This is a genomic window from Orlajensenia leifsoniae, assembly GCF_004570845.1.
Taxonomy (GTDB): domain Bacteria; phylum Actinomycetota; class Actinomycetes; order Actinomycetales; family Microbacteriaceae; genus Orlajensenia; species Orlajensenia leifsoniae.
In genome coordinates, this window is sequence record NZ_SPQZ01000003.1 from 1 (window position 1) to 455,509 (window position 455,509).

Here is a 455,509-nt window from a genome sequence, read left to right on the forward strand (position 1 = left end):
CGCGACGGCGGCTGCGCCTTCTGCGGCACGACCGGCAGCTACGCCGAAGCCCACCACCTCGCCTGGTGGGACCGCGACACCGGCCCCACCAACCTGAACAACGGGGTCCTGCTCTGCCGCACCGACCACCAACGCGTCCACCACGACGGCTGGACCATCACCACCCACGCCGGACAAGTGTGGTTCACCCCACCACCCCACATCGACCCCACGCGCACACCCCGCCTCGGCGGACGCGCCCGCTTCGACTACACGCCGGAACACGACAACGACCCGTAGCTCGGGTAGCGCCTGACCCTCGGCACTCAGCTGCGGGGGCGGAGACGCTGGACGAGCAGCTACCCCAGCACCCGCCCGATGAACCCGTTCGTGCGCTCCACCAGCCCCGAGATGCGCGCCTCCGGGTGCCCGGCCGGCACGACCTCGTGCGGCGTCAGCGGCGCCCCGAGCCGCACGTTCTCGGTGCACGACAGGTCGGCGCAGATGTACGTGCCCACGGAGTCGCCACGCTCCCCCGCCTCTCCCGACCGCCGTGCCGTGAACATCGACACCTGGTCGGCGGGCTGCAGCGTGTGGCAGAGGTTGCAGTACGCGGGACGCTGATGCGACATCGTCGACTCCGACGCACGCAGCACCACGCCGACGGGCTCGCCGTCCTGCTCCACCACGATGTAGCCGCGGCGCGGCGCCTTCGGATCACGCCAGCCCAGGAAGTCGATGTGATCCCACTCGATCAGCAGGTAGTCGATGGGGAGACTCAACGTCTCGACCTCATCGACCGATCCGTTCACCAGTGAAGCGCGGATCTCGTCGTCCGTCAGCGGGCGCATGGGCCTCCCCCGGGAGTGTTCGTTCGTTCCCATCCAGTCTAGGCAGAGCCTCGCGTGCGATCTCGGGCCGGACATGGTGCGAACGGTGCCGCCGGCGTAGGCTCACCGCATGGTCGCCGATGACCCGGTCGTGACGAATCCCGATCACTACAGCATCCTGTTCGAGAACGAGTTCGTGCGCGTGCTCGAGTACCTCGACGCCCCGGGTGATGCCTCGAGGCCACACGAGCATCCGAACAGCGTCATGATCACGCTCACAGCCTTCCACCGCCTCCTGCAGTCCGGAGATGCCGAGCGGGAGGTGGCTCTGCCCGCCGGCGTCGCGACCTGGCTCCCGGCCCAACGGCACTCGGGCACGAACACCGGCGAGACCCCGACGCACACCATCTTCGTCGAGCTCAAGGGCGCGTCAGCCGGGACCCCCGGGGTGTCGGTGCTCGGCCCGAACTGAACCCGCACCTGACGTTTCGCTGCTCATCCTCCCCGAAACCTCGTCGCGCTCGAGCGGCGGACTTACGCTTGAGGCGTGTCGACAGCCGCTGATCCCGTGACGGATGCCCGCGCGCCCGGCTCCGGCGACCGCGCGGCGGGGGCGACGTCGTCGGGTCCATCAGCCCGCGGCACCTTCTGGCTCTCGGCCCTCGTCGGCGTGATCGCGGCCGGCGTGACGCTCGGCGTCGCCGAACTGGTCGCCGTCTTCGTCGGAGCGGCGAGCAGCCCCATCTTCGCCGTGGGTGCCTGGGTCATCGACCTGGTGCCCGGCTGGTTCAAGACGGTGGTCATCGACCTCTTCGGCACCGCCGACAAGGCCGTGCTCCTCCTCAGCCTCGCCCTGCTCATCCTCGTGCTCGCCGGCGTCGCCGGGGTGCTCGAGTACCGCCGACCTCCGTGGGGCATGGTCGTGCTCATCGTCGTCGCCGGCGTCGCCGCCCTCGCCGTCGTGACGCGCCCCGAGGCCAGCGGCATCCTGGCCCTCTCGACAGTGATCGGCATGGTCGCCGGCGTCGTCGTGCTGCGCGCGCTCACCGCCCGCCTGCACCGCTGGCGCGATCGCACCCGCCCGATCTCGGCGGCAGTCTCGGGCACGGCAGCCCTCGACCGGCGATCCTTCGTCGTCTACGGCTCGATCGCGGCCGTCGGTGCTGCCGTCGTGGGCTTCGGCGCCCGGATGGCGAACGCCGGATCGACTGCCGTCTCCACAGTGCGCACGGCCCTGAAGCTCCCGGCCCCGGCGACCCCGGCCGAAGCCATCCCGTCCGGCGCCGAGCTCGACATCCCCGACCTCAGCAGCTACGTCACTCCGAATACCGAGTTCTATCGCATCGACACGGCGCTGCAGGTTCCCTCGGTCGACCCGTCGTCGTGGCGGCTGCGCATCGTCGGAATGGTCGAGAACGAGACCGAGATCACCTGGGACCAGCTGCTGGCGCTCCCGCTCACCGAGCATCTCGCCACCCTCAGTTGCGTCTCGAACGAGGTCGGAGGCGGCCTCATCGGCAACGCCCTCTGGCTGGGCTACCCCATCCGCGAGCTCCTCGCCCTGGCCAAGCCGAAGGCCCGTGCCGACATGGTGCTCTCGCGCAGTGCCGACGGCTGGACCGCAGGCACCCCGCTCGACGTGCTGCAGGATGCCGGCACCGAGGCCCTGCTCGCCGTCGGCATGAACGGCGAACCGCTGCCGATCGAGCACGGATTCCCCGTGCGCATGGTCGTGCCCGGGCTCTACGGCTACGTCTCCGCCACCAAGTGGGTCACCGAGCTCAAGGTCACCACCTTCGCCGACGACTTCGGCTACTGGAGCGACAAGGGCTGGTCGGAGAAGGGCCCGATCAAGACGGAGTCGCGCATCGACACCCCGCGCGGCGGCACTGTGAAGGCCGGAACCGTCGCCGTCGCGGGCGTCGCGTGGTCGCCGCACACGGGTATCGACGCCGTCGAGGTGCGCATCGACGACGGCGCGTGGCAGAAGGCGCGGCTGGCCGACACCGCCTCAGCCGACACCTGGCGCCAGTGGGTCTACGAGTGGGAGGCGTCCGCCGGCTCCCACACCATCGAGGTGCGGGCAACGGATGCCACGGGCTACACGCAGACGTCGAAGCAGGCGCCGCCAGCACCCGACGGGGCGACCGGCTGGCACCGGGTGAGCGTCAGCGTCTCCTAGCGGTGACAGCGCGCTGAGGCCCGACGAAGGCCACAGCCGAAGCGCTGCTCGAGCGTTACAGCATCCGTTCACCCCTGTCCATCGGTGGGCAGGAACCCGCGACGGGCGTAGCGTGGCCGACGACCGAACCATCCGCGAGCAGCAGGAGGAACGATGTCGACCGATCAGTACCACGAGCCGCCCGGCGAGCTCTCCCAGCCCACCAGAACCTTCGCCCGCATGTGCGCGAGCCTGTCGGAGGAGGCTGAGGCGATCGGCTGGTACGAGCAGCGCATCGCCGTCGAACAGGACGACGTCGCTCGGGCCATCATGCTCGACTCCCTCGGCGAGGAGTACAAGCACTTCTGCATGGAGCTCGAGTTCCTGATGCGCCAGAAGCCGCTCTGGCGGGAGACGGCACGGGGCATCCTGTTCCAGGAAGGCGACATCGTGGAGAACGGCGAGGCGGCCGAAGCCGCAGCCGGCGACTAGGGCGCTGGATCTCTGCGGTCTCGGTCTCCGACACGCGCGAGCGGGGACAGGAACTCGAGCTGCGAGCCGTCCTCGACGATGAGCGGCGCCAGCGCCGTGTTGAACGTCGCGCCGTAATCCGCCGCGATGTGGGCCTCGAAAGCCGCCCGATCGCTGTAGACCTCGTAGACGGTGAAGCGGTCGTGATCGTCGACCCCCCGTGCCGGATCGAATGCCAGGTTGCCCGGTTCCTCACGGACACGGGCCGTGAGCGACAGGAGCAGTTCCTCGACGGATGCCGCCTGCCCCGGCCGTGCGGTGAAGGTGGCGATGAGCGCCACCCTCACCGCCGCCGAGGCGGAGGCCGCTGCCGCATTCAGGCCCGCCACGGCAGGACCGCCCGCATCGAGGACGCTCACGCCGTTCGTGCGCCGGTCATGATGGCGACGGCATCCGTCATCGAGTGCGACTGCGGGGTGATGGTCGCCGCACGCTTGCCCAGGCGCTGGATGTGGATGCGGTCGGCCACCTCGAAGACCTGCGGCATGTTGTGGCTGATGAGGATGACCGGGATGCCCTTGTCGCGGAGGTTCTTCACGAGCTGGAGCACCTGGCCCGACTCGCGCACGCCGAGGGCCGCGGTCGGTTCGTCGAGCACGACCACCTTCGATCCGAACGCGGCGGCCCGCGCCACGGCGACAGCCTGGCGCTGCCCGCCCGAGAGGTTCTCGACCGGCACCGTCACGTCCTGCAGGGTGCTGATGCCGAGCTCGGTGAGTTCGTCGCGGGCCATCTTGCGCATGCCCTTCGAATCGACCACCCGGAACAGCGACCCGAGGATGCCCTTCTTGCGCACCTCGCGCCCGAGGAACAGGTTGGAGGCCACGTCGAGGGCGGGCGAGACGGCGAGGTTCTGGTACACGGTCTCGATGCCTGCCGCTCTGGCGTCCTGCGGTCGCTTGAACGAGATCGGTTCTCCATCGAGGAACAGCTGGCCCTCGTCGGGGATCTCGGCGCCCGTCAGGCACTTGACCAGGGTCGACTTTCCGGCGCCGTTGTCGCCGATGATGGCGAGCACCTCTCCCGGGTAGAGCTGCAGGCTCACGCCGTCGAGGCCGACGACCCGACCGAAGGTCTTCACGAGGCGCTTGGCCTCGAGGATGGGCTTGCGCGTCTCCGCCGGCGTCGGAGCTGCCGCGGTGTCTTCTGCGATGGTCATTTGCGTACCTTTCGGATCCACTGGTCGACGGCGACGGCCACGATGATGAGCACGCCCACGGCGAAGGTCTGCCAGAGCACGTCGAGTCCGGCGAGCGAGAGCCCGTTGCGGAAGACGCCGACGATGAGGGCACCGAGGAGCGTTCCCCACACCGTGCCGCGGCCACCGAAGAGGCTGGTACCGCCGATCACGACGGCGGTGATGGAGTCGAGGTTGAGGTCGACGCCGGCGTTCGGCGACGCGGCGTTGGTGCGTCCGATCTGGATCCACGCGCCGACCGCCAGGATGGCGCCGGCGGCGAGGTACACGCTCATGAGCACTCGGTTGACCCGGATGCCGGCGAGTCGGGCCGACTCCTTGTCGTCACCGACCGCGTACACATGCCGACCCCACGCCGTTTTGCTCAGGATGAACGAGATGGCGACGTAGAGCACCAGCATCATGACGACGCCCACCGTGAAGTTGACGCCGCCGATGTTGAACGTCTCGCCGGTCCAGGTGAGCAGGGCAGGCATGTCGTTGCCTCGCACCGTCGCACCGCTCGAGTAGAGCAGGGTGAGGGCGACGAACACGTTGAGCGTTCCCAACGTGACGATGAACGGGGGCAGCTTGAACCTGGTGACGAGCCAGCCGTTGAAGGCACCGGCCGCGAGACCCACGATGAGGCCGAGCAGGAGCCCGATGACGGCCGGGACGCCGGCCTGCACGGTGGACTGCGCGATCACCATCGACGACAGCACCATGACGGCACCGATCGAGAGGTCGATGCCCGCGGTCAGGATGATGAGGGTCTGCGCGATGGCGAGGGTTCCGACCACGGCCACCTGCTGGGTGATGAGCGACAGGTTCGCCGGGTTGAGGAAGCGGTCGTTGAGGAAGCCGAACACGATCACGGAGAGCACCAGCACGATCGCCGGGCTCAGGGCCGGATAGCGGTGCAGGGCCCCGCGGATGCGGGTGAGCGGCGTCGTCCTGTCGAGGAACTCCTCGGCCAGGTCGAGGGCGCCCGTCGCGGGTGCCGGCTCGGTCTTGGGGTGACTCACGGTGAACTCCATTGATCGGTGGTGCGGAAGTGCTGGGTGGTGCTGTCGCGCTCAGTGCTCGGTGCGTTGTCGGCGGCGGCGACCTGCGTGGCCGCAACTACCTGGCCGGTAGCCCGGACGGCCGCCAGGGTTACTGCCCAGCGGCCGTCCGGCAGCGGTCTCGAGGGACGAGACCGTCGTCAGGAGATCAGCCCCAGCAGATGTCTGCGGCTGCGGCGGTGTCGATCGACTCGACGCCGTCCTGGGGGTCGTCCGTCACGAGGGCGACGCCGGTGTTGTAGAAGTCGAGGCCCTCGGTGACCTCGGGCTTCTTGTCCGTCTTCACGAGGTCGTAGATGGCCTGCACACCGAGGTCGGCCATCTTCACGGGGTACTGCTGGCTGGTGGCGCCCAGGGTGCCGTCGACGATCTGCTGCACTCCGGCGCATCCGCCGTCGACCGAGACCATGATGAGTCCCTTCTCGGTGCCCGCGGCCTTGAAGGCCTCGTAGGCGCCGGAAGCGGCGGGCTCGTTGATCGTGTACACGACGTTGATGTCGGGGTTCTTGCTCAGCAGCGTCTCGGCCGCGGTGCGCCCGCCGTCCTCGGCGCCCTGCGAGGCCTCGTTGCCGACGATCTCGTAGTCGCCACCGCTGTACGTGCCGGTCTTGGCCTCGTCGCCGTTCTTCTCCTTGTCGGCGGTGTCGATGCCCATGCCGTCGAGGAAGCCCTGGTCGCGGTTGTAGTCGACGGAGACGACCTTGTCGTCGAACAGGTCGATGAGGGCGATGGTGGCCTTCTCGCCACCCAGTTTGGCCGCGGTCCACTTGCCGATGTCCTGGCCCGCGAGGTAGTTGTCCGTGGCGAAGGTGATGTCGACGGAGTCGGGATCCGACGGCGGGGTGTCGAGCGCGATGACGTACAGGCCGGCGTCGCGCGCCTTGACTAGGGCGTCCTCGACGCCCGGGCCGTTCGGGGTGATGAGGATTCCGGCATCGCCCTTGGAGATGGCGTTCTCGATGGCCTGGATCTGGGTGTCCTCGTCGCCGTCCTCCTTGCCCGCAGCGAGGGTGAGCTTCACCCCGAGCTTGTCGGCCGCGGCTTTGGCGCCGTCCTCCATGGCGACGAAGAAGGGGTTGGTGGTCGTCTTCACGATGAGCGAGACGCCGATCTCATCGCCGGAGGCCGATGAGCCTCCCCCGGATCCGGAGGAGCATGCGGTGAAAGAGAGGGCAGCGAGAGCTGCGATCGAGCCCGCTGCGACGAGGCGCCGAGCGAGCGGACGGGGAGCTGTGCGATTCATCGGTGAATCTCCTTGAGTGGGGAACGCTGTCCGTTGACAACGATGTCAATGACTGTTGTAGCCGGGATTTGGGTTATAGTCAACTCAATCCACACATTGGAGCGAGAATCGTGACATCGTTGTCAAACGCCGGGGCCGAGGCGCCCGCCACGACGTCGCGTCCGACCATGAAGCAGGTCGCTGCTCTGGCCGGCGTCGGCATCAAGACGGTCTCGCGTGTGATCAACGGGGAGCCGAACGTCTCGGCCGCGACCATCGCCAGGGTGACGGATGCCGCCCGCGCCCTCGACTACCAACCCGATCTGCACGCCGGGAACCTCCGTCGCGCCGACGGACGCAGCCGCACCCTGGGGCTCCTCGTGGGCAGCGTGAGCAACCCCTTCTCGGGCGCCGTGCACCGCGCCGTCGAGGAGGCCGCGATCGAACGCGGTGTCGCAGTCTTCGCCTCGAGCCTCGATGACGATCCGAGCCGTGAGGAGCAGAGCGTCTCCGCGTTCCTCCGACGCCGCGTCGACGGGCTCATCCTCACCACCATCTCGCCGAGCCAGGGGTACCTCGCCGCCGAGATCCGACGAGGTACGCCCGTCGTCTTCGTCGACCGAGAGCCCTCGGGGGTCACCGCCGACACCGTCGTCAGCGACAACGCCGCCGGCGCCGCACTCGCGGTGCGGCACATGCTCGCCCACGGACACCGGCGCATCGCCTACCTCGGCGACCGCGGCGACATCCAGACGGCGCGCGAACGACGCCGCGGCTTCCTCGAGGAACTCGGCCGCGCCGGAGTCGCGACCTCGAGCGTTCCCGTGATCGAGAACCTGCACGACGAGGCCGTCACCTTCGACGCCCTGCTGGGCCTGCTGTCGTCGGAGGACCCGCCCACGGCCGTCTTCAGCGCCCAGAACCTCGTCACCATCGGCGCCATCAGGGCCCTCCGCGCCCGCGACCTGCACCACAGCGTCGCTCTCGTCGGCTTCGACGATGTGCCGCTGGCCGACCTCCTCGAACCCGGTGTCACCGTGGTGGCTCAGAATCCGCAGCGCATCGGCCAGCTCGCCGCCGAACGGGTCTTCGCACGACTCGACGGCGATGACACCCCCGGAGCCAGGCACATCGTGCCCACGCGGCTCATCGTGCGCGGAAGTGGAGAGATCAATGCCATCGGCTGATGCGGCATCCGTGCCCGAGACCGTCCGAGTGACCGAACCGCGCGTCGTCGTGATCGGCGACGCCCTCATCGACGAGATGCGCGACGCCGCAGGCTCGCGCGACTACGTGGGCGGCGCCGCCCTCAACGTCGCCGTCGGACTGTCGGTGCTCGGAGTCCCCACGACGCTGCTCGCCATGGTGGGCGACGACGAGTCGGGCGACCTCATCCGTGGTCACCTCGCCGCGTACGGGGTCGAGCTCATCGCGAGCGACGCGCCTCTCGGCTCGGCACGGGCGGTCTCCGACCGCACCAACGGCGAACCGCGCTACGCGTTCAACGACTCGGCGAAGTCGCGGCGCTTCCCGCTCGACGGCGACGCCCGCACCGCCATCGACGCCGCGCCGCTGGTGGTCGTCAGCTGCTTCCCGTTCGACGACACCGCGCAGACGGATGCGCTGCTCGAGGCCCTGTCCACCGGCGAGCGCCGCCTGATCGTCGACCCGAACCCGCGCTCCGGCATGCTCGCCGACCGCGACGCGTTCCTGGCGAACTTCGTGCGCGTCGCCGCCGACAGCCTGCTGTCGAAGGTCGGCGACGAGGACGCGGAGCTGCTGCTGGGCGACTCGGTGGACGAGTTCGCGAGCCGCCTGCTCGACGCCGGGGCCGCATCCGTTCTGGCCACCGCCGGCTCGAAGGGAGCTGCGGTGCGTCTGCCCGACGGTCGCACGGTGACCGCGGGCATCGCGCAGCTGCCTGGCGCCGTCATCGACACCATGGGCGCCGGTGACGCGACGCTCTCGGCGACGGTGCGCGACATCGCGCAGTCGGGGCTCCCGGAGTCCGACGAGGAGTGGGCGGACCTGCTCGCCGACGCCATGCTCATCGCCGCCGCCACCTGCCGCGCAGAGGGTGCCCTGCTGCGGGTTCCGAGCGTCTGAGGCCTGTTCTCCAGCGCACGACTCAGGCTAGATTCGCAACACGCGGCTGGATTCGGCCCGATACGCCGCCGCCGAGCAGTTCCAGCCTGAATCACGCGCGAGATGCGCCGACCGAGGGAGACTCCATGGCAGACAAGAACGTCACGGTCGAGGAGTACATGGCGCGCTACCCCGACGACATCCAGGAGATTCTGCGCCGCGTGCGCCAGACCATCCTCGATGCCGTTCCGGGCGACGAGGAGAAGGTGCGCTACGACATCCCCGCCGTCATGCTCGGAGGGCGTTACGCCCTGCACTACGCGGCCTGGAAGAAGCACCTCGGCATCTACCCCGTGGCCACGGCCGGCCCTGAGCTCGAGGCAGCCATCGCGCCGTATCGCTCGGGCAAGGACTCGCTCAACTTCCCCTATACGAAGCCGATCCCTTACGAGCTCATCGGGCGGGTGGCGCGGCGTTCGTCTCCGAGCGCAGCACCTCCCTCTGAACCGGCCCTGACGCCGACTGCGAGCGGGCTCGCCGCGCTCGGCGCACCTTGGCCGAAGCATCCGTTCATGACAACCCCTGTTGTGTCGCATGCCGCGAAGAGAATAATGAGGGGTTCTCGCTGATTGGAGTGCAATGGCTGCACCGGATGCAACACCCAAGCCCGCGCTGGTCGCGATCCTCGCGATCGTCATCCTCGCCGTCGTCGCCGTCTCCGGCGTCTACCTGCTGATGGGACCCCTCCCAGACGGCTTCGAGAGGCCCGCCCTCACCGACGTGCTCGCCATCACGGCGTCGGTCATCGCGCCGATCGTCTCGATCGCCGCGGCCTACTACGGCATCACCATCGCGCTCAAGGCGACGACGGAGAGCGCCGATCTCACGCGGCGCGCCACTGAGACCTCACTGCAGGCCGCCGAGAACTTCACCACGGCGATCACCAACATCACCATCGACCTGCACAACCAGAACGTGCAGCTCATCGAGACCCTGCAGCGCGGTGGGACCTTCGCCGACGGCGTCTCGGCGACGGATGCCGCTCCCCCGACACCAGGCCACGCGCGCTCCGTCCCCACCGCCACGGGAGCGATCCACGTCGTTCCGTCGACCGGTCCGAACCCGACCGTCGACACCCCGCAGCCCACTCCGGCGGGCCAGCACGCCAACGCCGACGACATCGGTCTCGGTCAGGACCGCTCGCAGGCCGGCTCGGAGAACCAGCCGGCGTCCTCCTCCTCCTCGACGACGTCGTAGCCCGCCGATCGTGCCTTCCGGGGCGCACGGGCGTACGCTCGTCGCAGGAGGAACGATGCCGGACAGGCTGCTGAAGGCACTCGTGCTGATGCGCGCGTCGACGCTGCTCGGTGCCGCGTTCCTCGTGCTCGCCCTCGCGCAGCCCGGGGCACCGACCACGCTCGTCGCCGGGGCCGCCATCCTCGCGACGGCCGGCCTGCTCGCCACCGTCTACGTCGCGCTGCAGGCTGCAGCACCCGAGCTCACCGTGGGCTCCCGTTCGCACCAGCACCGCGAGGTGCTCTCGAGCATGGCCGCCCCGCGGCATCCGAACACGGCGGGCCGCCCCCGCACCCGCGCGCCGTCTCTCCCCGAGACGGCCGCGTAGTCCTTCGTCGAACGAGGGTCTCGCGACCACCCATCGCGACCACCCTCTCCCCTTCGACAAAGGACTCCCTTCGTGAACCTCTATGCCTTCGGGCCCATCGCGGCCATCCTCGACTCCGCCTATCGACTGCTCCTCGGCTTCGCCTCGTTCATCGAGCCGTTCGCCGGCGAGCTGAGCGCCGCCCTCGCCATCGTCACGCTCACTCTCGTCATCCGTTCCGTGCTCATCCCCGTCGGCCGCTCGCAGGTGCGGGCGGAGTTCACTCGGCGTCGCCTCGCCCCTCAGCTGAGCGAGCTCCAACGCCGGTACAAGGGCAAGCCCGAGGTGCTGCAACGCAAGATGATGGAGCTCTACGCCACCGAGAAGACCTCCCCGTTCGCCGGCATCCTGCCTGCGCTGGCCCAGGCGCCGGTGCTGTCCCTGCTCTACGGGCTCTTCGTGCTCGCCGTGATCAACGGACACACCAATGCGCTGCTCGGCATGCACCTGTTCGGTGTGCCCCTGGGCACATCGCTCGTCGCCTTCCTCGGGGCCGGGATGCCGCCCCTCGGCCTGGCCGTGTTCGCAGCGCTGCTGCTCGCGATCGCGGCGACCGCCTGGATGGCGCGGCGCCACGCCCTGAAGGTCGCGGCCGAGAACCCGCCGATTCCGTCGGTAGGGGGCACAGCGGGGCGGGCCGGGGGCGGAGCCGCGGCATCCGCCCCGATGCCGACTCCGCCGGCGTGGCTGCCGTCGGCCCTCAGCTGGCTGCCGTTCATCACGGTGGTGTTCGCCGTCTTCGTGCCGCTCGCCGCCACGCTCTATCTCGCGGTCACGACCGCCTGGACGCTGATCGAGCGCGCGTGGTTGCGGCGGGCGCTGGCGCCGCGCTGACGCCACCACCCCGTTCGCTGAGGCCCCGGCGAAGCCGGCGGTCGAAGCGCGCCTCCGCTGGCAGAGGCACAGACGGGCAGAGGCACAGACGCGCAGCGGCTGCGCCGAAGCCGAGGAACCACGGGCGGGTTGCCTCGACTTCGGCGGCGACTCCGTCGCTGCCTCCGCCAGCGGGCGAGCTAACGCGCCGACCAGCCGCCGTCCATCGTGTAGCTCGCACCCGTCACCATCGCCGAGTGGGGCGAGGCGAGCCAGGTCACCAGCGCACCCACCTCCTCGGGCTCGACGAGGCGCTTGATGGCGCTCTCGGCCAGCATCACGGTGGCGAGCACCTCATCCTCCGGGATGCCGTGCGCCTCGGCCTGGGCGGCGATCTGCTTCTCGACGAGCGGGGTGCGCACGTAGCCGGGGTTCACGCAGTTGCTGGTGACCCCGTGCGGTCCGCCCTCGAGGGCGGCCACCTTCGACAGCCCCTCGAGGCCGTGCTTCGCCGCGACGTACGCCCCCTTGAACGGCGACGCCCGCAGCCCGTGCACCGACGACACGTTGATGATGCGTCCGAAGCCCTGCTCGTACATGTGCGGGAGAGCGGCCCGCACGAGTAGGAAGGGTGCCTCCAGCATCAGCGCCAGGATGCGGCGGAACGCAGCCGGCTCGAACTCCTCCAGCGGGCTCACCCGCTGGATGCCGGCGTTATTCACCAGGATGTCGACGTCGAGCTCCAGCGTCTCGAGCGCGGTGACGTCGAGCAGGTCGACGGTCCAGCTGGAGCCGCCCACCTCCTCGGCGAGCGCAGCTGCGCCGGCCTCGTCCACATCCGCCACCACCACGTGGGCTCCGGATGCCGCCAAGGCACGCACGCACGCGGCGCCGATGCCGCTCGCGCCCCCCGTGACGAGGGCGCGGCGCCCGTCGAGCTCAGGCATGCCGCGCCGTCGCGGCGGGGGCCGCCCCGAACCGCTCCTCGTCGGCCGCATCCACCTGGCGGAGCGAGGCGCCGCGCGTCTCGCGCAGCGTCAGCACGGTCACGGCGGTGATGGCGGAGGCGATGAGCACGTAGATGGCCACCGGCACCCAGGAGTCGTACGCCTGCAGCAGGGCCACGGCGATGATGGGCGCCAGCGAGCCGGCGATGATCGAGGTCACCTGGTAGCCGAGGGAGACACCCGAGTAGCGCATCCGTGTGGGGAACATCTCGCTCATGACGGCGGGCTGGCCGGCGTACATGAACGCATGGAAGACGAGTCCGATCGTGATGGCGAGCACGATGAGCCACGGGCTCGCCGTGTCGAACATCGGGAAGGCGAAGAACGCCCAGGTCGACCCGAGCACGGCGCCGATGAAGTAGATCGGCTTGCGCCCGAAGCGGTCCGACAGCCGCCCCACCTGCGGGATCGCGAGGAAGTGCACGACGTGGGCGATGAGCAGCGCCAGCAGGAGTTCGCTGGTGTTGTAGCCCACGACGGTCGACAGGTAGACGATCGAGAAGCTGACGATGATGTAGTACAGGATGTTCTCCGCGAAACGCAGTCCCATGGCCTGCAGGATCTTGACCGGGTAGCGCTTGATGACGGCGCCGACGCCGTAGCTGGCCGCCTTCTGCTTCTCCTGCTCGGCCTTGGCCTCGAGGAAGATCGGGGCATCCGTCACGTGCGTGCGGATGTAGTAGCCGATGATGACGATCACTGCCGAGAGCCAGAAGGCCACCCGCCAGCCCCAGCTGAGGAACTGGTCGGCCGGGAGGATCCACGACATCGTCAGCAGCACGAGGGTGGCGAGGAGGTTTCCGACGGGGACAGCGGCCTGCGGCCAGCTCGACCAGAATCCGCGCGACTTGTCGGGGCTGTGCTCGGCCACGAGCAGCACGGCGCCGCCCCACTCGCCGCCGACGGCGAAGCCCTGGATGAAGCGGAGAGCCACCAGCAGCGCCGGTGCCCAGTAGCCGATGGTGTCGAAGCCCGGCAGGCAGCCCATGAGGAACGTCGCGACGCCCACGAGGATGATCGTGGCCTGCAGTGTGTGCTTGCGACCGAACTTGTCGCCGATCTGGCCGAAGACGATGCCGCCGAGGGGGCGGGCGACGAAGCCGACGGCGTAGGTGAGGAACGCGGCGATGATGCCGTCGAGCTGGGTGCCTGCAGCCGGGAAGAAGAAGGTGCCGAACACCAGCGACGCGGCCGTGGCGTAGAGGAAGAACTCGTACCACTCGACCACGGTGCCGACCATGGACGCGGAGACGATCCGCTTGAGTCCCGAGAGCGGCGTGCCCTCGCCTGTTCCGGATGCGGGGGTCTGAGCCCCGGCCTGCTGATGTTGAACGCTCATGGGCGTCTCCTTCGGTGTCGTCATTGACCCTGCTCGCGTGAACGGTGATGCCCGCGCGCGTTCCCGCTGTGCATGGAACGGCGGACTCGTCGAGTGTGACTGACGACGGATGCTGCATCAATGACCAATCGCGCGACCAGCGTGTGCATAATTGCAGATATGGCAGCGCAGCCGACCTCCAGGCCGGGCTCTTCGGAGTCGCAGGCCGATGACCTCCTCATCCTCCTCGCCGTGGCCCGGACTGGACGCTTCACGACGGCCGGCGAGAGCCTGGGCGTCAACCACACGACGGTGTCGCGCCGCATCGCCGCTCTCGAGCAGGCGCTCGGCGGTCGCCTGCTGGCGAAGGCCGTCGGCGGCTGGGAGCTCACCGAGCTCGGGCGTCGAGCGGCACGGGCAGGCGAGGGCATCGAGTTCGCCATCGCCGGGCTCTCGTCCGAGACCGACTCCCCCGAGCACGAGCTCTCCGGCGTCGTGCGCATGTCGGCGACGGACGGCTTCAGCGCCTACATCGCCTCCCCGGCCGTCGCGGGACTGCAGCGGCGGCATCCGCGACTCGCCGTCGAGATCGAGACCGTCACGCGGCGCGTGCGGCAGTACCGTTCCGGGCTCGACATCGAGGTCGTCGTCGGCGAGCCGCAGGTGCACCGCGCATCGGCCTTCCTCCTCGGCGAATACGTGCTCGGTATGTACGCGTCGCGGGACTACCTCGCCGAGCGCGGGATTCCGGCCTCCGTCGAGGAGCTGACGCGGCATCCGCTCGTCTACTTCGTCGATTCGATGCTCCTCGTCGACGACCTCGACGCGCCGCGCCGGCTGGTGCCGACCATGCGCGACTCGATCAGCTCGACGAACGTCTTCGTGCACGTGGAGGCCACGCGCGCCGGCGCGGGGATCGGGTTCCTGCCGTGCTTCATGGCCGATCGACACGACGACCTGGTGCGGCTGCTGCCCGAGCGATTCGCCGAGAGGCTGCCGTACTGGATGGTGCTGCGGCCGGACTCGCTGCGGCTGCCCGCTGTGGCCGCTGTCGCCGATGCGCTGCGAGCGCAGACGGCAGGCTACGAGCGGGAGCTGTTGGGCCGCTCCGCGGTATGAGGCTTCCGACGCCGCAGCACCAGCCCGAGACCGCCGAGCACGATCAGCCCGAGAGCGAGGACGAGGGCCGACGCGGCATTCACGCCGGTGCTCACGAGCCCTGAGCTGTCGACGCCCGACGGACCGGCTGCCGGCGGGCTTCCCGGGTCGCCGGGCCCTGGCGTGCCCGAGGTCGGAGGCACCGTCGTCGGGGGCTCAGTGGTGGGCGGCTCGGTGGTCGGGGGATCCGTGGTCGGGGGCGGCGGCTCCTCGTCGATGAGCAGGGTCACCGCGGCCGTCGCCTGGTTGTCCGGCGTGTTCGGGTCGAGTGCACCCGAGCCGATGAAGCCTGTGTTCGAGAACGACGTCGTCGTGAGCTCCGAGGTGTCGACGGTGAGGATGACCGTCGACGTCCCACCGACGGGGAGAGAACCGACCGGGCAGTTCACGACGATGTTCCCCTCCTGCTCGACCGTGGTGCAGACGGCGGTCGACCCCTCGACCACGGCGGAGATCAGCGTGGTCCCACCCGGGAGGGTGTCGGTGAAGACTGTGGCCGGCGCTGTGGCCGGGCCGTTGTTCACGGCGTTCAGCCGGAACGTGACCGGGTTGCCGATCGTCGGCCGCGGAGTGACGACGGTCTTGGTGATGGCGGTGTCGGCGACGACCTGCAGGTCGACCAGCGCCGAAGACGCATTGTTCGAGGCATCGGCATCACTCGTGTCGGATGCGGCGGTCGCGATGTTCTCGATGGCGCCCGGCAGCGAGCCGTCGGGGAGGAGCACGGTGATCGCGACACCCTGAGTGCGTCCGGCCTCGAGCCCGGCCGCCGTGCACGTCACCACCACGGGTGCCGGCGAGGCGGAGCAGTCCATCGAGAACGCGGTGAGACTCACGAATTCGACGCCCGCAGGCAGCGGATCGACGACCGTGGTGTTCACGGCGTTCGACGGCCCGTCGTTGTTGAGTGCGATGGAGTAGGTCACCGTCGACCCGGACGACGGCGTCGCGCTGTCGGCCGTCTTGCTCAACCGCAGGTTCGCGTTCTGGACCACCGGCGTGGTGATCGTCGTCGTCTCACCGCCGGGCGCGGGATCGGGGGTGTCGGACGACACCGATGCGGTGTTCGACAGTTCGGTGACGGTGCTGGCCGGATCGAGCCGGCCGGAGATGCGCACTGTCAGGGTCTGGCCCGCACCGATGGTGTCGAGCTCGCACGTCACCTGGCCTGCGACCGGGCTGCAGGCGGGATCGCTCGCATCCGCGTCGAAGACGATCGCTCCGTCGAGCACGTCGGTCAGCACCACGTTGGTGGCGTTCGACGGTCCGGAGTTCGTGACCGTCACCGTGTACGACGCGGTTCCTCCGGCCACGAGCGGATCGGTGTCGGCCGTCTTCGTGACGGAGAGGTCGGCCTGCAGCTCGACCGGTGACGTGACGAGCACCTCGTTGTTGGTGTCGTCGGGGTCTGGTGTCGAGCTCTCGACGAGGGCGTAGTTGCCGACGGAGCCGCTCACGCCCGGCGAGACCGTGCCGCTGATCGTCACCGTCACGGGGGGCGGAGGCTCGGCGGCCACCTGACCCGGGACCACGCCTAGCTCGCAGCTCACCTGGGTCGCAGACACCGTGCAGCTTCCCTGGCTGGGCGAGGCGCTGGTGGCCGTGAGACCTGGCGGGAGGTCATCGGTGACCACGACGTCGGAGGCGTCGGAGGCAGCTGTCGCCGAGCGGATGTTGCTGACCTCGAGCTGGTAGCTGAAGACGCCGCCTGCGATCAGGGGGTCGGTCAGCAGCGTCTTGGCGACAGCCAGGTCGGCCACGGGATCGGTGATGGTCTCGGTGAAGGTCGCGACATTGTTGGAGGCATCGGATTCGGGGGTCGATGTGGACGCGCGCACAGTGTTCAGGTAAGTGCCCGGCTGAGCCGACGACGGCGTGATGATGCCGATGTACACCTGGGTGCTCGTGCCGGGGGCGAGGTTCAGCCCGTCGATGGTGCAGGAGAGGTCGCCGCTGGTGATCTCGCAGGTTCCGCCCTGCAGCACGACCGCCCCGGCGCTCAACTCGAAGGTGTCGGTGAACGAGACGGCCCGCGCTGTCGACGGCCCGCTGTTCCTGAGGGTGATGATGAACACGTCCTGGCCGCCCGGAGCCGTCGATCCGAAGAAGGCCTCCTTGGTGACAGACAGGTCGACGATGGCGGTGGTCTCCGTCACCGCGGTCGCGCTGTTGTTCGCCAGGCTGGGATCCGGCGTCGAGGATGCCACCGTCGCTGTATTGCTGAGCAGGGTGCGGATGTTGACGTTGCCGCCGACCTGCACGGTGACCGTCAGGTCGGGTTCCTCCCCGGGGTCGAGCGTGCCGAGGTCGCAGGTGACGACGCCGGCTGCGGCGGTGCACGGAGCAGTCGCCGACACGAACGACACGTCGGCGGGCAGCGGATCCGTGATGATCGTGGCGGCCGAGCTCGACGGACCGAGGTTGCGCGGGCTGATCGTGTAGGAGAACTGGGATCCGGAGGCCGCCGTGGCCGGCGCCTGCTTCGAGATGCTCAGATCGGCGCTCACCTGGGTGGTTGCCGTCCACGATGCCGTGTTGTTGGTCTCGTCGGGATCGCTCGTGCCGCTCGTGGCGGTGACGGTCTCGACGGCATCCGGAGTTCCCGTGTAGTCGGCCGGGATGTCCATGACGACCTCGAGAGTGGCTGCCGCGCCGTTGACGATGTCGCCGATGTCACAGGCGAGAGCGGAGTCGACCGGCGCATCGCACGTTCCCTGGCTGGGCGTTGCGGAGGCGAAGTCGAACGCGGGTGGCAGCAGGTCGTCGAGCACGATGCCGCGTGACGTCGACGGCCCGCTGTTGGCCACGGTGATCGTGTAAATGATCGGGCTGCCCGCGACGGCCGGGTTCGGCGTGGCAGTCTTCGTGACGACGAGGTCGGCGTCGCCCGTCACCTCTGTCGAGGCGCTCGCCTCGTTGTTCGAGAGGTCGGTGTCGGTCGTGGACGAGCTGACGGTGGCGGTGTTGGTCGCCGTTCCGATGGGCGCGTCGCCGTCGGCGACGGCCTGGACGGTGATGACGGCCGTGGCGCCCGGCGACCCGCCGATGCCGGCCAGCAGGGTCGGAATGCTGCATTCGACGGCGATTCCGACGGTGCAGGTGCCGCGCGTCGTGGCCACGGCCGACGCGACGATTCCGGCCGGCAGGAGGTCTGACACCTGCACGTCAGCGGCATCTGACAACCCGTCGTTGCCCACGGTGATGGAGTAGGTCAGGGTGCGCCCGGCGACCACTGTGGCGGGCCCGGTCTTGGTGATCGAGACGTCGGTCTCGGGCGTCCCGGCGGTCACGGCTGCAGTCGCCTGGTTGTTGCCGACGACGGGATCAGGGGTGATCGAGCTCACGATCGCCTGGTTCGTGACAGTCGCGCCCGCAGGTGTTCCCGGTGTCAGCAGTCCGTTGAGGGTCAGCGTGACCGACGCCCCGGGTGCGAGTTCGGCGATGGAGCACTGGGCGGCCGGCGCGGGTTGCGAGCAGGTCGCGCCCGTGCCGGCGGCGTCGAGCAGCGCGAGGGCAGCGGTGTCGTCGACGGCATCGTTCACCGTCACGGCGTGGGCGGTCGAGGGGCCGTTGTTGGTCACGGTGACCGTGAACGCCGTGGTGCCGCCCGGGACGACCGTCGTCGGAGCAGCTGTCTTCGTCACGACGAGGTCGGCGGCCTGGGCGAGCTGCGCCGTCGCACCGGCGGTGTTGTCGCTCAGGTCGGGATCGGAGGTGCTCGAGGTGACCGTGGCGATGTCGGTGACGGATGCATCCGTCGAACCGGGATCGGTGGTGCCGGTGACCACGACGGTGGCGCTCGCACCGGATGCAAGGGTGCCGAGCGCACAGCTCACCGGGCTCGCGTCGGAGGCGCAGGAGCCCTGTGTCGACGTCGTGCCCGTGACGGTGATGCCCGCAGGGATGGGGTCGGTGAGCACCACGCCACGGGCCGGGTTCGGCCCGTTGTTGACCACGAGCATCGTGAAGGAGACCGGGCCGCCGGCCTCGGACGGATCGGGCGTGACAGTCTTCGTGATGGCGAGGTTCGCGACCTCCTCGACGGGGGTCGACACCGGTCGCACGCGGTAGGTGAAGGGGCTGCCCACGGTCTGGGCGACGTAGTCGAGCTGGGCCTCGTTGGTGACCGACGTGCCGGCTGCGGCATCCGTCACCGTCGCATCGAACCGCACAGTGGTCGACACTCCGGGGGCGAGCACTCCGCCGCTCGTCGCGTTCGCTCCGGCCCCGACACGGAATCGCACGGTGCGACTGGCCGCGTCGTAGTTCCCCTGATCGTCTCCGGCGGCGTCCGTCTTGGCTCCGGCACCGGCGCCGGCCACGATCTGCAGCGATCCCGGCACGTACTCGGTCCCCGGCGGAAGCGGATCGGAGGCGACGGACTGGGCGGCCGGATCGCCGCCGACGTTGGTGAGGTTCACCGTGTACTGCAGTGTGTCGCCCGGACGGGCGGGAGAGTTGCCGTTGAGGTTGACGACGGACTTCGACGACGGCGTGAAGTCGGGCGCGAACAGGTTGATGGCCGTCGTGAGCACGCCCGGGAAGTAGCGGTCGCCGCTGCTGGTGAAGCGGAAGTCGGCCGAGGTCGCCCCGTTCGGGATGACGCCTGATGCGCCCAGTTGCTTCACGTCGAAGCCGAGCATGTTGCGGTCGGCCGTCGAGCGCGCCGTGACCGAGGTGCCATTGCGGTCATTGGAGCCGTTGAAGAAGTTGGTGCCCGGCGAGACCGTGGTGCCGAGCTGGGTGGAGTTGAGGGTGACCGTGTCGCCCGAGGTGGAGAAATCGCCCTCGTAGCCGACGATGCCGAGCTGGGTGTCGACGGGGCCCGTGAGCGGCGCGAGGAAGCCGCTCACGGTGACGGTCTGGGGTTCGTTCTGGCCCACGTCCGCGAAGCCGTCGAAGACCGTGAGGTTGCGGAGCGGCAGCTCGGGCGAGCGGAACACCACGGCGAGCGACCAGCCGGCGTAGCGGTCCTCGCCGGTACCGCCGCGCACGTTCGCGCCCCAGTAGTCGCCAGGGCCGGCCGCCCGCACGAGCGCTGTGACGTCGGCGAACTCCTGGTAGGCGCGGTCGGCTGACGTCGTCGGTCCGAAGCTCGTCTGCGACGCGACCTGCTGGTAGTCGGAGGCTCCGGGAACCTTGAACGACATCGTGCGCCTGTCACCGGTGGCGGCCGTGCCGCCGGGGCCGGCCGCGAGCCGAGCGCCCCAGTAGAGTCCGGCCCAGAGCACCTCTCCGTCAGCCGGAGCCTCGAGCGCGGCGCTCGAGGAGTTGATCGTCGATGGGTCGGAGTCGACGTCGAGGTTGACCATCGCGAAGGAGTTGTTGTTGTAGCGCGCGGTGCCGGCGCGGGCCCCCACGCAGTTGGCGGCCGAGGTCTGGCAGGTCTGCAACTGGTTGCCGACGACGGCGATGGCACCGTTGTCGTTCGTCTGGAAGCGCACGCCGAACGGAGCGACGGTCGCACCCATGGCCGAAGTGGTGAGTCCGACGAGGGCGAGGGCTGAAGCCGCGACGAGGAGGGCGGCCACCCACGAGCGGAACCGTCGCTTCACAGTCACTCCCTGCTTCGGAATTCGACGCGTTCGTCAAACGTACGGTGCAGGAGTGAAGAAGTGAATACTTCTCAGGATCGAATGTCGGAGATCACGCTCTCACGCTCGGCTCGCTGAGGCCCGGACGAAGTCCGCGGCCGAAGCGCGCCGTCACCGGGTGGGACTCGGCGGCCCCGCAGCCACCCGCGCCCGCGCATAGTCCGCCACCTCGTCGGCCGGCACCTGCCAGTTCGAGTCGAGCCACCACGTGGCGCCGGCCTCGGCCCACGGTCGCACGAGCGCGGCGTCGGCTGCGGCATCCGTTCCCGTCGTCGTGCCCTCCTGCACCACATCGAACGGTCTATCGGCCAGCCCGGCAGCCGAGCGCTCGGCGTGGAGCCACGCGATGGCCTCGGCGGCGACCTCGGGCGTGTAGTGCACCTGCTGCGCCTCGGGGCCGGCCACGCCTGTCGCACCTGGCGGCGCGTAGTTGGGGATCCACCCGTCGTAGCGCACGACCCGGCGCATCGACCGCAGCCGAGGCCAGACGCCGACGACCCAGGTGGGGATGCGCGGCTGCTGGATGATGGGCGGCGGCAGCATCTCCTCGGTGCGCGCGGCTCGGAAGTGCGCGCCGCTGTGCTCGAACGGCTCCCCCTGCCACAGCTCCTGCATCAGCTCGAGGCTCTCGTCGAGCTGCTCTGCGCGCACCCTGCGCCCCGGATCTGTCTCGAAGATCCAGAACCGCGCCTCCACGTCTTCGGGAACGCCGAGGCCGGCAGACAGGATGACCCGGCCGCCCGACAGCCTGTCGACGGTCATGGTCTGGCCGGCGAGCTCCCACGGCCGGCGCCGCGGAACCGGCGTGAGCATGGTGCCCAGCCTGATGCGCTCCGTCACCACGGCGGCGGCAGCGAGAGTCGACCACGGGTCGACGGCCCAGATGCCCTCCCAGACGAAGAAGCCGTCCCAGCCGCTCTGCTCGGCCAGGACCGCCAGCTCGACGGCGAGTGTCGGATCACTGCCGGTGAAGATGAACCCGTACTTCATGCGCCCGACGCTACTGCTCCCCTCCGACACGTCAACCCCTGCTGCGAGAGCCATAGGCCTCCTACTCTCGAATGACCCGAGTAGTTCCAGAGAAAGGCGTCCCATGCCGTCCGAGATCACCGTGCTCGCCCTCAACTGCAGCCTGAAGCCGTCGCCGGCCCCATCCAGCACCGACCTCATCGTTCGGCAGGTGCTCGACCTGTTCGCGGCCGACGGCATCGCCGGCGAGGTCGTGCGCGTCGTCGACCATGACGTGCGCCCCGGCGTCGAGACCGACATGGGCGACGGCGACGAGTGGCCGGCGATCCGCGAGAAGATCCTCGCCGCCGACATCCTGCTGTTCGCGACGCCCACCTGGGTGGGCCACCTCTCGAGCGTCGCGCAGCGTGTCATCGAGCGACTCGACGCCGAGATCTCCGAGACGGATGCCGAAGGCCGAGCTCTCCTCGCCGGCAAGGTCGCCGCCGTCGCCGTGGTCGGCAACGAGGACGGCGCTCACGCCATCGTCGCCGACGTCTATCAGGGCCTCGTCGACGTCGGCTTCAGCGTCGCATCGCAGGCTGCGACGTACTGGAACGGCGAGGCGATGAACACCGTCGACTACAACGACCTCTCATCCACTCCGGATGCCGTCGCCACCGCCAACGCCCTCCTCGCCCGGAACACGGCCCACCTGGCCCGCATCCTCAAGGCAGACCCGTTCCCGGCTCCGGCGTGACGCTCACCGGAACCGGGATTCGTCAGGTCAGCCGGCGGTCTCCCGGCTCCACGACCCGCAGCCAGCGGTAGCCGTAGCCGTCGAGCTGCACCTCGGCCCGGCCCCGCTCGTCGAGCGGGATGCGCGTGACGGCGAACAGATCCGACAGCTCCCAACCGGGACCGTCCACGTCGAGCTGCAGAGGCACGACGACGGGGGCGCTGGCGAAGTTGTGCAGGGCGACCAGCCTGCCGACGTCGGCCGAGACCTGGTGGGCCAGCACGGAGCTGTGCGGCTGGTCGAGCACGGCGAGCTCGCCCCATCCGATCTCCGGCGATGCCCGGTAGCGGGCCGTCAGGCGGCGGATGAAGAGGAGGATCGACTCCTCGTCGTGCATCTGCGCCTCGACGTTGACGTGCTCGGGGGCGTAGCCGTCGCCGGGTGGCTGGGCCACGAGGCGTGACGGGACGGCGCGCGAGAAGCCGCCGTTGCGCTCGCTCGTCCACTGCATGGGTGAGCGCACGGTCAGCCGACCGCCGAGTTCCTCGTTCTCCCCCATCCCGAGTTCCTCGCCGTAGAACAGCACGGGTGTTCCCGGCAGGGAGAACAGCAGGCTGTAGACCAGCTTCACCCTGCGCGGGTCGCCGCCCAGCATCGGTGGGAGGCGGCGAGCGATGCCGCGCCCGTAGACCCGCATCCATTCTTCGGGTGCGAAGGCGGCGAACACCTCCTCCCGCTCGGCATCGCTGAGCTTGTCGAGAGTGAGCTCATCGTGATTGCGCACGAAGTTCGCCCACTGCATCTCCGGTTCGAGCACCGGACGACGCGCGAGCGTCTCGGCCAACGGCGTCGCATCGGAGCGGGCGAGGGAGAGGTACATGCGCTGCATGGCCTCGAAGTCGAACTGCATCGTGAGCTCGGCCGAGTGGCTCGCGCCGAAGTAGTCGACCTGCTGCTCGTAGGGCAGGTTCACCTCGCCCAGGAGGATCGCCTCGGGCGATCGTCGCTCGAGGAAGCGACGGATGTCGCGCAGGAACTCGTGCGGGTCGCCGATGTCGGTGCCGGCAGGCGGCTCGATGAGGAACGGGACGGCGTCGACCCTGAACCCGGACACGCCGAGCGCGAGCCAGAAGCCGACCGTCTTCGCGATCTCGTCGCGCACCTTCGGGTTGGCGATGTTGAGGTCGGGCTGGTGCCTGTAGAAGGAGTGCAGGTAGTACTGGCCGGCCTTCTCGTCCCAGTCCCACACGCCGTCCTCCTCGCCGGGGAAAACGGTCTCTGGCTGCTTCGCCGGGGGTTCGTCACGCCAGACGTAGTAGTCGCGATAGGGCGAGGTGGGGCTCCGGCGAGCGGATCTGAACCACGGATGCCGATTCGAGGTGTGGTTCATGACGAGGTCGATGATGACCCGGATGCCGCGGTCCGACGCCGTGCGGATCATCTCCGCCACGTCGCCGTGGCTTCCGAAACGCGGATCGACGCCGTAGAAGTCGGTGATGTCGTAACCGTCGTCGCGGTCGGGCGTCGGCTGGAACGGCATCAGCCACAGGCAGGTGACCTCGAGTTCGGCGAGGTAGTCGATGCGATGCTCGAGACCCTCGAAGTCGCCGCATCCGTCGTCGTTCCAGTCCATGTAGGTCTCGATGTCGAGGCAGTAGACGACGGCGGTCTTCCACCACAGGTCGCTCGTGTCGCTGATCTTCATGCGCGCACCCCCGCCAACTGCGGCAGCACCGTGCTGCCGAAGGCGTCGATGAAGCGCTCCTGCTCCTGGCCGACGTGGTGCAGGTAGAGCCTGTCGAAGCCGATCGATGCCAGCGACTCGAGGTGGGCGAGGTGGGCGCCGGGATCCGCTGAGACGAACACGGGGCCGCGGATCGCGTCGGGAGATGCATCCGCCGTCTCCGCGACGAAGTCGGATGGGTCGTCGAGGTCCCAGGAGCGCAGTGGGGGCACGAGGCCGTTGCGCCACTGCGCGTTCGCGATGGCGAGCGCCTCGTCGTCGGTGGTGGCGTAGCTCAGGTGCACCTGCAGGCAGACCGGACCGGACCCTCCTGCCTCGCGGTAGGCGTCGACGACGGATCGCAGCTGCTCGGGGGGCTGCGCCACGGTGATGAGCCCGTCGGCCCACGCGGCGGCGGAGGTCGCCTTCTCCACGCTGACGGCTGCGGCGAAGATCGCCGGCGGCTCCTCGGGAAGACTCCAGATCCGGGCCCGGTCGACGGTGACCAGCCCGTCCGTCGACACGTCCTCACCGGCGAGCAGACGACGGATCACGTCGACGCACTCGACGAGCCTGGCGTCGCGCACGGGCTTCTCCGGCCAGGCGTCGCCGGTGATGTGCTCGTTCATGGCCTCGCCGCTGCCGAGGGCCGCCCAGAATCGTCCGGGATACATCGCGGCGAGCGTCGCCATGGCCTGGGCGATGATCGCCGGGTGGTAGCGCTGACCGGGAGCCGTCACGACTCCGAACTCGAGCTCCGTCGTCTCGAGCGCCGCGGCCAACCAGCTCCACGCGAAGCCGGAGTGACCCTGTTCCGGCAGCCAGGGCGCGAAGTGGTCCGAGCACATGGCGGCCTGGAATCCGGCCTCTTCGGCTCGCTGAACAGCGGTGAGCAGGGCGCGGGGGTGGATCTGTTCGTGTGACGCATGGAATCCGACGAGCGGCATGGAGGTCCTCTCCGAACGGCAGTCTGCCGCCTCGCTTTCCACCCTTGCGGAGAGCATCCGGGGCCCACAACCCCTTGCGAACCTCCAGCGTCAGCGAGCGAGCGACTCCGCGAGGGCACTCGGCCCGCCGTCGATCCGGTGTCCATCCCGGCTGTCATTCCGGCGGTCTCGCCTCGTGGTGCCTGCGGCCGTGGGTGCGCCGCTCCTCCTTCATCTCGGCCTCGAAGAGGTGCCGGCGACCGGCGACGAGCTCGTCGCGCGCGCTCCGTTCGAGTTCGACGAATGCCGCGTGGTACCCGTCGTCGTAGTCCTCGACGAGCTGGAACGTCCACCGCCCCTCGACGACGTTGCGGCCGACGAGTTCGGTCTCGATCCTGTCGGCGAGATCGCGATGCCCGGCATCGCGCAACTGGTCGACAGCGTCGCCGAGGGCGAGGTCGGCCTGGCCGGTGAGCCGGTGGAAGGCGTACAGGTGGCCGCGGGCGTCTTCGGCGACCTCGAGCGCCTCGGACAGCTTGCCGAGCGCCGCGACCGTCTCGTCGGAGACACCGGCCGGGCGGAGGTGCTCGTCATCCGGTCGGTCGTCGGCGCGGTCGTCTGTGCTGTCGCTGCTGGCGGTCATGCAGAGACTCTCCGCCGCCTGCGTGGAGGAGTCAACGGGTTGCGAGTATGGCGGTGTCTGCTGTCAAGCACTGTCGGTGCACGCCGACGGCACCGTACTGTCGAAGGCAGGTCGCGCTGCGCGATCGTGCGTTGACGTGCGCCGCATCGGCGCCGGAAGGAGAGCCACCGTGTCTCGCAACGTGAAGCGGATGTCGTGCCAGCCGTCTGCGGTCTTCGAGGTGCTCGCCGACGGATGGCTCTACCCGGTCTGGGTGGTCGGCGCCTCCCGCATGCGCGACGTCGACGACGCCTGGCCCGCCCCCGAGAGCACCCTCCAGCACTCCGTCGGTGTCTGGCCGGCGGTGATCGACGACGAGACCGTGAGCGAGGAGTGGGCGCCGCCTCACCGCGCGGTCATGCGGGCCAAGGGGTGGCCGATCGGCGAGGCCCGCGTCACCATCGACGTCAAGCCATGGGGAAGCGGATGCCTCGTGCGCATCCAGGAGCATCCTGTGGCCGGCCCCGGCGACTGGGTCCCCCGCATCATCACCGAGCCGATGCTCTACCTGCGCAACCGCGAGACGCTGCGCCGACTCGCCTACATCGCCGAGGGCCGCCAGCCCTCGACCTTCCACGGCGCCCACGCGGAGACGGCGCCCTCGGCATGACCGAGTTCGACGCCGTCGTCGTCGGTGCGGGGCCCAACGGGCTGGCCGCCGCCGTCACACTCGCCCGCGCCGGACTGCGCGTGGTGGTCTACGAACGCAACTCGACTCCGGGTGGCGGTGCGCGAACGGCAGAGCTGACGCTGCCCGGATTCCACCACGACGTCTGCTCCGCGGTGCATCCGCTGGCCCTCGCGTCGCCGTTCTTCCGCGAGTTCCAGCTCGATCGCCGCATCGACCTACAGTTGCCCGGGGCGTCGTTCGCGCATCCGCTCGACGACGGTCGAGCCGGGATCGCCTACCGCGACCTCGACCGCACCGCCGCCGAACTCGGCCCGGACGGCGGCGCTTATGCCGCCCTCATGAGGCCGCTCGTCGATCAGGCGGACCGGGTCGCACGCCTCACCGGAGACACCCTGCTGCGCGTTCCCGAACACCCCGTGCTCGCCGCCCGCTTCGGCCTGCGCGTGCTCGAACAGGGCACGCCGCTGTGGAACCTGCGCTTCAGCGACGACCTCGCCCCCGCGATGCTCAGCGGCGTCGCGGCCCACGCCATCCGCTCGATGCCGAGTCCCACCACGGCCGGAGCAGGGCTCGCCCTCACCGCCCACGCCCACGCGCGCGGTTGGCCGATCCCCGTCGGCGGCACCCAGGCGATCATCGACGCCATGATCGACGACCTCGTGGCTCACGGCGGTTCCGTGGTGACGGATGCCGAGGTCACCGATCTGCGCGCCCTCCCGTCGAGCCGCGCCATCATCCTCGATACGACCCCGCGGGCGCTGCTCGACCTCGCCGGAGACCGGCTTCCCGCCGTGTATTCCCGCGAGCTGGAGTCGTTCGAATACGGCAATGCTGCCGCGAAGGTGGACTTCGCTCTCGACGCCCCCATCCCGTGGGCGAACGCAGGCGTTCGACAGGCGGGAACGGTGCACCTCGGCGGCACGCGCGCCCAGATCGCTGCCGCCGAGCGGACAGTCGCGGCGGGCCGGCACAGCGACGCCCCCTATGTGCTGATCTCGCAGCCGACGGTCGTGGACGGGTCGCGGGCCCCGGCAGGCAAGCACACGGCGTGGGCGTACACGCATGTCCCGGCCGGGTCGGACATCGATCAGACCGAGGCCGTCACCGCGCAGATCGAGCGATTCGCCCCGGGTTTTCGCGACACGATCCTGGCGTCGTCGAGCCGCACGGCGATCGACCTTCAGGAGTACAACCCGAACTACATCGGTGGCGACATCGCCTCCGGGGCGGCCAGCATCCTCCAACTGCTCAAGCGACCCGTGCTCTCGCCGGACCCCTGGCGCACACCGCTCGACGGCGTGTACCTGTGCTCCTCCTCGACGTCGCCCGGCCCCGGTGTGCACGGCCTGAACGGCTGGCACGCCGCGCGTTCGGCCTTGCGCCGCACCTTCGGGATCGAGGCGCTGCCCGACCTCTCGATCGGAGCGTAGAAGCGGTTCCCACGGATTTGTCAAGCGGTCTTGCCCGCGGCGAAAGCCGACGTATCCTTATCTCAGAGACCAGCCAACGCTGGCATCTGTCGAGACGCGATCCGGGTCGAGCACAAAGACGTGCGGGCTTGATGCTCCCGTCCGACGCCGTGGCCCCTCAGCGCGCAGTGCGCCGAGGGGCTGCGCCCCCTCATCGTCTGCTCAGATCGACTCGCCCGCGCCGTACTCCTCGTCGGTCACGTGGTCGCCCCACGTGGCGTCGTCGTCCTCCCACATGGCGAGATGGCTCATGAAGGAATCCGCGGATGCCCCATGCCAGTGCCACTCCCCCGGCGGGGTGTACACGCTGTCTCCGGGCCGCATGGAGATGACCTCGCCGCCGCGCGACTGGATGAGACCGACGCCGTCGGTCACATGCACGGTCTGCCCGAGCGAGTGCATGTGCCACGCGGTTCGGGCGGAGGGTGCGAATCGCACCAGGTTCACGCGCAGGCGCGACGGCGCCTCGCCGCGGGCGATGACGTCGAAGTAGACGTCGCCCGTGAACATCTGGGCGGGCCCCTTGGTCGTGGGAGTCTTGGGGACGAGGTTCATGTTCTTTCCTTTCGTTCACCGTTGATCGAGTAGTGCCGGACGAAGTCCGACACGTATCGAGATCACAGCAGTCGCCTCGCTACTCGACCAGCGAAGCGTCCTGCGTCATGGCCCAGCTCGCGAGCATCTTCAGCGCGTCGGCCGTCGGCGACCCCACCGGCGCCGTGTAGACGAGCAGGGTGAGGTCGGCGTCGCTCGAGAGCTCCATCGCCTCGAAGTTGAGCTCGAGTGCGCCGACGATGGGATGGTGCAGCCTCTTGAAGCCCGTGCGGTGGAAGCGGACGTTGTGCTTCGCCCAGCGCTGCCTGAACACCTCGCTGCGGGTGGAGAGCTCGCCGATGAGGTCGGATAGGGCCCGGTCGTGCGGATGCTGCCCGGCCTCGAGGCGCAGCATCGCGGCGATGTCGTCGGCTGCGCGCTCCCAGTCGGTGAAGAACGCCCGCGACGCGGGATCGAGGTACACGAAGCGGGCGGAGTTCGGCGGCTGGTGCGCATCCGTCAGCATCGGAGAGTAGAGGGCGCGTGCCAGGCGATTCGATGCGAGCATGTCGTGGCGGGCGTTGCGCACCCAGGCCGGGGCGTCGGTGATCGCGTCGAGCAACTGCTGCACAGGCTCGCGCACCCCCTTCGCGGCCGGTCGACGGCGGGGCGATGAGGTGGCGAGCGTCGGCACCGAGGCGCGAGCGAGGTCGAAGAGGTGTGCTCTCTCGGCATCATCGAGCTGCAGCGCGCGACCGAGCGCCTCGAGCACGCTGTCGGAGACGCCGGCCAGGTTGCCGCGCTCCATCCGCACGTAGTAGTCGACGCTCACCCCGGCGAGCATGGCGACCTCTTCACGACGCAGCCCGGTGACACGTCGGTTGCCGCCGTAAGCGGGCAGCCCGGCCTGCTCGGGGGTGATCCGAGCCCGGCGCGTGCTCAGGAACTCTCGGATCTGCGCGGTCTGGTCCATGCCTTCGACAGTACGCCGGGCCCTCTCGGGAAGGGAGGCACTGCTGTTACCCGGAACAGCCCTCCGGCTCGGTACAGTGGCGAACACGGCCGACTCCGGCTGGCGACCACGAAGGAGAGACCCATGCCGCAGACCACGACGGGCGTCACGTCCACGCGAGCGGCGTCGCTCGACGGTCGGCAGTTCCGCTTCGAGGGCTCGCTCGACGCGCCCTTCGAACCCGGCGACTTCGTCACGCTGCACGGGACGGATGGGCAGGCCTACGTCGCGCAGGTCGACGACGTCGACTTCACCATGGGCGGAACGCTGAGCGGCAGCGGCCGCATCTTCGGGCCGATCGGCGACGACGGGCGAGCCGATACCGATGGATCGATCCAGTTCGCTTCCGGCCAGCTGCGGCGAGCGGATGCCGCCGTCGTCGACGGCCTCTTCGGCGACGCAGGCGCCACTCTCGAGATGGGCGACCTCAGCGCGACCGATGGCGTCACGGCCCGGCTCCTCCCCCGCCGCTTCAACCGCCACACCTTCTGGTGCGGCCAGAGCGGGTCGGGCAAGACGTACGCGCTCGGCGTGCTGCTCGAGCAGCTCCTCCTGCACACGGCCCTCCCCATGGTGGTCTTCGACCCGAACGCCGATTTCGTGCGCATGCGGGAGCACAATCCCCGCAACGCTGCAGCAGGAGATTCCGCCGACAGCGACATCCTCGCCGGCCGCGACATCCGAGTCCTGCGCCCGCACGGTGCGGGGTCCGACGGTCTGCGTGTGCGCTTCACCGACATGCTGATGCAGTCGAGGGCTGCAGTGCTCAGACTGAATCCGCTGGTCCAGCGGGAGGAGTACAACGAACTGCTCCACCTCGAGGAGAGACTCGGGGCGGTCGATGCATCCCGAATCGTCCCGACGCTCGAGGATCGCCACCTGCCCGCAGCGACGGCACTGAAGGCACGCATCGAGAACCTGCGCATCGTCGACTGGGCGATCTGGGCCGGAGACCACGAGGCGGCGACCGAGGTGCTCGACGAACGACCGGATGCGACGGTGCTCGACCTCGGCGGCTTCACCTACCCCGAGGAGCACCTGGTCGTCGCCCTCGCCGTGCTCGACGACCTCTGGGCGAAGCGCGAGTCTCGGCGCCCCATCCTCATCGTGATCGACGAGGCGCACAACCTGTGCTCCCCCGACGGCGAGAGTCCCCTGCACATCGCCGTGCGGGAGCGCATCATCCAGATCGCCGCCGAGGGCCGCAAATTCGGGCTCTGGCTGCTGCTCTCCACTCAACGGCCGTCGAAGATCCACCCCGGGATCATCTCCCAGTGCGACAATCTGGTACTCATGAAGTTGAACTCACCCCTCGACCTGGCCGAGCTCGGCGAGACCTTCGGGTTCGCTCCGCGCGGGATGCTGGCGCGCTCCCCGCAGTTCCGCCAGGGCGAGGGTCTCTTCGCAGGCGGATTCGCACCGGCGCCGGCCATCGTGTCGGTGCGGCCACGCCTCACCCGCGAGGGCGGCATCGACGTCGACGTGCCGGCCCGGGCGCGCACCGATTCGAACACCGGCGGCGGCGTATGAGTCGCGGCGTGATCGGGCCGCTCGTGCAGCGCACGGGCTTCGTCACCGAGGAGTCGGTGTACGGCATCGTGCTGGTCAGCGGCATGATCACAGCCAGCGGTGGGCACGGGCTGAATCCGTGGCAGGTGTTCATCACGGTCTTCTCCACGGTCATCGTGTTCTGGGCCGCCCACGTCTATGCCGGAACCATCGCGGGTCCGCGCGGAGCGTCACAGGAGACACGCGGATCTCTCGCGGTGGACTTCCGCCACTCGCTCCGCCGGTCCTTGGGATTCCTGACCGCTGCCCTCATCCCGTCGGCGATCCTGCTGCTCGGCGCCCTCCGGGTCGTCGACGACCAGACCGCCATCTGGATCGCCCTGTGGGCGGGCGTCGTCATCCTCGCCGCGCTCGGCTACGTGGCCTTCACCCGCTACGGACACGGCTGGCCCATGCGCCTCCTCGGAGCTTTCCTGACGGCGCTCTTCGGCCTGGCGATGATCATCCTCAAGGCCCTCATCCACTGACCTGCCGTGGCGAGCGCACACCACACGAGAGGGGTACTCGCAACCCCTCCCAGCGGTCGGGCGCACGCACGTAGGCTGGACGAGTCGTCGTGATGTCGCGAGCAGCCCCGGCGCGAATCCGCCGCCGCTCGCCCACGGTCGGCCGTTCCCCCTCGAGTACCCCAGGAGATCCATGCTCACCGTCGACGCCTACGCAGCGCCTTCAGCCACCGAACCCCTCGTCAAGACCACCATCGAGCGTCGCGACGTCGGCGCGAACGATGTCCTCATCGAGATCGCCTACTCGGGCATCTGCCACTCCGACATCCACACCGTGCGCGGCGAGTGGGGACAGATCGCCTACCCGCAGGTCGTCGGCCACGAGATCGTCGGCACCGTCACCGAGGTCGGCTCCGCCGTCACCAAGCACAAGGTCGGCGACCGCGTCGGCGTCGGCTGCATGGTCAACTCGTGCGGCGAGTGCGAGAACTGCCTGGCCGGCGAGGAGCAGTACTGCCTCGCGGGCAACACCGGCACCTACGCCGCCGTCGACCGTGACGGCACCATCACCCAGGGCGGCTACTCCACCCACGTGGTCGTGGTCGAGGACTTCGTGCTGAAGGTTCCCGAGTCCATCCCGTTCGAGAAGGCCGCACCGCTCCTCTGCGCCGGCATCACCACGTACTCGCCGCTGGCGCACTGGAACGCCGGCCCCGGCAAGCGCGTCGCCGTCGTCGGCATGGGCGGACTCGGCCACATGGCCGTCAAGATCGCCCACGCCATGGGCGCAGAGGTCACCGTGCTGTCGCAGTCTCTGAGCAAGCAGGAGGACGGCCTGCGTCTCGGCGCCGACCACTACTACGCGACGAGCGACGAGGCGACCTTCAGCGAGCTGAAGAACCACTTCGACCTCATCATCAACACCGTGAGCGCGTCGATCGACATCAACGCCTACCTGTCGCTGCTGCGCCTCGACGGCACGCTCGTCAGCGTCGGCGCCCCGGCCGAACCGCTGCCCGTGGGCGTCTTCACGCTGTTCGGCAACCGTCGCACCTTCGCCGGTTCCAGCATCGGCGGCATCCGCGAGACCCAGGAGATGCTCGACTTCTGCGCCGAGCACGACATCGCTCCCGAGACCGAGCTCATCTCGGCCGATTACATCAACGAGGCCTACGAGCGCGTGCTCTCCTCGGACGTGCGCTACCGCTTCGTCATCGACGCCGCCACCATCTCCGCCTGACGCGAAGCCGAGGACCCAGTGCGGGTCCTCGGCTTCGACGGCGACTGCGTCGCTGTCTCTGCCAGCGGGTCGGCGACCGTCAGGAGACCGGAACGAGAACGCGGTCGATCGTGTGGATGACGCCGTTCGACGCCTGGATGTTGATGGCCTTCAGCACGAGCTTCGGGTCCTTGAGCGACGGGGACTCGTCGCGCAGTGTGACGAGCCGCGGCTTCACGATCCCGCCGTTCGCCATCGTGAGCTTGCCCGCGAAGATGACCTTGAGCGGGCTCAGGGCCTTAACCGCGACCACGTGGTACAGCAGGATGTTCTTGATCTGATCGACCGTGAACGCTCCGGTGATGGTCGTGAGCGCTGCGGCCTCGCTCGCCGGCGCAGTGCCGGTGAGATCGGTGACGAGGCGGGCGAAGGCACGGTCGTTCGGAGCGAACACCGTGAACTTCGTGCTGGTGTCGGCGAGCACGGGCACGAGGCCCGTCACCGTGAGCGCCTGGATCAGGATGTCGTAGTCGTTCGGGTTGGCGTCCGGTGCTCCGCCGCCCGACGCGGCGACGGCGACGTCGACGATCGACCCGGACGTCGTGTGCGCGGCAGTGCCGGCGTTGGCGGGGGCCACGGCTGTGAGCACCAGGGCTCCGGCTGCGACGAAGGCGGCGGTGACCGCTACGAGCTTCTTCATGGGGGCATTCCTCTTCTCTGAGGGCACGAACGTGCCAATTGGTGGATGCCTCCGTCGGGGAGTCTATGCCCCTGTTCGGGGGTGAGGGCAAGGGTTCGGGATAAGTCGTTCCCGCTGCATCCGATCTGCCCGTTCGGTCGGAAGTACTGAGTGAAGAGCACCGCGCGAACCTCCTCGCGCACCGGGAAGGAACCCATGCTCCACGACTCGGCAGGGCTGCCGACGGATGCCTCCATGGCGGCCCTGCCGGACCACTCCCACGACGCGCTCGTGACTATGCTGGGGCACAGCATCGCGACCAGAGACCGACCACCGTCGTCGCCGGAAGCGACGCGACGCGTCGAGCGGACGCGATCCCACCACGGAGGACGACTCGCCACTGTGCTCGACATCGATGACGACGCGGCCATCGCGCTGGCATTCCGTGCCGGTGACGAACAGGCCTTCGCCGCTGCCTACACGCGCTGGTCGTCGCTCGTCTACACGCTCGCCGTGCGCGCGCTGGGAATCGCGGCCGACGCCGAGGACGTGACCCAGCAGGTGTTCGTCTCGGCGTGGCAGGGGCGCGCCAACTTCGACCCGGAACGCGGCCCCCTGCCTGCCTGGATCGTCGGGATCACCCGCCACCGCATCGCCGACGCGCTCGCCGCGCGCACGCGAAACCTGCGGATCGTCGAGTCCAGCGAATCCGTGGCGCGCGTTCAGGAACAATCCGTGGAGGTCGACGTCGCCGAACGCCTCATGATCGCCGATGAGCTCGCACGACTCGACCCCGTGCCGCGCGAGGTCATGGCCCTGGCGTTCTACGGCGACATGACCCACACCGAGATCGCCGACAGCACGGGGCTGCCACTCGGAACCGTCAAGAGTCACATCCGCCGAAGCCTCGGGCGTCTGCGCACACGAATGGAGGTGGATGACAGTGCATCTCGATGACGACACCCTCGCACTGCTCGCCCTCGGCGACGCCGAGCCCGACGCGGCGCAGCGCTCCCACCTCGCCACCTGCGATCGCTGTTCGAGGGAACTCGACGATCTCCGCCGCACGGTGAGCATCGGCCGCTCGTCGCGCGACGTCGAACTGCTGGCGCCGCCGCCGCGGGTGTGGCAGAGCATCAGCGCCGAACTCGGCCTCGGGCTGTCGAGTCAGGCAGCGGCCAGGGACGCGGCTCCGGAGGCTGCTGCGGGCCCGGCTCCGGATGCTGCGCCCCCGGCTCCGGCATCCGTCGCCGACCGTCGCTCCCGATCGACCGGCTTCGCCCGCTGGTGGCCCGTCGCCGCAGCGGCGCTCGTGGTCGGAATCCTGGCCGGCGTGGCCGGAGCGATCCTCTGGCCGACGCCCTCGGCCGACGTCATCGCGGAGGCGGCGCTCGATCCTCTTCCCACCTGGGACGCCTCGGGCACCGCGCGCCTCGAGCAGAGCGGCTCCGGAAGCACTCGCGACCTCGTCGTCGACCTCGATGCGCCGACCGGCACCGACCTGCGCGAGGTCTGGCTCATCGACCCTGCGACCAATGGGCTCGTCAGCCTCGGCCAGCTCGCCGGGGCGAGCGGTCGCTTCACTGTTCCGAACGGCATCGACCTGGAGCAGTTCTCCGTCGTCGATGTCTCCGACGAGCCCGCCGACGGCAACCCGGCGCACTCGGGCGACTCCATCGTGCGAGGCGAACTGCGCCTGCTCTGACGGCGCCGGCGCGACTGAGGCGGCATCGCCCCAGCGGCCTCAGGCGTCGCGCACGTCGTCTTCGCCCAGCTGCAGTCCGAGCGCCTGCTCGATCACGGCGCGTTCCTCCGGTGCGAACGCACCCAGAAGGCCACTCGCCGCACGCACGACGGCCTCGCCCTCGCGCCGCGCGCGCTCGCGCCCGGCACTGGTGAGGAAGAGGTCGACGGTCTCGCTGCCGCGGCCGCTGATGCGGCACAGCACCAGCCCGCCGCGCACCAGCTCGCGCACCACGGTCATGGCGGCATCCGGTGCCGACTCGAGCAGATGAGCGAGCTCGCCCACCGAGACCGACCCGTGGCGGGCGGTGTACTGCAGCGCGAGCATCAGCTCGAGCCTGTCATCCACCTCTGCGCGCATCGCTTCTGCAGTACTCACAACGAGCCTCTCGTCCGCCGAACGGGGAGGAGTCACTCCCTCTCATCTCCACTTCTGCCCGACACGTCCGATCGGATGCAGTCGCGCCACCGCGATTTCCTCCCTCGGTGACGCTCCACTCAGACTCGACGCTCCGTGTCCAGCCCCGAGGTGGCGGCGGTCGCGACGGGTACCGTTGGCCCATGAGCGACAACGAGCCCGCCTCCGTGCCCGACCCCGGTGCACCGACCCCCGCGACACCGGCATCCCAGCCCGGGCCAGACCTGGTGGCACCGGATGCCGCCCCCGGCGCACCCGTCGCCGCAGCGCCGGTCGCCTCGGCACACCGCCGCCGTCCGCGGCCCACGCTGCGCTCCCTCCTCACCGACGGGCTCGGCGAGGTCGGCATCCGCAGCGGGCAGATCCTCCTCGGCCTGACCCTCGCGGCCGTCGTGGTGTGGGGGCTCGTGCAGCTGAAGCTCGTGGTCATCCCGGTGCTCATCGCGCTGATCCTGGCTGCCGCACTCTCCCCCGTCATCGGCTGGATGCGGCGCCGTGGCCTGCCCGCCATCGTCGCGACCTGGATCGCCCTCATCGGCGGCATCGTCATCTTCGGCGGCATCATCACGCTCATCGTGTTCGCCGTCCGCGGCCAGTGGGAAGAGCTCTCGAAGTCCGCGACCAAGGGCATCGACGCCGTCGGCGACTTCCTGCAGAGCGGTTCGCTGCCCATCGACCAGGACCAGCTCGACAGCCTCAAGGGAACTGTCACCGACTTCTTCACCAGCAGCCAGTTCGGAACCGGCGCCATCGCCGGCGTCTCGGTCGCCGCCGAGCTCGTCACGGGCGCCCTGCTCGCCGTGGTCGTTCTGTTCTTCTTCCTGAAGGACGGCGACCGCATCTGGGCGTTCTTCCTGCGTCCGTTCAGCGGGCGCAGCCTCGAGCGCGGCCAGCGCATCGGCGCCACCTCGGTCAGGACCCTCGGCGGCTACGTGCGCGGAACGGCCATCATCGCCTTCGTCGACGCCGCCGGCGTCGGCATCGGCCTCGCCATCCTCGGGGTGCCGCTCGCACTCCCGCTCGCCGTCATCGTCTTCATCGGTGCGTTCATCCCGATCGTCGGTGCGACGGTCGCCGGCATCCTCGCGGCCCTCGTCGCCCTCGTCGCGAACGGCCCCGTCGTCGCGCTGATCGTGGTGGGAATCGTCATCGCCGTCAACCAGATCGAGGGCAACTTCCTCCAGCCGGTGGTGCAGGCGCGTTCGCTCAAGCTGCATCCGCTGGTCATCCTCGTCGCCCTGACGGCCGGAACCATCCTCGGCGGCATCGTCGGCGCCGTCCTCTCGGTGCCGATCGCGGCTGTGGCCTGGGCCATCGTCAAGGCCTGGAACCCCGACGACGAGCCCGCTCCCCCGTTCGCAGAGCCCTCTCTCGCCGAGAAGACGGGAACGGTGTGAGCATGAGCGAGGTCGGAGACTTCATCGCGGCCGTCCCCTCCGCCCGGAGGCGAGCCGATGCCGAGACCCTGCTCGGCCTCTACACGAGGGTCACCGGCGAGCCGGCCGTGCTGTCCGGCACCATCATCGGCTTCGGCAGTTACCACTACACGTACGACAGCGGCCGAGAGGGCGACGTCGCCGCAGCGGGCTTCGCGCCCCGCAAGGCTGCCATGTCGATCTACCTGACCGACGGCATCGGCCGGTACACCGAGCAGTTGGCGCAACTGGGACCGCACACCTCGGGCGTCGGATGCCTCTACATCCGCGACCTCTCGGCCATCGACATCGGCGTGCTCGAGCAGATCATCACCGAGTCGTACACGACGCTCACGAGCGACACGTACAAGCTCCGCGCGCGCGACGGGCAGCCGGCGCCCGAGTGATCCGACGCCGGGCGGCTGACTCCGCTCGCTGAGGGCCGAGCGAAGCGACCGCTCGAAGCGCCGACCGAGCTGACCCGCACTCCACATGTGGCCCGTTCTGGGGCGGCATCCGGGCGAGCCTGAGTGGGCGGCAAGTGCGAGGCTCGATCCCATGCTCCGACGACCGTCCGCCCTGGCAGCCACGACCCTCAGCCGATTCGCCCGGCTCCCGAAGGCGGCCAGGGTCGCCGCCATCACCGTCGTCGCGATGCTCGTGCTCTGCGGGGCCACGGTCCCCGCCGTCGCCTTCGCCGTCGATCAGCACGATCGACAGGTCGCCCTCGAGCTCTCGGCGGGGGAGGTCGCCGCCGAGAGGAAGGCCTCGACTGAGGCGGCAGAGGCGCTCGCGGTCGCCAAGGACACGGCGGGCGAGTACAACGTCGGGTTCGTGGGGTTCAGCGTCTCGCTCGCGGCAGCGGTCAGTCCTGATGCGGTGGCCGCGTTCGAAGCCGCCCGCGTGAGACTCGCCGTGGCGATCGCGAACGGCGACGCCGAGGAGGTGGCCGCGGCCATGGACGCCGTCGCCGCCGCGCTCGACGACCTCGTAGCCAGTGCCCGCACCCAGGCCGACGCTCTCATCTCCGCCAGCCCGCTCGCCGAGCAGGCGTCGACTGACGCACTCGGGAAGGCACTCGCCGACCTCGCGAACGCCACAGACATCAAGGCGGCGCTCGTCCTGGTGAAGACGGCCGCGGACGCCGTCACCGCATCCCAGGCGACGGGCCAGGCTGCGGCCGACGCCCAAGCTGCCGCTGACGCACAGGCCGCGGCAGATGCCCAGGCCGCGGCTGACGCCACGGAGCACGAGGCACCCGGTTCCCCGATCGCCGGAGATCCACCCCCAGTATCCGGCGCCGACGCCTACGACCCCGGAATCATCGGGATGGATCCGGTGTACACCGGGGAGGACTGCGGGCAGCCGTCGGCCAGCCAGGTCATCGCGCTCGACTTCGGCTGGGAGGCGCGAGAGGGCAACACGGTCGACATCTACTACGCGTACACGGACGTCTCCGCGCAAGCGACCGACGGCTTCGTCCTGCTCGCCTCTGGGCAGGGATCATCGGGATCAGTGGGAATCCCGCGCACGTGCCCGGCAGACGGTTCATGGCTCTACGTGACGGTGATGCTGGTGGCGAGCAACTCGAGAGGGTCGGCGTCCACCTGGTACTGGGGCCTCTGACGACGACACTGACCCAGCCCGCGGAAGACGTGCCAAAGCGCCGTGCGAGCGGAAGCTCGAGCATCCGCTCGCCGAGGACCAAGCAGAGCGACCGCTCGAAGCGCCGACCGAGCGGCATCCGAAGGAGGGAACGGGCTCGTCGAACGAGCCTCTTGTTGTAGCGGGAGCGGGACTTGAACCCGCGACACCACGATTATGAGCCGTGTGCTCTAACCACCTGAGCTACCCCGCCGCGGACCTTCGACGCACACTTCACGTCGAGAGTCTGAGCCCCCTGTGGGAATCGGACCCACTACCTCTTCCTTACCAAGGAAGTGCTCTACCAATGAGCTAAGGGGGCCAAAGTGTGGGGCGCTCGGGAGCGCGCCACGTTTTTGGCACCAGTAGAGAATAGCATCCGCAGAGCGCCTCTCTGACCGCGAGGCACCCCGCGGAGGGCTACACCTCCGACACCGCCGACACAGCCGCAGTCACTCCCGGCAGCACCCACGCCGAGAACGACGGGCCGCTCCCCTGCAGGCTGATGCCGTCGACGGATGCCGCCAGCCGGCCGTCGCCGAACGCCGGCGTTGCGGCATCCGCCCCCGCAAGCGCCGTCGTGGGCAGGGCGACGTCGTAGTCGGCGCGCGCAGCGACGCAGAGCACGGTCTCCGACGCGGACTCCCGCGCGTAGACGAGCACGTCCTCGCCCACGTGCAGCCAGCGCATGCTGCCCGTCGAGAGGGCGAGGTGCGCGCGCCGCAGGCCGATGAGCGACGCGTAGAGGTCGATGCGCGACGCCACCTCGGCTTCACCCGTCGTGCTCCACGGCATGGGCGTGCGCGACGCCTCGCCGTCTTCGCCCGTGAGTCCGAACTCGTCGCCCGCGAAGACGACGGGTATGCCGGGCAGCGTCACCGAGAGGCCGAGCGCCACCGGAGTCACGCCGGGCCGTGCCGAGGTGGCGAAGCGCGGGGTGTCGTGGGTGTCGAGCGCGTTCATGGCTCCGAGCCGGGTGCGCCACGGGAAGCCGGCCGCGAACTGCGTGTGAGCCTCGACGAACTGCTGCCCGGTGAAGTCGGGCACCATGCCCAGAGCGAAGCCCAGGCCGCCGAAGGCCGTGTTGCCCGGGACCAGCAGCCACGACCACAACGGACGCGTGAAGTTCGCGTAGGTCATGGCGCCGTGCCACGCGTCGCCCTGGAAGTCGCCGGCGGCGTCGTTGGTCGACTCCCCGAGCAGGATGGTGTCCGGGTTCACCTCGGTCATGGTGCGGCGGATGATGCGGCGCACCTCGGCATTGTGGTCCTCGTCGAGGTACCGGCCCGTCATGTTCGCGACGTCGATGCGCCAGCCGTCGAGGTTGAACGGAGGCTGCAGCCAGCGCGCGACGACGGACTCCTCGCCCTCGATGAATCGGCGGCGCAGCACCTCGGAGTTCCAGTTGAACTTCGGCAGGCTGGGCACTCCCAACCACGAGACGTACGACCGTCGAGGCGCCGCGGCGGGGGCGGCATCCGTCACCGCGTAGCTGGCATCGACGGCATCCGCCGCCGACGCCGACTCATCGGGGGCGAGCTCGGCCTGCACACTGTCGAGCCAGTAGTAGAACGCCGCCTCATCGGAATCGGCGTCGGCGAGGGCCGAGGCGAACCACTCGTGACCGTCGCCGGAGTGGTTCGAGGTGAGATCGCCGATCACCCGGATGCCGCGAGCGTGCGCGGCCTCCACCAGACGTACCAGCGCCGCGTCTCCGCCGAGCAGGTCGTCGACCTCGGCGAAGCTGGTGGCGTCGTAGCGGTGGTTCGAGCGTCCGGGGAAGACCGGGGTCAGGTAGAGCAGGTTGACGCCGAGGCCAACCAGGTGGTCCAGCTTGCTGCGGACTCCGTCGAGGTCGCCGCCGTAGAACTGCTTCGAGCGTCCGGGCGGCCTGGTGTCGACGGGGTCGCCCCACGCTGCGGCGATGGCCCAGTCCGGCGTCTCGCGCGAGTCTGCGGCATCCGACCGCGCGAAGCGATCGGGGAACACCTGGTAGAGCACGCTCTCGGCGGCCCAGTCGGGGGCGTCCGCGCCTGCCGCGATGCGGAAGTCCTCGCTGTCGAGGGTCTCGACCTGCGAGAGGCCGCGGGCGTTGAGCCAGTGCTGACGGCCATCGTCCGTGACGATCAGCCAGCGGTAGTGGTGCACCGGATTCTCGACCTCGACGGTGGCCTGCCACCAGTCCCAGCCGTCGGCACTCGCCACCAGGGCGGCCTCGGCGAAGCGCGGCTCGCGGTTGGGGTTCGACCTCACGTGCACGCTTGCGACGGCCCCGAAGGTGTGGGGCACGCGCATCCGCATCACCAGATCCTGTCCGAGCGACGGATGCTGCTCCTCTATATACAGCGGAGATCCGTCGTGGTGCGGCAGGTGGGTGAGAGGCACGGCGTCATCCATTCGTCGACGGTATCGCCCGGATGTTACGGGCAGGTGTGCAGGATGAGAGAGGTTTCACGTCCCCTACGGGGAGCGAAACCTCTCTCATCCTGCACATGGCTCGTTACTTGACGGCGCCGGCGGTCAGCCCGCCCACGATGTAGCGCTGCAGCAGCAGGAACAGCACCACGACGGGCACGGCGGCCATGATCGCCCCGGCCGAGAAGGCGCTCCAGTCCGCGTAGCGCGGGTTGGAGACCAGCTTCACGAGCCCGACGGCGAGGGTCTGCTTGTCGGGGTCGATGAGCACCACGCTCGCGATCACGTAGTCGCCGAAGGTGGCGATGAACGACAGCAACGCGACCACCGCGAGGATCGGCGCGACCAGCCGCAGGATGATCGTGAAGAAGATGCGCGCGTGGCCGGCTCCGTCGATCTTCGCCGCCTCATCGATCGAGGCGGGAATGGTGTTGAAGAACCCGTACATGAGGAAGGTGTTCACGCCGAGGGCGCCGCCCAGGTAGACCATGATGAGGCCGATGTGGGTGTTGAGGCCGATCGCCGGGAAGAGATCGCCGATCGCGTTCAGCAGCAGGAAGATCGCGACGACGGCCAGCATCTGCGGGAACATCTGCACGACGACGATGGTCACGAGCCCGAAGCGGCGGCCCGTGAACCGCATCCGCGAGAACGAGTAGGCGGCGAGGGCTCCGAGGAACACCGTCGCGATGGCGGTGATGCTCGCGATGATGATGGTGTTCCAGTACCAGGGCAGGTACGGGACCTGCGGGTCGGTGAGGATGCGCGCGTAGCTGTCGAGCCCGAACTTCGAGAACAGGGCGTTCGAGCCGGTCAGAGTGCCCTTCGGGTTCAGCGAGGCCGACAGCACGAAGACGAGCGGGAACAACGCGAAGACGCTCACGATCACGCCGACCAGGTGGCGCCAGCCCGTCGCACCGAACCAGCGGCCGAAGTTGAACGGGCGACGCCTGTCGGCGGGTCCACGCAGGTGCGGGGGCGGCGTCGGGTTCTGGGCCGCGGCATCGGCCTCGAGGATCAGGGCCTCGGTGAGGCCGACATTGGTGCCGGGCACCGGCTTCTGCGCGTTCATCAGTTGAGATCCTCCAGCGCCTTGGTCTTGCGGAAACTGACGATGGCGATGACCGCCACGATGATGAAGATGATGATCGCGAAGGCGCTGGCCAGGCCGTAGTCACGCGTCTGGCCGGTGAAGGCGACCTTGTAGACCATCGAGATGAGGATGTCGGTGAATCCGACGGGGATCGGCGCGTTGGCGTCTCGCGGACCACCGTTGGTGAGCAGGTAGATCAGGTTGAAGTTGTTGAAGTTGAACGCGAACGACGCGATGAGCAGGGGCGTCAACGTCACGAGCAGCAGCGGCAGCTTGATGAGCCTGAAGATCGCCCAGGGTCTGGCGCCGTCGACCGTCGCGGCCTCGGTGATGTCTTCGGGAATGGCCTGCAGTGCACCCGTGCACACGAGGAACATGTACGGGAAGCCGAGCCAGAGGTTCACGATCAGGATCGACACCTTCGCCAGGGTCGGATCGGTGAGCCACGGTATCTCGGCCCCGCCGAAGATCACCTGGTTGATGAAGCCGAAGCTCTCGTTCATCATGCCCGACCAGACGAGAGCGGTGAGGAACGCCGGGAAGGCGTAGGGCAGGATCATGATGACCCTGTAGTACTTGCGTCCCTTCATCCGCGGGTCGTTGAAGACGATCGCGAGGAACAGGCCGAGGAAGAATGTCGTGGCCACCGACAGGATCGCGAAGACGAACGTCCAGATGGTGACGTAGATGAGCGGACCACGGATGCTGGAGTCGGTGAAGGCGCGCACGAAGTTGTCGAAGCCCACGTTCACCTGCCAGCCGGGCAGCAGTTCGGAGCCGTCCTCGGCGGTGAACGCTCCGGTACCGGTGTTCGAGTAGACGATGCCGGTCTCGGTATCGGTCATGGTGTCAGCGGCCTCGTCGTACTCGAGCGACGAGGTGTAGAGGTAGGCCGAGCGGCCGTCCTGGGTGCGCAGCGCCCCGTCGTTCGGATCCTCGGAGAACGGCACGGAGAGCTCGGTGATCTCATCGGTGCGCTCGATCACCTGGGCGAAGTCCAGACTCGTGGCGTTGGGGATGGCCACGGCGAGTCCCCCCTCGACCGTCGCATCCGACACCTCGTGCAGCGGGGTCTCGTTGTTGCCGACGCTGACGGTGCCGTCGGGGGCTGTGACGAGCAGGCCGAGCTGTCCGGCCTCGTCGATGACGGTGACGTCGTAGGTGGCCGAGTCGGGAACGCGCACCAGGGCAGAGCTCATGAGCGAGTCGATGGCCTGTTCCTGCGTACCGTTGTGGCCGGTGCCGTAGTTCGTGAACGCCACGTAGCCGGTGTAGACCAGCGTGAAGATCTGGAAGACGACGAGGAACAGCACGCCCGGTGCCAGGTACTTGGCCGGCAGCTTGCGCGGCGAGAAGTAGATCCAGTTGAACAGGGCGGTGACGACGACGACGATCGCCGCCACGAGCCACTGCTCATGCCCGACCAGCACGAAGAGGGCGTACAGCGCGATCGCATCGACCACACCGAGCAGCACGATCTTCAGCAGAAGCATCTTCGTGCCGACGGATGCCGCCTCGGCGACGCGAGCGGCTCGCTTCTGGTTCCTCGTCGGCGGCGGGGTGGAGCCGGCCTCGACGTCATCGGTGATGGTGCTCATGTACATCCTCGTTCTCGTCGCCCGGGGTTCGCATCGTCGGCTCTACGCCTCGTCAACGTCGCCCGACGAACACCGAAACCCGGTGCGGATGCCGTCGGCATCCGCACCGGGTCGATGGGTCGTGTTACTTGATGGCGGCCTGCACGTCGCTGGCCAGCTTCTGCCAGGTCGTGACGGGGTCTGCGCCGTTGATGATCGCAGCCTCGGCGATGCCCCAGTACTGCCAGACCGAACCCATGGCCGGGATGGCCGGCATCGGAACGGCGTCAGCGCCGACGGTCTCGAAGCCCTTGATGATCGGGTCCTCGGATGCAGCCTCGGCTGCGGCCGTGAGGGCGGGCAGCACGTTGCCGGCCTTGAACAGCTCGAGCTGCACGGCCTCGGTGCCGATGTAGTTGACGAGGAAGTCGGTCGCGGCGACCTTGTTCTTCGACTCGGCGCTCATGAAGAAGCCCTTCACACCGGCGAACGGCTGTGCGGCCTGGTCGGTGGGGCTCGGGATCGGGTCGATGGCGACGTTGATGCCGGCATCCGTCGCCGCGCCCACGTTCCACGGGCCGGTCAGCCAGAAGGCGGCCGTGCCGTCGAGGAAGGCCTGCTTGGCGATGTCACCGTCGATGTCGGTGTTGAAGGCGCCGGTGCCGTTCTTGCCCTGGCTGCCGAGCCAGGTGGCGAACTGCTCGCCGCCGGCGTTGCCGAGCTGGAGGTCGGTGGGGTCGTAGCCCTCGGCTCCGGAGCCGAAGACGGGAGCACCGAACGCGGTCTGGAACGGGTAGAGGTGGTACGGGTCGCCCTCGGCGCCCTGCTGCACGACGAACGGCTGGGTGAGGCCGGCGGCCTTGCCCTTGGCGATCATGTCGTCGAAGCTCGTGGCCGGCTCGGCGACGAGGTCGGCGTTGCGCAGCATCGCGATGTTCTCGACGGCGTAGGGCAGGAGGTAGGTCGTGCCCTCGTAAGTCGAGGCGTCGATGGCGACGGGGAGGTAGTCGGCTGCGGCGTCGCCGAGCTCGAGCGGAGCGACGACACCGTTGGTCGAGAGCTCACCGAGCCAGTCGTGGGCGCCCATGACGATGTCGGGGCCCTTGCCGGTCGGAACCTGCTGGATGAAGTCGTCCTTGATGGTCGACGTGTCCTTGCCGACGAGCTTCACGTCGATGCCGGTCTTCTCGCTGTACTCAGCGGCTGCACCCTTCAGCGCGTCAACGCGCTCGGAGTCCACCCACACGGTCAGGGAGCTGGTGCTGCCGCTGGCCTTCGTGTCGTCGGAACCGCCGGTGCTGGCCGAGCAACCCGACAGAACCACGGCGGCCGTGAGCGCTACGGCTCCGAGCCCCACAAGACCCTTCTTCTTCACCATCATTGGTGTCGCCTCTCGTTATGAACGCTGATGTGGAGAGAAATCCTTCACCCGCGGGAGGCGCGAAAGGTCGTTCTCTCGACTCGCCTGCAGAAATGCAAGCGATTACATGTATACCCGCTCGGACGGGTAACGCCAAACTGCGCAAGGAGAACCGATACGGGGTTGTGACCTCTGATACCTGCCCGAAACATGCAATCGCTTGCATTTCGCCGATTTCGCGTATGGTGTCGCCATGAGCACTGAGAAGACCGTGGCCGCCGAGGCGAGCCCCGCGGCCGCCGTCGGCGACGCGTCCGAGGCCGCATCCGCTTCCACGAATCCGGCCTCGGAATGGTGGAGAACCGCCGTCATCTACCAGATCTACCCGCGTTCCTTCGCCGACGCGAACGGTGACGGCATGGGCGATCTGGCCGGCATCACCCACCGACTCCCGGCGCTCGCCGACCTCGGTGTCGACGCGATCTGGCTCTCGCCGTTCTACACCTCGCCTCAGCGCGACGCCGGCTACGACGTCGCCGATTACTGCGACATCGACCCGCTCTTCGGAACCCTGACCGACTTCGACGTGATGAAGGACGCCGCGCACGCCCTCGGCATCCGTGTGATCGTCGACCTCGTCCCCAACCACTCGTCGAGCGACCACGTCTGGTTCCAGGCCGCCCTCGCGTCTCCGGCCGGCAGCGTGGAGCGCGAGCACTACATGTTCCGCGATGGCCTGGGCGAGAACGGCGAGCTGCCGCCCAACAACTGGGAGTCCGTGTTCGGCGGGGCCGCCTGGACCCGCGTGACCGAGCCCGACGGAACCCCCGGCCAGTGGTACCTGCACCTCTTCGACTCCTCGCAGCCCGACCTCAACTGGGACGACCCCTGGGTGCGCGAGCAGTTCCGCGACATCCTGCGGTTCTGGCTCGACCGCGGAGTCGACGGCTTCCGGGTCGACGTGGCCCACGGCATGGTGAAGAAGACCGGCCTGCCCGACTACACGCCCGCCGAGGGTACCGGCAGCATGGGCGGCGGCACAGCCACGCTCGAGCCGGCCATCAGCACCGAGCTGCCCGACCTGCCGCCGTACTGGGGCCAGGACGGCGTGCACGACATCTACCGCGACTGGCGCGAGCTCCTCGACACCTACCCCGGCGAGCGCATCCTCGCGGCCGAGGCCTGGGTCGATCCGCTGTCGCGCATGGCCGATTGGGTGCGTCCGGATGAGATGCACCAGGCCTTCAACTTCGCCTACCTCGAGACACCGTGGGATGCCGCGGCCCTCCGCTCGGTCATCGACGAGTCGCTCGAGGCCTTCGCGGCCGTCGGCGCCCCGTCGACGTGGGTGCTCTCCAACCACGACGTGGTGCGCCACGCCTCGCGCCTCGCGCTCACCGCCGAGAACCTGCAGGGCCACGGAATCGGCCCGAAGACCGTCGGTCTCCCCGATCCCGAGGTCGGCCTGCGCCGGGCGCGCGCCGCGACGGCGCTCATGCTCGCGCTCCCGGGTTCCGCCTACCTGTACCAGGGCGAGGAGCTCGGCCTCCCGGAGGTCATCGACCTGCCCGACGACGCCCGCGAGGACCCCACCTGGTTCCGCACGAACGGCGAACGCTACGGACGAGACGGATGCCGCGTGCCCATCCCGTGGGAGACCGGCGGTCCGTCCTACGGCTTCGGCCCGACGACAGCGTCCTGGCTCCCGCAGCCGGCCGCGTGGGCGCAGTTCGCCCGCGACCAGCAGGCCGGCGTCGAGGGATCGACGCTCGAGCTCTACAAGCGCGCCCTGCGGTTGCGTCGCACGTACGCGCTCGCCTCGGGCTCGCTCGTGTGGGGTGAGTCCGGCGCTGCTTCCGGCGCGGCTGGCGCTGGCGCCGGTGCTGCGGCTGGTGCTGATGCCGCGGCTGATGCTGATGCTGCGGACGCCGACGTGCTGGTCGTGCGCAACGGGTCGGTCACCGTCGTCGCCAACACCGGCACCGCTCCAGTGGAGCTGCCCGCCGGCGAGGTGCTGCTGAGCAGCGCGCCCCTCACCGGCCGCACCCTCCCGGCCGACACGACGGTCTGGCTCGCCGCCTGACCCTGCACCTTCCTGCTCCATATGCAGGATGAGCTCGGTTTCAGGCCTCCTGGGCCCTCGAAACCGAGCTCATCCTGCATATGAGTAGGCGATCGGCCCTCGGGGACGGACGCTGCCCCATCGATGCTCATCCCGGCGCACCAACTCGAGGATCGCTCCTGCGATCTCGTCCCAGCGCGTCATGATCATCTTGTAGCTGAGCCTCAAGACGAGGTAGCCCCGCATCATCAGCGCGAAGTCGCGGCGTCGATCCTCCTCGAAGGCCTCGCCGGTGTGGAACTGCTCACCATCGAGCTCCAAGACGAGCCTGTCGCCGATGAGGATGTCGACTCGACCAGCGCCGGGAATGTACACCTGCGTGCGATGTCGAACCGCATTGCTGCGAAGGAGGAGCCTCACCAGAGTCTCGAGTCCGGAGTCCGCCGATGGGTCGGCCTGGTCGAACGCCCACCGCTTGGAGATCGGTACGTGTTGGCGCATCTCCGCGAGGTCCGCGCGTGTGATCAGCCGCCTGTTGAGTGCCGAGTCCAGCGCCACCAGAGCAGACCGGACGTCTCCGCAACGAAACATCTCGACCAAGGCGACCTGCAGAGAGTCCCTGCAGAGGTCGAGGCCGGCACGAGTGCTGTAGTGCACGCAGACCCGGTGCGCTTCTGCATCAAGCCGTTGTCTCCGGTCCAGAGGTGAGGCCAGCCGGCTCGCGGTTCGCTTCACTCTGACGTGCAGCCTGTCGTCGCGAAGAGTCCAGAGGCCGAACGACTGGGCGACGGATGCGCCCGTCAAGGTGCCTCCCACGCGCACCGCGCACGTGATCTCCTCCGCAGTGCCCGGGAGCGAGAACCATCCATCCCGGACGCGCGTCAGAGCACCTTGTCTGACAGCGGTGAGAACGACGGAGCGTGGAACTCCGAAGCTGTCGAGCGTGCGGTGGCTGGCGGCTCCCCCGACGCGGGCGACGAGTCCGAGTAGGTCATCCATGCCGCCAGCGTCGCGGCTGCGGCATCCGTGCGGGTCCGGATTCGAAGATCTGTGGATCGATCAGATGCAGGACCACAGCCGTTTCGAGGCTGTGGAGAGAGTGGAACCCAGCTCATCCTGCATATGAGTCAGCTGCGGGAGGAGGCGCGTCAGTTGACGTTCGCGTAGAGCCACTCGAGCGGGTCGGTCCACGGACCGGTCTTGCCGCCGAGACGGATCTCGAAGTGCAGGTGCGGGCCGGTCGACATGCCCGTGTCGCCGGTCTTGCCGATGACGTCGCCCACCTTCACGGTGTCGCCCTCCTTGAAGAGCATCGAACCGTGGATCATGTGCGCGTAGACGCTGGTGACGACCTGGCCGTTGATGACGTGGTCGATCATCATGTGCACGCCGAGGTCTCCGTCGCCGTCTTCGGCGTAGCTGACGACGCCGTCGGCGATGGCCTGGATGGGTGCGCCGAGGCCGGGGTTGAAGTCCTGGCCGTGGTGGTCGCTCGAGCAGCCGGCGCAGTCGCGGGCACCGAACTGGTCGCCGATGTGCACTCCGACGCGGAACGGCCACTGCACGGTTCCGTTGGGGTCGTTGGTGAACGATGCCTCGAGGCGGATGCCGCTCTCCGCGGCGACCTGGGCCACGGTCGAGGTGTCGTAGCCGTCGCGCTGCACGGCATAGGCCGACACGTCATCGCCCACGGTGACGGTCTGCGCGACTCCGCTGTCGGTGCCCGTGGCGGCGGCGATGGCCGCTGCCTGCTGCACGTCGGCAGCCGAGAGCAGCGCGTTGGCCGGAGTCGAGGTGGCGACGGCGAGGAGGGCGACGACGACGATCGCGAGGCCGGCCATCCCCTTCGCGGCGAGGTGACGCGAGACGCGACGGGTGACGGATGTCTGAGCCGGGACGGGGATCGGAGCCGTGGGAACTCCCGCACGCTCGGGCAGCGAGCGCACCGGAGCGGCTCGTCGGCCCCGCGAAGGTGCGGTGACGTCGTCGGCGACGGTGCTGCGCGCCTCCCGCCGTGACGACGGCTGGGCGGGAGCAGGCGGGAGATCTGCCGCGGGAAGTTCGACACGGAGTGCAGCACGATCACGGCCGGGAACCGACGTGGCGGGAACGATGGCGGGGAGGACTGCAGTCGACGGGGTGGCCGATGCGTCGTCGAAGGGCGCGTCGTCCGCAGCGGGAGCAGAAGCGCCAGCGAGAGCGACAGCAGGATCTGAAGCGGTGGCAGCGGCAGCCTCGGGAGCGGCATCCGGAGCAGTGACGCCCTCGGGATTCAGCAGTGCGAGGAAGGCGTCGTCAGCGGCGCGGGAAACGGAGGGGACGTCGGCCGGCACCGGAATCTCGAAGACGTCCGACTCGACCTCGGCGGCAGGGCTCTCCGCGGCAGGGCTCTCGGCGGCCGGGCTCTCGGCCACGACGGGCTGCGAGGCGGCGGAGGACTCGGGTGCGGACAGTGCCGCAGCGAGCTCGAGGGCACGCTCGCGTTCACGGATCTCGCGCCGGGTGAGGCCTGCATCCGGGGACCCTCCAACGCCAGACGAGGCTGGAGTCAGGGGGTCATGACGCAAAACGGTTACCTTCGGCACAGGATGGAACGGGGCGCCACCGGTCAGGGGATACCGGTAACGGATTGGTAAAGGCTAACGAAGCCCACCTGAAAACTCTATGTATATGAGTGGAATCACCCCCACAAGAGTCACAAACGATCATAACCGCCGCCACCTGTGCGCCCGTACAGGTACACCCGGTGTTCACACTGGTTCCGTCGTCGTGGGTGGGGAGGAACAGCGCCGATCAGGCCGTGTATCCGGCCTCGATCAGCAGGCCCTCGAAAGCGTCGAAAAGAGCCGGTTCAGCCGCGATGGTCATGGCCGTGCTCTCGGCTGCGCCGCCGACTCCGCCCACTTTCGCCCCGGCTTCGCGCGCGATCAGGCCGCCGGCGGCGTGGTCCCAGGGATTGAGCCCGCGCTCGAAGTGGACGTCGAGTCGACCAGCCGCGAGGTAGCTCAGATCGAGCGCCGCCGAGCCGATGCGTCGGATGTCGCGCACTCTCGGCAGGATCGTGCGCAGGATCTCGGCCTGCGCCGCGCGCGTCTCCGACGAATAGGAGAAGCCCGTGGCCACAAGTGCGTAGGGCAGCTCCACGCCCTGGTTGACCGCGAGGCGGGTGTCGCCGAGCCACGCTCCTCCCCCGGCGCTCGCGCGGTAGGTCTCGCCCGCCGCAGGGCCGACGACGACCCCGGCGAGCGCGTTCCAGGTCGCCGGGTCGGGGTCGCCCTCCACGACGGCGACGCTCACAGCCCAGGCCGGCAGCCCGTAGAGGAAGTTGACGGTGCCGTCGATGGGGTCGACGACCCAGGTGAGGCCGCTCGACCCGCCCGAGGCATCCGATTCCTCGCCGAAGAAGCCGTCGTTCGGCCGGGCGTCGGCAATGAGCGAGCGGATGAGCGCCTCGGTCTCGCGATCGGCCTGGGTCACGATGTCGGTCGGCCCCGACTTCGTGGCGGCGACGTCGACTCCCTCGCGACGGCGCTGCAGGGCGAGGGCGCCTGCCTGCGTCGCGATGTCGTGGGCGAGGGTGAGCAGGTCGGAGTTCGCGGCAGCGGTCATGACGGCAACGCTACTCCGGGCGACGGATGCCGCTCCGGGAGACGGACGGTGACGGATGCCGCCCCGAGCCGAGCGGCATCCGTCACCCGCACCGGGATCAGACGATCGCGGTGCGCAGCCCGTCGACGAGCGGCGTCGTCGGCCGACCGATGAGACGCGCGAGGTCGCCGCTCGTCTCCGCGAGCAGTCCGTCGCGGATGTTGCCGTCGAGCGCCACGACGAATCCGGCAGTGCCCTCGTCGAGCCCGGCGGCGGCCAGCGCCGCGAGGTGCTCCTCGGGGCTCAGCGACCGGAAGGTCACCGGAGTGCCGAGAACCTCGGAAGCCGCCTCCGCGAGTTCGGCGAAGCTCCAGGCGACGTCGCCGCTCAACTCGTAGACCACGCCCTCGTGGCCGTCGGTCGTGAGCACGACGGCCGCAGCCTCGGCGTAGTCGGCGCGGCTGGCGCTCGAGACGCGGCCGTCGCCCACGGAGGCTGCGATGACGCCACTGGGGCCGGCATCCGTCACGGTCCCGACGTAGTTCTCGGTGTACCAGCCGTTGCGGAGGATCGTGACGGGGAGGCCGGATGCCTGCAGCAGGTCCTCGGTCGCCTTGTGCTCCGGCGCGAGGACGAGAGGGGAGGTCGTGGCCTTCGGTGCGCTCGTGTAGACGATGCGCCCGACGCCGGCTGCGACCGCCGCGTCGATGGCGTTTCGGTGCTGCTCGACGCGCTGGCCGACCTCGCTGCCCGAGACGAGGAGCACGGCGTCGGCGCCGTCGAAGGCGGCGGTGAGGGACGCGGCATCCGTGTAGTCGATGCGCGCGGTGCGCACTCCGCGCTCGGCGAGGTCGGCGAGCTTCTCGACCGAGCGACCTCCGGCGACGATGGTGGCGGGTGCGACGCCGCGTGCGAGGAGGGATTCGACGGCGAGGCGTCCGAGGTGGCCGGTGGCTCCGGTGACGACGATGGTCATGATGAGGTCCTTTCCCGAGGGAGGAAGTCAGAGGTTGCGAACTGCGTACGGGGGTGCCAACGGAAGGCCGACGGGATTACTTCCCACCGTGCAGTACCCACTTTTTGGTAAGGTACCCACATGACGGTAAGTGACCCCCGGCTCGACGACCTGCCCGGCTACAGCGGCGGACGATTTCCGGCGGCGTGCAACAGCCGCACTGTTCTCGACCATGTGACGAGCAAGTGGGGCGTCCTCGTGCTGCTCACCCTCTCGGCCGGCAGCCTGCGCTGGGGCGAGCTCCGGCGCACCATCGAGGGCATCAGCGAGAAGATGCTGGCGCAGACCCTGCGCACGCTGGAGGCCGACGGCTTCGTGCTGCGCGAGGCCCAGGCCGTCATCCCGCCGCGCGTCGACTACAGCCTCACGGAGCGCGGACGCGAACTGGCCGACCGCCTCATTCCCCTGATGGGCTGGATCGCCGACAACGCCGACGAGATCGTGGACGGCGGGATGCGGCAACGCGCCTGAGCGGCATCCGGAAACAGAAAAGGCCCCGATTCACGGGGCCTTCATGTTGGTGGCGAGTGAGGGATTCGAACCCCCGAATGCTGAGCAGTCTGATTTACAGTCAGATCCCTTTGGCCGCTTGGGTAACTCGCCGAAGCGCACCCGACCACATGCAACCACATGACCGAAGACGCGTCATAAGGATACTCGGCAGATCGCCAGTCGTGAAATCGACGGATGCGGCGGGCCAGGCACCCACCAGACAGGGTCGACGCGCAGCTCGGCGGCCCGCACGGCGACTGCACGGCGACCGGCCCACCGACCGGCGCACCTACGGCGCGACGCCCCGCGCACGCCGGGCGCGTCGCGCGCCGATAGGATTCACGGGCAGACGAATCGAAGGGCACGTTCATGGCCGGCATCGAAGAGGTCGCCCGGCTGGCCGGGGTCTCCACAGCCACCGTCTCGCGCGCCCTCAGCGGCAACGCCCACGTCTCCCCTGCCACCCGCCTCAAGGTGGAGGCAGCGGCCCTGGAACTCGACTACGTGGTCTCCTCCAATGCCTCGAGCCTCGCATCCGGTCGCACCCGCAACATCGGCGTCGTCGTGCCGTTCCTCAACCGCTGGTTCTTCTCCTCGGTGCTCGAAGGAGCCCAGCAGTCCCTGCTGCGGCACGGCTACGACCTCACCCTCTACAACCTCTCGGGCGACGGCGACGAGCGCCACAGCGTGTTCGAGCACTTCCTGCTGCGCCAGCGGGTGGACGCCGTGATCGCCATCTCCCTCGAGCTCACCGAGAGCGAGGTCACGCGCCTGCACGCTCTGCGGAAGCCCCTCGTGGGCGTCGGCGGGCCCATCCCGGGCGTGCGCACCCTCACCGTCGACGACACCGCCGTCGCACGCCTGGCCACCGAGCACCTCATCGGACTCGGCCACACCCGCATCGCCCACATCGGCGGCACCCTCGAGTTCGACCTCGACTTCCACCTCCCCACGAACCGACGACTCGGCTACGAGCATGCGCTGACGGATGCCGGAGTCGAGATCGACCCGTCATTGTTCGCGCCGGCCGACTTCACCATCAAGGGCGGGTACCACGCGGCCAAGCAGCTGCTCGGGGTGCCGCACAACCGACCGACGGCCATCTTCGCCGCGTCGGACGAGATGGCCATGGGCTCGCTCCTCGCGGCCCGCGACCTCGGCCTGGTCGTGCCGCGCGACGTCTCGATCGTCGGCATCGACGACCACGACCTCTCGGACTTCTTCGGCCTCACCACGGTGGCGCAGTTCCCCCGGGGTCAGGGCGAGAAGGCCGCCGAGATGCTCATGGAGGAGCTGGCGCCGTCGCCGCTCGCCGAACTGCCGGCCACGACGCCGCTGCCGTTCGAGCTGAAGGTGCGCTCGAGCACGGCGCGTCCGCCGGCCTAGCGTTGATCGAGGAGCGCCGCCGCAGGCGACGCGTATCGAGATCACAGTCGGCCTGATCTCGATACGTGGCCGACTTCGTCGGGCACTACTCGATCAGCGGGAGTTTCGTCGGCACCACTCGATCAGCGGAAGGGACGGCTGGATCGGTAGGCTGGGAGCATGGCTGATTCCACGTTTGACATCGTTTCCAAGGTCGACAAGATGGAGGCGGAGAACGCCGTCAACCAGGCGCGTAAAGAGGTCGAGCAGCGCTACGACTTCAAGAACGTCGGCGCCTCGGTCGAATGGAGCGGCGAGAAGATCCTGCTGAAGGCCGCCACCGACGAGCGCGTCAAGGCCGTGCTCGAGGTCGTCGAGTCGAAGTTCATCAAGCGAGGCATCACGCTGCGCTCGCTCGACACCGGTGAGCCGTACCCCTCGGGCAAGGAGTTCCGCATCGAGATCGAGCTGAAGAACGGCATCGACAGCGAGAACGCCAAGAAGGTGTCCAAGATCATCCGCGACGAGGCGCCGAAGAGCGTCAAGAGCCAGATCCAGGGCGACGAGCTGCGCGTCTCCTCGAAGAGCCGCGACGACCTGCAGGCCACCATGGCCCTGCTCAAGGGCAAGGACCTCGACGTCGCCCTGCAGTTCGTCAACTTCCGCTGAGTCCGATGACGAATGCCGCAGCCGGCGCCAGCGCGCCCGGCGGCCGCCAGCCGGACGCAGGCCAGCCCGGCGCCGGCCAGCCGGGCGTCGACGTTCCCGACCGGCGCGGACGCACCGGGCTCGACAGGGCCGGCCTCGACCTCACCGGCAACCCGCGCGTGCGGGTGCGCGACGTGCGCCTGCTCACCTCGAACTGGTACGTGACCCGGGTCACCACCTTCGACTTCCAGCGCGGCGACGGCACCTGGTCGACCCAGGAGCGCGAGACCTACGACCGCGGCGACGGCGCCTGCATCCTGCTCTACGACCTGGAGACGCGCAGCGTCCTCCTCACCAGCCAGTTCCGCTATCCGGCCTACGTGAACGGACACCCCGACGGTGACCTCATCGAGGTCGTCGGCGGACTGCTCGACGACGATGACGCCGAGACCGCCATCCGCCGCGAGGCCGAGGAGGAGAGCGGGGTGCGCGTCGGCGCCGTCGAGCACGTCTTCGACGTCTACATGAGCCCGGGCTCCGTCACCGAGAAGCTGCACTTCTACGCGGCCCCCTACGACGCCGATCGCACTGCCGGCGGCGGGCTCGCCGATGAGGGCGAGGACATCACCGTGCTCGAGGTGCCCTTCGACGAGGCACTGGCGCGCATCGGCGACGACATCATCGACGCGAAGACCATCATGCTGCTGCAGTGGGCTGCGCTGCGCGGTCCGTTCGCCCGCTGAGCGGCGGCATCCGGCTGATCCCGCGGCATCCGTCAGCGCACCTGCCCGCGCGTAACCCCTCGCCCACCTATCCCCGCGCCATCTCGCGGGGATCTGCGCCAGTTGATGTGGCGCACAACCCCCGGAAACGGCGTGCGGGCCGGGGAAAGCCGCCGACGCCCGTTGACGCTCAGTTCGGCGCGTAGCCGCTCAGCCAGCGCGTGATCGCGGCCATCGCCGCTTCCCTCGCCGGCGGCGCCGACAGCATCACGTCATGCAGGGCGCCGGCGATGCGCGCGACGGTGACGGTGGAGCCCAGCCTGAGCGACCGGGCCGCGATGTCGTCGACGACCAGCACAGAGTCGCTCGAGCGCATGGCCGCCGACCAGCGGGGGGCGATGGTGGAGCGATCCGACATCATCGAGAGCACCGGCGCCTGGATGTCGAGCCCGGCCGCGACCCGCGCCTGCCCGGAGAAGATGGCGCTCAGCCACGCGGGGTGCACCGGGAAGCCGCGCACGGGGCGCCAGGCGTCGTCGTACTCCCACTCGCCGTCGCCGGCGGCCTTGGAGACGGCACGCGTGTAGAAGCCGAGGTCGACGTTGGGCATCGGCGCGAGCGGATTCAGCCGAGCCTCGGCTCGAGTGAGCGGCGCGATGGCCTGCCGGCCGAGGGCGCTGGCCTGGAACTCGAGCCAGGCGCTGTTGAGCACCACCCCTCGGGTGCGATGCGGATGCCGCGCCGCCCAGAGGCTCAGGGTCAGGCCTCCGGTCGAGTGGCCCATGAGCACGAGCGACCGCCCGCCGAGGTCGTCGTGCACGGAGTGGCCCATCGCGGCGAGCGCCGCCTCGATGTCCTCGTCGTACGTATTGAGGTCGGTCACGAAACCCGGCGTCTGGTGGGGACGCAGGCTGCGGCCGTACTTGCGCAGGTCGAGGGCGAAGAAGCGCGCGCCCTTCTCATGCCAGTAGTCCGCCACGTGGGTCTGGAAGAAGTAGTCCGACCAGCCGTGCACGTAGAGCACGTCGATGCCGTGAGCCGGCCCGTGCCCGGGCAGTTCCAGGGGCAGGCCGCGTCGGCGCACCAGGGTGGCGACGACCTCGCCCTCGGAGTCGTCGGCGAGCGGCAGAGTGAGCTGCTCGTATCCGCGACCCAGCACATCCGGCTGCCATCCGTGCGATCTGACCACCCCTTCACTCTAGGAGGGCAGGAACTCCAGGAGGGGCGCCTCCCCGTCGTGCCGCGCCCCGACAGTAGAGTTCCCTCACGAGCGAAGGAGCACGCATGATCGACCGCGCCCGACTGGCGACCCTCACCGAGCGCGAGGCGTCGGTGTTCGCCGAGCGCAACCCGAAGTCGGCTGCCGCCTACGCCGAGGCCGGGCATCTGTTCGGTCGCGTGCCCATGACGTGGATGAACAAGAAGGCGGGCGCGTTCCCGCTCTACGTCGAGAGCGCACGCGGCAACCGCGTGGTCGACCTCGACGGCAACGAGTACCTCGACTTCGCCCTCGGCGACACGGGCGCCATGGCGGGCCACTCCCCTGCTCCTGTCGTCGACGCCGTCGGCCGCCGCATCTACGAGCAGGGCGGCATGACCATGATGATGCCGACGACGGATGCCGAGTGGGTCGGCGCCGAGCTCTCCCGCCGGTTCGGCATGGACGCCTGGAGCTTCGCTCTGACGGCGACGGATGCCAACCGCTGGGCCATCCGCCTCGTGCGGGCCATCACCGGCCGCAGCAAGATCCTGTTCCACTCCTACTGCTACCACGGCAGCGTCGACGAGTCGCTGATCGTCGTCGGTCCCGACGGCAAGGGCATGGACCGGCCGGGCAACGTCGGAGCTCCGGTCAAGGTCACGAAGACCAGCCGCGTCGCCGAGTTCAACGACATCGAGGGCCTCGAGAGGCAGTTGGCCCACGGCGACGTCGCCGCCGTGCTCATCGAACCGGCGCTCACCAACATCGGCATCGTACTTCCCGAGCCCGGCTACCACGACGCCGTTCGGCGCCTCACCCGAGAGCACGGCGCGCTGCTCATCATCGACGAGACGCACACCTTCTCGGCCGGGCCCGGCGGGGCCACCCAGGCGTGGGCCCTCGAGCCCGACGTCGTCGTCATCGGCAAGGCCATCGGCGGCGGCATCCCGAGCGGCGCCTACGGTCTCTCAGCCGAGCTCGCCGAGCGCATCCTGAACCGCACCGACCTCGACATCGTCGACATGGGCGGGGTCGGCGGCACCCTGGCCGGATCCCCGCTCTCGGTCGCAGCGATGCGCGCCACTCTCGAGGAGGTGCTGACGGATGCCGCCTTCGAGACCATGATCGCGACCGCGACGGCCTTCACCGACGGCGTACGCGAGATCATCGCTGAGTTCGAGCTGCCGTGGTCGATCAACCAGCTGGGGGCGCGGGCCGAGTACCGCTTCGCGACGCCGTATCCGACGAACGGAACGGATGCAGCAGCCGCCGCCGACCCCGAGCTGGAGGACTACCTCCACCTGGCCCTGGCGAACCGCGGCATCCTGCTCACGCCGTTCCACAACATGGCCCTCATGTGCCCGACGACGTCGCTCGACGACGTGGCAGCGCACCACGCGGCTCTGCGCGAGGTCGTGGCGGAGCTGGTCGCCTGAGCCCGCTCGCAGACGCAGCGACGACGTCGCCGCCGAAGCGGAGGGACCGGGGCGGAATCGCGCTTCGGCGCGCTCGCTTCGCTCCCGTGCCTCTGCGAGCGGGTCAGCGCAGCGTCAGCCGCGCGAGATCTGCACCATCTCGTCGCGCGGAACGACCTTGATGCGCACGCGACCCTCGGCCTCGCCGAGCGCCTTCTCGTGCTCGTCGAGGTTGTGCCAGCCGTCGAGGTCCGTGTAGGCGATGCCACGCTCGTCGAGCAGTGCGACGATCGACTCCTCCGACGGCGACTCGGGGCTCCACCAGTTGCCCAGGTCGTTGATCAGGTGCTTGATCGTCTCCATCGCGTCCGACTTGGTGTGGCCGATGAGGCCGACGGGGCCGCGCTTGATCCAGCCCGTGGCGTAGACGCCGTACATCTGGCGCGACTGGCCCGACTCGGCGTCCTTCACGAGCACCTGGCCCTCGTGGTTGGGGATCACCCCGCGCTTCTTGTCGAACGGAACGCCGGGCAACGGCGAGCCGAAGTAGCCGACGGCGCGGTAGAGCGCCTGGATCGGCAACTCCCGCACCTCACCGGTTCCGACCACGCCACCCTCTCCATCCGGCGCCGTGCGCTCGAAACGGATGGCGCCCACCCGGCCCGTGCCGTCGTCGACGAGTTCGAGCGGCTTGGCGAAGAAGTGCAGGTGCAGTCGGCGGGACGCCTGGCCGACCTCGCGCTGGCGCCACTGCTGCAGGGTCTTGTCGATCACGAAGACCTGCTTGTTGCCGCTCACGGCGGCGCGGGCCGCGTCGTCGTAGTCGAAGTCCTCGTCGTGCACGATCATGTCGACATCGCGCAGTTCGCCGAGCTCGCGCAGTTCGAGCGGGGTGAACTTGACGGATGTCGGGCCGCGACGGCCGAACACGTGAACGTCGGTGACCGGAGAAGCGGCGAGGCCGGCCCGCACGTTCTCGGGGATCTCGGTGGGCATCAGGTCCTCGACGTGCTTCGCGAGCATGCGAGCGACGTCGAGCGCGACGTTGCCGTTGCCGATCACGGCGACGGACTCCGCATCGAGCGGCCACTCGCGCGGGTAGTCGGGGTGGCCGTCGAACCAGCTGACGAACTCGGCTGCACCATAGGAGCCCTCGAGCTCGACGCCGGGAACCGCCAGATCGGCGTCGCGCACGGCACCCGTGGCGAAGATGACGGCGTTGTAGTGCTTCTTGAGGTCGTCGAGGGTGATGTCCTCGCCGAACCGCACATTGCCGAAGATGCGGATGTCACCGCGGTCGAGCACCTCGCGCAGTGCGTTGATGATGCCCTTGATGCGCGGGTGGTCGGGAGCGACGCCGTAGCGCACGAGCCCGTAGGGCGCGGGCAGGTGATCGAACAGGTCGATCGAGACGTCGAAGTTCCGTTCAGCTTTCAGCAGGATGTCGGCTGCGTAGATTCCGGCAGGGCCGGCGCCGACGATGGCGAGGCGGAGCTTGGTCATCGTGAGGGGACGTTCCTAACTGCTGCGTTCGACGATCGTGTCGGCGAAACGGATGAGCGCTTTCTTGACGGGGCCGTTGGGCAGGGTGTCGAGGCCGGCGACGGCCTCGCGTGCCCAGCGGTGGGCTTCGGCGAGGGTCGCCGCCGTTGCGGGGTGTTCGCGGAGCTCGGCGACGAGGGCGTCGGCTGCGGCCTCGTCGACATCGAGCAGGCCGATGACGCCGGCCTCGAGACGGAGGAGGAGGTCTGCGGATGCCGCATCCGTCACCGCTGCCTCGCGCAGACGGAGCAACGGGAGGGTGACGACGCCGGCGCGCAGGTCGGTTCCCGGGACCTTGCCCGTCTCCTCGGGCTGCGGCGACAGGTCGATGACGTCGTCGATGAGCTGGAAGGCGATGCCGATGCGCTCGCCGTACTCGATGATGGGCTGCTCGTACTCGCTCGCGGCGTTCGAGAATATGACGCCGGACTGGGCGGCGAGGGCGATGAGCGAGCCGGTCTTGTCGGCGAGCACGCGGATGTAGTGGTCGACCGGATCCTCGCCGTCGGCCGGGCCGACGGTCTCGTGCAGTTGACCGAGCACGAGCCGCTCGAAGGTCGTGGCCTGCAGACGGATGGCGCCCTCGCCGAGGCCGGCCATCAGCTGGCTGGCACGGGCGAACAGCAGGTCTCCGGCGAGGATGGCGACGGAGTTGCCCCACACCGTCTGCGCGCTCGGAACACCGCGGCGCTTGTCGGAGTCGTCCATCACGTCGTCGTGGTAGAGCGAGGCGAGATGGGTGATCTCGATGGCCGTTGCCGCCGTGATCACGTCGCGGTTGATGCCGTCGCCGAGGTGGGCCGTGAGCAGGGTGAGCATGGGTCTCACGCGCTTGCCGCCGGCGTTCAGCAGGTAGCGCGTCGTGACGTCGGCGATCTCGTCGGCGAATGCGACCTGCTCGCGCAGGCGCTCCTCGATCTCGTCGAGTCCGGCCTCGAGGGACCGGAAGAAGTCGCGGTCTGCTGGGGTGGCGCGCAGTCTGTCGCTCAGGCCCAACTGTGAGGCAAGCGCACTGCCGCGGCGCACGCTACGGGAAATCACACCCTCAGCCTACCGAGTGCGGCTGAGGGTTCGCGCCGAGCCTGCGGTCGACCTCCACCGTTCGATCAGAGGGCGAGGGGCTTGGTACCGCGGTGCAGCGCGACGACGCCGGCCGTGAGGTTGCGGTGCGCGACGTCGGTGTACCCGGCGGCGCGCAGCCAGCCACTCAGGGTGGGCTGGTCGGGCCAGTCGTTGATCGACTCGTTGAGGTAGTCGTAGGCGGAGTCGTTCGAGCTCGACAGCTTCACCAGCGGCGGCATCACGTAGCGCTGGTAGACGCCGTAGCCGAACCGCACGAAGCCGAGTGGAGGGGTAGAGAACTCGCAGATAACGAGGCGGCCGCCCGGCTTGGTCACCCTGAAGAACTCGGCGAGCGCCTTCTGCGGCTCGACGACGTTGCGCAGTCCGAAGGAGATGGTGACGGCGTCGAAGGAGGCGTCGTCGAACGGCAGCTTCGTGGCATCCGCCTCGACGAAGACGATGTTGGTCGCTCCGGCCTGGCGGCGGCGTCCGACCTCGATCATGCCCGGGGAGAAATCGGCTGCGGTCACCCAGGCGCCGCTCGCGGCGAGGGAGGCGCTGGAGGTTCCCGTACCGGCGGCGACGTCGAGCACCGATTCGCCGCGAACCGGTGCGACCGCACGGGTCGTGGCCCGGCGCCAGAGTGCGGCGTTGCCCATCGACAGCACCGTGTTGGTGCGGTCGTAGCTCGCGGCGACGTCGTCGAACATGGCGGAGACCTGCTCGGGCTGCTTGCGAAGATCGGCGCGCGTCATGTCTCGAGTTTAGGCGGCAGGCGATCCGTTCCGTCCCGCGCTGCGAACACCCTGACAGCGGGAACAGGATGCGTCTGCATGCGGTTACCGCTGACGACCCCAGTACGACGACGAAAGGCAACTCATGAAGAAGGCCATCTGGAACGGTGCGGTTCTCGCGGAGTCCGACGAGACCATCGAGGTCGAAGGGAACCAGTACTTCCCGGCTGCCGCCCTCGACCCGCAGTACTTCAGCGCCAGCGAGCGCCACACCGTGTGCTCCTGGAAGGGAACCGCCAGCTACTTCCACGTGACCGTCGACGGCACGCAGAACGCCGATGCCGCCTGGACCTACCCCGCGCCGCTTCCCGCCGCCGAGAACATCACCGACTACGTGGCCTTCTGGCGCGGGGTCGAGGTCGTCGACGCGTGACTTTCGCAACCGCTCGCCGAGAGCCGAGCGAAGCGACCGCTCGAAGCGCGCGCAGCTGGCGCTTCGGCCGCGGACTTCGTCCGGGCCTCAGCGAGCGGTGAGCGACGCGTAGGCTGAGATGGTGACGGCGACGGAGTCCCGGGTGCGGGCATTGCGAATCGAGACGACCCCCGTCGACGGCATCCGCTCGCTCCTCTTCTTCGCGGAGCAGCGCTCCCCGTTGCTCTGGATGCGCCGCGGCGAGGGCTTCGCCGGTGCCGGAGAGGCCCTGCGCCTCGAGTTCAGCGGCCCGACTCGGTTCACGGATGCCGCTGCCGCCTGGGCCGAGGTCGCCGGCCTCGCGCAGGTGCACGACTCCGTCGGCCTGCCGGGAACCGGTCTCGTCGCCTTCGGCACCTTCGGTTTCGCCGACGACTCGAGCGCCACCAGCGTGCTCATCGTGCCGGAGATCATCGTGGGCCGGCGCGGCTCCCACTCGTGGGTGACGCGGGTGTCCGCGGTGGACGCTGCAGACGGATCAGACGCATCAGCCCGCGCCGACGATCCCGTTGCCACGGCCTTCGGCGACGACTACAGGGTGACCTTCCGACCCGGCGAGCTGCCGCCGGCCGCCTTCATGGAGGCCGTCGCATCCGCTGTTCGGCATATCTCGGCATCCGACGCCCGCAAGGTGGTGCTCGCCCGCGATCTGGTCGGCACGGTGCCTTCGGGCAGCGACCTGCGCCGGGTTCTGGCCGAGCTCGCGCTCGGCTACCCGGACTGCTGGACGTTCTCGGTCGACGGCATGCTGGGATCGAGCCCGGAGACCCTGGTGCGCTCGGAGGCCGGCACGGTCTCGGCCCGCGTGCTCGCGGGCACGGCTCCGCGTGGTCGCGACGCCGTGACCGACGAGAACGTCGCGGCCAGCCTGTCGCGATCGCAGAAGGACCTCGCAGAGCACGGCTTCGCGGTGCAGAGCGTGCTCGCCACCCTCGGACCGCACACCACGCGCCTGCAGAACTCGCAGCCGTTCACCCTGCAGCTGCCCAACCTCTGGCACTTGGCGACGGACGTCGAGGGGGTGCTGCACGACGGCTCGACATCACTCGACCTGGTCGCCGCGATGCATCCGACAGCGGCTGTCGCGGGCACGCCGACGGATGCCGCCCTGACGATCATCCGCGAGCTCGAGCCCTTCGACCGCGGTCGCTACGCCGGGCCCGTGGGCTGGATCGACGCCCACGGCGACGGCGAGTGGGCCATCGCCCTGCGCTGCGCCCAGGTGGACGCCGATGACAGCGTTCGGGCATATGCCGGATGCGGCATAGTCGCCGACAGCGTGCCGGCCGAGGAGCTGGCGGAGTCGCGCATCAAGTTCCGGCCGATCGTCGAAGTGTTCGCCTGACCCGCTCGCTGAGGGCCGAACTCAGCGGGCACTCCCCTCAGCTGGCCGCCAGCCGCGCCTTCTCGTGCTCGACGTCGTACTCGGGCTTCGGCCACTGCGGGTCGATCGACTGCAGCGCGTCGATGAGCAGGTGCTGCACCGCCAGGCGGGCGTACCACTTGCGGTTGGCCGGAACGACGTACCAGGGAGCATCCGTCGTCGACGTCTCGTCGAACACGCGCTGGTATGCGGCCTGGTAGTCGTTCCAGAGCAGCCTCTCCGTCACGTCGCCGGGGTTGTACTTCCAGTGCTTGTCGGGACGCTCGAGGCGGGCTGCTAGCCGTTCCTTCTGCTCGTCCGAGCTGATGTGCAGCATCACCTTCACGATGACGGTGCCGTTCGCGACCAGCTCCTCCTCGAACGCGACGATGTCGTGGAAGCGCTGGGCGATCACGTCGTCGGGGGCGAGCTTGCGCACGGAGCCGATGAGCACGTCCTCGTAGTGCGAGCGGTCGAAGACTCCGATCTGTCCGGCGCGCGGCACCTCCCGGTGCACCCTCCAGAGGAAGTCGTGCGCCAGCTCCTCCTCGGTCGGCGCCTTGAAGGCATGCAGGTGCACACCGCCCGGGTCGACGGCGCCCACGACGTGCTTCACAATGCCGCCCTTGCCCGCGGTGTCCATCGCCTGCAGCACCAGCAGAACCGATCGCGTGCCGCCGACAGTGCTGTCGGCGAAGAACTTCTCCTGCAGGGTGGCGAGCACCTCTGCGCCCTCGGCGAGCGCTCCGACGGCGTCGCGCTTGCGCCCGGCGTAGCCCGGGGTGGCGTCAGGATCGGCGTCGGCGAGCAGGAACCCCGGCTCGACACGCAGCAGCGGCGCGGGATCCTCGCGCCAGAAGGTCTCGAATTCGGCCAACGGATGCCTCCCTGCGTCGCGGATTCCCCCATCCTGCCCTACGGGCGAGGGACTTCCCAGTGGTTCGACCGCGGACTCCGCCCGGGCCGCAGCGAGCGTGAAGGGCGTCAGCGCGGCAGCGGGACCTCGAGGATGGTGGGACCCGTGACGGGCGCTGTGAGCGCATCCGTCAGTCGCCCCTGGTTCTCGGCGCGCCGGTACTCCCAGCCGTACGCTGCCGCCAGGGCCGAGAGGTCGGCGGACTGGGGGGTGTAGAGCACGCGGTCGAAGGCATCGCGAGGAGCGCTGGCGGCGACCTCCAGGGTGTCGAAGATGGTGCCGCCGCCGTCGTTGCCGACCACGAGCAGCACTCGAGGGCGCACCTCTCCGGTCCCGATGAGCAGCGAACCGGCATCGTGCAGCAGCGTGAGATCGCCGAGCAGCACTCTGGTGACCCCGGGCGCTCCGCCGGCCTGACTGGCGACGGCGATGCCGAGAGCTGTGGAGACGGTGCCGTCGATTCCGGCGAGACCGCGGTTGGAGTGCACCCTGATGCGCTTTCCGGGCACGGCGCGGTCTGCGTCGCGGATGAGGCGCGACGCGCCGAACATCAACCTGTCGTGCGGCCAGGTGGCGCTCCACAGCGCCTCCACGAGCATCCGCCTGTCGATGGCCTTCTTCACGGCCGCGAGCTCCACCTTGAGGAACTCGCGCCGGGCGTCCACTCCCGAACCGAGCGGCACGAGCGAGTCGGTGCCGGCCTCGATCGCCGCGTCGCGCAGCGCCCGGCTCGTGGCCACCCAGCGTCCGATCCAGCGGCGCTCGTCGGTGGTCTGCTCGTGGGCCTCGACGCGCACGGCCGGGGCGAAGACCGCACTGTGGCCGGGGTCGTAGCCCTCGGCAGCGGTCGGGTTGACGACGATGGTCGCGACGCCCTCCCTCCTGAGCAGGGCGGGCACCTCCCGACTGAGCGTCGGATGCCCGAACACGACGGCGCGCTCGACGCGACCTCCGAAGTCCTCGTCGGCGAGCAACTCGCGGTACGACACGACGAGTTGAGGCCCGAAGCGCGCGCCGCTCGACAGCTCGGCGAGCAGCGGCCAGCCGCCGGCCCGCGCCACGGCCTCGGCCTGCTCCCCCGCTCCGTGCCCGGCGATGATGACGGTGCGCGGTCCCTGACTCAGGACGAGGGCGTCGGATGCGGCATCCGGGACGACGGCGGCATCCGGCGCGGGCGCGGGCGCGGGTGCATCCACCGCGGGCGCGTGGGTCGTTGCGCCTTCGGAACGCGGCGCGCCCGACGACAGCGGCTCGCGGTACTGCAGGTTGAGGTGGACGGGGCCCGGATTCGATGCATCCGTCGCCGCAGCGATCGCCCGGGCGGCGAGCGACGAGACGGCGGCAACGTCACCGGCACCGACCGGTGCGTCGACGTCGGCCTCGAGCCGAACCGCTCCCCCGAACATCCCGGGCTGCACCGTCGTCTGGTTCGCCCTGATCCCGCGCAGTTCGACGGGCCGATCGGCGCTCAGCACGACGAGCGGAACCCGGGAGTGATGAGCCTCGAGAACGGCAGGGTGCAGGTTGGCGACGGCCGTGCCCGACGTGGTCACGACCAGGGCCGGCACACCCGTCTCGATGCCCAGGCCGAGCGCGAGGAAGCCGGCGCCACGCTCGTCGAGGCGCACGTGCAACCGCAACACCCCGGCATCGGCCAGCGCCGCTGCGGCGAGCGCCAGGGCCTGGGAGCGTGATCCGGGGCAGACGACGACGTCGAGCACGCCGAGGCGCGCGAACGATTCGAGCAGCGCGAACGCCGCATCAGACGCTGGGCTCTCGCTGACGGGTGCTGGAGCCTCAGGCATCCGCGCGGCCGGGCTTGTCGCCGTCGGTGCGGTGGTCGGGGTCGACGTCGGTCTCGGGATCTTCAGCCTCGGCGCGAGCGTCGAGGTCGGCGAGCTCCTGCTCCATCCGGCGGATGCGCTCCTCCTGAGCGGCGTCGCGCTTCAGGCGACCGAGGAATTCGGGGTCGTCGTCGGGGGCGACGGTGCGAGCACCACCGCGCGCGCTCTTGGCACGACGACCACGGCCGACGAGGAACCAGAGCGCTCCACCGACGAGCGGCACGAGGATGATGACGAGCAGCCACACGCCCTTGGGCAGCCCTCGAACGCGGCGGCGGTCGAACAGTGCGCAGTCGATGATCGAATAGATCATGAACACGACGGCCGCCACAACGAGGCCGACGAGCAAACGAGTCATGGGGCAAGTCTAGGCATCATTCCTGCACGATCCCGGGGACTGCAGAACTCCGTCGCGACAGGGGGCACCCAGCCGCCGATCGTAGACTTGAGAGGTGAAGGCTTCCTCCTGGGTGACGTACACCGTTCTGCGACTGCTCGCGTTCTTCGTGCCGTTCGCGGTGCTGATGCTCGTGAACGTGCCGTGGTACGTCTCCGCCATCGTCGCCGCCCTGTTCGGGCTGGCGTTCTCCTACATCTTCCTGCGCCGTCCGCGCGAGAAGGTGGCCACGTCGATCTACGAATCCCGCCACCGTGACAAGCCGCTGGTGAACGCCGACGACGAGAGCGAAGACGCCGCCATCGATGACGCCTCGACGACGGATGCCGCCCCTGGAGCCCCAGCTGCAGGTTACGGCTCGGCATCCGTCAGCTCGCAGAAGGCCACGAGTGACGCCGGCGGCTCAGAGGGCGAACGCCAGTCCTAGTCCGATGCCCATCAGCAGCCCGGTGAAGCTGGTCAGCTGCAGGGCGAGGATGAGCTCGGGCGCGGTCTTCGCCGTGATGGTGATGAGGCAGGCCGGCAGCGCCAGGAGCAGGGCGAACAGCACCAGCCACGCGAGCGGGTAGAGCAGCGCCAGGAACGCCACGATCACGAACGGCGCCAGCAGGAAGACGCAGAACAGCGCCTTCGCCCAGCGTGCGCCGATCAGGACGGCGAGGGTGCGCTTGCCCGCGACCTTGTCCTGGGCGATGTCGCGGATGTTGTTGACCATGAGCACGGCGCAGGCGACCAGCCCGAGGGCGACGCCGGCGAGCCAGCTCTCGAGGTTCACGTCGAGCACCTGAACGAAGGTGCTGCCGGCCGTGGCCACGAGTCCGAAGAAGATGAAGACGACGAGCTCGCCCAGCCCGAAGTACCCGTACGGACGCTTGCCGCCGGTGTAGAACCAGGCCGCGACGATGGCCACGGCCCCCACGGCGAGCAACCACCACTGCTGGCTGGCGATCACGAGCAGCAGGCCGGCGACGGCCGCCAGCCCGAAGAACACCAGCGCGACGGTGAGCACGCGCTTCGGGGCGACGGCGCCCGACGCGGTGAGGCGGGCGGGTCCGACGCGATGCGCATCCGTTCCCCTGATGCCGTCGGAGTAGTCGTTGGCGTAGTTCACGCCGATCTGGAGGCAGAGGGCCACCACGAGGCAGAGGAGCGCCCGCACCCAGTGCACGACCTCCGGGTCCGTGAGCACCACGGCGGCACCGGTGCCGGCCGCGACGGGGCCGACGGCCAGCGTCAGCGTGCGCAGGCGCGCTCCGGACACCCAGTCGCCGAAGGTGACCCGGCCGAGCGGATGCTCCACCCCGGCGGCGCGCTTGGCCGGGTTGCCGCTGCGGGCCGGGTTCGTGCGGGCTGCGCCGCTGTTCTGCTGGGTCTGTCGTGATGTCTGGGCCACGAGGTGCATCCTAAAGGCTGGAGCTATGCGCGGTACTGCGCCGTGAGTAGCGCGGCGATGGTGCGGCGATCGGGCTTGCCCGAGGCGAGAAGGGGCAGCACGTCGAACTCCCGCAGCACTGCAGGGCGTGCAGCGACGCCGAGAATTCCTCCGACGTGCGCGCGGATGTCGTCGAGCTGCGGATGCCGCTGCCCGTCCCGCGCGCCCGGCAGGGCGATCGCCGGAACCTCTCCCCACTGCGGATGCCGCACGCCGACCACGACGGCGTCCTCGAGTCCGGGCAGCGCACGCACGGCACGCTCCACGGCGTCGAGCGACACCTTCACGCCGCCCGAGATGATGACGTTGTCGGCGCGGCCGAGCACGCGGAGCCTGCCGTCCGGGGCCAGCTCGCCGAGGTCGCCGGTGCGATACCACCGGCATCCGTCGCGCTCGACGAAGGCAGCGGCGGTGCGCTCCTCGGCATCGAGGTAGCCCCACGCGAGGGTGGGACCGGCGAGCTCGACGAGGCCGTCGCGCACGGCGATCTGCGTCGACCCGATCGGCACGCCGTCGTAGACGCAGCCTCCAGCGGTCTCGCTCGATCCATAGGTGCGGGTCACGGCCAGGCCGAGCGCGGCGGCGCGATCGAGCAGGGCCGGGGGCGACGCCTGTCCGCCGAGCAGGATGCGGGTGAAGCGGCGGGCCGCCGAGAGCACGGCATCGTCGTGCTCGGCGGCATCGACGATGCGCGCCAGCTGCGCCGGCACCAGGGACGTGAAGTGCAGGTCGGCGGTGAGGCGTGACGCGGCATCCGTGAACGCCCCGGCATCGAAGTGCGCGGCGTCGAGCAGCACCGGCGTGGTGCCCGCGGCGATCGAGCGCACGAGCACGTTGGCGCCGGCGATGTAGTGCGCGGGCAGGGCGAGCAGCCACTGGCCCGATCCCCCGATGGCGGCGGCGGATGCCGCGGCCGAGGCGAGCAGGGCTTCGGCGCCCAGCGCCACACGCTTGGGGCGACCGGTCGAGCCGCTGGTCTGCACCACGAGCGCGACCTCGTCGGGCACGTTCGGCGCCTGCCCGAGGTCCGCCGCGACGAGCGCGTCGTCGGCGGGTGCGACCGGGAACACGGCAGGACCCGAGCCGTCGAGGGCTGCGCGCAGACGCTGGAGAACGGCATCCGCGTTCCCGCCATCGACGAGGGCGAGCGGCCTGGTCACCTCAGAACTGCCAGGGGAACGGCGACCAGTCCGGCTCGCGCTTCTCGAGGAAGGAGTCGCGCCCCTCGACGGCCTCGTCGGTTCCGTAGGCGAGGCGGGTGGCCTCGCCGGCGAACACCTGCTGGCCCACGAGCCCGTCGTCGACGGCGTTGAAGGCGAACTTGAGCATGCGGATGGCCGTCGGGGACTTCGTGAGGATCTCGCGGGCCCACTCGATGGCCGTCGACTCGAGCTCGGCGTGCGGTACGACGGCGTTCACGGCGCCCATCTCGTAGGCGCGGTCAGCCGAGTACTCGCGGGCGAGGAAGAACACCTCACGGGCGTTCTTCTGGCCGATCTGTCGCGCGAAGTAGGCGCTGCCGTAGCCGGCGTCGAACGACCCGACGTCGGCGTCCGTCTGCTTGAAGCGCGCCTGCTCGCGGCTGGCGATGGTGAGATCGCAGACCACGTGCAGCGAGTGCCCGCCGCCGGCCGCCCAGCCGGGAACGACCGCGATGACCACCTTCGGCATGAAGCGGATGAGGCGCTGCACCTCGAGGATGTGCAGGCGGCCGGAGCGCGCGGCGTCGATGCCCGTTGCAGACTCTCCGTCTGCGTACTTGTACCCGTCACGGCCCCGGATGCGCTGGTCGCCGCCCGAGCAGAACGCCCAGCCCCCATCCTTGGGGCTGGGTCCGTTGCCCGTGAGCAGCACGACGCCGATGCGCGGATTGGTGCGGGCGTCCTCGAGGGCCGCGTAGAGCTCGTCGACGGTGTGCGGCCTGAAGGCGTTCCGCACCTCGGGCCGGTTGAACGCGACGCGGGCGATGCGACCGTCGGTGCTGTGGTGGTACGTGATGTCGGTGAGGCCGTCGTAGCCGGGAACATCCGTCCACTGGCTCGAATCGAAGATCTCGGACACCGCTGCCGGCTGCTGGCTCATGCCTCCAGCCTATTCGGCGGTGCCGGAGGAGGGCGCGGAGCGTCGTGAGGTGCAACGATGGGGAGGTGCCACTGCCGCCGCTCGTCGAACTGCTGTCCTCCGCTCGTGTCGTCGCGCTTCCGCTGCGCACCAGGTTCCGTGGGATCGAGGTGCGCGAGGCCATGTTGTTCGAGGGCCCGGCGGGTTGGACCGAGTTCTCCCCCTTCGTCGAGTACGACGATGCCGAGGCCGCGAGCTGGCTGAGCGCCGCCATCGACTTCGGCTGGCGCGAGCTTCCGGTGCCGCTGCGCACCCGCATCCCCGTGAACGCGACGATTCCCGGGGTGGCCGCAGACGAGGTGGCCGGCATTCTCGCCCGCTACCCCGGATGCCGCACCGCCAAGGTCAAGGTCGCCGGCGGCGACGTGTCGCTCACCGACGATGTCGCCCGTGTCGCCGCCGTGCGCGAGGCGCTCGGACCCGAGGGCCGCATCCGTGTCGACGCGAACGGCAACTGGAACGTCGACGAGGCCGAGCACGCGGCTCACGCTCTCGAGCCCTTCGACCTGGAGTACATCGAGCAGCCCTGCGCCACGGTCGAGGAGCTCGTCGAGCTGCGTCGCCGTGTGCGCTACATGAGCATCCCCGTGGCCGCTGATGAGAGCGTGCGCCGCGCCGAGGACCCGCTGGCCGTGGCCGAGGCCGGAGCGGCCGACCTGCTCGTGATCAAGGCCCAACCCCTCGGCGGGATCAAGACCGCGCTCCAGATCGTGGGGCGCGCGGGGCTGCCCGTGGTGGTCTCGAGCGCCATCGACACCAGCGTGGGTCTGTCGATGGGCGCCTTCCTCGCCGCGAGCATTCCCGAATTGGAATACGACTGCGGTCTGGGCACGGCCGAGCTGTTGGCCGCCGACGTCACGACCGAGCCGTTGTCGGTGACGGATGGCGCCATCGATGTGCGGCGGGTGGTCCCGGATGCCGCCCTCCTCGACCAGCACGCGGCTTCACCCGAGCGCCGCGACTGGTGGCTGGCGCGGCTGAAGGCCGTGTACGCGTACCTGTAGCGGCCCTTCGCCCGCAGAGGCACGGGAGCGCAGCGAGCGCGCCGAAGCGCACCACCCGGTTCCCCTCCCGCTGGTCGAGTAGTGCCCGAGCGCAGCGAGGACACGTATCGAGACCACCCTTCGGGTACGGGTGATCTCGATACGCCGGCTCGCTCCGCTCGCGGGCTACTCGATCATCGAAGACGCTTCGACCGCGGACTCCGTCCGGGCCTCAGCGAGCGGTTCCGTCACCTACCAGAGCAGCACCGGCAGCGGGATCGACCGCGAGCTCTCGTACGGCGCCACACCTGCGAACGTGGTGCGGATGAGGTGCAGCCCCTTGCCGAGCTTCGGCAGCTTCACGTCGATGCGGCCCTTGTCGCCGGCCTTCAGCGTCTCGGTCGCGATCACCTTGCCGTTGTCGGTCACGGTGATCGTGCCCACCGGGTTGCTCCGATCGGCGGCGATCACCTTGCCGACCACCTTCACGGCGCTCCCCGCCTTCGCGAGCAGCTTGTTGGGCGCCGCGAGCACCGTCGTCTTGACCGGAGCCGGAGCCTGGTCGTCGAGCAGCACGGCCACCGAGCGGCCCGGAATCGTCACCGACCCTGCCGCCTTGTTCCACGTCGTCTGCTTGACCACGGCGTCGGCTCCGGATGCCTGCACCGAGGACAGCGCGTAGTTCCGGCCCTTCAGCGAGGGCAGCGCCTGGGTCGCGGCATCCGGAGACGCGTTGAACACCACGAGGGCGCCGTCGAGCTCGGGGTCGGCATCCGGACCCACCAGGTCGTCGATGCTCATCGCGATGACGCCGGGCACGGCCGCCGGACCGCTGCCCGGGAACGACACCTTCTGGTCGATGAGCTCAGCGGAGCCCAGTCGCAGCAGGTCGACGTCGGAGCGCAACCGCAGCAGATCGAGCGCCTGCGCCTCGGCGGCGGCGATGTCGGCCGCGGCCGGCTTCAGCGCCGGGTCGGCGAGCAGCGGCGCCATGATCGGCCACTTGTCCTCGTTGTCGGCGGCCGGCGGGAGGCCGGAGCCGAACGTCGACGTCTGTCCGGTCCAGTCGATGCGGTTGAACCAGTCGCCGGAGTTGAAGCTGTTGCGGTCGAGGGACTTCGAGCGCAGCAGTTCGGTGCCCGCGTGCCAGAACGAGGGCGCCTGCGACAGAGTGGCCGTGGCCAGCGACAGCGTGTTCATGCGGATGCGGTCGGCCATCGGGGTGTCCGTCGGCAGCTTCAAGACGCCGAGGTCGTAGAGCGTCTCGTTGTCGTGGGCGTCGAGGTAGTTGATCGTCTCGGCCGGCTCATCGGAGTAGCCGGCGGGCTGCCCGTTGTAGTCGAGCGCGTCGCCGCGCTTGACCGTGCCGTCGGCGGTCTCGAACTCGTAGCCGCGCAGGTTGCCGGCGAGCCCGAGCTTCACCAGGTCGGTCTGGCGGGCGAGCGCCGCTGCAGCCTCCTCGGGCGTGCCGTTGATGACGTTGCCGTTGGAGTCTGTCGACAGCCCCGTGCCGTAGCCCTGCGCGTAGGTCGTGCTGGCGTCGACGGGGCTGCCGCCGTGCACGGCATCGCGCAGCCTGTCGTTGAAGGTGCCGATGCCCGTGCCGCCGAGCTGACCCTGAGTGGCCTGCTCGAACAGAGCGTTGTCGGCCACCTCGCCGAAGTTCCACCCCTCGCCGTACAGGTAGACGGCCTGGCCGTCCACTCCGTCCGCGGCCAGCGTCAGCTCATCGAGGGCCGCTCGCACGGCCAGCATGTTGGCCTTGGAGTGGTGTCCCATCAGGTCGAACCTGAAGCCGTCGACCTTGTACTCCTTCGCCCAGAGGACGACCGAGTCGACCATGAGCTTCTCGGCTGCCGCGTGCTCGGTGGCCACGTTCTGGCAGCAGGTGGAGGTCTCGACATTGCCGACGGCGTTCAGCCGCTGGTAGTAGCCGGGCACGACGCGGTCGAGCACGCTGCGCTGACCCTGACCGCTCTCGGCCGTGTGGTTGTACACCTCGTCGAGCACGACCTGCAGGCCGGTGGCGTGCAGGGCACCGACCATCTCGCGGAACTCCTCCACCCGTGCCCCGCCGTTCGGGTCGACGGCGTAGGAGCCCTCCGGCGCCTGGAAGTGGAACGGGTCGTAGCCCCAGTTGTAGCCGTCGGTGTCGGCGACTGCTGCGACGCAGGCCTGCTGCTCGGCGGATGCCGGTCCGAAGCTCGCGAGGTCGCAGGCCGGCTGCTGCTGGGCTGCGCGGTCCTCCTCGATGGTCGCGAGGTCGAAGGTGGGCAGCAGGTGCACCGTGTTGATGCCGGCGTCGGCGAGCTGGCGCAGCTGATCCGTTCCCGCGCTCTCCCGGGTGAACGCACGATACGTTCCGCGCTCGGCCTCGGGCACGGTGGTGTCTCCGATGGAGAAGTCGCGCACGTGCAGCTCGTAGATGGCACGGTCGACGGGCTTGTCGATCACCGGCGCCTCGGTGTTCGCCCACTGCTCGGGCGCCCATTCGTCGTCGGCGAGGTCGACGACCACGCTCCGCTCGGAGTTCGTGGTGAGCGCCACCGAGTACGGGTCGGTCACCGAGTTGGACTCGATGCTGCCCGTCGTGGGCGCGTAGACGTCGACGGACCAGCGGTACTCGGTTCCCGCGGTGACGGATGCGTCACTCACGGCCCAGGTTCCATCGGCGTCGTTCCACTCGGCGGGCACCGACACCGGGTCGCCGGCCACGCCGGTCGGGTAGACCAGCAGCTCGGCACTCTGCGCGGTGGGGGCCCACAGTCGCAGGGTGGGGGTCGCTCCCGACCAGCTCACGCCGAGAGTGCTCGAGCCGAGTTCGGCGGCGTAGAGGTCGTCGAGCACGCCGGGGAGCTGCACGCCGGTGAGGGCGCTGAGCGTGTCGTCGGTCTGCTGCGAGACGAGCAGCTGCTCGGTGAGGAGTCCCGCGACGTCGGAGCGGGAGAGGTCGACCGGATGCAGCGCCACATAGCTGGCGAGCGCCGGGAAGGCTGCCTTCTCGGCATCCGAGAGTCCGGCGGAGTCGTACTCGAGCTCCACTGCCCCGTCGTCGCCGGTCACGGCCCCGTCGGTCGCGGCGAGCGCGGCGTCGGCCGAGTGATGCAGGGCGAAGGTCGCGTCTGCGGCATCCGTGTCTCCCAGCAGGGACTGCGGCCAGGCCAGAGTGTTCTCGCTCACCCAGTGGGCGCGCAGCTCTCCGGTGCCGGCGAGGGGCGGGTCGGCCAGCACGATTTCGAGCACGTGGGTCGCGATCGTGTAGCGCAGGGTGACGAGCTTGCCCTCTGTGGCGGTGAAGGCGAGGTTGCCTCCGCCGGGGGCGCCGCCGACACCGTAGTTCTCGTCCCACGACAGGCCGTGTGTCACCTTCAGCTCGTAGGAGCCGGACGGGATCTTGTCGCTCGACCACTCGTAGACGCCGTCGCCGTCACCGTCGGTCAGCCAGGTGGCGAGGCACTCCGGCTGCCAGTCTCCGGGGCAGCCGACCTCGCTCTGGTAGCTGCCGGGCGCCGTGACCATCGGGCCCTGCGCCGTGTTCTGCACCTGGTGGGTGCGCGGGTCGAAGTAGAAGGTGATCGGTCCGCCGGGTGCCGTGTAGGCGATGTTGGCGCCGTCCTTCACTCCGTTCGCTCCGTAGTTGACGTCCCAGGAGCCGTTGAGCGCCACCTTGAACTCGTAGTCGCCCTTGGGGATGTCGAAGGTTCCGGCGTAGATGCCGTCGGCGCGCTTGGTGAGCTTGGCGGTCTCGCAGGCCGGGGTCCAGTCGCCGGCGCAGCCCATCTCGCTGTTGTGGCTGCCGGGGATGGTCACGAGGGAGATCTCCTCCTCGGGCTCCTCGGTCACCACTGTCGTCACAGCGTTGCCGACGGAGGCGTACGTGCTCGCCGCGGCATGGTTGCCTGCGGCATCCGTCGTCACCGCCCGATACTCGACGAGGGTTCCGGCCGCGAGGCCATTCACGTCGTGGAAGACGCGCGGCGCGGTGGTCTCGGCCGTGCCGAGCTCGGTCCACGCCGTGTCTCCGACGGTGCGCCAGGCGAAGCTGGTCTGCTGCCACGTGTCATCGGACACATCGGCCGAGACCGCGCTCACTCCCGAGAGGCCGGCACCGGCGGTCGGGGCCGCGAGGGTGATGGCCTCAGGAGCAGTCGGCGCGCTGACCGGCGATCCGGCCTTCCAGACCACGGCGCCGAGTGCGGGCACTGTGACGGATGCGAGCCCGTCGGCATCCGACGCCAGCGCACCGGTGGTGCCGTACAGCGGGGCGAACGCGCCGCTCTTCGTGAGCGTCGGAACCGACACCGTCTTCTCGGCGGCGGAGTTGTTCACGGCCACGAGGTACTCGGTCTTCTCGCTCGCGTCGACGCGGGAGAAGGCGTAGACGCCGGGCCCGTTGTCCACATAGCGCTCGATCTGCGCTCCGCTCGAGAGGGCGGGGTGCGCCTGACGCAGGGCGGAGAGTTCGGCGATGTGCGTGTAGAGCTCGCCATCCGTCGCGAAATGCTCCCCCGTCCCTACGGGCTCACCCGTGATGAGGTTCTGGCCGGTGTACTCGGACACCTGGCTGGGGAACAGGGTCTGGCGCGCGCTCTGGTCGTTGCCCTGACCGGCGCCGGCGAAGCCCTGCTCGTCGCCGTAGTAGACGACGGGCTGGCCGCGGGTGAGGAACATCAGGTCGTGGGCGAGCGAGTCGCGCTGCACGGCGGAATCGGTGTTCTGCAGGAAGTAGCCGACCCGGCCCATGTCGTGGTTGCCGAGGAAGGTGGGCAGCGCCGTCGCGGAGCTGTGCGGCGTCGTGTAGTAGTCGTCGCCGGCGAACAGGCTCTGCAGGCTCTTCGCCGAGTTGCCGGATGCGTACCCCACAGCCTGCGACTGGAAGGTGAAGTCGAGCACCGAGTTCATGTCGCTGTTGCGCACGTAGGGCGAGAGCTTCGTCGGGTCGGCGTCGTACACCTCGCCGAACATGAAGAAGTCGTCGTTGCCGATGGAGGCGGCGTGAGCCTTGACCGCCGTCGACCACTTCTGCCAGAACTCGAAGTTCACGTGCTTGGCGGTGTCGATGCGGAATCCGTCGATGCCGAGGTCTACCCAGTCGTTGTACACGTCGACGAAGCCGTCGACGACCTTCGGGTCCTCGGTCATGAGGTCGTCGAGGCCCGAGAAGTCGCCGAACGTCACCGACTCCCCCTCCCACGTCGAGTCGCCGCGGTTGTGGTAGATCGTGGGGTCGTTGAGCCAGGCCGGAACCTTCACGTCGGCCTCGGCCGGGTCGATGGTGGGCACGTACGGGAAGCTCGTGGCCGGGTCGAGCGTCGGGAAGTCCTCGGTTCCGGCGTACTCGGCCGGGTTGAAGGCGACGCCGTCGGCGTCCTTGTACGGACTCGTCGCCTGGTCGATGTACGAGGTCTGGCCGCCCTCGTAGGCGATCACGTCGGCCGTGTGGTTCGTGATTATGTCGAAGTAGACCTTGATGTCCTTCGCGTGGGCCTCGTCGATGAGGGCCTCGAGCTCGGCGTTCGTGCCGAGGTGCGGGTCGATCTGGGTGAAGTCGGTGATCCAGTAGCCGTGGTATCCGGCCGAGGCGTTGGCGCCGGTTCCCTGCACGGGCTTGTTCTTGAAGCTCGGCGTGAGCCAGATGGCCGTGGTGCCGAGCTGGTCGATGTAGTCCAGGCGCGAGCGGAGGCCAGCGATGTCGCCGCCGTTGTAGAAGCCCTTAGCTGTGGGGTCGTAGCCGGTGGCCAGGCTGTCACCGGCCAGGCCGCCGGTGTCGTTGGAGGCGTCGCCGTTCTCGAAGCGGTCGGTCATGACGAAGTAGAAGACGTTGTCTGCGCCGGGCTGGCGCACCGGGTCGGCGACGAGGTCGGCATCCGCATCGCTGTAGGCGCCATCGAGCTCGAGGGGTGCGAGGCCGACTCTGTGGGTGGTGTCGTCGAAGGTGAAACGGATGCCGGTCTCCCCGGCGATCGTGAGCGGGATGTTGTCTCCTCCGCCGTTCAGACCGTAGGCCTCGTCCCACGAGTCGTCGACGGCGACCTTGTACTCGTAGCTGCCGGCCGGGAGGGTGAAGTCTGCGGCGTAGACGCCGGGAACATCGGTCGGAGCCAGCTCGGTGTCGGCGCAGTCGGGCGCCCAGTCACCGGGGCAGCCCAGCTCGGACTGCAGCGAACCCACCAGGGCGAAGGTGCGCGGATCGTCGGCCAGGGCAGGCTGCACCCCGACCATGACCAGGGCGGATGCGGCCAGCGCAGCGATCGTTCCCGCAGCGAACCAGCGCCGTGTCTGTACCCGAACCGTCATCGTCGACTCCCGCTCTCGTCGGCACACCCCTGTGCCGCGCGTCGAGTGTGACGGTAGCAGCGCGCTCACCGCGCGTGCAAGCGTTTACACGTTAAATGTGCGAGGTCTCATACGGGAGGCTGCCCGATGGGCGGCGCGAGCGAGAGGAGGCGTGCAGCTTTCATGCAAGCGCTGTCGACCCCGAAGGAGGGGTGGGAGGCACGCTCCGGACGGTCGCTTCGCTCGGTCCTCAGCGAACCAAGGAGCGGGCCATCCCTACAGACCCGAGTATGCGTGCAGTCCCTTGAAGAACAGGTTCACGACGGTGAAGTTGAACAAGACGGCCGAGAAGCCGATGATCGCCAGCCACGCGGAGCGCGAGCCGCGCCATCCGCGGGTCGCCCGAGCGTGGATGTAACCGGCGTAGATGACCCAGATGATGAAGGTCCAGACTTCCTTGGTGTCCCAGCCCCAATAGCGCCCCCAGGCCTTCTCGGCCCAGATCGCACCCGCCATGAGAGTGAAGGTCCAGAGGATGAACCCGATGATGTTGATGCGGTAGGCCAGAGCCTCGAGCTTGTCCGACGACGGCAGAGTGGCGAGCAGGCGCAGGCCCGTCGCCTTCGCGCCGACCGCGATGCTCTCGCGCCGGAACTGCAGCAGCTGCACGACCGAGAGGCCGAACCCGAGCGCGAAGAGGCCGACGGAGGTCGCCGCGACGAACACGTGGATCACGAGCCAGATCGACTGCAGCGCCGGCGGCAGCGGCGAGACGGCCACGTAGAAGTTGACTGATGCGAGCCCCAACAGGATGAGCACGAGCCCGGTCACGAAGGTGCCGAGGAAGCGCACGTCGACGAACAGGTTCGTCACCAGGAACACGGCGACGATGATGAGCGTGCCCGTCATGGCGAATTCGTACATGTTGGCCCACGGAACGCGGCCGGCCGCGAGCCCGCGCAGGATGTCGGCCGCCAGGTGCAGCAGCCACGCGACGACGGTGAGGGCGACGCCGACGCGCAGAGCGGCCGAGCGTCCATACCCGCGAGGGGCACCCGTCACCGGAGCACTGGACGTGATCGTGGCCGTCGAACCGTAGCCACCAGCCGCCGTGACATTCAGGCCCGCGGATGCCGCAGCAGTGCTGCTCGCACCCTCAGCGACCTCGTCGATCGACGACGAGCGCTTCGCCAGGTCGATCGCATAGGCGATGAAGGCGATCGCGTACACGGCCATCGCCGAGTACAGCGCTATGACGGACATCTCATCGAAGTTCACGGCTCAACCCTACGCTTCACGGTATCGATCTCTGACGGCATTCTCATGCCCTGGCGTCCGGGGATTCCGGGGGTGCCACGGCCTCGTCTCCCTCGGCGACGGCTGCGGCATCCGGAGTGAATCCGGCGGAGTGCCTGTCTGCCACGGCAGCGACGGCCGCATCGAGCCCGGGGTCATCGCCACGGGCGAGCCCGGCGTACTCCATGCGCAGGGCTCCGCCACCGACGTCGTGCACCTTCACCCACACCCGGCGGCGAGGAATGAACAGGCTGGTCACGAGGCCGGCGAGCACGAGCAGCGCGAAGACCAGCACCCAGCCCTGCGTCGGGTCGTGGTGGATGTCGAGGGAGGCGAAGCGCAGCACGGACTTCGAGTAGTCGGTACCGGCGGTTCCGGCGGCGTCGCTCTCCTCGGTGACGGGTGGGGCCGCGTCTCCACTCGGGTTCGCCGCGTCTTCGAAGGTGACCGTGCCGAGGCCGTTCGGAAGCTCCTGCGTCTGACCAGGCATGAGCTCGAGAGCCTTCGCGTCGGCCTTGCCTCCGGCGATCTCGGTCATCGAGTCGGTGTCGAGGGTGAAGACGGATGTCGGAGTGCCTGCGTCGATGCCCAGGTCGCCCTCGAACACCTGGAGCGTGAGCACCGGGTACTCGAGGTCGGGGTAGCTCGAGAAGTACGGCGGCTGTTGAGCACCCTGCGTCGGGTAGAACAGGCCGATCATGCCGAGCTGCTCTGCGAGGCCGTCGGGGATCTTGACGACGCCGATGGAGGTGAGCTGGGCGTCCTGCGGGAGGAACGGGATGGCATCCGTGAAGACGACGGTGCCATCGGGATCGCGCACGGTGATCTGCGGGGCGTAGCCGTTGCCGAGCAGGTAGATGTTGGTGCCCCCGGTGTTCAGCGGCTCGTTCACCTTGATGGTCTGCTCCGAGGAGGCGCCGTCCTGCTCGGTGACCTGAACGGTCGCCGTGTAGTCGATGGGCTGCCCGAACGCCTTCTGGTTCTGCTGCTCGTAGGTGACGGCCATGTCGGTGAGCGTCAGCGAGTACGGGTCGAGGGTGTCGGGGTCGAAGAAGCGGCCGGGATTGAAGGAGTCGAAGGCCCCGAGGGTGTTGACGAAGGTCTGGCCCTCGACGAGCACCCGCTGGCCCGCGAAACCGAAGCCTCCGCCGAAGCCGACGGTCACGAGGATGCCGACCAGGGCGCTGTGGAAGACCAGGTTGCCCGTCTCGCGCAGGTATCCGCGCTCGGCGGAGACGCTCTTCTCGCCGGGCTTCTCGAAGACGGCGACCCGATAGCCGGCTGACCGCAGCTGAGCGCGGGCGGCCTCGGCGGCGTCATCGAGCGACCCGACGCCGTCACGCTCGGTGTAGCCGGCGAGGCGGCCGAGGCGAACCGGCGTGCGCGGGGGCTTCGCGCGCAGGGCGTCGAAGTGGTGCTTGGTGCGCGGGATCACGCAGCCGATGAGCGAGATGAACAGAAGGATGTAGATCGACGAGAACCACGCCGAGGTGTAGACGTCGAACGCCTGCAGCTTGTCGAGGAACGGCGCCAGGTCGGGGTTGTCGCGGAAGTACTGCGTGACGCCGTTGGGGTCGCTCGAGCGCTGCGGCACCAGCGATCCGGGAACGGCGGCCACGGCGAGCAGGAGCAGCAGGAACAGGGCCGTGCGCATGCTCGTGAGCTGCCGCCAGAACCAGCGCAGCCAGCCGACGAACCCCAGCTTGGGCTGCGTGATCTCGCCGCCGGAGCCGGAGCCTCCGCCGGATCCTGTGTCGCCGGACGACGGGTCGACGGATGCCGCAGCGTCGATGTGGTCGTCGGGGCGGCGCAGCCGCTCCTCGGCGCCGCCGCGTCCGTCTTCGTGCGGCCCGTCGTTCGCGGGGCGCTCGGTGTCATCAGAGGAAGAGGTCAAAGCCCGCCATCACCGCCTGCAGCTCGCTCATCCACGCCGTCCAGACTCCGGTCACCATGAGAACGCCCACGGCGATGAGCAGCACGCCTCCGATGATGTTGATCGTACGAATATGCCGTTTGAAGAATGTCACAGCACCGGTGACCCAGCTGAGCCCGAGGGCCACCAGCAGGAAGGGCAGGCCGAGGCCGATGCAGTACGCGACGCCGAGGATGGCGCCGCGCCAGGCCGAGCCGGAGTCGAGGCTGAGGCTGAGCACCGCCGCGAGCGTCGGGCCGATGCAGGGCGTCCAGCCGATGCCGAACACGATGCCGAGCAGCGGAGCACCGGCGAGGCCCGTGGCCGGGCGCCAGACGGGCTTCAGCTGGCGCTGCAGGAAGGTGAACTGGCCGATGAAGACCAGGCCCATGATGATGACGACGACGCCCAGGATGCGGATGATGAGGTCGGAGTAGACCTTGAGCCACACGCCGAGTGCGCCGATCGTCACCGTGTAGGCGACGAAGACCAGCGTGAAGCCGAGCACGAAGAGGGCGACGCCGAGTAGCAGCCTGCGACGGTACCGCCGTTCCTCGCCGGCGTCGGCCGAGGCATCCGTGAACCCTCCGATGTAGCCGAGGTAGCCCGGGACGAGCGGCAGAACGCACGGCGACAGGAAGGAGATGAGGCCGGCCGCGAGGGCGATGGGGATGGCCGCGACGAGCTGGCCGCTCATCACGATGTCGCCGACGCCGCCCACCTCAGTCGCTCTCGGCGAGAGTGTCGCGCACGAGGGTCTCGAGGATGGATTTGCTCTGCAGCTGGCCGAGGATGCGCGCGGCCACGCGTCCCTGCTTGTCGAGCACGAGCGTGGTGGGCACCGCGTTGGCGGGAACCTTCCCCGCGAAGGCGAGCTGCACGGCACCGGACTCGAGATCCATGATCGACGGATACGTCACGCCGTACTTCTCGTCGAAGGCCTGGGCCTGCGCTGGCTGGTCGCGCACGTTCACGCCGACGAAGGTCGCGCCGTCGTCGCCGAACTCCTGGTTGATCGACTCGAGGTCGGCGGCCTCGGCACGGCAGGGAGCGCATCCGGCGTACCAGAAGTTGACCACGAGCACATCGCCGGCGTGCTCGGTGGAGTCGAACTCGTCGCCGCTCTCCGTCGTTCCGGAGAAGTCGATCGCCCCACCGCGGTCCTCGACGTCGATCTCGGTGACGGTGCCGTCGCCGGCCACGTAGCCCTTGCCGCTGCCCGCGCGGTACTGGTCGGCGAGGGGATCATTCGTGCAGGCACCGAGCGAGACGACGGCCGCCAGGGCGATGCCGATGGCGACGGAGGCGCGCAGACGCGCTGAGGGACGCCGGCGCATCACACGGCTCCCACATCGGTCGCCTCGGCGTGCAGGGGACCCGCCGGGTCGGAGTACGCGACCTCGACGTAGACGCCGTCGCGCTTCTCGAGGCTCGTGATGGAGGACAGCTCGCAGCGACGCCTGCGGGGGTCGTGTGCGAGCCGCTGGCCGGCGACGGTGCGCGCGACCATCCAGATGGGCAACTGGTGGCTCACGATGACGACGTCGCCGCCGTCGACGGAGGCATCCGCGTCGGCGATGCCGGCCATCATGCGGGCGGCGATGGACGCGAACGGCTCTCCCCAGCTGGGCCTCAGCGGGTTGCGCAGCTTCACCCAGTTGCGGGGGCGGCGGAGCGCGCCGTCGGGGCCGGTCATGCGCATGCCCTCGAAGTCGTTCGCCGGCTCGATGAACCGCTCGTCGAGCCGGGGGGTCAGGTCGAGGGCGAGAGCGATGGGCGCCGCAGATTCCTGCGTGCGCTGCAGCGGAGAGGCGAACAGGGCACTGACGGGGCGACCGGATGCGACGATCTCATCAGCCGCGGCCTGCGCCATGCGCTGCCCGAGCACCGAGAGTCCGTAGCCCTCGAGCCGTCCATAGAGGACGCGCTCGGGGTTCTCCACCTCTCCATGACGGACGAGGTGGATTCGGGATGCTGCCACGCCCTCCAGTCTACGGATGCCGAAACCGCGAGTTCGCCGTGAGCGGGCGCCATCCCGCGCCCAGCGGGCACCACGACCCGCGGGTAGACTTTCCCCTTGTGACTCGAGTACTCGTGAAGAACCTCTCCGCCCTCCCCGACGGCCCCGTGACGGTGTCGGGCTGGGTCGACACCGTGCGCGACCAGAAGAAGGTGCAGTTCGTCATCCTCCGCGACGAGTCCGGCGCCGTCCAGATCGTGAACCCCGCGCTGCGCGAACTGCCCGAGGAGGCCGCAGAGGGCGACGCCGCCCGTCTCGCCACCACCGAGGCGATCTCGGCCCTGTCGCACGGCTCCTTCATCACCGTCACCGGTGAGCTCAAGAAGGACGAGCGCGTCAAGCTCGGCGGACTCGAGGTCAAGCTCGCGACCCTCGACGTCGTCTCCGCCGCCAACCCCGAGGCCCCCATCGCCGCGGACTCCAGCCTCGACAAGCGCATGGACTGGCGCTTCCTCGACCTGCGCCAGCCCAAGCAGGCGCTGATCTTCCGCATCCAGACCACCTTCCTGCACGCCCTCCGCAGCTACTGGGTCGAGAACGACTTCGTGGAGATCCACACTCCCAAGCTCATGGCCAGCGCCTCCGAGTCCCGCGCCGAACTGTTCGAGGTCGAGTACTTCGACGGCAAGGCCTACCTCTCGCAGAGCCCGCAGTTCTTCAAGCAGATGGCGCAGCCCGCCGGCTTCGGCAAGGTCTTCGAGGTCGGCCCCGCGTTCCGTGCCGACCCGTCCTTCACGAGCCGCCACGCTACGGAGTTCACCAGCGTCGACGCCGAGGTGAGCTGGATCGAGTCGCACGACGACGTCATGAAGCTGCACGAGGAGCTCATGGTCGCCGGCTTCACCGCGGTCAAGGCCAAGCACGGCGCCGAGATCCAGGAGCTGTTCGGCATCGAGATCGAGGTGCCGGCCGTTCCGTTCCCGCGCATCCCGCTCGCCGAGGCGAAGCAGATCGTAGCCGACCGTGGTTACGTCATCCCCCGCGCCGACGACGACATGGACCCGGAGGGCGAGCGCCAGATCGCCGCCTACGTCAAGGAGACGTACGGGCACGACTTCGTGTTCCTCACCGACTACGCCTCGAGCATCCGGCCGTTCTACCACATGCGCCGTGAGGACGACGAGACCATCACCAACTCGTACGACCTCATCTACAACGGCACCGAGATCTCGACCGGCGCCCAGCGCGAGCACCGCATCGACGTTCTCGTGGAGCAGGCCAAGGACAAGGGACTCGACCCGGAGGAGCTCGGCTTCTACCTCGACTTCTTCCGCTACGGCGTTCCTCCGCACGGCGGATTCGGCATGGGCCTCGCGCGCGTGCTGATGCTCATGCTGGGCGAGTCGTCGATCCGCGAGACCACGTACCTGTTCCGCGGTCCGACGCGCCTGCTGCCCTAGCTCGCGCACGCCTCCCTCATCGTGGTGCTCGAGTTGCCCACTTCCGCCAGTCAGAGGTGCTTGCCACTGGCGGAAGTGGGCAATTCGGCGTTTAGGCTCGGATCGTGAGCCGCCCCACCGTCGAACCCACCGAGATGGTGCCGCTTCAGGGCGGCACCTTCACCATGGGCTCGACCTTCTATCCCGACGAGTCCCCGGTGCACGAGCGCACAGTCGCGCCGTTCGAGATCGACCGGCATCCGGTGACCAACGCGCAGTTCGCAGCGTTCGTCGATGCGACCGGCTACGTCACCGTGGCTGAGCGCCCGCTCGACCCGGCCGACTTTCCGGGCGTCGACCCGGCCGATCTCGTAGCCGGCGGCCTGGTCTTCCAGCCGACGCCCGGTCCCGTCGACCTCCGCGACTGGCGACAGTGGTGGACGTGGGGAGCCGGCGCCAGCTGGCGGCATCCGTTCGGCCCGGAATCGTCGATCGACGACAGACTCGACCACCCCGTCGTGCAGGTGAGCTTCGAGGACGCCTCGACCTACGCGACCTGGGCCGGCAAGCGGCTGCCCACGGAAGCGGAGTGGGAGTTCGCCGCGCGGGGAGGGCTCGACGGCGCGCTCTACACCTGGGGTAACGCTCCGGATGCCGCCGGCGACCTGGGCGGCAACCACTGGCAGGGGTCCTTCCCCTATCGCAACATCGGGGCGAACGGATGGGTCGGAACGTCGCCGGTCGGCACCTTCCCGCCCAACGGCTACGGCCTGTTCGATTGCGCGGGCAACGTGTGGGAGTGGACGAGCGACTTCTACACCGAGCGCCACATCGTACCGGGCTCGGAGTTCGCCGAGGCCGGCGCTCGTCCCAACCTGCTCGCCGCCGCCAGCGCCGAGCCGGGATCCCTCATTCCGCGTCGGGCCCTCAAGGGCGGCTCGCACCTCTGCGCCCCCGAGTACTGCCTGCGCTACCGTCCGGCCGCGCGCTCCCCGCAGGCCGACGACTCGGCGACGACGCACATCGGCTTCCGCTGCGCGCGCTGACGCCCGCCCGCCCCGCGCGGTGCGCCTCGCCGAAGTGACACACATCGACGCTCGTGGCGGTGGACGAGCACCCATCCCCAGCCGTCGCCGTCAAGAGCCGGGCGGCGGCGGCAGCTGCGGGCCCGCGACCGCCTCCTCGACGGTCGCGAAGGAGCGCCCCGACGCGAGCACCCCGCGATACCACTCGGTGCGCCCGGCGATCTCGGCGGCCGACGCCGGCACCCCGGCCAGCCTCAGCTGCACGCCGGTCTCGGCGAGTTCGCGGTCGAGGTCCTCGAGCGCGTCGAGCACTGTCACCGAGGTCTCCCGCATCCGTGTCACATCGAGCACGACGGATGCGACCGGCCTGGCCGCATCGACGGCATCGAGCACTGCCAGCTCGGTCTCGAGGACGTTGGCCGTGTACATCGGGTTGCCCACGGTGATGACGAGCACGTCGCCGACACGATCGGCCGCGGCGACCCGCACCTTGTTGAGTGCGTGCAGCACTTCAGCCAGGGTCACGACGACGCCGACGGCTACAGCCGCGAGCAGTCCGGCGACGAGGCCGACGACAGCCGTCGAGAGCGCGATCCAGAAGTCCCGCGGGTTGATGTGCGCCAGCCGGACGAGCGCCCGGACGTCGATCAGGCCGATGACGGCGACGATCACCATGGACGCCAGGGTGGCCTGAGGAAGCAGACTGAGGACCGGACCGAGGAACAACGCCACGACCACGGCGAGCACCACCGTCACGAGCGCCGACACCTGCGAGCGTGCCCCTGCGCCCTGGTTCACAGCGCTCTGCGAGAAGCCGCCGGCCGCGGGCATCGACTGGAAGAACGACCCGGCGACGCTCGCAACGGCTGTGGCGAGGAGCTCCTGGTTGCTCTGGATCTGCGTCTCTCCGGCCCGGCGGATGCCGCGGGCCACCGCCGCGGACTCGAGGAACGCCATCACGGCGATGGCGAGCGCCCCGGGGAGCAGGGCGCCGACGTTCTCGAACGACGGCAGTACGAGCGCCGGGAGACCGGCGGGGACTTCGGCGATGAGTTCGACGCCGGCATCGGTCACGCTCGTGAAGGCGACCAGGAGGATGCCTCCGATCACCACGATGAGCGGCCCGGGGACGCGCGGCGCGAAGCGCTTGAGGACCAGCAGCACCGCGATCGAGACGGCCGACAGCGCGATGGTCGGCGCATTCGCCCCGGGCAGGGCCTCGGCCACACCGATCAGCGAGCGGATGAATCCGTGACCCGAGTAGTTCGACGTCTCCCCCAGGAGCTTCGGCAGCTGCCCGACGGCCACTGTCGCACCCACTCCCACCTGGATGCCGATGATCGTCGGCTTGTTGATCGCCTCCACGAGGGAACCCAGCTTGAACAGGCGCGCGAGAAGCAGCAGCACTCCCACCATCAACGTGAGCGTCATGAGGTCGCGTGACGGCTCGTCCGAGGCGACGGCGACGCCGGAGGCCACCAGCGTCGTGGCTGTGAGCGTCGCGATGGTCGAGGTCGTCGACACGCTCATCGCCCGCGATCCGCCGAGCATCGCGTAGACGAGCATCGGCACCATGCAGGTGTACAGGCCCACCTGCACCGGCAGGTTCGCGATGGTCGCGTACGCCATGGCCTGCGGAACGACGACGGCACCGGCACTGAGCCCGGCGATCACATCGTTCAGCAGGAACGACCCCTTGTAGCCGACGAGGGTCGGCAGCCACCACCGACGCAGCGACGAGGTGGGGGCTGTCGTCACGCGCCAGCCCCGGGCTCTGCGGCATCCGGGAACACGACCGACCAGTCGTCCTTCACACTGACGACGGTGATTCCGGATGCTGCGCTGGACGCCGCGTCCAATGCGGACTCGGCGCCCTTGTCGTATGGCGTGTCGCCACGGCCGGTGTCGTCGTCGTGGTGCACGAGCAGCGAGAGGCTGTTGGCACTGCCGGTGGCGTAGCGCAGCATCGGCAGGTCGCCGTTCGAGTTGCCCGCGGCGAAGATGGGCCTCCGCCCGATGCGGGTCCAGATGCGCACGGGCTTCACCGGCCCGTCGGCGAGGAAGTCGAAGCTCGCGCCGTAGTGCACGTCGTTCGTCTCCGCGTCGTAAACCAGACCGACGGCCGATCCGATCACGCGCTCCGGCGGGATGCCGTAGTTGTCGACGGTCATCGGCCGCATGAAGTCACGATCGCCGCCCGAGACGATATAGCAGGTGAAGCCGTTCGCCTCGAGGTAGGCGAGCAGCTCCACCATCGGCTGGTAGACGACTCCGGAGTAGGTCCGTTCCAGGACCGGGTGCAGGGCGTCACGGTAGAACTCGGCGACGGATGCCGCATAGTCCTCGACGCTCTCGTTCTCCGTCGCGGCGATGACCGCACCGACGACGGCGTGGAGGTCGGAGTCGTCGCCGGCGTAGTGCTTGTCGACCGCCGCGCCGAGCCACGAGAGGTCGCCCGTGGCGACGGCCGTGTACGGCTGCTTCTCCGCGAGCGACGGGTCCGCCTTCGCCGCGGCCGCCCACCGCTGAACGAGGTAGTGCAGCTGCGTGGGCATCGGCTTCTCGGTCCAGAGCGTGCCGTCGTTGTCGAAGACGGCGATGCGCTCCTCAGCGGGAACGGCCCCCGGACCGTCACCCGCCACCCGCTCCACGAAGTCGAGAATCGTCGAGCGGGTGGCGGTGTGACGCCACGAGGGCAGAATCCCTGTCATGTCAGTCGCGCGACATCGCGGCGGCCATGTGGGCCTCGGCGTCGATATAGGCGTCATCGGCGATGTCGAAGACGACCTTGGCGATCTCGCCGCCGGTGAACTCGAATCGCGATCCCGCGTACATGCTCGAGACGGCATCCGCCGAGTCGTAGCCGATGCACAGACCCTCGCCGCAGAGCGAGAAGTGCCCCAATACGGTGCGGATCTCCTGCTCGCCCACCTGCTGGTCGTCGATGAAGAGCTTCAGCGGACCGACTCCCTCGCGGTACTCGCCGATCTTCTCCTTCGTGAACTCGACCCCGATGATGTGCTTCCCCGACGTGGGCGCCGGCGCCGAGATGCGGTCCTCGGGCGGGATGCCGAGGAAGTTGTACGCGTACGTGATCGTGCCGTCCTTGATGAACAGCGCGTGGCCTCCGAAGCGAGAGCCGTGGGCGAAGATGATGCCCTCGGTCTCACCTGTGAGCTCCACCTCGGCGAGGATCTTGTACGAGACGTTGTGCACGTTCGCCGCCGAGCGCTCCGGCACCTCCGACGTGCCGGGATAGTACGTGTACTGCCCGCTCGGGGGTGCAGGCTGGTGGAACTCCATCGTGATGAAGGTCTCGAAGTCCTTCGCATTTCCGATGATCTGCAGGTCGTTGAGCGGCAGCACGTCGTTCGCCTTCGCCTCCTCGAGCCAGAGAGCCTTGAGCTCCTCAAGCTTCTCGGGGTGCTCCGCAGCGAGGTCATGCGCCTCGGCCCGATCGACGTCGGTGTGGAACAGCTGCCAGGTGTCGTTCTCGAATCCGCTCATGCCGGCCATCGGGCCGTGCTCGGCGACGGCCTTCCAGCCCTCGTGCCAGATGCCGCGACTGCCGAGCATCTCGTAGTACTGGGTCTTCTTCCTGGTGGGGGCATCAGGCTCGGCGTCGAACGTGTACGCCATCGAAACGCCGGCCAACGGGGTCTGCTCGACGCCGTTGTAGGTCTCGGGCATCTCGACGCCGCAGAGCTCGAGGATCGTCGGGACGATGTCGGTCGAGTGGTGGTACTGGCCGCGCACCTCGCCCTTCGCGGCGATGCCGGCCGGGTAGTGGATGACGAGAGGGTCGCAGACCCCGCCCTGATAGGAGTAGCGCTTGAACATGCGGTACGGCGTGGAGAAGGCCATCGCCCACCCCGTCGGGTAGTGGTTGTAGGTGTCCGGGCTTCCGAGCTTGTCGACCATCGTGAGGTTCTGGGCCTCGTCATCGGGATAGCCGCCGAAGATCTTGCCTTCGTTGACCGAGCCATTCGGGCTTCCCTCTCCGGATGCCCCGTTGTCGGCGCAGTACATGATGATCGTGTTCTCGAGCTGACCGGACTCCTCGAGGTAGTCCACGATGCGGCCGACCTGGGCGTCCGTGTACTCCGAGAAGCCGGCGAAGACCTCGGCCATCCGGCAGAACATGGCCCGCTCCTCGGCACTCAACTCGGCCCAGGGGCGGACGAGGTCAGTCTGCGTGAACGTTCCATCCGGCATCGGGTTCATCTGGGTGATGTCGGTTCCCTCCGGCAGGATCCCGCGCTCGATCATGCGCGGAAGAACCCACTCGCGGTAGGCCTCGTAGCCGTCATCGAACGCACCCTTGTACTTGGCGATGTACTCCTCGGGAGCGTGGTGCGGAGCGTGGTTGGCTCCGGGGCAGAACCACAGGTACCACGGCTTGTCCGGCTCGGTCTGCTTGACGTCGCGGATCATCTTGAGGGCTTGATCGGCGAGGTCCTTCGACAGGTGGTAGCCGTCCTCGGGGAGGTAGGGCTGGTCGATGTAGTGGTTGTCCTCGGCGAGCGACGGGTACCAGTTGTTGGTCTCACCGCCGATGAAGCCGTAGAACCGGTCGTATCCCTGGGCGAGCGGCCAGTTCTTCTTCGAGGCACCGGCCGTCCACTCGTCGATCGGCACATTGTGGTTCTTGCCCACCCAGAAGGTCGACCAACCGGCATCGCGCAGCACGTTGGCCATGGTGGCGTTCGACGGCGGGATGTGGGAGTTGTAGCCCGGAAAGCCGGTCGACGACTCCGAGATCGTAGCGAAGCCGTTCTGGTGGTGATTGCGGCCCGTCAGGAACGTCGATCGGGTCGGCGAGCACAGCGCCGTGGTGTGCCACTGGCTGTAGGTGAGTCCGTTGCCGGCGAGCCGGTCCATCGTCGGCATGTTGATCCGGCCGCCGTAGGGCGACCAGGCTGCGGTTCCGGTGTCGTCGTAGAGCACGACGAGCACGTTCGGGGCGCCGGCGGGTGCCTTGTCGGGGAGGAAGGCCTCCCAGTCGGCGGTGGAGTCCCGCACATCGAGCTTGATCTCACCCTTGAATTCCCGAGCCATGTCGCCTCTCCCCTGCCCGCCACCGGAAGGCGAGCCTTCTTCGACACTATTGCGCAGTCGCTGGGTTGAACAGAGAAACACGGGTGAACCGCGTGGGAACGTCGTGGCGGGCCCGGGCAGCCCCCTGGCCGCCACGCAGGCACAGTGAATGCTGAACTCTTTTCACTTGCGCTACATTGATGGCGACTACTGGCACCGGGATGGTCGCCGGTAACACCTGAACACTTACGGGAAAGGTCTCCTCATGTGGGGTAACTTCTGGGACATCATCTGGATATTCTTCTGGAGCTTCGCGTTCATCGCGTACCTGATGGCGCTCTTCGCGATCATCGGCGACCTGTTCCGCGACCACAAGCTCAGCGGCTGGTGGAAGGCCGTCTGGATCATCTTCCTGCTGTTCGTGCCGTTCCTCACGGCCCTCGTCTACTTGATCGCTCGCGGTCAGGGCATGGCCGAGCGCCAGCTCAAGGACGTCAAGGCAGCGCAGGCGGCGAGCGACGCCTACATCAAGCAGGTCGCCGGCTCCAGCGCCGCCGACGAGATCGCCAAGGCGAAGGCCCTGCACACTGCGGGCAGCATCACCGACGCCGAGTACGAGGCCCTCAAGGCCAAGGCGCTCGCGTAAGCGACAGCAGCACCTGAGAGGGCGATCGGCGCGCGGGCGCCGGTCGCCCTTTCTGCGCTTCGGCCGCGGACTCCGGCGGCCGGGCCTCAGTGAGCGGGCCGGTCCCCCCAGCGAACGGACCTGGCCTCAGCGGGCAGGCGTCGTGAGCGCAGCCCGAAGCCTCTCCGCATCCACGCGCCAATAGGTGTGTACCGCCCCATCGATGAGCAGCACCGGGATCTCCTCGGCGTAGCGGTCGCGCAGGGCCTCGTCATCCAGGATCGAGAGCTCGTCGAGGGCGGCATCCGGAAACTCGGTCAACACCGTGGTGACGATGGCACGGGCGTCGTCGCAGAGGTGGCAGCCGGGCTTGCCGATGAGGGTGAGAGTGGACACCCATCCAGCCTAGACAGCTGACGGATGCCGCCGGCCGGCGCCGCCGTGAATGCAGAAAGCGCCCGACCATGACGGTCGAGCGCTCGTGCAAGTAGAAGTCGGAAAGACTCTACTTCTTGTTGCGACGCTGGTGGCGAGTCTTGCGAAGCAGCTTGCGGTGCTTCTTCTTCGCCATGCGCTTGCGACGCTTCTTGATTACAGAACCCACGCGAACCTCACACGAATCGGGGGCGACCGGCGGATGCTCGGCCACACGAAGTGCCCAGTCTACCGGATGGAACGGCTCCGTGGAGCCACGGGATGCCGTCGGGCACCCCGAGACAGTCAGGCCGTGTCGGCGACGTGATTCTCGACGGCGGCTGCGACGGCCGATTCCGGCACCCGGAAGGAGCGACCGAAGCGGATGGCGGGCAGCTCACCGGCATGGACGAGGCGGTACACGGTCATCTTCGAGACGCGCATCATCTCGGCCACCTCGGCGACGGTGAGGAAACGCACGTCTGAGAGATCGCTCGTCATGATGGTGGACCTTCGCTCGGGACCGTCCTGGTCGCTATCACACTCGAGTGAACCGTTGTGACTGGAGTGTTTAACGAGACTCTAGAACTCCGGGCGCGCGGCGTCCAGTGCTGATCCGCCACCACTTCGCGGGTGACGACGTCGAGGGCGTCAGCGCGACAGGGAGAGCTACTTGCGCCAGGACTTCGGCCGGACGTCCTTCACAGCGCTGCTGACCTGGTGCGACGCGTCGGCGACCGCCTTGCCGATGGCGGCGGCGAAGGCCTTCTGCTCCTCCTTGAGGCCCTCGGCGATGGCGGCCTCCTCGGCGACGGCTGCCTCGAAGTCGACGCTGAGGAACGGGATGAGCCAGTCCTCGATCTCCTCGAGAGGCGCGTAGACCAGGTGGTAGTAGCGGTGCTGCCCCTCTTCGCGCACGCCCACGAGCCCGGCCTCGCGCAGCACCTTGAGGTGCTTGGAAACCGTCGGCTGGCTGAGACCCAGCTCGGCGACGATGGCCGAGACGCTGATCTCACTCGGACGCGTCGAACCCTCGGTGTGGTGCGCGAGCAGGGTGCCGAGGATGTCACGTCTGGTGGCATCCGCCACAACGTCGAAGATGTCCGCCATGGTGCAAGGTTAGTCAGTCCGACCGGGGAGTACCATGACATTTCGAACCGCCGTCGGAACAATCGGCTTCGCAGGGAATGAGGGGTCGTGATGCAGCGCAGTCTGGCGGCTCGCGGCTTCGTCACCCCGTCGAGATCGTGGGGCGGGCGCGTTCGCGACGGCGTCGACTTCCTCGCCAGGCACTCCCCAGCCAGGTTCGCGATCCTCATCTTCACGGCGCTCATCCTGCTGTGGACCTTCATGCTCTCGCTGCCCATAGCGAGCCAGAGCAGGTCGATGACACCCCTGGCCGATGCCCTGTTCACGGCCGTGTCCGTCATCTGCGTGACCGGACTGTCGACGGTCGACATGGCCACGCACTGGTCGGGCTTCGGCAACGCCATCATCTTCATCGGCGTCAACATCGGAGGCGTCGGCGTGCTGACGCTCGCCTCCATCCTCGGCCTCGTGGTGTCCCGACGCATCAGCCTGCGCACCCGCCTCATGGCGGCGAGTGACAGCAACCCGTCGCGCATCCACGTCGGCCCGGTGAACGAGGGCCAGGCGGTGCGTCTCGGCGAGGTGGGAAGCCTGCTCGCCACCGTGGCTATCAGCGCCCTGGCCATCGAGGCCATCACAGCGCTCGTCCTGTTCCCACGGGTCCTCGCCGCCGGCTACGACCTCGGGCACTCGATCTGGTACAGCGTCTACTACGCCGCCATGGCCTTCACGAACACGGGGTTCATCCCGAATCCCGAGGGCATCGCCCCCTTCGAACACGACTACATCTTCCTGGCCGGGCTGATGTTCGGAGTCGTGCTGGGCGCCATCGGCTTCCCCGTCATCTACGCGCTCGTGCGCCTCTGGCGCTCACCGCGCAAGTGGACCGTGCACGTGAAGCTCACCCTCTTCACCTTCGCCGTGCTGCTCGTCGCCGGCACCGCGCTCTTCATCTGGCTGGAGTTCGACAACCCGAAGACCTTCGGCGGCCTGAACGCCTTCGACACTGTGTTCCAGTCCTTCTTCATGTCGGTCATGACCCGATCCGGCGGGTTCTCGACCATCGACATCGCCGACCTGCACGGGTCGAGCCTGCTCGTGGCCGACATGCTCATGTTCATCGGCGGCGGCTCGGCGTCGACCGCCGGCGGCATCAAGGTCACGACTCTCGCCGTGCTCTTCCTGGCCGCCTTCGCCGAGGCCCGCGGACGCGACGCGATGGAGGCCTTCGGTCGCCGCATCCCGCGCGACATCCTGCGCCTCGCCGTGAGCGTCGTGCTCTGGGGAGCGACGACCGTGGCGGTGTCGAGCATCCTGCTGCTGCACATCACCAAGGCGTCGCTCGACATCGTGCTGTTCGACGTCATTTCGGCGTTCGCCACCTGCGGACTGTCGACGGGCCTCACGCAGGACCTGCCGACGGCCGGAGTCTACGTGCTGTCGGCGACCATGTTCATGGGTCGCGTTGGTACAGTGACTCTCGCTGCAGCCCTGGCCGCCAGCCAGTCGCGACAGCTGTTCAAGCGCCCTGAAGAGAGGCCCATCGTTGGTTGATCGCATCAAGCACGACGCTCCAGTCCTCGTGATCGGCCTCGGCCGGTTCGGAGCGGCGACGGCCGGTCAGCTCGACCGCCTCGGCCGCGAGGTGCTCGCCGTCGACGACAACGAACTGCTCGTCCAGAAGTGGTCGGAGCGGGTGACCCACGCCGTGCAGGCCGACGCGAAGTCCATAGACGCGCTGCGCCAGATCGGCGCCCAGGACTTCTCCATCGCCGTGTGCGCCGTCGGTTCCAGCGTCGAGGCCTCGGTGCTCATCACAGCGAACCTCGTGGACCTCAAGATCCCGCAGATCTGGGCGAAGGCCATCTCGACCTCGCACGGCAAGATCCTCGAGCGCATCGGCGCGAACCACGTGATCTACCCCGAGCGCGAGGCCGGCGAGCGCACGGCCCACCTCGTGAGCGGACGGATGCTGGACTTCATCGAGTTCGACGACGATTTCGCCCTCGTGAAGATGTATCCGCCGAAGCCCATCCGCGGCCTGTCCCTGCAGGACTCCGGCGTGCGCTCGAAGTACCGGATCACCGTCGTGGGCGTGAAGAGCCCCGGCAAGCCGTTCACCTATGCGACCGAGCAGACCGTCGTCTCCGATCACGACCTCATCATCGTCTCGGGCACCGAGGCCGACATCGAGCGCTTCGCGGCGCTCGGGGGCTAGCCCGCCGCGAGCTCCCTCGCCCGGGCGAGGGCGGCATCCGTCGCCTCGTCGAAGGTCTCCTTGAGCCCGGCGCCCTCGAGCACGGCGACCGCCCGCTCGGTGGTCCCCTTCGGGCTCGTCACCCGGCGACGCAGCTCGGTGGGGTCGACGTCCGACGAGGCGAGCAGCTCGCTCGCACCGCGGAACGTCCCCTCCACCAGGGTGCGCGCCTGCTCGATCGTGAAGCCCTTGTCGACGGCCGCCGCTGTGAGCTGCTCGATGAGGTAGAAGACGTATGCGGGTCCGGAGCCCGAGATGGTCGAGAGAGCGTCGATCTGCTCCTCGGGAACCACCAGCACCTCGCCGACGGTCTCGAAGAGCGACACCGCCAGCGCGAGGTCCTCGTCGCTCGAGCGGGTACCGGCTGCGACGCCGGTCACGGCCCGACCGACGACGGCCGGGGTGTTGGGCATCGAGCGGATCACAGAGACGGATGCCGGCAGCAGCGACTCGAAGGTCGCGATCGTCACGCCGGCAGCGACGCTCACGACGACGGTTCCGGGGTTGAGCGCGTCGGCGATCTCGCGCAGCAGATCGGGCACCATCGCGGGCTTCACCGCCACGACGACGAGGGCGGCCCCGCGTACGGCCGCGCGGTTGGCGTCGGCATCGGTCTCGGTGGCCGTCGCGGTGACCCCGTCGAGGGCGTCGAGCTCTGCGGCCTTCTCCGCCGAACGGTTGGTGGCACGGATGCCGCCGGCCACGCTCACCTCCGGCTGCAGCAGTCCGCTGATGATGGCCCGGGCCATGGAACCGGCGCCGAGGAACGCGATCGAGGGGAGTTCTGTGCTCACCCGACCATCCTAGGATTGCGGTATGAGCGCATCCGGCGGCAACAAGGCGATCCTCGCGGCACTGCTCGCGAATCTGGGGATCGCGATCACCAAGTTCATCGCCTGGTTCTTCTCGGGATCGTCGTCGATGCTCGCCGAGGGCGTGCACTCGCTCGCCGACACGGGCAACCAGATTCTGCTGCTGCTCGGCGGTCGCAAGGCCCGCAAGCGCGCCGACCTCTCGCACCCCTTCGGCTACGGCCGCGAGCGGTACGTCTACGCCTTCGTCGTGTCGATCATCCTGTTCTCGGTCGGTGGCGTCTTCAGCGTCTACGAGGGCTACGAGAAGCTGCAGAATCCGCACCCCCTCGACAACTGGTGGCTGCCGATCCTCGTGCTCGTCATCGCGATGATCCTGGAGTCGTTCTCCCTGCGCACCGCCGTGCGCGAATCCCGCCCGCACAAGGGCAAGGAGAGCTGGGTCGCGTTCGTCAGGCACGCGAAGGCCCCCGAGCTCCCCGTCGTCCTGCTCGAGGACGTCGCAGCCCTCACCGGACTGTTCTTCGCCTTCATCGGCGTCGGCCTCACGGCTCTCACGGGCAACGGAGTCTGGGACGCCATCGGCACCCTCGCGATCGGCGCGCTCCTCATCCTCGTGGCCGTCATCCTGGGCATGGAGACCAAGAGCCTGCTCGTGGGCGAGGGCGCCAACCTGGCCGACTCCGCCGCCATCGAGGACGCCATCCTGGCCGGCGACGAGACCGACCGCATCATCCACATGAAGACGCTGTACCTCGGCCCCGACGAGATCCTCGTGGGGGCGAAGATCGCCATCGACGCCGACGTGCGCTTCGCCGAGGTCGCCGCAGGCATCGACGCCATCGAGAAGCGCATCCGCGAGGCCGTGCCCGCTGCACGCACGGTCTACCTCGAGCCCGACGTCTACCACGCCAGCTCCGACCCGGCTCCCCCCACCGACGCCATCGTCTTCAAGGGCCTGGAGTGACCGGCCTCGTACAGGGCTCGGCTCTCACGACCCGCACGGCCCTCGTCCTCCGGCACGACGCCGGCATCGGGCTCGGCAACCTCGGTCCCGTGCTCGTCGAGCACGGCTACGAGGTGCAGATCGTCGACACCCCGGCCGCCGACCTCAGCGCCATCGACCCTTCGGCCGCGGACCTCGTGGTCGTGCTCGGCGGAGACGAGGGCGCCTACGAGGGCGCGGTGCATCCGTTCATCGATGCCGAGATCGCCCTGCTGCGCGAGCGCATCGCGGCCGAGCGCCCCATCTTCGGCGTCTGCCTCGGCGCCCAGCTGCTGGCCGAATCCCTCGGCGGCTCGGCCTACAAGGGGCCGACCACCGAGGTCGGCTATCTCGAGATCGTGCCGACGGATGCCGGAGACTCATCCCCTGTTCGCCACTTCCGCGGTGTTCCCGTCGTGCAGTGGCACGGCGACACCTACGACCTGCCCGAGGGCATCACGACCCTCGCCACGTCGGGGCAGTACGCCCACCAGGCCTTCGCGATCGACGAGTGGCTGCTCGCCGTGCAGTTCCACCCCGAGGTGACGGCCGAGATGCACGAGGACTGGGTGCAGCGCTGGGGCGGGGAGCTGCCCGAGCACGGACTCACGGCCGACGGGCTGCGGGCCGATCGAGCGCGCTACTCCGACGACATGCAGCGGGCGTCGCGGGCACTGCTGGGCGAGTACCTGGATGGGCTGACTGTCGCTGAGGCAAGCTCACGGTCCGAGCACGTCTCCGCTCTCTGACGACTCCGCTCGCTGAGGGCCGAGCGAAGCGACCGCCCGAGGCGTGGCCTCACGCGTGCCGACGGCGCTTCGACCGCGGATTTCGTCCGGGCCTCAGCGAACGGCGGGCCTCAGCGAGCAGGTAGTGCCAGCGGAGTGCCGGTCCCTACCGCCTCTTCCCCTCGAAGAAGTCGAGCAGGATGCGCGAGCACTCGGCCTCCTCCACACCGGCGAAGACCTCGACGCGGTGGTTGAGCCTGCGGTCGCGCAGCACGTCGTAGAGCGAGCCCGCGGCGCCGGCCTTCTCGTCCCACGCGCCGAACACGACGACGGGCAGCCGTGCCGCCAGGATCGCCCCCGCGCACATGACGCAGGGTTCGAGCGTCACCGTGAGGGTGCAGCCCTCCAGGTGCCAGTCGCCGAGGGCCGCCGCGGCCTCGCGAATCGCCACGATCTCGGCGTGAGCGGTCGGGTCGTGGGTGAGTTCGCGTTCGTTGCGGCCTCGGCCGATCACCCGGCCAGAGGCATCCGTCACCACCGCACCGACGGGAACGTCACCGCCGGCCAACGCCACCCGGGCCTCGTCGAGTGCGAGCAGCATCTGCGCGCTGTGCGCGTCGGAAGACCCCATGGGCCGCCACCTCCTGCTCGAACTAGGATGAGCCTATGCGAGTCCACGTTGCCGACCACCCGCTCATCACCCACAAGCTGACGGTTCTCCGCGACAAGGACACCCCTTCGCCGGTGTTCCGTTCGCTCGTCGATGAGCTCATGACCCTGCTGGCATACGAGGCCACCCGCGACGTGCGTGTTGAGCCGCACACCATCCAGACGCCCGTGGCCGAGACCACCGGAGTGCGCATCAGCGAGCCCCGTCCGCTCGTCGTGCCCATCCTGCGCGCCGGCCTCGGCATGCTGGAGGGCATGGTGAAGCTGCTCCCCACCGCCGAGGTCGGCTTCCTCGGCATGGCGCGCAACGAGGTCACCCTCGAGCCCACCACCTATGCCGAGCGCCTGCCCGACGACCTCTCCGCGCGTCAGTGCTTCGTGCTCGACCCGATGCTCGCCACCGGCGGCTCGCTCGCCGCGGCGATCCAGTTCCTGTTCGACCGCGGGGCCCAGGACGTCACGGCGATCTGCATCCTGGCCGCTCCAGAGGGCCTCGCCGCCGTCGAGAAGGCCTTCGAGGGTCACGACGTCACGATCGTCCTCGGCGCCGTCGACGACCACCTCAACGAGCACGGCTACATCGTCCCCGGACTGGGCGACGCGGGCGACCGACTCTACGGACTCGTGTAGGCGCGAATATTCTTCGGCCGACGACACGCCGTCGCGGTATGCGATCAAGAAAATCCGATGAAACTTGTTTTCATCGGTTTTTCTTTGCCCGAAAGTCTGTCGATGACGGATGCTGCCGCGCCGCCCACCCTTCGATGCACCTGATGCGGCCGCGATCCGGTCACACGACGACACTGAATTGACACAACTCGTCACACTGGTTTTACTGACCACCATGACGAACAACGCACACCCCCTGACCTCGCTCGAGGCCCAGAGGCATGCCGGCATGATGATGCCCGGCCGTGCGCGCATGTGTTGTCGAATGTGCAGCTGACGTCAGCTCCGACCGCCGAGTCCCCGTAGCGGACTCCCGAGGCCTTCCGGCCGCCATTCACCGAACCCTCTCGTCGCCCCTCTTCCGCGACGGGTTCATCGCAGCACCATCTTTCTCTGAAGGACTTCTCATGTCGATCGCCCAGTACACCTCTCCCGACTCGCTCACCGATCTCGCCGCCGAGGCCCCGACGCTGCCGCCGCGCGTCCGCGCCGTGCCAGACGGAACCGAGGCCCGCGGCTTCGTGCTCTACGTCGGTTTCGACGAAGCCAAGGCAGCCGCATCCGGAACCACCCTCCACCGCGTCGTGGAGGCGCTGAAGGCTCTGGCCGCGGAGGTCGCCCCCGGCTCCGAGACCTACGCCGCCGTCGCCCTCGCCCCGCAGGGTGCTGGCGGACGCGACGTCGACGTCGTGCGCCTCGCCCTGCAGGACCCGTCGGCCCTCGCCAAGCACCGTCAGACTCCGGATGCCGCCGACCGCCACCCCGCCGGCGTGATCGTCGACATCTCACGCAAGCGCGTGCTGCTCGACGGCGAATCGGCCGGACTCACCTACAAGGAGTTCGAACTGCTGCAGTACTTGGTGCTGCGCGAGGGCCGCACCATCGAGCGCGCCGAGCTCATCTCCTCGCTGTGGGACGCCGCGGGCGACGACGAGGTGCCGAACGAGCGCACCATCGACGTGCACGTGCGGCGTCTGCGCGCCAAGCTCGGCGCCTACGAGGACATCGTGCGCACGGTGCGCGGAGTCGGGTACCGCTTTGACCGCCACGCGGATGTCTCCATCCGTCAGGCGTCGACCCCGAGCCCCGACCTGTACTGAGCTCGTCACGCTTCGACCGCGGACTTCGTCCGGGCCTCAGCGAGCGGTGCTCATGGACCCGCTCGCTGAAGGCCGAGCGAAGCGACCGCCCGAAGCGGAGCGGGAACGGCTCAGTGCTCGTGAGCTCCCGAGAGCTTGAACGCCAGCCGACCGTGGGTGTAGCCGCCGCCGGCCCTGATCGCCGTGGCGACCCAGGCGGCCTCGGCCAGCTCGGCCTCATCGGCTCCGGCCTTCACGGCGTTCTTGCTGTGACCGTCGATGCAGTACACGCACTGGGTGGTGATCGAGACGGCGAGGGCGATCAGCTCGCGGTACTTCAGCGGGATCGCTCGACCCTCCCGAGCGAACACGGCCTCGTCGAACGTCGCGAAGGCCGCGAGGATGTCGGGCGTGTGCTCCTTGTAGACCTGGGTGTACTGGCGGTCGGTGCTCTCGAAATACTCGCTCATGCCCTCAGTCAAGCCGACGGCCGTCGCGCATCCACGCCAGCGTGACGCCCTGTGACCGGAGCGTTCGCCGTGTTACGACGGCGCTTGGCATCGTCGGCCGCCGCTCTCAGGCTGGGGCGACGCGATACGAAGCGGGTACGCGCGAACGAAACGGCACGTCGACAAGGGAGCACCGAGAGCCATGACCAGAACCATCGCCGTCGCCCTCGATGGAGCCGGCTGGCATCCGGCTGCCTGGCGCGAATCCGATGCCCGGCCTCGCGAGCTGTTCACGGCCCGGTACTGGCTCGACCTCGTGCGCACAGCCGAGAAGGGAGGGGTCGACTTCGTCACCATCGAGGACTCGCTCGGTCTGCAGTCGGCGGCATTCGCCCGCCCCGACGATCGCATCGACCAGGTGCGCGGCCGTCTCGACGCCCTGCTCATCGCCTCCTTCGTCGCTCCGCTGACCAGCCGCATCGGGCTCATCCCCACTGTCACGACGACCCACACCGAGCCGTTCCACGTGGCGACGGCCCTGCAGACCCTCGACTTCGCCAGCCTCGGCCGGGCCGGGTGGCGGCCGCAGGTCTCGGGCAGCGCCACGGATGCGTCCCTCATCGGCCGGCGGTCCTTCCCGCCGCTCACCATCGACCAGCTGAGCACGGCCGAGGGCATCGCCCTACAGGAGAGCCTGTTCGGTGAGGCCCGCGAGGCCATCGAGGTGGTGCGCCGCCTCTGGGACAGCTGGGAGGACGACGCCATCATCCGCGACGCATCCACCGGCCGCTTCATCGACCGCGACAAGCTGCACTACGCCGACTTCGAGGGCGAGTACTTCAGTGTGAAGGGCACCTCGATCACGCCGCGTTCCCCGCAGGGCCAGCCCCTCGTGACGGTGCTCGCGCATCAGCGCATCCCGTACGAGCTGGCCGCGACCAGCGCCGACATCGTCTACGTCACCCCGCGCACCGACGCCGCAGCCACATTCATCCGCGACGAGGTGCGCGACGCCGAAGCGCGTGTGGGCCGCGCCGGCCGCCCCCTGTCGCTCTACGCCGACCTCGTCGTGCTGCTCGAGGACTCGCCCGCCGCCGCCCGGTCGGCCCTCGACAGGCTCGACGAGCAGAACGGCACACCGCTCGCATCCGACGCCCTGATCTTCGCCGGAACGCCCGACGGGCTCATCGATCAGCTCGACGCCTGGACGGCGCTCGGCTACGACGGCTTCAGGCTGCGCCCGGCCCGCCTGCCGCACGACCTCGTCGCCATCACCGAGAAGGTGCTCCCTCGGCTCGGGCGCGAGGACGCAGCGGCATCCGACGGCCGGACCCTGCGCGAACGCCTCGGCTTCGGCCGAGCCGAGAACCGCCACGCCAGCACGCCCGCCAGCAGCACGTCCGCCACCAGCACCCGGGAGACCGCAGCATGACCACGACGCCTCGGCAGGTGCACCTGGCCGCCCACTTCCCGGGGGTGAACAACACCACCATCTGGAGCGACCCGAGCTCGCTCAGCCAGGTCGACTTCTCCTCGTTCGAGCACTTCGCCCGCAACGCCGAGCGCGGCCGCTTCGACTACCTCTTCCTCGCCGAGGGCCTGAGACTGCGCGAGCACCGCGGGCTCATCCACGATCTCGACGTCGTGGGGCGGCCGAACACCCTCGCCATCCTCGCGGCCGTGGCCGCGGTCACCGAGCACATCGGGCTCGTGGGCACGCTCAGCGCCACCTTCAACGAGCCCTACGAACTCGCCCGCCAGCTCGCCACCCTCGACCACCTCTCGAACGGTCGCGCGGGGTGGAACGTGGTGACGTCATCCGACGCCTTCCACGGGGCGAACTTCCGCCGGGGCGGCTTCCTCGATCACAACGACCGCTACACCCGCGCCGCCGAGTTCGTGAGCCTGGCCAAGGAGTTCTGGGACAGCTGGAGCGAGGACGCCGTGGTGGCGGATGCAGCCACCGGACGTTTCCTCGCCGACGATGCCATCGACACCGTCAGCCACCAGGGAGCGCAGTTCGACGTGACGGGTCGGTTCAGCGTTCCCCGCAGCCCGCAGGGCTACCCGGTGATCGTGCAGGCAGGCGACTCCCCCGACGGCCGCGACTTCGCCGCCCGGCACGCCGAGGTCATCTTCTCCCTGCACAGCGCCTTCGAGGCCGGCCGCACCTTCTACTCCGACGTCAAGGGACGCCTGGCCGGATGGGGCCGCACCGAGGACTCGCTGAAGATCCTGCCCGGGGCCACCTTCGTCATCGGCGATTCGGCCGCGGATGCCGCTGAGAAGGCCCGCGAGACCACCCTCGCCCAGGTCAGTCACCAGACCGCGATCTCCACGCTCGAGCAGGTCTGGGGCCGTGACCTCAGCTCCTACGACGCCGACGGGCCGCTGCCCGACGCCGAGCCCGACCTCGACGGGCCGGGCATCTCGCGCGGGCGGGCCCGTCACACCCGCGACGTCGGCGCGCTCGTCGCCTCGTGGCGCGAGTTGGCGGAGGCCGAGGATCTCAGCATCCGCGAGCTGGTCATCCGCACGACGGGTCGGCAGAGCTTCGTCGGCACGCCCGACCACATCGCCTCCGAGATCGACCGCTTCGTGCAGAATCGGGCCAGCGACGGCTTCGTCATCGTGCCGACGACGAATCCCTACGGCCTCGACGAGTTCGTCGATCGCGTCATCCCGCTGCTGCAGGAGCGCGGCGTGTACCGCACCGAGTACGCCGAGGAGGCGACGCTCCGCGAGAACCTCGGGCTGCCCGATCCGCAGCCGGCACGCGCCGAGGTCCGCGACGTGGGCTGAGCAGCCCCTCTCGCCCTCGCTCAGGCCGGCTCGAGTGCCCGCTCGTCGCGCACTCGAGCCGCCTGTGCCAGGAGCGCCAGCGCCAGCGCGTCGTTCTGGCGGAACGGCAGTGCGTTGATCCCGGGCCGTGTGAACGCGCCGGATTCCGGGGCCGCTGTGAAGCTGCCGACGGCGAAGACCGACGGATGCTCCCGGCCGAGGTCGTCGACGAGCCTCGCGTGCTCGGGGTGGACCGTGATGCGCTCTGCTCCTGCACCGCGGGCCACCAGTTCGCGGAGCACGGGGTTGACGCTCGCCGCCGCGTGCGACTCGGGCAGCCAGGCGTCGACGAGGGCGGCGGCAGTCACCGATCCGGGCGCGCTCGGGCTGTCGGCGACGAAGCCGATGCCCTCCTCTGCCCGCACCCGCACGTCGGGTCCGAGGAAGCGCACGAGGCCGGCCTCGGCGAGCGCGAGCAGCTCCTCGAGCCGATGCCCGGGCGGGCCGCTGGCCACATAGGAGAAGTAGTGGTGCCAGTCGCGCGGCAGGGTCTCGGTGCGCGACCGCTCGTTCCAGGCATCGCGCGGGATCTCGGCGACGGCCATGAAGGCGTAGAGCGTGGCGAGGAAGAGTCCCTGGGTCGCGCTGTGCCGCTGCTCGGTGCGCGAGGCGAGGTCGCCGGCGATGTGCGCACGCAGGCGCGCCTGCAGCTCGGCCGACGAGGCGAAGCTCTCGGTGGCGAGCGGCCGGTCGAAGCTCACGAGATCGAAGCGGTCTGCGGCATCCGGAACCGCCTGCGCGATGACGTCGAGCAGCTCGGCCGAATTCCACGGCAGGTTCCGGATGCTGCCGCTGAGCTCGGGCCAGTCGGCACCGACCCGATCGGGATGCCCGGTGGACAGCTCGCGGTAGTAGCCGAGCAGCTGCTCGGTCGCGACGAGCGGCCAGACGTCGTGGTCGAAGTCGAGGCTGCCGGATGCCGCCCCCAGCGCGGCGATGCGCTCGGGCGTCAGCACCTCCAGGCGTGGCGCATCGCCCTGCAGCGTCGACGTGATCTTCGAGCGATACGGCACGCCGCGACGGGAGCCGAGGTGCGCGATCGGCTCCAGGCCCGACGGCCGGTAGACGAGGCGCCCGTCGGCGCCGCGCGAGAACGAGCCGCCCCGCCCCTCGAACAGCAGCACCACGAGGTCTGTGGCTGCCAGCCCCATGCCGCGCACGATCACGTCCTGGCCAGCGCGGATGCCGCTGAGGTCGGCGTCGGCGGTGAAGTCGGGGGCGACGTAGGTGAACCCGTTGCGACCGGCGAAGTCCAGCAACCGCCGCTCTCGCTCGCCGTGCTCTCGGGCGTTGTGGCCGACGGCGTAGACCACGATGTCGGCGTCGAGGGTCTCGCCGGTGTCGAGCTCGACGCGGTGAGTGTGGGCATGGGCATGGCTGGCGGCATCCGTCACCGACAGCACTGCAGCCGTGAGCACTGTGATGGCCAGGGAGTCCGGGGCATCGCGCACGATCGACTCGTGGAACCAGCCCAGGTAGGCGCTGTTGAGACGCCGGGTCGGGAAGCTCCCACCCTGCAGCGAGTCGATCTCGGCCTGCACCGCGGCATCCGTCACCGTGACCTCCGGTCGGAGTCCCGAACGCACCTCCTCGGCCCACTCGATCAGCGACGGCCCTGGAGACACCCGCCCGGCGATGCGACAGGACTCGTCGGTGAAGACCGTCACGTCCTTCGCCATCGAGTTGAGCTTGAGCAGGGGTGACTGGTCATGGCGCCAGATGCGACCCGCTCCCGGCGGATGCGGGTCGACCAGGGTGACCTGCAGCGGCGGCGCGTCGCCGTCGCCGTCACCGGCCGAGCCCCCGCCCTGGTTCGCGGCCAGTCGCTCGAGGAGCATGACGGCGCGCGGGCCGGCCCCCACGATGACGATGCGCACGGGATCATCCACGGCAGCACGGCTCCCTTCTCGCCGGCTGGTCCGGCTCGGCATCGTGCGAAGCTAACGGAGCGACGGATGCAGCAGCAACGCTCTGCGTCACGGTCGCGTCATGCGTCGACACCGCGGGTAATACAGCTCGCTCTCACCGTCGAGTCAGCACAATCGAAGGTAGAGAGAGAGGATCGCCCGCGAGTGACCAGCCCCATCGAGATCCGCCCCGCCCGTCCCGACGAGTACGACGAGGTCGGGAGGGTGACCGAGCGCGCCTTCGCCGACGGACCGTACGGGCACCTTCCGGTCTCCTCCGAGCGGCGGGAGCTCGTGAACGACGTTGCAGCGCGGGCCGCATCTGGAGCCGTTCTCGTGGCCGTGGCGTCCGACGGCGCCATCATCGGAACCGCCACCCTCCTGCGCGCAGGAACACCGCAGTCGCGTCTGGCCGTCGGAGATGAGGCCGAACTGCGCCTGCTCGGCGTCACGGCCGCAGCGCGCGGGCTCGGCCTCGGTCGCGCGCTCGCCCTCGCAGCTGAGGAGGTCGCCCTCGGCTGGGGTGCGGCATCCGTGGTTCTCGACACCGGAACCCGCAATGTCGTGTCGCAGGCCCTGTATCGATCACTCGGCTACGAGCTGATCCCGAACCGGTCGTCCGAGCCGGACGGATCGCCCATCCAGCACGTCGAGTTCGTCAAGCCGCTGCGCGATCGCGACGACGTGCTGGTGAGGCTGGTGCGCCCCGACGAGTACGAGGCCGCCGCCGACCTGTCCGAGCGCGCGTACACGAGCGAGTACGACATCACCGAGAGCTACCGCGCCTCGATCCGGCAGATCGCCGAGCGGGCCGCGGAGCACCAGGTGTGGGTGGCCGTCGACACGACGACCGGCACGCTGCTCGGAGCCGTCGCGACGCCGCGACCCGGCCGCAGCATCTCTCCGCTCGCCCGCGACGGCGAACTCGACTTCAGGCTCCTCGCCGTCGACCCACCGGCACGCGGCCGCGGCATCGGCGCCCTGCTGACGCGGCACGTCATCGAGCTCGCGCGCCTCAGAGGCCTCGACCACGTCGTGATGAACAGCGGCCAGCAGATGGTGGGCGCCCACAGGCTCTACGAGAAACTCGGATTCGGCCGGCTGCCGGAGCGGGAGGGCTCCATCACCGAGGGTGGTCGCACCATCCAGCTGCTGGCGTTCACCATCCCCGTCGGAGCCGCCTCGTGACGGCATCCGGAACCGACACCGACGTCGTCGTCATCGGCGGCGGGGCGATGGGCTCCGCGACGGCCTGGCAGCTCGCCCGTCGCGGCACGCGGGTCACGCTCCTCGAGCGCTTCTCCCCGGGGCACCGCAACGGCGCATCGCACGGGGCCTCGCGCAACTTCAACGTGAGCTACGGCGATCCGGTGCACCTGTCGCTCCTGGTCGAGTCGCTGCGTCTCTGGCGCGAACTCGAGGACGAGACGGATGCCGCCCTCCTCGCGCAGGTCGGAATCGTCAACCACGGCGACTACCCCGACATCGACCTCATCCAGCTCGCACTCGAGACCGTCGGCATCCCGAGCGAGTTCCTGCCGGCGTCGGAGGCCTCATCCCGCTGGCCGGGCCTGCGCTTCGAGACCCGTGTGCTGCACACGCCGACGGCAGGTCGGCTGAACGCCGATGCCTCGGTCGCCGCGTTGCAGCAGGCCGCACGCGCCCGCGGAGCCGAGGTGCGCCACGACACCCGCGTGCTCTCCGTCGAGGTGCTCGGCGAGCACAGGGTGCGTGTCACGACGGAGACCGGCACGATCACCGCCCGTCACGCCGTCGTCACCGCCGGTGCGTGGACGCAGAAGCTCGTGGGCGGCATCGTCGACCTGCCGCCGCTCGTGGTCACGCAGGAGCAGCCGGCGCACTTCGCCGTGCTCGACACCTCCTTCGAGTGGCCGGGCTTCAACCATCGGCCCGGCCCGGAGGACTCCTGGTGGTACTCGGGCGTCTATGGCATGCACACGCCGGGCGAGGGCATCAAGGCCGGCTGGCACTGCGTCGGTCCCGTCGTCGACCCCGATGCGCGCGACTTCACCTCCGAGCCCGTCCAGCTGGCGGCCCTGCGCCGATACGCGCGGGAGTGGCTGCCGGGGGCTGACGCGGATGCCGCCGTCGAGATCAGCTGCACCTATACGACCACGCCCGACTCGACCTTCATTCTCGACTCCGTCGGCCCGATCACCGTCGGCGCCGGATTCTCGGGTCATGGCTTCAAGTTCACGCCGTCGATCGGCCGGGTGCTCGCCGACCTCACCATCGGACGGGCCGCCCCGGGAGTATTCTCGCTGGGGCGATTCTCGCCCGGCGGAGCGTGACCGCCGCCCACCCGCATGCACGCCCCGCGCCATCTCGCGGGGCTCTGCGCCACCCGAAGAGGCGCAGAACCACGCGAACTGGCGCACAACCAGGACCACCGAAGGAGAACACCATGGCGGAGACCCCCTCGCTCACGATCGAGTCCGTGGTCTGGGACGACCCGCGCGCCGTGGCGCTCCGCACCGCCATGGACGAGGAGATGGGCGCGCGCTACGCCTCGGCGTGGGACGACTGGGATCAGGCTGCCGCCGAGGAGGCGCGGAAGGCGCTGACACTGAACCCGGCCGACATCCGTGCGACCTACCTGGCCGTCGTCGACGGCGAGGCCGTCGGCCACGCAGCCCTGCGCCGTCTCGGCCAGGAGTGGGAGCTGAAGCGCGTCGTCACCCTGCGCAGCCACCGCGGACACGGCATCTCGAAGTCGCTGATCGAGGCCGTGGAAGCGGCAGCCGTGGCGGAGGACGCGACGCGGCTCATCCTGCAGACCGGCGACCGCCAGCCCGAGGCCGTGCGCCTCTACGAGTGGCTCGGCTACACGCCGATCCCCGTCTATGCGCCGTATGACGCCCTGCCGATGTCGCTCTGCTTCGCGCGCGAACTCACCCGCTGACCACACCGCTGATCGAGTAGCGACCGAGCGCAGCGAGGACGCGTATCGAGATCGCACCCGCGTCGGCGCGACGTTGAGAGTGGTCTCGATACGGCTGCTCGCTGTGCTCACGGCCTACTCGACCAGCGGGGACCGACGGCTGCTCGCTGCGCTCACGGCCTACTCGACCAGCGGGGCGGCGGCGCGGGAGAGTAGCCTCCTGTCACCGACCAGAACGGAGTTCTCATGACGGACAAGACGCCTGAGGAAGAGCGCATCCAGAAGGAGCAGGAGCGACGCGACGCCGAGAAGGCCCGCCTCGAGGCCGAGGAAGAGCGACGCCTGGAGTGACGCGTCCACGAACACGAATGGCCCCTCTCCCACGGAGAGGGGCCGTTCGCCGTTCAGGTCCGACAGCTCACCCGCGCGGAAGGCCGGCCGGGTTGACCTCGCTCTTCTCGATGCCCTCGGACTCGAGGCCCCAGCGCTTGAGGATCTCGTCGTACTGGCCGTTCTCGATCGCGTAGTTCAGCACGATGTTGACGGCTTCGATGAGGCCGTTGCCCTTGGCGGTGCCCGCGGCGATCTGCGCGTTGGCGGGGTAGCCGCCGTTCACGAGGCCGACGAGCTTCGTCTTGCCGTCGACAGCCGCCTTGTACGCGGCCGTCGCGTTCGGACCGAAGGTCGCGTCGACGCGACCTGACTGCAGCGCAAGGGTGCCGGCTGCGTCGTCGTCGAAGTACTGGAAGTCGACGGGGTCGAGCCCGGCGGCCTTGTTCTCCTCGTCCCAGGCGAGCAGGATCTTCTCCTGGTTGGTGCCGGAGCCGACGATGATCGACAGGCCGGCGACATCCTCGGCATCCTTGATCGAGGTGATGTCGCTGTCACTGCGCACGTAGAAGCCGAGCTCGTCGTTGCGGTAGGACGCGAAGTCGAACAGGTCCTTGCGCTCCTCGGTCACGGTGACGTTCGAGGTGATGAGGTCGTACTTGCCCGACTGGATGCCGAGAGGCCAGTCGGCCCACGCCGCGACCTCGCTCTTGAGCTTCAGTCCCAGGCCGTCGGCGATGAGCTGGCCGAAGTCGGGCTCGCTGCCGAGGAGGGTCGCATTGTCGTCCTCGGCGAGGAAGCCGAGCGGCGGGATGTAGGCGCTGCCGACGACGGTGAGCGAGCCGGCCGTGACGGGCTCGAAGCCGCTGGCCTTCAGCGCGGCGACGGCCTCGGGAACGGGATCGATTCGCGGGCGTCCGTCGACGTTCTTGCTCGTGAGGTCGAACTCGAGCTCGGTCGAGGTGGGCGTCGGTGCCGGAGCCGCCTCGGCCGAACCGCCGCCCGCCCCGTTGACCGCGACGGCTGCGATGATGCCGCCGACGATCGCGACGACGGCGACGCCACCGACGATCACGCCGACCTTCTTCTTGTTGGCTGCCATGATGTGCCTCTTCTCCTGATGTGGGATCCGCGGAGCCCGAGTGGGCGCGCGGGGTCTGCCCTCCCGGCGGATGGGTGCCGAGAGGAACGTGGGGTGGGCCTGCGGGGCCTCGGTCAGAGCACCTTCCGCAGGAAGTCCTGGGTGCGCGGATGCTGTGGATGCAGGAGCACGCGCGCGGGCGTCCCCTGCTCGAGCACGCGCCCGCCGTCGAGGAAGACCACGCGATCAGCCACCTCCCGGGCGAACCCGATCTCGTGGGTCACGATGACCAGCGTCGTGCCGAGCTTCGTGAGCTCACCGATCACGGCGAGCACCTCGCCGACGAGTTCGGGGTCGAGGGCGCTGGTGGGCTCGTCGAAGAGCAGAACCTTGGGCTTCAGCGCGAGCGCCCGGGCGATGGCGACCCGCTGCTGCTGTCCGCCCGAGAGTTGGCGCGGGTAGTGGTCGGCCTTGTCGGAGAGTCCGACCCGCGCCAGCAGTCCGAGCGCGAGCTCCCGGGCATCCGTCTTGCTGAGGCGTCCGAGGGCGATGGGAGCCTCGACGATGTTCTCGATGGCCGTGAGGTGCGGGAACAGGTTGAAGTTCTGGAACACCATCCCCACCTGCGTGCGGCGCTTCAGCACCTCCTTCTCGTGCAGCTCGTAGAGCTTGTCGCCGCGACGCTCGTAGCCGATGTACTGGCCGTCGATGGTGACGGAGCCGCGATCGACGCTCTCGAGGTGGTTGATCGCGCGCAGCAGGGTCGACTTGCCGGACCCCGACGGACCGAGCAGGGCCACGACCTCGCCGGGCTCGATGGTCAGGTCGATGTCGTGCAGCACCTCGTGCGGCCCATAGGACTTGCTGACTCCGCTGATCTCGACGAGTCCGTCGGTGCTGCGGCGGGACGGCGCCGCGGTGATGTTCTCGTCGAACGATGGCGCGAGGCGGGTGGTCGTAGTCATCGGGCAGCTACTGTCGGGGTGTCGATCGCGGGTTCGTCGGCGACGGATGGCGTGTCGTCGAGCCGCGCCCACTGCGTGCGCACCCAGCCGGTCGCGCGCTGGATCGGCGTGGGCGGGAGCACGCGCAGCGCTCCTCGCGAGAAGCGGCGCTCGATGTAGAACTGCGCGATCGAGAGGACTGTCGTGATGATCGCGTACCAGACCACGGCGACGAGCAGCAGCGGGATGACCAGCTGATTGCGGTTGTAGACCACCTGCACCGTGTAGAACAGCTCGGGCAGCGCGACGACGAACACCACCGAGGTGCCCTTCACGAGACCGATCACCTCGTTGAAGGCGTTGGGCACGATGGCCCGGGCGGCCTGCGGCAGGATGATGCGGAAGAACCGCACCCGCCTCGGCAGGCCGAGTGCCGCCGCCGCCTCGAGCTGGCCCTGGTCGACCGAGAGGATGCCGGCGCGGATGATCTCCGCCGAGTAGGCGGCCTGATGCAGTGACAGACCGAGCACGGCCGCTGCGAACGAGGAGATGAGTGTCACCGTTTCGAACGATGCGAACCAGAAGTCCGTGGTGAACGGCCAGCCGAGTCCCAGCTGCGGATAGAGGTAGCCGAGGTTGTACCAGACCACCAACTGCACCACGAGGGGCACCGATCGGAAGAACCAGATGAAGCTCCACGCCAGCGAATTGAGCAACGGCGACTTCGACAGTCTGGCGACGGCGAGCAGGCCGCCGAGGGCGAATCCGACGGCCCCGGCGATCACGGTGAGCCAGAGAGTCAGGCCGAGGCCCTTCACAACGGCGTCGCTGAAGAAGAACTCCGCGAAGACATCCCAGCGGTACTGGCCGTTCGTCACGAGCGACCAGAGGAACTGGGCCACGAAGAACACGGCGACGGCGCTCAGGATCCAGCGGGTCCAGTGCTTCGGATGCACCACCTCGAGCTGGGCACGGGCACCGGCGTCCGGCGCCTGAGGTGCGGCCGGCTCGCTGTTCACGACGATCGGCGCCGGGGTCGGGGCTGCGGCATCCGTCGTCACCGATGTGCGGTACTGCACCGGTGCTCCGGTCTCAGGCGGCGTCATGACGCACCTCGTCGCGGGAGGACGCAGCTGACGAGGCGACGGCGGCCGACGAGGCGGCATCGCGGGCCGCCACCTCGGCTCGCACCAGCGGGATCACGTAGCGACCGAAGTCGATCGTGTCGTCGATGAAGTCGTAGCCGCGGGCCGAGATGATGTCGACGCCCAGGTCGATGTAATCGAGCAGCGCTGCGGTGACCGTCTCGGGGCTGCCGACGAGCGCGTTCGAGTTGCCGCGGCCACCCGTGAGCCGGGCCGGCTTGGTCCACAGCGCTCGATCGTGGCGGTCGCCGCGGTCGGCGATCTCGAGCAGGCGCTGGGTTCCGGCATTCTCGGCCGGAGCGGAGAAGAAGGCCGGCGCGCTCTCACGGAGGGCTCCTGCGCGCTGCTCGATCTGCCCGAGGATGCGCTCCGCCTTCTCCCAGGCGAGGGCGTCCGTCGCGGCGATGATCGGTCGGAACGCGACCTGGATGCGCGGCGGCGTGCTGCGCCCGGCGGCTCGGGAAGCGGCGCGGATGGTCTCGATCTGCGCCGCGGTGTCGCTGAGGGGTTCACCCCAGAGGGCGAAGATGTCGGCCTCGGCCGCACCGACGGCGTACGCGGCCGGTGAGGACCCGCCGAAGGAGATCGGCACCCGGGGCTGCTGCACCGGGAAGATGTCGCTCACGAAGTTCTCGAAGCGGTAGTGCTCGCCCTCGTGGCTGAACGGCGTGCGGCTGGTCAGCGCCTGCTTGACGATGCGGATGTACTCGCCGGTGCGGGCGTATCGCTCGTCCTTCGTGAGGAAGTCGCCCTCGGCTGCCTGGTCGGCCGTGCTGCCACCGGTGATGAAGTGCACGCTCAGGCGACCGTCGCTGATCTGGTCGAGGGTGGCGAAGACCTTCGCCGCGTAAGTCGGGTACGACACGTTGGGGCGGTGAGCGAGGAGGATCTGCAGGTGATCGAGCTTGCCCGCGATGTAGGCCGCGGCCGCTGCGGGGTCCGGCGAGCCGGAGTGGTACGCGAACAGGATGCGATCCCAGCCGTTGTCCTCGTGGGCCCGGGCGAACCGGAGGGTGTAGTCCTTGTCGAAACTGGCGCCGCTCCGGGCGCGGGTCTCGCCGCCGTCGTTCAGACCGGCGATTCCGAGGAATTCGATGGGCATGGCTGGCTTCCTTCCTGTGAGCGGGTGGTGCCCAGAAGGTATGTCGAGGCCGGAGGGCCTGACCAGCGCCATGTTTCACAGTTCGTCACTATCGTCACGAACTGTCACAGCGGTGACGGATGCTGGCACCGCGGTCGCCCGCGTGCAATGGCGCCCCGCTCGTCTCCCGTTCGCTGAGGCCCGGGCGAAGCCCGCGGTCGAAGCGCGGGCTCATCGAGCCACGACCCATTGATGCGCTTCGGGCGGTCGCTGCGCTCGGCCCTCAGCGAGCGGAAAGTGGCGGTCGCTCCGCTCGGCCCTCAGCGGGCGAGACCTGGCGAGCCGCTCGCTGAGAACCGGACGCAGTCCGCGTTCGAAGCGCAGTCAGCCGTCGCCGCTACTCCCCGGCGTCGGGCGCGTGCAGCTCGATGCTGATCTGGTCGGCGTCGAGCGACTGGAGCGCCCAGGTGAGGGCGGCCGATGAATAGGTGCCCGCCTTCTGCAGCTCGAGGAGGCGCACCCGCTGCGCGTCGATCATCTCCACGCGCACGGCACGAACCCGATCGAAGTCCGGCTTCGGATCCGGCACGTCGGATGCCGTCTCATCGGTGCCGCGGCGCATCATCTCGCGCGGATCGATGCCCCTGTCGGCGAGCACCTTCATGGACACCTCCCTGAGTTCGGTCGAGAGGCGCTCGCGCTCCTCGATGTTCACGCCGATGCCGGTGAGCCCGAGACGGCGGGCCAGCCAGCCGAGGGTTCCGCCCTGGATGAGCAGCGACAGCGCCGCCACGACGAAGGCGATGAGCACGAGCAGCGAGCGCGATTCCGTGTCCTGCGGCAGGGTCTGCGCCGCCGCGAGGGTGACCACGCCGCGCATGCCGGCCCAGACCACGACGGCGCCCTGCTTCACTCCGAGGGGCTCGGCCTGCATGTAGTCGACGTCGGCGACGTAGCGCACCACGCGGTCACGGAACCTGTCGGCGTCTCCCGGCCGCAGCTTCGGGATCGGGCGATCCTCCATACGCGTCGGGTCCCCCGGCGGCATGCCACGACTGCGCCGGGGATCGCCGCCGGTCTGCCCGTCGCCGAGCGCCGGTGTTCCAGCCTCCATCTGGTCGATGCGCTCCTGGATCGCACCGAACTGCTCGGTGCGCGCCGCCTTGCGCCTGGCCGAGCGAGCCAGCCCCTGCAGCAGCGGAACCACGTAGGCGGTTCGCACCAGGACTGTGGCCACGAGGGCCACTGCGCCGATCCACAGCGCTGTCCAGAGCCCGTTGTCCGCCGTGCCGACATCGTCGAGCAGCGTCCAGAGCTCGAGGCCCATCACCAGGAAGACAGCACCCTCGAGCAGCAGCTCGATGGTGCGCCAGTTCTGGGCATCCGAGAACCGATGGGCCGGAGTGAGCCAGCGCGGCGCGCCGATTCCGGTGACGAGCCCGGCCGCCACAGCCGCCACGAGGCCGGAGGCGCCGAGCACCTCGGCGGGCACCGAGGCGATGAACGGGATCGTGAACGAGATGGCGGTGTTGACCGCGGCGTCCTTCACGCGGTGCCGCAGCCGCAGGTTGAGCCAGCCGACGGCGACGCCGATGACGACGGCCACAGCGACGGCGTAGGCGAAGTCGCCCAGAACGCCCCAGAACGAGACCGTGGCGGCCGTCGCGGCGATGGCCGAGCGCAGCAGCACCAGCGCCGTCGCGTCGTTCAACAGGCTCTCGCCCTCGAGCACGGCGACGATGCGGGGCGAGACGCCGAGCTTCTTCACGATGGAGGTGGCCACGGCATCCGTCGGGCTGACGATGGCACCGAGGGCGATCGCGGCCGCCAGCCCGAGCCCCGGGATGAGCCAGGCGAACAGGAGGCCGAGGAGCACCGAGCTCAGGACGACGAGGATGACGGAGAGGCCGGCGATGGCCCGGAAGTCGCGGCGGAACTCCATCGTGGGCATCGACACCGCAGCGGAGTAGAGCAGCGGCGGCAGCACACCGGCGAGGATCCACTCGGGCTCGATCTCGATGTCCCCGACGAACGGCAGCAGACTCACGCCGATGCCGAGCACGACGAGCAGGAGCGGTGCCGCGACACCGAGCTTGCCCGACGCCTGTGCCGCGAGCACGATGGCGAGCACACCCAGTACTCCGATGACCAGCACGTCCATGCGTTCCCCCTCGAGCACCCGCGGTGCGGAGTCAGTTGTCGCCGGGCTCCTGCAGAGCACGAGCGTGGGCGGCCATCCCGTCGGCGGCCGCTTCGAGATATCCGGTGATGAGCTCGCGCTCCTGGGGCGTGTAGCGGGCCAGGAGGTCTGACGAGATCTTCCCGAGCGGGCCGAAGAACTGCTCGGCCACCTTCATGCTCGCGTCGGCGTAGTAGAGGTGCACGCGACGGCGGTCCTCGTCGTCACGGCGGCGCACGAGGTGACCCGCCCGCTCCAGCCTGTCGACGAGGCCCGTGGTCGCCGCTGAGCTCAACCGCACGGCGGCTCCGAGCTGACCCGGGGTCAGCGGCGATCCGGCTCGCTCCGCGTTCATCACGGCGAGGAGCGCCTCGAGGTCGATCTGATGGAGGCCCTGCAGCGAAGCGAAGGCGCTGGACACCTGCTCCGTCGCCGAGTGCAGTCGCTGGTGGGCTCGCGTGATCCGTCGCAGGCTGCCCGCCTCGACACCCGTCTCCTCGACGCCCGTTTCGTCCACAGTCTCATTGTGGCCGAAGCCGGACGGGGAATAAACTCTCGGTGACAGAGACTTACGATTGCAGAGACAGAATTCCGGTGAACGGAGGAATCATGGAACCGAGACAGGACGAGACTCTGCGCGAGCAGCGTCTGCGGGCCGAACGGGTCGTGCGCGATACCCTCGCGGACTTCACCCCCGAGGAGCAGGCCGTCATCACGGCATTCCTCGACGATGTCACCGAACCGGAAGCACCCACGACATGAGCGAGCAGCATCCGTCGGTCACCGGCGATCGTCGCCGCTGGCTCGGCCTCGTCGTCATCAGCCTCGCCGTCGCCCTGATCATCGTCGACTCCACGATCGTCAACGTGGCGATCCCGTCGATCATCGACGACCTCGACATCAGCTCCACGCAGGTGCAGTGGGTACAGGAGAGCTACACCCTCGTGTTCGCCGCGCTGCTGCTGGTCTTCGGCACCCTCGCCGACCAGTGGGGACGACGACGGATGCTGATCATCGGCATCTCGATCTTCGCCCTGGCGAGCATCATGGCCGCCCTCGCGCCGACGGGCGAGTTCCTGATCTTCTCGCGCGTCATCCAGGGCATCGGCGGCGCCATGATCCTGCCGACGACCCTCTCCCTCATCAATGCGACCTTCCGGGGCAGGGAACGCGGTATCGCCTTCGCAGTCTGGGGATCGACGATCGGGGGCATGGCTGCCGTAGGACCACTCCTCGGCGGATGGCTCACCACCGAGTACTCCTGGCGCTGGGCGTTCGGCATCAACGTGCCGCTCGGCATCCTCATCGTCGTCGGAGCCCTCTTCGCCGTCACCGAGTCGAAGGCGGCGCATCCGTCTCGCGTCGATGTCGTCGGCGCCGTGCTCTCGGTGATCACCTCGGCCAGCCTCGTCTTCGGCCTCATCGAGGGTCGCACCTACGGCTGGTGGCTCACCGCGGACGACCTGACCATCGGCGACTGGACCTGGCCGCTCACCATCTCGCCCATCCCCATCGTCTTCGCCGTCACCCTGGTGGCCGGCGCCGCGTTCATCTGGTGGGGCCTCCGGCGGCAACGGCGGGGCCAGAGCACGATGATCGCGTTCTCCCTGTTCAGGCTGACGTCGTTCCGCAACGGCAACATCGCAGCCCTCATCGTCTCGCTCGGCGAGTTCGGCATCATCCTGTCGCTACCGCTCTGGATGCAGAACGTACTCGGCTACGACGCCCTGCAGACCGGGTACGTGCTGCTCGCCCTGGCGATCGGCTCCTTCGGGGCGAGCGGGGCAGCCGGCGCGTTCGGCCACCGCTTCGCTCCCGTGTGGATCGTGCGGGCAGGCATCCTGTTCGAGATCATCGGCCTGGTGCTCGTCGCTCTCGTGATCTCGAGCGACACCCCGTGGTGGCAGATCGTGATCGGCCTGTTCGTCTACGGCTTCGGCGTCGGACTCGCGACGGCGCAGCTGACCGGGGTGGTGCTCGTCGATGTCCCGGTGGAGCAGAGCGGGCAGGCATCCGGAACCCAGAGCACGGCTCGCCAGTTCGGATCGGCGCTCGGAATCGCCGTGCTCGGCACGGTGCTGTTCACATCGCTCGGCAGCACTCTCGATACCACCCTCGAGTCGACGATTCCGGATGCCGCCGCCCGCGAGCAGGTCGTCGATCTCGTGGTCGACAGTTCCGGCTCCGCGATTCCCGCACTGGAGGAGAAGTCGCCCGAGGCGGCGGATGCCGCCCGCGACGCCTTCAGCGACGCGACCCGCTACGCCGCCTTCACCGCCGCCGGATTCCTCGCCCTCGGCCTGCTCACCACGATCTCGCTGGGCTCGGGTCGCCCGCGCGAGGACGAGGAGACCGGCACGCCGGAGCCCGACACAACCGCCGCTCCCGCAGTGTGAGCTGAGCGATTCTTATGGGACTCATGTGAATTCTGAGAATTCATCCACGGGGTACTAGCGGCCGTTACCTCTTCGTTATATATTCGATTCAGCGTCAGTTGTTTGCTGTGGCGGCTGACGCGGAATGTGATTGCAGGACACTCTTGGTGCAAGGGAGAGGGCCGGTCGTTAGCCTCAACGACCGGCCCTCAATCACGTCCGGGGGGAGTTCACCCTCACTCGCCGGGCGCAGCAGAACCAGCTCGGCACAGCGCCCGGGTCGGCTCGCGACGTGGAGAGAAGCCCTGTCCAGAGCGCTCATCCGCCCCGCATGACTCCGCCTGCGCACGCCTGAGGTCGCCGCCCCCTATTCTTGTACCTCGAAGGGGAGGACAGGCATGTCGAACAAAGCAACGGCCGTCGTAGCGTGGGAGTCGCTGTTCCGCGCCCAGGTCGCTGTGATGCGAACCCTCACCCACGAGTTCCCCGCTCACGACATCTCGTTCAACGAGTACGACGTGATGTTCAACATCTCGCGTCAACCCGGACGAAGCCTGCGCCTGCGCGACCTCAACAAGCACGTGCTGCTCACTCAGCCCAGCGTGAGCCGCCTCGTCGACCGCCTCGTGTCGCGCGGCTTCCTCGACAAGATCACCGACCCGAGCGATGGCCGGGGTGCCATCGTCACGCTGACGGATGCCGGCTACGACGCCTACCGTCGAGTCGCCGTCGAGCACGCCGAGTCGATCCGCCAGCGTGTCGGCACCAAGCTCGACACCGCCGAGCTGACCGAGCTCGCCCGTCTCTGCGACAAGCTGCGCGACGGCGAGAGCTGAGCTCCCGCCCGCAGAGGGCCCAGCGAAGCGTACGGGCGGTGGGGTTAAAAGAACGATGGGACGGAGACCCTACTCCCCGCCCCATCGCGGCAGTCCCTCGCAGGATTGCCATCTCGGCCGGGCTACCCGAACATGGCCCGTCGAGAGCACACCGATGGCGCGCCACACAGGCTCCCTGATACCGCGCGAAGCGCAGTCGGGGCATGACCGAGCACAGCCGGAGCGGGGTGCTCCAGTGTGGGCAAACGGAGTTCGGGCTCCATGTCCACGTGCCTTTCGGGTCGGCTGACGTGTGTGCCGTCACAGGAGGGCGCTAGGGGCGGCGCTCGGTAGTGACGCGTAATCGGGTTTGGGGCATCCGCGTGGCAGACACCTTGAGGTGAGCCTAGTGTCCCGGCTCCCCACCACAAAGTACCCCGAGTGGGGGGTGCCGGATGCGCCGGACCAGGTTCTGCGGCCGAAATCCCCGGTGAGATGGGCGGAAAACGTCGGGGTACAACGGACGGCATAAAGGGGGACCGGGGGTCGGAAATGGGGCCATTGCGGTACATCATCGAGTTCGCGTGTCCCCCGGGTCGACCGTCGATGTCGTGCATCGGACCCGGCCAGAGTGCCGTTTCGAGTGTGTTGCGAGCATGTTCCGTGCGTCGCGCGGCCAGACCCGTGCATCAGGGCCGGGAAATACGGCGATCCACGCCCGTTCGCCCCTGCTCGTGTGACACCAGTACTGGGTGCACCGATTCCGGGGTACATCGCTAGGTCGGTCGTTATGCCGACATATACAGTCGGCCGAGGTACACGTCAAGTTGACGAGTACTCAGCACGAGCCCTACATCAGTGTTCCGCCTCGCGTGAGGCGCGACTTCGGGCCGACACGGCCGCGCCATTCGTGGTGAGCCCGTGCGTCGGCACGCTCATCCGGAAGGAACCGCACCACATGAACAAGATCATCAAGGGGTCGATCGCAGGCGCAGCCGGCATCGCCCTTCTCCTCGGCGGCGCTGGCACGTTCGCGCTGTGGAACGACAGCGTCGGCGTGAACGCGGGAACGATCACCGCAGGAACGCTCACCACGGCGACCTCGGGAACCTGGACCGACACGACGACCGCCACCGCGACCGCCATCACCAACCCGCAGGCCGTGGTCTTCGCTCCCGGCACCAAGGTCACCTACACGGGAACCGTGACCGTGACGGCGACGGGCACCCACCTGGCCGGCAACGTGACGTTCAACGCGACGTCGATCACCGCCAAGACGCCGGTCACGGCAGCCAACACGGCCCTCGCCACCGCCCTCGCCTCCGGCACCACGCTGGTCGTCAAGAAGGCCGGCACGACTGTCACCGGCACGACCCCGTTCGCCGAGGGCACGACCACCCTCGACGTGGTGCTCACCATCACCCTGCCCGCTGGCTCGACCGTCGACAACACGGCCAAGCTCGGCGCGGCCGACCTGAGCGCGATCACCTTCACGGCGCTGCAGGTCGCTCCGTAACGAGCAGCGATTCACCCGAAGTCACGCACCTGACATCACGCACCTGAAGGGAGGAGGAGTTCATGCGCAATCAGAGACAGCTGTCGCGGGCAGCGGCCCCGATGCGCCGTGAGCGCGGCTCCTCCTCCCTCCACGGGCGGATGTCGATCCTCATCGGCGCGATCCTGGCCGTCTGCGCCGTCACCGTCGCCACCTCCGGCGGAACGTTCGCACTGTGGAACAGTCAGGCTGCGGTCTCGCCCGCGACCATCTCGGCCGGCTCACTCAGCCTGTCGATCAGCAACCAGAACCTCGGCGGCCTGTCGACGAAGCTCCTGCCCGGTACCTCGGTGCTCGGCTCGTACGAGGTCGGTTACACGGGCGGGTCGAGCGCGGATCTGGTCGCGACAGTCGCTGTCAACACGTCGACCCCAGCAGGCATGGCGAGCGCAGTGACGCTCACGATCACCCCGTCGGCGGCGACCTGCACCGCGGGAATGACGGGCGGCGTGAGCGGCAAGCTCAACGCCTTCGGCCCGACGGCTCCTGTCGTCCTGCCCGTCGCGGCCACCGAGGCCAAGACCCGCTACTGCATGGAGCTCAAGCTCGACTCGACCGCAGGCAATGAACTCCAGAACGCCACCACGACCTTCACCGTGACCTACACGGCCACGCAAAGGACCTCATGAACCGACCCCGCATCCGGCGCTCGTCCCGCGCGGGACGCCTGCTCGGTGTGGCGGTGATCGGCATGCTGGGTTGCGGTGTTCTGGTCGGCGCGGCCGCCGCTCCTCACGCATCTGCTTCTCCGGCATCCTCCCCTGCATCCGCGTCTCCGATGGACGCAGCCTCCTTCAGCCGCGACGGAGTCCACTTCGCGGCCGATCCGCGCGGCGCCCTCTTCGCCGGTCTCGGGGCCATCGTTCCCGGCCAGCGGGAGACCGCACGTCTGTGGGTGCGCAACGACGGCCCGTCCCCTCTCGTGATCCGCGTGAACGCGACCCAGGTGAACGTCGACGACGACGACTACGCCGAAGCCCTGTCGCTGCGCGCGACGACGACGCTCCAACCGACCGGCGACCTGATGACCTTCGCGACCACGGAGAGCTGCTTCATGCTGCTGGGCGAGCAGTACATCCAGCCGGGAGCGGCCATCCCCATCACCTTCCGACTCACGATGGCCGACGTCGACGGGTCCGTCGCGCAGAGCTCCACCGCCGGGGCGACGGTCGCCGTCGGACTCCGCGACGCCACGTCCCCGTGGCTCGACGACGCCGAGTGCGACGGAGACGGCGCCCACCTGCCGGTGCTCGGCGATCCCGACCCGGAGCCGACGCCCACGACGACTCCCACTCCCCCGGCGACGCCGGAGCCCGAACCGACGGCATCCGTCGGCCCGACAGCACTGCCGGCCCCCGCTGGTGCATCCGGCCCGACCGCCCCGTCGGGCGATTCCCTCTCCTCGACCGGAACCGACGCGATCACCTGGCTGTCGGCATCCGTCGCCCTCATCGCTGGAGGCGTGCTCGCTCTCCTCCTGCCCTACCGCTCCCGCCGACGGAGGACACCGTGACCACCACAGCACCCACACCCGTGCAGACGACGACCACCACCGACGCCACACCGGCGCCTCGCGAGCGCGGCGTTCTGCATTACATCGGGATGGGGCTGAGCATCGGTCTGCTCGGCCTCGTCGTGGCGCTCGCGGCCCTGCTCATCGTCGTGCCGAAGGTGGGCGGCGCCACTCCGCTCACCGTGCTCACGCAGTCGATGGAGCCGACGCTGCCGCCCGGCACCCTCGTGGTCGTCGGGCCCGTGAAGCCGGCCGAGATCCGGGTCGGTGACGTGGTGACGTACCAGATCCGCTCGGGCGAGCCCGACGTCATCACCCACCGGGTGATCGATGTGACCTCGGCGAGCGATGGCAGCTACTCCTTCACCCTGAAGGGCGACAACAACGCCGCCGAGGACCCGCCGGTCGTTGCCGAGCAGATCAAGGGCCGGCTCTGGTACAGCGTGCCGTTCGTCGGCTACGTGAGCACCGCGGTCACCGGCGACACGCGCTCGTGGATCGTGCCCGGCCTCGCCGTCGCCCTGTTCGGCTACGCCGCCTTTATGATCGTCTCGGGGGTGATCGTCTCGATGCGGCGTCGCCGGGAGATGGATGCCGCCGAGCCTGCGGCATCCGTCGACGACTAGGCGTCCTCCGACGACCGGCCCGGACCACGGGCTCGCGCCAGACGCGCCCGTCATTCGACGTGCGTGAGCGCGACGGTCAAGGTCGCTTCTCGAGCACGCTGACGAAGGCGTCGGGCAGCACCACGTTCTGCGTCGCGTCGCCGAAGTACGGCGCGATCTGCTCGGGCCTGTAGCCCGCGATGCCGCAACCGATCTCCGTGACGAGGAAGCGGAGTTCCGGATGCTGCACCGCGAACTCGAGGAAGGTGTCCACCTGCTTCTCGATCGTCGGCAGCCCGCTCATGGTGTCGATTCCGTAGCTGCGGCCCTGCAGCCCCTCCGCCTGCCCCCACACCGCGCCGAAGTGGTCGGCGGCGAACCTGGCGGCTCCGCCCCCGTGGGCACCGCTCGCATTCGAGCCGAACACGAAGATCTCGTCAGGACCGAGGCTGGTGATCATGCCACCACGATGCTCCGAGGCGGGCGGATGCGCAATGCCTGCACGACCGGATGGCATGCGCAAGCCGTTGCCGGAGCGGATGCACGAGCCTAGCGTCGCAGCATGACCTCGCTCCTGACCTCGCCCGGGACCTCGTCCAGAACCTCGCTCTGGACCGCTCGATCACCCGGTATCGAGACCGACCGCCACGGACTCGGCCTCGAGGCCGCCGCGCGCGATGTCGACGAGATCGTCGTGGGCGCGGGCATCACCGGGCTCATCACCGCCCTGCTCCTCGCCCGCGCCGGTCGTCGCGTCACCGTGCTCGAGGCCCGCGGCGTCGGCGCAGTGGCGACGGGCAACAGCACGGCCAAGCTCAGCGTGCTCCAGGGCGCCCACCTGCAGCAGGTGGCGAGCCGGAACACCCGCGGCGTGACGCAGGCGTACGTCGACGCCAACGAGGCCGGCCAGCGGTGGGTGCTCGACTTCGCCGCGGAGCACCGCGTCCCCGTCGAACGCCGTGCGGCCCTCAGCTACGCTGCGAGTCCCGATGGCATCGCCACCGTGGAGAAGGAGTACGAGCTGGCCCAGTCCGCTGGGCTGCCCGTGACGCTTCTCTCCGATGCCGGGCTGCCGTTCGCGACGCACCGGGCCGTGAGGCTGGCGAACCAGGCGCAGTTCGATCCGATGCTGCTGCTGTCCGCCCTCGCGGCTGAGCTCCGGGCCATGGGAGGCGTCATCCACGATGCGACGACGGTGCTCGGCGTGCGCGCCGGGCGGCCCGTCCGCGTGCGGACGACCCGTGGAGAGTACAGCTGCGAGCGCCTCGTCCTCGCGACCGGGTCGCCCATCCTCGATCGCGGCCTGTACTTCGCGAAGCTCGACGCCGAACGTTCGTACGCGGCGAGCTATCGGGTTCCCGGCGCGGCCCTGCCTCCGGACATGTACCTGAGCGTCGACGGTCCGACGCGGTCGATCCGAACGGCCCCGGATGCGGCGGCAGCGCCGGGCGCGGAGGCGGGGTCGGGATCGGAGGCGGGCGAGCTCCTGCTCGTCGGCGGCAACGGACACGGGGTGGGGCGGCATCCGTCACCGGCGTCGCTCGTCGCCGACCTCGAGCAGTGGACGACGACGCACTGGGCCGGAGCTCAGCGCACGCACGCCTGGAGCGCCCAGGACTACGCGACCCCGCACGGGGTTCCGTTCGTGGGCTGGCTGCCTCGAGGGCGCGGGCGCATCTTCCTGGCGACGGGCTACAGCAAGTGGGGCATGACGAACGCGGCGCAGTGCGCGCTCACCCTCGCGGGCGACCTGCTCGGCGAGCTGCCCGGCTGGGCCGTGCCGATGCGACACCGCATGACGCTTCCGGCTGCCATCGGCACGGGCATCGGCATGAACGCCGCGGTGGGCAAGCACTACGCGGTGGGCTGGGCCAGGGCGATGACCCGCCGCCTCCCGGGCGACGTCCCCGTGGAAGGCTCCGGTGTCGTCGGCCGGGTCGGCCTCTCGCCCGTCGGCGAGTCCACCGTCGCCGGCGCCACCTGCCGGGTGTCGGGCGTGTGCCCGCACCTCGGGGCCGTGCTCGCCTGGAACGACGCCGAGGCGAGCTGGGACTGCCCGGCCCACGGATCGCGCTTCTCCGCTACAGGCCGACGTCTCGAGGGCCCGGCGAAGGTCGGGCTGGCACGCCGCTGACCTGCTGCCCAGGCCTCGGCGGATCCAGGAACACCCGCCGGGTCACGTGAACCCCGCCGAGTGAGGCGGCGCGAGTCGAATGCGGGGGTTCCACGCACGAGCAAGCGCCGGGAAACAGAAAAGGCCCCGTCCGAAGACGGGGCCTGCTGTGCGCCCGGAGGGATTCGAACCCCCAACCTTCTGATCCGTAGTCAGATGCTCTATCCGTTGAGCTACGGGCGCATGTTCTCCCCCGGCCAACCGGCCGGAAGCAACCTACAGACTATATCCCAGGGTGGGGCGTCTCACCAATTCGAGGGGCGGATGCCGCTTCGAGGCTGGCCGGGCGCACCCTCCTCCCGCTCGGCGTCGACGCACTTCGACGCGCTCGCTGCGCGCTCCCGTGTCTCTGCGGGCGGGGGGGGTGGGTGTGTCTCTGCAGGCGGATGACGACCGGTGGGCGGACGGACGGCGCCCCGCATCCGTCACCCCTTCACTGCACCACCCAGTCCGGCGCTCCGCAGGAAGAGCCGCTGGAAGATGAGGAAGAGCGCCACCGGGATGATCGTCGAGATGGCGAGCGCCGCGAGGAACACGTCGAGCTCGGTCTGCGACTGCACCGCGGGCAGGCGCACCGACAGCGGCTGCACCGCCGGGTCGGGGAGGACGAGCAGCGGCCAGAGGAAGTCCTTCCAGGCCGCGATGATCGCGAACACCGAGACGACGCCGAGGATCGGCCGCGACATCGGCAACACGATCGACCAGAACACGCGGAACGGTCCGGCTCCGTCGGTCTTCGCCGCCTCGAACACCTCACGCGGGAGGTTGTCGAAGAAGCGCTTGACCAGCAGGATGTTGAAGGCGTTCGCCGCGGCAGGCAGCCATACCGCCCAGTAGGTGTTGAGCAGCGAGGTTCCGATGACCGGCGGATGCAGGATCGTCAGGTACAGCGGCACCAGAAGCACCACCGCCGGAATGAACATCGTCGCGAGCACAGCCATGTTGAGGATCGGCGCGTACTTCGGCTTCAGCACCGAGAGGGCGTAGCCGGCCGTCGTGGCGACGAGCACCTGGAACAGCCAGGAACCCGCGGCGATCACCAGGGTGTTCACGAAGTACTGGTCGATGTGCACGTCGTTCCACGCCGTCGACAGGTTCGCCCAGTCGATGCCGTTCGGCCAGAGCTCGAACGGATGCTGCAGGGTGTCCTGCGTGGGGGTGACGGCGGCCTTCGCCAACCACAGGATCGGCCCGAGCCCCGCGACGACGAGTCCCACGAAGAGCACGACGTGCACGCCGGTCATCGAGGCGCGCACTCCCCCGCGCCGGCGCTCGTGCTCCGAGAGCACGCCGCGGTCGGCCTCGTCGTCGAGCGACTTCCGCACCTTCTTGCGGCGGGGCTTCGTGTCCCCGATCAGCGCACGGCGGCCGGCGGCATCCGAACTCACACTGGTGGTCAATTGGTGCTCCATCGTTCGGTCAGCTTGAAGTACGCCCAGCTCATGAGGCCGAGGAAGATCGCGAGCATGAGGCTCAGCGCCGTGGCCTCTCCGTAGTCGCCCCCGAGGGAGTTCTGGAAGGCGTAGCGATAGATGAGCAGCAGGATGGTCAGGGTCGCGTTGTTCGGCCCGCCGCCGGTGAAGAGGTAGGGCTCGAGGAACACCTGCGATGTCGCGATGATCTGCAGGATGAGCATGATGAACAGCACCCCGCGCAGCTGCGGCAGCGTCACGTGCCACACCTTGCGCCAGATGCCGGCTCCGTCGACCTCGGCGGCGTCGTAGAGCTCGGGCGGCACGCTGATGAGGGCCGCGAGGTAGATGATGATCGATCCGCCGGCAGCGGCCCAGGTCGCCTCGATCACGAGCGACGGCATGGCCGTGGCAGCGCTCTGCAGCCAGGGCTGCGGCGGGATGCCGACCCAACCGAGCATGGTGTTGAACACGCCGTTCGGACTGGCGTCGTAGAAGACCTTCCAGAGCAGCACGGCGACCACGGGCGGGATGACGACGGGCATGTACGCGAGGGCGCTGTAGAGGCCCTTGCCGCGCTTCACCTCGCTCATGAGCACGGCGAGGAACAGCGGGATCGGGAATCCGAAGAGCAGCGCCAGGAACGCGAAGTACAGCGTGTTGACGATGGCGGTGCCGAGGTTGGGATCGCTGAGCACCCGCTCGAAGTTGTCGAGCCCGACCCAGGTGGCCGGCTGCACGAGGTTGGTCTTCTGGAAGCTCATGATGACCGACTGCACGATCGGCGACCAGCTGAACACGGTGAACACGATGAGCATCGGGGCGAGGAAGATCAGGTTCGACAGCCCGCCTCCGCGCACCCACGTGGCCGGGTTGCGCTTGCGGCGTCGCCTCGGGGCGACGGATGCCGGAGGCTCGGGCGGTAGTGCGTCTCTGACCACGGGCGGATGATCCGTGACTGTCATGGTGCGGGTTCCTTCGTGTGGGGCTGCGATGACCCTGGTGACTCTCGGGGTGAGGTGACCGGTGATGAGTGGGGGTGCGGATGCCGGCTCCCGGCGCGAGCGCTGGGAACCGGCATCCGTCACCGAAGCGGCTTACTGCCCGTCGAGCAGGGCCTGGGCGTCGGAGTCGGCCTTCGTGAGGAGGGCGTCGACGTCGGCGTTCTCGTCGGTCAGCACGGCCTGGATGACGTTGTCGAGCAGGCCGTAGATGGGCTGGGTCTGACCCTTGAACTCGCCGACGGGCTTCTGGTCGAAGATGCCGTTGAAGAATCCGGCCATCTGGTCGGTCGGAACGTTGACGTAGGGCTTGATCCATTCCTGCTGCTGGTCGTAGGTCGCCTTGTCGAGCACAGGCAGAACCGGGGTACCGACGGCCTGGTCGCTGTCGGCCAGGGCCTTCGCGTCAGCCTGCGCGGCATCCTTGTTCAGCAGTTTCTGCATGTAGTACCAGTCGATCCACTTCACACCGGCGGCCTTGTGGGCGTCGTCGATCTTCGGGCTCATCACGGCGATGTCGCCGCCTCCGAGCACGCCGGCGTCAGCACCCTCGGTCGGGATGACGGTGAGGCCGTACTGCTCGGGCTTCATGGAGAAGTCCCGGACGAGGGCCGTGTAGACGTCGGAGCCACTGGTGTACATGCCGAGGTTGCCCGCGGCGAACTCCTGGTTGATGCTTCCCCAGTCGAGCAGGAAGTTGTCGCCCATCGAGTCGTCCTCCCAGCGCAGGTCGTGGAAGTACTCGAGCGTGGCCTTCGTGCCGTCGTTGTTCAGCGTCGACGTGTAGCTGCCGTCGCCGTTGTCCTTCTGCATCTCGGCGCCGCGCGAGATCGACTGCGCGGTGAGCTGCCAGCCACCGGTGTTGCCCATGGTCATCGTGGCGTAGCCGGCCTTGCCGGTCTTCTCGGCGATGGCCTTCGCGTCTGCGCGCACTTCCTCCCACGTGGTCGGAGGCTGGTCGGGGTCGAGGCCGGCCGCGGTGAACAGGTCGCGGTTGTAGTGCAGGCCCATGGCGTAGGCCTGGCGCGGGAAGCCGAAGATGTTGCCGTCGTCGTCCTGCACCTCCCCGATGATGATCGGGTTGAACTTGTCGGCGTACCCGAGGTCCTTGACCTCCTTCGTCACGTCCATGAGCTGGCCGTTCTCGAGCAGGGTCTTGGTGTCGGTGAACGGCACCGTGAAGACGTCGGGGAGGCTGCCGCCGGCGAGCTGGGCGGCGAAGGTGGGAGCCTTCCACTCGTACTCGACGCCGATGACGTCGATGTCGGGGTTGAGCTTCTCGAACTGCTTCTCCTGAACGGCGAAGGCGTCGTAGGCGGCCTGATCGGCTCCGGGCGGGAAGGTGGCGACGCGGAGTTCGAGCTTTCCGCTTTCGTCGCCCGATCCGGTACCGCAGCCGGCGAGTGTGCCGGCCAGGGCGAGCGCGGCGAATGACGCGATCGCGACCTTGGCTGCTGACTTCATTGTCGTGGTCCTTTCGATGCTGTGTTGCTGGTGTGGTGGTGGGTTGTCGGTGCTGGGTGGTGGTGCTTCTCGCGGCCGGATGCTCCGAGCCGCCTCTGCGGTCAACTGGGCGTGATGCGCAGCCAGGCCGTGGAGTCAGTGGGCAGCAGTCCGCCGTCGAGCGGGGTGCTGGCGAGCAGGATGCTGTCGTGCTCGGGGAGCTCGACCGCGGTGGCCGAGAGGTTGGTGACGCAGAGGAAGCGCTCGCCGCGGGTGAAGGCGAGCACGTCGGAGCCGCCGTCGGCAGCGTCGTCGAGCCAGGTGAGGGTCCCGTCGCCGAGTTCCTCCTCCCGTCGACGGATGCGGAGGGCCTCGCGGTAGAGCCTGAGCATGGAGGCCGGGTCGGCCTCCTGCGCCTCGACGGTGAGCGCCGACCAGTCGTCGGGCTGCGGCAGCCAGGGCGCGCTCGACGCCTGTGCGGGGCTGAAGCCGAAGGGCGCAGCGGTGCCGCGCCAGGGCAGGGGCACGCGGCATCCGTCCCGCCCGGGGTCGACGCCGCCCGAGCGGTAGTGCATCGGATCCTGCAGCAGGGTCGTCGGCAGCTCCACCTCGGGCAGGCCGAGCTCGTCGCCCTGGTAGATGTAGAGCGATCCGGGCAGGGCGGCCGTGAGGAGCGCCGCAGCGCGGGCACGGCGGGTGCCGAGATCGAGGTCGGTCGGGGTGCCGAAGCGCTTCTTGACGAAGGCGAACGACGAGTCCTCACGGCCGTAGCGGGTCACCGGACGGGTCACGTCGTGGTTCGACAGCACCCAGGTGCTCGGAGCTCCGACGGGGGCATGGGCAGCGAGCATCAGGTCGATCGAGGCCCGGAACTCCTCGGCACCCCACGGGCGCGACATGAAGTCGAAGTTGAAGGCGGTGTGCATCTCGTCGGGCCGCAGGTAGTCGGCGAAGCGCTTCGCATCCGGAACCCAGACCTCTCCGACGAGCACACGGGTGCCCTCGTAGGAGTCGGCGATGCGGCGCCACGCGCGGTAGACGTCGTGCACCTCGTCGCGGTCCTCGGTGGGGTGCTCCCCCGGACCCGGGTTCTCGGGCACCTCGGCCAGGGTCGGGTCCTTGATGAGCAGGCCGGCCGAGTCGATGCGCACGCCGGCGACCCCGCGGTCGAACCAGAAGCGCAGGATGTCCTCGTGCTCGGCGACGACGTCGGGGTGGTTCCAGTTGAGGTCGGGCTGCTCGGGGGTGAACAGGTGCAGGTACCACTCGCCCGCGGTGCCGTCGGGGTCGGTCGTGCGGGTCCAGGTGTCGCCAGCGAAGTTCGAGACCCAGTGGTTGGGCATCTCGTCGCCGTTCTCGCCGAGGCCGGGGTGGAACCAGAAGCGCTCGCGCTCCGGCGATCCGGGGCCGGCCGCGAGAGCCTGCTGGAACCACGGATGCTGATCGCTCACGTGGTTCGGGACGATGTCGATGATCGTGCGGATGCCGAGGGCCAGCGCCTCGCTGATGAGGAGCTCGGCCTCGTCGAGGGTGCCGAACGCGGGGTGGATGTCGCGGTAGTCGCTGACGTCGTAGCCGCCGTCGGCGAGCGGCGACGGGTACCACGGGTTGAACCAGATGGCGTCGACGCCGAGGTCCTTCAGGTACTGGAGGTGCTGACGCACGCCGCGGAGGTCGCCGGTTCCATCGCCGTCGCTGTCCGCGAAGCTGCGCACGTACACCTGGTAGATGACGGCACTGCGCCACCACAGCGCATCGGCCGACGCCTGCTCCGGTGTTCCGGCATCGAGTACTGACATGGTCACTCGGATGGCTCCTCATCGCGTCTGGCACGGGTGTCGTGCGCACCGCTGAGGGCTGTTCTACGAGCGACTCCATCGGCGTGAGGACGAACGTAGTGTTTGTAACAGATTGACGCAACAATTCAACAATCCGCAAGCAGCTTGCTCAAATCTGCGTAAAGTTTCGTGCAGGCGGGCCGCAAGTCCACACCACTCGCTCTCCCGCTCGCCCCCTCCGGCTCGCAGAGATCCGGCCGCAGGCCGCGACCGATGCGCATCGAGCTCGGCGGGACCCGCTGATGCGCTTCGACCGCGGACTCCGTCCGGGCATCAGCCAGCGGGATGCCAGCGGGATGTCAGCGGGTTGCTGCCACCGCGGCAGGCCCCGTCGAGGCCCGCACCACGAGTTCCGGCGCGAACAGAAGCTCGTCGGTGACCGGGGCGCCGCTGGTCATCTGCCGCATCAGCAGCTCCACGATCATGCGACCCATCGACTCGATCGGCTGCCTGACCGTGGTGAGCGGCGGCTCGGTGCAGTTCATCAGCGCCGAGTCGTCGTAGCCGATCACCGAGATGTCCTCGGGCACGCGGAGCCCTGCCCGACGGACGGCCCGCACGGCGCCGAGCGCCATCGGATCGCTCGCGCACACCATGGCCGTCACGCCCTCCTTGAGCAGCCGAGTCGCAGCAGCCTGCCCGGCCTCGAGCGAGTAGAGCGAGTGCACGATCCGGCGTGCGGGCAGCTCGAGACCCGTCGCTCCCGCGATCCGCTCGGCCGCCTCCAGCTTGCGCCGCGACGGCATGTGGTCTGTCGGGCCGAGCAGGATGCCGATCTCGCTGTGCCCGAGCTGCATGAGATGACTGAACGCCTGCTCCATCGACACCCGGTCGTCGCACGACACCGTGGCGAAGTCGAGGTCGGGTACCGGCGCATTGACGAGAACCGTCGGCAGGTTGAGCTCCCGCAGCCGCTCGTAGTGGTCGTGGGAGGTGTCGGCCTGGGCGTAGGCGCCGCCGACGAAGATGACACCGGAGACCTGCTGATGCAGCAGCAGTTCGACGTAGTCGGACTCCGAGATGCCGCCGGCCGTCTGCGTGCAGAGCACCGGGGTGTAGCCGTTCTGGGCGAGACCGCCCGAGATCACCTCGGCGAACGCGGGGAAGATGGGGTTCTGGAGCTCGGGCATGACGAGGCCCACCAACCGGGCGCGCTCTCCGCGGAGCTTCGTGGGGCGCTCGTAGCCGAGCACGTCGAGGGCGGTGAGCACAGTGCGCCGCGTGGCCTCCGAGACGCCGGGCTTGTTGTTGAGCACGCGGCTGACCGTGGCCTCACTGACTCCGACCTTGCGTGCGACATCCGCCAACCGTCTCGACATGCCCGCAAGTGTACGACTGAATCACGCAAACAGACGCGCCCTCGACCTCCCGCGATGACGGGAGGTCGAGGGCGCGAGACTGCGTCAGCTACTTCTTGGCGCTGCAGGCGTCGTTGACGGCGGCGGCAGCGTCGGAGATGTCGGTCATCGCCTTGGTCTGCGCATCGGCGTCGAGCTGCTCGGGGTCCGTCGGCACGGTCTCGATGTAGTCCTCGCCGGCGTCGAGCGCGTCGCCGAAGCTCTCGAGGGCCTGCTCGACGTCCTTGTTGTCGTCCCACTCGTCGGACAGGGTGTCGACGCGGTCGCCGAGTCCGTCGAAGTAGGTCTTGGCGTCAGCCTGACCGGCCGAGAGGTCGCCGGCGAGGGTGTTCTGCGCGCCGTTGTTGATGTCGCGCACCTCGGACTGGAGGGTGTCGCAGTTCTGGGCGGAGGCGGTGGAGTCACTCGAGGAGCCGCTGGCGCAGCCCGTGAACAGCAGAGCCGCGGAGACGGCGAGGGCGGCGACGATGGCCGGGCGGGTTGTCTTCATGGATTTGATCCCCTTGTGTTGCGGATGGAACGGATGTTGCAAAGCAACAAGCCTACGCTCCACCCTCCGACACCGTCATGACCGGCCATCGCCGCAGGAGCGGCTCAGTACCAGTTGACCGACTGGCTGTGGCTCCAGGCCGCGCACGGCGAGCCGTAGCTGCCGGCGATGTAGCCGAGGCCCCAGGTGATCTGGGTCGCGGCGCTCGTGGCCCAGTCGGCACCGGCCGTCGCCATCTTCGAGCCAGGCAGGGACTGCGGGATGCCCGTCGCTCCCGAGCTGCTGTTGCTGGCGTTCACGTCCCAGCCGGACTCCTTGGTCCACAGGCTATCGAGGCACTGGAACTGGTCGTCGCCCCACCCGTACTGGCTGGCGGCGAGCTGGCGTGCCGTGGCTCGCGCGCCGTCGGGGGTGTTCGCGACGCGCGCTGCTTCGGCGGCTGCAGCGGCGGCGGCATCGGCAGCGGAGACGGCTGCTGCGGTCTGCGCGGCTGCCGCCTGGGCGGCATCCGTCAGCGCGACGGTGCGACCGACGCTCAACAGTTTGTAGTCGGCGAGCTGCGAGACCGTCGTCTCGAGCTCGGTCGCGTCGACCTTCGAGGCGGCCGAGGCGATGACGGCGTTCGCGCTCGTGATGGTGGCCCGCGCTGCACTCTGCGCCTTGTACGCGGCGATGTCCTCGTAGAACGAGAGGTGGTCGCTGTCGAGAGCGCCCTGCTGGGAGAGGGCGGCGGTCTCGCGCTGGGCGGCGGCCTGGTCGGTGCTGGCGTTGGCGATGAAGGGGGCCGAGAGAAGACTTCCGGCTGCGACGAGGGCGATGGCTGTCGTCGCGATGACACGGTTGCGGCGGGTACGGGGGGTGATCGTGGTGATGTGGCGGTGCACGGGGGTCCAATGATGGTGCTTCCCTGCTGCGGGCGATGCACTGCACTCCGGCAGGCATGGGCGCAGTGCTGCACGTCGGGTCGGCGCAGCACGCAGGCTGGATCTGGCACGGAAGGATCGGGGCTTCCGGCCGGCGCGGAGAGCCGCGCGCGACTCTGCCACTGCCGCGCAGGCGCGGTCAGTGGCAGAGCGGTCATGCCGATGGGGGGATCGGCACGCGAACATCACGATAGGCAGTCGCCCTGAACGAGTTCTGTGCTGCCGCTGCAACAGCGCTGTGAGCGTGCACACGTCAACGATCCGACAGCTGAGGTCCGACTCCGCTCGCTCATCGAGGCCCGCCGAAGTCACGGTCGAAGCGCAGCCGGCCCGACGCTTCGACCGCGGGCTGCGGCGGGCATCAGCACACGGTCATGCTCGAAGTTGCGGCATCCGAGTTTCGAAACTATGTTCGAGGTATGGGACAGAACCGGCGCTACGGCAGTGACATCACCGACGAGGCCGTGCACGAGACGGCCACTCGACCGCAGCCCATCTCGCTCGGCAAGGCCGAGCTGGGCGACGAGCCTGTTAAGGAAGCGGACCGTCCCATCGCCGTCTCGGCCTGGGTGCGCTTCCCCGAGTCGCCCATCCGTGTGCGTTGCACGGCCATCGCCTGGACCAGCAAGGCCGTGCGCGTCGAGTTCACCATGAAGGACGGCGCCGTTCGCCGGGCCTGGGTGTGGGCGTCGGCGGTGGAGCGGGTGTAGCCGGTCAGCTGGCCTCGGCTGCGGCGCTGGCCGACGCTGCGGCATCCGCGTAGCTCGACGTCACCAGGATCGGCAGGTGATCCGACGATCCACGGGGCAGCGTGATGACGCTCTCGATCGTGAGTCCGACGGAGGTCGCCAGGTCGAAGTGCCCGCGGAACACCTTGTAGCGCGTGTAGGTGCGGCTGTCGCTGAGCGTCAGGTCGTAGCCGGATGCCGTGATCTTGTCGCTGAGCCCGGCCTTGAACACCGGGTAGTTGTAGTCGCCGACCATGAGCACCGGAAGCCCGGGACCCATGAGCTGCATCTCGGCGAGCGCCGCGTGGATCTGCTTGCGGCGCAGCGAGTTGAGTGCGGTGAGCGGCGCGGCGTGGAACGAGGCGACGACCAGCTCGCGGTCGTGCTCCTCGTCTCGGAGCCGCACGGCGATGAGGCGCTCGTGAGCCGGCTTCGCGACCCTGTCGTAGAGGGAGCGCTTGAGCTCGAAGGCCCTCGTCGCCTGAACGGTGAACTGCCTGTTGCGGTGGTAGACGGCGAGGCCCAGCCTGTTGCGAGCCGTCGCATCCGACAAGTGCAGGTCGCCGATGAACTCGGGGAGAGCCCGATCGTCGCACTCCTGCAGGCACAGCACGTCGGGAGAGTGACGCTGCACGATCTCCGTCAACTCGCCGATAGCGCGGTGCTTCCGGAGGTTGTAGCTGATGACCTTCACGATGTCTTCTCTTCGTATCTCGGCGGACCCGACAAGCCTACGGCGATGAGCGCCGCGCATCTGAACGTGGACTGTGCAGCGGCTGAAAAGTATGATGCGCGATGCTGGTTGGGCGACGGATGCCGGACCCGTCAGCCCAGCGGTTCGATCAGGGTCGGGTCGGCAGGGTCCACCGTGCGGGTGTTGTTCACCTTGGGGTCGACCTCGAACGTGGTGATGGTGGCGGCCACCTTCTCGGACTCCGCGTCGAGCAGGGCGAGAAGGTGCTCCTTGCCCCCGTCGTCGAGCTTCACGGGCGCGAGGTACTCGTCCCAGACGTCGCGCTCGAGGAAGACCGGCATCCGATCGTGGATCTCGCCGGAGGCATCCCGAGCCGCCCGGGTGATGATGGCCGTCGACACCACCCACTCGTCGTCGACCTTGCGGGCCGTCGCGAGGCCGGCCGCCGCGAGCAGGTTCCCCGGACCCTGGATGAAGTGCGCCCGCTTGTGTCCCGGCTCGCCCTCCCATTCGTAGTAGCCGCGCATCGGCACGATGCATCGCGAGCCGGTGAAGGCGCCCTTCCACATGCCGTTCGTGGCCACGGTCTCGATGCGGGCGTTGAAGTTGGGGCGCTTCGAGTCCTTGATGAACGAGGGATGGAAGTCCCACACGGCCGGCTCGATGCTGCGCGTGATCTCCCCGGTGTCGTGATGCTGGCGCTCGCGCACGATGGGCACGACGTCGGTCGGCGCGATCGAGTACGTCGGACGCCAGTCCCTGTAGTCGTTGCCCTGAGCCACGAATTCCTGGATGAGTTCATCGACTTTCGCGTCGTTGGCGAATCTTCCGCACATGCCGCCAGTCTGTACGACATCCGGATGCCGGCACCAGTGCCCGCCCGCCACGTGTGGCGAACGGATGCCCACGCCGGGGCGGAGAGCGCGCTACGCGACCCTGGAGCGCGCCACGTAGACCGTGTTCGACGACGTGCCGCCGGTGATCGGGTTCGCGAAGTCGACGATGTGCGCCACGGGATCGACGAAGACGCGCTCCATCGTCGCCAGGAACTCCTCGTCGGGCGGATCATCCGACCACAGCGCGAAGACGCCGCCGTCGACGAGGTGCCGGGCGAGGGCCTGCAGGCCGGGCACCGTGTAGAGGTCGGCATGACTCGGGTCGAGCTGATGCCGCGGCGAGTGGTCGACATCGAGCAGGATGGCGTCCCAGCGGGCGTCGTCGTCGCCGGGCGGACGGCGCATCAGCGCGAAGAAGTCGTCGAGCACGAGGCTGGTGCGGGCATCCGTCGTCAGCGAGGTCGAGACAGGCAGCAGACCGGCCTCGTGCCAGGCGATGACGGCGGGCATGGTGTCGATGACTGTCAGCGCGCGCACCCGCGGATCGCGCAAAGCCGCGATGGCCGTGTAGCCCAACCCCAGCCCGCCCACGAGCACGTCGAGCGATGCCGCCTCCTCGCCGACGGATGCCGCGAGCCCGAGAGCAGCCAACTCCTCCTCCGCGACGGTGAACAGGCTCGACATCAGGTACTCGTCGCCGAGCTTCACCTCGAAGACCTCCACCCCGAGCGACGGCTCGACGCGACGCCGCAGGCTCAGGTCTCCCATCGCGGTCTGCTGCCAGTCGATCTCCTCGAAGCGTGCGCTCATCGTGCTCATCATCCTCCACTCCCCTCCGGCGCGCTGGCACCGCCCCTTAGGCTCGACACATGGTCCCGGCATCCGTACGGCTCATCATCGGCGCACTGGCCGCCATCCTGGCGATCGCGGCGAGCGGATGCAGCCCTGAGCCCGCGCCTCGGTCGCAGTCGGCGGACGCCGCACTCGCACCCGCAACCTCACCGGCGGTCGACCCGCACGAGGAAGCCGTTCCGGTCGCGGGCACCCTCACCGCATCGGGGTGCATCACCTTCGACGAGTCCGGCAGCCAGACCTGGTCGGGGACGGCGGGTTCTGCCATCGGACCTCTCGGCGATGCTCTGCAGACGCTGGCCGACGCCCACCAGGACCAGGTCGCGGGGGTCGCGTACTGCTCCGACTACTCCGGGGTGGCCATCTTCGTGGCCTCACCCGATGCTGCCCTGCTCGCGGCGATCGACGGGATCGCAGCCGACAATGGCGATCTCGCAGTCGAGGTGCAGGAGGTGGCGGCGCCGCTGTCGGAGCTCCTGCCTCTGGTCACCGTCGTGATGGGCAGCTCCGCGCTGGAGGGCAGCGTCACCGGCGGCGGACCCGACGTGTACACCGGAGGGCTGCGGATCTTCGTCGACGACGAACACTGGCCGCTCGATGAAGACCTGCGCGAGCGCGTCGAGACGGTGGTGCGCACCGCGCACGGATCGGATCTGCCGCTCCGATACGAGGAAGCCGGAGAGGCAGGAGATCTGCCAGCACCCGCACCACGGTGACCGAGTGACGAGGAGGACATCGCGCGGCGCGAGACACGAAATCCCCGCCTCAGAAACGCATTCTGATCGGGGATTCTGCGGAGACGGAGGGATTTGAACCCTCGGTACCCTTTCGGGTACTCCACCTTAGCAGGGTGGTGCACTAGGCCGAACTATGCGACGTCTCCTGAGTGCTCGCGAGCGAACACACCTCAGCAATCATAACCGCACATCGGCCCACGCCAGAATCGCAGGCGCCAGCCGTCGCGTGAAGGTCCGGCTAGGGCGAGATCGACAGGAAGATGAAGGCGGCGAAGATCACCAGGTGCACCCCGCCCTGGAGTCGGGTGGCGCGCCCCGGCACGAGGGTGAGGATGCTCACCAGCAGCGTGAGCACGAGCAGCACGATCTGTGTGGAGCCGAGGCCGAGAGCCAGCGGGCCCGCGATGAAGAACGAGGCGACGGCCATGGCCGGGATGGTGAGCCCGATGCTCGCCATCGCCGAACCGAGCGCCAGGTTGAAGCTGGTCTGCATCTTGTTCTGGCGCGCCGACCGCACGGCGGCGATGCCCTCGGGCAGCAGCACGAGGAGCGCGATGACCACGCCGACGAAGGAGGGCGGGAAGCCGACGGCGGCGACCCCCGCCTCGATGGAGGGCGACTCGAGCTTCGCGAGCCCGACGACGGCGACGAGCGACACGAGGAGGAGGGCGAGGCTGATGAGTGCCTCGCGCCGCGACGGCGTGCTGTCGTGCTCGTGCGCATCCGCCGCCCGGCGCTTCTCGCCCTCGGTCGCGACGGGCACGAACATCTCGCGGTAGCCGACGGTCTGGGCAGCGACGAACATGCCGTAGAGCACGACGGAGGCTATGGCGACGAAGATCAGTTGCGGCGGGCTGAAGACGGGACCCTGCGTCGAGGTGAAGGTCGGCAGTACGAGGCAGAGCGTCGCGAGGGCGACGACCGTCGCCAGGGCGCCGCCGGTGCCCTCGGCGTTGAACTTCACCGGACCGTGCTTGAACGCGCCCAGGAGGAGCGAGATGCCCACGATGCCGTTCAGGGTGATCATGATGGCCGCGAACACCGTGTCCCTGGCCAGGGTCTCGGACCCCTCGCCGCCGGCGGTGACCAGCGTGATGATGAGCGACACCTCGATGACGGTCACCGACACCGCGAGGATGAGCGACCCGAACGGCTCCCCCACTGCATGAGCGAGCACCTCGGCGTGGTGCACGGCGGCGAGCACCACGGCCGCCAGCACGACGGCGATCAGGGCGACCACGATGCCGTTGAGGTCGCGACCCCATCCGGCGACCAGCAGCACGACGCCGAGGATGGGAACGACGATCGGGAGCCAGCGCTGCAGGCGTCCGGGCTCAGCGGCTCCGGTCGATGGCGTGTCGGGGGTCTCGGTGTCGGGAGCCGGGGATGTCATCGGTCGGTGCCGCCTTCGGATCGAACTACTGGTCGTCGAGTGTGCGACCGCTCGAGCAGGTGTACTGCCCGGCCGTCTGGCCCTTCGCATCGAGCTCGGTCTTGGTCGTGGGGGTCTTCGTCGGTGCCGGGGCCTCGGTCGACGGCTCCGGATCCGCCGCGGGTTCCTCGGTCGCCTCCGGCTCCTCGGTCGCTGCGGGCTCCTCGGTCGCCGGGGCGTTCGGGTCGGCGACGGATCCGCCGGTGTCACCTGTGAGCGCGATCGGCTGGTCGGCCAGCAGCGCCGCGTTGAGGGCGGCCGCCGGCTCCTCGAGCGGCTCGACGCCACCCTCGGTGCTTCCCGTCGGGTACTGCACGAACACCACGTTGTTCAGGTCGATGTCCTTGAGCGCCATGGCGATGGAGACCATCGTGTCCATGTTCTGCAGGCTGTTCGACAGCTTCATGTTGCTGAGGGCGGCCTTCGCGAGCGAGTAGAGCTTCACCGGGTTGGTGAGGGTGTCGGCGCTCTTGATGGTGCGCACCAGAGACGACAGGAAGACCTGCTGGTTCGAGATGCGGGTCAGGTCGCTGCCGTCGCCGACGCCGTGGCGGGTACGCAGGAACTGCAGGGCCGCGAGGCCGGAGAGAGTGTGCTCACCGGGGTCGAGGTAGGTGTCGGTGTGGTCGTCCTCGATGCGCTCGGCGACGCAGACGGGGACTCCGCCGACGGCATCCGACATCGCGATGACGCCGTTGAACTGCACCTCGGCCGCGAACGGGATGGAGAGGCCGGTGAGCTGCTCGACCGTGAGCACTGTGCAGGCCAGTCCGCCGTAGCCGAGAGTGGTGTTGATCTTCTGGCTGCTCATCGCGTCGAAGGTGCCGCCGTTGGGGTCGGGGCACTCGGGGATGGGAACGAACATGTCACGGGGGAAGCTGATGACGGAGGCGCTGGAGTGGTCCTGCGCGATGTGGAGCAGCATGGTGACGTCGTTCAGGTCACCGCTCTCCTCCCCGTAGCCGTCGCCCTGGCCCTCGCGGCTGTCGCTGCCGACGAGGAGCACGTTCGCTCCGCCGTCGATGGCGCCGATCTGCGGGATGGCGCCGAGGGTCTTCTCGTTCTCGAGCGTGACGCCGGGGCTCACCGCCGAGGCGAGGCTCAGGCCGGCGATCCCCACGACGGAGAGTCCCGCGACGAACACGACCGCCATCGCGGCGGCGAGCGCCTTGAACGCCGTCGCCGTGGCGCTGGACCGCTTGAGTCGTCCATGCCGAGCCACGCCCGGAGTCTTCGCGGACCGGCGGGAGTGATGGCGAAGATCGTCGCTCACACAGTTCCTCTCGGTAGTCGGTTGCCTCGTCGTTGTCGTGCGGAGGGCGTGGGATTCGAACCCACGAGACATCTCTGCCCACCAGTTTTCAAGACTGGCTCCATCGGCCGCTCGGACAGCCCTCCATGTTCATCCCGGGCGCATTCGCCTGGGCGGATGCGGGTGGCTCGAAACGAACAGGGCTTGATTCTAGCCGATGGCAGTGTTCGACAGACTCCCAGACCTACCTGCGAAGGCTCTGCATGAGTGCCGTGGAAACGCCCGTTGATCAGCATCCGCAGATGACGGATGCCGCCGAGGGCACGCATCCGTCACCCGAAAGGGGTCAGCCCTCGAATGTCTCCAGTGCCCGCGCGAGGCCGTCTTCGTGGACAGAACCGGTGATCTCGGTGGCCACGTCCTTCACCTCGTCCGGCGCCTGTCCCATGGCCACGGCGCGTCCTTCGACGCCGGCCCAGCGGAACATGTCGATGTCGTTGCGCCCGTCCCCGGCCGCGAACACCCGCGACCGCGGGATGCCGAGTCGCTCGCGCACGCGCTCGAGGCCCGTGGCCTTGTTCACGCCGTCAGGGGCGATGTCGAGCCAGGCCGTCCAGCCGATGGCGTAGGTCACCTGGTGCAGGCCCATGCCCTCGACGATGGAGAGGAACTCCTCGAGATCGTGGTCGGGCGAGACCACGACGACGCGGGTGGCGGGCTGCTCGGAGAGCTGCTCGAAGGTCGCCAGCCGCGCGTTCTCGAGGTTCCACTCGGTCATGCCGTTGGTATAGAGCCGGAACCCGAGGGGGTCCTCGACCATGAACCGTCCGGTCGGCAGGTGCGTGCGGATGCGCTCGAGCACGGGGCCGGGATCGAAGGTCTCCACGTGGGCGCGTCGGTAGCCGTCGGGCTCGGCCTCATCGCGCTCCATGACGAGAGCGCCGTTGGAGCACACCACGAACTCCGGGGCCAGCCCGAGGTCGTCGAGCACGGTCTTGGACGCCGACCAGCTGCGCCCCGTGGCGAGGGTGACCTCGTGACCGAGCTGCTGCACGCGCACGATCTCGTCGCGCACCGCAGCGCTCAGGGTCTCGTCCTCGTGCAGGACCGTGCCATCGACGTCGAGGGCGATGAGCCATCGTTCGGATGCTGCCACGGGGGTGATGTCGTCGTCGCTCGCGGCGCTCATCGGCGCGTGGCCGGCTCGAGGATCTCGAGGCCGCCGAGATAGGGCCGCAGCGCCTCCGGCACCCGCACGGAGCCATCCTCCAACTGGTGCGTCTCGAGGATGGCGACGATCCAGCGCGTGGTCGCGAGGGTGCCGTTGAGCGTGGCGACGGGTGCGGTCTTGCCGCTCTCGGTGCGGTAGCGGGTGTCGAGGCGACGGGCCTGGAACGTGGTGCAGTTGCTCGTGGACGTGAGCTCGCGGTAGGCGTTCTGCGTGGGCACCCAGGCCTCCACGTCGAACTTGCGGGCGGCGCTGGAGCCCAGGTCGCCGGCAGCGGTGTCGATCACGCGGTAGCTGAGGCCGAGCGACTGCAGCATCTCCTCCTGCAGCGAGAGCAGGCGGGCGTGCTCCGCCTCGGCTGCGTCGGGCCTGATGTAGCAGAACATCTCGAGCTTGTTGAACTGGTGCACGCGGATGATGCCGCGGGTGTCCTTGCCGTGGCTGCCGGCCTCGCTGCGGTAGCAGGTGCTCCAACCGGCGTAGCGCAGCGGCCCCTTCTCCACGTCGATGATCTCGTCGGAGTGGTAGCCGGCGAGCGCCACCTCGCTGGTGCCGGTGAGGTAGAGGTCCTCCTTGGGGAGGTGGTAGACCTCGTCGGAGTGGGCGCCGAGGAAGCCGGTGCCCTGCATGATCTCGGGCTTGACCAACGTGGGCGTGATGAGCGGGATGAAACCGGCGGCCATCGCCCGGTCGAGCGCCATGTTCATGAGGGCGATCTCGAGGCGGGCGCCGATGCCCTTCAGGTAGTAGAAGCGGGCGCCGCTCACCTTGGCGCCGCGACCCATGTCGATGGCGTCGAGGATCTCGCCGATCTCGAGGTGATCGCGCGCCGGGAAGTCGAACGTGGGGATCTCGCCGACCTCGCGCAGGGTGACGAAGTCGTCCTCGCCACCGGCCGGGACGCCGTCGATGATGACGTTGCCGATGCCCCTCACGATCTCGTCGAAGCGGGCAGCGGCATCCGTCGCCGTCTGGTTCGCCTCCTTGACCCGGGCGGCGAGCTGCTGCACCTCGGCGACGAGCGCCTTCTTCTCGTCGGGGGCCGCCTGGGCGACGCGCTTGCCGAACGCGTTCTGCTCGGCGCGCAGCCGCTCGAATTCGGAGATCGCCGCGCGACGGATGCCGTCGGCCTCGAGGGCGGCGTCGACGAGGGCCGGGGAATCGCCGCGGGCCTCCTGCGAGGCCTTGATGACGGCAGGGTGGTCGCGGAGGAGTACGGGATCGATCACGGTCGTCAGTCTACAATCGCGCACCTTCGCACCGGTTTCGCGCGGGGCTGCAGCGAAGGAGACCGAGCCCGCTCACCCGACGCATCCCCGACACCATGCAATACGGTGGGACGCATGTCATCGCCCGAACCCCGGACCCCCCGGGCGGCCGTGATCGTGAACCCGACCAAGGTCGATCCGGCGGTCCTCCGGGCAGTCGTCGCGCGGCATTCGGACTGGCACGGCTGGGCGGATCCGCTCTGGCTGGAGACCACGGTCGAGGACCCGGGCGGCGTGGTCGCTGCCCAGGCCGTCGAGGCCGGGGTGACTGTCGTTCTCGCTGCCGGCGGCGACGGGACCGTACGCGCCGTCGCAGCCGCCCTGCGAGGAACCGGCATCCCGCTCACCCTCGTGCCCTCGGGTACCGGCAACCTCCTCGCCCGCAATCTCGAGCTGCCTCTGGGCGACCTCGAGTACTCGGTGCGCCTCGCCTTCGAGGGCACGGAACGACCCATGGACGTGGGCATAACCTCCGTCGTCACGGTGGATGGTGCATCCGAGGACCACGCCTTCGTCGTGATGGCCGGCCTCGGCCTCGATGCCGACATGATCGCCACCGCCAACCCGGCGCTCAAGAAGAAGGTGGGCTGGCTCGCCTACGTCGACTCGGGCATGCGGGCGCTGCCGAAGGCCAAGCGCTTCCGCCTGCGGTATGCGATGGGCGACGAGGAGCACCGCCATCACGCCCACATCAGCACCGTGCTCATCGGCAACTGCGGAACGCTGCCCGGCAACATCCTGCTGTTCCCGGAGGCTCGGATCGACGACGGCATCCTCGACATCGCGATGATGCAGCCCCGCACGCTGTTCGGCTGGCTCGACGTATGGCGCCGGGTCGCCTGGGAGAACCGTGTCATGCGCCCGTTCGCCTTCGGTCGGCGCATCATCAAGCTGACGGATGCCGCCGCCCCCGCCACGATGACCACGATGCGCGGCCCGCGCATCGCCATGCAGCTCGAGGAGCCGCGCTTCTTCGAGCTCGACGGTGACGAGATCGCTGTGATCAGGTCGATGACGGCCTGGGTCGAGGACGACGCACTCATCGTGATGGTGCCGCCGCTGGTGTAGCGCCGCTCGCTCCGCTCGGCCCTCAGCGAGCAGAGAAGCGTGCCGCCGCATAGGCCAGCAGGGCCAGCCCGCTCGCGACGAGCAACACGACGGATGCCGGCAGCACGAGCGTCTGCACGATGCTGATCGCCGCCCAGTCCACCCCCGCGTAGGCCTCCTGAGTGCGCTGCCCGGGCAGCAGGGCCACGAGCCCGGCAACCCCGACGGCGCAGCCGACGACGCCGACGACGAGACCGGCCCAGAGGGCGCTCAGCCACGGATTCACGGCACGTCGTCCGCGTCGTAGAGGGCGGCATCCGCGCCCGGGTCACCGCGATCGGGGTGGTCGGCCAGCCAGCCGAGCGCCCGCGACAGGGTGAGCGCGACGAGTCCGATCAGCCCGACCGTCACCGCAGGAGGCGCGATCACCCACACGGCCACGACGAAGGGGTCACCGAACGCCGAGACGCCGAACCCGCCCCCCGAGGTGGTGGTCGCGGTCTGGACGATGACCACGACGCCCACCACGACGAGGGCGGCGCAGGAGATCCAGAGAGCCAGGAGGTAGGTATTGCGACCGACGGATGCCGCCGACCCGGCCCCGGATGCGTCCGACGTCCGGTCGTCGACGGAGACGTCGGGCTCGGCCACGGACGCGGCTGCCGGGCCGGTGGACCCCTGCGCCGTCGACGTCGCACTGACCGCCGCACCCGACGCTGACGCCGCGGCGGGCCGCACCGGGGTCCGCGCGGCCGGACGGGAGACGGGGGTGTCGAGGGGGCGCGGGATCCCCGCCTTGACCGTCGACGCGAAGGCAGGGCGATCGTCGACCTCGTCGGCCGCGATCGGCCGGCGAAGCTGCTGGTGCCGCTCGGGGTCGTAGCCGCGCTGGAATCGCGGGTCGAAACGCGGGTCGATGCCGGCTGGACGCTTCTCCTCAGCTCGCGGCTCACCAGCCGCTGCACCTCCGACGGGTGCCGGCGCACTGTAGCCGCGCTGGAACCGGGGATCGAACCGCGGGTCGAGCCCCTCACCGGTCACGGCGTCGCCCTCGTCGCCGTGCACTTCGTTGTCAGCCGCCATGGATCACATTCCCGTTGCGGCATCCGTCACGGACGAGGTCTCGGCAGTCTGCGGCTCCCCGCTCACCAGTCCGCGCAGCCAGTCGCGCGCCTCGATGAACACCTCGTCGTCGTAGCGCGACGTGAACTCGATCTGCTGCTTGTCGGCGCGGGGATACGAGCCCAGGAAGATGACCTGCGGGCTGAAGCGGCGCAAGCCGAGCAGCGCATCCGCCACCCGCTCGTCGAGGATGTGGCCGTCGGCGTCGATGACGAAGCGGTAGCGTCCGAGGGCGTCGCCGATGGGGCGGGACTCGAGCAGGCTGAGGTTGACGCCGCGAGTGGAGAACTGCTCGAGCATCTCGAGGAGGGAACCGGCCCGGTCGTCGGGGAGCTCGACGATGAGGCTGGTCTTGTCGGCACCGGTCGGCGCGGGAATCGACAGCTCGCGCCCGACGAGCACGAACCGGGTCACCGCGTTCGGGTTGTCGCCGATGTCCTCGGCGAGCACCTCGACGTCGTAGTGGTTGACGATGCCCGGAGGAGCGACGGCGGCATCGGCCTGCGAGCTGAGGAACAGTTCGGAAGCCGCGGCCACGTTGCTCGTCGCGGGGATGTGCCCATGGGTGGGCAGCGCGGTCTCGAGCCAGCCGCGGGTCTGGGCGTAGGCCACCGGATGCGCGTTGATCACCTTCACGCCGTCGAGGGTGGTTCCACGGCGTGCCACCAGCACGAAGTTCACCGGAACGAGGTACTCGCCGATGATGCGGAGGCCCGGGACGTTGGCCAGCGCATCCTGGGTGGCCGAGACGCCGCCCTCGATCGAGTTCTCGATGGCGATCATCGCTGCGATGCTGCGGCCGCTGACGACGTCGGCGAAGGCCTCCCCCACGTTGTTGACGGGGCGCCAGGTCTTGCCGGCCGCGGCCTCGACCTGGGCGAGGGCGGCCTCGGTGAAGGTTCCGGCCGGGCCGAGGTAGCTGTACGTCTCGTGGGCGGCGTCGGCGGAGGGCTGGTCGGGCATGGGCATAGCCTAGCCACGAGGTGTGGCGCTACGCCCTCGAAATGCGACGCCCTCGATGCCAGACTGGGCACTATGACGGATCGCGCAGGAACGCCGGCCAAGAAGTCCGACCTCATCGATGTCGAGGCTCTCATCCACGCCTACTACGAATTGAAGCCCGACCCCTCGATACCCGAGCAGCGGGTGGTGTTCGGCACCTCCGGCCACCGCGGCAGCTCCCTCACCACGTCGTTCAACGACTGGCACATCGCCGCGACCACCCAGGCCATCGTCGAGTACCGCACTGCTCAGGGCATCACGGGTCCGCTCTTCATCGGCGCAGACACCCACGCCCTCAGCGCTCCCGCCATGACGACGGCGCTCAGCGTGCTCGTCGGCAACGGCGTCGAGGCCATGGTCGACGAGTACGACGACTGGGTGCCGACCCCGGCCGTGTCCCTCGCCATCATCACGTGGAACAACGATGCGGCCCACCGCTCGGCCGGCGAGACGGCCGACGGCATCGTCGTGACCCCGAGCCACAACCCGCCGACCGACGGCGGGTTCAAGTACAACCCGCCGCACGGCGGACCGGCGGACTCCGATGCCACGAGCTGGATCGCCACGCGGGCCAACGAGATCATCGTCGACGGCCTGCGCGATGTGAAGATGGCCGAGCCCAGCGCCGTCCAGACATATGACTACCGCGGCATGTACGTGGCAGACCTCGCCAACATCATCGACTTCGACGCCATCAAGCGCAGCGGCATCCGCATCGGCGCCGATCCTCTCGGCGGGGCATCCGTCAACTACTGGGGTGCCATCCGCGATTACTACGGCATCGATCTCACCGTCGTCAACGAGACCGTCGACCCGACCTGGGAGTTCATGACGCTCGACTGGGACGGCAAGATCCGCATGGACCCGTCGAGCCCGTCCGCCATGGCCAGCGTGCTGAAGCACCAGAGCGAGTACGACATCCTCACGGGCAACGATGCCGACGCCGACAGGCACGGCATCGTCACGCCGGACGGCGGTCTCATGAACCCCAACCACTACCTCGCCGTGGCGATCGAGTACCTCTACGGTCATCGCGGTGAGTGGCGAGCGGATGCCGCCATCGGGAAGACGCTCGTGTCGTCGAGCATGATCGACAGGGTCGCGGAGCACCTCGGCCGCCGGCTCTGGGAGGTGCCCGTCGGCTTCAAGTGGTTCGTGCCCGGCCTCATCGACGGCTCCGTCGGCTTCGGGGGCGAGGAGAGCGCCGGTGCCAGCTTCCTGCGCTTCGACGGCACGGCGTGGACGACGGACAAGGACGGCATCCTGCTCGCCCTGCTGGCCTCCGAGATCCGAGCCGTGACGGGCCGCAGTCCCTCGCAGCTCTACGCGAAGCTCGTGGAGAAGTTCGGCGACCCGGCCTACGAACGCATCGATGCCGAGGCGACCCCGGCCCAGAAGGCGGCGCTCGGGAAGCTCGACGGCGACGCGATCACGGCGACGGAACTCGCGGGCGAGCCGATCACGGCGAAGCTCTCGAAGGCACCGGGCAACGACGCAGCCGTCGGCGGACTCAAGGTCGTGAGTGAGAACGCCTGGTTCGCCGCGCGGCCCAGCGGCACCGAGGACGTCTACAAGATCTACGCCGAGTCGTTCCTCGGCGAGGACCACCTGCGCCAGGTGCAGGCCGAGGCCCGCGACATCGTGGACGGTGCGATCAGCTGACGATGGCTCGAACCGTCACACCTGGTTCTTGATGCCCCAGAACTGCACGGTGCCCCCGCCGGTGGCGAGCGCCTCGTCGACGTCCCAGTAGTCGGAATCCTTGGTGTGGCCGGCCACGTAGACCTTCACGCCGTCGGCGGTGTGGTCGACGCGGGTCACGGTGGTGGTGTGGTCGAGGTCGCCCGAGTCGTCCCAGTCGAACTGGGCGATGTCGCCGACCTTCACGTTCGTGCGGTCGCCGCCGAGGTAGGTCGCGCGCTCCGGGTGGGCGCCCAGGTAGCCGTAGAGCGCCGTGGAGCTGATCCACGACGGGCTGGTCTGGCCGTCGTCGGCGTACCACCAGTCCGCGTCCATGGTCCAGCCGCGGGCGATGAGTCCCTGGCTGGCGAAGTTGGCGCAGTCCGCGCCGTCGATCGACATGAAGTACTGAGAGTTGTAGCTCGACCAGTAGGTGAGCATGTAGTTCGTCTGCGCTGTGATGTGCTCGTCCGGCGTGTAGCTGAACGTGAGGGCGGGCGCGGCGGCCCCCTTCACGTTGAGGTCGGCGAGGGTGGTCGCCGGCGTGACGTCGAGGGGCACGGCTGTCCCGGTGGTGTCGAGGACCGTGATCGGAACCGTGCCCTCCGAGTAGCGCGGGGCTGCCGGCGCGGCGACCGTCACGGTCTCGTCGGTCGCCGAGAGCACCGGGGCGGCCTGGCCGCCGATGGTGACCGTCGCGACGTCTGTGAGGTTCGCACCCGACAGGGTCACCGTCGTGCCGCCGGTCACGGGGCCCGAGGTGACGACGGGCAGCGCGTCGATGACGGGCTTGTCGTCGTCGACCGGAGTCGGAGTCTTGACGGGGGTGATCGTCGCGCCGTGCTTCGTACCCGTCGCGGAGCCGGCGGATGCGGCGGCCCGGGAGGGCGCATCCGTCGCCGAAGCACCCGCTGTCGCCCCGATCGTCAGGGCACCGGCCGTGATGCTCAGCGCGAGGCCGCAGCCGACCAGCGCCGTGCCCGCCGTGAACGGCGAGTGCGAGGCGTGCTGGCCACGGCGGTGCCGACGGGAGGCGACGAGACGGAGGGTGGAGAAGAGGGTGGGGTGGGTGGAGGTACTGGTGGAGCGGTGGAGCATGAATCAATTTCGAGTAGCCGAGCAGAAGACCCGTAACCTCATCACACGGTTATGGCAGGGTTCTGGACGAATCCTCAACATTTCATGGGAACGCATATATCCGTTCCACAGTCCAGCGGGCTGAAACGCCGGCGAAGCGACCGTCAGCCGTAGTTCGGGGCGGCCGGAAGGCCGAAGAACTCCTCGAGCGTCGTGATGCCGACGCGGTGCATCTCGGTGGCGAGATCGACGCCGATGTAGCGGTAGTGCCACGGCTCGAACTCGAAGCCCGTGACGGGCACCTTGTCGGCCGGGTAGCGCAGCAGGTAGCCGAACCTGTAGGCGTTGGCGGCCAGCCACTGGCCCTCGGCAGTGTCGGCGAAGCACTGGTTCAGGGAGCAGTCCCCGGATGCCGCCCCGATGTCGATGGCGAGTCCGGTCTGGTGCTCGCTGAAGCCCGGCCGGGCGGTGCTCAGGTCGGCACCCTCCTGCCCGAGCGATGCGACGTCATTGTCGTAAACGCTCTGCTGCGTCGAGTAGCTGCGATACGCACTGTTCGACGCGAGGGCCAGGCCGGCCTCGTCGGAGGCGGTCTGGAACATCGCGACGACGGCATCCGACGCCTCCTGCCGCAGCACGGGATCCCAGGTGTGCGCGACGGGCACATCGACGAGGTCGACGGGTTCGTAGTCCACGGGATTCAGCGGGCGCAACTTGTCGCTGACCACCCAGATGCTCGCGGGGTCGTCGATCGAGCGGGCGGCCTTGTCGAAGCCGGGCACCGCCGTCGGCGTCGGCGTCTGGGCGGGCGCGGGACGGGTGGGCGTCGGCGTCGGGCTCGCGGATGCCGACGGCTTCGGCGACTTCGACGGGGGTGTGGTCGTGGCTCCGTCGTCGCCCTGCGCGCCCGAGATCACTCCGGCGGCGGTGGCGCCGGCGACGAGCACCAGCACCGTCGCCGCGACGGCGATGGTGCGGTTGCGTCGCACGCGGCGGGAGGCGCGGCGGGATCGGGACTCGGACATTGTTCCAATGTATCCGGGCGGCGCGTCCAGCCGGTGTCAGCGCGGGCGCGCGGCGCGCAGGAGGCGCCTGCCCTGGAGGCGAGCGGAGGCGCTGGGCTGAGGAGGCTCTGGGCCTAGGAGACGATGTGCCAGTAGTAGACGGCGCCGCCGGGGTGGTCCTCGGTGATGGCGGTGTCGACGCTGCGGTAGTCGGAGTCGAGGGTGTGACCGGCGAAGAACACCTGGGTGGAGCCGTTCTCATGGGTCACTCGGGTCACGACGCCCGTGTGGTCGCGGTCGCCCGACTGGTCCCAGTCGAACTGGACGATGTCGCCGACGCTCACCTGGTCGCGCTGGGAGTCGTCGAGCGCTGTCGCGAGGTCGGGTCTGGTCTCGAGCCAGTCGCGGAACGAGGTGGAACTGCGCCAGGTGTCGCTCGACGAGTAGACGTCGTCGGCGTGGAACCACTGGTCGTCCTGCACCCATCCCCGGGCGAGGAGGGTCTGGCTCGCGAAGTTGACGCAGTCGTTCTCGCCGAGTACCCCGAATTCGGCCTCGTTGTAGTTCTGCCAGTACGTGAGCGCATAGTCGATCTGCGCCTGCACCGGGGCGCTGAGCGCGGCCGAGGCGGGTGCTGCTTCCGCTTTCGACGCCTCCTGCACCGGGGCCGGGATCTCGGCCGAGGTGCTCGCCTTCGGCGCGGCCTCGGTCTTCTCGGCTGTCGCCACGGGGCCGGAACATGCGGCGAGGACGGCGACGGATGCCGCTGTCATGGCGATCGTCGCGAGGGCGCGCGAGTAGGACGGGGAGGAGCGGGGCATCCACGGACGGTAACAACCCAACATCGGAGGAACCTCTGAGAACGGCATCCGGAAGCCCAGGGATGCGACGGATCCGTCACTCCAGCCCGTTGTCCCCCACGATGCCTCGGGTCTACGTTGAGGGCTGTGACCAACACCGCGTCGTCTCCAGCGTCCACGCCGCTCATGTCGCACCGGCAGATCCTGTTCGTGATCTTCGGCCTGATGGCGGGCATGTTCCTCTCCGCCCTCGACCAGACCGTGGTGGGCACCGCGATCCGAACGATCGGCGACGACCTGCACGGGCTGAGCCAGCAGGCCTGGGTCACGACGGCGTACCTCATCACCTCCACGATCTCCACACCGCTCTACGGGAAGCTCTCCGACATCTTCGGACGGCGACCGCTGTTCATCATCGCCATCGTGATCTTCATCATCGGCTCGATCCTCGCCACCTTCTCGACCTCGATGATCGAACTGGCGTTGTTCCGGGCCGTCCAGGGGCTGGGAGCCGGCGGCCTCATGTCGATGCCCCTGGCGATCATGGGCGACATGCTGGCTCCGCGCGAACGCGCGAAGTACCAGGGCTACTTCCTCGCGGTGTTCGGGATCTCGAGCCTCATCGGCCCCCTCGTCGGCGGGCTGTTCGCCGGAGCCGAGGAGATCCTCGGAATCGCCGGCTGGCGCTGGGTCTTCCTCATCAACGTGCCGATCGGCATCATCGCCCTCGCGATCGTGCTGCGCTTCCTCCACCTCCCGAAGACCGAGCGGTACTCGGTGCGCATCGACTGGTGGGGAGCCGCGACGGTGATCATCGCACTCGTCCCCCTGCTGCTCGTCGCCGAGGAGGGCCGTGAATGGGGCTGGAGCAGCCCGGGCGCCATCGCCTGCTATGTGGTCGGCGTGCTGGGCATCATCTCCTTCATCCTCATCGAGGCGGCCATGAAGGACGACGCGCTGATCCCGCTCAAGCTCTTCCGTTCGTCGACCTTCTCGATGGCGACGATCATCGGCGTCTTCGTCGGCTTCGGCATGTTCGGCGCCATGCTCACGCTGCCGCTGTACCTGCAGCTCGTACTCGGGTCCACCCCGACGGAGAGCGGCCTCCAGATGCTGCCGATGATCCTGGGCCTCATGATCTCCTCCATCGCCAGCGGACAGATCATCGCCCGCACCGGCCGATACAGGATCTTCCCGACCATCGGCACGGCCCTGCTCTCGGGCGGATTCTTCTACCTCACGTTCCTCGAGTACGACTCGTCCTACTGGTTCATCGCCGGCGCCATGCTCCTCATCGGCCTCGGTCTCGGTCAGCTCATGCAGACCCTCACGATCGCGAGCCAGAATTCCGTGGGCCTGCGCGACATGGGCGTCGCCACCAGTTCGTCCACCTTCTTCCGTCAGATCGGCGGAACCCTCGGCACTGCCGTGCTGCTGTCGCTGCTGTTCACCGTAATGCCCACGAACATCGTCGGCTCGCTGTCGGATCAGGACACCCTGGCGGACGCGCTCGACGCCGCCCTCGACCCGTCCGTCGCCTCGGCGCCCGAGAACTCGGCGATCATGGAGACGATCTACACCCCCATCGTCACTCCGATCGAGGCGCAGCTGCCGGCCGGGGTCGACCTGAGCGATGACGCCCAGCGCGCGCAGGTGGTGAGCCAGGTGACCCCGACGGTCCTCGAGCAGCTCGACAGCGGCACGGGCGGATCGTTCGGGAGCAGCACGCTGGATGACACGTCATTCCTGAACGGAGCCGATCCCCGCCTGACGAAGCCGTTCCTGGCGGGCTTCAACGCCTCGGCCGTGCAGGTGTACTGGGTCGCCCTCCTCGTCGTTCTGATCGCCTTCGTGCTCACCCTGTTCTTCCGGGCTCCGCCGCTCCGGGCGAAGTCAGCGCTGCAGGAGGCGGCGGACAACCGGGCTGACGCCGAGGCCGCTGACGCCGAGGCCGCTGCTTCTGCCGCTGAGGCCAGGGCCGACGACGAACTGCAGACGGATCTGCAGGCGCAGCGGGCAGCCGACATCACCGGATCGCTGCTCGACCCCGGTCCGCGCACCGGATCGGTGCCGGTGCAGCGGCCCTGACCGAAGCCTGCGGATCGCTGTGGCCGCGCGCCCGTCGCGCGTCATTCTCCCGACCTCATCCCGTCATCGGCGTGTAACGGATTCATAACGTATCGGTGCCGTGAGAGCGCTCTCTTGACAGTCGGCATCCGCAGTGCTTATTCTCGGAACGCAATCGTGAGAGCGCTCTCACAGGGTAGTGAGAGAGCGCTCTCAGCGCACGCACCAACAATTGTCCACGCACACAAGGGAGTGAACCGTGAAGCTTTCACGACGCACCACAGCTGTTGCCGCCGTCGCCGGTGTCGCAGCAATCGCCCTCCTCGCCACCGGATGTTCATCCTCCGGCGATTCGGGATCGGGATCATCCGACGAGAAGGTCGAACTGACCGTCACGACGTTCGGAACCATGGGACTCGACGACCTCTACAAGCAGTACGAGGAAGAGAACCCGAACGTCACCATCAAGGCCACCAACATCGACACCGGCGGAAACGCACTCACCGACTGGAAGACCAAGCAGGCAGCAGGCGCCGGTCTCCCCGACGTGCAGGCCGTCGAAGAGGGCTGGCTCGGCCAGGTGCAGGCGGTCTCCGACAGCTTCACCGACCTCACCGAGTACGGCGCGAACGACATCAAGGACCGCTGGGTCGACTGGAAGCTCAAGCAGGGCACCGACAAGGACGGCCGCATCATCGGATACGGCACCGACATCGGCCCCGAGGGCCTCTGCTACAACAGCAAGCTGTTCGAGGCTGCCGGCCTGCCCGGCGACCGCGAGGCCGTGGCCGAGCTCTTCGGCGGCGACGACGCGACCTGGGACGACTTCTTCAAGGTCGGCGAGCAGTACAAGGCAGCCACCGGCAAGGCCTTCTACGACCAGAGCGGCTTCGTCTGGAACGCCATGGTCAACCAGCTCCCCGAGGGCTACTACACCTCCGACGGCGAGCTCAACGTCGAAGACAACGCCGACCTCAAGGCCCAGTGGGACAAGCTCGCCGGCGGCGCAGCTGCAGGCCTCTCCAGCGGCCAGGCTCAGTGGGACTGGGGTAAGGGCAAGGCCTTCACCGACGGTTCCTTCGCGACCTTCATGTGCCCGGGCTGGATGCTCGGTGTCGTGAAGGGCCAGGTCGAGTCCGCTGGTGGCGACGCCACCTCCGGCTGGGACTTCGCGGATGTCTTCCCCGGCGGCCCCGCCAACTGGGGTGGAACCTTCCTGACCGTTCCCACCACGTCGAAGCACCCGAAGGAGGCTGCCGCACTGGCCGCCTACCTGACTGATGCCAAGTCGGCCGTCGCCGCCTTCCAGGCTGCAGGCACCTTCCCCTCGGTCATCGAGGCGCAGACCGACCCGGGTGTCACCGGCGAGAGCGATCTGACCAAGTTCTTCAACAACGCTCCCATCGGCGAGATCCTCGGATCGCGTGCCGAGGGCGTCGTGGCCCAGTACAAGGGCCCGAACGACTCGGTCATCCAGGAGCAGGTCTTCGGACCGGCCACGCAGTCGCTCGACAAGGGCGCCTCAGGCGATGACGCGTGGAACGAGGCACTCACCACGCTGCAGAGCCTGGACCTCAAGTAAGTCACACCAGCTCCACGGTGGCCCCCCGGAGACCCGTTTCCGGGGGGCCACATTCCTTGAGAGAGAACAGCATGACCACCACAGTCAGTCCCCCGGAGACGAGCAGCACCCCGGCAGCGGCACGGCCAGCGAAGACCTCGACCGCGAAGGTGCCGTTCAAGCACCGCGTGAGCCGCTTCGACTCCAAGGCGTCGCCGTACCTCTACATCGCACCGTTCTTCGTGCTGTTCGGCCTCATCGGCCTGTTCCCGCTCGTCTACACCTTCGTGGTGTCGCTGAACGACTGGGACCTGCTCACCGGCCCCGGCGAGTGGGTCGGCTTCCAGAACTACACGGACGAGCTCACCGATCCGTACTTCTGGAACTCGCTGTTCAACACCGTGAGCATCTTCCTGCTCTCGTGCATCCCCCAGCTTCTCGCCGCCGTCTTCATCGCGGCCGTGCTCGACCAGAACATCCGCGCCAAGACCTTCTGGCGCATGAGCGTCCTCATCCCCTACGTGGTCACCCCCGTGGCCGTCGCCATCATCTTCTCGAGCGCGTTCTCCGAGAAGTACGGCCTCATCAACAACATCCTCGAAGCGCTCAACGTCGACCCCGTGATGTGGAAGACCGAGACCTTCCCCTCGCACGTGGCGATCGCCACCATGGTGAACTGGCGCTGGACCGGCTACAACGCCCTGATCCTCCTCGCCGCCATGCAGTCCGTGCCGCGCGACATCCACGAATCGGCCGCCCTCGACGGCGCCGGAGCGTTCCGTCGCTTCTTCTCGATCACGCTGCCGAGCATCCGTCCCACCATGATCTTCGTGATCATCACCGCGACCATCGGCGGCCTGCAGATCTTCACGGAGCCGAAGCTGTTCAACCCGTCGAGCTCGGTGCTCGGCGGCCCGCACCGCGAGTACCAGACCACCGTGCTCTACCTGTGGGACATGGCCTTCAACCGCAGCGACTTCGGCAAGGCCTCGGCCATCGCCTGGCTGCTGTTCATCATCATCGTCGCCTTCGGCCTGATGAACTTCCTGATCTCCCGCCGCATCGCGTCGGTCGAGACCCGCACGTCGAAGAAGCGCACCGGGCGCAAGCTCACGGAACACAACGCAGAGAAGGCTGAAGGCGCGCGCGCCGTCGTCGCCGCAGCAGGGGAGAAGCGCTCATGAGCAACGTCACCGACCTCAAGAAGCCCACCACTCCGACGACGGATGCCGGCACTCCCGGCATCCCCGTGAAGCCGGTCAAGCCCGCCAAGCCCGGCCGCGCCCGCGACGTCGGCATCGACCGCCGCCCCGGGTTCCTCACCTACGGCCTGCTCATCGCCCTGTTCCTCGGTGGCGCCTACCCGCTGTGGTGGTCGTTCGTCGCCGGATCCAGCGACAGCTCCGTGCTGGCAGACACCTGGCCTCCGCTCCTGCCGGGCGGACGGTTCTGGGACAACGTCGCCTCGGTGCTCGACACCGTGCCGTTCTGGCAGGCGCTGGCGAACAGCATCATCGTGTCGGGCGTCATCACGATCTCGGTGGTGTTCTTCTCCACCCTCGCCGGCTACTCGTTCGCCAAGCTGCGCTTCAAGGGCCGCGAGGGCCTGATGGTCTTCGTGATCGCCACCCTCGCCGTGCCCACCCAGCTCGGCATCATCCCGCTCTTCATGCTCATGAAGGAGTTCGGCTGGACCGGCACCCTTGGCGCGATCATCGTTCCGACGCTCGTCACGGCCTTCGGCGTGTTCTTCATGCGCCAGTACCTGGTCGACGTCATCCCCGATGAGCTCATCGAGGCCGCCCGTGTCGATGGAGCCTCCATGTTCGGCACCTTCTGGCACGTCGGCCTTCCGGCTGCGCGCCCGGCCATGGCGATCCTCGGCCTGTTCACCTTCATGACGGCCTGGACCGACTACCTCTGGCCACTGCTGGTGTCGCCGCAGAACCCGACCCTGCAGGTGGCCCTCAGCCAGTTGCAGAGCGCGAAGTACGTCGACTACACGATCGTCCTCGCGGGCGCCGTCATGGCGACCATCCCGCTCCTCATCCTGTTCGTGCTCGCCGGCAAGCAGCTCGTCTCGGGAATCATGGCGGGAGCAGTGAAGGGCTGATGACGATTCCACTCACCGAACGCACCTGGCCGACCGGCTTCCTCTGGGGATCGGCCACGGCCGCAGCCCAGATCGAGGGAGCAGCCCACGAGGGCGGCAAGGAGGACTCCATCTGGGACGCGTACTCGCGCGTCCCCGGCGCCGTCGCCAACGGCGACACCCCGGAGCAGGCCGTCGACCACTATCACCGGGTGCCGTCGGACGTCGCCATGATGAAGGACCTCGGCCTCGACTCCTACCGCTTCTCCACCAGCTGGGCCCGGGTGGTTCCCGGTGGACGCAGCGTGAACCAGGAGGGGCTCGACTTCTACAGCTCGCTCGTCGATGAACTGCTCGGCCAGGGCATCCTGCCGTGGCTCACGCTCTATCACTGGGACCTGCCGCAGGCTCTCCAGGAGAAGGGCGGCTGGGCCAATCGCGAGACGGCCTACCGTTTCGTCGAGTACGCCGAGGCGGTCTACGGGGCTCTCGGCGACCGCGTCACGCACTGGACCACCTTCAACGAGCCGCTCTGCTCCTCCCTCATCGGCTACGTCGCCGGTGAGCACGCGCCGGGCCTGACGGATCCGGATGCCGGGCTCGCCGCCCTGCACCACCAGCATCTCGCCCACGGTCTGGCCGCGGCCCGCCTGCGCGAACTGGCCGCCCGCGACGGCCGTGAGCTGCAGATCGGCATCACGCTCAACCTCACGAACGCCGTGCCGAACGACCCGACCGACCCCGTCGACCTCGAGGCCGCCCGCCGCATCGACGGGCTGTGGAACCGCATGTACATCGAGCCGCTGCTGCTCGGCGAGTACCCGGTCGACGTGATCGGCGACCTGGAGGAGTACGACTTCCTCCAGTACGTGCAGGGCGGCGACCTCGCCGTCATCAGCACGCCGATCGACTTCCTCGGGGTGAACCACTATCACGACGACAACGTCTCGGGTCATCCGGCGGCCCCGGATGCCGAGCCCGGCCTGGTCCCGACCGAGAAGCCCGGCCGCTCGCCGTTCGTCGGCAGCGAGTACGTGACGTTCCCGACGCGCCACCTGCCGCGCACCGCGATGGGCTGGGAGGTGAACCCCGACGGACTCCGCACGCTGCTGGTGCGGCTCGGTCGGGAGTACCCGACGCTGCCGCCGCTGTACATCACCGAGAACGGGGCGTCCTACGACGACGAGATCATCGACGGCGCCGTGAACGACACCGAGCGCTGGGCGTACATCGACGCCCACATCTCCGCGGTGGGCGAGGCCATCGCGGCCGGCGCCGACGTGCGCGGGTACTTCGTGTGGTCGCTGCTCGACAACTACGAGTGGGCGTGGGGCTACAACAAGCGCTTCGGGATCGTGCACGTCGACTACGACACCCTCGTGCGCACCCCGAAGTTCTCGGCCACCCAGTACGCCTCCGTCATCGCGGCGTCGAAGGCGACAGCCTGATCGGCACTATCGTGGGAGCCAGTTCGAACATGGGGAGCGATGGAGTGGCAGAGAAGCTTCGGGCCGGCGCCGTACCGACGCTCGAGATGGTCGCGGCACATGCCGGCGTCTCGCGCGCCACGGTGTCACGAGTCGTCAACGGCTCGCCGAAGGTCACTCCAGACGTCACCGAGGTCGTGCAGCGCGCCATCGAGGCGCTGAACTACGTGCCGAACCGGGCCGCGCGCTCACTCGCCAGCCGCAAGACCCAGGCGATCGCGTTGATCGTCCCGGAGTCGGCCGCCCGAGTGTTCGCCGACCCCTTCTTCGCCTCGGTGGTGCAGGGCATCGCCCTGCACCTGGCCGACACCGACTACACGCTGAACATGATCATCGAGTCGGAGTCGCAGTCGGGAAAGACCCGTCGCTACCTCCTCGGCGGCAACGTCGACGGAGCACTCGTGGTCTCGCACCACACGGGCGACCACTCCTACGCGCAGTTGAGCCGCACCCTGCCCGTCGTCTTCGGTGGTCGGCCGCTGAGCGACACCGAGAGCGACAACTACTTCATCGACGTCGACAACCAGCACGGTGCCGAGACGGCTGTCGCCCACCTCGTGGCATCCGGTCGCACGAAGATCGCCACGATCGCCGGGCCCCAGGACATGCCGCCCGGCCTCGATCGCCTGGCCGGTTGGCGCGAGGTGCTCGCCCAGCACGGCATGGACACCGAGCTGTTCGAGGTCGGGGACTTCTCGCCGGCATCGGGCGTCACCGCGATGAAGCGCCTGCTGGCGCGGGAGCCGAAGATCGACGGGGTGTTCGCGGCGAACGACCAGATGGCGATCGGAGCGTACTCCGCCATCCGGGAGGCCGGGCTGCGCATCCCCGAGGACATCGCGGTGATCGGCTTCGACGACGACATCTACGGCGCGACGGCGACCCCGGCGCTCACCACGGTGCACCAGCCGTCGGTCGAGATGGGCCGCGAGATGGCCCGCGTGCTCGTGAAGCTCATCGAGGGCGAGCCCGTCGACACCCTCACGAAGCTGAAGACCTCGCTGGTGGTGCGCGCGTCGGCCTAGGCTCGCTTCGCACTGTGCCCACTCACCCAGCGTGAGGTCTACTGGGGCGCGAACTGGCTCAGCGTGAACGTCGCACCGTGCGGATCGCGGATGAGGGCGGACCTCGTCCAGTCATCCTCGGCACTCGAGAGCACGGTTCCGCCGGCGGTCTCGGCGAGAGCGGCCGCGGCATCCCGGTCCTCCACCGCGAATCGCACCTCCCAGCGCGCCGGGGCGTCGCCCTGCTCGATGCCCGCGACCACGTCGGCGAAGCCCGGCGGGGCGAACGCCTGACGCTCCCTGATGTCGGGGTCGACCGTCCCCGCCAGGTGGTCGCCGTAGCCCGGCAACCTGGCCATGCCGGCACCGAGGGCAGGGTCGACCTCCCAGCCGAAGACATCCGAGTAGAAACGGATGCCGCTCTCGGGGGTCGGCGTGATGAGCACGCTGAAGTTCCAGGTGCCCGGCTCGTTGACGAGCTGGGCTCCCAGGCGTCGGCGCGCCTGCCACACCCGGAAGACGGCGCCGTCGGGGTCGAGGAACTCGGCCCAGCGACCACCCGGACCGGCGTCGACGGGGCCCGTGCGCACGCTGCCGCCGGCGGCGACGACGGTCTCGACGGCGGAATCGGCGCTGCGGGTGGCGACGTAGCTGTTCCAGGTCGCCGGGACGTCGTCGACCGAGGGCGAGATGGCCGCGACGTCGTGACCGTCGATGGTCGCGACGAGGTACGAGCCCGGCGCTCCCGGTGGCACGGCATCGTGGAAGCGCCAGCCGAACAGGGTTCCGTAGAACTCCATCGCGTCATACGGACGCGGCGTCTCCACGTCGATCCAGCTGGGAACCCCGGCCGGATACTCCCGGGCGTCGTTGACGGTCACCATCGTCGTCTCCCTCTCTCATCACCGTGATCGAGAACAGGCCGGAACGAGCGATCTCGCCGACTGCAGGCCTGACCGGCCTGTTCTCGCCGTTCCGGCCTGTTCTGGCTTCGCGCTACTCGATCGCCTTCTGCGACTCCCCGCCCTTGAGCGCGGCGAGACGCGCCTCGACCTCGGTGAGCTCGCCGAGGTCCTCCAGGTCTTCGAACTGGGCGTCGAGGCTGGAGGCCGCGAGCTCCTGCTGGCCGCGCACCTTCGCCTCCTCGCGCCGGATCTTGTCCTCGAAGCGGCTGATCTCGCTCGTGGGGTCGAGGATGTCGACGCTCTTGATGGCGTCGTTCACCTGCGACTGCGCCTCGACGGTCTTCGACCGGGCGATGAGCTCGTCGCGCTTCGAGGAGAGCTGGTTCAGCTTCTCCCGCATCTTGCCGAGGCCGTCCTTGAGCTGGTCGACGACGGCGGTCTGCGAGGCGATCATCGGCTCGGCGCCCTTCGCCTCGTTCTCCGACTGCAGCTGGCGGCCGAGGGCGACGCGGGCGAGGGCGTCGAACTTGTCGGCATCCGTCGCGTTCCCCGCTCCCCGCAGCTCGTCGGCCTTGCGGCTCGCGGCGAGGGCCTTGCGGCCCCAGTCGTCTGCTGCCGCGACGTCTTCGCGGTGGTCCTCCTCGAGCATCCGCAGGTTGCCGATGGTCTGCGCCACGGCGCTCTCGGCCTCGCCGATGCTCGACGTGTAGTCGCGCACCATCTGGTCGAGCATCTTCTGCGGGTCCTCTGCCTGGTCGAGCAGCGCGTTGATGTTCGCCTTCGCGAGCTGGGTGATGCGGCCGATGATGGACTGCTTTGCCATGATGTTCCCTCTCTCGTACTGCTGGTTGATGCTGTTGCGTCGTTGCCTGTTACATCGTGCGACTTCGTGTCCGGATGCCGTTGCGGATGTGCGCCGCTAGAACCTGCCGCCGGATCCGCCGCCGCCGAAGCCGCCTCCACCGCCGAACCCTCCGCCGAAGCCGCCTCCGCCGAACCCGCCGCCGCCGCCACCCCCGCCGAAGATGCTGCCGGAGTCGCCGCCCCGACCTCCGCCGCCGGTGAGCAGTCCCCCGAGGATGCCGCCGATGATGGCGCCGGTCAAGGCGTCGCCGCCGCCCGAGCGTCCGCGCCCGCCGCCTCCGCCGTAGCCTCCGCCGCCCCACGAGTCGTCGTCGTAGCCCGATACGTCGGTCTGCGCGATCTGGATGGCGCTGGCGGCGAGGGCCTGCGAGCGCTGGGCCTGGTCGAGGGCCTGCACGGGGTCGCCGGGGCCGATCGCACGCGAGGAGTCGAACAGCCGCTGCGCCTCCGACAGGCGCTGGCGAGCATCGGAACCCACGGCTCCACGTCGGGTGGCGATGAAGTCGGATGCCGCCTGGATCTGCGCCTGCGCGGTGCTCTGCGCACGACCGAGCAGGGCGACGGCGCGCTCCTGCTGCACCCTCTGCTCCCGCGACGGGGCGAGGGCGGCATCGAGTGCCGCCTCGGCCTCCTGCAGGCGTCGCACCATGGCGAGCGGGTCGGTGCGGGAACCTGAGGCCTGGCGCGCGGCGGCGAGCACCTGCTCGGCCGCAGCGATCGGGGCGGCCAGGGCGGCCTCTCCGAGGCGGGTGGTGACGGCGGTCTGCCTGGCCTCGGCCAGGTCGCGCTCGACGTCGTCGATCTCCTTCGCGACGGTGGCCGTCGCAGCCTCGAGGCTCTGGGCGACGCCGTCGACGGCGTCCAGCAGCTGGCCCGCCTGCCCGATGCTCTGCTGCGCCGCGCGCACGGGGATGGCGACGCTCGGCCGATGACCGCTGTCGGGCGCCGGTGCCGACAGCGTCGCGGCAGCAGCAGCGGCCGTCTCGGTCGCGAACGCGAGCAGCTGGCGTGCCTGCGCCGCGTTTCCCGTGAGGGTCGACATGGTCTCGCCCTCGAAGCGGGTGTGCAGCTCGGCTATGCGCGCCTCGGTCGCGGAGAGGCGCCCGCCCAGCTTCTCGGCATCCGTCGTCACCGTCTTCAGCACGGGGAGGGCGTTGTCGTCGAGTGCCCGCAGTGCGTCGAACTCGTCGGAGCGCGCGTCGAGACCGGCGATGGCCTGCTCGGCGAGGCTGGTGACCTCGGCCGTCATGGCCGCACGCTCGGCTTCGCTCTCGGGGAAGGCGTCGTCGAGCTTCTGCTTCACGGCGAAGGCCTGCCGGGCCGAGGCGCTGGCCGCGGCGAGCGCGTCGGTGAACGGCTTCACAGCCTCGTCGCCGAACTCGGCCGCAGCGAAGCCGACCTCCTGCTCGCTGGTCTTGAGCGCGTCGTCGAGCTGCACCAGCAGGCTCCCGGCGCGCTGCTCGAGCGCGGCACGGTCCTGGGCGGCCTGGGCACGTGCGAGGCCGGCACGGCGACGCTTGCGGATGACGGAGACGAGCACGATGACGAGGGCGATGACGCCCACGACGAGGAAGCCCCAGAGCAGCACGGCGCCGCTGCCGCCGGAGCCTGACTCGGAGCCACTGCCGGAACCCGTTCCGCCGTCGGATCCACCGCCGCTCAGCTCGCCGTTCGATGCGGCACGGATGCCTTCGGTCGCACCGATGGCGGCTCCGGCCCAGTCATCCTGCGACAGGCTGGGCACGACGTAGTCGGAGGCGATCTGCTCGGAGTCTGCCTGCAACGGCGATTCGTCGGAGAACGACAGCTGGTAGATCCTGTCGTCGACCGCCACGGCCAGCACCACGTTCGACGCGCCGAGCTGGTTCGCGTCGCGAACCTCCTGCACCCACTGCTCGCGATCACTCGGGTTCTCGAAGCTGTTCACGTAGGCCACGAGCAGGGTCTGGCCGGTGTCGGCCTGCAACTGGTCGATCGCGTCCTGAACGGCCTGGGTGTCTCCGCCGAGAACACCGGCGGTGTCGACGATGTCGCTCGAGCCGAAGTCGACGGGATCATCGGCCAGCGCGGGTGATGCGGCGCCCACGGCGAGAGCGAGACCGATGGCCCCGGCTGCGAGTGCTGCGAACACGCGGCGAACGGCGTTCCTGCCTGTCGTCACGCGGGTCGCCTCCTCGTCGGGCCATCCGTCGTCGGATGCGCTCTGGTCGTTCCCGTCTACGCTATCGGCCACGACCACGCGGTGACGAGGCATGCAGCGACCTCTCGGCCAGTGCACAGAACCGGGACCACCGACTACTCGAAGACGACGCCGTCTACGGGCGCGAAGCGTGCGCGCATGATGGCGATGGCGTCGGGGGACTCGTCGATCAGCGTGAACCGGCGCCCGAGCGCCGCGGCCACGGCACCCGTCGTGCCCGAGCCCGCGAAGAAGTCGAGCACGGCGTCGCCGGGGCGGCTCGAGGCCTGGATGATGCGGCGCAGGATGCCCTCGGGCTTCTGGGTCGGGTAGCCGGTCTTCTCCCTGCCCGTCGGCGAGACGATGGTGTGCCACCACACGTCGGTCGGCAGCTTGCCGAGCTCGGCCTTCTCGGGGGTGACGAGGCCGGGAGCCATGTAGGGCTCGCGGTCGACGGCCGTGGAGTCGAACCAGTAGGCCTTCGGGTTCTTCACGTAGACGAGGATCGTGTCGTGCTTGGTCGGCCAGCGCTTCTTCGACTTGGCTCCGTAGTCGTAGGCCCAGATGAGCTCGTTCAGGAAGCACTCGCGACCGAACAGGGCGTCGAGCATGACCTTCGCGTAGTGCGCCTCGCGGTAGTCGAGGTGCAGGTAGAGGGTTCCGTCGTCGGCGAGCAGTCGCCAGGCCTCGATGAGGCGCGGCTCGAGGAAGCCCCAGTAGTCCTCGAAGTGGTCGTCGTAGCTGTAGAGGTCGCCGCGGATGCGCTGGTACTGCCGCCCCTTGAACCCCGAGATGACGCCCGCGGCGCGCTGGGGGGCGGGGTCGGTGCTCGCATCGGGGTCGCCCTGCTCCGTGCGTACGTGCGTCGTACTCTGGCGGGCCTGCGGTCGCCCGGTGTTGAACGGCGGGTCGAGGTAGATCAGCGTGAAGGAGCTGTCTGGCAGCATCGGAAGAACCGTGAGGTTGTCGGCGTGGATGATGCGGCCGACGGATGCCGCGGACTCGGGCGTAGCGGCATCCGTGTCGGGCATTCCCTCATTGTGTCAGGCCGCCGGTGCCCTCCACTTCGCGGCGCTCGCTTCGCTCCCCGTCGCTCTGCGAGCGGGTCGAAGCTAGAGGTCGAGGCGGATGCGTCCGTCGAATCGGGTGGTCGGGTCGTCGGCGTCGTTCAGCTCGAGGATTCCCTTGTCATCGTCATCCGCGACGGGAGACGGGGCGGGGAGCACGCTCTCCCTCTCGCGCTGCACCTCGATCTCGTGCCGGTGCGGGGCGAACACCTCGTCGACCACTCCGAGCGCACCGCCGCCCGCTGTGCCCCGGCCGACCTTGTTGCTGAAGTCGACCCAGCCCTTGTGCGAGGCGAACACGATGAACGCGACGAGCACCACGAGGGCGACGGGGATCCACCAGGTCATGCGACCAGCCTACGAGAAGGCGCCGGTGCTTCGCCCGCGGCGCATCCATCCTGATCTGCGCGCGCCGATGGGCGGCGCCGCTCACGGCACGCGGTTGAGCCACTCCGACGTCGCGAACTTCGACTCGACGAGAGCCTCGGCCTGCGCGTACTCGTCGTCGGTGATGTCGCCGGGAGCGGCATCCGTCAGCGCGGTGAAGGTCTTCTCGAGCTGCTCGATGATGACAGCGCGCTCCACTCCGGCCTGGCGCTTCAGAGGGTCGACCCGCTTGGCGGCGCTGGCGATGCCCTTGTCGCTGATCTTCTCCCGGCCGATGCGCAGCACCTGCGTCATGATCTCGCCGTCCATGTCGTAACTCATCGTGACGTGGTGCAGGATGCCGCCGTTGCCGAGGCGCTTCTGAGCGGCCCCGCCGATCTTGCCCGTCGGGCTCGTGATGTCGTTGAGCGGCTGGTAGCTCGCCTCGACGCCGAGGGCGCGCAGCGCGTCGATGACCCACGCGTCGAGGAAGGCGTAGGAGTCCGCGAAGGTCATGCCCTGCACGAGATCGGCGGGAACGTAGAGCGAGTAGGTGACGACAGAGCCCTTCTCCATCATCATCGCGCCGCCGCCCGAGATGCGACGCACGACGTCGTAGCCGAACTTCGCCGCGCCGTCGGGATCGACCTCGTTCTTGAGCGACTGGAAGCTGCCGATGACGACGGCGGACTCGTCCCACTCCCAGATGCGCAGGGTGGGCTGGCGGCGTCCCGCGCCGACCTCGATGGCCAGCACCTCGTCGAGAGCGAGGTGCATGGCCGGGCTCACGGCTTTGGCGTGGATGATCTGCCACTGGTAGTCGCGCCAGCTGGTGGCCTTCTTGAGGGCACGACGGATGGCCACGGCCACGCCCTCGGCAGAGAAGCCGAGCATGACGGTTCCGTCGGGGAGGGCCTCGGTGATGGCGCGCGCGATCGCGGTGGCGTCGGACTCCGCCGAGAGTCCGTTGACAGCGGCATCGATGGCGCCGAGGGCCTCGTCGGGCTCGAGGAAGAAGTCGCCGGCGAGCCGGAACCCCGAGATGAGATCGTCGACGACCTCGAAGTCGACGACCACGAGCTTGCCCTGGGGAACCTTGTACTCACCGTGCATGCGTCCAGCCTAGGACTGGCACCGCATGAATGGCCTCGCTCGCTGAGGGCCGGACGAAGTCCGCGCCCGAAGCGCACCACGGCAGGTGAAGCCGCATCGGCGCGCTTCGGGCGGTCGCTTCGCTCGGCCCTCTGCGAGCGAGTCGAGTGGACTGGTGCCCTGTCGCGCTCAGTCCGAGGCGCAGGCCTTCCCGTTCAGCGTGAACAGCCAGGGCTCGACCCGCTGCTTCGCATGCGAGCCCACGAAGGCGACGGGCACCCAGGCGCCCGGCTTGATCTTCGCCGTGAGCGAGGAGTTCTTCACCGTGACGGCATCCGCCGCCTGCGTGACCTTGCCACCGACCAGCTTCACCACCCGCTCGGAGCCGGCGAAGTTCCACTTCAGGGTCCAGCCGTTGATCGGGGTCGTGCTCGCGTTGCGGATGCGCAGCTCGGCTGCGAACACCCCGAACAGCGACTTCGTGGCCGAGTACGACACCTGGCAGCTCGGGGCCGGGAAGGCCGGCACGGCGTGGGCGATCAGCTCCCGCGCCTGCTCGACGAACCACTGGCCAGCGGCCGGATCCTCGATGCCGCGCACGGGGTCGAGCGGTCCGGCGGTGCCGCGGTAGCACTGGCCGTCGGACTCCCCCGGAACCTTGATCCACAGGTAGGCGTCGATGAGAGCGTCACCGGTGTCCGTCGTCGGGCGTGCTCCGGCTCCGCGATCCGGCGGGTTGCACCAGACCTCGGCGTCGCCCTCCCAGCCGGCCGGCGCAGTCCAGGGGCCGACGCCGTTGCGGCTCGTGTCGATGACGAAGTGCGCCTGCGCTGCCGGGTCGGGGGTGAGGCCGGTGTCGGCGTAGGCCTGGGCGTAGGCGGCATCCGTCAGCCCCCAGGTCGAGAAGTCGTCGGGGCTGGCCGGGTAGTACTGGCTGCCGCAGTAGCTCGGCTCGTACCAACTGTTGACGCTCAGGTTGATGCAGTCCGAGATCCAGGTGCCGTACTTCGCGAGGCGCTCGGTCTGCACGTAGTTGGAGGCGTTGAGGAAGAAGCCGTCGGCCTTCTCGACGCCGCCCGCGATGAGGCGCTGCGAGATGTCGCCGACCCCGAGCCAGCCGCTGTGCGTTCCGTCGAGGTAGACGGCCGTGTTGGGCAGGGCCGTGAGCACGTCGACGGCGTGGTTGACCTGCTCGAACCTGTCGGCTGCAGCGGTGGCCGGGTCGAGGTCGGCCGGTTGGCACCACTCGAGGTTGCCGTTGATGTCGGTGTTCCACGGAATGATGCCGAGTCCGTCGGGCTCGAGGATGATGGCCGCCTTCGCGTCGCCGATGCCCGCTGCGACCCCGTCGACCCAGGCCTCGTAGGCGGCGGTGTCGAGCGCGCCGCCCGCCGAGTACTGGGCGCAGTCGCGGTAGGGCAGGTTGTAGACCACGACGGTGGGGACTGCGCCGGATGCCGCAGCAGCCGTGGTCACCTCGGCTGCGGCCGCCTGCGCCTCGGCCGGGGTTCCCTTGGTGAGCCAGGTGGCCGAGGGGAAGCTGCCGAGGAGTTGCGCATCGGTGCGCGCCTGGCCGGACAGACCGGCTGCAGCCTCGAGTGTCGTCGAGTGCGGATCGACGTACAGCGCGCTTCCGGGGCCGAGCACGTCATTGGCGGCTGCTGCGGGAGGTGCGGTGAGGCCCAGGGTCGCCAGGGCGGCGATCGCCGTGACGGATGCGACCCGCAGCGAGCGGCGGGTGAGGGGCTTCGTCGTGCGTGTGGTGCGTGTCGTGCTGTTCGTCATGCTGAGGACTCCCAGGGGGTCATCGTCGACCTCGGTCGACATCCTTGTGGACCGTGCAGGGTGGTGCGTCATGCGTGCGGCGCGGGCCCGAGCCCTGCGTGAGAGCGCTCTCACGGGTGCCGCGTCTCCCAGAGTGCCGCAATCCGTGTCCCCCGTCAAGGGGTCGTTCACGCGGCAGCGGCGGCGCCTCACACGGCGGCGGGACTAGCCGAGGTGCGCGTCGAGCCAGGCGGTGGTGTCGGCGAGCACGTCGACGCGATTGGTCTCGTTGAAGATCTCGTGACGGGCTTCGGGGTACACGATGAGCGTGACATCGGTGAGACCGGAGCGTCGGCGGTAGGCGTCGACGAGGCGGAGTGCACTCTTTTCGCCTCCAACGCTGTCGTCGCTGCCGACCTGGATGAGCAGTGGGATGTCGGGCAGGTCGCGCGCCGGGCGCCCGTACAGGCGTACGCCATCCACCAGTCCGAAGAGCTTCGCGATGGGGACGGATGTGGTGAGCGGGTCGTCGAGGAAGGCCTGCTGCACGTCCACATCGCGGCTGAGCCACTCCATGCCCGTCGTGCCGAGATTCCTGTGGCGCCGGTTGAGGTCGCCGCTGTTGACAGATCCCGGCATCCGGTACCCCGTGCCCGTGAGAATGGCGGCGGCGTAGTCGACGGCCGATGAATTCAGGATGATCTGGGCCATGAGCGAGCCCCACGAGTGGCCGAGCAGCACGATCGGCACGCCGGCGTTCTCGTCACGGATGAGTTCGGTGAACTGGTGGACCGCGGCGATGGCCGCCCGAAGACCGCCGGAGCCGAGATGGCCGAGCTTCGTGACGTCGCCGCCGTGCTGCTCCATGCCGGTGCGCCCGTGGCCCCGGTGATCGTCGGCGTAGACGGTGTAGCCGGCAGCGTTCAACGCGTCGGCCACGTGCACGTACCGCCCTGCGTGCTCGCCGACACCGTGCACCAGCTGCACGATCCCCTTCGGCTGCTGCACCTCGTAGACATCGAAGTGGATGCGGATGCCGTGCCGGTCGGTGAAGGTGCGGGCTGCGCTGCTCATGGGCTCAGGCTAGGGCACCCGCGACCGCGAAGGATGCCTACGCCTCGCGGGTGATCTCGACGCGCACGAACAGCTTCGAGGCGCTCGGGCCGGCGTAGACGCCGCGCAGAGGAGAGACATCCGAGTACGAACGACCGCGCCCGACGAGCACGTGCCTGTCACCGATCTCGAGCTGGTTCGTGGGGTCGTACCCCACCCAGTCGCCACTGAACCACTCGACCCAGGCGTGCGATTCGCCGATGACGGTCTCGCCGATGGCGGCTTCGCGCTTCGGATGCAGGTAACCCGAGACGTAGCGCGCCGGGATGCCGACGGAGCGGAGCGCGCCGAGGGCGATGTGGGCGATGTCCTGGCAGACGCCCTTGCCCTGCTCCCACGACTCGCGCGCCGTGGAGCTCACCCGCGTCGAACCCGGCACGTACTGGATGCCGTCTCCGATGGCGCGGCAGATCTCGAGGGCCGCGTCGTGAGGGTCGAGTCCGCGCGAGACGATCTCGGCGGCGAGCGCCGCCACGTCCTCCGGAGGCTGGGTGGCCTCGGTCTGGCGCAGCTGTTCGACGTAGACGCTGGCGGTCTCGCGCAGTCCGGCGAGCTCCTCCCAGCCGAGTCGCGTGCCGGTGAGGGCGACGGGAGCGACATCGACCAGGCTCGTGGCCGTGACCGAGAGCTCCGTGTGGGGGGTGAGCACGTCGAAGGTGCTCACGCGCGTGCCCCAGTAGTCGATGTACGAGTGCTGGTGGGCGACGGGATCGATGTGCAATTCGCTCGAGAGCACGAACTGGCCGCTGCCGTGCCAGGGCAGCATCCGTGCCTCGTTGTATGAGGCCGTCGCTGCGCGGGAGTACGAGAACCCGGTGCGGTGGACGATGCGCAGGCGGCTCATGAGTTCTCTCCGATCCAGACGGGAACGGCGCTCGTCGGGAAGTATCGCTGTCTGATCGCCTCGCTCGCCGAGGCCGTCGCCACCTGGAACTCTTCCATATGGCCCGGGAGGTCGGAGATGATCTCGCTGATCGGTCTGAACTCCAGCTCCGCGCGGATCTGCCCGAGCACGCGCTGCGCCTCCTCGCGCACGCCCAGTCGACTGCTGGTGGGATCGAGGGCCACGAGGTACTCCTCGGCGCGGCTGAGCGAGAACATCACCGACCGCGGGAAGAGCCTGTCGAGCAGCAGGAACTCGGCGGCGTTGCGGGCCGACGGCATGCCGCGGTAGCTGCGCAGGTAGGCCTCGAAGGCGCCGCAGCTGCGCAGGATCGTGGTCCAGCTCGGCCCGCTCGCCTCGGTGAGCGACCTGGTGGCCAGCAGGCGGGCCGTCATGTCGGCGCGCTCGATGGCGCGGCCCAGGGAGAAGAACAGCCAGGCATCGTCGTGGCTGGTCGACGTCTCCGTCACGCCGATGGCCAGCGCCGTGCGCTCGCGCACCCAGCGGAAGAACTCGTGCGCCTTGTCCCCGGCCACGCGTCGCGGCATCCGGGCGTGGGTGGTGTTGAGGCACTCCCACAGCTCGGTCGAGATGATCTCGCGGGCCCGCCGGGCGTTCTCCCGGGCCGAGCTCAACGAGTAGGCGATCGACGCCGAGTTGTCGCGGTCGACGGCCAGCAGCGCCAGGACGTCCTTACGCGTCAGCTGCACGTCGGGGTTCGCCTCTCCGCCCATGAGCGAGATGAGCGAACGGCAGGCCGTGTCCTCGTCGATCCAGGGATCCTCGAGCAGCAGTTGGAGGTGCACATCGAGGATGCGTGCCGTGCCGTCGGCCCGCTCGAGGTAACGGCCGATCCAGAACAGCGATTCGGCGATGCGACTCAGCATGTCGGGGCCTCCTGCGCTTTGGCCGCGGACTTCGTCCGGGCCTCAGCGAGCGGAGGGCCGGCCTCCGCGAGCGCGAGTTGCTGTTGCTGCTGCTCCTGCTGCTGGCGCACCTCGCCGTTGTCCTGCGGCGACGTGGCGGCCGCCGGCATGGAGTCGTAGATCACCGGGGCGCTCGGCAGGGCGGCCTGATCGGACACCAGGCTCGCGGCATCCGTGCCCGGAGGAGCCCCGATGCGACCGGTGACCCAGGTGTCCTTCGAGCCGCCGCCCTGCGAGGAGTTCACCACCAGCTGACCCTCGGGGAGCGCCACGCGGGTCAGGCCACCCGGGAGGACCCAGACGTTCTCGCCATCGTTGACGGCGAACGGCCGGAGGTCCGCGTGACGTGGGCGCATGCCGTCGTCGACGAGGGTGGGGATGGTGGAGAGCTGCACGACGGGCTGCGCGATCCAACCACGCGGATCGGCGATCAACTGCGAGCGCAGGGTGTCGAGTTCGGCGCGGCTCGCATCCGGTCCCACGACGAGACCCTTGCCGCCCGAGCCGTCGACCGGCTTGACCACGAGTTCGTCGAGGCGGTCGAGGACCTCCTCGAGCGCCCCCGGATCCTCGAGACGCCAGGTGTCGACGTTCGGGAGCACGGGCTCCTCCGACAGGTAGTACCGGATGAGGTCGGGCACGTAGGTGTAGACCAGCTTGTCGTCGGCGACGCCGTTGCCCACGGCGTTGGCGATGGTGACGTTGCCGAGGCGGGCGGCCAGCAGGATGCCCGGGGAGCCGAGCACGGAGTCCGGGTAGAACTGCTGCGGGTCGATGAACTCGTCGTCGACCCTGCGGTAGATGACGTCGACGCGGGTGGGGCCCGATGTCGTGCGCATCCAGACGCGGCCGCCGGAGCAGAACAGGTCGCGGCCCTCGACGAGCTCGACGCCCATGAGGCGGGCGAGCAGGGTGTGCTCGAAGTAGGCCGAGTTGTAGACGCCGGGGGTGAGCACCACGATCACGGGATCGTCGACTCCCTCCGGTGCGCTGGCCCGGAGCGCCGAGAGCAGGCGGTTGGGGTAGTCGCCGACGGGGCGCACGTGCATCGAACTGAACAGCTCGGGCAGGGTCTGCGCCATGACGCGGCGGTTGGAGATGACGTAGCTCACGCCGCTGGGCACGCGCACGTTGTCCTCGAGCACGCGCCAGGCGCCGTTCTCGTCGCGGATGAGATCGATGCCCGAGACCTGGATGCGCACGCCGTTGGCGGAGACGATGCCCGCGGCCTGGCGGTGGAAGTGGGTGGAGCTCGAGATGAGGGCTGCCGGGATGACGCCGTCGCGCACGGCGGCCTGGGCTCCGTAGGCATCGGAGAGGAAGGCCTCGAGCGCCCGGACGCGCTGCTGCACGCCCTTCTCGACGACGGTCCAGTCGGCACCGTCGATGACCCGCGGAACCGCATCCAGGGGGAACGGGCGCTCCTCGCCGGCGAAGTCGAAGGTGACGCCCTGGGCGAGGTACGAACTGGCCAGCGACTCGGTGCGTCCGCGCAGTTCCTCCTGCGTCATGCGGGCCAGGGCGGAGTGGATGTCGGTGTAGGCCTCGCGCACCGATGTGCCGTCTCCGATGGCGGGGAACATCTCATCCCACGGGGACGCACCCCGCCGCTTGATCGTCGCGGATCCGTAACCTTCGAACAGGTTCACCATGGGCCGAGCATTCCAGCGCGGGGTTACGGGCGTGTTTCCGACACGCGTCCCGGCTGCTTTCGGCAGGGAATCGACGGGAACGGATGCCGGTGGCGGGAGTGGTCAGCCCGCGTTGAACCCGCCGTTGCTGAAGAGGACCTGCCCGTTCATCCAGGAGCCCTCGTTCGAGAACAGGAAACGCACGAGATCAGCGGTGTCGCTCGGTGTCCCCAGTCGGCCGGCCGGCGTCGCGGCGATCCCCGACGCGCGGATCGCGTCGTCCATCCAGCCCGTGTCGATCGGGCCCGGATTGATGACGTTCGCCCGCACTCCCCGGTCGGCCAGCTCGACCGCCGCCGCTGTCACGATGCGATCGAGCGCGCCCTTGCTGGCGCCGTACGGCAGGTTGTGCACGGTGTGGTCGCTCGTGAGCGCGACGATGCGGCCCCCGACCCGTCCCGGCTCGACGGAGGGCGGAAGCTGTTCGGCGAACGCCTTGATGAGCAGCCACGTCGCTCGCGCGTTGACGGCGAAGTGCCGGTCCCAGCTCTCGAGGTCGGTGGTGAGGATCGAACTGTCTACGGATTCGCAGTGCGACAGCACCAGACCTGTCACCGGACCGAGCCGCCGGGCCCCCTCGACGAGCCTGCCCGGCGTGGCCGGGTCGCTGAGATCTCCGGGGACCAGCACGACCTCGACCCCCAGCGCCCGGCACTCGTCCGCGATCACCTCAGGGTCGTCGGGCGTGCGCTCGAGGCCGATGCGGTCGTCGTAGGGCGTCCAGTGGTTGAGGGCGAGGTCCCAGCCGTCGCGTGCCAGGCCGACCGCGAGGCCGGCGCCGATCGAACGCCGCCGCCCGACTCCGGTGACGAGGGCGACGCCGGGTCTCTGCTGCTTGCTCATACTCGTACACGGTACAAGCCCCTCCATCGGCGCTCCGGCGGTGTGAGGATGGGGACATGGCCTCCACGCTCGCGTCCCGCTTCGTCACCTCGCTCACGGCGAAGCCGCATCCGTCGACCACGCCGCAGCTCATCGGCCGCATCGCGCTCGGCGCCGCGCTGCTGTTCGCCGGCATCAGCCACCTCACCTTCGCGCGCCAGGACTTCCAGGCGCAGGTGCCCGACTGGGTTCCGGCCGACAAGGACTTCGTCGTGATCGCCAGCGGCATCGTCGAGATCACCCTCGGCGGCGCGCTCATCGTGCTGGGCCGCCGGCGCATTCCCGTCGGCTGGATCGTCGCCGCGTTCTTCGTCGCCGTCTTCCCGGGCAACATCTCGCAGTACGTCACCAGAACGGATGCCTTCGGTCTCGACACCGACTCGGCTCGCGGCATCCGTCTCATCTTCCAGCCCCTGCTGGTGCTGTGGGCGCTCTGGTCGACGGGGGCGCTCCGGGCGCTGCGCAAGAAGTAGCCGAGCCACCTCGGAACGGTCGCTGAGGCCTCTACCCGCTGGCTGAGGCCCGGACGCAGTCCGCGGTCGAAGCGCTCCAGGGTCATCGATGCGCTTCGGGCGGTCGCTGCGCTCGGCCCTCAGCGAACGACAATCACTTAGCCAGACTAATGAGCTAAGCTAAGTAATCTCATGACGATTCCCCAGCAGAGCTCCCTCCTGCGGATGTCGACGTTCCGCCTGGCCCGGCGACTCCGCGCCCAGAAGAGCGACGACTCCGTGTCCGACGCGCAGTTCGCCGTGCTCGCGACCCTGTCGATCCACGGAGCGCACACGCTGTCGGCCCTGGCCGAGCGCGAGCGCGTGTCGGCCCCGTCGATGAATCGCACGGTCAACTGCCTCGAGGAAGCGGGCTTCCTCGCCCGCACCGAGGATGCCGTCGACCGGCGGAAGACGAACATCAGCCTCACGGCATCCGGGATCGAGCTCGTCGAGGCGACAGTCTCCAAGCGCGACGCCTGGCTCACCGAGCGCATGCGCGACCTCACCGCCGACGAGCGCGACCTGCTCGCCCGTGCCGCCGAGCTCATGGGGAGGCTCGCCACCCAGTGAGTGCCATGTTCCGCTCCCTCTCGGGCTACAACTACAGAATCTGGTTCGTCGGCGCCCTCGTCTCCAACATCGGCGGCTGGATGCAGTCGACCACGCAGGACTGGGTGGTGCTCACCCAGCTCACCCAGAACAGCGCCGTCGCCGTCGGATTCACGATGGCACTGCAGTTCGGACCCCAGCTCGTGCTCGTGCCGTTCACCGGTCTCGTCGCCGACCGCTTCGACCGCAGGCGCATCCTGCTCGTGACGCAGTCGGTGCTCATGCTGTTGGCCGTCGGCCTCGGGGTGCTGCTGCTCGCCGGCCACGCCGAGCTCTGGCACCTCTACGCCTTCGCGCTGGCGCTCGGCATCACGAACGCCTTCGATGCACCGGCTCGCCAGAGCTTCGTGAGCGACCTGGTCTCGGGGCAGAACACCTCGAACGCCGTCGCCCTGAACGCGGCGTCCTTCAACACGGCCCGCCTCATCGGCCCGGCCGTCGCCGGCCTCCTCATCGTCGTGATCGGGTCGGGCTGGGTGTTCATCGTGAACGCCTTCACCTTCATCGCCATGCTCGCCGCGCTCGTGATGCTGCGACGCGACGAGCTGCGGCTGCACCCGAAGATGAAGCGCGCCCGCGGCCAGTTCGTGCAGGGCTTCAGGTACGTGGCGACGCGCCCCGACCTCAAGGTCGTGTTCGTGATCGTGTTCCTGGTGAGCGCGTTCGGCATGAACTTCCCCATCTTCGCCTCGACCATGGCCGTCGAGTTCGGTGAGGGCGCCGGCGAGTACGGCCTGCTCTCATCGATCCTCGCGATCGGATCCCTGACGGCGGCGCTGCTCTCGGCCCGTCGATCGCGCGCCCGCCTGCGCGTGGTGATCGCCGCGACCGGCTTCTTCGGACTCGCCGCCCTCGCCGCCTCGCTCATGCCCAGCTACGCGACCTTCGCCGTGTCGCTCATCTTCATCGGCTTCGGCACGGTCACCCTGCTCACCACGGCGAACGGCTACGTGCAGACCACGGTGCCCGGCGAATTGCGCGGCCGCGTACTGGCCCTCTACATGGCACTGCTCATGGGAGGCACGCTCTTCGGCGCCCCCATCATCGGCTGGGTGGCTGACGCGTTCGGTCCCCGGTGGGGGCTCGGTGTGGCCGCCATCGCCGCCACCACCGGATTCGTGATCGGCGCGTGCTGGATGTTCTTCTCCCGCGGGGTGCGCCTGGTGCGCGTTCCGCAGACTCGGTGGCGCTTCGCCGTCGCCTCGGTCGAGGCCTCCGACGCCATCGCGGTGGGCGACCGCGTGACGCTGCCCGGTGCGACACGGTCCGGAGTGACGGTGACGGATGCCGCCCCCACGGCGTCGCGGCATCCGCTGCCCGAGGACTTCTCGGACGAGCTGGCGCTCACCTCGCCGATCCCACTGCCGAAGTTGCCGCCGCGCGATGCCCACGGGCACGGGCACGCCCACGGGCACACGCGCACCGGGCCGCTGCCGCGCACGAACTGACGGCGCGGGCGGGTGTGCGGGCGGCGCAGGGCGCTTCTCAGGCTCCGCTCGTCGACTGCCGCACGACGAGTTCGGGCTGGAACACCACGTGCTCGCGCTCGAACCCTGCGCCGGCTGCAGCCTCGCGCAGCATGAGGTCGACCGCGGTGTAGCCGATGAGGGCTGCGGGCTGACGGATCGACGACAGCGGCACGACGGCGGCCGACGCGAAGCCGATGTCGTCGTAGCCGATCAGGGCGATGTCGTCGGGGATGCGGATGTCGCCCAGCATGTGCAGCGCCTGGAGCACGCCCATGGCGAGGAGGTCGTTGGCTGCGAACACCCCGTCGGGCCGGTGCACGGCCTCCCGAGACTGCAGCGCCTCCCCCGCGGCTCGACCCTGCAGAACCGACAGCGAGTCGGTGTCGATGAGCTCGAGCTGCACGCCGGGCGCCTCGGCCACGGCCTTGCGTGCCCCGGCGAGGCGATCCTGCACCTGCCGCAGGCCGTGAGGACCACCCACGAAGGCGATGCGCCGCTTGCCCTGCTCGATGAGGTGCCGAACGGCGAGATAGCCGCCGGCCACGTCGTCGACCGACACCGACGAGAACTGGGCGCGATCGGCCTCGCGGTCGACGAGCACCGCCGGCGTTCCGTTGGCCTGCACTCGTCCGAGCCGCGTCAGGTCCTCCCCGACCGGGGTGATGAGGATGCCGTGCACGCGCTGCTCCTCGAACAGGTCGAGGTACGACCCCTCGCGCGCCAGCTTCTCGTCGCTGTTGCCGAGCAGCAGGGTGAAGCCGTCTTCGGCCGCGCGATCCTCTGCTCCCCGGGCGACATCGGTGAAGAACGGGTTGCCGACGTCGAGCACCACCATGCCGATGCTGCGGCTCTTGCCGGCTCGCAACTGCCTGGCGGCGTCGTTGCGCACGAAGCCGAGCTTCTCGATCGCGGCCTGCACCCTGGCCACGGTCTCGGGAGCGACCTTGCCGGGATGGTTGAGCACGTTCGAGACCGTTCCCACGGAGACGGATGCCGCGGCCGCGACGTCGCGCACACTGACCGACATGCCTTCCCCCTCCTCATCCCCACGACCACTCCAGCAGCCGAGATCCCTCGGGGCGCCTCATCGCAGTGAAACGAATCAAAGCGCGACTGCCCGTCAAAGTCAATATTGAACGACTATCGGCGTGAAGCGCTTGACTCTCGGGTATCTGTCGTCATACAGTTTCGCTTGTTCAATTCTTGAAACGATTCATTCTCGACGGGGAGATCTGGTCAACCAATGACGCTCGACCAAGCACCAGCCACCGACGCACGGGGGCCCTTCGCACTCTCGCTGCAGGGAGCGGCCAAGACCTTCGGTCCGGTGATCGCCCTCGCCGACGGAACCGTCCAGCTCGCCGCCGGTGAGATCCACGCCCTCGTCGGAGAGAACGGCGCTGGCAAGTCGACGCTCGTCAAGATCCTCGCCGGGCTGTACCACCCCGATGCAGGCGAGTTCCTCGTCGACGGCGAGGCCGTGGCGTTCCGCTCGGTCGCCGACAGCAAGGCGGCCGGCATCTCGGTCATCTACCAGGAGCCGACACTGTTCCCCGACCTGACCGTCGCCGAGAACATCTTCATCGGCCGCCAGCCGAAGGGCCGGGCAGGGCTGATCAGCCGCACGGCCATGCGCCGTCAGGCGCGCGAACTCTTCGCAACCCTCGGAGTTCCCATCGACCCTGATCGCGTCGCCGAGGGCCTCTCGATCGCCGATCAGCAGATCATCGAGATCGCGAAGGCCATCTCCCTCGATGCCCGTGTGCTCATCATGGACGAACCGACGGCGGCGCTGTCGGGCATCGAGGTCGAACGGCTCTTCGCCGTCGCGCGGAGCCTGCGCGACAGGGGCGCTGCCATCCTGTTCATCTCGCACCGCTTCGACGAGGTGTTCGCCCTGTGCGACCGCATCACCGTCATGCGCGACGGACGCTACATCGCCACCCATGAGACATCCGGTGCGACTGTCGAACAGATCGTTCGAGAGATGGTCGGCCGGGACATCGCCACCCTCTTCCCCAAGGAGGATGCCGACATCGGCGACGTCGTACTCTCGGTCGTCGGCCTGGGCAGAGCAGGCGTGTTCAGCGACATCGACTTCGACGTGCGATCTGGAGAGATCGTCGCTCTCTCGGGTCTCGTCGGCGCCGGTCGAACCGAGGTCGCCCGCGCGGTCTTCGGCATCGACGCCTACGACCGGGGAACCGTGACCCTTCTCGGATCCCGGCTCAAGCCGCGCGATCCGCAAGCCGCCATCAACGCCGGCATCGGCTTCGTGCCCGAGGATCGACGCAAGCAGGGGCTCGTCATGGACCTGACGGTCGCCCGCAACACGGCGCTTACTTTGCGCAACTCACTCGCGCGATTCGGCATCATCAGCGGCGCGCGGGAGCGCGAGGCCTCCGAGAAGTGGTCGAACCTCCTGCAGGTGAAGGCCGGATACCAGGACCTGCCGGTCTCGACGCTCTCAGGCGGCAACCAGCAGAAGGTGGTGCTGGCCAAGTGGCTGGCCACCGAGCCGAAGCTGCTCATCGTCGACGAGCCCACCCGCGGAATCGACGTGGGCACCAAGTCCGCCGTGCACAAGCTGCTCTCCGACCTCGCCGGCCGCGGAATCGCAATCCTCATGATCTCCTCCGAACTGCCGGAGGTACTCGGCATGGCCGACCGCGTCCTCGTCATGCACGAGGGACGGATCACGGCACGGCTCGATCGAGCGGATGCCACGCCCGAGGCCGTCATGCACGCCGCAACAGCATCGATGGAGGGTGCCCTGTGACAACGACAGTCCAGCCGACCGGGAGTGGGACGCCCACTCCCGCTGCATCGGAGAAGCGCAACATCATCGGATCCGTGATGCACCTGCGCGAACTGCCCGTCATCCTCGCGCTCGTCGCCCTGGTACTCGTGACCTGGGCGATCAACCCGCTGTTCCTCAGCCCCCAGGGCGTGAAGGACATGCTGCTGAACGCCACCATCGTGATGATCCTGGCGGTCGGTCAGGCCATCGTGATCATCACGCGCAACGTCGACCTGTCGGTCGGCTCCATCCTCGGGCTCGTGGCGTTCGGCACCGGAACCCTGTTCGTGAGCTTCCCCGGCATCCCGATCGTCGCCGTCTTCATCCTCGGCATGGTGTTCGGGGCGCTGCTGGGAGCGGTCAACGGTCTCCTCGTCACCCTCGCGAAGGTGCCGGCACTCGTCATCACCCTCGGAACGCTCTACATCTACCGGGGCCTCAACAACGCCTGGGCGGGCGGAACGCAGTACTTCGCCGACGACCGCCCCGAGGCCTTCGGCAACCTCTCGGTCGACACTGTGCTCGGCTTCCCGCTCATCACGCTCATGGCGGTGTTCGTCGTGGTGATCGTGGCGATCTTCATGGCCGGAGCACGATCGGGACGCGACCTCTACGCCATCGGCTCCGATCCGGATGCCGCGCGGGTGTTCGGCATCCCCGTGACCAAGCGGGTGCTGCTCGCCTTCGTTGCCAACGGCGTCCTCGCCGGCCTGGCGGGAGTGCTCTACACCTCGCGCTTCAACTCGGTCGGGGCCACGACGGGCACCGGCCTCGAGCTCGACGTGGTCGCCGCGGCCGTGGTCGGCGGTGTCGCGATCTTCGGCGGCAGCGGCTCGGTCGTCGGCGCCGCGTTCGGTGCCCTCCTGCTCACGACCATCACGGGCGCACTGACCGCGGTGCGCGTCGACAAGTTCTGGCAGCAGGCGATCGTCGGCGTGCTGATCCTGGCGTCGATCGTCATCGATCGCATCGCATCCGTCCGAACAGCAAGGAGACTGCGAGTGAGCGAGGCCCGGGATGTCTGAGACAGTGACTGCACCCCCGCCCACGGGCACGATCAGCGCCCTCGCCCCGAAGAAGCGGTCGCGAGCTGCGCGGCTGCTGCTCGGGCGCGACGCCATCATGATCTACGCGCTGCTCGTGTTCGTGCTCTACGCGTGCATCTCGATCCCGCGGTTCGCCTCACCCGTCACTGTCGGCTTCCTGCTGCTCGATGTCATTCCCGTGCTGCTGATCGCCATGCCGATGACCCTCGTCATCATCACGGGGGAGATCGACCTCTCGGTCGCGAGCATCGCCGGCCTCACCAGTGCGCTCATGGGAGTGCTCTGGCAGGCGGGCCTCGACATGCCACTCGTGCTCGCCATCTCGGTAGCGGCCGGCGTCGTCGCCGGAGCGTTCAACGGCTTCCTCATCGCGGTCGTCGGCCTCCCGAGCCTGGCCGTGACGATCGGTACCCTCGCGCTGTTCCGCGGGCTCGCCCTCGTGGTCATCGGCGACAACGCCGTGGCGAACTTCCCCCCTGACCTGACGGCGTTCTTCACCTCGAAGATCGGCGGCACCGGGATTCCGACCGTGATGATCGGCGTGCTCATCGTCATGGTGTTCTTCGGCGTCCTCCTGCACTTCACCCCCTTCGGCCGCGGACTCTACGCTCTCGGCTACAGCAAGGAGGCTGCACGGTTCGTCGGCATCAAGGTGGCCCGAAGCAAGTTCTGGCTGTACGTCGCCACAGGCTCGGTGTCCGCCCTCGCCGGCGTGTACTGGACGCTCCGGTACTCGAGCGCCCGCAGCGACAACGCGAGCGGCCTCGAACTCGCGGTGATCGCCGCCGTGCTCCTGGGCGGAGTATCGATCTTCGGTGGCAAGGGATCGATTCCCGGGGTCATCGCCGGCGTGCTCCTGATCGGCACGATCAACTACGCCCTGCGCCTCGGTCGCGTCTCCGACGTCGTCCTCATCATCGTCACCGGAACGCTGCTCATCCTCAGCGTCGTGACGCCGAGCATCTTCGCCTCCGTGCGCCGCTGGCAACACGATCGACAGGTTCGAAACAGTCTTCCCCAGGTCACAACCTCGGGATCAACCCGCGCCGAGCACCCGGCGCACTGAGAAAGGAAAGAACGATGGAGTTGTTTCACAATCACGGCACCAGGAGCATGCGCACCCGCCGCATTCTCGGTGTCGCGGCACTGACAGCCAGCATCGCCCTCGTGGCGACGGGATGCGCCGGCGGCGGATCCGACAGCGGTAGCACGAGTGGCTCGGGCGGTGGCGGCGACCAGACGATCACGTTCATCCCGAAGCAGCTCAACAACCCGTACACCGACGTCGTCCTCGGCGGCGGAGAGGAAGGAGCCAAGGCCGCTGGATTCGCGTCGAGCCAGGTCGTCGGACCCCTCGATGCGAGTGCCTCCAGCCAGGTCTCCTTCATCAACGCCGAGACCCAGGCCGGCACCAACGTCATCGTGATCGCCGCGAACGACCCCGACGCCGTCTGCTCCTCCCTTGAGGAGGCGCGTACCGGCGGCGCCAAGATCGTCGCTTTCGACTCGGACACCAACCCCGACTGCCGCGACGTCTTCATCAGCCAGGTCGTCGCCAAGGACGTCGCGTTGATCCAGACGAAGCTCATCTCGGAGCAGATCGGCGGATCTGGGGAGATCGCGATCCTCTCGGCCACCGCGAACGCCACCAACCAGAACGAGTGGATCAAGTTCATGGAGGAGGACCTGAAGGCCAACTACCCGGACATCAAGCTCGTCGCGACCGTCTACGGCGACGACGACGACACGAAGTCCTTCCAGGAGGCCCAGGGGCTCCTGCAGGCACACCCGAACCTCAAGGGCATCATCTCGCCCACGACGGTCGGCATCGCCGCCACGGCCCGCTACCTCTCCACCTCGGACTACAAGGGCAAGGTCGCGCTGACCGGTCTGGGTCTGCCGAACGAGATGCGTCCTTTCGTCAAGGACGACACCGTCAAGGCATTCGCCCTCTGGGACCCGGCTCAGCTCGGCTACGTCGCGGCCTTCGCCGGCAAGGCGCTCGCTGACGGCACGATCACCGGAGAGGTCGGCGACAAGTTCGACGCCGGCGACCTCGGTGAGAAGGAGGTGACCGACGGCGGCATCGTCATCGTCGGCCCGCCCACCACCTTCACGAAGGACAACATCGACGACTACGACTTCTAGTCGTCACGCGGGGCCGGCCACCCGGTCGGCCCCGCATCCCTCGCCTCGCGCGATCCTTCTCGTTCCGGACCCAATCGGGAGACCAGCACCATGACCACGACATCCGTCGCCGATCTTCTGCCGCGCATCACGCGCCGGAAGACCCGCATCGGCCTCATCGCAGGCGGACTCGGCGCCTATTGGCCCCAGTTCCCCACACTGCTGCCGCAACTGCAGGAGTCGTCGCGTTATGTGAGCGAGCGGTTCCAGGCCCTCGATGCCGACGTGACCGATGTCGGGTTCATCTCGGATGCGCAGGAGGCTGCAGCAGCCGCCGAACGACTCCGCGCGGCCGATCCCGACCTCATCGTGATCTTCCTCACGACCTACCTGACCTCGTCGATGGTTCTCCCCATCGCGCAGCGCTCCGGCGCGCCGATCCTGATCATCGACCTCCAGCCCACCGAGGCCATGGACCACGCGACTTTCGGCACCGGGGAGTGGCTCGCCTACTGCGGGCAGTGCTCGGTTCCCGAGGTCGGCAATCTCTTCCGCCGTGCCGGCATCGACTTCCGGTCGGTCAGCGGTCACCTGCGCGACGAGAACGCGTGGCGGCGCATCAACAACTGGATCCAGGCCGCCCATGTGCGCGCCCGCCTCCGGCATGCGCGCCACGGACTCATGGGCCACCTGTACCCGGGGATGCTCGACGTCTCCACCGACCTCACCAGCGTGTCGACTCAGCTCGGCGGACATGTGGAGGTTCTGGAGTTCGACGACCTGCGCGTACGCGTCGACGAGGTGACGGATGCGCAGGCCCGCGACCGCATCGACCTCGCCAGACAGGTCTTCGAGATCGATGAGGCGTCGGTCGCCGAGGAGGACTTCCTCTGGGGCGCCCGCGTCTCCGTCGGACTCGACAGGCTCATCGAGGACTTCGACCTCGACAGCATGGCCTACTACCACCGCGGGCTCGGCGGAGAACTGCACGAACGTCTCGGTGCCGGCATGATCCTCGGCTCGTCGCTCCTCACGGCGCGGGGTGTTCCGATCGCCGGGGAGTACGAGCTGCGCAACTCGATCGCCATGCTCATCGGCGACACCCTCGGCGCCGGAGGATCCTTCACCGAGATCCAGGCCCTCAACTTCTTCGACGGCGTCGTCGAGATGGGGCACGACGGCCCGGCGCACCTCGCGATCGGGGCTCGCCAGCCCATTCTCCGCGGGCTCGGCATCTATCACGGCAAGCGCGGCTACGGCGTGAGCGTCGAATTCGACGTCAAGCCCGGCGCCGTCACCACGATCGGCCTTGGCCAGAATCGCAACGGCAGCTACGTGCTGGTGACCAGCGAGGGAACCGTCGTTCCGGGGCCGCTCCTCGCCATCGGGAACACGACCTCCCGCGTCGACTTCGGTTGCGACCCCGGCGAATGGGTCGACTCGTGGAGCGCGTCCGGGGTGGACCACCATTGGGCTCTCGCCACCGGACACCGGGCTGCCGAGGTGAAGGCCGCCGCCAGCCTCATCGGCCTCGAACACCGCCACGTCGACGTGGCCGCCGAGACGGGAATCCGGCTGTGAGCGGCGAGGTCCCCGCGGGCGGGTCGGCTGACGAGGCCGGCATGCAACGCGTCTGCTTCCAGCTCCAGGTGAAGCCGGAGCGTCTCGCCGAATACCGCGAGAGGCACGCAGCGGTGTGGCCCGATATGCTCCGCGCCCTCAAGGACACCGGCTGGAACAACTACTCGCTCTTCGTGCGTGACGACGGCCTGCTCATCGGCTACTTCGAGACTCCCTCGCTCGAGGCAGCCCAGGCCGGCATGGCCGCGACCGAGGTCAACGCGCGCTGGCAGGCCGAGATGGGCGACTTCTTCGAAGACCTCGACGTCGCGCCCGACGAGGGCTTCCTCCGCCTGACCGAGATCTTCAACCTCGACACCCAACTCTCAGCGGCATCCGATGCCGACAGCTCGCTCGAAAGGAACCACTCGTGAGCCTCTCCCCAGACACCCTCGCCCTGCTGGAGCAGCAGGCGATCGAACTGCCCTCGTGGGCGTTCGGCAACTCCGGTACCCGCTTCAAGGTGTTCACGACGCCGGGAACCCCGCGCACGCCCGAGGAGAAGATCGCGGACGCCGCGACGGTCAACCGCTTCACGGCGCTCGCCCCGAAGGTGGCGCTGCACATCCCGTGGGACAAGGTCGACGATTACGCCGCCCTGCGCGCCTTCGCCGAGGACCAGGGCGTGGCGCTCGGAACGGTGAACTCCAACACCTTCCAGGACAACGACTACAAGTTCGGCTCGCTCACCCACGTCGACCCGGTCATCCGCCAGAAGGCCATCGACCACCACTTCGACTGCATCGACATCATGCACGCGACGGGCTCGCAGGACCTCAAGATCTGGCTCGCCGACGGCACGAACTACCCGGGCCAGGGCGATCTGCGCGGCCGTCAGGACCGCCTGAACGACTCGCTGCGCCAGATCTACGCCCGCCTCGGCGACGATCACCGCCTGGTGCTGGAGTACAAGTTCTTCGAGCCGGCTTTCTACCACACGGATGTTCCCGACTGGGGTACCAGCTACGCCCAGGTCGCGACCCTCGGCGACAAGGCGATGGTGTGCCTCGACACCGGCCACCACGCGCCGGGCACCAACATCGAGTTCATCGTCATGCAGCTGCTGCGCCTCGGCAAGCTCGGCTCCTTCGACTTCAACTCGCGCTTCTACGCCGACGACGACCTCATCGTGGGCGCTGCCGACCCGTTCCAGCTGTTCCGCATCATCTACGAGGTCGTGCGCGGCGGCGGCTACGGCCCCGACTCCCCCGTGGCCTTCATGCTCGACCAGTGCCACAACGTCGAGGACAAGATCCCCGGCCAGATCCGCTCGGTGCTGAACGTGCAGGAGATGACGGCCCGCGCGCTTCTCGTCGACAGCGCCGCCCTCACGGCAGCCCAGGAGGCGCACGACGTTCTCGGCGCCAACGGCATCCTGATGGACGCCTTCTACACGGATGTGCGTCCCGACCTCGCCGCCTGGCGTGAGAGCCGCGGACTCGCCGGCGACCCGATGGCCGCCTACGCGGCATCCGGCTACCAGCAGCGGATCGCCGAGGACCGCGCCGGCGGAACCCAGCTCAGCTGGGGCGCCTGACCCGCCTCCGCCCCGCGCCTCCAGCCCGACGCCCCCGCCGACCCCCGACCAGACACCGAGTCGCCCATGTTCGTCGTCATCCCATCCGGTTCCGCCTCCGGATGCGACGAAATCGGGCGGCTCGGCGAATGAAGAGAGAAGACTCACCATGACGAACGAGACCGCTGCCGCGTTGATCGCGCGCTCCAACCGCCTCGGGTCAGACCCGAAGAACACCAACTACGCCGGGGGCAACACCTCGGCGAAGGGAACCGACGTCGACCCCGTCACCGGCGAACCCGTCGAGCTGCTCTGGGTCAAGGGCTCGGGCGGCGACCTCGGCACTCTCACCGAGTCGGGCCTGGCCGTCCTGCGCCTGGACCGCATGCGCGCCCTCGTCGACGTCTACCCCGGTCTCGACCGGGAGGACGAGATGGTGGCGGCCTTCGACTACGCCCTGCACGGCAAGGGCGGAGCAGCCCCGTCGATCGACACCGCCATGCACGGCCTCGTGGACGCCGCCCACGTCGACCACCTGCATCCCGACTCCGGCATCGCCATCGCCACGGCGGCCGACGGCGAGGAGCTCACGCGGAAGATCTTCGGCGACACCGTGGTGTGGGTGCCCTGGCGCCGCCCCGGGTTCCAGCTGGGGCTCGACATCGCGGCCATCAAGGACGCCAACCCGCAGGCCATCGGATGCATCCTCGGAGGCCACGGCATCACGGCCTGGGGCGACACGTCTGAGGAGTCCGAGGCGAACTCGCTGCAGATCATCGCAGCGGCCGAGGCCTACATCGCCGAGCACGGCCGGCCAGATCCCTTCGGAACCGTCTTGTCCGGTTACGAGCCCCTGGAGCCCTCCGAGCGGTCGGCGAAGGCCGCAGCGCTGGCCGCGACCATCCGCGGCCTGGTCTCGACCGACCGCCCGCAGGTCGGCCACTTCTCCGACGCCCCCGAGGTGCTCGACTTCCTGGCGGCATCCGAGCACCCCCGTCTCGCGGCCCTCGGAACGAGCTGCCCCGATCACTTCCTGCGCACCAAGGTGAAGCCGCTGGTGCTCGACCTGCCGGCCGACGCCTCGATCGAGGACTCGATCGCCCGCCTGCACGAGCTGCACGAGGCCTACCGCACCGACTACGCCGCCTACTACGAGGCCTACGCGACCCCCGAGTCCCCCGCCATGCGCGGCGCCGACCCGGCCATCGTGCTCATCCCGGGCGTCGGCATGTTCAGCTACGGGGCGAACAAGCAGACCGCCCGAGTGGCCGGCGAGTTCTACCGCAACGCCATCAACGTCATGCGCGGCGCCGAGGCGCTCTCGACCTACTCGCCCATCTCGGATGAGGAGAAGTTCCGCATCGAGTACTGGGCGCTCGAGGAGGCCAAGCTGCAGCGGATGCCGAAGCCGAAGCCGCTCGCGACCCGCATCGCGCTCGTCACCGGGGCGGCATCCGGAATCGGCAAGGCCATCGCCACCCGCCTCGCCGCCGAAGGAGCCTGCGTCGTCATCGCCGACCTCGACCTCGAGAAGGCGCAGGCCGCCGCAGCGGAGATCGGGTCGACGGATGTCGCGGTCGGCGTGCAGGCCAACGTCGTCGACGAGGGCCAGGTGCAGGCATCCGTCGATGCGGCGCTGCTCGCCTTCGGCGGCCTCGACATCGTCGTGAACAACGCCGGGCTCTCGCTGTCGAAGTCGCTGCTCGAGACCACCGTCGCCGACTGGGACCTGCAGCACAACGTGATGGCCAAGGGCTCGTTCCTGGTCTCGCGTGCCGCCGCCCGCGCCCTCATCGACCAGAAGCTCGGCGGCGACATCATCTACATCTCGAGCAAGAACTCGGTGTTCGCCGGCCCCAACAACATCGCCTACTCGGCGACGAAGGCCGACCAGGCGCACCAGGTGCGCCTGCTCGCGGCCGAGCTCGGCGAGCACGGCGTGAAGGTGAACGGCATCAACCCCGACGGCGTCGTGCGCGGCTCCGGCATCTTCGCCGGCGGCTGGGGCGCCAAGCGCGCCGCGGTCTACGGCGTTCCCGAGGAGGAGCTCGGCGCCTACTACGCCCAGCGCACCCTGCTCAAGCGCGAGGTGCTGCCGGAGAATGTGGCGAACGCCGTGTTCGTTCTGTGCTCGAGCGACTTGTCGCACACCACGGGCCTGCACATCCCGGTCGACGCGGGCGTCGCCGCCGCCTTCCTGCGGTAGGGCCCGACCATGAGTACGACGGGCAGCGTCGCCGCCATCGACCTCGGCGCCACGAGCGGCCGCGTCATCCTCGGAGACGTCGGACCCAACGAGCTCCGGATGCAGCAGGTGGCGCGCTTCCCGAACGTGCCCGTCTCGACCCCGGGCGGCCTGCACTGGAACATCGGCGAGCTCTATCGCAGCGCCCTCGTCGGCCTCACCACCGCATTCCGGCAGGAGCCGAGGCTGGCGAGCATCGGCGTGGACTCCTGGGCCGTCGACTACGCCCTGCTCCGCGAGGGCCGCATGCTGAGCGAGCCGTTCCACTACCGCGACACACGCACGGCGGCAGGCGTGAAGGCGACCCACGCGATCGTGCCGTTCGCCGAGCTCTACCGTCGCAACGGCCTGCAGTTCCTGCCGTTCAACACGGTCTACCAGCTCATGGCCGAGACCGACTCCGACCACGGCATCGGATGCCTCACCCGCGCCGACAGCATGCTGCTCGTGCCCGACCTGCTCACCTTCTGGCTCACCGGCGAGCGCATCGCCGAGCGCACCAACGCGTCGACGACGGGCCTGCTCGATGTCGTGACCGGCGAATGGGACACCGCCCTGCTCGGCCAGCTCAGCCTTCCCCCGGCGCTCCTTCCCGCCCTCGTCGACCCGGGCACTCGCATCGGGCCCCTGCTGCCCGAGGTGGCGAAGCAGCTCGGCGGCACCGCCGACGTCGTGGCGGTCGGCTCGCACGACACGGCGTCGGCGGTCGTCGCCGTCCCGATGGACGCGGCCACCAGCGCCTACATCTCCTGCGGCACCTGGGGACTCGTGGGAGTCGAACTGGAACGACCCGTGCTGACGGATGCCGCCCGCGAGGCGAACTTCACGAACGAGGGCGGCGTCGACGGCCGCATCCGTTTCCTGCACAACGTGATGGGCCTCTGGCTGCTGAGCGAGTCCGTGCGCAGCTGGGAGGCCGCCGGCGAGACCATCGACCTGCCGGCGCTGCTCGCGGCTGCGGCATCCGTCACCACTCCGGTCTCGGTCTTCGACGCCGACGACCCCCGCTTCCTGACGCCCGGCGACATGCCGGAGCGCATCGCGGCGTACTGCCACGAACGGGGCCTGGTCGTGCCGGGCTCGCCTGCGGAGTTCGTGCGCAGCATCATCGAGAGCCTCGCGGATGCCTTCGCCAACGCCGTGCGCACGGCGGCCGAGCTCTCGGGCCGCACGATCGAGACCGTGCACATCGTCGGCGGCGGATCGCAGAACGAGCTGCTCTGCCAGCTCACGGCGAACCGCGTGGGGTTGCCCGTGCTCGCCGGTCCCGTCGAGGCGACGGCGATAGGCAACATCCTCGTGCAGGCGCGACTGCAGGGATTCGTCGATGGCTCCCTCGAGTCGCTGCGTTCCGTGGTCGCCGCCGCCTTCCCGCCGCGACGGTACGACCCGCGCTGACGTCGCTCACCCGCGCCAGAACGCGGTGAGGCGCTCGGCGAGGGCTCGGCCCTGCTCGCTGCCCGCCCGAGCGGCCGGCACCCGCGTCGACGGGTCCATGAGGTTGCCGCCGAACGCGGCGAGGGAGTCCGCGTCGGGGAGCACGGTCTCGACCCTGCTGCCTCCCGCACGAAGCTCGTCGACCTGCACGGAGAGCTGCATGCCCCATTCCGGTGGATACAGCGACCTGCCGCTCAGGGGCGACAGCACCAGCACCCGTCCGTAGCCGGAGGCCAGATCGGCGTTCTCACTGGACCGTCGGTATCCGCCGTCGATGTAGCCCCTGCCGCCGATGCCGTAGGCGGAGCCGCCGCCCGATGTGCTGGCGGCCACGGCGTCGACGAGGTCGACCCCGCTGTGGCGGTCGAAGACGACGGGTTCGCCGGTCTGGGCATCGACGGCCGTGAGGAGCACGTCTCGTACGGGCCACTGCCGACCAGGGAACCGCGAGGCGACGATGGATCGCCACCGCTCCTGCCCGGAACCATCCGATGCTGCATCCGCCTCGAGGGCCATCGCACCCATCGTGCGGCGCATGTCGGCCGCGTCTTCGGCGTCGGCGATGATCCTCTGGAATCTCTCCAGATGATCGCTCATGGAGGCGGCCGGGGTGCGCGCCCCGCCTGCTGCGGGGGCGCCGGTCCGCTGCGGCGGCACGGCCGAGAGGATGTCGGCCAGCAGCTCGGGCGGGGCAGCGCCGGTGATCTGGGCTGCGGCCGTCGCCCCGGCCGACGTGCCGATGATCAGGTCGGCGTCGGTCACGTCGAGGCCGGCCTCGAAGAGACCCGCGATGACGCCGATCAGCCAGGCATTGCCGGCCGATCCGCCCCCACCGAGGACCAACGCGCGTGCGTGCTCCGGGTGCCGGGCGCCTGGGGCAGACGGGGAGGAGTCGAGGGGTGAAGGAGGTGTCGTGTTCATGGGAGTCGCCTTTCGCGATGTGCCTGGTGGGGCTCCCGGTGGCGACTACCTCAGTCGCGCGATCGTTCGTTCAGGGGAGCACCCGATGCGGATACTGCGTTCATGGGTCTCACCTCCTGACGATGGTTCACGATCGCCGAGACGCTAACACGGGGGCGACGCCGGGTGCAACACACACGGCCCGCAGGCGAAGTCGCTCTGTCGCCGACGGATGCATGAGAGCAGACTGGTTCGCGTCGATACCCGAGACGCACCCTCCACCCCGCCTGTGCGTCGCGACGCAGAGGAGCCTGCCATGGCGCGCAGCACCGTCGAGATCCGCAATGAGACCACGATCACGCTGGAGCTCGCCGATCAGAAGGGCCACTGGGCAGCGCCGCCACCCCGAGCGATCCGCGCCGGAAGCAGCGCGACGATCACCCTCGAGGCCGGCGTGTTCGGCAGCTCGGGTCGCCTCGTCTACACGATCGGTTCCGCATCGGCTCGCCACCTCGACGTGACGTGGAAGTCGGGTTTCCTCGACCGCGATCACAGCGACGACGTGACGGTCGAGGCCCCGCAGGGCTTCGACGCCTCGGTCATCCGGAAGAACGAGCGGGCCGTCGTGCGGGTGCTCGAGTCCGCCCGTCACGCCGTGCCGGGGTTCCGCCCATCCCGCAACGGCCTGCACTTCACGAACTCCTGGTCTCATGAGCTGCCCGTGATGGCCGTCGGGAAGATCGTCAACGACCTGCTCGACGCCATGCCGGCCGGGCTCGGCTCGGTTCTGCAGATCGCACGACGCGACCCCGACTGGATGCCTCTCACCCGTGCCGACGCCGGGCTCTGCGGCGGCATGGTGTTCACGGCACTCGACTACTTCTCGGCGAAGGAGGCCGTGCCGGCCCTCCGCACGTCGCCGACGGCATCCGACGACCCCCTCTTCCTCTTCATCAGGGAACGGATGCTGGACAGCCTCGACCTGCGAGGCGACGGCCATCGCTGGCTGAGCTATTCGGCGCCGCAGTATCCCGATGACGACGAGGGACTGGCCGGCGCCGTCACGCACGGGCGCCGCCGGATCACCTTCGACGAGACCATCCCCGCCGTGCGCGGGGACATCGACGCGGGGCGCCCGTCGCCGATCGGGTTGATCCGCAGCGTCGACCTCGACATCGGGAAGAACCACCAGGTGATGGCCTATGCCTATGAGCAGAAGGGTGCGAAGACGGCGCTCTGGCTCTACGACCCCAACGAACCCGACAACGACGATCTCGTGCTGCGCCTCGACGCCGACCAGCCGGCCGGACGCCTCCGCGTGACGAGGGAATCGCGAGGCCGGGCGGCAGGCACTGGGCCGATCTACTGCATCATGTCGCTGCGCGGGTACCGGGCGCAGAAGCCTCCGGTGCTGGCGGGATAGCTCTCCCGGCCCGTCGGCCACCCCACAGTCGGCGAACCCCTCCACCACCCCGTCACAAGCCGTTCATTCGTGGTCGGGCATCGGTTCATCGGTAGCTCATAGCCTCCTCGTGATCCGGGAGCGTCCGCAGTGCGTGCCGACTGGCGCGTTCCGCTCCCTGATCCACTGAGAGAGGAACCCCGTGCCGCACACCCCCATGCGCCGCCGTATCGTCGGAGCACTCGCGATCGCCGCGACCGCCGCCATCGCTCTGAGCGCCTGTTCGGCCCCGGCTGCCGATGCCGACTCGTCGACCGATGCCAAGACCGCCACGAGCATCGCCGATTTCGGCTCGTTCGGTGAGCTCGAGAAGGCCGCGAAGGCCGAGGGCGCCCTGAACGTCATCGCCCTGCCCCGCGACTGGGCGAACTACGGCGAGGTGCTCGACGCATTCACCGAGAAGTACCCGGAGATCTCGATCACGGAGCAGTCGCCCGACGTCTCCAGTGCCGAGGAGATCGAGGCCGCGAAGACCAACGCCGGCCTCGACACCGCCCCCGATGTCTTCGACCTCGGCCTCACGGTCGCTCTCGCCAACACCGACGTCTTCGCTCCCTACAAGGTGGCGACGTGGGACGACATTCCCGACGCCCTCAAGGAGTCGACCGGGCTGTTCGTCGGCGACTACGGCGGATACATGTCGATCGGTTACGACTCGTCGAAGTTTGACGCCCCCGCGACACTCGACGACCTGCTCGGGGCCGACTACAAGGGCGCCGTCGCGATCAACGGCGATCCGACCCAGGCAGGGGCGGCCTTCGCCGCGGTCGGCCTCGGCACGGTGCAGAGCGGGGGAACCCTCGACGACTTCCAGCCCGGCATCGACTTCTTCGGCAAGCTGCAGAAGGCCGGCAACATGCTCAAGGTCGACGTGACGACGGCCACCGTCGCCTCCGGCGAGACTCCGGTCGTTTTCGACTGGGACTACCTGAACGCAGCACACACCGCTGACAACCCGAACTGGAAGGTCGTCATCCTCCCGGGAACCGGATACGCGGGCTACTACAACCAGGCCATCAACAAGGAGGCGCCGCACCCCGCCGCCGCACGCCTGTGGCAGGAGTTCCTCTACAGCGACGAAGCCCAGAACCTCTGGCTGAAGGGCGGCGCCCGCCCCGTGCGCGCCGAGGCGATGTCGGCGGCGGGCACGATCGACGAGAAGCTCTTCTCGGCGCTCCCCGCCGCTCCGGATGACACCGTCGTTCCGACCGAGGCGCAGAGCACCGCAGCAGGCACCCTCCTCGGTTCGGAGTGGGCAGCGGCCGTCCAGTAGGCGTTCCCCCTCCATGGCGATCACCGCTCCCCTCACGTCGGGCGCCGAGTCGAACCACTCCGGTTCGGCCCGGCGCCCGGCCGCGCGCGTCTCAGTTCCCGCGTTCCTCGGCCTCGTGCCCTTCGCGGCCTATGTCCTGCTCTTCCTCGCTCTGCCCACACTGCTGGCCGTGCTCAGCGGCTTCTTCACCGAGGACGGCACCTTCACTCTCGACAACCTCGCCGCCCTCGCGGATCCGGTGATCCTGCGGGCTTTCGCCAACTCGATCGGACTGTCCCTCCTGACCGCGGTCGTCGGCGCCGTCGTCGGCGCCCTCGCGTGCTACGCCATGCTGGGTCTCGCCGAAGACGGCCGCGTCCGCGGGATCGTGGACGGCGCCAGTGGAGTTCTGGCGCAGTTCGGTGGCGTGATGCTCGCTTTCGCGTTCATCGCAACGATCGGCGTCCAGGGGCTCGTCACGGTCTGGCTCCGCGACACCTTCGGCATCGACATCTTCGTGAACGGCGCCTGGATCTACGACCTGCCGGGACTCGTGCTGCCCTACATCTACTTCCAGGTCCCGCTGATGGTGATCACCTTCATGCCCGCGATGGCCGCGCTGAGACCGCAATGGGCGGAGGCCAACCTCACCCTCGGCGGTTCCACCGGCGGGTTCTGGCTGCGAATCGGCATCCCCGTGCTGGCTCCATCATTCGCCGCGAGCCTTCTGCTCCTGTTCGCCAATGCCTTCTCCTCCTACGCCACGGCGGCGGCCCTCGCCAGCCAGGGGTCCCAGATCGTGCCTCTCCAGATTCGGGCGGCCCTCGTGAGCGAGACCGTGCTCGGACGCGAGAACCTCGCCGGCACCCTCGCCCTCGGGATGGTCGTCATCATGGCCATCGTGATGTGGGGCTACTCGATCATCCAGCGCCGGGCCGCCAGGTGGCAGCGATGAGCGCCAGGCTCGGACCGGGCCGTACCGCTCGCACTGTCATCGGCGTCGTCATCGGCGGGCTGTTCGCCATCCCGATCATCGCCATGGTCGAGTTCACCCTGCGCGACGGCGACGGACACTCCCTGGCGCATTGGGCCGCCCTGTTCGACCCGGAGAACGCGCGCCAGTACGCCCCGATCTGGCTGGGACTCGGGAACTCGCTCGTGCTCGCCGTCGTCGCGATCGGGATCGTGCTCCTTCTGTTGGCACCCACGATGATCCTCATCACCCTCCGCTTCCCCCGCCTGAGGCGGGCCTTCGAGTTCGTCGTGCTGCTGCCGATCTCCATCCCGGCCATCGTGTTGGTGGTGGGGCTCGCGCCGATCTACCTGGTGATCGGGCGAACCTTCGGCACCGGCATCTGGTCGCTCGCCTTCGCGTACGGCATCACCGTGCTCCCCTACGCCTACCGGGCCATCCAGGGCAGCATCGATGCGACGGACGTGCGCACCCTCGCCGAGGCCGCCCGGTCGCTCGGGGCCGGTTGGGGAGCCGTGCTGACCCGGGTGCTCGCGCCCAACCTGCGCCCAGGGCTGCTCGCTGCGGCACTCATCTCCGTCGCGGTCGTGCTCGGCGAGTTCACGATCGCCTCGCTGCTCGGCCGGCAGAACCTGCAGACCGCCCTCGTGGTGGTGAGCAAACAGGACACCTACGCGGCGATCATCGTGTCGTTGCTCGCGCTGGTCTTCGCCTTCGTGCTCCTCGTGGTCATCCGCCTCGCCGGACGCACGCAGGGATCGGCTCCGAGGACTGCCCGCCGGGCAGCCACAGCACCCTCGGCTCGCGCCGAGTCACCGTCCGACCCGTCCGACCCGTCCCGGAAAGGGAACAACACATGAGCCTGTCCAGCGCATCCGTCGCCGCTGCGAGCATCGCCACCGCCGACAATCTGGTGCTCGCGGGGCGCGGTGACGGCGCATCCGTCGCCTTCGAATCCGTCGTGAAGGACTACGGCACGACCCGAGTGCTGCACGGCGTCGACCTCGCCATCGAACCCGGCGAGTTCGTCTCCCTGCTCGGTCCATCAGGTTGCGGCAAGACCACGGCGCTGCGCGTCCTCGCCGGCCTGGAGCAGTCCAACGGCGGCCGTGTGCTCATCGACGGGGCCGATGTCTCGCGCGTGCCGACCAATCACCGCGACATCGGCATGGTCTTCCAGTCGTACTCGCTCTTCCCCCACCTCACCGTACTCGGGAACGTGATGTTCGGGCTTCGGATGCGGCGCGTCGCCCGCGCCGAGGCTCGCCGGCGCGGGCGCGACTCTCTCGCCCTCGTCGGGCTCGAGCACCTCGCGGACCGCTATCCACATCAGCTGTCGGGCGGTCAACAGCAGCGCGTCGCGCTGTCGCGCGCCCTGGTCACCGAGCCGCGCGTGCTGCTCCTCGACGAGCCGCTCTCCGCCCTGGACGCGAAGGTGCGGGTGCAGCTGCGCGACGAGATCCGTCGCATCCAGTTGCGCCTGGGCATCACGACGGTCTTCGTCACGCACGACCAGGAGGAGGCGTTGGCCGTCTCCGACCGCATCGCCGTCATGGATGCCGGCGGCATCGAGCAGGTCGGCTCCCCGGAGGAGCTCTATCTGCGACCTGCGTCCCCGGTCGTGGCCGCGTTCGTCGGCCTCAGCAGCATCGTCCCGGGCACTGTCGTGGGTGATCGGGTGCACGCTGTCGGCAGCACGCTGCCGCTGATCGGCGGTCACGCGGACGGACCGGTCGACGTGTTCATCCGGCCCGAGAGCGTGAGCCTCTCCGGTGCCGACGGAGTTCCCGCCACGGTGCAGGAGAGCACCTTCCTCGGCAGCATCAGGCGGACCCTGTTGCTCACGTCCGACGGCGTGCCGCTGCGCATGCAGCACGCGGCGGAGCAGCGGCTCGAGTTCGGCGAGCACGTCCACGTGCGCGTGGCACCGGCACCGGTCGCAGTGCGGGAGGTCCGACGAGCGCCGACGCCCGCAGTGTCCCAGCCCTAGCGCTTGTCGCGCGAGCGGTACTCGGCGGCCGGGCCGTAGATGATGATGCCCGCGAGGGGAACGAGCAGAAACCACAGCCACGACCAGGCGAAGCTGCCCCAGTAGCCGGCGAGGAAGAACAGCAGTACGGCGATGAACGGCACCAGCGCCATGATCGTCGCGCCGATGGGGCCACCGAGTGGGCGCACCCGCGGGGTTCGAGATTCAGGGGCGGCGACGGATGCCGGAGCTCCCTGTCCCGCGTCGTACCGGGGCGCGGCGGCCACGGGCAGGTCGGAGAACAACGGGTCGAGCTCGCCTCGCGTCACCGCGGCGCGAGCCGACCGGGCCCGGGCCTCGAACTCCTCGGGGGTGAGGCGCCCCTCCCCACGGGCGACCGACAACCGCTGCACTGCGTCCTCACGCTCGCGATCGCTCAGCCGGGCTGACGACCACTGCGGGTCTGCGTAATCCACCATGACCCCATGGTGGCGCAGTTCGGCCGGGACGGGAATGGTCGCGGAGAGCCGCTTCGGTCGCGGGGTACGTCCGGACCTCATCGACCACGGACGGGTTGCATGTGGTCTGACCACAGCGGTAATGTGGTCAGACCACAGAGAGGCGGTGCCGGAATGAGCTCGACGGATGCAGTGACCATCCCCGCCCCTGTCGATGACCTCCGCGCCTGGCAGTCCGTGCTGGCGCACGTCGAGGCGCAGCTGCTCGACGGCACCCTCTCCCCCGGCGATCACCTCCCGCCCGAGCGCACCCTCGCGGCGGATCTCGGCGTCGGGCGCTCCAGCGTGCGCGAGGCCGTGCGCGTACTCGAGGCGATGGGCCTCATCCGCACCCAGACCGGATCGGGCCCGAGCGCCGGCGCCATCATCGTCGCCACTCCGCAGGGCGCCATGAGCGCGCTGCTCCGCCTGCAGGTCGCAGCCCAGGGATTCCGGGTGCGCGACGTCGTGAAGACCCGACTCGTGCTCGAGGCCGCTGTCGTGGCCGACGTCGCCGGTGCCGCGAGCCCCGACCTCGAGCCGTCGGAGCGCCTGCTCGATGCGATGGACTCCTCCGAGCTCACCCCGCAGGAGTTCCTGGCGCTCGACGCCGCGTTCCACGTGTCGCTCGCAGCGGCATCCGGCAACGAGGTCGTGACGGCGATGATGGCGGGCCTGCGCTCATCGATCGAGGGCTACGTGCAGGCCGGGCTCGCGGTCATCGACGACTGGGAGGCGACTGCGGCGCGACTGCGCGAGGAGCACCGGGGCATCCTGGCTGCCATCGTGGCGGGCGACGCCTTCACGGCCCGCGCCCGCGTGCACTCGCACATCACCGGCTACTACACGCAGACGGCCCTCGTCACCGAGGCGCCGCCGACACCCGAGACGACGGCTGTCGTCGCAGCCCCCACCGGGACCGGGCACATCGCCCTCTCCCGGCGCACAGCAGAACAGTGAGGAACACCATGGTCCAGCGCCAGATCCCGAAGCCGACAGAGCTCGCCGAGCTCATGAAGTTCAAGAAGCCGACCCTCAACCCGACCGACCGCAGGCTCGAGAAGGCGCTCACCATCGCCGACCTGCGAGCCATCGCGAAGCGCCGCACGCCCAAGGCGCCGTTCGACTACACCGAGGGCTCCGCCGAGGGCGAGATCTCGCTGAAGCGCGCGCGGCAGGCGTTCCAGGACATCGAGTTCCACCCGTCGATCCTGCGCAACGTTCCCGTCGTCGACACCACCCGCCAGGTGCTGGGCGGGCCGAGCGCCCTGCCGTTCGGCATCGCGCCGACGGGCTTCACCCGCATGATGCAGACCGAGGGCGAGGTCGCCGGAGCCGGAGCCGCCGGAGCCGCCGGCATCCCGTTCACCCTGTCGACCCTCGGCACGACGTCGATCGAGGACGTGCGCAAGGCCAATCCCGTCGGTCGCAACTGGTTCCAGCTCTACGTGATGCGCGAGCGCGAGATCTCCTACGAGCTCGCCCGCCGCGCTGCCGCCGCCGGCTTCGACACGCTGTTCTTCACCGTCGACACCCCCGTGGCGGGCGCCCGCCACCGCGACAAGCGCAACGGCTTCTCGATTCCGCCGCAGCTCACCCCCGGTACTGTCATCAACGCCCTGCCGCGGCCGGCCTGGTGGATCAACTTCCTCACCACACCCAAGCTCGAGTTCGCCTCTCTGTCGTCGACCGGCGGCACCGTCGGCGAGCTGCTGGACTCGGCCATGGACCCCACGATCTCGTTCGACGACCTCGACATCATCCGCGGCATCTGGCCCGGGAAGATCGTGGTGAAGGGCGTGCAGACGGTCGCGGATGCGAAGCTGCTCGCCGACCGTGGAGTCGACGGCATCGTGCTCTCGAACCACGGCGGACGCCAGCTCGACCGCGCCCCCATCCCCTTCCACCTGCTGCCGGATGTCGCCCGCGAGGTGGGCTCCGACCTCGAGGTCCACCTCGACACGGGCATCATGTCGGGCGCCGACATCGTCGCCTCGATCGCCCTCGGCGCGCGCTTCACCCTCGTCGGACGTGCCTACCTCTACGGCCTCATGGCCGGTGGACGTCGCGGCGTCGACAAGACCATCGAGATCCTGCGCACCGAGATCGTGCGCACCATGAAGCTGCTCGAGGTGGCATCGCTCGACGAGCTCGGCCCCCAGCACGTCACGCAGCTCGCCCGCCTCACGCCGATGGCGCGTGGGGTGACGGATGCCGCTGCCGCTGCGGCCTCCGCGAAGCCGACGGTGGTGCGCAGCCCTCGGGCGAGTGCTGCTCCCAAGGCTGCAACGCCACGCAAGGCGCCGGTCAAGAAGTAGGCGCGGCGCCCCGCGACGGCGCGTTTGCAGGATGAGGGCGAAGATAGGCCCTCCTGAGGGGTTGAAGTCGCTCTCATCCTGCAAACGTGCGTCGAACGCCGGTCCGGCGGCGGCGCAGCGAGCGGGCCGGCGCCTAGCTCGCCGCGTTCGCCGCCGCCAGCAGCTGCTCGATCTGGTCGCGGTCGATGCCCATGCCCGGGAAGCCGGCGAGGCGTCCGATGGGGAACGACTCCATCATCTTGAACATGCCCGGGTCGTCCATGAGTGCCGAGGTGAAGCCCTCACCCTGCGACGCCATGGCCTGCAGGATGAACTGCGAGGCCACCGGGTGCGCCATGAGCTCGCCGATCGACGAGTTCAGGTCGAGGGTCACGCGAACTGCATCCCCCGAGACCTCGACCGACGACGTGGCACGGATGTCGCGGCTCGACGCCCCGACCTCCACGGTGTACGAGCCACCCTCGACGACCCACTGTCCGACACGGGTGTCGAAGTAGGCGAGGTCCTCGCGGCGAACGGCCACCTCGACGACTCGGCTCTCACCGGCGGCCAGAGCCACCTTGGTGAAGCCCTTCAGCTCGCGCGGGGCACGCACCACGGCCGAGCCGGGCAGCGAGGTGTAGACCTGCACGACCTCGGCGCCGTCACGGCTGCCGGTGTTGGTCACGGTCAGGCGCACGACCAGGCCGGCGGCATCCGTCGTCACCGAGACATCGGAGTGGTCGAAGGTCGTGTACGAGAGGCCGTGGCCGTACGGGAACGACACCTCGATCTCGCGGGCGTCGAACCAGCGATAGCCCACGAAGAGGCCCTCGCCGTAGCGCACGTGGCCGTGCTCGCCCGGGAAGTCGAGGTAGGCCGCCGTGTCCTGCAGGCGCACCGGAATGGTCTCCTGCAGGCGTCCCGACGGGTTCACCGCTCCGTAGAGGACGTCGGCGACGGCACCGCCGCCGGCCTGGCCGAGCAGCCAGCCCTCGACGATGGCGGGAACCCTGTCGGCGAAGCCCGAGAGGCGCACGACTCCACCGTTCGAGAGCACCACGACGGTGTTCGGGTTGGCGGCGATCACGGCATCGAGCAGGGCGAGCTGCTCGGCGGGCAGCTCGATGTGGTCGCGGTCGAAGCCCTCGGACTCCTGCTCGGCGGGCACTCCGACGAAGACCACGGCGACGGATGCCGCAGACGCTGCAACGACGGCCTCGGCCACGAGACCCGCGTCCTCGGTGCCGTCGGCCGCGTAGCCGGGGGCGAAGGTGACATTCTCGGCTCCGGATGCCGCGAGCACGCGGATCTCGTCGAGCGCGTTGTCGAGCTTGGTGGGGTTGATGAGCGAGGAGCCGGCGCCCTGATACCGGGGCGTGCGGGCGAGTTCGCCGATCACGGCGACAGCGGCATCCGTCGCCAGAGGCAGCAGGTCGCCGTCGTTCTTCAGCAGCACGATCGACGCACTTGCCGCCTCGCGGGCGAGGGCATGGTGGGCGTCTGCGTCGTAGGTGGCGCCGTCACGGGCGCCGGCGACGGCCTTGAAGGCCAGGTCGATGGCACGCCGCGCGGCGGTGTCGAGCACGGACTCGGCGAGGGTTCCCGAGCGCACGGCCTCGACGAGCTGGGCGTTGGTGCGCCCACTGCTCGACGGCATCTCGAGGTCGAGGCCGGCCGCGACGCCGGCGACGCGGTCGTTGACGGCACCCCAGTCCGAGACGACGAGGCCGGTGAAGCCCCACTCGTCGCGCAGGACCGTGTTCAGCAGCCACGGGTCCTCCGAGGTGTAGACGCCGTTCAGTCGGTTGTAGGAGCACATGACGGTCCAGGGCTGCTCGTCCTCGACGACGCGCTGGAAGCCGCGCAGGTAGATCTCCCGCAGCGGGCGCTCGTCGATGTCGGCCGAGACGCGCATGCGGTCGGCCTCCTGGTTGTTGGCGGCGAAGTGCTTGAGCGACGCACCGACGCCCTGGCTCTGCAGGCCCCGCACGAGGGCGGAGCCGAGCACGCCCGAGGCGATCGGGTCTTCGGACAGGTACTCGAAGTTGCGGCCGCCGAGCGGCGAGCGCTTGATGTTGATGCCGGGGCCGAGCAGCACGCCCACGTTCTCGGCGACGGATTCCTCGCCGAGGGCGATGCCCACGCGCTCGAGCAGGGTCACGTCCCAGCTGGAGCCGAGCGCCACGGCCGGCGGGAAGCAGGTGGCCGGAACACTGTCGGTGATGCCCAGGTGGTCGCCGTTCGCACGCTGCTTGCGCACGCCGTGCGGGCCGTCCGTCAGCATGATCGACGGCACTCCGGGAGCCGACTTCGTGGTCCAGAAGTCGGCGCCGCTGGTGAGCGACGCCTTCTCCTCGAGAGTGAGGGCCGCGAGGGTCTCGTCGACGGATGCCTCGGACTGCGTCGTGGTCGTGTCGGTCATTCTGCTCCTTCTGGTGCGACGGAGGCGTCGTCAGCAGGGGCTGACGTCACTGTCGTCTCGTATGGCTCGAGGTGGGCTCACCTGTGAGCGCACACTAAAACCATACAGCGCTCGGTTTTCAATCTCAAGCACTCCGCCCTACGATCGAGGCATGACAGCACGGGGGCAGTACGCGAAGGGCGTGGCGAAGCGCGAGGAGATCCTGACGAGCGCCCTCGCGGTGATCGCACGCAACGGCTACCGCCGCACCTCGGTGCGCGAGCTCGCCGACGAGGTCGGTCTCAGCCAGGCCGGGCTGCTGCACTACTTCTCCTCCAAGGAGGAGTTGTTCCAGGAGATCCTCCGCAAGCGCGACGAGGTCGACCGCGACGCGTTCGACCTCGAGGGAACGGCCCCGATCGACGGACTGATCAATGTCGTCAGGCACAACGCGGAGGTGCCGGGCCTGGTGCAGCTCTATGCGCAGGTCTCCACGGAGGCAGGCGACCCCGAGCATCCGGCTCACGAGTTCTTCGTCGAGCGCTACAGGATCTTCCGGGAGAGCTACAGCGCGGCGATCCGTGCCGAGCAGGACGCCGGCCGCATCGGCTCCGACATAGACCCCGATCTCGTCGCGTCCATCGTGCTCGCCGTCACCGACGGGCTCCAGACGCAGTGGATGCTCGACCCCTCGATCGACATGGCCGCGACCATCGAGCACCTGTGGCGACTCGTGGCGGCCGCAGCGCCGGCGGACTAGCCCCTACCGCACGCCCTTCATGAGCTTCAGCACCGGCTTCGCGAAGGCGAGCAGGATGGCGCCCAGCACGATGGCGATGCCACCCAGCACGCCGAAGTACGGCACTTCGTTGTCGATGTCGTAGAGCGAGGCGAGCTGGCCCGAGATGGCGGAGCCGAGCGCCACCGACAGGAAGAACAGTGCCACCATCTGCGTGGTGAAGGCGCGCGGAGCGAGCTTGGTCGCCACCGAGAGCCCGACGGGAGAGATGAACAGCTCGGCCACCGTGAACACGAGGAGGATCACCACGATCGCCAGCAGGGGCGTCGAGTTCGCTCCTCCCCCGGCGAACGGGAGGAAGAGCAGGAACGCGGCTCCCATGATCATGGTTCCGAGGGCGAACTTCACCGGCGTCGACGGCTGTCGGGTGCCGAGCTTCGTCCAGATGGCGGCGAACACTCCAGACAGGATGATGATGAAGATCGGGTTGATCGACTGCACCCACGACACCGGCATCTCCCAGCCGAACAGGCTGCGGTTCAGCTTCTCGTCCGAGTAGATGGTGAGCACGGTGAACTGCTGCTGGTAGAGCGACCAGAACGCCACGCTCGCGATGAACAGCGGGATGAAGGCGAGGACCCGCGAGCGCTCGGTGGCGTCGATCTTGCTGCTCGCGAGGATCACGATGAAGTAGGCGACGGCGGCCACCACCGTCAGGGCGATCACGATGATGGCGAGGTTCGTCGGCGTGATCAGGCCGGTGAAGACGCACACCAGGATGACCGCGACCGCGGCCACGGCGATGCCGATCACGAGCGGCCGCCTGCTGGCCGGCAGCGGGTTGGCGATGCGATGCGCAGCGGCGGGGAGGTTCTTGCGCCCGAAGGCGTACTGCGTCAGGCCGATGGCCATGCCGACAGCTGCGAGGCCGAAGCCCCAGTGGAAGCCGAGGGTGGACTGCAGCAGTCCGGTGAGGATGGGACCGAGGAACGCGCCCAGGTTGATGCCGAGGTAGAAGATCGAGAAGCCGGCATCCCGGCGCGGGTCGTCGGTCTTGTAGAGGGTTCCGACGACGCTGGTGGCGTTGGCCTTCAACCCGCCGGAGCCCACGGCGACGAGGATGAGTCCCACGATCACGCCGGAGAATCCGGGCAGAAGGGCCAGCCCGATGTGGCCGAGCATGATGACGACGGCACTGATGAACAGCACCCGCTCCGAGCCCAGCACCCTGTCGGCGATCCACGCGCCGAGGATGGTCGACAGGTACACGGCACCGCCGTAGGCGCCCACGATGCCGGCGGCCGTCGCCTGCGGCAGACCGAGGCCGCCCTCCGCCGCGGAGTAGTACAGGTAGATGAGCAGGATGCCCTGCATGCCGTAGAAGCTGAAGCGCTCCCACATCTCGACACCGAAGACGGTGGCGAGCGGTCGCGGCTGGCCGAAGAAGCCGGAGTCGCGCTTGGGGTCGACCGGTTCCTCGTCGATGGCCGGCGTGTCAACGTTGCTGCTCATCGCTCCAGTCTGGCACTGAGGCCGCTCGACCGCCTCAGGCGGTTCGGTGCGTGAAGTCCTCCAGCACGGCAGCCAACTGCGCGACCGCCCAGTCGAGGTCCTCCTGCGAGACCACGAGAGGCGGGGCGAGACGGATGGTGGAACCGTGCGTGTCCTTCGCGAGCACGCCGCGCTCCATGAGCGCCTCGCAGACCGCGCGGCCCGACGCCAGCGCCGGGTCGATGTCGATGCCGGCCCAGAGCCCGGCTCCGCGCACGGCGACGACTCCCGAGCCGATCAGCCGGGTCAGGGCGGAGTGCAGGTGGTCGCCCAGCGCCCGCGCCCGCTCCTGCATCTCGCCGGTGGCCAGCATCCGCACCACTGCGATGCCGACGGATGCCGCCAGCGGGTTGCCGCCGAAGGTCGAGCCGTGCTGCCCCGGGGCGAGGACCCCGAGCACGTCGGCGTTGCCGACGACGGCCGAGACCGGAACGATGCCGCCGCCGAGAGCCTTGCCCAGCAGGTAGAGGTCGGGCACGACGCCCACGAGGTCGCAGGCGAAGGTGGCGCCGGTGCGACCGAGGCCCGACTGGATCTCGTCGGCGATGAACAGCACGTTCCGTCGGGTCGTGAGCTCGCGCACGGCGGGCAGGAAGTCGGCGGGCGGCACCACGATGCCGGCCTCGCCCTGGATCGGCTCGAGCAGCACGGCCACGGTGTTCTCGTCGATGGCCGCTTCGATGGCGGCGACATCGCCGTAGGGGACGATACGGAAGCCCGGGGTGTAGGGGCCGAAGTCGTCGCGTGCGTCGGCGTCGTCGCTGAACGAGATGATCGTGGTGGTCCGGCCGTGGAAGTTGCCGGCCATGACGATGATGTTGGCCTGCGCGGGGGCGACGCCCTTGACCCTGTAGCCCCAGGCGCGGGCGACCTTGATGCCCGACTCGACGGCCTCGGCGCCGGTGTTCATCGGCAGCACCATGTCCTTGCCGGCGAGGGCCGCGAGCTCGGTGACGAACGGGCCGAGCTGGTCGTTGTGGAAGGCGCGGCTGGTGAGGGTGATGCGGCCGAGCTGGGCGCGCGCTGCATCGAGCAGCACCGGGTTGGAGTGCCCGAAGTTCACGGCCGAGTAGGCGGCGAGGCAGTCGAGGTAGCGCTTGCCGTCGACATCGGTCACCCAGGCTCCGTCGCCCGACGCCACCACGACGGGGAGGGGGTGGTAGTTGTGGGCGGCGTGGGCCTCTTCCTCGGCGATGAGGACGCTGGTACGTGTCGCTTCGGCGCTTCTCGAGGTCGGCACGGGGTTCTCCTCCGAAGTCTCCGCCCAAGGATGCCCACCGAACCCCGAGACTTCGGAGGAGAACCCCGTGCCTGCGGAATCGGACGAAGAGCCCTCGACTGCGTCATCGGATGAACGGAGGTTCTTGGTGGTGGTCATTTCTTTCAATCTTTCCTAGTCGAGTGCCAACAGTGGTGCTTCGGAGCGGGCGTAGCGGTCGGCGTCGATGACTCGGGGTTCGGCGGGCATCCTTGGGCGGAGTCATCGATGCCGACCGCGGAGCGACCTAGGTTCGCAGCTCCAGGGTGCAGCACTTGACGCCGCCTCCGCCCAGGAGGAGCTCGGAGAGGTCGACGCCGATGGGGTTGTAGCCGTGCTCGCGCAGCTGGCGCTCGAAGTCGGCGGCGCGGGAGGCGATCACGACGTTGTAGCCGTCGCTGAAGGAGTTGAGGCCGAGAACGGCGGCATCAGTCTCCGTCACGATGACGGCATCCGGATACCGTTCCTCGAGCAGGTCGAGGCTGCGAGCGTCGAAGGCGCTCGGCAGGTAGGCGATGTGCTCCTGGCCCGGCGTCGAATCGAGCACGGCCAGCGCGGTGTCGAGGTGGTAGAAGCTCGGGTTGACGAGCCGGAGGGTGACCACCTCGCGACCGTAGATGTCGGCGAGCTCTCCGTGGCTGAGCGAGTCGCTGCGGAATCCGGTGCCGGCGAGGATCGTGTCTCCGACGAGCAGGAAGTCGCCCTCACCCTCATTGATCTGCTCGGGCACGCGCACGTCGAGGCCGTTCGCTCGGAACCAGTCCATGTAGGCGGGGCCCTCGGGCTGGCGTTCGGGATGCGTGAAGCTGGCGCCGTACGCGATGCCGTCGATGACCATGCCGCCATTGGCCGCGTAGACCATGTCGGGCAACCCTGGGATGGGATCGATGAGGTGCACGTCGAAGCCCAGGTCGAGGTAGGTCTGGTGCAGCACGGACCACTGGTCGACCGCGAGGTTCGTGTCGGTGGGCAGGGCCGGATCCATCCACGGGTTGATGCGGTAGACCACGGTGAAGAACTCGGGGCTGCACATCAGCACGGAGCGGGTGGTGGCTGTGCGGGTGGGGCGGATGCCGCCCGACTGGGTGATGGTGTCGTCGACGATGTCCGTCATGGCCGTCTCCTCGTGGCTCGAAGTACAATCGCAGGAGTGGCGGACCAGGTCGCTCTGATTGAGCCGGCATCCACCGAGATGGACACCAGACGCCACCTCCAGTGTCACACGCAGCTATCTCGAAGTTCTCGTCTTTGAGCGCAGCATGCATGCGCACGCACGCGACATCACGCAAGGATCGCGCTTAGACTTCTCGGATGGACAACATCGACCGCCGAATTCTCGACGAGCTGCGCCAGAACGCCCGAGCAGGCTATGGCGACATCGGATCGGTGGTCGGGCTGTCGGCATCCGCCGTCAAGCGTCGCGTCGACCGCCTCGTCGCCGACGGCGTCATCCGCGGCTTCACCATCCACGTCGACCCTGCCGTCGACGGCACCACCACCGAGGCGTGGGTCGAGGTCTTCTGCCGCGGCACGGTGTCGCCCGACGAGCTGCAGCGCATCCTCTCGGCGGTGCCCGAGGTGGTCTACGCCGGCACCGTGACCGGCAGCGCGGACGCCATCGTGCAGATGCGCTCTCGCGACATCGCGAGCCTCGAGGCCGCACTCGAGAAGGTGCGTCTGGCCGCCAACGTCGACCACACCCGCAGCGCCATCGTGCTCACCCGACTGGTGCAGCGCGCCCACGAGGACTGACCCGCGTGATCGCCATCGCGATCGACGCCGCGTCGTCGCAGCCGCCGTACGAGCAGATCCGCACGCAGGTCATCGGCGCCGTCCGCTCCGGTGACCTCGTCGCCGGGGAACGGATGCCGACGGTCCGCGCCCTCGCCGAGCAGCTGGGGCTGGCGGTCAACACCGTCGCGAAGGCGTACCGCGCGCTGGAGTCCGACGCCGTGATCGAGACGCGGGGGCGCGCGGGAACGGTGGTGTCGGCATCCGGAGACGTGACGCATCAGCACGCGCAGACGGCGGCCGCAGCGTACGCGGCGCGCATCCGCGAGCTCGGTGTCGCCGCCGACGAGGCGCTGGCGCTGGTCGAGGCGGCGCTGCGCTCGGACCGCTGATCCTCCGCCCGCTGAGACACGGGAGCGAAGCGAGCGCGTCGAAGCGAAGGAACCGGTGGGCTACTCGACCGGCGGTGTCGGCAACGGCTCTTTGGGCAGCTTCCGCACCCTGGCCCGGCGCTTGCGCCGCTCGGGGATCATCGAGCGCATCTCCTCGAGCTTGCCGAAGCAGAGCAGCCGGTCTCCGGCCTCGAGCTCGACGTGTCCGCGGGGGTTCGGCACGACCGAGGTGCCTCGGTGCAGGGTGAGCACGCTGATGTCGCGCTCGGCCAGACCGGACTCCGCGATCGTCGTGCCCACGAGGTCGGCCCCGGCGTGCACGAGCAGCTCGGCGACACCGTAGCCGCGCGAGACCGTGAGGCGCTGACGCACATCGATCTCGGGGAAGGCGACCTGGTTCGCCATGTAGTCGATGATGGCTCCGGCCACGTCGAGGTTCGTGGCGGTCTCGATGCCCTGCAGTCCGGGTGAGGAGTTGACCTCCATGACCAGCGGGCCGTCGTTGCCCTCGAGCATGTCGACGCCGGCGACCTTGAGGCCCATGATCTGGGCCGAGCGCACGGCGACCTGCTCGTACTCGGGCGAGAGCTCGATGGCCTCGACGCTGCCGCCGCGGTGGACGTTCGAGCGGAACTCGTCGCCGTTCGCCGTGCGGCGCATCGCGGCGACGACCCGATCGCCGACCACGAGGGCGCGCACGTCCTTGCCTCGGCTCTCGGCCACGAAGCGCTGGATGAGCACGTTCTGTTTGGTCGAGTGCAGGGTCTCGATGATCGCCTCGGCGACCTTCACCTGCGGTGCCAGGATCACGCCGATGCCCTGCGTGCCCTCGAGCAGCTTGATGACGACCGGCGCGCCGCCGACCTGCTCGATGGCCGGCCGCACGTCGGCGCGGTTGCGCACGAAGGCGGTCGCCGGCATGCCGATGTTGTGCCGCGACAGGATCTGGCTCGCGCGCAGCTTGTCCCGGGCGTTCGTGATGCCATTGGCGGTGTTGGGCGTGTACACGTCCATCTGCTCGAACTGGCGCACCACGGCCGTGCCGAAGTAGGTGATCGAGCTGCCGATGCGCGGCAGGATGGCGTCGTAGTCGGAGAGCCGACGACCGCGGTACTGCAGGTCGGGCTCGGCCCCCGAGAGGTCGATGGCGAAGCGCAGGGTATTGAGCACCTTCACCTGATGACCGCGCTGCAGCGCTGCTGCGCGGAGTCTCTGGGTGGAATACGCCTGCGGGGCGCGCGAGAGGATCGCGAGTTTCAACGGGTGCCCCTGACAAGATGGACGGGTGAGCGAACCTGTCCATTCAAGCACCATCGCCGGCTGGCGCGAGTGGGTTGCACTGCCGGCGATCGGCGTTCCGTGGATCAAGGCGAAGCTCGACACCGGCGCCCGCACCAGTTCGCTCCACGCCTTCGACATGGAGGAGTTCGAGCGCGACGGGGAGTCGTTCGTGCGCTTCGGCGTGCAGCCCTGGCAGGGCAGCGACGAAGACGCCGTCACGGTCGAGTGTCCCGTGCTCGACCGCCGCTCGGTGCGCAGTTCGTCAGGGCACAGCGAGGAGCGCATCGTGGTGCTTCTCGACATCGTGCTGCTCGGCAAGGCGCTGACGGCCGAGGTCACTCTCACCAATCGGGACTCGATGGGCTTCAGGATGCTGATCGGCCGCGAGGCGCTCGAGCAGGGTTTCGCCGTCGACGCAGCGCAGTCCTTCATCGGAGGCCGCGCGCCGCGCACGGTGCGGCGGCAGAACCGCGGGCGGAGCTAGCAGCCGGACCCTTCCCGCCCGCCGAGGCCAGGACGTGGCCCTCGCCCGTCCGCCGAAGCAACGACGAAGTCGCCGCCGTCCCGCCCGCCGAAGCAGCGACGCAGTCGCCGCTGAGGTGAAGGGAACCCGGCGCCAGCTCCCTCGGCTTCGGCGGCGACTCTGTCGCTGCCTCTGCCAGCGGGGGCTGGCGAGCGGGGTCGGGTCAGATCACCCCGTCCGACAGCGTGCTCGGGTTGCCGAAGCGGTGGGCCGTGATCGAGATCGCCTGCTCGTGCAGGAACGGCAGCAGCTCCACCCGCCCCGACTGCGTCACCTCGTGGGCGTACACCGCCACGTCGGGCGTGCCGTCGAGCGCTCCGGCGACAGCCGACGCGAGCGCATCGCGTGAGCCGGCGGCGACGAGACGCAGGCGCTTCGGCCCCTGCTCGTCGCGCAGCGCCGACGTCGACGAAGCGAGCCCGGCCAGCCAGGCGGCATCCGTCTCCACAGTCACGGGCACATCGCGGATGTCGAGGAACTGCTGCACCGATGCCGGCAGCGCGGTGGGCAGCGACACCGTGTACTCGGACTTCGACAGCGTCGCCGCGATGATCACCCGCAGGGCGTCGACGAGCGAGGCATCCTCGGCCACGCGCACGGCGACGGGCACCGGAAGGTAGCGGAACACGTTGCGCTCGAGCACGAGCTGCGACACGTCGCGCACCACGCCGTACTCCTCGCGCCAGGCGATGGCGTCGGAGAGCGCGGCCCGCCGCAGCTGGTCGAACTCCTCGTAACCGAGCGAGGCCTGCGACGCCTCGATGATGTCGGTCACGCGGTCCTCGAGGCCACGCAGGTGCAGCGTCTTCGACCTGTTGCCGGCATCCGTCTTCCAGCTGCCGAGGCCGAACAGGTAGTTGGGGCCACCCGCCTTGGTTCCGGCGCCGACCGACGAGCGCTTCCAGCCACCGAAGGGCTGGCGCTGCACGATCGCGCCGGTGGTCCCGCGGTTGATGTAGAGGTTGCCGGCCTCGACAGTGTCGATCCAGAGGGCGAGCTCGTCGCTGTCGAGGGAGTGGAGACCAGCGGTGAGGCCGTAGTCCACCGCGTTCTGGAAGCGGATGGCCTCCTCGAGGATGCGAGCGTGCATGACGCCGAGCACGGGCCCGAAGAACTCGGTGAGGTGGAAGTAGGAGCCCGGGGCGACGCCGGTGCGGATGCCGGGAGACCAGAGCCGCCCCGTGTCGTCGAGCTGCTTCGGCTCGACCAGCCACTCCTCGCCGATGCCGAGCTCCGTGAGGGCGTTGAGCAGCTTGCCGCTCGCGGGCTCGATGATCGGGCCCATCTGCGTGGTCGGGTCCTCGGGGTAGCCGACGCGCATGGAGGTCGCGGCGTCGACGAGCTGGTTGCGGAAACGCTCCGACTTGGCCACCGAGCCGACGAGGATGACGAGCGAGGCGGCCGAGCACTTCTGGCCGGCATGCCCGAAGGCGCTCTTGATCACGTCGGATGCCGCCAGGTCGAGGTCGGCCGACGGCGTCACGATCACGGCGTTCTTGCCGCTGGTCTCGGCGAGCAGCGGCAGGTCGGGGCGGAACGACCGGAACAGCTTGGCCGTCTCGTAGGCGCCGGTGAGGATGACCCTGTCGACCGACGGATGCGCCACCAGCTGCTGCCCGAAGTCCTGCTCGGCGAGGTCGACGAGCGCGAGCACATCGCGTGGAACGCCGGCCTCCCAGAGCGCCTCCACCATGACGGCGCCGGTGCGCTGCGCCTGCCTCGCGGGCTTGATGATGACTCCGGATCCTGCCGCGAGAGCCGCGAGCACACCGCCGGCCGGGATGGCGACCGGGAAGTTCCACGGCGGCGTCACCACGGTGAGCTGCGCCGGCACGAAGAGGGCGCCCTGCACCCTGTCGAGCTCGATGGCGCGTTCGGCGTAGTAGTGGGCGAAATCGATGGCCTCGCTGATCTCGGGGTCGGCCTCGGCGATGGTCTTTCCGGTCTCGGATGCCGCCACCTCGATGAGGCGGTCGCGGTTGGCGGCGAGCGCCAGGCCGGCGCGGTGCAGGATGGCCGCGCGCTCGGCTCCGGTGCGCTGACCCCACGCCCGGCCTGCGGCGGAAACCGATGCGATGAGTGCGTCGAGGGTGGCGGCATCCGTCACCTGCGAAGCCGCGATGGTGTCGGACCCGAGAGTCGACGCCGCCACACGGCCGAGGATGCGACGGCCCCAGGCCCGGTTCGCGGGCAGGGCCGGGTCGGTGTCGGGCTCGTTGGAGAAGCGGCCGGATGCGGTGGCGTGCGCGGCAGCCGAGCCGTCGCCGCGCGATCCCCGCGTGATGCCGAGGAGCGCGCCGGTGAGGGTCGGATCGGTCTGCTCGGCGGCGAGCGTCGTCACAGGTTCAACGGGCAGCGGAGCCAGCTCCGTCGCCTGCGAGCGGTCTTGGGTGCGGTTCGGGCCGGGAACGGTGTCGTCGAGGTCGGCCAGCGAGGCGAGGAAGCGGTCGGTCTCGCGCTTCAGCAGGGCGTCGGAGGTGGTGAGCTCGAACACCGCCGACATGAAGTTCTCGGTGCTGGCGTTCTCCTCGAGGCGACGGATGAGGTACGCGATCGCCACGTCGAACTCGGCCGGGTTCACCACGGGCGTGTAGAGCAGCAGCTGCCCGACGTCGCGGCGCACGGCCTCGGCCTGGTTGGTCGCCATGCCCAGCAGCATCTCGAAGTCGACGGCGGAACTCACGCCGCGCTGCTTCGCGAGCAGGTGCGCGTAGGCGACGTCGAAGAGGTTGTGGCCGGCGACGCCGATCTTCACGGCGTCGGTGTTCTCGGGGGTGAAGGCCCAGTTGAGCACGCGCTTGTAGTTGGTGTCGCTGTGCTGCTTGGAGTCGTAGGTGGCGAGGGGCCAGTCGTGGATGGCCGCGTCGACGTTCTCCATGGCGAGGTTCGCACCCTTGACGATGCGCACCTTGATGGGGGCTCCGCCCTCGGCGCGGCGACCCTGCGCCCAGCTCGTCAGCCCCTGCAGGGCGCCGAGGGCGTCGGGCAGGTAGGCCTGCAGCACGATGCCCGCCTCGAGGTGCAGCAGCTGCGGCTGGTCGAGGATGCGCTCGAACACCGCGATGGTGAGGTCGAGGTCGCGGTACTCCTCCATGTCGAGGTTGATGAACTTCGTCGTCTTCGCTGATGCCGCCAGCTCGTACAGCGGCGTGAGACGCTCGACCACGCGCTCGACGGCCTCGTCGAACGACCACATGGAGAGCTGGCTCACCACGCTCGACACCTTGATCGACACGTAGTCGACGTCGTCGCGGGCGAGGAGCTCGCGGGTTCCCGCCAGTCGTCGGTCGGCTTCCCTGTCGCCGAGCACGGCCTCACCGAGCAGGTTGAGGTTCAGCCTGTTGCCGGTTGAGCGCAGGTGCTCGATGGCGGGTCCGAGCTTGTCGGGCGTCGCGTCGACGACGAGGTGGCCGACCATCTGGCGCAGCACCCGGCGAGCGGCCGGGATGACCACCCACGGAACGACGGGGCCGAGGGCACCGCCGAGGCCGATGGCGCCGCGCATGTACGACGGCAGGAAGGCCGGAGCCTTCGGGGCCACCTTCGCGAGGTTGTGCCCGGCGACCATGAGGTCTTCCGGGCGCATGACGCCGTCGACGAAGCCGACGGTGAAGTCGAGCCCGTTGGGGTCTTTGAGCACTCCCGCGAGACGCTCGCCCGAGGGATCGGCTGGGATCTCCGCACTCTGAGCGAGCCAGCGGCGCACCAGCGCGATGGTCTCGTTCGCGAGGTCGGCCTGGGACTCGACGGGCGTGCTCGACATGGTCATGACATTAGTTCTTTCTCGCGGGAGCACCCACCGGGAGAGGCTCTCTCAGCACAGTGTCAGGCATCCGTATCATCGGGTAAAGCGAAGCTTTCCCACCAGTATCGGTTAGTTTGGCTGATGAATAGGGAGGTGACGGATGCTGGATGTCAGAGGCCTGCGCCTGCTGCGCGAGGTGAAGCTGCGCGGAACCCTCGCCGCCGTCGCCGAAGCGTTGGCCTACTCGCCGTCGTCGGTGTCTCAGCAGCTGTCCCTCCTCGAGGCCGAGGCGGGGGTGCCGCTGCTCGAGAAGTCCGGTCGCCGGGTCATCCTGACTCCTCAGGCCGAGCTCCTCGTGGCACGCGCCGAAGAGGTTCTCGACATCCTCGAACGCGCCGAGGACGAGGTGGCGTCGTCGCTCACCGAGGTGCGCGGAACCGTACGGCTGGCTGTGTTCCAGTCGGCGGCGCACGCGATCCTCCCGGCGGCGCTGACGATCCTGCGCGAGGAGTACCCCGAACTGCGCGTCGAGGTCACCGAGCGCGAGCCGGAGGCCGGGCTGTTCGAGGTCTCGGCGCGCGACTTCGACGTCGTGATCGCCGAGCAGTACCCCGGCCACACCCGAGCCCACAGGCCCGACCTCGACCGGGTCGTGCTGGGCGGGGATGCGATCAGACTGGGAGTCGGCGCGGTCGACCACGGCGAGACACCGCGACGTGAGTCCTCCGACCCCGACGTGCACGCGGTGTTGCTCAGCCTGACCGGGAGGCCGTGGGTGATGGAGCCGGTGGGCACGGCATCACGGGAGTGGGCGATGCAACTCTGCCGCGCGGCCGGCTTCGAGCCCGACGTGCGCTTCGAGACGGCGGACCTGATGGCGCACATCAGGCTCATCCGCTCGGGCAATGCCGTCGGCCTGCTGCCCGATCTCGTGTGGGCCGGCGAGGCTCCGACGGTGCGCATGGTCGACCTGCCCGGTGACCCGCACCGCACGATCTTCACCGCCGCGCGGCGCTCGAGCGCCGACCGCCAGGCCGTCGCGGTCTGCCGCGAGGCGTTGGCCCGGGCAGTGGCGCTGGTGGCGACGCCGTCGCGGTGAACCCCGCCCGCCGAGGCACAAGAGCGAAGCGAGCGCGCCGAGGTGAAGGAACCCAGCGCAGGGTCCCTCCACCTCAGCGGCGACTGTGTCGCTGCTTCGGCGAGCGGGGCACCGCCCACCGGACCCGAACGACGGTGGGCGGAGCCGCTCACGAACCGCGGACTCCTAGCGGCGACCGCAGTTCAGGGCCGCGTAGCCGGGCGTGTACGTCGAGTACGAGCCCGCGCCGTTCACCCAGGTGTACCCGGCAACCGTCGCCGTCCCCTTGGGCACGGACTTCGCACCGGTCGGGAACAGCTTGTACACGGCCTTGCCGAAGCCCACGCCGGTGAACTTCGCGTCCGCCCACTGCGTGGTCAGACGGATGTCGGCCTTGGCCTTGCCGATGTTGAGGGCGTAGACCGCCACCGACACCTTGCCGTTGATGCACAGCGAGGCTGCGGCGACAGCGAGCGGCACCTTGCCGGCGACCTTGGCCGGCACCGACAGCGATCCGTCCGTCGACCTGTTGCCTGCGGCATCCGTCGCCCGATACCCGAAGGTGGTGGCGGCGTCGCCCACGGCCACGGGAGCCGTGTAGGCCTGCCAGGCGCCGCTGCCGAGGCGGTACTCGATTCCCGAGACGCCCGATCCGGTGCCGTCTGCCGCTGTGACGGATGCCTTCCGCGACGTCGCGTCGAACGCGACGGTGGCGACCGGAGCCACCCCGTCGACCTTGCCGCTCCACGTGGCCACGGCCGAGACGTTGTTCGAGCCATCCGTCGCCCGAGCCTGCACCGAGTGCGTGCCCTCGGCGAGAGCGATCGGCCCGGTGACCGGGGTCCAGCCGGCTCCGTCGACGTTCGCCTCGAGGGTGAGCGGCGTGAAGTCGTCGCTTCCCGTCACCGTGAGCGACACCCCGCTGCGGTACCAGCCGTTCGACCCGTCTGGCGCGGCAGGAGCCGCGGTGATGGCCACCGTCGGAGCCTGCGTGTCGGCCGGCGGATAGGACAGCAAGCCGGGAGAGGCGAAGCTCCCGACGGCTGGCAGACCGGTGTCGTTGATGATGTGGTTGATGCCGCCCGAACCGTTGAGGAACACGCTCACCATGTTGGTGAACCGCACCCCCGCGGACTTCGGCGCCTGGATTCCGCTCTCGACGCGGATGTCGACGTTCTGGTTGAAGAACGAGTAGATGCCGAGTCCGGATGCCGAGTGCGAGGTCACTCCCGGTGCCACCAGGTACGAGGCGTAGCCGAGGCGGTCGCCGTCAGTCCAGGCAGCCTGGCTCGGCGGGTCGTACGGGAGCTCGCTCTGGTAGAAGAGCGTGGTCCCGCCGTTGCCGTTCCACACGGTCTGGGCCTTCTGGTAGTGCTCGACGAACAGGCCGAGCGCCGTGACGTCATCACCGTTCACGACGACTCCGTGGTCTCCGGTGTTCGAGTCCCAGGCCACGCCGTCGCCGTGATCGGCGCGCCAGGCCCAGATGTGGTCGAGCAGCACGTCGTCGCTGTTCACCTCGATGCTCGTCGTCGCCCGACCCACGTGGGCGCCGCCGACGCGCACGAACACGTCGCTGAGCGTGGTCGGGTCTGCGGGGTCGCTGGCTGAGGCATCCGTCGGCCCGACCTTGACGAGCACCGGAGAGTTGACCTCGCCGGCGTCGACGGTGAGGCCGGCGACCTTCACGCCGGTGACGTCGGCGATGTCGATCGCCGCGTTGCCGTTCGTCGGCACGAGGGTGGCGAGTCCGAGGCCGAGCACGACGGTGTCGGCACGGGTCACGGTGATCGCCTCGCTCAGGGTGTAGACGCCGGGCGTCACGAGGAGGTTCTTGCCCTCGGCGAGCGCCGCATTGATCTGCGCTGCGGTGTCACCGGTCTTGGCGATGTAGAAGTCGGCGATGGAGAGAGCGTCGCCGGATGCCGCATCCGTCGACCAGTCGACGCCCGAGCTGTTCGTCTTCGCCTTCGGCACGAAGACCTTGTACTCGTCGCCGTCGAGGTAGAGGAACGGTGACTCACGGGTGACCGGGGTCTCGGCGACGGTCGTGTACAACGGAGTCGCTGCATCGCCCTCGCCCGCGGGAGTCGCGGCGTGCGCGCCCTCGACGCCGACGGAGGTGACGTTCCAGACGCCGCCCTCCCACGTGCCGACGCTGCTGTCACGGGTGAACCACTGCTGCTGGGATCCGTTGACGACCGTTCCCGACACCGCGGAATTGGCCATGTAGCCGCCGCTCGCGTACTCGCCGACCCGGCCGAACAGGGTGAGGGACCCCTCGATGTTCATGCGGCGGAGTGGTGCGGCCTGCGAGACGGCCCACCGCATCTGGTGCGGATCGGTCACCCCGCTCGGGAAGGGACGTTCGGCATCCACGCCGAGGGGCCTCTGGATGGGGTTGATGCTCATGTTCGAGAGCGATCGCCAGAAGCGCGTGAGGGATCCGGGCGACTGGCAGTCCCACGGGTTGGGCTCGCAGGCGCGCACGGGCTCGACGTGGAGGGCGCCATTGATGCGCACGTCCTCCGGCGACGCACCGAGCCCCGAGATCGACGTGTAGTAGCCCACCTCGGCGTTCACGATTCCTGTCGCGGTGGCGGGGTCGTTCTCCCCTGCCGCGCTGCCGTAGGTACCGGGCTTGAAGAAGGCGGCATGCCGGTTCGTGCTGAACTCGGCCTCGTTCGCGAACGACGCCAGGGTGGCGTTGATCTCGTCGACCGGCGTGCTCGGGTCGAAGATCGTGACGTTCGGCCCGAAGTCGGGATTCGTGGGGTCGGCGTAGGCGGGCGTGGCGACGACGGCACCGCCGGCGACGAGCGCGAAGACCGTCGCGCCGAGGCCGAGCGCTCGCAACGGGCGACGCTGGGATGGCGCTCCCTGCGCTGCAGGGGATGGGACTCTCACGGGGACGTTCTCCTTTGAACTGGGCCCATGCGCCGAACGACTCTGGCGACTGCGCTGTGCCGGATCTCGTGGAACGTCATCCCCACCCGAATGGGGGATGACGTGGTCAATGTAGCAGAAACACTTACTGACCGGTAAGTAATTCTTTGGGACGCAGCGCATGCGGGGCTGCAGCTGGGCCGACACAGCCCGTCGACCGGTCGCATAGGGTCGATCCATGAGCTCCGACGCCGCAGCCAGCGCTGCCAATGACGCCTCCCACGACATCGTCATCATCGGAGGCGGCCACAACGGCCTCGTCGCCGCGGCGTACCTCGCGCAGGCCGGGCGCAGCGTGCTCGTGCTCGAGCGCGACGACCACGTGGGCGGCGCCGCCATCTCGGCACAGGCGTTCGCCGGCATCGATGCGCGTCTCTCGCGCTACTCCTACCTGGTGAGCCTGCTCCCGGCGCGCATCATCGAGGAACTCGGCCTCGACATCGGCCTGGTGCGCCGCCGCTTCTCGTCGTACACGCCCGACCCGCGGCATCCGGAGCGTGGACTGCTCGTGGACAACGCCGATGCCGCCGCCACGCGCGCCTCGTTCGCGGCCATCGGAGCCGAGGCCGACGCAGATGCGTGGAACGCGTTCTACGCCGACACGGCTGCGGTCGCGCGAGCCCTCTTCCCGACGGTGCTCGAACCGTTGCCGACCCGGTCCGAGGCGCGCCGCCTCGTCGATGACGCAGTGTGGAAGCAGATCTTCGAGCGGCCCCTCGACGAGGCGATCAGCGCCAGGTTCAGCGACGACCTCGTGCGTGGAGTCGTCGCGACCGACGGCCTCATCGGCACCTTCACCGCGCTCGACGACGCATCGCTCGATGCGAACCGCTGCTTCCTGTACCACGTGATCGGCAACGGAACCGGCGACTGGGACGTGCCGATCGGCGGCATGGGTGCCGTCAGCGGTGAGCTCGAGCGGGCTGCACGGGCGGCCGGAGCGCGCATCGTGACCGGCGCCGAGGTGACGGCGGTCTCGCCCGATGGCCGCGTCAGGTACTCGTTCGACGGCGCCGATCACGAGGTGGGCGGCGAGAGCCTGCTCGTCAACGTGGCGCCGGTGGTGCTGCAGCGCCTGCTCGGGGAGTCGACCGCCGAGTTGCCCGCTCCCGGGGGGGCGCAGGTGAAGGTCAACCTGCTGCTCAGCCGGCTGCCGCGGCTGCGCGACGCGACCGTCTCCGCGGAGGCAGCGTTCGGCGGCACCTTCCACATCAACGAGCTCTACACGCAGCTCGGCGACGCCTACGAGGCTGCCGCCGGCGGCGGCATCCCGCAGCCGCTGCCGTGCGAGATCTACTGCCACTCGCTGAGCGATCCGTCGATCCTGTCACCCGAGCTCGCGGCATCCGGAGCCCACACCCTCACGGTCTTCGGGCTGCACGTTCCGCATCGCCTGGTCACGGAGGAGAACAACGACGAGCTGCGGGCACGGCTGCAGGATGCCGTGCTGGCATCACTGAACTCGGTGCTCGCCGAGCCCATCGAAGACGTGATCATGACGGATGCCGAAGGCCGGCCGTGCATCGAGACCAAGACCACGCTCGACATCGAGCGAGCGGTGAACATGCCCGGCGGCAACATCTTCCACGGGCCGCTGTCGTGGCCGTTCCTTGAGGACGACGACCCGCGGGGCACCGTCGCGGAGCGCTGGGGTGTGGCCACGGCCCACCCGCGCATCCTGCTGTGCGGATCGGGCGCCCGCCGCGGCGGCGCCGTCAGCGGCATCGGCGGGCACAACGCCGCGATGGCGGTGCTGGAGGATCTCCACGCTCGCTGAGGGCCGAGCGAAGCGGCCGCCCGAAGCGCAGTCACCCGCCCGCAGAGACACGGGAGCGAAGCGAGCGCGTTGAAGCGCAGCCGCCGCCCCTGCACCGTCGGCTCTCGGGCTCGGGCGTCGAGATCAGTTCGCGAGCACCACGACCCACCCGATGCCGACGGCGAGAGACAGGCCGGCGAGCACCCATACCGGCGCGGACTCCCGGCCCTCACCACGGCGCAGGTGCACGAAGAACGCGGCGACCATCGTGATGAACAGCGCGAACGCCGCGAGCGGCGTGAGCCAGGGCAGGATGCCCGTCGCCATGGGCAGGACGAGGCCGATGCCGCCGAGTACCTCGAGGATGCCGATGGTCTTCACCTGGCCGTCGCTGAAGTCCTCGACGTAGGCCATCCGCGGCTGCAGCGACGCACGGGAGCGTGTTGCCTTCGTGGCACCGGCGGCGACGAACAGGAGGGCGAGCAGACCGGTGACGATCCAGAGGACGATGATCATGGCGATACGACTTTCTGTGGGAGGAGGGCAGCGTGTGCTGCCAATGGTTACAATCGGTAAGTAACGCACTGGCGATGACTTTTATACCCGACGGTCGCCCGGCACTTCTCCGTGCGTCACGCACACCGCTGTAAGAAATGGAGGCCTCCGTGGCCGCATCGCCGGCAGCCTCGGCCGTTCTCGAGGACAAGGGACCATGCAGCGCCGGTCACCACGGCAGCGACATGATCCGCGACGTGCTCTCGCGCGTCGGAGACAAGTGGAGCCTGCTCATCATCGGCAGCCTCCGGGACGGCCCGCTGCGCTTCACGGTGCTGCAGCGCAACATCGCGGGCATCTCGCACCGGATGCTGACCCACACGCTGCGCAACCTCGAACGCGACGGCCTCGTCTCCCGCACCAGCTACCCCGAGATCCCGCCGCGTGTCGAGTACGAGGCCACCGAGCTCGGCCGTACGCTCTTCGAGCCCGTGCTCGGACTCGTCAACTGGGCGGCGGACCACCACGACGACATCCTCGCGAGCCGGGAGGCCTACGATGACCGCGACTGAAGCTCCAGCATCCGCCACCCCCTCAGCGAAGGTGCGCGGCGAGGGCGGCACCGGTCTCGGCCACCGCCTGCGGGTGATCGCCGGCTGGATCGTGGGCGTGCTGCTGCTGATCGTGGTGCTGTTCGCGGTCTACACGCAGATCGTCATGCAGGGCGAGCGTCCCTACGCCATCGATGCGTGGAGCGACGACGGTGTGAGCATCACCTCGACAGACCAGTCCATCGTGATGACCCCGACGGGCGAGGCGAACGGCGACGGCCTCGTGTTCATCCCCGGCGCCAAGGTCGACCCTTACGCCTACATGAACAAGCTCTCCGGCATCGTGGCCGACGGCACGACAGTCGTGATCACCAAGCCCACGCTCAACCTGGCGTTCTTCGACACCCGCCCACTGTCGGCCTTCACGGCCGATGCCCCCGACGTCTCGACCTGGTACGTGGGAGGACACTCCCTCGGAGGGGTGCGTGCGTGCATGCTGGCCGACGACCCCGACGTGAGCGGCGTCATCCTGTTCGGCAGCTACTGCGCCAACGATCTCTCGCAGACGTCGCTGTCCGTGTTGAGCCTCGGCAGCCAGTACGACGGGCTCTCCACCCCCGAGAAGATCGCGGATGCCGCTCCGATGCTCCCGGCGGATGCGACCTTCGTGCAGATCGACGGCGCCAACCACGCCAGCTTCGGGGACTACGGCGTGCAGCCCGGAGACGGCGAGGCCACGGCGAGCTCCGACGAGGTGCGGGCCGAGATCACGGCGCAGGTCGGCGCGTTCCTGGGCTGAGGCTCCCCCGCTGGCAGAGGGACAGGCGCGCAGCGACTCCCCCTCCGCTGGCAGAGGGACAGGCGCGCAGCGACTGCCCCGAAGCCGAGGAGACGACCTTTCGCCGGAGTGCGCTTCGCGGCGCTCGCTTCGCTCCCGTCGCTCTGCGGGCGGGAGTGCGGTGGTCCTAGAAGATGAAGAGCTGCCCCAGCACGACCGCGGCGATCACGAGGATCGCCACGATGGCTGCGACGATCGCGAGAGCGCGGCTCGAGAGCTTGGCGATGCCGAGTCCGACGAGGAACGGCAGGGCGACGAGCAGCAGGGTGACGATCCACCAGAACGCCTGGTAGCCGCCCACCGTCGCGTCCGACAGGCGTCCGGCGAAGAGCTGCTGGGTGTTCGGGTGCGTCGCGAAGGCGAGAGTCGCCGAGATCGGCACCGCCACGAAGACCAGCACGATGAGGCCGGCGAGCCAGGCCCATGCAGAGGAACGGTCGCTCTCGAGGAAGACGCCGCTGCCGGACTGGTGCGAATCGGCCTTGGCCGGGGTCTTGGACTTGCTGCTCATGGGCACACTCTATGGCACGGCCGCTCGCCGCGTGGGGAGTGTTTCCTGCCGCGGCGCGACACCCGTGCATCCCCGTCACCACTACCCGCCCGGCGGCATCCGGCGTACGCTGAAAAACGCAGGCGATGTTGCCACGGAGGTATCCATGTCAGTGCGACCAACAGGGCGTCTCGCCCACAGACCCGACGGCCTCTACCTTCTGATCGACAGGCTGTTCTCGGCCCCGATCGAAGACGTCTGGTACAGCCTCACCAACCCCACCTTCATGCAGAGGTGGATCGGCACGTACACCGGCAATCCGTCGACCGGCGCGGTGCGCTTCCTGATGTCGGCCGAGCCCGACGCGGAGTGGGAGTACACGACCATTCGCGAGTGCGATCCCCCGCACCGCTTCCTCGCCGAGGTCGGCACCGGCGACGACATGTGGCACGTCTTCTGCCATCTGCACGAGGCCGGCGGGCGCACCACCCTGACCCTGGGCCAGAGGATGCACGCCTCCTCGGATGCCGCGACGATGGGTCCCGGCTGGGATTACTACCTCGACCGCCTCATCGCGGCGAGGGAGGATCGCCCCCTCCCGCAGTGGGAGCACTACTACCCGGCGCATTCCGAGTACTACCGCGACCTGGTGGTTCCCACGGCCTGAGAAGATCGGACCTCCGGGGGCACCACGTCACTATGCTTGCGCCGTGACCAACCTGCAGCAGAAAGCCCGACGTGACAAGGTCGTCAAGACCTCCACGAGCCTGATCGCGAACAAGCCGTTCCAGTGGGCCTTCGTCGCCACGCTCGGGGTGCTGCTGGCGCTCGGGCTGGCGGCAGCCGCATCGGCCGTGTCCAGCGTCATCTTCTCGGTGTTCGCCGCCGTGTTCGTCACACTCGGCCTCGACCCGCTGGTGCGCTGGTTCGAGAGGCGAGGCATGCGTCGCGGCGCCGCGATCGTCACCGTCATCATCCTGTTCGTGCTCGTGATCGTCGGTCTGCTCTGGCTCGTGCTGCCGCTCGTGATCGGCCAGGCCGCGCAGTTCGTCAAGGACGCACCGTCGATGCTGGCAGATCTGCAGAAGCAGCAGTGGTTCGTCGACGCGTCGAACGGTTCCGGCGGGGTTCTCAGCACCGTGTACACGTGGATCACCGGCCTCATCGCCGACCCGACGTTCTGGACCGCTGTCGGCGGCGGCGCACTCAAGTTCGGCGTCGCACTGGCCAGTGGGATCTCGAGCGGCATCTTCATCTTCATCCTCACCATCTACTTCACCGCGACCCTCGACTTCTCCAAGAACGCGGTCTACTCCCTCGTCTCGGCGTCGCACCGGACGCGTGTGGTCGACTACGCCGAGCGCATCATGGGCAATGTCGGTCGCTACCTCAGCGGCATGGTGGTGCTCGCCTTCCTCAACGCCACCTTCAGCCTGATCCTGCTGAGCCTGGTCGGCGTGCCGTTCGCCCTGGTCATCTCGGTCGCCGCCTTCTTCATCACGCTGATCCCGCTGATCGGAACCGTCCTCACGACAGCCTTCATGACGGTGTTCTCGCTCTTCACCTCGCCCGTCGCGGCCCTCATCGTGCTCGTCGCGATGCTCATCTACATGCAGGTCGAGGCCTACATCCTCACGCCGCGGGTCATGAGCAAGGCCGTGCAGGTGCCCGGTTCCATCGTGCTGATCGCAGCCCTCGCCGGTGGCACCCTCGCGGGGCTCCCGGGCGCGCTCGTGGCCATCCCGGTGGCGGCCGGCATCCTGCTGATCATCAAGGAAGTCGTCGTGCCCCGCAAGGCCCGCTCCTAGCGGACCGCCCGCTCAGCGATCGACGGCGTCGATCCATTCCGACGGCGCTTCGGCGCGGGTCGCGGGCAGCGCCACCCCGGCGCCCCACTCGATCAGCCGATCGGGCACGACCACGCTGTCGGGCACGTGGCCGAGCGCCTCGATGAGCTCCTCCACGGGCACCACTCCACCCGTGCGGCGCAGGAAGCGTCCGCGGATGTAGCCCTTCGCGTACACCTCGGGCTTGCCCGCGGCATCCGGTCGCACGAAACGTTGTTCGACGAAGACGGCCTTGTCGTCGAAGCCCAGCACGCGCGACTCGATCGTGAAGCGCTGCCAGAGCGTGAGCGACTTGCGGAAGCTGATGGTCTCGGACACCACGACCGGATACCAGCCCTTGTCCTGCAGGATCTTCCACGCGCCGGTGCGCTTGAGCATGTCGAAGCGGGCGACGTCCATGATCGACAGGTACACGCCGTTGTTCATGTGCTTCAGGATGTCGAGGTCCGTGGGCAGCGTGATGAAGTTCGTGCGCGCCACGTCGTAGTGCCCGAGCCGCCTGCCGAAGCGCGACAGCCAGAAGTGCAGGAGCGTGCGGAAGAACATGTGCATGCTGAGACGCTAGCGCCGCACATCCGTCGCCGTCACACCACCTGTGTGGAGACGACAGTGCGGGGAACGGATGCCGCGGGCGGCGTTGCACGCATCCCACAGCATCCGTCGTTCGGGTCAGGCCTCGGGCAGCTCCCGCTGGTCGACGCCGTTGTACACGGCGAGCGGGCGGATCAGCGCGTTCGCCGCGAGCTGCTCCATCACGTGGGCGGTCCAGCCGGTGATGCGGCTGGCCACGAAGAGCGGCGTGAAGGTCTCGGTCTCGAAGCCCATCACGTGATACGTCGGCCCGGCCGGGTAGTCGAGGTTGGGCTTGATGTTCTTCTTCTCGCCCATGCCTGCCTCGAGCTTCTCGTACATCTCGAGCAGGTCGGGGCGGTCGTAGTGCTCGAGCATCTTCACCATCGAGGCCCGCATGGTGGGAACGCGGGAGTCGCCGTTCTTGTAGACGCGGTGGCCGAAGCCCATGATCTTGGCCTTGCGGGCAAGGGCGTCCTCGAGCCAGGCGTCGACGTTGTCCGGGGTGCCGATCTCGCCGAAGGTGCGCATGACGGCCTCGTTGGCGCCGCCGTGCAACGGTCCCTTGAGCGCTCCGATGGCGGCGACGACCGAGGAGTAGAGGTCGGAGAGGGTGGACGCGACGACACGGGCCGTGAACGTCGAGGCATTGAAGGAGTGCTCGGCGTAGAGCACCATGCTCACCCGGAACGCTGTCACCACGTCTTCGGGAGCCTCCTCGCCGAAGGTCATCCAGAGGAAGTTGCGCGAGTAGTCCAGGTCATCGCGCGGCTCGATGAGCGGGAGTCCCTGGCGGCGACGCTGGTCGTAGGCGACGATGGCCGGCAGCTGCGCGAACAGCAGCTTGGACTTGCGCAGGTTCTGCTCGGGATCGTTGTCCTCGGCATCCGGATCATTCGCCCCGATCACGCTCACGGCGGTGCGGACGACGTCCATCGGATGCGACGTCACGGGCAGGTCGTCGATGGAGCGACGGACGTTCGCCGCGAGGGCACGCTCGCTGCGCTCGGTCTCGACGAAGGCATCGAGCTGCTCGGGCGTCGGCAGCTCGCCGTACCAGAGCAGCCAGGCGACCTCTTCGAAGGAGCGCTGGGCCGCGAGATCCTGCACCGGGTAGCCGCGGTAGAGCAACGTGTTGGTGTCGGGGTTCACCCGCGAGATCGCGGTGTAGTCGACGGGCACGCCCGCCAGTCCCTTGTAGATCTCCGGCGCTTCGCTCATGGCGTCCCCTTCGTCGCTGGCATGGTCTCCCAGACTACTTCCCGCGCGTTCGATTGCCGGAAACGGATGCCGCAGCCCGGCGTGGTCGCTCGGCTTGCACACTGTTCAGGCTCGATTCGCTCCGACAGGGCGTGTCGCGGGTTGCGTGCGGCGTGTCGTGCGATCCGACCTGAATTGCGCTCGGCACGGGGCCGCCGGGGTGCGGCCGCGGCCGGGGCGGGGTCGCCGCGTCAGCGCGCGACGCGGAAGTTGAAGATGCTGCTGTCGAAGTGGTTGTAGCCCTCGTAGTCGATGAGCTCGTACAGCTCCGAGCGGTGCTGCATGTCGCCGAGCTTGCCGGTGAGGTTGCCGGCATCCGTCAGCTCATCGAGACCGGCCATGGCGGCGCCCATGGCGAGGCGCAGCAGCGAGACCGGCCAGATGACGATGTTCATGCCCACGTCGGCGAGCTGCTGGGTGGTGAACAGCTCGCTCTTGCCGAACTCGGTCATGTTCGCGAGCAGCGGCACGTCGACGGCAGCGCGGATCGCCTCGAACTCCGAGAGGTTCGCCATCGCCTCGGGGAAGATGGCGTCGGCACCGGCGTCGACGAGGGCCTTCGCCCGATCGATCGCCGCCTGCAGGCCATCGACGGCGCGGATGTCGGTGCGCGCCATGATGAGGAAGTTCGGGTCCCGACGGGCATCCACAGCGGCACGGATGCGCTGCAGCGCCGTGTGCTCATCGACGACCTGCTTGCCATCGAGGTGGCCGCATCTCTTGGGGTTGACCTGGTCCTCGATGTGGAGCCCGGCGACGCCGGCATCCTCCATCTCCTGCACCGTGCGGGCCACGTTCATGGGCTCGCCGAATCCGGTGTCGGCGTCGACGATGGCAGGCAGCTCGGTCATCCGGGCGATCTGCTTCGACCGGCCGGCCACCTCGGTGAGGGTGGTGAGGCCGATGTCGGGCAGACCGAGGTCGGCGGAGAGCACGGCACCGGAGATGTAGACGCCCTCGAAGCCCTTCCGCTCGATGAGGCGCGCGCTCAGCGGGTTGAAGGCACCGGGCAGGCGGAGGAGTTCGCCGGACGCGAGGGCCGTACGGAAATCGGCGCGCTTGTCGGCCGGGGTCTTCTGGGCGTAGAGCATGCTTCCACCCTACTTTCCGCCCCGCCCACACCGAGTCGCCCACATCTGTCGCGAACGGCCGTCACGACGGCCGAATAGCGACCACTGGGGGCGATTCGGCCGAGGGGGGCCGGGGGTGGAGGAACTAGAACAGACCCTGCGGGCTCTCGACTGACGCCAGCACTCCCGGGGCCGCCGTCACGGTGAGCCCGACGAGCTCGTCGGGCGTCAGCTCGGGCAGACGCTCCACCAGCGCCAGGAAGCGCGCGATCTCGGCCTCCTCGAGCACGAAGTCGGCGAGCGTGCGGAACTTCTGCACGTACTCGGCCCGACCGAACGGACGTGCCCCCAGCGGGTGCGCATCCGCCACCGCGATCTCATCGGTGATCGTGTTGCCGTCGGACAGCACGATCTCGACGCGACCGCCGAAGGCCTTCTCGTTCATGTCGAGCGAGTGGTAGCGGCGGGTCCACTCCTCGTCCTCGACGGTGGTGATCTTGTTCCACAGTGCGACGGTGTCCGCGCGGTTGGCCCGCGCGGGCGAGTAGGAGTCGACGTGGTGCCACGTGCCGTCCTGCAGGGCCACCGCGAAGATGTACGGGATCGAGTGATCGAGGGTCTCGCGCGACGCCGAGGGGTCATACTTCTGCGGGTCGTTCGCACCCGAGCCGATCACGTAGTGCGTGTGGTGCGAGGTGTGGATGACGATGCGCTCGATGCTCTCGACGTCGTCGAGCAGCAGCGGGTACTCGTTGTGCAGCCTGCGCGCCAGGTCGATCCAGGCCTGTGCCTGGTACTCGGCCGAGTGCTCCTTCGTGTAGCTGTCGAGGATGGCGCGCTTGGCCTCGCCCTCCTCGGGGATCTCGACCGAGTAGCGGGCATCCGTTCCGCCGAGCAGCCAGGCGATCACGCCGTCCTCGCCCTCGTAGATCGGAGAGGGGCTGGTCTCGCCGCGCATCGCGCGGTCGACGGCCTCGACCGCCATCTTGCCGGCGAACGCCGGGGCGTGCGCTTTCCAGGTGGAGATGGCGCCCTTGCGCGACTGCCGCGTGGCCGTCGTGGTGTGCAGCGCCTGGCCGATGGCCTGGTAGATCGTCTCCTGGTCGAGCCCCAACAGGGTGCCGATGCCGGCCGCGGCCGACGGGCCGAGGTGGGCGACGTGGTCGATCTTGAACTGGTGCAGGCTGATGGCCTTGGCCAGGTCGATCTGCAGTTCGTAGCCCGTGGCGATGCCGCGCACGACGTCGGCGCCGGTCAGGCCGCGTGCCGAGGCCAGGTGCTGGGCGACGGCGACGATCGGCGGGATGTTGTCACCCGGGTGCGAGTACTCGGCCGCGAGGAAGGTGTCGTGGTAGTCGAGCTCGCGCACGGCGACGCCGTTGGCCCACGCAGCCCACTCCGGCGAGGTGCGGCGGCCTGCTGTGACACCGAAGACCGTGGATCCCTGCCCTCCGACGGAGACCGGATGCGCGAGGGCCTGGCTGCGGGCGCTGGTGACGGGAGCGCGGGTGAGCGAAGCGACGGCGACGGCGGCGTTGTCGATCACGCGGTTGATCACCATTTCGGTGACCTCGTCTGTCACAGCCACGGAATCTACGGCGACTCCGGCCAGCTGCCAGGCGAGTTGACCGTCAGTGGTCAGGTTCTCGTCGCTACGGTGCACGCGGAGTTCATGGTTCTTCACGCTCCCACGGTATCCGACAAGCCGTCAGCGGCATATCCGGGAGCGGTTTCAGTCGGGGGGTTGACGGATGCCGCATCTGAGGCATCCTCTCCCCGGTCATCCCCGCGCGACAGGGCCGAGGGACCCGGCGCCACTCAACCCCAGAGCGGCTCGTCCGGCTCCCGCGCGATGGCGGCGAGGACGGCATCCGTGTCGATGTCGGCGAGAGTCGCCGGATTCCAGCGCGGCGCGCGGTCCTTGTCGACGACCTGGGCGCGGATGCCCTCGCGCAGGTCGGACTGCTCGATGAGCCAGGCCACGGCGCGGTATTCGCTCTCGAGTGCCTGCTCGAGCGTCGACGCGGCGCGCGCGGACCGGATGCCCGCGAGGGTGGCCGTGAGCCCCGTCGGTGAGAGGGTGGCGAGTTCGGCGGCGGCGCGCGCGGCCTCGGGCTCCGGGCGATCGCGTAGGCGCTCGATGATGCCGGCCACGGTCGGTGCGGAGTAGCAGGCGTCGATCCAGGCGCGCTGGGCCTCGAGCTCTGATGCCTCGGGCGTCTCGTCGAAGAGCAGCACGATCTCGGGCGGCGAACCCGGATCCGCCCGCTCCTGCAACGCCTGCAGCAGGTGCGGGAGCGACGCGCTCGGCACCAGGTAGTCGGCGAATCCGGCGGCGATGGCATCGGCGGCGTCCATGGTGGCCGCGTTCAGGCCGAGGAAGGTGCCGAGCTCGCCCGGAGCCCGGCCGAGCAGCCACGTGCCACCGACGTCGGGGCTGAAGCCGATGCGGGTCTCGGGCATCGCGAGCTTCGAGCGCTCGGTGACGATGCGGATGGACGCGTGACCGGCGAGTCCGATGCCGCCGCCCATGGTGATTCCGTCCATCAGCGCGACCACGGGCTTCGGGTAGCGAGCGATGAGCGCGTTGAGGCGGTACTCCTCGCGGAAGAAGGTGCGCGAGTCGGCGTTGCTGCCCGCTGTCGCGTTCTCCCAGAGTGCGCGGATGTCGCCGCCGGCGCAGAATCCGCGGTCTCCGGCTCCGTCGAGCACGACGAGAGCGACCTCGGCATCGTCCCGCCAGGCCTCGAGGTGGCCGGTGATGACGCCGACCATCGCGTAGCTCAGGGCGTTGAGGGCTCGCGGCCGGTTGAGGGTGATGCGGCCGACGCCGTCGGTGATGGAGGCGAGCACCTCGGGTTCGGCGACGTGCGCCGGCGCGGCATGCGGAGGTGCTGCGTGCGGAGGTGCTGCGTGCGGAGGCGCTGCGTGCGGAGGCGCTGCGTGCGGAGGCGCTGCGGCGTCGGCGGACGGCGCGGGAGCAGCGAGGTGCGCGGGGTGCCCCGGGTGCCCGGACTGCCCGGGTACGGATGCGTCTGGGGCGGCATCCGAGGCGGCATCCGGCGTCTGGCTCGTCATGTCGGTCACGGATGCCACGCTAGGCCACCCCTCCGTGTGAAGGCATCGTCTCGGGACGTTGCGCGCGAACACCGGCGCTACGATCGACGGGTGATTCCCGCCTCGAACCTGCTCGCCTTCGTGCTGGCATCCGTGGTGCTCATCGTGATTCCGGGGCCGAGCGTGTTGTTCGTCATCGGCCGGTCGCTCGCGCTCGGCAAGCTCGGCGGATTCCTCAGCGTCGTCGGCAATGCCCTCGGGATGCTGCCCCTCGTGGCTGCCGTCGCCCTCGGCGTCGGCGCGCTCGTCGCGCAGTCCGTCGTCATCTTCACCGTCGTGAAACTGGCCGGCGCCGCCTACCTCGTCTACCTCGGGGTGCAGGCGATTCGGCACCGCCATGACGCTGCCGCTGCCGCCACCGGCGCGGTCGCACCACGCTCGTCGTGGCGCCTGCTGGGTGAGGGCTTCGTCGTCGGCGTGACGAACCCCAAGACCATCGCGTTCTTCGTGGCCGTGCTGCCGCAGTTCGTCGATTACTCGCAGGGCTTCGTCCCCGTGCAGATGGCCGAACTCGGTGCCGTCTTCGTGGTGCTGGCACTCTGCTGCGACAGCATCTGGGCCCTCGCGGCCGGCACCGCACGGGACTGGTTCGCGAGGTCGCCGAAGCGCATCTCGACTCTCTCGGCGACGGGCGGCGTCATGATGATCGGTCTCGGCGGCGTGCTGGCGTTGAGTGGCAACAAGCACTAGGCGCGCACCCCGCCCGCAGAGGCACGCGAGCGGGCCGAAGCGCACGTGGATGAGCAGTCCTCGCCAGCGGCGTACCCTCAGTCGCTCGAGGCGGTCCCCACCAGGATGCCGCGGGCCACGGCGTGGAAGTGCGCGTTGAAGCCGAGAACGGCCGGGGTCGCACCGTCGGGGATGTCGAGGTGCGGGACGTCGAGCGCCGTCACGACGATGAAGTAGCGGTGCGTGCCGGTTGCCGGAGGTGGCGCCGCGCCGCTGTACGAGGTGAGCCGCTTCTCGTTCGGGAGCGTGATCGCGCCGGCCGGCAGGTCCGCGCTGCCGGGTGAGCCCGCTCCCGTCGCCAGTGAGGTGACGGATGCCGGGATGTCGTACACCGCCCAGTGCCAGAAGCCGGAGCCCGTCGGCGCATCCGGATCGAAGATCGACACGGCGTAGCTCTGCGTCTCGGCGGGAGCGCCGCTCCACGACAGCTGCGGAGACAGGTCGGATCCGCCCATCCCCTGGTCCCACTGCTCCTTGGCGAGCGCCGCCCCTGGTGCGAGGTCGTCGCTGGTGAGGGTGAGCGGTGCGAAGTCGCGCAGCTTCGCGAGCTCGGCGTACGGGTCGTAGTTGAACATCGGTCTCCTTCGACGCGGCCGTGAGGTCCCGGACGAGCCGATCGCCGACCGGATGCCGCACTCGCAACGCAACCACCGCATCCGGCGGCCCGCAAGGGCTTGCCCCGCGTCTCCGCCGGATGCACACGCGACGTGCACCGATCGCACAGGCGAACGCAGGGCCAACGCACAGGCCCGCCGCACGCGACGCGGCAGAATGGACGGATGGCCACCGCCAAGATCCTGCTCTTCTACGCCTTCACGCCCTTGGCCGACCCCGACGCCGTGCGCCTCTGGCAGCGCGACCTGGCCGAACTGCTGGGCCTCCGCGGGCGCATCATCCTCTCGAAGGACGGCATCAACGGCACGATCGGCGGCGAGATCACGGCCGTCAAGCGCTACCTGCGGAAGACACGCGACTACCCCGCCTTCAAGCACCTCGACGTGAAGTGGAGTGAGGGGCGCGGGCTCGACGACGACGGCCTCAGCATCGACTTCCCCAAGCTCAGCGTGAAGGTGCGCGACGAGCTGGTCTCGTTCGGCGCCCCCGGCGAACTGCGGGTCGACGAGCACGGCGTCGTCGGGGGCGGGACACACATCGACCCCGATGCCCTCGACGCCCTCGTCGCAGAGCGTGGAGACGACGTGGTCTTCTTCGACGGACGCAACGCCTTCGAGGCCGCGATCGGTCACTTCGCGAATGCCGTGGTTCCGGATGTCGCCACCACCCACGACTTCGTCGCCGAACTCGACAGCGGCAAGTACGACGACCTCAAGGGCCGACCGGTCGTCACCTACTGCACCGGCGGCATCCGCTGCGAGGTGCTCTCCAGCCTCATGGTGAGCCGCGGTTTCGGCGAGGTCTACCAACTCGACGGCGGCATCGCCCGCTACGGCGAGGCCCGCGGCGACGACGGCCTCTGGGAGGGCTCGCTCTACGTCTTCGACAAGCGCGGATCGATCGACTTCAGCGACCACGCCGCCGTGATCGGTCACTGCGTGGTCGATGGAACGGCGACGAAACGGATGCAGAACTGCACCGACCTGTCCTGCCGCGAGCAGCTCGTGGTGTGCGAGGGCTGCGCCGCAGTCGCCCCGGTGTACTGCGTGGCTCACGCGGCGGCAGCCGCACCTTCCCGCTGATCGCGCTCACGACGCGAGTACGCCCGGGCCGATCGGCTCGACAAGGCCAGCAGCACGAGGATGTCGAGCGACAACGTGATCAGAGTCGTGCGCAGGGTGATCCCCTCTCCGCCGGCGGCCACGTCGACGGCGGCGACGACGATGCCGAGGGTCGCGAAGACGAGCACGAGCATCCGGGCCCAGTTCACGCCCCGGTAGACCAGGAGCACCACGCTCAGTTCGACGATGAGCACCAGGACGCCGATGCCCACGATGACCCAGAGCAGCAGGTGCTCGATTCCGGGGACCTCGGCCGGGCCGACCCCGTCGACGTCGACGGTCACGTCGTTCACGATGCCGTCCCACTCCGTCGCCAGCTGCACCAGCCAGGCCGATCCGCCGATGACGCGCAGCACGATGAGCACAGCGCCCATCGTGATGGTCGACGGGCGTTTCGCCGTGGGCGCTGCGGCCACCGGGCGCGCGAGGTCGAGCGAGCTCTCGAAGGCGGCGCGCTTCTCGCCGGGGAGCGCCGGGGAGGCCGGCTGCCCCTGCCTCGGCATGCGGACTGCGGATGCCGCCGGACCGGCATCCGGGTCCCTGCTGTCGGTTCGCAGGTCGACGATCGGCATGTCGCCATCCGTGGTGATCGAGTCGCCGCCGCCGTTCCGGGAGTGGTAGCCGGTCGAGAAGTCGCGGATGACGTCGAGGCGCGTGCCCGGAACCGCCTCGGTGATGGAGGCGATGATGTGGTCGCGCTCGATGTCGGTGTCGGCGTCGATCTTGTGCGTGATCTGCAGGGTGAACAACGAGAGACCGACGGCACGGTCGAAGGTGCCCGCGGCGAGCCACTCCACGCGACGCCCGCCCGGCAGCAGCCAGTCGTCGGGGCAGCGCCAGAACCTCACGTGGTGGCGCTTGGCCGGGTTGCCCGCGACCTCCTGCTGGTAGGCGAAGTCCTGCTGGCGCCCGAACAGGAACAGCGGGCTCACCGGGGCCTCGTCGTAGGAGCGCCGGGTGATCGTCGACGAGATGATGCGCAGGCTCGATCCGGCCGTCACGTCGTCGGCTCGGGTCCAGCCGGCGGCGACGAGTGCGGCGTGCACCTCGTCCTCACTGCCGAGCAGGGCGAGGTTCACCGGGTCGCCCAGAAGTCCGTCACTGGTGCGGGCGCGGCCGATGAAGTAGTCGGGCACGTAGATGGTCGTGAGGATGCGATGCAGCCGCGGCAGCACGAGGTAGGCCAGAAGCACCCAGAACACGATGAAGTACAGCAGCGACGACCATCGCCACTGGAAGCTCTCGCCGAACACGATCGTGGCCAGCCAGATGGCGGCGAGCGCCGCGAAGATGAAGAAGAACCCGTCGAGCATCGAGCTCACCGAGAATCGCCGACGCCCTCCGGCGGCTGTTCGCGGCTCGACCACGGTCTCGGTGGACATGGCGTCATGCTATTCCCACCCGCTCGCCGAGGGCCGAGCGAAGCGCCCGCCCGAAGCCCGATGGAGCGCCGCGACTCCTAGGCTGATTCGCATGGCCTACGACGTCGATCGCATCCGTTCACTCTTCCCTGCCCTCGACGACGGGGTGGCGCACTTCGAGGGTCCGGGCGGCACGCAGACTCCGGCATCCGTCGGAGAGGCCATCGCCAGGACCCTCACCGGCCCCCTGTCGAATCGCGGGGTGGTCGGTGATTCCGAGCGCATCGCGGATGCGGTGGTGCTGGCGTTCCGACAGGCCTGCGCCGACCTTCTCGGAGCCGACCCGCGCGGCATCGTCTACGGACGCAGCGCTACAGCCCTCTGCTACGACTTCTCGCGCACCCTCGCGCAGGGCTGGGGGCCCGGCGACGAGGTCGTGGTCACCCGCCTCGACCACGACTCCAACGTTCGGCCCTGGGTCCAGGCGGCCGAGCGCGCCGGTGCGACGGTGCGCTGGGTCGACTTCGACGTGGAGACGAGCGAGCTGTCGACGGATGCGATCGCCGCCGTCCTCAGCGACAGCACGCGACTCGTCGCCGTGACTGCCGCCTCCAACCTCATCGGCACCATGCCCGACATCACGGCCATCGCCGAGCGGGTGCACGCGGCAGGCGCCCTGCTCTTCGTCGATGCGGTGCACTATGCCGCCCATGAGCTCGTCGACCTCGACGCCTGGGGTGCCGACTTCCTCATGTGCTCGCCGTACAAGTTCCTCGGCCCGCACTGCGGAGTGCTGGCCGCGTCGCCCGAGCTCCTCGGCTCCCTCGAGAACGACAAGCTGTTGCCGTCGACGGATGCCGTTCCCGAGCGATTCGAGTTCGGAACTCTGCCCTACGAGATCATGGCGGGCGTCACGGAGGCCGTCGACGTGCTCGCCTCGCTCGACACCGATGCAGCCGGCACCCGTCGCGAGCGCTTGGCGGCATCGTTCGCGGTCCTCGAGCGGCACGAGTCGGCGCTGCTCGAGCGGCTCGAGGCCGGACTCGCGGCGTTGCCGGTCACGGTGTGGTCGCGTGCGCAGCACCGCACCCCGACCGTGCTCATCACGGCGGATGACCCGACGGACGAGCGTGCGGCATCCGCGCTCTACCGCGCACTGAACGAGCGCGGCATCCTGGCGCCCGCCAGCAACTTCTACGCCCTCGAGGCCAGCCGGCTCCTGGGCCTGGGCGACGCCGGCGGGCTGCGCATCGGCCTGGCGCCGTACACGACCGAGGATGAGATCGATCGGCTGCTCGAGGCGCTGCGCGAGCTGCTGGCCTGACCCGCGCCTGCCCGGTGAGGGCCGAGCGGAGCGACCGCCCGTAGCGCACGTGCCAGCGGGTGCGCTTCGGGCGCGGACTTCGTCCGGCCCTCACCGAGCGGCGACTCAGTGCGCCAGCACAGGCTCCGCATCCGTTGCCACAGGCGTGTGGTTCGACGACAGCGCCGAGTGCGCGCGACGCTTGAACAGCAGGGCCGAGAGGATGGCGCCGAAGGCGAAGAACCCGGCGCCCCACCAGTACGCCACGGCGTAGCTGTGCACGGCGGCCTCAGCCGCGACCGAAGCCGTCGTCGGCAGGTGGGCGGCGAGGTAGTCGGCAGCAGCCGTGGCCGCCAGCGTGTTCAGCAGCGCCGTGCCGATCGATCCACCGACCTGCTGGCTGGTGTTCACCATGGCCGAGGCCACACCGGCGAACTCGCGGTCGACACCGAGGGTGGCCGTCTGCATCGAGGCCGGCATGATCGATCCCATGGCGAACCCGAGGATCAGCAGCGGCGGCAGCACGTCGGCCGCGTAGGTGCTGTCGAGGCCGAGGTGCGTGAGGTAGACCATACCGATGGCGCCGAGCGCCATGCCGAACGGCACCATGATCTTCGGCCCGAAGCGCGGCACGAAGATGTTGGTGGAGAGCTGGGCGGCCAGCACCAGCATCGCGATCATCGGCAGGAACGACAGCCCGGTCTGGATGGGCGAGTAGCCCAGCGACGCCTGCAGGTAGTAGGTCACGAACAGGAAGATGCCGAACATGCCGGCGCCGGCGATGAGCACCGAGCTGTACGCGGCGCCGCGGTTGCGGTCGAGCACGATCGACAGTGGCAGCAGCGGGTGCTTCGCGCGCATCTGCCAGAGCACGAAGACGACCAGCAGAATCGCGGATGCTGCCAGGTAGCCCCACGTGAGCGGCGAGTCCCAGCCGTCGGACTCGGCGTTGGAGAAGCCGTAGACCAGGGAGAACAGCGCCGCCGAGACGAGGATGGTTCCCGGAACGTCGAGCTTCGGTCGTGGGCCGACGCGCTTCGCGTTGACGACGAAGATCATGGCGCCGATCACGGCGATGATGGCGATGAACACGTTGATGTACAGGTTCCAGCGCCAGTTGAAGTTCTCGGTGAGCACGCCTCCGAGCAGCAGGCCGACGGCTCCACCGGCACCGGCGATCGCGCCGAAGACACCGAAGGCGCGAGCGCGCTCCTTCGGGATGGTGAAGGTCGTCGTGAGCACGGCGAGGGCTGTCGGCGCGAGCAGCGCACCGAAGGCTCCCTGCAGGGCGCGGGCGCCGACAAGCAGGCCGAAGGTGTCGGCTGCGCCACCGAGTGCCGAGGCGACGGCGAAGCCGATCAGGCCGATGATGAAGGTGCGCTTGCGACCCATCAGGTCGGAGAGACGGCCGCCGAGCAGCAGCAGGCTGCCGAAGGCGAGGGAGTAGGCGGTGATGACCCACTGGCGGTCGGCGTCGGAGAAGCCGAGGTCGGCCTGGGCGGCGGGAAGCGCGATGTTCACCACGGTCGAGTCGAGCACGACCATGAGCTGGGCGAGGGCGACGACCGACAGCGTCCACCAGCGGCGGGACGAGTGGTCTGGGGCACCGGATGCGGCACCCGACGCGACGGAGGGAGCCGTCGCGGGAGCTGAGGTATTCGAAGACATGAAGGACACTATATGCGGTACTGTAGAGTTTCGGATCTAAACCGTTCCTGAATTTACCTCCGGGTAACATTGCTGTCACCGACGGGCGGACGCGGTCACCGCAGCGCAGGACGGAGCCATCGCACACGCGAGGAAAGGGGTCACAGCCGCAATGACGCAGCTCGACGAACCCACCGCCCCGACCAAGCTCGGGCGCAAGCGCGACCACACCCGCGACCCCGAGATCCTGGACGCCGCCCTCGACGTGCTCGCCGAGACGGGCTACGACGGCATGACGATCGACATGGTGGCCGCCCGGGCGAAGGCGGGCAAGGCGACCGTCTACCGGCGCTGGTCGTCGAAGGCCGAACTCGTCGTCGACGCCGTGGCCTGCATGAAGCGCACCGACCTCGACGTGGATCACCTGCCCGACACCGGGACCCTGCGTGGAGACCTGGTCGCCATGATCAAGCCGCGCTCCATCGAGGACGCGGAGAAGAAGCTGCAGATCATGGCCGGCCTGGTGTCGATGATCTCGCGCGACCCCGGCCTGGCCGAGGCCGTGAACGCGGCGATCGTCGAGCCCAGGGTCTCGGTCAACAGGACCTTCCTGCGGCGCGCGATCGAGCGCGGGGAGATCGCGGCGGACTGCGACGTCGAGACGCTCGCACTGCTCAGTCCATCGATGGCCTCGTATCGGGTTCTCATCGAGCAGAAGCCCGTCGACCGCGAGTTCCTGCTCGCCCTCATCGACGGCGTCATCCTCCCGGCCGTCGGGCTGAAGGCTCCGTAGGAGCTCCCACCTCTCCCGCTCGCTGAGGCCTCCCCCGCTGGCAGAGGCACAGACGCGCAGCGGATGCGCCGAAGCCGAGGGGTGGGCGCGGCGTCCCACGCTTCGCGGCGCTCGCTTCGCTCCCGTCGCTCTGCGGGCGGGTGCCGGCGCTCGCGTCGCTCGCGTCGCTCTGCGGGCGGATGCGGTCGTGTCCGATCCCCGCCAGAGTGATCCGACGGGCCGCCATACGCTGGAATCATGACCTCGAACACCGCCCTGAAAGCCGCTGAACTCCGCCGCCTGCACGAAGCCCCCGAACTCCTGACCGTCGTCAACGTCTGGGACGTCGTGGGTGCCCGCGCTGTGGCAGCACTCCCCCAGACCCGCGCTCTGGCCACCGCCAGCCACTCCATCGCCGCCACCTTCGGCTACCCCGACGGCGAGGTCATCCCCCGCGACCTCATGCTCGACATGGTCGGTCGCATCGCGGCATCCGTCGACGTGCCCGTCACGGCAGACCTCGAAGCGGGCTACGGCGACGCCGGCGACACCATGCGCCGCGCGATCGACCTCGGCGTCGCGGGAGCCAACCTCGAAGACGAGCTGAAGCCGCTGACGGATGCCGCAGCAGCCGTCGCCGCAGCCGTGAAGGCCGGCGACGACGCCGGCGTGCCCTTCGCCCTCAACGCCCGCACCGATGCGTTCCTGCGCGGCGGCCACCGATCGCTCGACGAGAACATCGCCGACGCGATCGAGCGCGGCCGCGCCTACCTCGACGAGGGTGCCACCTGCGTCTTCGTTCCCGGCAACTTCGGCGAGGACGTCGTGCGCCAGCTCGTGGCCGGCCTCGGCGAGCGTCGCCTCAGCGTGATCGGACTGGGCGAGCTGCCCACCCCCGCACGGCTGGCCGAGCTCGGGGTCGCTCGCATCTCGTACGGCCCGTACACCCAGCGCGCCGTGCTCGGCGGGCTGCAGGACCTCGCCAGCACGCTCTACGACGGCGGCGTCCTGCCGACCGACCTGCGTCCGCTGAACTGAGGAAATCTCGGCTGCATCCGCCTGATTGCGGGCTTTTTGCGGCGTGGGCGGGGAAAATGCCCGCCCACGCCGATACGCTGAACCTGCAGTCGACGAAAGGCCCGCAATGCCCACGGGTGTGCCCATCGAATTCTCCGGCGTGACCAAGCGCTTCGGCGCGGTCACGGCTGTCGCCGATCTCTCCTTCACGGTCGAACCCGGCCGCGTCACCGGTTTCCTCGGCCCCAACGGTGCCGGCAAGACCACCAGCCTCCGGATGCTGCTCGGACTCGTGCGGCCCACGTCGGGCACGGCGACCTTCGGGGGCACCGCCTATCGCGACCTCGCGAATCCGCTCACCACGGTCGGTGCCGCCCTCGAGGCCGCGAGCTTCCACCCCGGCCGCACGGCCCACAACCACCTGCGCGTCTACGCTGCCGCTGCCGGTCTCCCCACGAGCCGCGTCGACGAGGTGCTTCGCCGCGTCGGCCTCGGCGAGTACGCCAAGCGGCGCGTCGGCGGCTACTCGCTCGGCATGCGCCAGCGCCTCGGCCTCGCCTACACGCTTCTGGGCGACCCCGGAGTGCTCGTGCTCGACGAGCCCATCAACGGCCTCGATCCCGAGGGCATCAAGTGGATCCGCCTGTTCCTCCGCGAGCTCGCCGCAGAAGGGCGCACGGTTCTCGTGAGCTCGCACCTGCTGAGCGAGGTGCAGCAGAGCGTCGACGAGGTCGTCATCATCGCCAAGGGCCGCCTCGTGCATCGCGGCACCCTCGCCACCCTCGACACCGAGGTGGCGCCGCACGTCGTGGTCGACTCCCCCGACCGCACCAGGCTGGGCGAGGTGCTCACGGCCGAGGGATTCGAGTTCAGCACCGGTCGCACCGGCCTGCTCGTGGCCGAGGGCGACCCGGGTCGCATCGGCCACCTCGCCTTCGTCAACGGCGTCGAGATCTCGATGCTGCAGCGCCAGAAGGCCGGTCTCGAGGAGTCCTTCCTCACCCTGGTCGACGGCGGCGAGGTCGTCGGCGGCTCGACCGAGACCACGCGGGTGACGGATGCCGCAGCCGACGCGACCGCAGAGCCGGCAGCATCCGTCGACGCGGCAGTATCCACCGAGCCGCCGGCCCCCGAGGCCCCTGCCGGTGAGAGTCCGGGCCGCCATGCCGATCACGACGGGGAGGACCAGCGATGACGGCCCTGTTCCGCTCCATCGGCTCCGAGTTCCTCAAGATCCTCACCACCCGCATCTGGTGGATCCTCGCCATCGTGATGGTCGTCTACGTCGGCGCGACAGCCGGCGGACTCGCCGCGCTGTTCGGCTGGCTCAGCCAGAACCCCGACCAGACCGGCGGCGGCGGGCGCGGCCTGCCGACCGGCGCCCAGCTGCAGCCTCTCGTCTACGGCTTCGCCACCACCGTCGGCTACGTCTTCCCGGTGCTGCTCGGCGCTCTGGCCACGACGGGCGAGTTCCGCCACGAGACCCTCACCCCCACCTTCCTCGCCACCCCCCGTCGCGGTCTCGTGCTGTTGGCCAAGGTCGTCGTCGCGATCATCGTCGGCGCCGTCTTCGGCCTCATCGCCTGGGCCACGACGCTCGCTGCGGGCGCGGCCGCGTTCAGCGGCTTCGGCATCGAGACCAACCTCGGCGATTCCGACACCTGGGCCCTGGCCGGCCGAGGCATCCTGGCGATGGCGCTCTGGGCAGCCATCGGCGTCGGCCTCGGCACCCTCGTGACCAGCCAGGTGGCCGCCATCGTCATCGTTCTGGCCTTCACCCAGTTCGTCGAGCCGCTGCTGCGCCTGGCCGCCAGCTTCATCGACGTCACTGCGAGCATCGCCCGCTTCCTTCCCGGCGCCGCCAGCGACGCCGTCGTGGGCGTGAGCTTCTACTCCCTGAGCGGCGGAGCCGCGACCGATCCCCTGGACTGGTGGAAGGGCGCCATCGTGCTGCTCGCTTACGCGGCCGTGCTGACGTTCGGCGGCTACTTCTCGAGCTGGCGGCGCGACGTCACCTAGGCGCGCACCCCGTCGGCGTCACGCCCGCCGCCCCCACGAGGACGAGGACCCATGACGAGCCCAGACGACTCCGCCCCGAACCCTCCGGCCGGCAGCAACCTCCCCCTGAGCGCCCCGTACTACGGTGCGCCCTTCCCCATCGCCTTCTCGCGATTCTGGTCGAAGTACGCGACCTTCAGCGGCAGCGCCAGCCGCAGCGAGTTCTGGTGGATGGCACTCGTGTTCCTCATCGTCAACCTCGCCCTGCAGGCCATCGCCGTGAGCTTCGGCAGCCCGGTCGATCCGACGGCGGACCCCGCCGGCCTCAACCCGCTGGTACCCCAGGCCACCGTCGGCTCCGTCATCGCCATCGTCCTCGGCACCCTGTGGGCCATCGTCGCCCTGGTGCCGTCGCTGGCCCTCATCTGGCGCCGGCTGCATGACGCCAACCTCAGTGGATTGTTCTGGCTCCTGGTCGCCATTCCGGTGGTCGGCGGCGTCATCGTGCTCGTGCTCCTCCTTCTTCCGCCCGACCCACGCGGCGTGCGCTTCGATCGCTAGGCTCGAACGATGGGCAGTGCAGAGCGGTTCCGGGCCATCGTCGTCGATCGGGAGACGGATGCCGCAGGCAAGCCCCGCCTCACCTCGACTCTGCGCGAGCTGAGCTCCACCGACCTGCGCACGGGCGATGCTGCTCCGGATGCCGCCGGCACGGTCGAACTCGCTGTGTCGTACTCGAGCCTCAACTACAAGGACGGCCTCGCCGTGGCGGGCAAGCCCGGCGTCACCCGCAACTACCCGATCGTGGCCGGCATCGACGTCGTCGGCACTGTCGTCGGAAGCACCGACGATCGCTGGGCAGCCGGAGATCGGGTGCTGCTGAACGGCGGCGGCCTCAGCGAAACCCGACACGGTGGTTACACGGAGAGAGCCGTGATCCCGGGGGCATCGCTGGTGCGGGTACCGGCTCCGCTGACCGACCGCCAGGCCGCGGCCATCGGCACCGCGGGCTTCACGGCCATGCTCTCCGTACTCGCGCTCGAGCGGCACGGAGTGAGTCCCGCCGATGGTCCCGTGCTCGTGACGGGCGCGTCGGGAGGCGTCGGCTCGGTGGCCATCTCACTGCTGGCACGGGCCGGCTTCGAGGTCACGGCCGTCACGGGCCGAGCGGCCGACAACGGCGAGTACCTCCGCTCCCTCGGGGCCGCCGAGCTGCTCGACCGCGACGAGCTGGCCGAAGCCGGCAAGCCCCTTCAGTCGCAGCGCTGGGCGGCGGCGATCGACTCGGTGGGCGGCGTTCCGCTCGCGAACATGCTGGCGCAGGTGCAGTACGGCGGAGTCGTGGCGGCGTGCGGGCTCGCGGCATCCGCAGACCTGCCAACGACGGTGATGCCGTTCATCCTGCGGGCGGTCAGCCTCGTGGGGATCAACTCGGTCGAGGCCCCTCTCCCCCTGCGCGAGCAGGCGTGGGCACGACTGGCCACAGACCTCGACCTCGGTCAGCTCGACGCCATGACGACGGAGATCGGGCTGGCCGACGTGTTCGCCGCGGCCGACGACATCCTGGCCGGGCGCACGCGCGGGCGCACTGTCGTCGCCATCGGCGGTCGCGACGGAGCGGGCGAGACGGAGAGCTGACGCCATGACCGCGATCCCGTCGATCAGCCCAGCCGAGGCCGTGAGGCTCCGGATGCTGCGGCTCGGCCTGTGGGATCCGCGGCCCGTCACTCCCGAGCAGGTCGTGAGCGGTCTCGTCGCGATGCAGGCGCAGGAGTTCCCGTACGCGCTGTGGTCGGTCGCCCAGCGCATCTCGCCGGCTGATCGCCCGAACGCGGCCGACATGGGCGTCGCCTACGACCTCGGCTCCATCCTGCGCACCCACGTCATGCGACCGACGTGGCACTTCCTCGCGCCGGGCGACGCCCGTTGGATGCTGACCCTCACCGCTCAACGCGTGCTCGGCGTCAGCCGCATCTACTTCGAACGCGCCGGCCTCGACGCTCCGACCCTGGTGAGGGTGACCGATGCCTTCGCCGCCGCCGTGGCCGACGGTCGGCACCGCACACGGGGGGAACTGCGGGCCGCCCTCAGCGCCATCGGCATCGCACTCGACGGCAACGGCTTCGTCTACGCGCTGATGTTCGCCGAACTGCAACGGGTGCTCATCAGCGGGGTCACCATCGGCAAGCAGCGCAGCTACGCCGCCTTCGACGAGCGCGTGCCGCCCACCTTCGTCGACGGAGCCACCTCCTACGACCACGAGAACGCCCTCGCTGCGCTGGCCTCCCGCTATGCCGCCACCCGGGGTCCGGTGTCCGTGAAGGACATGAGCGCATGGAGCGGACTCACCCAGGCCGATTGCCGCCGTGGCCTCGAGGTCGCACTCGAGCGAGCGCCGGGCTCGCTGGAGCGGATCGAGCTGGAAGGCGTCGAGTGCTGGATGACGCCGACGGATGCCGGTGCCGACGCCGCTGCATCCGTTCCGGCGTCACCGCGGGTCGACCTGCTGCACGGGTACGACGAGTACGTGATGAGCTACCTCGAGACCCGCGGAATCATCCAGCACCCCGACTTCAGCGCCCCGGGCACACCCGACTCGCTGCTCCACGCAGCCCTGCTCGACGGGCGGGTCGTGGCGACGTGGAAGCACACGCTGGCGCGGAGCTCGGCGTCGGTCGAACTGCGAGCGATCACGCCGCTGGCGGCGTCCGTTCGCCCCGAGATCGATAGGGCGGTGGCGGAGTACGGCCGATACCTCGGCGTGCCGACAGCGCTCAGCGCCTGACGGCGATCAGGTGCCGACGGCGCCGAAGAGCGCCAGGCCCGTACCGAACAGCAGCAGTGTGACGACGCCGCCGAGCACGAACAGGATGCCGCCCACGATGATGCCCGCGACCGCGAATCCGTTGGAGAAGCCGGCCTTCTTCGAGCGGTTGTACGCCACGATGCTGACGATCATTCCGATGATGTTCAGGAAGATCGCGAGCACCAGACCGACGATGCCGAGGACTCGGCCCGGATCCTCGGGTCCGTGCAGCGGCGGAAGCGGGTCGGCCTCGAAGCCCTCGAGGTGCTCGGGGTTGAATCCCGGAGACAGGGGGTCCTGTCCCGGCATCTCACTGAAACCGGTCATGATTTCCTCACATCCGTGACTGCCCGCGCGTCACGGTGCGCGCGGGATCGGTCGAGCCGATACCCCACGATACTGACTCAGCCCGTCACGGCATCCGATTCGGTGATCTTCAGCGAGCCGATGAGTTCCACGGCGTGGTTCGTGCTCACGACCACGCGGGCGAACTCGCCGCCGTCGATGTCGATGATCACCGAGGGACGCTTGTTCTTCACGACGATGAAGTCCTTGCCGCCGTGGAACTTCCAGGTGCCGACCGCGAGTGTCAGCGGCACGAATGCTCCGGGAGCACGGATGCCGCGGATCCAGATCCACGGGTCGTCGGTGATCGTGACGGAGCGGATGTCGTCCCGCGGGACCACGATGTCGTCACGGCGCAGCGACAGCACCTTCTCGGCCGACGTGAGATGGATCTCCAGCCGGTCCTGATGCACTCGCAATGACGCCATGCCTCCAGTCTGGCAAACGACCACGCGAATCGGGCTGTGGACACTTCACAAACGAATGATCCGATACCGCATCGAAAGCTACGGGTGGCTCTACGCTTCGGGCGGTCGCTGCGCTCGGCCCTCAGCGAGCGGAGGTCGGCACAGCCCGCTCGCAGAGGCCCGGACGCAGTCCGCGGCCGACGCGTAAGTCCTACGCTCGCGCCTCAGCCGCCGCCCTCGCCGCCGCCGGCAGCGCCTCGACGATGCGCGCGATCGCCGCATCGTCGTGCGCGGCCGTGACGAACCAGGCCTCGAACACCGACGGCGGCAGCGAGACGCCGCCGTCCTGCATCGCGTGGAAGAACGCGGGGTAGCGCCAGGCCTCCTGGGCGCGCACCTCGTCGTAGTTCCGCACCCCACCGGCCACGTTCTCGCCGAAGACGAAGCTGAACAGGTTGCCGGCTCGCTGCACGGCGTGGGCGACTCCGGCATCGGTCAGCGCCTCGGACACGGCGTTCGAGATCGTCAGCGCCGCAGAATCGAGGTGGGCGTAGACGGCGGCATCCGCGAGCCGCAGCGTGGTGAGACCGGCGGCGACGGCGACGGGGTTCCCCGAGAGCGTGCCGGCCTGGTACACGGGGCCGAGCGGCGCGAGGTGGTCCATGACGTCGGCGCGGCCGCCGAGCGCTGCCACCGGGAGGCCACCCCCGACGACCTTGCCGAAGGTGAAGAGGTCGGGGGCGTAGGGCGGATGTCCGGCGACGCCGGCGTTCTCAAGGCCCCAGTAGCCGGCGCGTCCGACGCGGAAGCCCGTGAGCACCTCGTCGAGGATCACGAGGGCGCCGTGGGCGTGGGCGATGTCGACGAGCGCGGCGTTGAAGCCGGCATCCGGAGCGACGACGCCCATGTTGGCTGCGGCGGCCTCGGTGATGACGGCGGCGATGCTGTCGCCATGCTCGGCGAAGACCGCGCGCACGGCGTCGAGGTCGTTGTAGGGCAGTACGAGGGTCTGCCCGGCCGTGGCGGCCGTCACGCCGGCCGATCCGGGGAGGGCGAGCGTCGCGACGCCGGATCCGGCCTCGGCGAGCAACCCGTCGGAGTGGCCGTGGTACAGCCCGGCGAACTTCACCAGCAGGTCGCGACCCGTGAAGCCGCGGGCGAGGCGGATGGCCGTCATCGTGGCCTCGGTGCCCGTAGAGAGCAGACGCACCTTGTCGACGGGAGCGACACGCTCCTCGATGAGCTCGGCGAGCTCCGTCTCGGCCGGAGTCGCGGCGCCGAAGCCGAGGCCGCGCGCTGCAGCCTCCTGAACGGCCGCGACGACCTGCGGTTGGGCGTGCCCGAGGATGGCCGGGCCCCAGCTCGCCACCATGTCGACGTACTCGCGGCCGTCGGCATCCGTCACGTAGGCGCCTCGAGCCGAGGTCAGGAACAGCGGGGATCCGCCCACCGAACGGAAGGCGCGCACCGGGGAGTTCACTCCGCCCGGGATGGCGGCCTGGGCACGCGCGAAGAGGTCGTCGTTGCGGGTCATGCCACCACTCCGTCGTTGAGCCAGCCGGCGAGTTCGGTCGCCCAGTACGTGAGCACGGTGTCTGCGCCGGCGCGACGGATGCCGACGACGCTCTCGTGCACGGCTCGCTGCCGGTCGATCCAGCCGTTCGCTGCTGCGGCCTCGATCATCGCGTACTCGCCGGAGACCTGGTAGGCCCAGACGGGAACGTCGGATGCCGCAGCCACGTCGGAGAGCACGTCGAGGTAGCTGCCGGCCGGCTTCACCATGACGATGTCGGCGCCCTCCTCGATGTCGATCATCGCCTCGCGCAGGCCCTCGCGGCGGTTGCCGGGGTCGAGCTGGTAGCTGCGGCGGTCACCCTGCAGGGTCGAGGCGACGGCCTCGCGGAACGGTCCGTAGTAGGCGGAGGCGTACTTGGCCGAGTAGGCGAGCACGGCGGTGTCGATGAACCCGGAGGTGTCGAGGGCCTCGCGCACGGCGGCGACCTGGCCGTCCATCATTCCCGAGAGGCCGAGCAGGGCCGAGCCCGATGCCGCCTGCACGAGAGCCATCTCGCGGTAGCGCTCGAGCGTGGCGTCGTTGTCGACGCGACCGATGGCATCCAGCACGCCACAGTGCCCGTGGTCGGTGAACTCGTCGAGGCAGAGGTCGGTCTGCACCACGAGGGCGTCGCCCACCTCGTCGGCCACGACGCGGGTGGCGAGGTTCAGGATGCCGTCCGGATCCGTGGCGCCGGAGCCGACGGCGTCGCGCACCTCGGGCACCCCGAACAGCATGACCCCGCCGATGCCAGCTGCCGCGGCCTCGTTCACCGCGCCGCGCACACTGTCGAGGGTGTGCTGCACGACGCCGGGCATGGAGCTGATGGCGACGGGTTCGTCGACTCCCTCGCGCACGAAGATGGGGAGGACGAGGTCGGACGGATGCAGACGCGTCTCTGAGACGGCGCGACGCAGCGCGGGGGTCGCCCGCAGTCGGCGCGGGCGCACGCGCGGGATGAAGGATTCGCTCACCGGTCAAGCCTACGTCCGTCGCGCTGGGCGTTCCCCTTCGACCTGCACGTTCCCGCTCGCCGAGGCAGCGACGCAGTCGCCGCCGAGGTGGCGGGAACCCGGCGGCACCCTCGGATTCGGGGGCGACTGCGTCGCTCCCTCCGCCAGCGGGCAGGTGTCTGAGGGCAGCTCGCTCAGACCAGCGAGTCCGCCTGGCGCACCAGGGCGTCGATGAGCGACTCCGCGGTGCGGTCATCCGCGACGGCGTCGACATCGAGGCCGTAGGCGCGCGCGTCGCGGGCGGTCTGCGGGCCGATGCAGACGACGAGGGTGCCCTGCGGAAGCGGGCCGAGCTGCAGCTGCACCTGTTCGGCGACGGATCCGCTCGTGATGAGAACGGCGTTGATGCGGCCGGAGGCGACGTCGGCGGTGACCTGCTCCGAGACGGGAACGCCGATCGTGCGATAGGCCACGACGGAGCGCACGTCGTGGCCGATGCGGCGGAGCCCCTCGCTGAGCAGGGGCTTGGCGATCTCGGAGCGGAGTGTCAACACCTTGAGCGGGAAGGCTCCGGCCGTGGCCTGGGTCCACTCCTCGAGCAGTCCGCGGGCCGAGTTGTCCTCGTGCGGCACGATGTCGACTCTGTATCCGGCAGCGGTGAGGGCGGCGGCGGTCGTCTCGCCCACGGCGGCGACGTGGGTCTCGGCGGGGATGACGGCCCGGTGCGAGGACAGCACGTCGACCGTCGTCGCGCTCGTGACGGTCAGCCAGTCGAAGGCACCGGCGGCGAGGTCGGCCAGTGCCGACGCCAACGTCTCAGCGTCGTCGGTGGGGGCGAAGTTGATGAGCGGGGCGATGACGGGTGCGGCGCCCTTGGCCCGCAGGTTGGCGGCGACGCTGTCTCCCCATGGGCCACCACGAGGAACGAGGACGCGCCAGCCGTCGAGCGGGCGCGGAGCCTTGGCCTGTCGATCGATCACTTAGGTGCCCTTCGTGCCCTGGAGCGGAGCGAGTTCGGCGGCACCGTTGCCGAGAAGTTCTGCGACGACTCTACCCGCCACATCAGTGGCTGACTCCGCCAGATGTGCTGCAGCATGGCTGTCGGGGGTCGCTGCGTGCGAACTTGTGATCTTCGCGCTGCCCTCGGGGCTGTACACCGTGGCCGTGAGGAACAGCATGTCGCTGTCGACGATGGCGGATGCAGCGATCGGGGCGGAGCATCCCGCTTCGAGTCCGGCGAGCACCAGACGCTCGGCGTCGACGGAGGCGCGCGTGGTCACGTGCTCGACGGAGCGCAGGCCTGCCTCGAGGTGGCGCTCGAGTCGTCCCTCGCGCACTTCGACGGCGAGCGCGCCCTGGCCAGGAGCCGTCGGCCAGTCGTTGATGTCGAGCAGATCGGTCACGGCGTCGAGCCTGCCGAGGCGTCCGAGACCCGCCGCAGCGAGGATCACGGCGTCGAGGTCGCCATCGGCGACCCGTCCGAGGCGGGTGTCGACGTTCCCGCGGATGTCGACCACCTCCAGATCGGGGCGAGCGGCGCGCAGCTGTGCCACGCGGCGAGGCGATCCCGTGCCCACGCGGGCCCCGGCGGGAAGGGTGGCGAGAGTGAGGCCGTCGCGCGCGCAGAGGGCGTCACGTGCATCGGCCCGCTTGGGGACGGCACCGATCCGCAGGCCGGGGTGGGGCGCCGTGGGCAGGTCCTTGAGCGAGTGCACGATGAGGTCGCACTCGTCGGCGAGCAGCGCCTCACGCAGTGCCGAGGCGAAGACGCCGGTTCCGCCGAGGGAGGCGAGCGAGTCCGTGGAGGTGTCGCCGTGCGTCGTGATCGTCACGATCTCGACCTCGGAGCCCGATGCCGCGGCGATCTTCGCCGCGACGGCCTTGGTCTGCGCCAGCGCGAGAGCACTTCCGCGGGTTCCGACCCGGATCACCGATGCCGAGGCACTCATGGTGCGATCCCGCCGAGTGCCGGCCTGAAGCCGAGCCGCACGTTCTCGCAGCACCCCGGGCGGCAGACGTCGTACCAGGGGCCGAGCTCGGTGAGGGCGGGACGCTCAGCCGTCGGAACGCCCTCGACGCGCTCCATCACGAGGTCGACGAGACCGGAGACGAAGGCCGGGTGGGTTCCGGGCGTCGGCACGCGCACGGCCCGCAGGCCGTGCTCCTCGGCCGACTCCAGCGCCTCGTTGTCGAGGTCCCAGAGCACCTCCATGTGGTCGCTCATGAAGCCGAGCGGCACGATCACGATGGCCTTTACGCCGCGTGCGGCCAGCAGGGCGATGGCGTCGTTGATGTCGGGTTCGAGCCACGGCTGCGTGGGCGGACCGCTGCGCGACTGGTAGACGAGCTGCCAGGTGATGGGAGACGTCACCGCCTCCCGCATGACGACCTCGGCCACGGCCTCGTGCTGCGCCGCGTAGGCTCCCCCGCCGCCGAAACCGCGGTCGGCCTCGGGGTCTGTACCCGTGACCGAGGAGGCGTCGAGCACTGCAGGGCCGGAGCGGAGCGCATCCGTCGTCGGAATCGAATGCGTGGCGAACAGCACCTCGATCTCGGATTCCGCGACTCCGGATGCCGTCAGCTCGACGACGGCGTCACGGACGCCTTCGATGAACGGCGTGACGAAGCCGGGGTGGTCGAAGAACTGGCGCACCTTGTCGATCTGGATGCTGTCTCCGAGGCCGGTGTCCTCGAGTGCGTCGGCGTAGTCCTCGCGGTACTGCCGGCAGCTGGAGTACGAGCTGTAGGCGCTCGTGGCGATGGCGATGAGCTTGCTGGCCCCGGCCTCGGCAGCCTCGCTGAGAGCGTCGTTCATGTAGGGCTCCCAGTTGCGGTTGCCCCAGAACACGGGAAGGTCGAGTCCACGGCTGGCGATCTCGGCCTCGAGAGCGGCCTTCAGCTGTCGGTTCTGCTCGTTGATCGGGCTGACGCCGTCGTAGTGGCGGTAGTGGTGCGCCACCTCCTCCAGCCTCTCGTCGGGGATGCCGCGACCGCTCGTGACGTTGCGCAGGAACGGGATGACCTCGTCCTGACCCTCGGGACCGCCGAAGCCGCTGAGCAGGATGCCGTCGTAGGCGACGGGCGTCTCGACGTGCTCGGCGCCGGACTGGGCGGCCGGCGTGGCGCCGGGAACGCGGGCGCCTATCGCGCAGGGTGCACTGGCAGCGGGGGCCGGCTTGTGCGGCGCGGTGCCGCCGATGTTGCGGGCGGCCATTACTGCAGCACCTCGACCAGCTCTGCCGTGCTGATGCGTCGGCCCGTGTAGAACGGGACCTCCTCGCGCACATGGCGTCGGGCATCCGTCGCCCTGAGATCGCGCATCATGTCGACCAGGTCGGTGAGCTCATCGGCCTCCATGGGCAGAAGCCACTCGTAGTCGCCGAGGGCGAACGACGAGACCGTGTTCGCGATGACGCCGCGGAAGCCGGCGCCCTTGCGTCCGTGCTCGGCGAGCATGCGGCCGCGCTCTGCATCGGGCAGCAGGTACCAGTCGAAACTGCGCACGAACGGGTACACCGTCATCCAGCTCTTCGGCTCGACGCCGCGGAGGAACCCGGGAACGTGCGACTTGTTGAACTCGGCGTCGCGGTGGACGCCCATCGCGTTCCAGGTGGGCAGGAGCGACTTGATCAGCCGCACCCGGCGGAGTTCGCGGTGGGCCCACTGCAGCGTATCGGCGTCGTCGGCGTGGGTCCAGATCATCAGGTCGGCATCAGCCCGAAGCCCGGAGACGTCGTAGAAGCCGCGGACGGTCACGCCCTCGGTCTCGAGCAGGCGCACCACGTCGTCGAGTTCGGCGACGACGCGCGGAACGTCATGCCCGTCGAAGTCGTCGGGGTTGGCCGGATCACGGCGGAACACAGCGAAGAGCGTGAAACCCGAAGGAGATGCCTCGGGGGTGCTCGACACCTCCGACGAGTTCGTTTCGGGCACGGCGTCGGCTGCCTCACCGGCAGCGAGGGAAGTCATGGGTCCAGTCTCTCTCGCTTTGCGATTCTTTCCAAAGCGGAGCGGATGCCGCCCGATTCCCGGGCGGCGGAGCGACCCCGATCAGTCACGGGTCACGAGCGTGACGATCCCCCAGACGGCTCCCCCGATGACGACGGCGACGCCGACGGCGACACCCGCGAGCGCCACGGGGTTCTCGGTGCGCAGACGACGCAGTTCTCGACCCCAGCGGTCGGTGCGCTCCCGCATCTTGCGGGGAACGTTGAGGCGGTCCTCGATGGCGTTCAGCGTGGAGGCCAGCTCTGTGCGGGCCCGCTTCACCTCGAGCCTCAGTTCGGGGCGCGACAGCTCGCTGAGCGGACGCGGCTCGAGAAGGCTCCTGGTGCTCAGATCAGTGGTTGTCATACGGTCCGACCCCCTTCACTACATCGACGTCGGTCTGGATGTGCTCCTTGATCGTCGCTTCGGGCGCCTTCGTCGCGCGCTTGTAGCTCGCGATCCCGATGAGCACGAGGACCACGATGATGACGAGCAGGATGCCCGCGACGATCAGCGCGGCCAACCAGGCGGGAACGATCAGGGCGAACGCGAAGATCGCGGCCTCGATGAGCACGGCGAACAACCAGAACAGGAAGAACAGGGCCACCAGGAAGAGCCCGGCGGCGACACCGACGCTCTTGCCCCTGGCCGTCACTTCCGCCTTGAACGAGGCGATCTCGGCCTGGATCAGATCGCGGATCAGAGTGGGGAGTTCGCTGAGGAGCTCGACCAACGACTGCTTCTTGAGTTTGGGTTCAGGCACTGCGCACCACCTCTATTCGGATTCGGACGAGCTGGGCTTCTTCCGGGCCTGGCCCGACGGAGCCTTCGCTGCTGCGGGCTTGCGCGGAGCCGGCTTCGTGGCGGCCGGCTGGTCGACGGGCTCTGCCACCGTGTACGACTCGGTGTGGTGAACGGATGCCGCAGGCGCCGTGGCGGCCGAACTCGCTGCCGGACGTGCCGGGGTGGAGTACGACCGGGTGGGAGCGGGCTTCGCCTTCGAGTTCGTCGCCGCAGAGATCAGCTTCTTGACGCCGTCGAGCACCGAGTCGGAGACATCTCCGACACGGGCGAGGGCGAAGTCCTTGGCGGTGTCGACTCCGCTCTGCACGGCCGGCGTGTTCCACACGCTCTCCGCTGCCGACTTGATCTGCTCGTAGCGCTGGCGGCCGGCACGTGCTCCCAGCACGTAGCCGACGGCGATTCCCGTCACGAAGAGGAGTTTGCCCCGCATGCCGTACCTCAATCCCGGATCGTTGGCGATTGGTCCAGCGTATAGCCCGCCTCGGGCGGTGACGAGGGGATTGACAACATTGCACCCCGGTCGCAGTGCGATCGGATGACGCTCATATTCCGGGTTCGGTATGCAGCGCGGTGCGGCGTAGGTGTCGCGCGGACTCCCGGGCATCCGGGATCACGGAGGCCAGTCCGGTGCCGGCCACCCACGATCCGACGACGGCGATGGTCTCGTCGGCGTCGAGGGTGTCGCGCACCTGCTGCACGCGCGCGCGCTGGCCGATCGCGGCGTGGGAGACGGCATCCGTCCACACCACCCGAGCCGATTCGACGAGGTGGGCGCGGGTGAGTGCGACTCCGAGGATGGCGGAGGCGTCGTCGAGGGCGAGGTCTTCCAACTCCTCGGTGCTCAGGTGCGTCGTCGGCAGCGGCTGCCCGACGCGACCGTAGGAGAGGCGCACCACGTTGCGTCCGTCCGCCGCGGCGTGGGCGCGCTCGGCCAGCCACGCCCACTTGGCCGAGGCGTGGGTGAGGGCCTTCGCCGTCACGCCGGGGGTATCCGAGGCGACGAGCACGCCGGTTCCCCGGGGTGCGTCGTCGAGGTCCGGGGCGTCGAGCACCAGGGTGACGATCTCGACGGATGCCGCGGCCGGCCAACCGAGGTCGGCCAGGTGCGCCCAGTCCTCGCGAGCGGCGGCGAGGAGGGGCACAGCCACGCCGGCCGGCGCAGCGACCACGACCCGGCGGGCGCGCAGGTCGAGGCTCACGGAGGGTGCTTCGGTGCCGGTCGACGCCGGGTCTGCCGCAGACGCTGCGGCCGCTGCGGTCGGCGCTGCGGACGCCGTCACGGCCCAGCCCGGCTCGTTATTCACCTCGGTGGGCGCGAGTCCGTCGACGCTCACGCCCGTTCGGATCTCCCCGCCGAAGTGGCGGATGTCGGCGACCAGCGCCTCGACGAGACGCGACATCCCGCCACGAATGCCCTGAACAGCCGACCCCGCGGTCGCCGACGAGCGCAGCTCGGCGACGGCGCCCGACAGCGAGCCCATGCGGGTCATGGCGGCGTTCAGACCGGGAGCCACCAGCGCGACGTCGAGGTCGTCGGCGTCCACGGAGTAGACGCCTGTCGACAGCGGCGACACGAGGCGATCGAGCACCTTGCTTCCCATGCGCTTGCGCACCAGCGGGCCCAGGCGCTGGGCGGGCCCGATCATCAGGATCGGCATGACGCGGTCGAGGTAGGCGCGCCACGCCCCTGCGGTTCCGATGACCGCGCGCACGTCGTCGGCGAGCGGCGACGCGGGAATGCCGAGCAGCGAGGTCTTCGGCGAGCGCACGGTCATGGCGCCGCCGCCCGTGAGCGCAGGCAGGTGCAGCCACGAGCCTGCGGGGTTCGGACCGACGATCTGGTCGTCGATGCCGAGCTCGGCGAGCAGGGCCGCCACGGAACCCGTGCGGGTGGCGAAGCTCTCGGCGCCGACGTCGACGGTGAGACCGGCCACGTCCTGGGCGCGCACGCAGCCGCCGACGGCGTCCGCGGCCTCGAGCACCAGGGTGCGCAGGCCCACGTGCACGGCCTCGCGCGCGGCGACCAGGCCGGCGACGCCGCCACCGATGACGAGCACGTCGTACGGAGCGGCATCCGGGGCGGCATCCGTCCCGGCGGGATCCGTCACGGAGCGGGGAGTGGCGTCGCGGCCGGCGTCGGTCATGATCCCAGCGAGTGCACGAGTTCGACCACGCGGGTGAGCACGTCGGGGTCGGTGTCGGGCGAGACGCCGTGGCCGAGGTTCACGACGTGGGCCGGAGCGCTCTGACCGCGCGACACGACGTCGCGCACGTGGGCCTCGAGCACGGGCCAAGGTGCGTAGAGCAGGGCGGGGTCGATGTTGCCCTGCAGCGGGACGGCGCCTCCGAGCCGGCGGTTGGCCTCGTCGAGCGGCACCCTGTAGTCCACGCCGACGACGTCGGCCCCGACGTCCCGCATGGCGGCGAGCAGCTCGCCGGTCCCGACGCCGAAGTGCACGATCGGCACGGTGCGACGCTCGACCGACGGGTCGGCGCCCTCATCGTGCGGTCGAACCGAGTAGCTCATCCCGTGCACGTGCTTCAGGGCGCGGGCGGATGCCGGAGCCACGTGCTTCTCGTAGTCGGCCAGCGACAGCGCGCCGGCCCACGAGTCGAACAGCTGGGCCGCGCTGGCACCGGCCAGCACCTGCGCCCGCAGGAATCGGCCCGTGACGTCGGCGGTCCACTCCATGAGAGCACTCCAGGACGCGGGGTCGGCGTGCATGAGGGTGCGGGCGGCGAGGTGGTCCTTCGACGGACCGCCCTCGACGAGGTAGGCCGCGAGGGTGAACGGGGCGCCGGCGAAGCCGATCAACGGAATGGAGCTGTTGCCGTCGCCGAGGGTGGAGAGGCCCGCGACGGTGAGCTTAACGGCCTCGGTGATGGGGGCGATCACGTCGTCGAGGCTTGCGGGATCGATCGACGTGAGGGCCGCGACCTGCGCCGACGTGCGCACGGCCTCGCCCATGACGGGCCCACGACCCGGCACGATCTCGACGTCGACGCCCACGAGCTTCAGGGGAACGACGATGTCGCTGAAGAAGATGCCGGCGTCGACCTTGTGGCGACGCACGGGCTGCAGGGTGATCTCGCTCGCGAGAGCCGGGTCGAGGCAGGCGTCGAGCATCTTAGTGCCTACGCGCAGCTCGCGGTACTCGGGAAGCGAACGACCGGCCTGGCGCATGAACCAGACCGGAGGAATGTCCTGTCGCACGCCCTGATAGGCACGCACCAGTCGCGACTCGGTCGTGCGGCCACTGGACAGGGGGTGCTGCGACGGAAGACTCACGTGCTCCATTGTCTCCCATGGCACCTGAGTACGAAGCTGGAGCAATGCGCACAGCCATGGTGACGACCCCGGTGCTCGAGATCGCCTACGAAGAGGCCGGAAACCCGGACGGTCCGCCCGTCGTCCTGTTGCACGGGTTCCCCTATGACGTCCGTGCCTACGACGGTGTCGCGGCGCGCCTGGCCGAGGCCGGGGCGCGCGTGGTCGTCCCGTGGCTGCGCGGCTTCGGGCGCACCCGTTTCCGCTCGGAGGAGACCCTGCGCTCAGGGCAGCAGGGAGCCCTGGCTGCCGACCTGCTCGACCTGCTCGACGCCCTGGGCATCGAGCGGACCGTCGTTGCCGGTTACGACTGGGGTGGTCGAGCGGCGTGCATCGTCGCCGCTCTGCACCCCGAGCGAGTCGCCGGGCTGGTCACAGTCGGCGGCTACAACGTGCAGGACCTGGCGAAGGGGGCGGAAGCGGGGCCGCACGAGTTCGAGCCGAGCTACTGGTACAAGTTCTTCCTGCATTCCGAATGGGGGCGAAGCGGACTCGAGCGCAACCGGGAGGCGTTCTGCCTGCGGTTGTGGGAGCTGTGGTCACCCACATGGACCGAGGCATCCGCCGCGTTCTCCGCCAGTGCGTCGAGCTTGGCGAACCCCGATTTCGTCGACGTGGTCGTGCACTCCTATCGCCATCGCTCCGGGCTGGTTGCGGGCGACCCGCGCTACGACGACATCGAGGGGCGCATTGCGCGGATGCCGCAGATCAGCGTGCCGACGGTGTCGCTCGACAGCGGCGCCGACGGTGTGGCCGGCGACGACGACTCCCGCATCGACCTGCCGCACTTCACCGGCTCGTTCGACCGCATCCTGCTGCCCGGAATCGGGCACAACGTGCCACAGGAGGCGCCGGACGCTTTCGCGGATGCCGTGCTCAGGCTGCGCTGAGGAGGGGCGCAGCCGCACCCCGAACGGGGCCGCGCCGTGGGCGCGACCCCGTCGTGCGCACCGCCCCTACGCGGGTTGCAGTGGAGACGGCAACGACGCCCGATCCGTGCGTGGGCAGCGGATGCGCGTCGAATCGTCGGTGGGCATCCCGGCGAGCCGGGCTGCTTGGGGTCATCCTAAGCACGCGAAGCACGCGCACGCATGTCCCCATCCGCGTGACGTGACGATCCGTTCCGCTGCCGAGCGGGGTCAGGGGCAGCCCCGCAGGAAGCACGCTCTCGAGCGATTACACTCGAACCCGTGCTCATCTGTCTCTCCGCGAGTCACAAGAACTCGAGCTTCGACCTGCTCGAGCGATTGAGCGTCGATGCCGAACAACTCGGACGCCGCATCGTCGGCTCACATGACTCCCTCGGCGGTGCCGTCGTCGTCGCGACGTGCAACCGCTTCGAGGCGTACCTCGACCTCGACGAGCCCGAGGGAACCTCCCCCCTCGCGGCTGTCTCCGCGACCCTCGAGGCCGTCGCTGCAGAGAGCGGCGTGAGCAGCGAGACCCTCCGCGAATCACTCGCGCTCACCCACGGGAACAGCGTCGCCGAGCACCTGTTCGCCGTCTCGGCCGGACTCGAGTCCGTCGTCGTCGGCGAGGGCGAGATCGCCGGCCAGGTTCGCCGCTCCCTCGAGCGTGCGCGCACCGTCGGCACCACGACCCCCGAGCTCGAGCGCCTCTTCCAGCGCGCTTCGCAGACGTCGCGCGGCATCAAGAACCGCACGGGCATCGGATCCGCCGGCCGCTCGCTCGTGCGCCTCGCCCTCGACCTCGCCGAGAGCCGCATCCCCGACTGGTCGACCCAGAAGGTGCTGCTCATCGGCACCGGCCGCTATGCCGGCGCCTCGCTCGCCAACCTCCGCGAGCGTGGGGTCACCGACGTGCAGGTGTACTCGCCGTCGGGCCGCGGCCGCAAGTTCGCAGCCAACCACGACCTGCCGGCCATCTCGGTGGCCGACTACCCCGCGGCTGCGGCATCCGCCGACGTGATCGTGGCCTGCTCCGCCGTCGAGGCGTTCGTGCTCACGGCCGATGACGTGCGCACGGGCCGCGACGCCGTGCAGATGCTCGGCCGCGCCGTCGACTCCCCCGCCCGCCAGCTCGTGATCGACCTGGGCCTTCCGCGCAACATCGACCCGGCCGTCGGCGAGATCGACGGCATCTCGCTGCTCGACCTCGAGACCATCCGCCTGCACGCCCCGCTCGACGAACTGACGGCGACCGACGAGGCCCGCGCCATCGTCGGCAAGGCGGCCCGTAAGTTCGGAAAGGTGAGCGAGGAGATCAACCTCGCTCCCGCCGTCGTGGCGCTGCGCACGCACGTGCTCGGCATCGTCGAGGACGAGATCGCCCGTGCCCGCGCGCGCGGCGATGACTCCGCGGCCACGGAGCAGGCGCTGCGCCACCTCGCGGGCGTGCTGCTGCACACCCCGATGGTGCGCTCGCGCGAGTACGTGGCGCGGGGCGAGCAGCGCACTTGGATCGACGGGGTCGAGGCGATCTTCGGTGTCGTTCCCGAGGTCGCGACTGCCGCATCCGTCACCGCGGTCGACGACTCGGCTGACGACGAGGATTCCGGATTCGGCCTCTCGGCCTCCTGATGGCGTCGCCGGCCCCAGCGCTGAAGCTGCCCTTCGACGTCGCCGCCTACGACGGCGCCCCCATCGTCACCGAGCGGCTCGTGCTGCGTCCCCTCGGCGACTCCGATGTCGCCGACGTCTGGGAGTACCAGCGCCTCGACGAGGTGCTGCGCTTCATCCCGTGGCCCCGCCGCACCGCGGAGGAGGGCGCTGAGCACACCCGCAAGCGCGCAGGCATGCGCACGATCTCGGCCGATGGCGACGCCGTCTTCTTCGCCTGCGTGCTCCCCAGCGAGCCGTCGCTGTTCGGTGACGGTGATGGCCGCGTCATCGGCGACGTCATGCTGCGGCTCTCGGATGCCGGAAACGCCGACGTCGAGATCGGCTGGGTGTTCCACCCCGACTATGCCGGGCGCGGCTTCGCCACCGAGGCGTCGGCGGCCGTCCTCGCGCTGGCCTTCACGGCGCTCGACGCGCACCGCGTCCACGCCCAGCTCGACCCCCGCAACACCGCGTCGGCCGCCCTGTGCGAGCGACTCGGGATGCGGCACGAGGGCACCACGCGCGAGACCTTCTACGACAAGGGCGAGTGGTCGGACTCGGCGTTCTACGGGATCCTGCGCTCGGAGTTCGACGCGCGCTGAGGCGCCACTCGTCCGCTCGCGCTGCGCCGTTCTCGCGTGATCGCGCGACCGGCGCTGCAGTTTCGGCTGTTCTGCTCGCCGGATTCCAGCCGGAAGTGCACCGCCGGTCGCGCCAGGCGAGGCGCGCGGGCGAGCTACGCGCCCTTGAGCCGCTCGGCCAGGAAGGCGTGGAGGCCGGCGAGCGGCACGCGCTCCTGCTGCATGGTGTCGCGGTCGCGCACGGTGACTGCCTGGTCCTCGAGCGAGTCGAAGTCGACCGTGACGCAGAACGGCGTGCCGATCTCGTCCTGACGGCGGTAGCGGCGACCGATGGCACCGGCATCGTCGAAGTCGACGTTCCAGCTCTGTCGCAGTTCGGCCGCGAGCGAGCGGGCCATCGGCGAGAGCGCCTCGTTGCGGGACAGCGGCAGGATGGCGGCCTTGACGGGCGCCAGGCGCGGGTCGAGCTTCAGGACCGTGCGCTTGTCGACGCCGCCCTTCGCGTTCGGCACCTCCTCCTCGTGGTACGCGTCGACGAGGAACGCCATCAGCGAGCGCGTGAGGCCGGCGGCAGGCTCGATCACATAGGGGATCCAGCGCTCGTTCTTGGTCTGGTCGAAGAACGAGAGGTCCTTGCCGGACGCCTCGGAGTGGGTGCGCAGGTCGAAGTCGGTGCGGTTCGCGATGCCCTCGAGCTCGCCGAACTCGCTGCCGGTGAAGCCGAAGCGGTACTCGATGTCGACGGTGCGCTTCGAGTAGTGGCTGAGCTTCTCCTTGGGGTGCTCGTAGAAGCGCAGGTTCTCGGGAGAGATGCCGAGCCCGGTGTACCAGCTCATGCGCTGCTCCATCCAGTACTCCTGCCACTGCTCATCGGTGCCGGGCTCCACGAAGAACTCCATCTCCATCTGCTCGAACTCGCGGGTACGGAAGATAAAGTTTCCGGGGGTGATCTCGTTGCGGAAGCTCTTGCCGATCTGGCCGATGCCGAACGGCGGCTTCTGGCGTGATGCCTGCAGCACGTTGGCGAAGTTCACGAAGATGCCCTGCGCGGTCTCGGGGCGCAGGTAGTGCAGGCCGGACTCGTCGTCGACGGGGCCCAGGTACGTCTTCAACAGGCCCGAGAAGGCGCGCGGCTCGGTCCACGTGTGACGGTTGCCGCAGTTGGGGCAGGCGATGTCGTCGAGGCCGTTCTCGGGAGCGCGGCCCTTCTTCTCCTCGTACTCCTCCTCGAGGTGATCGGCCCGGAAGCGCTTGTGGCAGTGCTGGCACTCGACGAGCGGGTCGCTGAAGACCTCGACGTGTCCGGATGCCTCCCAGACCTGCTTCGGCAGGATGACGCTGGAGTCCAGGCCCACGACGTCGTCGCGGCTCTGCACCATGTAGCGCCACCACTGCTTCTTGATGTTCTCCTTGAGCTCGGTGCCGAGGGGCCCGTAGTCCCACGCGGATCGCGACCCTCCGTAGATCTCGCCGGCCTGGAAGACGAACCCGCGATGGCGGGCGAGGGCGATGACGGCGTCGAGACGGCTGGGTGCGGCCATGGTGGCTCCAATGGGGCGATGGGGGCGAGCGGGAACCGCGCGATCTCGAGGCGAAGCTCGTAGGCGCGGTCCCTCCAGTTTAGGGAGTGATCCTGAACCACGGGTGCGTGCCCGTGGCGGCGCGATGGCGATGTGGCCGCGTCTCCCGCAGGTCACCGGCACGCGAGCGGCGAGGTGAGCCGCCGACTCGGAACGCCTCGTCCTACGCTCGAACCATGACCGCTCGCATCTCGAATGTCACCTTCCACGCCGCTGACCCCGGAGCTCTCGCCCGGTTCTGGAGCGGCGCCATGGGCTACCCGGAACGCGTCGGATGGCCGGCCGAAGAGGTCGCCGAGCTGAAGGAGGCCGGGTTGTCCGATGACGACATCGCCGCGCGAGCCGAGGCGTGGGACGGCGATCCGACTCACCAGCGCTTCTACTTCACCCGCTACGACCACCAGCGGCGGCAGCGGAACCGCATGCACATCGACATCACCCCGTTCGACGACAGGCGAGCCACCCGCGAGGAGCTGGAGGTCGAACGCGATCGGCTCGTCGCTCTGGGCGCATCCGTCGAGAAGACCCTGACCGGATCGTGGGGACCGTACGAGGAGTTCGCGATCATGATGCGCGACCCCGAGGGGAACGAGTTCTGCCTGCAGTGACGCGAACCGGGGTTCGGCCGGCGTCACCTCCCCGCGCTTCGCGCGCCTTGTAAGCCCGCGAACGACGCCCATACAGTGAGAGGGCGCGACCGCCCCGGTCGCACTGACCGCTCGCGAAGGTGGGTCGCGTGGACTGGCTGCTCGACGTCGACATCGTGGGCGGTGCCGCGTTCTGGGCGCCGTGCCTGCTGTCGGCGGCGGCGCTGCTCGTCCTGCTGGTACGACGCCCGACCCGACGGTGGGTCATCGCGGCGGCATCCGCTCTGCTGATCGGAGTGCTTCTCGGGCTCATCGGTCTCTGGCTCGCCGTCGACGTGCTCGGCGCCTTCGGCGGCCCGGTCGACACCGCCACCTGGGTGTGGGTTCCCGTGTGCACCGGCGGCATCGCGCTGGCTCTCGTCACCATCGCCAGGCCCCCGCTCTGGCGCCGCGTCGTCGCCGTCGTCGCCATCCCGCTCTTCATCCTGACGGCGGGCCTCATCATCAACGCCGCCTACGGCATCACGACCACCGTCGGCGCCGTGCTGTTCGTGAACACCACCCCGGGCATCGCCGTGATCCCGCCGACGGATGCCGCAGCCGACGATCCGGCAGAACCCGTCGTCGACACCTGGACCCCACCGGCCGACCTCCCCCAGCACGGCCGCTACGGTGTGATCGACCCGCCGATCCCGAACGATGCGTCGGGCTTCGACGCCCGCGGAGCCCAGGTCTACTACCCGCCGGCCGCCCTCGTCGCTGACGCGCCCCGCCTGCCCGTCGTGATCATGATGATGGGCCAGCCGGGGAGCCCGGATGCCGCCATCATCGCCTCGGTGCTCGACGGCTTCGCTGCGCAGCACGACGGGCTCGCCCCGATCGCCGTCGTCATCGACCAGCTCGGCACCCCGTTCGCCGACCCGTTGTGCCTCGATTCGAACCGGGGCCAGGCCGAGAGCTACATCATGGATGACGTCGTTCCGTGGGTGCGCGACACCCTGCGCGTGCTGCGCGAGCGCACGGACTGGGTCGTGGCCGGCTACTCCAACGGCGGCCAGTGCGCGACCTACCTGGGCTCGAAGTACCCCGAGACCTTCGGCAGCATCCTCGCGGTCTCGCCCGAGGAGTTCGCCGGCGAAAGCGACAGGGCCGGCGTGCTCGATGAGGTGTTCGGCGGCGATCAGGCCGCCTACGACGCCGTCAAGGCCACGACGATCATGGGCGAGGGCGACTACCCCGACACGAGAGCCATCTTCACGGTCGGGGCGGAGGACCCCGGCTACGTCGATGACACGAAGCGGCTCGCGCGAGCGGCATCCGGAGCCGGCATGGACGCGACCTTCATCAGCATTCCGAATGCCGATCACGGGCGCAGCGGCATCGTCGGCGGGTTGACCGCCGGATTCGATCTGCTGGCCACCAGACTCGGCTTGGCCGCCGCGAGAGGATGACCACCCATGACTGAGACCAGACCCGCGGATGCCGCAGCCGGCGCCCCGCCGATCGGGCGCCTTCCCGCCGCCGGCCGTCTGGCGCGCCGCTACTTCACCCGCGTCCCCGTCAGCATCGCCTTCGCCGTGCTGCTGATCGCCACCGCGATCATCACCGGCACCATCGCCGGCCACCCGTCGAAGGCGACCCTGGCTGCGTGGGCGGCCGGAGTGACGACGACGATCGAGCAGGCGCACTGGTGGACGCCGGTGACGGCGCTGTTCATCCCGTGGGACCCGTTCCAGCTGGTGGCCGGCGTCATCGCATCGGTGACGCTGCTCGGCATCTCGGAGCGCCTGATGGGCAGCCGGCGCGTCGTGCTCGCCTTCCTCGTGACCGGAACCCTGGGCGTGAGCCTCGGCGTGCTGCTGCAGTGGGCCGGCAGCCTCGCCGGCGAATGGTGGGCGCTCGGAACCTCCATCGACCTCACCCTCGACCCGCTCACGGGCATCACCGGCGCCCTGTTCACGGCGAGCGCCTTCGCCGGGGTGTTCTGGCGTCGCCGCATCCGGGTCGTCGGCTTCGCGTTCATCCTGGTGTTCGTGCTCTACGACGGCGACTCGTCGAACGTCTACAGGCTGAATGCCGCCGTGCTCGGCCTGTTCCTCGGAGCCCTGCTCACGCGCGACGCCACGACGTTGCGCGCCCGACGCAGTTCGAAGGGCGAGGCACGCACCCTCATCGCCACGGTCGTGGCGGTCACGGCCATCGGTCCGATCGTCGGAATCCTGAACCCGAACGGCCTCACGCCCTTCACCCTGCTGTCGATGCTGTTCGACCAACGTGCTCCAGTCACGCAGTCGCAGCTCTCAGCCTGCACGGCGACCGCCGCGACCACGACCGACATCACCGCGGCCTGCAAGGACGCCTTCATCGATGCCGGCGCCAGCGGTCCCGGCCCATTCCTGCTCACGTTCGTGCCTCTCGCGCTGCTCCTCGTCGCGGCCTGGGGGCTCCGCCGTGGCCGCCGCTTCGCGCTCTGGCTGGCCATCACCGTGAACGTCGTACTGGTGCTCATGGCCTACTTCTCGTTCGACATCGTCTCGAGCCTGCAGGATGCCGAGGCCGCCGGGTTCGCGGGCTGGGATCTGGGGGAGCTCATCGTGTGGGCTGCCGCCGCCCTCCTGCTGCCGATCGGCATCCTCGTGGTGCTGTGGCGTTCCCGCCACCTGTTCACGGTGAGGGCGTCGGATGCGGCCTACGTGAAGTTCACGCTCTGGACGCTGCTCGCCCTCGCCGTGCTCGCGACCGTGTACTTCGTGCTCGGACTCGTCGGGCTGGCGAGCTACCAGCCGGCGGCATCCGTTCTCGACCTCGGCATCGACACTGTCAAGCGCTTCCTGCCGACCCAGTTCGTGGCCAGCATCGACCCCGTCGTGGTGCCGCGCAGCGACATCGCCTACGTGCCGTACCAGGTGGTCGGGGTGCTGTTCTGGATCGTGTTCATCGGCGGATGCATCCTGCTCATGCGGGACACCGAGACGCGCAACCGGGCGACCGACCACGCGAAGCTGCGCGCCCTGTTGCACAGCGGTGGCGGCGGCAGCCTCAGCTTCATGGCCACCTGGCCCGGCAACACCTACTGGTTCACCCCGGCGGGCACCGGCGCCGTCGCGTACAGGGTGATCAACGACGTGGCCATCACCCTGGCCGATCCGATCAGCCTGCCCGAGCACGACGAGGAGACCATCGACGGCTTCGTGGCGTTCTGCGACGAGAACGGGTGGACGCCGGTGTTCTACTCGGTGCATCCACGCGTCATGCCGCTCTTCGAGGCTCGCGGGTGGCAGAGCATGCCCGTCGGCGAGGAGACGATCCTCGACCCATCACGCTTCGAGCTGGCGGGGAAGCCGTGGCAGAAGGTACGGCAGGCACTCAACCGCGGGGTGAAGGAGGGTATGACGGCGGTCTGGACGTCGTGGGACGAGCTGCCCTTCCCCTTCAGTGCGCAGATCAACGCCATCTCGGAGGCGTGGGTGTCGGAGAAGAGCCTGCCCGAGATGGGCTTCACCCTCGGCGGTGTCGAGGAGCTGCGCGATCGCGACGTGAAGCTCATGCTCGCCATCGACACCGAGGAGCGCGTGCAGGCCGTGACGAGCTGGATGCCGACCTACCGCGATGGGGTGCCGATCGGCTGGACGCTCGACTTCATGCGCCGCGCCGACGGCAGCATGAACGGAACCATGGAGTTCCTCATCGCCTCGGCCGCGCTGCACATGAAGGAGCAGGGCGCGACGCTGCTGAGCCTTTCGGGCGCGCCGCTGGCGACCAAGCCGCTGGCCCCCGGCGAGACTCCGCCGGCCCCGACGGCGATGACACGGATGCTCGATCTGCTCGCCCGCACCCTGGAACCGGCCTACGGCTTCTCGACGCTGTTCCGGTTCAAGTCGAAGTTCAACCCGCGCTACGAGACCATCTCGATGGTCTACCCCGATCCCCTGGCGCTGCCGGCGATCGGCGTGGCGATCGGTCGGGCCTACGTGCCGAACGTCTCGCCGAAGGAGGCCGTGGCCCTGGTGCGCACGCTGGCGGGGTAGGGGCGCCTCCCGCTCCGCCTCCGCTGATCCCGCTCGCTGAGGTCCGAGCGAAGCGACCGCCCGAAGCGGGGCCGGCGCGCCCGTGCGCTACTCCATGGCCGCCCGCACCCTCGCCACCGCATCCTGCAGCACGGGATCGACGACGGATGCCGCATCCTGCGCCGAACGCAGGCGCCGCTCCACCCGATCGCGATCGACGTCCCTCGCGCCGGACTTCAGCTCGCGCAGCGGCGCCAGCACCGCCCCACGGCGCACCCACACGTCGGGATCGCGCGCCCAGCGATCGAGCACGAGCTCGGCGCGCGCTCGGCCACGCCGGTCGAGGGCCCGCAGCATGGGTCCGACCACGTCGACGGCGAGCAGGTCGACGAGCTCCGGCATCCGGCCCTCCCGCACGAATCCCTCGATGCGAGTGAGGTCGGTGCCGATGAGTTCGGCCGCATGCGACTGCAGCAGCACCACCGCGGCGAGGCGGCGTTCGAAGACCGGGCGCCGCCAGAGTTCCGAGCTGAGCGCTGTGACCTCGTCGTGGCTCAGCCCCGGGTAGCGACGACCGGCGTCGCGCACGGTTCCGCGCACGATGCCGACGGATGCACCGTAGAAGTCGAGGTCGCTGCCGAGGCGTTCGCGCTCGGCATCAGCCCGATAGGGCGAGGCCTCGAGTCGCAGGGCGGCGTCGATCCAGTCGGCGATCTCGGGCACCGAGGCGATCACGGGAGCACTCGCTCGGTCACGGGAGCACTGTCGCGTTCATGGAAGCACTGTCGTGCTCAGTGCACGTACTCCAGCAGGTCGAGCCCGACCTGGCGCATGCCGTCGAGCACCGCGAGACGCGCCTGGAGGTTGGTGTCTGCGAAATACATCGACACGGCGTAGGTGACGGCGGTGCGGGGGCCGCGGAGCACGCCCACCTCGGCGCGCACGCCGCCGTCGGCGCCGGTCTTGTTGACCAGCAGGATTCCGTGATCCGCTCCTCTGTGCGCGAGAGGGTCGAGGCCGAAGGCGCTGGCGACGAGCGAGAGGTCGGCGTTGAGCGAGAGCCAGCCGATGACGCGCTGCGACACCTCCTTCGACACGATCTCGCCACGCGCGAGCGACGCGAACAGCCAGGTGAGCTCGCTCGCCGCACCGATGCTCAACTGGGGAGCGTCGTCGGGTCCGCGGTGGTCGCGCACCAGGTCGAGCAGGGCCGTGCGCTTGAGGCCGAGGGCCTCGGTGCGCGCCCGCACCGATTCGAGGCCGACGGTGCGGATCAGCACGTTGGTGGCCAGGTTGTCGCTGGTGGCTCCCACGAGAGCGGCGAGGTCGGCGATCGGCAGGGCAGGGGCCTGCAGGTGCTGCCAGATGCCGGAGTCGCCCACGAAGTCGGCGGTCTCCCGATCGAGGATGGTGTAGCCGTTGAAGGCGGGGTCAGACAGGCGCGCCGCCACCTCGACGAGCAGCAGCACCTTGCCGATGCTCGCGGTCGGCATCACGACGTGGTCGTCGACCGAGAACAGCACGCGGCCCGACGCCAGATCCGTCGCCCGCGCCGACACCTGGACGCCGCTCACCGCGAGGGAGCCGAGCGCGCTGAAACCGCGCGAGAAGTTGTCGTCTGCGTCGCCGCCGATGTGGCGTCCTGCCCGCTGGGAGGTGTGCCGGGCGCGACGCTCGGACTCCATGGCGGGGATCGTCAACGGGGCTCCTCGGTGGGGGCTCTGGCGTCGAACGGGAGTGCGGGCGCAGTGCACTTTCCGGTGTGACGCGAAAGGGGTTCAGGGCAGCATAACCCGACCGGATGCAGTACGCATCGCAACCTGGGTCGAGCGTAGACATGTTCTATTCACAGTCTCCACAGAGTTATCCACATTCGAATGTGAATCACAGGTGAAGGACGGTGGAACGAGCCGGAAATCCCCGGTTCACAGGCGGGCGGTCCGAGAACAGGCCGGTTCGCCGAGAACAGGCCTGATCAGCCTGTTCTCGGTCGGATGCCGTGATCGGGCCTGTTCTCGGCCACGGGTCACCAGATGGTGACGCGATCCTCCGGGGCCAGCCACAGGGCATCCGTCGGCTGCACGTCGAAGGTCGTGTAGAACTCGTCGATGTTGCGCACGATCTGGTTGCAGCGGAACTCGTTCGGCGAGTGCGGGTCGATCGCGATGAGACGCACGACCTCCTCGTCGCGCGCCTTGAGCTGCCAGGCCTGCGCCCACGACAGGAAGAAGCGCTGCGCTCCGGTGAGACCGTCGATGACCGGCGGCTCCTGACCATCGAGCGAGATCAGGTAGGCCTTCCACGCGATGGCGAGGCCGCCGAGGTCGCCGATGTTCTCGCCGATGGTGAGAGCGCCGCTCACGTGATGCTCGGGCACCTGCAGGGGCGCGAGCGCGTCGTACTGCGCGATGAGCGACGAGGTGCGCTCCTCGAAGGCGGCGCGGTCGGCCTCGGTCCACCAGTCGGTGAGGCGGCCGTCGCCGTCGTACTTCGAGCCCTGGTCGTCGAAGCCGTGACCGATCTCGTGGCCGATCACGGCGCCGATCGCGCCGTAGTTGGCTGCGGCGTCGCGATCGGGGGCGAAGAACGGGAACTGCAGGATGGCGGCCGGGAACACGATCTCGTTGAAGCCGGGGTTGTAGTACGCGTTGATGGTCTGCGGGGTCATGAACCACTCGTCGCGGTCGAGCGGCTTGCCGATCTTGCCGAGCTCGCGGTTGAACTCGAACTCGCTCGTGGCGCGCACGTTGGCGACGAGGTCGCCCGAGCGGATGTCGAGGGCCGAGTAGTCGCGCCACTTCACCGGGAAGCCGATCTTGGGCGTGAACTTCTCGAGCTTGTCGAGGGCCCGCTCGCGGGTCTCGGCGCTCATCCAGTCGAGGCCGGTGATCGACTGGCGGTAGGCCTCGACGAGGTTGGCGACCAGAACGTCCATCGCGGTCTTCGACTCGGCCGGGAAGTGACGCTCGACGTAGATGCGCCCGACGGCCTCGCCCATGGCGCCCTCGACGAGCGAGACGCCGCGCTTCCAGCGGTCGCGCATCGACGGGGTGCCCGTGAGGGTGCGGCCGTAGAAGTCGAAGTTCGCCTCGACGAACGCCGTCGACAGGTACGCCGAGTTCGAGCGGATGATCTGCCAGGCCAGCCAGTCGCGCCACGCGTCGATGTGCGTCTCGTCGAGCAGTTCTCCGAGGCCGGCGAGGAAGGTGGGCTGACGAACGACGAGCTCGTCGAAGGAGCCGGCCGGGGCCCCGAGTGCGTCGAACCAGACGTTCAGGTCGGCGTCGGAAGCAGCGGCGACGGCGGCCGCGGCATCCGCCCACGTGGTGAGGTTGTAGGTCTTCTCGCTGTCGCGCGATGCGACGTTGTCCCAGTGCTGGGCGGCGATGGCCGTCTCGAGCTCGAAGACGCGTGCGGCGCGCGCCTCGGCGTCGTCGAGGCCCGCGAGGCCGAACATGCGGGCGAGGTGGGCCCGGTACTTCTCGCGGATCTCGGCGAACTTCTCGTCGCGGAAGTAGCTCTCGTCGGGCAGGCCGATTCCGCCCTGCTCGACGAACACGAGGTAGCGCTCGGGGTTGCCCGGGTCGTTGTCGACGAAGAGCTGGGCGAAGCCGCTGGTTCCGGCGCGCTCGAGGGAACCGAGGGCGCTCAGCAGGTCGGGGACGGAGTGGACGGATGCCGCGAGTGCCAGCTGCTCGGCGATGGGTGTCGCTCCCAGCTCCTCGATGCGCTCCTCGTCCATGAAGCTGGCGTAGAGGTCGCCCACCTTGCGCTCCTCGACGGAGGCGTCGGCTCCGGCATCCGCCGATTCCACGATGATGTCGCGCACGGCCTTCTCGGCCTCCTCGTGCAGGAGGTAGAACGAGCCGTAGCGGGCCTTGTCCGCCGGGATCTCGGTGCGGTCGATCCACTTGCCGTTGACGTGCCTGAACAGGTCGTCCTGCGGGCGGATTCCTGCGTCGAGTTCGTCGAGGTCGATTCCAGAGCTGAGAGCATCGGTCATGCCGTTCAGCCTATTGGCCGCGCCCGGGCGTACACCCAGCATCCGACTGCTTGAATGACTCCATGCGACTGCTCCTGAACATCATCTGGCTCGTGCTCTCGGGCTTCTGGCTGTTCCTCGGCTACGTCGCCGCCGGGATCATCTGCTGCATCCTGATCATCACGATCCCGTTCGGCATCGCCTCGTTCCGCATCGCGCTCTACGCGCTCTGGCCGTTCGGTCGCACCGTCGTGGCGACGCCCACCTCCGGCGCCCTCTCCTTCATCGGCAACGTGATCTGGTTCGTCGTCGCCGGACTCTGGCTCGCCATCGCCCACGTCGTCTCGGCTGCAGCGCTGGCCATCACGATCATCGGCATCCCCTTCGCCTGGGCCAACCTCAAGATGATCCCGGTCTCGCTGGCGCCGCTCGGCAAGCAGATCATCGACCAGCCGTAGGGCACGCCCCTCTCCCGCACGGGCGCCTGCGCCCGGCGCCGGTAATGTCGTCGGGATGACCGTGGCCTTCAGCATCCGTCCGACCGTCGCCGACGATTGGGAGCAGGTGCGCGCGCTCCGCCTCGAGATGCTCGCCGACACCCCGCTCGCCTACGCCGAGACCCGCGGGCACGCCCTCGACCAGCCCGAGTCGGAGTGGCGCATGCGCGGAGCGCGCGGCCTGACCGACCACGGCACGTCGCTGGTCGCGATCGACGAGAACGGGCGCTGGATCGGTGCGATGGCCGGCTACATTCCGGATCCCGAAGGCGAACGTGCCGACGCTGCCGCCGGCACCGCCACCGGCGGTCGCCCCGCCACGGGTCCCCTTCTGGTCGGCGTCTACGTCGCCCCCGACGTGCGCGGGCGGGAGGCGGGCGTGACCGATGCGCTCCTCGCCGGCATCGAGGCCTGGGCGCGCACCCACGGCGACACCCTCACGCTGCACGTGCACGAGGACAACGCCCGCGCCATCGCCGCGTACGAGAGTCGCGGCTTCGAGCGCACCGACGTGACCGTGCCGTACAACCTCGACCCGGCGAAACTCGAGCTGGAGATGGTCAAGCGGCTGGCGAAGTGACGCGAATCGACCCTCGCGGGCGCGCCGAGGTCGATATGCGTCACCTCGGCGGTGGCGTCCACGTCGAGACGGGCGTCAGCGGGCGGAGCGGGCGCGCTCGGCCTCCCATTCCTCCAACACCTCGGGCAGGCGTCGCTGGATGAAGACGAAGAAGTCGCTCATCTCCTGCACCCGCTTCGAGGCGGCGGATGCCGGGTCGTCGATCGAGACGACGGCCTTGGCCGCGAGCTGCTCGATCAGGTCGTAGAGGGCGTTCTTGCCGATGGACGCCGTGTACCAGGAGTCCTCGGGCAGTTCGTAGAGGTCGCGGCGCGAGCCCGGCTGCGAGACACGGCGGATCATCCGCACGGTCTGCAGGTAGCGCACGGCACCCGAGATGGCGGCAGCGCTGGCGCCGAGACGATCGCCCAGCTCCTGCGCCGTGAGGCCGGGTCCCTCGGCCACCATCAGCGCCATGAGCACGCGGGCGGGCATGCGCGGGAAGCCGGCGGCGGTCATCGCGGCCGCCGACTGCTCGACGAAGTCGTTCACGCCCTTGTCGTCTCGTGCCATGCAGTCATCCTTTCAAAGGAGGGTGGGGGCGACATCCGGAGCGCGCACATGCCGAGTAGGCCGGGTCGGCGTCATCCCCCGAGCGCCACGTCGCGACGACGCACCAGCAGAACGGATGCCGCAGCCACGACCACGGCGAGGCCGAGCATCAGCCACGCCGACCCCCAGTCGGCGTTCGCCTCGGTGACGATCGGCGTGTGGCTGAACGGCGAGAGGTCGCGCGCCCACTCGGGCAGACCGAAGAGTCCGCCGAACTGGCCGATGAAGATCGCCAGGAGCAGCAGGGTCCAGCCGAGCCCGATCGTGAGCCGCGGCACGATGGCGAACACCAGTGCCACCAGGGCGAGCAGAAGGAACACGGCAGGCAGCTGCGCCAGTGCGGCCGAGGTGATCGTGGTGACGGTGCCCGACGGCGCTCCGGCTCCGGAGGCACCAGCGATGGCGCCGAGCACGGCGACGCCGACGACCAGCACCGTCGAGGCGACGGCGATCACGAGATAGGCGACGAACCAGCGGATGCGCGAGACCGCGGTGGAGAGCACGATCTCGGCCGTGCCGTTGGCCTCGTCCTGCCTGGCCCGGGCCACGGACTGCACGGCGCAGACGGCCGCGATGGCGCCGATCATCGAGAACATCGCGACGATGAACAGGTCGACCAGGTCGCCGTGCGCGTTCGGCCCGGCGATGCTGCCGACCGTGTCGCCCAGGTTCTGCTTCACGTCCGCGGGAGCGTTACCGGTCAGGGTCTCACTGAGACTGCCGACGAGCAGGCCGAAGAGCACTGCGGCGACGAGCCAGCCGATGGTGGGGTTGCGCAGCTGACGCCAGACGAGGGCGATCGGGCCCGCGAGCGACGGGCGGGCATGGGCTCGACCGGCCCGTTCGCCGATGATGCTCGAGTCGATGTCGCGACTCGTTCGCAGGGCGAGTGCGCCCGCGAAGGCGATCGCACCGAGCGCGAGGCCGAGCAGGGCCGGCCAGACCGTCGGATCGGAGAACGGGCTGGTGCGCTGGCCCCAGCCGATGGGCGAGAGCCAGCTCACCCAGCCCGCGGTCATGCTGAGTGGGTCATCGACGTCGACGGTCCCGGTCGCGTCGCCGATACCCCTGACCATGTACGCGGCTGCGACGAGGGCGGCCGCCAGGCCGTTGGCTCCTCGGGAGGTGCGCATCACCTGGGCGGCCAGCAGCCCGATGCCGAGGAAGCAGCCGCCGACCGAGGCCAGGGCGAGGCCGGCGAGCACGGCTCCACCGGCATCCGCTCCGTAGAGGAGGAAGCCGCCGGTGTTCACGAGGGCGATCACGGCGACGGCGATGACGCCCTCGAGCGCCGTCGCGACGAGGGGCGTGATGCGTCCGGCCGGCGTGGACTCGATGAGCTCGGCTCGTCCCTGCTCCTCGTCACCGCGGGTGTGGCGCACGGCGAGGAAGGTGGCCATGAGGCCGATCAGCACGCCGAGGAACGCGAAAAGCAGCATGAACTGGAAGGCGTCGGACTGCGTGCCCTGCGGGGTGCCGCGCAGCACCAGCACGCTCGGCGTCTGCTCGAGCAGCACGATCACGCCAGCGCGGTCCTTCGGTGTTCCGTAGCTCTGCGAGACGGCCGAGTGGCCGACGGACGCGAGGGCCGCGAACCCCAGCACCCAGACGAGCAGCTGGATGCGGTCGCGGCGGAAGCGCTGGCGCAGCAGCGTGCCGAGGCCGCTCATCGCCGGGCTCCGGCATCCGTTCCCGCAGCCGCCGCCGTCGCCGCATCCGTCGCGATGTCGTCGTGGTAGTGCCGCAGGAACAGCTCTTCGAGGCTGGGCGGGTTGATCGTGAGGCCGCCGACGTTCCGGGCGGCGAGGGCTTCGAGCACCGGAGCGAGAGCATCGGAGTCCGCGGTGAACTTCACGCGGGCGCCGTCGACCACGAGGTCGTAGGCGCCCGGGATGCCGGCGAAGGCGCTGGCCTCCTGTCCGGCGCTGGCGAACGAGACCTCGGTGCGGGTGAGGTGGCGGAGCTCCGCGAGCGTGCCCGTCTCGACGGTGCGACCGGCGCGGATGATGCTCACCCGGTCGCAGAGGTGCTCGACCTCGCTCAGGATGTGGCTCGAGAGCAGCACCGTCGCACCCGCGCCGAGGACGGCGGCGACCTCGTCGCGGAAGACCGCCTCCATCAACGGATCGAGGCCGGATGTGGGCTCGTCGAAGATGTAGAGGTCGGCAGGTGTGGCGAGCGCCGCGATCAACGCGACCTTCTGCCGGTTGCCCTTGGAGTAGGTGCGGCCCTTCTTGGTCGGGTCGAACTGGAAGACCTCGGAGAGGTGGGCCCGGCGGTCGGCGTAGGCCTTCCGATCGCCGGCTCCGCCGCGGAGTCGCGTGATGAGGTCGATGGCCTCGCCTCCGCTGAGCCCCGGCCAGAGACTGACATCGCCGGGAACGTAGGCGATGCGCCGATGCAGGGCCACAGCGTCGGTCCACGGGTCGCGGCCGAAGATGGTCGCGGAGCCTCCCGAGGAGCGCATGAGGCCGAGCAGGATGCGGATGGTGGTGGACTTCCCTGCGCCGTTGGGGCCGAGGAAGCCGTGCACCTCGCCCGCGGCGACGCTGAGGTCGAGTCCGTCGAGAGCTGTGACGCGGCCGAAGGTCTTGCGCAGGCCGGTGATGTCGACAACGGTGTTCATGAGGCACACCGTACGCCCGTTTCACAATTTTGTGAATCTTCCTAACGGATTCCTATCGTGCCCGATGACTCCGCTGGCAGGGCCACAGACGCGCAGCGGCTGCGGCGAAGCCGAGGAGTGCTGCGGGGGTCGCTTCGAGGCAGTCGCTGCGCTCCTGTCTCTCTGCGGGCGGGGACGTACGGCAAGGACCACTTCCCGGATCCTGACAGACTCGAACACGATGAGCATCCTCACCCGCCGCCCCGTCGACCGCGAGATCCTGCGCCTCGCCGTCCCGGCACTCGGCGCCCTCATCGCCGAGCCCTTGTTCCTGCTCGCGGACTCCGCCATGGTCGGCCACCTCGGCGAGGTCTCCCTCGCCGGCCTCGGCATCGCGAGCATCGTGCTGCAGACGATCATCGGCCTCATGGTGTTCCTCGCCTACGCCACGACGCCTGCCGTCGGTCGCCGCCTCGGAGCCGGCGACGAACGCGGCGCCGTCGAGGCCGGCATCGACGGACTGTGGATCGCGCTGGGCCTCGGCATCGTGCTCGCCGTTGCCGGCTGGTTCGCCGCGCCGACGCTCGTGGGCGCCTTCGGTGCGTCGGCGGATGTCGCAGCCGAAGCATCCGTCTACCTCACGATCTCCATGCTCGGCCTTCCCGCCATGCTCCTCGTCTTCGCGGCGACCGGTCTGCTCCGCGGCCTGCAGGACACCCGCACGCCGCTGGTCGTCGCCGGCATCGGCTTCGCCGCGAACATCGTGCTGAACTTCGTTCTGATCTACGGCGTCGGGCTGGGCATCGCCGGATCGGCGATCGGCACCGTGATCGCGCAGTGGGCGATGGTGGGCGTCTACGTCGTGGTCATCGGACGGCACGCATCACGCGTCGATGCCCGAAGGATGCCGCATCGCGCCGGAGTGCTCGGCGGCATCACCTCGGGCGGCTGGCTGTTCCTGCGCACGTTGAGCCTGCGCATCGCCATGCTGCTCGCCGTGATCGTGGCCACGGGGCTCGGCACCTCGGAGCTGGCCGGATTCCAGATCGCCATGACGCTGTACTCCACGCTCGCCTTCGCCCTCGATGCTCTGGCGATCGCCGCGCAGGCGCTCATCGGCAAGGCGCTCGGCGGCGACGACGTGCCCCTCGTGCAGGCCGTGCTCGAGCGCTGTCTGCAGTGGGGTGTGGGTGGAGGGGCCCTGCTCGGGCTGGTGCTCGTCGCCCTGGCGTGGGTGATCGCCCCCGTCTTCACGAGTTCGTCCGACGTCATCGGACTGCTGCCGCCGACCCTCGTCGTGCTCGGCATCTCGGTGCCGCTCTGCGGCTACGTGTTCGTCCTCGATGGCGTGCTGATCGGCGCCGGCGATGCGAAGTACCTGGCGCTCACCGGCATCCTGAACCTCGTGGTCTTCGTGCCGCTGGTGATCGCCGTCGGCGCCTGGGCTCCGCACGATGCGCTGGGCCTGGCGCTGCTCATGGCGTCATTCGCGTTCGGGTACCTGGGTGCGCGAGCTGTCACGCTCGGCCTGCGGGCTCGGGGCACGGCGTGGATGGTGACGGGGGCCGTGCGGTAGCCCCGGTCGCTGAGGACCCGGTCGCTGAGGACCCGGTCGCTGAGGACCCGACGGAGTCCGCGCCTCACTAAGCGGGGGTCGTGAACCACTCCAACGCCGCAGCCGCCAGCGCTTCGACGCCCATCGTCAGCGTCGGCTCGATCACCGGCGCGAACTGCGCGGAGTGGTTCGAGGGGATGTCGATGTCGAGCCTGTCGGCTGCAGCAGCCGCGGCATAGGCATCGGGGTCGACGCAGCCGAGAAGCCAGTAGACGAGCGGCACTCCGGCGGCCGTCGCCAGCATGCCGACGTCTTCGCTGCCCATGAGCACGCCCGGATCGATCACCCTGTCGGCTCCGAAACGGCGACCCAGGGCATCCGTCACCCTGTGAGAGGCCTCGGGGTCGTTGACCGTCACCGGGTAGACCTCGCCGCTGGTGAACTCGGGCTCTCGGGGCGCGCCGGACGCCTCGGCCTCGGCGCGGATGATGCGGCGCACCGAGGAGTCGAGGCGGGCGCCCACGGCGGAGTCGAAGCTCCGGATGCTGAGCCCCATCGTCGCCTCGGCCGGAATGATGTTGTTCTTGAGGCCCGCGTGCAGGGTGCCGACGGTCACGACGGCGGTGTCGAACGGCGCGACCTCGCGGGCCACCACGGTCTGGAGCCGCATGACCGTCGCCGCAGCCATCACAACGGGGTCGATGGTCTTCTGCGGGCGCGACCCGTGACCGCCGCGACCGAACATCTTCACGTGCAGTGTGTTGACGGCGGCCATGAAGGTACCGGGGTGCACGCCGATGGTTCCGGCTGGAAGCGGGTTGAGGTGTTGTCCGAGCACCACGTCGGGCTGGGGAATGCGGTCGAAGAGGCCATCGGCGATCATCGCCTGTGCCCCGCCCTCGCGCTCCTCGGCGGGCTGGAAGACGGCGATGAGCGTGCCCGACCACTCCGAACGGGTAGCGACGAGGTGCTCGACGGCGCCGACGAGGCAGGTGGTGTGCATGTCGTGACCGCAGGCGTGCATGACGGGAACGTCGGCTCCGTCTGGGTCGACACCACGAGCGACCGACGCGTAGGGCAGCCCGGTGTCCTCGTGCACGGGCAGGGCGTCCATGTCGGCCCGCAGCAGCACCGTCGCGCCCTCGCCGTTGGCGAGCACGGCCACCACGCCGGTCTGCGCGATGCCGGTGTGCACCTCGAGGCCGGCGTCGTGCATCCGTTGGGCCACGATCGCCGCAGTGCGATGCTCGGAGAACGAGAGTTCGGGGTGGGAGTGCAGGTCGCGGTACAGCTCGTCGAGCGTCAAGGCCATCACCCCACGCTACTCACCCGGGCTGGATCACGTCGGACCGCGCCGGGTCGCACACTCCGCGGTGCGCCGTTTCGCGGGGTCGCGCGCCACCAGGTGGGGCGCGGAACCCCGCGAAACGGCGCAGCGCTCAGTCGGCGACGCGCGGCGGTGCCGTCGTCGCGCCGCGGTGGAAGGTGCTCGTGAAGGTGACCGACGACGGATGCTCGCCCGCCAGCATCCGCACGATCGCCTCGCCCGCCGCCCGGCCCTTCGCCTGCGACGGCTGCACGAGGGTCGTGAGGTCGTAGTCGAGGCCGTCGACGCGCACGCCGTCGAAGCCGACGACGCTGAGGTCCTCCGGCACGCGCAGGCCGAGCTCCTCTGCGGCACGAATGACTCCCGCCGCGAGCAGGTCGCTCTGGGCGATGATCGCCGTCGGTCGCGGTGTCGCCGTCAGCAGCTCGCGACCCGCGATGAGGCCCTCGTCGAGATAGCTGCCGGATGCGACGACTCCGGCGGCGTCGGGGAACACGTCGCGTGCCCCGGCCAGCCGCTCCGTCGCGGTGGCGACGGCCGAGCTCGCGGCCCGCTCCTCGGTGAGAGCACCGCGCGCACGGTCGGGGGCGAGCGGCAGCACGACGATGCCGACGCGCTCGTGGCCGAGCTCGCGCAGGTGCTCGGCGCCCAGGCGGGTCGCCTCGCGGTTGTCGAGCGCGATCTCGGGAACGTTCTCACCGGCGTCGCCCTCGATGACGACGGCCGGAATGCCGCGCTGGGTGAGCATGGAGATCGAGCGCTCGAGTGTCGTGCTGCATCCGAAGAGCACCACGGCGTCGAGAGGAGCCGTCTCGAGACTGACCGGCTTGTCGCTGCCGGCGCCGGCCGTGAGCAGCAGCAGGGCGGCGTCGATCTCGCCGATCGCCTCGGAGACGCCATCGAGCATGGCGATGTTCACGGGGTCGCGGAAGGCCTCGCTCACGCGGTCGTCGATGACGACGCCGACGATGCCGCTGCGTCCGCGCCGGAGAGAACGGGCACGGGGGTCGGGTCCGGCGTAGTGCAGCTCCTTCGCCGCGGCGAGCACCTTCTCGCGGGTGGCGTCCGACACCGGTCCGGTGCCGCTGAAGGCGAGCGATGCCGTCGAGGGGGAGCATCCGGCCCGCGCAGCGACGTCGGACAGGGTGGGGCGCGTGATGGTGTCGCCGTCCACGGAGTTCCTCTCAGCAAGGTGCGCCGGCTTGACCGCGGCGCGTCGTGGTCGGTAGTTTAGTCGAATCGATTCGATCGAATCGATTCGATACGTCAGAATGACAGTTCCGCCCGTTCCACCCCGCCCGGGCCCCACCACAGGATCCTCCGATGTCGCAGACCACTCCCCCTGACAGCAAGATCGACTCCCCCGTGCGCTCGCGCCGGGAGCTGATCGCCTGGCGCAATGCCGTCTTCGCCATCTTCTTCCTGAGCGGCCTCTCTATCGCCAGCTGGGTCGCCCGCATCCCGGCGGTGCGCGACGACACCGGTCTCACGCTCGGCGGAATCGGCCTCGTCATCTTCGGCATGTCAGCGGGTTCCGTGCTCGGCCTCATCGCCGCACCCTGGGTTCTCGCCCGCATCGGTGCGCGCCGCGGCATGGTCTCGGCACTGTTCCTCGTCGCCATCGGCGTCGTCATCGTCGGCCTCGGCAGCACGGTCCTGGCCGCGCCGGCCGTCATCTTCCTCGGCATGGCGATGTTCGGCTTCGGCAACGGCGCCTGCGACGTGATGATGAACGTCGAGGGAGCCCTCGCCGAGCGTGAGAACGGGCGCACCCTCATGCCGCTCATGCACGCCTTCTTCAGTTTCGGCACGGTGGCAGGAGCCGGCATCGGCGCCCTCGCCTCCGGCCTCGCCGTGCCCGTCGCCTGGCACCTCCTCGTGATCGCGGCGCTCATCATCGGTGCCGCCCTGTGGACGATCCGGTTCATCCCCGTGCGCGAGTCGGCCAGGGACTCCCGCGCCGGGCAGCCGCGCGAGCCGTGGCGCGAGCGCATGCGCCACTCGCTGGCCGCATGGAGCGACATCCGTCTCATCTTCATCGGCGTGATCATGCTCGGGATGTCGTTCGCGGAGGGCAGCGCCAACGACTGGCTGGCCCTCGCCACGGTCGACGGCCACGGCTACGACAACACCACGGGCGCGCTCGTCTTCGGCCTGTTCGTGACGGCCATGACGGTGAGCCGCGTGATCGGCGGCCCGGTGCTCGACAGGTTCGGACGTGTTCCGGTGCTGCGCGTCTGCGCCGCGCTGGGCGTGCTCGGCCTCCTCGCCTTCATCTACGGCACGGAGACCTGGATGCTGCTCACGGGCGTCGTGCTCTGGGGCTTCGGATGCGCCCTCGGCTTCCCCGTCGGCATGTCGGCAGCGGCAGACGTCGACGATGACGAGGCGGCTGCGGCCCGAGTCAGCGCCGTCGCCATCATCGGCTACTGCGCGTTCCTCGCCGGACCGCCGCTGCTCGGCTTCCTCGGCCAGCACTTCGGCATCCTGAACGCCCTGCTCGTGCTCCTGGTGCTCATGGTTCTGGCGGGCCTGGCGGCACCCGCGGCGAGAGAACGCACGAAGGTCGGCGCGCCCGCCGCCTGAGTGATCACCGGGTGATCACCATCCGATCGAGCGCATAAACTCATCCGGTGCGTCTTGTCATTGCGAAGTGTTCCGTCGACTACGCGGGACGCCTGAGCGCGCACCTGCCCCTGGCCACGCGCCTGCTCATGCTGAAGGCCGACGGCAGCCTGCTGGTGCACTCCGACGGGGGCAGCTACAAGCCGCTCAACTGGATGAGCCCGCCGTGCACCATCGCCATGAGCGAGCCGAGTGACGAGCAGCGCGAGTTCGGCATCACCGAGCTCTGGACGGTGACGCAGGGCAAGACCGCCGATCTGCTCATCGTCTCGATCCACGAGGTGCTCCACGACTCCGCTCACGAGCTCGGCGTCGACCCCGGCCTGCAGAAGGACGGCGTCGAAGCCCACCTGCAGAAGCTGCTCGCCGAGCAGATCGAGCTCCTGGGCGAAGGCCACCGCCTGGTGCGCCGCGAGTACATGACGGCCATCGGTCCTGTCGACATCCTGGCGACGGATGCCGCAGGCAGGTCCGTCGCGGTCGAACTCAAGCGGCGCGGCGACATCGACGGGGTCGAGCAGCTCACCCGCTACCTCGAGCTGATGAATCGCGACCCGCGGCTGGCCCCAGTGCAGGGGGTGTTCGCGGCCCAGGAGATCAAGCCGCAGGCGCGCACACTGGCCGAGGATCGCGGCATCCGGTGCCTCGTTCTCGACTACGACGCCATGCGCGGCATCGACAACGCCGACGAACGGCTGTTCTGACCGCCTGATGAGCGCGCCGCCGAGCCTGCGCTACCCTGTGCACCCGCTGAACATCAGCTGAATGCGCGCACAGCGCGCGTTCCGGCTCTGCTCACCTTGCTCCCTTACTATTTCAGCGTGAGCACCACCGACACCCTCAGCATCCCCACCACGGTCACCCGCGCGTGGACCACCGTCCTCTTCGACCTCGACGGCACCATCGTCGACTCCGCCCCCGGCATCACGGCCGCCCTCGAGCGCACTCTGGTCGCGCTCGGGCTGCCCGTCCCCGACGCCGCAGGCCTCCTCTCCTACGTGGGCCCGCCCCTGCTGGAGAGCTTCATGGAGCGCGCCGGCATGACCGAGCCCGAGGCGCGCCACGCCCTCGACCTCTACCGCGCCGACTACAACACGACCGCCGTCGAGACCGCGGTCTTCCCCGGCGTCGCCGGCCTGCTCGAACGCCTGCACAAGGCCGGCATCCCGCTGGCCCTCGCGACGAGCAAGCCCGAGACCATCGCGAACATCGTGCTCGAGCACTTCGACCTCGCCCGGTACTTCACCGTGATCACGGGCGCGACCGAGGACGAGTCGCGCAGCGAGAAGGCCGACGTCATCGCCGAGGCGATGCGACGCCTGCAGCATCTCGGCATCGACACCAGCCGCACCGTCATGGTCGGCGACAGGTCGCACGACGCCCTCGGCGCTGCCGCACACGGCATCCCGACGATCATGGTCGAGTGGGGCTACGGCTCCCCTGCCGAGGCGGTCGACGCCATCGGGACGGTCTACTCGGCCGACCAGCTCGCCAAGCAGCTGCTCGCCTAACCAGCCTCGATCCGGCGCCAGGCAGCACCCGCCCACCTCCGACGCCGCCGCATCGCCCGCCCAGCCCGCCCGTCGACGAAAGGCACAGCATGCGCGCCACCAACATCACCGGACCCGTCTCCCACCACGGTGAGGGTCCGGTCTGGAGCGAGTCGTGGGGCGGCCTGCGCTTCGTCGACCTGACCGAGGGCGACCTGCTCACCCTCGAGGCCGACGGCAGCTCGGTGCGGCGTCTCGACATCGGCAGCCCGATCGCCGGCTTCGTGCGCCCGCGCACGAACGGCGGCTACATCGTCGCCACCGAGCGCGGCCTGGGTCTGAGTGATGTTCCGGATGCCGCTCCCACGCGCACCGTCGAACTCTGGACCGACCCGGGCATCCGCATGAACGACGGCACGACCGACCCGAGCGGCCGTCTCTACGCCGGCTCCATGTCATACGCCGAGGAGACCGGTACCGCCACGCTCTACAGCGTCGACACCGACCTGACGGCATCCGTCGTGCTCGACTCCGTGACCATCTCGAACGGCATCGCCTTCTCGCCCGACGGCTCGCTCTGCTACTACGCAGACACTCCGACCGGGCGCATCGACGTCTTCGACAACGTCCAGGGCGTGCTGCGGAATCGGCGCCCGTTCGTCGCCATCGACGAGGCCACGGGCTATCCCGACGGCTTCACCGTCGACGCGGATGGCCGGGTCTGGGTCGCCCTCTGGGCGGGCTCAGCCGTGCACGCCTACGAGCCCGACGGCACACTCGGCGCGATCGTCGATCTTCCGGTGTCGCAGGTGAGCGCCTGCACCTTCGGCGGAGCCGACCTGCGCACGCTCTTCATCACCACGTCCCGTCAGGGCTTCTCGCCCGACGATGAGCCCGAGGCCGGCTCGCTGTTCGCCGTGCAGCCCGGAGTCACGGGGCTGCCCGTCGTGCCGTTCGCCGGCTGATCGGATCCTCAACGCGGCGCTGAACGCGGCGCTTGTCGGCCCGGCTGAGACGCGACCTCAAGCGCTCGCAGCCGACGACGGCCGCACCGTCCTTGCACGGTCGTCGGCTTCGGGTCGCCATCCGTGCGCCCCCCCACTGGGCGGTGCGCGCCGTCGTCAGGCGTTGCGCTCAAACGCTCGCCTGCGGCGGTGCCGTCAGGACGTTCGGCGAGTCTATGGTGGGCGCTTCCCAAAAACAAACCAATCGTCCCGTTTAGGGACGTGAGGAGAAATCACCACCCCATAGTGGGTACGCTTTTCTTGGGGCAAGCTGGAGGATTTCTCGTGGCACAGCAGCAGCGCGCCCAGGTCACCCGGGAGCGGGCCATCGACGGCGCCGCGGCCGTGTTCGCCCGCCTCGGATACGCGGCAGCGTCCATCTCCGACATCTCGACCGAGACCGGCGTCTCGAAGGGCTCGCTCTACTTCCACTTCAGTTCGAAGGAGGAGATCGCGCGCGCCGTCATCGAGCGCGAGCAGGAGTTGGGCAAGGCGTCGGCGGAGCGTGTGATCGCGGCATCCGCCAGCAGCCTCGAAGCCGTGATGGGCCTGTGCGCGGACTTCGCGCACTGGATGGGCACGAGCATCCTCGCCCGAGCCGGAGTGCGGCTCACGACCGAGACGACGACGTTCGATCCTCCGTTGCGCGGACCGTTCGAGGACTGGATCCCGATGATCGCCGCACTCCTCGGCGGCGCCGCGGCAGAGGGCGACCTGCGACCCGACGTCGACCCCGAGACGATCGCGCACTTCGTCATTCCGGCCTTCACCGGGGTGCAGATGGCATCGGGCGTGCTCACCGACTACCAGGACCTCGTGAGGCGGGTGCGCGAGATGTGGATCGTCATCCTGCCCGGTATGGTCCTGCCCGAGCGCCTCGAGGCGGCGCACGCCTCGCTCGACAGGGTGCTGCCCGAGGCGTGAGTCGCCCATCGCCTGCGCTGCCGCCAGGGGCGCCTCCGTCGGGGCCGCCCACCCCCTAGCGCCGCTCCGAGCGCGCGCCTAGCATGGGCATTCCGGGGCACGATGCGGTGACCGGGAAGGCGAGGAAGGGCTTTCGATGACTCAGAACCCGAGCGACACGACCGGACGCGACGAGCGCGAGGGCCGCTACACCGAGACCGACGGGGAGGAAGCCGAGGTCCGCCAGGTGCACGGCCAGTACACCGAGACCGAGGGCGACGCTCCGGATCCGAGTGTCGAGGGCGCGTACACCGACGAGGAACTCCCGGCCGACGCCCCCGAGGGCGACTACACCGACAAGGACGAGTAAACCCTTACTCCACTACCCGATCATCGCGGTGCGCGCCATAGAACTCGGCCTGCCCGCGCATGATGTCGCGCATCGTCGCGTCGGGGCCGACGCCGTAGACCGTCGCCGTGAAGCCGAGCTCGCGCTGGATCGCCCAGATCTCGTCGTGCCGCTCCGGCGGCAGGATGCTGGCCGGACTCCCGACCGCGACCCACCCGATCGGCACCACCGCGCCGGGAGCGAGCGTCGTGTTCACCTGCACCACCCCGTTGATGCGCACCTCGGCGCCGGCACCGATCACCGCGCCCGGAAAGACCGACGCCCCCGTCGCGATGAAGGCGTCGTCGCCGATGGTGGCCCCGTTGATGTCAGCGCGCGGGCCGATCATGACCGACGATCCGACGATCACCGGATGGCTCCCGCGGCCGCGCAGCAGCGCGCCCTCCATGATCACGACGTCGTCACCCACGGTGATCGGGCCGTCCTCGGCGCTCAGCACGGCGCCGTGGAGCACGCGCACGTTCTCGCCGAGTGTCACGTCTCCCGAGACCACGGCGGTCGAGGCGATGACGACGGATGCCGGCACGACGGGAGTGCGTCCGCGGTGTTCGATGAGCATGCGGTCAGCCTAGGGGCGCGGGGGCGCATGCCTGCGGCATCCGCTCGCCGGATGTGGCCGCTCCGGGCGGCTGTGTGCGGCCACACCTGGCGAGCGGTGGTGCGAGGCAGCGGCGCGCCTAGGCCGCCGCGTACTTCTGCGCGAACGCCAACGCCTCGTCGGCGACGGTGCGCCAGCCGCTGTCGATGATGAGCGAGTGGCCGCGATCGGGGATGACGATCTCCTCGGTGACGCCGGGGTTCTTCGCCTGGATCTTGTAGCTCGCGTTGCTGATGGCCAACGGCACCGTGTTGTCCTTCTCGCCGGCGATGATGAGCAGCGGGCCGCGGTCGGGATTCTTCGAGTCGACGGACGTCTCCCCGCCGAACGGGTTGAAGTTGGCCGTCGCCGCCTGGAACAGCGGCGCCCCGGCGGCAGGCACGTGGTAGGTCTCGTACAGGTGGCGGGCCTCGGTCTCGTCGAGGTTGTTCGCCCAGCCGAAGACGAACTGCTCGAAGGTGAGCGAGACGCCGCGGTTGATGTTCGCCGGGTTGGTGAGAACGGGCGACGCCGACTTGAGCGCGGAGACGGGCAGCGGCAGCACGCCCTTGAACGGTGCGTTGTCGATCGAGATCGTGGCCTCGGCGACACCCTCCCCCGCGATCTTCTGGGCGATGAGCCCGCCGAACGAGTGCCCGATCACGACCGGGCGCTTCTCGAGCCGGGCGATCGCGGCGAGGTAGTGGTCGGTGACCTGCGCCACCATCTTCTTGGCGAAGGCCTCGGGGTGCTCCCGCGCCTCGGCCACGGTGTCGGGGTCATCGGGCCAGCCCGGGGCGAGCGAGGCGTAGCCGTTGTCGTCGAACAACTCGCGCCAGGCCTTCCAGCTGCTGGAGAGCAGCCAGAGTCCGTGAACGAAGACGACCGGAGTGCGGCCCGACTCGTTGGCTGCGTCGATCTCGGCGATCTCCCACTCGGTGAGTAGAGGGACTGATGCTGTCATGCGGTTCTCCTGAAGGTCGGTGGTACCGGTGGAGCTGCGGCTGAGAGCGCGATCTCGTCGAGGGCGGTCCCGTCGCCCAGTTTCGACCCTGCAGGGTGCCGGGCGCTAGGGCGCGGGGTCGATCGAGTCGGAATGCGTCTGTGCCGCGAGGGCTCGCATCCGTCGCTCCCTCATCGCCAGGAACAGCGGGAAGGTGAAGGCGAAGGCGGTCACGCCGGAGGCGACGACGTAGAGCCAGCCGAAGCGCATGCCGAGGCGCCGAGCCTCGATGATGAGAAAGACGCTGCCGGCCACGGCCGCCACGAGCAGGTCGACCGTGAGCGACGACACCGCGGGTCCGCTGCCGAGCCAGTCGCCGAAGAAGTCGCGCAGCTGCACCACGGCGAGCGCGTTGAAGATCCACGTGCCCACCAGCCCGCAGACGGCGAGCGCGAGGTAGACGACGGCGAGCGGGCTCCAGTGACGGGTCATGGGCTCATTCTGGCGGGCGGATGCCGCACTCAGAGCCCTGCAGCACCTGTCGTCCCCCATCTCGCGCGCGCCGCACCCCACCCGGTTCCCGGGTACGCCATGCTTGCGACCATGGCCGCGTCCCCCATCACCACCATCTGGGCATGGGGCAACTCCGTGCCCCCGACCGCTGATGCCCGAGGCAACGGCTACGCCGACATGACCCCGGCAGGGGTCATGGGCTTCGCTCAGGCCCACTCGCTGACGACCGTGTACCTGAGCGTTCCGTGGGCGGCAGACCAGGGCGGCCCCATCCAGGACTGGCTGCTCGCGACTGTCACCGGGCTGCAGGCGACCGGAGTGCGCGTGCTCGCCCTCGGCGGCGACCGCTCCTGGGTCGCCGAGCCCGCCCTCGCCGTGTGGTGGGCGCGCGCCGCCCTCGCCTCCGCCCCGTTCGACGGACTGCAGTTCGACCTGGAGCCGTGGGTCGCCGGCACGGCGCCGAGCGTCTACGCCCCGCAGCTCGCCACGCTCTACGCCCTGGTGCGCTCCTCAGTCCCGCTCGGCTCGGGCGCCCTCCTCGCCGATGCGCCCTGGTGGTGGGCGGTCACGCCGACGGGCGGCCCCGGCAGCCCGACCGTGCTCGACCTCACGCTGCCGCAGCTCGACGGCATCGCCGTCGTGGCGTTCGCCGACCACGCGAACGGGAGCGACGGCATCATCGCCCTGGCGCAGCCGGCCGCGAGTGCGGCATCCGTCGCCGGGAAGCCGTTCACCATCGGCGTCGAGACCGACACCCCCGAGGTCGCCGGGGGCTCCCAGTACACGTTCTTCGACGAGGGCTCCGCGGTGCTCGAGGCCGAGGCCGGGTTGGTGCACGACGCCTTCGTCGACCTCCCGGGTTACTCGGGAGTCGCCGTCGAGCACCTGCGCAGCTGGCGGGTGCTGAAGGCCTGAACCGACGCAGCTAGGCGGCTGGGGTGCCGGCAGCGGCATCCGGTGCGGCATCGGCCGCGGCATCCGGGGTCGCCTTCGGGGTGCGGATGCCGGCGAACGACACCAGCCCGCCGGCGATGAACAGCACGGCGGTCACGAGCGCCACGCGGTGGAAGGCGTCGGTGTCGAGGGTGCCGCCGATGATGGCCCCGGCGCACGCGATGGCGACGAGGCCCGCGACGCGCGACACGGCGTTGTTGACGGCGGAGCCGATGCCGCTCTGCGCGGTGCTGACGGCACCGAGGATGGCGCTGGTGAGCGGTGCCACCGTGATCGAGAGGCCGAGGCCGAACAGCAGGATGCCGGGCATCATCTGCAGCCAGAACTCGAGGGGGTCGGTCACCGTGAGCATGAGCAGGAACCCGGCGCCCATGGTGAGCGGACCTATCGTCATGAAGCGGCGCGGTCCGTAGCGGCCGGCGAGCGAGCCGAACAGGGTCGACAGCGAGATGGAGAGGATCGACAGCGGGATCGTGGCGAGGCCTGCCGCGGTCGCCGAGAATCCCGCGACCTCCTGCAGGTAGACGGCGATGACGAACTGCCCCAACGACAGGGCAGCGTAGACGGCCGCCGTGGCGATGTTGCCGACAGCGAAGTTGCGCGCGCGGAAGAGCGAGAGGGGCATGAGCGGATGCCGCGAGCGTGTCTGCCACCAGAGGAAGGTGGCGAAGCAGATGAGGCCGCCGACGAGCGGAATCAGCACCAGGGGGTCGTCCCAGCCGAGGCGACCGTGCTCGATGAGGGCGAACACCGGGCCGGCGAGGCCGAGCGAGGCGAGCACGGCGCCGAAGACGTCGATGCGCACGCCTGCGACGGCATGCTCCGGGATGCCGAGCCGGGCCAGGCGCACGAGCAGCACGAGCGTCAGGGCGATGGGCAGCACGTTGAGCATGAAGATCGAGCGCCAGCCGACGGTGTCGACGAGCAGTCCTCCGAGGGGCGGACCGACCACGAAGGCGACGCCGGTCCAGGCCGTCCACGTGCCGATCGCCTTCGAGCGGGCCTGGCCCTGGAAGGTGGCCGTGATGAGCGCGAGCGAGCTCGGCACCAGCAGCGCGGCTCCGACCCCCTGCACGGCACGCGACCCGATGAGCACGATGGCCGTGGGCGCGAGCGCGCAGGCGACCGAGGCGATGCCGAAGATCACGAGTCCGAGCCGGAGGATCCGGATGCGGCCGAACGCGTCGGACAGTGAACCGGCGAGGAGGATGAACGATCCGAGGGTCAGCAGGTAGGCGTCGATGACCCACTGCTGGGTCTCGATGGAGCCTCCGAGGTCCGCCGCGATCGAGGGCAGCGCCACGTTGACGATCGATCCGTCGAGGAACGACACGAAGCTGGCGAGCACCGCCACCCAGAGCACCAGGCGCTGCCGCATCCGTTCGTCCATGTCGGCAGTCTGACACCGCTCGGGGCGCCGCACACCCCGTGATCCGAGATGATGATTACTCACCTTTGCCGCGTCACCCCCGCACGGGTGACAGATTCTTGCGCCAAACGTCCCGTCGGCGAAGGATCCCCGCAAGATATTCGTATGTCCCTCCAATAAGGGCCACAGGCATTTACCAGCGAGGGGTCTTAAGGGCAGGATTCGGGTTACGTCCGTTCACACATCGGACGCCGTTTGTGCCCGGTGGTCATCGCTGCGGGGTACGTGGAGGGAGAAGCATGTCAGGAAGCAAGGCTCGACGCAGGCGCGTCGTAGCTGCAGTGCCCATACTCGCTCTCGTCGCCGCCGGCCTGGCGACGACGGCTGCCGTGGGGCCGGCAGTGGCGGGACCGCAGATCGCACCGTCGATCAGCGATTCCGAGTACTACATGAACTATGCGGAACCGCGGGCCGAAGCGGCCTTCGGGACTGACATCGCCATCGATTCGGCTGCGAGTCGCAACGCCGAGCGGGCGATCCTCGAGGCCCAGAGCGTCGATGAGAAGTTCGCGAGCGGCAACCCGGTTGCAGCCCAGGGACTGGCCAAGCTCGAGTCGGAGTCGATCAAGACCGGCAAGAGCCCCAAGGCCCTCAAGAGCATCTACAAGAAGGCTGCGACGACGCAGAAGGCCAAGCTCCTCACGATCCTCGTGGAGTTCAACCCCAACGCTGCAGACGACTTCACCGGCGTGCAGGTTCCGACCGAGTTCGGCGCGACCGAGTGCAAGCCCGGCGACGTGCAGAGCGGACCCCTCCACAACACCATCGAGAACCCGGCCGACGCCTCGAAGCTCGACAACAACTCGATGTGGGTGCCCGACTTCTCGTCGAAGCACTACAACGACATGCTCTACACCGACAAGGGCATCACGAAGCGCGTGCGCACCGACCTGAAGGGTCCCGACGGCAAGCCGGGCTTCGACATCTCGGGCTACACGATGAAGCGCATGTACGAGGAGATGTCGCAGGGCGCGTACACCGTGACCGGATCGGCGACCCCGTGGATCACGGTGCCGCACTCCGAGGCGTACTACGGCGCGAGCACCTGCTTCCTGAATGACGAAGGCGTGTACGAGGCCGGAGCCGTCCAGGACATGCAAGGGCACCCCGACAACCCCCTCGGTGCCGGTCAGCTCCCGATCGACGCCGTGACGGCCCTCGCCGCCGCACAGCCGAACTTCCCGTGGGCCGACTACGACCTCGAGGACCAGGGCGACCGTGACGGCGACGGCAACTTCAACGAACCCGACGGTGTCATCGACCACGTCGTGCTCGTGCACGCCGGCGCCGACAAGTCGGGTGGCGGCGGAGCAGAAGGCACCTACGCCATCTGGGCTCACTCCTCCGCTGTCGCGGGTGGAGCGGCCATTCCGGGCACGAACCTCAAGCTGTCGAACTACATCGTGCAGCCCGAGGACTCGGGCGTCGGCGTGTTCGCCCACGAGTACGGCCACGACCTCGGCCTGCCCGACCTCTACGACACCTCCGGCGCCGCGGACTCCGACGTCGACTTCTGGGACCTCATGTCGTCGGGATCGCACAGCGGACCGATCTTCCAGTCGATGCCCGCCCACATGGGCATCTGGGACAAGTACGTGCTCGGTTGGAGCGACCCCGAGGTCATCAACCCCGGAGACAGGGCTCGCACCATCGCGGTGAGCCAGGCCTCGCGTCCGATCAAGTACACCGAGGACGGCGTGAAGATCAACCTGCCCGACAAGGTGGTGACCCTCGCGACACCGCACAGCGGTGAGGGCATGTGGTACTCCGGTGCCGACCAGTCGTGGGCTGACGTGCGGCTCTCGCGCTCCGTCGACGTTCCGACCGACGCCAAGTTCTGGATGTGGAACAACTACGTGATCGAGGAGGACTGGGACTTCGGCTTCGTCGAGGTCTCGACCGACGGCGGTACCACGTGGGTGAACGAGAAGGTCTACAACGAGGACGGCTCCGAGGCATCGACCCCGGATGACTACCCGGACCCCAACGGAAACCTGGCCACGTTCGGCAACCTCAAGTACGGTCTCACCGCATCCTCCGGCGGCTGGGCTCACCAGTACGTCGATCTCTCGGCCTACGCCGGGACATCGGTGGACGTGCGTCTTCGCTATGCGACGGATGCCGCATTCGAGGAACGCGGTTGGTTCTCCGACGACTTCGCCGTGACGAGTGGTGACACGCCCGTCTGGACCGACGACGTGGAGGGTGGCGACAACGGCTGGACCAACGAGGTCTCGTCGCACACCGACACCACCGGTGCCGGCTGGCACATCGATTCCGGAACCCAGGTCAAGGCGCAGTACTACCTGGTCGAGTGGCGCAACTTCGACGGCTTCGACAAGGGCCTCCAGTACGCCTACACGACCGTGTACAGCGACGACGCCTGGAAGGTGCAGAAGATCAAGTACAACGCGCCCGGTGCCCTCGTCTGGTACCGCGACACGACGTACGGCGATGTGAACCACGTCACCAGTAACCTCACCTCGCTCCCGAGCGGTGGCGCCAAGGGCGGTCTCCTCATCGTCGACAGCCACTTCGACCCGCTGCGCCGTACCGGCGCCGCAGCCGAACTGGACCCGTCGACGCTGAAGAACATGACCTCGCGCGCCAACTCGTCCAACGCGGCCTTCGGGTTGAAGAAGACGTACCCCTTCACGGAGTGCATCACGGACGAGGCGTTCACCGAGTACTGCACCAAGGTTCCGGCGCAGGCCCCGGTGAAGACCTTCACCGACGACAAGGGCTGGGTGCCCGGCATCGAAGTGAACGACGCCGGCATCTTCTGGCGATACGCCCAGGGTTCGGTCGTCGTCCCCTCGGTGGACGGTGCACCGTACTCCACCCGCGTGGTCCACGCTGACGGCAGCCCCGCCACGGAGTACTACGGCGAGGATCTCGGCTTCGGTCCGCTCGGAACCGGCAACCCGGCTGATGCCGGCGTCGGCTACGGCACCAAGGTCGAGGTGAAGGCGTCGCTGTTCGACAAGGTGGCGTTCCTGCGCATCACCGCACCGCGCGCCGGCTAGTCCGACCGCACCGCACCACGAGGGCCCGACCGTCACCAGACGGCCGGGCCCTCGTCTTGTGCCCTGCGTTACTGTGTCGTCATGACCCGGGTCATCGTCGTGCCCCCTGAGGGACCGGAATCGTGAGAGCCGTCGTCCAGAAGGGGTACGGCTCGCCGGCCGCCGTGCTGCGCATCGCCGAAGTCGACCGGCCGCGCGACCCCGTCGACGACGAGGTGGTGATCCGCGTGCACGCGGCATCCGTCAACTTCGGCGACTGGGCCTTCGTCACAGGAGTGCCCGGCATGATCCGCCTCGCCGCGGGCATGCGCACCCCGCGGGCGGCCGTGCGCGGCCGTGACGTCGCGGGAACCGTCGAGCACGTCGGCCCGCGCGTCTCGCGCTTCCGACCGGGCGACGAGATCTTCGGAGAGATCGTGACCGGGAGCTATGCGGAGTACGCCACCACCCCCGAGTCGACCATCAGCCTGAAGCCGCGAACGCTCACCTTCGCCCAGGCTGCTGCCCTGCCCATCGCCGCAGGCACCGCACTGCAGGGCATCCGCGACAGCGGCGGCGTGACACCCGGCCAGTCGGTGCTCGTCAACGGGGCATCCGGTGGCGTCGGCACGTACGCCGTGCAGGTCGCGAAGATGCTCGGCGCCGAGGTGACCGGAGTGTGCAGCAGCCGCAACCTCGACCAACTGCGCACGCTCGGCGCCGACCACGTCATCGACTACGCGGTGGACGACTTTACCCGAGGGCCTGGCCGCTACGACGTCATCCTCGATCTGGCCGGCAGTCATCGCCTCCGAGCGCTGCGTCGAGTGCTCACGCCTCGCGGCACCCTCGTGCTCTCGACGGGCCAGGGCGGCCGCTGGGTCGGACCCCTCCAGGCGATGGCGGCTGCCGGGCTCATGTCTCCCTTCGTGTCGCAGCGGCTGCGCGTCCTCGCCGCGAAGACGACCCCCGAGCGCCTCGACGATGTGGCGGCACTCGCCGATGCCGGAAAGCTCACCCCCGTGATCGAGCGGAGCTACACCCTGGACGAGGTGCCGGAGGCCTTGCGCCACTTCGGCGAGGACCACGCGCGCGGCAAGCTGGTGATCAGCATTCATTGAGGGTGTCGCTGCGGATCCCGACGGCCCGACCCGGTCGTGAGGGCCGCGCGGAGCGACCCGCGAAGCGCATCCCCACGCCGCTCCCGAGGCGAGTCCACCACCGCCGGGTACGCTGAGATCGTGCTCACTCCCCCGGTCACTCCGAAGCAGCCCACAGAACGAACCCATCACGGCGACACCGTGGTCGACGACTACGAATGGCTGCGTGCCAAGGAGGATCCCGCGGTCCTCGCGCACCTGCACGAGGAGAACGCCTACACGAAGGCGCGCACCGAGAAGCTGGGCCTGCTGCAGGAGCAGATCTTCGAGGAGATCAAGAACCGCACCCAGGAGACCGACCTCAGCGTTCCGCGCCGCGAGGGCGAATGGTGGTACTACACCCGCACGGTCGAGGGCAGCCAGTACGGCATCCACTGCCGCGCCCCGATCAGCTCGCCCGCCGACTGGACTCCGCCCGTGCTCGAAGGGGATGCATCCGTTCTCCCCGGAGAGCAGATCCTGCTCGACGACAACGCGGAGGCCGCAGAGCAGGAGTTCTACTCGCTGGGCAGCTTCGACGTGTCGACTGACGGCAGCACCCTGCTCTACGCGACCGACCTCGAGGGCGACGAGCGCTACACGATCCGGCTGCGATCCCTGGCTCCGGATGCGGCGGGCGACGAGTTCGGCGACGTCATCCCGAACACGTCGTCGGGCGCCCTCTTCGACCCGAGCGGCCGATACCTCTTCTACGCGACGGTCGACGACGCCTGGCGCCCCGACACCATCTGGCGGCACGAGATCGGAACGCCGCAGTCGGCCGACGTCTCGGTGTTCCACGAGCCCGACGAGCGCTTCTGGATCGGCGTCGGCCTGACCCGCAGCCGCCAGTACCTCGTGATCGAGGCCGGGTCGAACGTGACCACCGAGATCCACCTGCTGCCGGCGTCCGACCCGACGGGCGAGTTCTCCGTGGTCTGGCCCCGGGTCGACGGCGTCGAGTACGACGTCGAGCACGCGATCGTGAACGGCCACGACAGGCTGCTCATCGTGCACAACGACGGCGCGGTGAACTTCGAGCTCGTCAGCGTCGCGGCATCCGACCCCCAGGGCGAACGGCGGATGCTGCTCCCCCACGATCCGGCCGTGAGGCTGGAGAGCGTCGATGCCTTCCGCGACTTCGTGTCGGTGGAGTACCGCCGCGACGGGCTGCCCCGGGTGGCCGTGGCGCGCATCCCCGACGCGACGCACGACGACGCCCTGCACGAGCTCGGCTGGGACGAGCCGCTGTTCGCCGTCGGAACGGGGTCGAACCCCGAGTGGAACCAGCCGACGCTGCGGCTCGGCTACACCAGCTTCGTGACGCCGTCGACCGTCTACGACTACGTCGTGGCCACCGGCGAGCGCCGACTGCTCAAGCAGCAGCCCGTGCTGGGGCACTACGACGCGAGCCTGTTCGAGCAGCGCCGCGAGTGGGCGACGGCGGCTGACGGCACCCGCATCCCGATCTCGCTCGTGTACCGCCGCGATCTGGTTACCCCGGGCGAACCCGCCCCCACCCTCTTGTACGGCTACGGCTCCTACGAGCACTCGATCGACCCCGGATTCGGCATCCCCCGGCTCAGCCTGCTCGACCGCGGCATGATCTTCGCCGTCGCCCACGTGCGCGGCGGAGGCGAGATGGGCCGGCTCTGGTACGAGCACGGCAAGAAGCTGCACAAGCGCAACACCTTCACCGACTTCGTCGATGCGGCGAAGCACCTCATCGAGGCGGGCTACACCTCGCCGTCCCAGCTCGTCGCCCAGGGTGGCAGCGCGGGCGGGCTGCTCATGGGCGCCGTGGCGAACATCGCGCCGAAGTACTTCTCCGGCATCCTCGCCGAGGTGCCCTTCGTCGATCCGCTGACGTCTATCCTCGATCCCTCGTTGCCGCTCACGGTCATCGAGTGGGACGAGTGGGGCAACCCGCTCGACGACGAGGAGGTGTACCACTACATGAAGTCGTACTCCCCGGTCGAGAACGTGCACCAGGTGCACTACCCGCGCATCCTCGCCGTCACCAGTCTCAACGACACCCGCGTCCTGTACGTGGAGCCGGCCAAGTGGGTGGCTCGCCTCCGCGAGGTCGGGGCGGACGCGCTGCTCAAGGTCGAGATGGCGGCCGGCCACGGCGGCGTCTCGGGTCGCTACAGCGCCTGGCGTGAGCGCGCGTTCGCCTACGCCTGGGTGATCGACGCCGCGGGAGCGCACCCGAGCGGGGAGTAGGCCGCTCCTCTCGCTCGCTCGCTGAGGCCCGAACGAAGTTCGCGGTCGAAGCGCTCTTCGGGGAGCCCTGCGCTCGGGCGCTAGTCGATCAAAGGACGGCCCAGTGCCGCGGGTGCTCCAGCCCGGCCGGCAGCCGCGTCGACGCGTCGCCTCGCGCCGACGCCACCTGCGGCCCGGTGAGGAACAGTGCCGACGATAGATCGGCCCCGCCGAGGTCGGCGTCCCGCAGGTCGGCGCCGATCAGGTCGGCACCACCGAGATCGGCACCGCGCAGGTCGGCCGCGATCAGGTAGGCACCCCGCAGGTTCGCCCCGCGGAGGTCGGCCCTGCGCAGCTTCGCGCCCATGAGGTCGGCGCCGCGTCCGGCTCGCGGATGCGGATCCCGGTCGGCCAGCGCATCCGCCCGCACCGATTCGCTCACCTGCACCAGAACGGCGTTAACGCGAGCCCAGTGCTCGTTCACGTCGAGGGCGAGGAGGGCATCCGGAGTCCCGAGCGTCAGAGCCTCGGTCTCGGCGAGCAGGGCGTCGACGGAGGAACGGATGCCGGACCCGGCCACGCGGTCCCTCGCCTCGACCAGGTACCAGAGCAGCTCGTGCAGCTCCTTCATCACGCCGAACGAGGCGAACATCGCCGACGCGGTCGATCGGTCCGCACGCCAGCTGCGCCCGTCGAACGTCTGCTGCGAGATGTGCTGGCCCGCGCCGAAGCAGTCGTAGACGGTGCACCCCCGGAAGCCGATCTCGCGCAGCTCGGAGTGCACGCCGCAGCGGTAGTCGTCCTGAAGGTTCGGGCACGGGTCGCCGGCGCTCTTGTCGATCGCGAAATCGGCGGATGCCACGAAGTTGAGCGCCACGCAGCACAGCGCGAAGCAGTTCGCGCAGTCGGCGCGGAGCGCGCTTCGATCGGTCAGCGGGAGAAGGTCGGGCACGCGTTCAGCCTAGGACGGCTGCAGTTCACCGTCAGCGTCGAGCAGGGCAGCGTGCTCCTGGGCGTAGCGGGCGGCCCGACGAATGCGGACGATGAAGATCGGGTAGCAGACGACGAGGACGACCACGAGCGCCAACGCCAGCACGGTGTAGAAGAGCGGCGGTTGGCCGTCGATGAGCACTCCGAGGTATTGCAGCAGCAGCGCGACGTAGAGCAGAGTGCTGTAGCCGAGCTGGAACCCGAGCGCCGTGCGCGCCACTACGGCGTACCGCACGGCCGCCACGCGCTCGTCGGGAGCGAGCGCGATGTCCTGTCCGCGCAGCACCACGCGGGCCAGCTTGCGCACGAGGCCGAGATCGCGCCCAGCGCTCTCGCGCAGCGCGAGGGTGAGCGGGCGCGCCACGATGATGGCGGCGAACGTCGCCGCGAGGAACGCGAACTGCAGAGCGAACAGCACCAACCGACCGGGCGACTCGGATGTGGATTCGGCGAGCGCGAGCAGTGTCGTGACCACCAGTCCTGCGGCCATGGCGATGACGAAGGTGAGCGCGACGATGAGGATCCTGCGACGGATCTGCGCGTCATCGATCACGCTCAGCAGTTGGTCGCCGCGGGGACGTCGCTCGTCGCGCGCACCCAGCCGACGGCCGACGACCACAGCGAGGGTCAGCAGCAGGGCAGCACCCCCGAGAATGACGACGGGCACCCAGACCGGAGACGCGGCGGCGACGGAGAACACGACGATGGAAACGGCCGCCAGAACGTCGAGACCGACGACAATCCAGAACCACCATCGGTAGTAGCGCCGACTCTCCTCGGTGCGTCGCACGTCCCAGTAGGCGTTCAGCGAACCGAGGAGCAGAGGACCGTAGACCAGGACCGTCAGTGCGAACGTCGCGAGCGGTCCGACCCAGGGGTCGGCATCCGGAGTCGCCCTGACGATGAGCACCACGCCGCCCAGCAAGGCAGCGGTCGCCACCAGAATCGACACGATGAACGCGACTACGCGCACTCCGAGCCACCCCCCTTCGCTGAATGCCCGTCCCCAGCCAACAACGCAGGCAGGCGGCGACACAAGGGCTTGCGGCACCCGCCGCCGGGGACGAGAATCGGCCTCGGGTCAGGCTTTTGCGAGACTGGGCGGAGGGTGAATGCTCCGCCGAACGGATGCGACGCCGGTGAGGCCGGTCAGGCCTTCAGGCGCAGGCGACGGGTGTTCGGCGCGGCCTTCTCGTTGACCTCGACCACGTCCGAGCGCGAGGCGATGAAGTCGGAGAACGACTTGAAGCCCAGGGGCTTCTCCTTGAACGCGGGATCCATGCGGATCATCTGGTTCTTCACCTCCGAGGTGAACGCCCACTCCTCGTCGTTCGACCGCGTGTGCACCAGGCGCAGCGCGCGCACGAGCAGGTCGGTCGCCGCCTTCTGCGTCGTGGCCGGGTCGACGGGCGCCTCCTCGAGGTCCTCGTCCAGCGCCGAGTCGAGCGGCTCGAGCGGGTGCGAGAACTCGGGGATCGTCGTGGGCTTGCGCTTCGGTCCGCTCTCGGGGGCTGCGGATGCTGCACCGGATGCAGCGGGCTCGGCCTTGGCTGCGGCATCCGTCGACTTCGCCCGACGGGACCCGGCCTTCGCCTTCGTGGGGGGAGCGGCCGGCGCGGCATCCGTCGCCGAAGTCTCAGCCGGAGCCTCTGCCTGAGCAGCGGCAGCAGGGGCGGCGGCCACGCGAGGCGGGGCGACCCAGCGCTCGATGCCGGGCAGGTCGTCGTAGTCCGAGAACTCGTCGCAGGCGGCCATGAGGGCACGGCTGGTGGCGCCGGCGACGCCGATTCCGATGACGTGCCGGCCGAGACGGCGGGCGCGCTGCGCGAGGGCGATGTAGTCGGAGTCGCCGGCCACGATCACCACGTGGGTCACGTCGGGCAGGCGGAACAGGTCTTCGACCACGTCGACGGCGAGACGGATGTCGGCACCGTTCTTGCCGGCGAGCGTTGTCGTGAACATCTGGGTGAGGTCGATCGCACGATCGATGAGCTGCTTCTGGTACGCCGCGTTCACGCGCTGCGACCAGTCTGCATAGGCGCGGCTGACCACGATGGAGCCGAAGGAGGACGCGTAGTCGATGACGGCGCCGACGTCGACCTTGGCCTGCTGCAGGCGGCCGGAGACCTCGTCGGTTCCACCGGAGACCACCTCGTGGGTGCGGGCGCGGTCGCGGGTGAAGGCGGCCTTGCCGAACATCTGGTTGTAGCGCGAGATGACGATGTTGTCGAAGTCGATGTAGACGGCGACGCGGGGGGTCTGGGGTTCGGCCATGTACCCCATCATCCTCGGTATCGCGGCGTCCTGCTTCCGCGGGGGTGCCGGACCGCTCCTCCTCCGCCCGCTGAGGGGTCGCCTACAGCAGGATGTCGCCCGGCTCCGCAAGCTCGCGCCAGCCTGCCGCTGCGACGGGCTGCGGCATCCGGTCGGCCGCGATCAGCTCGTCGAGCTCCAGCCCCGTGGCCGCCGCGATGTCGGCGATCGGCACCTGGAAGGTGCGGTACGGCCCGAGCAGCGGAGGCTCCCCGGCGACGCGCAGCATGCGCTCGACCTCGTGGTCGCGCACCAGCGCCGACTGGTCGAGGATGAAGCCGGCGGCGCAGAGCTCGAGGGCGGCATCCGTCGTCGACACCCAGGCCACCACCTTCCAGAACCGCAACGGAATGCGGATGCCGCGATACGGCGGATCGTCGGGCCCCAGCACCGGCGCCGTGAACACGCTGAGCTTCAGCTCGTTGACGCTCGCGAACGCGAAGACGTGGTCCTCGAGCCCCAGCCACAGCTCCTTGCCCTGGTTGAACGGCGCGGCCTGCGGGGCCGCATTCGTGAAGTGGAAGGTGTCGGACTCGGCCGTCTCGGCGTCCGGCCCCCAGACCGGATCACGACGACGCACTAGGTGACCGCGGTCGAGATCGTTGTTCGCATAGACCGCCGGGCCGGTCTGCCACTCGGCCGGGATGCGCTCGTCGAATCGCCAGTCGTCGCCGCGTGGAACGTCGACGATGGCTGATCCGTCGATGTTCACACCCGTCGCTCGGGCGAGTCGGCGCTCCCGGTCGAGGTCGACCGTGAAGTGCACGTAGTCGAGCAGGGCCGACTCGGCCTCGACGGATGCGGCGGTCTCCGACTCGACGGCGGCCGGAGCCGGGAACGGAACGGGAACAGCGAGGAAGTTCGGATCGAAGCCCATGTCCCCAGCCGACCACGGACCGCCGACAGCCACAAGGGCGGGAACTGCAGGTCGCTACGCGGCGATCACCTGCTCCTCCTCCTCGCGCGTCACGGCGAGCGCGTCATCGGCGATGCGGGTGCGACGCACGCTCCAGCCGTGCACGACCACGATGAGCAGCAGACCCGCTGTCGCCCAGAGTGCGAGACGCAGTCCGTCGAAGCCGAACTGCCTGCCCGGGAAGTAGGCCAGGGCCTGCACGGCGTCGATGAAGGCGGCGCCGTTCCAGAAGATGTTCAGTCCCGCGAAGAAGGCCGGCTCGAAGGGTGCCGCGAAGATTCCGCCGCTGCTGGTGAAGTTCAGCATCACGAACAGCATCGTGAGGGCGGGGGTCGTCCACTTGCCGAGGATCGGATGCAGCCCGACGCCGATCATGATGATGCCGAAGACGTAGAGCCACGACACCAGCCAGATGCCCCACACGCCGTTCGGGATCATCTGGTAGATCGGTCCGGCGACGACGACGCCGATCGCGGAGACCACTGCGGCCACGAGCGCCCCGACCCCCATGCGCCACGCGACTCCGAGGCGCGCCGTGACGGCGGCGACGGCGATGGCACTCGCGTAGGCGCCGACGCTCAGGGCCACCATGAGGAAGAACAGGCCCTGGCCCGTGGTGTCGTGTTCGCCGACCGGCGCGACGTCGTCGATGGAGAAGGGCAGGTGCTGGCTGTAGGCGATGGGCAGGAAGATCTTCTGCGCCGCCGACGCCGTCGTCTCGGATGCCGCACTCGCGACCACGAGCGTGGCCTCCGTCGGCGTGGCCTCGTAGGCGGCCACGACCTCGCCGCTGCGCACCAGCTTCTCCGCCGACGCGTGAGTGGGCGTCGTCTCGACGTGCAGCCTGCCGTCGGCCTGGTCGTCGAGGGTCTGTGCGAACACCATCGACTCGGCCGAGTCGCCGACGACGGCGACATTCAGGTCATGCGGCACGGGCTCGTGGAAGGCGCCGAGGTAGGCCAGTGCCATGCCGGTCGCGAGGAACAGGGGAATGGCGAGGTGCGCGACCAGCGACTTCCAGAAGGCTCCGGACGGAACACCGAGTCGCCGGGCCGTCGGAGCGGGCGACGGATGCGACGACGAGATCGACGCCGTCGATGCCGAGGAGCCCGCGGCGAGGGCGAGCGGCGAGGAGCCGGGAGTGCGGTGGGCAGACATGAAGGAACCGTTCGAGAGAAGAGAGGGAGGGGAAAGGGGAGGTTCGGGTGCGCACGCGTCGACGCCGCTCCCACAAAGTTGGTATTTGCAACGTACAAGGTTGTATTGCGCAACTCAAATTGCCGCTCTCGCGATAGATTGAGGACATGGCGACAGAAGCAGCACCGGGCGCGACGTCGAGCGGCGATGCGAGCCCGGCCATCGCCCGCATCCGCGATGAGCTGACCACCGCCACCCGTCGGGGATCCGCCCGCGCCAGGCGCACGCATCCGTCGCTCTCGCTCGTCGACCAGTCGCTGCTCAACTACATCGAGGCCAACCCCGGAGCTCGCGGCGTCGACATCGCCGGTCACTTCCAGCTGCACAAGTCGACGGTGTCGCGGCAGCTCAAGATCCTGTTCGAGCTGGGTCTGGTGCAGTTCGCTCCGGATGCCGCCGACCCCGGCCCTGGCGCCCAGGCGTCACGGGGCCAGGCGATCGAGCTCACCGCGAGCGGCCGCATCCTGCAGGCGGAATCGTCGGCCGAGCTCCTCGCCGCCCTCACCGAGCGCCTCGCGCACTGGGATGCGAGCGACCTCGAGACCTTCGCCGCACTGCTCGCGCGTTACAACAGCGGCACCTGACCGCCGGCGCCGGGGCCGACCGCTGTCACCGCGGTCCGCCGCCCACGGACGCGAGCCACGGCAGCACCTTCGGAACAGCTCGCAGTGCCACCTCGCCGTGCCCGGTGTCGGCGATCTCGTCGTAGACTACGTCGACGCCGAGTGCACGCGCCCGCTGCACGAAGTCGCTCGTGAGGTCGGGGTGCACGAGGGTATCCGTGAGTCCCTGCGCCACGAACAGAGGGACGGGCAGGGCCGCGGCGCCCGGAGTGTTCTCGGCGAGCATGGTCTTCCACGGTTCGGTGGTGGCCGGATCGGCGGTGAGGTACTTCCCGATCAGCGGGGTCGCGATGGCGTGCAACTGCTTGTTCTGGCCGAACAGGCAGAGCTTCGCCATGGCGGGAACCGCTGCGGCGCCATCCGGGGTGAGGATGTCGGTCAGCTGCGCATCCGGAGTCGACGGCCCGTAGACCGAGCTGAAGGCCGCGAATGCGTAGGCAGAAATCGTCACACCCGAGACCGTGCCGATGTCGGCGTTCATGAGCGAGCCGAGGTCTGTGGCCGGGGCCGCTACGGCGACAGCCTCGAGGACGAGCTCCGGAGCGTACTCCGCCGCCATCTGACCTGCGAACAGGGCGGCGTGCCCGCCCTGCGAGTGACCCCAGAGCACGAGCCGATCGCTCGCGCCGGTGGGCAGCGTTCGCGCCACTCGGGCAGCGTCGAGCAGGTTGCCACCCTCGGTCGCGCCGATGAGATAGGAGTCGGGCCCGGCTGCGCCCATGCCGGAGTAGTCGGCGGCGACCACGACGTAGCCCGCGTCGATGAAATCGCCCAGGCCCTCGATGAGGAGGAAGGGATCGACGCCGACGGAGGGCGCGCAGCGCTGGGCAGCACCCGTCGTCGGATGCCCCCACGAGACGATCGTGCGGCCCTCGGGCGGCGCGGCCCCGACCGGGGCGACGACCACGCCGGAGGTGAGGATGTCGTGACCCAGCGCATCCGTCGAGTGATAGAGGATCCGCCACGCCTCCGAGCCCGTCGGCGCACTGAGCAGGCGCTCGGAGCGCACGAGGGTTCCGGGAGGAGCGGACCCCTCGGAGCCGGTGGTCCCGTAGAACGCCGGCGCCTGCCACTCCTCGATGAGACCCGCGTCGACGCGGCGGTCGACTGTGAAGGTGAAGACGGCGATGACCGTGGCGACGAGGGCGGCGAGCACGGTGACGACCCACCGCCGCCGCCGGCGACGGGACCGCGTGCCATCGGATGCCTCGACCACCCCCGCACTGTACCGTGGCGGCCGCCTCCGCGGGCGTACCGGCGAGAGCGGCATCCGCCCGCCCGACAACAGGCCGCATCAATCGGAACAGGCCGGATCAGCCTGTTCTCGGGAGAACCGGCCGATCCGGCCTGTGTCAGCGCTGGACGCGCTGCGCGGGGTTCTACTTGACGAGCGCGAAGCCGCCCGTCCAGCTGATCTTCTCCTGCGCAGCCAGGGTGAGCTGCAGGAAGCCGAGGGCCTCGAGCTCGCGAGCACGCTTGAGCGAGCCCGCGTCGACGGCGCTGACTCCGGCACCCGCGAGCACCGACGACAGCAGGCGCTTGGCCGCGTCGTCGTCGCCGGCGATGAGCACCGTCACCGGAGAACCGCCGACCGACTTCGCCGCGAGCGTGGCCGCGAAGTTGGTGTTGAAGGCCTTCAGCACGGTCGACGCGGGAAGGGCTTCGGCGATGACGGATGCCGCTGATCCATCGGCCGGAACGACCAGGCCGTCGAAGGTGGCGAAGTCGAGCGGGTTGGTGATGTCGACCACGACCTTGCCGGCGAGCGCAGCTCCATGGTCGGCGATGATGCCGGCGACCGACGGGTACGGAACGGCGAGCACGACGATGTCACCCGCGATCGCGGTGGACTGGCGGTCGATGAACTCCACGGTGTGGCCACCCTCGGCCGCGAGTGCGCCGATCGCCGTGCCCATGGTGCCGTTTCCGATGATGCTGACCGAGGTCAGGGTGTCTCCTCCATTAAGTTGTTCCAACAAGTAAAGACCGTACGCTACTTAGTTGTTCCTTCAACCAATCGCGTAGAATGATGGCATGACCGACGCCCGCGACCTCGACACCACCGGCATGACGACAGCCGAAGAGGCCGCCTGGGTGCGACTGATCGCGGTCACCGAGTTGCTGCCCGGTGCCCTCGACGCGCAGCTGCTGCGCGACGCCCGTCTCACCCACTTCGAATACCGGGTGCTCATGGTGCTGGCCGACTCCCCCAACCTCACCTCGCGCATGACCAGGCTGGCCTCGCAGACCAACGCCACCCTGCCCCGTCTCTCCCATGTCGTGCGGCGCCTCGAGGAACGCTCCCTCGTCGAGCGCTTCCCGTGCCCCGAGGATCGACGGGCGACGAACGCGCGGCTGACGGATGCCGGCCTCGCCCTGTTCGCCGAGGCCGGCCCCGGTCACATCGAGGCCGTGCGCGCGCTGGTCATCGACGCGCTCTCCCCCGAGCAACTCGAGCAGCTCTACGCCATCGGCGGCGCCCTGCTCGAGCGCCTCGACCCCGAGGGACGGATGACCGCGACGGCCTGCCGCCCGGCGCTGGCCGGGGAGCCCGCATCCGTCGCCCCGGCGTCCCCCGCGGCGTAGCCGACAGCCGCGATGACGACGCTGGAACAGGCCCCTTGCACGAGAACAGGCCGAATCGGCCTGTTTCTGAGAATTCCTGCGATTCGGGCATGTTTTCGGCCGCCGCTGAAACTCCCTGCGGCACCCTCGCCTGCCCCGCCATTCCGGGGATGCACGGGTAGCAGACGCCGTTGTGGCGACATCCGGACTCGGATGACATTCACAGGACAACATGAGGTTTCGTCCAGAGTGCGTGTGCAGACTGTCGACTTCGCCCGGGCGCCCCCGCCCGAGGAACGAAAGATTCAGGCCCGCGCCAGCCGATGTGCCGCGCGAACCGCCGAGTGAAAGTCATACGCAACCTGTTCTCCTCAATGAAAACCCGTACGTCCGCCTCGAAGTCAGGGGCGCACAACGCCTCCGCTCGAACCTCCATCTGGCACCGCGGCCGTGTGCCCATCCTCACCGCCGGCGCCATCGTCGCCGTCGGAAGCATGGTCGGAACCGGCTTCGTGCTGCAGTCGGCCGTGACAGCTCAGAATGAGCGCAACGTCGCCACCGCCGCCTTCGCCCAGAGCACCGGACTGCACTCCGAGCAGCTCGGCACGCACGGTGGCATCCTCGAAGCCCAGGCCACGAAGTCGGCCACCGTGACCCTCGCGAACGCCAAGGCCATCGTCGCTGCCGCGAAGGACAAGACCGACGCCAGCACCCTGTCGACGCAGGTCGCCGCCCTCGGCCACTACGAACTGCTCGCTCCCCAGCGGGTGTTCGAGCTGGTCGACGACATCTCTGCCGAGGCTCACAACGTCGCTGCCGCCACCGCCGAGGTGAACCGCATCGCCGCAGAGAAGGCGGCTGCAGAGGCCGCCGCCGCTGCGGAGGCCGCAGCCGCCGAAGCCGCAGCCGCCGAAGCCAGCGCGTCGACCGAGACCGCCTCGAGCGGATCGCGTCCGTCGGCCCCGTCGAACCCGAGCGAGGCCCAGGCCATCGCCCGCGACATGATGGCGTCGCAGTACGGCTGGGGCGACGACCAGTTCGGATGCCTCGTTCCCCTGTGGGACAAGGAATCGGGCTGGAACGCCAACGCCTACAACGCGTCGAGCGGTGCCGGCGGCATCCCGCAGGCCCTCCCCGCCAGCAAGATGGCCTCGGCCGGCGCCGATTGGGCCACCAACCCCGCCACGCAGATCAGTTGGGGACTCGGCTACATCGCCGGTCGCTACGGATCGCCGTGCGCCGCCTGGGACACCTCGGAGGCGCAGGGCTGGTACTGATCCAGCGCCGAGCAGTTCCACTGCCTGAGAACAGGCCCGATCGACCGATTCCTCCGGGAACAGGCTGATCGGGCCTGTTCTCGTCTGTGCGGCCTGTTGTCCCGCCGCCAGACGAGGCTGGACCACGCTCACGTCACAGGATCAGCACCCCGATGAGGCCTGTGCGGGCAGCATCCGCGTCCTGATCCTGTAAACGTCACTCCCTGTGCCTGCTAGCGACGCGAACCCCTCACCAGGCCGACGGCGCCGGCGGCACCACCACGGGCGGGCGGTCGTCGCAGGTGATCGTGTTGGGCAGCTCCCACGGCGCCAGCCACGGACCCGTCGTGCCGCCGCCGTCATTGCCGCCCAGGTCGACGAGCGAGAACTCCGACCCCGCCGGCGTGAAGTTGAACGAACCGCAGTTGTTCACGCCCACCGCCCCGACGTTGCGGGCGTCGACGTTCTCGAACGTCGCCGACCCCATCGCCCGGGCACTCAGCACGGAGGTTCCGGTGCCGTCGACCCTGATATCGGCGAAGTGCAGGTTCGTGACCGAGTAGAGGTCCTTCACCGGCCAGTCGGCCACGACCATGATCGCGTTGTAGGTGTTGTCGAGGAAGTGATCGCCCACCACCTGGATGTCGGCGTCGATGTTTTTCTCCAACGCGTAGATCCAGATGGCGCCGAGCCCGATGTTCCAGTTGAGCTCGTACGTGCCCGCGCGCACCGTGGTGTTGTCGGTGATCCACAGGTGACCCGTGAACGCCTCGGCCCCGAACCGCGACCCGATCTGGATGGCGCTGCCCTCGCGGATCGGATCGGCGATCAGGTTGTTCGACACCGTGTTGTCGGTTCCGCCGTAGATGGCGATGCCGTTGGCGAGAGTCGGTGTTTGCACGGTGTTGTGGTCGAAGGTGTTGCCGGCGTTGCCCACCTTCTCCGACCACATCGCCAGGCCGTCGTCGCCGGTGTTGCGCACGAAGTTGTTCGCGACGGTCGAGTTCGTGACGCCGGTGTGGAAGTTCAGTCCATCGGCGATCTGGTCGACGATCACGTTGTCGGTGATCGACACGTTGTTCATCGGACCGTCGAGCCAGATGCCCACCTTGGTGTGCTGGATGTACAGGCCATCGATCGACGAATCGCTGAGCGCGCCGCCGATGCCGTTCACCTGGTCGGTGTCGATGCGCTCGCGCACGTCGCCCTGGATGGCGAAGCCCGACAGGTGCACGTTGCGGCTGCCTCCGACCGAGGCATCCTTCCCGTAGAAGCCGACCCCGGTGTGCACCGATCCGTCGGGCGTCGGCGTCGACAACGCCACCTCCTTTCCGCGGATCGTCGTGTACCAGTTGCCGGCGCCCTCGATGGTCACGTCGTCGACGATGATGTGGCGGTTCACCTGGTAGACCCCCGGCGGCACGTAGACCTTCAGCCGGTGCTTCTTCGCGAACGCGATGGCCTTGTCGAAGGCCGCCGCCGAGTCCTTCTTGCCGAGAGGGTCTGCGCCGAACAGCAGCACATTGGCCGCCACGAGTCGCACGTGCGGAAGGCCGACCTTCTCGCTGTCGAGCAGGTCGATCACGGTGACGGATGCCGCACTCCCAGCGGGCGCCGTGAGCCGCACGACGTCACCCGCCTTCCAGGTCTTGCCGAGGAGCAGCCGCTGCTCGTCGAAGAAGTGCATGGGACGGAAGGGCGTGGAGATGGTCGGCGTCGGCGTCGTCGCCGATGGAACGCAGGCGCACTCGGTGATCCACCAGTCGGGATGCAGCAGACCCGCCTGCGGGTCGTTCGTGAACGGGTACTGGTTGTACAGCCAGGAGTACTGCGAGGTGAGCGTCATGGTGCGTTTGGCGCCGCCGTTCACCGTGACGGCGAGCGGTGCCGTGATGCCACCGCCGGTGGCCGAGTCGGGGAGGCTGTAGCGCACGGTGATGGCATTCGCGGCCTTCGGCAGCGTGAACTCCACGTACTGGCCCGGCGTCAAGGACACCGCGCTGCGGCCCGACGCCTCGGCTGCCAGAGTGTAGGCGGTGCGATCGGCCGCCACGAGCGACCCCGTGGTGGTGGCGTTCTCCGCCTCCTGCTCGCTGAAGGCGACGGCGGCGCCCCGGCCGGCGACCAGGGACGGATCGAGCGCCGCACGAGTGACGACGGGCGGCGGGGCGGATGCCGCTCCGCCGACAGCCGCCGTCGCCGACCCTGCGCCGGCCACCGTCAGTGCCGCCGTCGTCATGAGCGCGACGATCATCGAGACCGCCACCCGCCCCGGCGGCCGTCCTGCGGCCGTGCTCGCTGAGGTTGATCCGTTCCGTGTCATCGTCGACTCGTCTCTAGAAGTGGTGCGCTGCGGTGGGCACCGGCGTGCTGGTGGCACGCGGTCATGAGGCCGACCCTACGAGTGCGGCATCCGACATACAAGAGTTTGTGAGGAAATGTCACCTGTCTGGTGAGTTCTTGCGCGATCGCACGTATGCGCTTGCAGCGAGCGCCGCAAGCCATCGCGCAAGAGCCCACAACGGCATTGCCCTGCGACACGGGAAGGCGGATAGTGGAGGCCACCGGCACGGCCGGTCTCGCGTCGGCCGCCGATCCCCTCCCGGGAGGCCAGAATGCGCGTCAGCACAGTGCGTGCCCTCGCCGTCGCGGCGTTGACCATCGCCGTCGTCGCCGGATGCGCCCCGACCAACCAGGATGCCGAGCCCCCGTCGGCGACGATCGCCACCGTCGAACCGACTACGGCCACGACGGGCCCGCCTCCCGACGACGGGGGCGACGACGGCGTGGCCATCGAGTTGGCGCAGCTCCCGATCGGAGGTGTACCGACACCGGATCCGGCCGATCCGGCCCGGCAATGCATCGACGTCAGTTGGATCGCACAGAATGCAGACGGCATCCCGGAGGGCATCGCCATCAGCGTGACCGGCGCCTCCTTCATCCCACCCATCTTCGACGTCGTCGACGGATGCGCCGGCGGCGCGCCGCCGTGTCTCGGCTACACCTTCGACGCCACCGCGCAGAACTGCGTGCTCGCCGTCGTCGCCAACGGAGCGGTCTTCGATCCCCAGGCCCCCGACCGCCCGAGGGTGAGCCTTGCCGGATCGGCCGAGTGCGACCACCCCGACTCCGAGGAGTGCTCCGCCTTCGTCGCGGGCGTGCAGGCGGATCCGAACGTCGCGATCTCGCTCGACTTCCCGCCCCAGGGCGGAACTCCCGACGGCGACACCACACCCGGCGACACGACGACCGACGACGAGACGCCCGCCGACGACGGCACCCAGACCGACGATGGCACCGATGATGGGAACCCGACCGACGTCGAGACCCCGTCCGACGACGACACCGGCACGGGCGACTGATGGCGGCACAGTCGACCCCACCCGACGAGACACCATCCGACGCGACACCATCCGACGCGTCGTCCGGCGCGGCACCCGACGCGTCGCCTGACCAACCCGAGGGCGCACGTTTCGAGCGCTGGATCGGATTCCTCGGCAATGTCATCGCTCCGGCCACCCTCATCGGAGCCCTGCTGTTCTACTTCGGCTACGTCTCCTCGCGAGCGCAGTACGACTACTTCGGCGTCGACGTCGACGTCATCGGGCTGGGCACCCAGGACTACGTGATGCGCAGCCCGCAGCCTCTCCTCGTGCCCCTGCTCGTGTTCGTCCTGCTCGGCGCCGGCCTCGTCGCAGTGCACGCCGCTGTCGTGCGCCGCCGCGATCGCCCCGGATTCGGGCGACGGATGCGGCGAGTCGCCGTGGCCGGCCTGATCGTGCTGGCCGTCGGGGTGTTGCTGTTGCTGCTCTACCCTCTCGCCGGAGGCTGGCCCTACTACCCGCTCGTGACGCCTCTCGTGATCGCTGTGGGCGCTGGCAGCGCCGCCTACGCACTCGCAGCGGTGCGGCCGCGCCCGCGGCTGGCCCTCATCGTCCTGCTCTGGCTCGCCGTCGCCGCTGCTCTGTTCTGGGCCACGGCCACCATCGCCCAATGGTCGGGCCGCGGGATCGCCCAGGCACAGGCACGGGACCTCGGACGCCTGCCGAGCGTCATCATCGACACGCAGCAGCGTCTCTTCCTGGCGACGGAGGCCGGGGTCGACGAACTCGAGCTGCCCGAGTCCGCCGAGGAGAAGTTCCGCTACCGCTACTGGGGGCTTCGGCTGCTCATCGTCGGCGACGACAGGATGTTCCTCGTGCCCGACGAGTGGAGCAATCGCGACACCACGCTGGTGGTTCCGCTCGACGGATCGTCGAGGGTGCAGTTCCAGTTCCGCAACGACGCACCCCGGTGATGCGCGCGCAGACCGGAGTAGCGTGGCGCCATGACCGACACCAACATCCCCGACAACACCAGCCCCGACGACCGCGACTTCGCCGATGACCCCGAGGTGCAGGCGAAGCTGCGCAAGGAGAACGACAAGGACCTCGGCGTCGACCCGTTCTTCGAGGGCGCGAACATCACCGAGAGCGACGGGCCGGTCCTCTAGTCCGGCGCCCTCTCCGCGCCCAGCCCGCGCCTGCGGGTCGGCTCACGCCATCTCCGGGGGTTCCGCGCCACCTGATCTGGCGCGCACACCCACGAAATGGCGCGCGGCACCCCGAGCGGCATCCGCTCGGTCAACGGGTGCTCGGCTTGCATCCGTTCGCCCCGCTACTCTCGATGTGGCCGATCGGCGGCCGCGATCGGGAGGCGAACATGGCCGAGCACGTCTTCATCTCAGGACCGGCATCCTGGAACCGCCTGGTCTACCTCGACCACCTGCCGGAGCCTGTTCCGCACATGCAGTTCGCCACCGAGGAGTACGAGACCCTCGGCGGCACCTCGGCCGGCAAGGCGCTCGGGCTGGTCGGGCTCGGCCGCGACGTGGTGCTGCACACCCTCCTCGGCACCGACCCCGACGGCGTGCGGGTGCGTCGCGTGCTCACCGAGAGCGGCATCCGTCTGCTCGCCCCCGAGTCCGACGCCACCGAGCGCCACGTCAACCTCATGACCCGCTCCGGCGAGCGCGTCTCGCTCTACCTGTCGTCGCCCACCTCGCCAGGCGCGACAGCCGACGACGAGCTGACGACCGCGATGACGGATGCGGCAGTCCTCGTGCTCGACCTCTCGGTGCGCAGCCGCGACCTGCTGCCGGCGGCCCGGGCCACCGGCGTTCCGATCTGGACCGACCTGCACGACTACGACGGCGACAGCGAGTTCCACCGCCCGTTCCTCGAGGCCGCCGACGCCGTCTTCCTCAACGCCGATCGCCTTCCGGGCGACCCGTGGGACTTCCTCGAGGCGACCGTCGCCGCAGGGACGAGCCTCGCGGTCTGCACGCTGGGAGCACGAGGCGCGATCGCGGTGTCGTCATCCGACCGAGGGATGCAGCGCCACGAGGTCGCCGCCGTTCCCGTGGTCGTGCGCGACACGAACGGAGCGGGCGACGCCTTCATGTCGGCCGTGCTCGACGCCAGCCTGGCCGGTGCCGACGTCGACTCCGCCCTCCGCGCCGGGGCCGCGCACGCCGCCACGGTACTCACGACCAAGCACCTGCATCCGTCGCTCGACGCCCTGCTCGGAGCCTGACACCGGTGCCCAGCCGAATCCTCACGCACTCGTTCTCCGTCGACGCGGCTCCGGCCGTCGTGGCCGCGCATCTCGCCGATCCGCACAGCTACCTCGGCCTGTCTCCCCTCATCGTCGCCGTGCGCGAGGTGCACTCGGTCGACGGGCGGCCCGGCGTCACGGGCTACACGGCGGTCGAGCGGTTCTCCGCACTCGGTCTGCACTACGACAACCTCATCGCCGTGACCCTCGCCGCCGACGAGTCCGACGAACGGCGTCAGGTCGTGGGTGGCAACGTCGTGAGCCCCGGCGGGGTGCGGCTGAGTTATCGGTACACGATCGAGCCGGCCGCATCGGACACCAGGGCTTCGAGCGCGGCGGTGACGGATGCCGCAGCGCGCGTCACCGACACCATCACCGTGCACGCGCCCTTCGGCCTGCTGCGCTTCGCCTGCGGCCAGGCGCGTTCGGTGCAGCTCAGTCGCGCGCTGATCCTGGCGCAGCGCCTCGCGACGCGCTGACCAGCTGACGAGCTGACGAGCGACACAGGCCCCGCCGCCGGCTCAGCCCTGCCGGGTGTGCCGATGCAACAGCGAGTCGACCTCGCTGTAGAAGCTGCCGACCGCGGGCACGTCGCCGCAGCCGATCCACACCATGAAGTGGGCGTGATCGAGCTCATCGAGGTCGAGCCACTCGGCGATCCATCCACGCAGCGACGCGAGCACCATCTCGCCCCGCGGCGGCAGGCCGGATGCCGCCCGCACCGAGGCATCGCGGGGCAGCCAGTTCACGGCAACGCCGGGCGGCACGACGAGGTGTTCGATCTGGATGGCCGCGCTGATCTCGACGAAGATCTGCCCGTAGGCGTCATCGGGAATGCGTGCGATCAGGCCGCGGATCGCCGGCAGATCGCGGGTGTCACCCGCGATCATCACATGCACGGGGTAGTCGGTGGAGTGGGGTGTGGAGGCGACCGGACACGTGAGTTAGCTTAGCCTTACCTAATCCAGCTGTCGAGGGTCGGATGACGTGCAACGCGCGGGTGTTCCGACGCGCGGGCATAGTGTCGAGGCATCCGTTGGAGGGGGAATCCATGACCAGACTGATGATCATCGTCGGCAGTGTGCGGCCGGGCCGGGTGGGGTTGCCCATCGCCGAGTGGGTGCGCGATCAGGCGATCGAGCACGGCGGCTTCGACGTCGATTTCGTCGACCTGCTCGAACTCGGCCTGCCCTTCATGGACGAGCCGAACCACCCGCGCCTGAGGCAGTACACGAAGCCGCACACGATCGCGTGGAGCGAGCGGGTGGACGCAGCGGATGCCTTCCTCTTCGTCACGCCGGAGTACAACTACAGCTCCTCCCCCGCGCTCAAGAACGCGATCGACTTCCTCAACCAGGAGTGGTGGCGGAAACCCGTCGGGTTCGTGAGCTACGGCGGGGTCTCCTCAGGCACCCGTGGTGTAGTCGCCCTGCTTCCGGTGCTGGCCAGCCTCGGCATGATCCGTGTCGGCGCGAACGTCGAGTTGACCTTCGGCGGAAAGCAGGTCGTCGACGGCGTCTTCATCGCGCAGGAGAAGGAGTCGGCGATCATCCGCAAGGAGCTCGATGAGCTGCAGGCGCTGGCCGAGGGCCTCGCGCCGCTGCGCTGAGATCCGTTTCGTCATCGCTGTCACCTCCTGGCGGCATCGGTCTCGGAAATCGCCTAGTTCACCCTGATCAGGGTCTTCTGCAGACCGCTCGAGCCATCGGGGGCGATGGGGGCCCGCTCCTCGACCTGTTGCTTGCCGTTCTTGTCGGTCGCCCGCACCGTGACGTAGTGCGTGCCGGGGGTCGCCTCCCAGTCGACGTACCACTGCACCCAGGTGTCGACGTTGACCGGCACCGACAGCTTCGCCGCCTGCCAGTCGTTGTCGTCGATCTTCACGTCGACCTGCTTGATGCCCACGGTCTGGGCCCAGGCCACACCGGCGACCTTGACCGGTCCGGCATCGATGGCCTTATCGAGGCGAGGGGTGTCGATGCGCGACGAGAACTTGATCGGAGCCTTCGCGCTGTACCCGCGCGGGGTCCAGTACGCCTCGTCCTTGGCGAAGGTGGTGACCTTGAGTTCGGTCAGCCACTTGGTCGCCGAGACGTAGCCGTAGAGGCCCGGCACGACCATGCGCACGGGGAAGCCGTGCTCGAGCGGCAGCGGCTCGCCGTTCATGCCCACGGCGAGGATGGCATCGAGCTTCGGGTCGGTGAGGGACGCGAGCGGGGTGCTGGCCGTGAAGCCGTCGATGCTGCGCGAGAGCACCATGTCGGCTCCCGACTTCGGGGCCGCCTTCTCGAGCACGTCGCGCACGGGGATGCCGAGCCACTTCGCCGTGCCGAGCAGGTCGCCGCCGACCTCGTTCGAGACGCACGTGAGAGTGATCGAGTACTCGTTGAGGCCCATGCCGACGAGATCGTCGAAGCTCAGCTCGATCTTCTCCCCGACCATGCCGTCGATCGTGAGACGCCAGGTGTCTGGATCGATGCTCGGCACCGTGAGGGCGGTGTCGACGCGGTAGAAGTCCTTGTTGCCGGTGTACAGCGGCGAGATTCCGGGTATGTCGAGGTCGGCGCCATCCGGGACCATCACCTTCTCCTGGGCGGCAGGCAGCTTGAGCGCCTTGCGCACGGCATCGATGGACCCCGTCGTCACGTTCACGACGCGGGCGCCGACGCCCACGATGGCAGCGCCGGCCGCCGTGATGCCGAGCAGGCGGAAGAAGCTGCGGCGATCGAGCGGACCCTTCTGGGCGGGGGTCGTCTGGGTCGCGGATGCCGGTCCGGATGCCGCGGGGCTATCGGATGCCACGGGGCCGGCGCCTGCGGCATCCGTCATCGAAACCGCATCGCGGCGCGACGCCACCACGTCGTCGCGCCACGAGCGGAGCTTGGTCACGAGCAGCCAGAGGAGGAGAGAGCCCACGATGGTGCCGACGACCGGCGGCAGCCAGGCGAGAGCCGTGGCGCCGGCGCGGGTCACGATGGCCGCTGTCGAGAGCACGCCCGCGAGGCCGAGCGCGATGACGCCGAGCGGCGGGCGCAGGAACTGCAGCACACCGGCGACGGCGGCAGCGACGGCCACCCCGAAGGCGAGGCCGAGCAGCAGGAAGAGCTTGTCGTTGGCGCCGAAGGTCTCGATGGCGAATTCCTTGGCCCAGCGCGGAACGATGTCGATCACGAACGATCCGACGGCCAGGATGGGGCTGCCCTCGCGAGCGAAGATGAGGGCCACGAGTTCGGCCGAGGCCAGGAAGGCCGCGGCGCTCACGAGTCCGGCGAGCGCGCTCCAGGCCCAGAACCGCTTCCGGGGGTGGCGCTTGTCGTTCGCCATGTCGGTCTCCGCATCCGCTCGTCGCGGGAGACAGATCACCCGCTAGAGAGTGTTCGGAGCGGGAGGGCGAACGGATGGGCGAAGGGATGGCGCGGCGGGCACGCGCTGGCCGGGTCGAGCTCGTTCGGGCGCCGGCTTCAGTCCGTTGTGCGACTGAGGCGAGCCAGCGCCAACCCGATCGCCGTGACCAGCGGAATCGCGACGGCCATCATGGCGATCGGATTCGGCCGGAACGTCGGCCCGTCGGGTCCGCCGACGTAGGCGCCGATCGGCAGCGCGTACCCGCCTCCGCCGCCGCCACTGCCTTCGCCCCGCTTGTCGGCATCCGGGATGTCGCCGGACCCCTCGCCGCCGCCGAAGCCGAAGACGACCACGGCGACCGGCAGGATCTCGTGCCCGTCGAGCGTGGTCTTGTCGCCATACGCCAATCTCGCACCCCAGCCGGGCACGGATTCAGCCAGTCTCTCGATGAGGTTGCTCATGGCACGACGGTACGCGCGTTCGGAGTCGACCGGTAGGTGCAGGGCGCGGGCGCGGTTGCGCGGCCACTTCGGTGAGCGGCGTCCTCAGCGCGAGGCGGGCCGCGCCCACTCCAGCAGCTTCTCCGCCGGCCAGGTGTTCACCACGCGGTCCGCCGGCACCCCGGCCTTCTCCGCCCGCGCCGCTCCCAGGTCGAGCAGCCCGAGCTGCCCGGGCGCATGCGCATCGCTGTCGATGCTGAACAGGCAGCCGATCTCCAACGCCAGGGCGATCAGGTCGTCGGGCGGGTCCTGCCGCTCCGGCCGCGAGTTGATCTCCACCGCCACCGAGTTCTCGGCGCACGCCTCGAACACGCGCCGGGCGTCGAACTCCGACTGCGGCCGGGTTCCGCGCGAGCCCTGCACGAGGCGCCCGGTGCAGTGGCCGAGCACGTTCGTGCGCGGGTTCGTGACGCCGCCCAGCATCCGTCTCGTCATCGTGGCGGCATCCGCACGCAGCTTCGAGTGCACCGAGGCGACGACGATGTCGAGCTGGCCGAGCATCTCGGGCGTCTGGTCGAGGGTTCCGTCGACGAGGATGTCGACCTCGATTCCGGTGAGCAGACGGATGCCGCTGCCATGCACGTCGAGCGCCTCGATGATCTCCAGCTGCTCGGCGAGCCGCTCCGCCGTGAGCCCGCGGGCCACCTTGAGGTTCGGCGAGTGGTCGCTGATCACGAGGTACTCGTGCCCGAGCGCCTCGGCGGCACGGGCCATCGTCTCGATGCTCGTCGTGCCGTCCGACCACTCGGTGTGGCTGTGCAGGTCGCCGCGCAGCTTGGTGCGGAGCGACCCGGGAGGCGCATCCGTCGCCGCATCGCGCTCGCGCAGGTCGGCGAGGTAGTCGGGCACTCGGCCATCGGTCGCCTGCTCGATGACGGTGTAGGTGGTCGCGCCGATGCCGGCCGTGCGCTTCAGCCGACCGTCGGCCACCTGCGCCGCCACCTCGGCGGCGCCCAGCGGCTCGATGATACCGGCGGCCTTGCGGAACGCCTTCGACTTGTAGCGGGAGGCGAGTTCGCGCTCGAGCCTGAACGCGATCTCCTCGAGGGCTTCGACGGGGTCCATCCCGCCATCCTCGCCGTCGCGGGGGTGGGAGCGCTACGGGTTGCGCTGGGACGGCGGCGCACGCCACCGCGCAATTCAGGCCCGATTCGTTCCGCCCCGGCATGTCGGCGTCGGCCAGCCGCGTGTCGTCCGATCGAGCCTGAATTGCGCGACGACGGGAGCGTAGATGAGGCGCGGGCTCAGGCCAGATCGGGCAGCAGTTCGCCGAGCAGGGTCCGGATGCGGGCCTTGATGTCGTCGCGGATCGGGCGCACGGCCTCGATCGACTGGCCGGCCGGATCGTCGAGCTCCCAGTCCTCGTACCTCTTGCCGGGGAAGATCGGGCAGGTGTCGCCGCAGCCCATCGTGATGACGACGTCGGAGTCTCGCACGGCATCCGTCGTCAGGATCTTCGGCACGTTGTCGGCGATGTCGATGCCCTCCTCGGCCATGGCCTGCACGGCGATCGGGTTGATCTGGTCCTTGGGCTCCGACCCGGCCGAGAGCACCTCGACGCGTCCGCCCGACAGCGCTGACATGTAGCCGGCGGCCATCTGCGAGCGACCGGCGTTGTGCACGCAGACGAAGAGCACGGAGGGGGTGGTGGTCACGATGGGGTTCGCTTTCGATCGGGGGGGGTCAGGAGCAGCAGGATGCGGGTGCGGCTGCGGCCCGCGGGGCGTCGGAGAAGGAGTCCGCGGTCGAGTCGGCAGGCACCCCAGTGGAACACACGCCGGTAGCCGGAAGCTGAAGGTGCACGCGCGATGCCTCCGCCAGGTCGCCGTCGAGCCAGGCCACGATGGAGCGCACCTGCTCGTGGCCCGTCGCGAGCAGGAAGGTGGGGGCGCGCCCGTAGCTCTTCATGCCGGCGAGGAAGAAGTTCGGCTCCGGCTGCTGGAGTTCGGCGAAGCCGTGCGGCTCGACGGTGCCGCAGCTGTGAACGTTCGGGTCGATGAGGGGCGCCAGGCGGCGGGGCGCCTCGACGACCTCGTCGAGGTCGAGGCGGATCTCGCGCAACATGTCGAGGTCCGGCCGGAACCCCGTCGCGTTCACGACCACGTCGGCGTGCAGGGTCGTCTCGCCGTCGGGGCGACGTCCGGTGATGGCGACACCGGCATCCGTCGCCGCGAGACGCACGATCTCGAAGCTCTCGACGCGCTCGACGGCTCCGGAGGCGATGAGGCGTTCGACGCGCTGACCCAGCGAGGCGCGGCCGGGCAGGCCGTCCGCATCCGATGTCGACACCCGCGCCGCCGCGGGATTGCGGATGAGCCAGGTCACCCGGGTGCCGGGCTCCTCCCGAGCGAGCTTGGCGAGGTTGATGAGGGTGTTCGCGGCCGAGTGGCCCGCGCCGACGACGATGGTGTGACGACCGGCGAACCGCGACCGCTCCGCGCCGAGCACGTCGGGGAGGGCGGCGCTGATCGACGCGCGTACGGCGTCGTAGCCGAGGGGGTCGAGACCGCTCGAACCCAGGCTGTTCGGGTGCTCGAAGGTTCCGGATGCATCGATGACAGCTCGAGCCGTCAGCTCCGAGACGCCGTCTGCCGTCGCGAGTCGCAGGACGAACGGCGTGCCGGCGCGGCCCAGCGAGCGGGTGCGGTCCATCCCCTCCCGCGAGACCGACAGCACCGTCGTGTCGGTGCGGAGGCGCGAGGCTATCGGCTCGAGGGCCGCGAGCGGCGACAGGTACTCGTCGACGAGCTCGCCTGCGTAGGGGGCGACGCCGACGGCGGGCGGAGCCCAGCCGGTCGCCTCCAGGAGACGCCGGGCCGCGGGATCGACGAGGTGCTCCCATGGCGAGAAGAGGCGGATGTGCCGCCACGACGCGATGCTCGCCGCCGACGCCGGACCACTCTCGAAGACCACAAAATCGATGCCGCGCTCGACCAGGTGCGCTGCCGCCGCCAGGCCGATCGGTCCGGCGCCGATGATGGCGACCGGCAGGCCGTCGAGCCGCGGCGACCGCCGCACGGTCGGCGTGAGGTCGAGCAGGGTCATGGCATCTCCTGGATCTGGCGGCTGGAGCAGCAGGGCTATATCGATGGCTGTCGATATGAAGTATCCCGCTCTATATCGATGGATGTCAATATCCTCTAGACTCGCGGTATGTCGCAGACGATCAGCCTCCTTCCTGTGACCGACGTCACTGCGTGCTGCTCACCCCTCACTCGCGAGACCCTGACGGCGGCCAACGCCGATGACCTCGCGCGGTCGCTCAAGGCTCTGGCCGATCCGACTCGGCTGCGGCTGATCTCGATCGTGGCGGCATCCGAGGGCCAGGAGGCCTGTGCCTGCGACCTGACCGAACCTGTCGGACTCAGCCAGCCGACGGTGTCGCATCACCTCAAGGTGCTCGTCGACGCCGGGTTCCTCAGCCGCACGCAGCGCGGCACCTGGGCGTACTTCGCGCTCGTGCCGGGGGCGCTCGACTCCGTGGCTCGCCTGCTCGTCAGCGCCTGAGGTCGCGCACCGCTCGGTGAGGGCCGAGCGCAGCGACCGCCCGAAACATGTCGGGCAGGTGTCGGGCCGGGAGAGCGCCTCGACCTCGGACGTCGTCCGGGCCGGCGAACGGAGGTTATCCCTGCCGTTGGAGGCGCCGGATGCCGCAGACTGGAGAGGTTCCGGGCGCGAAGGGAGCGTGGACGAATGGCGAGCACGCAGTACCACGGCGCCATGACTCCCGAGCGGGCGGCCGCGATCCTGGGCGTCTCGCCGACGGCGACCCCGACCGAGATCCGCGCGGCGTACAACGCGCGAGCCCGCCTCGCGCACCCCGATCGGTTCGCCGGCGGAACACCGAAGCAGCAGACTGATGCCGCGGCCCGCTTCATCCGCCTGACCGAGGCCTACGAGGTGCTCCGGCTGTACGGCGGACGCGCAGGTGGACCTGGGCCGGGACACGGGCCTCCGGCATCCGGAGCCTCCTCGGCCACCCGCCCTCCGCACGTCGACGACAACCCAGCGCCTCGCGCCTCGGGGACCTCGCACCGCGCGCCGGCGTCGGGCGACTACGGACCACCCCGTGCAGATGACGACGGAATCTGGATGACGCGGCCCGACCACGCCACGCGCGAGGCCACGCGGCGGCAGCGGGCCGTCGTGCGGGGAGTCGTGATCGTCATCGCGGCGCTGGTGGCATTGGTGTTCTCCAGCAACGCGGTGGGACTCTCGCCCGGCAGCTTCGGCATTCCGCCGCACTCGGACTGGTTCCTGCCCGTGATGCTCGTGGCCGAGCTCGTCTGTCTGCTCGCCGTGGCGTCGTGCGCGGGGTATGCCGCGACAGGCGTGCCCTGGCTGGGCCGCGTGGGAGTGGCGCTGGCAGGCGCCGTCGTGCTGGCGTTCATCGCCTCGGCGATCATCTCGGCGCCGTTCACGTTCAGCACCCTCGTGTTCACGTCGTTCGCGGCGTTCGTGACCGCGAGCCCGTTCCTCGCGCTCGTGCTCGTCGGTCGGTCGCGGCAGGAGGCACGGACGCACCGCGCCAGTACCAGCCCCGGCACCGGCACCGGCGGCCCTGGGACCACCGACACCGACCCCGCCGCCTCCGGCTCCTAGCCGGTGTTCTGCAGTCCGGCGGCGACGCCGTTGACCGTGAAGAGCAGCAACCGCAGAGGCTCGGCTGCGGCATCCGACCCCTCAGCCGATCGCAGGGCGCGCAACGCCCGCAGCTGAAGCAGGGAGAGCGCGTCGACGTACGGGCTGCGCAGGCGCACGGCGCGCTGCAGCACCGGACGGCGCTCGAGCAGCTCGGAGTTGCCACTCGTGCGCAGCACCCATTCACGGGTGAGAGCCATCTCGTCGAGCACGAGATCGCGCAGGTCGTCGCGGGAGCCCAGGGCGAGATAGCGCTCGGCGAGGCGCACATCCGTCTTCGCCAGAGACATCTCGACGTTGTCGATCATCGCGGCGAACAGCGGCCAGCGCGCATAGGCGGCCCGCAGCTCGTCGATGTCGCCGACGGCCTTGAGGGCCGTGCCGAGACCGAACCAGCCGGTGAGGTTGATGCGCGCCTGGGTCCACGAGAACACCCACGGAATGGCCCGCAGGTCTTCGAGCGACTCCACCGAGAGTCCGCGGCGGGCTGGGCGAGAGCCGAGGGCCAGCAGCCCGATCTCCTCCATGGGGGTGACCTGCGCGAACCAGGGCGCGAAGCCGTCGGCCTTCACCAGCTCGAAGAAGCGTTCGCGCGAGGTCTCGTCGAGGCGGTCGGCGAGCGAGCGGAACTCCGCCGCAGCCGCCCGGTTGGCCTCCTCGTTCGCCGGGGCCGATGCGAGCAGCGCGGCGGAGGCCATCTGCTCGATGTGGCGCTCGGCGATGGACTGGTCGCCGTACTGCGCGAAGATGACCTCGCCCTGCTCGGTGAGCTTGAAGCGTCCGTCGACCGATCCGGGAGGCTGGGCCATCACGGCCTCGTTGGCCGGTCCACCTCCGCGTCCCAGGGCTCCGCCGCGTCCGTGGAACAGGGTGAGGACGATGTCGTTCTCGGCGGCCCACTCCGAGATGCGGGCCTGGGCGGTGTCGAGTGCGAGGGCTGCAGCCACGGGTCCGACGTCCTTCGAGGAGTCGGAGTAGCCGAGCATCACCTCGACCTTGCGACCCGTCGCGGCGAGGCGGGCCTGCACGGCCGGGAGCTCGAGCATGCCGTTCAGGATGTCGACCGAGGCCTCGAGGTCGGCGAAGGTCTCGAACAGCGGCACGGCGTCGAGCACGGGGGCATCGGCCCCGAGGGCGGCATCCGCCAGCTCGTAGACGGTGGCGAGATCCTCCGCACTCTGGGTGAACGAGACGATGTAGCGGCGCGAGGCGTTCACACCGTAGGTGTCCTGCAGCGTCTTGATGGTGCGGAAGACGGCGAGCACCTCCTGGCTCATCTCGCCCAGTTCGCCGCCGGCGCGTACCTCGGCGAGAGTCTCGCGGTGCACCTTGGAGTGCTGGCGCACCTCGAGCTCGGCGAGGTGGAACCCGAAGGTCTGCACCTGCCACACCAGCGCCTGCAGCTCACCGTAGGCGCTGCGGCGTGCGCCGCCGGCACTGAGCGAGCTCTGGATGACCCGCAGTTCGGCGATCAGCTCCTCGGGTCCGCTGTAGGCGAGAGCCTCGTCGCCCGTTCGCGTCGCGGCGATGCGAGACGCCACGACGAGCAGCACGCGGCGGTGCGGCTCGTGCGGGGCTCGTGTTCCGATCTGCGAGGCCACGGCAGCCGCCAGTTCGCTCTGGCGCTCCCACAGCGCCTTCAGATCAGCGGATGCCGGAGTGTCGCTGGAGTCGATCGTCAGCGTGCGACCGATGCGCGTCGCCGCCCGTTCCAGCCCGAACAGCACGTGCTCCGAGGCGATGCGGGCGGCCTCGAGGGTGGTGTCGGCCGTGACGAACGGATTGCCGTCGCGGTCGCCGCCGATCCAGGTTCCGAGGCGCATGAACGCGGGTGCCGCAGCGGGCGCGACCCCGGCGGCGTCGGGCTGCAGGGCGTCGTCGAGCATGCGGTAGACCCGCGGGACGACCTCGAACAGTGTCTGGTCGAAGATGCTCATCGCCGTGCGCACCTCGTCGAGCGGCGTGGGACGGGTCGTACGAATCGGCGACGTGCGCCACAGGGTGTCGATCTCCTCGAGCATCCGGCGGTGCACCTCGATGGCCGCCGAGCTGTCGGGGCGCACCACGTCGTGGCGGTCGAGCTGCTCCGAGATGCGGCGGATCGCGGATGCCACGGCCCGGCGCCGCGCCTCCGTCGGGTGCGCGGTCAGCACGGGGTGGAAGCGAAGCCCCTGCAGGCGGGCAGCGGCCTCGTCGGCGCCGACCTCGTCGACGAGGCGGGCGAGGGCTCCGGGGAGGGTGTCGCTGGCGGCATCCGTCTTCGACGTGTCACGCGAGCGCAGCACGCGCACACGGTGGTGCTCCTCGGCGAGGTTGACGAGGTGGAAGTAGACGGTGAACGCCCGCGCCACCTGCTCGGCGCGGGTGGGCGTGAACGACTCGACGAGCTCCTCGGCCGCCTCGATGGAGACGCGCCCGTCGCCCTCGTAGGCCTCGATCGCGAGGCCCCGCAGGCTCTCGACGTCGTGCAGCAGTTCGGGCCCGCCGGCCTCGGTGAGGATGCGGCCGAGCAGGCTGCCGAGCAGGCTCACGTCGGAGCGCAGAGCGTCGGCAACACCGCCTCGCACCACGTCGCGGCCGGGTTCTTCCAGGGGCGTCGAGATGAAAGTCACTCGCCGAGACTACGGCCTTCCCGTGTACGTCATGTTTCGCGTGCGTCTTCCGCTGACACCGTGGGGCTCCGGATGCCGCGGGCCCACGGCGCGAACCTCAGTCGAGGTGGAAGACCTCCGGGATGTCCTTCCACCACTCGCCCTCGGCACGATCGGCGAACGGTCGCTGCAGCGGCTCGCACACGGCCCACCACTCCTGCGTCGCGGGGTCGGCGGCGATAGCGGCCATGTCGGCCTCGAAGTCATTGCCGACGTACTCCATGTAGGAGAACAGCACGTCGCCGTGGCGGTAGATCGAGTAGTTCGTGACGTTGCTGCGGGTGAGCCTGTCGAGCACCGCGGGCCAGACGGCGGCGTGCAGGCGTTCGTACTCCTCGACGTTCTCCGGCGGCATGCCGATGACGGAGGCGAGCCGCTTCACGAGCGTGCCGCCGCTGCGCGCACGCGCAGGTGCGTGACGCCGCCGTCGACCTCGAGCGCCGTACCCGTCGTCGAGCCCGAGAGCGGGCTGGCGAGGTAGGCGATCGCGGCCGCCACCTCGACGGGCTCGACCATGCGGCCCGTCGCCTGCCGCGCGTCGAGGGCGGCTCGCTCTGCGGCCGGGTCGGCGAAGCCGGCCAGCATCCGATCGACGAAGGGAGTCGCGACGGTGCCGGGGCTGACGCAGTTCACACGGATGCCGTCGCCGACGTGATCCGTGGCCATCGCGTACGTCAGCGCGAGCACGGCGCCCTTCGACGCCGCATAGAGGGCGCGCTGCGGGAGGCCGTTGAGCGCGGCGATGGAGCACAGGTTCACGATGGCAGCGGCATCCGACGCCCGCAGGAAGGGCAGGGCTGCTGCTGTCACGCGCGCCATGCCGACCACGTTGATGTCGAGCACGCGCGCCCACTCGGCGTCGTCGTTCTCCTCGACCGTGCCGACGGCACTGATGCCGGCGTTGTTCACGACGATGTCGATGCCGCCGAGGGCGTCGGCGATGGCTGCGACGGCCAGGTTCACCGAGTCGCGGTCCGACACGTCTGCGACGAAGCCGTGCAGCGGCTCGGGCAGCCCGTCGATGGCGCGGTCGAGCACGGCCACGCGGGCTCCACGGTCGGCGAGCGTCTGCGCCGTCGCCAGGCCGATGCCCGAGGCGCCGCCCGTCACGAGGGCGACGAGGCCGTCGAACTCCCCGGCGCTCACTCCCGCGGCGCTCATGCCTGCACCAGCGTCTGTCGTGCGCTGCCGAGACCGTCGATCTCGAGCTCGACCACGTCGCCGGCACGCAGGTAGGGGTTGCCCTCGATGCCGAGGGCGACGCCGGCCGGGGTGCCCGTGTTGATGACGTCTCCCGGATGCAGCACCATGAACTGGCTCACGTACCAGATGACGTGCGCCACGGAGAAGAGCATGTTGGCTGTGGTGCCGTCCTGTCGGACGGTGCCGTTCACGCTGAGCCGCAGCCCGAGCGCCTGCGGGTCGCCGACCTGATCGGCCGGGACGAGCTCGGGTCCGAAGGGGTTGAACGTCTCGCAGCTCTTGCCCTTGTCCCACTGGCCGCCGCGCTCGAGCTGGAACTCGCGCTCCGACACGTCGTGCGAGACCGCGTATCCGGCCACGTGGGCGAGGGCGTCATCGGGCGAGTCCAGGTAGCGGGCCGTCGTGCCGATCACGACGCCGAGCTCGACCTCCCAGTCGGTCTTCTCCGATCCGCGTGGGATGAGCACGTCGTCGAAGGGGCCGACCATGGTCGTCGCATCCTTCATGAAGATCACGGGCTCGGCCGGGAGGGCGGCCCCGGTCTCCTCGGCGTGGTCTCGGTAGTTGAGGCCGATGCAGACGATCTTGCCCGGCCGCGCGATGGGGGCGCCGACCCGCTGGTCGGCAGCACCCTCGAGTTCGGGCAGGTCGGTGAGCGCCGCGCGCAGGCGGGCGATGCCGTCGGCGGCGAGGAACGCGCCGTCGAAGTCGTCCGTGACGCTGCGGGCGTCGAGGGTGCGGCCGTCGACCTGAACGACGGGGATCTCGGAGCCCGCCTCGCCGAGGCGGGCGAGGCTGATGGGAGTGCTGGTGGTCACGAGGTCTCCTCCTGGAGGTCGGTGGCGGGGGCGGTGCTGGAGTCGGGGAGTGCGAGGTCGAGGGAGTAGAAGTCGACGGCGCTGCCGGCGAGGATGCGCGCCCGTTCGCTCTCGTCGAGGTCGGCGAGCAGCCCGGCGATGCCGGCGAACACCCTGGCGTAGCCGCCGGCGATGAGCGAGACCGGCCAGTCGCCGCCGTACAGCAGGCGATCGGGGCCGAACACCTCGAGGGCGTGATCGAAGACCGGGCGGATGCCGTCGACGGTCCAGTCCGCCGGGTCGCCGACGGCGGAGTACAGACCGGAGACCTTGCCGAAGACGAGGGGGTTCTCGGCGGCCCGGGCGAGAAGCGACCGCCACGGCTCGTCGTCGGCAGCGCCGATCGGCGGCTTGTTGAGGTGATCGAGAACGATGCGGAGCCGCGGATGCCGTTCCGAGATCGCGACGACTGCCTGCAGGTGCTCCGGCAGCACGCCCACGACGTCGAACGGCACTCCAGCCTCCTCGAGCAGGCCGAGGGTCGCGTCGACATCGTCGCGCAGGAGCCAGTTCGGGTCGCTGCGGTCGTGGATGAGGTTGCGCACGCCGCAGAACAGCGGCTCACGCTGCAGTTCGGCGAGACGCTGGGCCGCCCGGTCGGGCTCGTGCAGCGGAACGTAGCCGACGACCCCCAGCACCTGCGGCGAGCGCCGCGCGACCTCGAGCATGTACTCGGTGTCCTCGTCGTTGTCGGCCGACTGCACCAGGACGCTTCCTGTGATCCCGGCTGCGGCGAACGACGGCAGCACCTCCTCCATCGGGATCGAGCGATGCAGGATGCCGGCATCCGGACCCAACCACGCGTACTCGGCCCGGTTCAGGTCCCAGACGTGCTGGTGCGAATCGATGATGACGCTCACGGGCGCCCCCTCGTCTCATGTGCGGTGATGGGCAAAGATCTGATGACTGTCGGCTCAGCAACGCGGCGCCAGCCTAGGATGTGCCCATGGCCACACGCACCGCAGACGGCGAGACGCCGCGTTCGCAGTCGAACGTGGTGATCGACGGCATCCGCGAGATGCTCACCAGCGGTCGCCTCGTCGCCGGAGCCAGGCTTCCGGTCGAGAAGGACCTGTGCGCCATGCTCGGGGTCTCGCGCGGATCGCTGCGCGAGGGCGTGCGCGCTCTCGTGGTGCTGGGCGTGCTCGAGACCAGGCAGGGCGACGGCACCTACGTCACCGATCTCGGGCCGAGCCAGCTGTTCGAGCCGCTCGGCTTCCTGGCAGACCTGCAGTCGCCCGAGAACAGCGTGCACCTGCTCGGGGTTCGTCGCGTGCTCGAGCCGGAGGCGGCCGCCCACGCCGCCCTGAACATGAGCGATGCCGACCTCGAGGCTGCCGGGCGCATCCTCGACCGCGGCGACGCGCTGCTCGCCGACGAGCCGGGCATGGACCTCGAGGCCACCATCGACGTCGACACCGACTTCCACCGCCTCATCGCGCACGCCAGCGGCAACCCGGCGTTCGCGGCGATCATCGAGGCCCTCGTCGGGCGCACGGCCCGAGCCCGGCTGTGGCGCGCCATCCACGAGCACGGAGCCGTGCGCGAGACCCAGCGGGAGCACCGTGCCATCCTCGACGCCCTGATCGCCCGCGATCCCGATCGCGCGCGCATCCGCATGTCGGTGCACGTGCTCGGAGTCGAGGAGTCCACCGCGATGCACTTCGGCGAGACGGATGCCGCTGCCGAGGCTGACGGCGGCGGCGCGGGCTGACCGCTCAGCCACGGCGCACCAGGCCGCGGTCGTCGAGTGCCGCCCAGAACTCCGCCGGGATCTCGCGCTCGTAGCGCTCGGCCGTTCCGCGCACCTGCTCCGCCGTGCGCATTCCGACGACCACCGAGACGACCGCCGGATGCCGCAGCGGATAGGCGATGGCCGCCTCGGGCAGCGTGATGCCGAACTCCTCGCAGACGTCGGCGATGGCGTTGGCCTTCGCGATCAGCTCGGCCGGAGCCGGGGCGTAGTCGTACAGGGCGTTCGCGGGCGGACGCGGCTGCGACAGGAGCCCGGAGTTGTAGACGGCGGCGGCCACGATCCCGACACCGCGCTCCTCGGCGAGCGGCAACAGCTCGTCGAGAGCACCCTGTTCGAGCAGGGTGTATCGACCGGCCAGCATGATCACGTCGACATCGTGGCGGCGCACGAACTCGGCCGGCATCGCCGACTGGTTCATGCCGGCGCCGACGGCGCGCACCACGCCCTCCTCGCGCAGCTCGATGAGCGCGGGGATGGCCTCTGCGTGGGCCTCCTGCCCGTGATCGTCGGGGTCGTGCAGGTAGGCGATGTCGATGCGGTCGAGGCCGAGCCGCTCGAGGCTCCCGTGCACCGACCGTCGGATGCCGTCGCGGCTCAGGTCCCACTCGCGGCGCACCGTGGCCGGCACGGCGAAGCCGCCGTCGTCCATGGTGCCCTCCGGATACCCGCTCGGCACGAGGAGGCGACCCGCCTTCGTCGACAGCACGTACTCGTCCCGCGGGCGGTCGGCCAGGGCAGGGCCGAGGCGGCGTTCCGAGAGGCCCAGTCCGTAGTGCGGTGCCGTGTCGAAGTAGCGGATGCCGGCATCCCATGCGGCGTCGACCGCTGCGCGGGCCTCGGCATCCGTCGTCTCCCGATAGAGGTTGCCGAGCTGGGCGGCGCCCATCCCGAGTTCGGTGAGGGGCAGGGCCGACCTCAACGTGCGACTCAACATCGAGGAACCTCCACAGCGACGGGCAAGGGTGCCCCTAAAGATTAGATCAATTGGTTCCAAAAGACCATTTCTCTGCGATAATCAAGTGGTACTCGCCCAATTGATTGGGTGAATCACCCGACATCGAGGATGCCGCCGGGCCAGAAGGCACGCTGGATCTGCTCGATTCGTCAGATCACTGCCCAGGAGGCTCAATGTTGACCGCCGCTTACACAGGCGATTCCACGATCGCCATCGCCGAGGCGGAGCCGCAGGCTCCGGACGCAGGGCAGGTGCAGATCCGGGTCTCCTACGTGGGCCTCTGCGGCACCGACCTGCACATCCTGCACGGCTCCATGGACGCCCGCGTTCAGACGCCGCTGGTGTTCGGTCACGAGATGAGCGGCACGATCGCGGCCGTCGGAGCCGGCGTCGACGGCTGGGATGTCGGTGATGCCGTGACGGTGATGCCGCTGGACTGGGACGGCACCTGCCCGGCCTGCCTCGCCGGCAACCAGCACATCTGCCAGAACCTCGACTTCATCGGCATCGACTCCCCCGGCGCGCTGCAGGCGCTCTGGAACGTGCCGGCAGCCACCCTCGTGGCACTCCCCGCAGGCATCGCCCTCGACGCCGCGGCCCTCGTCGAACCCGTCGCCGTCGCCGTGCACGACGTGCGCCGCTCGGAGGTCGCGCCCGGCGAGAAGGCCGTCGTGATCGGCGGCGGCCCGATCGGCGTGCTGATCGCCACGGTGGCCCGGGCCTTCGGCGCCGAGGTGGCGGTGATCGAGCTCGACCCGAACCGTCGCGCCCAGATCGAGGCGTTGGGCTTCGCCACTCTCGACCCGCGCGAGACCGACCAGGTGGCCTGGATGGAGGAGTGGACGGCCGGGGCCGGAGCCGACGTCGTGTTCGAGGTCTCGGGTGCTGCCGCCGCCGTTCTCGGCGCCACGGCCCTCGCCAAGGTGCGCGGCACCATCGTCGTGGTCGCCATCCACCCGACGCCACGCGAGATCGACCTGCAGCGCGTGTTCTGGAGGGAACTGCGCCTGCTCGGTGCGCGGGTGTACCAGCGCACCGACTTCGAGCGTGCGGTCGAGCTCGTGGCCGACGGCACGATCCCGAGCGCCGTGCTGATCTCCAAGATCGTGCCGCTCTCCGAGACGCGCGCGGCCTTCGACGACCTGCAGGGCGGCCGGGCGATGAAGGTGCTCGTCGACGTCCAGGCCGGGCAGCCCGCATGAGCGCCCTCTTCGACCTCAGCGGAACCACCGCCGTCGTCACCGGGGCCAAGCGCGGCATCGGCTTCGCCATGGCGTCGGCGCTGGCCGAGGCGGGAGCCGACATCATCGGCGTGAGCGCCACCATCGAGGAGGAGGGCAGCGCCATCGGCGCCGTCGTCGAGTCGCACGGCCGCACCTTCGAGGCCCGCGCCGTCGACTTCGCCGATCGCGAGGCCGTGGTCGCCCTCGGCGACGAGCTGCGCGGGCGGTCGATCGACATCCTGGTGAACAACGCCGGCACCATCGAGCGCGCCCCTGCTGCGGAGCATCCGCTCGCCCTCTGGGATCGGGTTCTCGAGGTGAACCTCTCGAGCCAGTTCGTGCTCACTCAAGCCGTGGCGAACGGGATGCTGGAGCGAGGTCGCGGCAAGATCATCTTCACCGCGAGCCTGCTGAGCTTCCAGGGCGGCATCAACGTTCCGGGCTACGCGGCGGCGAAGTCCGGCGTGGCCGGCCTCGTGAAGGCCCTCGCCAACGAGTGGACGGCCCGCGGCATCACCGTGAACGGCATCGCGCCCGGCTACATCGCGACCGACAACACGCAGGCCTTGAGGGCGGATGCCGATCGCTCGCGCGCCATCCTCGACCGCATCCCGGCCGGCCGATGGGGCGACCCCGACGACATCGCCGGTGCCACGGTGTTCCTGGCCGCACCGGCCTCGGACTACGTCTCGGGCATCGTGCTCCCCGTCGACGGCGGATGGCTCGGACGATGAGCCTCGTCGGCCAGCGCTTCGTACCCGTGATCGTCATCGACGACCCCGGACTCGCGCCCGATCTCGCCTCCGCCCTGCTGCGCGGAGGCATCGGCTGTGCCGAGATCACGCTGCGCACCGAGGCCGGCCTCCGCGCCATCGAGGCCGCCTCCGACGTTCACGATTTCACCGTGGGGGCGGGCACCGTGCTCACCGCCGCCGACGTCGATCGGGTGGTGGATGCCGGTGCACGTTTCGTGGTGAGTCCGGGCCTCGCCGACGACGTGGTCGAGCGGGCTCTCGAGCTCGGCGTCGACGTGCTGCCCGGGGTCGCCACCGCCACAGAGGTGCAGCGCGCCCTCCGCTTCGGGCTCGATCGACTGAAGCTCTTCCCGGCCGGCCCCCTCGGCGGGCTCGACCTCATCCGCGCCCTCTCCGGACCCTTCCCCGGGGTGCGCTTCCTCCCGAGCGGCGGAGTCACGCCCGAGAACGCGCCGGACTACCTCGCCTCTCCGACCGTCTTCGCCGTGAGCGGCAGCTGGATGGCCACGCGGGAGCTCATCGCTGCGCGTGACTTCGACGAGATCGCCCGGCTCAGCCGCGCGGCGACCGAGCTGGTGCCGTGATGGCCGGGGTCGTCGAACCTGGTGGGGTCGCGGCACCGGCTGCGGCATCCGCCGTGCTCACCCTCGGCGAAGGCCTGGGCGTTCTGCGCACCCGCGAGATCGGCTCGTTGGCCCACCTCGGCGATCTCGCCGTCGGCACGGGCGGGGCGGAGGGCAACGTCGCCATCGGACTCGCCCGGCTCGGAACCCCGGTCACCTGGCTCGGCCGCGTGGGCGACGACGGACTCGGCCGCCGCATCGTGCGGGAGCTCCGCGCCGAGGGCGTGACCGTCGTGGCGCCGGTCGACACGATGGCCGCGACCGGCCTGCTCATCAAGGAGTCCCCGTCGGCCGGGCGCACCGCCGTGACCTACTACCGCGCGGGCAGCGCCGGGAGCCGCCTGAGCCCAAGCGACCTCGACGCCGTCGACATCGCCGACTTCGCGCTGCTGCACATCACGGGCATCACCCCCGCCCTGTCGCCGACCGCACGAGCGACCATCGACGCCGTTCTCGATCGGGCGACGGATGCCGGCATCCCCGTCTCCTTCGACGTCAACCATCGCTCAGCGCTGTGGGCCGGCACCGGTGACGGCGAGGCATCCGAGACCTACCGCTCGCTCGCCGCGCGCAGCAGCATCGTGTTCGCCGGAGCCGATGAGGCGGCGCTGGTGACGGGCCTGGCCCCCGGCGACCCCGAGGCCCTGGCGCGAGCTCTCGCCGCGCTCGGGCCGGCCGAGGTGGTGGTGAAGCTCGGCGAGCGCGGAGCCGTCGCCCTCCGCGACGGCGAACTCACCGGGCGCGCCGCCGTGGCGGTCCCGGTCGTCGACACCGTGGGAGCCGGAGACGCCTTCGTGGCGGGCTACCTGGCCGAGCTGCTGCGCGGCGGCAGCGTGGCGGATCGCCTCGACCTCGCCGTGCGCACGGGAGCTGCGGCGTGCCTGCACCCGGGCGACTGGGAGGGCTTCCCGTCGCGGACCGAGCTCGAGCGCCCCGACGGAGCCGACCCCGTCAGCCGCTGACAGCGCCGACAGACAGGGCCGGGAGCGGCCGGAAGCGGCCGGCAGCGGCCGGGCGTCAAGCCGCCTGCGACACCGCCGGGATCTCGGCGACGGAGTGGTACACAGGCAGGCCGCGCTCGCGCGCGATCGCCACGTCCTGATCGGCGCCGGCCGAGGCGCCCGGCAGTCGCAGCACGGCATCGCAGTGCTGCAGCAGTCGCTCGGCCGTCGGGTACATGATGCCCGCGGCAAGGGGATCCGCCACGCCCTCGCCTCCAGCTCCGCGCAGAACCGGCAGAGCCACCCATTCGCCGATCATCGGGATGTGCCCGGCCTGGAAGATCGGCCACGCGGCCTCCTCGAGGCGGGCCAGGTTGGCGGCGAGGGCAGCGGGCTGGTCGTCGGTGCCCGAGCGGTAGGGTCCGGCGATGAGAATGAGCAGTGGTGTCGTCATGCCGTCACTATAATGGGGATAAACGCGCTTAATCAAGGAGAAACACGGATGTTGGCTGCTGAACGACGCGACTTCCTCGTGGCCCGGCTCGAGCGCGACGGCAAGATCGTGGCGAAGGACCTGGCCCGCGAGCTGGGCATCTCCGACGACAGCATGCGCCGCGATCTCCGTGAACTCGCGGCCGCCGGACTCTCGCAACGCGTGTACGGCGGAGCCCTCCCCGTCTCGCCGGCGATAGCCGACTACGCCACCCGCGGGACCATCTCCGTGGATGCGAAGGCGCGCATCGGCAGAGCCGCGGCCGAGCTGATCCGCCCGGGCTCGACCGTGATCCTCGACGGGGGCACGACGGCCCTCGCCGTCGCCCGGGCGCTGCCCGGCGACCTGCGCGCCACCATCGTCACGCACAGTCCGACCGTCGCGAGCGCCCTGATCCACCTGCCCGACATCGAGATCTTCATGATCGGCGGACGAGTGTTCAAGCACTCCGCAGTGACGAGCGGCGCGGCGGCGGCCGAGGCGGCAGCCGGAGTGAACGCCGACCTGTTCCTCCTCGGCGTCACGGGCGTGCACGCAGAGTCCGGTCTCACCACCGACGACGCCGACGAGGCCGCGATGAAGCGACTCCTCTCCCGTCGGTCGGCCGAGACCTGGGTGCTCGCGAGTTCCGAAAAGATCGGGGCGGCCTCTCGGTTCGCCGTGCTCGCCCTGAGCGAGGTGGCGGGCGTGATCACGGATGCCGCCGACGACGACCCGACCGTGACCGACCTCCGCGGTCGTGGCCACGAGGTGCTCTCGGCCTGAGAGCCGCCCCGACCCGAGGGCCGTCCCGTCGAACGTCCCGTCGAGCGTTCGGTCAGTCGGTGACGAGCTTGCCGTCGATGCGTCGCGGGATGCCCGTGGCCTCGTCACGCAGGTCCGTCGGCAGCAGGGCGGCCGGGGCGTCCTGGAACGCCAGCGGACGCAGGAACCGACGGATGGCGCTGACGCCCACGGAGGTGTGCTGCGAGTTCGTCGCCGGCCACGGTCCACCGTGGTGCTGCGCCCACGACACCCGCACGCCGGTCGGGTAGCCGTCGAAGACGATGCGCCCGACGCGCGGCGCGAGATCGCGCATCAGGATGCCGACGGCCTCGAGCTCGTCGTCCTCGCTGTGGATCGTCGCGGTCAGCGAGTCCGGCACGGCGTCGAGGGCGCTCAGCACCTGAGCCGCGTCGTCGTACCGCGCCACCACCAGAAGGGGCCCGAAGGCCTCCTCGGCGACGTCGGCCGTCAGCTCTGCGGCGTCGAGGCCGAGCACGGTCGGAACTCCGGTGAAGCCGTCGTCGGCGGTGCCGCCGGTCGCGAGTACGGAAACCGGCCCCGAGTCGATGAGGCGCTGACGGATCTCGTCGAACGAGGTCGAGATGCGCTCGTTGAGCAGCACGGGCGCCGATGCCGCCGCGGCCTTCTCGACCAGGCGCGCCACGAGGGCATCGCCAGCGGTTCCCCGGGGCACGAAGGCCACGCCGGGCTTGGTGCAGAACTGCCCGCCGCCGAGCGTGAACGATCCGAACAGGCCGTCGGCGATCTCGGTGCCGCGAGCCGAGGCTGCTCCGGCGGTGATGATGAGCGGGTTGAGGCTCGACAGCTCGCCGTAGAACGGGATGGGCTCCGGGCGGGCGGCGATGATCTCCATCAGAGCCTGCCCGCCTCCGAGGGAGCCCGTGAACCCGACGGCGGTGACGAGCGGATGCGCCACCAGCGTGCGGCCGGCTTCGGTGCCGAACACGATGCCGATGAGGCCGTCGGGGGCGCCGTACGCCGCGGCCGCCTCGGCGAGCACCGTGTGCGAGAGCACCGAGGTCTCGAGGTGGGAGGAGTGGGCCTTGAGCACGACGGCGTTGCCTCCGGCGAGCGCCGAGGCGGTGTCTCCGCCGGCGACCGAGAAGGCGAACGGGAAGTTGCTCGAGCCGAACACGGCCACGGGGCCGATCGGCACCAGCATCCGGCGCAGCTCGGGGGCGGGCCCGAGAGCCGTGGCGCCGCCATGGTCGATCGTCACCTCGAGGTAGCCGCCGTCGCGGAGGGCCTCGGCGAACAGCCGGAACTGGAAGGCGCTGCGGGACACCTCGCCGTCGAGGCGTGCCGTGCCGAGCCCGGTCTCACGGTCGGCGATGGCGACGAGCTCGGCCCGCCGGGCGTCGAGACCGTCAGCGAGGGCCTCGAGAAGACCGGCGCGCCAGCCGCGCTCGTTCCAGCGGGCGCGCTCGAAGGCGGCCTGGGCCGCCTGCACGGCGGCATCCGTCGCCTCGACCGAGGTCGGAGTCGTGCCCGTCGGGTGGGCCTCGCCCGTGCGCGGGTCGGTGCTGACGAGAGTGCCGGCGAGAGTGCCGGAGAGGCTGTTCTGCGATGTCATGGGTTCTTCCGGGTTCAGCGCAGCAGGCCGCGCGTGGTGAGGGATCGGTAGAGGGCGTCGATGCCGAAGGTCCACGGTGCCGCCTCGGTGCTCGAGCGCACGCGGTTGACGAGGGCACCGAGCCTGGGCTCCGCTATGCGCACGAGGTCGCCGTCGTGATGGGTGAACCCGCGGCCGGCCACATCACGGTCGTCGACCGGCGCGAACATCGTGCCGAGGTACAGCACGAAGCCGTCGGGGTACTGGTGGTGTGCCCCCACCACTTGCTCGACGAGGTCGGCGGGGTCGCGGCTGATGCGGGCGAGCTCGCTGTGGCCGTCGAGACGGTAGCCGTCCTCCCCGTCGATCGAGAGGCGCACGACAGAGGCGCGCAGGGCGTCGAGGTTATAGCTCGCGTCGAAGAGGCGAACGAACGGACCGACCGAGGCCGAGGCGTTGTTGTCCTTGGCCTTGCCGAGCAGCAGGGCGCTGCGACCCTCGATGTCGCGCAGGTTCACGTCGTTGCCGAGACTCGCCCCCACGATGCGGCCGTCGGAACTCACAACGAGCACCACCTCCGGCTCCGGGTTGTTCCACTGCGAGGCCGGGTGCACGCCCACGTCGACGAGCGGGCCGACGGTCGAGAGCACCGGCGCCTTGGTGAACACCTCGGCGTCGGGGCCGATGCCGACCTCGAGGTATTGGCTCCACCAGCCGCGCTCCAGCAGCAGGGTCTTGAGCGCCGAGGCCTCCTCCGACCCGGGGCGGAGCGCATCGAGCGAGCCGCCGATGGTCTCGAGGATCTCGGAACGGATGACGGCCGCGGCGTCCTGATCGCCGCGAGCCCTCTCCTCGATCACCCGCTCGATCATCGACACCGGGAACGTCACCCCGGCCGCCTTCACGACGTGCAGGTCGATGGGCGAGAGCAGCCATGGCCGCGTCTCGTCGCGGGTCTCGGGCGGGGTGTTGGCCGCGAGTTCGTCGAGGGTTCCGATCTCGGGTCCGGATGCCGCGGCCAGTGCGGCCGCAGGATCGGCCTGCTCGGTCAGGGCGTGCATCGTCGGGAAGTGCGCCGACACGTCGACGACGCCGTCGGCGCGGATCGCCACCACCACGGGGCCGGAGTGGCCGGGGCGCCCCTCGGCGTCGGGGAGCCAGGCCCGGCCCGCGAGGGTGCCGGCGTAGCCGTCGTCGGGCAGCAGCCCGCTCGCATCCGTTGGCCATGTCGTGGTCATGCTGCTCCAGTCGGTCGAGGTCGGTGTTCGTGGTCGGTGGTTCGTGGTCGGCAGGGCGACGGTCCTGGTCGCGGACTGTCAGCGCCGGTGGAAGGTGGCTGCGCGCTTCTCGGCGAAGGCGGCGCGGCCCTCGTCGGCGTCGGCGGTCGCGAAGGTGATGGTCTGCAGGTCGCGCTCGTAGCGCACGGCCTCCTCCTGCGTCATGTTGACTGCGGCGCGCAGGTTGGCCTTCGCCGTCTCAGCGGCGATCGGCGGGCGCGTCGCGATGACGGCGGCGAGCTCCTGCGCCCGCTGCACGAGGAGGCCCGGCTCGACCAGTTCGCTCACGAGGCCCCACCGTAGCGCCGTCTCGGCGTCGATCGGGTCGCCGGTCATCAACATGACGGCGGCGTTCGACGGGCCGACCGAGTGCGAGAGGAAGGTGGCCATGCCCCCGCCGCCGATCCAGCCGAGCTTGATCTCGGGGGCTGCGAAGCTCGCCGTGGTCGAGGCCAGCCTGATGTCGCAGCTGAGCGCGGTCTCGAGGCCGCCGCCGAAGGCGTAGCCGTTGACCGCGGCGATGACGGGCTTGCGGCCGGCGCGGATGGCGTCGCAGTAGTCGGTGCGATTGCGGAAGTCCCACGGGGTGGCGTACTTGTCGAGGGTGCGGATGTCGGAGCCGGCGCAGAAGGCGCGCTCGCCCTCGCCGGTCAGCACGATCGCGCGCACCTCGTCGGCACCGTTCGCCCACTCGATCACCTCGACCAGCGCATCCGACATCTCCTGGGTGACCGAGTTGAGCTTCGCCGGTCGGGCCAGCGTGATGGTGGCGACGTGGCCGTCGACGGCCAGGCGGATCTCGTCGCTCGAGGGGGTGATCATGCGCGCGACCTCTCTGGGTTGGTGGGGGTGTGAACGGATGCGGTACGGGCGGATGCCGCAAGCGAGTCGTACAGCGCGTCGATGCGGCCGAGCGTCGCGTCGATCTCGATGGGGCCGACTCCCCCGACGAGGATCTCGCGCAGCACAGCGGAGGCGTGCGACTGGAACGGGATGTAGCCGGCCACTCGCGGACGCACCCACGCGTCGGCCATGGTGCGCCGGGTGCGCCGGTAGAAGTCTCCGGATGCCGTATTCACGCCGTCATCCGCCCACGCACTCGCCAGGCTCGGCTGGCCCGCGTTCTGCGGGATGAAGCCGGCCTGCGTCGCCGGGTCGAAGAGCCCCGCGAGGTGCGCGATGAGGGCGGCATCCGGAACGCTCCGTCGGGTGATGGCGATGCCGGTTCCACCGATGGTCGATCCGCGGCGCCCGCCCGCGGCGACGCTCGGCGCCTCGGCGAAGCGCAGCGCCCCGGGGCCCGACGCGTAGTTCACGTAGCCGTAGACCAGCGGGATGTAGGCGATGTCGCCGACCGACCGCATCCGTTCGAGGAGACCGATCGGGTTGAGCAGGGCGGATGCCTCCGGCGACCTGGCCGCGAGCTCGGCCAGCAGCGCGACGGCCTCGCGGCCCGTCGCCCGCGACACGAACCCTGCACCGGGCAGCACGGCCGGCTCCTCGCCGAGCGCGACGCACACCGAGGCGAAGCTGAGCAGAGCGTGCGGGCCCGCCAGGCTGAGCGCCACGGGAACCTCGGCGGCGAGAGCCACGACCTCGGGCCACGTGGCCGGGGCGGCCTCGACCAGGTCGGGCCGGAACACGGCCACCTGGGTCGCGGCATCCAGCGGCAACGCCCAGGCTCTGCCGTCGACGACGTAGGAGCTGAAGCTCGGGCCGACGCAGCCGGCCTCGAGCGCGTCGAGCAGGCCGGCGTCGAACACCTCGTCGACGGGCCTGATCGCGTCGGCTGCGACGGCGTCGCCCAGGTGCGGATGATCGAGCACGATCACGTCGTAGCGTGCGGCCAGCTCCTCGATGGGGGCCGATTCGAATCCCTCGAGCGGATGCGCGTCCCACTCGATGAGGACTCCTCCCCGCTGCGAAGTGGCATCGACCGCAGCCCGCTCCAGGGCGAGCCGCCCGCGCGGGTGGTCCCAGGTGAGGCCGCGGTACTGCGCCATCACGCTGGTACGACGGGCGCCGGCTCGGCGGGCGCGGGCGCAGTCGCGGGCGACGGGGAGGCCGCATCGGGAACGGCATCCGTCGCCACGGCCGGTGTCGCAGCAGCAGCCCCGCTTCCCAGCAGTGCCTCGATGCTCTCGCCACTGAAGCCGGCCTCCGCCAGAACCTCGCGGGTGTGCTCCCCGACGAGCGGCGCACCGCGGTAGAGCCGGGGCGGGGTCTTGGAGAACTTGTACGGGAAGCCGGGCGTCTTCACGTGACCCTCGGTGGGGTGGTCGTACTCGATGAAGGTGCCGTTGTGGGCGATCTGGGGGTCGTCGACGAGCTCCTGGTAGCCGAGCACGGGTCCGATCCAGATTCCGGCGGCGCCCAGGGTCTCGATCCAGTAGCCGGCCGGCTTCTCCCGGAGCTTCGCAGCGGTCTTCGCGTGGATCTCGTCGCGGCGCGTCCAGCCCTCCACCTCGCTGTTCCAGCCCTCGAAGGCCGGCTCGTCGATGAGGCGTCCGAGCTCGTGCAGGTCGGCGAACGCCAGTGCGACGTAGCCGTCGCTGGTGGCGAAGACCCCGTACGGCGCCCGGATGTAGACGTGGGCGTGCGGCTCGGCTGAGCGCTCCTGGGTCTTCTTGCCGACGGTGAACACCGACAGCTCCTGCATCTGCAACGTGGTGAGAGCGTCGAGCATGTTGACCGTCACGAACTGGCCCTCGCCCGTGCGCTCCCGGTGCAGCAGAGCGGCGAGAACGCCCTCGAAGGCCGTGGACGCCGTGATCGCGTCGGCCAGGTATTGGCCGGCAGGCGACGGCTCGTCGCCGTGGCGACCGGCGGAGAGCATCGCCCCCGACATCGCCTGCAGCAGCAAGTCTTGACCCGGGCGGTCGCGATACGGGCCGTCCTCGCCGTAGCCCGAGATCGACACGTAGACGATCGAGGGGTTCACCGCCCGCAGCGACTCGTAGTCGACGCCGAGTCGGGCTGCGACTCCGGGGCGGTAGTTCTGTAGGAAGACGTCGGCTCCGCGCACCAGCTCGCGCAGGGCTTCCGCTCCGTCGGTGCTCTTCAGGTCGAGCGCCACCGAGCGCTTGTTGCGGTTGAGGGAGAGGAACGACACGTTGATCTCGTTGCCCGCCGCCCCGCCTGCGGCAGCGTGACGCTGCCATTCGCCGCTGGTCGGCTCCACCTTGATCACGTCGGCTCCGAGGTCGCCGAGCCGCTGCGCCGCGAAGGGCCCGGCCATGGCGATGGAGCAGTCGATGACGCGGTAGCCCGCCAGCACTCCGGTGGTCTCGGTCACGGGGTCTCCCTGTCGTCGTCGTGCACGAGCACCTCGGCGCCGCCGCCAGCCGCGCTGCGCAGCATGGCGTCGATGAGCTCAACGGAGCGTGCTGCCACCTCGGCGTCGGAGTTGTTCTCGGTGCTCGCTCCGGTGATGAGGTCGATGAAGCGGTTCGGCGGCACGATGCACTCGTAGGCTCCGGAGCCGGGCGGCACGTCGAGGTCGAACTTCTGCCCGTCGTAGCGGTGCAGCGACATGCGCTCCCGCTCGGTGTCGAGCAGCAGCACGCCCTCGGTGCCGAAGATGCGGATGTCGACCTGGTACGGATCGCCGTCCGGAACCGTCGCAGCACCCGACAACGACCCGAGTGCGCCGTTGTCGAAGGTGATGACAGCAGCGTTGAAGAGGTCGACCGCCGCTCCCCCGGTCGACACCTTCGCCATGACGGATGCCGCCCGCAGTCCGCTCAGCCAGAACAGCAGGGCGCTCGAGTGCGTCACCTGCCCGTGGGCGTAGCCGCCGCCGTGGGCCGGCGACTGCCAGGTCGACGGGTCGGGACCGCTGGTCTGCGAATCCCAGAGCGCCCGGATGTGGTTGGTGTCGCCGGCGAACAGGCCCCGGGTCGGGGAGGCCATGTGGCAGAGCACGTGCTGGACGGTGCCCAAGTGGCCGGCATCGACGAGCCGCTTGGCCTCGATCGTGAACGGCTTGTAGTTCCAGCCGTAGGGCGCCAGGAAGTGCACGCCGGCGGCCGTCACGCGGTCGGCGAGATCCCATCCCTGCGACGCGTTGAGCGTCACGGGCTTCTCGACCAGAACGTGCAGGCCGCGGTCGATGGCCGCAGCCGCCTGGGCGTAGTGCAGGTCGTGAGGGGTCGAGACGACGACGGCGTCGAGGCCGGCGTCGAGCAGCTCCGAGTAGTGGGTGGTGGCCATGCCGAAGCCGAACTGGTCGCGCACGGCGCCGAGTTCGGGCCCGATGCCGCAGACTCCGACGAGCTCGACGTCGTCGCGGCCCGCGAAGATCGGGAAGTGGTTGCTGGTGGCCCACCAGCCGGCGCCCACGGCGCCGAGGCGCACGCGGCTCATCGGGCGTCACCCGGTGCCGGCGCCCAGCGTCGACGGCCGTCGATGACCTCCGACGAGACGAGGCCGCGGCGCTGCATCCGTTCGAGGTTCCCCGTGACGGGGAAGACCGCGTAGTCGAGGGCCTCGGCGTTCCACGGTCCGAGCCGCTCCCCCGCGGCCCGCACGAGTTCGAGGGTGGTCGCCGGGCCGGCGCTGCGGGCGAGTTCCTCCGCGAGCACGGCGTCGATCAACTCGGTGTACTCCACGCTCTCGTCGAGGAACGCCGTGGCGTCCTCCCCCTCGTAGACCGGATAGTGCGCGGTGAGCACGAGATCGGCGTCGAGCGCCCGGAAGGCAGCGATCGAGGCGAGGTACGGGTCGACGTCGCGGTAGGTCGGCGGGAAGGCCGGCCGGCCGTCGGCGAAGGGAACCGTCGCTCCGAGGGTGGCGTCGCCGATGACCAGTGCGCGGTTCGACGGGTCGTGCACGGCGATGTGGCCGGGGCTGTGTCCGGGGACGTGCAGGATCGTGACGACGCGGTCGCCGAGATCGACCTGCTCCCCACCCGTGACGACCCTGTCGACGGGCACCAGGTCGGAGACCGAGCGCAGGTAGGCGGTGGTCTCGGCCGGGTCGTCGAACCCGTCGGTGTCGCGGAACTCGCCGTAGCGCACGTCGATGAGACGCTGCACGTCCTCGGTGAGATCGCGGTCGAGTTCGTGCACGAGCAGCTCGACGCCCGGGATCGCCGCCTTGAGCGCGCCGTTGCCGCCCGTGTGGTCGAAGTCGCAGTGCGTGTTGATCGCCCAGCGCACGGATGCCGGATCGATGCCGTTCGCGGCGAGGTACGGCAGCAGCGTCTCGGTGATCGACTCCCGGATGCCGGTGTCGACGAGGAGCGCGCCGGCGGGGCCGACGAGCAGGTGGAGTGCCACGAAGCGCTCGCCGAGCGGGGCCTCGATGCGGTGCAGGCCGGGGCGGATCAGCATGGTGTCAGCGCTCCACGCCGTCCAGCACCAGACGGAGGCCGGCGCGCTCGGGGCGCACGTGCGGACCCGCCGGATCCGACCAGTCGGCCGTGCTGGCCGCGGCGGTGATGGCGTCGACGTCGATCGTGATGCCGGCGCCCGGGGCGTCGCTCAGCACGATGCCGCCGTCGGTGAACTGGTGGTCGACGTTGATGCCCGTGGCGAAGCGCACCCCCTGCACCTCGGTCGTGAGGTGGTTCGGGATGGCCGACATGGCGTGCGCAACCGCCGGGTTGGCGTTGTAGCCCACCGGGCTCACCGGCAGGTCGCGGGAGGCGGCGACAGTGGCCAGGCGCAGCAGGTGCGTCACGCCCCAGACCGCTCCGGCCTGCACGACGTCGGGGGCTCCGGCGTCGAAGAGCGGGCGGAACTGCTCGACACCCGTGAGGTTCTCGCCTGTCGCCACGGCGGCGCGCACGGCGTTGCTCAGCCTGGCGTGGCCGACCGCGTCCCAGCGGCGCAGCGGCTCCTCCACCCAGAGCAGGTCGATCTGCTCCTCGAGGGTGCCGATGTAGCGCACGGCCTGCTTCACCTGCCACGACTCGTTGGCGTCGAGCATGAGGCCGGGCTTGGAGGTGTTGCGGCGGAAGACGCCGTCGATGATGCGCAGACGCCGCAGGTCGGCATCCGGATCGAACCCGCCCTTCAGCTTGCCGGCGACGTAGCCGCGATCGGCGAACTCGGAGTAGAAGGCCTCGAGCTGGCCGTCGTCGAGGGCGATGTCAAGCCCGGAGGCATAGGCCGGGATGAACCTGTCGCGTCCGCCGAGCAGGCGCCAGAGCGGTTCGCCGGCGGCCTTGGCCTTGATGTCCCACAGCGCGGCGTCGATGGTGGCGATGCCGCCATAGGTCGCGCCGGCGTGACCCGACTTGAAGACCTGGGCCAGCATCCGGTCGAAGAGCACCGAGACGCTGCGCGGATCCTCGCCCTCGATGGCCGGGAACAGGCGGGCGATGTCGGAGTGCGAGCCCATGCCGACGCCGGTGATGCCCTCGTCGGTGTCGATGAGCAGGATCGGGACGTCGGTGACGGCGTCGGTGATGTGGCCGTTGATGTCGCCGACGGCCCGATGCCATTCATGCCGGCTCGAGAGGGTGCGGTACCCGGTGATCTTCATTCCTTCGTACCTCCGGCGGTCATGCCCTCCACGAGGAATCGTTGGGCGAAGAGGAAGATGATCAGGATCGGCGCCACCGAGAGCAAGGTGGCGAGGGCCAGGGTCGGCAGCTCGATCACGATGCTGGTGGCCGTGGTCGGGTTGAACGCCGGCACGTTGGCCAGCAGGTTCGACAGACCGACCTGCACGGGGATCTTCTGCCCGCCGACCACGAGGAACGGCAGGAAGTAGTTGTTCCAGTTGGCCACGAAGCTGAAGAACCCGACGAGGGCGATCACCGGCGTGGCCAGGGGCATCGCGACCTGCCCGAACACCCGCAGCTCCCCGGCGCCGTCGATGCGGGCAGCGTTCAGCAGGTCGCGCGAGACGGCCGTGGAGAAGTAGATGTAGGTGAGGTACACGCCGAACGGGAAGAACGAGAACGGCAGGATGACCGCGAGCGGGCTGCCGATCAGTCGCGCGGCGCTGAGCTCGAGGAAGATCGGCAGCACGAGCGCCGTGTTCGGGATGAGCATCACGATGAGGGTGGTGACCAGCAGCAGGCGGCGGCCCTTGAACTCGATGAGGGCGAGGGCGTAGCCGGCCGGGATGCTCACGATGAGCGTGATCACCAGGGCGGAGAACGAGTAGAAGACCGAGTTGCCGATCCAGGTCGTGAACACTCCGCTGCCGAAGGCGAACAGCTGGTCCCAGTTCGCGGCCAGTTGGTCGAACGACCCGAAGCTGAACGGTCCGTCGAGCAGCAGTTGCGAGTTGCTCTTGGTCGGCGCGAGCACGAGCCAGACGATCGGCAGGATGAAGAAGGCTGCGAAGGTGATCAGCACGATGGCCACGAGGGCCCGGCCGATCCACTGACCCGGAGAGATGGCGCGGCGACGGCGCAGGGTGATGTCACTCACTGTCGAAGAGCCTTCCGCGGAAGATGAAGATGGTGGACAGGCCGAGTGCGACCACGAGCAGCACGATCGAGATCGCGGCGGAGCCGGAGAAGTCGTTCTGCCTGAAGGCGTAGAGGTAGGCCAGCTGGTTGAGGGAGTAGTCCTCGGGCACGACGTTCTTGGTGGCCTGGGCGAGGATCTTCGGCTCGACGAACAGCTGGGTTCCTGCGGCCAGCGACATGATGCCCATGTAGCTGATCCACTTGGTGAGCATCGGGAGCTGGATGTGCCAGGCGGTCTGCACGGGGCCCGCCCCGTCGATGCGGGCCGCCTCCATGATGTCGCCGCTGATGTTGTTCAGCGCTCCGTACATGATGACGATCCAGCCGCCGGCGCCGGCCCAGAAGGCGATGACGGTGAAGACCACGGGCAGGTTGCCCACGGCGACGACGCTCACCAGGGAGTCGTAGCCCATGCTCTTCAGCAGGGCGGAGACGGGGCTGACGCTCGGGTCGAGCACGAACAGCCAGAGCAGCACGCTGGAGGCTCCGGCGATGGCGCCGGGGATGTAGAACAGGAAGCGGGCTGCGTTGCCGAGCCAGCGCACGCGGACTGCGTGGACGATGAGCGCGAGGATCACCACGAAGATGATGAGGCTCACGAGCCAGTACACGACGTAGAGCGCGACGTGGGCGACGGCGGGGAGGAACCTGTAGTCGCCGAAGACCCTGACGAAGTTGTCGAAGCCGACGAAGGCGCCGTTGCGGGTGAAGGCGAGGTAGATGGCGTAGAGCGTCGGCAGGAGACCGAAGGCGAGCAGCAGCAGCGTGTAGCCGCTGACGAAGACGTAGCCGTAGCGTGACTGCCCCGCGTTCATCCGGCCGGCGCGCCGGCCCGCCGGGCGGCGCCGTCCCGTGGGGACGACGCCGGCCGGAGCCGGAGGAGCGGTGACGGTCACGTTACTTGACCGTGTATCCGTTGACCGTGGCCTCGTTCTCGAGTTCCTTCTGCCATTCCGGCAGCAGCGACTCGACCGTCTTGCCTGCGGCGATGCCGGGGATCACGATCTTCGCCCATGCGGTCTCCGGGCTCCAGCTCGTGACGTTCCAGCCGTCCCAGATCTGCGTGGCGGCATCCGTCATCACAGTGGTGAAGTCGTCGTTGACGAAGTACTTCGCCTCGGCCTGCTTGTCGAGCCACTTGGAGGCTGCGGTCGTGTAGGCCGGGTAGCCCGACGACGCGTCGACCTGGAACTCGTCGGCACTGGTGACGAACTCGAGGAACGTCTTCACGGCGTCGAGGTTCTTCGAGTGGCTCGATGCGTACCACTCGCCACCGCCGACGTTGCCTGCAGCGACCTCGCCGCCGTCCCACTTGAGTGCGGGAGCGACGCCGATCTGGCCGGCCGGGGTCTTGAGTCCGCCCTGGAAGATGGCTCCGGTGTACCAGACCGGTCCGGGAACGCCCACGAGCTTGTCGGCGTACTTCGCCGCGAAGTCGGCGCTGAAGAAGCTGTCCTGAACGAGGGTGCCGTTGGCGAGCATGCCGTCGATGATCTTCGAGATGCCCTCGGAGTTCTTGTCGGCCGTGTCGGAGTGGAAGACTCCGGACTCGGGCGACTGGAACACGGGAGACTCGCTGCCGCCGTAGTAGACGTAGGTCATGAAGCTGTCGCCCATGCTGCCCAGGATGTAACCGGGGTGCTCGGCGGCGAGCTTGTCTCCGAGCTCTCCGTACTCCTCCCACGTGGTGGGCACGTCGTAGCCGAACTGGTCGAGCAGCGCCTGGTTGTAGTAGAAGACCGTCTGCGCGAGGTCGTTGCGGAGCGCGTAGGTGGTGCCGTCGATCGTGGCGTAGTCGAGCGAGCCCTTCGCGAAGCCGTCGAGGAAGTCCTGGTCGAGGAAGCCCTTGTTGAGGGGTGCGGCGAAGCCCTGCTCACCGTTGGCGGTCTGCTTCGACGCCCAGATCGCGTCATTCTGCTGCGTGGAGAACACCACGTCGGGCCAGCCCTCGCCGGCCTGGTCCATCAGGGTGATCTTGCTCTGGAACGATCCGCTGCCGCCGGCTGAGCCGTCGTAGGTCTCGTACTTGATCTTGATGTCCGGATACTTCTTCTCGAAGGCCGTGACGGCGGGCTCACGGGAGGCGTCGACCCACACGGTGATCTCGCTGTCCTTCACCTGCTCGGCGGGCGTGAAGCCGTACTCGCTGTTGCTGTCGCCGCCCGAAGCGGCCGGGGAGCATCCGCTGAGGACGAGGAGTCCGGCTGCCGCTGCTGCGGCCACGGACATCAGCCGAGTGACTCGGCGTCGGGAGGACGATTGCTGTGACATTGAAAGCATCCTGTTCTGGTCGGCTTCTCTGACGACTAAGCACCCTGGCAGGGCCAAGAGTGATTACATCATACATGTTACCAAAGCATCAAGTAGGCTCGAGAAATGGTCATCATAGGTGTGACGTCGTGGTGGGTAGGCTGTGCCCATGCACGCTGAGACGACAGCCCCCGCTGAACGCGGATCGGCGTATGTGCCGACCATCGCGGCCCGTACGCGCAGCCCCCGCCTCGGCGTCACCGTCGTCTCCGACCTCGTCGACGCCATCGTGCGTGGCGACATCGAGCCCGGCTCGTCACTCCCGCCGGAGGCCGTTCTGTGCGAGCAGTTCGGCGTGAGCAGAACGGTCATCCGCGAGTCGGTGAAGCGCCTCGAGGAGAAGGGCCTCGTCGCCGTGGCCCAGGGCCGGGGCACCCGCGTGCTGCCCATAGAGTCGTGGAACATGATCGACGCCACAGTGCTCTCGGCGCTGGTCGCCAATGACGAGACCCTCGGAGTGCTCGACGACCTGAGCATGGTCCGCGCCACTCTCGAGGCCCTCATCGCCCGCGATGCCGCCCAGGTGCGCACCGAGGCCCAGCTCGACGCCCTCCGCGATGCACTTCAGCTCATGCGCGACACCATCGGCGACGAGCCCGCGTTCAATCAGGCCGACGTCGTCTTCCACGCCGTCGTCGGCGAGATGACCGACAACCGCCTCGCCGACAACATCGTGAAGACGCTCTTCCACCAGGCGCGCTCGAGCGCCCGTTTCAGCCTGCACAGCGAGCTCGAGCTCACTCTCGACGAGCACGTCAACGTCTTCGCGGCCATCGAGGCCGGCGACCCGGTCGCCGCCGAGGCGGCGATGCGCACCCACATCACCGACGCCTGGGAGCGTCGGCGCCCGCCGAGCCCGCGCCACCGCCCGAGCTGACGGCTCGCGGCCGAGCGGCATCCGTCGGCGCATCGCGGCTCTGCCAGCGAATGGCGCCGTCCAGGGAGAGCATGGACTCTCCCCCTGGACGGCGCTCCAGCGGGCTCACATCGTCGTGAAGCCCGCTCATCCGGCTGGAACCGAGCCGGGGTCGTGGAAGCCGGACAGTGGGTGCGTCGACCGTCCGGGGTCGCTCCTACGCGCCCTCGGACAGTGGGCGGCGGTCGGTGCCGCCCGAGGTCTGGCGGAGGGGGTTCGGCTTGTCCGCGCTGGAGCGCACGATGAGCCGGGGTCGTTCGGACGAGTAGTGCTTGCCGTCGCTCCCGTTCATCACGTCGAGGAGGAGGTGGAAACCTCGACGGCCCATCCCGGCGAAGTCCTGCTCGACCGTCGTGAGGGGTGGTGACCACATCTCAGCGAGGGGATGGTTGTCGAAGCCGACGACGGAGACGTCGTCGGGGATGCGGAGCCCCGATTCCACCAGGCCCCGCATCACGCCCATTGCGATCTCGTCGTTGCCGCAGAACACGGCCGTGACGCTCGGGTCGAGAGCCAGCTCGCGGCCCACTTCGAGGCCGCTCCGCGGTTCCCACGTCGCATCGTGCACCGTCGGGATCGGGGCGTCCGCCTTGCGGAGGGCTCTGCGCCATCCGGTGGTGCGGCCATCCTCTCGACGCGACGGGGGGACCCGGACGTGATGCACGGTCACGTGGCCCAGGTCGAGGAGGAACGACGTGAGTTCCTCGGCGGCACGGGTCTCGTCGAGAACCGCCTGCGGGACACCGACCTCTCGGATGCCGGACAGCGCGACCGCCGGCACATCCTCCGGGAGGCGGTGCAGGACGGCGACGCCGGGCGGGTCGAACTTCAACACGACGACGCCGGCGATCGCCTGCGTGAGTGTCGCCGAGATCGCGCGGTCGAGCTCCTCCTCGTCGGTGCTCTCGACCACCGTGATCATCACCGTGTAGCCCTCGGCTCGTGCCGCGACCTCGACACCTCGAATGGTCTCGGCGTACCCGTAGCGGGAGGTGTCGCCGGCGATGATCGCGATCACCTGGGACTTACGGGAGGCGAGGACGCGCGCGGCGGCGCTCGGGCGGAAGTTGAGCTCCTGGATCGCGTTCTCGACCCGCTCCCGTTTCCCCTGGCTCACACGAGCGGCGCCGGTGAGCACACGTGACACCGTGGGAACCGAGACTCCGGCGCGCGCTGCGACATCGGCGATGGTCGTGGCTTTGTTGGTCATCTTCGCTCTGCCTGTCTGCATCCCGGATGTCACTTGACGGCTCCGCTGGTGATCCCCGAGATGATCTTCCGCTGCGCGACGATGAAGGTGATCAGCAGCGGAAGGCTCATCAGGATGATGTAGGCGAAGATCAGGTGCCAGTTCTGAAGATAGAGCCCTGAGCTCGCAACCTGATACAGGTTCAGCGGGAGCGTGTCGAGCCGGCCTCCGATGACGAAGAGCGCGTAGAACACGTCGTTCCAGATGTAGAGGCAGATGAGGATGGTCGCCGTCGCGAGAACCGGCATCAGCAGCGGAAGGATGATCGTGATGAACACGCGCACGGGCCCGGCGCCGTCCACCCTCGCGGCCTCCTCGAGCTCCGGAGGAATGGTTCGGACGAATCCGGTGACGAAGAAGATCACCGTCGCCAGGTACATCCCCATGTAGACGCCGACCATGCCCACCGGCGTTCCCGCCAGTCCGAGTTGACGGAGCAGGAGCACGATGGTGACCACCGCCGGAGGCAGGACGATGCCGCTGATCGCCAGCGCGTAGAGCACGGCGAGGAGCCGGCTGCTGCGGCGACCGAGGATCCACGCTGCCATCGACCCGAGGATCAGGACACCGAGCACCGCGGGCACCATGACGAGGAGGCTGCCGAGGAACGCCGGCCACATCCGGCCGTCCACGAAGACCGTTGCGAAGTTCTCGAACAGCCTCCACGTACTCGGAAGGCTGAGATTCGGGTTGAGTGCCTCGGCCTGGTCCTTCGAGGCCGTCACGATGACGAGCCAGAACGGGATGCCGAGCAGCAGCACGGCGACGAGAATGGCGGCGGCGGGCTGGAGCCACCGTGAAGGAGTTCGGCGGGCACGGCGTGGTGCAGGCTTGCGGATCGCGATGCTCACAGGACGTCCTCTCGCTTTCGCAGGGCTCGGATGACGGGGAACGCCAGGATCGCGACCATGAGGAAGAGCACGAGGCTCATCGTCGTGGCCTGCGCGAAGAGGCCCTGCCCGAACGTCCTGAAGATGAAGATGTTCAGCAGTTCTGTGGTCCCTCCCGGACCACCGGCGGTGGTCGCCTGGACGATGTCGAAGCCGTTCATCGAGCCGAGCAGGGCGGTCGCGACGTTGAAGGTCACGGCGGGAGCCAGGAGGGGGAAGCGGATGTGGATGAAGGTTGCCCACCACCCCGCACCATCGAGCCGCGAGGCTTCGAGGATGTCGGCGTTGATCGTCTTGAGTCCGGCCAGATAGATGAGCATCGACAGGCCCATCCATTTCCAGGCATGGATGAGGGCGACGACGACGATCGTCCACGTCGTGCTTCCCAGCCAGGCGATCTCGACGTTCTGGCCGAGGAGGAAGCCGATGATCCCGTTGACGGCGCCTTCCGGCTTCAGCATCGCCTGGAAGATGTAGCCGACGGCGAGCGCCGACATGACGACCGGAATGAAGAACGCGACGCGAATCGCCCGGTTGAGCGTCGTGTCCCGTTCCAGGAGCAGGGCGAGGGCCAGGCCGAACACGTTCTGGAAGACGGCCACGAGCACCGCGTAGACGAGGGTGACTCTGAGCGAGTTGATGAGCTCGCCACTGGAGAACAGTGAGACGAAATTGTCCCAGCCCACGAAGTTGATCTGCGTCTTGAAGCTGGACCAGTCGGTGAAGGCGTAGACGAAGTTGAACAGGGTGGGAATGAAGAAGAACACGACCAGGACCACGAGCGCTGGGATGAGGAACCACAGGGGGTGGTCCTGTTTCGCACGTCGGGTGGTGGCGTACTCCTTGATCCCCTGGGCTCTGGCGGCTCCTCGGGAGAGGCCTAGCGTGGTCGTCATGTGGTGCGTGTGCCTTCCGATGGGAGGTGTGCGAGGGTGCCGGGGTCTGGCCCGGCACCCTCATCAGTGGATCAGAAGCCGGGGGCGCCGATGGCCTTCGCGAGCTCGGCGAACTGCTTCTGGGTCGCTTCGCCGACCTGGTCAGGGGTCATCGTGCCCTGGATCATGTCGCCGAGGTTCAGGTAGAGGTCGGGGTTCGCGACTGCGAGAGCCTGCATCGATCCGACCGAGTCGGCGAGGGAATCACTCACGGCGAGCAACGCCTCCGGAACCTCGGCCGACGAGTCGACGCCGGTCTGCAGCGAGACTGTGGCCTGGGCGTCGACGAAGTCCGCATAGCCGTCTCCCAGCCAGTACGACAGCAGCTGGCGGGCGGCTGCCTCGCGCTTGTCGTCACCGGTCTTGAACGCGACCAGAGCGTTCGACTGGTCGGGGATGAACGTTCCGACGTTGCCGCTCGGCGAGATCGGGAAGAAGCCGATCTTCTGGTCGAGCTCGGCGGTGTCCGCCAGTGACTGCAGCTGACCGAAGAACGAGTTCACCTGCACGGCCATCGCCGCTTCGCCGCTGAGGAGCGCGGGACCCTGCTCCTCGAACGTCGCCGTCTTGAGATCTGCGTTGAACAGGCCCTCGGCGATCAGGTCGTTGTACTCGTTGATCGCGTCCTGGATGGGGGCGTCGGTGAAGGCCTTCTCGTTGGCGTTCACCTCGTCCCACAGCCCGTCCTTCGCGGCATCCGCAAGCTGCACCTGAACCCACCACTGCGTGGCCCACGGTGTTCCGCCACCGAAGTCGAAGAAGGGCGTGGTGCCCTGCGTCTTGAGGTCGCGCGCGACCGCGATGAACTCGTCCCAGTTGGTCGGCAGCTCGGTGATGCCGGCCTTCTCGAAGACCTCCTTGTTGTAGTAGACGCCTTCGACCGCGGGGGTGGTGATGAGGGCGGCATAGCGGGTGTCGTCGAGGATGCCGGTGATGTCGCGCAACTCCGGCTTGTAGGAGTCGAGCCAGGGGGCATCGTCCAGTGACTGCAGGTTGGTCGATGCATTGAGCGCAGTGAGCATGGAGGCGGTCGGCTGCCAGAAGGCCAGGTCGGGCTTGTCACCGGTGGCGACCTTCGTCTGGATGCTCTGCTCGTACGGGTCGGGGATGGTGACGACCTCGACTTCGGCGCCGGTGAGCTTCTCGAAGCCCGCGACGACGCTGTCCGGAACCTTGTTGGAGTTCTGTGCGGCCCACACCGTCAGGGTGGTGCCGGAGAGATCCGTGTCCTGTGCTGGCCAGGCGGCGGATGCGCTGTCCCCGCCGGAACCGGATCCGGGGTCAGAGCACCCCGCGAGTGTGAGTGCGGCGACGGCGGCCAGGACGACCGCGCCACGGAACGTGTTCTTCATCGAAATTGCTCCTTCTGTGTGATTGTGCCGCCGGTGAGCCCGGCCGCGTGGTGATGCAGTCCTCTAGGTCCGGCTCGGGGTGGAGGCGGTGAGGCGGAGTGTGCGTGCGGCGATGGGGGCATCGTTCGCATGCACGGTCAGGGTGCCGTTCTGCGCATCCCATTCGGTGCGCCAGGCAGGCAGGGTGAGCGGGAAGACCGTCGCGACCTCGACGGTTCGTCCGACGAGGTGCGGGAAGCGCAGCACGGCGCTGTCCGTGCCGTCTCGCCTCCAGATGCTCACGAGCTCGTCGTCTCCGCCGCGCAGGGCCAGTGCCACCCACGGATCCGTCCACTCGGGCAGCCCGAGAGGCCAGTGCGGGTCTGCCGACGCGATGTGGGCGCGGAGGTCCTTCGCGGTGGCGATCGCCGACGCGACGACGCCGCGCTGCCCGGGGTCCATCCGGTTGAGGTAGCCCGAGACGTAGAAGCGTCCGAGGAGACCGGTGACGAGACAGAAGGCGAGTTCCTCGTCGGACATCTCGGGCTGGGGGTAGGCCCAGCTGGCCGCCTGCTCGGGCACCATGGAGATGGGCGCCGTCGCTGCGATCGGCGGGTACTTCGCGAAGTCCTGCTGATCGGACGTGGACTGCATCGCGAGCCGCGAGAGCATCGCGAAGTCCATGCGCATCGCGCCGGAGGCGCAGTTCTCGATCACGAGGTCGGGGTGCCTGTCGAGGAGCGCATCGAGCCAGGCGAGGTGTGCCCGATTGTGCTCGAGGAGTCCATCGCCGAGACTGTCGGCACCGCGGTCGGTGCCGGCTCCCGGATTGATGTTGTAGTCGAACTTGAAGAAGCCGATGCCGAACTCCGCCACGAGACGGTCGACGACGCCGTCGAGGTGAGCGACGGCATCCGGATGCCGGAGATCCAGGTGGTAGCGATGGTGCTCCACGATGCGCTGTCCGTGCCGCAGCAGGAAGGCCTCGCGAGGAAGGCGCTCGGCCACGGAGCTGCGCACGCCGACGACCTCCGGCTCCAGCCAGAGACCCGGGACCATCCCCGCCGAGCGGATCGCACCGATGACCTCGCCCAGCCCGTTCGGGAACCTCGTCGTCGACGGCATCCACTCTCCGACGCTGTCCCACCAGTTCCCGCTGTCGTCGTACCAGCCGGCGTCGATGCAGAACACCTCGGCGCCCGCCTCCGCCGCGGCCGCGACCAGCGGGAGGAGCTTCTCGGTCGTCGGGTCGCCGTTGAGGGTGTTCATGTAGTCGTTGAAGACCACCGGCATCGTCGCGTTGTCGCGGTGAGGCCGCCGTGCCGACCGTCGGAAGGAGGTGAGGGATGCGACCGCATCCTCGAAGTCGGTGCCCCAGGCCAGGGTGACCGGCACGGAACGGAAGGACTCGCCGGGCTCGAGCACCTTCGTCCACGACGAGTCGCTCTCCGTTGGCCCCGAGAGGCTGACGTAGCCGCCGGCGGTGTCCTCGCCGATCTCCCAGCGCCATGCCCCGTTGTGCTCGATCTGCCACGCGAGGGCGAGTCCGAACTTCGCCGATTCCACCGCCGCGACCGGAAGATCCGCCCCGGTCGACCAGGTCCCGTCGGACGTGACGGCCCATGCCCCGCGCGGATTGTGGCCCGTCAGGCCTTCCCCGAGATGCGGGAAATCCGGACCTCGCAGCGGAATCCGGGACCAGCGGCCCTCCCCGAGCCAATCACTCCTGCCCGAGACGCGAACCCAGTCGTCGAGCTTCTCCCCCGTCTCCGCATCACGTTGTGTGAATCCTGCCGACCACGATGCCACCGAGCGGAGGACAACGCGGTCCGCGCTCGCGCAGACGACCTCCACGCTCACCCGGACGGCAGTCGGCGCGTTCATGAGTTGCTCGAGCAGGACTGCCACCTCGACCCCGTGGGCCTCCTGTCGAATCGTCAGGCGCCCGGATGCATCGAACTCATGGCCCGCATAGCGCAGTTCTGAACCGAGTTCGGTGTGGGCGAGACGATCAGAGGCGGGCAGTCGACCGTGATCAGCGGTGAGGATCTCGACGAGCGGGACGCTGTACAGCGGCATCCCACGTCCTCGGAACGTCACTGAGGCGAGGCTGACGGGGGCGTCGTGGTCCCAGTCGAACGTCAATGACAGTTCGGGTCGACCCCATGTCAACTGATCGGTCACGTCACTCCTCGTCATTGCGGAACAGGTACGACATCCATGTCGCCTGATAGCGATTTCAAGAGTGACTGTAGCGATTTCTGAAACCGTTATCAAGCAGGTCATGAAACCGTTATCAAAGACACCCTCAGACGTGCTGCTTCGGCGGCGGGCATCGCAACCCGGCGCGTGAGACGTCGATGAGAATCTCGAGGAATCTTTCTCGACCCTCTTGACGACGCCCCCCGAACGGGGGTGGAATGGCGGTCCAATCAAGCCCGTGTGTGAAGGCATCGCAACGTAGCCGTCCTTCCAGACCCCCACGACGCGAGGCGCTCCCGACATTGCATTGCGGACGACAACGGCAATGAAGTCGGGAGTCTGACATGCATTCATCAACGAGCCGTCGGCACGGGCGCCGTCGGCTGATGCTCATCGCGGCCGCGTCGACGGCGCTGCTGCTGGCGTCGCCAACCGTCGCCAACGCAGCGAATGACGACCCGAGCGGCGAGGCGGCCACGGCCGACCAGCTCCTCGCCGCCGAGGCCTACGCCTTCCCGCCGGGCAACTGGTGGGACAGCTCCAGGTCCGACAAGCGACGTGCTGCGGCATTGCTCCGCCAGATGACCCTCGACGAGAAGGTCGACATGCTGCACGGGGAGATCAACAACTTCTACGGCTTCTACAACGCGCCCATCGATCGACTCGGGATTCCCGCGCTGACCATGGCCGACGGGCCGGCCGGCACACGTATCGCGAACCCGGATGTGAACGGCCAGCGCTCCACCCAGCTCCCGTCTCCCCTGGCCCTCGCGGCCACCTGGAACGCCCAGTTGGGCGAGCAGTACGGCGACCTCGCCGGATCCGAGGCGTACGACACCGGGCACAACGTGCTCCTCTCCCCGGCGGTGGACATCGCCCGGGTGGCCCAAGCGGGTCGCGCCTTCGAGGCGTACGGCGAGGATCCCCTGCTGAGCGGAACCATGGGGGCGGCCAACCTCCGGGGAATCCAGTCCAATCCCGTCGTCGGCGACATCAAGCACTACAACGTGTACACCCAGGAGACCAATCGCCTGGCCGGCGGCAACGCCGTGATCGATGAGCGAGCGCTGCAGGAGATCTACACCCGCCCGTACGCGATCGGCATCCGAGACGGTCACCCCGGATCTGCGATGTGCGCCTTCAACGCCGTGAACGGCGTGCAGGCGTGCGAGAACGGGGAACTCCTCAACACGATCCTGAAGGAACAGCTGAAGTTCCAGGGCTGGGTCATGAGCGACTACGGCGCCACCCACAGCACCGTGCCCGCGATCCTCAACGGTCTCGACCAGGAGATGCCGGGAAACTTCAATCCCGCCCAACAACCCGGGACGTGCTTCTTCTGCGGGCCGCTGATCGATGCTGTGAACGCGGGTCAGGTGCCGATGTCGCGCATCGATGACGCCGTGACCCGCATCCTCCGCCCCATGTTCGCCCTCGGGCTGTTCGACAACCCGCCGGTGATCCAGCCGCTTCCGGAAGCCGAGCACGGCGCTGAAGCACTCTCGATCGCCGAACAGGCCATGGTGCTGTTGAAGAACGACGATGGCGCCCTTCCCCTCACCGGGCGGGTCGGGTCGATCGCGGTCATCGGAACCGATGCCGACACCGTCGTGCAGGGCGGCGGCAGCTCCCAGGTGAAGCCGACCTACACGGTCAGCCCGCTCGAGGGCATCCAGGCCAGGGCAGGCAGCGGAGTCGCCGTGAACCACGTCGCCGGATCCGATCCGGTGACCTCGGCGGCCCTGATTCCGGGTCCGGATCCGATCCCGTCCGACTACCTGACGCCCGCGACAGGGGCAGGGAACGGTCTGCGCGCGGAGTACTTCCTGAACCGGGACTTCTCGGGCACACCCGAGCTGGACCGTACGGATCCCTACGCCGGCATCTACGGAGGCTTCTTCCTGTTCAGCGGCTTCAACGCCGCCTCGCCGCACTTCCCGCCGCAGCCCCAGTCGGTGAACGGCGAATCGTCCATCCGCTGGAGCGGATCCCTCACGGCACCGGTGGACGGCAGCTACCAGCTGTCCATCGTCGCGACGGGGTCGTCCACGCTCTACCTCGATGGGGCTCCGATCATCCAGACGGCACCGTCGACCAAACCGCAGGAGACGACGGTCGACGTCGACCTGACGGCCGGAAGCGTGCACGAGTTGCGCGCCGAGAACGTGAACGACGCGCCCAGCGCGACGGACAACGGGCCGGTGTTCAAGCTCGGGTGGGTTCCGCCCGAAGGGGTGGTCGCACCGCAGGCGCTGGCCGCGGCCGATCTGGCCCGGAACGCGCAGGCGGCCGTCGTCGTCGTCCGCGACTACTCCTCCGAGGGCGGTGACCGCCCGAACCTGAACCTCCCCAACGGCCAGGAGGAGGTCATCCGTCAGGTCGCCGCAGCGAACCCGAACACGATCGTCGTGGTCACCTCGGGTGCCGGCGTCGAGACCAGCACCTGGGAGGCCGGCGTCCCGGCCATCCTGCAGGCCTGGTACGGCGGTCAGGAGCAGGGCAACGCCATCGCCAACATCCTGTTCGGCGATGTGAACCCGTCCGGGAAGCTGCCCATCACGGTTCCCACCGACGAGGCCAGCACCCCGGTCAGCTCTCCGGAGCAGTTCCCCGGGGTCGGGCTCGACCAGCAGTTCTCGGAAGGGATCTTCGTGGGATACCGCGGCTACGAGGAGTACGGCATCACGCCGCAGTACGCCTTCGGCCATGGCCTGTCGTACACGAGCTTCGACTACTCGAAGCTCAAGACCTCGACGGTCAAGGGGAAGAACGGAGTCGGCAAGCAGCTGAAGGTCGACGTCACCGTGCGCAACACGGGCGCGGTCGCCGGTCGCGAGACCGTCCAGGTCTATGTCGGTCCCCTCCCGACCAGAGAGGTGCCGACGGCCGCCAAGGCGCTCGCGGGCTGGGCGCAGGTGGACCTGCAGCCGGGCGAGCGCAAGAAGGTGAGTGTCACGCTCAGCGCCGAGTCGCTGTCGTTCTGGGACGTGGACCGCGACAGGTGGCGCACGCCGTCGGGTGACGTGCCGCTGTTCGTCGGCTCGTCCTCGGATGACATCCGCCTCACCGGTGACCTTCGCATCGGGCGCATCGTGCAGCAGTAGCCGCTGTACGGATCCGGTGCGCCAGCGCCGGCGGATGCTCCGCCCCGCGTCAGCAGGGCGGAGCATCCTCGCGTCTCGAGCGATGCGTATACTCGGATCGTCCGGCGGCCCTCTCGAGCAGCCGGTGCCCGAAAAAAGGGCACGCAGCCTCCCAGCGCTTCTCGCCGGGAACCGGCGAGACACATACGGCATCCACACGTCCGTTCGTCTTCCGGGAGGTCTCCCATGTCCACTGTGTCCGCTCACGTCGCCCAGGCACTCGCCGCCCACATCGATCACGTCTTCGGCGTGATGGGCAACGGCAACGCGTACTTCCTCGACGCACTCGAACGCTCGACGGACGTGTCCTTCACGGCCGTGCGGCACGAGGCCGGCGGCGTGGTGGCGGCCGACGCGTACCACCGCTCAGGCGGAGGGCTCGCTGCCGCGACCGCGACCTACGGCGCCGGGTTCACGAACACCCTCACCGCGTTGGCCGAGGCCGTGCAGGCGCACGTGCCTCTCGTCCTCGTCGTCGGAGACGAGCCGACCTCGGGTCCGCGACCGTGGGACGTGGACCAGATCGCGTTGGCATCCGCGGTCGGTGCGCGCACCTACACGGTGGGCCGAACGGATGCAGCAGCGACCACCGTCATCGCGATCGAGCACGCGCTGTCGTACCGGGTGCCCACCGTGTTGGCGATCCCGTACGACGTCGCTCGCCTCGAGGTCGGGCCCGTACCGCCTGCGCAGGCGCCCCGCCTCCCTGTCCCCGCCGCCCCATCCGCTTTCGCTCGCGCCGCCATCGACCAGCTCGCCGGCGCCCTCGGAGAGGCACGGCGACCGTTCCTCCTCGCCGGACGCGGAGCCTGGATCGCCGGTGCCGGCGACGCGCTGGGACGACTCGCGGATGCGACCGGCGCGATCACCGCATCCACAGCGCTCGGACGCGGCGTCTTCCCCCGCACGGAGTTCGACCTCGGCGTCGTCGGAGGCTTCGGGGCTGCCGGGGCGATGGAGCTCATCCGCACGGCGGACGTCGCCGTCGTCTTCGGTGCCGGACTCAACCAGTTCACGATGCGGTTCGGCGAGCTCTTCGACCCCGCTACCCGCGTCTATCAGGTCGACACCGCGCCGGCAGCGACCCACCCGCACGTCGGGGGGTTCATCCGTGGCGACGCCGCCGTCGTGGCGGCCAGTCTCGCGGATCGAGTCGTGGCGACGGATGCATCCCCTTCAGGTTGGCGGGAGTCGATCGACCTCGCTCCCCTGCGTGCCCAGGAACCCGGCGACCGCATCGCCGTCGATGGTCGCCTCGACCCGCGCTCGGTCGCAGCGACGATCGGCGAGATCCTCGAGGGCAGCGACTCGACGCGAGACCGTGTCGTAGTCTCCGACGGCGGTCACTTCATCGGCTGGGCGAACATGTACTGGCCCGTCGCCTCCCCCGATCGCATGGTCATGATCGGCACGGCGTACCAGTCGATCGGTCTGGGATTTCCCTCGGTACCCGGGGCGGCGCTGGCGAAACCGAACTCCACCATCGTGCTCACGACCGGCGACGGCGGTGGCCTGATGGCACTGGCCGATCTGGAGTCGGCGGTTCGGGTCGCCGGCGGCCGCGGCCTCGCTGTGGTCTGGAACGACGCCGCCTACGGAGCCGAGATCAACCTGTACGGCCTCAAGGGCCTCGCCCGGGGACCGATGCTGATTCCCGAGGTCGATTTCGCGGGCCTGGCTCGGTCGGTGGGTGCCGACGGGGTCGTGGTGCGCACTCTCGACGACCTCGACGCCCTCCGGCAGTGGGCGGTCACGCCGTCAGCTGACCGGCCTTTCCTGCTGTTGGACTGCCGGATCTCGGGCGAGGTCATCGCGCCCTATCAGCAGGAGATCATCCGCGTGAACTCCTGAACCCGGGCGGCGCCCCGCCTCGGGCAGGGCGGTTCGGCGCGCTTCAGCGCGCCTGAACCATCGAGTGCGTGAAGAACTCGGCCAGCGCATCGGTCGCCGAGAGGGGAAGGACCGCGGCGACGTACTGGTCAGGACGCACGACCACGACGACTCCGTCGCGGGACAGCCCGCGCTCGTCGTAGATGTCGGTGGTCGTCCACGCGGTCGGCGCCGCCGCGAAGACCTTCTCCCAGTCGGTGAGTCCGAGCGGTCCCGTCTGCGGTCGGAAAGCCGCCGAAACCCGCGAGATGTCGATCTCGTCGAACCGCTGCTGGTAGATCACCTTCACGTCGAAGACGGCGTCGACGTCCTGGTCGGGGGACGTGTACCTGACCACCGGCGACTCGGCTGAGGACGAGATCCACTCCGCCCAGGACTCGAGCGCCGACGGTTCTCCCGCTGCGGGCGAATCCGCGAACGCGTACAGACGCCAGCGCGCGTCCGCCTTGGCATGGTGGCCGAGATGAACGGCGTTGCCATCAGCGACGAGCGCGACCTCGGAGGACTTGAAGCGTTTGCCGATCGGAAATCCGTCAGCGAGCGATTGGTACGTGGCCTCCCCGACGATCTCGGACTGCCCGTATCGGGTCATGAACCCGGACGGGAACTCCGCCGTCGCGAGGTAATAGGTCGCCAGGTCCTGCGGGTCGGAGATCTCTTCGGGCCTGCGCGCCATGAGAGTCGACCACTCGCGGTCGAAATCGATGAGCTGCTGCGCAACCGGCAGTCGCTCCGCCGAGTAGGTCGCCAAGAGGGCCTCTGGACTCCGCCCGGTGAGCACGGCCCCGAGCTTCCACCCAAGGTTGAAGCCGTCCTGCATCGACACGTTCATGCCCTGTCCGGCCTTGGCACTGTGGGTGTGGCAGGCGTCGCCGGTGAGGAAGACGCGGGGAGCGCGCTCCGAGCCGTCGGGAACGTCGTCGAACTTGTCGGTGACGCGGTGACCGACCTCATAGACGCTGTGCCAGGCGACCTCCTTCACCTCGAGCGTGTAGGGGTGCAGGATGTCGTTCGCCCGGCGGATGATCTCGTCGATCGAGGTGAGCCGAACGCGGTGGTCGTCGTCCTCGGCCACGGCGCCGAGATCGACGTAGACGCGGGACAGGTATCCGCCCTCGCGCGGGATGTGCAGGATGTTGCCCGCCACAGCATTGATCGCGCACTTGGTGCGCCAATCCGGGAAGTCTGTGTTGACCATCACGTCCATGACGCCCCACGCGTGCGACGAAGCGCTTCCGACATGCTTGCGCCCGATCGCCTCGCGGACGCCGCTGCGCGCTCCGTCGCACCCGGCGACGTACTTGGCCCGGATCGTGCGCTCCTCGCCTGCGCGCTCACCATCGACGTACCGGAGGCGGACCTCCACGGGGTATTCGCCCTCGTCGTGCACGGTGAGAGTAAGGAACTCGATGCCGTAGTCGGGCTCGATGCGCCCCGGACCGTTCGCGGCCGCCTCGGCGAAGTAGTCGAGAACGCGCGCCTGATTGACGATGAGGTGCGGGAACTCGCTGATCTTGTATCCGTAGTCCTCGGTACGGCTGGTCCGGACGATGTTCTGAGGGTTCTCCGGATCCGGGTTCCAGAAGTTCATGTAGGCGATGTTGTACGCCTCGGCCATGATCCGCTCCGCGAACCCGAAGGCCTGGAAGGTCTCGACGCTCCGCGGCTGGATTCCGTCAGCCTGCCCGAGGGGAAGTCTCCCCGCGCGCCGCTCGATGATGCGCGTGACGACTCCCGGGAACTGGGACATCTGGGCCGCCAGAAGCATTCCGGCGGGTCCGGACCCGACGATCAGCACGTCGATCTCGTCGGGGATCTCGTTCGGGCGATCGATGCCCGTGCCCTCGGGCGACGTGACGCGCGGATCGCCTGACACGTAGCCGTGATGGTGGAACTGCATGCTGACCCCTCGAGGACTAGGCGCGGGCGAGGCCGCGGATCGGGCTGATCGACTGCTCGTCCTCGTGGTCCGGCCCGAGTGGGATTCCACTCCGGTCGCGCAGGAGGAGCGTCGCGATCAAGCCGATCACCGTCATTCCCGCGAGGTACCAGGTGACCGACAGGGTGCTGCCCGTCGCCTGCACGAGCGCCGTGGCGATGGTCGGAGCGAACGCACCGCCGACGATCGCGCCGATGGCGTACGAGATGGAGACACCGGAGAAGCGGATCGAGGCGGGGAAGAGCTCCGTGTAGAGCGCCGCCTGCGGACCGTACGTGAACCCGAGCCCGATCGTCAGGATCGCGAGGCCCGTGAAAAGAAGTCCGATGTTGCCGCTGTTGACCAGCGGGAACAGGGTGAACACGCCGACCAGCTGGAGGATCCAGCCGATGATGTACGTCGTGCGGCGCCCGATGCGGTCGGACACCCACCCCGCGAAGAGCGTGGACAGCAGCCACGTCACTGCGGATCCGGTGACCGCCCAGAGAACCGGTCCACGTTCGAGCGCCAGCGGTCCGTCGGGGTTGGTGGCGTAGCCCTGGATGAATCCGCCTGTGGTCATGTAGCCGACGGCGTTGTTGCCGGCGAACACGAGAGCGGCGATGACGACGAGGAGGGTGTGCTTCTTGAACAGCTGCACGATCGGCATCCGTGCCTTCTCCTTGCGCTCGGCGAGCTCGGTGAACACCGGGCTCTCCTCCACCTTCCGGCGCACGTAGTAGCCCACCAGGATCAGCACGACGCTCAGCAGGAAGGGAACGCGCCAGCCCCACTGGAGGAACGCGTCACCGGGCGCGATGATCGTCATCAGGGCCATGACGCCCGAGGCGAGGAGCAGACCCAGCGGAACTCCGATCTGCGGAGACGCGCCGAAGACTCCGCGCCGGGTCCGGGGCGCGTGCTCGACCGCCATCAGGACGGCACCGCCCCACTCGCCACCCGCGGAGATCCCCTGCAGGATGCGGAGGAGCACGAGCAGGATCGGAGCAGCGATTCCGATCGTCTCGTAGGTGGGGAGAAGGCCGATGAGGGCCGTCGACGCGCCCATCAGGATCAGCGTCCACATCAGCACGGCCTTGCGTCCGTACTTGTCGCCGAAGTGACCCGCGAGGAAGGCACCGAGCGGACGGAACAGGAAGCTCACACCGACTGTCGCGAATCCGAGGATGGCGCTGTCGGTTCCGAGCGGCGCGAAGAAGAGCTGGCCGAAGACGAGCCCGACCGCCGTTGCATAGATGAAGAAGTCGTACCACTCCACCGTCGTGCCGACGATCGTCGCGAAGACGACGCGTCGCCGGTCGGCCTGGACCGCGATCGTTCCCGTCGGGGTGAAACCTGCTGACTGTGGTGCGCTCATTCGGGGTGACTCCTGTGTCGGTTCGACGGCTCTGTCTGCGCTCGAGTCGATCGCAATCGTGGTGAGACGGTGCTTGCTCGAACACGGTCGATCATATACGATTTCGAATATCACGCAAGGGCGAGGGAGCTCATGACCAACGAGAACGAGACCGGGGCGGAACCCACGGATCCGCGATTCGCAGCGCTCCCCTGTCGTCCCGGCAAGATCATCGCGGTGCACCTGAGCTACGTCTCACGGGCCGAACAGCGCGGCCGTCGGCCGTCCGCGCCCTCCTACTTCTTCAAGCCCTCGAGCTCGGTCGCTGCGTCGGGCGGCACGGTGGAACGCCCCGTCGGCACCGAGTTGCTCGCCTTCGAGGGAGAGATCGCGCTCATCATCGGCACGGAAGCCCGCCACGTCGGCCAGGAAGCTGCGTGGAGCCATGTCGGCTGGGTGACCGCCTCGAACGATCTCGGGCTCTACGACCTGCGCGCGAACGACAAGGGCTCCAACGTCCGATCGAAGGGCGGCGACGGGTTCACCCCGATCGGCCCGACGTTGATCGACGCCCGAACCGTGGATCCGTCCGCACTGCGCCTGCGCACCTGGGTCAACGATGAACTCGTGCAGGACGACTCGACAGCGGAGCTCCTGTTCCCGCTCGCCCAGATCGTCGCCGACCTGTCGCAGCACTTCATCCTGGAGCGGGGCGACGTCATTCTCACCGGAACGCCGGCCGGTTCGTCGGTCATCGTCCCCGGTGACGTCGTGGAGGTCGAAGTCGACTCTCCGAGTTCCGGCGCGTCCTCCGGACGACTGACCACGACGGTGACCCAGGCCGAACAGCCGGCCTTCGACGGCTCCCTCGGCTCGCTTCCGGCCGTCGACGACACCCAGCGCGAGGAGGCATGGGGGTCGCGAGAACGTGCCGGGCTTCCGGATGCCTCCGTGAGACTCGCCCCGACGCTGCGGGCGAAGCTCGAGAGAGTACCGGTTGCGGGGCTCTCCCAGCAGTTGCGCAAACGCGGCCTGAACAACGTGACGATCGACGGCGTGCGCCCCCTGCATCCCGGGGCGAAGCTCATCGGGACGGCGAAGACCCTCCGGTTCGTTCCCAACCGCGAGGACCTCTTCCTGTCGCACGGCGGCGGGTACAACGCCCAGAAGCGCGCCTTCGATGCTGTCGGGGAGGGCGAGGTGATCGTCATCGAGGCTCGGGGAGAGTCGGGCTCGGGAACCCTCGGCGACATCCTCGCGCTGCGCGCTCAGGCGCAGGCAGCGGCCGGAATCGTCACCGACGGCGGCATCCGGGATGCCGACGCCGTCGCCGCGGTCGGCATCCCCGTCTACTCCGCCGGCGCCCACCCCGCCGTCCTGGGACGAAAGCACGTCCCGTGGGACGTCGACGTCACGATCGCCTGCGGCGGCACCACGGTCCAGCCCGGCGACATCATCGTCGGCGACGCCGATGGCGTGATCGTCATCCCTCCGGCCATCGCCGAGGAGGTCGCCGACGCCGCCCTGGCACAGGAGGACGAGGACGCCTGGATCGCCGCACGCGTCGCCGAGGGCAACCCGGTCGAGGGCCTGTTCCCGCTCAACGCCGAATGGCGTGCCCGCTACGACGCCGACACGGGTGCGAGATGACCGACGCAGCATCGCTCAGCAAGTCGCAGCTCGCCTATCGGTGGGTTCGCGAGCGCATCACCAACCACGAGTTCACGCCCGGCTACCGCCTGGTCCTCGGAACGATCGCCGGCGAGCTGAACATGAGTGTCGTCCCGGTCCGGGAGGCGATCCGTCAGCTCGAGGCTGAAGGCCTCGTGACGTTCGAGCGCAATGTCGGCGCCCACGTCTCGATGGTCGACGACACGCAGTATCGATTCAGCATGCAGGCGCTCAGCATCCTCGAGGGGACTGCGACAGCACTGGCAGCGCGACGGCTGACCGCTGACGACGTGCGGCGGGCGCGACAGATCAACGAGCTCATGATCGGACGCCTCGACGAGTTCGAACCGCGCGCGTTCACTGCACTCAATCACCAGTTCCATTCCGCCCTGTACGCCAAGTGCGCGAATCCGCGCATGCTCGAACTCGTGGAGTCGGAGTGGGCGCGCCTCGGTCACCTGCGTGACTCGACCTTCAGCTTCGTGCCCGGCCGGGCACAGGAGTCGGTGCGCGAACACGAGAACATCCTCGTGCTGATCGAGACGGGCGCTCCGCTCGGCGAGATCGAGAAGATGGCTCGCCGACACCGGTCCGCGACCCTGGACGCCTACATGATCCACGAACACCCTGACGAGGCCCTCGGCCTCCCGGCATTCTGACCCTTCCATTGGAGAACCCATGACCGAGACAAGCCCTGCGCTCGACCAGCGCCATGTGCCGGCCGATCTGCCCTCACGCATCCAGCACTACATCGACGGTGAGTTCGTCGACTCGGTCGATGGCGACACCTTCGACGTGCTCGAGCCCGTCTCGAACGAGGTGTACGTCCACGCCGCCGCCGGCAAGAAGGCCGACATCGACCTCGCCGTCGCTGCAGCCACCCGGGCCTTCAAGGACGGACCGTGGCGGCGGATGCTGCCGCGCGAGCGTTCTCGGATCCTGCATCGCATCGCCGACCTCGTCGAGCTGCGCGACGCCCGGCTGGCCGAGCTCGAGTCCTTCGACTCGGGGCTGCCGATCACGCAGGCCCTCGGCCAGGCACGCCGCGCAGCGGAGAACTTCCGGTTCTTCGCCGACCTGATCGTGGCGCAGGCCGACGACACCTTCAAGGTCCCCGGCCGTCAGATCAACTACGTCAATCGCAAGCCGATCGGCGTCGCGGGGCTCATCACGCCGTGGAACACGCCCTTCATGCTGGAGTCGTGGAAGCTCGGGCCCGCCCTCGCCAGCGGAAACACCGTCGTCCTGAAGCCCGCCGAGTTCACGCCGCTGTCGGCATCGCTGTGGGCCGGCATCTTCGAGGAGGCCGGCCTGCCGAAGGGAGTCTTCAATCTCGTCAACGGGCTCGGCGAGGAGGCTGGCGACGCGCTCGTGAAGCACCCCGACGTGCCGCTCATCTCCTTCACGGGCGAGAGCCGGACCGGCCAGATCATCTTCGGCAATGCCGCGCCCTTCCTCAAGGGCCTCTCGATGGAACTCGGCGGGAAGAGCCCCGCGGTCGTCTTCGCCGACGCCGACCTGGAGGCCGCAGTGGACGCGACGATCTTCGGCGTCTTCTCCCTCAACGGCGAGCGCTGCACGGCCGGATCCCGCATCCTGGTCCAGCGTGACGTCTACGACGAGTTCGTCGAGCGCTATGCGGCGCAGGCGAAGCGCGTCAAGGTCGGCTATCCCCACGACCCTGCCACGGAGGTCGGGGCGCTCGTCCATCCCGAGCACTTCGACAAGGTCATGGGCTACGTCGAGATCGGCAAGAGCGAGGGGCGGCTCGTCGCCGGGGGTGGACGACCCGAAGGCTTCGAGTTCGGCAACTTCGTCGCACCGACGGTCTTCGCCGACGTGCCTCCCGACGCTCGCATCTTCCAGGAGGAGATCTTCGGTCCCGTCGTCGCGATCACTCCGTTCGACACCGACGCCGAGGCACTCGCGCTCGCGAACGACACCAAGTACGGCCTCGCCGCCTACATCTGGACGAACGACCTCAAGCGTGCTCACAACTTCTCCCAAGCCGTGGAGGCCGGAATGGTCTGGCTGAACTCGAACAACGTCCGCGACCTGCGCACGCCCTTCGGCGGCGTCAAGGCCTCAGGCCTCGGCCATGAGGGCGGGTACCGGTCGATCGACTTCTACACCGACCAGCAGGCCGTGCACATCACCCTCGGCGAGGTTCACAACCCGACCTTCGGCAAGCACTAGCCGTCGAGCTGCCGAGTACCGGTCGCGCACTGGCGCGGGCCATCGCAGGGCGGCTCCTCTCCCACTCACCCCCATCACCGGCAAGGACGCTGACATGAACGACAAGACCGCCAAGACGCTCACCTCCTCGGGCTTCTTCGTCTCGCAGGAAGCCCCCATCGAGACCGACAACCCCGTTGCGACCCCGCAGTCCTCCCCGCCCGACATCCTGCGGTGCGCCTACATGGAACTGGTCGTGACCGACCTCGCCGCTTCACGCCAGTTCTACGTCGACGTGCTCGGGCTGCACGTGACGGAAGAGGACTCCGATGCCGTCTACCTGCGGTCGACCGAGGAGTTCATCCACCACAACCTCGTGCTGCGCCAGGGCACCGTCGCCGCGGTCGCCGCGTTCTCCTATCGCGTGCGGTCTGCCGAAGACCTCGACAAGGCCGTCGCCTATTACACGGAGCTCGGATGCCGCATCGAGCGCCGGGCGGAGGGGTTCGTCAAGGGCATCGGCGATTCCGTCCGAGTCGAGGATCCACTCGGCTTCCCGTACGAGTTCTTCTTCCAGACGGACCACGTCGAGCGGCTGTCGTGGCGCTACGACCTGCACACCCCCGGTGAACTCGTGCGTCTCGACCACTTCAACCAGGTGACCCCCGACGTTCCCCGAGCAGTGAAGTTCATGCAGGACCTCGGCTTCCGAGTGACCGAGGACATCCAGGACGACGAGGGCACCGTCTACGCCGCGTGGATGCGCCGCAAGCCCACGGTGCACGACACCGCCATGACCGGCGGTGACGGACCACGGATGCATCACGTCGCCTTCGCGACGCACGAGAAGCACAACATCCTCGCCATCTGCGACAAGCTCGGAGCCCTGCGTCGCTCGGATGCGATCGAACGCGGGCCCGGACGCCACGGCGTCTCGAACGCCTTCTACCTCTACCTGCGCGACCCCGACGGCCACAGGGTCGAGATCTACACCCAGGACTACTACACGGGCGATCCCGACAACCCCGTCATCACCTGGGATGTGCACGACAACCAGCGACGCGACTGGTGGGGGAACCCGGTGGTGCCGTCCTGGTACACCGAGGCCTCCCTCGTGCTCGATCTCGACGGCAACCCGCAGCCCGTCGTGGCCCGCACCGACACCTCCGAGATGGCCGTCACCATCGGAGCCGACGGCTTCTCGTACACCCGCCCGGGCGAGGCCGAGGCGTCCCTGCCCGAGTGGAAACAGGGCGAGTACAAGCTCGGCCACCAGCTCTGACCGCCCGATAGCGTGATCACGAGAGGAGAGACGGATGCTGCAGCCTGAGACCATCGCGGAGATCGCCGACGAGCTCGCCGAAGCCGACCGGACGCACAGTGTGATCCCGAGGATCACGGCACGGCATCCCGAAGCCACCATCGAGGACTCGTATGCGATCCAGGGGGTCTGGCGCGACAAGAACATCGCGGCAGGGCGCACCCTTGTCGGCCGGAAGATCGGGCTGACCTCCAAGGCGATGCAGGAGGCCACGGGGATCACCGAACCGGACTACGGCGTCATGTTCGACGACACCGTGCACGCCAGCGGCGCTGAGATCCCGGTCGACCAGTTCTCCAACGTGCGCATCGAGGTCGAACTCGCGTTCGTGCTGAAGGCGCCTCTCGAAGGACCCGACTGCACTCTCGACGACGCGCTAGCAGCGATCGACTACGCCGTGCCCGCGCTGGAGATCCTCAACTCGCACATCGAGCTCGAGGGTCGAACCATCGTCGACACGATCTCCGACAACGCGGCCTACGGCGGCATGGTTCTGGGCGACGTGCGCAAACGGCCCGCCGAGATCGACCTGCGCTGGGTTCCCGCGCTTCTGTACCGCAACGGCGAGATCACCGAGACGGGCGTCGCCGCCGGCGTGCTCGACCATCCGGCCACCGGTGTCGCGTGGCTCGCCAACAAGTTCCACCAGCACGGCAGCAGACTCGAGGCCGGGGAGATCATCCTGGCCGGATCCTTCACGCGTCCCATGTGGGTCTCGCGCGGAGATGTCGTGCTGTGCGACTACGGACCGATGGGATCGATCACATGTCACTTCATCTGAAGCCCACCCTGCGCCACGATCTCGCCGAGGCCTCGCGTCCGCTGGCGGGAATCTGGGCATGTTCGGGCTCCGCGCTGGTGGCCGAGATCTGCGCGGGTTCAGGCCTGGACTGGATGCTCATCGACATGGAGCACTCCCCGAACGGTCTCGAGTCCGTCCTCGCTCAACTGCAGGCCGTCGCCGCCTACCCGATCACTCCGGTCGTGCGCGTGCCCATCGGAGACGTCGTCACCATCAAGCAGGTGCTCGACCTCGGTGCGCAGACCCTCCTCGTGCCGATGGTCTCGACGGCCGCCGAGGCGAGGGCACTCGTCGAGGCCGTGCACTACCCGCCGCGCGGCAGGCGCGGCGTGGGATCCGCGCTCGCACGCTCCGGCCGCTGGAATCGTGTCGACGACTACCTCCGGAACGCGGGCGACCACGTCTGCCTCCTCGTGCAGATCGAGACGACGGAGGGCGTGGAGAACGCGGCCGACATCGCCGGAGTCGACGGCATCGACGGGGTGTTCGTCGGACCCTCGGACCTGGCCGCCTCGATGGGCCTGCTCGGTCAGCAGACCCATCCCGACGTGGTCGCATCCGTGCGTCGAACCTTCGACGCCGTGCGAGCCGCGGGGAAGCCGGTGGGCGTCAACGCCTTCGACCCGGCCGTCGCCGACGCCTATGCCGACGCGGGCGCGTCCTTCATCCTGGTCGACGCTGACGTCGCGCTCCTCGCTCGAGGATCCGAAGCCCTCGCGGCCCGGTGGATCTCCGGAACGGATGCATCCGGCCGCCCCTCGTACTGAGCATCCGTCGAGGACCTGACCAGGGCCCGGCGAGCACGCGGCCGGTCCGTCGGCGCCCCAGATACGAGAAAAGGCCGGATCCCTGAGGATCCGGCCTTTCACCATATCTGGTGCGCGAGGGGGGACTTGAACCCCCACACCCTTGCGAGTACTGGCACCTGAAGCCAGCGCGTCTGCCAATTCCGCCACTCGCGCACGCTTGGTCACACCCGAGGGCGAACCAACCCAGTGACATTATCATTTTCTCCCGCCATAAGCCATTTGAGCCGATCGGGCGGCCGGTACCCGACCACTGACGCCGACGTGACGCGATTCGACCTTCGAATGCGCCGTGAACGTCGATTCGCGTCATCTCGGTGAGGGGGCATCCGCGAGCGCCCTGATCAGGTCATCCGCACGAATGCGCACGAATGGAAACGCCGCCCGTGCTCGCATCCCCCGGCGAATGCGCAATAGGCTCGTTTCCGTACTGCAGGGGTCGACGGCGACCCTTTCTCGCTCACTACTTCACTGAAGCCGAGATGGGGGCCCGCATGACGGACACCACTGAAGAAACTCCACCCGACCTGCTGCGCGGACGCGACATCCGTGCCTTCCTGTTCGACCTCGACGGCGTGCTCACGCCGACCGCCGAGGTGCACATGCACGCCTGGGCACGGCTGTTCACGCCCTACCTCGAGAGCCACGGCGCCGCGCCCTACGTCGAGCAGGACTACTTCGACCACATCGACGGCAAGCCGCGCTTCGACGGCGTGCGCGACCTGCTCGCCTCCCGCGGCATCGAGCTCGAGCCCGGGACTCCGGATGCCGACCCGGCCGACGACACGGTCTGGGGCCTGGGCAACCGCAAGAACACCGTCTTCAACGACACCATCACCGAGGAGGGCGTGGCCGCCTATCCCGCCTCGCTCGCGTTCCTCGAGGCCGTCATCGCGGACGGCTACGAGGTCGCCGTGGTCTCCAGCTCCAAGAACGCGCCTGCGGTGCTCGCGGCGGCGGGCATCGCCGACCGGTTCGAGATCGTCGTCGACGGGAACGTCGCGGCCGGCCTCGGCCTGCCGGGCAAGCCGGCGCCCGATACCTATATACATGCGGCGAAGGCGCTCGGCCTCACCGTACTCGAGTGCGCTGTCGTCGAAGACGCCGTCTCGGGCGTCCAGTCCGGTGCCCGCGGCGCCTTCGGCCTCGTCATCGGCGTCGATCGCGGCGTCGGACGCAAGGTGCTGCAGGATGCCGGAGCCGACGTCGTCGTGGAGGAGCTCGACGAGCTGATCGACGCCGTCGCCAGAGACACCGAGCAGAACGACGAGATCACGGACGCCGTGAACCACAAGGAGAGCAAGTGAAGATCCTCGACGCCGACCCGATCGACCGCATCCGTCACCCCCTCGATGAGTGGGCGCTGGTCGAGACGGCCTTCGACTCCGCCGACATGGGGCGCACCGAGACGATCTTCACGGTGGGCAACGGCTACCTCGGCTTGCGCGGCAACGTCGAGGAGGGCCGCGACGGCCACGTGCACGGCACCTTCGTGAACGGCTTCCACGAGACCTGGCCCATCCGTCACGCCGAGGAGGCCTACGGCTTCGCCCGGGTCGGACAGACCATCGTCAACGCGCCCGACGCCAAGATCATCCGCCTGTACGTCGACGATGAGCCCCTCGTGCTCACCGAGGCCGACGTGCTCTCCTACGAGCGCCGCCTCGACTTCGCCAGCGGCGTGCTCGAGCGCGAACTCGTCTGGCGCACCCCGGCAGGCAAGCGCGTGCTCATCACCTCGCGCCGCATGGTGAGTTTCACCGATCGCCACCTCGCCGTGGTCACCTACGAGGTCACCCTTCTCGACTCGGATGCCTCCATCACGCTGTCGAGCCAGATCCTGAACCGCCAGGACGGCCGAGACGAGTACCGGTCCAACGTGCACGGCACTGCCGAGGGCTTCGACCCGCGCAAGGCCGACCTCTTCACCGACCGGGTGCTGCAGCCGCGCATCAAGCGCGAGCAGGACGACCGCCTCCTGCTCGCCTACCGCTGCACCAACTCGGGCATGACGATCTCCGTCGCCGCAGACCACCAGATCACCACCGTCGACGAGTACACCTCGAACACCACCCTCGAGGACGACCTCGCCAAGCGCATCTACCGGATCCACGCCAAGCAGGGCCACCGGGTGCGCCTCACGAAGCTCGTGAGCTACCACACGGCCAGCACGGTGCCCGTGCGCGAGCTCGCAGATCGCTGCGACCGCACGCTCGACAGTGCTCTCGAGGTCGGCGGACCCGAACTGTTCCGCCAACAGCGCCTCTGGCTCGACGCCTACTGGAAGCGCACCGACGTCGTCATCGGCGGCCAGCCCGAGCTGCAGCAGGCCGTGCGCTGGAACCTGTTCCAGCTCGCCCAGGCCAGCGCGCGCACCGACGGCGGCGGCGTCGCGGCCAAGGGCGTCAGCGGAACGGGCTACGGCGGCCACTACTTCTGGGACAGCGAGATCTACGTGCTGCCCGCCCTCACCTACACGTCCCCTGTCGTCGCCCGCAATGCCCTGCGATTCCGGCAACGGATGCTGGACGCCGCCCGAGCGCGAGCCCTCGAGCTCAACGTGCGCGGGGCGCTGTTCCCGTGGCGCACCATCAACGGCCTCGAATCGAGCGCCTACTACGCCGCCAGCACAGCGCAGTACCACATCGACGCCGACATCTCCCACGCGCTCTGCCAGTACGTCTCCGCCACGGGCGACCAGGACTTCCTCAACCGGGGAGCCATCGACATCCTCGTCGAGACCGCCCGCATGTGGGCCGACCTCGGCTTCTGGCGCGGCAACGGCGACGACGTCTTCCACATCCACGGCGTCACGGGTCCCGACGAGTACACGACCGTCGTGAACGACAACCTCTACACGAACGTCATGGCGCGGGCGAACCTCGACGCTGCAGCGACCTCGCTACGCGTTCTCGCCAAGGAGGACCCGAGCGCCTACGCGCAGGTGGTCAAGCGCCTCGAGGTACAGGACGGCGAGGCGGAGGAATGGGCCAGGGCCGCTCAGCGGATGCACATCCCGTTCGACGAGAACCTCGGCATCCACCCGCAGGACGAGGCCTTCCTGCAGAAGGAGATCTGGGACCTCGACCTCACCCCGCCCAGCCACCGCCCGCTGCTGCTGCACTACCACCCCCTGGTCATCTACAGGTTCCAGGTGCTGAAGCAGGCCGACGTCGTGCTCGCCCTGCTCCTCCAGGGCAACGAGTTCACGCTCGAGCAGAAGCGCGCCAACTTCATGTACTACGACCCGCTGACCACCGGCGACTCCACGCTGTCGGCCGTCGTGCAGTCGATCATCGCGGCCGAGGTCGGGTACGGCAAGCTCGCGACCGACTACTTCAACTCGGCGCTCTTCGTCGACCTCCTCGACCTGCATTCCAACACCGCCGACGGCATCCACGTGGCGTCGACCGGCGGCATCTGGAACGCTCTGGTCTACGGATTCGGGGGCTTCCGCGACCACCGGGGCGAGTTCACCTTCGACCCGCGCCTGCCAGACAACTGGGAATCCCTGCAGTTCAGACTGACGCTGCGGGGGAACCGCATCCGTGTCGATCTCGACCGCGAATCCGTGACGTTCACGATCGAGGAGGGCGACTCGTTCCGCCTCACCGTGCGTGGGCAGAAGGTCTTCGTGAGCGCCCAGAGCCCAGTGACCGTGCCGCTTTCGCACCAGGGGGCCAGGCTCGTCGGAACCCCGACGATGGACGACGTCCGAGGCCAGCGTCGCGCGGACGGCTCCCTGCTCACGGCGTCGATCCCGGCCATCGCCCTCGACTTCGATGAGGGCGAGGCACTGGGCCCGATCGATTGACTGGCGGCACCGGTGAACTGCTTTCCGCAAGTCTCCGACTAACATTCAAGAGTCGCGAGAACCGGATCGGGAGACCTGTGGGGATACTGGACAACTTCGAGAAGGGTCTCGAACGCGCCGTCAACGGCGCTTTCGCGAAGACCTTTCGCTCGGGGCTGCAGCCGGTCGAGATCACGTCAGCACTACGACGTGAGCTCGACACCAAGGCTGCAGTCGTCTCACGCGACCGTGTTCTCGTGCCGAACAACTTCACCGTTCGCATGGGATCGGCCGACTACGAGCGCATGAGCGCGATGGGGCCCACCCTCATCGACGAGCTCACCGACCTGGTGCAGAAGCACGCGGCGAGCCAGCGCTTCCAGTTCGCCGGCGGCATCACCATCCGCCTGCGCGAGGACTCCGCCCTCACCGTGGGCATGGTCGCCGTCGACTCCACCAACGTGAAGGGCGAGATCGCCTGGACGCCGCTGCTCGACATCGGCACCAAGCGCTACCCGCTCATCAAGGCCCGCACCGTGATCGGCCGCGGCAGCGACGCCGACATCACCATCGACGACACCGGCACGAGCCGCAAGCACATCGAGGTGCTGTGGGACGGCAAGCGCGCCCAGGTGCGCGACCTCGGCTCCACGAACGGCTCGCAGCTGAACGGCCAGCCCGTCAAGCAGGCCGTGCTCGAGCCCGACTCCGTCATCACCATCGGACGCACCCGCATCATCTTCCGCGTGCTCGCCCAGGCATCGACTCCCGATGCCGCAGCTCCCGTCGACGACGCGACGCAGCGGCACGACATGGGCGGGTTCTGGGGGCCCGCCTCGTGAGCGAACTGACCCTGCTCGTCCTTCGACTGAGCTTCCTCGTTCTGTTGTGGGCATTCGTGTTCGCGATCGTCTACGCGCTGCGCTCCGACCTGTTCGGGCAGCGCGTTCGCAAGGTCAAGGAGGCGGATGCGGCTTCCCCGAGCCCGGCTGCGGTGCCCGTCTCGGCGTCAGCCGCCGCAGCAGCGGCGGCCGCCCCCACCGGACCCATCGGCTCGATGCCCGCTGCGGCATCCGCCGCCCCGACGCTCTCGCCGTCGCTCGGCCGGGAGATCGCCGGAACCGGCAACGCCCGCGCCATCGTCGTGACGAGCGGCACCAAGGCCGGAGCCGAGTTCCCCCTCGGCAACGACGAGATCACCATCGGCCGCTCCTCCGATTCGGCCATCGTGATCCGTGACGACTACACCTCGACGCACCACGCCAGGCTGATGCTCTGGAACGGGCAGTGGATGCTCCAGGACCTCGACTCCACCAACGGAACCTTCCTCGACGGCGCCAGGGTCACCGTGCCCACGCCGGTTCCGCTCAACGTGACCGTCAAGGTCGGCGCGACCACGTTCGAGCTGCGACGGTAGACCCCATGGCGACGCTCATCGACAGCGCGGCCGTCTCCAACGTCGGACGCGTGCGCGCGAACAACCAGGACTCCGGCTTCGCCGGCCACGGTCTGTTCCTCGTCGCCGACGGCATGGGAGGCCACGCCGGCGGCGACGTCGCGTCAGCCATCGCCACGAAGCGCATCGCCGAGGCCGACCAGCCGTACATCACCCCCGAAGACGCCGAGTTCGCCATGCAGTCGGCGCTCATCGCCGCCAACCAGCAGCTCGCCGAGACGGTCTTCGAGCACGCGGAGCTCACGGGCATGGGCACGACGGTCAGCGCGCTCTACGTCCTCGGCGACAAGGTGGCCATCGCCCACATCGGCGACTCCCGCATCTATCTGCTTCGCGGCGGCACCCTCACGCAGATCACCACAGACCACACCTTCGTGCAGCGACTCGTCGACAGCGGGCGCATCACCGAGGAGGAGGCTGCGGTCCACCCGCGGCGCTCCGTGCTCATGCGGGTGCTCGGCGACGTGGAGTCCTCCCCCGAGATCGACACCAGCATCGTGCGCACCATCGCCGGCGATCGCTGGCTGATCTGCTCGGACGGTCTCTCGGGCGTCGTCTCCTTCGACGACATCCGCGATGCACTCGAGCAGTCGGCATCCGCCTCCGAGGCTGCAGAACGGCTCGTCAAGGAGAGCCTCGACGGCGGCGCCCCCGACAACGTGACCGTGGTCGTTGTCGACATCGGCGCCGACGATGTCGCCGCATCCGCGAAGCCCGTCGTCATCGTCGGTTCCGCGGCGGAACCGCTCGCGTTCGACATCGAGGAGCCACCGCGTCGGGCGCTCCGGATGCCGCCCTTCAGACTGCACTCCGTTCCCGAGGCGCACTTCGAGCCGGACTCCGAGGAGTACCTCGACGAGCTCATCGAAGAGGACAAGCGCCGCGTGCGCCGCCGTCGCATCACCTGGATCACCGTGATCGTGCTGCTCGTCGCCGCGGCGGCCGTTCTCGTCGGCGTCACCTACCAGTGGACGCAGTCACGCTACTTCGTCGGCAGCGACGGTGACAGCGTGGCCATCTTCCGCGGCATCCAACAGGACATCGGCCCGATCTCGCTGCACAGCGTCTACCGCGACACCGACATCCCGATCGACAGTCTCACCTTCTACGACCGCCAGGCGGTGGAGGCGACGATCAGCGCCACCGACCTCGACGACGCCATCGCCATCGCCAAGCGCCTGGAGGTGACCGGTGCCGACTGACCAGACCGGCGTCGTCCAGTCGCCCACGCCGAACGGATCCCCACCGACCGGGCCGATCCGTCGCATCCGTCTGCCGCAGAAGATGCGCAATCTCGAGCTCGCCCTGCTCATCTTCGCCTGTGCGCTCAACGCCGTCGCCGTGGTGCTGGTGCAGTTCGGCGCGCTCGGCCACCTCGACCTCACGCTCGTGTTCCTCGGCGCGGTGCTCTCGGCTCTCGTCGTCGCGCTGCACATCGTGATGCGCTTCGTCGCCCGTGAGGCCGACCCGTTCCTGCTGCCGATCGCCACGCTGCTGAACGGACTCGGCATCGCGATGATCTACCGCATCGACATCGCCGACGGCCACGACGGGTGGGACAGCGCAGCCGTGCGCCAGATCGCGTGGAGCGCCATCGCCATCCTGAGCGCCATCGCCGTCATGCTCGTCATTCGCAACCACCGCGTGCTGTTCCGGTACACCTACATCGCCGGGTTCGTCGCCGTCGTGCTGCTGCTCCTGCCGCTGTTGCCGGGTCTCGGCAAGGAGATCAACGGAGCCCGCGTCTGGATCGGCATCGGCGACGTGCTCACCTTCCAGCCCGGTGAGATCGCCAAGATCGCCCTGGCCGTGTTCTTCGCGGGCTACCTCGTGCGCAACCGCGACTCCCTGTCGATGGTCGGTCACCGCTTCCTCGGCATGAGGTTCCCGCGCGCCCGCGACCTCGGCCCGCTGCTCGTCGTCTGGGCCCTGTCGATGTCGGTCATCGTGTTCCAGCGCGACCTCGGAACGGCGCTGCTGTACTTCGGCATGTTCCTCGTGATGCTCTACGTGGCCACGGGCCGACTCAGTTGGGTGCTGCTCGGGCTCAGCATGTTCCTCGGCGGCGCCTTCGTGGCGAGCCGCACCCTCGACTACGTCAACGGACGGTTCAACAACTGGCTCGACGCCTTCAATCCGGCCGTGTACGGCGCTGACGGCGGCAGCTACCAGCTCGTGCAGGGCCTGTTCGGACTGGCCCACGGCGGGCTCATCGGAACCGGACTCGGCCAGGGCCGCCCCGATCTCACGCCTGTTCCGCAGAGCGACTACATCATCGCGAGCCTCGGTGAGGAGCTCGGGCTGGCCGGCCTGTTCGCGATCTTCGCGCTCTACCTTCTCTACGTCTCGCGCGGCTTCCGCGTCGGCTTCGCCGGCCAGGACGACTTCGGCAAGCTGCTCGGCGTCGGCCTCTCCTTCGTGATCGCCCTGCAGTGCTTCATCGTCATCGGCGGCGTCACCCGCGTCATCCCGCTGACGGGCCTCACGACTCCGTTCCTCGCGGCCGGTGGATCATCGCTCATCGCGAACTGGATCATCACGGCGATCCTGCTGCGACTCTCCGACACCGTGCGCAATCAGCCCAGACTGGTGGTGGACTGATGAATCGCGAACTCAAACGCGTGAGCACGTTCGTCCTGCTCCTGTTCCTGGCCCTGTTCGTCTCGACGACGGTCATCCAGGCCGTGCAGGCCGACACGTTGAACGCCGACTCCCGCAACACGCGCACCCTGTACGAGAGCTACAAGGTCGAGCGCGGCCCCATCCTCGTGGCCGGAACCCCGATCGCATCGTCGGCGCCGTCGGATGACGAGTACAAGTGGCAGCGCAGCTACACCAATGGGCCCCTCTACGCTCCCGTCACGGGATTCTTCCCCGTGAACGGCGAGCCCACGGGCATCGAGGGATCGTTCAACGACTACCTCAGCGGAACGGCCAACTCGCAGTTCCTCAGCAGCCTCGAGCGCATCTTCACCGGCCAGAAGCCGAAGGGCGCTGCCGTCGAGGTCTCCATCGACCCCGTCGCCCAGCAGGCGGCCTGGGACGCCCTCGGCGACTTCACCGGAGCCGTCGTGCTGACGGAACCCGCGACCGGCCGCATCCTCGCCCTGGTCTCCAAGCCCAGCTTCGACCCGAACAGCCTGGCCGGCCACGACACCGATGCCGTCGACGTCACCTACGACGCCCTGGTGGCCGACCCGGCCGATCCGCTCATCGACCGCAACCGCGGCGGCGACCTCAACCCTCCGGGGTCGACGTTCAAGCTCGTCGTGGCCGCCGCCGCCTTCGAGTCCGGCAAGTACACCCCCGAGAGCACCTTCCCGAACCCGTCCGAGTACCAGCTGCCCGGCAGCTCCTCGGTCGTCATCAACTCGGGCGGTGGAACCTGCGGTCCCGGTGCGACCGTCAGCATCGCGGATGCCGTTCGCCTGTCGTGCAACATCCCCATGGCCGAGCTCGGAGTGGAACTCGGCGACAAGGCCATCCGCGAGCAGGCGGAGAAGTTCGGATTCAACGTCGAGCACCACATTCCGATGACGGTCGAGAAGAGCATCTACCCGGCACTCCTCGACGACGCGCAGACCGCGTTGAGCGCCTTCGGCCAGTACGAGGTGCGCGCGACGCCCATCCAGATCGCCATGGTCTCGGCCGCGATCGCCAACGACGGGATCGTCATGGAGCCATCGCTCGCCGACCAGGTGACCGGCACCGACCTGGCTGTCGTCAAGAGCTTCGAACCCCAGGAGTTCGGCCGGGCGATCAGCAGTGAAACCGCTGATGCCCTCAAGAAGATGATGGTTGCCGACGTCGATGACGGTGCGGCCAGTAATGCAAGAATAGACGGGGTCAGCGTGGGCGGTAAGACCGGCACAGCGGAGAACATCGGGGCGGACGGGGAAGAGGATCCCTACACGCTCTGGTTCACGGGGTTCGCCCCTGCGGAAGACACGAAGTATGCAATCACGGTCCTCATCGAAGACGGTGGCGGAATGGGAACAGACGGGTACGGCAATCTCTTGGCCGCTCCCGTGGCACAGAAGGTACTAGAGGCGGTGCTGAACAAATGAGACCCACAGCAGGGCTCACCTTCGGGGGGCGTTACGAGCTGTCGACCCGCATCGCCATCGGCGGTATGGGCGAGGTGTGGCAGGCCACTGACCTCGTGATCGGTCGACAGGTCGCTATCAAGATCCTCAAGGACGAGTACCTCGGCGACCCCGGTTTCCTCGAGCGCTTCCGCGCCGAGGCCAGGCACGCGGCGCTCGTGAACCACGAGGGCATCGCCAACGTCTTCGACTACGGCGAGGAGGACGGCAGCGCCTACCTCGTGATGGAGCTCGTTCCCGGCGAGGCGCTCTCGACCATCCTCGAGCGGGAGCACGTCCTCTCGACCGACAAGGTCCTCGACATCGTCGCGCAGACGGCCGCCGCCCTGCACGCCGCACACGCCGCGGGCCTCGTGCACCGTGACATCAAGCCGGGCAACCTGCTCATCACGCCCGACGGCCGCGTCAAGATCACCGACTTCGGCATCGCGCGCATCGCCGACCAGGTTCCGCTCACCGCGACCGGTCAGGTCATGGGAACCGTGCAGTACCTCTCGCCCGAGCAGGCGTCAGGACACCCCGCATCGCCGACCACCGACATCTACTCGCTCGGAATCGTGGCGTACGAAGCCCTGGCCGGCCGACGCCCGTTCACCGGCGAGTCGCAGGTCGCCATCGCGATGGCCCAGATCAACGAGGCTCCGCCCGAACTGCCCGTGACGGTCTCCGAGCCCGTGCGCAACCTCGTGTTCGCGTGCATCGCCAAGAACCCTGCCGATCGACCGCAGTCGGCAGCCCACCTCGCTCGTGCTGCGACGGCTCTCCGTCGCGGCGACGTGCAGGCCGCGGCCGCGTCGGTTCCCGCGGTCCTCGGCGGCGCCACGGCTGCGACCACCATGCTCATGCCGCAGGCCAACTCCACGAGTGCGGCCACGACGGTGCTGCCCACGGCGACTCGTGCCTCGGCCATCGAAGCCGAGCAGGAGGAGGGTGAGAAGAAGAAGCGCAGTCCCTGGACGTGGCCGCTCATCACCCTCATCACCCTGCTGGCCATCGTGCTGATCGGCACCATCATCGCCTTCGCGGTCAACGGCGGAGGCGGCAAGGACACCCCGAAGACGACGACGCCGGCGGCCACAGCGTCCAAGACGCCCACGCCGACCCCGACGCCGACCAACACCAAGATCCCCGTCAACGAGGCCGACTTCGTGGGCCTGTCCAGTGCGGATGCGCGCGCCAAGGCGAACGGCCTCGGCCTCAACGCGAACGTGACGACGGGCAACGCGGCGACCGACCCGGCCAAGGTCGACACCGTGTACGCCGTGAACCCCACCGGAAACCTCGACCCCGGAGCCGAGCTCACGCTCACCGTCTACGGTGACGTCGTCGCTCCCGGGAAGGCCACGGCACCGACACTCGACGGCAATGACCCGGTTCCCGCGAACTCCGACGTCACGGTGACGTGGGACACCCAGTCCTGCCCCGCCGGCCAGACGTTGAGCGGCTACAACGTCGCCGTGTCCGGTGCCGAGCTCAAGGTCCAGGACCAGACTCCCGGCGGAACCCGCACGGCCGTCGTCACCTCGGGTGATCCCGGATCGAGCTTCCAGGTCACGCTGCAGTACTTCTGCGGCCAGATCGATTCGCCGGTCTCCGACCCGCTCACCGTCAATGTCGAGGCGGCGCCCGAGCCCGAGCCCACCGAGACTCCCGCAGCCGAACCCGAGGGCCCCGCGACAGGCGAGTAGGCGTCCGCTCGACCACCGACCGCTACACTGACGAATCGACCACCGACCACAGAAGGAGTTCGCATTGACTGACGACGGCCGCCTGCTTGCAGGCCGTTACCGCGTCGGCGAACTCATCGGTCGCGGCGGTATGTCCGAGGTGCACATCGGAACGGATTCGCGACTCGGCCGCACGGTCGCGATCAAGCTGCTCAAGGCCACCCTCGCCCTCGACCCGGCCTTCCGCACACGCTTCCGCCAGGAGGCGCAGGCTGCGGCCCGCATGGCGCACCCGACCATCGTGCGCGTCTTCGATGCCGGCGAGGAGACCGTTCAGGATGCCGCGGGCCACGAGACCCAGCAGCCGTACATCATCATGGAGTTCGTCGACGGCCGGCTGCTCAAGGACGTCATCAAGGGCGGTGCCCTCGAGTCCAAGGAGGCCGTGCGCATCCTCGACGGCGTGCTGACCGCCCTCGAGTACTCGCACCGCGCCGGAGTCGTGCATCGCGACATCAAGCCGGGCAACATCATGATCACGAAGTCCGGCCAGGTGAAGGTCATGGACTTCGGCATCGCAAGGGCCATCTCCGACTCCTCGACGACGGTGGCCCAGACCACGGCCATCCTCGGCACAGCGTCGTACTTCTCGCCCGAGCAGGCCAAGGGCGAGCTCGTCGATGCCCGCACCGACCTGTACTCGGCCGGCGTCGTGCTGTTCGAATTGCTCACGGGGCGCCCGCCGTTCCGCGGCGACACCCCTGTCGCCGTCGCCTACCAGCACGTCAGCGAGACGGCGGCCAAACCCAGCCACATCAACCCGAAGGTGTCGCCGGCGCTCGACATGGTCGTCGCCAAGGCTCTCTCGAAGGACCGCTTCGACAGGTACCAGACGGCCGCCGAGTTCAAGGCGGACCTCGAGATCGCGGCATCCGGCAAGCTGCCCATCCACAAGGTCTCCGAGGACGCCGGCGCCACGCTGTTCGGCACGCCGCCGCCCATGCAGACGGGAACCGAGCTCGCCTTCAAGCAGCTCGCCGACGACGATCGCATGGTGCGCACCCAGCGCCGCCCTCCGGCCGTCTGGGTGTGGGCGGGAATCCTGAGCATCATCGTCATCGTCGCCGCCGTGGTGTTCTGGGTGTTCAACCTGGCGCCGTCGAACGAGCTCCCGTCATCGTCCCGTGAGGTTCCGACCCTCGCCGGCCTCACCCTCGACGAGGCGACGGCACAGTTGGCCGACCTCGACCTCGCCGTCACCCCCATCGAGCAGGCCAGCGGCTCGGTCGAGAAGGGCCTGGTCATCGAGACCGATCCCGCGGCCGGCGAGACCGTCGCGCCCGGAACCTTCATCAAGGTCTCGGTCTCGACGGGCAAGGAACAGGTGGAGGTTCCGGATGCCACCAACAAGGCGATCGCCGACGCCCAGGCTGCGATCACCGAGGCCGGCCTCGTACCCGGCGCGGTGACGAAGGAGAACTCTCCGACCATCCCGGCGGATGTCGTGCTCAGCACGAAGCCCGCGGCCGGTACCTCGGTCGACGACGGTTCGAGCGTGGACTTCGTCGTGTCGAGCGGACTCGTGACGCTGCCCGACCTCACCACGCAATCGCTCCAGGCCGCGACCGACATCCTGCAGGGCTCGGCGCTGCAGCTCACGCCGAACCCGAAGCCCGACGATTCGTGCCCGCAGGAGGCGAACCTGCCCATCACGAGCCAGTCGCTCGCGCCGGGCTCCGTGCCCCAGGGCTCCACGGTCGACCTGGTCTACTGCGCCGGCTGACGCACTCCCGCTCACACCCCTCGCTCGCTGAGGACCGCGCAGCCGACGGCAGAAGCGCCGCCCTCATCGACCGGGAGTCGCTACAACCGCACCAAGGGAGTGCGCCCGGCTGCGGCGGCACGCGCACCGGTGAGCCCGGCATCCTCGAGCCAGTTGCCCAGCATCGTGTAGCCGCCCTCGGTGAGCACGGACTCGGGGTGGAACTGCACGCCGTAGAGCGGCGCGTCAGCGTGCCGCAGACCCATGATCACTCCGCCGGGAGTGCGCGCGGTCACGATGAGCTCCTCGGGAACGGTGCCGTCGACCACCGCCAGCGAGTGGTACCGCGTGGCCGTGAACGGCTGCGGAACGTCGTCGAAGAGCGCGCTGTCGTCGTGCTCCACCACGCTGGTCTTGCCGTGCATGAGTTCCTCGGCGTTGGTGACGACGGCCCCGAAGGCCTCGGCGATCGCCTGGTGCCCGAGGCAGACGCCGAGCAGCGGCGTTCCGCTCTCGTAGGCCGCGCGCACGACGGCGATCGAGACGCCGGCGTCGGCGGGCTTGCCGGGGCCGGGTGAGACGAGCACGGCGTCGTAGTCGGCGACGCGGGCCGCGGCATCCGTCGCCTCGAAGTCGTCGTTGCGCACGACCTCGGTCTCGGCGCCCAGCTCGCGCAGGTAGCCGTTCAGCGTGTAGACGAAGCTGTCGTAGTTGTCGATGACGAGCACTCTGGTCATTGGTCCACCGTTACATCCTGCGGGTTGACGATCTGGTCGATCCACGGGAAGACCCACGTGGACAGGGCGAAGAGCACAGCGGCGATCAGCACGATCACGATCAGGATGCGCACCCAGACCGGACCGGGGAGGACGCGCCAGAGGGCGGCGTACATGTCAGGCCCCGTTCGCTTGGGCGGCGACCTGCGCCGCGATCTCGGCAGGGGGTCCGGCCGCCAGCGGCTGCCAGCTGTCGTAGACACCGTAGGCGATGATGCGCTCGGCCGTGGACAGCAGGGGGTTGCAGCTGGTCAGCGTGATGATGCGGTCGGTCGCGGGCACCTCGGGCGAACCGGGCACCGGGGCGAGCACCTCCACCTGGTTGGCCAGGACGTACTGCAGCGAACGGAACTTGTAGGTGTACCAGCCGTCCTGGGTCTGCACGATGATCGAGTCGCCCAGCTGCAGCTCGTTGATCAGGTGCATGCCGCCGCCATAGGCGCTGCGGTGGGCGGCCACGACGAAGTTGCCGACCTCGCCGGGCATCTGCGTGTCGGGGTAGTGGCCGACGCCGAGCTCGGTGCTGTTCAGAACGTCCATGCCGGTTCCCTCGGCGACGGTGCGGTGGTACTCGGGGCCGTAGCGGGGGATGTAGAGGACGGCGAAGGGCTGGCCCGCCGTCACCGACGACAACACCACGGGGTCCCCGGGATCGGCCGGGGTCGCCGTCTCATCCGGCGTCGGGGTCGGTGTCGCGCGCGACTGCTCGATCCACTCCTGACTGAGCGAGGATGCGGCTGCGGTCTGCTGGTTGGCCGTGATCCAGTCGTTCCACCACAGCTGCCAGCCGATGAAGAGCAGCACGACGACGCCGGCGGTGATCAGCAGTTCGCCCAGGACGCTCAGCACAGTGGCACGACTGCGGCGGCGCTTCGGACGAGCGGATGCCGCAGCCCTCTGCGGGCTCTCACCTGCGACGGGCCGGTCATCCATGTGTCGATTCTAAGGTGACCGGCTGATCACGATAGAATCGCGGGCATGGCACGCACCAAGTCGACGAAGCCCGCGCGCGCGGAATCCACCACCAACGCGGACACCCCGAATCCCGTCTGGTTCAAGCCGGTCATGTTCGGGTTCATGCTGCTCGGACTGGTGTGGATCATCGTCTTCTACGTGAGCAACGCCTCACTCCCGATCCCGTCGATCGGATCGTGGAACATCCTCGTCGGATTCGGCATCGCCTTCATCGGCTTCCTCATGACCACGCGCTGGCGCTGACGCCACCCACGACCACCGACCGCCGGCATCCGTCATGGATGTCGGCGGTTTTTCGTGTGACCCGCACGGGGTCAATTACACCGGTGTAATTATCCCCAATGTTAATAAACCTGTGGATAACTTCTGTGGACAAAGCTGTGGAAAAGGGGAAAGTCACCGGTTCACCCGGTTACACGCCCGGGTGAGGCGGGCGCAGGCCCGGTCGTCAGACCAACGGGAAGATGAAGTAGCGCAGGCTGAGGATCACGAGCAGCAGAGCGAGGCCGGCGATCAGCACGGTCTGGAGGGTGCGCTGACGAACGTTCCGCGTCTCCACGAAGATGAGTCCCATGACGGCACCGGCCACGAGACCGCCGACGTGGGCCTGCCAGGCGATGTTGGTGCCGGGAATGAAGCCGATTACCAGGTTGATGCCCACGAGCACGAGCAACTGCGTCATGTTGCCGCCGAGGCGCCGTTGGATCACGAGGAACGCGCCCATCAGGCCGAAGATGGCCCCGGATGCTCCCACCACCGGCATGTACGGGCTGGCCAGCCAGAGCACCGCGACGGATCCGGCAAGCCCGCTGATCAGGTAGAGCGCGAGGAATCGGCCGCGGCCGAGCAACCCTTCGAGCAATTGGCCGAAGATCCACAGCGTGTACATGTTCAGAGCGACATGGAAGATGAAGCCCGTCGAGTGCACGAAGACCGAGGTGAGCATCCGCCACGGCTCGATGCCGTACTGATCGAGTTGCGGGCTCATGTAGATGCCGGCGAACTGCAACGCAGCGGTCACGTTCGACCCGGGAATGAGCTGCAGGATGAAGACGAAGAACGTCACCCCGATGATCGAGTAGGTGACGACGGGCTGGCCGCGCCCGCTGAGGCGTGTCAGGATCGCGGGCTTGGTACGCGGCGCGTTGGCGCGTTGCTCCTTCATGCACTCCGGGCAGAACACTCCCACGGCGCCAGGGGTCTGGCATTCGGGGCAGATCGTGCGCCCGCAGCGCTGGCAGAGGATATAGCTCTGCCGATCCGGATGCCGGTAGCAGAAGTCACCGGCATCCGGTCGATTCGTCACGTGAGTCAGACCTCTTCGACGGTGACGCTCTCGATCACGACGTCCTGGAGCGGACGGTCGCGGCCATCGGTGGCGACGGCGCCGAGCTGGTCGACGATCTTGCGCGACTCGGGGTCCTCGACGGAGCCGAAGATGGTGTGCTTGCCCTGCAGCCAGGTGGTGGGGGCCGTGGTGATGAAGAACTGCGAACCGTTGGTTCCGCGGCCGCCCTGGATGCCGGCGTTGGCCATGGCGAGGACGTAGGGCTCGGTGAAGTCGAGCTCGGGGTTGATCTCGTCGTCGAACTGGTAGCCGGGGCCGCCGATGCCCTGGCCGAGCGGGTCGCCGCCCTGGATCATGAAGTTGGGGATGATGCGGTGGAACACGACGCCGTTGTACAGCGGGTCGGTGCTCTTCTTGCCGGTGCCGGGGTGGGTCCATTCGATCTCACCGGTGGCGAGGCCGACGAAGTTGCGAACTGTCTTCGGGGCGTGGTTCCCGTAGAGGTTGACCTTGATCGGCCCGAGTGTGGTGTTGAGGGTGGCGACTGCCGTGTGCTTGGACATGCAGACAATCCTACAGAGCGGCATCCGCAGGGCTCGCGGGTGTTCGCCGGGGACGAACTGTGAACTCGCCGCTAGGAATCAAGCGGATCGGTGGCAAGATGGAAGAAGTTCGCCCCCGATCAATGGAGGTCTTTCATGGGCTTGACTCGCAAGCGCCGCAAGGAATTGAATCGTCTGCGCGCCAGTGCCGAAGAGCTCTGGAGCCGTCAGCAGGATGTACTCGACCGCGCCAACACCGTTGCACGGGAAGCTGGGCGCCAGGTCGGCTACCTGACACGCGAAGAGGTCGCACCCCGCGTGCAGTCCTCCTACTCCCAGTACGTGCAGCCCGGAGTCGACGGAGCGCGCAGCTTCGCGCAGGGCACCGGCAAGAACATCGAGCAGACCGTGCTTCCCGCGGTCGGCACCGCCCTCGGCGCCGTGCTCACCATCGGTGACATCGCGAAGGACAGGCGCGTGAAGGCCGCCATCGACCGCCTCAACCGGGGCAAGATCACGGTTCCGGTCAACACCGGACCCGGCGTCGGAACCTACCTGGCCGTGGCCGCCGGCGTCATCGCTGCCGCCGGCGTCGCGTATGCCGTGTGGCAGACCTTCCGCGCCGACGACGAGCTGTGGATCGCCGACGAGCCGCTCCCCGGAGCAGAGTCGGCAGCCAACGACTGACGTCGTCCGCTGGACGCTGAAGAGCCGTCATCCCCCAGGGGATGGCGGCTCTTCTCAATCCCGCAGGTAGGTGCCGGTCGGCGGCTCGGTCTCGTTCAGGGTGAGACCCACGCGCACGAGCTCGACGGTGTGCAGCCGGTCGAGCTGGTCGAGCGGAATCCAGCGGGCCTCGTCGGTGCTGCCGCCGATCTCGTCGGTGAGGTCGCCTGACACGACGTGCGCGCGGTAGACGATGCGCAACGCCTGCAGAGGGCGGTTCATGGGGCCGGGCCTGTTGCGACCCGGGATGATGTGGGTGTCGATGCCGAGCAGTCGGTCGAGCTCGGCGACGTAGCCGGTCTCCTCGAGGATCTCGCGCACAGCGGCCGTCGCCGGATGCTCGCCGTTCTCGATCCCGCCACCGGGCAGGGTCCAGCCGCTCCGCCCGTGCTCGTTCCAGTGCGAGAGCAGGATGGCGCCATCGCGGACGATGACGCCGTATGCCCCCACGCGAATGTCCATCCCCATGGGGGCAACCCTACAAGCCGGCTCCGTCGGTGGCGACGGATGCCGCTCTGACGACGGATGCCGCCGCAGGCCGTCAGCGCGCGTCGAGCAGGGTCAGCACCTCCGCCGTCGTGCCCGTCTCGCCGAGCGCCGGGAAGACCCGGGCCACACTGCCGTCATGCGACTCGACCCGTGGATCGGTCATCGCGTCGGTCGGGAGCGCGACATTGAGGCCCAGATCGTAGGCGGCGCGCGCCGTCGACTCGACGCCGAAGCTCGTGGCGAGACCGGCGACGACGACCTGCGTGACGCCGAGATCGACGAGACGAGTGGTGAGGTCGGTGCCGGCGAAGGCGCTCCAGGTCGTGCGTTGCAGCACGATGTCGTCGGGTTGCGGGCTCAACCGGGGCACGAGCGCGCTCCACTCGGCGGGGAACTCGCGCCCGCCGGGACCATGACCGGTGCGGCCTGTCGGTGTTCCGGTCACCGTCGCCAGCACGACAGGGAGCGAGTGCACCCTGAAGGCATCGACGAGGGAGATCGCGCGTTCGATGATCCCGTCGATCGGATGCGCGGACGGGTTGGCGGTCGTTCCTGCCTGCAGGTCGATCACGAGCAGGGCGGTGGTGGCGTCGAGGGTGGTGATGGGCACGGTTCTCGTCTTTCAGTCGAAGGTGACGACGACCTTGTCGGCCGCCCCCGGAATGCTCGCGGTCGTCAGGGCCTGCTCGACCTCGCTGAAGGGGAAGGTGTGGCTGACGATGACGGCGAACTTCTCCCAGTGATCGGCGATCTCGCTCGTCACCTCGAAGATCTCGGTGGGATAGCCCATCGAGGTGACGATGGTCACCTCCGACGCGAGGATCGCCTGGAAGTCGATGGGAACGGGGTGCTTGTGCACGCCGACGACGCCGAGGGTCGCGCCCTGCTTCGCAGCCTTGAGGGCCGTGTCGATGACGGCGGGAACACCGGCCGCGTCGAGATAGATGTCGGTACCGGCGCGCGGAGCTCCCATCGCCGTGGCGCCGGCGCCCTGGATCTCGACGAGGCGCGCGTACACGTCCTCCTCTGCCGAGTTGATGACGGCGTCCGCTCCCACCGCGAGAGCCTTCTCGAGCCGCGACGGGATGACGTCGACCACGACGACGCTGGCGGCTCCGCTGAGCTTGTAGCCGATCGCCGCTCCCAGGCCGATCGGGCCGGCCCCGAAGACGACGACCTTGTCGCCTGCCTTCGGAGCGGTGCGGTTCACGGCGTGGCGCGCGACGGCCATCGGCTCGTTCAGGGCCGCGACCTCCCACGGAACCTGGGCCGGGATGATGGCGAGCGACCGACCGAGCTCGGCGTCCTCGACCAGGAGGTACTCCGACAGGGCGCCCTGGGGGCCGCCGCTGCCGATGAGTGCGGATCGCGACGCGATCGGATTGATGACCACGTGATCGCCGACGGTCAGTCCGGACACCTCCGACCCGACCTCCACGACCTCGCCGGCCGGTTCGTGCCCGATGGGGGTGGCTCCCTCGCGGGGCGGGATGCCACCTCGTGCGATGTAGAAGCTGTCGGAGCCGCAGACTCCGCAGGCGCGCATCCGCACCAGAACATCCGTCGGTCCGACGGTCGGGGTGGGGACGTCGACGACGGCGACGCCTCCGGGTCCGGTGACCAGCACGCTCTTCATCGTCTCGTTCTCCTTGTTCCAGTGATCTGGGTGGCGGCACTAAATCGAATTAGTGACGCTCTCGGAGACAGTAGCATGAGACGGATGAGCGAACGACGAGCGACCATGCGCGACGTCGCCAGCGCCAGCGGGGTCTCCCCCGCGACCGTGAGCTTCGTGCTCAACGGCGTCTCGGACCAGACCATCTCCCCGGCGACGCGGCAGCGCGTCGAAGAGGCCGCTCGCGAACTGAACTACGTGCCCCACGGCATCGCTCGGGCACTGCGGGAGGGTTCGTCACGCATCGTCCTCCTCGACCTCGATCCCCTGTTCCGCGGTGGCGGCACCGAGAGCTATGTGCGCGGCCTCGAGGACGAACTCGCGCAGCACGGTCACGTGCTCCTCGTGCATCACGACAGCGCCGCGTCCCGCTCGTCGATGCAGGCCGTCATCGACGGTGTGCGCCCGCGGGCTGTCATCAGTCTGTCCGGGCTCTACGGCCCCGAGCGGGATGCCGCAGACGACGGTGGCCGAGTCGATGGACTCGCCGCTCACTCGGCCGTCCAGGTGCGCCACCTCGTCGACGCCGGTCACACCAGCATCGCCTTCGCGCTCCCCGATGGCGACCGCGCGACCAGGCTCAGCGCCGCCAGGCTGCGTTTCGCCGGCGAATCAGCTCGGACGCTGGGAGTGGAGCCTCCGATCGAACTGCGTCTTCCTATCGACCCGACGGATGCGGGCGCCCGCGTCACCGACTTCCTGGCGCGGCAGCCGAAGGTCACGGCCATCGCGACCTTCGACGACGTGGTCGCCCTCAGGCTGCTCCCCGTACTGCGCACCCTGGGGATCGCAGTGCCCGAGCGGATCGCCGTCATCGGCTTCGACGACATCGAGTACGGCGCCTTCTCGACGCCGGCGCTCACGAGCGTGCACATCGATGCCGAGGGCTTCGGCCGCACGGCGGCACGGCGCGCTCTCGGGCTGGACGAGGAGTCGACGTCCCCGGCCGTACCGGCGCACGTGATCCAGCGGGAATCCGCGTAGACCGGCGGAGGGGCGGCATCCGCCTGATGAAGAAAGTGTGGAGCCTGGGAGAATCGAACTCCCGACATCCTGCTTGCAAAGCAGGCGCTCTACCAACTGAGCTAAGGCCCCGTGAAACGGGTCGTGCTGTGAAGTTGTATGCGGTGAAAATCACCTGTGGGGATACGAGGACTTGAACCTCGGACCTCTTCGTTATCAGCGAAGCGCTCTAACCGCCTGAGCTATATCCCCGAAATGGCCAGATAGAAGACTACCTGACGCAATCCGATTGGAGAAATCGAGTCGATCTCACCGTCGAGGGGCTGCCTAGTTGTTCGTGAAACCGACGAGAACGCCGCCGGTGACCTTCACACTGAGGTTGTAGAGCAACGCCATGATGGCCCCGAGCGCCGTGGTCACGACCAGGTTCAACAGCGAGACGACGACGGCGAAGCCCATGACCTGTCCGAGCGACAGGATGGCCTTGAGGTCGTTCGATCCCCCGGCGACATCCTTGAACAGCTTGTTCGCCGCATCGAAGATGCCCGTCTGGCTCACGACGGTGTAGACGAGGAAGGTTCCCACGATCGTGACGATCGCGAGGCAGATCGCGACGAGGAACGACAGCTTGACGGCCGACCAGAAGTCGACGTACACCAGCCGCAGCCGCACCTGCTTCGACGGCGAGCGTCGGGGTGATTTCTTGGCGAGCTTCTCGGCAACGCTACTCATCTACGGTTTCTTCCTTTCCCGATCCGCCGTCGGCTTCCGGCTGCTCTTCAGCGCCCGTCAGCCCGCGTTCGGTGTTCTTCGCGATTGCGATGATCCGGTCGGAGTCCGCGAATTTCGCGAAGATCACGCCCATGGAGTCGCGTCCGGTGCGGTTCACCTCGGCGACGTCAGAGCGTATCACCTTGCCACTGGCGAGAACCACGAGGACCTCGTCCTCGTCGGCGACGATGAGGGATCCCACCAGATCTCCACGGTCTTCACTCAGCTTCGCGACCTTGATTCCGAGGCCGCCGCGGTTCTGCACCCTGTACTGGTCGACCGAGGTGCGCTTCGCGTAACCACCCTCGGTGACGATGAAGACCGAGGCCGGACCCGATGCTGTCGCGTCGGCCGCGGCATCCGTCTCCTCGACGCTCCCGGGAACCGGTGCGGCCCGGACGACGGATGCGCTCAGAAGCTGGTCGCCGGCGCGGAAGTCCATGCCCTTCACACCCGAGGTGCTGCGGCCCATGGGGCGCAGCGCCGAGTCGGTCGCGGCGAACTTGAGCGACATGCCCTTGCGGGACACCAGGAGGATCTCGTCTCCCTGGTCGACCAGCATGGCGGAGACGAGCTCGTCACCCTCGCGCAGTTTCACGGCGATGACTCCGCGGGAGCGGTTGGTGTCGTACTCCTCGAGGGCGGTCTTCTTCACGAGTCCATCGCGCGTGGCGAGTGCCAGGTACTGGGCCACCGAGTAGTCGCGGATGTCGAGCACCTGGGCGATCTGCTCGTCGGGCTGGAGCTCGAGCAGGTTGGCGACGTGCTGGCCCTTGGCGTCGCGGCCGCCCTCCTGGATCTCGTAGGCCTTGGCCCGATAGACGCGGCCCATGTTCGTGAAGAACAGCAGCCAGTGGTGAGTCGTCGTGACGAAGAAGTGCTCGACGACGTCCTCCCCACGCAGGGCCGCTCCCTTGACGCCCTTGCCGCCGCGGTGCTGGTTGCGGTAGTTGTCGCTGCGGGTGCGCTTGACGTACCCACCGCGGGTGATGGTGACGACCATCTCCTCCTCGGGGATGAGGTCCTCGACGGTCATGTCTCCGCCGTAGCCGTACATGATCTCGGTTCGGCGGTCGTCGCCGAACTTGTCGGTGATCTCCGTGAGCTCGTCGCGCACGATGGTGCGCTGACGCTCGGGGGTGGCCAGGATCTCCTTGAGGTCGGCGATGGCCAACTCGATCTTGGCGAGGTCGTCGAGGATCTTCTGGCGCTCGAGGGCGGCGAGTCGACGCAGCTGCATCGCGAGGATGGCGTCGGCCTGCAGCTTGTCGATCTCGAGCAGGTCCATGAGGCCGGTGCGGGCCTCGTCGGCGTTCGGCGACCGGCGGATGAGGGCGATGACCTCGTCGAGAGCGTCGAGGGCCTTGGCGAGACCACGCAGGATGTGGGCATCCGCTTCGGCCTTGTCGAGACGGAACTGGGTGCGGCGGACGATCACTTCGATCTGGTGGTCGACCCAGGCGCTGATGAAGCCGTCGATCGCAAGGGTGCGCGGAATACCGTCGACGATCGCGAGCATGTTCGCGCCGAAGTTCTCCTGCAGCTGCGTGTGCTTGTAGAGGTTGTTCAGCACCACCTTGGCCACGGCATCGCGCTTCAGCACGATCACGAGGCGCTGTCCGGTGCGGCCCGAGGTCTCGTCGCGGATGTCGGCGATGCCCGAGAGCTTGCCGTCCTTGACGAGGTCGGCGATCTTGATCGCCAGGTTGTCGGGGTTGACCTGGTACGGCAGCTCGGTGACGACGAGGCAGGTGCGGCCCTGGAGCTCCTCCACATTGACGACCGCACGCATCGTGATCGATCCGCGACCCGTGCGGTAGGCGTCCTGGATGCCCTTGACGCCGAGGATCTGGGCACCGGTCGGGAAGTCGGGTCCCTTGATGCGCTGCAGCAGCGCCTCGTGCAGTTCCTCGCGCGAGGCCTCGGGGTTGTCGAGGAACCACTGGGCTCCGGATGCCACTTCGCGGAGGTTGTGCGGCGGGATGTTCGTCGCCATGCCGACCGCGATGCCGACCGATCCGTTGACGAGCAGGTTGGGGAACCGTGCCGGGAGCACGGCGGGCTCCTGCGTGCGACCGTCGTAGTTGTCCTGGAAGTCGACGGTGTTCTCGTCGATGTCGCGCACCATCTCGAGAGCGAGAGGGGCCATCTTGGTCTCGGTGTATCGAGGGGCGGCCGCACCGTCGTTGCCGGGCGATCCGAAGTTGCCCTGCCCGAGCGCCAGCGGGTAGCGCAGGCTCCACGGCTGGACCAGTCGCACGAGGGCGTCGTAGATGGAGGAGTCACCGTGCGGGTGGAACTGACCCATCACGTCCCCGACCACACGCGAGCACTTGGAGAATGCCCGGTCAGGGCGGTATCCACCGTCGTACATCGCGTAGATCACGCGACGGTGCACCGGCTTGAGGCCGTCACGCACGTCGGGTAGTGCTCGCCCGACGATGACGCTCATCGCGTAGTCGAGGTACGACCGCTGCATCTCGAGGCGCAGGTCGACCTGGTCGATCCTGCCGTGCACGCCGGGACCGTCGTCGGTCGGTTCGGTCGGTGTCGCGTCTGCCATCATTCTTCTTTCTCAAGTCCGCTGGTCGAAGGGCGCGACGCAGGAGCCGTCGCGGGATTCGACCGGATCAGATGTCCAGGAACCTGACGTCCTTGGCGTTCGTCTGGATGAAGTTGCGTCGGCTCTCCACGTCTTCGCCCATGAGGGTGGAGAAGATCTCGTCGGCCGCGGCCGCGTCGTCGAGGGTCACCTGCAGCAGGGTGCGGGTCTCGGGGTTCATCGTGGTCTCCCACAGTTCCGAGTAGTCCATCTCACCCAGACCCTTGTAGCGCTGGATGCCGTTCTCCTTGGGGATGCGCTTGCCGGCCGCGGCACCGTCGACGAGCAGGGCGTCGCGTTCCCGGTCGGAGTACACGTACTCGTGCGGCGAGTTCGTCCACTTGAGTCGGTACAACGGCGGCTGCGCGAGGTAGACGTAGCCCAGGTCGATGAGCGGACGCATGTAGCGGAACAGCAGAGTGAGCAGCAGCGTGGAGATGTGCTGGCCGTCGACATCGGCATCCGCCATCAGGACGATCTTGTGGTACCGCGCCTTCTCGGGCACGAACTCCTCGCCGATTCCGGCACCGAAAGCCGTGATCATGGCCTGGATCTCGGCGTTCCCGAGAGCCCGGTCGAGGCGGGCCTTCTCCACGTTCAGGATCTTGCCGCGAAGCGGGAGGATGGCCTGGGTCATGGGGTTCCGCCCCTGGACGGCCGAGCCGCCTGCGGAGTCACCCTCGACGATGAAGATCTCCGAGAGCGACGGATCCTTCGACTGGCAGTCCTTGAGCTTGCCTGGCATGCCGCTCGACTCGAGCAGGCCCTTGCGGCGGGTCGCCTCGCGGGCCTTGCGAGCTGCGAGTCGAGCCGTGGCGGCCTGGAGGGCCTTGCGGATGATGTCACGCGCCTGCGTGGGGTTCCTGTCGAACCAGTCGCCGAGCTGATCGCCGGCGACACGCTGCACGAAGGACTTCGCCTCGGTGTTGCCGAGCTTGGTCTTGGTCTGGCCCTCGAACTGCGGCTCGGAGAGCTTCACCGAGATGACGGCGGTGAGGCCCTCGCGCACATCGTCGCCGGAGAGGTTGTCGTCCTTCTCCTTGAGGATGCCCTTCTCGCGGGCGTACTTGTTGATCAGGGTCGTGAGCGCGGCACGGAAACCCTCTTCGTGGGTACCGCCCTCGTGCGTGTTGATCGTGTTCGCGTACGTGTGCACCGACTCGTTGTAAGCGGTGGTCCACTGCATCGCGACCTCGAGCGCGATGTGGCGCTCGGTGTCCTCCTGCTCGAAGGAGATGATCTCCTCGTGCACCAGGTCGGCGCGCTTGGAGTGGTTGAGGTACTCGACGTAGTCCTTCAGACCGTTCTCGTACAGGAAGGTGTCGTTGCGCTGAACGCCCTCGGGGTCGCGGGAGACCTCGCGCTCATCGGTGAGCTTGATGGTGAGGCCCTTGTTCAGGAACGCCATCTGCTGGAAGCGTGCACGCAGAGTCTCGTAGTCGAACTCGACGGTCTCGAAGATCTCCTCGCTCGGCCAGAACGTGATCGTCGTTCCGGTCGCCTCGGATTCCTCATCCATGGAGAGGGGAGCATCCGGAACACCGATCGAATAGCTCTGGCGCCAGACGTGACCCTGTCGGCTCACCGCGACGTCGAGCTTGGACGAGAGGGCGTTCACGACGGACGAACCCACGCCGTGCAGACCACCCGACACCGCGTATCCGCCGCCGCCGAACTTTCCACCGGCGTGCAGCACCGTGAGGACGACCTCGACGGTCGAGCGCCCCTGGGCCTTGTTCAGGTCGACCGGGATGCCACGACCGTTGTCGATCACGCGCACGCCGCCGTCGGGCAGGATGGTGACGTCGATGAGATCGGCGTGCCCGGCAAGGGCCTCGTCGACCGAGTTGTCCACGATCTCGTAAACGAGGTGGTGGAGACCCCGGGGACCGGTGGAACCGATGTACATTCCCGGTCGTTTGCGAACGGCTTCAAGTCCTTCGAGGACTTGGATCTCATCCGCACCGTATGCGTGCTCGGGAGAAGTATCCTTCGGTTCCGCTGTCATATGAAATTGGGCTCCTGACCGTCGTTCAAGCGACCCTTCATCCTACCAAACGGGGGTCACACCTGCGGCCACGACAGCCGATCTGAGACACTTTTCGACCGAGTCCGACCGAATTTGTCGCCCTAGCCGTAGGTATCGCGTGGACCACGCCCTGGAATTGATCTGGGGCCCTTTTTCCACGACGGGGCGTCCGGCCCCAGAAAGCGCACCGACGTGATGCCCGCGTCGGGGTACCGCTGGGCGATCGAGGTCATGATGGCCACCCGCATGAGCCGCAACTGCGTCGCCCAGGCCGTCGACTCGCACTGGACGGTGAGTCGGCCGTCCTCGATTCCGGCGGGCGTGGAGTGCTTCGCCGTCTCGGCGCCGGCGATCTCGGCCCACGATTCCATCAGCGACGACTGCGCCAGCGGCGACTGCCACCCCAGTTGCGCAGTGAGCGCGTCGAGCGCGGAGCCGAGGCCCTTCGGATCACGGCCGGGGCCGAATGGCTGGCTGCCGCCGTCCTCCTTGGCCTTGTATCTCTTGCGAGTCAGGCGCGGCCGCGAGCCCGAGTCGGTGAACACGCCCTTGAGGCGCAGGTAGAACCGGCTGGACTCGGTGTCGGCGAGATCCGCGATCTCGGCGGACTCTTCGGCATCCGTTCCACGTGAAACATCGCCCGGAATCTCAGGCATCGACGACCTCCCCCGCACGGATGCGCACCACGGTGCCGGCCAGGGCCTCGGGCACGTCGTCGAGCACGGCAGCAGTGATGAGCACCTGCTCGTACCCCGTGACCGCGTCGGCGAGGCGACGACGACGTGCCTGATCGAGTTCCGCGAATACATCGTCGAGGATCAACACCGGATCGCCGCTCGCGAAGTCATGCCGCAACAACTCGGCCGAGGCCAGCTTGAGCGCCAGCGCGTACGACCACGATTCGCCATGGCTCGCGTACCCCTTGGCAGGCAGGGCATTCAGCATCAGGACGATGTCGTCGCGGTGAGGCCCGACGAGCGTGATGGCCCGGTCGAGCTCGCGACCGCGCAGTCGCGCCAACATGTCGCGGAAATGAGTGGCGATCTCGGTGACGGATGCAGCACGCCGCGCCGAGCCGGTCTCGGAGGGAACGGCATCCGAGACATCGCCCTCCTCCCCCGCTCCCGAGCCGTCGATCGAGAGCGCCGGCACGAGTCGGGGCACCTGGTCGTCACCGGCCACGGACTGGTACGCCGCACGAAGCGGATCCTGTAACCGGTCGATGAGGTTCAAACGCTCGGCGATGATCTCGGACCCGAGAACGACGAGTCGTTCGTCCCAGATGTCGAGCGTGCTGAGCTTGGCGTCGCGCAGTCCGCTGGCCCGCGCCGACTTCAGCAGCGTGTTGCGTTGACGCACCACGCGCTCGTAGTCGGACATGACGCCGGCCATGCGCGGAATCCGCTGCACGAGCAGTTCGTCGAGGAATCGGCGACGGCCCGATGGCTCTCCCCGCACGAGCGCGATGTCCTCAGGCGCGAAGAGCACGCTGTGGCAGTACCGCACCAACTCCCGCGGCTTGACCACCCCGCGATTCAGTTGGGCTCGGTTCGCCCCGACGCGGTTGATCTGCAGCTCCGCCAGCAGTTCCCGATCCGAACTCTGCAGTCGCGCCCGGATGATCGCGGCATCCCGCCCCGCCCGGATCAGTGGTTGGTCGTTCGACACCCGATGCGACGACAGAGTCGCCAGGTACCCGATGGCCTCGACCAGGTTCGTCTTGCCCTGACCGTTGCGCCCGACGATCAAGGTGGGGCCGGCGTCGAACGAGACCTCGGCCCGCTCGTAGTTGCGGTAGTCGGTCAACGAGAGGTGGGCGATCCGCATGGGCTCGATCCTCTCGTCCTGCTCCGACACTGCTGCGCTGCTGATTTTACGGCCGCCGGATCTCTTCGACCCGACCTGAACCGGTGGACCCTCGATCCCCTGGCCTCGCGACGCGAGCCGGGGGAGGCGATTCAATATGTCTGGGGTTCGGTGGGCATCTTTGGGCGAGACATATCGCATCGCCTCCCCCGGCGACCCCACCCGAACACACCCAGATGGGAGAGGGCCCCGTCCACCGCGGCAGACGGGGCCCTCAGTCAAGCGGAACGCAGGTTCGGGACGCATCCCGATAGGTCTGGGGTTCGGTGGGCATCCTTGGGCGAGACCTATCGGGATCCGTCCCGAACCGGCCTCGACAGCGAAAGGTGGCTAGCCGGCATCCTTCACGCCATGCCCGCCGAACTGCTGGCGGAGGGCTGCGACGGCCTTCATCGCCGGCGACTGGTCCTGGCGGGAGACGAAGCGGGCGAAGATCGATGCGCTGATCGTCGGAACCGGAACCGCACTCGCGAGAGCCTCTTCGATGGTCCACCGGCCTTCGCCGGAGTCCTCGACGTACCCGGCGATCTTCTCGAACTCCGGGTCCTGCTCGAGAGCACGGACGAGAAGCTCGAGCAGCCAGGACCGCACGACGGTTCCGCGCTGCCAGGCCTTGAAGGTTCCGGGAACGTCCTTGATGATGTCCTCGCGCTTGTCGAGGAGCTCGTAGCCCTCGGCGTAGGCCTGCATCAGCGCGTACTCGATGCCGTTGTGCACCATCTTGGCGTAGTGGCCGGCACCGACCTCGCCGGCGTGAACGAAGCCCTCGTCGCGGGGACCCTCGGGACGAAGCGCGTCGAAGACGGGCATGGCGCGCTCGACCTGCTCGGTCTTGCCGCCGACCATGAGGCCGTAGCCGTTCTCGTGGCCCCAGATTCCACCCGAGACGCCCGCATCGATGTACTCGATGCCCTTGGCCGAGAGCTCCTCGGCGTGACGGAGGTCTTCGGTGAAGCGGGAGTTGCCGCCCTCGATGATGAGGTCGCCCGCCTCGAGGTGCTCACCGAGCTCGGCGATGACCGAGTCCGTGATGGCGCCCGCGGGAACCATGACCCAGACGATGCGGGGGGTGGGGATGGTGGCGACGAGGTCGGCGACGGATGCCGCATCCGTCACGGCCGGATTCTGGTCGAAGCCGGTCACTTCGATGTCGTGTTCGCGAAGGCGGGCGCGCATGTTGCCGCCCATTCTGCCGAGGCCGATGAGCCCGATGTGCATGAAGGTGCTTTCTGTTGTGTGCGAGATGTCAGCGCAGAAGCAGGTTGGGCTGCAGCAGGTAGCGGTAGCTGTCAGCGCCGGCCTGGTCACGGGACGTCTGGCTCGTGATGAGCACGGGTCCCGGCTTGTTGGGGTTCTCGGTCTTGGTGAAGGAGATGCGCACGAACTCCGAGTGCACGGCTCCCAGTCCATCGAGGAGGAACTGCGGCTTCAACGATACGACTGTCTCGACGCCGGTGAGGACTGCGTCGATGGTCTCGGAGGCCTGGGCCTGCTCGGACCCGATCGCTTCGAGGGTGACTCCGTCGGGCGTGAAGGAGAAGCGGAGCGCGGCTTCGCGCTCGAGGACGAGCGAGACACGGCGGGTGGCCTCGATGAGATCAGCGGTGTTCATCACCGCGTAGTTCTCGACCGTCTCGGGGAAGAGTCGGCGCACGGGCGGGAAGTTGCCCTTGATGAGCAGGCTCGTGACGGTCTTCTTGTCGGCCGTGAAGGCGATGAGCTCTCGCTCATCCTTGCTGGTGATCGACACCGAGATGGTTCCGCTGTGGCCGAAGGTCTTGCCGACCTCCTGGAGCGTTCGGGCGGGAACGAGGGCGGTGATGGTCTCAGCCGTCGCGGTCGATCCGCCGTCCCAGTCGATCTCGCGCACAGCGACACGGTAGCGGTCGGTGGCGACGAGCCCGAGGCTGTTCTCGGACACCTCGAGCTGCACGCCGGTGATCACGGGGGTGACGTCGTCTCGGGACGCGGCCACGGCGACCTGGGCCACTGCGGCTGCGAACTCCTCGGCGGGAACCACGCCGGTCTCGGAGCTGATCTGCGGGATGCTCGGGTATTCCTCGACCGGCATCGACAGAAGGGTGAAGGACGCCGAGCCGCAACTCACGAGGATGCGGGAATCCTCGGTGCTGAACCGCACCGGTGCGTTCGGGAGGCGGCTCGCGATCTCGGCGAGCAGTCGCCCGGACACCAGGATCGTTCCGGTCTCCTCGACATCGGCACTGATCTCGGTCTGGGCGGACACCTCGTAGTCGAACGACGACAGGACAAGACCTGTTGCGGTGGCCTCGATGAGGACTCCGCTGAGGATGGGCAGGGTGGTCCGCTGCGGGAGGAGCTTGACGGCGAAGGACACTGCTTCGCTGAAGACATCCCGATTGGCTTGGAACTTCACTGAGCCACTCCTGTCGTACGTACGTGTAGTGCTGCCCATGCTAGCCCGTGGGTGTCGGTGGCGGAGTGCGTCTCGGTGCCCCGGGTTTGTCATTCGACCGCTGGTCGTAAAAGTTGTCGAGCTGGAGTGTTTAAAGAATTGTGTTTAACGGTGTTAACAAGTGTGGAAACTGTGGATAACTTCGGCGATGCCACGTTCTATCTGGGAACTACAGCCGTGTGACTTGTTGGCGGCCTGTTGACGTTAACGCGATCATGTCGGGCTCGATCCCAGTGATGACGGGCGAGTTTCACAGTCGTCGGGCAGTAGTCAACATTAATCGGGCACTTACTCGTTAAGTTTCCACAGGTTATGCACAATGTGTGAGTAGCGGCATATTTCTGCGGACGTATTCCACAGGTGGGCGTGTCGGAGCGCGCGCGGTGGGCAGGCTGACGCAGCCCCGAGGGGGCTGTCGTGCGCAGGCCGGCTATTTGTAGCGGTGCGTCTGCTTGATGCGATTGGTGAGCTCTGTCACCTGGTTGTAGATCGAGCGACGCTCCTTCATGAGTTCGCTGATCTTCTTGTTCGCGTACATGACGGTCGTGTGGTCGCGGTTGCCGAACAACTGCCCGATCTTGGGCAGGGAGAGGTTCGTCAGCTCACGGCACAGGTACATCGCGATCTGGCGCGCTGTGGCCACGGCCTGTGATCGGCTCGAGCCGTAGAGGTCGTCGACGGAGAGCTTGAAGTAGTCCGCGGTGTGGGTGATGATGTCGACCGGCGCGATGACGTTGTCCTCGTCGAGGGTGATGAGGTCCTTCAACACGGTCTGCACGAGAGCCATGTCGACCGGGGTCCGGTTGAGACTGGCGAAGGCCGTGACCCGGATGAGGGTTCCCTCGAGCTCGCGGATGTTCGACGACACCTTGGTGGCGATGAACTCGAGGATGTCGTCGGGGACCTGGAGCTTGTCGTTCTGCGCCTTCTTGCGGAGGATGGCGATGCGCGTCTCGAGGTCGGGCGCCTGCACGTCGGTGATGAGGCCCCACTCGAAGCGGCTCCGCATCCTGTCCTCGAAGCCGGTGAGATGCTTCGGCGGCAGGTCGGACGTGATCACGACCTGCTTGTTGTGGTCGTGCAGGGTGTTGAAGGTGTGGAAGAACGCCTCCTGCGTCTCCGCCTTGCCCTGCAGGAACTGGATGTCGTCGATCAGCAGGATGTCGATGTTGCGGTACCGGGCCTGGAAGACCGATCCGCGGTTGTTCGCGATCGAGTTGATGAAGTCGTTCGTGAACTCCTCGGAACTCACATAGCGAACGCGGATGCCGGGATAGAGGCTCATCGCGTAGTGACCGATGGCGTGAAGGAGGTGCGTCTTCCCCAGTCCCGACTCGCCATAGACGAAGAGGGGGTTGTAGGCCTTCGCCGGCGCCTCGGCCACGGCTACGGCCGCCGCATGGGCGAACCGGTTCGACTGCCCGATGACGAAGTTGTCGAAGCTGTACTTCTGGTTCAACCGGGTGTCGCTGGAGCGCTCGGGCTGAGTCGTCTCGAACACCGACTGCGGAGTCGCCGGAGTCTCGACCTCGTTGGGCTGTTCCATCGGGGCGGCGATGTCGGGTCGGAGGTTCTCCTGCTCGAGCTCCGGGTTGACGACGACGTAGAAGTTCGTGACCTCGGTCGGCAGAGTTGCGAGGGCGGCCAGGAGTGCGACGCGCATCCTCTGGTTCAACATGCTCGCGGTGAAGTCGTTGGGGACCTCGAGGTAGAAGGTCCCGGCCGCGATGCCCTTCGGCTCCACGAGCCCGAGGAATCCGTAGAGCATGGGAGTGACGCTCTTGTCTCCGCCGAGCTGGGTGAGGACGTCCTGCCAGACCTCATCGATCGGTCGTTCGCCCTCAGCCATACCCACTCGCATCCATTCGATATGCCGCCGGAAGGAAATGCCTCGACGCTGAGCTTGCCCGGTCGGCAAAGTATTCACAAAGTTATCCACCTCCTGTGTGGAATGCAGGCGATTTCTCAGGTTTGATGCACCCAAAGCTGGGGATAACTTGGTTCCACACGCTACTGGGGGCATTCGAGGGGATCAAATCCCGATCAAGTTCCGGCGTGTCGATGCCACGAGAAACCTCCGAGTGTGTGGAGAATTTCAGGTTTGGCCCCGTCCCGGTTTGACCATAGCTCGGGCAGGGCCTAGTTTTAATCAGTTGACGACGAGCCTTCGGGCTCCCCCCTGCCTTCCCGCCGCTGAACACGGTGCGTGGAGAACCAAGACTGTGGAGATCACCCCATGAGCAAGAGAACGTTCCAGCCGAACAACCGCCGCCGCGCGAAGGTTCACGGCTTCCGTCTGCGTATGCGGACCCGTGCAGGCCGCTCGATCCTCGCTGCGCGTCGTCGCAAGGGCCGCACCGAACTCTCCGCTTAAGCGGCTGAGGTGCTCGCTCGAGCGAACCGGGTCACGAGTGCCGGCGACTACAAGGTCACCGTGCGTCGTGGTCGTCGGTTCGTGGGAGCGAACACCGTCGCCTACGTGCGACCCAATCCGGAGAGCACCCAGGTGCGCTTCGGATTCATCGTCGCCAAGAACGTCGGCACTGCGGTGCGACGGAACACGGTGAGACGTCGGTTGAAGGCTGCGAGTTACGAGATGGTCGGTTCGATGACCCCGGGAACGGATGTCGTCATCCGTGCGCTCCCCGGGGCTTTCGATGCTTCGTGGGTTACTCTGCGGGCTGAGGTCGTTCGGGCCGTGACCAAGGGCGTGATGTGACTGCTGCCGTTCTGGCGCCGCGCAATGCGGCCGTCGTTCTGCTTCGCGGTTATCGCGCGGTCATCTCGCCGCTTTACGGCGATGTCTGCCGGTACTACCCGTCGTGTTCGGCGTACACCTTGCAGGCGATCCAGGAGCACGGCGTGGTGATCGGATCGGGTCTCGGCGTGAAGCGCATCGCCCGATGCCACCCGTGGGCTGAGGGCGGGATCGATGACGTTCCCCTGAAGAAGGTCCGCCGCTATCGCGTGACCCCGTTCGGTTTTGTAGTTGCTGAGAGCCAAGGAAAGGGCTGACCCTCACGATGGACCTTATTGGAACGATTCTCTGGCCACTCAAATGGGTGGTCGAGCTTCTCCTCGTCGGCTGGCACCAGCTCTTCGAGGCCATCGGCATGGACCCCGCCGCCGGCATCACCTGGGTGCTGTCGATCGTGGGCCTCGTGGTCGTCGTTCGTGCAGCTCTCATCCCGATCTTCGTTCGCCAGATCAAGAACCAGCGCCGGATGCTCGAGGTCGCTCCGCAGCTGAAGAAGATCCAGGAGAAGTACAAGGGCAAGAAGGACCAGTTCTCGCGCGAGGCCATGTCCCGCGAGACCATGGAGCTCTACAAGAAGACGGGGACGAACCCGCTCAGCTCCTGCCTTCCGTTGCTCATCCAGATGCCGATCTTCTTCGCACTGTTCTCCGTGCTCAATGACGCGCAGCACTCCAAGGCCGGCGTTGGCCCGCTCAACGACACGCTGGCCGAGCAGTTCGGCTCCGCCAAGCTCTTCGGTATCGCTCCCCTTCACGATTCCTTTGCTTCGCAGTGGACGCTGATGACCTCAGGCGAGCCCTACGTCGCCGCCGTCATGTGGATCGCCGGCGTGATGGTCGTGCTCATGACCGCCTCGCAGTTCTTCACGCAGCTGCAGATCGTGTCGAAGAACATGTCGCCGGAGACCAAGGCGAGCCCCATGTTCCGCCAGCAGCGCGTTCTCCTCTACCTCCTCCCCCTGGTCTTCGCCTTCTCGGGCGTCGCATTCCCGCTCGGCGTGATGTTCTACTGGCTCACCTCGAACATCTGGACCATGGTTCAGCAGTTCATCGTGATCCGGAACATGCCGACCCCCGGCAGTGAGGCCGCAAAGGCTCGCGAGGCTCGTCTTGCACGCAAGGGCAAGCTCGAGGCCAAGGACGGCGACATCATCGTGCTCGAGGAGCCGAAGAAGACGACGACTCAGCGCCAGCAGCCCATGAGCAAGGACCGCGCGAAGAAGCAGGCCAAGCCCGGCGATGCCGGCAGCTGATTTCGATAGACACCCAGAGAGCAGAACCATGACGGACGTTCAGAACGCCACCACCCACTCCCCCACGCGTGAGCAGCTGGAGCAGGAGGGGGATGTCGCAGCCGACTACATCGAGGAGTTCCTCGACATCTGCGACATCGACGGCGACATCGACATCGATGCCCGCAACGGCCGCGCCTACGTGTCGGTCAACGCCGAGGACGGCGCCAACCTGCGTGTGCTCGCCAAGGCCGACGTCGTGAATGCGCTGCAGGAACTCACCCGTCTCGCCGTGCAGGCGAAGACCGGAGTCTTCTCTCGTCTGATCCTCGACATCGGTGGATCACGCGATGCCCGTCAGGCCGAACTCTCCTCTCTGGTCAGCCGCGCCATCGAGCGCATCGAAGGTGGCGCCGCTGAGGCCGCATTGCCTCCCATGTCCTCCTACGAGCGCAAGCTCGTTCACGATGTCGTCGCCGAGCGCGGCTACGTGTCGGAGTCACGCGGCGAGGGTTCTGACCGTCACACCGTCATCACCCCTGCATCCTGAACCGATCACCGGTGATGTTTCACGTGAAACGGCAGGCCCGTGGCTGACGAAGCCGCGAGTGTTGAGGTCGAGCCGGCGGTCGCCGAGGCGATCTTCGGCGACAGGATCGCCGTCGCGCGTGCTTTCACCGCGAACCTCGCCCGTCTCGGCGAGGAGTTGGGCCTGATCGGCCCCCTCGAGTTGCCGCGCCTGTGGACTCGGCACGTCCTGAACAGTGCGATCATGGCACCACTGCTTCGCCCCGGTCGAGTCGGTGACATCGGCAGCGGAGCCGGGCTTCCCGGTCTGGTGTTGGCGATAGCGCGCCCAGACGTGGATTTCGTGCTCATCGAGCCGATGGAGCGACGGGTCGCCTGGCTGCAGAGCCAGGTCGATGAACTCGGACTCGACAACGTCGAGGTGCTTCGGGCCCGTGCCGAGGAAGCCAAGCTGACTCCCCTGCTCGATCAGGTCACTGCCCGCGCGGTCAGTGCGCTTCGTACCCTCATTCCCCTGACTGCTCCCCTGGTGAAGACCGGTGGCGAGCTCGTGCTGATGAAGGGTGCGAACGCCGAGCGCGAGATCGAGGCGGCTGCCAAGGTCATTCGCAAGTACCACCTTCTCGACGTGGAGGTCCTCGTGCTCGGCGAAGGTGTGCTGAGCGAGGTCACGCGGGTCGTTCGGGCTACAGTGGACTAGTCCTCTCCCCCGGTGTTCGGGGCGGAGTTCCTCCACAGATTCGACGTCTCCGAACGTCGAATTCCGCGGATTCGGCACGATCGCCGGATGAGACGCGTATTCATCGAGTTGCGAAGTAGGAGTTTTCTGCAGATGCCGAACGAGACCCGTCGCGGTTGGTTCCACCGCAAGGACGACGACGATCGATCGGCAGCGACTCCAGTCGATGGCGTGCAGTCGGAGCCGGCGTCAGAGGCGGATTCCACCCCGAATACACGCCCCGACGGTGCTGTGGGAGCCATCCTAAGCGCGAGCGTGGATGTCCCGGGCGAGGATTCAGCCGCCGAAATCGCCTCAGACGCTCCTGTGGAAGCTCCTCCGGTACCTGAAACCGCACTCTCAGATGATCACGCAGGCCAGGCTGACGCCGATCCGATCGCACCCGAGACCTCCCCCGTTCCCGTGCCGGCTTCCACGGTCTCGACCGAGGCCGAGACTCCGCTCGCCCGCGAAGTCGCTGACCACGCGCGCCGGCGCCAGGCGCTCGCATCCGCTCCCCTCCCCCTGCCTGATCGAACTCGTGTCTTCACGATCTCGAACCAGAAGGGTGGCGTCGGCAAGACCACCACGACAGTGAACCTCGCCGCCGCGCTCGCACTCTCCGGTGCCAAGGTGCTGGTCATCGATCTCGACCCCCAAGGGAACGCGTCGACGGCGCTCGGAGTCGAGCACCGGTCCGACACGGCGAGCGTCTACGACGTCATCATCGGAGACTCGCCCCTGGGCGACGTCATCCAGGCGAGTCCGGAGGCAGGCGACCTGTCCTGCGTCCCCGCAACCATTCACCTGGCCGGAGCCGAGATCGAACTCGTCTCCCTCGTCGCGCGCGAGCAGCGTCTTCGTCGCGCGCTCGATCTGCACCTCAAGCAGATGGAGGAACCGTACGACTACGTCTTCATCGACTGCCCTCCGTCTCTGGGACTGCTCACCATCAACGCCTTCGTGGCGGCCAATGAGGTCCTGATTCCGATCCAGTGCGAGTACTACGCGTTGGAGGGTCTCAGCCAGTTGCTCAAGAACATCGAGCTGATCGAGAAGCATCTGAACCCCGAGCTCAACGTCTCGACGATTCTGCTGACGATGTACGACTCGCGTACCAACCTCGCGAATCAGGTCGCCCAGGATGTGCGCGATCACTTCCCGCAGCAGGTTCTGGCAACGATAATCCCCCGATCAGTTCGCGTTTCCGAGGCGCCCAGCTACGGCCAGAGCGTCATCGGCTACGACCCCGGCTCGTCTGGCTCGCTGTCCTACCTCGAGGCAGCGGCTGAGATCGCCCGCCGCGGGGCCCCCATCATCGAAGGAGCACGCAGGTAATGGCGAAGCGAACAGGACTCGGCCGAGGCATCGGCGCCCTCATCCCCACAGGTGACGACGAGCGAACCAGCCGACCGGTCGACGTCTTCTTCCCCGGCGCGCCCACTGCCGAGGTCGAAGAGCCGGACGCCGCCCTCCTCGCGGTGCCTGGTGCGCGTCTGGCCCAGCTGAACCCGGCCGACATCGTGCCCAACGCGCACCAGCCGCGTTCGGTCTTCGTTGCCGAGGATCTCGCAGAGCTCGTGCACAGTGTGCGCGAGTTCGGGGTGTTGCAGCCGATCGTCGTGCGCCCGCACAATGACCTGCCGGGGAAGTACGAGCTCGTCATGGGCGAGCGGCGCCTGCGTGCGACTAAGGAAGTCGGACTCGAGACGATCCCGGCGGTCATCAAGGACACTGCCAACGAGGACATGCTGCGTGATGCCCTCCTGGAGAACCTCCACCGCTCCAACCTCAACCCCTTGGAAGAGGCGTCCGCCTATCAGCAGCTGTTGGCCGACTTCGGCATCACCCAGGAGGAGTTGGCTGGCCGTATCGGTCGTTCACGTCCGCAGATCTCGAACACCCTGCGCCTCCTGAAGCTCCCGGAGCCCGTGCAGTTGCGCGTGGCGGCGGGCGTCCTGACTGCCGGGCATGCTCGCGCCATCCTCTCGGTGGGCGACACTGAGGCCATGCAGGTCCTCGCCGACAAGATCGTGAACGAGGACCTGTCCGTTCGTGCGGCCGAGGCGGCCGCCGGCGCAACACCGAAGGTCGTGAAGACTCGACCCAACGCCGGCAAGCACCACGGCCACCTCGACGAGATCGCGTCAGCTCTCGGCGACAGACTCAACACACGCGTGAAGATCTCCCTGAGCGCTCGCAAGGGGCAGATCACGATCGACTTCGCCACCATTCAGGATCTGAACCGCATCCTGGAGGAAATGGGCGAGAACAACTTCCCCGCCTGACTCTGGCACTATGCCGCAAACACCCCGTTTCACGTGAAACGGGGTGTTTTCGTCATTCAGGGCCACCATGGGGGGCCGACGATCCACGTCGGTTGACCTTGGCAGTCACACGTGTGGGGCGGGCGGTGCAGGCAGCGCGTGCGTGCGCCTACAAACACTCCCGGCCGTCTGTGTTCGTGAGGACGACACCCGTGCCCGCGTAGATGGCTCAGCCGGATGCCCGCGGATCGGGTACGCATATGCCCCCTCCCCCAACCACCCGGTGCGGCGCGTCAGTGCGTCCGCGTCGTTTCACGTGAAACATCGGTGCCCACCTGGTCTGGCCTCACGACGTCTTTCAGTTTGTCCCTGGCCGCGACTACGACCCCCGCGCTCGCTTGTCATGCATTCGTTCATGCACTGAGGTGCACGGAGATGTTCCATGTGAAACACACCGCTGGTATCCGGCGCCGGATGTGGCCTCGATGGCTGCTGGCGCACCTGCGCCAGAAAACTGGCAGACGGTGAGGGGTGCGCGAATGGTGAGAGGGGCGCGAACGGCGAGGCTGGCGGACGGCGAGGTGTGCAGGTCTCCAGCTCACTGATCCATGGGTGTGTGCGCGGGCTGAGTGCGGGCAGGTGGTCCACCCGATCGACCTGCTCGTCAAGAGGGCCACTCGGCCACGGTACATATGCAGCTCGCACGAATGTTTCACGTGAAACGCCGTGATGTGCGGCCGTGAGGGCCGCCAGAAGTGTCGACGGCCCAGCCTCGCATTGTCAGCACGACATTCTCAGTGCATTCACGCACTGCGGCCTTGGCGCGGTCAGTGCGCCTCGTCGCCCGGTGTGCTCAAGGCCATCGGGTGGTTCGGTCAGAGAGCACGACGGTACCGCGCTTGCAGGCGCATAGAGCCCCGCATCTCCTGCCACGATCCCGACTAAGGCAGCCTCGACGGAGGGAGCGCCCTCACTCGACGTGCCGTTTCACGTGAAACGTCAGCGAGATGCCTCGACGGCCAGTGCCGAGTACAGACCCGGCAGAGTGAGTCCAGCAGCCTCGATCGCCTGCGGGACGAGTGACGTCTCGGTCATGCCCGGAAGAATGTTGGCCTCGAGGAACCACGGGGTTCCCTCTGCGTCGACGATCAGGTCGATGCGTGACAACTGACGCAGGTGGAGCAGCTCATGGATGGCCACAGCAGTGTCCGCCACTCGCTTGGCGACTTCATCGGAGAGTCGAGCGGGCGTGTAGAACAGCGTCTCCCCCGCGTTGTAGCGGTCGTCGAAGCTGTAGACACCACTGAGGGGCTCGATCTCGACGGCCGGCAGCGCGTGGGCGCCCTGTCCGTCATCCACAACGGCGACGGCCACCTCGGTTCCCGTGACATGACGCTCAACGAAAGCCGTGTCCGAGTAGCTGTACGCCTCGACCATGGCCCTGGGCAGCTCTGACGCCTCTCGGACGATCGAGACGCCCTGCGCGGAACCGCCCTGGGAGGGCTTGACCACCACGGGGAAGGGCAATGCCGCCGACACGCGCTCGAGCACGTCGGCGGCCCCGAGATCCCGGAATGTCTCGCGTCCCAGGGTGATCGAGTCCGGTGTGGCGAATCCTGCGCGGCGGATGAGTGCTTTCGCCACCGGCTTCAGCCAGGCGAGGGATGCGTCGTCGCCGTGCGCACCGATGAAGGGGATCCCCGTGGTCTCGAGGAGAGACAGCAGGGCGCCATCCTCTCCCGTCGTACCGTGGAGGGCCGGCCAGATGACATCGGGCCGGTGCTCGGCGAGGCGGGAGAACAGGGAGGCGTCAGGGTCGACGACCCGGACCGTGTGTCCGGCGGACGCGAGGGCGTCGGCGATGCGGCGGCCGCTGCGCAGTGAGACGTCGCGCTCGTGCGAGATGCCTCCGGCGAGAACGACGATGTCGAGGCTGGGAGTGGAGCTCTCTGACGGGGCGTGGGTGGTCATGATGTCCGTTTCGTCAGTCGAGGTCAGTTGAGATCGGTGGGTGGGAGGCTGAACCGGGTGGAATTCCGTACCGAAGTGAGGCTTCCCGTGCCGGCGAAGGTGTCGAGCAGTTCGAGTTCGCCGCGCAGCACGTTCGACAGACGACGGATGCCGAGCCGGATCTGTTCCGGAGTGGGGTAGCAGAACGACAGGCGGATGTTCTGGTGACCGCCTCCGTCTCCGTAGAAAGCCGTGCCCGGAGTGTATGCGACGAGTTCCTTCACGGCACGGGGCAGCATCGCCTTGGAGTCGAGGGGTTCGGGCAGGGTGAGCCACACATAGAAGCCGCCGTTGGGGTTGGTCCAGGTGAGCTCGGGCAGGTACTCCCCCAGCGCCGAGAGCATGGCCTCCTTGCGCTCGCGATAGACGCCGCGGAAGGTGTCGATCTGTCCCTTCCAGTCGGCGGTCTCGAGGTACTTCGAGATGACGAGCTGACTGAAGGAACTCGGTGACAGCACGGCGGCCTCATTGGCGAGAACGAGCTTCTCCCGGATGGCGTGCGGTGCAAGGGCCCAGCCGGTGCGGAATCCCGGAGCCAAGGTCTTCGAGAAGGTGCCGAGGTAGATCACGCCGTCTTCCTCGACCGACCGCATGGCATCCGGGGCCGGCTGGTCGAAGTACAGCAGACCATAGGGGTTGTCCTCCAGCACGAGGATGTCGTTGTCCCGAGCGATCTGCAGGATCTCGACGCGACGCTCCCAGCTGAGGGTGACCCCGGCGGGATTGTGGAACGAGGGGATCGTGTACAGGAACTTGATCGTGCGCCCAGCCGCCTTCAGGCGAGCGATGTGCTCGCGCAGCGCTTCGGGGATGAGGCCGTGCTCGTCCATCGGCACGTGATCGATGTCGGCCTGGTACGAGCGGAAGATGACCATCGCGGTGACGTAACTGGGACCCTCGGAGATGACGATGTCGCCGGGGTCGAGGAAGAGCTTGCTGACGAGCTCCAGCGCGTGCTGGGATCCCGTGGTCACGACAACGTCGTCGGCGTTCGCGCGAATGCCCTCGAGTGCCATGACCTCGAGGATCTGCTCGCGCAGCTTCGGAACACCCTGGCCGGAACCGTATTGCAGCGCGACCGGGCCTTCTGTTCGCATGACGTCGTCCATCGCGCCCTGGATGAGGTCGCGTGGGAGGGCAGAGACGAAGGGCATACCCCCGGCGAGGGAGACGACCTCGGGACGTGAGGCCACGGCGAACAGGGCGCGCACCTCACTGGCGCGCAGACCGGCGGCTCGCTCGGCGTAGTGGTGGAACCACGGGTCGAGGTTGTTGCCGGACTGCGCTCTGTCGTTCACTGGGTGATCCGTTCTGTGAGGGTTCCATGCTATTCGTCGCCGCCGATCGGCCGTGACGCGTGTCGTCCGCCGGGCCGGGTGTCCGGGGAAACAAAAAGACCCGCCCGGCGTGAGCCGGACGGGTCTCGAGTCGTTCGAGCGGCCGGCTACGAGATGTAGGCGGCGAGGTCGGCCTCGAGGGCGGGCTTCGGCTTGGCGCCGATGACGGTCTTGACGACCTCGCCTGCCTGGTAGACCTTGAACGCGGGGATCGACGTGATCTGGTACTTCATCGCGAGCTGGGGGTTCTCGTCGACGTTCACCTTGACGATGTCGATCTTGTCGGAGTGCTCGGACGCAATCTGGTCGAGGATCGGGGAGACGGCGCGGCAGGGGCCGCACCACTCTGCCCAGAAGTCGACGAGAACGGTCTTCTCGCTCTTCAGGACCTCGGCGTCGAATGTCGCTTCGGTGACGGCACGTGCAGTCATTCTCATTCTCCTTCTGTGGATGTCGGATGCGCGGGTCGGGTGACCTGCGAGATCAGTGCGCTGAGACGAGGGCGTCAGCGTCGGCCGGAACAGGGCCGTCGGGCAGGATCTCGGGGATCGACGCGAGGAAGTGCTCGGCGTCGAGTGCGGCCACGGTACCGGAACCTGCAGCCGTGATGGCCTGACGGTAGGTCGGGTCGATCACGTCGCCAGCAGCGAAAACACCGGTCAGGGAGGTTTTCGAGGAGCGCCCGTCGACGGCGATCGTGCCCTCGGGCGTGAGCTGCAGCTGGCCGTGCACCAGGTGGGTGCGCGGGTCGTTGCCGATGGCGACGAACAGGCCGCCGATCTCGATCTCGCTCTGCTCGCCGGTCACGGTGTCGCGCAGGATCAGGCCGCTGGCGGCATCCGTTCCCGTGATGCCCACGACCTCGCTGTTCCAGATGAACTCGATCTTCGGGTCGTTGAACGCGCGCTCCTGCATGATCTTGGAGGCGCGCAGTTCGCCCTTGCGGTGGATGACGATGACCTTGGAGCCGAAGCGGGTGAGGAAGGTGGCCTCCTCCATGGCGGAGTCGCCGCCACCGACGACCGCGATGACCTTCTCCTTGAAGAAGAAGCCGTCGCAGGTGGCGCACCAGGAGACGCCGCGACCGGAGAGACGCTCTTCGTCTGCGAGGCCGAGCTTGCGGTAGGCGGAGCCTGTCGCGAAGATCACGGCCTGAGCCTCGAGGGTCTCGCCGGAGCCGAGGGTGACCTTCTTGACGTCACCGTCGAGCTCGAGGTTCACGACGTCGTCGTAGACGACCTCGGTTCCGAATTTCTCGGCCTGCTCCTGCATTTGCATCATGAGCTCGGGGCCCTGGATGCCGGCGGGGAATCCGGGGAAGTTCTCGACCTCGGTCGTGTTCATGAGCTCGCCTCCGACCTGCACCGAGCTGGCGATGAGCAGCGGCTCGAGCTGGGCACGCGCCGCATAGATCGCAGCGGTGAAACCGGCAGGACCAGAGCCGATGATGATGAGCTGACGCACGTGAAACTCCTTGGATCACAAGACCGTGGCGCCCGTTCGGACGCCTGGCTGTTGGGTACAACACAGTGTACGGGGGCGCTATTCCAACGCTGTGAGGAGGGTGGGATCGGCGCGGAGCGGATGCCGAAGCCGCGTCAGCCTCGCCGCAGCCGGGCGAGGATCGGATCGAGGAACACCCGGAACTCGGCCGAGCGGAGCAGGAGCAGTCCGCCGGCGTACAAAGCACTCATGACGGCACCGATGATCACCATGCTGATGATCGCCCCGAACCGTCCGGACACGGCGAATCCGCCCGGGGTGGTGCCGCCGAGGGCGATGAGAAGCCCCACACCCGCAGCGATGGGCACGACAGCTGCGGCGAGGTACTTTCCGAGACTGCGGAGGATGCGTGCGCCGTCGAGGGACCCCAGTCGACGGTGGAGAAGGATGATCGCGAGGGTCAGCTGCAGAATGCAGGCGATGCTGACGGATGCCGCGATGCCGATGGCGGTAAGGGACAGGGGAAGCATCAGGCAGAGCAGCACCAGCACGGTGACGACGATGGTCTGGAACAGCGTGAAGAAGAACGGTGTGCGGGTGTCGCCGAGCGCGTAGAAGGTGCGCTGCACGACGAAGAGGATGCAGAACGGGACGAGCCCGATGACGTACGCGATGATCACGTTGCCGAAGGCCTGCACCTGGTCGAACGAGACGCTGCTGAACACGGCGCTGAACGGATAGGCGCAGACGATGAGGCCCGCTGCAGCGAGAACGATGATCAGGCTGATGCCGCGAGTGGCTGAGGAGACGTCGGTGCGCAGGTCTGAGAGCCGGTCGTGCGAGACGTGCTCGGCCATGCGGGTGAAGTAGGCGGTCGCGATCGAGACCGTGATCACCGAGTGGGGGAGCATGAAGATGAGCCAGGCATTGGAGAGGGCCGTTGCGGAGGGATTGCCCTCGGGGCCGGATGCGCTGCCGACGACGATGGTCTCGACGACACCCGCGAGGCTGGTGAGGACGAGCATGCCGAAGGTCCAGCTGGCCATCCGGCCCGCGGATCCGAGGCCCACCCCGCGCCACCTGAAGTCGGGGCGGTACCGGAGTCCGATGCGGCGCCAGAAGTAGAACAGCACGATCGCCTGCGCCGCCACACCCAGGGTTGCCGAGCCACCGATGACGGCGATCATCGCCGGGGTCCAGTCCGAGGCGACGCGCACGCCGTCTGAATCGGCGCCGAAGAGGAGCACGAAGGTGGCGAGACCGGCGATGGCGACGACGTTGTTGAGCACTGGGGCCCACGTGTACGGGCCGAACGAGCGCCGGGCGTTGAGGACCTCGCCGAGGACCGTGTACAGGCCGTAGAAGAAGATCTGCGGGAGGCACCAGAAGGCGAAGGCCGTGACCAGCGCACGCTGGTCAGGGGAGAGGAGCGGGCCGAGGATGAGGCTGAGCACAGGGGCGAGGAGCGTGGCGAGGACCGCCGTACCCGCGAGGATGACGAGGGCGACCGTCACGAGCTTGTTGATGTACGCGACTCCACCGTCGGCGTGAAGCCCCGCCCGGACGATCTGCGGCACCAGGACCGCGCTGAGCACTCCCCCGGCGACGATGGCGTAGATCGTGTTCGGCAGCTGGTTGGCGATGGTGAACGCGTCGGTGCTGACACCGACGAGGCCGATCGTGCTCACCAGCAGGATCGCCTTCACGAACCCGAGGATGCGGGAGACGATCGTGCCGGAGGCGAGGAAGGCGCTCGCGCGGCCGATGCCGTCAGCCACGCGGCTCCTCGGTGTCGGCCTCGTGCTCGGCGTCGGCTGTAACCGCATCATCCGGTTCGGAGTCGTCGACCGCGGTGGGCGTCGATGTAACCGCATCAGAGGGTTCAGGCGTTTCGGTACCGGCATCCGAAACCGTATTCGCCCCGCGATCTGCGGTTTCCGGGGATTCGGGCGCCTCGGTGGAACCCGCGGAGGCCGCGGCACGCTCCCGCCGACGACGTCGGATGGTGCGCACGACCCCGAAGCCGAAGAACAGCACCACGAGCGTTCCGAGGATGGCGGCCCCGATGCCCTCCCAGTCGGCGTGCACATTGGCGACAACGGTGTACGGCTCGCCGATCGCGACGCCGGTGGCGCTCGTCAGGGCGATCGTGAGCCCGACCGTGCCGCTTCCCACCTGGGCGCTGACGGGGATCTTCACCGACGAGCTCGACCCGGCCTCGACCGTGACATCCACCCCGTCATCGACGACGAGCCGGCCGTTCGACGGGGTCGCCTCGACGCGCACGGTCACCGCCGAGGTGAAGTCGTTCTTGATGGAGACGGGGATCGCCGTCGGGCTGCCGACGACGAGCACTGAACTCGACGGTGACACCGAGACCGAGTTCAGCGTCGCGACGCTCGCCTCCCGGTGTTCGGCGAGGGCCTCCGCCCAGTCTCCGGGCCGGGGAATCCAGCCGATGGAGAGGAGACCGAGCATCTCCGACCGCTCGCGTCCGGTCAGGACCGTCGGATCGGTGAGCGCGGTCGAGAACGCCGTGAGCGCCGCCTCGTCCTCGAGCAGGGGAGGAACGACGGCGACCCGATCAGCGGGCTCTCCCACGTCGGAGAGGGCGACGGATGCCGCGGGCGAACCGAGCGACGAGAGCAGGGGTGCCGGAGCCGCCCACGCGAGCTGCGCGATGGCATCCAGCGTGGCCGGGAGGCGCGCCGCCGTCGGGGGCCAGCCACGGTCGAGCGCCGCCAGCACCGTGGACGGAGTGTCGCCCTCGGAGGAGGCGACGGCGAGGATGGCGGCCACCTCGTCCATCGCGGTGCGCCAGTCGAGGTCGGTGACCGAGCCGACGGCCGCGCTCAGCGCCGTGGACAGGCGATCGTCGGCGAGAGCGACGATCACGTCGCCATCGTTCGCGACGGCAGACGCACGCGGGGTCGTCGTGCCGGGATCGGCGAGATCGGAACTCGAGACGATGGTGGTGGTGAGGCCGTTGGCGGCGAAGACCGCGGGGTCGGGCGCGGCGACGGTGCCGGCATCGGGCCAGGCGACGTTGGTGGCGGTGTACGGCCACGACAGCAGGTCGGCGAGGGTGGGCTGCACCGTCGGCATCGCCGCGCTCGGGGAGACCGTCGGCTCCTCGGTCGGCAGCGGCGCCTCGGTGGATCCCGGGGTCGGGGTGGCTGCATCCGTGCTGCGCACCCCGGAATCGGAGGAGCTGGGCTCGGCTGCGGGCGATTCTGTGGCGGTCGGCGTGGGCGTGGGCGTGGGCGTCGGCGTCGCGGTCTCACCGGAGAAGTTCGCGGGGTCGATGGCGTAATCGAGCGATGTGGGGCCGAGCAACTCGGTCAGGCCGGCCTGAGCCTGCAGGGCCAGGTCGGCATCGGCCCATGCCAGGGGGAAGGTCTCGTTGTCGAGGGCGGCGAGTTGCTCCAGCCACGCGACAGCGGTCTCGGGCGCACTCGTTCCGAGCAGGCGGATCGACGCGATGATCATCGGATCGATGCCGACGGCGACCTCTCGACCGACCACGCCATCCAGCTGTTTCGTGAGCAGGCCGCCCGGCCGGGTGAGCTGGGCGAGGTCGTCGGCGGTCAGGATCCCGGTCGCGCTGACAGGGGCGGTGATGCTCATGGCCACAGCGACGGGCGTCACCGGCGTCGGTTCCCCGGCGTACCAGGTGACGGTCCCCCGGCCCTCGGCCACGTCGGCATCGCCCGACGTGTATGTGGCGGCGATTCCGCGCGCTCCCCACTCCGAACCGGTGAGGTCGACGGATGCCGCCGGGATCGACGCGGTGAGCGTGGTCTTGTCTGCGGGAGCGAGCCGCGGAACGTCGACGGTGACGGTGGGTCCGGCATCCGTCACCGACGAGTCCTCCTCATCGGCCGGGGCGTCGAGCCACGCGTCGAGTTCGCCGCGGGTCGCGATGCGGGCGGGGTCGAGCACCACCTCGACGGCTCCGGGGTCGATTGCCGACGTTCCGGCGTTGGTGATGGTGAGCGTGACGATGAGGTCCTGACCGGGACTGAGCTGGGGGTCCGTGGCGAGCGAGACCGTGACGTCGCCGGGGTCCGCGGCTGCGGCGACGGCCGACAGGGTTCCAGGTGCAGCGCCAGCGGCGGACGGAGTCGACGCGCCAGCCGACGGCACGATGAGGCCGCAGACGGCCAGCGCGAGACCGCCGAGAGCCGCCGCCGCGGCGACGCGCAGGGGCACACGGCGGCCGGAGGACAGGGGAGGTGCCGACCGACGCGCAGCATCGGTGTCGGCCATCATGCGTGAGATTCTACGGCGTGGGGGCTGCTCGGCTCCTGTGCGCCGAGCCGAGGGGTCATTCTTCGACGCTCTACCATGGAGGCATGCAGAGCGTCGCGGCAGCCCTCGTGCGGTTGGGTGAAGTCGCCTCCTCCCCCACCGTCTCCCGTCTGGCGACCGCCTTCGCCGCCGCCGGGCACGAACTGGCCCTCGTCGGAGGCCCTGTGCGCGACGCCTTCCTCGGGCGGGTGGCACACGACCTCGACTTCACGACGGATGCCACTCCCGACCAGATCCTCGCGATCATCACGCCCATCAGTGAGGCGCACTGGGACATCGGCCGGCAGTTCGGCACCATCGGGGCGAAGATCGCTGGCGAGACCGTCGAGGTCACCACCTATCGCGCAGACAGCTACGACGGTGAGAGCCGCAAGCCCGACGTCGTCTTCGGTTCCTCTCTCGAGGACGACCTCCTCAGGCGCGACTTCACCGTGAACGCCCTCGCGCTGCGCCTGCCCGAGATGAAGCTGGTCGACCCGTCGGGCGGCATCGACGACATGCTCGAGGGGCGCCTGCGCACGCCGTCCTCCCCCGCCGTCTCCTTCGGCGACGACCCGCTCCGCATGATGCGGGCCTGCAGGTTCACGGCCCAGCTCGGCTTCCTCGTCGACGACGAGACCGAGGCCGCGCTCATCGAGCTGGCCCCCAGCATCGACCGCATCTCGGCTGAGCGGGTGAACGAGGAGCTCTCCAAGCTCCTGAAGACCGATGAGCCGCGGCGCGGTCTCGAACTGCTCGTGGACTCCGGGCTGGCGGCCCGTGTTCTGCCCGAGCTGCCGGCGCTGCGTCTCGAGGTCGACGAGCATCACCATCACAAGGACGTCTACCAGCACAGCCTCACCGTGCTCGAGCAGGCCATCGGCTATGAGAAGGCACGGGGCAATCTCGTCAGCCCCGACCTCACCCTGCGCCTCGCCGCACTCCTGCACGACATCGGCAAGCCGGCCACCCGCAAGCTGGAGGCCGGCGGAATCGTGAGCTTCCACCACCACGACGTCGTCGGCGCCAAGCTCGCTCGCAAGCGCCTGCGCGAACTGCGGTTCGACAACGACACCATCGCAGCGGTCTCGCGCCTCATCGAGCTGCACCTGCGCTTCTTCGGCTACACCGAGGGCGCATGGACCGACTCGGCCGTCAGACGCTACGTGCGCGACGCCGGCGACCAACTCGAGCGCCTGCACATCCTCACCCGCGCCGACGTCACGACCCGCAACAAGCGCAAGGCCGACCGCCTCGCGTTCGCCTATGACGACATCGAGCGACGGATGGCCGAGCTGGCCGAGAAGGAGGAGCTCGCGGCCGTTCGACCCGACCTCGACGGCGAGCAGATCATGGCGATCCTCGGCATCCGTCCGGGGAGAGAGGTGGGAGAGGCCTACAGGTTCCTCCTCGAACTGCGGCTCGACGACGGACCCCTCGGCGAGGAGGTCGCCGCCGAGCGCCTGCGTGCCTGGTGGGCGGAACGCTCCCCCGCCTGACGTCTGCCCGGCCCCCTGACTGGGAGTTCGAGACGGATGCCGGTCTCGAGGTGCGCTGAGGCCCCGCATCCGTTACTCTGGGAAGGTTGCCCGTGTGCCGCGATTGTGCGGCCTCCACGAATCAACACATGCACAACCCTCCTGTTGCAGAAATACTGCAGCCGTTCAGTCCGAAGGAGGTGGGTTAGTCATGCATCAGTACGAATTGATGGTCATCCTCGATCCCGAGATCGATGAGCGCACCGTCGCTCCGAGCCTCGACAAGTTCCTCAATGTGGTGCGTAACGATGGTGGATCCATCGACAACGTCGACATCTGGGGCCGTCGTCGTCTCGCCTACGAGATCAACAAGAAGAACGAGGGCATCTACGCCGTCGTCAACTTCACCGCAGAGCCGGCCACCACGTCGGAGCTCGACCGCCAGCTGGGTCTCAGCGAGGCAGTCATGCGCACCAAGGTGCTCCGTGCCGAAGAGGGCATCGCCCAGGTCGCAGCCGCCAAGAAGCTCGCCGACGAGAAGGCCGCCCGCAAGGCAGCCAACCCGAAGGCCGTCGTCGACGCGAAGCCCGAGGCAGCTGCTCCCAAGGCCGACGCCGCCAAGGTCGAGAAGGACGCCTAGTCCCCATGGCCGGCGAGACCGTAATCACCGTGGTGGGCAACCTCACTGCAGATCCCGAACTGCGTTACACGCAGGGCGGACTGGCGGTTGCCAACTTCACCATCGCATCCACTCCTCGCAGCTTCGACCGTGCGTCGAACGAGTGGAAGGATGGCGAGGCTCTGTTCCTGCGCGCGAGCGTCTGGCGTGAATTCGCCGAGCACGTCGCAGGGTCCCTCACCAAGGGTTCCCGTGTCATCGCTTCCGGGCGTCTCAAGCAGCGTTCCTACGAGACGAAGGAAGGCGAGAAGCGCACCAGCTTCGAGCTCGAGATCGACGAGATCGGTCCTTCCCTCCGGTACGCCACCGCGTCGCTGACGCGCGCGCAGTCGTCCGGACCTCGTGGCGGAGGCGCCCCTGCGGGCGGCTCCGACGAGCCGTGGGCACCGAGCGCACCCGCAGCCGCCGCTTCCGGTGGTTCGGATGTCTGGGCCACCCCGGGCAGCTACAGCGACGAGACCCCCTTCTAGGCCGAGAGGCCTGACACGGATGCCGCTTCGGCATCCGCGCAGAATTACTTCAACTAAGGAATAACAATGGCTGGAAAGAGCAGCGGCGACCGCCGCAAGCCGCTCCGCGGAGGCAAGGGCAAGAACGCCGCCCCCGCAAAGAGCATCCGCGTCGGCGTCATCGACTACAAGGATGTCGCGACGCTTCGCAAGTTCATCTCCGAGCGTGGAAAGATCCGCGCCCGCCGTATCACCGGCGTCTCCGTTCAGGAGCAGCGCCTTATCGCCCGTGCCGTCAAGAACGCCCGCGAGATGGCCCTGCTGCCGTACGCCGGCAGCGGCCGCTAAGGAGCACCGACATGTCAAAACTCATTCTGACGCACGAGGTCACCGGCCTCGGAACCGCCGGTGACGTCGTCGAGGTCAAGAACGGCTACGCCCGCAACTACCTCATCCCCCAGGGCTTCGCAGTTTCGTGGAGCCGCGGTGGCGAGAAGCAGATCGAGCAGATCAAGGCGGCTCGCGCCGCTCGTGAGCTCGCGACGCACGACGAGGCAGTCGCCCTCAAGAACGCCCTCGAGGGCACCAAGGTCAAGCTCGTCGTGAAGGCGGGTGCCGAGGGACGTCTCTTCGGCTCCGTCAAGACCGCCGATGTCGCCGACGCTGTGGCCGCTGCCGGCCTCGGTGCCATCGACAAGCGCAAGGTGGAGTTCTCGAACCCCATCAAGTCGGTCGGCGAGCACCAGGCGACCGTTCGTCTCTTCGACGAGCTGTCGGCCACGATCACCCTTCAGGTGGTCGCCGCCAAGTAAGGCTGCGAACACCTCGGTGTAGCGACGGGCTCAGGCCCGTCGCTACACCTGTTTAAGGGGATTGCACAAGCGCGATGAGGCCCGTATGAGCTTGAGTTACCCCCAATTCTGTGCACAGGGCTGTGTGAAGTCGAGCGACCTTCATGCAGTGATTCAAACAACTTTCCACACACAGGTGTGCACTACTTAATAACCTGATCAAATGGCATAAAGTGCCAGAAAATAGTTTGCTCTCCACAGCTGTTTCTACAGGCTTTGCACATGCAGTGCGGCGTTTCGCCCACGTTTCCCACAGCGTTATCCACAGGGCGAGTTGAGGCATTCGGATGGCGACCGTAGTGTTGGCCATCGCCGTCGATTCCGGTGGTCTCGACCGGCTCTGAACAGCGGTGGGCCGCACTGTCGGCGGGTGCTGTTCTGATGGTCTGAGAACGCCTCTCCGGGCGCTCCCACCGGCCCGAGAAGTGAACGCCGCTGCACCGGCACATCGAAGCATCATCCTGGAGGTACCGCGTGTCGATCGCCCACCTTGGACTCGCCGAACCGTGGGACGGCGACGACGCTCGGAAGGCCGAACGCACTCCCCCGCACGACCTGCTCGCTGAGCAGAGCGCCCTCGGCGGCATGCTGCTCTCGAAGGACGCCGTCGCCGATGTCGTCGAGTCCGTTCGGGGCAACGACTTCTACGTTCCCAAGCACGAGCTCATCTACGACGCCATCCTGTCGCTGTACTCGCACGGCGAGCCCACAGACGTCATCGCCGTCACCGACGAGCTCTCCAAGACCGGTGAGCTCTCCCGCGCCGGCGGCGCCGAGTACCTCCACACCCTCACGGCGCTCGTGCCCACAGCGGCCAACGCCGGCTACTACGCCGAGATCGTCGCCGAGCGCGCCCTGCTGCGCCGCCTCGTCGAGGCAGGCACCCGCATCGTGCAGATGGGCTACGCGGCCGAGGGTGAGCCGCTCGACCTGGTCAACAACGCCCAGGCCGAGATCTACGCCGTCAACGGCAACACCGAGACCGAAGACTACGTTCCGCTGACGGATGCCGTCACCGTGGCCATCGACGAGATCGAGGCCGCCAAGCACACCGACGGCAAGATGACCGGCGTTCCCACCGGCTTCGCCGACCTCGACGACCTCACCAACGGCTTCCACCCGGGTCAGATGATCATCGTCGCCGCGCGTCCCGCCCTCGGTAAGTCGACGCTCGCGCTCGACTTCGCCCGGGCCGCCGCCATCGGCAACAACATGCCCACCATCTTCTTCTCGCTCGAGATGGGGCGATCCGAGATCGCCATGCGCCTGCTCGCGGCCGAGGCATCCGTTCCCCTGCAGAGCATGCGCAAGGGAACCGTCGACTCACGCGACTGGACCACGATCGCCTCGACCCGCGGCCGCATCAACGACGCCCCGCTCTACATCGACGACTCGGCCAACCTCACTCTCGTCGAGATCCGCGCGAAGTGCCGTCGCCTGAAGCAGCGCATCGGCCTCAAGATGGTCGTCATCGACTACCTCCAGCTCATGACCAGCGGCAAGCGCGTCGAGAGCCGCCAGCAGGAGGTCTCGGAGTTCTCGCGTGCCCTCAAGCTGCTCGCGAAGGAGCTGCAGGTTCCCGTCATCGCCCTGTCGCAGCTGAACCGTGGACCCGAGCAGCGCGCCGACAAGCTGCCGGCCATCTCCGACCTGCGTGAGTCCGGCTCCATCGAGCAGGACGCCGACATGGTCATCCTGCTGCACCGCGAGAGCGCCTACGAAAAGGACAACCCGCGTGCCGGCGAGGCGGATCTCATCGTCGCCAAGCACCGTAACGGCCCGACCCGCACCGTCACCGTGGCCTTCCACGGCCATTTCTCACGGTTCGCCGACCTGGCGCAGGCGTAGCTCAGGCGCTCACGCCGTCTGGATTCGGACGGCGTGAGCCCAACTCCGCCAGAACCGACCGGGCCGCGCGCTCGCCCGACACAAGAGCGCCCTGGATCGAGGCGGTGTCGCGGTGGTCGCCGGCGACGAAGATGCCGTCACCCACCCGAACGGTCTGTCTCGTGTGCAGCGGAGGGGGCTGAGCCGGCAGCGCGTCGGGGATGTCGTCGCGCCGCAGCAACTGCCAGGCGGCGGCATCCGTGCCCCAGATCTCGCCGAGCTGGCGGCGCACGTCGGCCTCGCGCGGTGCGGCATCCGGGTGCGTGCGAGCAGCATCCGGCAGCAGGCACGTGGCCTCGATGAGATGGCTGCCCGGAGGGGCGTAGCTCGGGACGGCGTTGGAGATCACGACGGTGTTGACCACGGGGCCGTTGCGACATCCGTCGACGGCGAGCATCGCGGATGCCGTCGGTGCGCTGTCGGCGGCGAACCACCACGTCTGCAGGCCCTTCGTGGTGGGGCGCGGCAGGTCGAGCAATCCCGCGACGGCCTCTGGACCGACGGCGACGACGACGGCGCGAGCGCGCACGGTGTCGCGGTGCTCCACCTCGACCTCGACGGTGCCGTTCCGGGACCTGAGCCCGCGCACCCGCGCCTCGACACGCACCTCGGCGCCGGACGCCGTCGCGGACCGGGCGAGCTGGGCGGGGAGGGCTCCGATACCCGCTTCGGGCAGGCCGGGGGCGCCGAGGATGAACATGCGCACGAGAAGACGGGCGAAGGACTCGGATGTCGCGCCGCGATCGTCTGCGAGAACCCCCGCCAGGAACGGCTCGAGCACCTCGGTGCGCAGCGGGCCGCGGAGGCCGATGCGGTTCCATCCGTTGTGAAGCGTGCGATCCGTTCCGGCGATGACGACGCGGGGTCGGAGCAGCACCGGCGTGACCCAGCGAACGAGCGCGGCCGTGTCTCGCGGGGTGAGCAGCCCACTGCTGAGAGAAGCCGGCAGGGAGAGTGGATGGCGCACCGGATGCCGGAGCTCGACGCTCCCCGAATCTCGCCGCACCCGGACTCCGACGGGGAACGGCCGCATCCGCAGGTCGGCGACATCCACCCAGCGCTTCACGGCGGGATAGGCGGGGTTGAGCACGTGGAACCCGCGGTCGAGCTGGAACCCGTCGACCACGTCGGTGCGCTCGCGCCCGCCGACCCCGTCCTGCGCCTCGAGCACCACGACGTCGAGCCCGGACTCTGCGAGACGCACCGCGCACCGCAGGCCGGCCAGGCCTGCGCCGATGATGACGACGTCGTGAGCGTCCACGGTCCCACGATAGGCGCGCACGCGCGGAAGGACGCCCGCCGCGGCGCGATTAGACTGGAACCCGAATCCCCCTCTGATCGACAGACGAAAGGTCGCTGCGTGGCCCACACGGATGCCGCCGCCTACTCAGCGCGGTATTGGATCGTCCCCGTGGTGCGAGCCGTCCTCGCGTTCCTCCCCGCGATAGCGATCACCTTCATCCCCGACCACTCGGCCGACTTCGGTCTCCTGGTCTTCGGTTGCTGGGCCCTGGTGTCCGGCGTCGTGCTGGGGGCCCTCGCGCTCCGCACCCTGTCCGGCCTCGCGCGCACCCTGTTCGTCGTGAACGGCATCGTCTCGGCTGTCGCTGGCCTCCTGGCGCTCAGCTTCCAGGGTGCCGGTCTCCCGCTCTACCTCTACCTCGTCAGCGTGTGGGCCGCCATCACGGGCTTCGTCGAGCTCTACGCCGGTATCCGCGAGCGCGCTCGGTCGACGCGTGCGGCTGGAGCTCGCCGGTCGGATGCCCGTCCGAGTGTGGCCCGCGACTGGATCACCGGTGGCGCCCTCACCGCGATCTTCGCCATCGCCTACCTGCTGTTGCCGCCCAACGCCGTCGTCTCCGTCGGCCTGCTCGGCGCCTACCTCGTGATCCTCGGCGTCTACCTCGCCATCGCGGGGTTCTCCCTCAAATGGGACGGCGCCCGCGTCACCCCCGAAACCGAAGAAGTCGTATGAGCCAGCCCCCCGTTCCCCAGCCGAGCCGTCGCGACGTGCTCCGTCCGCTCGAGATGGTCGGAGGCGCCGCCATCGCCGCGGTGTTCCTCGGCCTGGTCGTGCTCATGGTCACGCGCGAACCCGTTCTCGCGGCGATCGGTGCCGGCTCGGTGTTCATCATCGTGCTGGTGGCGCTCGCGATGTTCGCCATCACCCTGAAGCCCGATGAGGCCGAGAACGCCGACATCGCCGAGCAGAACAGCGGCGCGGCCCGTGCGGGCGAGGCGACGCCGGGTCCCCTCGACGACGCGAGCACCGACACGGCGACAGGCCCGAGCACGGGCAGCAATCCGAGCACGGACGACGAGACCCCCAGCACCCGCGGGCACTGAGGGTCTCGACCTCCATGTCGGCCGGGTTCGAACCCGGCCCGGCACTCAGTCCAGGTAGTCGACCAGCTCCGAGGCCAGCCCCACGTAGCGTGCCGGAGTGAGCGTCAGCAGACGGGCCTTGGCCTCATCGCCGATGTCGAGACCCGAGACGAACTCCGCCAGGTCGGCTGCGCCGATACGGTGACCGCGGGTGAGGTCCTTGAGCTTGGCGTACGGGTCCTCGATCGATGAGCGGCCGGCGGCGACCTCCGCGCGGATGACGGTCTGCACGGCCTCGCCGAGTACCTCCCAGTTGCCGTCGAGATCGGCGGCCAGGACCTCTTCGGCCAGGGCGATCTCGCGCAGGCCCCGCTGGATGTTGTCGAGCGCGAGCAGCGAGTGGCCGAAGCCGACGCCGATATTGCGCTGGGCGCTGGAGTCGGTGAGGTCGCGCTGCAGGCGGCTGGTCACCAGCGTGGCCGCGAGCGAGTCGAGCAGCGCCGACGAGAGCTCGAGGTTGGCCTCGGCGTTCTCGAAGCGGATCGGGTTGATCTTGTGCGGCATCGTCGACGAGCCCGTGGCGCCGACGACGGGGATCTGCCGGAAGTAGCCCATCGAGATGTAGGTCCAGATGTCCGTCGCCAGGTTGTGCAGAATGCGGTTGGCGTGGGAGATGCGGCCGTAGAGCTCCGCCTGCCAGTCGTGCGACTCGATCTGCGTCGTGAGCGGGTTCCAGTCCAGGCCGAGACCCTCGACGAACTCGCGGGAGATCGCACGCCAGTCGGCGTCCGGGGCCGCGGCGAGGTGGGCGGCGAACGTGCCGGTGGCGCCGGAGAACTTGCCCAGGTACTCGGATGCCTGCACCTGCGCCGAGACGCGCGAGAGGCGGTGGGCGAACACGGCGAGCTCCTTGCCCATGGTGGTGGGCGTCGCAGGCTGACCGTGGGTGCGCGCGAGCATGGGCACGGCGCGGTGCTCGACGGCCAGGGCGGTGATCGCATCGATGACGGCGGCGAGCTTGGGCTGCCAGACCGTCGTGACGGCGTCGCGCACGATCAGCGCATAGGAGAGGTTGTTGATGTCTTCGCTGGTGCACGCGAAGTGCGTGAGCTCGGCGATGGCGTCGAGGCCGAGTTCGTGCAGGGCGTCGCGCACGAAGTACTCCACGGCCTTCACGTCATGGCGAGTGCGAGCCTCGTGGGCTCCGATCGCATCGATGGAGGCCTGGTCGAAGTCGCTCGCAAGGGCGCGGAGCGCCGCCTTGTGCGCATCCGTCAGCGGGGAGGATCCGAAGAAGCCGCGGTCGGTGAGGTAGATGAGCCACTCCACCTCGACGTGCACGCGTGCCCGGTTGAGGCCCGCCTCCGAGAGGAACTCGCCCAGTTCGGAGACGGCGCTCTGGTAGCGGCCGTCGAGCGGGCTGAGGGGCTGGGCGGGCAGGCTCATGGGAATCCCTGTCTGAGTTCGGGAGAGGTAGGTGGCGTCGAGAGCCGGCGGAGCCGGGCAGCGACCCCTCCATCATCCCAAGAAAGCGTGGGCATCCCCAAGCCGCTGATGCCATGCTGGCCGTAGCGCGGTCGTGCCGAGACCGGGGAGAGGGGAATCGCCGTGCCGGATGCTCCGGACGCCGACATCGTCGTCGACCCGCACCTCGTCGAACGTCTCGTGCGCAGCCAGCGCCCCGACCTCCTCGGCCCGCTCCAGCTCGTGGCAAACGGCTGGGACAACGCCGTGTTCCGACTGGGTGAGGAGCTGGCGGTGCGGATGCCGCGACGCAGCACCGCGGCCCACCTCATCGAGCACGAACAGGAGTGGTTGCCGTCGATCGCGGCCCGCGTGCCCGTCGCGGTTCCCCTGCCGGTACATGCGGGAGAACCCGCCGCGGAATTCCCCTGGCCATGGTCGATCGTGCCCTGGTTCGACGGGCGGTCTGCGGCAGCCGTCGCCCCGGCGTCGCGGGAGGGCATCGCGCCGGCGCTCGCCGACTTCGTGCACGCCCTCGCCGTGCCGGCGCCCGCCGACGCTCCGCGCAACCCTTATCGCGGTGTGCCGCTCGCCGATCGCGAGGAGGTCGTGTGGGAGAGGCTCGCCGGGCGTCGGGTGGAGCGGGCCGCCGAACTGGCGGTGCTGTGGGATCACCTCGTGCAGGCGGAGCCGTGGACCGGGCCTCCGCTCTGGGTGCACGGCGACCTGCATCCCGCGAACATGGTGGTGACGGATGCCGATCCTGGTGCAGCGGGTGGCGGGCCTCCGGCGCTCGTCGCCGTCGTCGACTTCGGAGACCTCACCGCAGGAGACCCTGCGACGGACCTCGCCGTGGCCTGGCTCGCCTTCGACGCCGTCGGGCGCGCGGCGTTCCGGGCACGGATCGACGAGCTCGGGCCGCGCGACGAGGCGACGTGGCAGCGGGCCCGGGCATGGGCGCTGGTGTGGGCGACGGCCGTGGCCGAATCCACCGAGGGCGACGGACCGATCGCGGCGATCGGCAGGCACGCCGTGGCCGAGGTGCTGCTGGAGGAGTGAGGCGCCGGGTCAGCCGCGCTGGCGCAGCGCCGGCGCGAGCTGCCGGAACAGGGCGGCGGTGGCGCGCTCGATCATGACGAGCACGGCGTCGAACATGGCCCGGTCCGAGTAGTACGGGTCAGGCACGTCACGCAGGGCGGCCTGCTCGGGATCGAAGCTCAGCAGCATGCGTACCTTGTCGCGCTGGTCATCGGTCTGGGCCCAGTTGCGCAGGATCCTCTCCTGCGATCCGTCGAACACGACGATGAGGTCGTAGTCGTCGAAGGCGTGTGAATCGAACTGCCTGGCGCGGTGTTGCGAGCCGTCGAGGCCGTGCTCGCTGAGCGCGGCGATGGTGCGCTCGTCGGCCTGCTCCCCCACATGCCAGTCGCCCGTGCCGGCCGACGACACCTGGATCTGGGCCGTGAGGCCTGCGCGCGCCACCTGTTCGCGCATGGCGACTTCGGCCATGGGCGAGCGGCAGATGTTGCCGGTGCACACGAATGAGATGCGGAACGGCGTCGAGTCGTCCGTGGGACCAGCGGGCATGGCACCATTCTGGCCGACTGCGGCACTCCTGCACAGGGCCGAACCACGGACGGCCGCCCCCCGATCGGGATGCCCCCGCTTCGGGAAGCCGCCGTCGAGCCATGCTCGGAGCAGTGCGCGATGCACTCACGAGCCGGGACGGTGGCTGATGTCGACGGGTGGCACGGATGCTCTCCTCACTCCGGCCGATCGCGCCGACCTCGAGATGCAGGCCACAGTGCTGGCCAGGCTGCGGGCCGAGGTCGACGAGGCCATCGTGCGCGCGGTCCTCGAACCCGGCGTCTGGAACTCGCCGGCACGGGAGGCGTGCGCGGCCAGGGTCGACGGGCTGCGCGCCGAACTCCGCACGTTGGAGGCAGTGCTCGATGAGGCGGGCGAGCGGGTGCGTGTACTGCTGGCCGGGATCGAGGCCATCGATGCGTACGGAGCAGGATGAGCTCGCAGCCTGACGGAGCGGGCCGGCCATCCGGCGGACCGCTGCTCATCTCCGGTGCCGGGTCGTCTGCTGTGGCGACCGACGAGCTGTTCGCCCTGTCGGCGCGCATGCGTTCCATCGCGGCATCCGGAGAGCACTGGGTCGATGCGCTCGCAACCCTCGGCTGGCTGAGCGGATCCGACCGGCTCACGGGGGCGTTGGAGGAGGCCAGGGAGACCGCCGGCCTCGTCGCCGCCGACGCGAGCGCCATCGCGGACGCCCTCGATCGCTCGGCCGAGGGCTACGGCGAGATGGAACGCCGCGGCGTCGCGCTGCAGCAGGCTCTCGGTGGCCTGCTCGGCTGGGTCGGCGGCTTCCTCGCCGTCGGCATGCTGCCCGCGTTGGTCTGGGGCGCCGGTCTCCTCGCCGTCGACGTCGTGCTGGCGTGGTTCTTCGTGCAGGGCGTGAACCGCCTGCTGGGGCGGCCGGTGGACGATCCGTCGGAGTGGCTGGAGCGCAACAGCGGGGTGCTCAACTCCCCCCAGAGCGTCGCGTTGGTGCGCATGGTGGTCGCCTCCGTCGATGACGCCGCCGGCGGAGTCGTCCGGCTGCCCTATCCGCTCGCTCGGGCACTCGGGGATGCCGGCCTCGACGTGCTCGGGGTCGGCTCCTCGGCGTTCGGCATCACCGTGCTCGGCGGCCTGTTCGGTGTCGTGCGCGAGACGCCGGTGCGCGTCGGCCAGGTCGGATCCGACGGGTCACGGCTGCCGACCCGCACGCGACGTGGGGCGCTGATCGGCCCGACGGCCGGGGCCGCTGTCGCCGCTCCCCGCGGCGTGGCCGAGCTGCTCGACCGGATTCCGCGGGCTGATCCCGACGTTCCCGAGCCCGAGCCCGACCTTCCCCAGGTGCGCGTCGAGCGCTACGGCACCGAGGACGACCCGCAGTGGGTGGCGTACATCGGCGGCACGGTGTCCTGGGAGGTGGCCGGATCCACCGAGCCCTGGGACCTCACCTCCAACGTGCACGCCGTGGCCGGCACGGATTCCGGTTCCTACCGCGCCGTGCTCGATGCGCTCGAGCAGGCCGGCGTTCGCGAGGGAGACCGCATCACGGCCGTCGGGCACTCGCAGGGCGGGCTGCTCGCGGCGCAACTCGTCTCGGACGAGCGGTACACGGGCTCGGGACTGGTGACGGCCGGCGCTCCCCTCGCGCAGCTCGCCGTTCCGGCCGACGTGCCGACCCTGCAGCTCGAGCACAGCGACGACATCGTGCCGGCGCTCGGCGGCTACGGCGATGCCGACCCGTCGCCCGAGCACCTCGTGGCCCGCCGCGAGTACCTCGCGAACCGAACCGATCCCGTCGACGGCCTGGTTCCCGCACACGCCCTCGACTCCTACCTGGAGACGGCCGCCGTGGTCGACTCCTCCGCCGAGCCGCGTCTCGTCGCCCTGCGCGAGCGACTGGCCGACGTCACCGCGGGCGCGGGCGGTGGCGCTGCCGGAACGAGCGCAGGGCCCGACTCTGCGGCATCCGGAACCGCCACCTGGTGGCGGGGCGAACGGCGCTGAGCGGGCCCTGGGATCAGTTGATCGAGATCAGTCGGCGTGACGCGGGCGGATGAAGATGCCCAGGATGCTGGCGATGATCGAGAGCACGAGTGCTCCCAGCACGGCCCACCAGAAGCCGTCGACGGTGAGGCCGAAGCCCATGAGGCTGCTGATCCAGGAGACGAGCAGCAGGAGCAGGGCGTTGACGACGAGCGAGATCAGGCCGAGCGTGAGGATGTAGAGCGGGAACGCCACGATGCGGATGAACGTGCCGATGATGCCGTTCACCAAGCCGAAGATCAGCCCGATGATCAGGTAGGTGAGCACGGTTCCCACCGCGGTGTCCTCGTAGGGCGTCATGTGCACGCCGCCGTAGACGATCAGCGTGGTCAGCCAGAGGGCGAGAGCGTTGACGATGAGTCTCAGGAGGAAAGCCATGCCACAACTATGGCATCGGGATCCTCGGCCCACGGGATTTCCTGCGGGAATCGCATGCCCGCCGCGGAATCGGCCGTGTCTAGACTCGACTGCGTGACCGCTGCAACGCCCCCCTCGAACGCCGCGCCGTCCGCCGGCATCCGCCTGCGTCCGGAGATCGCCGCGCTTCCCGCCTACAGGCAGGGCCGCGCCGCCGCGCCCGACGGATTCAAGTTGTCGAGCAACGAGAATCCCTACGACCCGCTGCCGGGCGTCGCCGAGGCCGTCGCCGCGGCCTCGGACTTCAACCGCTACCCCGATGCCAGCGCCCTCGCCCTGCGCGAGAAGCTCGCCGAGCGCTTCGGTCGCACGGCGGACGAGGTGCACATCGGTGCCGGATCGGTGGCGCTGGTCGCCCAGCTCATCCTGGCGACCTCCGGCCCGGGCGACGAGGTCGTCTACTCCTGGCGATCCTTCGAGGCCTACCCCGGCCTCGTCACGGTCGCCGGGGCTACGAGCGTGCAGGTTCCCAACCGCGCCGACCACTCGCACGACCTGGTCGCGATGGCCGCTGCGGTGACGGATGCCACTCGCCTCGTCATCGTCTGCTCCCCCAACAACCCCACGGGAACGATCGTGGCTGCCGAGGAGTTCTCGGCCTTCCTCGCCGACATCCCCGAGGACGTGCTCGTGGTGCTGGACGAGGCCTACGCGGAGTTCGTCACCGAACCGCGTGCGGTCGACGGCGTGCCCTTGCTGGCTCGGCACCAGAACCTCGTGGTGCTCCGCACCTTCTCCAAGGCCTACGGTCTGGCCGGCCTCCGCGTCGGCTACGCCCTCGGTCCGGTGGCCGTGCTCGACGCGGCCCGCGCCACGGCGATCCCGCTGTCGGTCACGGGGCAGGCCTCGGCAGCGGCGATAGCCTCGCTCGACGCCGAGGACGAGCTGTTGGAGCGCGTGCGCCACATCATCGCGCGTCGCGACGCCGTCTACGCGGGGCTGCTCGAACAGGGCTGGGACGCCCCGAAGCCCTCGGGCAACTTCATCTGGCTGCCGACGGGCGAGCACACGACTGCAGCGGCCGAGCGGCTGTTCGAGGCCGGGCTCGTCGTGCGCGCCTTCGCCCCGGAAGGCATCCGCGTGTCGATCGGAGAGGAAGAATCGGTGGAGAAACTCCTACAGATCTCCGAAGAGATTGTGCGCTCTCTACCAGAAGGGCACTCCGCGCGGCGGATAGCGTAGAGAAATGGCAGCCAACTCGAACGACTTCAGCGTGCCGACTGTGCAGCTGCTCGCGCCGGATGGAACCTTCGCCCCGAACGAGGCGGCCGAGGAGTTCGTGCCGTACTTCGAACGTCTGACCGACGCCGACCACGAGCGCTTCTACCGCGAGATGGTGGTCATCCGCCGCTTCGATCGCGAGGCGGCGAACCTGCAGCGCCAGGGCCAGCTCGCCCTCTGGGTTCCGAGCCACGGCCAGGAGGCCGCCCAGGTGGGGTCGGCGTTCGCAACACGCCCGCAGGACCACATCTTCCCGTCCTACCGCGAGCACGTCGTGGGCAAGATGCGGGGCCTCGACGTCGTCGACGTACTGCGGATGCTCAAGGGACTCACCCTCGGAGGCTGGGTTCCCGAGGAGAACGGCAACTTCCACCTCTACACGCTCGTGCTCGCATCCCAGACGCTGCATGCCACCGGCTACGCGATGGGCATGCAGTTCGACGGCGCCACGGCGACGGGCGACCCCGAGCGGGACGAGGCCGTGATCGTCTACTTCGGAGATGGCGCTTCATCGCAGGGTGACGCCAGCGAGGCGCTGGTCTTCGCCGCGAGCTACCAGACCCCGCAGGTGTTCTTCCTGCAGAACAACGGCTGGGCCATCTCGGTGCCGGCGAGCCGCCAGTCGCGCACGCCGTTCGCGCTGCGCGGCCACGGCTTCGGCATGCGGTCGAACCGCATCGACGGCAACGACGTGTTCGCGAGCTACGCCGTCACCGCCAAGCACCTCGACGACGCCAGGGCCGGCCGCGGCCCCGCGCTCATCGAGGCGATGACCTACCGCGTCGGCGCCCACACGACGGCCGACGACCCCACCAAGTACAGGCTCGACGCCGACCTCGCCGACTGGGTCGCGAAGGACCCGATCGTGCGCCTGAAGGCCTACCTCGAGAATCGCGGCGTCGCGCAGTCCTTCCTCGACGACGTCGAGCAGGAGGCGGCCGACTTCGCCTCCGACGCGCGGAAGAGGGCGCTCGAGGTCGTGGCCCCCGACCAGGACGTCATCTTCGACAACGTCTACGCCGAGGCGAACGCGACACTCGTCGAGGAGCGTGCGTGGTTCGAGGCGTACGAGGCATCCTTCGAGGAGGCGCAGTCGTGATGTCTGAATTCGCCGGTTCGATCGAAGACAACACCGAGGCATCCTTCGAGGAGGCGCAGTCATGACAGACACCGACACCAGGCCCGCGGCATCCGTGACCGAATCCGGCGCCCGTCGCACCGGAACGGAGAACCTCCCCCTCGGCAAGGCCATCAACGCCGGCCTCCGCCAGGCGATGCTCGACGACCCCAAGGTTCTCCTCATGGGCGAGGACATCGGTCCCCTCGGCGGAGTCTTCCGGGTGACGGAGGGCCTGATCCAGGAGTTCGGCGACAAGCGCGTGCTCGACACCCCTCTCGCGGAGTCGGGCATCGTGGGAACGGCCATCGGGCTCGCCATGCGCGGCTACAGGCCGGTCATCGAGATCCAGTTCGACGGCTTCATCTTCCCGGCGTTCGACCAGATCACCACCCAGCTGGCGCGCATGCGCAACCGGCACGAGGGCGGCGTGACCATGCCCGTCGTCATCAGGGTGCCCTACGGCGGACACATCGGCTCGATCGAGCACCACCAGGAGAGCCCGGAGGCGTACTTCGCGCACACCCCCGGACTGCGCGTGGTCAGCCCGTCGACGCCGAACGACGCCTACTGGATGATCCAGCAGGCCATTCGCAGCGACGACCCCGTGCTGTTCTTCGAGCCGAAGAGCCGCTACTGGCCCAAGGGCGCAGTCGACTTCGACAGCGAGCCCACTCCCCTGCATGCCACCCGCGTCGTGCGCCAGGGATCCGACGTCACCGTCGTCGGTCACGGGGCTATGGTCACCACGCTGCTCGAGGCGGCCGACATCGCCGCCGAGGAGGGCACGAGCCTCGAGGTCATCGACATCCGTTCGATCTCGCCGCTCGACTACGGCCCCATCCTCTCCTCGGTCGAGAAGACCGGGCGCCTCATCGTCGCGCAGGAGGCCTCGGGCTTCGTGAGCGTCGGGTCGGAGATCGCCGCCACGATCGCCGAGCGCGCCTTCTACCTGCTGCAGGCGCCGGTGCTGCGGGTGTCCAGCTACGACACCCCGTTCCCGCCCGCCGCGGTCGAGACGCAGTTCCTGCCGAGCCCCGACCGGGTGCTCGAGGCCGTCGACCGCGCGCTGGCGTACTGAGAGGCTGCACCTGATGAGCGACCTGACCTTCCGCCTACCGGACGTCGGTGAAGGACTGACCGAGGCCGAGATCGTGCAGTGGCGCGTCTCCCCCGGCGACACCGTGGCCGTGAACGACGTCCTCGTAGAGATCGAGACGGCGAAGTCGCTGGTGGAGCTTCCGTCGCCGTATGCCGGTGTCGTCGGAGCCCTGCTCGTCGACGAGGGCCAGACCGTCGACGTCGGCACGGCCATCATCACGGTGGGAACGGATGCCGCAGGCGGTGGCGCCGCTCCGTCCACTGTTCCTGACGTCGCTGCGCCTGACGCCGCTGCGACCGCTGCGACCGCTGCGACACCGGTCGATGCGGGGAGTGGCTACACGCTTCCTGCTGCAGCCTCGGAAACCTCGGCACCCAAGGCGGAGAAGCCCGAGCCCATGCTCGTCGGTCACGGCAGCTCAGCGGGGGGCGGCACGCGCCGCCGTCGCACCCGCACGGCTCCGACCCCGCACGAGCACCTGGCGCCCGCTCCCGTTCACCAGACGACTGCGACACCGCTGGAGCGTCCTCTGCACGCGGCATCCGTCGGCCCGGTGCTGGCGAAGCCGCCGATCCGCAAGCTCGCGAAGGACCTCGGAGTCGACCTCTCGATCGTCACGCCCACGGGTCCCGTCGGTGACGTGACCCGCGACGACGTCATCCGCGAGGCCAGCCAGGTGAGCGTGTTCCGCAACATCCAGACGCCGGAGTGGCCGGAGACCCGCGAGGAGCGCATCCCGGTCAAGGGCGTGCGCAAGATGATCGCCCAGACCATGGTGAAGAGCGCCTACAGCGCCCCGCACGTGAGCCTGTTCGTCGACGTCGATGCCACCCGCACCATGGAGTACGTGAAGCGGCTGAAGGCGGGCACCGACTACGCCGGCATCCGCATCTCCCCGTTGCTCGTGATGGCGAAGGCCATCATCTGGGCCGTGCGACGCAATCCCACGGTGAACGCGCAGTGGACCGACGACGAGATCATCGTCAAGCACTACGTCAACCTGGGCATCGCAGCGGCGACCCCGCGCGGACTCATCGTTCCCAACGTCAAGGACGCCCAGGCCATGAGCATGGTGCAGCTGGCCTCGGCGCTCGAGCAGCTCACCATCACGGCACGCGAGGGCAAGACGACTCCCGCGCAGATGGCCGGCGGCACCATCACGATCACCAACATCGGCGTCTTCGGCATGGACACGGGCACGCCCATCCTGAACTCCGACGAGGTCGGCATCGTGGCCCTCGGCACCATCAAGCCCAAGCCGTGGGTCGTCGACGGCGAGGTGCGGGTGCGCCAGGTCACCACGATCGGTGCATCCTTCGATCACCGCGTGGTCGACGGAGACGTCGCCAGCCGCTTCCTCGCCGACGTCGCGTCGATCATCGAGGAGCCGGCGCTGCTGCTGGAGTAGGTCGGGCGGGTCGGTTCGAGACGTGCTGCGCTACCGAATTGTTGCCGCGTGGCTGGAATTCGAGGCGCGCTGGCGAGAATCGGTAGCGCGGCCGAGCGGGGCGACCGCCGCGCGAACTCAGAACCGGACGTCGTAGACGACGGATGCCGCCGAGCGCGCGACCTCCGTCATGCCGGCCTTCTCCATGACGCGCTGCGACGCCACGTTCACCGGCGTCGTGTCGGCCCGTGCGACGCGGGCTCCCCACCCGGCGGCCAGCTGCACCGCGGCGATGACGGCCTCGGTCGCCAGGCCGGCGCCGCGAACGGTCGGGGACCAGCCCGTAGCCGAACTCGACCACGCCGGTTGCGGCATCCGGAGGCCCGAAGAACCCGAGGCCGCCGATCGCCTCGCCGGTCGCGCGCAGCTGCACGAAGTACGGGCCGAATGGTGCCGGGTCGCCGTGCTCGGCCACGATGCGCAGGTACAGGCGGGCGACGTCGAGTTCGTCGGCGAACGGGTAGCCCTCGGCCCAGTGGTCGTCGTCGGTCGGCGCGCCGGCGAGCATCCGCTCGGCGTGGCCCACGGTGTACGGCTCGAGCAGGAGGCGCGGGGTGCGGATGGACATCGTGCTCCAGCGTAGGTGCCGGTTGCGCGGCCCGCGGGCGCACTCCGCGACTGGAATCTCCGTGCGCGCCCGGAATCCGAGGCGCGGCGTTCAGAATCGATAGCGAGGGCGGATCGGCACGAGCAGGCGGCACGACGAAGCCCCGCCGATCCGAGGAACGACGGGGCTTCGGATGCTGCGGCGGAGGCTAGCTCGTCGCGAGGATGTCGATCACGAAGACGAGGGTCTCGCCCGCGAGCTCGGCCGTGTTGCTGTCGCTCTTCTCGCCGTAGCCGAGTGCCGGCGGGATGACGACGATGACCTGCGAGCCGACGGTCTGGCCCGCGATGGCCTGGGCGAAGCCGGGAACGACGCCGGAGAGGGCGAACGAGCTCGCACCGCGGCCCCAGCTCTGGTCGAAGATGGAGCCATCCGACCACTTGGTGCCCTGGTACTGCACGGTGACCGTGGCGTCCTCGGCGACGACGGCGCCGTCGCCCTTCTTGAGCACGCCGATCTTCAGCTCGGTGGGGGCGTCGCCCTCGGGCAACGTCACGGCGGGGGTGCCGTCCTTGGCGAGCTTCACCGTCGGGAGGCCCTCGGGTGCGGGCTGGTCGGCGCCCCACGCCTTGCTCGGCACGACGTCCTTCACGTCGACGACGACGACGAGGGAGTCATCGGCCGCGATCTTGAGGTCGGCGTTGCCCGTGGTGCCGAAGGCATCGGCCGGCGGGATGACCGAGACGACTCGCGAGCCCTCGGTGACGCATCCGATCGACTTGGCGAGACCGGCCATGAGCGAGTCGACGCTCGCGGTGAAGGTGGGGACCACTCCCCCGTCGTACCCGGCGGCGTCGATGCGCTCGCCGCTGGTGCCGTTGAACACGACGTAGGAGACGGAGGCGCTGCCACCGGCCTCGAGCTCGTCGCCATCGCCCTTGACGACCACCGTGCGCTCGGTCTCCGAGGACGTGAGGCCCTTGTCGAAGGTGGCGGTGGGCTCCGCAGCGAGGTCGGTCGAGACCTTCACGGCGTCGGATGCCTTGCCCGACGGAGTCGCGCAGACGTCGACGTCTGCGGCAGCAGCAGCTGTCGATGACGACGGGGTCGGCGAGTCGTTCGAGCACGCCGCGAGGGTGGCTACGAGCGCCACAGCGGCGAATGAGGCGAGAACGGGCGCAATGCGACGACGCATGAGTCACTTTCGATAGAGGGCGTGAGCAGCGACAGGCTATCGGGCGCAGCGGTGAGGCGGCTGGCAGGTGGCTGGCAGACCGCTATGGCCCTGTGCGGTGGCCCGGTGGGATGGGCGAGCGCTGGGTGGCAGATGGTTTTGACAATCATTATCAATAACAGCTACGGTCGGTAGGTGAAGAGACGCAGCAGAGTGACGGTGGCCATCGCGACGGCGATCGGAGCGACCCTGCTGCTCTCCGGCTGCATCGGCGACGACAACGGACTGGGCGGCGTCGGCGCGCAGCTCGGAACGCTCAAGGTCGTCGCCACGACCACCCAGGTGGCCGACTTCACCCGGGAGGTGGCGGGGGATGGGGCATCCGTCACCCAGCTCATCCAGCCGAACCAGAGCGCGCACAGCTACGACCCGTCGGCGGCCGACCTGATGGCACTGTCGAAGGCCGACATCCTCGTGCAGAACGGCGCCGGCCTCGAGGAGTGGCTCGACGACGCCGTCGAGGCGTCGGGCTTCAGCGGCGTCACCGTCGACGCGAGCACCGGCATCGAGCTCGACGAGACGGATGCCGACCACGATGACCACGCAGACGCCGATCACGCAGACGAGACCGACGAGGCCGAGGACCACGGTCACGACCACGCCGCGGGCAACCCGCACATCTGGACGGACCCGAAGAACGCGGAGCAGATGGTGGAGACCATCACGACGGCCCTCAGCACCTCGTACCCGGCGAAGGCGGCCGACTTCCGCGCCAACGCCGACGCCTACATCGCCAAGCTGACGGCCCTCGACGACTGGTCGCGCACCAACATCGACACCGTGCCCGAGGCCGAGCGCCTGTTCGTGAGCAACCACGATGCCTTCAGCTACTTCGTCGACGCCTACGACATCGAGTACGTGGGCAGCGTCATCCCGAGCTTCGACGACAGCGCAGAACCCAGCGCCGCCGAGATCGACGAGCTCGTCGCCGACATCAAGGCCACGGGAACGAAGGCCGTGTTCTCCGAGACATCGCTCTCGCCCAAGACGGCGAACACCATCGCCCAGGAGGCCGGCGTCGAGGTCTACTCCGGCGACGATGCCCTCTACGGTGACTCGCTGGGCCCGATGGGCAGCGACGGCGCCACCTACATCGCCGCACAGTTGCACAACGTGCGCATGCTGCTGCAGTCGTGGGGCGTGACACCCACCGCACTTCCGGCATCATTGCAGGAATGACCGACGTGACGGGTGGGGAGCAGGCGGCGATGGCCGGGGGAGTGACGGATGCGTCAGCTCCCGTGCTGTCGTTGCGCGATGCCGCGTTCTCCTACGGTGGGGCGCCGGCCATCCACGGCGTCAGCGTCGACGTGCACGCCGGCGAGGCCGTCGCCCTGATCGGCCCCAACGGCTCGGGCAAGTCGACCCTGCTGAAGGGCCTGCTCGGCCTGATCCCGGTGACGGCCGGTCGGTTCGAGGCGTTCGGAGCGGTGCGCAGCGGGCTGACCAGCAGGCAGGCGGATGCCGCAGCCCGCCTCTCACGGCGCGATATCGGCTACCTCCCGCAGAGCGACGAACTCGACCCCGAGTTCCCCATCACGCTCGAGCAGGTCGTGATGATGGGCCGCTACCGCGCGCTCGGCTTCTTCCGCTGGCCCGGACGCGCCGATCGCGCCGCCGTGACCGACGCTCTCGTCACCGTCGGGCTGTCGCACCGGGCGAAGGCCCGGTTCGGCGAGCTGTCGGGCGGACAGCAGCAGCGTGGCCTGCTCGCGCGGGCGCTCGCATCCGGACCCCGCCTCCTTCTCCTCGACGAGCCGTTCAACGGCCTCGACCAGGCCAACCGCGATGCCCTCGTCGAGACGTTGCGGCTCCTGAAGACGCGAGGCGTCGCCGTGATCGTCTCGACGCACGACCTCGAGCTCGCCCGCGACGTCTGCGACATCGTGCTGCTGCTGAACGCCGAGCAGGTGGCCTGCGGACGCACCGCCGACGTGCTCACCCTGCCCAACGTGCAGGCGGCCTTCGGAGAGGTGGGCGTCGAGGTCGACGAGCACACCCTCGTCGTTCCCGGCCACGAAGGTCACTGATGGGCGACATCCTCGTCTCCTGGTTCGTGGAGCCGTTCTCACTCCCGTTCATGGCCCGCGCCCTCGGCATGCTGCTGGCGCTCGCCGTCGTGGCGGGCGTCGTCGGCGTGATCGTGAACCTGCGCGGCCTCGAGTTCATCAGCGACGGCCTCACCCACGCCGTGTTCCCGGGCATCGCGATCGGTTTCGTCGCCGGCGGCCGTGACGGCCTGTTCGTCGGGGCCATCGTCACGGCTCTGGTCGCCGCCGTCGTGCTGACCCTGCTCACGCGCAGTGGGGTCGCCTCCGACGCCGCCATCGCGATCGTGCTCACGGGCTTCTTCTCCGTCGGCGTGCTGGTGGTCTCGCGCCAGACCGACTACGCCGGCCAGCTCGACGCCCTGCTGTTCGGTCGTCTCCTGACGGTGACGGATGCCGATCTCTGGCGAACCGTTGCCCTCTGCGCCGTCGCCCTCGTCGCCGTGGCGGCAACGCTGCCCGGGCAGCTGTACCGCGCCTTCGATGCGCGGGGGAGTGAGGCGTCGGGATTCCGCCCCCTGCTGAACGACCTCATCCTCACCTGCTCGATCGCGCTCGTGGTGGTCGCGGCGTCGAGTGCCGTCGGCAACCTGCTCGTGCTCGCCGTGCTCGTGGTGCCCGGCGCCGTCGGACGCCTGCTCACTCGCCGCCTCTGGCTGCTGTTCCCGCTGGGTGCAGCGGCGACGGCGCTCGCCGCCTGGGTCGGACTCGGCATCGGCTTCGGCGTCTCGGTCGACGACGGCATCAGCCTGCCGGCCGGAGCCACCGTCGTCATGACGCTCGTGTGCCTCTACGCCGTCGTGCTGCTCGGCCGGCTGGGCGTCGACCGGATGCGGGATGTGAGGGTCGTGAGGGGTGTGCGCGATTCGGGTGACGGCGTGGGCGACGGCGTGCGCGACAGCGACCTGGGCGGCATCCGCGGCTCGGCGGGGGTGAACGCCTGATGGGCTACTTCGAACTCGCCCTGATCGCCGCGGTGGTCATCGGCGCCGCCAGCGGCCTCGTCGGCACCATCGTCGTGCTGCGCAAGCGGGTCTTCTTCGCGCAGGCGCTCACCCACGCCACCTTCCCCGGTGCTGTGGCGGCCGCTCTGCTCGGCATCAGCATCCCGCTCGGCGCCGCCCTCGCGAGCATCGTGATCGTCGGGATCATGGCGCTCATCGGTCGCGTGCGCCGCCAGGGCACCCAGGTGGCTGCAGGCATCGTGCTCACCGCCGGATTCGCCCTCGGTGCCGTGCTTCAGGCGCTCCATCCCGGTGTCCCGATCGAGATCGAGTCGTTCCTCGTCGGCTCGATCCTCTCGGTGAGCACCTCGGACGTCGTCCTGGCGTCGGTCGTGCTGCTCGTCACCGTCCTGGCGCTGCTCGTCTTCGGCAAGGAGCTGGTGTTCCAGACCTTCGACCGGCGGGGCTTCGCCGCAGCCGGCTACCGCGAGTCGCCGATGGAACTGCTCGCCCTCGTGCTGATCACGGCCACCGTCGTCACCTCCATGCCCGCCGTCGGTGCCATCCTCGCCATCGCCCTGATCGCGGCACCGGCTGCCGCCGCCCGGGTCGTCGCCCCGTCGCCGCGCTGGATGTTCGTGATCGCGCCCGTCATCGGGGCGGCATCCGGAATCATCGGCGTCGTGCTCTCGCGGGTGGCCGACGTCGCCGCCGGACCCACCATCGCGCTCGTGGCGGCCGGCTTCTTCCTGCTCGCCCTGCTGGTGCGACGGATGCCGCGGATAGGCTGGAGAACCGGAGTGGAGGCAGCATGAAGCGCAATACCTGGCAGCGCGAGGCCGTGCGCGAGGCGCTGGACACCTCCGGCGGATTCATCAGCGCCCAGGGCCTGCACTCGGCCCTGCACGCCGGGGGATCTCCGATCGGACTCGCGACCGTCTACCGGGCCCTCTCCGACCTCGCCGATCAGGGCGAGGCCGACTCGCTGCAGTCGCCCGACGGTGAGAGCCTGTACCGCGCTTGCACGACGACGGGTCACCATCACCACCTCATCTGCCGCAATTGCGGGCTCACGGTGGAGATCGGTGCCGACGAGGTCGAGGCCTGGGCGAAGCGGGTGGCAGGGGAGCACGGCTTCACCGAGGCAGCCCACGTCGTCGACGTCTTCGGGCTGTGCGCGACCTGCTCCGCCACCGCTCGCTGAACCCAGAGGGATCAGCCGGGGCCGGACGAGCCGAAGCTCGCCCGACCCCTGCGTCACTCGTCGCTCGCGCGCTTCAGCGTTCCGATCTCCTTGCCGGATTCGTCCTTGACCGCCATCGAGTCGCCATCGATCGTGGCCGACGTTGCCATGCCGAGCCAGGCATCGACTCCGTCGCACGCCATCATCGTCGAGGCGAAGGCCCCGAACGTGACACCGTCATCCGCCGCCTTCCATGTTCCTGTCAGCTGATTGCAGCCGTCGGTACCGGCAACCGACCCGTCATCCTCGAGTGTGAGCTCCGGGGCATCGGTCTTGGTGGACTCCGCCCACGTGCCGACAGGATCCGTGCCACCTCCGCCGCTCGAGCCGTTGGCGCAGCCGCTCATGGCGACTCCGATCACGACAGCGAGGGCGATGAGCGCGCCGCGGCGGCGCGTCATGAACTTGGCGCTCACAGGCTCGCCTTCCCGGTCGCCGTCGGCCCGGCGTCGCCCGCAGCGGGCGGGTTGACAAGCACGTCGTCGAACGTGGCCTTCTCCTCGTCCGTGCGCTGGTCCCAGGCCGGCTTGCGCACGGCGTAGAAGATCAGCGGCGGTACGCCGAGCACGAGCACGATGGCGCCGACCAGAACCGGATAGGTCCAGCCGGGAGCGCCGTCGCCGAAGCCCTCGGGCGGGATGAATCCCAGGCAGAACGCCGCGAGGCACGCGATGAACCCGACGCTCGAGATGACCGTCATCGCCGGCACCCGGTAGGAGCGCACCACGTGAGGCTGCTTCGACCGCAGCCGGATGGCCGCGGCGAACATCATCATGTACATGATCAGGTAGAGCGCCGCAGCCATGTCGACGAGCAGGATGAACGCCGTGTTGATGTTCGGCACGAAGATGAACAGCGAGGCGAGCAACGTCACCACGATGCCCTGCACGGTCAGGATGCCGACCTGCACGCCGGCCTTGTTCCGGCGCTGCAGGAAGACGGGCAGGTACCCGCTGCGTGCCGCCGCCAGAAGGCCTCGCGACGGACCGGCGATCCAGGTCACGACCGACGCGAAGGCGCCGAGGGCGATGAGGAGCGACAGCACCGGCGTGAGCCACGAGACGCCGAAAGCATCGAAGTAGGCCTTGAACGCGAGGTTGATCCCCGTGGTGAGTCCGAGCTGGTCGGACGGCACGACGAGACCGATCGCGATCGTCGGCACGATGAAGATGCCGAGGATCAGGAACGACGCGATGAGGACCGTCTTCGGGTACTGCTTGCCCGGGCTCTTCAGGTCGTTCGCGTGCACGGCGTTCACCTCCATGCCCGCATAGGCGAGCACGTTCGACACGATCAGCACGATCGAGGCGATGCCGGTGAACGGCGGGATGACCGACGCCGCGGTCAGCGGGATCTGGCTCGGCTGCCCGCTCGCCACCCAGAAGATGCCGAAGATGATCAGCAGCAGTCCGGGGAAGATCGTGCCGGCGAGGCCGCTCCACGAGCCGACCTTGGCGAACAGGTTGCCGCCCTTCAACGTGATGAAGGTCGAGAACCAGTACAGCACCAGGATGATGATCGCCGTGTAGAGGCCGGAGTTCGCCAGGTTCGGGTCGAGGAACACGAAGGCGAGCGATGCGGCGATGAAGGCGATCTGCGTCGGGTACCAGACGACGTTCTGCACCCACTGCAGCCAGATCGCCTGGAAGCCCCACTTCTCCCCGAAGGCCTGCCGCACCCAGGTGAAGATGCCGCCCTTCCACCCTGTCGCGAGTTCAGCGGCGACGAGCGCCGTCGGAACGAGGAAGAAGATCGCCGGGATGATGAACAGCGTGATCGCGCCGAGGCCGAACCCCGCCATCGCGGGCAGGCTGCGGAGGGAGGCGACCGCGACGACGGTGAGGATCGCCAGTTGCATCAGTGACATGAACTTCTGAGAGCTGGCGCCCGGAGCCCCGATCGCCGGCTTGTGCGGAACCGTGTCGAACGGATGCGCCTTCACGTGGTCCGGCGACGGTGCGACCGTGCCGTCCGCACGCTTCGGCAGTTCCGACCCAGTGGTGCCCGTTCCGGGCTGCGTCGTGGTCATGATCCGCGCCTAGTGAGTGTACGAGGACACTTGGCCCTCGGTCGGCATGGGGGCCTCGAGGCGGTCGAGGTAGTCGACGGCCTCCCGGATGTCGAGCATGAGCGATTCCGCCAGGTTGCGGCTCAACCCGTTGCGCACGACGATGCGCTGCACGACGAGATCCGAGATGTCGTCGGGCATCGGATAAGCGGGGATGAGCCAGCCCTTCAGCCGCAGGCGCTCCGACAGGTGATAGAGATTCCACTTGTCAGTGTGGTCTTTCTTCAATTGCCACGCGAAGACCGGGATATCGGTGCCGTCGTTCCAGAGCTCGAAGGCGTCGATCTTCGCGATCTCGCTCGACAGGTAGACCGCGACGTCCTGCGACGCCTGCTGCACCTTGCGGTAGCCGTCCCAGCCGAGCCGGAGGAACAGGTAGTACTGCAGCAGCACCTGGGCACCGGGGCGGGAGAAGTTGAGCGCGAACGTCGGCATGTGACCGCCGAGGTAGGTGACGTCGAAGACGAGATCGCTCGGCAGGTCGTCGATGGTGCGCCAGACGACCCAGCCGAGGCCCGGGTAGACGAGGCCGTACTTGTGGGCCGACGTGCTGATCGAGACGACGCGCTCTACCCGGAAGTCCCACTCGAGGTCGGGCTGCAGGAAGGGCGCGATCATGCCGCCAGATGCGCCGTCGACGTGGATCTTCACGTCGAGCCCGGTGTCGGCCTGGATCTTGTCGAGTGCCTCGGCGATCTGCTTCACCGGCTCGTACATGCCCGTGTAGGTGACGCCCATGATCGCGACGACGCCGATCGTGTTTTCGTCGACGTACTTCTCGAGGTCGTGGCCGTCGAGGACCTTGTGCTCGTCGCTGATGGGCACGTACCGCGCCTCGACATCCCAGTAGTTGCAGAACTTCTCCCAGCAGACCTGCACGGCGCTCGAGAGGATGAGGTTCGGCTTCTCGGTCGACTTGCCTTCGGCGCGTCTGGCCTGCTGCCAGCGCCGCTTCAGCGCCAGGCCGCCGAGCATGCACGCCTCGGACGAGCCGATCGTCGAGGTGCCGATGGCCCCGTCTGCGCTGGGCGCATTCCACAGGCTGGCGATCATCTTCCAGCAGCGCGTCTCGATGGCGGCGGTCTGCGGGTACTCGTCCTTGTCGATCATGTTCTTGTCGGCGGACTCGGAGTAGAGCTTGGCGGCGTAGGGGTCCATCCAGGTGCCGACGAACGTCGCCAGGTTGAGGCGGGCGTTGCCGTCGAGCATGGCTTCGTCGTGCACGATCTGGTACGCGGTCTCGGGCAGGGATTCGGAGTCGGGAAGCTGATTGAGCGGGAAGTCCGTCGCCTCACCCTCCCTGGCGAAGATGGGGTTCAGTTGGTTGCGGCCGCTGATTCCGGTGAACGCGTGCGTCGAGTCATCGGGCTGCACCTTCGCGTCGGCACTTCCGCGGGCCGATGCGTTCGAATTGAGATCTTCCATTGCCTGTTCCCCCTAGGGATTGTCCGCGCGAGGGAGCGACGGCCAGCCATCGGCAGCCAGGCGAGGTGGGTGGGTGGAGCGTGGGTGGGTGGAGCGATTTTGAGTGAATCTCAGCCGTACGGTTTCGTTCTACTCTCTCTTCAACCGAGACGTCAACAGTCGCGCGGTGAACGTCGGCCACCCGGCCGGATCGGATATCCCCGATGGCACGAGGTTTCTGTCGAGCTGTAGGGTCGGGAGCCATGATGAGTCCTCCAGTTCGCAGCACGCGTCTGCGACGCGAGGCCTGGGGATTCGCGATCGGCTCGCTCGCCTTCCTCGTCGGGTCGTTGCCGCCGTACGCCGAGGCCGTGGGCACCGTGGCCACGAACATCACCTTCTTCGTGGGCTCGATCTTCTTCACCCTCGCGGCCTTCGTGCAGCTCAGCCTCAGCGGGCGCAAGGTACTGCCGCGGCACATGAATTCGGTGGACCGCTACGACTGGTGGGCGGCCGCCTCGCAGTTCCTCGGAACGCTGTTCTTCAACGTGAGCACGGCCGAAGCCCTGCGCAGTGCACTTGCCGATCCGGAGAAGATCGGCGTCGGGTGGCGCCCCGATGCGATCGGGTCGGTCCTGTTCCTGCTCTCCAGTGGACTTGCCGTTGTTGCTACACGCGGGCGTGGCCGCCTCTGGGACCCTGACGCGCGGTCGTGGCACGGTCTGTGGCTGAACGCCGTCGGCTCCGTCGCGTTCGCCGTCTCTGCGGTCGGCGCCTACATCGCACCGGAGACGGGCACCTACCTCAGCCTGTTCTGGGCCAATCTCGGAACATTGGTCGGAGCCGTGTGCTTCCTGACGGCAGCACTGCTGTCTCGTCGTGGCGCCGCCTGAACAACACCAGACATCCGTCAGCGGACGAGGGCGTCCAGAACCGCGAACGGCCGCTCCACGTGCGCGAAGTGTCCGCAGTCGTCGATGATGCGGGACTGCAGCTGCGGCACGACAACCGCGAGTCGTTCGAGATCGTCGCGCGCGAGGAACACGTCGTGGCGTCCCTTGAGAGCCACGACGGGGCAGGTCACTCTCGGCCAGAGGCCCTGCGCCGGGTACACGCCTCCGGCATCCGACGCCAGAGTGAAGGCGTGCGGCCGCACCTCCTCGGCGAGGGCGTCGTAGACCGATCCGTCGATGAATCCCGGATGCCGGAACAGGGGCGAGGCGAGACCCCGCATGAACCCCAGCCGGCCGAGCCCGCGCACGACGGCGCGGCCGGCGCGCTCGTGCCAGTCCAGCATCTGCATCGCCTGCCGCATGCCCACGTAGGCAGGGAGGGTGGCGAGGGCCGCCGACGGATGCCGCACGGCATCGAACACGCCGAACGTCGTGGGCGACACCAGGGTGAGGCCCACGGTCGCCCGCGGCTCGATGGCCGCGAGGTGGAGGGCGAGGGTGGCTCCGAACGAGTGCCCGACCACCCGCCAGCGTTCGTAACCGAGCCCGCGCAACGCCGCGGCGACCGCCCGCGTCACATGATCGACCGTGAAGTGGGCGGCATCCGCGGGGAACGGGCTGGCGCCCCACCCCGGAATGTCGGGGATCACGAGGTTGTCGAGGGTGGAGTCGCCGCGGAGCTCGACTGCCTGAAGCAGCGGCGAGAAGGTCGTCCACGATCCTGCCGCGCCGTGCAGCATGAGCGTGGCCGTCTCGTCGGTGCGATCGCGTCGCCCGGTCTGCACGCTCAGTTCCCCGATGGCGGTGTGCACGGTGTGCGTCTCGAGGTCGAGTTCGGCGGCGCGCGTGAGGAGGCCGAACGGGGCGTAGGCCGTCGAGGTCTGCTCTGCGATCATGGGAGGAGTTCGGAGCTGCACGCGGAACGGATGCCGCCCTACTCGCTCATCGACGTCGTTTTGCGCGACACGCCGTCGTTAGCGTAGACTCTCCCTTTGGCTAGGCGTGATCTCAGCGCCTGGATTCGCATGCCGCCTCCCCGACTCGCAAGAACCCGGGGTGAACGCATGCCGACAAGAGATCTTGGGAGGGGCATCCGCCCCTCGGTATTGGAGGAATCACAATGGCAGCAGTGTGCCAGGTGACAGGAGCCGTTCCCGGTTTCGGTCACAACATCTCGCACTCGCACCGACGCACCAAGCGTCGTTTCGACCCGAACGTGCAGCGCAAGACGTACTACGTCCCGTCGCTTCGCCGTAGCGTCACCCTGAACGTCAGCGCCAAGGGAATCAAGGTCATCGATGCCCGTGGCATCGAGTCCGTCGTCAAGGACATTCTCGCTCGTGGGGTGAAGATCTAATGGCTAAGCAGCAGGACATCCGTCCCATCATCAAGCTCCGTTCGACGGCAGGCACCGGTTACACCTACGTGACCCGCAAGAACCGTCGCAACAACCCCGATCGACTCGTGCTGAAGAAGTACGACCCCGTAGTGCGCAAGCACGTCGACTTCCGCGAGGAGCGCTAAACATATGGCTAAGAAGAGCAAGATCGCCCGCAACGAGCAGCGCAAGGTCATCGTCGCGCGCTACGCCACGAAGCGCGCCGAGCTGAAGAAGGCTCTCGTCGACCCCAACGGAACCGACGAGTCCCGCGAGGAGGCCCGCAAGGGTCTGCAGAAGCTTCCCCGCAACGCTTCGCCCATCCGCGTTCGCAGCCGCGACGCCATCGACGGCCGCCCCCGCGGTGTCCTCACGAAGTTCGGCGTCTCGCGCGTCCGCTTCCGTGACATGGCACACCGTGGCGAGCTGCCCGGCATCACCAAGTCGAGCTGGTAACACCCATCTCGGCCTGATGGCCTGAAACATCCTGGACGGGATGTCGACTTCGTGTCGGCATCCCGTTCAGTGCGTCAACCGCGGAACGGATGCCGGGAGCCGCCTGAGCGCCGAAATGTACCCCGATGTACCGCATCCGGGGGCGACTGACGTGACGAATGTGGCGAATGCGACCGATTCCGCGTGTCGCGAACGCCCATAAGGGCCTGAAATCCGCGGAATCTCGCGGATCTCTGTTACATTCGAGGCGGTCATCCGACCAAAAGGGGCAGGCGGAAACGCCCACCCCGCCATCTCGAAAAGCTGTACGGCTCGACATCGAGCCGGCACGCAGATGTACGTCCGAGGAGGACACTCAATGGCTGACAAGTCGCTTAACAAGACCGAGCTCGTCGCAAAGATCGCTGCGTCCACGGGTCAGAGCCAGGCCACGGTCGACGGCGTTCTCGGCGGTTTCTTCGACGCTCTCGCCGAGTCCGTCGGCAACGACGTCAAGGTCTCGATCCCGGGATGGCTCGCTGTCGAGCGCACCCACCGCGCTGCGCGCACCGGCCGCAACCCGCAGACCGGCGCCACCATCGAGATCGCTGCCGGCTACTCGGTCAAGGTCTCCGCTGGTTCGAAGCTCAAGGCTGCTGCCAAGTAGTCTCCACTTCACCGCCTCGAGGGCTCGGCTCCGGCCGACTGTCAGCCAGATGAGCTGATCAGCAGCCCTCGATGAATCGGGGTGTCTTCTGTCGAAGTTCGACGGGAGACGCCCCGATTCTGCGTTTCCCCCGAAGCGCTCGAGCACGCCGGGCTGATCCACCGCCCTTGAGGAATTCTCAGCCTGGTGGAACCATGGCTTCACGGTGTCTTCTCCGGACGCGCCGTGACGAGGGGGCTCGGCATGCGACAGGCGCTACGTGTCTCTGCCGCCACGCTCGGCATCGCCGCTCTCGGAGCCGCCCTCGTACTGCTGCCGACTGCGGGCGCCCTCGGTGCATCGCCACCGGACACCATCGACACCGGCGACCCGCCCCCGCCGGCTGACCCGTCCACGCCCGGAGGAGTCGACGCGCCTTCGCCTGATCCAGACGAGACCGTCGTCGAGATGCCGCCTCCGGTGTCGCCCGAGATCGTCAGCAACGCGAACACCGTGCGCATGGCGTGGGTGGGCACGCCAGACGAGCGCCCCGCCGATGCCGCGCTCCTCACTCTGCAGGCGGCCATCAATGCCGCCACGACCGATGACACCGTGTCCTTCGATTCGAACGACTACGCCTTCACGGGGGCGTTGTCGGTCACGAAGGCCGTGACGCTCGACACCGCGACGGATTCCCTGCTCTACAGCAGGTTCACCGTCAGCGACGGCGGCTTGACTCTCGCAGACGATGTCGCCATCGGCGCAGCCAACACCGGGGCGGTGATCACCGTGACCACGGGCGGTGCCGTGCTCTCGAACATCACGGTGCGCAACCCCACCCCGGTGCTGCGCCCGACGGGCATCCAGCTGGGCGCCGGCATCACCGATGTCGTGATCGAGGGACTCGACATGGACGGCAACGGGGAGGCGTCCTCATACGGGGTGAACCTCACCACCGGGTCGGCCACCATCACCGACCCGTCGATCGTCGGAGTCGCCGTGGGCGTCACGGCGACGGCAGCGTCGACTGCCGGGGGCGTCTCGATCAGCGGCGGCTCCATCGCGGCCGCCACCACGGGCGTCTCGCTCGGCACGGCGACGACGCCGACGGTGACCGGGCTCGCCGTGACGGGTCCGGGCAGCGCAGGCACGGGGATCGACCTGGCGAAGTCCAGCGGTGCCGTCGTCACCGGCGCGACTGTGAGCGGCTACGCGCGCGGGATCGGCGCCGCCACCACGAACGTCGGCCTCGGGCCAACCATCACCGACGCCGTCGTGACCGGAACCTTCCGCGAGGGCATCTCCCTGGGGGCGACGTCGGATGCCCGGGTCGTGCGGCCGAAGCTCACCGGCACCGACGCTCTGCAGTCGACGGGCATCCTCACCCTCATGGCTACGGGCGTGGTGATCGAGCAGCCGACGATCTCTGGGGTGCAGTACGGCATCTCCACGAGTTCGGCGAACACCGGCAGCGGACCCGAGATCAGCGCACCGACGATCACGGCATTCGGCGGCATCACCCTGGGCTCGACGCAGGGAGCGATCATCTCGGATGCCGTGCTCGACAGCGGCACCTGGGCGGGCGGCACCGGCATCAACACCGTCAACGCGGGCAGGGTCACGATCACCGATGAGACCGCCACCGGCTTCCTCTACGCCATCGGATCCCAGTCCAACTTCGACCCCGACTCGGATCGGGTCGACATCTCGATCTCGGACCTCACGGTGACCGGGGCGGCGAACGCGTCCAACGCCGTCTACCTGCTCGGGGTCGAGAACGCCTCCATCGAGAACGTCACGGCGGACATCACCGGCGCAGCCCTCGTCATCCACCAGTCCGTCGGGGTGAATGCCCGCAACATCACCGTGACGGGTCACGAAGGGCCGACGTCGGTGACGGGCGCCGCGATCCTACGCGCGTACGGGTCGCAGGACGTCAACGTCGACACGGCGTCCATCGATGCCGGTTCGTACGGATTCTTCTACTCGGCCACCGACGGCTCGACCATCACCAACGCGACCGTGGCGAACCTCCTCGAGTACGGCGTCTACGGGCGAAGCGTCGCCAACCTCGACCTCAGCGGGGTGACATTCACCGGAAACTCGGCTGTGGGGCTCCTCGTCGTGACGACGCCGGCAAACGGGATCAGCCACGACGTCGACATTCACGACAACACCATGAGCGGCAATGACAGCGGCATCCAGGTGCTGCAGGGCACGACCGACGTCGAGATCCACGGCAACACCGTGAGCGGGCAGCCCGACGTCGTCACCGCCGGCGGGGCCCACAACCTCGTGATCGCGGAGAACACGATCGACCAGGTCGGTTCGCCCTCGGATGCCGCCATCGCCGTCGCGCCCCTCTGGGAGGACGGCGCCGTACCCGGCTCCTACTCGTCGTCGGGCATTGAGATCACGGGGAACACATTCCGCGGTGGTGGCACCTGGCTCCGTGTCGGGACGGTCGACGGCACCTCCGACGAGGCTGCTCGGCGCACCCTGTCAGACCCCATCCGTTTCACGGGCAACAGCGTCCCCGCGGACTCGACAGCGATCGTCACCCTGCCGAACGCAGTCGTGGGCGCCGACACCGCGACGCCGGCGGAGATCGCTCCGCTCGTGGCCGTGGCCGATGGTCCTGTCGCCGTCGATGCGCGGGACTACGACGACCCGAACGACTGGGGGGCGGCCTGCAGGGCCACAGGATTCCTCGACGGCGCCCTGTACTACGACGGCGGAGGGGCCCAGGTGCAGGAGCTCACCGAGGCTCCGGTCCTGTACCCGATGACCTGCATCGACCTGTCCCTGACCGAGGGCATCGAGGTGGACTCCGACCAACAGTTCGGCATCGGCGACACGGTCACCTGGTCGCTGACCCCGCACAACGACGGCCCGCGGGCGGCGCCGGCCGGCTGGACCGTCAGTCAACTGCTGCCGGACGGCGTCGAGCTCGTCTCGATCGCCGGTGACGGGTACATGCTCGACGGCGCGACAGCCACGGCGGCTGCCGAACTCCCGTCCGGCGAAGACGGCCCAAGCCTGACGGTCGTGGTTCGGATCATCACGGCTCCTCCGGGCGAGTCGACCATGCACAATGTCGCGTACACCGGCCCGGCAGCCGTTGTGGTCGACCTCGACGGCGACGGGTTCGCCGACCCGATCGTGGAGCAGACGAGCCCGCTCGTCGTGCCGACAATCGACACCGACACCGACGCGTCCGAAACCGACAACGATGCTCAGGGCAGCTGGGTCGTCGTCGTGGATGAGCCCACTCCTGAGCCGCCTGCCCCGGGACCGCCGCTTCCCGAGCCGCCGGGGACTGGGGGAGTGTCGGACTCGGGCGCCGATCCCGCGGCCGCCGGTGGCCTGTCGAGCACCGGCTCCGACCCTGTGCCGCTACTGCTGGCAGCAGCGATGATGCTTCTGGCGGGCATCGGCGCCGTCGTCGTCGGCCGCAGGCGACTCAGCTGATCGCCAGCGACACCATTCGCTGAGGGCTCGGGGTGACGACGGGCGACCGAAGCTCTCGGCGACCGAACGTAGACTTGTCTGGTGAAGCGATCCGCCCGAGTGCTCGGCCCCGCCGTGCTCGTGGCGGCGGCAGTGCTCACCCTCATCGCGGCTCTCGCCTATGGCGGGGGAGCGGCGCCTCAGGCCCTCGAGGATCCGGGGGCGCTCGTGCGCTGGGGTCTGCCCACGGCCAAGCTCCTCGTGAACCTCGGTGCCGCCGGCATGATCGGCGCTCTCGTGCTGGTGTGCTGGGCGCTCAGCCCCGATGAGGACGAGTTCGACGGAGCGCTCGACGTGGCAGCGGCATCCGCCGGCGTCTTCACCGTCGCAGCCGGTGCCACCGGCTTCCTGACCTTCCTCTCGGTCACCAACACCCCGGTGACCTTCGACGATCGCTTCGGCGCCACCCTCAGCCAGTTCCTCACGGCCATCCCCCTCGGCCAGGCCTGGCTCGCGACCACGCTCATCGGCGCCCTCGTCACTGTGCTGTGCTTCGCCGTGCGCAACCACACGGCGCTGGTCTTCGTGACGGTGGTGGCTGTCGCCGCACTGGTGCCGATGGCGCAGCAGGGCCACGCCGCCGGAACCGCCGGCCACAACGCCGCCATCATCGCACTCGGCCTGCACCTGGTGTTCGCGGCCGTCTGGCTCGGGGGGCTGCTCACGATCGTGCTGCTGCGCTCCAAGCTCCAGCCCGGCCGTCTCGTCGTCGTGCTCGGTCGGTACTCGACCGTCGCACTCATCTGTTTCATCGTGGTGGCGGCATCCGGATATGTGAGTGCCGCCCTGCGCATCGGCACCTTCGACAACCTGTTGACGCCCTACGGGGTGCTGGTGTTCGGCAAGATCGCCGCCCTGCTGGCTCTCGGATGCTTCGGGGCCGTGCAGCGCCGCTACGCGATCGGACGCATCGCCCGCTCGGCCGACCAAGGCCTCGGCAGCGCCCGCGGCTGGTTCTGGGGCATCGTCGTCGTCGAGCTGGCCTTCATGGGCATCGCCGCCGGCCTCGCCGCAGCACTCGCGCGCACGGCCACGCCGATCGCCGAGACCCCTCCGGGCGCGGGAACGCCGGCCGAACTGCTCACGGGAGAGCCCCTGCCGCCGGTGCTCACCGGAGCCCGCTACCTCACCGAGTGGAACTGGGACCTGCTCTGGGTCCTGGCCTGCGCCTTCGGTGCGTTCTTCTACCTCGCCGGCGTCTGGCGCCTGCACCGCCGCGGCGACAAGTGGCCGATCTTCCGCACCATCTCGTGGCTCGCCGGCCTCGCCGTGTTGTTCTACGTGACCAACGGAGCCGTGAACCTCTACGGGCAGTACCTCTTCTCGGCGCACATGCTCGCGCACATGGTGCTCACCATGGGCGTGCCGGTGCTCCTGGTTCCCGGCGCCCCGGTGACCCTGGCGCTGCGCAGCATCCGTCCTCGCAAGGACGGCAGCCGAGGCGGCCGCGAGTGGATCATGCTCGCCGTGCACTCGCGTTTCGCGGGAGTCATCGCCAACCCGATCGTCGCGGCCGTGCTGTTCGCCTCGAGCCTCTGGATCTTCTACTACACGACGCTGTTCAGCTGGGCGACCACCGATCATCTCGGCCACGAGTGGATGACGGTGCACTTCCTGCTCACCGGCTACCTGTTCGTCCAGTCCATCATCGGCATCGACCCGGTGCCCTACAGGCTGCCGTACCCGTTCCGCCTGCTTCTGCTGCTGCTCACCATGGCGTTCCACGCGTTCTTCGGCCTGGCCATCATGACCGGAACGGGCCTGCTGCTCGCCGACTGGTACGGCGCGATGGGCTGGGGAACGGATGCGCTGGCCGACCAGCAACTCGGCGGCGGCATCGCGTGGAGTGTCGGCGAGATCCCGACGGTGGCGCTGGCCATCGCCGTGGCCATCCAATGGAGCCGAGCCGACGAGCGCGAGACCAAGCGCCGCGATCGCAACGCCGACCGTACGAACGAAGCCGAACTCGAGGCCTACAACGCCCGCCTCGAGGCGATGGCCCAGCGCGACACGTCGGTTCACTGAGGCTGGCGCCGCCGCCTCCCGCTCGCAGAGGGCCGAGCGGAGCGACCGCCCGACGCGCGTCGTGACCTGGCGGAACGTTGGCGCATCGGGCGCGGACTCCGTCCGGCCCTCAGCGAGCGGGAAAGGGGCGAACGGGGAGACGAACGGCTCAGTGCAGCTGGATGTTCAGGTTGCCGTCCGGCCCGATCACGACCGTCGCGCCCATCGAGTAGGCCTCGTCGCGCTCGACCGTCGACTCCTCGCCGTCGTAGAGCGACTGCACCCCGACCGAGATGTGAGCCACGCCCGGAGTCGACGGCATCTGGAAGGCCGTGTCATCCGCAACCAGGGTCACCTCGGGGTAGCTCACGATGCTCCACACGGGGTCGCTGATGACACGATCGTCGATGACGGTGCCGAAGGGGCAACCCGTGGGCTGCAGCACCTTCTGGGTGGCGCACTGGTCGAGGAACCCGTTGATCTCGGTCTGCACCTCGTCGACGAACGCCTTCGTCGGCTGCACGTCGATGGAGACGTCCTGGGTCCCGACCTTCGTGACGGGAACGGCCTGCGGCGCAGCCTCGAGCTGCAGCGATGACCGGCTGAATTCGTAGAGCGCCGGGGCGAGCACGAGGTAGTCGGCCGAGTTGTTGAAGCTCGCCGGGGCGTCGGGTGCGGCGTGGGCGCGAGCGTCGAGGGTGAGACCGTTGACGGTGAAGGTGTCGTCGTGCAGCACTGTGACCGAGAGCGCGGCGATGGGGCTCGTGGCGAAGCGCCAGGAGTGGAAGACCCCGCCCCAGCTTCCGGCGCGCTCGACGTCGAAGGTCATGGTCTCGCTCGTGCCGCCGAGCTTCACGCGATAGGTCACCGTGTGGTGGCCCTCGTCGTCGTTGGTGTCGCTCACCAACTCGACCGAGCTCGGTCCGCGGAGGACCGAGCTGCGCAACAGGGTGTCGACGGACTTGGGCGGGAGGCCGGCCGAGGGGAGGTCTTCGGGGGCGATGCGCACCCCGGGCATGGCCAGCGCGGCGGTGGCGTCGCCGTTCTCGATGGCCGAGAGGTACTGCTCCACGAAGCCGGCTGCGCTGTAGATGCTGCGGTTGAGGGATCCGATCGTGGCGAGGAGGGCGGCGACGAGCAGCAGGGCGATGGTGAGCCAGAGCAGCACCGCGGCTGCCGGGTTCGTGACCCGGCTCTGAGTCGGCGCGGGTGCGGGGGTGGGCAGCACCGCGGTTCCCGCGACGTAGGCGCCGAGTCGAGGACCGGGGTCGCCGGCGGCGTGAGCGCCGTGGTGCCCGATGCCGAGCTCTCGATCCGAGACGATGGGCACGGGAATGGTGATCCCGAACGGGCTCGTCGCCGGAACCGACGTCGGCTCGATGTCGGGATCGTCGGCGGGATGAACGAGAGCCGGCTCCTGCTCGGGACCCTGCACCAGGGCCGGTGGCGACTCGGGGTCGGAGGCGGGGGTGGGCTCCGGGGCTATCTCGGGTTCAGGAGGGGGCGCGGATGCTGGCACGCCGTCGCGCTCCTCGTCCCTCCCCGGTTCCACGTGGTCATTCTATGGTGGGCCCCCGCACCGGACCCCGACCCGACCCGGACAGTACAGTGGGATGACCGTCTCCGTCGTGAAAGGCCGCTGTGTCAGTCCCCCCTCTGTCGGCCGAGCAGGCCGCGGTCTTCCAGGCCATCGAGGCCACCCGCGACCACGTCTTCGTCACCGGTCGCGCGGGCACGGGCAAGTCGACTCTGCTCAATCACCTGAACTGGCACACCGAGAAGCAGATCGTCATCGCCGCCCCCACCGGCGTGGCTGCTCTCAACGTCGGCGGCCAGACGATCCACTCCTTGTTCAGACTGCCGATCGGGCTCATCGCCGACCATGACATCGACCAGAACGACGCGACCCGCAAACTGCTGAACACCATCGACACCCTCGTGATCGACGAGGTGAGCATGGTGAGCGCCGACCTGATCGACGCCATGGACCGCAGCCTCCGTCAGGCCCGCAAGAAGCCGTTCACCGCGTTCGGAGGGGTGCAGGTCGTGCTGTTCGGCGACCCGTACCAGTTGGCTCCGGTGCCGGGGGATGCCGACGAGCGCGCCTACTTCACCGACCACTACCGCTCCATGTGGTTCTTCGACGCGAAGGTGTGGCAGGAGGCCGACCTGCGCATCTTCGAGCTCGGGCAGATCCACCGTCAGAACGACGCCGAGTTCAGGCACATGCTGAACGCCGTGCGGCACGGCCAGGTCACCGCCGAGGTCGGTGGGCGCCTCAACTACATGGGAGCACGCAGGCCGCTGCCCGAGGAGGGGGCCATCACCCTCGCGACGCGCAACGATGCCGTCAACCGCATCAACGCGTCAGCCCTGGCTCGTCTGACGGGGAAGTCGCAGGCGAACGAGGCCGACATCTCGGGGGACTTCGCCGGACGCGCGTACCCGGCAGACCTCAAACTCGAGCTCAAGGTGGGCGCCCAGGTCATGTTCCTGCGCAACGACTCGGCGATCGACGGCGGGCCGCGCTGGGTGAACGGCACGATCGGGGTGGTGACGGGCATCACCGACACCGTGCAGGTCGAGGTCGACGGCGAGGTGCACCACGTGGAGCCGGCGACGTGGGAGAAGTTCAAGTACACCTACAACGCCGCCACGAAGAAGCTGTCGAAGGACATCGTCGCCGAGTTCACGCAGTTCCCGTTGCGTTTGGCGTGGGCCGTCACCATCCACAAGTCGCAGGGCGCGAGCTATGACACCGCCATCGTCGATCTCGGTCCGCGGGCGTTCAGCCCCGGCCAGACCTACGTGGCCCTCAGTCGGCTGACGCGCCTCGAGGGGCTCTACCTCACGCGTCCGCTGCGGCCCAGCGACATCATCGTCGACGACGACGTGCGGCGCTTCATGGACTCGGCGGCGCAGATCCCGGCGATCGAGGCCGACGCCGCTCTCTGAGCACCGGCGTCGAGTCCGCGCCTGCTTTCAGTGCTCGTGCCCCGGCACGACGAGCTCGACGCCGTGCTCACCGTGCGGGTGGGCGTACTGCCCGGCCTCGGTGGCCGCGAGGGCAGGGGTCGCGATGGCCGACACGAGAGCGGCACTCGCCGCGAATGCGCCGACGAAGCGCCAACCGCTGCCGCCCGCGCCAGGTGCAGCAGGCGAGGTCTGTGCAGTGGACGACGCAGAACCGGCTGATGCGGTTACGGCGGAGGCGGCATCCGCCCGCCGCAGCGATCGTGCGCAGATGATCGCGACCGACAGGGTGAACACCGTCGCAGCCCCCAGAGGAAGAAGGGGGACGGATGCCGCGGGCTCGGCGGCTCCGACGGCCGTGAGCGAGAACGCCACGGCCACCCAGAGCGCCGACGATGCCGACGACACGACGAGTGCGAGTCGCACCAGAACGGGCTGCCCGGCGCGCAGCACGGCGACGCCCCAGACGACCTCGGCGATGCCGATCACGGCGAGCAGCACCGCGAGGACCGCGGGGGCGCTCGCCGCGACGGCGAGGTGGATGAGACCCGCGCCCAGGGCCGCGAGCGGTGGCCAGGCCCGCCCCACCGACGACGCCGACGGGAACGGCGACGTCGTCAGTGGGACGGCGGCCTGGGTCGTCGCGGCCGACTCGGTCGGTGCGGCCGGGGGGACCTGGCCGATCGAGGGGCGCGGGCGGCTCATCCGAGCGCTCATGGCAGTTACGCCACAGCCGCGTTCGAGCGAACGCCGCGCTCGGCTCCCAGACCGACGCCGAGCAGCAGGATCGCGCTGGCGAGGTGCAGGAAGTGGTCAGGCGTGTTCAGCGCCAGGATGTTGGCCGACGTGCCGGCCAGGAAGAAGCCGACGATGCCGAGCAGCAGGTAGGCGGCACCGATGACGGTGTTGACGCCCTTCGCGGCCTTCACGCTCGACAGGCCGCCGATCAGCAGCACGGCGCCGATGAGCAGGTGGGCGATGTTGTGGAACGGGTTCACCTCGAAGATGCCGAGAAGGAGGCCGCCGCGGGTCGCCACGAAGTCGACTCCGCTGGTCACGAAGAAGCCGAGCACGCCCACGAGGAGGTAGACGGCGCCGAAGATGACGCCGACGATGCGGTTGGGTGAGGAATTCATGGCTTTCGCCTCCAGATTCTTGTCGGCGCGGCATCCGCCACGCAGATCGTGCGTGACTTCTGTCGCGCTCAGAGGGTTCGCCGCGGACGCTGTCATCGGATTGGGAGACGTTCGTTACGAACGGCGGACGGGGCGCGCTCATGCGCGCGGTTAGGATCTAGTGAGCGGAACGCGAGGGGGATCGACGTGACCGGCAGGACCAGAGTGCGCAGCTTCGCCAGTGCGGCGATCCTTGCTGTCGTCGCACTGGTCGTGACCGCCTGTTCGAGCACTGGAGCGGCCCGCGCAGCACTCCCCGAGCAGGTCGACACGCCGTTCAGCAAGAGTGTCGAGGAATCTCTCAGCGACGCTCTCAAGAAGGCGATCGCGCTCTCCGATTCCACCGGTGGTGTCGCCGGCGTGTGGGCGCCGTGGGGCGGCCAGTGGCTCGCCGCCAGCGGCAAGCTCGGCCTCAAGGACAAGACGCCGGTCACCACCGACACCCACTTCCGCATCGGCGACCTGACGCAGGGCATGACCTGCACCGTGCTGATGCGTCTCGTCGACGAGGGGGTCGTCACCCTCGACGACTTCGTCTCGCACGTCCTCCCGTCCATCCCGGGCACGGCGGGCATCACCCTCGGACAGCTCTGCCAGGGCACGTCGGGGATCGCCGACACGAGGGCGGCCCTCGGCGCGCAGTTCTCGAAGAACCCCGAACGCCCGTGGCCGCCCATCGAGATCGTCTCCAACGCTCTCGCCCTGCCGCGCACGGGCGCCCCCGGCGAGAAGTGGGCGCCATCCGACGGCGGCTACATGCTGCTCGGTCTCGCCCTCGAGGCGGCCACCGGCCGCAGCTGGAGCGACCTCGAGCAGGAGTACCTGCTCGACCCCCTCGGCCTCGACGAGACGACCATTCCGGGCGACTCGACCGTCGAGGTTCCCGGTGAGCATCCCACGGGTTACGTCACTCCCATCGTCAACGGCGCGCCCAAGTGCGACGCCATCCGCGCCGTCGCGCCGCTCTCGCCGTCGATGGCCGGCACCTCGGGCGGCGCCGTCTCGACAGTGCCCGAACTCAAGGTCCTCGTGCAGTCGCTGGCGGCGGGCACGACTCTCACCGAGAAGACCCACAAGCTCCAATGGCAGACCGTTCCGCTCGGAGGCGACGCGCCCCAGTGGGAGCAGCAGGGCTATGGCGGCACGCAGATCGGACCGTTGCGCGGTGGATCGGGCAACCTCGGCGGTTATATCAGCGCCGCGTACTCCGATCCGGCCAGCGGCCTCACCGTCGTCGTCATGCTCAACAACGCCACGGCAGGCAAGACGTTCGCCCAGAACTTCGCCCTGCAGTTGGCTTCTCTCGGTGCCAGAACCGACCCAGCGGCCGAGTCGAGCCTCGACAAGCCGGTGATCGAGCTCCCGTGGTCGGCCGAGCAGATGGCCGACAAGTTGAAGGCCGCCGCGGTCTGCCCGCCGAAGGGCGACTGACCGGATCCACTCGAAGCGGCCCGACTGTCTGCAGATGCTGCGAGCATGGGCGGGTGACCGAATCGACGAAGGATGCCGCCCTCTCCGTTCTCCGCCGACTGGTCGGCAACGACGAGGCGGAGTTCCACGACGGCCAGTTCGAGGCCATCGAGACCCTCGTCGACTCCCGCCGACGCGCCCTCGTGGTGCAGCGCACGGGGTGGGGCAAGTCGGCCGTCTACTTCGTCGCCACCCTGCTACTGCGGCAGCGCGGAGCCGGCCCCACCATCCTGGTCTCCCCGCTGCTCGCGCTCATGCGCGACCAGATCTCGGCGGCCGCCCGCGCCGGTGTGCGCGCCGTCGCCATCAACTCCACGAACGCCCACGAATGGGACGAGGTGCTCGCCCAGCTGGCCGCCGACGAGGTCGACGTGCTCCTGGTCTCGCCCGAGCGGCTGAACAACCCGTCCTTCCGTGAGCAGCAACTGCCTGCCCTCGTGCAGCGCGTCGGACTGCTCGTCGTCGACGAGGCGCACTGCATCAGCGACTGGGGGCACGACTTCCGCCCGGACTACAGGCGCCTGCGAGACCTGATCGCCCGGATGCCGGCATCCGTTCCCGTGCTCGCCACCACGGCCACGGCCAACAGTCGGGTCGTCGCAGACGTGGCCGAACAGCTCGGCGCCGGTGCCGACGGTACGGCCGTCGACGTCGTGACGATCCGCGGTCCGCTCGCCCGGGCATCGCTCCGCCTCGGCGTGCTGCGCCTGCCCGACGCCCAGGCGCGGCTGGCCTGGCTGCTCAGCCACCTGGGCGAGCTTCCGGCATCCGGCATCATCTACACGCTCACCGTCGCCGCCGCCGAAGACACCGCCAGGCTGCTGCGGCAGGCCGGCCACAACGTGCGCGCCTACACCGGCCAGACCGACCCGGGCGAGCGCGAGGAGTCGGAGGGCATGCTCAAGCGCAACGAGGTGAAGGCCCTCATCGCCACGAGTGCCCTCGGCATGGGCTTCGACAAGCCCGACCTCGGGTTCGTACTGCACCTGGGGGCACCCTCATCGCCCGTGGCCTACTACCAGCAGGTCGGCCGCGCCGGCCGCGCCACGGACAACGCCGATGTGCTGCTGCTGCCGGGCCGCGAGGATCCCGACATCTGGCACTACTTCGCCACGGCGTCGATGCCCAACCAGATCCGTGCCGAGCGGGTGATCGCGGAGCTGGCCGCCTCGTCGACGCCGACGTCTACCCCGGCGCTGGAGGCCCTCGTCGACATCCGTCGCACCCCGCTCGAACTGCTGCTCAAGGTGCTCGACGTCGACGGTGCGGTCAAGCGCGTGCAGGGCGGCTGGATCGCCACGGGGCAGCCGTGGACCTATGACGCCGAGCGCTACACCCGCATCGCCGCGGAACGCACGGCCGAACAGCAGCACATGCTCGAGTACGAGACGACCGATGGATGCCGCATGGAGTTCCTGCAGCGCGCCCTCGACGACGAGACCGCGGCTCCCTGCGGCCGCTGCGACAACTGCGCCGGCGTCTGGTATCCGAAGGATCTCGCCGACGGGGCGGCCGCGACGGCCTCATCTGCTCTCGACCGCGTCGGCGTTCCCATCGATCCGCGGGCGCAGTGGCCGACGGGGGCCGACAAGCTCGGCGTGCCCGTGAAGGGACGCATCGCCGTCGACGAACGGATGCTGGAGGGCCGCGCGCTCGCCCGGCTCACCGACCTCGGGTGGGGCGGAACCCTGCGCACCGTCTTCGCGGCTGGTGCCCCGGATGCTGCGGTCTCCCCGGCCCTGCTCGACGCCTGCGTGCGGGTGCTCGCGGAGTGGGGCTGGGAGACGCGACCCGTCGGCGTGGTGGCGATGCCGTCGCGGCGGCATCCGCTGCTCGTCGACTCGCTCGCCCGAGGGCTCGCTGCCGTCGGGCGCCTGCCGTACCTCGGCTCGCTCGGCACGCGCAACGGCGGCCCGACCGGCGAGCCCGGCGGCAACAGCGTCTATCGGCTCGGGGGCCTGTGGGACCGCTTCGACACCTCGACCCTCGACCTGGCGACTGCGGCATCGGGACCGGTGCTGCTGGTCGACGACCTCGTCGACAGCCGCTGGACCCTCACCGTGGCGGCCCGGGAGCTGCGGCGGGCGGGCGTGCCTGCCGTGCTCCCGTTCGCGCTGGCTCTGCGGGGGTGACGCCGGCCTGCTGCGCCGTGCATGGCACGCACCCCCACAACGAGCCGGTTCGCCGTGGCGACGGGCGTTTCCCCAGCTGTCGCTTGATAGCGTCTCGGGGGCGATCCGCCCGCATGACGACTCCCAGCTTGCCGAGGCCCTGTAGATGACTCCCCCGCTCGCGCGGCCCCGCGCGACACGAGCCCGCTTCGCTGCGATCGCCTCGGTGATAGCCGCCTGCGTGATCGCCCTCGTCAGTGTCGGCCTGGGCGGCGGCCCTGGAGTGGGACCCTCGGCCGGCGCCGGAGCGAGCACGACGGATGCAGCCCAGTCGGCGACCGCGAGTCCGTCCGCACCGGCGACGGCGACCCCGGCACCGAGCGCCACGCTCACGCCGACCGCCACGCCGGCGCCCGCTGCCACGCCGACCCCGACCGTCACGCCCACACCGGCGCCGGCCCCTTCCGGCACCGCGCTGGCTGCGCTCGAGACCCTGCCGATCAAGGGGCGTGCCCCCAAGACCGGCTACGACAGGGACGGCGGATTCGGCTCCGCCTGGAAGGACGCCGATCACAACGGCTGCGACACCCGGAACGACGTTCTCGCCCGAGACCTCACCGAGATCGCGAAGTCGGGGCCCTGCAGGGTCATGACGGGCAGGCTGGTCTCGCCGTACACGGGCGCGACCATCGACTTCGTGCGCGGCCAGGACACGAGCGCGCTCGTGCAGATCGACCATCTCGTGGCCCTGTCGAACGCGTGGCAGACCGGGGCCCAGCAGTTGACGCAGGCGCAGCGCGAGGCGTTGGCGAACGATCCGCTCAACCTGATGGCCGTCGATGGCCGCTCGAACATGCAGAAGGGCGACGGCGACGCCGCCACCTGGCTGCCGGCGCAGAAGTCCATCCGCTGCAGCTACGTCGCCCGTCAGGTCTCGGTCAAGTCGATCTACGGTCTGTGGGTCACGCAGGCCGAGCACGACGCGATCGAGCGCATCCTCGACACCTGCCCGGGGCAGCAGGCGTATCCGGCGATTCTTCCTGGTCGCTGAGGCCCGGGCGCAGCCCGCGGTCGCGGTGTGCCGGCCGGACGCGCTTCGGCTACGGGCCGTCGCTGCGCTCGGCCCTCAGCGAGCGTGATGAACCTCGAGCGGGAATCGCCGCAGGCCCCGTCAGGCCGGCCAACTCGTACTGGCGCACCCGCAGTTGCCGGGTGGCCGAGCAGGTCGAGAGCAGGGGATCGGATGCCGACTCCGCGAGCTCGACGGTGACGGGACCCGCATCCGTTCCCAAAGACACGGTCCAGCCCGAGCCTCCTTCGGGCGTCGTCGTCTCGCGCTCGCTCAGTGGCGGGTAGGCCTCGATGCCCTCGTCACCCAGAGCAAGTCGCGCGTAGTGCTGTGCGGCCTGCACGGGATGCGACAGGGAACTGCGGCCGCGGTAGTGCTCCTCGACGACGCGGCCGTCGAGGTAGGCCTCGGCGATGCGCACCGCGTCCCCGTCGTCTGCGTTGCCGTAGTAAAGCCCGTGGGGCAGCATCACGAGGGTTCCGGCGAAGCGGTCGCCGCCCAGGTGAGAGCACTCCCAGGTCTCCTCCGGGAAGGCTGCAGCGAGTGTCGTCACGACCTGGCGACCGCGCACCGCACAGCACTGGTCGTGGCGCGCGTGGGCGCAGACGGCGAAGATCGGGCGATCGGATGCCTCACCCGTCGAGCCGTCGAGCGGAACGTCGAGCAGCTCCTCCGGGTTGTCGACCGAACCCCAGCGCACGGACTCATGTCCCGGCCTGGAGTCGACGCTCGCCCACGACCACGAGGTCTGCTCGCGCCGGCGGCCGGTGCGGCGGATGGCGAGAGGGCGCATGCCCGCACCCTCGATGCGTTGGATGAGTGCCCGGCCGAGCGTCGTGTCGAAGGGCGGATCCAGGAACGCCCGCGATCCCCACGGGCCCGAGATCTCGATGAGGAACCACTGCATGCCTCGCGAGCCCGTGCCGGTGAGGGGATCGCCGCGTTGCCTGGAGCGGTCACTGCACGGCTGCCAGCCGCCGTCGCCGAACGGGCCGTCCACGCTCACGAGGCCGGCCGGGTAGTCACTCGAGCGCCACGAGGAAGCCCTCGCGCAGCAGACGGCGCACCACGACGACGGCATCGGACTCGTCGAGTCCCGGCACCTCGGCGACGACGGTCTCGGCGCCGGTGATCAGGTGACGAAGGGCCTCGGTCGCCTCGCCCGGCAGCGTCAGTGTCGCGAGCCGGGAGACCAGACGTACCTTGTCGCCCGACTGCTCCACGCGTGCGCCGAGCGATCCACGCCAGCGCACCCGGGTCGCTCCGTCGAGGCGGGCGATGGCGTCGACGGTGGCGAGCGGGGCGATCGGCTCGGGACGGGTGGCGTCGGTGAGTCGTGCCGAGAGCCTGCGGGCGACGCGGTCGGTGGACGCGGCGGCGTCGTCGGCGCTCGCCGAGGTCAGCACGGCGATGAGCTGCTCCGCCGTCTGCTCGACGATGGCTCGCACGGCTGCGGCATCCGTCAGGTCGATGCCCAGAGGCAGCGACGAGCGCAGCGCCGGGGAGTCCCCGGCGACGGCGACGAGGGTCTGCACCACATCGGCGCGCGTGTACGCGGCCATGCCGATCGTCAGGTGCACCGAGGTGTCGCCGAGGGCCTCCGCCGAGTGGATCCAGCCGCGCGGCAGGTACAGGGCGTCGCCGGGGCGCAGGACGGCGTCGATGACGGGGGCGTGGGTCGCCGCCTCTGCGACGGCGGCACTGTGATCGCTCCACGGCTGGTCGCGCAGGGGATCGACGTGCACGGGCGCGTGGATGCGCCAGTGCTTCTCACCGCTGATCTGCAGCACGAACACGTCGTGCACGTCGTAGTGCGGATCGAAGCCGCGCGACGACCCCGGCGTCACGTAGGCGTTCACCTGAGCGGGATGACCGATGTCGTCGATGAGGCGTCGGGTGAAGTCGATCAGCGGCGGCCAGAGCCTGTGCAGGCCCTGAAGCACGATCGTCGCGCCGCCGGCGAACTCGGCCAGCACCTTGTCGGAGCTGACCTGGTCTCCGACCTCCGCACCGAAACCGCCGGGAGCGGTGTACGAGGCGGGCTTCAGCACCGAGCCCTCGTGCGCCATGCGGATGAAGGGGGTGCGGAGGCCGCGCTCGGTCACCAGCTCGTCGACGGCTTCAGTCGAGAACAGGTCGTCGAAGGCTCCGGCCAGGGTCGCAGCCTCGGACAGCAGTGGTCGCCTGCCCCAGTACTCCCGGGCGAACTCGTCGGCCGGAATGCGGATGCAGCGCGAAAGCGCGGGCCGGTCGCCCGGCCCGCGTTCCGTGTCGTTCATCTCAGGCAGAGCCGTCGGCGCCGCCGTCGTGGCCGTCGGGGTTGGCTCCTCCGTCGGCGGTTCCCTCGCCAGCGGAGCCGTCAGCTCCACCGTCGTGGCCGCCCGGGTTCGCGCCGCCGTCGGCAGGTCCCTCGCCGCCCGAGGCCGAGCCGTCGGCTCCGCCGTCGTGGCCGCCCGGGTTCGCGCCGCCGTCTGCGACTCCTTCGCCGCCACCGGCGGCCTCGTTCGTGATGTCTTCGTCGTTGATCGCCATAGTCATCCTTCCCACGCATGCGGCGTGGTCGCCGCGCTCTTCACAGTACGCCCGCCCCACGCAGGATTCACCCCCTTGCGTCACGGTGCGAAAACGAGTGAGGTCAGTTCGACGCCTCCATCGACGAGGTGCCGTCGGGATGCCACGTGAACGCGAAGTCGCTCACGTTCGGTTGCCCGGGGAGGTCGCGATAGGGCGTCATGCTCTGCCAGCGCAACTGCAGCCCGCTGGCGTCGAGGTCGGCCTCCGGGGTGCAGGTGGCCGCGAAGTCCTGGGTCTGGATGACGACGATCAGGCAGATGTCGTCGTCGACGTCGCGGGCGAGGTACAGGGTGTCCAAGCCGGCCTCGAGCAGCTGGCGGAACGAGGAGGCGACGAACCTGTCACCGAGCGGGATGTCGGGGATGTCGACGGGCGCCTGTGCTCTGGCGAAGGCCATCGCAGCCGCCGACGGCTCCGGAGTGGGCGTTGCGCCGAGGGCTCCCGAGACGATGTCGGTGATCGTGCCGGACGATGTGACTCCGATGGCCACGCCGATGACGAGGGCTGCGGCCGCGCCGACGCCGGCCATCAGGATCCCCCGGCGACGGCCGTCGCGCGCGGGATCAACGGCGACGACGGTGCCGGATGCGGCGGGTTCGGGCGCAGGCGCAGGAGCGGCATTCGTCGCCACCGCGTCGTCGGCGGCGGCCTGCTCGGCCTCGAGGGCGCGCAGCTCGTCGAGCGCGGAGTCGCGAGCGGCATCCGTCACGGCATCAGCCGAGTACAGCGTTCGCTGCAGGCGACGGATGTGCTCCTCGCGGTCAGCCGACTCCATCGCTCACCCGCTGTAGGCGGCGGCGCAGGTCTGCGTCGTGGCGGTGATGCCCTTGAGGCCTTCGATGACGGTCGGCGCTGCCGCGGCGGGCGCCGCCTCCGGGACGCCGGCGGCGATGACCTCCGGGTCCTCGGTGGCCTCAGGTGCCGGCGTCTCGGTGACCGCCGGATCGGGCTCTGGAGCTGTCGGCGTGGGCGTCGCGTTCGGATCGAGCACCGTGCCGTTTCCGAGGGAGTTCTCATCGAGGGTGAACGGCTGATCCGCCGAGATGGCCGCGAAGAGCTCATCTGCCAGCTCCGTGTACGGCACCACCTTGCCCGGGAAGTCGGGGTCGCTCGTGCCTCCCGGATACTGCACGAACACGAGCCGGTCGAGGTCGACGTCTTTCAGGGCATACGCCATCGCCACGATGGAGTCGAGGCTGGAGAGGTTGCTCGACAGCTTGACGTTCGCGGTCGCGGCCCGCGCGAGGCTGTACAGGGTGCCCAGGTTCCCGAGCGTGTCGGCGCTCTTCATGGTGCGCATGAGCGAGGACATGTAGGTCTGCTGGGATGAGATGCGGCTCAGGTCGCTGCCGTCACCGACGCCATGGCGGCTGCGCAGGAAGCCGAGAGCGGTCGCTCCGGAGATGACGGACGTGCCGGCCGGAAGGACGAGGGCGGCATCAGGATCGTCGATGGCCTCCTCGACGCAGACGGGCACGCCGCCGATCGCATCCGTCATCGCGATGACACCGTTGAAGGAGACCGTTCCGGCGTAGGAGATGGGCTGGCCCGTCAGCTCGGACACCGTCGCCACCACGCAGCCGAGGCCGCCCCGCGACCAGGCCTCGTTGAGCGGCCGGGCCGACATGGCGTAGAACTCCTCGCCGGTGTCGGGATCGACGCAGTCCGGATGCGGCACGATGAGGTCGCGCGGCAGGCTCACGACGACGCCGGAGGTGTGGTCGGCCGAGACGTGGAGCAGGATGTTCACGTCGTTGAGGGTCGCGTCGCGCACGCCGTAGGCGTCGCCCTGGGCGGCGTCGTTGTCGGTTCCGACCAGCAGGAAGTTGAAGCCGCCCTCGATGGCGCCGATGTGTGGAACCGGCAGGGGAGTGGCCGCATCGGTTCCGTTGGAGATGTCGATGCTGTTGTCGGCGACCTGGCGACCGAGCTCGGTGAGTTCGAAGGCACCGATGCCGCCCGCGGCGATCACGGCGACGGCCGTCGCGATGCCCACCGTCTTCAGCAGGGTCAGTCCGGCGTGCGAGCGGCGCAGTCGACCGTGGCGCGGCGAGTGTTCTGACACGCGCGGTTCGGGTTCATCCGAGGTCATCGGCTGTTCCCTCCTCACTCGTCGCTGAGTTCATGCTGCCATGAGTATGTTTCGGCGTCGTCACGGAGACGTCGTCGCTGCTACCCCCAGAGATGGTTCGTCCGCCGCGGAGACGGTGAGCACCACGCGGGCCAGGTGGGGGTCGCGTTCGAGATCCTTCTCGATGCCCCTGAGTTCGAGAGCGAGGGCGTCCTCCCGCACGTTTCCGGCGAGGTCGACGGCGGCGATGAGGAAGAGCTGTCCGGGGCCGATGAACTCGACGTGCAGGCTGGTCACCCGATCGATGTCAGGCCGCTGCAGCAGCCTGCCGAGCACCTCCTGCTCGTCCTCGGCCCCGATGGCCTCCCCGAGCAGGAACGCGCGATTGCGGCTGATGAGCACGATGGCTACGACGCCGAGCAGCAGGCCGACGCCGATGGAGCCGATCGCGTCGTAGACCGGCGATCCCGTCAGCTGGTGCAGCAGGATGCCGAGGAAGGCGATGAGGAGTCCGATCAGGGCAGCCGCATCCTCGGCAAACACAGCCCGCAGGGTCGGGTTGGAACTCGCTATGACGTGGGTGAGCGTGCCGCGGTTCGCCTCGTGCGCACTCGTGCGGGCCTCGCGCAGCGCCCGGACGAACGAGATGCCCTCGAGTACGAACGAGACCCCGAGCACGATGTAGGCGACGTTGTAGTCGGTGGCGGGCTCGGGATCGAGGAGTCCCTGGATGCCGTGCTGGATCGACACGACGGCGCCGGCGGTGAACAGGCCGAACGCCGCGAACATCGACCAGATGTAGGCGTCCTTTCCATAGCCCAGCGGATGCCGCGAGTCGGCCGGGCGCTGCGAGCGCCTCTCGGCGATCAGCAGCAGCACCTCGTTGCCGGCATCCGCCCACGAGTGCGCGGCCTCTGCCACCATCGACGCCGACCCGGTGATGACGGCGGCCACGCTCTTGGCGACGGCGATGAGCACATTCGCCGCGAACGCCACGAGCACGGTGACGAGGGTGTCACCGGTTCTGGGCGGGGCGTCGGCGACGTCGTCGGCGGCGACGGTGGCTCCGGTCCGCGGCGGAACGTCGATCCTGATGTCGGGATGCGGCTTCTGATCGCGCGGGGCGACGCCGGATTGCTCGGCACCCATGGCGACCTCCTGAGGGGAATGTTTCGTCGACCTGTCGAGTCTGTCACTGCCGCATCCGTGGGGCGAGGCCACACGCCCTGCCCAGCCTAGGATCGAGAGGTGACGGACGAGGCGACTGCGGCGGATCCCGGAGTCGCACCCGATTCCGGGCGTGCAACAGTGGGGGCGCTCACCCAGGTGGGGACCGAGGTGAGCATCAACCTCGGGTCGTCCCTGGCCGGCGTCGTCATCCCCGTCGTCGGGTCCTTCGTGGTCGTGGCCGTGCGGCAGCTGGTCATGGCGATCGTGGT

Annotated in this window: 416 protein-coding genes and 9 tRNA genes (1 of these 425 cut by a window edge); 200 read left to right on the forward strand and 225 right to left on the reverse strand. The window is 68.9% G+C overall.

All coding sequences use genetic code 11. The features are described 5' to 3' along the window. Positions 1-279: HNH endonuclease (locus E4M00_RS07920; RefSeq protein ID WP_135119987.1), on the forward strand; the 279-nt coding region annotated here is incomplete at its 5' end. 59 nt (positions 280-338) lie between these two features. On the opposite strand, the gene E4M00_RS07925 is transcribed toward E4M00_RS07920, so the two are convergent. Continuing rightward, positions 339-830 (reverse strand): FBP domain-containing protein, encoded by a 492-nt coding sequence (locus E4M00_RS07925; protein WP_135119988.1) that lies wholly within the window; start codon positions 828-830, stop codon positions 339-341. A gap of 109 nt (positions 831-939) precedes the next feature. Between E4M00_RS07925 and E4M00_RS07930 the strand changes: the two genes are divergently transcribed. From E4M00_RS07930 to E4M00_RS07940, 3 genes are all read left to right on the forward strand, one after another. Further along, on the forward strand, positions 940-1,281 hold the full coding sequence (locus tag E4M00_RS07930) for a cupin domain-containing protein (RefSeq protein ID WP_135119989.1): 342 nt from the start codon (positions 940-942) through the stop codon (positions 1,279-1,281). A gap of 198 nt (positions 1,282-1,479) precedes the next feature. After that, on the forward strand, positions 1,480-2,991 hold the full coding sequence (locus tag E4M00_RS07935; protein WP_135120517.1) for a molybdopterin-dependent oxidoreductase: 1,512 nt from the start codon (positions 1,480-1,482) through the stop codon (positions 2,989-2,991). Positions 2,992-3,144: 153 nt separating this feature from the next. Further along, positions 3,145-3,462: a ferritin family protein gene (locus E4M00_RS07940; protein ID WP_135119990.1), complete on the forward strand. Its 318-nt coding sequence runs from the start codon at positions 3,145-3,147 to the stop codon at positions 3,460-3,462. On the opposite strand, the gene E4M00_RS07945 is transcribed toward E4M00_RS07940, so the two are convergent. The 4 genes from E4M00_RS07945 to E4M00_RS07960 form a co-directional block, all read right to left on the reverse strand. Then, on the reverse strand, positions 3,459-3,860 hold the full coding sequence (locus tag E4M00_RS07945) for a putative quinol monooxygenase (protein WP_240036940.1): 402 nt from the start codon (positions 3,858-3,860) through the stop codon (positions 3,459-3,461). The genes E4M00_RS07940 and E4M00_RS07945 overlap by 4 nt on opposite strands. After that, positions 3,857-4,660, reverse strand: coding sequence for an ATP-binding cassette domain-containing protein (locus E4M00_RS07950; protein WP_135119991.1), 804 nt, complete (start codon positions 4,658-4,660; stop codon positions 3,857-3,859). The genes E4M00_RS07945 and E4M00_RS07950 overlap by 4 nt, the downstream gene beginning before the upstream one ends. Then, complete coding sequence (locus tag E4M00_RS07955; RefSeq protein WP_240036942.1) at positions 4,657-5,703, reverse strand: ABC transporter permease; 1,047 nt, start codon at positions 5,701-5,703, stop codon at positions 4,657-4,659. Before E4M00_RS07955 ends, E4M00_RS07950 begins: the two co-directional genes overlap by 4 nt. 187 nt (positions 5,704-5,890) lie before the next feature. Further along, a complete protein-coding gene (locus tag E4M00_RS07960; RefSeq protein ID WP_135119993.1) occupies positions 5,891-6,985 on the reverse strand; it encodes a substrate-binding domain-containing protein in 1,095 nt (364 codons plus the stop codon). 110 nt (positions 6,986-7,095) lie between these two features. Here E4M00_RS07960 and E4M00_RS07965 point away from each other — a divergent pair, with 110 nt between their 5' ends. From E4M00_RS07965 to E4M00_RS07990, 6 genes are all read left to right on the forward strand, one after another. Then, complete coding sequence (locus E4M00_RS07965) at positions 7,096-8,151, forward strand: LacI family DNA-binding transcriptional regulator (protein WP_420813426.1); 1,056 nt, start codon at positions 7,096-7,098, stop codon at positions 8,149-8,151. Then, positions 8,138-9,070, forward strand: coding sequence for a PfkB family carbohydrate kinase (locus E4M00_RS07970; RefSeq protein ID WP_135119994.1), 933 nt, complete (start codon positions 8,138-8,140; stop codon positions 9,068-9,070). Before E4M00_RS07965 ends, E4M00_RS07970 begins: the two co-directional genes overlap by 14 nt. Before the next feature lie 125 nt (positions 9,071-9,195). Then, a complete protein-coding gene (locus E4M00_RS07975; RefSeq protein WP_135119995.1) occupies positions 9,196-9,678 on the forward strand; it encodes an iron chaperone in 483 nt (160 codons plus the stop codon). 10 nt (positions 9,679-9,688) lie between these two features. Continuing rightward, a complete protein-coding gene (locus E4M00_RS07980) occupies positions 9,689-10,306 on the forward strand; it encodes a hypothetical protein (RefSeq protein ID WP_135119996.1) in 618 nt (205 codons plus the stop codon). A 55-nt stretch (positions 10,307-10,361) separates the two neighbouring features. Further along, positions 10,362-10,673 carry a DUF6412 domain-containing protein gene (locus E4M00_RS07985; RefSeq protein ID WP_135119997.1) on the forward strand — a complete coding sequence of 104 codons (312 nt, stop codon included), beginning with the start codon at positions 10,362-10,364 and terminating at the stop codon, positions 10,671-10,673. 72 nt (positions 10,674-10,745) lie between these two features. Then, positions 10,746-11,546, forward strand: a complete 801-nt coding sequence (locus E4M00_RS07990; RefSeq protein ID WP_135119998.1) for a YidC/Oxa1 family membrane protein insertase — start codon at positions 10,746-10,748, stop codon at positions 11,544-11,546. 179 nt (positions 11,547-11,725) lie between these two features. Here E4M00_RS07990 and E4M00_RS07995 read toward each other — a convergent pair whose 3' ends face one another. Then, the gene (locus E4M00_RS07995) at positions 11,726-12,472 is read right to left on the reverse strand and encodes a 3-hydroxybutyrate dehydrogenase (protein WP_135119999.1); all 747 of its coding nucleotides are present in this window, start codon (positions 12,470-12,472) and stop codon (positions 11,726-11,728) included. Then, positions 12,465-13,871: an MFS transporter gene (locus E4M00_RS08000; protein ID WP_135120000.1), complete on the reverse strand. Its 1,407-nt coding sequence runs from the start codon at positions 13,869-13,871 to the stop codon at positions 12,465-12,467. Before E4M00_RS08000 ends, E4M00_RS07995 begins: the two co-directional genes overlap by 8 nt. 159 nt (positions 13,872-14,030) lie before the next feature. Between E4M00_RS08000 and E4M00_RS08005 the strand changes: the two genes are divergently transcribed. After that, the gene (locus tag E4M00_RS08005) at positions 14,031-14,969 is read left to right on the forward strand and encodes a LysR family transcriptional regulator (RefSeq protein WP_240036944.1); all 939 of its coding nucleotides are present in this window, start codon (positions 14,031-14,033) and stop codon (positions 14,967-14,969) included. Here E4M00_RS08005 and E4M00_RS08010 read toward each other — a convergent pair. Together E4M00_RS08010 and E4M00_RS08015 are read right to left on the reverse strand one after the other, a co-directional pair. Beyond that, on the reverse strand, positions 14,933-20,563 hold the full coding sequence (locus tag E4M00_RS08010) for a CARDB domain-containing protein (protein ID WP_135120002.1): 5,631 nt from the start codon (positions 20,561-20,563) through the stop codon (positions 14,933-14,935). The two genes, E4M00_RS08005 and E4M00_RS08010, sit on opposite strands and share 37 nt — an antisense overlap. 150 nt (positions 20,564-20,713) lie before the next feature. Further along, positions 20,714-21,592 carry an LLM class flavin-dependent oxidoreductase gene (locus tag E4M00_RS08015; protein ID WP_135120003.1) on the reverse strand — a complete coding sequence of 293 codons (879 nt, stop codon included), beginning with the start codon at positions 21,590-21,592 and terminating at the stop codon, positions 20,714-20,716. 103 nt (positions 21,593-21,695) lie between these two features. Between E4M00_RS08015 and E4M00_RS08020 the strand changes: the two genes are divergently transcribed. Then, complete coding sequence (locus E4M00_RS08020) at positions 21,696-22,310, forward strand: flavodoxin family protein (RefSeq protein WP_135120004.1); 615 nt, start codon at positions 21,696-21,698, stop codon at positions 22,308-22,310. A gap of 22 nt (positions 22,311-22,332) precedes the next feature. On the opposite strand, the gene E4M00_RS08025 is transcribed toward E4M00_RS08020, so the two are convergent. From E4M00_RS08025 to E4M00_RS08035, 3 genes are all read right to left on the reverse strand, one after another. Continuing rightward, on the reverse strand, positions 22,333-23,994 hold the full coding sequence (locus E4M00_RS08025) for an alpha-amylase family protein (protein WP_135120005.1): 1,662 nt from the start codon (positions 23,992-23,994) through the stop codon (positions 22,333-22,335). Then, positions 23,991-24,959, reverse strand: coding sequence for a TIGR03885 family FMN-dependent LLM class oxidoreductase (locus E4M00_RS08030; RefSeq protein ID WP_135120006.1), 969 nt, complete (start codon positions 24,957-24,959; stop codon positions 23,991-23,993). Before E4M00_RS08030 ends, E4M00_RS08025 begins: the two co-directional genes overlap by 4 nt. 154 nt (positions 24,960-25,113) lie before the next feature. Further along, positions 25,114-25,581 carry a hypothetical protein gene (locus E4M00_RS08035; protein WP_135120007.1) on the reverse strand — a complete coding sequence of 156 codons (468 nt, stop codon included), beginning with the start codon at positions 25,579-25,581 and terminating at the stop codon, positions 25,114-25,116. 169 nt (positions 25,582-25,750) lie between these two features. Between E4M00_RS08035 and E4M00_RS08040 the strand changes: the two genes are divergently transcribed. Continuing rightward, positions 25,751-26,230 carry an SRPBCC family protein gene (locus E4M00_RS08040; RefSeq protein WP_135120008.1) on the forward strand — a complete coding sequence of 160 codons (480 nt, stop codon included), beginning with the start codon at positions 25,751-25,753 and terminating at the stop codon, positions 26,228-26,230. After that, positions 26,227-27,681, forward strand: coding sequence for a phytoene desaturase family protein (locus E4M00_RS08045; protein WP_135120009.1), 1,455 nt, complete (start codon positions 26,227-26,229; stop codon positions 27,679-27,681). The genes E4M00_RS08040 and E4M00_RS08045 overlap by 4 nt, the downstream gene beginning before the upstream one ends. Before the next feature lie 201 nt (positions 27,682-27,882). Here the strand turns inward: E4M00_RS08045 and E4M00_RS08050 are convergent, their stop codons facing one another. Further along, the gene (locus E4M00_RS08050; protein ID WP_135120010.1) at positions 27,883-28,275 is read right to left on the reverse strand and encodes a (R)-mandelonitrile lyase; all 393 of its coding nucleotides are present in this window, start codon (positions 28,273-28,275) and stop codon (positions 27,883-27,885) included. A gap of 79 nt (positions 28,276-28,354) precedes the next feature. After that, positions 28,355-29,227, reverse strand: coding sequence for a helix-turn-helix transcriptional regulator (locus E4M00_RS08055; protein WP_135120011.1), 873 nt, complete (start codon positions 29,225-29,227; stop codon positions 28,355-28,357). Between the two features lie 123 nt (positions 29,228-29,350). Between E4M00_RS08055 and E4M00_RS08060 the strand changes: the two genes are divergently transcribed. The 3 genes from E4M00_RS08060 to E4M00_RS08070 all read left to right on the forward strand — a co-directional run bounded on the left by E4M00_RS08060 (position 29,351) and on the right by E4M00_RS08070 (position 32,521). Further along, on the forward strand, positions 29,351-30,796 hold the full coding sequence (locus E4M00_RS08060; protein ID WP_240036946.1) for an ATP-binding protein: 1,446 nt from the start codon (positions 29,351-29,353) through the stop codon (positions 30,794-30,796). Between the two features lie 8 nt (positions 30,797-30,804). Next, the gene (locus tag E4M00_RS08065; RefSeq protein ID WP_135120012.1) at positions 30,805-31,302 is read left to right on the forward strand and encodes a hypothetical protein; all 498 of its coding nucleotides are present in this window, start codon (positions 30,805-30,807) and stop codon (positions 31,300-31,302) included. Between the two features lie 172 nt (positions 31,303-31,474). Then, positions 31,475-32,521 (forward strand): NAD(P)-dependent alcohol dehydrogenase, encoded by a 1,047-nt coding sequence (locus E4M00_RS08070; protein ID WP_135120013.1) that lies wholly within the window; start codon positions 31,475-31,477, stop codon positions 32,519-32,521. 79 nt (positions 32,522-32,600) lie between these two features. On the opposite strand, the gene E4M00_RS08075 is transcribed toward E4M00_RS08070, so the two are convergent. Continuing rightward, positions 32,601-33,200 (reverse strand): fasciclin domain-containing protein, encoded by a 600-nt coding sequence (locus E4M00_RS08075; RefSeq protein WP_135120014.1) that lies wholly within the window; start codon positions 33,198-33,200, stop codon positions 32,601-32,603. A gap of 195 nt (positions 33,201-33,395) precedes the next feature. On the opposite strand from E4M00_RS08075, the gene E4M00_RS08080 reads away from it, so the two are divergent. Both E4M00_RS08080 and E4M00_RS08085 read left to right on the forward strand, forming a co-directional pair. Further along, positions 33,396-34,136 (forward strand): sigma-70 family RNA polymerase sigma factor, encoded by a 741-nt coding sequence (locus E4M00_RS08080; protein WP_338033188.1) that lies wholly within the window; start codon positions 33,396-33,398, stop codon positions 34,134-34,136. Then, the gene (locus tag E4M00_RS08085) at positions 34,117-34,884 is read left to right on the forward strand and encodes an anti-sigma factor (protein ID WP_135120015.1); all 768 of its coding nucleotides are present in this window, start codon (positions 34,117-34,119) and stop codon (positions 34,882-34,884) included. Before E4M00_RS08080 ends, E4M00_RS08085 begins: the two co-directional genes overlap by 20 nt. A gap of 39 nt (positions 34,885-34,923) precedes the next feature. On the opposite strand, the gene E4M00_RS08090 is transcribed toward E4M00_RS08085, so the two are convergent. Continuing rightward, positions 34,924-35,301: a helix-turn-helix domain-containing protein gene (locus tag E4M00_RS08090; RefSeq protein ID WP_135120016.1), complete on the reverse strand. Its 378-nt coding sequence runs from the start codon at positions 35,299-35,301 to the stop codon at positions 34,924-34,926. 182 nt (positions 35,302-35,483) lie between these two features. Between E4M00_RS08090 and E4M00_RS08095 the strand changes: the two genes are divergently transcribed. The 3 genes from E4M00_RS08095 (at position 35,484) to E4M00_RS08105 (ending at position 38,381) form a co-directional block, all read left to right on the forward strand. Then, positions 35,484-36,737: an AI-2E family transporter gene (locus E4M00_RS08095; RefSeq protein WP_135120017.1), complete on the forward strand. Its 1,254-nt coding sequence runs from the start codon at positions 35,484-35,486 to the stop codon at positions 36,735-36,737. A gap of 2 nt (positions 36,738-36,739) precedes the next feature. After that, entirely contained in the window at positions 36,740-37,162 is a 423-nt protein-coding gene (locus E4M00_RS08100; protein WP_135120018.1) for a DUF1801 domain-containing protein, read from the forward strand. 151 nt (positions 37,163-37,313) lie between these two features. Beyond that, positions 37,314-38,381: a hypothetical protein gene (locus E4M00_RS08105; protein WP_135120019.1), complete on the forward strand. Its 1,068-nt coding sequence runs from the start codon at positions 37,314-37,316 to the stop codon at positions 38,379-38,381. A gap of 158 nt (positions 38,382-38,539) precedes the next feature. Here the strand turns inward: E4M00_RS08105 and E4M00_RS08110 are convergent. From E4M00_RS08110 to E4M00_RS08135, 6 genes are all read right to left on the reverse strand, one after another. Continuing rightward, positions 38,540-38,613 (reverse strand) — tRNA-Met (locus tag E4M00_RS08110). Positions 38,614-38,649: 36 nt separating this feature from the next. Continuing rightward, positions 38,650-38,721, reverse strand: a tRNA-Thr gene (locus tag E4M00_RS08115). 98 nt (positions 38,722-38,819) lie between these two features. Beyond that, entirely contained in the window at positions 38,820-40,796 is a 1,977-nt protein-coding gene (locus E4M00_RS08120; protein ID WP_135120020.1) for a glycoside hydrolase family 13 protein, read from the reverse strand. 103 nt (positions 40,797-40,899) lie between these two features. Beyond that, positions 40,900-41,886: a sugar ABC transporter permease gene (locus E4M00_RS08125; protein ID WP_135120021.1), complete on the reverse strand. Its 987-nt coding sequence runs from the start codon at positions 41,884-41,886 to the stop codon at positions 40,900-40,902. After that, entirely contained in the window at positions 41,886-43,505 is a 1,620-nt protein-coding gene (gene malF, locus E4M00_RS08130) for a maltose ABC transporter permease MalF (protein ID WP_135120022.1), read from the reverse strand. Before malF ends, E4M00_RS08125 begins: the two co-directional genes overlap by 1 nt. 124 nt (positions 43,506-43,629) lie before the next feature. Next, the gene (locus E4M00_RS08135; RefSeq protein ID WP_135120023.1) at positions 43,630-44,865 is read right to left on the reverse strand and encodes a sugar ABC transporter substrate-binding protein; all 1,236 of its coding nucleotides are present in this window, start codon (positions 44,863-44,865) and stop codon (positions 43,630-43,632) included. A 232-nt stretch (positions 44,866-45,097) separates the two neighbouring features. Here E4M00_RS08135 and E4M00_RS08140 point away from each other — a divergent pair, with 232 nt between their 5' ends. Further along, positions 45,098-46,927: a glycoside hydrolase family 13 protein gene (locus E4M00_RS08140; RefSeq protein ID WP_135120024.1), complete on the forward strand. Its 1,830-nt coding sequence runs from the start codon at positions 45,098-45,100 to the stop codon at positions 46,925-46,927. 69 nt (positions 46,928-46,996) lie between these two features. On the opposite strand, the gene E4M00_RS08145 is transcribed toward E4M00_RS08140, so the two are convergent. The 4 genes from E4M00_RS08145 to E4M00_RS08160 form a co-directional block, all read right to left on the reverse strand. Continuing rightward, positions 46,997-47,905: an endonuclease domain-containing protein gene (locus E4M00_RS08145; protein WP_135120025.1), complete on the reverse strand. Its 909-nt coding sequence runs from the start codon at positions 47,903-47,905 to the stop codon at positions 46,997-46,999. Positions 47,906-48,054: 149 nt separating this feature from the next. Further along, the gene (locus tag E4M00_RS08150; protein ID WP_135120026.1) at positions 48,055-49,473 is read right to left on the reverse strand and encodes a M23 family metallopeptidase; all 1,419 of its coding nucleotides are present in this window, start codon (positions 49,471-49,473) and stop codon (positions 48,055-48,057) included. A gap of 226 nt (positions 49,474-49,699) precedes the next feature. Beyond that, positions 49,700-50,515: an inositol monophosphatase family protein gene (locus E4M00_RS08155; protein ID WP_135120027.1), complete on the reverse strand. Its 816-nt coding sequence runs from the start codon at positions 50,513-50,515 to the stop codon at positions 49,700-49,702. Positions 50,516-50,612: 97 nt separating this feature from the next. Continuing rightward, entirely contained in the window at positions 50,613-51,470 is an 858-nt protein-coding gene (locus E4M00_RS08160; protein ID WP_135120028.1) for an SDR family oxidoreductase, read from the reverse strand. A gap of 120 nt (positions 51,471-51,590) precedes the next feature. Between E4M00_RS08160 and E4M00_RS08165 the strand changes: the two genes are divergently transcribed. Next, a complete protein-coding gene (locus tag E4M00_RS08165) occupies positions 51,591-51,980 on the forward strand; it encodes a winged helix-turn-helix transcriptional regulator (RefSeq protein ID WP_135120029.1) in 390 nt (129 codons plus the stop codon). Positions 51,981-52,027: 47 nt separating this feature from the next. On the opposite strand, the gene E4M00_RS08170 is transcribed toward E4M00_RS08165, so the two are convergent. Further along, positions 52,028-52,112 (reverse strand) — tRNA-Tyr (locus E4M00_RS08170). 258 nt (positions 52,113-52,370) lie between these two features. Between E4M00_RS08170 and E4M00_RS08175 the strand changes: the two genes are divergently transcribed. From E4M00_RS08175 to E4M00_RS08185, 3 genes are all read left to right on the forward strand, one after another. Further along, complete coding sequence (locus tag E4M00_RS08175; protein ID WP_056169358.1) at positions 52,371-53,387, forward strand: LacI family DNA-binding transcriptional regulator; 1,017 nt, start codon at positions 52,371-52,373, stop codon at positions 53,385-53,387. 159 nt (positions 53,388-53,546) lie between these two features. After that, the gene (locus E4M00_RS08180; RefSeq protein WP_056169361.1) at positions 53,547-54,035 is read left to right on the forward strand and encodes a YajQ family cyclic di-GMP-binding protein; all 489 of its coding nucleotides are present in this window, start codon (positions 53,547-53,549) and stop codon (positions 54,033-54,035) included. A gap of 5 nt (positions 54,036-54,040) precedes the next feature. Further along, positions 54,041-54,757, forward strand: coding sequence for an NUDIX domain-containing protein (locus E4M00_RS08185; protein WP_135120030.1), 717 nt, complete (start codon positions 54,041-54,043; stop codon positions 54,755-54,757). 169 nt (positions 54,758-54,926) lie between these two features. Here E4M00_RS08185 and E4M00_RS08190 read toward each other — a convergent pair whose 3' ends face one another. Next, a complete protein-coding gene (locus E4M00_RS08190; protein WP_135120031.1) occupies positions 54,927-55,925 on the reverse strand; it encodes an alpha/beta hydrolase in 999 nt (332 codons plus the stop codon). Between the two features lie 95 nt (positions 55,926-56,020). Here E4M00_RS08190 and E4M00_RS08195 point away from each other — a divergent pair, with 95 nt between their 5' ends. Then, complete coding sequence (locus E4M00_RS08195; protein ID WP_135120032.1) at positions 56,021-57,373, forward strand: transaminase; 1,353 nt, start codon at positions 56,021-56,023, stop codon at positions 57,371-57,373. A gap of 114 nt (positions 57,374-57,487) precedes the next feature. On the opposite strand, the gene E4M00_RS08200 is transcribed toward E4M00_RS08195, so the two are convergent. The 3 genes from E4M00_RS08200 to E4M00_RS08210 all read right to left on the reverse strand — a co-directional run bounded on the left by E4M00_RS08200 (position 57,488) and on the right by E4M00_RS08210 (position 60,711). After that, the gene (locus E4M00_RS08200; RefSeq protein ID WP_135120033.1) at positions 57,488-58,855 is read right to left on the reverse strand and encodes an FAD-dependent oxidoreductase; all 1,368 of its coding nucleotides are present in this window, start codon (positions 58,853-58,855) and stop codon (positions 57,488-57,490) included. 15 nt (positions 58,856-58,870) lie between these two features. Continuing rightward, positions 58,871-59,935, reverse strand: a complete 1,065-nt coding sequence (locus E4M00_RS08205; protein ID WP_420813428.1) for a polyprenyl synthetase family protein — start codon at positions 59,933-59,935, stop codon at positions 58,871-58,873. Positions 59,936-60,000: 65 nt separating this feature from the next. Then, positions 60,001-60,711 (reverse strand): class I SAM-dependent methyltransferase, encoded by a 711-nt coding sequence (locus E4M00_RS08210; RefSeq protein ID WP_135120034.1) that lies wholly within the window; start codon positions 60,709-60,711, stop codon positions 60,001-60,003. A gap of 124 nt (positions 60,712-60,835) precedes the next feature. On the opposite strand from E4M00_RS08210, the gene E4M00_RS08215 reads away from it, so the two are divergent. Next, the gene (locus tag E4M00_RS08215; RefSeq protein ID WP_135120035.1) at positions 60,836-61,123 is read left to right on the forward strand and encodes a DUF427 domain-containing protein; all 288 of its coding nucleotides are present in this window, start codon (positions 60,836-60,838) and stop codon (positions 61,121-61,123) included. A gap of 118 nt (positions 61,124-61,241) precedes the next feature. Then, positions 61,242-62,507: an isochorismate synthase gene (locus E4M00_RS08220; protein ID WP_135120036.1), complete on the forward strand. Its 1,266-nt coding sequence runs from the start codon at positions 61,242-61,244 to the stop codon at positions 62,505-62,507. Between the two features lie 37 nt (positions 62,508-62,544). Here E4M00_RS08220 and E4M00_RS08225 read toward each other — a convergent pair whose 3' ends face one another. The 3 genes from E4M00_RS08225 to E4M00_RS08235 all read right to left on the reverse strand — a co-directional run bounded on the left by E4M00_RS08225 (position 62,545) and on the right by E4M00_RS08235 (position 65,643). Further along, entirely contained in the window at positions 62,545-63,402 is an 858-nt protein-coding gene (locus E4M00_RS08225; protein ID WP_240036950.1) for a polyphosphate kinase 2 family protein, read from the reverse strand. A gap of 107 nt (positions 63,403-63,509) precedes the next feature. Further along, a complete protein-coding gene (menD, locus tag E4M00_RS08230; protein WP_135120037.1) occupies positions 63,510-65,246 on the reverse strand; it encodes a 2-succinyl-5-enolpyruvyl-6-hydroxy-3-cyclohexene-1-carboxylic-acid synthase in 1,737 nt (578 codons plus the stop codon). Beyond that, positions 65,239-65,643 carry a PLD nuclease N-terminal domain-containing protein gene (locus tag E4M00_RS08235; protein WP_135120038.1) on the reverse strand — a complete coding sequence of 135 codons (405 nt, stop codon included), beginning with the start codon at positions 65,641-65,643 and terminating at the stop codon, positions 65,239-65,241. Before E4M00_RS08235 ends, menD begins: the two co-directional genes overlap by 8 nt. A gap of 94 nt (positions 65,644-65,737) precedes the next feature. On the opposite strand from E4M00_RS08235, the gene E4M00_RS08240 reads away from it, so the two are divergent. Beyond that, a complete protein-coding gene (locus E4M00_RS08240; protein WP_135120039.1) occupies positions 65,738-66,109 on the forward strand; it encodes a DUF4229 domain-containing protein in 372 nt (123 codons plus the stop codon). Here the strand turns inward: E4M00_RS08240 and E4M00_RS08245 are convergent. The 3 genes from E4M00_RS08245 to E4M00_RS08255 are packed head-to-tail and all read right to left on the reverse strand — an operon-like array spanning position 66,086 to position 69,196. Further along, positions 66,086-67,084 carry a 1,4-dihydroxy-2-naphthoate polyprenyltransferase gene (locus E4M00_RS08245; protein WP_082510577.1) on the reverse strand — a complete coding sequence of 333 codons (999 nt, stop codon included), beginning with the start codon at positions 67,082-67,084 and terminating at the stop codon, positions 66,086-66,088. The two genes, E4M00_RS08240 and E4M00_RS08245, sit on opposite strands and share 24 nt — an antisense overlap. Positions 67,085-67,098: 14 nt before the next feature. Beyond that, positions 67,099-68,274 carry an AMP-binding protein gene (locus E4M00_RS08250; protein WP_135120040.1) on the reverse strand — a complete coding sequence of 392 codons (1,176 nt, stop codon included), beginning with the start codon at positions 68,272-68,274 and terminating at the stop codon, positions 67,099-67,101. A gap of 1 nt (position 68,275) precedes the next feature. After that, positions 68,276-69,196 carry a 1,4-dihydroxy-2-naphthoyl-CoA synthase gene (locus tag E4M00_RS08255; protein ID WP_135120041.1) on the reverse strand — a complete coding sequence of 307 codons (921 nt, stop codon included), beginning with the start codon at positions 69,194-69,196 and terminating at the stop codon, positions 68,276-68,278. A 65-nt stretch (positions 69,197-69,261) separates the two neighbouring features. On the opposite strand from E4M00_RS08255, the gene E4M00_RS08260 reads away from it, so the two are divergent. After that, entirely contained in the window at positions 69,262-70,239 is a 978-nt protein-coding gene (locus E4M00_RS08260) for an o-succinylbenzoate synthase (protein WP_135120042.1), read from the forward strand. Positions 70,240-70,470: 231 nt separating this feature from the next. On the opposite strand, the gene pulA is transcribed toward E4M00_RS08260, so the two are convergent. From pulA to E4M00_RS08290, 6 genes are all read right to left on the reverse strand, one after another. Further along, a complete protein-coding gene (gene pulA, locus E4M00_RS08265) occupies positions 70,471-76,515 on the reverse strand; it encodes a pullulanase-type alpha-1,6-glucosidase (protein ID WP_135120043.1) in 6,045 nt (2,014 codons plus the stop codon). A 255-nt stretch (positions 76,516-76,770) separates the two neighbouring features. Beyond that, a complete protein-coding gene (gene ccsB / locus E4M00_RS08270; protein ID WP_135120523.1) occupies positions 76,771-77,757 on the reverse strand; it encodes a c-type cytochrome biogenesis protein CcsB in 987 nt (328 codons plus the stop codon). A 58-nt stretch (positions 77,758-77,815) separates the two neighbouring features. Continuing rightward, entirely contained in the window at positions 77,816-79,603 is a 1,788-nt protein-coding gene (gene resB / locus E4M00_RS08275) for a cytochrome c biogenesis protein ResB (protein ID WP_420813444.1), read from the reverse strand. A gap of 64 nt (positions 79,604-79,667) precedes the next feature. Beyond that, on the reverse strand, positions 79,668-80,399 hold the full coding sequence (locus E4M00_RS08280) for a cytochrome c biogenesis CcdA family protein (protein WP_193555577.1): 732 nt from the start codon (positions 80,397-80,399) through the stop codon (positions 79,668-79,670). A 25-nt stretch (positions 80,400-80,424) separates the two neighbouring features. Continuing rightward, on the reverse strand, positions 80,425-81,039 hold the full coding sequence (locus E4M00_RS08285) for a TlpA family protein disulfide reductase (protein ID WP_135120045.1): 615 nt from the start codon (positions 81,037-81,039) through the stop codon (positions 80,425-80,427). Further along, the gene (locus E4M00_RS08290; protein WP_135120046.1) at positions 81,039-81,683 is read right to left on the reverse strand and encodes a histidine phosphatase family protein; all 645 of its coding nucleotides are present in this window, start codon (positions 81,681-81,683) and stop codon (positions 81,039-81,041) included. The genes E4M00_RS08285 and E4M00_RS08290 overlap by 1 nt, the downstream gene beginning before the upstream one ends. A gap of 98 nt (positions 81,684-81,781) precedes the next feature. Here E4M00_RS08290 and aspS point away from each other — a divergent pair, with 98 nt between their 5' ends. Together aspS and E4M00_RS08300 are read left to right on the forward strand one after the other, a co-directional pair. Continuing rightward, positions 81,782-83,122 carry an aspartate--tRNA(Asn) ligase gene (gene aspS / locus E4M00_RS08295; protein WP_240036953.1) on the forward strand — a complete coding sequence of 447 codons (1,341 nt, stop codon included), beginning with the start codon at positions 81,782-81,784 and terminating at the stop codon, positions 83,120-83,122. 134 nt (positions 83,123-83,256) lie between these two features. Next, the gene (locus E4M00_RS08300) at positions 83,257-84,147 is read left to right on the forward strand and encodes a formylglycine-generating enzyme family protein (RefSeq protein ID WP_135120525.1); all 891 of its coding nucleotides are present in this window, start codon (positions 83,257-83,259) and stop codon (positions 84,145-84,147) included. A 90-nt stretch (positions 84,148-84,237) separates the two neighbouring features. Here E4M00_RS08300 and E4M00_RS08305 read toward each other — a convergent pair whose 3' ends face one another. The 3 genes from E4M00_RS08305 to E4M00_RS08315 are packed head-to-tail and all read right to left on the reverse strand — an operon-like array spanning position 84,238 to position 89,184. Beyond that, positions 84,238-85,884 (reverse strand): SulP family inorganic anion transporter, encoded by a 1,647-nt coding sequence (locus tag E4M00_RS08305; protein ID WP_135120048.1) that lies wholly within the window; start codon positions 85,882-85,884, stop codon positions 84,238-84,240. Beyond that, the gene (locus tag E4M00_RS08310; RefSeq protein ID WP_135120049.1) at positions 85,881-86,837 is read right to left on the reverse strand and encodes an HAD family hydrolase; all 957 of its coding nucleotides are present in this window, start codon (positions 86,835-86,837) and stop codon (positions 85,881-85,883) included. The genes E4M00_RS08305 and E4M00_RS08310 overlap by 4 nt, the downstream gene beginning before the upstream one ends. A gap of 1 nt (position 86,838) precedes the next feature. Continuing rightward, the gene (locus E4M00_RS08315) at positions 86,839-89,184 is read right to left on the reverse strand and encodes an arylsulfatase (RefSeq protein ID WP_135120050.1); all 2,346 of its coding nucleotides are present in this window, start codon (positions 89,182-89,184) and stop codon (positions 86,839-86,841) included. A gap of 244 nt (positions 89,185-89,428) precedes the next feature. Here E4M00_RS08315 and E4M00_RS08320 point away from each other — a divergent pair, with 244 nt between their 5' ends. Beyond that, a complete protein-coding gene (locus tag E4M00_RS08320) occupies positions 89,429-89,809 on the forward strand; it encodes an SHOCT domain-containing protein (RefSeq protein WP_056169428.1) in 381 nt (126 codons plus the stop codon). A 126-nt stretch (positions 89,810-89,935) separates the two neighbouring features. On the opposite strand, the gene E4M00_RS08325 is transcribed toward E4M00_RS08320, so the two are convergent. The 4 genes from E4M00_RS08325 to E4M00_RS08340 all read right to left on the reverse strand — a co-directional run bounded on the left by E4M00_RS08325 (position 89,936) and on the right by E4M00_RS08340 (position 91,312). After that, on the reverse strand, positions 89,936-90,184 hold the full coding sequence (locus E4M00_RS08325) for a glutaredoxin family protein (protein ID WP_135120051.1): 249 nt from the start codon (positions 90,182-90,184) through the stop codon (positions 89,936-89,938). A 109-nt stretch (positions 90,185-90,293) separates the two neighbouring features. Continuing rightward, positions 90,294-90,392, reverse strand: a complete 99-nt coding sequence (locus E4M00_RS08330) for a 30S ribosomal protein bS22 (RefSeq protein WP_003792170.1) — start codon at positions 90,390-90,392, stop codon at positions 90,294-90,296. Between the two features lie 116 nt (positions 90,393-90,508). Then, the gene (locus E4M00_RS08335; RefSeq protein WP_055824388.1) at positions 90,509-90,703 is read right to left on the reverse strand and encodes a helix-turn-helix domain-containing protein; all 195 of its coding nucleotides are present in this window, start codon (positions 90,701-90,703) and stop codon (positions 90,509-90,511) included. 168 nt (positions 90,704-90,871) lie between these two features. Beyond that, positions 90,872-91,312 (reverse strand): ArsR/SmtB family transcription factor, encoded by a 441-nt coding sequence (locus E4M00_RS08340; protein ID WP_135120052.1) that lies wholly within the window; start codon positions 91,310-91,312, stop codon positions 90,872-90,874. Positions 91,313-91,402: 90 nt separating this feature from the next. On the opposite strand from E4M00_RS08340, the gene E4M00_RS08345 reads away from it, so the two are divergent. After that, entirely contained in the window at positions 91,403-92,845 is a 1,443-nt protein-coding gene (locus E4M00_RS08345) for a TrkH family potassium uptake protein (RefSeq protein WP_135120053.1), read from the forward strand. Next, the gene (locus E4M00_RS08350; RefSeq protein ID WP_056169435.1) at positions 92,838-93,509 is read left to right on the forward strand and encodes a potassium channel family protein; all 672 of its coding nucleotides are present in this window, start codon (positions 92,838-92,840) and stop codon (positions 93,507-93,509) included. The genes E4M00_RS08345 and E4M00_RS08350 overlap by 8 nt, the downstream gene beginning before the upstream one ends. On the opposite strand, the gene proC is transcribed toward E4M00_RS08350, so the two are convergent. Continuing rightward, positions 93,506-94,342 (reverse strand): pyrroline-5-carboxylate reductase, encoded by an 837-nt coding sequence (proC, locus tag E4M00_RS08355; RefSeq protein ID WP_135120054.1) that lies wholly within the window; start codon positions 94,340-94,342, stop codon positions 93,506-93,508. The two genes, E4M00_RS08350 and proC, sit on opposite strands and share 4 nt — an antisense overlap. Positions 94,343-94,364: 22 nt before the next feature. On the opposite strand from proC, the gene E4M00_RS08360 reads away from it, so the two are divergent. Both E4M00_RS08360 and E4M00_RS08365 read left to right on the forward strand, forming a co-directional pair. Then, entirely contained in the window at positions 94,365-95,327 is a 963-nt protein-coding gene (locus E4M00_RS08360; protein WP_135120055.1) for a cation diffusion facilitator family transporter, read from the forward strand. Further along, complete coding sequence (locus E4M00_RS08365) at positions 95,324-96,094, forward strand: glutamine amidotransferase-related protein (protein ID WP_135120056.1); 771 nt, start codon at positions 95,324-95,326, stop codon at positions 96,092-96,094. The genes E4M00_RS08360 and E4M00_RS08365 overlap by 4 nt, the downstream gene beginning before the upstream one ends. A gap of 145 nt (positions 96,095-96,239) precedes the next feature. Here E4M00_RS08365 and tadA read toward each other — a convergent pair whose 3' ends face one another. Then, positions 96,240-96,704: a tRNA adenosine(34) deaminase TadA gene (gene tadA, locus E4M00_RS08370; RefSeq protein ID WP_420813429.1), complete on the reverse strand. Its 465-nt coding sequence runs from the start codon at positions 96,702-96,704 to the stop codon at positions 96,240-96,242. A 35-nt stretch (positions 96,705-96,739) separates the two neighbouring features. Here tadA and upp point away from each other — a divergent pair, with 35 nt between their 5' ends. After that, positions 96,740-97,372, forward strand: coding sequence for a uracil phosphoribosyltransferase (gene upp / locus E4M00_RS08375; RefSeq protein ID WP_056169450.1), 633 nt, complete (start codon positions 96,740-96,742; stop codon positions 97,370-97,372). 446 nt (positions 97,373-97,818) lie between these two features. Then, a complete protein-coding gene (locus E4M00_RS08380) occupies positions 97,819-98,511 on the forward strand; it encodes a winged helix-turn-helix domain-containing protein (protein ID WP_082510581.1) in 693 nt (230 codons plus the stop codon). 110 nt (positions 98,512-98,621) lie between these two features. On the opposite strand, the gene E4M00_RS08385 is transcribed toward E4M00_RS08380, so the two are convergent. Continuing rightward, positions 98,622-98,960: a carboxymuconolactone decarboxylase family protein gene (locus E4M00_RS08385; RefSeq protein WP_135120057.1), complete on the reverse strand. Its 339-nt coding sequence runs from the start codon at positions 98,958-98,960 to the stop codon at positions 98,622-98,624. A 181-nt stretch (positions 98,961-99,141) separates the two neighbouring features. On the opposite strand from E4M00_RS08385, the gene E4M00_RS08390 reads away from it, so the two are divergent. Together E4M00_RS08390 and E4M00_RS08395 are read left to right on the forward strand one after the other, a co-directional pair. Next, positions 99,142-100,371: an LLM class flavin-dependent oxidoreductase gene (locus E4M00_RS08390; RefSeq protein WP_135120058.1), complete on the forward strand. Its 1,230-nt coding sequence runs from the start codon at positions 99,142-99,144 to the stop codon at positions 100,369-100,371. Beyond that, positions 100,368-101,741 carry an NtaA/DmoA family FMN-dependent monooxygenase gene (locus E4M00_RS08395; RefSeq protein ID WP_135120059.1) on the forward strand — a complete coding sequence of 458 codons (1,374 nt, stop codon included), beginning with the start codon at positions 100,368-100,370 and terminating at the stop codon, positions 101,739-101,741. The genes E4M00_RS08390 and E4M00_RS08395 overlap by 4 nt, the downstream gene beginning before the upstream one ends. A 20-nt stretch (positions 101,742-101,761) precedes the next feature. Here the strand turns inward: E4M00_RS08395 and E4M00_RS08400 are convergent, their stop codons facing one another. Continuing rightward, entirely contained in the window at positions 101,762-103,669 is a 1,908-nt protein-coding gene (locus E4M00_RS08400) for an FAD/NAD(P)-binding protein (protein ID WP_167756852.1), read from the reverse strand. Positions 103,670-103,852: 183 nt separating this feature from the next. Here E4M00_RS08400 and E4M00_RS08405 point away from each other — a divergent pair, with 183 nt between their 5' ends. The 3 genes from E4M00_RS08405 to E4M00_RS08415 all read left to right on the forward strand — a co-directional run bounded on the left by E4M00_RS08405 (position 103,853) and on the right by E4M00_RS08415 (position 106,610). Continuing rightward, the gene (locus E4M00_RS08405) at positions 103,853-104,875 is read left to right on the forward strand and encodes a GNAT family N-acetyltransferase (RefSeq protein WP_167756853.1); all 1,023 of its coding nucleotides are present in this window, start codon (positions 103,853-103,855) and stop codon (positions 104,873-104,875) included. After that, complete coding sequence (locus E4M00_RS08410) at positions 104,872-105,999, forward strand: FAD-dependent oxidoreductase (RefSeq protein WP_275668177.1); 1,128 nt, start codon at positions 104,872-104,874, stop codon at positions 105,997-105,999. Before E4M00_RS08405 ends, E4M00_RS08410 begins: the two co-directional genes overlap by 4 nt. Positions 106,000-106,112: 113 nt before the next feature. Next, on the forward strand, positions 106,113-106,610 hold the full coding sequence (locus E4M00_RS08415) for a GNAT family N-acetyltransferase (RefSeq protein WP_135120062.1): 498 nt from the start codon (positions 106,113-106,115) through the stop codon (positions 106,608-106,610). A gap of 397 nt (positions 106,611-107,007) precedes the next feature. On the opposite strand, the gene E4M00_RS08420 is transcribed toward E4M00_RS08415, so the two are convergent. The 6 genes from E4M00_RS08420 to E4M00_RS08445 all read right to left on the reverse strand — a co-directional run bounded on the left by E4M00_RS08420 (position 107,008) and on the right by E4M00_RS08445 (position 113,866). Next, positions 107,008-108,021, reverse strand: coding sequence for an ABC transporter substrate-binding protein (locus E4M00_RS08420; RefSeq protein ID WP_135120063.1), 1,014 nt, complete (start codon positions 108,019-108,021; stop codon positions 107,008-107,010). A gap of 113 nt (positions 108,022-108,134) precedes the next feature. Next, positions 108,135-108,965 (reverse strand): amino acid ABC transporter ATP-binding protein, encoded by an 831-nt coding sequence (locus E4M00_RS08425; protein ID WP_135120064.1) that lies wholly within the window; start codon positions 108,963-108,965, stop codon positions 108,135-108,137. Next, positions 108,962-110,050, reverse strand: coding sequence for an amino acid ABC transporter permease (locus tag E4M00_RS08430; RefSeq protein ID WP_135120065.1), 1,089 nt, complete (start codon positions 110,048-110,050; stop codon positions 108,962-108,964). The genes E4M00_RS08425 and E4M00_RS08430 overlap by 4 nt, the downstream gene beginning before the upstream one ends. Continuing rightward, positions 110,037-111,191 (reverse strand): LLM class flavin-dependent oxidoreductase, encoded by a 1,155-nt coding sequence (locus tag E4M00_RS08435; protein ID WP_135120066.1) that lies wholly within the window; start codon positions 111,189-111,191, stop codon positions 110,037-110,039. The genes E4M00_RS08430 and E4M00_RS08435 overlap by 14 nt, the downstream gene beginning before the upstream one ends. 376 nt (positions 111,192-111,567) lie before the next feature. Next, positions 111,568-113,331 (reverse strand): cation:proton antiporter, encoded by a 1,764-nt coding sequence (locus E4M00_RS08440; RefSeq protein WP_135120067.1) that lies wholly within the window; start codon positions 113,329-113,331, stop codon positions 111,568-111,570. 31 nt (positions 113,332-113,362) lie between these two features. Further along, positions 113,363-113,866: a MarR family winged helix-turn-helix transcriptional regulator gene (locus E4M00_RS08445; protein WP_204772980.1), complete on the reverse strand. Its 504-nt coding sequence runs from the start codon at positions 113,864-113,866 to the stop codon at positions 113,363-113,365. A gap of 92 nt (positions 113,867-113,958) precedes the next feature. On the opposite strand from E4M00_RS08445, the gene E4M00_RS17835 reads away from it, so the two are divergent. The 7 genes from E4M00_RS17835 (at position 113,959) to E4M00_RS08475 (ending at position 120,233) form a co-directional block, all read left to right on the forward strand. Beyond that, the gene (locus E4M00_RS17835) at positions 113,959-114,111 is read left to right on the forward strand and encodes a hypothetical protein (RefSeq protein ID WP_167756854.1); all 153 of its coding nucleotides are present in this window, start codon (positions 113,959-113,961) and stop codon (positions 114,109-114,111) included. Then, a complete protein-coding gene (locus E4M00_RS08450) occupies positions 114,108-115,745 on the forward strand; it encodes an MFS transporter (RefSeq protein ID WP_135120068.1) in 1,638 nt (545 codons plus the stop codon). The genes E4M00_RS17835 and E4M00_RS08450 overlap by 4 nt, the downstream gene beginning before the upstream one ends. A 377-nt stretch (positions 115,746-116,122) precedes the next feature. Then, positions 116,123-116,560 carry a MarR family winged helix-turn-helix transcriptional regulator gene (locus E4M00_RS08455; RefSeq protein WP_056169492.1) on the forward strand — a complete coding sequence of 146 codons (438 nt, stop codon included), beginning with the start codon at positions 116,123-116,125 and terminating at the stop codon, positions 116,558-116,560. Between the two features lie 937 nt (positions 116,561-117,497). Continuing rightward, complete coding sequence (locus E4M00_RS08460) at positions 117,498-118,055, forward strand: alternate-type signal peptide domain-containing protein (protein WP_167756855.1); 558 nt, start codon at positions 117,498-117,500, stop codon at positions 118,053-118,055. Between the two features lie 62 nt (positions 118,056-118,117). Beyond that, positions 118,118-118,723 carry a SipW-dependent-type signal peptide-containing protein gene (locus E4M00_RS08465; protein ID WP_135120070.1) on the forward strand — a complete coding sequence of 202 codons (606 nt, stop codon included), beginning with the start codon at positions 118,118-118,120 and terminating at the stop codon, positions 118,721-118,723. 149 nt (positions 118,724-118,872) lie between these two features. After that, positions 118,873-119,607 carry a hypothetical protein gene (locus E4M00_RS08470; RefSeq protein WP_135120071.1) on the forward strand — a complete coding sequence of 245 codons (735 nt, stop codon included), beginning with the start codon at positions 118,873-118,875 and terminating at the stop codon, positions 119,605-119,607. Next, positions 119,604-120,233, forward strand: a complete 630-nt coding sequence (locus E4M00_RS08475; RefSeq protein WP_240036954.1) for a signal peptidase I — start codon at positions 119,604-119,606, stop codon at positions 120,231-120,233. The genes E4M00_RS08470 and E4M00_RS08475 overlap by 4 nt, the downstream gene beginning before the upstream one ends. A gap of 76 nt (positions 120,234-120,309) precedes the next feature. Here E4M00_RS08475 and E4M00_RS08480 read toward each other — a convergent pair whose 3' ends face one another. Next, positions 120,310-120,672 carry an A1S_2505 family phage non-structural protein gene (locus tag E4M00_RS08480; protein WP_135120072.1) on the reverse strand — a complete coding sequence of 121 codons (363 nt, stop codon included), beginning with the start codon at positions 120,670-120,672 and terminating at the stop codon, positions 120,310-120,312. Positions 120,673-120,774: 102 nt separating this feature from the next. On the opposite strand from E4M00_RS08480, the gene E4M00_RS08485 reads away from it, so the two are divergent. Next, on the forward strand, positions 120,775-122,346 hold the full coding sequence (locus E4M00_RS08485; protein ID WP_135120073.1) for an FAD-dependent oxidoreductase: 1,572 nt from the start codon (positions 120,775-120,777) through the stop codon (positions 122,344-122,346). A 149-nt stretch (positions 122,347-122,495) separates the two neighbouring features. On the opposite strand, the gene E4M00_RS08490 is transcribed toward E4M00_RS08485, so the two are convergent. The 8 genes from E4M00_RS08490 to E4M00_RS08525 all read right to left on the reverse strand — a co-directional run bounded on the left by E4M00_RS08490 (position 122,496) and on the right by E4M00_RS08525 (position 130,811). Then, positions 122,496-122,568: transfer RNA gene (locus tag E4M00_RS08490), tRNA-Arg, on the reverse strand. 242 nt (positions 122,569-122,810) lie between these two features. Next, positions 122,811-123,710 (reverse strand): carbohydrate ABC transporter permease, encoded by a 900-nt coding sequence (locus E4M00_RS08495; protein WP_420813445.1) that lies wholly within the window; start codon positions 123,708-123,710, stop codon positions 122,811-122,813. A gap of 71 nt (positions 123,711-123,781) precedes the next feature. Beyond that, positions 123,782-124,762 carry a carbohydrate ABC transporter permease gene (locus E4M00_RS08500; protein WP_193555561.1) on the reverse strand — a complete coding sequence of 327 codons (981 nt, stop codon included), beginning with the start codon at positions 124,760-124,762 and terminating at the stop codon, positions 123,782-123,784. 132 nt (positions 124,763-124,894) lie between these two features. Next, the gene (locus E4M00_RS08505) at positions 124,895-126,262 is read right to left on the reverse strand and encodes an ABC transporter substrate-binding protein (protein ID WP_135120075.1); all 1,368 of its coding nucleotides are present in this window, start codon (positions 126,260-126,262) and stop codon (positions 124,895-124,897) included. 101 nt (positions 126,263-126,363) lie between these two features. Beyond that, on the reverse strand, positions 126,364-128,040 hold the full coding sequence (locus E4M00_RS08510; RefSeq protein ID WP_135120531.1) for a glycoside hydrolase family 13 protein: 1,677 nt from the start codon (positions 128,038-128,040) through the stop codon (positions 126,364-126,366). A gap of 338 nt (positions 128,041-128,378) precedes the next feature. Then, on the reverse strand, positions 128,379-129,398 hold the full coding sequence (locus E4M00_RS08515) for a LacI family DNA-binding transcriptional regulator (protein WP_135120076.1): 1,020 nt from the start codon (positions 129,396-129,398) through the stop codon (positions 128,379-128,381). A gap of 88 nt (positions 129,399-129,486) precedes the next feature. Continuing rightward, entirely contained in the window at positions 129,487-129,927 is a 441-nt protein-coding gene (locus E4M00_RS08520) for a hypothetical protein (RefSeq protein WP_135120077.1), read from the reverse strand. Positions 129,928-130,031: 104 nt separating this feature from the next. Further along, on the reverse strand, positions 130,032-130,811 hold the full coding sequence (locus E4M00_RS08525) for an aggregation-promoting factor C-terminal-like domain-containing protein (RefSeq protein ID WP_135120078.1): 780 nt from the start codon (positions 130,809-130,811) through the stop codon (positions 130,032-130,034). A 458-nt stretch (positions 130,812-131,269) separates the two neighbouring features. On the opposite strand from E4M00_RS08525, the gene E4M00_RS08530 reads away from it, so the two are divergent. Further along, the gene (locus E4M00_RS08530) at positions 131,270-131,560 is read left to right on the forward strand and encodes a hypothetical protein (RefSeq protein ID WP_135120079.1); all 291 of its coding nucleotides are present in this window, start codon (positions 131,270-131,272) and stop codon (positions 131,558-131,560) included. 4 nt (positions 131,561-131,564) lie between these two features. Here the strand turns inward: E4M00_RS08530 and E4M00_RS08535 are convergent, their stop codons facing one another. The 3 genes from E4M00_RS08535 to E4M00_RS08545 all read right to left on the reverse strand — a co-directional run bounded on the left by E4M00_RS08535 (position 131,565) and on the right by E4M00_RS08545 (position 133,918). After that, positions 131,565-132,272, reverse strand: a complete 708-nt coding sequence (locus E4M00_RS08535; RefSeq protein ID WP_056169529.1) for an endonuclease/exonuclease/phosphatase family protein — start codon at positions 132,270-132,272, stop codon at positions 131,565-131,567. A 131-nt stretch (positions 132,273-132,403) separates the two neighbouring features. After that, positions 132,404-133,108 carry an SOS response-associated peptidase gene (locus E4M00_RS08540; protein WP_135120080.1) on the reverse strand — a complete coding sequence of 235 codons (705 nt, stop codon included), beginning with the start codon at positions 133,106-133,108 and terminating at the stop codon, positions 132,404-132,406. Between the two features lie 90 nt (positions 133,109-133,198). Then, the gene (locus tag E4M00_RS08545) at positions 133,199-133,918 is read right to left on the reverse strand and encodes a polyamine aminopropyltransferase (protein ID WP_135120081.1); all 720 of its coding nucleotides are present in this window, start codon (positions 133,916-133,918) and stop codon (positions 133,199-133,201) included. A gap of 59 nt (positions 133,919-133,977) precedes the next feature. On the opposite strand from E4M00_RS08545, the gene E4M00_RS08550 reads away from it, so the two are divergent. Next, a complete protein-coding gene (locus E4M00_RS08550) occupies positions 133,978-134,676 on the forward strand; it encodes a hypothetical protein (RefSeq protein WP_135120082.1) in 699 nt (232 codons plus the stop codon). Positions 134,677-134,754: 78 nt separating this feature from the next. Here the strand turns inward: E4M00_RS08550 and E4M00_RS08555 are convergent. The 6 genes from E4M00_RS08555 to serS all read right to left on the reverse strand — a co-directional run bounded on the left by E4M00_RS08555 (position 134,755) and on the right by serS (position 139,838). Continuing rightward, a tRNA-Ser gene (locus E4M00_RS08555) sits at positions 134,755-134,843 on the reverse strand. Between the two features lie 92 nt (positions 134,844-134,935). Then, positions 134,936-136,090, reverse strand: coding sequence for a calcium:cation antiporter (locus E4M00_RS08560; RefSeq protein WP_135120083.1), 1,155 nt, complete (start codon positions 136,088-136,090; stop codon positions 134,936-134,938). A gap of 25 nt (positions 136,091-136,115) precedes the next feature. Continuing rightward, entirely contained in the window at positions 136,116-137,351 is a 1,236-nt protein-coding gene (locus E4M00_RS08565) for an LCP family protein (protein ID WP_240036955.1), read from the reverse strand. Positions 137,352-137,442: 91 nt separating this feature from the next. Further along, a tRNA-Ser gene (locus tag E4M00_RS08570) sits at positions 137,443-137,527 on the reverse strand. Between the two features lie 200 nt (positions 137,528-137,727). Then, entirely contained in the window at positions 137,728-138,570 is an 843-nt protein-coding gene (locus tag E4M00_RS08575) for an HAD family hydrolase (RefSeq protein ID WP_240036956.1), read from the reverse strand. Continuing rightward, positions 138,567-139,838, reverse strand: a complete 1,272-nt coding sequence (gene serS / locus E4M00_RS08580) for a serine--tRNA ligase (RefSeq protein WP_135120085.1) — start codon at positions 139,836-139,838, stop codon at positions 138,567-138,569. Before serS ends, E4M00_RS08575 begins: the two co-directional genes overlap by 4 nt. A 114-nt stretch (positions 139,839-139,952) precedes the next feature. Between serS and E4M00_RS08585 the strand changes: the two genes are divergently transcribed. Further along, entirely contained in the window at positions 139,953-140,945 is a 993-nt protein-coding gene (locus E4M00_RS08585) for a diacylglycerol/lipid kinase family protein (RefSeq protein ID WP_135120086.1), read from the forward strand. Between the two features lie 22 nt (positions 140,946-140,967). Here E4M00_RS08585 and E4M00_RS08590 read toward each other — a convergent pair whose 3' ends face one another. Genes E4M00_RS08590 through pheA form a run of 3 tightly spaced genes read right to left on the reverse strand, consistent with a single transcriptional unit; the run spans position 140,968 to position 143,009 of the window. Next, positions 140,968-141,210, reverse strand: a complete 243-nt coding sequence (locus E4M00_RS08590; protein WP_135120087.1) for a hypothetical protein — start codon at positions 141,208-141,210, stop codon at positions 140,968-140,970. Next, entirely contained in the window at positions 141,207-142,007 is an 801-nt protein-coding gene (locus tag E4M00_RS08595; RefSeq protein ID WP_135120088.1) for a hypothetical protein, read from the reverse strand. The genes E4M00_RS08590 and E4M00_RS08595 overlap by 4 nt, the downstream gene beginning before the upstream one ends. A gap of 3 nt (positions 142,008-142,010) precedes the next feature. Then, the gene (gene pheA / locus E4M00_RS08600) at positions 142,011-143,009 is read right to left on the reverse strand and encodes a prephenate dehydratase (protein ID WP_135120089.1); all 999 of its coding nucleotides are present in this window, start codon (positions 143,007-143,009) and stop codon (positions 142,011-142,013) included. A 72-nt stretch (positions 143,010-143,081) separates the two neighbouring features. Between pheA and pgm the strand changes: the two genes are divergently transcribed. Further along, the gene (gene pgm / locus E4M00_RS08605) at positions 143,082-144,710 is read left to right on the forward strand and encodes a phosphoglucomutase (alpha-D-glucose-1,6-bisphosphate-dependent) (RefSeq protein ID WP_135120090.1); all 1,629 of its coding nucleotides are present in this window, start codon (positions 143,082-143,084) and stop codon (positions 144,708-144,710) included. A gap of 15 nt (positions 144,711-144,725) precedes the next feature. Here the strand turns inward: pgm and E4M00_RS08610 are convergent, their stop codons facing one another. From E4M00_RS08610 to E4M00_RS08620, 3 genes are all read right to left on the reverse strand, one after another. Then, positions 144,726-145,826 carry an amidase domain-containing protein gene (locus E4M00_RS08610; RefSeq protein ID WP_135120091.1) on the reverse strand — a complete coding sequence of 367 codons (1,101 nt, stop codon included), beginning with the start codon at positions 145,824-145,826 and terminating at the stop codon, positions 144,726-144,728. Positions 145,827-145,969: 143 nt separating this feature from the next. Further along, on the reverse strand, positions 145,970-146,830 hold the full coding sequence (locus E4M00_RS08615; RefSeq protein ID WP_135120092.1) for a M15 family metallopeptidase: 861 nt from the start codon (positions 146,828-146,830) through the stop codon (positions 145,970-145,972). A gap of 113 nt (positions 146,831-146,943) precedes the next feature. Beyond that, the gene (locus E4M00_RS08620) at positions 146,944-147,630 is read right to left on the reverse strand and encodes an amidase domain-containing protein (RefSeq protein WP_135120093.1); all 687 of its coding nucleotides are present in this window, start codon (positions 147,628-147,630) and stop codon (positions 146,944-146,946) included. A 165-nt stretch (positions 147,631-147,795) separates the two neighbouring features. On the opposite strand from E4M00_RS08620, the gene E4M00_RS08625 reads away from it, so the two are divergent. The 6 genes from E4M00_RS08625 (at position 147,796) to E4M00_RS08650 (ending at position 155,841) form a co-directional block, all read left to right on the forward strand. Continuing rightward, complete coding sequence (locus tag E4M00_RS08625; protein ID WP_135120533.1) at positions 147,796-149,697, forward strand: MDR family MFS transporter; 1,902 nt, start codon at positions 147,796-147,798, stop codon at positions 149,695-149,697. Positions 149,698-149,935: 238 nt separating this feature from the next. Next, the gene (locus tag E4M00_RS08630) at positions 149,936-151,258 is read left to right on the forward strand and encodes an ABC transporter substrate-binding protein (protein ID WP_135120094.1); all 1,323 of its coding nucleotides are present in this window, start codon (positions 149,936-149,938) and stop codon (positions 151,256-151,258) included. Positions 151,259-151,329: 71 nt separating this feature from the next. Continuing rightward, positions 151,330-152,421 (forward strand): carbohydrate ABC transporter permease, encoded by a 1,092-nt coding sequence (locus E4M00_RS08635; RefSeq protein ID WP_135120095.1) that lies wholly within the window; start codon positions 151,330-151,332, stop codon positions 152,419-152,421. Beyond that, complete coding sequence (locus tag E4M00_RS08640) at positions 152,418-153,350, forward strand: carbohydrate ABC transporter permease (protein WP_135120096.1); 933 nt, start codon at positions 152,418-152,420, stop codon at positions 153,348-153,350. The genes E4M00_RS08635 and E4M00_RS08640 overlap by 4 nt, the downstream gene beginning before the upstream one ends. Beyond that, positions 153,350-154,777 (forward strand): glycoside hydrolase family 1 protein, encoded by a 1,428-nt coding sequence (locus E4M00_RS08645; protein WP_135120097.1) that lies wholly within the window; start codon positions 153,350-153,352, stop codon positions 154,775-154,777. The genes E4M00_RS08640 and E4M00_RS08645 overlap by 1 nt, the downstream gene beginning before the upstream one ends. Before the next feature lie 29 nt (positions 154,778-154,806). Continuing rightward, positions 154,807-155,841: a LacI family DNA-binding transcriptional regulator gene (locus E4M00_RS08650; RefSeq protein WP_135120098.1), complete on the forward strand. Its 1,035-nt coding sequence runs from the start codon at positions 154,807-154,809 to the stop codon at positions 155,839-155,841. 38 nt (positions 155,842-155,879) lie between these two features. Here E4M00_RS08650 and E4M00_RS08655 read toward each other — a convergent pair whose 3' ends face one another. From E4M00_RS08655 to E4M00_RS08710, 12 genes are all read right to left on the reverse strand, one after another. Beyond that, the gene (locus E4M00_RS08655; RefSeq protein ID WP_135120099.1) at positions 155,880-156,704 is read right to left on the reverse strand and encodes a VOC family protein; all 825 of its coding nucleotides are present in this window, start codon (positions 156,702-156,704) and stop codon (positions 155,880-155,882) included. 112 nt (positions 156,705-156,816) lie between these two features. Then, positions 156,817-157,548 carry a PspA/IM30 family protein gene (locus E4M00_RS08660; RefSeq protein WP_135120100.1) on the reverse strand — a complete coding sequence of 244 codons (732 nt, stop codon included), beginning with the start codon at positions 157,546-157,548 and terminating at the stop codon, positions 156,817-156,819. 96 nt (positions 157,549-157,644) lie between these two features. Next, entirely contained in the window at positions 157,645-159,822 is a 2,178-nt protein-coding gene (locus tag E4M00_RS18175) for a TPM domain-containing protein (protein ID WP_167756856.1), read from the reverse strand. A gap of 62 nt (positions 159,823-159,884) precedes the next feature. Continuing rightward, a complete protein-coding gene (locus E4M00_RS08670; RefSeq protein ID WP_135120102.1) occupies positions 159,885-160,799 on the reverse strand; it encodes a DNA-methyltransferase in 915 nt (304 codons plus the stop codon). Positions 160,800-160,880: 81 nt separating this feature from the next. Further along, positions 160,881-161,183 carry a hypothetical protein gene (locus tag E4M00_RS08675; RefSeq protein ID WP_135120103.1) on the reverse strand — a complete coding sequence of 101 codons (303 nt, stop codon included), beginning with the start codon at positions 161,181-161,183 and terminating at the stop codon, positions 160,881-160,883. An 81-nt stretch (positions 161,184-161,264) separates the two neighbouring features. Further along, positions 161,265-162,314 carry a lipoate-protein ligase LplAB gene (gene lplAB, locus E4M00_RS08680; protein WP_135120104.1) on the reverse strand — a complete coding sequence of 350 codons (1,050 nt, stop codon included), beginning with the start codon at positions 162,312-162,314 and terminating at the stop codon, positions 161,265-161,267. 168 nt (positions 162,315-162,482) lie between these two features. Next, positions 162,483-164,078: a glycoside hydrolase family 6 protein gene (locus E4M00_RS08685; RefSeq protein WP_135120105.1), complete on the reverse strand. Its 1,596-nt coding sequence runs from the start codon at positions 164,076-164,078 to the stop codon at positions 162,483-162,485. Positions 164,079-164,282: 204 nt separating this feature from the next. Further along, on the reverse strand, positions 164,283-165,131 hold the full coding sequence (locus tag E4M00_RS08690) for an alpha/beta fold hydrolase (RefSeq protein ID WP_135120106.1): 849 nt from the start codon (positions 165,129-165,131) through the stop codon (positions 164,283-164,285). A 37-nt stretch (positions 165,132-165,168) separates the two neighbouring features. Then, the gene (locus E4M00_RS08695; protein WP_135120107.1) at positions 165,169-166,014 is read right to left on the reverse strand and encodes a transglutaminase family protein; all 846 of its coding nucleotides are present in this window, start codon (positions 166,012-166,014) and stop codon (positions 165,169-165,171) included. Continuing rightward, on the reverse strand, positions 166,011-166,940 hold the full coding sequence (locus E4M00_RS08700; RefSeq protein WP_135120108.1) for an alpha-E domain-containing protein: 930 nt from the start codon (positions 166,938-166,940) through the stop codon (positions 166,011-166,013). Before E4M00_RS08700 ends, E4M00_RS08695 begins: the two co-directional genes overlap by 4 nt. Beyond that, positions 166,934-168,631: a circularly permuted type 2 ATP-grasp protein gene (locus E4M00_RS08705; protein ID WP_135120109.1), complete on the reverse strand. Its 1,698-nt coding sequence runs from the start codon at positions 168,629-168,631 to the stop codon at positions 166,934-166,936. The genes E4M00_RS08700 and E4M00_RS08705 overlap by 7 nt, the downstream gene beginning before the upstream one ends. Before the next feature lie 102 nt (positions 168,632-168,733). Beyond that, positions 168,734-169,513, reverse strand: a complete 780-nt coding sequence (locus E4M00_RS08710; protein ID WP_135120110.1) for an SDR family oxidoreductase — start codon at positions 169,511-169,513, stop codon at positions 168,734-168,736. A 56-nt stretch (positions 169,514-169,569) separates the two neighbouring features. Between E4M00_RS08710 and E4M00_RS08715 the strand changes: the two genes are divergently transcribed. From E4M00_RS08715 to E4M00_RS08725, 3 genes are all read left to right on the forward strand, one after another. Further along, a complete protein-coding gene (locus E4M00_RS08715; protein WP_135120111.1) occupies positions 169,570-170,025 on the forward strand; it encodes a DoxX family protein in 456 nt (151 codons plus the stop codon). A 171-nt stretch (positions 170,026-170,196) separates the two neighbouring features. Beyond that, positions 170,197-170,616, forward strand: coding sequence for a MarR family winged helix-turn-helix transcriptional regulator (locus E4M00_RS08720; protein WP_135120112.1), 420 nt, complete (start codon positions 170,197-170,199; stop codon positions 170,614-170,616). Positions 170,617-170,621: 5 nt separating this feature from the next. Continuing rightward, positions 170,622-172,103, forward strand: coding sequence for an MFS transporter (locus E4M00_RS08725; RefSeq protein WP_135120534.1), 1,482 nt, complete (start codon positions 170,622-170,624; stop codon positions 172,101-172,103). Between the two features lie 37 nt (positions 172,104-172,140). On the opposite strand, the gene E4M00_RS08730 is transcribed toward E4M00_RS08725, so the two are convergent. Further along, positions 172,141-173,151: a LacI family DNA-binding transcriptional regulator gene (locus tag E4M00_RS08730; RefSeq protein ID WP_135120113.1), complete on the reverse strand. Its 1,011-nt coding sequence runs from the start codon at positions 173,149-173,151 to the stop codon at positions 172,141-172,143. Between the two features lie 216 nt (positions 173,152-173,367). Between E4M00_RS08730 and E4M00_RS08735 the strand changes: the two genes are divergently transcribed. The 9 genes from E4M00_RS08735 (at position 173,368) to E4M00_RS08775 (ending at position 184,876) form a co-directional block, all read left to right on the forward strand. Next, positions 173,368-174,903 (forward strand): sugar ABC transporter ATP-binding protein, encoded by a 1,536-nt coding sequence (locus E4M00_RS08735; RefSeq protein ID WP_135120114.1) that lies wholly within the window; start codon positions 173,368-173,370, stop codon positions 174,901-174,903. Next, positions 174,900-175,949: an ABC transporter permease gene (locus tag E4M00_RS08740; RefSeq protein WP_240036957.1), complete on the forward strand. Its 1,050-nt coding sequence runs from the start codon at positions 174,900-174,902 to the stop codon at positions 175,947-175,949. The genes E4M00_RS08735 and E4M00_RS08740 overlap by 4 nt, the downstream gene beginning before the upstream one ends. Next, entirely contained in the window at positions 175,942-177,036 is a 1,095-nt protein-coding gene (locus E4M00_RS08745) for an ABC transporter permease (RefSeq protein WP_135120115.1), read from the forward strand. Before E4M00_RS08740 ends, E4M00_RS08745 begins: the two co-directional genes overlap by 8 nt. A gap of 14 nt (positions 177,037-177,050) precedes the next feature. Beyond that, complete coding sequence (gene rhaS / locus E4M00_RS08750) at positions 177,051-178,118, forward strand: rhamnose ABC transporter substrate-binding protein (RefSeq protein WP_193555562.1); 1,068 nt, start codon at positions 177,051-177,053, stop codon at positions 178,116-178,118. Between the two features lie 90 nt (positions 178,119-178,208). Then, entirely contained in the window at positions 178,209-179,678 is a 1,470-nt protein-coding gene (locus tag E4M00_RS08755; RefSeq protein WP_135120116.1) for an L-fucose/L-arabinose isomerase family protein, read from the forward strand. 41 nt (positions 179,679-179,719) lie between these two features. Then, a complete protein-coding gene (locus tag E4M00_RS08760) occupies positions 179,720-180,091 on the forward strand; it encodes an L-rhamnose mutarotase (RefSeq protein ID WP_135120537.1) in 372 nt (123 codons plus the stop codon). Then, the gene (gene rhaI / locus E4M00_RS08765; RefSeq protein WP_193555563.1) at positions 180,088-181,254 is read left to right on the forward strand and encodes an L-rhamnose isomerase; all 1,167 of its coding nucleotides are present in this window, start codon (positions 180,088-180,090) and stop codon (positions 181,252-181,254) included. Before E4M00_RS08760 ends, rhaI begins: the two co-directional genes overlap by 4 nt. Before the next feature lie 148 nt (positions 181,255-181,402). Further along, positions 181,403-183,439 (forward strand): bifunctional aldolase/short-chain dehydrogenase, encoded by a 2,037-nt coding sequence (locus tag E4M00_RS08770; protein WP_135120118.1) that lies wholly within the window; start codon positions 181,403-181,405, stop codon positions 183,437-183,439. A 9-nt stretch (positions 183,440-183,448) separates the two neighbouring features. After that, positions 183,449-184,876, forward strand: a complete 1,428-nt coding sequence (locus tag E4M00_RS08775; RefSeq protein ID WP_135120119.1) for a rhamnulokinase — start codon at positions 183,449-183,451, stop codon at positions 184,874-184,876. Positions 184,877-184,882: 6 nt separating this feature from the next. Here the strand turns inward: E4M00_RS08775 and E4M00_RS08780 are convergent, their stop codons facing one another. After that, a complete protein-coding gene (locus E4M00_RS08780; RefSeq protein WP_135120120.1) occupies positions 184,883-185,836 on the reverse strand; it encodes a patatin-like phospholipase family protein in 954 nt (317 codons plus the stop codon). A gap of 295 nt (positions 185,837-186,131) precedes the next feature. Between E4M00_RS08780 and E4M00_RS08785 the strand changes: the two genes are divergently transcribed. The 5 genes from E4M00_RS08785 (at position 186,132) to E4M00_RS08805 (ending at position 191,492) form a co-directional block, all read left to right on the forward strand. Next, entirely contained in the window at positions 186,132-187,238 is a 1,107-nt protein-coding gene (locus E4M00_RS08785) for a hypothetical protein (protein WP_135120121.1), read from the forward strand. A 196-nt stretch (positions 187,239-187,434) separates the two neighbouring features. Next, positions 187,435-188,550 (forward strand): ABC transporter substrate-binding protein, encoded by a 1,116-nt coding sequence (locus tag E4M00_RS08790; RefSeq protein ID WP_135120538.1) that lies wholly within the window; start codon positions 187,435-187,437, stop codon positions 188,548-188,550. A gap of 13 nt (positions 188,551-188,563) precedes the next feature. Next, positions 188,564-189,484, forward strand: a complete 921-nt coding sequence (locus E4M00_RS08795) for an ABC transporter permease (RefSeq protein WP_420813437.1) — start codon at positions 188,564-188,566, stop codon at positions 189,482-189,484. Beyond that, a complete protein-coding gene (locus tag E4M00_RS08800; RefSeq protein ID WP_135120122.1) occupies positions 189,481-190,362 on the forward strand; it encodes an ABC transporter permease in 882 nt (293 codons plus the stop codon). Before E4M00_RS08795 ends, E4M00_RS08800 begins: the two co-directional genes overlap by 4 nt. Next, positions 190,359-191,492 (forward strand): ABC transporter ATP-binding protein, encoded by a 1,134-nt coding sequence (locus E4M00_RS08805; protein WP_135120123.1) that lies wholly within the window; start codon positions 190,359-190,361, stop codon positions 191,490-191,492. Before E4M00_RS08800 ends, E4M00_RS08805 begins: the two co-directional genes overlap by 4 nt. Here the strand turns inward: E4M00_RS08805 and E4M00_RS08810 are convergent. Then, positions 191,489-191,950, reverse strand: coding sequence for a DUF1707 SHOCT-like domain-containing protein (locus E4M00_RS08810; protein WP_135120124.1), 462 nt, complete (start codon positions 191,948-191,950; stop codon positions 191,489-191,491). The genes E4M00_RS08805 and E4M00_RS08810 overlap by 4 nt on opposite strands. A 153-nt stretch (positions 191,951-192,103) precedes the next feature. Here E4M00_RS08810 and E4M00_RS08815 point away from each other — a divergent pair, with 153 nt between their 5' ends. Together E4M00_RS08815 and E4M00_RS08820 are read left to right on the forward strand one after the other, a co-directional pair. Beyond that, entirely contained in the window at positions 192,104-192,928 is an 825-nt protein-coding gene (locus E4M00_RS08815; protein WP_135120125.1) for a FadR/GntR family transcriptional regulator, read from the forward strand. A gap of 8 nt (positions 192,929-192,936) precedes the next feature. Then, the gene (locus E4M00_RS08820) at positions 192,937-194,286 is read left to right on the forward strand and encodes an alpha-hydroxy acid oxidase (protein WP_135120126.1); all 1,350 of its coding nucleotides are present in this window, start codon (positions 192,937-192,939) and stop codon (positions 194,284-194,286) included. A gap of 133 nt (positions 194,287-194,419) precedes the next feature. On the opposite strand, the gene E4M00_RS08825 is transcribed toward E4M00_RS08820, so the two are convergent. Then, the gene (locus tag E4M00_RS08825) at positions 194,420-196,690 is read right to left on the reverse strand and encodes a glycoside hydrolase family 3 C-terminal domain-containing protein (RefSeq protein ID WP_135120127.1); all 2,271 of its coding nucleotides are present in this window, start codon (positions 196,688-196,690) and stop codon (positions 194,420-194,422) included. Positions 196,691-196,841: 151 nt separating this feature from the next. Between E4M00_RS08825 and E4M00_RS08830 the strand changes: the two genes are divergently transcribed. Then, the gene (locus tag E4M00_RS08830) at positions 196,842-197,429 is read left to right on the forward strand and encodes a TetR/AcrR family transcriptional regulator (protein ID WP_193555564.1); all 588 of its coding nucleotides are present in this window, start codon (positions 196,842-196,844) and stop codon (positions 197,427-197,429) included. A gap of 3 nt (positions 197,430-197,432) precedes the next feature. Here E4M00_RS08830 and E4M00_RS08835 read toward each other — a convergent pair whose 3' ends face one another. The 3 genes from E4M00_RS08835 to ddaH all read right to left on the reverse strand — a co-directional run bounded on the left by E4M00_RS08835 (position 197,433) and on the right by ddaH (position 201,331). Continuing rightward, complete coding sequence (locus tag E4M00_RS08835) at positions 197,433-198,920, reverse strand: peptide MFS transporter (RefSeq protein WP_135120128.1); 1,488 nt, start codon at positions 198,918-198,920, stop codon at positions 197,433-197,435. 34 nt (positions 198,921-198,954) lie between these two features. Next, positions 198,955-200,199 carry an ornithine--oxo-acid transaminase gene (gene rocD / locus E4M00_RS08840; protein ID WP_240036958.1) on the reverse strand — a complete coding sequence of 415 codons (1,245 nt, stop codon included), beginning with the start codon at positions 200,197-200,199 and terminating at the stop codon, positions 198,955-198,957. A 265-nt stretch (positions 200,200-200,464) separates the two neighbouring features. Beyond that, on the reverse strand, positions 200,465-201,331 hold the full coding sequence (gene ddaH / locus E4M00_RS08845; protein WP_135120129.1) for a dimethylargininase: 867 nt from the start codon (positions 201,329-201,331) through the stop codon (positions 200,465-200,467). A gap of 197 nt (positions 201,332-201,528) precedes the next feature. On the opposite strand from ddaH, the gene E4M00_RS08850 reads away from it, so the two are divergent. Then, positions 201,529-201,969 carry an Lrp/AsnC family transcriptional regulator gene (locus E4M00_RS08850; protein ID WP_055824204.1) on the forward strand — a complete coding sequence of 147 codons (441 nt, stop codon included), beginning with the start codon at positions 201,529-201,531 and terminating at the stop codon, positions 201,967-201,969. Between the two features lie 5 nt (positions 201,970-201,974). Then, positions 201,975-202,340, forward strand: coding sequence for a GntR family transcriptional regulator (locus E4M00_RS08855; protein WP_135120130.1), 366 nt, complete (start codon positions 201,975-201,977; stop codon positions 202,338-202,340). A gap of 60 nt (positions 202,341-202,400) precedes the next feature. Here the strand turns inward: E4M00_RS08855 and rimK are convergent, their stop codons facing one another. Continuing rightward, complete coding sequence (rimK, locus tag E4M00_RS08860) at positions 202,401-203,600, reverse strand: 30S ribosomal protein S6--L-glutamate ligase (RefSeq protein WP_135120131.1); 1,200 nt, start codon at positions 203,598-203,600, stop codon at positions 202,401-202,403. 25 nt (positions 203,601-203,625) lie between these two features. On the opposite strand from rimK, the gene E4M00_RS08865 reads away from it, so the two are divergent. Further along, the gene (locus tag E4M00_RS08865; RefSeq protein ID WP_135120132.1) at positions 203,626-204,105 is read left to right on the forward strand and encodes an ATP-dependent zinc protease family protein; all 480 of its coding nucleotides are present in this window, start codon (positions 203,626-203,628) and stop codon (positions 204,103-204,105) included. Between the two features lie 202 nt (positions 204,106-204,307). Here the strand turns inward: E4M00_RS08865 and E4M00_RS08870 are convergent, their stop codons facing one another. Beyond that, complete coding sequence (locus E4M00_RS08870; RefSeq protein ID WP_135120133.1) at positions 204,308-207,913, reverse strand: proline dehydrogenase family protein; 3,606 nt, start codon at positions 207,911-207,913, stop codon at positions 204,308-204,310. Between the two features lie 136 nt (positions 207,914-208,049). Between E4M00_RS08870 and E4M00_RS08875 the strand changes: the two genes are divergently transcribed. Further along, complete coding sequence (locus tag E4M00_RS08875; RefSeq protein ID WP_135120134.1) at positions 208,050-208,988, forward strand: LysR family transcriptional regulator; 939 nt, start codon at positions 208,050-208,052, stop codon at positions 208,986-208,988. A gap of 165 nt (positions 208,989-209,153) precedes the next feature. On the opposite strand, the gene E4M00_RS08880 is transcribed toward E4M00_RS08875, so the two are convergent. Continuing rightward, the gene (locus E4M00_RS08880; protein ID WP_193555565.1) at positions 209,154-211,874 is read right to left on the reverse strand and encodes a pectate lyase-like domain-containing protein; all 2,721 of its coding nucleotides are present in this window, start codon (positions 211,872-211,874) and stop codon (positions 209,154-209,156) included. Positions 211,875-212,091: 217 nt separating this feature from the next. Between E4M00_RS08880 and E4M00_RS08885 the strand changes: the two genes are divergently transcribed. Next, the gene (locus E4M00_RS08885; protein WP_135120135.1) at positions 212,092-213,690 is read left to right on the forward strand and encodes a phytoene desaturase family protein; all 1,599 of its coding nucleotides are present in this window, start codon (positions 212,092-212,094) and stop codon (positions 213,688-213,690) included. Positions 213,691-213,813: 123 nt separating this feature from the next. On the opposite strand, the gene E4M00_RS08890 is transcribed toward E4M00_RS08885, so the two are convergent. Next, positions 213,814-214,185, reverse strand: coding sequence for a DoxX family protein (locus tag E4M00_RS08890; RefSeq protein WP_135120136.1), 372 nt, complete (start codon positions 214,183-214,185; stop codon positions 213,814-213,816). Between the two features lie 149 nt (positions 214,186-214,334). On the opposite strand from E4M00_RS08890, the gene E4M00_RS08895 reads away from it, so the two are divergent. Continuing rightward, positions 214,335-214,736, forward strand: a complete 402-nt coding sequence (locus E4M00_RS08895; RefSeq protein WP_240036961.1) for a winged helix-turn-helix transcriptional regulator — start codon at positions 214,335-214,337, stop codon at positions 214,734-214,736. Beyond that, positions 214,723-215,514 (forward strand): alpha/beta hydrolase, encoded by a 792-nt coding sequence (locus E4M00_RS08900; RefSeq protein WP_135120138.1) that lies wholly within the window; start codon positions 214,723-214,725, stop codon positions 215,512-215,514. Before E4M00_RS08895 ends, E4M00_RS08900 begins: the two co-directional genes overlap by 14 nt. A 166-nt stretch (positions 215,515-215,680) precedes the next feature. Here E4M00_RS08900 and E4M00_RS08905 read toward each other — a convergent pair whose 3' ends face one another. Beyond that, the gene (locus tag E4M00_RS08905) at positions 215,681-216,064 is read right to left on the reverse strand and encodes a hypothetical protein (protein WP_167756857.1); all 384 of its coding nucleotides are present in this window, start codon (positions 216,062-216,064) and stop codon (positions 215,681-215,683) included. Between the two features lie 145 nt (positions 216,065-216,209). Between E4M00_RS08905 and E4M00_RS08910 the strand changes: the two genes are divergently transcribed. Together E4M00_RS08910 and E4M00_RS08915 are read left to right on the forward strand one after the other, a co-directional pair. Further along, the gene (locus E4M00_RS08910) at positions 216,210-216,710 is read left to right on the forward strand and encodes an SRPBCC domain-containing protein (protein WP_167756858.1); all 501 of its coding nucleotides are present in this window, start codon (positions 216,210-216,212) and stop codon (positions 216,708-216,710) included. 43 nt (positions 216,711-216,753) lie between these two features. Next, complete coding sequence (locus E4M00_RS08915) at positions 216,754-217,851, forward strand: AI-2E family transporter (protein ID WP_167756859.1); 1,098 nt, start codon at positions 216,754-216,756, stop codon at positions 217,849-217,851. 12 nt (positions 217,852-217,863) lie between these two features. On the opposite strand, the gene E4M00_RS08920 is transcribed toward E4M00_RS08915, so the two are convergent. The 5 genes from E4M00_RS08920 to E4M00_RS08940 form a co-directional block, all read right to left on the reverse strand. After that, positions 217,864-218,442, reverse strand: coding sequence for an acyl-CoA thioesterase (locus tag E4M00_RS08920; RefSeq protein WP_135120142.1), 579 nt, complete (start codon positions 218,440-218,442; stop codon positions 217,864-217,866). Positions 218,443-218,559: 117 nt separating this feature from the next. Continuing rightward, positions 218,560-219,681 (reverse strand): bifunctional 2-methylcitrate synthase/citrate synthase, encoded by a 1,122-nt coding sequence (locus E4M00_RS08925; RefSeq protein ID WP_135120143.1) that lies wholly within the window; start codon positions 219,679-219,681, stop codon positions 218,560-218,562. A 230-nt stretch (positions 219,682-219,911) separates the two neighbouring features. Beyond that, on the reverse strand, positions 219,912-220,811 hold the full coding sequence (prpB, locus tag E4M00_RS08930) for a methylisocitrate lyase (protein ID WP_135120144.1): 900 nt from the start codon (positions 220,809-220,811) through the stop codon (positions 219,912-219,914). Positions 220,812-220,935: 124 nt separating this feature from the next. Continuing rightward, a complete protein-coding gene (locus E4M00_RS08935) occupies positions 220,936-222,474 on the reverse strand; it encodes an MmgE/PrpD family protein (protein ID WP_135120145.1) in 1,539 nt (512 codons plus the stop codon). Between the two features lie 134 nt (positions 222,475-222,608). Continuing rightward, positions 222,609-223,868: an enoyl-CoA hydratase/isomerase family protein gene (locus E4M00_RS08940; RefSeq protein ID WP_135120542.1), complete on the reverse strand. Its 1,260-nt coding sequence runs from the start codon at positions 223,866-223,868 to the stop codon at positions 222,609-222,611. A gap of 90 nt (positions 223,869-223,958) precedes the next feature. Here E4M00_RS08940 and E4M00_RS08945 point away from each other — a divergent pair, with 90 nt between their 5' ends. Further along, on the forward strand, positions 223,959-224,597 hold the full coding sequence (locus E4M00_RS08945) for a LysE family translocator (RefSeq protein WP_135120146.1): 639 nt from the start codon (positions 223,959-223,961) through the stop codon (positions 224,595-224,597). Positions 224,598-224,674: 77 nt separating this feature from the next. Here E4M00_RS08945 and E4M00_RS08950 read toward each other — a convergent pair whose 3' ends face one another. Next, entirely contained in the window at positions 224,675-225,211 is a 537-nt protein-coding gene (locus E4M00_RS08950; protein WP_135120147.1) for a YbhB/YbcL family Raf kinase inhibitor-like protein, read from the reverse strand. A gap of 204 nt (positions 225,212-225,415) precedes the next feature. Here E4M00_RS08950 and trhO point away from each other — a divergent pair, with 204 nt between their 5' ends. Next, entirely contained in the window at positions 225,416-226,333 is a 918-nt protein-coding gene (trhO, locus tag E4M00_RS08955; RefSeq protein ID WP_135120148.1) for an oxygen-dependent tRNA uridine(34) hydroxylase TrhO, read from the forward strand. Here trhO and E4M00_RS08960 read toward each other — a convergent pair. Next, entirely contained in the window at positions 226,303-227,754 is a 1,452-nt protein-coding gene (locus tag E4M00_RS08960; protein ID WP_135120149.1) for an LssY C-terminal domain-containing protein, read from the reverse strand. The genes trhO and E4M00_RS08960 overlap by 31 nt on opposite strands. A gap of 91 nt (positions 227,755-227,845) precedes the next feature. On the opposite strand from E4M00_RS08960, the gene E4M00_RS08965 reads away from it, so the two are divergent. Further along, on the forward strand, positions 227,846-229,057 hold the full coding sequence (locus E4M00_RS08965; RefSeq protein ID WP_135120150.1) for a cysteine desulfurase-like protein: 1,212 nt from the start codon (positions 227,846-227,848) through the stop codon (positions 229,055-229,057). Positions 229,058-229,162: 105 nt separating this feature from the next. Here the strand turns inward: E4M00_RS08965 and E4M00_RS08970 are convergent, their stop codons facing one another. Then, positions 229,163-230,704 carry an MFS transporter gene (locus E4M00_RS08970; RefSeq protein ID WP_193555566.1) on the reverse strand — a complete coding sequence of 514 codons (1,542 nt, stop codon included), beginning with the start codon at positions 230,702-230,704 and terminating at the stop codon, positions 229,163-229,165. A 151-nt stretch (positions 230,705-230,855) separates the two neighbouring features. Here E4M00_RS08970 and E4M00_RS08975 point away from each other — a divergent pair, with 151 nt between their 5' ends. The 7 genes from E4M00_RS08975 (at position 230,856) to E4M00_RS09005 (ending at position 237,255) form a co-directional block, all read left to right on the forward strand. Beyond that, positions 230,856-231,476 carry a TetR/AcrR family transcriptional regulator gene (locus tag E4M00_RS08975; RefSeq protein WP_135120152.1) on the forward strand — a complete coding sequence of 207 codons (621 nt, stop codon included), beginning with the start codon at positions 230,856-230,858 and terminating at the stop codon, positions 231,474-231,476. 237 nt (positions 231,477-231,713) lie between these two features. Then, entirely contained in the window at positions 231,714-232,493 is a 780-nt protein-coding gene (locus E4M00_RS08980; protein ID WP_135120153.1) for an isocitrate lyase/PEP mutase family protein, read from the forward strand. 139 nt (positions 232,494-232,632) lie between these two features. Further along, entirely contained in the window at positions 232,633-233,667 is a 1,035-nt protein-coding gene (locus E4M00_RS08985; RefSeq protein ID WP_240036965.1) for an ABC transporter ATP-binding protein, read from the forward strand. Continuing rightward, a complete protein-coding gene (locus E4M00_RS08990) occupies positions 233,664-234,491 on the forward strand; it encodes an ABC transporter permease (protein ID WP_135120155.1) in 828 nt (275 codons plus the stop codon). Before E4M00_RS08985 ends, E4M00_RS08990 begins: the two co-directional genes overlap by 4 nt. Before the next feature lie 51 nt (positions 234,492-234,542). Next, positions 234,543-235,031 (forward strand): DUF805 domain-containing protein, encoded by a 489-nt coding sequence (locus E4M00_RS08995; RefSeq protein WP_135120156.1) that lies wholly within the window; start codon positions 234,543-234,545, stop codon positions 235,029-235,031. Between the two features lie 9 nt (positions 235,032-235,040). Then, positions 235,041-236,108 (forward strand): MDR family oxidoreductase, encoded by a 1,068-nt coding sequence (locus tag E4M00_RS09000; protein WP_135120157.1) that lies wholly within the window; start codon positions 235,041-235,043, stop codon positions 236,106-236,108. A 4-nt stretch (positions 236,109-236,112) separates the two neighbouring features. Beyond that, positions 236,113-237,255, forward strand: coding sequence for a winged helix DNA-binding domain-containing protein (locus E4M00_RS09005; protein ID WP_135120158.1), 1,143 nt, complete (start codon positions 236,113-236,115; stop codon positions 237,253-237,255). A 6-nt stretch (positions 237,256-237,261) separates the two neighbouring features. Here the strand turns inward: E4M00_RS09005 and E4M00_RS09010 are convergent, their stop codons facing one another. The 13 genes from E4M00_RS09010 to hemE all read right to left on the reverse strand — a co-directional run bounded on the left by E4M00_RS09010 (position 237,262) and on the right by hemE (position 248,616). After that, complete coding sequence (locus tag E4M00_RS09010) at positions 237,262-237,603, reverse strand: DUF4190 domain-containing protein (RefSeq protein ID WP_135120159.1); 342 nt, start codon at positions 237,601-237,603, stop codon at positions 237,262-237,264. 77 nt (positions 237,604-237,680) lie between these two features. Continuing rightward, positions 237,681-238,049: a hypothetical protein gene (locus E4M00_RS09015; protein WP_056169735.1), complete on the reverse strand. Its 369-nt coding sequence runs from the start codon at positions 238,047-238,049 to the stop codon at positions 237,681-237,683. 190 nt (positions 238,050-238,239) lie between these two features. Further along, positions 238,240-239,562 carry a glutamate-1-semialdehyde 2,1-aminomutase gene (hemL, locus tag E4M00_RS09020; RefSeq protein ID WP_135120160.1) on the reverse strand — a complete coding sequence of 441 codons (1,323 nt, stop codon included), beginning with the start codon at positions 239,560-239,562 and terminating at the stop codon, positions 238,240-238,242. Continuing rightward, positions 239,559-240,557, reverse strand: a complete 999-nt coding sequence (gene hemB, locus E4M00_RS09025; protein WP_240036967.1) for a porphobilinogen synthase — start codon at positions 240,555-240,557, stop codon at positions 239,559-239,561. Before hemB ends, hemL begins: the two co-directional genes overlap by 4 nt. A gap of 173 nt (positions 240,558-240,730) precedes the next feature. Continuing rightward, positions 240,731-241,516: a uroporphyrinogen-III synthase gene (locus tag E4M00_RS09030; protein WP_240036969.1), complete on the reverse strand. Its 786-nt coding sequence runs from the start codon at positions 241,514-241,516 to the stop codon at positions 240,731-240,733. Continuing rightward, entirely contained in the window at positions 241,517-242,485 is a 969-nt protein-coding gene (gene hemC / locus E4M00_RS09035; RefSeq protein ID WP_135120161.1) for a hydroxymethylbilane synthase, read from the reverse strand. It lies immediately after the preceding gene. Further along, positions 242,482-243,750 carry a ferrochelatase gene (locus E4M00_RS09040; protein ID WP_135120162.1) on the reverse strand — a complete coding sequence of 423 codons (1,269 nt, stop codon included), beginning with the start codon at positions 243,748-243,750 and terminating at the stop codon, positions 242,482-242,484. The genes hemC and E4M00_RS09040 overlap by 4 nt, the downstream gene beginning before the upstream one ends. Continuing rightward, entirely contained in the window at positions 243,750-244,505 is a 756-nt protein-coding gene (gene hemQ / locus E4M00_RS09045; protein ID WP_135120163.1) for a hydrogen peroxide-dependent heme synthase, read from the reverse strand. Before hemQ ends, E4M00_RS09040 begins: the two co-directional genes overlap by 1 nt. Before the next feature lie 81 nt (positions 244,506-244,586). Then, positions 244,587-244,889, reverse strand: coding sequence for a DUF3618 domain-containing protein (locus tag E4M00_RS09050; protein ID WP_135120164.1), 303 nt, complete (start codon positions 244,887-244,889; stop codon positions 244,587-244,589). After that, positions 244,876-245,286 (reverse strand): phage holin family protein, encoded by a 411-nt coding sequence (locus tag E4M00_RS09055; RefSeq protein WP_135120165.1) that lies wholly within the window; start codon positions 245,284-245,286, stop codon positions 244,876-244,878. The genes E4M00_RS09050 and E4M00_RS09055 overlap by 14 nt, the downstream gene beginning before the upstream one ends. A gap of 12 nt (positions 245,287-245,298) precedes the next feature. Then, entirely contained in the window at positions 245,299-245,757 is a 459-nt protein-coding gene (locus tag E4M00_RS17960; protein WP_193555567.1) for a YtxH domain-containing protein, read from the reverse strand. Positions 245,758-245,869: 112 nt separating this feature from the next. Next, complete coding sequence (locus E4M00_RS09065; protein WP_135120166.1) at positions 245,870-247,471, reverse strand: protoporphyrinogen/coproporphyrinogen oxidase; 1,602 nt, start codon at positions 247,469-247,471, stop codon at positions 245,870-245,872. Next, positions 247,468-248,616, reverse strand: coding sequence for a uroporphyrinogen decarboxylase (gene hemE, locus E4M00_RS09070; RefSeq protein ID WP_240036971.1), 1,149 nt, complete (start codon positions 248,614-248,616; stop codon positions 247,468-247,470). Before hemE ends, E4M00_RS09065 begins: the two co-directional genes overlap by 4 nt. Positions 248,617-248,660: 44 nt before the next feature. On the opposite strand from hemE, the gene E4M00_RS09075 reads away from it, so the two are divergent. From E4M00_RS09075 to E4M00_RS09085, 3 genes are all read left to right on the forward strand, one after another. Further along, positions 248,661-249,545 carry an alpha/beta fold hydrolase gene (locus E4M00_RS09075; RefSeq protein ID WP_135120167.1) on the forward strand — a complete coding sequence of 295 codons (885 nt, stop codon included), beginning with the start codon at positions 248,661-248,663 and terminating at the stop codon, positions 249,543-249,545. Positions 249,546-249,845: 300 nt separating this feature from the next. Next, positions 249,846-251,195 carry a glutamyl-tRNA reductase gene (locus tag E4M00_RS09080; protein ID WP_135120168.1) on the forward strand — a complete coding sequence of 450 codons (1,350 nt, stop codon included), beginning with the start codon at positions 249,846-249,848 and terminating at the stop codon, positions 251,193-251,195. Further along, a complete protein-coding gene (locus tag E4M00_RS09085; RefSeq protein ID WP_135120169.1) occupies positions 251,195-251,818 on the forward strand; it encodes a GNAT family N-acetyltransferase in 624 nt (207 codons plus the stop codon). Before E4M00_RS09080 ends, E4M00_RS09085 begins: the two co-directional genes overlap by 1 nt. A gap of 134 nt (positions 251,819-251,952) precedes the next feature. Here E4M00_RS09085 and E4M00_RS09090 read toward each other — a convergent pair whose 3' ends face one another. Continuing rightward, a complete protein-coding gene (locus E4M00_RS09090) occupies positions 251,953-253,338 on the reverse strand; it encodes a glycine--tRNA ligase (RefSeq protein ID WP_135120170.1) in 1,386 nt (461 codons plus the stop codon). A 215-nt stretch (positions 253,339-253,553) separates the two neighbouring features. Between E4M00_RS09090 and E4M00_RS09095 the strand changes: the two genes are divergently transcribed. The 3 genes from E4M00_RS09095 to E4M00_RS09105 all read left to right on the forward strand — a co-directional run bounded on the left by E4M00_RS09095 (position 253,554) and on the right by E4M00_RS09105 (position 257,992). Beyond that, positions 253,554-253,985, forward strand: a complete 432-nt coding sequence (locus E4M00_RS09095) for a VOC family protein (protein ID WP_135120171.1) — start codon at positions 253,554-253,556, stop codon at positions 253,983-253,985. A gap of 128 nt (positions 253,986-254,113) precedes the next feature. After that, positions 254,114-255,415: an alpha/beta hydrolase gene (locus tag E4M00_RS09100; protein ID WP_135120172.1), complete on the forward strand. Its 1,302-nt coding sequence runs from the start codon at positions 254,114-254,116 to the stop codon at positions 255,413-255,415. Between the two features lie 6 nt (positions 255,416-255,421). After that, complete coding sequence (locus E4M00_RS09105) at positions 255,422-257,992, forward strand: phosphatidylglycerol lysyltransferase domain-containing protein (protein WP_135120173.1); 2,571 nt, start codon at positions 255,422-255,424, stop codon at positions 257,990-257,992. 87 nt (positions 257,993-258,079) lie between these two features. Here E4M00_RS09105 and E4M00_RS09110 read toward each other — a convergent pair whose 3' ends face one another. The 3 genes from E4M00_RS09110 to E4M00_RS09120 all read right to left on the reverse strand — a co-directional run bounded on the left by E4M00_RS09110 (position 258,080) and on the right by E4M00_RS09120 (position 261,974). After that, positions 258,080-258,706: a DNA alkylation repair protein gene (locus E4M00_RS09110; protein WP_240036973.1), complete on the reverse strand. Its 627-nt coding sequence runs from the start codon at positions 258,704-258,706 to the stop codon at positions 258,080-258,082. Between the two features lie 56 nt (positions 258,707-258,762). Continuing rightward, positions 258,763-259,671, reverse strand: a complete 909-nt coding sequence (locus E4M00_RS09115; RefSeq protein ID WP_135120174.1) for a serine hydrolase — start codon at positions 259,669-259,671, stop codon at positions 258,763-258,765. Positions 259,672-259,997: 326 nt separating this feature from the next. Next, positions 259,998-261,974, reverse strand: a complete 1,977-nt coding sequence (locus E4M00_RS09120; protein ID WP_135120175.1) for a M13 family metallopeptidase — start codon at positions 261,972-261,974, stop codon at positions 259,998-260,000. A gap of 62 nt (positions 261,975-262,036) precedes the next feature. Here E4M00_RS09120 and E4M00_RS09125 point away from each other — a divergent pair, with 62 nt between their 5' ends. After that, positions 262,037-262,411: a YccF domain-containing protein gene (locus E4M00_RS09125; RefSeq protein WP_056169783.1), complete on the forward strand. Its 375-nt coding sequence runs from the start codon at positions 262,037-262,039 to the stop codon at positions 262,409-262,411. A 55-nt stretch (positions 262,412-262,466) separates the two neighbouring features. Beyond that, positions 262,467-263,030 (forward strand): GNAT family N-acetyltransferase, encoded by a 564-nt coding sequence (locus E4M00_RS09130; protein WP_135120176.1) that lies wholly within the window; start codon positions 262,467-262,469, stop codon positions 263,028-263,030. 75 nt (positions 263,031-263,105) lie between these two features. On the opposite strand, the gene E4M00_RS09135 is transcribed toward E4M00_RS09130, so the two are convergent. From E4M00_RS09135 to E4M00_RS09145, 3 genes are all read right to left on the reverse strand, one after another. Continuing rightward, positions 263,106-263,582 (reverse strand): GbsR/MarR family transcriptional regulator, encoded by a 477-nt coding sequence (locus tag E4M00_RS09135; RefSeq protein WP_135120177.1) that lies wholly within the window; start codon positions 263,580-263,582, stop codon positions 263,106-263,108. A gap of 71 nt (positions 263,583-263,653) precedes the next feature. Beyond that, a complete protein-coding gene (locus E4M00_RS09140) occupies positions 263,654-265,291 on the reverse strand; it encodes an ABC transporter permease (protein WP_135120178.1) in 1,638 nt (545 codons plus the stop codon). Then, positions 265,288-266,247: an ABC transporter ATP-binding protein gene (locus tag E4M00_RS09145; protein WP_135120179.1), complete on the reverse strand. Its 960-nt coding sequence runs from the start codon at positions 266,245-266,247 to the stop codon at positions 265,288-265,290. The genes E4M00_RS09140 and E4M00_RS09145 overlap by 4 nt, the downstream gene beginning before the upstream one ends. Before the next feature lie 220 nt (positions 266,248-266,467). Here E4M00_RS09145 and E4M00_RS09150 point away from each other — a divergent pair, with 220 nt between their 5' ends. Then, positions 266,468-267,802 carry an MATE family efflux transporter gene (locus E4M00_RS09150; RefSeq protein ID WP_135120180.1) on the forward strand — a complete coding sequence of 445 codons (1,335 nt, stop codon included), beginning with the start codon at positions 266,468-266,470 and terminating at the stop codon, positions 267,800-267,802. A 67-nt stretch (positions 267,803-267,869) separates the two neighbouring features. Here the strand turns inward: E4M00_RS09150 and E4M00_RS09155 are convergent, their stop codons facing one another. After that, entirely contained in the window at positions 267,870-269,093 is a 1,224-nt protein-coding gene (locus tag E4M00_RS09155) for an amidohydrolase (protein ID WP_135120181.1), read from the reverse strand. A gap of 127 nt (positions 269,094-269,220) precedes the next feature. Beyond that, positions 269,221-270,282: a LacI family DNA-binding transcriptional regulator gene (locus tag E4M00_RS09160; RefSeq protein ID WP_135120182.1), complete on the reverse strand. Its 1,062-nt coding sequence runs from the start codon at positions 270,280-270,282 to the stop codon at positions 269,221-269,223. A gap of 149 nt (positions 270,283-270,431) precedes the next feature. Here E4M00_RS09160 and E4M00_RS09165 point away from each other — a divergent pair, with 149 nt between their 5' ends. The 6 genes from E4M00_RS09165 (at position 270,432) to E4M00_RS09190 (ending at position 275,500) form a co-directional block, all read left to right on the forward strand. Continuing rightward, positions 270,432-271,694 (forward strand): MFS transporter, encoded by a 1,263-nt coding sequence (locus E4M00_RS09165; protein ID WP_135120183.1) that lies wholly within the window; start codon positions 270,432-270,434, stop codon positions 271,692-271,694. A 47-nt stretch (positions 271,695-271,741) separates the two neighbouring features. Then, on the forward strand, positions 271,742-272,437 hold the full coding sequence (nucS, locus tag E4M00_RS09170) for an endonuclease NucS (protein ID WP_135120184.1): 696 nt from the start codon (positions 271,742-271,744) through the stop codon (positions 272,435-272,437). 117 nt (positions 272,438-272,554) lie between these two features. Beyond that, entirely contained in the window at positions 272,555-273,244 is a 690-nt protein-coding gene (locus tag E4M00_RS09175; RefSeq protein ID WP_135120185.1) for an HAD hydrolase-like protein, read from the forward strand. Positions 273,245-273,333: 89 nt separating this feature from the next. Further along, complete coding sequence (locus E4M00_RS09180) at positions 273,334-274,188, forward strand: SMP-30/gluconolactonase/LRE family protein (protein WP_135120186.1); 855 nt, start codon at positions 273,334-273,336, stop codon at positions 274,186-274,188. Positions 274,189-274,512: 324 nt separating this feature from the next. Next, positions 274,513-275,151 (forward strand): ScbR family autoregulator-binding transcription factor, encoded by a 639-nt coding sequence (locus E4M00_RS09185; RefSeq protein ID WP_167756860.1) that lies wholly within the window; start codon positions 274,513-274,515, stop codon positions 275,149-275,151. A 136-nt stretch (positions 275,152-275,287) separates the two neighbouring features. Then, positions 275,288-275,500, forward strand: a complete 213-nt coding sequence (locus tag E4M00_RS09190) for a hypothetical protein (RefSeq protein ID WP_135120188.1) — start codon at positions 275,288-275,290, stop codon at positions 275,498-275,500. A 4-nt stretch (positions 275,501-275,504) separates the two neighbouring features. On the opposite strand, the gene E4M00_RS09195 is transcribed toward E4M00_RS09190, so the two are convergent. From E4M00_RS09195 to E4M00_RS09205, 3 genes are all read right to left on the reverse strand, one after another. Continuing rightward, positions 275,505-276,098, reverse strand: coding sequence for a gamma carbonic anhydrase family protein (locus E4M00_RS09195; RefSeq protein WP_135120189.1), 594 nt, complete (start codon positions 276,096-276,098; stop codon positions 275,505-275,507). 118 nt (positions 276,099-276,216) lie between these two features. After that, a complete protein-coding gene (locus E4M00_RS09200) occupies positions 276,217-277,080 on the reverse strand; it encodes an alpha/beta hydrolase (RefSeq protein ID WP_135120190.1) in 864 nt (287 codons plus the stop codon). Between the two features lie 105 nt (positions 277,081-277,185). Then, positions 277,186-277,551, reverse strand: coding sequence for a DUF2834 domain-containing protein (locus tag E4M00_RS09205; protein ID WP_135120191.1), 366 nt, complete (start codon positions 277,549-277,551; stop codon positions 277,186-277,188). A 111-nt stretch (positions 277,552-277,662) separates the two neighbouring features. Between E4M00_RS09205 and E4M00_RS09210 the strand changes: the two genes are divergently transcribed. After that, the gene (locus tag E4M00_RS09210; protein WP_135120192.1) at positions 277,663-278,487 is read left to right on the forward strand and encodes a hypothetical protein; all 825 of its coding nucleotides are present in this window, start codon (positions 277,663-277,665) and stop codon (positions 278,485-278,487) included. Between the two features lie 10 nt (positions 278,488-278,497). On the opposite strand, the gene E4M00_RS09215 is transcribed toward E4M00_RS09210, so the two are convergent. After that, complete coding sequence (locus tag E4M00_RS09215; RefSeq protein ID WP_135120193.1) at positions 278,498-279,916, reverse strand: MFS transporter; 1,419 nt, start codon at positions 279,914-279,916, stop codon at positions 278,498-278,500. Between the two features lie 320 nt (positions 279,917-280,236). Here E4M00_RS09215 and E4M00_RS09220 point away from each other — a divergent pair, with 320 nt between their 5' ends. From E4M00_RS09220 to E4M00_RS09230, 3 genes are all read left to right on the forward strand, one after another. Continuing rightward, positions 280,237-282,981: an immune inhibitor A domain-containing protein gene (locus tag E4M00_RS09220; RefSeq protein ID WP_240036975.1), complete on the forward strand. Its 2,745-nt coding sequence runs from the start codon at positions 280,237-280,239 to the stop codon at positions 282,979-282,981. A 122-nt stretch (positions 282,982-283,103) separates the two neighbouring features. Further along, positions 283,104-284,081 carry an NAD(P)-dependent alcohol dehydrogenase gene (locus tag E4M00_RS09225; RefSeq protein WP_135120195.1) on the forward strand — a complete coding sequence of 326 codons (978 nt, stop codon included), beginning with the start codon at positions 283,104-283,106 and terminating at the stop codon, positions 284,079-284,081. Between the two features lie 120 nt (positions 284,082-284,201). After that, positions 284,202-286,325: a S9 family peptidase gene (locus E4M00_RS09230; RefSeq protein ID WP_135120196.1), complete on the forward strand. Its 2,124-nt coding sequence runs from the start codon at positions 284,202-284,204 to the stop codon at positions 286,323-286,325. 88 nt (positions 286,326-286,413) lie between these two features. Here E4M00_RS09230 and E4M00_RS09235 read toward each other — a convergent pair whose 3' ends face one another. From E4M00_RS09235 to E4M00_RS09255, 5 genes are all read right to left on the reverse strand, one after another. Then, entirely contained in the window at positions 286,414-287,256 is an 843-nt protein-coding gene (locus E4M00_RS09235; protein ID WP_135120197.1) for a pentapeptide repeat-containing protein, read from the reverse strand. Positions 287,257-287,265: 9 nt separating this feature from the next. Further along, the gene (locus E4M00_RS09240) at positions 287,266-288,234 is read right to left on the reverse strand and encodes a hypothetical protein (protein WP_204772981.1); all 969 of its coding nucleotides are present in this window, start codon (positions 288,232-288,234) and stop codon (positions 287,266-287,268) included. Positions 288,235-288,443: 209 nt separating this feature from the next. Further along, positions 288,444-289,568 (reverse strand): NYN domain-containing protein, encoded by a 1,125-nt coding sequence (locus E4M00_RS09245; protein WP_135120199.1) that lies wholly within the window; start codon positions 289,566-289,568, stop codon positions 288,444-288,446. A gap of 82 nt (positions 289,569-289,650) precedes the next feature. Beyond that, positions 289,651-290,484, reverse strand: a complete 834-nt coding sequence (locus tag E4M00_RS09250) for a DNA/RNA non-specific endonuclease (RefSeq protein WP_135120200.1) — start codon at positions 290,482-290,484, stop codon at positions 289,651-289,653. Positions 290,485-290,538: 54 nt separating this feature from the next. Continuing rightward, positions 290,539-291,681 (reverse strand): hypothetical protein, encoded by a 1,143-nt coding sequence (locus E4M00_RS09255; RefSeq protein WP_135120201.1) that lies wholly within the window; start codon positions 291,679-291,681, stop codon positions 290,539-290,541. 146 nt (positions 291,682-291,827) lie between these two features. Between E4M00_RS09255 and E4M00_RS09260 the strand changes: the two genes are divergently transcribed. After that, on the forward strand, positions 291,828-292,304 hold the full coding sequence (locus E4M00_RS09260) for a MarR family winged helix-turn-helix transcriptional regulator (protein WP_135120202.1): 477 nt from the start codon (positions 291,828-291,830) through the stop codon (positions 292,302-292,304). A gap of 25 nt (positions 292,305-292,329) precedes the next feature. Here E4M00_RS09260 and E4M00_RS09265 read toward each other — a convergent pair whose 3' ends face one another. Continuing rightward, positions 292,330-293,559, reverse strand: a complete 1,230-nt coding sequence (locus tag E4M00_RS09265) for a lipase family protein (RefSeq protein ID WP_204772982.1) — start codon at positions 293,557-293,559, stop codon at positions 292,330-292,332. Positions 293,560-293,722: 163 nt separating this feature from the next. Beyond that, positions 293,723-294,322 (reverse strand): NADPH-dependent F420 reductase, encoded by a 600-nt coding sequence (locus E4M00_RS09270; protein WP_338033189.1) that lies wholly within the window; start codon positions 294,320-294,322, stop codon positions 293,723-293,725. Positions 294,323-294,377: 55 nt separating this feature from the next. Here E4M00_RS09270 and E4M00_RS09275 point away from each other — a divergent pair, with 55 nt between their 5' ends. After that, complete coding sequence (locus E4M00_RS09275) at positions 294,378-294,929, forward strand: MarR family winged helix-turn-helix transcriptional regulator (protein ID WP_240036977.1); 552 nt, start codon at positions 294,378-294,380, stop codon at positions 294,927-294,929. Between the two features lie 431 nt (positions 294,930-295,360). Then, positions 295,361-296,185: an aggregation-promoting factor C-terminal-like domain-containing protein gene (locus E4M00_RS09280; RefSeq protein WP_240036979.1), complete on the forward strand. Its 825-nt coding sequence runs from the start codon at positions 295,361-295,363 to the stop codon at positions 296,183-296,185. Positions 296,186-296,414: 229 nt separating this feature from the next. Here the strand turns inward: E4M00_RS09280 and E4M00_RS09285 are convergent, their stop codons facing one another. Beyond that, a complete protein-coding gene (locus tag E4M00_RS09285) occupies positions 296,415-298,487 on the reverse strand; it encodes a glycosyl hydrolase family 28-related protein (protein ID WP_135120204.1) in 2,073 nt (690 codons plus the stop codon). Positions 298,488-298,779: 292 nt separating this feature from the next. On the opposite strand from E4M00_RS09285, the gene E4M00_RS09290 reads away from it, so the two are divergent. From E4M00_RS09290 to E4M00_RS09305, 5 genes are all read left to right on the forward strand, one after another. After that, a complete protein-coding gene (locus E4M00_RS09290) occupies positions 298,780-299,526 on the forward strand; it encodes a hypothetical protein (protein WP_135120205.1) in 747 nt (248 codons plus the stop codon). Continuing rightward, on the forward strand, positions 299,526-300,461 hold the full coding sequence (locus tag E4M00_RS09295; RefSeq protein ID WP_204772983.1) for a hypothetical protein: 936 nt from the start codon (positions 299,526-299,528) through the stop codon (positions 300,459-300,461). Before E4M00_RS09290 ends, E4M00_RS09295 begins: the two co-directional genes overlap by 1 nt. Positions 300,462-300,491: 30 nt before the next feature. Further along, entirely contained in the window at positions 300,492-300,656 is a 165-nt protein-coding gene (locus E4M00_RS17840) for a hypothetical protein (protein ID WP_157498010.1), read from the forward strand. A 209-nt stretch (positions 300,657-300,865) separates the two neighbouring features. Continuing rightward, a complete protein-coding gene (locus tag E4M00_RS09300; protein ID WP_135120206.1) occupies positions 300,866-301,738 on the forward strand; it encodes a carbohydrate kinase family protein in 873 nt (290 codons plus the stop codon). Positions 301,739-301,743: 5 nt separating this feature from the next. Next, positions 301,744-302,238, forward strand: a complete 495-nt coding sequence (locus tag E4M00_RS09305) for an SRPBCC family protein (protein ID WP_135120207.1) — start codon at positions 301,744-301,746, stop codon at positions 302,236-302,238. Between the two features lie 42 nt (positions 302,239-302,280). Here the strand turns inward: E4M00_RS09305 and E4M00_RS09310 are convergent, their stop codons facing one another. Next, positions 302,281-302,649, reverse strand: a complete 369-nt coding sequence (locus tag E4M00_RS09310) for an SIP domain-containing protein (RefSeq protein ID WP_167756861.1) — start codon at positions 302,647-302,649, stop codon at positions 302,281-302,283. Between the two features lie 161 nt (positions 302,650-302,810). On the opposite strand from E4M00_RS09310, the gene E4M00_RS09315 reads away from it, so the two are divergent. Continuing rightward, positions 302,811-303,368, forward strand: a complete 558-nt coding sequence (locus E4M00_RS09315) for an NADPH-dependent FMN reductase (RefSeq protein WP_135120209.1) — start codon at positions 302,811-302,813, stop codon at positions 303,366-303,368. A gap of 53 nt (positions 303,369-303,421) precedes the next feature. Here the strand turns inward: E4M00_RS09315 and E4M00_RS09320 are convergent, their stop codons facing one another. From E4M00_RS09320 to E4M00_RS09340, 5 genes are all read right to left on the reverse strand, one after another. Then, complete coding sequence (locus E4M00_RS09320) at positions 303,422-305,083, reverse strand: molybdopterin-dependent oxidoreductase (RefSeq protein WP_135120210.1); 1,662 nt, start codon at positions 305,081-305,083, stop codon at positions 303,422-303,424. 137 nt (positions 305,084-305,220) lie between these two features. Continuing rightward, positions 305,221-305,565 carry a hypothetical protein gene (locus E4M00_RS09325; RefSeq protein WP_135120211.1) on the reverse strand — a complete coding sequence of 115 codons (345 nt, stop codon included), beginning with the start codon at positions 305,563-305,565 and terminating at the stop codon, positions 305,221-305,223. Between the two features lie 84 nt (positions 305,566-305,649). After that, on the reverse strand, positions 305,650-306,669 hold the full coding sequence (locus tag E4M00_RS09330) for a PHP domain-containing protein (RefSeq protein WP_135120212.1): 1,020 nt from the start codon (positions 306,667-306,669) through the stop codon (positions 305,650-305,652). A 179-nt stretch (positions 306,670-306,848) separates the two neighbouring features. Then, on the reverse strand, positions 306,849-307,259 hold the full coding sequence (locus tag E4M00_RS09335; protein WP_135120213.1) for an arsenate reductase ArsC: 411 nt from the start codon (positions 307,257-307,259) through the stop codon (positions 306,849-306,851). Between the two features lie 28 nt (positions 307,260-307,287). Continuing rightward, on the reverse strand, positions 307,288-308,649 hold the full coding sequence (locus E4M00_RS09340; RefSeq protein WP_135120214.1) for an FAD-dependent oxidoreductase: 1,362 nt from the start codon (positions 308,647-308,649) through the stop codon (positions 307,288-307,290). Between the two features lie 108 nt (positions 308,650-308,757). On the opposite strand from E4M00_RS09340, the gene E4M00_RS09345 reads away from it, so the two are divergent. Both E4M00_RS09345 and E4M00_RS09350 read left to right on the forward strand, forming a co-directional pair. Then, positions 308,758-309,111 carry an ArsR/SmtB family transcription factor gene (locus tag E4M00_RS09345; RefSeq protein ID WP_056169882.1) on the forward strand — a complete coding sequence of 118 codons (354 nt, stop codon included), beginning with the start codon at positions 308,758-308,760 and terminating at the stop codon, positions 309,109-309,111. Positions 309,112-309,297: 186 nt separating this feature from the next. Next, a complete protein-coding gene (locus E4M00_RS09350) occupies positions 309,298-310,206 on the forward strand; it encodes a J domain-containing protein (protein ID WP_204772984.1) in 909 nt (302 codons plus the stop codon). Here E4M00_RS09350 and E4M00_RS09355 read toward each other — a convergent pair. The 5 genes from E4M00_RS09355 to E4M00_RS09375 form a co-directional block, all read right to left on the reverse strand. Beyond that, positions 310,203-312,857: a phosphoenolpyruvate carboxylase gene (locus tag E4M00_RS09355; protein WP_135120215.1), complete on the reverse strand. Its 2,655-nt coding sequence runs from the start codon at positions 312,855-312,857 to the stop codon at positions 310,203-310,205. The two genes, E4M00_RS09350 and E4M00_RS09355, sit on opposite strands and share 4 nt — an antisense overlap. A 97-nt stretch (positions 312,858-312,954) precedes the next feature. Further along, complete coding sequence (locus E4M00_RS09360; protein WP_135120216.1) at positions 312,955-313,278, reverse strand: L-rhamnose mutarotase; 324 nt, start codon at positions 313,276-313,278, stop codon at positions 312,955-312,957. After that, positions 313,275-314,057, reverse strand: coding sequence for an SDR family NAD(P)-dependent oxidoreductase (locus tag E4M00_RS09365; protein ID WP_135120217.1), 783 nt, complete (start codon positions 314,055-314,057; stop codon positions 313,275-313,277). Before E4M00_RS09365 ends, E4M00_RS09360 begins: the two co-directional genes overlap by 4 nt. Beyond that, positions 314,054-314,899: a fumarylacetoacetate hydrolase family protein gene (locus E4M00_RS09370; protein ID WP_135120552.1), complete on the reverse strand. Its 846-nt coding sequence runs from the start codon at positions 314,897-314,899 to the stop codon at positions 314,054-314,056. Before E4M00_RS09370 ends, E4M00_RS09365 begins: the two co-directional genes overlap by 4 nt. A gap of 14 nt (positions 314,900-314,913) precedes the next feature. Next, positions 314,914-315,816 (reverse strand): amidohydrolase family protein, encoded by a 903-nt coding sequence (locus E4M00_RS09375; RefSeq protein ID WP_135120218.1) that lies wholly within the window; start codon positions 315,814-315,816, stop codon positions 314,914-314,916. An 86-nt stretch (positions 315,817-315,902) separates the two neighbouring features. Between E4M00_RS09375 and E4M00_RS09380 the strand changes: the two genes are divergently transcribed. Continuing rightward, entirely contained in the window at positions 315,903-316,670 is a 768-nt protein-coding gene (locus E4M00_RS09380; RefSeq protein WP_135120219.1) for a FadR/GntR family transcriptional regulator, read from the forward strand. Between the two features lie 4 nt (positions 316,671-316,674). On the opposite strand, the gene E4M00_RS09385 is transcribed toward E4M00_RS09380, so the two are convergent. Next, the gene (locus E4M00_RS09385; protein ID WP_135120220.1) at positions 316,675-317,646 is read right to left on the reverse strand and encodes an aldo/keto reductase; all 972 of its coding nucleotides are present in this window, start codon (positions 317,644-317,646) and stop codon (positions 316,675-316,677) included. 194 nt (positions 317,647-317,840) lie between these two features. Here E4M00_RS09385 and E4M00_RS09390 point away from each other — a divergent pair, with 194 nt between their 5' ends. From E4M00_RS09390 to E4M00_RS09405, 4 genes are read left to right on the forward strand one after another with little or no spacing between them, the layout of a single operon-like run. Continuing rightward, positions 317,841-318,869, forward strand: coding sequence for a zinc-dependent alcohol dehydrogenase (locus E4M00_RS09390; protein ID WP_135120221.1), 1,029 nt, complete (start codon positions 317,841-317,843; stop codon positions 318,867-318,869). Further along, complete coding sequence (locus tag E4M00_RS09395) at positions 318,866-319,624, forward strand: SDR family oxidoreductase (protein WP_135120222.1); 759 nt, start codon at positions 318,866-318,868, stop codon at positions 319,622-319,624. Before E4M00_RS09390 ends, E4M00_RS09395 begins: the two co-directional genes overlap by 4 nt. Beyond that, positions 319,621-320,229 (forward strand): bifunctional 4-hydroxy-2-oxoglutarate aldolase/2-dehydro-3-deoxy-phosphogluconate aldolase, encoded by a 609-nt coding sequence (locus E4M00_RS09400; protein WP_240036981.1) that lies wholly within the window; start codon positions 319,621-319,623, stop codon positions 320,227-320,229. Before E4M00_RS09395 ends, E4M00_RS09400 begins: the two co-directional genes overlap by 4 nt. After that, complete coding sequence (locus E4M00_RS09405) at positions 320,229-321,230, forward strand: sugar kinase (protein WP_135120224.1); 1,002 nt, start codon at positions 320,229-320,231, stop codon at positions 321,228-321,230. Before E4M00_RS09400 ends, E4M00_RS09405 begins: the two co-directional genes overlap by 1 nt. A gap of 55 nt (positions 321,231-321,285) precedes the next feature. Here E4M00_RS09405 and E4M00_RS09410 read toward each other — a convergent pair whose 3' ends face one another. Continuing rightward, positions 321,286-321,663, reverse strand: a complete 378-nt coding sequence (locus E4M00_RS09410; RefSeq protein WP_135120225.1) for a DUF4406 domain-containing protein — start codon at positions 321,661-321,663, stop codon at positions 321,286-321,288. A 48-nt stretch (positions 321,664-321,711) separates the two neighbouring features. Here E4M00_RS09410 and E4M00_RS09415 point away from each other — a divergent pair, with 48 nt between their 5' ends. After that, a complete protein-coding gene (locus E4M00_RS09415; RefSeq protein ID WP_135120226.1) occupies positions 321,712-322,467 on the forward strand; it encodes a DeoR/GlpR family DNA-binding transcription regulator in 756 nt (251 codons plus the stop codon). A gap of 52 nt (positions 322,468-322,519) precedes the next feature. Here E4M00_RS09415 and E4M00_RS09420 read toward each other — a convergent pair whose 3' ends face one another. The 11 genes from E4M00_RS09420 to E4M00_RS09470 all read right to left on the reverse strand — a co-directional run bounded on the left by E4M00_RS09420 (position 322,520) and on the right by E4M00_RS09470 (position 334,975). Next, the gene (locus tag E4M00_RS09420) at positions 322,520-324,061 is read right to left on the reverse strand and encodes an aldehyde dehydrogenase (NADP(+)) (RefSeq protein WP_135120227.1); all 1,542 of its coding nucleotides are present in this window, start codon (positions 324,059-324,061) and stop codon (positions 322,520-322,522) included. 14 nt (positions 324,062-324,075) lie between these two features. Beyond that, positions 324,076-325,278 carry a fumarylacetoacetate hydrolase family protein gene (locus tag E4M00_RS09425; RefSeq protein WP_135120228.1) on the reverse strand — a complete coding sequence of 401 codons (1,203 nt, stop codon included), beginning with the start codon at positions 325,276-325,278 and terminating at the stop codon, positions 324,076-324,078. A gap of 78 nt (positions 325,279-325,356) precedes the next feature. Further along, positions 325,357-326,139, reverse strand: coding sequence for an enoyl-CoA hydratase/isomerase family protein (locus E4M00_RS09430; RefSeq protein WP_135120229.1), 783 nt, complete (start codon positions 326,137-326,139; stop codon positions 325,357-325,359). After that, positions 326,136-327,320 carry a type 2 periplasmic-binding domain-containing protein gene (locus E4M00_RS09435; RefSeq protein ID WP_135120230.1) on the reverse strand — a complete coding sequence of 395 codons (1,185 nt, stop codon included), beginning with the start codon at positions 327,318-327,320 and terminating at the stop codon, positions 326,136-326,138. Before E4M00_RS09435 ends, E4M00_RS09430 begins: the two co-directional genes overlap by 4 nt. Continuing rightward, positions 327,320-328,612, reverse strand: a complete 1,293-nt coding sequence (locus E4M00_RS09440) for a CaiB/BaiF CoA transferase family protein (RefSeq protein WP_204772985.1) — start codon at positions 328,610-328,612, stop codon at positions 327,320-327,322. Before E4M00_RS09440 ends, E4M00_RS09435 begins: the two co-directional genes overlap by 1 nt. After that, a complete protein-coding gene (locus E4M00_RS09445) occupies positions 328,609-329,682 on the reverse strand; it encodes a Gfo/Idh/MocA family protein (RefSeq protein ID WP_135120231.1) in 1,074 nt (357 codons plus the stop codon). The genes E4M00_RS09440 and E4M00_RS09445 overlap by 4 nt, the downstream gene beginning before the upstream one ends. Continuing rightward, on the reverse strand, positions 329,679-330,650 hold the full coding sequence (locus E4M00_RS09450) for an MBL fold metallo-hydrolase (protein ID WP_135120232.1): 972 nt from the start codon (positions 330,648-330,650) through the stop codon (positions 329,679-329,681). Before E4M00_RS09450 ends, E4M00_RS09445 begins: the two co-directional genes overlap by 4 nt. Before the next feature lie 4 nt (positions 330,651-330,654). Continuing rightward, the gene (locus tag E4M00_RS09455; RefSeq protein WP_135120233.1) at positions 330,655-331,806 is read right to left on the reverse strand and encodes a mandelate racemase/muconate lactonizing enzyme family protein; all 1,152 of its coding nucleotides are present in this window, start codon (positions 331,804-331,806) and stop codon (positions 330,655-330,657) included. Beyond that, positions 331,803-332,705 carry a carbohydrate ABC transporter permease gene (locus E4M00_RS09460; protein ID WP_135120234.1) on the reverse strand — a complete coding sequence of 301 codons (903 nt, stop codon included), beginning with the start codon at positions 332,703-332,705 and terminating at the stop codon, positions 331,803-331,805. Before E4M00_RS09460 ends, E4M00_RS09455 begins: the two co-directional genes overlap by 4 nt. Continuing rightward, positions 332,698-333,642 carry a carbohydrate ABC transporter permease gene (locus E4M00_RS09465; protein ID WP_235483492.1) on the reverse strand — a complete coding sequence of 315 codons (945 nt, stop codon included), beginning with the start codon at positions 333,640-333,642 and terminating at the stop codon, positions 332,698-332,700. The genes E4M00_RS09460 and E4M00_RS09465 overlap by 8 nt, the downstream gene beginning before the upstream one ends. Before the next feature lies 1 nt (position 333,643). Continuing rightward, positions 333,644-334,975, reverse strand: coding sequence for an ABC transporter substrate-binding protein (locus E4M00_RS09470; RefSeq protein WP_420813439.1), 1,332 nt, complete (start codon positions 334,973-334,975; stop codon positions 333,644-333,646). A 190-nt stretch (positions 334,976-335,165) separates the two neighbouring features. Between E4M00_RS09470 and E4M00_RS09475 the strand changes: the two genes are divergently transcribed. Continuing rightward, the gene (locus tag E4M00_RS09475) at positions 335,166-335,933 is read left to right on the forward strand and encodes a FadR/GntR family transcriptional regulator (protein ID WP_135120236.1); all 768 of its coding nucleotides are present in this window, start codon (positions 335,166-335,168) and stop codon (positions 335,931-335,933) included. Between the two features lie 196 nt (positions 335,934-336,129). On the opposite strand, the gene E4M00_RS09480 is transcribed toward E4M00_RS09475, so the two are convergent. The 5 genes from E4M00_RS09480 to E4M00_RS09500 all read right to left on the reverse strand — a co-directional run bounded on the left by E4M00_RS09480 (position 336,130) and on the right by E4M00_RS09500 (position 342,561). Then, the gene (locus tag E4M00_RS09480) at positions 336,130-337,182 is read right to left on the reverse strand and encodes a LacI family DNA-binding transcriptional regulator (RefSeq protein ID WP_135120237.1); all 1,053 of its coding nucleotides are present in this window, start codon (positions 337,180-337,182) and stop codon (positions 336,130-336,132) included. A gap of 29 nt (positions 337,183-337,211) precedes the next feature. Continuing rightward, positions 337,212-338,072, reverse strand: coding sequence for a carbohydrate ABC transporter permease (locus E4M00_RS09485; RefSeq protein ID WP_135120238.1), 861 nt, complete (start codon positions 338,070-338,072; stop codon positions 337,212-337,214). Continuing rightward, positions 338,069-339,007 carry a carbohydrate ABC transporter permease gene (locus E4M00_RS09490; RefSeq protein WP_193555569.1) on the reverse strand — a complete coding sequence of 313 codons (939 nt, stop codon included), beginning with the start codon at positions 339,005-339,007 and terminating at the stop codon, positions 338,069-338,071. Before E4M00_RS09490 ends, E4M00_RS09485 begins: the two co-directional genes overlap by 4 nt. A gap of 71 nt (positions 339,008-339,078) precedes the next feature. After that, the gene (locus E4M00_RS09495) at positions 339,079-340,398 is read right to left on the reverse strand and encodes an ABC transporter substrate-binding protein (RefSeq protein WP_135120239.1); all 1,320 of its coding nucleotides are present in this window, start codon (positions 340,396-340,398) and stop codon (positions 339,079-339,081) included. 63 nt (positions 340,399-340,461) lie between these two features. Then, complete coding sequence (locus E4M00_RS09500; RefSeq protein ID WP_135120240.1) at positions 340,462-342,561, reverse strand: glycoside hydrolase family 36 protein; 2,100 nt, start codon at positions 342,559-342,561, stop codon at positions 340,462-340,464. Between the two features lie 362 nt (positions 342,562-342,923). Here E4M00_RS09500 and E4M00_RS09505 point away from each other — a divergent pair, with 362 nt between their 5' ends. Beyond that, positions 342,924-345,683, forward strand: coding sequence for a beta-glucosidase H (locus E4M00_RS09505; RefSeq protein WP_240036983.1), 2,760 nt, complete (start codon positions 342,924-342,926; stop codon positions 345,681-345,683). A 225-nt stretch (positions 345,684-345,908) separates the two neighbouring features. After that, a complete protein-coding gene (locus E4M00_RS09510; RefSeq protein ID WP_135120241.1) occupies positions 345,909-347,573 on the forward strand; it encodes a thiamine pyrophosphate-binding protein in 1,665 nt (554 codons plus the stop codon). A gap of 43 nt (positions 347,574-347,616) precedes the next feature. Here E4M00_RS09510 and E4M00_RS09515 read toward each other — a convergent pair whose 3' ends face one another. After that, positions 347,617-349,512, reverse strand: coding sequence for an FAD-dependent monooxygenase (locus E4M00_RS09515; RefSeq protein ID WP_135120242.1), 1,896 nt, complete (start codon positions 349,510-349,512; stop codon positions 347,617-347,619). A 16-nt stretch (positions 349,513-349,528) separates the two neighbouring features. Further along, positions 349,529-350,908 (reverse strand): MFS transporter, encoded by a 1,380-nt coding sequence (locus E4M00_RS09520; protein WP_135120243.1) that lies wholly within the window; start codon positions 350,906-350,908, stop codon positions 349,529-349,531. Positions 350,909-351,040: 132 nt separating this feature from the next. On the opposite strand from E4M00_RS09520, the gene E4M00_RS09525 reads away from it, so the two are divergent. The 6 genes from E4M00_RS09525 to E4M00_RS09550 all read left to right on the forward strand — a co-directional run bounded on the left by E4M00_RS09525 (position 351,041) and on the right by E4M00_RS09550 (position 357,623). After that, positions 351,041-352,537, forward strand: coding sequence for a fumarylacetoacetate hydrolase family protein (locus E4M00_RS09525; protein ID WP_135120244.1), 1,497 nt, complete (start codon positions 351,041-351,043; stop codon positions 352,535-352,537). Next, positions 352,534-353,217 carry a GntR family transcriptional regulator gene (locus E4M00_RS09530; RefSeq protein ID WP_135120245.1) on the forward strand — a complete coding sequence of 228 codons (684 nt, stop codon included), beginning with the start codon at positions 352,534-352,536 and terminating at the stop codon, positions 353,215-353,217. Before E4M00_RS09525 ends, E4M00_RS09530 begins: the two co-directional genes overlap by 4 nt. A gap of 19 nt (positions 353,218-353,236) precedes the next feature. Continuing rightward, positions 353,237-354,754 carry a 5-carboxymethyl-2-hydroxymuconate semialdehyde dehydrogenase gene (hpaE, locus tag E4M00_RS09535; RefSeq protein ID WP_135120246.1) on the forward strand — a complete coding sequence of 506 codons (1,518 nt, stop codon included), beginning with the start codon at positions 353,237-353,239 and terminating at the stop codon, positions 354,752-354,754. Positions 354,755-354,848: 94 nt separating this feature from the next. Further along, complete coding sequence (gene hpaD / locus E4M00_RS09540) at positions 354,849-356,015, forward strand: 3,4-dihydroxyphenylacetate 2,3-dioxygenase (protein WP_135120247.1); 1,167 nt, start codon at positions 354,849-354,851, stop codon at positions 356,013-356,015. Between the two features lie 34 nt (positions 356,016-356,049). Next, on the forward strand, positions 356,050-356,835 hold the full coding sequence (locus tag E4M00_RS09545; RefSeq protein WP_135120248.1) for an FAA hydrolase family protein: 786 nt from the start codon (positions 356,050-356,052) through the stop codon (positions 356,833-356,835). Beyond that, positions 356,820-357,623, forward strand: coding sequence for an HpcH/HpaI aldolase family protein (locus E4M00_RS09550; protein WP_135120249.1), 804 nt, complete (start codon positions 356,820-356,822; stop codon positions 357,621-357,623). The genes E4M00_RS09545 and E4M00_RS09550 overlap by 16 nt, the downstream gene beginning before the upstream one ends. A gap of 108 nt (positions 357,624-357,731) precedes the next feature. Here E4M00_RS09550 and E4M00_RS09555 read toward each other — a convergent pair. Further along, positions 357,732-357,818, reverse strand: a tRNA-Leu gene (locus E4M00_RS09555). 338 nt (positions 357,819-358,156) lie between these two features. Between E4M00_RS09555 and E4M00_RS09560 the strand changes: the two genes are divergently transcribed. From E4M00_RS09560 to pknB, 9 genes are all read left to right on the forward strand, one after another. Continuing rightward, positions 358,157-358,969 (forward strand): HAD family hydrolase, encoded by an 813-nt coding sequence (locus E4M00_RS09560; protein ID WP_135120250.1) that lies wholly within the window; start codon positions 358,157-358,159, stop codon positions 358,967-358,969. Then, positions 358,966-361,476 carry a glycoside hydrolase family 65 protein gene (locus tag E4M00_RS09565; protein WP_056169986.1) on the forward strand — a complete coding sequence of 837 codons (2,511 nt, stop codon included), beginning with the start codon at positions 358,966-358,968 and terminating at the stop codon, positions 361,474-361,476. Before E4M00_RS09560 ends, E4M00_RS09565 begins: the two co-directional genes overlap by 4 nt. Before the next feature lie 77 nt (positions 361,477-361,553). Beyond that, positions 361,554-362,297: an FHA domain-containing protein gene (locus E4M00_RS09570; protein ID WP_135120251.1), complete on the forward strand. Its 744-nt coding sequence runs from the start codon at positions 361,554-361,556 to the stop codon at positions 362,295-362,297. After that, complete coding sequence (locus tag E4M00_RS09575) at positions 362,294-362,872, forward strand: FHA domain-containing protein FhaB/FipA (RefSeq protein WP_135120252.1); 579 nt, start codon at positions 362,294-362,296, stop codon at positions 362,870-362,872. The genes E4M00_RS09570 and E4M00_RS09575 overlap by 4 nt, the downstream gene beginning before the upstream one ends. Before the next feature lie 5 nt (positions 362,873-362,877). Further along, positions 362,878-364,113, forward strand: coding sequence for a PP2C family protein-serine/threonine phosphatase (locus tag E4M00_RS09580; RefSeq protein WP_135120253.1), 1,236 nt, complete (start codon positions 362,878-362,880; stop codon positions 364,111-364,113). Positions 364,114-364,195: 82 nt separating this feature from the next. Next, positions 364,196-365,512, forward strand: coding sequence for an FtsW/RodA/SpoVE family cell cycle protein (locus tag E4M00_RS09585; RefSeq protein ID WP_135120556.1), 1,317 nt, complete (start codon positions 364,196-364,198; stop codon positions 365,510-365,512). Then, complete coding sequence (locus E4M00_RS09590; RefSeq protein ID WP_135120254.1) at positions 365,512-366,978, forward strand: peptidoglycan D,D-transpeptidase FtsI family protein; 1,467 nt, start codon at positions 365,512-365,514, stop codon at positions 366,976-366,978. Before E4M00_RS09585 ends, E4M00_RS09590 begins: the two co-directional genes overlap by 1 nt. After that, a complete protein-coding gene (locus E4M00_RS09595; RefSeq protein WP_135120255.1) occupies positions 366,975-368,705 on the forward strand; it encodes a protein kinase domain-containing protein in 1,731 nt (576 codons plus the stop codon). Before E4M00_RS09590 ends, E4M00_RS09595 begins: the two co-directional genes overlap by 4 nt. A 64-nt stretch (positions 368,706-368,769) precedes the next feature. Continuing rightward, on the forward strand, positions 368,770-370,467 hold the full coding sequence (gene pknB, locus E4M00_RS09600; protein WP_135120256.1) for a Stk1 family PASTA domain-containing Ser/Thr kinase: 1,698 nt from the start codon (positions 368,770-368,772) through the stop codon (positions 370,465-370,467). Positions 370,468-370,547: 80 nt separating this feature from the next. On the opposite strand, the gene E4M00_RS09605 is transcribed toward pknB, so the two are convergent. Genes E4M00_RS09605 through E4M00_RS09610 form a run of 3 tightly spaced genes read right to left on the reverse strand, consistent with a single transcriptional unit; the run spans position 370,548 to position 372,155 of the window. Beyond that, entirely contained in the window at positions 370,548-371,183 is a 636-nt protein-coding gene (locus tag E4M00_RS09605) for an anthranilate synthase component II (RefSeq protein ID WP_135120257.1), read from the reverse strand. Continuing rightward, positions 371,180-371,338, reverse strand: coding sequence for a hypothetical protein (locus tag E4M00_RS17845; RefSeq protein WP_167756862.1), 159 nt, complete (start codon positions 371,336-371,338; stop codon positions 371,180-371,182). The genes E4M00_RS09605 and E4M00_RS17845 overlap by 4 nt, the downstream gene beginning before the upstream one ends. A gap of 1 nt (position 371,339) precedes the next feature. Next, on the reverse strand, positions 371,340-372,155 hold the full coding sequence (locus tag E4M00_RS09610; protein WP_193555570.1) for a class E sortase: 816 nt from the start codon (positions 372,153-372,155) through the stop codon (positions 371,340-371,342). A gap of 45 nt (positions 372,156-372,200) precedes the next feature. Here E4M00_RS09610 and E4M00_RS09615 point away from each other — a divergent pair, with 45 nt between their 5' ends. Further along, positions 372,201-372,440 (forward strand): cell division protein CrgA, encoded by a 240-nt coding sequence (locus E4M00_RS09615; protein WP_056170016.1) that lies wholly within the window; start codon positions 372,201-372,203, stop codon positions 372,438-372,440. Positions 372,441-372,645: 205 nt separating this feature from the next. On the opposite strand, the gene E4M00_RS09620 is transcribed toward E4M00_RS09615, so the two are convergent. Both E4M00_RS09620 and E4M00_RS09625 read right to left on the reverse strand, forming a co-directional pair. After that, the gene (locus tag E4M00_RS09620) at positions 372,646-373,362 is read right to left on the reverse strand and encodes a rhomboid family intramembrane serine protease (protein ID WP_240036985.1); all 717 of its coding nucleotides are present in this window, start codon (positions 373,360-373,362) and stop codon (positions 372,646-372,648) included. A gap of 146 nt (positions 373,363-373,508) precedes the next feature. Further along, positions 373,509-374,048, reverse strand: coding sequence for a peptidylprolyl isomerase (locus E4M00_RS09625; RefSeq protein WP_056170021.1), 540 nt, complete (start codon positions 374,046-374,048; stop codon positions 373,509-373,511). 135 nt (positions 374,049-374,183) lie between these two features. Here E4M00_RS09625 and E4M00_RS09630 point away from each other — a divergent pair, with 135 nt between their 5' ends. Then, the gene (locus tag E4M00_RS09630; RefSeq protein ID WP_135120259.1) at positions 374,184-374,714 is read left to right on the forward strand and encodes a DNA helicase; all 531 of its coding nucleotides are present in this window, start codon (positions 374,184-374,186) and stop codon (positions 374,712-374,714) included. A gap of 54 nt (positions 374,715-374,768) precedes the next feature. Here the strand turns inward: E4M00_RS09630 and E4M00_RS09635 are convergent, their stop codons facing one another. The 3 genes from E4M00_RS09635 to E4M00_RS09645 all read right to left on the reverse strand — a co-directional run bounded on the left by E4M00_RS09635 (position 374,769) and on the right by E4M00_RS09645 (position 376,878). Continuing rightward, positions 374,769-375,221, reverse strand: a complete 453-nt coding sequence (locus E4M00_RS09635; protein ID WP_338033190.1) for an NUDIX hydrolase — start codon at positions 375,219-375,221, stop codon at positions 374,769-374,771. A 73-nt stretch (positions 375,222-375,294) separates the two neighbouring features. Further along, positions 375,295-375,852 carry a cysteine hydrolase family protein gene (locus tag E4M00_RS09640; protein ID WP_135120260.1) on the reverse strand — a complete coding sequence of 186 codons (558 nt, stop codon included), beginning with the start codon at positions 375,850-375,852 and terminating at the stop codon, positions 375,295-375,297. A 12-nt stretch (positions 375,853-375,864) separates the two neighbouring features. Further along, the gene (locus tag E4M00_RS09645) at positions 375,865-376,878 is read right to left on the reverse strand and encodes a zinc-dependent alcohol dehydrogenase (protein ID WP_135120261.1); all 1,014 of its coding nucleotides are present in this window, start codon (positions 376,876-376,878) and stop codon (positions 375,865-375,867) included. Positions 376,879-376,962: 84 nt separating this feature from the next. Here E4M00_RS09645 and E4M00_RS09650 point away from each other — a divergent pair, with 84 nt between their 5' ends. Further along, the gene (locus E4M00_RS09650) at positions 376,963-377,901 is read left to right on the forward strand and encodes a LacI family DNA-binding transcriptional regulator (RefSeq protein ID WP_135120262.1); all 939 of its coding nucleotides are present in this window, start codon (positions 376,963-376,965) and stop codon (positions 377,899-377,901) included. 38 nt (positions 377,902-377,939) lie between these two features. Here E4M00_RS09650 and E4M00_RS09655 read toward each other — a convergent pair. The 10 genes from E4M00_RS09655 to dnaA form a co-directional block, all read right to left on the reverse strand. After that, positions 377,940-378,012: transfer RNA gene (locus E4M00_RS09655), tRNA-Ala, on the reverse strand. 46 nt (positions 378,013-378,058) lie between these two features. Next, positions 378,059-378,132 (reverse strand) — tRNA-Ile (locus E4M00_RS09660). A gap of 75 nt (positions 378,133-378,207) precedes the next feature. Continuing rightward, entirely contained in the window at positions 378,208-378,612 is a 405-nt protein-coding gene (locus E4M00_RS09665; protein ID WP_056170036.1) for a DUF3566 domain-containing protein, read from the reverse strand. Continuing rightward, the gene (gyrA, locus tag E4M00_RS09670; protein ID WP_135120263.1) at positions 378,605-381,217 is read right to left on the reverse strand and encodes a DNA gyrase subunit A; all 2,613 of its coding nucleotides are present in this window, start codon (positions 381,215-381,217) and stop codon (positions 378,605-378,607) included. Before gyrA ends, E4M00_RS09665 begins: the two co-directional genes overlap by 8 nt. 64 nt (positions 381,218-381,281) lie before the next feature. Next, positions 381,282-383,261 carry a DNA topoisomerase (ATP-hydrolyzing) subunit B gene (gene gyrB / locus E4M00_RS09675; RefSeq protein ID WP_135120264.1) on the reverse strand — a complete coding sequence of 660 codons (1,980 nt, stop codon included), beginning with the start codon at positions 383,259-383,261 and terminating at the stop codon, positions 381,282-381,284. Positions 383,262-383,383: 122 nt separating this feature from the next. Then, complete coding sequence (locus E4M00_RS09680; RefSeq protein ID WP_135120265.1) at positions 383,384-383,938, reverse strand: DciA family protein; 555 nt, start codon at positions 383,936-383,938, stop codon at positions 383,384-383,386. Next, positions 383,931-385,109, reverse strand: a complete 1,179-nt coding sequence (recF, locus tag E4M00_RS09685) for a DNA replication/repair protein RecF (RefSeq protein WP_135120266.1) — start codon at positions 385,107-385,109, stop codon at positions 383,931-383,933. Before recF ends, E4M00_RS09680 begins: the two co-directional genes overlap by 8 nt. A gap of 369 nt (positions 385,110-385,478) precedes the next feature. Next, positions 385,479-386,366 (reverse strand): phosphogluconate dehydrogenase (NAD(+)-dependent, decarboxylating), encoded by an 888-nt coding sequence (gnd, locus tag E4M00_RS09690; protein WP_135120267.1) that lies wholly within the window; start codon positions 386,364-386,366, stop codon positions 385,479-385,481. Between the two features lie 28 nt (positions 386,367-386,394). After that, a complete protein-coding gene (gene dnaN, locus E4M00_RS09695) occupies positions 386,395-387,543 on the reverse strand; it encodes a DNA polymerase III subunit beta (RefSeq protein WP_135120268.1) in 1,149 nt (382 codons plus the stop codon). Between the two features lie 469 nt (positions 387,544-388,012). Next, positions 388,013-389,431, reverse strand: coding sequence for a chromosomal replication initiator protein DnaA (gene dnaA, locus E4M00_RS09700; protein ID WP_135120269.1), 1,419 nt, complete (start codon positions 389,429-389,431; stop codon positions 388,013-388,015). A gap of 387 nt (positions 389,432-389,818) precedes the next feature. On the opposite strand from dnaA, the gene rpmH reads away from it, so the two are divergent. From rpmH to E4M00_RS09740, 8 genes are all read left to right on the forward strand, one after another. Next, positions 389,819-389,956, forward strand: a complete 138-nt coding sequence (rpmH, locus tag E4M00_RS09705) for a 50S ribosomal protein L34 (RefSeq protein WP_055823896.1) — start codon at positions 389,819-389,821, stop codon at positions 389,954-389,956. Positions 389,957-389,965: 9 nt separating this feature from the next. After that, on the forward strand, positions 389,966-390,301 hold the full coding sequence (gene rnpA, locus E4M00_RS09710; protein ID WP_056170054.1) for a ribonuclease P protein component: 336 nt from the start codon (positions 389,966-389,968) through the stop codon (positions 390,299-390,301). Further along, entirely contained in the window at positions 390,298-390,597 is a 300-nt protein-coding gene (gene yidD / locus E4M00_RS09715; protein ID WP_135120270.1) for a membrane protein insertion efficiency factor YidD, read from the forward strand. Before rnpA ends, yidD begins: the two co-directional genes overlap by 4 nt. Positions 390,598-390,605: 8 nt before the next feature. Beyond that, positions 390,606-391,592, forward strand: a complete 987-nt coding sequence (yidC, locus tag E4M00_RS09720) for a membrane protein insertase YidC (RefSeq protein ID WP_135120271.1) — start codon at positions 390,606-390,608, stop codon at positions 391,590-391,592. Positions 391,593-391,620: 28 nt separating this feature from the next. Then, positions 391,621-392,121: a Jag family protein gene (locus E4M00_RS09725; protein WP_056170059.1), complete on the forward strand. Its 501-nt coding sequence runs from the start codon at positions 391,621-391,623 to the stop codon at positions 392,119-392,121. Positions 392,122-392,160: 39 nt separating this feature from the next. Then, a complete protein-coding gene (gene rsmG, locus E4M00_RS09730; RefSeq protein WP_135120272.1) occupies positions 392,161-392,799 on the forward strand; it encodes a 16S rRNA (guanine(527)-N(7))-methyltransferase RsmG in 639 nt (212 codons plus the stop codon). A 414-nt stretch (positions 392,800-393,213) separates the two neighbouring features. Further along, on the forward strand, positions 393,214-394,155 hold the full coding sequence (locus E4M00_RS09735; protein ID WP_193555582.1) for a ParA family protein: 942 nt from the start codon (positions 393,214-393,216) through the stop codon (positions 394,153-394,155). Further along, entirely contained in the window at positions 394,155-395,105 is a 951-nt protein-coding gene (locus tag E4M00_RS09740; protein WP_135120274.1) for a ParB/RepB/Spo0J family partition protein, read from the forward strand. Before E4M00_RS09735 ends, E4M00_RS09740 begins: the two co-directional genes overlap by 1 nt. 978 nt (positions 395,106-396,083) lie before the next feature. On the opposite strand, the gene E4M00_RS09745 is transcribed toward E4M00_RS09740, so the two are convergent. The 6 genes from E4M00_RS09745 to E4M00_RS09770 all read right to left on the reverse strand — a co-directional run bounded on the left by E4M00_RS09745 (position 396,084) and on the right by E4M00_RS09770 (position 404,146). After that, entirely contained in the window at positions 396,084-397,055 is a 972-nt protein-coding gene (locus E4M00_RS09745) for a D-alanine--D-alanine ligase family protein (protein ID WP_135120275.1), read from the reverse strand. 23 nt (positions 397,056-397,078) lie between these two features. Beyond that, positions 397,079-398,392 carry an aminotransferase-like domain-containing protein gene (locus E4M00_RS09750; RefSeq protein ID WP_135120276.1) on the reverse strand — a complete coding sequence of 438 codons (1,314 nt, stop codon included), beginning with the start codon at positions 398,390-398,392 and terminating at the stop codon, positions 397,079-397,081. A 146-nt stretch (positions 398,393-398,538) separates the two neighbouring features. Beyond that, positions 398,539-398,862 (reverse strand): thioredoxin, encoded by a 324-nt coding sequence (gene trxA, locus E4M00_RS09755; RefSeq protein ID WP_055911062.1) that lies wholly within the window; start codon positions 398,860-398,862, stop codon positions 398,539-398,541. Positions 398,863-398,914: 52 nt separating this feature from the next. Beyond that, complete coding sequence (gene trxB / locus E4M00_RS09760; RefSeq protein WP_056170071.1) at positions 398,915-399,895, reverse strand: thioredoxin-disulfide reductase; 981 nt, start codon at positions 399,893-399,895, stop codon at positions 398,915-398,917. A 134-nt stretch (positions 399,896-400,029) separates the two neighbouring features. After that, the gene (murJ, locus tag E4M00_RS09765) at positions 400,030-401,652 is read right to left on the reverse strand and encodes a murein biosynthesis integral membrane protein MurJ (protein ID WP_240036989.1); all 1,623 of its coding nucleotides are present in this window, start codon (positions 401,650-401,652) and stop codon (positions 400,030-400,032) included. After that, positions 401,645-404,146, reverse strand: coding sequence for a DUF6049 family protein (locus E4M00_RS09770; protein WP_135120277.1), 2,502 nt, complete (start codon positions 404,144-404,146; stop codon positions 401,645-401,647). Before E4M00_RS09770 ends, murJ begins: the two co-directional genes overlap by 8 nt. 83 nt (positions 404,147-404,229) lie before the next feature. Here E4M00_RS09770 and E4M00_RS09775 point away from each other — a divergent pair, with 83 nt between their 5' ends. The 6 genes from E4M00_RS09775 (at position 404,230) to dnaB (ending at position 409,469) form a co-directional block, all read left to right on the forward strand. Beyond that, positions 404,230-405,663: a CCA tRNA nucleotidyltransferase gene (locus E4M00_RS09775; RefSeq protein ID WP_135120278.1), complete on the forward strand. Its 1,434-nt coding sequence runs from the start codon at positions 404,230-404,232 to the stop codon at positions 405,661-405,663. A gap of 190 nt (positions 405,664-405,853) precedes the next feature. Then, entirely contained in the window at positions 405,854-406,282 is a 429-nt protein-coding gene (rpsF, locus tag E4M00_RS09780; protein WP_055823863.1) for a 30S ribosomal protein S6, read from the forward strand. A gap of 5 nt (positions 406,283-406,287) precedes the next feature. Then, entirely contained in the window at positions 406,288-406,791 is a 504-nt protein-coding gene (locus tag E4M00_RS09785) for a single-stranded DNA-binding protein (RefSeq protein ID WP_055823859.1), read from the forward strand. A gap of 66 nt (positions 406,792-406,857) precedes the next feature. Then, on the forward strand, positions 406,858-407,118 hold the full coding sequence (gene rpsR, locus E4M00_RS09790) for a 30S ribosomal protein S18 (RefSeq protein WP_055823856.1): 261 nt from the start codon (positions 406,858-406,860) through the stop codon (positions 407,116-407,118). Positions 407,119-407,129: 11 nt separating this feature from the next. Next, positions 407,130-407,582: a 50S ribosomal protein L9 gene (gene rplI / locus E4M00_RS09795; RefSeq protein WP_055823853.1), complete on the forward strand. Its 453-nt coding sequence runs from the start codon at positions 407,130-407,132 to the stop codon at positions 407,580-407,582. A 513-nt stretch (positions 407,583-408,095) separates the two neighbouring features. Continuing rightward, the gene (gene dnaB, locus E4M00_RS09800; RefSeq protein ID WP_055910767.1) at positions 408,096-409,469 is read left to right on the forward strand and encodes a replicative DNA helicase; all 1,374 of its coding nucleotides are present in this window, start codon (positions 408,096-408,098) and stop codon (positions 409,467-409,469) included. A gap of 1 nt (position 409,470) precedes the next feature. On the opposite strand, the gene E4M00_RS09805 is transcribed toward dnaB, so the two are convergent. After that, a complete protein-coding gene (locus E4M00_RS09805; RefSeq protein WP_135120279.1) occupies positions 409,471-410,769 on the reverse strand; it encodes an NAD(P)/FAD-dependent oxidoreductase in 1,299 nt (432 codons plus the stop codon). 99 nt (positions 410,770-410,868) lie between these two features. Between E4M00_RS09805 and E4M00_RS09810 the strand changes: the two genes are divergently transcribed. Both E4M00_RS09810 and E4M00_RS09815 read left to right on the forward strand, forming a co-directional pair. Next, positions 410,869-411,483: an HdeD family acid-resistance protein gene (locus tag E4M00_RS09810; protein ID WP_167756863.1), complete on the forward strand. Its 615-nt coding sequence runs from the start codon at positions 410,869-410,871 to the stop codon at positions 411,481-411,483. Beyond that, positions 411,480-411,854, forward strand: coding sequence for a hypothetical protein (locus E4M00_RS09815; protein ID WP_193555571.1), 375 nt, complete (start codon positions 411,480-411,482; stop codon positions 411,852-411,854). Before E4M00_RS09810 ends, E4M00_RS09815 begins: the two co-directional genes overlap by 4 nt. A gap of 45 nt (positions 411,855-411,899) precedes the next feature. Here the strand turns inward: E4M00_RS09815 and purB are convergent, their stop codons facing one another. Beyond that, entirely contained in the window at positions 411,900-413,279 is a 1,380-nt protein-coding gene (gene purB / locus E4M00_RS09820; RefSeq protein ID WP_135120281.1) for an adenylosuccinate lyase, read from the reverse strand. A 162-nt stretch (positions 413,280-413,441) separates the two neighbouring features. Between purB and E4M00_RS09825 the strand changes: the two genes are divergently transcribed. Beyond that, positions 413,442-414,356, forward strand: coding sequence for an aminoglycoside phosphotransferase family protein (locus E4M00_RS09825; RefSeq protein ID WP_135120282.1), 915 nt, complete (start codon positions 413,442-413,444; stop codon positions 414,354-414,356). Positions 414,357-414,365: 9 nt separating this feature from the next. Here E4M00_RS09825 and E4M00_RS09830 read toward each other — a convergent pair whose 3' ends face one another. Then, positions 414,366-414,884: a low molecular weight protein-tyrosine-phosphatase gene (locus E4M00_RS09830; RefSeq protein WP_135120283.1), complete on the reverse strand. Its 519-nt coding sequence runs from the start codon at positions 414,882-414,884 to the stop codon at positions 414,366-414,368. A 148-nt stretch (positions 414,885-415,032) separates the two neighbouring features. Here E4M00_RS09830 and E4M00_RS09835 point away from each other — a divergent pair, with 148 nt between their 5' ends. Both E4M00_RS09835 and E4M00_RS09840 read left to right on the forward strand, forming a co-directional pair. After that, entirely contained in the window at positions 415,033-415,320 is a 288-nt protein-coding gene (locus E4M00_RS09835) for a hypothetical protein (protein WP_135120284.1), read from the forward strand. Further along, entirely contained in the window at positions 415,317-416,870 is a 1,554-nt protein-coding gene (locus tag E4M00_RS09840; protein ID WP_135120285.1) for an alpha/beta hydrolase family protein, read from the forward strand. The genes E4M00_RS09835 and E4M00_RS09840 overlap by 4 nt, the downstream gene beginning before the upstream one ends. A 27-nt stretch (positions 416,871-416,897) precedes the next feature. On the opposite strand, the gene E4M00_RS09845 is transcribed toward E4M00_RS09840, so the two are convergent. After that, a complete protein-coding gene (locus tag E4M00_RS09845) occupies positions 416,898-417,287 on the reverse strand; it encodes a phage holin family protein (RefSeq protein WP_135120286.1) in 390 nt (129 codons plus the stop codon). Between the two features lie 93 nt (positions 417,288-417,380). On the opposite strand from E4M00_RS09845, the gene E4M00_RS09850 reads away from it, so the two are divergent. The 4 genes from E4M00_RS09850 to E4M00_RS09865 all read left to right on the forward strand — a co-directional run bounded on the left by E4M00_RS09850 (position 417,381) and on the right by E4M00_RS09865 (position 422,174). Beyond that, positions 417,381-418,508, forward strand: a complete 1,128-nt coding sequence (locus tag E4M00_RS09850) for a histidinol-phosphate transaminase (RefSeq protein WP_240036990.1) — start codon at positions 417,381-417,383, stop codon at positions 418,506-418,508. Between the two features lie 4 nt (positions 418,509-418,512). Next, positions 418,513-419,646 (forward strand): thiamine pyrophosphate-dependent enzyme, encoded by a 1,134-nt coding sequence (locus E4M00_RS09855; protein ID WP_135120288.1) that lies wholly within the window; start codon positions 418,513-418,515, stop codon positions 419,644-419,646. Between the two features lie 61 nt (positions 419,647-419,707). Beyond that, a complete protein-coding gene (locus tag E4M00_RS09860) occupies positions 419,708-420,745 on the forward strand; it encodes an alpha-ketoacid dehydrogenase subunit beta (protein WP_135120289.1) in 1,038 nt (345 codons plus the stop codon). A gap of 13 nt (positions 420,746-420,758) precedes the next feature. Continuing rightward, a complete protein-coding gene (locus E4M00_RS09865; protein ID WP_135120290.1) occupies positions 420,759-422,174 on the forward strand; it encodes a dihydrolipoamide acetyltransferase family protein in 1,416 nt (471 codons plus the stop codon). Positions 422,175-422,291: 117 nt separating this feature from the next. Here E4M00_RS09865 and E4M00_RS18250 read toward each other — a convergent pair whose 3' ends face one another. Both E4M00_RS18250 and E4M00_RS09875 read right to left on the reverse strand, forming a co-directional pair. After that, a complete protein-coding gene (locus tag E4M00_RS18250; protein ID WP_135120291.1) occupies positions 422,292-422,528 on the reverse strand; it encodes a GNAT family N-acetyltransferase in 237 nt (78 codons plus the stop codon). A 440-nt stretch (positions 422,529-422,968) separates the two neighbouring features. Further along, positions 422,969-423,955 carry an FKBP-type peptidyl-prolyl cis-trans isomerase gene (locus E4M00_RS09875; RefSeq protein ID WP_135120292.1) on the reverse strand — a complete coding sequence of 329 codons (987 nt, stop codon included), beginning with the start codon at positions 423,953-423,955 and terminating at the stop codon, positions 422,969-422,971. A gap of 174 nt (positions 423,956-424,129) precedes the next feature. On the opposite strand from E4M00_RS09875, the gene E4M00_RS09880 reads away from it, so the two are divergent. Genes E4M00_RS09880 through E4M00_RS09900 form a run of 5 tightly spaced genes read left to right on the forward strand, consistent with a single transcriptional unit; the run spans position 424,130 to position 428,190 of the window. Beyond that, the gene (locus E4M00_RS09880; protein WP_135120293.1) at positions 424,130-425,173 is read left to right on the forward strand and encodes a metal ABC transporter substrate-binding protein; all 1,044 of its coding nucleotides are present in this window, start codon (positions 424,130-424,132) and stop codon (positions 425,171-425,173) included. Then, the gene (locus E4M00_RS09885) at positions 425,170-426,024 is read left to right on the forward strand and encodes a metal ABC transporter ATP-binding protein (protein ID WP_240036992.1); all 855 of its coding nucleotides are present in this window, start codon (positions 425,170-425,172) and stop codon (positions 426,022-426,024) included. Before E4M00_RS09880 ends, E4M00_RS09885 begins: the two co-directional genes overlap by 4 nt. Then, entirely contained in the window at positions 426,024-426,986 is a 963-nt protein-coding gene (locus tag E4M00_RS09890) for a metal ABC transporter permease (protein ID WP_135120294.1), read from the forward strand. Before E4M00_RS09885 ends, E4M00_RS09890 begins: the two co-directional genes overlap by 1 nt. Further along, positions 426,986-427,801, forward strand: a complete 816-nt coding sequence (locus E4M00_RS09895; protein WP_135120295.1) for a metal ABC transporter permease — start codon at positions 426,986-426,988, stop codon at positions 427,799-427,801. The genes E4M00_RS09890 and E4M00_RS09895 overlap by 1 nt, the downstream gene beginning before the upstream one ends. Continuing rightward, positions 427,798-428,190 carry a Fur family transcriptional regulator gene (locus tag E4M00_RS09900; protein WP_135120296.1) on the forward strand — a complete coding sequence of 131 codons (393 nt, stop codon included), beginning with the start codon at positions 427,798-427,800 and terminating at the stop codon, positions 428,188-428,190. The genes E4M00_RS09895 and E4M00_RS09900 overlap by 4 nt, the downstream gene beginning before the upstream one ends. Positions 428,191-428,243: 53 nt before the next feature. On the opposite strand, the gene E4M00_RS09905 is transcribed toward E4M00_RS09900, so the two are convergent. From E4M00_RS09905 to gad, 3 genes are read right to left on the reverse strand one after another with little or no spacing between them, the layout of a single operon-like run. Further along, positions 428,244-428,645: an META domain-containing protein gene (locus E4M00_RS09905; RefSeq protein WP_240036995.1), complete on the reverse strand. Its 402-nt coding sequence runs from the start codon at positions 428,643-428,645 to the stop codon at positions 428,244-428,246. Continuing rightward, positions 428,642-430,258, reverse strand: a complete 1,617-nt coding sequence (gene gadC / locus E4M00_RS09910; protein ID WP_135120297.1) for a glutamate/gamma-aminobutyrate antiporter GadC — start codon at positions 430,256-430,258, stop codon at positions 428,642-428,644. The genes E4M00_RS09905 and gadC overlap by 4 nt, the downstream gene beginning before the upstream one ends. Positions 430,259-430,267: 9 nt before the next feature. Next, positions 430,268-431,722 carry a glutamate decarboxylase gene (gene gad, locus E4M00_RS09915; protein WP_135120298.1) on the reverse strand — a complete coding sequence of 485 codons (1,455 nt, stop codon included), beginning with the start codon at positions 431,720-431,722 and terminating at the stop codon, positions 430,268-430,270. Between the two features lie 242 nt (positions 431,723-431,964). Here gad and E4M00_RS09920 point away from each other — a divergent pair, with 242 nt between their 5' ends. Further along, a complete protein-coding gene (locus tag E4M00_RS09920; RefSeq protein ID WP_135120299.1) occupies positions 431,965-432,594 on the forward strand; it encodes a hypothetical protein in 630 nt (209 codons plus the stop codon). A 17-nt stretch (positions 432,595-432,611) separates the two neighbouring features. Here the strand turns inward: E4M00_RS09920 and E4M00_RS09925 are convergent, their stop codons facing one another. Beyond that, complete coding sequence (locus tag E4M00_RS09925; RefSeq protein WP_135120300.1) at positions 432,612-433,550, reverse strand: alpha/beta fold hydrolase; 939 nt, start codon at positions 433,548-433,550, stop codon at positions 432,612-432,614. 224 nt (positions 433,551-433,774) lie between these two features. On the opposite strand from E4M00_RS09925, the gene rpmB reads away from it, so the two are divergent. From rpmB to E4M00_RS09955, 6 genes are all read left to right on the forward strand, one after another. Next, complete coding sequence (gene rpmB, locus E4M00_RS09930; protein WP_055823794.1) at positions 433,775-434,011, forward strand: 50S ribosomal protein L28; 237 nt, start codon at positions 433,775-433,777, stop codon at positions 434,009-434,011. Further along, the gene (gene rpmG, locus E4M00_RS09935) at positions 434,011-434,178 is read left to right on the forward strand and encodes a 50S ribosomal protein L33 (RefSeq protein ID WP_021760158.1); all 168 of its coding nucleotides are present in this window, start codon (positions 434,011-434,013) and stop codon (positions 434,176-434,178) included. Before rpmB ends, rpmG begins: the two co-directional genes overlap by 1 nt. A 4-nt stretch (positions 434,179-434,182) precedes the next feature. After that, positions 434,183-434,488, forward strand: coding sequence for a 30S ribosomal protein S14 (gene rpsN, locus E4M00_RS09940; RefSeq protein WP_135120301.1), 306 nt, complete (start codon positions 434,183-434,185; stop codon positions 434,486-434,488). Positions 434,489-434,846: 358 nt separating this feature from the next. Further along, on the forward strand, positions 434,847-435,134 hold the full coding sequence (locus E4M00_RS09945) for an HU family DNA-binding protein (protein ID WP_055823789.1): 288 nt from the start codon (positions 434,847-434,849) through the stop codon (positions 435,132-435,134). A gap of 243 nt (positions 435,135-435,377) precedes the next feature. Then, positions 435,378-438,584 carry a right-handed parallel beta-helix repeat-containing protein gene (locus E4M00_RS09950; protein WP_135120302.1) on the forward strand — a complete coding sequence of 1,069 codons (3,207 nt, stop codon included), beginning with the start codon at positions 435,378-435,380 and terminating at the stop codon, positions 438,582-438,584. Between the two features lie 81 nt (positions 438,585-438,665). Next, positions 438,666-440,648, forward strand: a complete 1,983-nt coding sequence (locus E4M00_RS09955) for a bifunctional copper resistance protein CopD/cytochrome c oxidase assembly protein (RefSeq protein ID WP_204772987.1) — start codon at positions 438,666-438,668, stop codon at positions 440,646-440,648. A 148-nt stretch (positions 440,649-440,796) separates the two neighbouring features. Here E4M00_RS09955 and E4M00_RS09960 read toward each other — a convergent pair whose 3' ends face one another. Then, positions 440,797-442,179: a hypothetical protein gene (locus tag E4M00_RS09960; RefSeq protein WP_135120303.1), complete on the reverse strand. Its 1,383-nt coding sequence runs from the start codon at positions 442,177-442,179 to the stop codon at positions 440,797-440,799. An 89-nt stretch (positions 442,180-442,268) separates the two neighbouring features. On the opposite strand from E4M00_RS09960, the gene E4M00_RS09965 reads away from it, so the two are divergent. Next, positions 442,269-443,582 (forward strand): ATP-dependent DNA helicase, encoded by a 1,314-nt coding sequence (locus tag E4M00_RS09965; protein WP_135120304.1) that lies wholly within the window; start codon positions 442,269-442,271, stop codon positions 443,580-443,582. A 27-nt stretch (positions 443,583-443,609) separates the two neighbouring features. On the opposite strand, the gene E4M00_RS09970 is transcribed toward E4M00_RS09965, so the two are convergent. Both E4M00_RS09970 and E4M00_RS09975 read right to left on the reverse strand, forming a co-directional pair. Next, entirely contained in the window at positions 443,610-444,305 is a 696-nt protein-coding gene (locus E4M00_RS09970; protein WP_135120305.1) for a hypothetical protein, read from the reverse strand. A gap of 17 nt (positions 444,306-444,322) precedes the next feature. Next, on the reverse strand, positions 444,323-444,736 hold the full coding sequence (locus tag E4M00_RS09975) for a DUF4383 domain-containing protein (protein ID WP_056170992.1): 414 nt from the start codon (positions 444,734-444,736) through the stop codon (positions 444,323-444,325). A 186-nt stretch (positions 444,737-444,922) separates the two neighbouring features. Here E4M00_RS09975 and E4M00_RS09980 point away from each other — a divergent pair, with 186 nt between their 5' ends. The 3 genes from E4M00_RS09980 to E4M00_RS09990 all read left to right on the forward strand — a co-directional run bounded on the left by E4M00_RS09980 (position 444,923) and on the right by E4M00_RS09990 (position 449,407). After that, on the forward strand, positions 444,923-446,206 hold the full coding sequence (locus E4M00_RS09980) for a serine hydrolase domain-containing protein (RefSeq protein ID WP_167756864.1): 1,284 nt from the start codon (positions 444,923-444,925) through the stop codon (positions 446,204-446,206). Between the two features lie 53 nt (positions 446,207-446,259). Next, positions 446,260-448,377, forward strand: a complete 2,118-nt coding sequence (locus tag E4M00_RS09985; RefSeq protein WP_135120307.1) for a RecQ family ATP-dependent DNA helicase — start codon at positions 446,260-446,262, stop codon at positions 448,375-448,377. A gap of 145 nt (positions 448,378-448,522) precedes the next feature. Beyond that, positions 448,523-449,407 (forward strand): HNH endonuclease family protein, encoded by an 885-nt coding sequence (locus E4M00_RS09990; RefSeq protein WP_135120308.1) that lies wholly within the window; start codon positions 448,523-448,525, stop codon positions 449,405-449,407. Positions 449,408-449,456: 49 nt separating this feature from the next. Here E4M00_RS09990 and E4M00_RS09995 read toward each other — a convergent pair whose 3' ends face one another. The 6 genes from E4M00_RS09995 to E4M00_RS10020 form a co-directional block, all read right to left on the reverse strand. Further along, entirely contained in the window at positions 449,457-450,431 is a 975-nt protein-coding gene (locus tag E4M00_RS09995) for a ferredoxin family protein (RefSeq protein WP_204772988.1), read from the reverse strand. Positions 450,432-450,447: 16 nt separating this feature from the next. Beyond that, the gene (locus E4M00_RS10000) at positions 450,448-451,704 is read right to left on the reverse strand and encodes a cupin domain-containing protein (protein ID WP_135120310.1); all 1,257 of its coding nucleotides are present in this window, start codon (positions 451,702-451,704) and stop codon (positions 450,448-450,450) included. A gap of 1 nt (position 451,705) precedes the next feature. Beyond that, positions 451,706-451,957, reverse strand: coding sequence for a hypothetical protein (locus E4M00_RS18180; protein ID WP_055823758.1), 252 nt, complete (start codon positions 451,955-451,957; stop codon positions 451,706-451,708). A 103-nt stretch (positions 451,958-452,060) separates the two neighbouring features. Further along, positions 452,061-452,774, reverse strand: a complete 714-nt coding sequence (locus E4M00_RS10010; protein ID WP_135120311.1) for a hypothetical protein — start codon at positions 452,772-452,774, stop codon at positions 452,061-452,063. Between the two features lie 3 nt (positions 452,775-452,777). Beyond that, entirely contained in the window at positions 452,778-454,091 is a 1,314-nt protein-coding gene (locus E4M00_RS10015) for an LCP family protein (RefSeq protein WP_135120312.1), read from the reverse strand. 60 nt (positions 454,092-454,151) lie between these two features. Continuing rightward, positions 454,152-455,219 (reverse strand): cation diffusion facilitator family transporter, encoded by a 1,068-nt coding sequence (locus E4M00_RS10020; RefSeq protein WP_135120313.1) that lies wholly within the window; start codon positions 455,217-455,219, stop codon positions 454,152-454,154. A 99-nt stretch (positions 455,220-455,318) separates the two neighbouring features. Between E4M00_RS10020 and E4M00_RS10025 the strand changes: the two genes are divergently transcribed. Then, positions 455,319-455,509, forward strand: the start of a protein-coding gene (locus tag E4M00_RS10025; protein WP_240036997.1) for an EamA family transporter. The gene runs 730 nt beyond the window's last position; only the first 191 of its 921 coding nucleotides appear in the window; it begins with the start codon at positions 455,319-455,321; its stop codon lies beyond the right edge, outside the window.

Bases quoted from the DNA above. Each gene is read 5' to 3' on its own strand.
- E4M00_RS09105 (WP_135120173.1), top strand. From the start codon at position 255,422: ATGACTGAGACCAGACCCGCGGATGCCGCAGCCGGCGCCCCGCCGATC.
- E4M00_RS08360 (WP_135120055.1), top strand. From the start codon at position 94,365: ATGAGCGCATCCGGCGGCAACAAGGCGATCCTCGCGGCACTGCTCGCG.
- menD (WP_135120037.1), bottom strand. From the start codon at position 65,246: ATGCCTGAGGCTCCAGCACCCGTCAGCGAGAGCCCAGCGTCTGATGCG.
- E4M00_RS07960 (WP_135119993.1), bottom strand. From the start codon at position 6,985: ATGAATCGCACAGCTCCCCGTCCGCTCGCTCGGCGCCTCGTCGCAGCG.
- E4M00_RS09920 (WP_135120299.1), top strand. From the start codon at position 431,965: ATGATGAGTCCTCCAGTTCGCAGCACGCGTCTGCGACGCGAGGCCTGG.
- E4M00_RS08950 (WP_135120147.1), bottom strand. From the start codon at position 225,211: ATGTTCAACTACGACCCGTACGCCGAGCTCGCGAAGCTGCGCGACTTC.
- E4M00_RS08775 (WP_135120119.1), top strand. From the start codon at position 183,449: ATGAGTACGACGGGCAGCGTCGCCGCCATCGACCTCGGCGCCACGAGC.
- E4M00_RS08760 (WP_135120537.1), top strand. From the start codon at position 179,720: ATGCAACGCGTCTGCTTCCAGCTCCAGGTGAAGCCGGAGCGTCTCGCC.
- E4M00_RS08045 (WP_135120009.1), top strand. From the start codon at position 26,227: ATGACCGAGTTCGACGCCGTCGTCGTCGGTGCGGGGCCCAACGGGCTG.
- E4M00_RS08030 (WP_135120006.1), bottom strand. From the start codon at position 24,959: ATGCCGCTCGTCGGATTCCATGCGTCACACGAACAGATCCACCCCCGC.
- E4M00_RS09595 (WP_135120255.1), top strand. From the start codon at position 366,975: ATGAGACCCACAGCAGGGCTCACCTTCGGGGGGCGTTACGAGCTGTCG.
- E4M00_RS09845 (WP_135120286.1), bottom strand. From the start codon at position 417,287: ATGGCTTTCCTCCTGAGACTCATCGTCAACGCTCTCGCCCTCTGGCTG.
- E4M00_RS08420 (WP_135120063.1), bottom strand. From the start codon at position 108,021: ATGGCAGCCAACAAGAAGAAGGTCGGCGTGATCGTCGGTGGCGTCGCC.
- purB (WP_135120281.1), bottom strand. From the start codon at position 413,279: ATGAGCCTGCCCGCCCAGCCCCTCAGCCCGCTCGACGGCCGCTACCAG.
- E4M00_RS08925 (WP_135120143.1), bottom strand. From the start codon at position 219,681: ATGAGCGAAGCGCCGGAGATCTACAAGGGACTGGCGGGCGTGCCCGTC.
- E4M00_RS08870 (WP_135120133.1), bottom strand. From the start codon at position 207,913: ATGACCATGTCGAGCACGCCCGTCGAGTCCCAGGCCGACCTCGCGAAC.
- E4M00_RS08160 (WP_135120028.1), bottom strand. From the start codon at position 51,470: ATGACCATCGTCGTCACCGGAGCCACCGGCCACCTCGGACGCCTCGCC.
- dnaA (WP_135120269.1), bottom strand. From the start codon at position 389,431: ATGGCTGAGGGCGAACGACCGATCGATGAGGTCTGGCAGGACGTCCTC.
- tadA (WP_420813429.1), bottom strand. From the start codon at position 96,704: ATGGGGTCTTCCGACGCGCACAGCGCGCAGATGCTGCTCGCACTCGAC.
- rhaS (WP_193555562.1), top strand. From the start codon at position 177,051: ATGGAGTTGTTTCACAATCACGGCACCAGGAGCATGCGCACCCGCCGC.
- E4M00_RS09970 (WP_135120305.1), bottom strand. From the start codon at position 444,305: ATGAGCCGCCCGCGCCCCTCGATCGGCCAGGTCCCCCCGGCCGCACCG.
- E4M00_RS08145 (WP_135120025.1), bottom strand. From the start codon at position 47,905: ATGGATGACCTACTCGGACTCGTCGCCCGCGTCGGGGGAGCCGCCAGC.
- pulA (WP_135120043.1), bottom strand. From the start codon at position 76,515: ATGACGGTTCGGGTACAGACACGGCGCTGGTTCGCTGCGGGAACGATC.
- E4M00_RS08695 (WP_135120107.1), bottom strand. From the start codon at position 166,014: ATGAGCCGCCTGCGCATCGTCCACCGCACCGGGTTCTCGTACTCCCGC.
- E4M00_RS09510 (WP_135120241.1), top strand. From the start codon at position 345,909: ATGTCCACTGTGTCCGCTCACGTCGCCCAGGCACTCGCCGCCCACATC.
- E4M00_RS09885 (WP_240036992.1), top strand. From the start codon at position 425,170: ATGACCGACGTGACGGGTGGGGAGCAGGCGGCGATGGCCGGGGGAGTG.
- E4M00_RS09010 (WP_135120159.1), bottom strand. From the start codon at position 237,603: ATGACCGGTTTCAGTGAGATGCCGGGACAGGACCCCCTGTCTCCGGGA.
- E4M00_RS09350 (WP_204772984.1), top strand. From the start codon at position 309,298: ATGGCGAGCACGCAGTACCACGGCGCCATGACTCCCGAGCGGGCGGCC.
- trhO (WP_135120148.1), top strand. From the start codon at position 225,416: ATGGCCACCGCCAAGATCCTGCTCTTCTACGCCTTCACGCCCTTGGCC.
- E4M00_RS08595 (WP_135120088.1), bottom strand. From the start codon at position 142,007: ATGGCGGCTGACAACGAAGTGCACGGCGACGAGGGCGACGCCGTGACC.
- E4M00_RS09295 (WP_204772983.1), top strand. From the start codon at position 299,526: ATGGCGGCACAGTCGACCCCACCCGACGAGACACCATCCGACGCGACA.
- E4M00_RS09285 (WP_135120204.1), bottom strand. From the start codon at position 298,487: ATGACACGGAACGGATCAACCTCAGCGAGCACGGCCGCAGGACGGCCG.
- E4M00_RS09530 (WP_135120245.1), top strand. From the start codon at position 352,534: ATGACCGACGCAGCATCGCTCAGCAAGTCGCAGCTCGCCTATCGGTGG.
- E4M00_RS09065 (WP_135120166.1), bottom strand. From the start codon at position 247,471: ATGACCGACGCCGGCCGCGACGCCACTCCCCGCTCCGTGACGGATCCC.
- E4M00_RS09345 (WP_056169882.1), top strand. From the start codon at position 308,758: ATGTCGCAGACGATCAGCCTCCTTCCTGTGACCGACGTCACTGCGTGC.
- E4M00_RS08035 (WP_135120007.1), bottom strand. From the start codon at position 25,581: ATGACCGCCAGCAGCGACAGCACAGACGACCGCGCCGACGACCGACCG.
- E4M00_RS08540 (WP_135120080.1), bottom strand. From the start codon at position 133,108: ATGTGCGGAAGATTCGCCAACGACGCGAAAGTCGATGAACTCATCCAG.
- E4M00_RS08790 (WP_135120538.1), top strand. From the start codon at position 187,435: ATGCGCCGCCGTATCGTCGGAGCACTCGCGATCGCCGCGACCGCCGCC.
- E4M00_RS08025 (WP_135120005.1), bottom strand. From the start codon at position 23,994: ATGAAGATCAGCGACACGAGCGACCTGTGGTGGAAGACCGCCGTCGTC.
- E4M00_RS09210 (WP_135120192.1), top strand. From the start codon at position 277,663: ATGGCCGCGTCCCCCATCACCACCATCTGGGCATGGGGCAACTCCGTG.
- E4M00_RS09275 (WP_240036977.1), top strand. From the start codon at position 294,378: ATGACCGACGCCCGCGACCTCGACACCACCGGCATGACGACAGCCGAA.
- E4M00_RS08825 (WP_135120127.1), bottom strand. From the start codon at position 196,690: ATGACCGACACGACCACGACGCAGTCCGAGGCATCCGTCGACGAGACC.
- gyrB (WP_135120264.1), bottom strand. From the start codon at position 383,261: ATGACAGCGGAACCGAAGGATACTTCTCCCGAGCACGCATACGGTGCG.
- E4M00_RS09665 (WP_056170036.1), bottom strand. From the start codon at position 378,612: ATGAGTAGCGTTGCCGAGAAGCTCGCCAAGAAATCACCCCGACGCTCG.
- E4M00_RS09785 (WP_055823859.1), top strand. From the start codon at position 406,288: ATGGCCGGCGAGACCGTAATCACCGTGGTGGGCAACCTCACTGCAGAT.
- E4M00_RS08745 (WP_135120115.1), top strand. From the start codon at position 175,942: ATGTCTGAGACAGTGACTGCACCCCCGCCCACGGGCACGATCAGCGCC.
- E4M00_RS08615 (WP_135120092.1), bottom strand. From the start codon at position 146,830: ATGTCCGAGTCCCGATCCCGCCGCGCCTCCCGCCGCGTGCGACGCAAC.
- E4M00_RS09200 (WP_135120190.1), bottom strand. From the start codon at position 277,080: ATGACAGCATCAGTCCCTCTACTCACCGAGTGGGAGATCGCCGAGATC.
- E4M00_RS08135 (WP_135120023.1), bottom strand. From the start codon at position 44,865: ATGATGGTGAAGAAGAAGGGTCTTGTGGGGCTCGGAGCCGTAGCGCTC.
- E4M00_RS09315 (WP_135120209.1), top strand. From the start codon at position 302,811: ATGACCAGACTGATGATCATCGTCGGCAGTGTGCGGCCGGGCCGGGTG.
- E4M00_RS08285 (WP_135120045.1), bottom strand. From the start codon at position 81,039: ATGCGCCGGCGTCCCTCAGCGCGTCTGCGCGCCTCCGTCGCCATCGGC.
- E4M00_RS08675 (WP_135120103.1), bottom strand. From the start codon at position 161,183: ATGACCTGGTGGATCCCCGTCGCCCTCGTGGTGCTCGTCGCGTTCATC.
- E4M00_RS09620 (WP_240036985.1), bottom strand. From the start codon at position 373,362: ATGAAGGAGCAACGCGCCAACGCGCCGCGTACCAAGCCCGCGATCCTG.
- E4M00_RS08650 (WP_135120098.1), top strand. From the start codon at position 154,807: ATGGGGAGCGATGGAGTGGCAGAGAAGCTTCGGGCCGGCGCCGTACCG.
- E4M00_RS09410 (WP_135120225.1), bottom strand. From the start codon at position 321,663: ATGACGACACCACTGCTCATTCTCATCGCCGGACCCTACCGCTCGGGC.
- E4M00_RS08800 (WP_135120122.1), top strand. From the start codon at position 189,481: ATGAGCGCCAGGCTCGGACCGGGCCGTACCGCTCGCACTGTCATCGGC.
- E4M00_RS09830 (WP_135120283.1), bottom strand. From the start codon at position 414,884: ATGCCCGCTGGTCCCACGGACGACTCGACGCCGTTCCGCATCTCATTC.
- E4M00_RS07940 (WP_135119990.1), top strand. From the start codon at position 3,145: ATGTCGACCGATCAGTACCACGAGCCGCCCGGCGAGCTCTCCCAGCCC.
- E4M00_RS09450 (WP_135120232.1), bottom strand. From the start codon at position 330,650: ATGCTGATCCGCCCCGGCCTGCACCGCATCGAGGCCCCGCTCGGCGAG.
- E4M00_RS08730 (WP_135120113.1), bottom strand. From the start codon at position 173,151: ATGTCGGTCAGTGTGCGCGACGTCGCGGCCGCGGCATCCGTCTCCGTG.
- rpmG (WP_021760158.1), top strand. From the start codon at position 434,011: ATGGCTAAGCAGCAGGACATCCGTCCCATCATCAAGCTCCGTTCGACG.
- E4M00_RS08395 (WP_135120059.1), top strand. From the start codon at position 100,368: ATGACCACGACGCCTCGGCAGGTGCACCTGGCCGCCCACTTCCCGGGG.
- E4M00_RS09180 (WP_135120186.1), top strand. From the start codon at position 273,334: ATGCGCGCCACCAACATCACCGGACCCGTCTCCCACCACGGTGAGGGT.
- E4M00_RS17835 (WP_167756854.1), top strand. From the start codon at position 113,959: ATGGAACCGAGACAGGACGAGACTCTGCGCGAGCAGCGTCTGCGGGCC.
- E4M00_RS08820 (WP_135120126.1), top strand. From the start codon at position 192,937: ATGGTCCAGCGCCAGATCCCGAAGCCGACAGAGCTCGCCGAGCTCATG.
- E4M00_RS10020 (WP_135120313.1), bottom strand. From the start codon at position 455,219: ATGGGTGCCGAGCAATCCGGCGTCGCCCCGCGCGATCAGAAGCCGCAT.
- E4M00_RS08705 (WP_135120109.1), bottom strand. From the start codon at position 168,631: ATGGTGAACCTGTTCGAAGGTTACGGATCCGCGACGATCAAGCGGCGG.
- E4M00_RS09090 (WP_135120170.1), bottom strand. From the start codon at position 253,338: ATGGCCGCACCCAGCCGTCTCGACGCCGTCATCGCCCTCGCCCGCCAT.
- E4M00_RS08975 (WP_135120152.1), top strand. From the start codon at position 230,856: ATGACGCAGCTCGACGAACCCACCGCCCCGACCAAGCTCGGGCGCAAG.
- E4M00_RS08965 (WP_135120150.1), top strand. From the start codon at position 227,846: ATGGCCTACGACGTCGATCGCATCCGTTCACTCTTCCCTGCCCTCGAC.
- E4M00_RS17840 (WP_157498010.1), top strand. From the start codon at position 300,492: ATGACCGACACCAACATCCCCGACAACACCAGCCCCGACGACCGCGAC.
- gnd (WP_135120267.1), bottom strand. From the start codon at position 386,366: ATGCACATCGGGCTCATCGGCCTCGGCAGAATGGGCGGCAACATGCGC.
- E4M00_RS09255 (WP_135120201.1), bottom strand. From the start codon at position 291,681: ATGTCTGCCCACCGCACTCCCGGCTCCTCGCCGCTCGCCCTCGCCGCG.
- E4M00_RS09875 (WP_135120292.1), bottom strand. From the start codon at position 423,955: ATGCGTCGTCGCATTGCGCCCGTTCTCGCCTCATTCGCCGCTGTGGCG.
- E4M00_RS09975 (WP_056170992.1), bottom strand. From the start codon at position 444,736: ATGAATTCCTCACCCAACCGCATCGTCGGCGTCATCTTCGGCGCCGTC.
- E4M00_RS09040 (WP_135120162.1), bottom strand. From the start codon at position 243,750: ATGGCCGCCCGCAACATCGGCGGCACCGCGCCGCACAAGCCGGCCCCC.
- E4M00_RS07995 (WP_135119999.1), bottom strand. From the start codon at position 12,472: ATGCCTGAGCTCGACGGGCGCCGCGCCCTCGTCACGGGGGGCGCGAGC.
- E4M00_RS08105 (WP_135120019.1), top strand. From the start codon at position 37,314: ATGCTCCGACGACCGTCCGCCCTGGCAGCCACGACCCTCAGCCGATTC.
- E4M00_RS09950 (WP_135120302.1), top strand. From the start codon at position 435,378: ATGCGACAGGCGCTACGTGTCTCTGCCGCCACGCTCGGCATCGCCGCT.
- E4M00_RS09395 (WP_135120222.1), top strand. From the start codon at position 318,866: ATGAGCGCCCTCTTCGACCTCAGCGGAACCACCGCCGTCGTCACCGGG.
- E4M00_RS08345 (WP_135120053.1), top strand. From the start codon at position 91,403: ATGCAGCGCAGTCTGGCGGCTCGCGGCTTCGTCACCCCGTCGAGATCG.
- E4M00_RS08850 (WP_055824204.1), top strand. From the start codon at position 201,529: ATGGACAACATCGACCGCCGAATTCTCGACGAGCTGCGCCAGAACGCC.
- E4M00_RS08735 (WP_135120114.1), top strand. From the start codon at position 173,368: ATGACGCTCGACCAAGCACCAGCCACCGACGCACGGGGGCCCTTCGCA.
- E4M00_RS09435 (WP_135120230.1), bottom strand. From the start codon at position 327,320: ATGGCGCAGTACCGCGGCCTCACCTGGGACCACCCGCGCGGGCGGCTC.
- E4M00_RS10010 (WP_135120311.1), bottom strand. From the start codon at position 452,774: ATGGAGTCGGCTGACCGCGAGGAGCACATCCGTCGCCTGCAGCGAACG.
- E4M00_RS08710 (WP_135120110.1), bottom strand. From the start codon at position 169,513: ATGAGCAAGCAGCAGAGACCCGGCGTCGCCCTCGTCACCGGAGTCGGG.
- upp (WP_056169450.1), top strand. From the start codon at position 96,740: ATGCGAGTCCACGTTGCCGACCACCCGCTCATCACCCACAAGCTGACG.
- recF (WP_135120266.1), bottom strand. From the start codon at position 385,109: ATGCGGATCGCCCACCTCTCGTTGACCGACTACCGCAACTACGAGCGG.
- E4M00_RS09245 (WP_135120199.1), bottom strand. From the start codon at position 289,568: ATGGCCGAACCCCAGACCCCCCGCGTCGCCGTCTACATCGACTTCGAC.
- E4M00_RS08340 (WP_135120052.1), bottom strand. From the start codon at position 91,312: ATGGCGGACATCTTCGACGTTGTGGCGGATGCCACCAGACGTGACATC.
- E4M00_RS09945 (WP_055823789.1), top strand. From the start codon at position 434,847: ATGGCTGACAAGTCGCTTAACAAGACCGAGCTCGTCGCAAAGATCGCT.
- E4M00_RS08095 (WP_135120017.1), top strand. From the start codon at position 35,484: ATGAGCGACAACGAGCCCGCCTCCGTGCCCGACCCCGGTGCACCGACC.
- E4M00_RS09130 (WP_135120176.1), top strand. From the start codon at position 262,467: ATGACCGTGGCCTTCAGCATCCGTCCGACCGTCGCCGACGATTGGGAG.
- E4M00_RS08125 (WP_135120021.1), bottom strand. From the start codon at position 41,886: ATGAACGCGCAGAAGCCGGTGCCCGGCACCAATGTCGGCCTCACCGAG.
- E4M00_RS09855 (WP_135120288.1), top strand. From the start codon at position 418,513: ATGGCAGCCAACTCGAACGACTTCAGCGTGCCGACTGTGCAGCTGCTC.
- E4M00_RS08700 (WP_135120108.1), bottom strand. From the start codon at position 166,940: ATGCTGAGTCGCATCGCCGAATCGCTGTTCTGGATCGGCCGTTACCTC.
- E4M00_RS09150 (WP_135120180.1), top strand. From the start codon at position 266,468: ATGAGCATCCTCACCCGCCGCCCCGTCGACCGCGAGATCCTGCGCCTC.
- E4M00_RS08670 (WP_135120102.1), bottom strand. From the start codon at position 160,799: ATGCCCGACACGGATGCCGCTACGCCCGAGTCCGCGGCATCCGTCGGC.
- E4M00_RS09400 (WP_240036981.1), top strand. From the start codon at position 319,621: ATGAGCCTCGTCGGCCAGCGCTTCGTACCCGTGATCGTCATCGACGAC.
- E4M00_RS09865 (WP_135120290.1), top strand. From the start codon at position 420,759: ATGAGCGACCTGACCTTCCGCCTACCGGACGTCGGTGAAGGACTGACC.
- E4M00_RS09775 (WP_135120278.1), top strand. From the start codon at position 404,230: ATGCAGAGCGTCGCGGCAGCCCTCGTGCGGTTGGGTGAAGTCGCCTCC.
- E4M00_RS08640 (WP_135120096.1), top strand. From the start codon at position 152,418: ATGAGCAACGTCACCGACCTCAAGAAGCCCACCACTCCGACGACGGAT.
- E4M00_RS08100 (WP_135120018.1), top strand. From the start codon at position 36,740: ATGAGCGAGGTCGGAGACTTCATCGCGGCCGTCCCCTCCGCCCGGAGG.
- E4M00_RS08905 (WP_167756857.1), bottom strand. From the start codon at position 216,064: ATGAGCAGCAAGTCCAAGACCCCGGCCAAGGCCGATTCGCACCAGTCC.
- hpaD (WP_135120247.1), top strand. From the start codon at position 354,849: ATGAACGACAAGACCGCCAAGACGCTCACCTCCTCGGGCTTCTTCGTC.
- E4M00_RS08990 (WP_135120155.1), top strand. From the start codon at position 233,664: ATGACGGCCCTGTTCCGCTCCATCGGCTCCGAGTTCCTCAAGATCCTC.
- E4M00_RS09990 (WP_135120308.1), top strand. From the start codon at position 448,523: ATGACTCCCCCGCTCGCGCGGCCCCGCGCGACACGAGCCCGCTTCGCT.
- E4M00_RS09165 (WP_135120183.1), top strand. From the start codon at position 270,432: ATGTCGCAGACCACTCCCCCTGACAGCAAGATCGACTCCCCCGTGCGC.
- E4M00_RS08920 (WP_135120142.1), bottom strand. From the start codon at position 218,442: ATGCACATGTTCTTCCGCACGCTCCTGCACTTCTGGCTGTCGCGCTTC.
- E4M00_RS09195 (WP_135120189.1), bottom strand. From the start codon at position 276,098: ATGCTCATCGAACACCGCGGACGCACTCCCGTCGTGCCGGCATCCGTC.
- E4M00_RS09320 (WP_135120210.1), bottom strand. From the start codon at position 305,083: ATGGCGAACGACAAGCGCCACCCCCGGAAGCGGTTCTGGGCCTGGAGC.
- E4M00_RS08620 (WP_135120093.1), bottom strand. From the start codon at position 147,630: ATGCCCCGCTCCTCCCCGTCCTACTCGCGCGCCCTCGCGACGATCGCC.
- E4M00_RS09215 (WP_135120193.1), bottom strand. From the start codon at position 279,916: ATGGACGAACGGATGCGGCAGCGCCTGGTGCTCTGGGTGGCGGTGCTC.
- E4M00_RS08140 (WP_135120024.1), top strand. From the start codon at position 45,098: ATGAGCACTGAGAAGACCGTGGCCGCCGAGGCGAGCCCCGCGGCCGCC.
- E4M00_RS08575 (WP_240036956.1), bottom strand. From the start codon at position 138,570: ATGAGCGCCGCGAGCGACGACGACATCACCCCCGTGGCAGCATCCGAA.
- E4M00_RS08055 (WP_135120011.1), bottom strand. From the start codon at position 29,227: ATGGACCAGACCGCGCAGATCCGAGAGTTCCTGAGCACGCGCCGGGCT.
- E4M00_RS08005 (WP_240036944.1), top strand. From the start codon at position 14,031: ATGGCAGCGCAGCCGACCTCCAGGCCGGGCTCTTCGGAGTCGCAGGCC.
- E4M00_RS09095 (WP_135120171.1), top strand. From the start codon at position 253,554: ATGACCGCTCGCATCTCGAATGTCACCTTCCACGCCGCTGACCCCGGA.
- E4M00_RS08310 (WP_135120049.1), bottom strand. From the start codon at position 86,837: ATGACAGGGATTCTGCCCTCGTGGCGTCACACCGCCACCCGCTCGACG.
- E4M00_RS07970 (WP_135119994.1), top strand. From the start codon at position 8,138: ATGCCATCGGCTGATGCGGCATCCGTGCCCGAGACCGTCCGAGTGACC.
- E4M00_RS09425 (WP_135120228.1), bottom strand. From the start codon at position 325,278: ATGACCACGACATGGCCAACGGATGCGAGCGGGCTGCTGCCCGACGAC.
- E4M00_RS09630 (WP_135120259.1), top strand. From the start codon at position 374,184: ATGGGCTTGACTCGCAAGCGCCGCAAGGAATTGAATCGTCTGCGCGCC.
- gyrA (WP_135120263.1), bottom strand. From the start codon at position 381,217: ATGATGGCAGACGCGACACCGACCGAACCGACCGACGACGGTCCCGGC.
- E4M00_RS09050 (WP_135120164.1), bottom strand. From the start codon at position 244,889: ATGACAACCACTGATCTGAGCACCAGGAGCCTTCTCGAGCCGCGTCCG.
- ddaH (WP_135120129.1), bottom strand. From the start codon at position 201,331: ATGACGGACATCGTCGACGACACCATCACCCAGTCGGGCGGCATCCGC.
- E4M00_RS08520 (WP_135120077.1), bottom strand. From the start codon at position 129,927: ATGAAGACAACCCGCCCGGCCATCGTCGCCGCCCTCGCCGTCTCCGCG.
- E4M00_RS09605 (WP_135120257.1), bottom strand. From the start codon at position 371,183: ATGACCAGAGTGCTCGTCATCGACAACTACGACAGCTTCGTCTACACG.
- E4M00_RS08875 (WP_135120134.1), top strand. From the start codon at position 208,050: ATGCTGGATGTCAGAGGCCTGCGCCTGCTGCGCGAGGTGAAGCTGCGC.
- E4M00_RS08780 (WP_135120120.1), bottom strand. From the start codon at position 185,836: ATGAACACGACACCTCCTTCACCCCTCGACTCCTCCCCGTCTGCCCCA.
- E4M00_RS09470 (WP_420813439.1), bottom strand. From the start codon at position 334,975: ATGTCCGTGGCCGCAGCAGCGGCAGCCGGACTCCTCGTCCTCAGCGGA.
- rpmH (WP_055823896.1), top strand. From the start codon at position 389,819: ATGAGCAAGAGAACGTTCCAGCCGAACAACCGCCGCCGCGCGAAGGTT.
- E4M00_RS09390 (WP_135120221.1), top strand. From the start codon at position 317,841: ATGTTGACCGCCGCTTACACAGGCGATTCCACGATCGCCATCGCCGAG.
- E4M00_RS08645 (WP_135120097.1), top strand. From the start codon at position 153,350: ATGACGATTCCACTCACCGAACGCACCTGGCCGACCGGCTTCCTCTGG.
- E4M00_RS08830 (WP_193555564.1), top strand. From the start codon at position 196,842: ATGACAGCACGGGGGCAGTACGCGAAGGGCGTGGCGAAGCGCGAGGAG.
- E4M00_RS08080 (WP_338033188.1), top strand. From the start codon at position 33,396: ATGCTCCACGACTCGGCAGGGCTGCCGACGGATGCCTCCATGGCGGCC.
- E4M00_RS09505 (WP_240036983.1), top strand. From the start codon at position 342,924: ATGCATTCATCAACGAGCCGTCGGCACGGGCGCCGTCGGCTGATGCTC.
- lplAB (WP_135120104.1), bottom strand. From the start codon at position 162,314: ATGCACGGTGAGTACAAGGTTCCCCAGGGCAAGCTCGTGGTCGTCGAC.
- E4M00_RS09480 (WP_135120237.1), bottom strand. From the start codon at position 337,182: ATGACCAACAAAGCCACGACCATCGCCGATGTCGCAGCGCGCGCCGGA.
- E4M00_RS09120 (WP_135120175.1), bottom strand. From the start codon at position 261,974: ATGACCGATGCTCTCAGCTCTGGAATCGACCTCGACGAACTCGACGCA.
- E4M00_RS08815 (WP_135120125.1), top strand. From the start codon at position 192,104: ATGAGCTCGACGGATGCAGTGACCATCCCCGCCCCTGTCGATGACCTC.
- E4M00_RS08185 (WP_135120030.1), top strand. From the start codon at position 54,041: ATGACGAATGCCGCAGCCGGCGCCAGCGCGCCCGGCGGCCGCCAGCCG.
- E4M00_RS08970 (WP_193555566.1), bottom strand. From the start codon at position 230,704: ATGTCTTCGAATACCTCAGCTCCCGCGACGGCTCCCTCCGTCGCGTCG.
- E4M00_RS08720 (WP_135120112.1), top strand. From the start codon at position 170,197: ATGACGATTCCCCAGCAGAGCTCCCTCCTGCGGATGTCGACGTTCCGC.
- E4M00_RS09770 (WP_135120277.1), bottom strand. From the start codon at position 404,146: ATGATGGCCGACACCGATGCTGCGCGTCGGTCGGCACCTCCCCTGTCC.
- E4M00_RS07930 (WP_135119989.1), top strand. From the start codon at position 940: ATGGTCGCCGATGACCCGGTCGTGACGAATCCCGATCACTACAGCATC.
- E4M00_RS08835 (WP_135120128.1), bottom strand. From the start codon at position 198,920: ATGAGCAGCAACGTTGACACGCCGGCCATCGACGAGGAACCGGTCGAC.
- E4M00_RS08560 (WP_135120083.1), bottom strand. From the start codon at position 136,090: ATGACATCCCCGGCTCCCGACACCGAGACCCCCGACACGCCATCGACC.
- E4M00_RS09635 (WP_338033190.1), bottom strand. From the start codon at position 375,221: ATGGGGATGGACATTCGCGTGGGGGCATACGGCGTCATCGTCCGCGAT.
- E4M00_RS18180 (WP_055823758.1), bottom strand. From the start codon at position 451,957: ATGGCGATCAACGACGAAGACATCACGAACGAGGCCGCCGGTGGCGGC.
- E4M00_RS08980 (WP_135120153.1), top strand. From the start codon at position 231,714: ATGACCTCGAACACCGCCCTGAAAGCCGCTGAACTCCGCCGCCTGCAC.
- E4M00_RS09135 (WP_135120177.1), bottom strand. From the start codon at position 263,582: ATGGCACGAGACGACAAGGGCGTGAACGACTTCGTCGAGCAGTCGGCG.
- E4M00_RS09590 (WP_135120254.1), top strand. From the start codon at position 365,512: ATGAATCGCGAACTCAAACGCGTGAGCACGTTCGTCCTGCTCCTGTTC.
- E4M00_RS08390 (WP_135120058.1), top strand. From the start codon at position 99,142: ATGACCAGAACCATCGCCGTCGCCCTCGATGGAGCCGGCTGGCATCCG.
- E4M00_RS08200 (WP_135120033.1), bottom strand. From the start codon at position 58,855: ATGACCAAGCTCCGCCTCGCCATCGTCGGCGCCGGCCCTGCCGGAATC.
- E4M00_RS07985 (WP_135119997.1), top strand. From the start codon at position 10,362: ATGCCGGACAGGCTGCTGAAGGCACTCGTGCTGATGCGCGCGTCGACG.
- E4M00_RS07980 (WP_135119996.1), top strand. From the start codon at position 9,689: ATGGCTGCACCGGATGCAACACCCAAGCCCGCGCTGGTCGCGATCCTC.
- E4M00_RS08510 (WP_135120531.1), bottom strand. From the start codon at position 128,040: ATGTCAGTACTCGATGCCGGAACACCGGAGCAGGCGTCGGCCGATGCG.
- E4M00_RS08660 (WP_135120100.1), bottom strand. From the start codon at position 157,548: ATGGCAAAGCAGTCCATCATCGGCCGCATCACCCAGCTCGCGAAGGCG.
- E4M00_RS08810 (WP_135120124.1), bottom strand. From the start codon at position 191,950: ATGGTGGATTACGCAGACCCGCAGTGGTCGTCAGCCCGGCTGAGCGAT.
- E4M00_RS08085 (WP_135120015.1), top strand. From the start codon at position 34,117: ATGACAGTGCATCTCGATGACGACACCCTCGCACTGCTCGCCCTCGGC.
- E4M00_RS09380 (WP_135120219.1), top strand. From the start codon at position 315,903: ATGGCCACACGCACCGCAGACGGCGAGACGCCGCGTTCGCAGTCGAAC.
- E4M00_RS09550 (WP_135120249.1), top strand. From the start codon at position 356,820: ATGTCACTTCATCTGAAGCCCACCCTGCGCCACGATCTCGCCGAGGCC.
- E4M00_RS09365 (WP_135120217.1), bottom strand. From the start codon at position 314,057: ATGAGCGCCGCGGGAGTGAGCGCCGGGGAGTTCGACGGCCTCGTCGCC.
- E4M00_RS08940 (WP_135120542.1), bottom strand. From the start codon at position 223,868: ATGACGAGCCAGACGCCGGATGCCGCCTCGGATGCCGCCCCAGACGCA.
- E4M00_RS08315 (WP_135120050.1), bottom strand. From the start codon at position 89,184: ATGGCTCGGGAATTCAAGGGTGAGATCAAGCTCGATGTGCGGGACTCC.
- E4M00_RS08050 (WP_135120010.1), bottom strand. From the start codon at position 28,275: ATGAACCTCGTCCCCAAGACTCCCACGACCAAGGGGCCCGCCCAGATG.
- E4M00_RS09145 (WP_135120179.1), bottom strand. From the start codon at position 266,247: ATGAACACCGTTGTCGACATCACCGGCCTGCGCAAGACCTTCGGCCGC.
- E4M00_RS09860 (WP_135120289.1), top strand. From the start codon at position 419,708: ATGACAGACACCGACACCAGGCCCGCGGCATCCGTGACCGAATCCGGC.
- E4M00_RS07975 (WP_135119995.1), top strand. From the start codon at position 9,196: ATGGCAGACAAGAACGTCACGGTCGAGGAGTACATGGCGCGCTACCCC.
- E4M00_RS09490 (WP_193555569.1), bottom strand. From the start codon at position 339,007: ATGACGACCACGCTAGGCCTCTCCCGAGGAGCCGCCAGAGCCCAGGGG.
- E4M00_RS08450 (WP_135120068.1), top strand. From the start codon at position 114,108: ATGAGCGAGCAGCATCCGTCGGTCACCGGCGATCGTCGCCGCTGGCTC.
- E4M00_RS09525 (WP_135120244.1), top strand. From the start codon at position 351,041: ATGACCAACGAGAACGAGACCGGGGCGGAACCCACGGATCCGCGATTC.
- E4M00_RS08075 (WP_135120014.1), bottom strand. From the start codon at position 33,200: ATGAAGAAGCTCGTAGCGGTCACCGCCGCCTTCGTCGCAGCCGGAGCC.
- E4M00_RS09745 (WP_135120275.1), bottom strand. From the start codon at position 397,055: ATGACCACCCACGCCCCGTCAGAGAGCTCCACTCCCAGCCTCGACATC.
- E4M00_RS08715 (WP_135120111.1), top strand. From the start codon at position 169,570: ATGGCCTCCACGCTCGCGTCCCGCTTCGTCACCTCGCTCACGGCGAAG.
- E4M00_RS09340 (WP_135120214.1), bottom strand. From the start codon at position 308,649: ATGACCCTGCTCGACCTCACGCCGACCGTGCGGCGGTCGCCGCGGCTC.
- E4M00_RS08690 (WP_135120106.1), bottom strand. From the start codon at position 165,131: ATGAGCAGCGCAGCCCGCACCTTCACCGACCGGCACGGCATCCGCATC.
- E4M00_RS09140 (WP_135120178.1), bottom strand. From the start codon at position 265,291: ATGAGCGGCCTCGGCACGCTGCTGCGCCAGCGCTTCCGCCGCGACCGC.
- E4M00_RS08500 (WP_193555561.1), bottom strand. From the start codon at position 124,762: ATGACAGTCACGGATCATCCGCCCGTGGTCAGAGACGCACTACCGCCC.
- E4M00_RS08320 (WP_056169428.1), top strand. From the start codon at position 89,429: ATGTGGGGTAACTTCTGGGACATCATCTGGATATTCTTCTGGAGCTTC.
- E4M00_RS08625 (WP_135120533.1), top strand. From the start codon at position 147,796: ATGTCGCACCGGCAGATCCTGTTCGTGATCTTCGGCCTGATGGCGGGC.
- E4M00_RS09415 (WP_135120226.1), top strand. From the start codon at position 321,712: ATGTTGGCTGCTGAACGACGCGACTTCCTCGTGGCCCGGCTCGAGCGC.
- gadC (WP_135120297.1), bottom strand. From the start codon at position 430,258: ATGACCACGACGCAGCCCGGAACGGGCACCACTGGGTCGGAACTGCCG.
- E4M00_RS09455 (WP_135120233.1), bottom strand. From the start codon at position 331,806: ATGAAGATCACCGGGTACCGCACCCTCTCGAGCCGGCATGAATGGCAT.
- E4M00_RS08195 (WP_135120032.1), top strand. From the start codon at position 56,021: ATGATCGACCGCGCCCGACTGGCGACCCTCACCGAGCGCGAGGCGTCG.
- E4M00_RS09420 (WP_135120227.1), bottom strand. From the start codon at position 324,061: ATGACATCGCAGAACAGCCTCTCCGGCACTCTCGCCGGCACTCTCGTC.
- hpaE (WP_135120246.1), top strand. From the start codon at position 353,237: ATGACCGAGACAAGCCCTGCGCTCGACCAGCGCCATGTGCCGGCCGAT.
- E4M00_RS09560 (WP_135120250.1), top strand. From the start codon at position 358,157: ATGACGGACACCACTGAAGAAACTCCACCCGACCTGCTGCGCGGACGC.
- E4M00_RS08890 (WP_135120136.1), bottom strand. From the start codon at position 214,185: ATGATCATCGTCCTCTGGATCGTCACCGGTCTGCTCGCCCTCCTGTTC.
- E4M00_RS09475 (WP_135120236.1), top strand. From the start codon at position 335,166: ATGCACGCTGAGACGACAGCCCCCGCTGAACGCGGATCGGCGTATGTG.
- E4M00_RS08755 (WP_135120116.1), top strand. From the start codon at position 178,209: ATGACCACGACATCCGTCGCCGATCTTCTGCCGCGCATCACGCGCCGG.
- E4M00_RS08020 (WP_135120004.1), top strand. From the start codon at position 21,696: ATGCCGTCCGAGATCACCGTGCTCGCCCTCAACTGCAGCCTGAAGCCG.
- E4M00_RS09645 (WP_135120261.1), bottom strand. From the start codon at position 376,878: ATGAAGAGCGTGCTGGTCACCGGACCCGGAGGCGTCGCCGTCGTCGAC.
- E4M00_RS08900 (WP_135120138.1), top strand. From the start codon at position 214,723: ATGACCGCGACTGAAGCTCCAGCATCCGCCACCCCCTCAGCGAAGGTG.
- rpsN (WP_135120301.1), top strand. From the start codon at position 434,183: ATGGCTAAGAAGAGCAAGATCGCCCGCAACGAGCAGCGCAAGGTCATC.
- E4M00_RS08545 (WP_135120081.1), bottom strand. From the start codon at position 133,918: ATGAGCGCACGCTTCGAGGAGATCGACTGGCAGCAGACCGCGATGGGA.
- E4M00_RS08280 (WP_193555577.1), bottom strand. From the start codon at position 80,399: ATGAGCGGCCAGCTCGTCGCGGCCATCCCCATCGCCCTCGCGGCCGGC.
- E4M00_RS09310 (WP_167756861.1), bottom strand. From the start codon at position 302,649: ATGATCGCGGGTGACACCCGCGATCTGCCGGCGATCCGCGGCCTGATC.
- E4M00_RS09190 (WP_135120188.1), top strand. From the start codon at position 275,288: ATGACTCAGAACCCGAGCGACACGACCGGACGCGACGAGCGCGAGGGC.
- E4M00_RS09900 (WP_135120296.1), top strand. From the start codon at position 427,798: ATGAAGCGCAATACCTGGCAGCGCGAGGCCGTGCGCGAGGCGCTGGAC.
- pgm (WP_135120090.1), top strand. From the start codon at position 143,082: ATGACGGATCGCGCAGGAACGCCGGCCAAGAAGTCCGACCTCATCGAT.
- E4M00_RS09430 (WP_135120229.1), bottom strand. From the start codon at position 326,139: ATGATCACCCCCTCGAGCGACGAGATCCGCCTGGCCGTCGACGGCCAC.
- E4M00_RS08805 (WP_135120123.1), top strand. From the start codon at position 190,359: ATGAGCCTGTCCAGCGCATCCGTCGCCGCTGCGAGCATCGCCACCGCC.
- E4M00_RS08515 (WP_135120076.1), bottom strand. From the start codon at position 129,398: ATGTCGAGACGGTTGGCGGATGTCGCACGCAAGGTCGGAGTCAGTGAG.
- E4M00_RS08335 (WP_055824388.1), bottom strand. From the start codon at position 90,703: ATGACGAGCGATCTCTCAGACGTGCGTTTCCTCACCGTCGCCGAGGTG.
- E4M00_RS08885 (WP_135120135.1), top strand. From the start codon at position 212,092: ATGAGCTCCGACGCCGCAGCCAGCGCTGCCAATGACGCCTCCCACGAC.
- gad (WP_135120298.1), bottom strand. From the start codon at position 431,722: ATGGAAGATCTCAATTCGAACGCATCGGCCCGCGGAAGTGCCGACGCG.
- E4M00_RS07925 (WP_135119988.1), bottom strand. From the start codon at position 830: ATGCGCCCGCTGACGGACGACGAGATCCGCGCTTCACTGGTGAACGGA.
- E4M00_RS17845 (WP_167756862.1), bottom strand. From the start codon at position 371,338: ATGTACGCCGCCCTCTGGCGCGTCCTCCCCGGTCCGGTCTGGGTGCGC.
- E4M00_RS08380 (WP_082510581.1), top strand. From the start codon at position 97,819: ATGTCGATCGCCCAGTACACCTCTCCCGACTCGCTCACCGATCTCGCC.
- E4M00_RS10015 (WP_135120312.1), bottom strand. From the start codon at position 454,091: ATGACCTCGGATGAACCCGAACCGCGCGTGTCAGAACACTCGCCGCGC.
- rpmB (WP_055823794.1), top strand. From the start codon at position 433,775: ATGGCAGCAGTGTGCCAGGTGACAGGAGCCGTTCCCGGTTTCGGTCAC.
- E4M00_RS09205 (WP_135120191.1), bottom strand. From the start codon at position 277,551: ATGACCCGTCACTGGAGCCCGCTCGCCGTCGTCTACCTCGCGCTCGCC.
- E4M00_RS09495 (WP_135120239.1), bottom strand. From the start codon at position 340,398: ATGAAGAACACGTTCCGTGGCGCGGTCGTCCTGGCCGCCGTCGCCGCA.
- E4M00_RS08415 (WP_135120062.1), top strand. From the start codon at position 106,113: ATGGCGGAGACCCCCTCGCTCACGATCGAGTCCGTGGTCTGGGACGAC.
- E4M00_RS09625 (WP_056170021.1), bottom strand. From the start codon at position 374,048: ATGTCCAAGCACACGGCAGTCGCCACCCTCAACACCACACTCGGGCCG.
- E4M00_RS09680 (WP_135120265.1), bottom strand. From the start codon at position 383,938: ATGCCTGAGATTCCGGGCGATGTTTCACGTGGAACGGATGCCGAAGAG.
- E4M00_RS08585 (WP_135120086.1), top strand. From the start codon at position 139,953: ATGTCATCGCCCGAACCCCGGACCCCCCGGGCGGCCGTGATCGTGAAC.
- E4M00_RS09330 (WP_135120212.1), bottom strand. From the start codon at position 306,669: ATGGACCCCGTCGAAGCCCTCGAGGAGATCGCGTTCAGGCTCGAGCGC.
- E4M00_RS09840 (WP_135120285.1), top strand. From the start codon at position 415,317: ATGAGCTCGCAGCCTGACGGAGCGGGCCGGCCATCCGGCGGACCGCTG.
- E4M00_RS09520 (WP_135120243.1), bottom strand. From the start codon at position 350,908: ATGAGCGCACCACAGTCAGCAGGTTTCACCCCGACGGGAACGATCGCG.
- E4M00_RS08210 (WP_135120034.1), bottom strand. From the start codon at position 60,711: ATGACGCGCGCCGATCTTCGCAAGCAGCCCGAGCAGGTCTCCGCCATG.
- E4M00_RS09925 (WP_135120300.1), bottom strand. From the start codon at position 433,550: ATGATCGCAGAGCAGACCTCGACGGCCTACGCCCCGTTCGGCCTCCTC.
- hemL (WP_135120160.1), bottom strand. From the start codon at position 239,562: ATGACCCGCAACGACGACCTCTTCGCGCGTGCCCAGGCCGCCATCCCG.
- E4M00_RS08180 (WP_056169361.1), top strand. From the start codon at position 53,547: ATGGCTGATTCCACGTTTGACATCGTTTCCAAGGTCGACAAGATGGAG.
- E4M00_RS09325 (WP_135120211.1), bottom strand. From the start codon at position 305,565: ATGAGCAACCTCATCGAGAGACTGGCTGAATCCGTGCCCGGCTGGGGT.
- E4M00_RS08770 (WP_135120118.1), top strand. From the start codon at position 181,403: ATGACGAACGAGACCGCTGCCGCGTTGATCGCGCGCTCCAACCGCCTC.
- E4M00_RS08785 (WP_135120121.1), top strand. From the start codon at position 186,132: ATGGCGCGCAGCACCGTCGAGATCCGCAATGAGACCACGATCACGCTG.
- E4M00_RS08685 (WP_135120105.1), bottom strand. From the start codon at position 164,078: ATGACGAACAGCACGACACGCACCACACGCACGACGAAGCCCCTCACC.
- E4M00_RS08505 (WP_135120075.1), bottom strand. From the start codon at position 126,262: ATGAAGTCAGCAGCCAAGGTCGCGATCGCGTCATTCGCCGCGCTCGCC.
- E4M00_RS09005 (WP_135120158.1), top strand. From the start codon at position 236,113: ATGACCGCGATCCCGTCGATCAGCCCAGCCGAGGCCGTGAGGCTCCGG.
- E4M00_RS09835 (WP_135120284.1), top strand. From the start codon at position 415,033: ATGTCGACGGGTGGCACGGATGCTCTCCTCACTCCGGCCGATCGCGCC.
- E4M00_RS09740 (WP_135120274.1), top strand. From the start codon at position 394,155: ATGGCGAAGCGAACAGGACTCGGCCGAGGCATCGGCGCCCTCATCCCC.
- E4M00_RS09155 (WP_135120181.1), bottom strand. From the start codon at position 269,093: ATGGCCTTGACGCTCGACGAGCTGTACCGCGACCTGCACTCCCACCCC.
- E4M00_RS08220 (WP_135120036.1), top strand. From the start codon at position 61,242: ATGGTGACGGCGACGGAGTCCCGGGTGCGGGCATTGCGAATCGAGACG.
- E4M00_RS08015 (WP_135120003.1), bottom strand. From the start codon at position 21,592: ATGAAGTACGGGTTCATCTTCACCGGCAGTGATCCGACACTCGCCGTC.
- E4M00_RS08245 (WP_082510577.1), bottom strand. From the start codon at position 67,084: ATGCACCTCGTGGCCCAGACATCACGACAGACCCAGCAGAACAGCGGC.
- hemC (WP_135120161.1), bottom strand. From the start codon at position 242,485: ATGAGTGCCTCGGCATCGGTGATCCGGGTCGGAACCCGCGGAAGTGCT.
- E4M00_RS08610 (WP_135120091.1), bottom strand. From the start codon at position 145,826: ATGCTCCACCGCTCCACCAGTACCTCCACCCACCCCACCCTCTTCTCC.
- E4M00_RS08255 (WP_135120041.1), bottom strand. From the start codon at position 69,196: ATGAGCCAGCAGCCGGCAGCGGTGTCCGAGATCTTCGATTCGAGCCAG.
- E4M00_RS09650 (WP_135120262.1), top strand. From the start codon at position 376,963: ATGAGCGAACGACGAGCGACCATGCGCGACGTCGCCAGCGCCAGCGGG.
- E4M00_RS09000 (WP_135120157.1), top strand. From the start codon at position 235,041: ATGGGCAGTGCAGAGCGGTTCCGGGCCATCGTCGTCGATCGGGAGACG.
- E4M00_RS07950 (WP_135119991.1), bottom strand. From the start codon at position 4,660: ATGACCATCGCAGAAGACACCGCGGCAGCTCCGACGCCGGCGGAGACG.
- E4M00_RS08460 (WP_167756855.1), top strand. From the start codon at position 117,498: ATGAACAAGATCATCAAGGGGTCGATCGCAGGCGCAGCCGGCATCGCC.
- E4M00_RS08155 (WP_135120027.1), bottom strand. From the start codon at position 50,515: ATGACCGCTGCCGCGAACTCCGACCTGCTCACCCTCGCCCACGACATC.
- E4M00_RS09815 (WP_193555571.1), top strand. From the start codon at position 411,480: ATGAGCCAGCCCCCCGTTCCCCAGCCGAGCCGTCGCGACGTGCTCCGT.
- E4M00_RS09615 (WP_056170016.1), top strand. From the start codon at position 372,201: ATGGCACGCACCAAGTCGACGAAGCCCGCGCGCGCGGAATCCACCACC.
- E4M00_RS08120 (WP_135120020.1), bottom strand. From the start codon at position 40,796: ATGGATGACGCCGTGCCTCTCACCCACCTGCCGCACCACGACGGATCT.
- E4M00_RS09580 (WP_135120253.1), top strand. From the start codon at position 362,878: ATGGCGACGCTCATCGACAGCGCGGCCGTCTCCAACGTCGGACGCGTG.
- E4M00_RS08655 (WP_135120099.1), bottom strand. From the start codon at position 156,704: ATGGTGACCGTCAACGACGCCCGGGAGTATCCGGCCGGGGTTCCCAGC.
- E4M00_RS17960 (WP_193555567.1), bottom strand. From the start codon at position 245,757: ATGCGGGGCAAACTCCTCTTCGTGACGGGAATCGCCGTCGGCTACGTG.
- E4M00_RS08235 (WP_135120038.1), bottom strand. From the start codon at position 65,643: ATGACTCGTTTGCTCGTCGGCCTCGTTGTGGCGGCCGTCGTGTTCATG.
- E4M00_RS08385 (WP_135120057.1), bottom strand. From the start codon at position 98,960: ATGAGCGAGTATTTCGAGAGCACCGACCGCCAGTACACCCAGGTCTAC.
- E4M00_RS08215 (WP_135120035.1), top strand. From the start codon at position 60,836: ATGAAGAAGGCCATCTGGAACGGTGCGGTTCTCGCGGAGTCCGACGAG.
- hemQ (WP_135120163.1), bottom strand. From the start codon at position 244,505: ATGACTTCCCTCGCTGCCGGTGAGGCAGCCGACGCCGTGCCCGAAACG.
- E4M00_RS08480 (WP_135120072.1), bottom strand. From the start codon at position 120,672: ATGATCACCAGCCTCGGTCCTGACGAGATCTTCGTGTTCGGCTCGAAT.
- E4M00_RS08550 (WP_135120082.1), top strand. From the start codon at position 133,978: ATGGTCCCGGCATCCGTACGGCTCATCATCGGCGCACTGGCCGCCATC.
- E4M00_RS09610 (WP_193555570.1), bottom strand. From the start codon at position 372,155: ATGGATGACCGGCCCGTCGCAGGTGAGAGCCCGCAGAGGGCTGCGGCA.
- malF (WP_135120022.1), bottom strand. From the start codon at position 43,505: ATGAGCACCATCACCGATGACGTCGAGGCCGGCTCCACCCCGCCGCCG.
- rpsF (WP_055823863.1), top strand. From the start codon at position 405,854: ATGCATCAGTACGAATTGATGGTCATCCTCGATCCCGAGATCGATGAG.
- yidC (WP_135120271.1), top strand. From the start codon at position 390,606: ATGGACCTTATTGGAACGATTCTCTGGCCACTCAAATGGGTGGTCGAG.
- E4M00_RS09515 (WP_135120242.1), bottom strand. From the start codon at position 349,512: ATGCAGTTCCACCATCACGGCTACGTGTCAGGCGATCCGCGCGTCACG.
- E4M00_RS09895 (WP_135120295.1), top strand. From the start codon at position 426,986: ATGGGCTACTTCGAACTCGCCCTGATCGCCGCGGTGGTCATCGGCGCC.
- E4M00_RS09260 (WP_135120202.1), top strand. From the start codon at position 291,828: ATGGCGACAGAAGCAGCACCGGGCGCGACGTCGAGCGGCGATGCGAGC.
- E4M00_RS08470 (WP_135120071.1), top strand. From the start codon at position 118,873: ATGGACGCAGCCTCCTTCAGCCGCGACGGAGTCCACTTCGCGGCCGAT.
- E4M00_RS09015 (WP_056169735.1), bottom strand. From the start codon at position 238,049: ATGGCGTCATTGCGAGTGCATCAGGACCGGCTGGAGATCCATCTCACG.
- E4M00_RS09250 (WP_135120200.1), bottom strand. From the start codon at position 290,484: ATGGGCTTCGATCCGAACTTCCTCGCTGTTCCCGTTCCGTTCCCGGCT.
- E4M00_RS08000 (WP_135120000.1), bottom strand. From the start codon at position 13,871: ATGAGCGTTCAACATCAGCAGGCCGGGGCTCAGACCCCCGCATCCGGA.
- pheA (WP_135120089.1), bottom strand. From the start codon at position 143,009: ATGCCCGACCAGCCCTCCGCCGACGCCGCCCACGAGACGTACAGCTAC.
- E4M00_RS08960 (WP_135120149.1), bottom strand. From the start codon at position 227,754: ATGTCCACCGAGACCGTGGTCGAGCCGCGAACAGCCGCCGGAGGGCGT.
- E4M00_RS09125 (WP_056169783.1), top strand. From the start codon at position 262,037: ATGCGACTGCTCCTGAACATCATCTGGCTCGTGCTCTCGGGCTTCTGG.
- E4M00_RS08060 (WP_240036946.1), top strand. From the start codon at position 29,351: ATGCCGCAGACCACGACGGGCGTCACGTCCACGCGAGCGGCGTCGCTC.
- E4M00_RS08300 (WP_135120525.1), top strand. From the start codon at position 83,257: ATGGTGCCGCTTCAGGGCGGCACCTTCACCATGGGCTCGACCTTCTAT.
- E4M00_RS08440 (WP_135120067.1), bottom strand. From the start codon at position 113,331: ATGGACGTGCTGGTCATCGGAGTACTGGGTGTGCTCGCCATCGTGCTC.
- E4M00_RS09085 (WP_135120169.1), top strand. From the start codon at position 251,195: ATGGCGTCGCCGGCCCCAGCGCTGAAGCTGCCCTTCGACGTCGCCGCC.
- E4M00_RS08455 (WP_056169492.1), top strand. From the start codon at position 116,123: ATGTCGAACAAAGCAACGGCCGTCGTAGCGTGGGAGTCGCTGTTCCGC.
- prpB (WP_135120144.1), bottom strand. From the start codon at position 220,811: ATGCTCTACGCCCAGAAGACCCCGGCCGACAAGCGCGCCGATTTCCGT.
- E4M00_RS08425 (WP_135120064.1), bottom strand. From the start codon at position 108,965: ATGACTACGACCACCCGCCTCGCGCCATCGTTCGACGAGAACATCACC.
- E4M00_RS08430 (WP_135120065.1), bottom strand. From the start codon at position 110,050: ATGACGCCGCCTGAGACCGGAGCACCGGTGCAGTACCGCACATCGGTG.
- E4M00_RS08070 (WP_135120013.1), top strand. From the start codon at position 31,475: ATGCTCACCGTCGACGCCTACGCAGCGCCTTCAGCCACCGAACCCCTC.
- E4M00_RS09585 (WP_135120556.1), top strand. From the start codon at position 364,196: ATGCGCAATCTCGAGCTCGCCCTGCTCATCTTCGCCTGTGCGCTCAAC.
- E4M00_RS08910 (WP_167756858.1), top strand. From the start codon at position 216,210: ATGTCAGTGCGACCAACAGGGCGTCTCGCCCACAGACCCGACGGCCTC.
- E4M00_RS09385 (WP_135120220.1), bottom strand. From the start codon at position 317,646: ATGTTGAGTCGCACGTTGAGGTCGGCCCTGCCCCTCACCGAACTCGGG.
- E4M00_RS08635 (WP_135120095.1), top strand. From the start codon at position 151,330: ATGACCACCACAGTCAGTCCCCCGGAGACGAGCAGCACCCCGGCAGCG.
- E4M00_RS08725 (WP_135120534.1), top strand. From the start codon at position 170,622: ATGTTCCGCTCCCTCTCGGGCTACAACTACAGAATCTGGTTCGTCGGC.
- E4M00_RS08485 (WP_135120073.1), top strand. From the start codon at position 120,775: ATGACCTCGCTCCTGACCTCGCCCGGGACCTCGTCCAGAACCTCGCTC.
- trxA (WP_055911062.1), bottom strand. From the start codon at position 398,862: ATGACTGCACGTGCCGTCACCGAAGCGACATTCGACGCCGAGGTCCTG.
- E4M00_RS09300 (WP_135120206.1), top strand. From the start codon at position 300,866: ATGGCCGAGCACGTCTTCATCTCAGGACCGGCATCCTGGAACCGCCTG.
- rplI (WP_055823853.1), top strand. From the start codon at position 407,130: ATGTCAAAACTCATTCTGACGCACGAGGTCACCGGCCTCGGAACCGCC.
- E4M00_RS09890 (WP_135120294.1), top strand. From the start codon at position 426,024: ATGGGCGACATCCTCGTCTCCTGGTTCGTGGAGCCGTTCTCACTCCCG.
- E4M00_RS08465 (WP_135120070.1), top strand. From the start codon at position 118,118: ATGCGCAATCAGAGACAGCTGTCGCGGGCAGCGGCCCCGATGCGCCGT.
- E4M00_RS08175 (WP_056169358.1), top strand. From the start codon at position 52,371: ATGGCCGGCATCGAAGAGGTCGCCCGGCTGGCCGGGGTCTCCACAGCC.
- E4M00_RS10000 (WP_135120310.1), bottom strand. From the start codon at position 451,704: ATGAACGACACGGAACGCGGGCCGGGCGACCGGCCCGCGCTTTCGCGC.
- E4M00_RS08435 (WP_135120066.1), bottom strand. From the start codon at position 111,191: ATGCCCATCGAATTCCTCGGAATCGCCGGTCTGAACGACGGCGGCGAG.
- E4M00_RS08995 (WP_135120156.1), top strand. From the start codon at position 234,543: ATGACGAGCCCAGACGACTCCGCCCCGAACCCTCCGGCCGGCAGCAAC.
- E4M00_RS09445 (WP_135120231.1), bottom strand. From the start codon at position 329,682: ATGAGCCGCGTGCGCCTCGGCGCCGTGGGCGCCGGCTGGTGGGCCACC.
- ccsB (WP_135120523.1), bottom strand. From the start codon at position 77,757: ATGTCCGTCATAGCGCTGTACTCGGCGATGGCCGTGTACGCGATCGCC.
- E4M00_RS09545 (WP_135120248.1), top strand. From the start codon at position 356,050: ATGCTGCAGCCTGAGACCATCGCGGAGATCGCCGACGAGCTCGCCGAA.
- E4M00_RS09405 (WP_135120224.1), top strand. From the start codon at position 320,229: ATGGCCGGGGTCGTCGAACCTGGTGGGGTCGCGGCACCGGCTGCGGCA.
- E4M00_RS09290 (WP_135120205.1), top strand. From the start codon at position 298,780: ATGCGCGTCAGCACAGTGCGTGCCCTCGCCGTCGCGGCGTTGACCATC.
- E4M00_RS18250 (WP_135120291.1), bottom strand. From the start codon at position 422,528: ATGCCGCAACCGGCGTGGTCGAGTTCGGCTACGGGCTGGTCCCCGACC.
- E4M00_RS08165 (WP_135120029.1), top strand. From the start codon at position 51,591: ATGACGGTAAGTGACCCCCGGCTCGACGACCTGCCCGGCTACAGCGGC.
- E4M00_RS08795 (WP_420813437.1), top strand. From the start codon at position 188,564: ATGGCGATCACCGCTCCCCTCACGTCGGGCGCCGAGTCGAACCACTCC.
- E4M00_RS09725 (WP_056170059.1), top strand. From the start codon at position 391,621: ATGACGGACGTTCAGAACGCCACCACCCACTCCCCCACGCGTGAGCAG.
- E4M00_RS09075 (WP_135120167.1), top strand. From the start codon at position 248,661: ATGCGCACAGCCATGGTGACGACCCCGGTGCTCGAGATCGCCTACGAA.
- E4M00_RS08530 (WP_135120079.1), top strand. From the start codon at position 131,270: ATGGGACAGAACCGGCGCTACGGCAGTGACATCACCGACGAGGCCGTG.
- rpsR (WP_055823856.1), top strand. From the start codon at position 406,858: ATGGCTGGAAAGAGCAGCGGCGACCGCCGCAAGCCGCTCCGCGGAGGC.